Below are 417,500 nucleotides of genomic sequence, written 5' to 3'. Positions count from 1 at the left end.
TAGCGAGGTTAACCGTATAGGGGAGCCGTAGGGAAACCGAGTCTTAACTGGGCGTCTAGTTGCAAGGTGTAGACCCGAAACCGGGTGATCTAGCCATGGGCAGGTTGAAGGTTGAGTAACATCAACTGGAGGACCGAACCCACTAACGTTGCAAAGTTAGGGGATGACCTGTGGCTGGGGGTGAAAGGCCAATCAAACTCGGAGATAGCTGGTTCTCCCCGAAAGCTATTTAGGTAGCGCCTCGGACGAATACTACTGGGGGTAGAGCACTGTTTGGGCTAGGGGGTCATCCCGACTTACCAACCCCATGCAAACTCCGAATACCAGTAAGTACTATCCGGGAGACACACGGCGGGTGCTAACGTCCGTCGTGAAGAGGGAAACAACCCAGACCGCCGGCTAAGGTCCCAAAGTTCTGGTTAAGTGGGAAACGATGTGGGAAGGCTCAGACAGCTAGGATGTTGGCTTAGAAGCAGCCATCATTTAAAGAAAGCGTAATAGCTCACTAGTCGAGTCGGCCTGCGCGGAAGATGTAACGGGGCTCAAACCAGGCACCGAAGCCGCGGATTCACACTAAGTGTGAGTGGTAGGGGAGCGTTCTGTAAGTCTGCGAAGGTGTATCGAGAGGTATGCTGGAGATATCAGAAGTGCGAATGCTGACGTAAGTAACGATAAAGGGGGTGAAAAGCCTCCTCGCCGGAAGACCAAGGGTTCCTGTCCAACGTTAATCGGGGCAGGGTGAGTCGACCCCTAAGGCGAGGCCGAAAGGCGTAGTCGATGGGAAGCAGGTTAATATTCCTGCACGACTTGTAATTGCGATGGGGGGACGGAGAAGGCTAGGTGGGCCAGGCGACGGTTGTCCTGGTGAAAGTGCGTAGGTGGTGTTTCTAGGCAAATCCGGAGACACAACACTGAGACACGAGACGAACGCACTACGGTGCGGAAGCCATTGATGCCCTGCTTCCAGGAAAAGCCTCTAAGCTTCAGATTACAAGTCATCGTACCCCAAACCGACACAGGTGGTCGGGTAGAGAATACCAAGGCGCTTGAGAGAACTCGGGTGAAGGAACTAGGCAAAATAGAACCGTAACTTCGGGAGAAGGTTCGCTCTTGATGGTGAAGTCCCTTGCGGATGGAGCTGTCGGGAGTCGCAGTGACCAGATGGCTGGGACTGTTTATCAAAAACACAGCACTCTGCAAACACGAAAGTGGACGTATAGGGTGTGACACCTGCCCGGTGCCGGAAGGTTAATTGATGGGGTTAGCGCAAGCGAAGCTCTTGATCGAAGCCCCGGTAAACGGCGGCCGTAACTATAACGGTCCTAAGGTAGCGAAATTCCTTGTCGGGTAAGTTCCGACCTGCACGAATGGTGTAACCATGGCCATGCTGTCTCCACCCGAGACTCAGTGAAATCGAATTCGCCGTGAAGATGCGGTGTACCCGCGGCTAGACGGAAAGACCCCGTGAACCTTTACTACAGCTTGGCACTGAACATTGAACCTACATGTGTAGGATAGGTGGGAGGCTTTGAAGGCGTGACGCCAGTTGCGCTGGAGCCGTCCTTGAAATACCACCCTTGTATGTTTGATGTTCTAACGCAGGGCCCTGAATCGGGCTCGCGGACAGTGCCTGGTGGGTAGTTTGACTGGGGCGGTCTCCTCCCAAAGAGTAACGGAGGAGCACGAAGGTTGGCTAATCCTGGTCGGACATCAGGAGGTTAGTGCAATGGCATAAGCCAGCTTAACTGCGAGACGGACAGGTCGAGCAGGTACGAAAGTAGGTCATAGTGATCCGGTGGTTCTGAATGGAAGGGCCATCGCTCAACGGATAAAAGGTACTCCGGGGATAACAGGCTGATACCGCCCAAGAGTTCATATCGACGGCGGTGTTTGGCACCTCGATGTCGGCTCATCACATCCTGGGGCTGAAGTCGGTCCCAAGGGTATGGCTGTTCGCCATTTAAAGTGGTACGCGAGCTGGGTTCAGAACGTCGTGAGACAGTTCGGTCCCTATCTGCCGTGGGCGTTGGATGATTGAAGGGAGTTGCTCCTAGTACGAGAGGACCGGAGTGAACGAACCTCTGGTGTTCGGGTTGTCACGCCAGTGGCACTGCCCGGTAGCTAAGTTCGGAATCGATAACCGCTGAAAGCATCTAAGCGGGAAGCGAGCCCTGAGATGAGTCATCCCTGACCCCTTGAGGGTCCTAAAGGGCCGTTGGAGACCACAACGTTGATAGGTGGGGTGTGTAAGCGTAGCGATACGTTGAGCTAACCCATACTAATTACCCGTGAGGCTTAACCATACAACACCCAAGAAGTGTTTCTGGCCTTGTAGCGAATGAGCGAACTACTTACGAATTCAGTGGTAATGACAACGCAAACTAGCGAAGTCGTTATACACATCAGCTTTCTGGATTAAGAATTTGCCTGGCGGCAATAGCGCAGTGGAACCACCTGACCCCATGCCGAACTCAGAAGTGAAACGCTGTAGCGCCGATGGTAGTGTGGCATTCGCCATGCGAGAGTAGGACACTGCCAGGCACCCAATACAAGAAACCCCGCTCACTCGAGCGGGGTTTTTTATTGCCTGAAATTCAGCCCTCACTGGAGGGTAAACGGGCACTATGGTGATGTTCGTCGTTCACGTTCACTTGTTGCCCGTACCGGAAAAGTTGCGCCTGCTCTAGCCACATTGAACCCACATGTTGGCTCTCTTTGTTTTCATCATTTCTAGCGTAATAACCCAGTCGAAGCCGTTCTGTCTAAACCCGCCGCCCGCGCTGCGATTGGGGTTGTATCTGAATCATAACTCGGTAGAGTAAGGGGCATTCCGGGTTGGTCCGTGCCATGGTTTCGGTTTCTTTTTCTGGTATGGGACTCTCCGCCTGTTTTCATTCACCTTCACTCAGTGGTACCGATATGGAACAAGTAAACAAGTCAACCTTCAACGATGTGCTGGAATATGTGCGTATGTCCCGTCGTCAGAACAAGCTCAAGCGAGAAATCGCGGACAACGAGAAAAAGATCCGTGACAACCAGAAGCGGGTACTGTTGCTCGACAACCTGAGTGACTATATCAAACCCGGCATGAGCATTGACGAGGTTCAGGCCATCATCGCCAACATGCGGACCGATTATGAAGAGCGCGTAGATGACCATATCATCAAAAATGCCGAGCTTTCCAAGGAGCGCAAGGAGCTGAGTACCAAGCTGAAGAGTATGAGCACCAGCAAATAACCCCACCCCGCTCTCGTCAACACCGGCCTCTGGCCGGTGTTTCATTTTCATGGCGCAGCTCGGATCTCTTGCCGCGTTGCAACAATCGGCTCCCATTTTCACAATCGCCCTGTTAACATCGCTGCAAAGCGGTCAATAGATTTCAAGCCCTTGACTTGAAACGACTAAGCTTGATTGAAAGACAATAAATTGCGCAACCATGGTGGGGCTGATATGGGCGCATCAAAACAGACGGATTCAAATAAAGTGGCATCTCAGGATTCATCCGTACCTAATGCGGACGGGCAACAACCGCGTAAACGCCGACCCTGGTGGCGCTGGTTGTTCTGTTTTATCTTCTTGCTTTGCCTGGCTGCCGTGATCGCCCTGGTGGGTTATGAAATGAAGACCTCCCGACTGCAGTCACAGGAGATCTCCCGCTATGCGGCCACCCTGACCTATCAGCTCGAACCCGGCCCCAGCAAGCAGATAGCCTTCCCCGACGACGGCCCGTTCGACAAGCGACTCGGTTATGTGCTGATGCCCATGATCCAGGAACGTCTCGTTCAGCGTGGCTACCAGGTGAGCGAACAGGTCCGTTTTTCCGATGCGCTCTACAACTACGCCAGCCACGGTTTCTTCGTGCCTTATACCGAGAAGGTCCAGGCAGGATTGACACTCTATGACTGCCGTGCAGAACCTTTCTACCAGTACAAGTATCCGACTCATTACTATCCGGATTTCAATGCCATACCGCCCTTGGTCATCCAGTCTCTGCTGTTTATCGAGAACCGTGAGCTCCTGAGCAACAAGGAACCGCTGGCCAACCCGGCCGTAGACTGGCCGCGCTTTGCCAAGGCTGCGCTGTCTCAGGTGGGCAAGGCGCTGGATATGCAAGATCAATCCGCTGGCGGCAGCACCCTGGCGACCCAGGTGGAGAAATATCGTCATTCTCCTGATGGACTGACCGTTTCGCCGACCGAGAAGATCCGCCAAATGGTCTCGGCCAGCGTTCGTGCCTATCGGCTGGGGCCCGAGACCCTGGAGGCCCGCAAGCTGGTTGCCTGGGCCTACCTCAACTCGGTCCCGCTCTCTGCGGCGCCCGGTTATGGCGAGGTGCACGGTCTCGGTGATGGCCTCTGGGTCTGGTTTGGCGCCAATGTCGATGAGGTGAATCGACTGCTGGATCCCGCTCGCAACCAGGATTCTACCCTGGCCGAGCAGGGCCTTGCCTTGCGCCAGGTTGTCTCCCTGATGATCGCCCACCGCCGTCCTTCCTATTACCTAGCGCAGGGTAGAGAAGCACTGTCTACCCTGACAGACAGCTATCTGCGACTCTTCGTGCAGGAGGGAATGATCACGCCCCCCCTGATGGAGTCGGCTCTCAAGGCCAAGCTGGTCTTCCGCGATTTCCTGCAGGCACCTGCCATCACCAGGGTCAACAACAACAAGGGGCTGCAGGTGGCTCGCACTCGTCTCAGTCGTCAGCTCGGGGTGCAGCTTTATGATCTGGACCGCATGGATCTGACGGCCAACACCACCCTCAATATGCCGCTGCAGAACGAGGTGTCACGGTATCTGCAGCAACTGGCAGACCCTGCATTCGCAGCCCAGGTGGGCCTGTTTGGTGAGCGCCTGCTCTCGCCGGAGAAAACGGGGGATGTGAAGTACAGCTTTACCCTGTTCGAGAAGACGCCGGAAGGGGTCAAGGTGAGGGTGCAGACCGACAACACGGACCAGCCGTTCGACATCAATGAGGGCAGCAAGCTTGAACTGGGATCCACCGCCAAGTTGCGGGTGCTGACGACCTATCTCGAGATTGTCACCGAGTTGCATGACAGCTACGGCAACATGCCGGTGGAGAGCCTGCGAAAGATCGAAGTGTCCGATCAGGACAACATCAGCCGCTGGGCCATCGCCTATCTGATGAGTACCAAGGACAGAAGCCTGCCGGTGATGCTGGAGGCCGCGCTGGACCGCAAGTATTCAGCAAGCCCCTATGAAGGCTTCTTTACCGGTGGTGGCATGCACACCTTCAACAACTTCCGCAAGGAAGACAACGGTCGCATCCCGCCCATTCGCGATGCGCTGCGGGAATCCATCAACCTGCCCTTCGTGCGCTTGATGCGGGACATCGTCCGCTACAGCCTCTACAAGGAGGGAAATCGTGCCCAGTTGTTGAAAGATGACAGGGATCCTCGCCGTACCGAGTACCTGGCCAAGTTTGCTGACAAAGAGGGCCAGACCTATCTGCTGAGGTTCTGGCGCAAATATCGTGGCAAGAGTGCAGAAGAGCAGCTCGATACCTTCCTCGATGGTCTCAAACCCAGCGCGGTGCGTCTCGCCGCCGTGCATCGCTATCTGATGCCGGAAGCCTCCCAGGCCGACTTTGCAGCTTTCCTGGCCAAGCGCCTGCCGCGGGAGAAATTGACCGAGAAGCGCATAGAGCAGCTCTATACCAATTACGGCCCTGGCAAATATTCTCTGCCGGATCAAGGTTATATCGCACGGGTGCATCCACTCGAGCTGTGGTTGCTTGCCTATCTCAAGGAGTTTGACAAGGCCACCTTTACCGAGGCGGTAACCGCCAGCCGTGACGAGCGTCAGGAGGTCTACAGCTGGCTGTTCAAGACCCGTCATCGCAGTGCCCGGGATAGCCGGATCCGCACCATGCTGGAGGTTGAGGCCTTCCTCGACATCCATCAGCGCTGGGCTCGCCTGGGTTACCCCTTCGATCACCTGGTTCCGTCCCTGGCGACCGCACTGGGCAGCTCGGGCGATCGTCCTGCTGCATTGGCCGAGCTGATGGGGATCATCCAGAACGGCGGCATTCGTGCACCGACCCTGCGCATCGAGCACCTCTCCTTTGCCAAGGGGACCCCCTTCGCCACCGTCTTTGAGCCGGCGAACACCCAGGGGGAACGGGTGATGCCTGCCGAGGTGGCCAACGCCTTGCGCAATGCACTTTCCAAGGTGGTGGAAGGGGGGACGGCGCGGCGCATCGCCGGGGCCTTCGCCTTGCAGGATGGTACTGTCCTGGCCCTGGGGGGCAAGACGGGGACCGGGGACAACCGGATCGAGACGGTGGGTCGCTACGGCAATGTGACCAGTTCACTGGCTCGCAACCGGACTGCGACCTTCGTCTTCTACATCGGGGATGATCACTTCGGCACGCTGACGGCCTATGTACCCGGCAGCCAGTCCGACAAGTTCCGCTTCACGTCGGCGCTGCCTGTACAGGTGCTCAAGGGGATGGCCCCCCTGCTGGTCCCCTATCTGCAACCCGCTACTCACACCCAGTGCATGGCGGGCAGCTGAGCGGAAATCGCATGAAAAAACGGGGCCATTTCGGCCCCGTTTGATTGTGTACTGCACGCCGCCATGAGGCGGACGTGAGTCATCACTTACAACAGATCTTCAATTTCACCGCGCAGGTACTGGTACATCTCGCGATAGGCTACCGGCGGCTTGTTCAGCTCCCGCTCCTTGTTGGCGGTGCGGATCAGCTGACGCAGCTTCTGGCGATCCAGCTCGTGGAACTGGGACATCAGCTCGTTGAGGGCGCTGTCGCCTTCGGTGATCAGCCGCTCGCGCCACTGTTCGAGGCGGTGCAGGCGGGCGTTCACGGTGGAGTGACGCATCTTGATGATGGAGAGGGCCTCTTCGATGGGGGCCACATCGCGGCTACGCATCAGACGGCCGATGAACTGGAGATGGCGACGGAAGGACTCATCCTTCTTCGGCTTGAGCTTGCGACCCAGCTCGACCGCTTCGGCGAGCTCTTCATCCAGGGGGATCTTCTCCAGCTCGCTGTGACTCAGGGAGACGATCTCTTCCCCCATCTTCTGCAAGGCTTCGGCATCACGCTTGAGCTGGCTCTTGCTGGGGCCCCAGTCTTCCCACTCGTTATCGTCTTGATATTGACTCATCGGTCTCTGTATTCCTGTCATTCACGTTTGGCGGATATGTTACCAGCTTCTCCCGCTGGGCGCAGGGGTCTGATATGCTTAGCCCCTTTCCTTCCCTTCATACAGATGTGAGTTATGGACCAGCAAGATCAAATCCGCCAGGATCAATCCCATCTCGAGGCCGTGGTCGCCGAGGCCCTTGAGATAGCGAAAGGGCTGGGCGCCGGGCTTGCCGAAGTCTCCATCAGCAAACAGACCGGCCTCTCGGTGAACACCCGGGGCTGCGAGCTGGAAAGTATCGAATTCAACAAGGATGGCGCACTCGGCATCGCCGTCTATCGCGATGGTTGCAAGGGGTCCTCCTCCACCACGGATCTGACCAAGCCGGCCATTCGCGCCGCCGTGGAAGCGGCCATGGAGATCGCCCGCCACACCTCTCCCGATGACTGCGCCGGTCTTGCGGATGCGGATCTGCTGGCCTGGGATGCCCCGGACCTGCAACTGTGCCACCAAATCGAGCTGGATCCCCAGCGTGGCATCGCGCTGGCCATCGAGTGCGAGCGGCTGGCCCTGGGACGGGATGCCCGCATCAAGCACTCTGACGGAGCCAGTTTCTCCAGCCACCTGGGCGTCAAGGTCTATGGCAACAGCCACGGCTTCGTCAAAGGCTATGCTGCATCGCGCAACTCCCTGAGCTGCGTACTGATCGGCGAGCAGGATGGCGACATGCAGCGCGACTACGGCTACTCCTCCAGCCGCTCCCTGGACGGGCTGTGGAGCCCCCAGCGCATCGCTGACGAGGCGGTGGAGCGCACTGTTTCCCGCCTGGGGGCTCGCAAGATCAGCACCCGCCATGCCCCTGTGCTGTTCCACCCCGATACCGCTGCCGGTCTGTGGGGCCATCTGGTGATGGCCATCAGTGGGGGGAACCTCTATCGCAAGTCGAGCTTCCTGCTGGACAAACTGGGCAAGCAGATCCTGCCCGAGTGGCTCACCATCCAGGAGTTCCCCCACTTGCCGGGAGGACTTGCCAGCACCCCGTTCGACGGGGAAGGGGTTCGCACCCGCGACATGGACATCATCCGCAACGGCGAGCTGATGAGCTGGCTGCTCACCTCCTACTCCGCCCGCAAACTGGGCCTGACCACCACGGGCCATGCCGGGGGTATCCATAACTGGCAGGTTTCCAATACCGGCCAGGACTTCCAGGGCATGCTCAAGGAGATGGGTACCGGCCTGCTGGTGACCGAGCTGATGGGGCAGGGGGTCAACATCGTCAATGGTGATTACTCCCGCGGCGCAGCCGGTTTCTGGATTGAAAATGGCGAGATCCTCTATCCTGTGGAGGAGATCACCATTGCAGGCAATCTAGCCGACATGTTCAGCCATATCGTGGCGGTGGGCAGTGATGAGGATGAGCGTTCCAGCCTCAAGACCGGCTCCGTACTGGTCGAGCAGATGAAACTGGCGGGGCACTGATCCCCTCCGTCCCGGCCATGAAAAAGGCCCCCTCGCTTTGCGAGGGGGCCTTTTTATCGTCGGCTCATGGTGAAGCCAACTTATTCCTTGATGCGCTCGATGCGACCACCCAGGCCTTGCAGCTTGTGCTCGATGTCTTCGTAGCCACGGTCGATGTGATAGATGCGATCGACGATGGTGGCCCCTTCGGCCACGAAGCCGGCCAGCACCAGGCTGGCGGAGGCGCGCAGATCGGTCGCCATCACCTGGGCACCCTTGAGCTGCTGGGTGTCGCGGCAGATGGCCACATTGCCCTGCAGTTCGATGTCGGCACCCATCCGTACCAGCTCGGGCACGTGCATGAAGCGGTTCTCGAAGATGGTCTCGGTGACCATGCCGGTGCCCTGGGCTACCGCGTTCAGCACGGTGAACTGTGCCTGCATGTCGGTCGGGAACGCCGGGTAGGGGGCGGTCTTGATGGTGACAGGTTTCAGGGTGCGACCTGTCATGTCGAGGGTGATCCAGTCGTTACCCTTTTCAATCAGGGCGCCAGCCTCTTCCAGTTTGACCAGTACGGCTTCCAGCAGGCTGGGGTCGGTGTTGCGGCAGGTGATCTTGCCACCGGTCACGGCGGCGCCCACCAGGAAGGTGCCGGTCTCGATGCGATCGGGCTGCACGCTGTAGCTGCCACCGTGCAGACGTTCTACGCCGTCGATGGTCAGGGTATCGGTGCCGGCGCCCTGAATGTTAGCTCCGAGCGCGTTGAGGAAGTTGGCCAGATCGACCACCTCCGGCTCACGGGCGGCGTTTTCGATCACGGTGCGACCGTCAGCCAGGGTGGCAGCCATCATCAGGTTCTCGGTACCGGTCACGGAAACCATGTCCATCAGGATGTGGGCACCTTTCAGGCGGCCGTCGACGCGGGCTTTGATGTAGCCCTCTTCGATGACGATCTTCGCCCCCATCAGCTCCAGGCCGTGGACATGCAGGTTGACCGGGCGGGCACCGATGGCACAGCCGCCGGGCAGGGAGACGTCTGCTGCACCGAAGCGGGCTGCCAGCGGGCCCAGGGCCAGGATGGAGGCACGCATGGTCTTCACCAGCTCGTAGGGGGCGACATGATTGTTTACCGCGCCGGTCAGCACGGTCACGTTGCCGTTGACCTTGGTGGTGGCGCCCAGCATCTCCAGCAGCTTGAGGGTGGTACCCACGTCTTTCAGGCGCGGTACATTGGAGAGTTGAACCTCTTCGTCACACAACAGGGTGGCAAACAGGATGGGCAGGGCGGCATTCTTGGCGCCGGAGATGGTCACTTCACCGGAGAGGGTGCAGGGGCCGGTGATCTTGAATTTGTCCATGGTTTACTTCTTTACCAAATCAGGAGGGCAGCTGGAATTTACGCTCGCGTTTCCACTCGGCGTCGGTATAGGCCTTGATGGAGAGAGCGTGGATCTCGTTGGTGGCGATCTTGTCCATCAGCGGGGCATAGATGGCCTGTTGTTTCTTGACCCGGCTCATGCCGTCAAACATGTCGCCGACGGCGATCACTTGGTAGTGACTGCCGTCCCCTTTGACATGGACTTCGGACAATGGCAAAGCCTCGAGGAGTATCGCTTCAATTTCAGAGACTTGCATTATGAGTCCTCAGTTGTGAGCGGGGTTGAATGAAAGAGGCTGGCCACCCCGTAAAGGTTGGCCAGCGTATGGAAATCGTTGGAGGCACCCACCAGTGTCGGAGTGGCACCCCGTGCCAGGGCCGCCTTGGCCCACTTGACCAGCAGGGCAAGGCCGGCGGAATCCAGGGTAGTGATGGCACCGAGTTCGAGCCGATCGTCCTGCCACCAGTCGGCGCGGCGTTGCCACAGATCGTTGACCTGCGGGGCCTGCAAGTCACCGCTCAGGATCATGACTTGATCACCAGCGGCTTGGCGTTGTGTTCACGCAGCTGGGCGATCACCGCATCGATGCCGTTCTGGCGGATGAGGCCACCCAGCTCGTTCTGCTTGGCAGAGAGCAGGCTGATCCCTTCGGCAACCATGTCGAAGGCTTTCCACTCGCCGGTCTTGTTGTTCTTGCGCAGCTTGAACTCGAGGAAGATGTCCGGCTTGCCGGCCTCTTTCACGCTGACGTTGACGGCGGTGATGTTGCTCTCGGCGGCTTTGCCAGGCTGGACCTTGACGGTCTGCTTGTCGAAGTGTGCCAGGGCGTCGGCGTAGGAGCTCACCATGTACTCGGTGAAGACGTCGACAAAGGCGTCACGCTGGGCAGGGGTCGTCTGTTTGATCTGGTTGCCGAGCACCTTGTAGGCGGCGAAGCGGTTGTCCACGTAGGGCAGCAGCTCCTCGCGGATGATGACGCGCAGGTGATCGGGGTTGCTCTTCACCTGGGCCTGATCGGCCTTCAGGCGGGCAAAGGTCTGCTGGGCGGCCTGATCCACGAGGGCATAGGGGTCCGAAGTATTGACATCCGCACGGGCGACGAGGGAGAACAGCATGCTGGTCATCAGACCCAGCATCAGGGCGATCTTCTTGAACATGGTTACTCCTTGGTTGCGGGTGTGTTGGCCGGGGAGGACTGGCTGTAGAGGAACTTGCCAATCAGATCTTCCAGCACGATGGCGGACTTGGTGTCTTCGATCATGTCGCCATCCTTGAGCATGCTGGTGCCCATCTCCTCATCGCTGAACCCCGGTGCCAGACCGATGTACTGCTCACCGAGCAGGCCAGAGGTCAGGATGGAGAGGGTGCTGGTCTCGGAGAACTCGCCGGCACTCTTCTGCATCTGCAGGGAAACGATGGGGACCTGGCTCTTGGGATCCAGGGTGATGTCGCTGACACGACCGACGACGACGCCGCCGACCTTGACCGGCGAGCGTACTTTCAGGCCGCCGATATTATCGAAATGGGCGCGCAGGGTATAGGTTTTTCCTTCCGGTTTGAAACTCAATCCCGCCACTTGCAGTGCCAATGCCAGAATGGCCGCGATGCCAGCCAGCATGAAGGCGCCAACCAGAAATTCTACTTTGCTGAACTTCATCTTTCCCTTATCCAAACATGACTGCGGTGAGTATAAAATCCAGACCGAGCACGGCCAGGGATGAGTGAACCACGGTACGGGTCGTCGCCTGACTGATCCCGGCCGAGGTCGGTTTGGCATCATAGCCGTTGAAGAGCGCTATCCAGGTCACCACCAGGGCGAAGATCAGGCTCTTGATGGCGCCCTGCATGATGTCGTCCTGCCAGTCGACGGAGGCCTGCATGGCGGACCAGAAACTGCCTTCGTCCACCCCCAGCCAGTCGACACCAACCAGCTTGCCGCCAAAGATGCCGATCAGGCTGAACATGAAGGCCAGCAGCGGCATGCTGATGACCCCGGCCCAGAAGCGGGGCGCCACGACCCGACGCAGCGGATCGACCGCCATCATCTCCAGGCTGGAGAGCTGCTCGGTGGCCTTCATCAGGCCGATCTCGGCGGTGAGGGCGGAGCCCGCACGACCGGCGAACAGCAGGGCGGTGACCACTGGGCCCAGCTCACGGAGCAGGGAGAGGGAAACCAGAGGCCCCAGGCTCTGCTCTGCGCCGAAATCCTTCAATACGTTGTAACCCTGCAGGGAGAGCACCATGCCGATGAAGAGGCCTGACACCAGTATGATGGCGACGGATTGCACTCCCACCACATACAGTTGCTGCACCAGCAGCGGGAAGTGCTTGCGTGGCTGGGGCCGTCCTGCCAGTGCATGAAACAGCATGATGGTTGCCCGGCCGACGGCGTTGATGAAACGCACACCGCTGCGGCCCAGCTTGCTTATCTGACTTGTCAACATCACAGATCCTGTAGCAGGTCGCCTGCCGGAAAATGAAACGGAACAGGACCGTCGGGCAATCCCTTGAGGAACTGCTCGACTTCGGGATTGTGCTCCTCGCGCAGCTGCTCCGGTGTGCCGTGTGCCACTACCTTGCGGTTGGCGATGATGTAGGCGTAGTCGGCGATGCTCAGCACTTCCTTCACGTCGTGGGTGACGATGACGGAGGTGATGCCGAGTGCATCGTTGAGCTCCTTGATGAGCTTCACCAGCACCGCCATGGTGATGGGGTCCTGCCCCACGAAGGGCTCGTCATACATGATGAGATCCGGATCCAGCGCGATGGATCTCGCCAGGGCCGCGCGACGCGCCATGCCACCGGAGAGCTCGGACGGCATCAGCTTGGCCGCCCCGCGCAGACCGACAGCCTGCAGTTTCATCATGACGATGGTGCGGATCAGCTCTTCCGGCAGGCCGGAGTGCTCCCGCAGCGGAAAGGCCACATTGTCGAAGACGGTCATGCCGGTGAACAATGCGCCACTCTGGAACAGCATGCTCATCCGTTTCCGCACTTCATACAGGCGCGAACGGGAGAGAGTGGGAATGTCTTCCCCGTCAAACAGGATATGACCGGACTCAGGCTTGAGCTGGCCCCCGATCAGGCGCAGCAAGGTGGTCTTGCCGATCCCGCTCGGACCCATGACGGCGGTGACCTTGCCACGGGGAATGGTCAGGTTGATCCTGTCGTACAGCAGCCGATCCCCGTGACTGAAGGTCAGGTCGGAGATGGTGATCAGGTCATCGTTCAAACAATTGTCCATCCGGTATAAATGAAGAGCGAATTTTATGGGCTAGTCTAGGTCTAAGCAACAGCGAGGAACAACTATTGAGCGGGTTTCCCCCCCAAGTACGCGACAGTTTTATGTAACAACCTGCGTCAATGACCGCCCATTCCGCATCCGATTCGCTTATCTCGGCAGACTTTTTTATAATCCCGCAGCAAATTTCGGCCCGGAGCTGTGCCTTTATGTCTGTAAAGCCTGAAAAAGTGTCTGAATTGTTCGATTTCCGTCGCAGCGCCCGAGCGGTGCTGGACATAGAAAAACAAGCCATTGATGGACTCTACCAGTACCTTGACGAGGCGTTCGAGCGCGCCTGCGAGATGGTGCTGCGCTGTGGCGGCAAGATAGTGGTGACCGGCATGGGCAAGTCGGGTCATATCGGCAACAAGATTGCCGCGACCCTGGCCAGCACGGGAACGCCCGCCTTCTTCCTGCACCCGGGCGAGGCGAGCCACGGGGATCTCGGCATGATCTCAGCCGGGGATCTCATCATCGCCATTTCCAACTCCGGCGAGAGCGACGAGATCCTGGCCCTGCTGCCGGTGCTCAAGCGCCGCGGCATTCCACTCATCTGCATGACAGGCAATCCGGCTTCCACCATGGCGAAAGAGGCCAACGTGCACCTGTGCATCAAGGTGGAGAAAGAGGCCTGCCCCCTCGGTCTGGCCCCGACATCCAGCACTACCGCCACCCTGGTGATGGGGGACGCGCTGGCCGTGGCCCTGCTGGAGGCCCGTGGCTTCACCGCCGATGACTTTGCGCTGTCGCATCCGGGCGGGTCCCTCGGCAAGCGGTTGCTGCTGCGAGTGGGCGATCTGATGCACGGCGGCGAGCTGTTGCCCAAGGTGGGGATAGATGCCACCATCAGCCAGGCGCTGCTGGAAGTGAGTCGCAAGGGGCTCGGCATGACGGCGGTGGTGGACGATCAAGGGCTGCTTGCCGGTCTGTTCACCGATGGTGACCTGCGCCGCATTCTGGACCTGCAGGTGGACATCCATCACACCCCCATCAGCCGCGTCATGACGGTGAACTGTGTTACCGTAGGGCCTGAGATGATGGCTGCCGAGGCCGTCAAGCTGATGGAAACCAGGAAAATCAACGGGTTGTTGGTCGTGGATGGGGAGAGACACCCGCTGGGTGCCTTCAACATGCATGACCTGCTGAAAGCCGGAGTAATTTGATGCAAGACGTACCGACCCTCTATGGTCCGGTGACGCGCAGCCAGTACGATAAGGCGGCGCAGATCCGCCTGCTGGTGTGCGATGTGGATGGGGTGCTCTCCAACGGCTTCATCTATATGGGCAATAACGGCGAAGAGCTGAAGACTTTCTGCACCCGTGACGGTGCCGGCATGCGTGCCCTGCTCAATGCAGGCATCGAGATTGCCATCATCACGGGGCGAAACTCCCGCATCGTCAGCGATCGCATGAAGAGTCTGGGAGTCCAGCACCTGGTGCAGGGTGCAGACAAAAAGCTGCCCCACTTCGAGGCCTTGTTGACCAAGCTCGGGCTGGATGCATCGCAAGCCGCCTATATGGGAGATGACACCATCGATCTGCCGGTGATGCAGGCTTGCGGCCTGGGTATCGCCGTTGCCGACGCCCATCCGCTTGTGCTGGCGAAGGCGGATCTGGTGACGCGGCTTGGCGGTGGCGTCGGGGCCGTGCGCGAGGTGTGCGACCTGATCTTGCAGGCCCAGGGATTGGCTGACTATCAACCCGAGGCGTCGCGATGAACAAACAGACTGTGCTGTTCGGCCTGCTGTTTCTGGCTGCGCTGGCGGCCTGGCAGCTGGGGGAGATCGAGCTGGTCCCCGAGCCGACCACCAAGACGGAAAATTTTCAACCGGACTTCACCGCCAGAGAGTTGGTGACGACCCGCTTCAATGAGCAGGGCAAGCGCACCGAACGGCTGGAATCCGAATATGCGGAGTACTACCAGGTGCTCGAGCAGGCCACTTTCATCAAGCCGGTGGTCTACATGTTCGATGACAAGGGCGCGGCCGAATGGAAGCTGACGGCCGAAACCGGGGTGCTCAACACCGATGACAATGTGATCCTCCGTGACAAGGTGCATCTGGACGGTCTGCTGCCCGCTTCCTTCATCTCCACGCTGGATACCTCCTATCTGGAGCTGGATCTGGTGACGCAGGGGATGAGAAGCAACCAGCACATCAGCATTGTGGGCCAGGAGTTCCAGACCGAGGGCGTTGGCCTCAAGGGTCACCTGGAACGTAAATATTTCGAGTTACTGGATAAAGGCCATGCCACTTATTTCAATGAAAAACGTTAATCTGGCCCTCACGGCCCTGTTGCTGTGCGGTTCCCTGAATGCCAAAGAGTCCGACTTCGCCGAGAAGGTCTATGTGGATGCGGTCAAGCAGGTGGCCGAGATGCAGGACAACCGCATCACCTTCAGCGAGGATGTCATCATCACCCAGGGCACCATCAAGATTAAGGCCGACAAGGTGGTGGTGATCCGCTCCGGCGACAAGGGCGCCGAGGTCATGACCGCGTATGGCAACCCAGCCACCTTCTTCCAGGTGCTGGACAACGGCAAACCGGTCAATGCCCATGGCAACAGCATCCGCTACGAGCTTAAGAACCGGCTGGTGACCATCACCGGCAATGGCCAGCTCAAGCAGGAAGACAGCCAGGTGACCGGCGATCTCATTCGCTACGACATCGTCAAGCAGAAGATGATTGCCGAGAGCAAGGGGCCCACCCAGCGCGTCAAGACGGTGTTCCTGCCGGATCAGGTGGAGAACTTTGACAAACCCGCCGATCAGAAGAAGTAGGAAACAACAGCCATGGCAGTGTTAAAAGCAACGGGTCTGCAAAAGAGCTACAAGCGCCGCATGGTGGTCAGCGATGTGAGCCTGGAGGTGGGAACGGGCCAGATCGTGGGCCTGCTCGGCCCGAACGGCGCGGGCAAGACGACCTCCTTCTACATGATCGTGGGCCTGGTGCAGCGGGATGCCGGCCTCATCACCATCGACGAGCAGGACATCAGCCTGCAGCCCATGCATATCCGTGCCCGCAATGGCATCGGCTATCTGCCCCAGGAGGCCTCCATCTTCCGGCGCCTGTCGGTGTTCGACAACTTGATGGGGGTCATGCAGACCCGCAAGGGGTTGAGCCGCGAAGAGCGGGAGGATAAGGTCGAACAGTTGCTGGAAGAGTTCAATATCACCCATATCCGTGACAGCCTGGGCCAGAGCCTCTCGGGTGGGGAGCGGCGCCGGGTGGAAATCGCCCGGGCGCTGGCGGCAGAGCCGAGATTCATTCTGCTCGATGAGCCCTTCGCAGGTGTTGATCCTATTTCAGTCATCGATATCAAAAAGATCATCCAGCATCTGAAAGAACGCGGGTTGGGTGTGCTGATAACGGACCACAACGTCAGAGAGACGCTGGATGTGTGCGAGAAGGCCTACATCGTCAGCCACGGCAAGATGATTGCCGAGGGCGCGCCGGCCGATATCCTCGCCGATGAGCAGGTCAAGCGCGTCTATTTGGGCGATCAATTCAGTCTATAGTAAGGGGGCACCCCTCATTTTTGTTAGGTGACTGCCTCGCTGAACATAAGGATATCCCGACGTAGATGAAGCCGACATTACAGTTGCGTCTCGGTCAGTCCCTGACCATGACGCCACAATTACAACAAGCGATTCGTCTGCTCCAGCTCTCCACCCTGGAACTCCAGCAGGAAATTCAGCAAGCGCTCGACAACAACCCCTTGCTGGAGCAAGAGGAGAACGAGGCGCAGGAAACCAGTCAGACAGAGACACAGGATGCCAGTCAACTCGACTCCAGCGATGCCATGGCCCAGGAGAGCATGCCGGATGAACTGCCGGTGGACACCACCTGGGACGAGGTCTACTCGGCCGGTACGGCCCAGAGCGCAGGCCCCATCCATGACGGGGAAGACAGCGTCTATCAGGGGGAGACAACCGAGAACCTGCAGGACTACCTGCTGTGGCAGATGCGGCTCACCCCGTTCAGTGATGTGGATGCTGCCATCGCCCTTGCCATCATCGATGCCATCGACGAATCCGGGTATCTGACTGCCACCCTCGAGGATATTCAGGCTGCAGTCAGCAGCGAGGAGGTAGAAGTCGAACTGGATGAGATCGAAGCCGTGCTCAAGCGGGTGCAGCATTTCGATCCGGTCGGCATCGCCGCCCGTTCGGTGCAAGAGTGTCTGCTGATCCAGCTCGGCCAGTATTCGCCGGACCTGCCCTGGCTCGACGAAGCCAGAGAGGTGATCCGCGAACACATGGACCTGCTCGGCAATCGCGACTACCGCACCCTGGCTCGCAAGACCCGCCTCAAGGAGAGCGATCTCAAGGAGGTGCTGGATCTCATCCAGCAACTGGAGCCCAGACCCGGCAACGGCATCATCCAGAGTGAATCCCAGTACGTGATCCCGGATGTGTCCGTGGTCAAGAAGGGTAACAAGTGGGTGGTTGAACTCAATCCGGATTCTGCTCCGCGCATCCGTGTCAACGAGGCCTATGCGGCCATGGCGCGCAATGCCCGCAGCAGCACGGATACCCAGTTCATCCGTTCTCATTTGCAGGAGGCCAAGTGGTTCATCAAGAGCCTGGAGAGTCGTAACGACACCCTGCTCAAGGTGGCCAGCTGCATCGTCGAGCAGCAGCAGGGCTTTTTCGAGTACGGCGAAGAGGCCATGAAACCCATGGTACTCAACGACATCGCGGAAGCGGTGGAGATGCATGAGTCGACCATTTCACGGGTCACGACCCAGAAGTACATGCATACGCCCCGCGGCATTTTTGAACTGAAGTTTTTTTTCTCCAGTCACGTCAATACGGAGGGAGGAGGAGAGTGCTCATCGACCGCTATTCGCGCCCTGATCAAGAAGCTGGTGACGGCGGAAAACCCCGCCAAGCCGCTTAGTGATAGCAAGATCGCGGATTTGCTGGCCGAACAGGGTATTATGGTGGCGAGACGCACGATCGCAAAGTACCGTGAATCCTTGTTGATCCCGCCATCCAATCAGCGCAAACGCCTGGTTTAGGCAAACAAAAGGAAGACGTTATGCAAATTAACCTGACCGGACACCATGTCGAGATTACCGAAGCTCTGCGTGATTATGTGAACAACAAATTTGCCAAACTCGAGCGTCACTTTGACCATATCAACAACGTACACGTGGTGTTGAGCGTCGAAAAACTGAACCAGATCGCCGAAGCCAAGCTGCATGTCAGCGGGGGAGAGGTGTTCGCCAATTCGCAGCATGCCGACATGTATGCGGCGATTGATACCCTGCTGGATAAACTGGATCGGCAGATCATCAAGCACAAAGATAAGTTAAATCAAAAATAACTATGCAACTTGAACACATACTGAGTCGGGACTGCACCAAGAGTGCGGTCCCTTGTACCAGCAAGAAACGCGCGCTCGAGATCATCAGTGAACTGGCCGCAGAGCGCCTTGGCGCTTCCCGCCAGGTCCTGTTTGAAAGCCTGCTGGCGCGAGAAAAGATGGGTAGTACCGGGATCGGAGCCGGTATCGCCATCCCCCACGGCCGGATTGACGACGCCTTCGCGCCGACCGCCGTGTTGATGACCTTCTCCGAGCCCATCCCTTTCGATTCTATCGACAATCAACCGGTTGACCTGCTCTTTGCATTGCTGGTGCCGGAAAGCGAGTGCAAGCAGCACCTCAAGACTCTTTCCCTGATGGCATCCAAACTGGGTGACAAGGCCGTCTGCCGCCAGCTGCGCCAGGCGACCAGCGACGAAGAACTCTATCAGATCATGACGTCGGCCTGAGGCCGGGTCTGACACAGCCACGTTGGCGTGAGGGGACAAGATGCAGTTAATAGTAGTAAGCGGTCGTTCGGGCTCCGGCAAGACGGTGGCCCTGAGGGTGCTCGAGGATCTCGGGTACTACTGCGTGGACAACCTGCCGGTCAACCTGCTGCCCCAGTTGATCGTGTCGGTGGAGAGCCAGTATGACAAGCTGGCTGTCAGCATCGACGTGCGCAACCTGCCTGCCCAGGCAGACAGGCTGGAGAACCTGCTGAGCCAGGTGCGCAACGAGGGGCGAGTCAAGTTTTCGAGCTTCTTCTTCGATGCGGACAACGCGACACTGCTCAAACGCTACGGTGAGAGCCGTCGTCTGCATCCTCTGTCCCGCAACAAGCTTTCGCTGGACGAGGCGATCCGGGAAGAGACCCACCTGCTGGCACCGCTCTCCTCGACCGCCGACCTGCGCATCGACACCACCAACCTCAGCATCCACGATCTCAGCGAGCTCATCAAAACCCGGGTGCTCGGCAAGAAAGAGAACGAGCTGGTGCTGGTGTTCGAGTCATTCGGTTTCAAGTACGGCATTCCCAAGGATGCGGACTTCGTGTTCGACGCCCGTTTCCTGCCCAACCCGCACTGGATCCCGGAGCTCAAGCCCTTCACCGGCAAGGATGAGCCCGTGGCCAACTACCTCTCCAGCCAGCCGGATGTCATGCTGTTCATCCAGCAGATCGAGAATATGCTGGGGACCTGGTTGCCCCACCTGGAGCGCAACAATCGCAGCTATGTGACCGTCGGGATTGGCTGTACCGGCGGACAACACCGCTCGGTGTTCATCGCCGAGCGGCTGGCCAGCGCATTCCGGTTGCTTGGCAAGAACGTGCAGATCCGCCATCGCACGTTGGACAAGCGTTCAAACCCCGCCTGACAGATCCACAGGATGCTCAGATGACCGTTTCCGCCTCGGTAGAAGTCAAAAACAAGTTAGGCATTCACGCCCGACCGGCCATGATGCTGTTCGAGCTGGTGCAGGGGTTCGATGCCCACGTGCTGCTGCGCAACGAGGAGGGGGTCGAGGCCGACGCGGACAGCGTGATCGGCCTGCTGATGTTGGACTCCGCCCAGGGCAAACAGGTGGAGGTGCAGGTGGAGGGCCCCGAAGAGGTGGAGGCCCTGGCCGCCGTGGTGGCGCTGTTCACCTCGGGCTTCAATGAGGAGTAATACGCCTCGGCGTGCTCAAGGTGCGCTGCGAGCCAGCGCCTTGAAAGCGGCAAAATCTCGACAAGCCAGCAGACTTCTGCTGGCTTTTTCGTTCATCAGTGCCAGAAACAGATCATAAAGTCCCATGGCTTCCTCATAATCCGCCTTGGCGATGGCCAGCACGAAGATGAGGGTAGCGCTCTCGCCGTTGCCCCAGTCGATCCCCTGGGGGGCCAGCACGGTATAGACCAGGGTGCGGCGCGCCAGCAGGCCGAGGGAGTGGGGCAGAGCGATGCCGTCCCCCAGCAGGGTGGAGACGATCCGCTCCCGCTCCTGCAAGGATCCCCGGAATCCGCTCTGCACCAGATCCTTCGCCTCAAGCTGACTGCAGATGCGATCAAACAGCACCCCCTGGCTGATGGGTTCATCAAGCACCATGAAGTGGTCGGCATCGAAATACTTGTCGAGCAGATAGGGACGGGTGCGATCGACCAGCACCAGCTTGCCGAGCTGCTCCAGCTGGTATTGGGTCGGGAAGGGGGAGACCTGCACCACGGGAGCATTCTTCTCGCTCACCTTGAGGGTGCTGATGACGAAATCCTGCTCGACTCGCACCAGTCCTTCATAGTCCCGCACCGACTCCAGCGTGGTCAGCTGCAGTTGGGGGTATTCCCGCCGGATGCGTGCTTCCAGCACCCGGAAGGTGGCGTTGCCCGCATCGCACAGCAGCAGCGCCTGGGGGCGCCGGGTGTAACCGATGTCGTAGTGGCGCTCCAGGCCGACCCCGATGTGGATCACCAGGTAGCCGATCTCGTGGTGGGTCAATCGGTAGGGGGTCTGCCTGATCCACTCAGAGATGGCCGCCAGGGTGATGTCGTAGGCGAGGGGGTAATACTGCTTGATGTGATCCGCCAGGGGATTGTGGCTGCCAATCTGGTATTTGACCCGCAGCAGCATGGCGCCGATGTGGGTCTGCAGGTCGGCTCGCAATTGCGGGTCGCCGCGCAGGTCATAGGGGTAGTGCTGGTGGATGTAACCCAGCAGGTGTGCAGTCAGTTGCTCGCTCTCGGCCGCCATGGCCGGGCTGAGCAGGGGCGTCTCTGCAGTGAGGCGAGCCTGGATCTGGATGGCGAGACAGGCGATCTCTTCCTGCACCGGTGAAGTCAGGGTCGGCAGCTCGGCATAGATGTCGCGGGCCACCACTGCCAGGGGCGGGGTGATGTCGTCGCTGGCAAACTGGCGCAACTCGTGGCCAGACGCCTGGCGAAGCAGGGCGACGGCACAGTAGACGGTGACTTGCTGCAGGCTCTCGTCGGCCAGGCGTAGCTGATGGCGACCGAGTTGCTCGTGAATGTGGTTGCCCACTACCTCCAGCGTCTTGCTGGGGCAGAGGGTGGGCAACAGGCTCTGGAGCGGATGCTGGTGCAGCAGCTCCTGGCAGAGCAGTTGGGTGAGGCAGGCGCGGATCGCCATCTCGCTTCCCGCAATGCGCATCCCCACCCTGGGTTTGCTGTCGATGGTGAGCCCGAAGTGGGCGAGCCGCTCCCGCACCTCCGTCATGTCCCCTTGCAAAGCCGCCCGGCTCAGATACCAGGTGTCCGCCAGCTCGTCGAGCTTGATCCCCTGTTCCGCCGTCAGCAGCAAGACCTGGAGGTGCAGCACCCGCTCGCGGCTGGTGCGAGGCAGGGGGCTCTCCTGCCCCTGGGCGGCCAGCAGCGCATCGAACAGCCCCTGATTGTAGATCTTGAGCTGGTAACCGCTGCCCCGCTGATGGATCAGGTGGGCGCCCCGGGTGGCGATGAGCTCGTTCAGGGTCGCCACGTCGGTACGCACCGTGCGGGTGGAAACATTGAGACGGCGGGCCAGCTCCTCCTGTGGCAGGGGCTCGGCGTGAAGCAGGGCGAGCAGTTGCTGGAGTCTGGGGTGGGGCAGCTTGGTCATGAGGGGGTGGGGACTCCTGTCGCGGATGGTGGGCCGATGTTAACAAGGGTGTCATTAACAAGCCAGGCACCGCCCAGTGATCGGACCGGTGCCTGTGGGGTTGCTATGCCAGCAGTGCCTTCACCATGGCGAGGAGGGTACGCACATCCTCCGGCCGGGTCTGGCCGCTCTCGCTGTCGATGATGGAGCTGTAGACATGGGGGATCACCTTCTCGACTCCTGCCTCCAGCGCGATCCGCACTATCTCCTCGAAGTTCTCAAGATCGATACCGCCGGTGGGCTCCAGCCAGAAACCGTGGCGGGCACAGGCCTCGGCCACTGCCTGATACTCGGCGCGGCAGGCGAGTCCCCCCATGGGGAAGAACTTGACCGAGCTGCCGCCCATGTCCTTGAGCAGGGCAATGGCGGTATCGATGGGGACGATGCCATCGGGCTGCTGACTACTGAGGGGGCCGGTGGAGATCTTCACCATGCCGGGGGTGCCGGTGGGGGAGACAAGGCCATTGACGAGGGTGTCAGCTTGACCGAGCAGCGCCCGGCTTGCCCCGACCCCGGTGAACACCTGATTGACGTGCTGGGGCTGCAGCTGGCGGGCCAGCTCGGCCACCATGGCGGACTGGCGCGGATCACCGGCTCCCAGCCCGATGGAGAGGGCGTTATCGATAAGCTTGGCGTAGGCCTGCATGTCGGCGACGGCAGAGGGAATGTCCGGGTAGTTCTTGGAGAGCACGCCGACCAGCACATGACCCTCGGCAGCCTCATAAATGTCGACGGCATTCTCTTTGGAACCTGCCAGCACGTTGAGGCAGACCCGATCGCGGTAGTAATTGGGGGTAAGAGACATCAGTTGTTCTCCTGAACGAGGTGGGCAATGGCGGAGTGGATCTGGTCGAGCTGGGGCAGGGTGACGCTGCGCACGTCTACCTCGATGTGCCCCTCGTTGGCCTTGTAGCCGCGGCAGTAGATGGCGGGGGTACCCTGTTGCAGACGGGAGACCACTTCCACCGTGGTCATGCCGATCTGCTGGTGGTCAAAGGCGATGTCGGTGCGGGCGATGTCGCGCCCCGCGCTGTCCCACACCACCTTGGCGGTGACGCCGGGCAGCTGGTTGAGGCGCTCGATGAAGGGGGTCATCTTGGCGACCATGGCGGTGCCGCTCTCCTTCTCTTTGGCCAGGTAGCGCTCGATGGCGTGGGTCAGGCCGAGGATCCCCTCCTTGCCCACCTTCATGGCACGGCCTATGCCGCCAGCCTGCTGCTTGACCCACTCCACATACTGACGTCTGCCGAGCACCAGGCCGCTGGTGGGCCCTTCGATGGCCTTGGCGCCGCTGTAGATGACCAGATCCGCACCCTGGTTGTAGTAGAGACGCAGATCCTCTTCGGCCGCTGCATCGACGATGAGCGGGATCCCGTGGGCCTTGGCCACCTCGGCCGCCTCGGCCACCGACAGAATGCTCTTCTGCACGCAGTGGTGGGACTTGATGTAGAAGATGGCGGCAGTATTGGCATTGATGGCGGCGGCCAGCTGGGCGGATGAGCACTCGTTGGCGTAGCCTGCCTCCACCACCCTGCCGCCCCCCAGGTTGACCATGGTGCCGACGGGGGCACCAAAGTTCACGTTGTGGCCCTTGGGCAGCACGATGTCGCTCGGCACGTCGTGGGCATGAGCATGCAACTGCTCGAGGCGATAGGGGTCGCCGCGCACTATCACGGCGGCCACCGACTGGGCGATGCCGGCGCTGGCGCAGGAGACCACCACCGCATCTTCAACGCCCAGCAGATCGGCCAGGTAGGCGCCGGTCTTGTTGACCAGATCCTTCACCTCGAAGTAGTGGCCGAGGCCGAAGTTGACCGCATCGACCACCTCTTGCTCGGGGGTGGATACGCCGAGGATGGTCATGCGCCCGGAGGCGTTGATCACCGGTTTGAGCCGGTATTTCTCATACACAGAAGGCATGGTGTGATTTCCCGTAGTGAGTCAGAACCAGTTCGCCGCCCACCAGGGCGGCGAGAGGGAGCAGTTGCCGGTCACCGTTGCGGGCGCCGGCCTCGGTATCGGTAAAGAGAGTGGGGCCGCAGCTCACCTCGAACAGGGTGATGTCTGCATCGGCGCCAACCTCGAGTCGCCCCTTGCCGGGCAGGCGCAGGGCATCGGCGGCCTGGTGAGTGACGCAGGCGAGCACCTGCTCCAGGGTCATGCCGATGGCGAAGAACTTCGACATCACGTGGGCAAGGCTGTAGACGGGCCCCTTGATGCGGTTCTTGCAGTAGATGTCTGAACTGATGGTGTGGGGCAGGATGCCCTGGGCAATGGCCAGCTCCGCCACTTCGAAGCTGAAGCTGGCGCCGCCGTGGCCGATGTCGAGCAAGAGTCCCCGCCGCATCGCTTCGCGTACCGCCTGGCGCAGTTCACCCGCCGGGGTCAGGATGCGGTTGGGCTTGCCGTTGAAGCAGTGGGTCAGCAGATCGCCCTTCCCCAGCAGGGCGACGATCTCGTCCAGATCCGGCGGCGTGTTGCCCACGTGCACCATCAGTGGCAGGTTGCCATTGGCCTGCTGGATCTGCTTGGCCATGCGCAGGGGTTGCAGACCGCTTTCACCCACCACGCTGCCGCTCATGCGCGCCTTGATGCCGACGATGAAGCCGGGATGGCGCCGGATGGCCGCCTGGGCGAGGGCGGGATCGATGTCTGCCGGATCCGCCAGCTCGTTCTGGCGCAGCAGGCCGATGCGGGAGATGTTGAGCAGGGCGTGCACCCGGGTCTTGCAGCCGGCGGCGAGACGCTGGAAGTCGTCCACGTCGTCGGCCCCGGTACTGCCGGCGTCGATGACGGTGGTGACGCCGGATTCCACGCCCACCTTGTCCGGCTCATCGTGATAGAGGGGGGAGTCGGGGTAGCAGTGGGTGTGGCCGTCAATCCAGCCGGCGCTCACATGGACCTGCCCGCCCAGAGTGAGGGTTTGCTTCGCCTCCGAGCTTTCTGGCAGCGAACCCAGCGCCGCTATCTTGCCATGCTTGATGGCGACGTCGACGAGCTGCCCGCTTCCCAGGCGTCCCGCCCTGATGATCATGTCGTACATGCTGATATCCCTCTTGTAACCTGCTTGCGCTCTTACTGCGAGGGCGCTTCCAAGGCTCATGTGCTGCTCGCGTATTTGTAACCAGGAGTTCTCACGTCTATCCATACGCTCCGGCCCCTGCGCTGCTCTTCACCTTGCTGACGACCTCTCGCGACAGAGCGCAAACAGGTTCTTGAATGCCGTCCAAGAGACGGCCTTGGATTAAGCTAGGGCGATGGGGAAGAAGGTCCCGAACAGCATGGCCCCCAGGATGGCGCCGCCCGTGATGGGCTTTTCCCAGATGTAGAACAGCAACGCACCCAGCAGGGAGCCTATCCCGATGGGAATGGAGGCGCCCATGGCGGAGAGGATGATGAGGGGACCGAGGAAGCGGCCCGAGCTGTTGCCAGCCCCCATCATGACGTCTGCGCCGTAGGTGGAGTTGCTCTGGTTGATGGTGAACTTGCGCGCCAGGATGATCACGTAGCCGATGGCCATCCCAATCCCCATACCGGTGATCAGGGAAGCGGTGAAGTTTTCCACCGGATAGATGATGCCGGCCCCCAGCAGCAGGGCGGGCACCCCGAGGCCGACTCCGGTCTGGATGGCGCCGCCGATGTCGAGGATGCCCACCAGGGAGCCCTCGATGATGCGGGCGAACAGGAAGCTGGCACCGAAGGCGGCGACTGCACCATAGGCCCCCGTGTCCATACCGGCCTTGAGCATGGCAACGAAGGCCACCTCGTTGAAGGCGCCGACCCCGTAGAGGTAGAACATGTGGGTACCGGCGAAGACGCCGGAAGAGAGCAGACCGACAAAGATGGGGAAGGACCAGTCGGCATACCAGAAGTTGTTTCTCAGTTTCTCATCCATGGTGTGCTTCCTTATTTGCCGCTCATGAGGTTATGGACGTTTTCCAGCCACAGGGGAACGCCCAGGTGGAAGGATTCAATGAGTTTCATGTCAAAGCCGCGGAAGAAGCCGCTCAGCACGAACAGCAGGACGATGGCACTCATCATCACCTTGGTGACGTGGTTCCAGCCGCTCTCTTCCACCCCCTTGCCGATCAGGATGCCAAGCACCAGACCTGGTACCGCGTTGCCCATGATGAGCTGGGCCAGACCGCCGAAGATGGTGGCCCAGAAGCCGGACTTCTTGCCTGCCTCGATGGCGGCCAGCCAGAAGATCACCGGCATGACGGTGTTGACCAGCAGGTTGGCGGCGGGCACCAGCACCTTGACCGCGGTCACCTGCAGGGCGGCAGGTACGGCGGCGGCCGTGCTGTTGAGGAAGGCGACCACGATGGCACCAATGATGCCGCAGGCGATGGCCATCTTTTTGGGATCATGGAGGGTGGTGGCGAGATCCCGGTTCTTGATCATCAGGGCCGCTGCACCCCAGTTCGGCAGGATGCGGTGATCCACGTCCTGGGTGAAGGCGCCGGCCGCGACCGTGGAGGCCCAGGCGTTGAAGAAGAAGCCCAGACCGAACGAGAAGTGGGAGGCGGGGTCCCCTTCGCAGGAGTTGAGCTCGCCCAGGGTACGGAACGCGCCCATCCCCTGCACGGTCGGGGCGTGGAACATCCGCGCCGCGCCAGCCCCCACCCCGACGCCTACCAGGCCGCCGATGATGAGTGACTTCATCAAAATGATTAGAAACATCCAACTTGTCCTTTTGGTTGTGGGGTCAGGCCCGGGTGAAATCCACCTTGTCGACATCCAGGCTGGTGACCTTGACGGTGATCGCCAGCCGGACCCGGAACTCGTGGCGCTGGCGTGGCAGGAAGAAGAACAGGAACTTCTCCACCCGTACCGACTCCTCGGCCTCGATCACCTCGACCTCGAGGGGTTCGATGCGCAGCATCACCTTGGGGCTCTCCTTGAGCAGGCTGGGTTGCACCTGGCTGAGGGCGGCGGCGAACGCCTGCTGGCGAGTCGCCCCCTTGCCGTTGACCGTGATCCGGGTGGTGAAGTGCTCTTTCATCAGGCGCGTCCGTGTTTCTTGGCGAAGGCTTCGATCAGCTTCTGGCCCAGCTCTTCCTTGTCCATGAAGCCGAAGCCCAGTACCACGCACCCCTCGTTGATGGCGGTGACACCCTCTTCGATGGATCGCATGCCGTAGCGGCACTTGTAGCCGTACTTGGTCTGGGCCGTGATGGCGCCCGCGCCACCGCTGCCGCAGAAGGAGATGCCAAGGTCGGCCTGCTCCTTGTTCATCACATCACCGAGCTTCATGTCGGCGGCCATGCCGGGGATGACGGTCACGGTGGCGCCGGCGGCTTCTGCGCCTGCCCCCACTTTCTGACCCTTGCCGAGACGATCTCCAATCACGAGTTTGATGGCAGTCATTTAGCGTTCTTCTTTTACTGAACTGAGTTCGTTTTCTTTGGCCACTTCAAAATGGACGGACAAGAGGTGCGCCTCCTCGTAGGCGAGGCGGTCGAGCCAGGCGACGACCTGCTCTGCCAGGCGCAGGGAGAGGGGGGAGATCTCCTCGAACAGGCTGAGGTCGACCTCCGGCAGGGATTCCCCGCTGTAGGAGCGCCACACCATGGCCTTGACGTGGGAGGCCAGCATCTGTTGCTGCACGTCGTTGGGGCATATGCCCTGATCCGCCAGCAGGTTGTGAATGCGGGCCAGGGTCAGGTCGGTCTTGCGCAGCAGTGCCGGGCTGTCCGGGGTCAGGGGGGCGTCATGGGTGTCGGTGTTCAAGGTCTGCTCTCCAGGCTGGCAGAAAGGATGGGATCACCATAAAGCGGAGGAGAGTGCGGGAGGAGGCAGGTTTTTTCCGATTCGAAGTGGAAATCCGGAGGGAAAGGCATCAAAAGAAGCCCTTTTGGCGATCAAGAAGAGGAAAGGAGCGGACTGGCGGCAAGGGAGTGTGATCGGTGGCGCGTTTTGACGTCGCCTTCGCCCGATCGTTTATTGGCGCAATATGTGAGCTGTCTCACGCACAAGCGGGGCCGGAGGAAAGCGGGCACGAAAAAGGGCCCTGTCGGGCCCTGCGAGGATCCGCCTCTCAGGTGGCGGGTGCCGCACTGCTGGTCGGCAGGGGCTGATTCTGGTAGCGCAGGTCCTCTTCGATGATGACATCGACGTCCAGCGGCTTGCCGTTGCGGATCACCGAGATGGTGAGCTTGGTGCCCGGGCGGCTCTCGACGATCTTGTCCATGACGGGACGCACGCCGGTGATGGCCTCTCCGTTGATCTTGAGCAGCACATCCCCACGTTTGAGACCGGCCTTGGTGGCTGGGCCATTGGGATCCAGGCTCTCCACCACCAACCCCTGCAAGTCCCCCAGGTTCAGCATGCGCGCGACGATGGGATTGATCTCGACGCTGGAGATGCCGAGGTAGCCGCGGATGACCCGACCGTTGGCGATCAGCTCGTCCATGATGCGCTTGGCCAGCTTGTAGGGGATGGCAAAACTGATGCCGTAGCTCTCCTGATTGCCGTTGAGGTGGTAGGCGGCGGTATTGATACCCACCAGATCGCCACGGCCATTGACCAGGGCGCCTCCGGAGTTGCCCTCGTTGATGGCGGCATCGGTCTGCAGCAGATCCTGCCGGCCGTTGCTGTCCGGCCCCATGCTGGAGAGGCCGATACGCCCGGTGGCGCTGATGATGCCCTGGGTGATGGTCTGGCCGACGTTGTAGGGGTTGCCGATGGCGAGCACCACGTCTCCCACGTCCGGCAGACGATCCGGGTCCTGCGGGATCACCGGCAGGTTGTCCGATTCGATGTAGAGCACCGCCAGATCGGTCAGTTTGTCGGTGCCGACCAGCTCTGCACTGAACACCCGGCCATCTTGCAGGGCGACGATGATCTGGTCCGCATCGGCGATGACGTGATAGTTGGTGAGCACGTGACCGCGCTGGTTCATGATGACGCCGGAGCCCAGCCCCTGGGGTCTGAGTTCGGCTTTTTCACCGCGATTGCCGGCGAAGCTGCGGGTGTAGATGTTGACGACGGCAGGGCCGGCACGATGGGCCGCGTAGGAGAAGCTCAGCTCGCGGGCATTGGTGATGAGGCCTGGCAGGGGGGGGCCGCCACGAAAATTGGGGAACACCAGCAACAAAAGCGCAGCCATGGCGAGGCCAAAGCCGACGGACTTGCCCAAGTAGCTGATCAGAGGTGGGATTTTCATGTCTTTCTCGTCCGTGCAGGCTGCGGGCAGAGAATAACATTATCGATGGATAAAAATCACCCGCGGCGGTTGCCGCGGGTGTGAGGGGCTTAACGGATCACCAAATAGAGCGAGGAGTCACCGCGCTGGATGTTCAGCGCCAGGACTTCCGGCTTGTTTTTCAACACCTTGGTCAGTTCTCCCATGGAGTTGATGCGCTGGCGGTTGACTCCGATGATGATGTCACCCTTCTGCAGGCCGGAGGCGGCTGCCGGTGAGCGGGGATCGATGTCGGAGACGGCCACGCCGGTCACGGGGTCCGTGATGGTGCTCAGCTTGGCCCCTTCCAGTGCCGGATGCAGGGCGCTGGCCAGGATCTCGCTGTCATCCGCTTTCTTCAGGGTGACCTTGACGCTCTGCTCCTTGCCGTCACGAATGAGGCCGAGCGAGACCTGCTTGTCGGCCCCCATGGTGGCGATTTTGGCACGCAGCTCGCCGAAGGAGCGGATGGGCTTGCCATCGATGCTGATGATGATGTCACCTGCCTTGATGCCTGCCTTGGCGGCGGCGGAGTCAGGCATGACCTGGTTGACGAAGGCACCGTCCTTCTTGTTGTAGCCGAAGGTCTTGGCGATTTCGCTGGTGAGCTCGGTGCCGGTGATCCCCAGCTGGCCACGGCGTACTTCGCCGTATTTCACGATCTGCTCGGAGAGATCGCGCACCATGTTGGACGGGATGGCAAAGCCGATGCCGATGTTGCCGCCGTTCGGGCCCAGGATGGCGGTGTTGATGCCGATCAGCTCCCCGCGCAGGTTGAGCAGGGCGCCGCCCGAGTTGCCGGAGTTGATGGCCGCATCGGTCTGGATGAAGTTCTCCAGATTTTCGATGTTGAGGCCGCTGCGACCCAGGGCGCTGACAATGCCGGAGGTGACGGTCTGGCCCAGGCCGAACGGGTTGCCGATGGCCAGCGCGTAGTCACCGACTCTCAGCTCGTCGGAGTCGGCGAACTTGATCTGCACCAGATCCTCGGCCTTGATTTGCAGCAGGGCGATATCCGACTGTTTGTCTTCCCCTATTTTCTTGGCCGCATACTCACGGCCATCTTTCAGGTTGACCTTGATCTCGTCCGCCTCGTGGACCACGTGGGCGTTGGTGATCACGTAGCCTTTCTTGGCATTGATGATGACGCCGGAACCAAGCGCCTGGAAGGGCTGCTCGCTCACCTGCTCGTCAGGCATGTTGGGGCCGAAGAAGAAGCGGAATTGTTCCGGCAGGCGCTGGCGGGTGATCTTCTTGCCAGAGACGGAGATGTTGACCACGGCAGGGGTCACCTGCTCGAGGACGGGGGCCAGGCTCGGCATCTCCTGGTTGTTCGCCATCAGGGGCAGTGCGGCCTGCGCCGGTGCTGAGGACATGGCGATACCGACACTGAGGGCTAAGACACTGAATACAGAAAGAGATTTACGCATATGAGAAACAGCTCCCAGAAAAAGTTGCAGTGCAATCGTCAAGGTCTGACCACGATAAAGCGTAATTAGTTCAACTGATGATCAGCCCGGTTGCTTGAGCAGGCCGGACGCACCGGCGTAATCGCGGGGAGGAAGGCCCGGCTCCTCGCTGTTGGCGGCATCGCCTGTTTCTTCCACTTCGGGTTCGCGGAACAGTGGTTCCTGTACCTTGGCCAGGAACTTGCTCTGTTCCGCCATGTGGCGATAAAGGGTCTGGTACTGTTCGGCCAGTTGCTCCATCAGGGCGGCGCTGTCGGCGAAGTGGGTGGTGATCTGCCCCTGGTAGCTTTCCAGCTCCTTGTGGGCTTTTTTCAGCTCCTGTTCCAGGCGTCCGGCATCCCGGCTACGGACAGAGAAGCGGCCGATCAGCACGCCGATGATCAGGGCGGCGATCGCCAGCAGGATCCCGTTAAACAGAGTCATAGAAGCTCCTTGTTACAGCTAACACGATGAATTTGAAGCGGTCGGATGGACCGCAACGCCTCGTTGGCACTATACCGTGCCCCCTGAGAGCGTGATACCATTTTGTCCCTCATTCAGGGACTTGGAGGCGGTTTACAGGATGACCCCGCAGCAAAAATATCAGCAGGATTTGCAGCGCCCCGGCTTTGTGGCCGATCCGGCCCAGGCCATGGCAGTCGCCCGCCTGGAGCGACTCTATCAGGATCTGTGCGCAAGCCCGACTCCGACCAGATCCCGTGGCCTGCTGGGTTGGCTGCAAAAGCCGAAAACCCGTGACCCCGTCCAGGGGTTATATATGTGGGGCGGTGTGGGCAGAGGCAAGACCTGGCTGATGGATACTTTTTTTGAGAGCCTGCCGGGGGAGCGCAAACTGCGCATCCACTTCCACCGTTTCATGCACCGTGTGCACGACGAGCTCAGAGGGCTGACCGGTCAGTCCGATCCGCTCAAGCTGATCGCCCGCAAGCTGGCCGACGAGACCGACGTCATCTGCTTCGACGAGTTTTTCGTCTCGGATATCACGGATGCCATGCTGCTCGGCACTCTGTTCCTGGAACTCTTTGGCCATGGCGTGGTGCTGGTGGCCACATCCAACATTCCCCCTCAGGATCTCTACCGCAACGGGTTGCAGCGTGCTCGCTTCCTGCCTGCCATCGCGCTTATCGAGCGTCACTGCGAGGTGATCAATGTCGATGGCGGTGTCGATTACCGGCTGCGAACCCTTGAACAGGCAGAGATCTATCACTTCCCGCTGGATGAGCAGGCCAGGAGCAACCTGGATCGTTATTTCAGCCAGTTGACCGGGATTGGGCAGGTGACTGCCGCCGCACTGGAAGTCAACCATCGCCAACTGAGTGCGCTGGGCGTAGGGGAAGGGGTGCTTTATATGGAGTTTGAACAGCTGTGCTGTACTCCACGCTCCCAGGGCGACTACATCGAACTGGCCCGTGAGTTCCACACTGTCCTGCTGGCCAATGTGCAACCCATGGGCAGCGGCACGGATGACGCGGCCCGCCGCTTCATCGCCATGGTGGACGAGTTTTATGAGCGGCATGTAAAGCTCATCATATCGGCGGCGGTCCCCATGACCGGGCTCTATGGCGAAGGCCTGCTGAATTTCGAATTCAAGCGTTGCCTTTCACGGCTTCAGGAGATGCAATCGCACGAATACCTTGCCAGAGTGCACCTTCCTTAGTCACAATACCGCGCCTGCCAGTCGGATGGGCATCTGCGGCAGGTAGGGCCGGGCGACATTTGCTAGCTTCATGGCAGTGAAATTAGCAGGTGATATTTAAGGCAACTTCACTTATAATCGCCCGGCCCACGTTACAGCTGTCGATAAGACAGCAACACTTTAAGCTTTACTTGTATTCGAAGGGGTACAGGTAGGCCATCGTTTGTTGTTTGTGGGAGAGCCCCCATAAGCAATTGGGTCTGTAACAGGTAATTGGGTTTAACTTAATGAAAACTTTCGTTGCCAAGCCAGAAACCGTAAAACGTGACTGGTACATTGTGGACGCAGAAGGTAAAACTCTGGGTCGTATCGCAACCGAGATCGCTGCTCGTCTGCGTGGTAAGCACAAAGCCGAGTACACTCCGCACGTTGACACCGGTGACTACATCATCGTTGTAAACGCTGAGAAGGTACACGTAACCGGTAAGAAATTTACCGACAAAATGTACCACGCTCACTCCGGTTTCCCGGGTGGTATCAAGTCCATCAGCTTCGACAAGCTGATTCAGCGTAAGCCGGAAATGGTAATCGAAGCTGCCGTCAAGGGCATGCTGCCGAAGGGTCCGCTGGGCCGTGCCATGTTCCGTAAGCTGAAAGTTTACGCAGGCGCAGAGCACGCTCATGCTGCTCAGCAACCTCAAGTACTGGATATCTAACGGGAACTGGCAACATGGCAGAAAATCAATACTACGGTACCGGCCGTCGCAAAAGCTCCACTGCTCGCGTATTCATCAAAGCGGGTAGCGGTAAAATCGTAATCAACCAGCGCTCCCTGGAGCAATACTTCGGCCGTCCGACTGCCCGCATGGTAGTTCGTCAGCCGCTGGAACTGGTCGAGATGACCGAGAAACTGGATCTGTACATCACCGTTAACGGTGGTGGCATCTCCGGTCAAGCTGGTGCGATCCGCCACGGTATCACTCGTGCTCTGATGCAGTACGACGAGACCCTGCGTTCCGAACTGCGTAAAGCTGGCTTTGTTACTCGTGATGCCCGTAAGGTTGAGCGTAAGAAAGTCGGTCTGCACAAAGCGCGTAAGCGTCCGCAGTACTCCAAGCGTTAATTCGCTTTTGGTACGCACTCTCAGGAGTGTCAAAAAAGCCTGGCAATTTGCCAGGCTTTTTTTATTGGTAATGTCACATGTGACAATGCTAAGCATACGTCACAAAAGACAAAAAATTGTGTATTTATTGTTTTTGCCCATCGACTCCCTTTCTTGTCAAATTGTTATCTTTTCTTTAAAATTTCCATGGTCTTTCTGTGTCAATTGCCACTCCGCTTCCATCGCAGTTGTCAGAGGGAGAGGAGAAGTAAACAGGGACACTATAAGAATGAGCGGAGTCCACATGGGAGAGTTTTTGGATGAGCAATGCGCCAGTTGATACCGGTCGCCGCAGATTTCTTACCTGGTCAACGGTTGCCGTTGGCGGTGTAGGAGCTGCTTTTACCGCAGTGCCGTTTATTAAGTCATGGAATCCGAGTGCCAAAGCCAAGGCGGCAGGCGCCCCGGTTGAAGTGGATATCAGCAAGCTGGAGCCGGGTCAGCTAATCCGCGTCGAGTGGCGTGGTAAACCGGTCTGGGTGGTGAAGCGCACCAAGCAGACGCTGGATGCTCTGGCTGCACATGATGACAAGCTGCGGGATCCTGCGTCAGACGAGCCACAGCAACCGGACTATGCCCACAATGGCTACAGATCCATCAAACCGGAAATCTTCGTGGCCGTTGGCATCTGCACTCATCTGGGATGCTCCCCTTCCTATTTGCCCGACAGCTTCGGCGAGCAGGTTCAAGGGGTAACTTCCGGCTTCTTCTGCCCCTGCCATGGCTCCAAATTCGACATGGCTGGTCGAGTGTTCCAGGGCGTCCCCGCACCGCTGAACCTGGTCATTCCGCCATACCAATTTCTTAGCGACACCACCATTCTGGTTGGTGCCGATGGCAAGGAGGCCTGACCATGTTTGCCAAACTCATGGGCTGGATCGATGATCGTTTCCCGCTCACGGCCATGTACAACGACCATATGGCCAAGTATCCGGCGCCCAAGAACCTGAACTTCTGGTACTTCTTCGGCTCGCTTGCCATGTTGGTGCTGGTCAACCAGATCATCACCGGCATCTGGCTGACCATGAACTACAACCCTTCGGCGGAAGGTGCCTTCGCTTCCGTGGAATACATCATGCGGGATGTGGATTATGGCTGGCTGCTGCGTTATATGCACTCCACCGGGGCATCCGCCTTCTTCATCGTGGTTTACCTGCACATGTTCCGCGGCATGATCTACGGCTCTTACCAGAAGCCACGGGAACTGCTGTGGATCTTCGGCATGCTGATCTTCCTGGTGCTGATGGCCGAGGCCTTCATGGGTTACCTGCTGCCCTGGGGACAGATGTCGTTCTGGGGGGCCCAGGTCATCATCTCGCTGTTCGGTGCCATCCCCGTTATCGGTGACGATCTGACCCTGTGGATCCGGGGGGATTATGTCATCTCGGGTGCGACCCTGAACCGCTTCTTTGCGCTGCACGTCATCGCTCTGCCGCTGGTGCTGGTGATGCTGGTGGCCATGCATATCCTGGCGCTGCACGAGGTGGGCTCCAACAACCCCGATGGCATCGACATCAAGAAGCACAAGGACGAGAACGGCTGGCCACTGGATGCGGTCGCGTTCCACCCCTATTTCACCGTGAAGGACATGATCGGGGTAGCCGGTTTTCTGTTCTTTTTCTGTGCCATCATCTTCTTCAAGCCGGACATGTGGGGCTATTTCCTCGAGAAACCGAACTTTGAGGTGGCCAATGGCCTGAAGACACCGGCGCATATCGCTCCTGTCTGGTACTTCACCCCCTTCTACGCCATCCTGCGTGCGGTGCCTGACAAGCTGCTGGGGGTCATCATGATGGGCCTCTCCATCGTGGTGCTGTTCCTGTTGCCCTGGCTGGATCGTTGCAAGGTGCGCTCGGTGCGTTACCGCAGCACCCTGCACAAGCTGAACATCGCCCAGTTCGTGGTCTGCTTCATTATTCTGGGGGTGCTGGGCGTGCTGCCATCAACCCCGACCCTGACGCTGATTGCACAGCTCTGTACTCTGGGTTATTTCGGATTCTTCGTCCTGTTGTTCTTCTACAGCAAGAATGAGAACACCAAGCCGCTGCCGGAGAGGGTGACATTCAAATGAAAAGAATAATTTTTGCAGTGCTGGCCCTGCTGCCTGGTCTGGTGTTGGCCTCTGGCGGTGGCTTCCCCCTCGACAAGGCGGAGTACGATCTGAGTGACAAGGCATCCCTGCAACGGGGGGCCGCCACCTTCATGAACTACTGTGCCGGCTGTCACTCCACCCAGTACCAGCGTTATAACCGGGTGGCGGCCGATATCGGCATTCCGGACGATCTGATGAAGGAGAACCTGGTCTTCACCGGCGCCAAGATCGGCGATCTGATGAAGAGCGCCATGTCCGAGAAGGATGCTGCTCGCTGGTTCGGCGCGCCGCCCCCCGATCTGACCCTGGTTGCCCGGGTGCGTGGTGCAGACTGGATCTACACCTATCTGCGTTCCTTCTACGTGGACGAGACCCGTCCATTCGGGGTGAACAACGCCGTCTTCCCGTCCGTGGGTATGCCCCATGTGCTGGAGCCGTTGCAGGGGACGCCCCGCGCCGAGTTCGAGACGCACACCCTGGATGGCGTGGAGATGCAGCAAGTCGTCAGCATCAAATCTGACGGCAACGGTGAAATGAACAACGAAGAATATGATCAGACGGTACTGGATCTGGTAAACTTCTTGGTCTACTCGGCTGAGCCGGTGCAGCAGGAGCGCGAACGCATGGGCTTCTGGGTACTCGGATTCATCGCTATCTTCTTCATCTTCACTGTGCTGTTGAAGAAGGAATTCTGGCGCGACGTTCACTAAGCGACCAGATCGGAGTAATATGACGCACGGCAATGAAGACAGACATGCTTCATTGCCGTTTCTGCTTTTTAATGACGGGAGGGTTCAATGGCTGTAGCTGCCAATAAGCGTTCGGTAATGACGCTGTTTTCCGGTGCCAACGATATGTTCAGCCATCAGGTGCGTATTGTCCTGGCGGAGAAGGGTGTTAGCGTGGATATCTGCCAGGTTGATCCTGCCAACCTGCCGGATGAGCTGGCCGAGCTGAACCCGTACAACACTGTACCGACTCTGGTGGATCGCGAGCTGGCGTTGTACACCTCGCGCATCATCATGGAGTATCTGGACGAGCGTTTCCCGCATCCGCCCCTGATGCCGGTTTATCCGGTCGCGCGCGGCAACAGCCGTCTGATGATGCACCGCATCGAGCTGGACTGGTACTCTCTGGCCGACAAGATCATGGCGGGCACCGATACCGAAGCCGCCCGTGCCGAGTTGCGCGACAACCTGCTGGCCATCGCCCCCATCTTCGGCGAGATGCCCTACTTCATGAGCGAAGAGTTCGGTCTGGTCGACTGCTACATGGCGCCGTTGCTGTGGCGTCTGCCGAGCCTGGGCATCGATTTCACCGGCCGTGGCGCCAAAGAGCTGAAGGCTTACATGGTTCGCCTGTTCGAGCGTGAATCCTTCCAGGCTTCCCTGACCGAGGCCGAGCGCGAGATCCGTGCCGGCGTATGAGCATGGAACCGACAATGACACCCAGTCGCCCGTATCTGCTGCGGGCGTTTTTTGACTGGTTGCTGGATAACGATCTGACTCCCCATCTGGTGGTCAATGCCAATATTCCCCATGTGATGGTACCGATGCAGTTCGTGCAGGATGGCCAGATTGTTCTGAACATCGCCCCCCGGGCCGTGGGCCAGTTCCACATGGACAATGACGCTGTCAGCTTCAGCGCCCGTTTCGGTGGCGTATCGCAGCAGGTCTATATCCCCATGGCGGCCGTACTGGCCATCCATGCCAGGGAGAACGGAGTGGGGACCCTGTTCCCGCCGGAGCCCGGGTATGACCTCTGGCTGGAACAGGCACAGACACCCACGTCGGTTGACCCCGAGCCGGAACCACCGCGCCCGAGCGGTCGTCCGACCCTGAAAGTCATCAAATAAAAAACGCAGCCTGAAGGCTGCGTTTTTTCATCCTGCCAGATGGTCAATTCTGGGCAAACTCGAAGGCTTTGATCACCTGTTTAACGCCGCTGACGTGGCGAGCGATTTCCACGGCCTGATCCCCTTCCTGGCGGGTGACCAGCCCAATGAGGAATACCTCGCCATTCTCGGTGACAACCTTCACCTTGGCGCTGTCGAAGTTCTTGGTGCCCAGCATGTCGGCCCGCACCTTGGAGGTGATCCAGGTGTCATTGCTGCGCACGCCGATACTGACTGGTTTGCCAAGGCGCAGTTCGTTGTAGACATGGCGAACCCCTTCAATCCGGCTCACGATTCTACCCGCTTCCTGTTTGTAAGCGTCAGAGGGTGTCTGACCCACCAGCAGCACACGGCCGTTGTTGCTGTAGACACTGATCTTGCTGGCGGCGCTCAGGGGCTTGTTGTCGGCCAACAGGTTGGCGGCTTTCAGCTCTATGGTCTGATCGTCCCACTGGGCACCCAGGGTGCGGCGATCGCCGCTCGCCTTGGCGGTGCCAGCCGCGCCACCGACCACCACGGCAGCACAGCCTTGCAGCAGCAGAGCGCCGGTCAGCAGGGCAAGAGCGAGAATAGGCTTCTTCATGGTTTCAGTCTTCCTGTTGCGGGAAAAGTGTCTGGTCGATGAGATCACAGAGACAGTGCAGGGTCAACAGGTTCACTTCCAGAATACGAGGACGGCGAGCGGAAGGAACGCGGATCTCCACGTCATTGGGGCCCAGCAGACCGGCGATCTCTCCCCCGTCTCCGCCACCGAGAACAATGATGGTCATGTCGCGGGAGAGGGCGGCCTCCGCAGCCTTGATCAGGCTGCGGCTGTTGCCTGTCGTGGTGATGACCACCAGGATGTCGCCTGGTTGTCCCAGAGCACGTATCTGTTTGGCATAGACCTCTTCGAAACCGTGATCCGTGGCGATGGCGCTGATGGTCGCCATGTCGGGCGTCAGGGCGAGACCGGGCAGGGAGGGGCGAGGCGTTTCATAGCAGTTCACCAGTTCGGAAATGAACAGCTGTGCCAATGCCGAGGAAGGACCATTGCCACATGCCATCACCTTGTGGCCATTGAGCAGGCAGATGGTCAGCATCTGGGCTGCCGTATGGATGGCATCCGGCAGTGCTTCGGCGGCAGCTATCTTGGTCTGGATGCTCTCGGTGTAATTCTCTTTGATGGGATCAGTCATGGGGTCCTCTTAAAACGCGTTCTGGATCCAGTCCGGCTGGTCGCCCTCGAACGCGATCACATCGAATCGACAGGCCTGGTTGGCCTCATTGATGGCATGTTGCTTGAAATAGTGGCGCGCGGCCAGCACGATCTTGTGCTGCTTGCGCCGGGTGACCGAGCTGGCTGCACCGCCATGGGTGGCGTGGGCACGATATCTCACTTCAACGAACACCAGGGTCTCCCCCTGGCGCATGATGAGATCGATCTCGCCGCCACGGCAGCGGTAGTTGCGGGTCACGGGTTGCAGGCCGCGGGCCTGCAACCAGCGTTCCGCTATTTGCTCAAAGTGTTGTCCCTTGCTCGTCGCTGCCGACGGCAACAGGTTCAACCACTGCTGGTAAAGTTGTGTCAGTAGCCTCTTCATGAGTCGCATCCTCCAGCTGGGGGGCGGCGCTGTCGCTGACCAGCTTGCCATTCTGGTAGGTGGCCCAGTCCAGCATGCGCACTATGTTGCCCTGGGGATCCACGCTCAGCTGGCCACTCATGCCGGGTTGCTGCATGGCATTGACCTTGCGCATTTGCGGCAGGTTGCCTGCCAGGCTGACGGCATCGTAGCCGAGGGCGAACAGGCGCAGCAGGTCGCCCTGGGTCTGGGGCCAGAGCAGGGCAATCTGTTCACGCTGCGTCTCGAAGCCACCCAGCAGCAGCGGCATGTCGGAGATATGCATGCCGTTGAGCTCGGATGCTACCTCGGTCGTCCCGCCGTCGTATCCCCGAGAGCTGCTGTAGATGGGCAGGCTGCCCATGGGGTTGACCGAGATGTCCACATAGGGCTTGATCATCCGGGTCTCCAGGCTGTTGGCCACCACATAGACGGCGTCGATGCTGCGCGGCGCGGCATCGGACAACTGGACAATCTCCCCGGCTCGTGCGGTGGAACGGCCGCTCAGAGCGTTCTTGACCATGCCCTGCACTTCGTTGCGCGCCCCGAAGGTGGCAACCACGGGCTTCTCCTGGCTGACGCCGGCCCAGGCCTGTTCAAACGCCTTGATACTGCTGTAGCCAATCCGGCCTTGTGCCGCGATCAGCAGCGGCTTGCGGTAGCCCTGACCATAGAGGTACTGGGCCGCCTGGCTCGCATCGGCAGCGGCGGAGAGCGAGAAATAGAAGGTATTGTCGTTGACGATCGGCTTGTCCAGCTCGTTGAGCGCCAGCACCGGCACGGTCGGACTCGACTTGAGCAGCTCCTCCACCTGATCCTTGAGCAGGGGGCCGATGATCATGTTGGCCCCTTCCTGAATGGCCTGCTTGTAGAGGTCCCCCATCGCCTTGCCCTGGGTATCATAGAAGTTCAGGGTGAACTGGCTCTGATTTTCTTTGTAGGACATCAACATGCCGTTGCGGATGGCGGCGCCCTGGGCTTCCAGGTTGCCTGAGAGCGGCAGGAAGACGGCGATCTGCTGCAGCGAACCGTTGTCCGTAGTAGCGAGATCCCCAAGGCCGGCCGGCATGTCGCTCTGGGCAGGGTGGTTAGGGAAGCTCTGCTTCCAGCCGGCAAGCTGGCGGGCCAGCTGGCTCGGCTGTGCCCCGAATTCGTTCACCAGCGCAGCAAGACGCAGCCAGCCGGTGGTCACATCGGGAGCTGGCTCCTCTTCGAGCGCCTGCAGGGTGGAGGGGGTCATGCTTTTCAGCAGCGACCAGATCTGCTGGTGATTGGTGGCCAGCTCATTCTTGGCCAGATAAGGTTCCAGCAGGATCAGCGACTTGGCCGCACCAAACTTGTTGTTGATGTCGAGCTGCAGCACCACGCGCTGGCGGTACCAGTCCTTCTGGGTATCGGCATCCAGCACCACATCCGGCTTGCCTTCCAGCAGGATCAGCGCCTGGTTGGCGTTGCCCTGGGCGAGCAGCAGGTGTGCCTGCAGCAGTTGCAACTGCGCCTGCTGCTCCGGGCTCTTCGCCTGCTTCTGCAACTGCTGATACAGGGCGGCAGCCGGTTTGGCCTGGCCGAGCGCCAGATAGCTGCGCGCCGCCATCATCTGCCACACGAAGGCCTCTGCCGGTTTGGCGGGATCCACCTGCTCCAGATACCACTGGGCATTCTTGGTCAGATCCGAGAAGGCTGACGGCATGCCGGGTTGTCCGGAAGATTGATTGGGCTCCGACGCACAGGCGGCGAGCAGGACTGCCGCGAGTAGGATGCCGAAGAGTCGTGATACACTTAGCTGCTTTATAACCCGGTTCAAGTTCATTCCCCGACCAGTGTTGAAATTCTCCATAGTGTAAACGGGCCAATATGGCGACACAATTGTCGGGACACTCGGAGCTCCCATGAGTGACATCCCAACCCTGTATATAGTCCCCACTCCGATCGGCAATCTGGCCGACATCACCCAGCGAGCACTGGACGTGCTGCGCAGCGTCGATCTGGTGGCCGCCGAGGATACCCGGCATACCGGGATCCTGCTCAGCCACTACCAGATCTCGGTATCGACCTTTGCCCTGCACGATCACAACGAGCAGCAAAAGGCGGATGTGCTGATCGCCCGCATCAAGGAGGGCAAGAGCGTGGCCCTGGTCTCCGATGCGGGGACGCCGCTCATCAGCGACCCCGGTTATCACCTGGTCACCCGTTGTCGCGAAGCCGGGGTCAAGGTGGTGCCGCTGCCCGGTCCCTGCGCCGCCATCACGGCGCTGTCCGCCGCCGGCCTGCCCACCGACCGCTTCGCCTTCGAGGGTTTCCTGCCGGCCAAGGCCAAGGGGCGGGATGATCGCCTGCAAGCCGTCATCGAAGACACCCGCTCTCTGGTGTTCTACGAATCGCCGCGCCGGGTGCAGGATACCGTGGAAGCGATTGCTCGCATCCTTGGCGAGCGCCAGGTGGTGGTGTGCCGCGAGCTGACCAAGACCTTCGAGTCCATCCACGGTCTGCCCGCCTCCGAGATGCTGGCCTGGCTCGGAGAGGACGATAACCGTTGCCGCGGGGAGATCGTGCTGGTGGTCGCCGGTGCCAGCAAGGTGGATGACGAGTTGCCTGCGGAGGCGATCCGCACCCTGGGCCTGCTGGTCAGCGAGCTGCCCCTCAAGAAGGCTGCAGCCCTCACCGCCGAGATCCACGGGGTGAAGAAGAACGCCCTCTACAAATACGGTCTTGAGCACTATTAATTGCCGTAAACCGGAATTGACGGTTTACCCCGTCCGTCTCGCGAGGCTATAATCCGCGCCTCGGAGTTGGCTGGGCAATCGCCGCTTCGTCGTTGTGTCCCTCGGGACAGACGGGCGGAGGGGAGGAAAGTCCGGGCTTCACAGGGCAGGGTGCCAGGTAACGCCTGGGGGGCGCGAGCCTACGACCAGTGCAACAGAGAGCAGACCGCCGATGGCCCGCAAGGGATCAGGTAAGGGTGAAAGGGTGCGGTAAGAGCGCACCGCGCGACTGGCAACAGTTCGTGGCACGGTAAACTCCACCCGAAGCAAGACCAAATAGGCCCCTATTGGCGCGGCCCGCGTTGGGGGCGGGTAGGTTGCTTGAGCCAGCGAGCGATTGCTGGCCTAGAGGAATGATTGCTACCCGGGGCAACCCGGTACAGAACCCGGCTTACAGGCCGACTCCGACCTCTTTCTGGTAAGTGATTACCTCGAAATCCCGGCACCTTTTGGTGCCGGGATTTTTATTTTCGGCTGGTCACGCGGTCGCGTGGCGCCTTTTGGGGTTTTGTAATAAAGTTCTCGCCCCTTTCGGTCGCTCTGTGTCGTCTGGGCTATCGGTATCGATCATGGAGCCGGCATGTCTCCATGCAGCAGGACGAGATGAAAATGGCAAAGGTGGATTTGTAATGTCATCAAGCGGCGTAATGCACACCCCTTCCCGGTTGATCTGTGCCGAGCGGGGCAGAGCCCTGCCTCAATATGACTTGCTGGGGGTCGAGAGGGCCAATCAGGCCCGTCTCAGGCAACTCAACACCCAACTGAGCGTCTTTTCCCAGCAGGCGTCGGGCTGCATGGCCCAGTTGTTCAATGCGGCGGATTGCGATCTGGGTTACCAGGACTTTTCTTCTGCGTTGCCGCAAGAGGAGGATGATCATCAGGTCTGGGTCGAAGCCCGTACTCCTCTGGATGCTCAGCGTGTCGCCTTTTTCTCCATCTCTCCTGCGGTCATCTATCGGCTTGCCGTGCTGTTTTTCGGCGGCACTCTGCAACACAAGGGGGCCACGGCACCCCATGGCAGGGGATTGACCGACACCGAACAGCGACTGCTGCTGCGGCTGTGCCAGTACCAGGTGGAAATCTGGTCGACCTGTCAGGGTCAGGGAGACCTCTCCTGGCAGCTGAATCTGATCTCCCGGGAGGCCCTGCCCGCAGGCCCGCTCTGGAAGGCGCAGGCCAGTATGCTGGCCGGTGGCAGCCAGCACGATTGGCAGTTCTGGCTGGTGCCCCCCGAAGAGGCGCCCGGTATCGCTGAAGGTCAGCGTGTGCAGGTGGCGCAACTGGAAGAGGCGCTGATCCAGGTGCCGGTGCGGCTGCGGGTAGTCATGGGGCAGATGTCCATGACGCTGGCGGATCTCGAATGCCTCAAGGTGGGAGATGTGCTCTCGCTGGATTTACCCGAGGTGGTGCCGGCCCTGATCGGCCAGCGCCCCTGTTTCAATGGACGCATTGCCGAACATAAAGGCAGCCTGGTGTACCAGGTCGCAACAGTGGTAGAGGAGTAGTCGAATCGTGAACGAGCACAACATGAATGACCCGCTGGATCTGGATGGCCTGGATCAGCTGTTTGGGGACGACATCAGCATGCCGAGTGCGGCCGACTACATGGCGCCGACCAGCAGTACCAAGCAGCGGGATCTCTCCTTCTTTCATCACATTCCGGTCAAGGTGACGCTGGAAGTGGCCAGCACCGAGGTGGCGCTGGGCGAGCTGATGAAGGTGGAAGAAGGGGCCGTCATCGAGCTGGACAAGCTGGCGGGCGAGCCGCTGGATGTCCGCGTCAACGGGCGCCTGCTGGCCAGGGGCGAGGTGGTGGTGGTCAACGGCAAATACGGGCTGCGGCTGGTGGACGTCGTGGACACCAAATTGCTGGGCGGCATGAACGACTGATGCGTTACCTGCTGGTTGCCCTGCTCCTGCTGGCGTTGCCGAGCTGGGGAGCGGACATGACGCTGTTCTCGGTATCGCCGAGCGAAGCAGGGGGAGAGGACTACAGCGTCAAGCTGCAGATCCTCTTCTTCATGACCCTGCTGGGTCTGCTGCCGACCCTGCTGCTGATGATGACCAGTTTTACCCGGATCATCATAGTGCTGGCCATCCTGCGTCAGGCCCTGGGATTGCAGCAAAGCCCGCCCAACCGGGTGCTGATCGGCATCAGCCTGATCCTGACCCTGGTGATCATGAGGCCGGTCTGGACCGAGATGTACCAGAACGCCTTCGTGCCATACGACCAGAACGAAATCACGTTGACGGAAGGGCTGGCCCGCGCCGAAAAACCGCTGCGCCAATTCATGCTGGCCCAGACCCGGGAGCCGGATCTCGAGCAGATGCTGCGCATCTCCGGAGAGCCGACCACCCTCGCCAAGAGCGAGGTGCCGTTCGGCGTGCTGTTGCCGGCCTTCGTGCTGAGCGAGCTGAACACCGCCTTCCAGATAGGTTTCATGCTGTTCATCCCCTTTCTGGTCATCGATCTGGTGGTCGCCAGCGTGTTGATGGCCATGGGGATGATGATGCTCTCCCCTCTCATCATCTCGCTGCCATTCAAGTTGATGGTCTTCGTGCTGGTGGATGGCTGGTCCATGACGGTTGGTACCCTGGCGGCCAGTTTCGGCGGGGGAGGCTGACGTGACCCCCGAGCAGAGTGTGGCCCTGGTGGGCGGGGCCGTGAACCTGGTGGTCATCATGGTCTCGGTGCTGATCGTGCCCGGTCTCATCGTCGGGCTGGTGGTCAGCATCTTCCAGGCGGCGACCCAGATCCAGGAACAGACACTGAGCTTCCTGCCCCGTTTCATCGTGACCCTGCTGACCCTCATCTTCACGGGAAACTGGCTGCTGTCGCAGATCACCACCCTGTTCGCCGACCTGTTCCAGAAGATCCCCGGGCTTATCGGATGAGCTCCCTGCTGTCGTTCAGTGCGGCCGAGCTGACCGCCTGGCTGGGACAGTGGTGGTGGCCCTTCATTCGCATCGCGGCCGCCTTCTGGGTGATGCCGGTATTCGGTGACGGCCGGGTGCCTGCACAGGTTCGCATCCTGCTGGCCTTCGTTATCAGTCTGCTGATCGCCCCCATGATGAAAGGCATGCCGGCGCTGGATCCCCTCAGTGCCGGCATGATGGTGCTGACCCTGGAGCAGTTGCTGTTCGGTCTGCTGTTCGGGCTCTGCATACAGATTCTGTTCATGGTGATGACCATGGCGGGGCAGATCCTCTCCATGCAGATGGGGTTGGGGATGGCGGTGATGAACGATCCTTCCAACGGAGACACGGCGCCCATCGTCAGCCAGATCATGCTGGTCTTCTGCTCCCTGTTGTTCCTCGGTCTGAACGGCCATCTGGTGACTTTGGATGTCCTGGTGCAGAGCCTGCGGACCTGGCCGCCGGGAACATCGCTCTACGTCCTCGATCTGAAGGGGGTCATCGGCCTGTTTGGCTGGAGCATCGGAGCTGCCCTCATCCTGACCCTGCCTGCCGTGGTGGCCATGCTGATGGTGAACCTCACCTTCGGGGTGCTCAATCGTACGGCCCCTTCCCTGAACATCTTCTCTCTGGGCTTCCCCATGACGTTGCTGCTGGGGCTGCTCACCATGGCCATCTCCATCAGCGGCGTCCCGGCCCGCTATCTGGATCTGGTCGGTTACGTGCTGACCCAGCTCAGGGCATTGACGCCGACATGAGCCAGCACAGCGCCCAGGACAAAACCGAAGAGGCCTCTTCCCAGAAACGGCGCAAGGCGCGGGAAGAGGGCCAGATTGCACGCTCCAGGGAGTTGAGCTCGGCCGGCCTGCTGCTCGTCGGCGGTCTGGTCATGCAGTGGATGGTGCCGAGTTTCGGGCTCTTTTTTGCCGAGCTGATGAAGCAGCCCCAGCGTTTCAACTGGCAGGGGGCACGGGATCCCCAGATGATGATCCAGTGGACCGCGGACGCCCTGATCGGGATGCTGTGGGTGCTGCTGCCTCTGTTCGGCGTGCTGGCCCTGCTGCTGGTGCTGCTCAGTAGCGTGCCTGGCGGCATGGTGCTGGTCTGGAAGAAGCTGATGCCAAGCGGGGAGAAGCTCAACCCGCTCAAGGGGCTCAAGCGGATGTTCTCCACCCACAGTCTGATGGAACTCCTGAAATCCCTGCTCAAGGTGCTGCTGATCGGCGGCACCCTGGCCATGATGCTCCAGCACCAGTGGCCCACCCTGATGATGATGAACCGTATGCCGCCCCAGGCGGCCATGGAACAGGCGTTGCGGATCCTCTCCCAGGCATTCATCTTGCTAGGCAGTGTGCAGATGCTCATCGCGGTGCTGGATGTGCCCTACCAGCGCTGGTCCTTGAACAAGCAGTTGAAGATGACCAAGCAGGAGGTCAAGGACGAGCACAAGAACAGCGAGGGGCGTCCGGAGATCAAGGCGAGGATCCGCCAGGTGCAGGGGATGCTGGCCAGGGCCCGCATCGAACAGCGGGTGCCCCAGGCCGATGTCATCATAGTGAACCCGACCCATTATGCGGTGGCCATCAAGTACGATCCCGAGCGGGCCAACGCCCCCTATGTGATTGCCAAGGGGGTGGACGGCATGGCGGAGCGGATCCGCGAGGTGGCCAAAGCCCATGACAAGCGGGTGATGAGCCTGCCCGAGCTGACCCGGGCCATCTACTACTCCACCCGGGTGGATCAGGAAGTGCCGGCGGGTCTGTACACCGCGGTCGCCTATGTATTGAACCATGTATTGCAGCTACGGGCCTATGAGGCTGGCAAGGGCAGGAAACCCAATCCCCTTGCCCCCCTGCACGTGCCGCCCGAATTACGTCAACCTGAGAGGTAAGTTGTGAACTGGCGTGTCTTTACCCAATCCTATACAGCCATCCCCATGATGCTGCTGGCCATCCTGGCGATGATGATACTGCCTCTGCCAGGCTGGCTGCTGGATGCCCTGTTCACCTTCAACATCGTGCTGGCGGTGCTGGTGCTGCTGGTCTCCGTCTCGGCCCGCCGGCCCCTCGACTTCTCCGTCTTCCCGACCGTGCTGCTGGTGGCCACCCTGATGCGGCTCTCCCTCAACGTCGCCTCCACCCGGGTGGTGCTGCTGCACGGCCATGAAGGCAACGAAGCGGCCGGCAAGGTGATCCAGGCCTTCGGCGAAGTGGTCATCGGTGGCAACTACGTGGTGGGTCTGGTGGTCTTCGTCATTCTGATGATCATCAACTTCGTGGTGATCACCAAGGGGGGCGAGCGGATCTCGGAAGTGTCCGCCCGCTTCACCCTGGACGCCATGCCGGGCAAGCAGATGGCCATCGACGCCGACCTCAATGCGGGGACCCTGGATCAGCACCAGGCCCGGGCAAGACGGGAGGAGATCGCCAGGGAAGCGGACTTCTACGGGGCCATGGACGGGGCCTCCAAGTTCGTGCGTGGTGATGCCATCGCCGGTCTGCTGGTGCTCATCATCAACCTCGTCGGGGGCCTGGCCATCGGCATCTTCCAGCACTCGCTGCCGGTTTCCGATGCCTTCCGCATCTATGCCCTGCTCACCATAGGTGACGGTCTGGTCGCCCAGATCCCCTCCCTGCTGATGTCCACGGCTGCAGCCATCATCGTCACCCGCGTGAGTGACGAAGGGGAGATGTCGGATCAGGTTGGCCAGCAGATCCTGGCCTCTCCTCGGGTGATCTACACGGCGGCGACCGTCATGCTGATCCTGGGGCTGGTTCCCGGCATGCCCATGCTGGCCTTCCTCAGCTTTGCGGCCGTGTTGGCCTGGACCGGCTGGAGCGTCAGCAAGCGCCGGGTGCAGGATCCCGCGCTGGATGCGGCCGAGGCGCTGACGCGCCAGATGGTGCAGCCGGAGCCCCAGGGGCTGGAGTGGCAGGACCTGCCCCCGGTGGATGCGGTCGCCATCGAACTGGGTTATCGCCTGGTACCGCTGGCGGAGGCGGACAAGGGGGCCGAGCTGCTGGCCCGGGTGCGCGGTATTCGCAAGACACTCTCCGAGCAGTACGGCTTCCTGCTACCCGAGATCCGGGTGAGGGACAACCTGCAATTGCAGCCGGATCAGTACCGCATCAAGCTCTCCGGTATCCCTTTGGCCTCGGGCAATGTGGATTGCCAGCGGTTGATGGCCATCAGCAGCGGTGAGACCTATGGCGCCCTGGATGGCGAGCTGACACAGGATCCTGCCTATGGCATGAGTGCGGTCTGGATTTCGCCGGACAACAAGGCCAAGGCCCTCAATCTGGGCTACTCGGTGGTGGATTCCGCCACCGTCATCGCGACTCACGCCAGCAAGCTGCTCAGGGAGCAGCTCGACGGCTTGTTTGGTCATGACGAGGTGGGCAAGCTGGGTCAGCATCTGGCGACCCAGTCCCCCCGTCTTGCGGAAGAGCTCAATCTGGCCCTGACCCAGATGCAGCAACTGCGGGTCTTCCGCCAGTTGCTCAAGGAGCAGATCAGCCTCACCGACATCCGCACCATCGCCACCACCTTGCTGGATGCGAGCGAGCTGACCAAGGATCCCGTCCTGCTGGCGTCCGATGTGCGCTGCGCACTGAAGCGCCAGATCGTCAGACAGGCGATCGGGTCCCGCGACGTGCTGGCGGCCTTCACCCTGGATGACCGGCTGGAGCAGACCCTGCTGACGGCCATGAGCCAGTCACAGCAGCAGGGCAAGATCCAGCTGGACAGCTTCCCGGTGGATCCCCAGTTGCTGGCGCAGTTGCAGCAGAACATGCCGCTGGTGAAGGAGCAACTGCAGCAACAGGGATATGCGCCCGTGCTGGTGGTGATGCCCCAGCTCAGACCGCTGATAGCCCGTTATGCCCGTTCCTTCTCGAAAGGCCTCAAGGTGCTCTCCTATAACGAGATACCGGAAGATTTGCGAGTCGAAGTCATCGGGACTCTGGGCTGAAGTGGAATTGCCTTGGCGTCACAGGGACAGGAAGCGCCTATTCCGCATATCTGCTTGAATTGTCATATAAAGCCGCTATCATGTGACGACTTTTGACGCGATACATACTGACAGTTAAGAAAAAAATAGAAATAGTCGGATGTATCACATGGCTTCAGGGACAACGTAGCCATGCCATCCAAATACGGGTCGTCGCATGATAAAGGCAAACTGAACTGAAAAGTCAGGACGCAAAGCCTCCGGTCTAACAGCATTGATGCTAATGATAGCGGGGTTACCAAGGCCATGATTTCCCGCCTTGTTTTTATACCGATACAGACTATTCACTCAATAATGGGTGCGGTCTCTATTTGTGTGTCTTTATTTTTCACGCATCAGTTCTGTTGATTGATTCATGTGCAATCACAGGTTCGGGATATATGTTTTCTGATTTATCTAGCAAGGAAAATTCAATACCGACCGGTATTGAAATGCATGCTCATTTATTATTAGTTTCCGCTTCGTTATCAAATGGAAACGATGTTGAACGTATATTGCTCAGTGCCGGTTATCGTGTTTCCTGTGTCGATTCCGTGTCGCTGGCCAAGCAATTTCTCTCGAACCATGCGGTCGATCTCATTCTGCTCGACATGGCGGTCATGACCGAGGCCGGGCCCGCCATGGTGCAGACGCTGGCAGGGACCGACTGCGTCATTCTGGTCAACGAGCATCAGGCCTACCTAGCGGCGGAAGCCATGCGGGCCGGCGCCATCGACTACATCATCAAGCCCTTCAGCCAGCGCCAGATCCTCGATGTGGTGAGAGGGGCCCTGCGCCTGCGCCAGGCCATTCCCAATCTGATCGCCACGTCCCCCCAGAGCCTGCAGGTGTTGCAGCTTGCCCGGCGGGCAGCCAAGACATCGGCCACCATCCTCATCGGTGGCGAATCAGGGACAGGCAAGGAGCGACTGGCTCGCTACATCCACGAGATGTCCAGCCGGGCCGGCAAGCCTTTCGTGGCCATCAACTGTGCGGCCATCCCGGAAGCCATGCTCGAATCCATCCTGTTCGGACACAGCAAGGGGGCCTTCACCGGGGCAACCGCCAACCAGCAGGGAAAATTCGAGCTGGCCCAGGGCGGCACCCTGCTGCTCGACGAGATCTCCGAACTGCCGCTGGCGCTGCAGGCCAAGTTGCTGCGGGTGTTGCAGGAGAAAGAGGTGGAACGCCTCGGCAGTCATCAGGTGATCGCGCTGGATGTGCGGATCATCGCCGCCAGCAACCGGGACCTGAGGGAGCTGGTGCTGCAGGGCGCGTTTCGCGAGGACCTTTTCTACCGGCTCGACGTGCTCCCCATGAGCTGGCCAGCACTGCGGGAGAGGCGGGATGACATCCTGCCTCTGGCGGAATACTTCATCGAACGCTACGCCGCACAGCAGGGGTATCGCCTCGGCGAGAGTGCCCGTCAGCAACTGCTCTCCTATGACTGGCCTGGCAATGTGCGTGAGCTGGACAACGTGATTCAGCGAGCGCTAATTATGGCTCGCGGCTTGCATATTCAGGCCGTCGATCTGATGTTGCCCCATTACGCCGCCGAAGCCGACACCCCGCAACCGCAGGCGCTTGCGGCCCCCGAGGGGCTCAGCGAGACCAAGCGGCATGCTGAATTTCAATTCGTCCTTGAGACGTTGCGCCGTTTCCGTGGTCACCGGACACGCACGGCCGAAGCCCTCGGAATGACGACCCGGGCACTTAGATACAAGCTGGCTGCCATGCGCGAGCAGGGCATCGATGTCGAGCAGCAGATACAAAACTAAGGGATAACCGAGTGAAGATTGAGATCATGTCATCACAGGTGACGCTCCTGCAGCAGATGCAGGAAATGCAGCGAGTCGCCAGTCAACCCCCTTCCATCGAACCGAACGAGGCGTCAGGCGTCTCGTTCAGCGACGCCATGCGCGACGTCGTCGGCCGCGTCAACGAGCAGCAGAACATCGCCTCCCGATTGATGACCGCCGTCGATGCGGGTCAGAGCGACGATCTGGTGGGGGCCATGGTGGCCAGCCAGAAGGCCGGTCTCAGTTTTTCCGCCCTGATGCAGGTGCGCAACAAACTGATGACGGGTTTTGATGACATCATGCGCATGCCGCTCTGAGGTTGATCATGACTGAACTGGTATCCTCCGCACCGGGGGCGTCGGGCTCCCTGCTGGCCCGGGTGCAGGACGGGGTGCGCAACTGGCGAACCCTGTCTCGCGACAACAAATCCATTCTGACCATCGCGCTGCTGGCCGCCGTGGTTGCCGCCACCATAGTGGTCATCCTCTGGACCTCCAGCAAGAATTACGAGCCCCTCTACGGCAAGCAGGAGCTTTACGACACCGCCAACATCATGGAGATGCTGGAGAAGGAGCAGGTACCCTTCCGGCTGGAGAAAAGCTCCGGCCAGATCCTGGTACCTGAAAGCCAGTTGGCCCACATCCGCATGGCGCTGGCCGCGCGGGGCGTGAGGGCGGCCATGCCGTCCGGCCTGGAGGGGCTCGACAATGTCACCGGCCTTGGCACCAGCGAATTCATGGAAGGGGCGCGCTACCGCCATGCCCTGGAAGGGGAGCTGGCCAGAACCATCATCTCCCTGGATGCGGTGCGCAGTGCCCGGGTACATCTGGCCATTCCGAAGCGGACCCTGTTCGTGGGGCGCGACGAGGAAAAACCCAGCGCGTCCGTGATGCTGGATCTGCAACCGGGCCAGACCATGGAGCCGGGCCAGGTCGAGGCGATTGCCAACCTGGTGGCGGGCAGTATCTCCGGCATGAAGCCCGGGGCCGTCACCGTGGTGGATCAAAGCGGCCAGCTGCTGAGTGCCGAGCTCGGCGACAAGGCCGGTTTCGGCAAGCAGAGCGTCCAGCAGATGGAATATGTGCGCAAGCTGGAGCAGTACATTCGCCAGCGTGCCAGCGACATGCTCTCCCCCATGCTGGGCACGGGCAACTTCCGGGTGCAGATCGCCGCGGACGTCAATTTCAATGCGGTGGAAGAGACCCAGCAACAGCTCGATCCCAATGCCGTGGTGACCAGGGAGTCCAACAAATCGGACAAGACCATCGATGCCCTGGCCCTCGGTATCCCCGGTGCGCTCTCCAATCGACCGCCCGAAACCGCTCCCAAGACCGATCAGGCCGCCACCGAGGGGAATGCTGCCCAGGAGCCTGCCAAGAACGATACCCGCACCGAGCGGCAGGAAGTCAGCAGGCAGTATGAAAGCAGCCGCACCATAGTGCATACCCGCTATCAGCAGGGACGACTGGAGAAGATGAACGTCTCCATCCTGCTCAATCAGCAGAGCGCCCCCAAGGAGGGGTGGAGTCCGGAACAGCTCGAGCAGATCCGCCAGATGGTGGAGCGCTCGGTGGGCTTTGACGGCACCCGTGGCGACCAGATCAGTCTGCAGGTCTTCGATTTCACCGGTGCGGTGCCGGTGGAGCCGCCAGCGTCGAGCTGGCTGGAAACCCCTTACTGGCAAGACTCCCTACGTTACCTGGTGGGTGGTTTGCTGGGGCTGACCCTGGTGTTCTTCGGCATCCGTCCTCTGGTGAAGCACCTGGTGCGTACCCAGCAATATCCCGACACTGATGCCGCACAGGAGCCGGACGAGGAGCAGGAGCCGACCATGGGCCTCTCCATGCGCCGGGAAGGGGATGGGGAACTGGAAGAGTCTGCGACGGGCAAGAGCCTGTCCCAGTCTCAGTCCGAGTTCCGGCTCGAGCCCCAGTTCTCCTCCCTGGATCTGGAGGCGCTGCCCGAACCGGGTTCCGAGCTGGAAGTCCAGCTCAAGCACCTGCAACTGCTGGTAGACAAGGACACGGCCCGGGTGGCGGAAGTGGTCAGACAATGGGTGAGTGGCAATGAGCAACGTTAATCTGAATCAGAACGCGGTCGACATCGACATCGACAATCTGGAAAAAGCCGCGATCCTGCTGCTGAGCATGGGCACCGAGGCGGCGGCCAAGGTGATGCAGAAGTTGTCCCGCGACGAAGTGCAGCGCCTCATCTCCAAGATGGCCAGCCTCTCCGGCGTGAGTTCGATAGAAGCCAAGTGGACGCTGCAGCAGTTCTTCAACCAGTATCGCGAGCAGAGCGGCATCGGCAGCGCCTCCCGGGAATATCTGGAACAGACCCTGGATCTGGCGCTGGGCCAGCGGCTTTCCCGCAGCCTGCTCGACAGCCTCTATGGCGATGCGATGAGCCAGGACATCCAGCGCCTGCAATGGGTGCCGGCGGATGTGCTGGCCCGCTTCTTCCGCAATGAACATCCCCAGATGCAGGCGGTCTTGCTCGCCTTTCTGCCCCCCCAGACCGCCTCTGCCGTGCTCGATGCCCTGCCGGGGTCGGTGCATGACGATCTGCTGGTGCGGGTTGCGAGCCTCAGCTCGGTCAGCGAGCACGTGCTGGGGGAGCTGCGGCTCACCCTGGATCGCTGCCTCGCCTATGTGGCCGATCAGTCCGGCGCCAAGGTCAACGGGGTGCGCCAGGTGGCCGATATCCTCAATCGCTATCAGGGGAACAAGGAGCAGATGCTCACCCTGCTGCGGGAGCACGATGGTGAGCTGGCCCTCGAAATAGAGAAGAACATGTTCGACTTCATGGCCCTGCGTCGCCAGAGCGACGATACCCTGCAACGTCTGGTGCAGGAGCTGCCGGCGGATCTGCTGGCCCTGGCCCTGAAGAACACCGATGCCGGTTTCCGCAAGGTGGTGCTTGGCGCCATGCCCAAACGGATGGCACAGGCACTGGAGGCCCAGATCCAGGATCAGGGCAGCGTCTCCCTGCGCAAGGTGGAGCAGGCCCGGGAAGAGGCCATGAAGCTGGTGCGCGAGCTGGTGGAGCAGGGCGAGATCGAGTTCCAGCTGTTCGAAGAGCCCACCGTCAGTTAACAGGAGACAGGCATGAGTCAGCATGTGCGCAAACTGGCGGCAGGTGCCACCCGTCTCTACCGCTTCCCGGCGCTGGGCCAGAGCGGGGAAGAGGCCAGAAGCCAGCAGGAAGAGTTCGAATACGGCTACCAGCAGGGGCTGGAGCAGGGGCAGGCGGAAGGGTATCAGGCCGGCTACCAGCAGGGGCTGGCCAGTGGCCTGTTCGAGGGGGAAGCCAAGGGGCTGCAACAGGGACAGGTGCGTGGTCTGGCCCAGGGGCTGGCCGAGGGACGTGCCGCCTTCGATGAGGCCATGGTGCCCTTTGCAACGTTGCAGCAGCAGTGGGAATCCCTGACCCGGGCCCGGATGCTGGAACAGAAGGCCCTGGTCGCCCAGCTGGTGGCTCAGGTGGCCAAGCGCGTGATCCAAGCCGAGTTCACCCTCAATCCCCAGCAGGTGCTCCAGCAGGTGGAGCAGGCCATGGCCAGCCTGCCGAGCGAGTCGGAAGAGCTGGTGATCTACCTCAACGAAGGAGACCGGCAGCGCCTGGCCGAGCAGGGGGTGACCCGCTGCGAGAAGTGGCCGTTGCAGGTGGACCCGGCACTGGCTGTGGGGGACGCCCGCATCGAGACACGGGCCGCGGTGGTCGAGATCAACACGGGGGAGCGCCTCGGCCGCTGCATCGAACAACTCAACCAGACCCTGGAACTCTCTTCGGATGCATGATGCGCTGCAACAGGCGCTGACCTGTGCCCTCGATAGCCTGGAGGAGGTGCCCGGCTATCGTCGTTATGGCAGGCTGGTGCGCGTGACCGGCCTGACTCTGGAAGTCGTGGGGTGCCAGCTCATCATGGGGCAGCGCTGCGAGGTGGAGACCGCCACCGGCGCCGCCCTGCTGGCGGAAGTGGTCGGCTTCAACCGGGACATTTCCTACCTGATGCCGCTCCAGCCCATGAGCGGTCTCTATGCCGGCGCCCGGGTGCTGCCCGTCGACGGAGAGGAGACCATCCGGGTCGGCGAGCATCTGCTTGGCCGGGTCGTGGATGGCCTGCTGCAACCGCTGGACGGCCGTCCCCTGAAAGAGGAAGGGGAACGGGTTCCCCTGTTTTCCTCCCCTCCCAATCCCCTGTTGCGCACCCCGGTGCGCGAGCCGCTCGACGTGGGCATCCGGGCCATCAATGGCCTGCTGACGGTGGGCAAGGGCCAGCGTCTGGGACTGTTTGCCGGTTCCGGTGTGGGCAAGAGCATGCTGCTCGGCATGATGACCCGCAATACCAGCGCCCGCATCGTGGTGGTGGGGCTCATCGGCGAGCGTGGCCGGGAGGTGAGGGAGTTCATCGAACACAGCCTGGGCAGCGAGGGGCTTGCCCGCGCCGTGGTGATCGCGGCACCGGCGGATCAGTCCCCCCTGATGCGTCTGCGCGCCGCCCAGCTGTGCCACCGCATCGCCGAATATTTCCGCGAACAGGGTCAGGATGTGTTGCTGCTGATGGATTCCCTGACCCGCTACGCCCAGGCCCAGCGGGAGATCGCGCTGGCCATCGGCGAACCCCCTGCGACCCGCGGCTATCCGCCCTCGGTGTTCAGCCTGCTCACCCAGCTGGTGGAGCGGGCGGGCAACGGCACGCACCCCGAGGGCAGCCTGAGCGCCTTCTATACCGTGCTGGCGGAAGGGGATGACCAGCAGGATCCCGTGGTGGATTCCGCCAGGGCCATTCTCGATGGTCACATCGTGCTGACCCGCCGCCTGGCGGAGGAGGGGCACTATCCCGCCATCGACATCGGTGCTTCGGTGAGCCGGGTGATGCCTCAGGTGGTCTCTCCCGAATGGCAGGGGCTGGCGGTGAATCTGCGCCAGCTCTGGGGCCGTTACCAGCAGGTGCGTGAGCTGCTGCCCCTGGGGGGTTATCAGCCCGGGGCGGATCCCCAGATGGACGAGGCGGTCCAGCGCTATCCTGCCATCGCCAGCTTCCTGCAGCAGGGCATTCAGGAAGAGACGCCCATCACCCAGGTGCTGGGCGGTCTCAAGCATGTGCTCGGCAGGGCGTAAGGAGGCGGCGTGCTGAAATCCTATCTCGGTCTGCAGCAGGATGCCCTGGAGGCCATGGGCAAAGAGCGGCAGCGTCTGCGCGAGGTGGCGATGAAGGAGGAGCACCGAGCCCTCAGGCTGCAGGAGGTCATCGAGACGATGCATCCGGGCTCGTCGAGCTTTCATCCCCTGCTGTGGCAGAACAAGCAGCAGATGCAGGGGCAGCTTCGCCACCTGCTGACCCACCAGTTGCAGCAGTGTGCGCTCGCCAGCCAGGATCTGGCTCATCACGAGGGGCAGCTCGTCAGGCAGTTCGGTCGGGTCAAGGGGCTGGAGCTGTTGCTGGACAAGCGGGCCCTGGCGGCCCGTCAGCGTCAGGAGTCAGGTGAGCAGCGGCAGCTCGACGAACTCGCCGCACTGGGTCATCGTGCCCGGCAGGGAACGTAAAGGGTCAGTCGGGGAAGTGCTCCTGCCTGCCATAGGATGACTCCTGGCCCAGCAGGGTGTGGATGGTCTCTATCTGGCCTGCCAGCAGGCGGCCGTTCTGCTCGTTCTGGCGGCGGCACTGCAGCAGCAACTGCTCCAGCCGCTGCCACTGCTCGTCCACTTGCTGGCGCAGCGGGGAGGGGAGCTTGCCGATGAGGATGGCCATGCCCCGCTCGTCAGGCTTGAGTCCCAGTGCCTGGAGATGTTCGCAGCGCAGCCTGACCTGGTGCTGGATCTCGCCCATGAGCCGGGTCTGTTGCCGGTTGTGTTCCGTGAGCCCTGCCACGTCGTGACTTGCCAGCAGACGGTACTGATTGAGCAGCAACTGCAGCAGGTCGGCGTAGCGGCCACAATCCTGCCGGATGCCGATGATCAACTGCTGGATCCGTTGTTTGGGAGGCAGACTCATCGGCGATGCATGTCCAGAATGGCCTGGCTCAGGGCATCCATGTCCAGTTCGAGCCGACCCTCGCTGATGGCCTGGCGGATCTGGTTGACCTTCTCCATGTCCACATCAGAGGTGGAGGCCAGCTCGACCCTCGCCTGATTGATGGTCTGGGCGGTGGCGCTGATCCTGGCTTCCCCCTGGCTGGCCTGGGGCTGAGGTGCCGGTGTGGCTCCCGCCTTGCGCTGAGACTGGGGTTGAACGTAGACAGGGTCGGTGCGTGTGATTTTCATAACGTGAATTCCTGGTGGTCTCTCTTGTGACAGGCGACCCTGAGGTGGCCGAACTTGAATCAAACTCGCCATTTCTGTGCTAAAAGCGGGTTTCGACTTCCCCCTTGTCAACCACCCAGGCCTGGATCTCTTTGCCGGAGCCGAGATTCCTGACCCTCACCCCTTCACCGATGGCGCCGTTTGACAAGGCCGTTCCACGGGTCGTGGCGGAAAAGCCCGGTTGCCCGGCCCGGATCAGCACCCCTTCCCCTGCCCGGACGGCCCAGGCCTGTTGCAGATCGAGTTCACCGACCAGTTGCCCCATCCTCAGATGGCGAAGGCTCTTGCTGCCTGCCAGGGGCTGCGAGCTGTGGGTGAAGCCCCGCTGCAACCGGCTGGCATCGAGGGATTTCTCCAGCAGATCCTCCGGGGCGATGACATGTCCCTTGGGGATGTCCCGTGCCGCCACCCAGACCGGCAACATCAGGGTGACCTCCACCCGGGCCCGCAACTGCCAGGCGGGCTCGGTACATTCCACCAGATAGGGGCGCCGCCCCCAGGGTTGGCGATACTGCCCGCCAGCCTGGAAGCGAACCGCCTGACGACATGCCGGCAGGTGGGCCACGGCGGGGGAGAGCCAGACCTGATAGTCGGCCCGGGTCTCTGGCCAGCCTTGCTGGCGCAGATGCTCCCCCAGTGCCGTTTCTGCATCCGCCCTCAGACCGTCGGTCAACTGCTGCGACAGCGACGAAGGGGCCGCCCACGAGGGGAGTGCCAGGAGCAGCAGGGCAAGGAGACCTGCTCGCTTCCCTATGGGAAACAATGCTTCCCCTTTTGTCACTCTTGTCAGCCAGGGGTGATGGCCTGACCAGCGGAAACAACGGTTTTTCATGATTGGCATGAGTCTTGATAAAGGATGCACCGGTCTGACTGGTTCACAAGAAGGATGAAGCATGAGTATCTCATTTGACAGTGCGCTTGGCGTACACCCCTATGCCCTCGATGTGCGGGCAGACAGGGCTCGTATTCTGGCAGGGAACTTGGCCAATGTGGATACCCCGGGCTATCTGGCACGGGATGTGGATTACAAGGCCATCCTCGGCCGGGTCGCCCGGCAGGTGGAGGCAGGAGAGCCAGGCAGCACCATCAGCGAGGGCACCATGGGCAATGACATGCAACATCCCCTCTACCGCATACCCTATCAGGTCTCCATGGATGGCAACACCGCCGAGCTCAGCGTGGAGCAGAGCAAGTTTGCCAGCAATGCCACCGACTTCCAGACCAGTCTCACCTTCCTGAATATGAAAATCACCGGGATCGCCAAGGCGATCGAGGGCCGTTAATCATGTCGTTCAATCGCATCTATGACATCGCCGGCAGCGCCATGCGGGCGCAGACCGTCCGCCTTGACACCGTGGCTTCCAACCTCGCCAACGTCGACAGCGCCGCCGGCAGCGAAGAGGCCGCCTTCCGCGCCATCAAGCCCGTCTTCTCCACCCTCTATCAGCGGGTGCAGGAGGCCGAGGGGCTGGGGGCAGCCCAGGTGCAGATCGCCGGTATCGTCCAGTCTGACCGCCAGGTGGAGAAACGTCTGGAGCCGACCAATCCCCTGGCCGACGGGGATGGCTTCGTTTACTACTCCAACGTCAACGCGGTGGAAGAGATGGCGGACATGATGAGCGCCTCCCGGGGATTCGAGACCTCGGTCGAGGTGATCAACCGTATCAACAGCATGCAGCAAGGGCTGCTGCGTCTTGGTCAGGGGGTGTAAATGAGCCTGCCTCAAGTCAGCAGCCTGGATACCGCCCGCAGCGCCAGCCAGCGCGCCGCCACCTCTGAGATCGCCGCCAACGGTACTTCCGAGGGGCAGGGGGTCCAGCTTCGCAACGAATTCCTCCAGATGATGGTGGCCCAGATCCAGAACCAGGATCCCACCAACCCCCTTGATGGTGCCCAGTACGTTACCCAGCTGGCCCAGTTCAGCATGGTGGAAGGGGTCGAGAGCCTGAAAGTGCTGCAGCAGAAGTCCATCAACATGATGGACACCCAGCAGGTGCTCCAGAGCACGGATCTCATCGACAAGGAAGTGATGGTGCCGAGCCAGACCCTTGGCCAGGAGCAGGAGAAGGCGATCCGCGGTCAGGTGGAGCTGGGCGGCGCGGCCGACACGGTCGAGCTCAAGGTCTATGACAAGCACGGCACCCTGGTCGCCACCAAGAACTGGGGCGAGAGCAAGGCGGGGGCACTGGATTACGAATTGCCGGTGCTGCCCGCTGGCGAATACAGCTTCGAGGTGAAGGCTTCCCTGGGGGGAGTTGCCACCACCACCCGCAATTATGTAGCCAGCCAGGTGGAGCGCGTCAGCTTGCCGGGCACGGGCGAGATCATGCTGCAAGTGGCAGGCGTGGGGGAGGTTCCCCTGTTCAGCGCCGTCCAGTTTGGCAAGTCGGCGTAACCAGATAGGAGCGAAACATGTCTTTTAATATCGGACTGAGTGGCCTGCGCGCCGTCAACCAGGAATTGAGCGTCATCAGCAACAACGTGGCCAACGCCAGCACCGCCGGTTTCAAGTCCAGCCGTGCCGAGTTTGCCGCCATCTACGGTGGCGGCCAGGCCGGCGGCGTGGAGATGAGCAACGTCTCCCAGAACTTCGATCGCAACGGGGATGTGACCCGTACCGGGCGGGGCCTGGATCTGGCCATCTCCGGCAACGGCTTCTTCGTGCTCAAGGATGACAACGGCCAGACCTCCTATACCCGGGCCGGCCTGTTCCAGCGTGATGCCAGCAACTACCTGATCACCGCCAGCGGCAACCGTCTGCAGGGTTATGTGACCAATGATGCGGGTGAGCTGCAATCCGGCGTGGTGGGTGACATTCAGGTCAAGGCGGGCAGCCTGGCGGCCAAGCCGTCAGACACCCTGGAATTCGTGGCGAACCTCAAGGCGGACGCCAGTGTCATCGACCAGGGGCTGCACCCCTTCGATCCCGCCAAGGCGGACAGCTTCAGCTACTCCCAGTCCAGCAAGGTGTATGACTCTCTCGGGGTCGAGCACACCGTCACCCAGTATTTCGTGAAGACCGGCGAGAACACCTGGCAGGTCAACTATGCCTTCAACGGGACCCAGACCGGTGCGCCGGTGACCATGGAGTTCAACACCAACGGCACCCTGAAGTCGCCGACCACGGCCCCCGTACTGAACCTGGCCCCCGCCGGTGCCGAGCCCATCACCCTCACCGCCGATCTGGCCCGGGTCAGCCAGTACGCCTCCGATTTCAACGCCACGCGCAACCAGTCCAACGGCTATACCGCCGGGGATCTGACCGGGGTCAGGGTGGATGCGGACGGCGGCGTCTACGCCACCTTCACCAACGGCCAGAGCCTGCTCCAGGGTCAGGTGGTGATGGCGAACTTCGCCAATCCCCAGGGCCTGCTGCAAGCCAACAACACCACCTGGCAGCAGTCGTTCAGCTCGGGCCAGCCCGTGCTGGGGGCACCGGGCAGCGGGACCCTGGGCGGCCTGACGGCGGGCGCCTACGAGGCATCCAACGTCGACTTGACCGGGGAACTGGTCAGCCTGATGACCTCCCAGCGCAACTACCAGGCCAACGCCAAGACCATCAGCTCGGCGGACAAGATGACCCAGGTCCTGTTCAACTCCTTCTAAGGCGTGATCCGTGGAAAAGCTTATCTATACCGCCATGTCGGGGGCGCAACACACCCTCATGGCCCAGCAGATCCGGGCCAACAACCTGGCCAACGTGAATACCGCCGGTTTTCGTGCCGACTTCGAGCGGGCGTCCGCCTATGCCCTGACCGGCGATGGCTACCAGAGCCGGGTCATGGCCAGGGAAGAGCAGGCGGGAACCGACTTTCGGGCGGGCGCCCTGATGCAGACCGGCCGCAAGCTGGACGTGGCGATCCGCGGCGACGGTTTTCTCACCGTGCAGACCGCAGACGGCAAGGAGGCCTACACCCGCGCCGGCAACCTGGAGGTGGACGGGGAGGGGTTGCTGACCCTCAACGGCCGTCCCGTGCTCGGGGATGGCGGCGAGATGGTGCTGCCCGCCTATCGGGATCTGAGCTTTGGCAAGGATGGCTCCCTCAGCATCACCCCGCCGGGGGGCGGCGCCCGTCTGGACGTGGGCCGGCTCAAGCTGGTGAACCCGGATCCGGCCGAGCTGGTCAAGGGGGCTGACGGCCTGTTCCGCCAGCGCCAGGGCGGGGACGCGGAGATCAGCGAACAAGTGGTGCTGGCGTCCGGTTTCCTCGAGGGGGCCAACGTGAACGCGGTGGACGAGCTGATCGGCAGCATGTCCCTGACCCGCAATTTCGAGTTGCAGGTCAAGTTGATGAAGACGGCGGACGAGCAGGCCAGGCAGGGTGCCAGGCTGATCTCTGGCCAGGGCTGACGGTCGGCCATGGCGGCCGGGAATGAATACTGACGGGATGTACCCCGTTCGAACGAATCAGGTGGAGAAACGAAGATGCATGCAGCGCTGTGGGTGAGCAAGACGGGTCTGTCGGCACAGGATGCCAAGATGGCCAGCATTTCCAACAACCTGGCCAACGTCAACACGGTCGGTTTCAAGCGGGATCGGGTGGCGTTCGAGGATCTGTTCTATCAGGTTCAGCGCCAGCCCGGTGCCCAGCAGGATCAGCAGAACCTGTCCCCCATCGGCATCCAGATGGGTAACGGTGTGCGGGTGGTCGGTACCCAGAAGGTATTCACGCCAGGGCAGTTCCAGAACACCAACCAGGAGCTGGACATGGCGGTGGTGGGGGCCGGCTTCTTCAGCGTCGAGCGCCCGGATGGCGAGACGGCCTATACCCGCAACGGTCAATGGCACCGCAATGCGGAAGGGCTGCTGGTCAATGCCGACGGCCTGCCCATGCTGCCGCAGATCCAGATCCCGGACAACGCTACCAAGATCGCCATCGGCACCGACGGCACCGTGAGCGCCACCCTGCCGGGACAGCAGGAGAACGTGGAGCTGGGGCGCATCACCCTGACCAACTTCTCCAACCCGGCCGGTCTGGAAGCCCTGGGGGGCAACCTCTACCGGGCGACCGGTGCCTCCGGTGAAGCCATCGAAGGGGTCCCGGGTGAAGAGGCCATGGGGGCCATCAAGCAGTTCACCCTGGAAAGTTCCAACGTGAACGTGGTGGAAGAGATGGTGGACATGATCACCACCCAGCGCGCCTACGAGATGAATGCCAAGGTGGTCTCCTCCGCCGATCAGATGCTCAAGTTCGTGACCCAGGCGCTGTGATGATGAAGCCGGTGTGGTATTGCGTCGTGCTCGCCCTGCTGCTGGGGGGCTGCTCCACCTATGAGTTGCAGGCCCCCGAGCCCGGTGACGAGAAGTGGGCCCCTTCCCGCTCCGAGCTGACGAAAGCCGGGGTGGGGGAGGATGGCAGCCTCTACCGTAACGACTACATGATGACCCTGTTCCAGGATCGCCGTGCCTACCGGATCGGCGACATCCTGACCGTCATGCTGGAGGAGCGCACCCAGTCCAGCAAGAAGGCCAACACCAGCATGAACAAGAACAGCAATCTGAGCGTGCCTGTGCCTTCCATCGGCGGTGTTTCCCGACCGGACTGGAGTGCCTCTATCAAGGCGGATCGCGACTTCGACGGCGGGGCGACCTCCAGCCAGCAGAATACCCTGGCGGGGGCCATCACGGTCACCGTGGCCGAAGTGATGCCCAACGGGGTGCTGGGGATCCGGGGGGAGAAGTGGATCCGCCTCAACCAGGGGGATGAGTACATCCGTCTGGGGGGCATGGTGCGGGTCGAGGACATCGACCAGAGCAACCGCATCTCGTCCCAGCGCATCGCCGATGCCCGCATCACCTATGCCGGTCGCGGCGCCCTGGCCGACAGCAACCAGATGGGCTGGCTGTCGCGCTTCTTCAGTTCCGCCTTCTCCCCCTTGTGAGGATTTCGATGAACAGATGGTATATCGCCCTGCTCTGCCTGGCGCTGTCGGGCGTGGCCGGCGCCGCTGCCCCCGCCAAACGGGCCCTGCTGGACATTGCCGACGTGCAGGGGATGAGAGCCAACCAGCTGGTGGGCTATGGCCTGGTGGTCGGCCTCTCCGGTACCGGGGATCGCAGCCAGGTCAAATTCACCGGCCAGTCCATGACCAACATGCTCAAGCAGTTCGGGGTACAGCTGCCTGATGACATCGATCCCAAGCTCAAGAACGTGGCTGCCGTCTCCGTGCAGGCGACGCTGCCCGCCCTCGCTGGCAAGGGTCAGCAGATGGACGTGACCGTGACCTCCATCGGCGATGCCAAGAGCCTGAGAGGCGGCTCGCTGCTGCTCACTCCCCTGCGCGGGATCGACGGTGAAGTCTATGCGGTCGCCCAGGGCAACCTGGTGGTGGCCGGGGTCAAGGCGGAGGGGCAATCCGGCTCCTCCGTGACCATCAACGTGCCGACGGCCGGCATCATCCCGAACGGCGCCATCATCGAGCGGGAGGTGGCCAGCAACTTCTCGGACAAGCCGGAAGTGACGCTCAACCTGCACCAGCCCAACTTCAAGACAGCCCGCAACGTGGAACGGGAGATCAACCGCCAGCTCGGCCCCGTGGCCAAGGCGGTCAGCGCCGGTCGCATCCAGATTGCGGCTCCCCGCGATGAGAGCCAGCGCATCTCCTTCATGGCCCTGTTGCAGGACATCCAGGTGGACATGGGCAAGGAGCGGCCGCGAGTCGTTTTCAACAGCCGTACCGGCACCGTGGTCATGGGGCAGGGGGTCAAGGTGCACAAGGCGGCGGTCAGCCATGGCAGCCTGACGGTGACCATAGGTGAGAGCCAGACGGTGAGCCAGCCCAACGCCTTCTCCAACGGGCGGACCACCACGACGCCCAACTCCCAGATCCAGGTTGACCGGGAGCGCAACAACATGTTTGTCTGGCCGGATGGCACCTCCCTGGAGGTGATCGTCAAGGCGGTGAATTCCCTGGGGGCGACCCCGGATGATGTCATGGCCATCCTGCAAGCCCTCGACGAGGCGGGAGCCCTCGAAGGCGAGCTGGTGGTCATCTAAGGATCTCTATGACCAGAATTACCTCGGAGCCTGGTTTCTATCAGGATCTCAATGAACTGCAGCAGATAAAGAGCAACCCGGATCAGCGCGCGGCCCTGGAGGCGGCGGCCGGCCAGTTCGAGGTGAGCTTCCTGCAGACGGTGCTCAAGCACATGCGTTCGGCGTCCGACGCCATGCAGGATGAAGAGGACAGGCTTATCAAGGGGGAGTCCCTCTACCGCGACATGTACGACAGCCAGCTTGCGATGAGCCTGGTCAAGCGCGGCGGCATGGGGCTCAAGGAGCAGATGGTCAATCAACTGGCCCCCACATTAAAGAATGCCGAGCCGGTGGTCGCTTCAGATTCCCAGACCCTGGCTGCCTTCAGTCAGCCTCTGAATTCGGCAAAAATGAGGAAAGTTGACTGATGTCGCTGCTCAGTATCGGTTTTAGCGGACTCAATGCATCGCAGATCGCATTGAACATCTCTGCCCAGAATATCGCCAACGTCAATACCATCGGGTACAGCCGCCAGGAGGCCATGATGGGCAGCCTGTCGGGCTTTGGCCGGATGGACAACGGCATGGGGGTCGAGGTGACCGGGGTTCGCAGGATCACCGATGACTATCTGGTCTCCCAGCACTGGCGCAGCCGCTCCGCGACCGGCTCCTCCTATGCGTTTCACCAGTACATCAATACGACGGAGCAGTTGCTCGGCAGCGAGTCGATGAACATCACCAAGGGGCTGGACAGTTTCTTCGCGTCCCTGAGCGCCGCCCTCGACAGCCCGGAAACACCGGCGCAGCGCAGCCAGATCGTCAGCTCGGCCGGTGCCCTGGCCAACCGCTTCGGCCAGTTGAACGAGAGCCTGCTGACCCAGGAGAAGCAGATCGACGATCAGCTGGGCAGCACCATCACCCAGGTGAACAGCTATCTCAAGCAGGTGGCGGAGCTCAACACCCAGATCGGCGAGCAGGCTTCCAAGGGGGTCAACACCTCGGCGCTGGAAGACAGCCGCGAGCAGATAGTGCGCGAGCTGTCGACCTTCATGGAGGTGCGGGTCAATCGTCAGAGCGACGGCTCCTTCTCCCTGAGCCTGCCCCAGGGCCAGCCCCTGGTGCTGGCCGGCAGCAGCAGCACCCTCTCTCTGGCCGGTGACACCCTGAGCCTGAGCTTCGGGCCGCAATCCTTCGAGGTCCCCAGGCTTCAGGGCGGCACCCTGGCGGGCGTGCTGGAATATCGCACCACAGTGCTGCGCCCCCTGCGCGACGAGCTGAACCAGATCGCGAAGAAGCTGGCGGATGACTTCAACGCCAAGCAGGCGGGTGGCGTCGATCTGAACGGCGATCCCGGCAAACCCCTGTTCAGCTACGACCCCCTCAATCCCTCAGGCACCCTCAAGGTGGCCGACGGCTTTACCGGGGATCACCTCGCCTTCGCCAAGGCGGGGGGCGGCAACGGCGACAACCGCAACCTGCAGGAGCTGCTGACCATCAAGGATGATCAGTACGATGCCTACAGCGCCCTGCTTGGCAAGATGGCGGTGCAGAGCGGTCAGGCCAAGGCGACCATGGAGGCCGATGCCAACATGGAGAAACAGCTCGCCACCAAGCTCAGCAGCGTGAGCGGCGTCAACCTCGATGAGGAAGGGGTCAAGGTGATGGCCTACACCAAGGCGTATCAGGCCAATGCCAAGGTGATCAGCACCTCGGATCAACTCTTCAATTCCATTCTCAACATGTTCTGACGGAGTCCGCATGCGCATCAGCACCAACCAGATCCAGCTCAGCATGCTCGACAACCTGCAGCGGGGCTTTGGCGACTACGCCCGGCTGGATCGCCAGATCTCCTCCAACAAGCGGATCCTGCAACCTTCGGACGATCCCGTAGGCAGCGTGCAACTGCTCGGTCTGAAGAAAGAGCAGGTGGCCATGGCCCAGTATCAGAAGAACATCGCCAATGCCAAGAGCCAGCTATCCCAGGGGGAGCTGCAGTTCGAGACCATGACCAACATGCTGAGCCGGTTGCGGGAGCTGACCCAGACGGCGGCCAACGGTTCCCTCTCCGAGGACGATCGCCGGGCGGTGTCCAGCGAGGCGGCCATCATCAAGGAGGGACTGCTGGATCTCGCCAATGCCCGCAACGAGAACGGTTCAAGCCTGTTCAGCGGCAGCCAGGTGGACAAGACCCCCATCGTCCAGGGGCCGGGTGGCGGCTATCTCTATCAGGGGGATGCCCTGGTGCGGGAGGTGGAGATTGCCCGGGGGGTGACGGTGTCCCTCAACCAGACCGCAGACAGCCTGTTTATCCAGAACGGGGATTTCTTCAAGCAGCTGGACGACATGGTAGCGGCCTTCGATGCCGGCGCACCGGATGCGGCGGATCAGGCCAGAGCCATGCTGGATCGCAGCAAGACCCTGCAGGATGACATCAGCCAGATGGTGAGCACCATAGGGGCACGCATCAATCTGCTGGATCAGGTGGACGAGGGTCATGCCGAGAAGAGCACCTATAGCAAGGAAGTGAGCAATCAGATAGAGTCCCTCGACTACGCGGGGGCCGTGACCCAGCAGGCGCATGTGCTGATGGCTCTGCAGGTGCAACAGCAGGCCTTCGCCAAGGTGAATGGCCTGAGCCTGTTCAACTACATGCCCTAAATCTGTCTAAGGAGCCAGGATGCAGATTCAACAAACCCGTCCGGGGAGCGTGGCCGAGACGCCGGCCCAACCCAGGTTGCAAGGTCGTTCGACTGCCCAGGCTACTTCTCCCCAGACTCCTCGCAATGAACGCCAGCCCAATGTCATCCGGCTGGATCGCTGGGCCCTGATCGGCACGGCGCAGCAGCGTATCGCCCATGCCCAGGGGGGCGAACAGGCCCTGAGCCAGGTGTGGGGCGAGCTGAAGCGCCTGGAGCAGCAGCTTGGCCAGCAGAAGGCGGCGAGCGGGGATCTGGTCTCCCGTCTCAAGGTACTGGAAGAGAAGCTGACCCAGCCGCAGGCGCCACTGACGAGCGAGCTCAGGCCACGCTTGCTGGCGTCGGCCACGGACAGCAAGGTGCACTACAGCGCGGAGCGGCTCGATCTGCTGAGCCCAAGGGCGAGTGCCGAGCGTCTCGTCTTATCCTTCCCTCAGACCAGCAGCGCCGTCGAGGGTGCTGCTGCCCGCCGATGCCAGTGAAGCGGAGGCGGCCGCCCGTCTGGATCGCGCGCTGCGCAAGGAGCATATCCAGGCGCGCCTGAACGAGCTGGGCAAGCTGGAGCTGAGCGTGCCGGATCAGCACAGGCGCAAGCTGGATGAACCCGTGCTGCTGAGCGGTGAGGGCATCCGCATTCCCGCCGGCAACCCGGTACCCGTGCAGTTCAAGCCAAAGGCGGGGCAGTTGACCCAGCTCGGCGAGGGGCTCGACAAAGGGGAGATCAAACAGGAGCAGCAACGGTTGAAGCGACTGCTCGGGGAGATAGAGCAGTCGGTGCGCGAGCTCAAGCAGTTTCGCCAGCGGATGGTGAAGCAGCTCGATCGGGTGAAGTCACGCAGCCAGAACCTGCAGCAGGAGGAGCTGGTCCAGTTGCAGGGCAAGCTCAGCCTCCAGCTCAAGGAAGGGGGCTTCATGGGGACCATGTCCGGCCTGCTTGCCCAGGCCAACGTCTCGCGCCAGAACGTGGTGGCGCTGCTCACCTAGGGTGCCAGGTCCCGTTCACGACAGAAAACCGCCATGCAGCTCGCTGGCGGTTTTCTGTTTTCAGGGCTTGAGCAGGGCGTACAGGGAGATGTCCGACGCGAAGCCGGAGTCATTGAGCCCCTGTTCTATGGTCTTGATAAAACTCGCATTGTGCTGGCGTATGGTGTGGTAGCTGTAGAAGAGGTTGACCACGTCCTGCTCGTCCAGCTCCTTGTCCATGGCCAGCAGGCAGAGGTAGTTGCGCAGCAGGAAGTAGTCGACCACCAGCAGTTGATATGCCTGGCACTTGTCGCCCTGCTGCAGCGGGAAGTTGTGGTGATAGACGTAGTAGAGCAGGTAGTTGTCCAGGATCTGGGGATGGCCGGCCAGGAAGGGGGCGACCCTGTCGTGCCAGACCTGCTGCAGGCGTGCAAGCTTGTCCTCGTCGTAGGTTCCCTCCAGTACCCCGTTGATCTTGTCGAGGCAGACCTGCATGGTCTGCCGCCCCCGTCTCCCCTGGGAGTAGGCCAGCAACTGGTGGGTCATGGTTCTGAGGCCCCACCACAGCAGTCTGGGCAGGGCGGGCAGCTGCTCGAACATGGTGTTGAGCTCCCCGCGTTCGGCCAGTACCGCCACCTGATCGAGGAAGGCCTCGTGGGAGAGTTGCGCAGGATCCCGGTGGATCAGCATGCCGACCAGCCATAGCCGAATCGCCACGGGGATATCCGTGGCGGCCAGCACGTGAATGCTCAGGCTGTGCAACGTCGCCATGGCGTTGGAGGGGGGCGGAGCGAAGGGCAGGGGCTGGGTGAGCTCGGTGACCTCGGTCTGCATCGCCAGGGGGTCAAGCAACAACTGGCGGCACACCTGGGGGCAGGAGAGCATCAGGGACCTCTTGAGCTGGTTGCCGATGCGGGTCTGGGCTCTGGGGTAGGTCTTGCAGGTGTGACTCAGGGCATCCGGACCCGCCTTGCTGTGGATCTGGCACAGGCGGTTTTCATCGAGGAAGGGGCAGGCGCCCTGTTCGTCGAGCTTTATCTCCCCCCATCGCTCGTTGCTCTGCTTCACCTTGATGATGTGCAGCTTGCTCAGGGACTTGACCGTGGGGTCGGGGTGGCGTTCATAGCTGCGGAAGGTCTGCTTGTCGATGCTGATGGTCCAGCTGTGGCAGCAGTTGTCCTCGCAGCGATCGCCGATGCACTGGAAATGTTGAACGAAATGCGGTGTGTAGAGCGAAGCAGCCATGTCGCCATCCGGTAGTGAGAGAGGACGTTTTAAAAGCAATAAGCATGCCGGATGGGGGAGGCGGCGAGCACCCGGGATACCGGAATGCCCGGGAGGGGGCCAGAGGAAAAATATGCGGAGGGAAGATTACATTTCTGCGCGAAAGGGGTCGTCTCTATCTGATGTCAACCTAACGGGCTGCTGTGCAGCGTTTAACTCGAGGAATACATCATGGGCTTGTCCATCCATACCAACTTCGCCTCCCTGACCACCCAGAACCAGCTGAACTCCACCAACAAGATGCTGGGCACCGCCATGCAGCGTCTGGGTACCGGTCTTCGCATCAACTCCGCCGCCGACGACGCGGCCGGTCTGCAGATGGCTACCCGCCTGCAAGCCCAGTCCAACGGCCAGAAGGTCGGCATGCGCAACGCCCAGGATGCCATCTCCATGATGCAGACCGCTGAAGGCGCCCTGGACGAGATGACCAACATCGTTCAGCGCATGAAGGATCTGGCTACCCAGGGTGCCAACGGCACTACCAGCACCGAAGACTACACCGCCCTGAACGCCGAGTTCGGCGAGCTGTCGAAAGAGCTGGCCAACATCACCGACAACACCACCTTCGGTGGCCAGTCCCTGCTGAAGAAAGCCGCTGGCAACTTCGAGAAGGGTGCGGTCAAGTTCCAGATCGGTGGCTCCGCCGCCGAGACCCTGAGCGTGGACATCTCCACCGACCTGAAGAAAGTGGCCGGTTCCACCGCTGGCTCCGGCCTGGATGGTACCGCAGTCAAGGGTGGCGGTATCGGTGATCAGACCAAAGCCAATGCCGCCATCACCGAGATGGAGACCTTCCTGAAAGACATCGGCAGCGCCCGTTCCTCCTTCGGTGCCAACATCAACCGTCTGGAGCACACCGTCAACAACCTCTCCAACATGAAAGAGAACACCGACATGGCGAACGGTCGCATCATGGATGCCGACTTCGCTCAGGAGAGCACCAACATGACCAAGAACCAGATGCTGATGCAGGCTGGCATGTCCGTGCTGTCCAACTCCAACCAGATGACCGGCATGGTGACTTCCCTGCTGCGTTGATGTTGGTGGCACCCATCCCCCTGGTGGGTGCCTTTTTCCCGTTTCCCCTCCCAGCTCCTCCTGCGCCCTCTTTTTTCATCATATTTTTCACCCGCAGCTCAAGTCTTGCCTCGCACCTGTCGCTTCTCTCCTTCGTACGGTTATCCGCTGCGGTAGCAGCCTTCTTCGAGGAATAGATCATGGGTTTGTCCATTCATACCAACTTCGCTTCTCTGACCACTCAGAACCAGCTGAACAACACCAACAAGATGCTGGGCACCGCCATGCAGCGCCTGGGTACCGGTCTTCGCATCAACTCCGCCGCCGATGACGCCGCCGGTCTGCAGATGGCCACCCGTCTGCAAGCCCAGTCCAACGGCCAGAAGGTCGGCATGCGCAACGCCCAGGACGCCGTCTCCATGATGCAGACCGCCGAAGGTGCCATGGACGAGATGACCAACATCGTTCAGCGCATGAAAGACCTGGCCACCCAGGGCGCCAACGGCACCGCGAGCGCGGAAGACCGTCTGGCCATGGGCACCGAAATGAAGGAGCTGTCTGCCGAGCTGAAGAACATCAGCGACAACACCAAGTTTGGTGGTCAGGCCCTGATCAGCGATGCGGGCAAGTTCGGCGCCGCAGCAGTGACCTTCCAAATCGGTGGTTCCGCCGCCGAGAAGCTGGATGTGGATGCCAGCGGCAATGTTCAGGCCGTCAACGCAGCCATTGATGCCGCGGAAACCGATTTTGCCACCGCCGATGCCACCGCTCTGGCCTCCACTGCCTTCAATGCGCAGATCACCAAGATGGAAGACGCCCTGGATGCCATCGGTACCGCCCGTTCCCAGTTCGGTGCCAACATCAACCGTCTGGAGCATACCGTCAACAACCTCTCCAACATGAAAGAGAACACCGACATGGCGAACGGCCGCATCATGGATGCCGACTTCGCCCAGGAGAGCACCAACATGACCAAGAACCAGATGCTGATGCAGGCTGGCATGTCCGTGCTGTCCAACTCCAACCAGATGACCGGCATGGTGACTTCCCTGCTGCGTTGATGGTTTGCCGGGCCGCCCCGAGAGGGGCGGCTCTTGTTTGAGAACCGCTTGCCGGTTGGAAAGGGCCGAGCCGGTCTTTTCCAACAGGCATGCCACCGAATAAGGGGATAAAGATGCAAATAGATCCGGCCAGCACGGCGATGCAACTGGTGGCCGTCGAGCGCCAGAACATGGACAAGCTGCTGAAGAAGCAGCTGGACAGCGTCAAGGCGCAGCAGAGCGCCATCAGCAGCCTCACCACCAAGCTGTCGAGTTTCCAGACCCTGCTCAAGGATCTGAACAAGGCGAGCAGCCTGCAGGCTCAGAAGGCCACCCTGTCCCAGGAAGGACTCATGACGGTGACGAGCAACGGCAAGGCCAGCTCGGGTCAGTACAGCTTCTTCGTGGAGCTGCTTGCCCAGTCCCATCAGGTCGGCTTGCAGCTTGACAATGACACGGCACCGCTGCCGGCAGACGGCGTCTTCTCCCTGACCGTCAAGGGCAAGACCCTGGACATCGACCTGGCCTCCCTCCCGGCTGGCGCCACCGTCAAGGATCTGGTCTCCCAGATCAACAATGCCAAGGACAACCCGGGGGTGAAGGCGACCCTGGTACGTACCGACGGCAAGGTCAGCATGGTACTGACCAGCAAGGAGAGCGGCGTGGAGAACGCCATCACCCTGGGGTACAGCGGGGATGGCGCCAATGCCATCGGGGTGGCGATGGCCGGCAAGACGGACATCACCCAGGCGCAGGACGCCAAGCTGCGCATGGGGGGGGACAACCCTCTCACCATCACCTCTGCCAGCAACAAGATAGAGAACGTGGTGGATGGCCTGACGTTCCAGCTGACCAAGGCGCAAAAGGCGGATGACGCTCCGCTGCTGGTCACGGTGGATCAGGACAAGGAGGCGGTTACCGGCTCCCTCAAGAAGTTTGTCGACAGTTACAACGAGCTGGTGGACGAGCTGGCCAAGATGACCTCCAGCGATCCCAAGGCACCGGGAGCTCTCTCCTCCGACAGCGGGGTTCGCAGCCTCAAGAGCGTGATTGCCCGCAGCGTGCGGGAGCTGCCCGATGATCTGACTCTGGGGAGCCTGGGGATCAAGACCGACAAGGCGGGCAAGCTCTCCTTCAACGAGACCGACTTCAACAAGGCGCTGGAGAAGGATCCCGAGCTGCTCGGCAAGGCACTCATGGGCGACGACGGTCTGCTCAAGCGGATGAGCAATGCCCTGGACCCCTATACCAAGCGGGACGGTGCACTCAAGGGACGCAAGACAGGTCTTGAAGCGAACGAGAAGCGGGTGAACGAGCGGATGGAGGCGCTGGATCGGCGCATGGATTCCGCGTATAAGCGCTACCTCAATCAGTTCACCACCATGAACCAGATGTTGCAGACCATGGGCGGCTTGTGAGACGGCTAGCCCGTAACACTTTGAATAAGCGAGTTTTTCATGTTTGAACCCCAAGAAGGCTATGACGCCTACCAGTTCGCCGCCACCCAGGCCAAGGCAGCGAGCGCCGATCCGCACCAGTTGGTGCTGATGTTGATGGATGGCCTGCTCGACGAAATAGCCAGGGCCGAGGGCCACATTCTGGCCAGGCAGTACGAGCGCAAGGGGCAGTCCATCAACAAGTGTCTGCAGATCCTGGGAGGGCTCGACAGTGCCCTCGACATGGACAAGGGCGGGGAGCTGGCCAGCAACCTGCACCGTCTCTACGACTACTGCGGCCAGCGGCTGTTCGAGATCAGTGTGGCCAACGATGTCGCGGGCTTTGCAGAGGTGCGTCGCATCCTGCTGGAGCTGAAAGAGGGTTGGGAAGCGATGGCCCGCCATCCCCGTTGATGCGGAAATCCACCTTCCTCATGGGGCAAAGGTCGGAACTAACGTATTGAAATATAATGTTTATATATTTGGCCTGCTCCTTGCTTGCCCGCAAGGTCGTCCTATTTTGAGGCCATCATCATGTCCATGACAGGAGCCGTGCCCCCCGGTGCGGAACGCGAGACCCGTCAGCGCCAGCTCCTGGGGCTCGGGCGTCTTATCTTGCAGCAGGCCCGCGCCGGACAGTGGGATGCGGTGCGTCTGGCGGATCAGCGTCTGGCCCAGCTGGTGGCGCATCTGAACAGCCAGCCTGCATTGTGGCAATCCCTGATGCCGGCCCGGGATCAGGTGCGCCACTGGCATCGGGAAGCCTTCGCGCTCTGTGAGCAGGAAACGGCGCTGCGCAAGCAGGAGTGGGACAGCCTCTCCCGCAAGCGGGAAGGATTGCAGGCCTACGACGAGGCGCAGACATGGGCATGATCCCTCTCCCCGTGGCAGAGACACTGCCCGCTTCCCCATCCGGTGGTTTTACCCGCCTCTCCCGCCAGCCTGACGGGCAGGGGGAAGAGTACCAGCCTCTGGATCTTCCGCAGGAGGCGATGCTTCCTCCGTCCACCGCCCCTTCCGCCCCCGTCGACGAGACGGAGCAGGAGGAGAGCGTCGAAGTGGCTGCGGATGTTGCCGAGCAACTCGCCGCCTTCAACCAGATGCCACCACCTTTTGTCCGACAGGAGGAGGGACGCCTTCCTCCTGCCCGTTTGTCATCGAATGGCGGCCTTGCCCCCGTCGGGGAGGTGCAACCCGCCTCCTCGCCTGTGCTGCGCGCCCTCAGCGGGTTCGAGCGAATGGAAGGGGAGCGGATGCCGGCGCCGCCGGTTTCCGTTGGCAAGGAGAGCCTCCCTCAACCCGTTGGGGAGCTGGCCATGCGAATGCTCCAGCCCACTGCCCGGGGCGAGCAGCCTGCGACCCGGAGTGCGGCAGCGGTGGTGCCTCTTCCCGGGGAGCCCGCCCCGGAGCGGGAGGCCAGCGTCACCGAATTCAAGGCAATGGCGGGGTTGTCGCCCGCGCTCTCTGCCGCCAGGCCTGCGGAATACCAGTGGGCACCGGCGCGTCTTGCCGCAAGCGAGGCCCAGTGGGGCCAGCAACTGGTCGATGTGCTCAAAGACAGGGTCGAGCTGCAGGTGAACCATAGCATCAAGCAGGCCCATATCCGCCTCGATCCCCCCGAGTTGGGTCGCCTCGAACTGACCGTGAGGGTGGAAGGGGATCGGCTCAACGTGCAGCTCAACGTGACCAACCCGGCGGTGCGTGAAGCCCTGATCCAGTCGATGGAGCGGCTTCGCATGAGTTTGGCTCCCCATCATGCTGGTGGTGTCGAGGTGAACGTGGGCCAGGGGGGGAGAGCAGGAGCGGGGGGGATCGCTGGCAGCAGGAGAAGATCCTGGCAGGTCGACGACAGTGGCAGGAAGAACAGGACGCATCGGGCAGTGCTGGCCAGGATTGGCTCAACACCCTGGTGTGACATTTCAAGATCTGGCAATAGCGAGAGTGATTTCAAATTATGCGGCGTGTCATGAAGTGGTTGATGGTGATAATGATGGCGCTGTGCCTGCTGGCGGCGCTGGCCTATGGCGCTTATCTCAAGCGGGATACGGTTGCCGTCTGGCTGGGCCTGGCAGAGGCCAAGCCCGAGCTGAGCAAGACGCCGCTGTTCAAACCGATGGAGCGTTTCGTCATCAGCCTGGAGGGAGACAGAGAGCCCCACTATCTGGTGCTGGAGCTGGCGCTGGTCACCCACAATCCCCAGCAACTGGAGACGCTCAACGAGCTGACCCCCCTGATCCGCAATGCCATGGTGCAATATTTCAGCCATCGCTCCCATGAGGCGGTGAAGCAGGAACTGCAGAACATCTCGGCCCTTCAGACCTCTCTGCTCGGCAAACTGGTGGGAACCCTGGAGGGGTATGGCTACAAGCCCTATCTGGATGAAGTGCTGGTCACCAAGGTCCTGGTGCAGTAGCGAACATGATGGACGCTGGTTGGGATACTCCCTGCGAACTGACCGCCTCCGCTCCCCGCACCGGTGAGCAGGCGATCCTGAGCCGTTATCTGCCTCTGGTGAAGCGGGCAGCCACTCACTTGCGCAGTCAGGTGAGCGCCAGCTTCGATCAGGAGGACATGGAGCAGGTCGGCATGATGGGGCTGCTGGAAGCCTGGCGTCGCTATGGGGGTGAACCGGATGCCCAGTTCGAGAGCTATGCCTTCAAGCGGGTGCGGGGAGCCATGCTGGATGAGCTGCGGCGCCTTGACTGGCGACCCCGTCAGCTGCGCCAGCAGGTGCACGGTCACAACCAGGTACAGCGGGAGCTGTTCAACCGTCTGGGGCGCAACCCGACCGAGCAGGAGCTGGCACAGGCGCTGTCCTGCTCCGTCGAGGAGGTGCGCCAGCTCGCTTATGCGAGCCAGGCCGAGGCGTTGCAGAGTCTGGAGGAGTGGCTGGAGAACGGAGGCAGGGCGCCCGCATCCGAGTCTGACGATCAGGATCTGGCCATGACCCTTGCCAAGGTGCTCGGCACCCTGGACAAGCGTGAACAGCTGCTGCTTTCCCTCTATTACCAGCAGGAATTGAACATGAAGGAGATTGCACTGGTGCTCGGGCTGACCGAGTCGCGGGTGTGTCAGCTCCACAAGCAGTGCGTCCTTCAGCTCAAGCAGCGATTGGTCGACTCCATATAGTTATGCCTCTCCCCGCGGGGGGAGTCTTGTTGATTTCTGCGGGAGCATCCATGCAAAAACAGATTGGTCTTGGTGTCATTTTCGTGTGTGTGATCGGCGGCTTCATGATGGCCGGGGGGCGCCCCATCGCCCTGTGGCAGCCTGCCGAACTCATCATCATCATAGGGGCGGCGGTCGGCTCCATGTTCCTTGGCAACTCCAAGGAGGTGATGCATGAAATGTGGCGCCAGATGAAGCTTTGCTTCAAGTCCAACAAGGACGAGAAGGAGATCTATCGCGAACTGCTGACCCTGATGCACCAACTGCTGGAAGAGACCCGCAACAAGGGGATGAAGGCGCTGGACGAGCACGTGGAGAATCCGCAGCAGAGCTCCGTCTTCCTCATGTATCCCCAGGTATCGGAAGATCCGCAACTGCTGGGCTTCATCATCGACAACCTGCGTCTGCTGGGCATGGGCAAGATCACGCCTCATGAGCTCGACACCATACTGGAGCAGGAGATCATGGCCATCGAGGAGGACATGCTCAAGCCCTCCCATGCGCTGCACAAGACAGGGGAGGCCTGCCCCGGCTTCGGGATCCTGGCGGCGGTGATGGGGATCATCATCACCATGCAGCAGCTCGACGGCCCCCTCAGCAACATCGGCGTGCACGTGGCGGCCGCCCTGGTGGGCACCTTCATCGGCATCTTCCTCTGTTATTGCCTGCTGGAGCCCATCAGCAATGCCATGGAGGAGATGGTCAAGCGCCGCATCGGCATGCTGATGTGCATCAAGTCGATCCTGATCGCCCAGCTGCGGGGCAAGACGCCGCTGCTCTCCGTCGATTCCGGCCGCAAGATGCTGGAGCCTGACGTGAAACCCAGCTTCCTCGAACTGGAAGACTGGGTGACCAACAGGGCCATGTGATGCGCAACCACGAGCAGATCGTCATCAAGCGCCAGCAGCGGCGCAGCAGCGCTCCCAAGGGGGGCGGCGCATGGAAGGTGGCCTTCGCCGACTTCACCCTGGCCATGATGGCCTTCTTCATGGTGCTCTGGATCCTGGCCGTCTCCAGCCAGGAGGAGCGGGATGTGGTGGCCAGTCGTCTGCGCGACTACAGCATCATGGACAGCGAGGCAAACCCGTTCGACATCAGCAACAGCCCCTATCCGGTGGATCTTGGCGGCAACCCCTCGGTCCTTGAGGAGTTGAGTCCCCAGTTCGTGGAGGAGGGGCAGCGCATGCCCAGACACATGGAGCGGGATCGCAGCATCTTTACCGATGGCGCCAAGGGAGGCTATGAGAGCCTGCTGGTGGGCAAGATTGAGGGAGAGAAGCAGATGGCGCAGTTGGCCGGTTTCATCGGATCCATGGCGGATCAGATGCAGGCCAGAAACAACCTGGAGCTGCAACTGGTGCCCCAGGGTCTGCGGATCCTGATCCGCGACGATGACGAGCGCGAGATGTACAGCCGGGGCAGTGCGCGGATCAGCCCCTATTTCCGCCACCTGCTGATGGCACTGGCCCCTGTCTTCCAGCGAGTGGAGAACCGGGTCATGATCTCCGGTCACACCGACAGCACCCCCTTTGCCGGTGACAACTACAGCAACTGGGAGCTCTCCTCCGATCGCGCCATGATGGCGAGGCGTGTCCTGCTTGCCGGTGGCATGCCCCCCGAGCGGGTGGGTCAGGTGGTCGCCATGTCGGATACCATGCTGGACAACACCGCCGATCCCAAAGGCAGCGAGAACCGCCGCATCGAGCTGCTGGTGATGACGACCCAGGCGGAAAAGAGCCTGGAGCAGCTGTTCAGTGCCCAAACCCAAGCCGCCACCCGGACAGCCAAGGACGCCGTTGCCCATGGAAACCCCTGACGCCGATCTCCCCCCCGTGACACCGTTCAAGGATCCCAGGCGCAAACTGCCGCGCTGGTATCTCCATGACGGGACCACGCCTCTGGAATCTCAGAGTTGCGGCATCGCGGCCCGGCTCATGGTCTCCGGCCTGCTGTTCGACAAGTGCATCGGACGTGCGGTGATCAAGGATATCGGACCGGGCGGGGTCGGTTTCCTCGCCCCCGCCCGTTTTACCTTGCCCGATAACGTCAGCCTGTCGTTGTCACCGCGGATCGTGCTGGCCTGTCATATCACCCATCGCAGGGCCATAGGCCAGTACCTCAGCTTCTACGGCGCGCGATGGGTCGATCCTGACTCGGTGGATCTCGCGCCTGTTCTGAGCCACTGGCGCCACTGTTTCATGGCGCCAGCAGAGGGCGAGCCTGCTCCAATCCCAGTGGATCCGACAACCGCTCAAGAGTGAGGCCTCCCCGCCCCATGTCCAGTCCCCGTGCAGGCAGCAACAGCAGGGGATCGTGCAGGCTTTCCAGGGACACGGCCCGCACCAGCTGCGGGCGTGTCTCTTGATGGCGCGGGGCAGGAGGGGCCTTGCCCCCGCCATAAACGATGGGGCAGTCACTCACCTCCCGGGGATCGGGCAATCGCCAGGCGGGATTCCACCGACTTGCCTCGTTCATGGCAACCCCCCGCTCCATGGCCCACTCCAGCAATGAGCAGCCCCCCGGCTGCCGCCATACCCGGATATTTTCTCCCGCCTGCCAGGGCGGCAGGACAAACCCGTGCTGCGCCGCTCTGTCCAGCAATTGGGAGAGCGCGAGGAAGCGCGCCACATAGAGGCGCGTTTCGGTAGGCAACTGCAACTCCCACACATTGCGTGTCCCGCCGTTGAGCACCGCCTTCAGTACTCTTCCCTCTCCCGCGTTGTAGGCCGCCAGTGCCAGCAACCAGTCCTGCCCGAAGAATTGATGCAGCCACCCGAGGTAGGAGAGCGCCGCCTCCGTCGCCAATGGCAGGGAGTAGCGGCCATCGAAGCCGTTCGTCATGGGGACGGAGAAGCGGGCTGCGGTATCCGGCATCAACTGCCAGGGCCCGGCGGCGCCCGCCGAGGAGATCACGTCAAGCCGGTAGCTGCTCTCGATCAGGGGCAGCAGTGCCAGCATGGGTGGGAGTTTTCGCGTCTGAACCTGCTCCGTGACCCAGCGGATCATGGGCTGGGACTCGGCGAGCCTCGTTTGCAGGTGGCTGCGCTGGCGCAGCAGAAAGCGGGTCTGCTCGTTGACCAGCTCGGCACCCGGGCCGACAACGGGGGTAGGAAAACCCGCCTGCCAGTGATAATGATCATAGGAGTAACAAACGGCACTGCTTAGTAGCGAGAGCCCGGGGAGAAGACGCAGGGATATTTTGGCAACAGCGGACAGAGCCTGGCGGGAAAATGATAAAAACACGATGTATCTCAACAGTTTTTGACAATATCTGTCGACTGTTCATGTGGTATCCAGGACGTGATAAGCATGATAACACGAGTAAAAAAGACCCCAAAGGCGGGCAGGGCGATTCAGAAATTTCTGCTTTATCTGATCCTCGTTAATTTTGGTTTGATGTGGCTCTATATCATGTATGCCGACGAGCTGACATTGGGCGCCAATCTACTGCTGACTTTTCTTCTCATCGTCTATAACCTGCTGCTCTGCCAGCTGGTGGTGCTGCGAGCCCGTCGGGTAGGGGATGGCTATATCGCGAATTCAACTTCGAAGTGCGACACTCGCCTATGCCGCCTGACGGTACTCTTCGAATACCTTGACAGGCTGCCTGAATCCGAGACATTTCCGAGGTCGTAGGTTGAGCCACTGCTCCGCTCTCCTGACATCCTCGTCCGTGACCTCTCTCAGGTCTGTTCCCTTTGGGATAAACTGCCTCAACAGCCCATTGCTGTTCTCGTTCAGACCGCGCTCCCACGAAGAGTAAGGGTGCGCAAAGTAAGTCTCGGCACCCAGCGCTTCCTCTATCGCCTTGTGTTCGGCAAACTCGCCGCCGTTGTCAAAGGTGATGGTATGCACCTGCTCGATGTAGGGCGTTAACATCTCGATTATCGCATCCCGCACCACCCCAGCCTGTTTGCTCGCGACCCGCTTGACCAGATAGAGCCGGCTCTTGCGCTCCACCAGGGTGACCAGTGCACCTGTGCCTTGCTTGCCCAGCACCGTGTCCGCCTCCCAATCACCGAGCCGCTCCCGGCTATCGACGATAGCCGGCCGTTCATCAATAGAGCGGGCTTCCTTGATGGGAGAACGCAGGCTGCTCGCCCCCTTGCGGTAGCGCTTGTGGCCCTGGCGCAGATGGCGGTACAACTGGCCACCCCGGGCTTTGTCGGCGGCCACATGGCGGTATATCCACTCGTGACTCACCATGAGGCCTATCTGCTTGCCCACCGCGCTTATCTGCTCCGGGCTCCACCACCAGGCGAGTGTCAGCTCGACAAACTGGATGACATCGGCAGATAGCCGAGATTTGGCCGCACTGGCCCGTCGGTGGGTGGCGTGCTGATGCGCATTGTCTGGCTGGTAGCCCTGCGGCCCGGCGTTACGACGCAGCTCCCGGTAGAGGGTGGAGCGATGAACGCCAATGGCGCGTGCGGTGGCAAGGATGGACATCCCCTGTGCGCGAAGCACCGATAACTGGTATCGTTGCCCCTCGGTCAACTGCTGATAGCTCATGGTGATACTGCTTTTACTTTGGCGAGCAGAAGGGTACCACCAATCAGCAGTTGGCCACCTCTCGCCATTCATCCATGAGTGTCGCACTTATTATCTGAATTCCCGTATCATCTATCCCGTGGTGGGCGTCAGCATTATCCTGTGCGCCGTCGTGCTGTTCCGTTTCATCATTTCCCCGTGAAATCGATTAATTACGAGGCACACTTCGCCGGGATGATTTAATTCTCCCATGAATAACTTGTGGAAAATCAATTCATTTAATCGGTAGTCCCATCACGCTGCGTCAATATGTTCCCCATGCCCGAGATCCTTGCTTGAAAAGCCCCCTGCTCGTCCTTAAACTTCATGGTGGAGAAAAGTGGATCAAAGTGGTTTTATTGGGCATCTAGCCCCCATAACTCACCTTCGGGGACTGCAATTTGTTGCGTGGCGCTCACGCCATCAGCCTGGACAGCAAGGGGCGGTTGGCGATTCCGACCAAATTTCGTGATTGGCTGCGCGACGAATGCGACGGCCAGCTGGTCTGCACCATCGACATCGCCCATCCCTGTCTGCTGCTTTATCCCCTGAATGAATGGGAAGAGGTGGAGCGCAAGCTGAAGACCCTTTCCAGCACCAACCCGGCGGAACGCCGCCTGCAGCGTCTGCTGCTCGGCCACGCGGCCGAATGCGAACTGGATGGCAATGGCCGTCTGCTGCTCAGCCAGCCGCTGCGCAGCCATGCCGGGCTGGACAAGAAAGTCATGCTGGTGGGTCAGCTCAACAAATTCGAGCTGTGGGATGAAGCCCGCTGGCAACAACAGATCAACGACGACATCCTGGGCCTGCCCGAGGACGACTGGGCAAGTTCACCACGACTACAGGATTTTTCTTTATAAATGACCCAAGCCGCTGAACACATCACAGTGCTGTTGCACGAAGCCGTCGAAGGGCTGGCCATCAAGCCGGACGGTATCTACGTCGACGGTACCTTTGGCCGGGGTGGTCACTCTCGTCTCATTCTCCAGCATCTGGGCCCCAATGGCCGTCTGATCGCCATCGACCGGGATCCCCAGGCCATTGCCGAGGCGGCCAAGATCCAGGATCCCCGTTTCGAGATCGTGCACGGTCCCTTCTCCGGCATCACCCGCTATCTGACCGAGCGCGGCCTGCTGGGCAAGGTCGATGGCTTCCTGCTGGATCTCGGTGTCTCCTCCCCCCAGCTTGACGATGCCGAACGTGGCTTCAGCTTCATGAAGGACGGCCCGCTCGACATGAGGATGGATCCCACCTCCGGTCAGAGCGCCGCCGAGTGGCTGGCCCGCGCCGATGTGGACGACATCGCCTGGGTGCTGAAAACCTTCGGTGAGGAGCGCTTCGCCAAGAAGATTGCTCGCGCCATCGTGCACGATCGGGTGACAGAGCCCTATGTGCGCACCCGCCAGCTGGCGGAGATGATTGCCCGGGTCAACCCGAGCAAGGAGAAGGGCAAGCACGCGGCGACCCGCAGCTTCCAGGCCATTCGCATCTACATCAACAGCGAGCTGGACGAAATTGAAACCGCCCTCAACGGCGCGCTGGACGTGCTGGCTCCTCACGGTCGTCTCTCCGTCATCAGCTTCCACTCTCTGGAAGATCGGCTGGTGAAGCATTTTATTCGCAAGCATGAGAAAGGTCCTGAAGTACCCCACGGCATCCCCCTGACCGAAGCCCAGCTTGCCGGTGGTCGCAAGCTGAAGTCGATCGGCAAGGCGCTCAAGCCTTCCGACCACGAGGTCAATGAAAACACCCGGTCCCGCAGCTCGGTGCTGCGGGTCGCAGAGCGTCTTGCGGAGTAAACGATGAGCGACGTGCGCGTTCACCTCGCCAGGGAGATCGTTGCGGATCTCTGGCGCCACAAGTTGCAGGTCCTGTTGACCGTTGCCGTGCTGGTCACCGCCTTTGCGGTGATCCTGGTGACCAACATGACCCGGGGTCTGACGGCCAAGCAGAACGATCTGATGGCGGAGGAGGACAGGCTCAACATCGAGTGGCGCCACCTCTTGCTGGAACAGGGCACACTGGCTGAGCACTCCCGGGTGGCGAGTCTGGCCATGGACAAGTTGCAGATGGCTCGCCCCCTGGTGACCACTGAAAAGGTAATTACACAACCATGACACGCAAGGCCGCCACCAAGGCTCCGGCAAAGGACAAAGCCAAGGCGAAAGCACCCTCACTCTACCCGTGGCGCTTTCGTACCCTGGTTTTCTTCATCGGCATCGCGTTTGCGGGGCTGATCCTGCGGCTGGCCTGGATCCAGGTGATCGATCCGGACAGACTGCGCCAGGAGGGGGACATGCGCTCCCTGCGCACCACCTCCACCCAGGCGGTGCGCGGCATGATCACGGACCGCAATGGCGAACAGCTTGCGGTATCCGTGCCGGTCGAAGCGGTCTGGGCCGATCCCAAGACGGTGCATGAGTCCGGTGCCATCCACAACGAGCGTGCCTGGCTGGCACTCTCCGCCGTGCTCAAGCTCGACATCAACACCCTCAAGCATCGCATCGCCAACCCGAGCAAGCGCTTCGTCTATCTGCAGCGGCAGGTGACGCCTGCGGTGGCCGAGTACATCAAGGGGTTGAAGCTGGGGGGCATCTATCTGCGCCCCGAGGCGCGCCGTTTCTACCCGACCGGCGAGATAAGCTCCCACCTAGTGGGGGTGACCAACATCGATGGCAGCGGCATCGAGGGGATTGAGCGCAGCTACAACGAGTGGCTGACCGCAACCCCTGGCGAGATGCGGGTGCGCAAGGACAGGCAGGGCCGCGTCATCGAGCGCCTGGGCCTGGTGAAAGAGGGCAAGCACGCCAACGATCTGCAACTGAGCATCGATCAGCGGGTGCAGGCGCTGGCCTATCGCGCCCTCAAACGGGCTACCGACGAGAACAAGGCCACCTCCGGCTCCATGGTGATGCTGGATGTGAAGACCGGCGAGGTGCTCGCCATGGTCAACACCCCCTCCTACAACCCGAACAACCGCGGCCAGTACCAGAGTTTCCGGGTGCGAAACCGGGTGGTGACCGATACCTATGAGCCGGGTTCCACGGTCAAGCCATTGATTTTGCTTAGTGCCTTGCAAGCCGGTGTCACCAGCTGGAAGGACTTCATCCCGGGCGGCCCCCTCTTTATCGGGGCCAAGCAGATCCGTGACGTGAGTATCCACAAGGCGACCAACCTGTACGACATCCTGCGCTACTCCTCCAACATCGGCATGTCGCGCATCGGGCTGCGGATGCCGGCCCAGGAGATGATCAATACCCTGAGCATGGTGGGATTCGGCATGGACACCGGCAGCGGCCTGATGGGGGAGAGCAGCGGCATGCTGCCCCAGCGTCGCCGCTGGTCCGACATCGAGCGAGCCACCCTGTCGTTCGGTTATGGTCTGCGAGTGACCCCGCTGCAGCTGGCCTCCGCCTACGCCACCCTGGCCAACAAGGGCAAGCGGGTACCGCTCTCCATCATCAAGGTGACCAAGCCGCCCAAGGGTGAGCAGGTCATCGATCACAACAACGCCGCTGCCATGTTGCAGGCGCTGGAGTACGTGGTCAGCAATGCCATTCCCAAGGCCCAGATCCCCGGTTATCGGGTCGGTGGCAAGAGTGGTACCGCCAAGGTGGCCGTGGCTGGGGGCTATGGCAAGGACTACATGGCCTGGTTTGCCGGTTTCGCGCCAGCCAGCAATCCCCGTTTCGTCATGGTGGTGGTGATCAACGAGCCCAAGGGGGATGCCTACTACGGCGGTGCCGTGGCGACCCCGCCCTTTGCGGAGGCCATGGGAGGCGTGTTGCAGCTCTTCAACATCCGTCCCGATGCGATCCCGCCCGAGGTACCCGCCAAGCTTGCCCGCACGGAGGCCAACAATGGCGCACCGCGTACTTGACGGGCATCCGGCTTTTTCCATCGGCCCCGCTGCTGTCGGGGCGTTTTCCATGGCGTGTACGAGCGCCCGCATTCCCGCATTTTCGGAGGCTTCCCATGCCGCCCCGCACACTTGATCAACTGATGAGCCGCTTCGGCATCGATGCCCCGGCGCTTTCCCTCACCGATCTCCAGCTCGACAGCCGGCGGGTCGGTCCCGGCTCGCTCTTCGTGGCGATTCGTGGCCATCAGGTGGATGGCAGGCGCTTCATCGAACAGGCGGTGGCTCAGGGAGCGACCGCCGTGCTGTTTGAGGAGGACGGAGAATTCGTCCCTCCGGCGACCCAGATCCCCTGCATCGGCATGAGGGATCTTCCCGCTCGTCTCTCCGAGCTGGCCGGTCATTTCTACGGTCACCCTGCGCAAAAGCTGCAACTGGTGGGCATCACGGGCACCAACGGCAAGAGCACCACGGCCCTGCTGGTGGCCAACTGGCGCACCCTGCTGGGGGGCAAGGCCGGGGTCATGGGCACCATAGGCAACGGTCTGTTTGGCGAGCTCATCGAAGCAGAGAACACCACGGGCAGCGCGGTCCAGGTGCAGGCCAATCTGGCCGCCTTGCAGCAGCAGGGGGCCGATCTGGTGGCGATGGAGGTCTCCAGCCACGGTCTGGTGCAGCATCGCGTGGCGGCCCTGCCGTTTGCCGCGGCAGTCTTCACCAACCTGAGCCGGGATCATCTGGACTATCACGGCACCATGGAGGCCTATGCCGCGGCCAAGGAGGAGCTGCTGAAGCTGGTGGATGAGCCTTGCGCCGTCATCAACGCCGATGACCATCTGGGACGGCAATGGCTGGCGACCTATCCCGGTGCGGTGGCCTTCGGGGTTCATGGTCCGATTGAAAACCATGCCGGACGACAACTGACGGCGCAGGATCCCCACTTCCACCAACAAGGTTTTGATACGCGCATTAACTCCAGCTGGGGGAATGGTGTATTATCCGCCCCCTTGCTCGGCCGCTTCAACGTCAGCAACGTGCTGGGCGCCATGGGCGCCATGCTGGTGCTCGGCTATGACTTCGATGACCTGCTGGCGACGGCCCCCAGACTGCAACCAGTGACCGGTCGCATGGAGTGCTTCGGCGGTGGCGATGCGCCGCTCGCCGTGGTCGATTACGCCCACACCCCGGATGCGCTGGAGAAGGCATTGCAGGCCCTGCGGGTGCACTGTCACGGCCGGCTCTGGTGCCTGGTGGGATGCGGCGGCGACAGGGATCGCGGCAAGCGTCCCATGATGGCTGCCATGGCGGAGCAGCATGCGGACTGCGTGATCCTGACCGACGACAATCCCCGTACCGAGGAGCCGGCCCGGATCATGGCCGACATGGTGGCGGGTCTTCGCGATCCCGGCGCCGTGCAGATCGAGCACGACAGGACCAAGGCAATCCAGTTGGCACTGAGCCAAGCGAGCAAAGAGGACATCATCCTGGTGGCCGGCAAAGGCCACGAGGATTATCAGATCATTGGAACCGACAAGCGGCACTACAGCGATCGGGAAACCGTCGCAGCCGCCTTGCACACATTAATGGAGTCATTCAAATGATGACCCTCAGGCTTGCCGACCTGGCGCAGGTGCTCGATGCCCGTCTGATCGGGGGCGACCATGAGATCACGGCGGTCAGCACCGACACCCGTACCCTGGGCGCGGGGGCGCTGTTCGTGGCCCTGCGCGGCGAGCGTTTCGACGCCCACGATTTCTGCGACCAGGCGGTTGCCGCCGGCGCCAGTGCCCTGCTGGTGGAGCGTGAATTGCCGCTGGCCATTCCACAACTGGTGGTGGGCGACACCCTCAAGGGGCTTGGGCGTCTGGGCAGGCTGGTGCGCGAGCGCATCAATCCGAAAGTGCTCGCCATCACCGGCAGCTGTGGCAAAACCACGGTGAAGGAGATGGCGACGGCCATCCTGCGTTGTGAAGGGGAGGTGCTGGCCACCGCCGGCAACTTCAACAACGAGGTGGGGGTGCCGCTGACCCTGCTGCGCCTCGAGCCGCAACACCAGTTCGCGGTGATGGAGCTGGGAGCCAACCACCCGGGCGAGATCGCCTGGACCACGTCGCTCGCCAGACCCGACGCCGCCATCATCAACAACGTCGCTGCCGCGCACCTGGAAGGCTTTGGCTCCCTGGAAGGGGTGTTCCATGCCAAGAGCGAAATCTTCGAAGGGTTAGGCGAGGGCGGCACCGCCATCGTCAATGCCGACAACGAGTTCTGGCCGAAGTGGCGTGAAAAGGGCATCCAGTGCGCCTTCTCCCTCGAGGATCGGCGTCAGCCGTTCCACGCCCGCGACATCGCGCTCAACGAGCAGGGTTGTGCCGGGTTCGTGATGGTGACGCCCCAGGGAGAGGTGAACCTGACCCTGGCCATTCCGGGTCGCCACAACGTGGCCAACGCCCTGGCTGCTGCCGCCGGGACCCTGGCCCTGGGCGCATCGCTTGCGTCCGTCAAGGCGGGGCTGGAGCAGATGGCGCCGGTCAAGGGCCGTTTCTGCGTGCAACGCTGGGGTGGCCTCACCCTGGTGGATGACACCTACAACGCCAGCGTGGAGTCCGTGCTGGCGGGTATCGATGCCCTGACCGCCATGAACGGCTACAAGGTGCTGGTATTCGGTGACATGAAGGAGTTGGGTGAGGAGTCCGCCGCGCAGCATGCCCGGGTCGGACACCACGCCCGTGAGCAGGGCCTCGATGCCGTGCTGACCGTAGGGGAACAGAGTCGCCACACCGCAGATGCCGCGGCTGGCCGACATTTCGATAACAAGGCGTCGTTGTTTGAAGTGCTTGCGCAAATGATAAAGACACATCAGGAAATTTCGATTCTGGTCAAGGGCGCCCGTGGCTCCCGCATGGAAGATATCGTCGAGATGGTCAAGGGCCATCAGGAGTCAGCCACATGCTAGTCTGGCTGGCGGAACTGCTCACCCCGCACTTCACCTTCTTCAACGTCTTCTCCTACCTGACGTTTCGCGCCATCCTGTCGATCATCACCGGTCTGGTGGTGGCGCTCTGGATGGGGCCGCGCCTCATCCGTCGCCTGCAGATCATGAAGTTCGGCCAGGTGATCCGCAACGACGGTCCCGAATCCCACCTCAGCAAGAAGGGCACCCCGACCATGGGCGGCCTGATGATCATTGCAGCCATTTTCACTTCTGTGCTGCTCTGGTGCCGCCTCGACAACCCCTATGTCTGGCTGGTGCTGTTCGTGCTGGGGGCCTATGGCGCCATCGGTTTTGCCGATGACTATCTCAAGGTGGTGCGCAAGAACACCGACGGCCTCATCGCCCGCTGGAAGTACTTCTGGCAGTCCGCGGTCGCGCTGGGTGTGGCGGTCTTCCTCTACGCCACGGCTACCCACGATGGCCAGACCCAGCTGGTGGTCCCCTTCCTCAAGGATGTGATGCCCCAGCTCGGCCTGATGTTCATCCTGCTGACCTACTTCGTCATCGTCGGTACCTCCAACGCGGTCAACCTGACCGATGGCCTGGATGGCCTCGCCATCATGCCCACCGTGATGGTGGCGGGGGGCTTCGCCCTGATCGCCTGGGCGACCGGCAACGTCAACTTCGCGAACTACCTGCACATTCCCTACGTGCCCTACACCTCCGAACTGGTGATCGTCTGTACCGCCATCGTGGGCGCGGGCCTGGGCTTCCTCTGGTTCAACACCTACCCCGCCCAGGTCTTCATGGGGGACGTGGGTTCCCTGGCCCTGGGCGGCGCGCTCGGTACCATCGCGGTGCTGGTGCGCCAGGAGTTCCTGCTGGTGATCATGGGGGGCGTCTTCGTGATGGAGACCGTCTCGGTGATCCTGCAGGTCGGATCCTACAAACTGCGCGGCGTGCGGATCTTCCGCATGGCCCCCATCCATCACCACTATGAGAAGAAGGGCTGGCCGGAGCCGCGCGTCATCGTGCGCTTCTGGATCATCACCCTCATGCTGGTGCTGCTTGGCCTCGCCACCCTGAAGGTGAGGTAAGCCATGGTCATCATCATCGGACTCGGCAAAACCGGACTCTCCTGCGTCGATTACTTCCTCTACCGCGGCGTCACGCCGCTGGTGATGGACACCCGTGCCAATCCGCCGGGCAAGGACGAGCTTCCCCCCGAGGTGGAGCTCATCCACGGGTTGGACGCGGAGCGGCTCAAGCAGGCGCACATGATAGTGGCGAGCCCGGGCATCGCCCTGGCGACTCCGGAGTTGAAGGCCGCCGCCGAGTTCGGGGTGCGCATCGTCGGTGACATCGAACTGTTCGTGCGTGAAACCCAGACGCCCGTCATCGCCATCACCGGCTCCAACGGCAAGAGCACGGTCACCACGCTAGTGGGTGAGATGATCGCCGAGGCGGGACTCAAGGTCGGTGTGGGGGGCAATATCGGCACCCCGGCGCTGTCGCTCCTCAAGCAGCCCATGGATCTCTGCGTGCTGGAGCTCTCCAGCTTCCAGCTCGAGACCACCTGCAGCCTGCGGGCCGCCGCCTCCGTGGTCCTGAACCTCAGTGAAGATCATATGGATCGCTATGCCGGCATGGCGGATTACCGCGCCGCCAAGATGGAGATCCATCAGCACTCCCAGCACATCCTGATCAATCGCGACGATCCCCAGACCCTGCCCGATGTGGGTCAGGTGTGGCAGAGTTTCGGCCTCGACTGCAACGGCTACGGTCGCTGCGAGCTGGAGGGCCGTCACTGGCTGACTTTGCACGGTGAGCCGCTCCTGGCGGTGGACGAGATGAAGATAGTGGGTGCCCACAACCAGGCCAATGCCCTGGCGGCCATGGCCCTGTGCGATGCGGTGGGCATTCCCCGCGAGGCACAACTTGCCGTGCTGCGCCGCTTTGAAGGCCTGCCTCACCGTGCCCGCTTCGTGCGGGAGGTAAATGGGGTGCGCTGGATCAACGACTCCAAGGCCACCAACGTGGGGGCGACCCTGGCCGCCGTGGCCGGGGTGCGTGAAGCGGTCAAGGGCCGCCTGCTGCTGCTGGCCGGTGGCCAGGGCAAGGGGCAGGACTTCGGCCCGGTGCAGGCCCTGCTCGGCAGCCAGATCGATCACATGTACTGCTTTGGCCAGGATGCCGAGGTGCTGCTGGCCCTGGGCGAACAGACCGAGCGGGTTGCCGATCTTGACGCTGCTGTCGCCAAGGCGGCGGCCGACGCCAGGCCCGGTGACTGGGTGCTGCTGGCGCCGGCCTGCGCGAGCCTGGATCAGTTCAAATCCTTTGAAGCGCGCGGCGATCGCTTCACCGAACTGGTGATGGGCTTATGAACGCCCTGCGCGTGGTTGCGGGATTCTTGCAGCGCTGGTTGCTACCGGCACGCCCCGCCGGTCTCTACGATCGGCAACTGGTGGTACTGGCCCTCGCCCTGATGGGCGTCGGGCTGGTAATAGTGGCGTCCGCTTCCATTCCGGAGGGGATCGCCATCAACAACGATCCCTTCATGTTCGTGAAGCGCCACGGCATGTTCCTTGTGATGGCGCTGGGTATCTCCTGGTTCGTGTTGCAGGTGCCCATGGCACGCTGGCAGCACTACAACGGCCCCATGTTGTTGCTGGCCATCGTGCTGCTGGTGATGGTGTTGCTGGTGGGGCGCAGCGTCAACGGCTCGGTACGCTGGCTGCCGCTGGGCCCCTTCAACCTGCAGCCGGCCGAGTTCGGCAAGCTGGCGCTGTTCGTCTATCTGGCGGGTTATCTGGTGCGCCGTCAAAGCGAGGTGCGCGAGCGCTTCATCGGCTTCATGAAACCCATGGCGGTGCTGTTCGTGGTGGCCATCCTGCTGCTGGCCCAGCCGGATCTCGGGTCAGTGGTGGTGATGTTCGTCACCTCCCTCGGGATGCTGTTCCTGGCCGGTGCCCGGCTGGTGCAGTTCATCGGTCTCATCCTGGTGGGGGTGAGCGCCGTGGTGACCCTGATCATTGCGGAGCCCTACCGGATGCGGCGGGTGACCTCTTTCCTCGACCCTTGGGCCGATCCCTTTGGCAGCGGCTATCAGCTGACCCAGTCCCTGATGGCCTTTGGTCGGGGGAGCTGGTTTGGCGAGGGGCTCGGCAACTCCATCCAGAAGATGGAGTACCTGCCGGAGGCCCACACCGACTTCGTGTTCGCCATTCTGGGCGAAGAGCTGGGCTACGTGGGGGTGCTTGGCGCACTCTTCCTGATTTTTGCGCTGGCGGTGAAGGCGCTCAAGCTGGGTCACCAGGCGCTGGTGGCCGAGCGGCTCTATGAAGGTTATCTGGCCATCGGCATCGGCATCTGGTTCAGCTTCCAGACTTTCGTCAACGTCGGTGCCGCCAGCGGCATGATGCCTACCAAGGGGCTGACCCTGCCGCTGGTCAGTTATGGCGGCTCCAGTCTCATCATCATGATGGTGGCGGTGAGCATGTTGATTCGTATCGATTTCGAGTTGCGCCAGGCGAGTGCCCAGGCGCGCGTGCGGGAGGTTGCGTGAGCAAGACGTTACTGGTGATGGCGGGTGGTACCGGGGGCCATGTGTTCCCCGGCCTGGCCGTCGCCGATCGCCTCAAGGCCCAGGGCTGGACCATCCACTGGCTCGGCACTGCCGACCGGATGGAGGCGGAGCTGGTGCCTGCCCATGGTTATCCCATCTCCTTCATCGACATCCAGGGGGTGCGTGGCAACGGCATCAAGCGTCTGCTCGCGGCGCCCTACCGTGTCATCAAATCCGTGCTGCAGGCCCGCCAGGTGCTCAAGACCATCCAGCCCGATGTGGTGCTGGGCATGGGGGGCTTCGCCTCCGGCCCGGGTGGCGTGGCCGCCTGGCTGTCCGGCATTCCGCTGCTGCTGCACGAGCAGAATGCCGCCGCCGGCCTGACCAACAAGCTGCTGGCCCGTATCGCCAGGCGGGTACTGATGGCCTTCCCCGGTGCCTTCGCACCCAATGCCCGCACCGCCGTGGTGGGCAACCCGGTGCGCCCCGAGGTGGTGGCGCTGCCGGATCCCCAACTGCGCAGCAGCAGCGATCCTCTGCGCCTGCTTGTGGTCGGTGGCAGCCTGGGGGCCCGGGTCCTCAACGAGCAGGTGCCTCCTGCGGTTGCAGCTGCCGGTGTGCCCATCGAGGTGCGTCACCAATGCGGCAAGGGCAACGGGGAGGCCGTGGCTGCTTCCTATGCCGGGCTGGGGGTCGAGGCCGAGGTGAGTGAATTTATCAAGGACATGGCGGATGCCTATGCCTGGGCTGACCTGGTGGTGTGCCGCGCCGGCGCATTGACCGTCTCCGAAGTGGCCGCTGCCGGTGTGGCCGCCATCTTCGTGCCCCTGCCCCATGCGGTGGACGATCACCAGACCCGCAACGCCCTGACCCTGGTCGACGGCGGTGCGGCCGAGTTCCTGCCCCAGTCCGAGCTGACGCCGGCGGCGCTGGCGTCGCGCCTATCCTGGCTCGCCGGGCGCAGGGAAACTCTGTTGAACATGGCCCAGGCCGCGCGCCGGGTCGCCATCATCGATGCTGCCGAACGGGTTGCCGATGAGTGCAAACGGCTCGCCACCGGCTGAGCCAAACGAGATGGAAGGCCAAGATGTGCCGCCAAGGCCCCGCTTCTGTCTTCGAACTGATGAATGTCGCCGAATGAAAATGGCCTGTGGCCGCGAATTGAGAAAGAACTATGACCAAGGTTGAACTGGCAAAACTGCGTACCGTTATCCCCGAAATGCGCCGTGTGCGTCGCATCCACTTCATCGGCATCGGTGGCGCCGGTATGGGCGGTATTGCGGAAGTGCTTGCCAATGAAGGGTATCAGGTGACCGGCTCGGATCTGGCCCGCAACGGGGTGACCGAACGCCTGGCCTCTTTGGGCGCACACATCTTTGTTGGTCACAGTGCCGAGCATGTGGACGGTGCCAGCGTGGTGGTGGTTTCCACCGCCATCAAGCAGGACAACCCCGAGCTGCTGGCTGCCCGCGAGCTGCGTATTCCCGTGGTGCGCCGCGCCGAAATGCTGGCTGAGCTGATGCGCTTCCGTCACGGCATCGCCATCGCCGGGACCCACGGCAAGACCACCACCACCAGTCTGGTGGCGAGCATCTATGCCGAGGCGGATCGCGACCCCACCTTCGTCATCGGCGGTCTGCTCAACAGCGCCGGCACCAATGCCCGCCTGGGCAGCAGCCGTTATCTGATTGCCGAGGCGGACGAGAGCGACGCCTCCTTCCTGCATCTGCAACCCATGGTCTCCATCGTGACCAATATCGAAGCGGATCACATGGACACCTATGGCGGCGATTTCTCCAGGTTGAAGGCCACCTTCATCGATTTCCTGCACAACCTGCCGTTCTACGGCCTGGCCGTGGTGTGCGTGGATGACCCCGTGATCCGCGGCATGCTGCCGGAGATCGCCCGTCCTACCCTCACCTACGGTCTGAGCGATGATGCCGATGTGCAGGTGCTGGACTTCGTGCAGACCAGCAATCGCAGCCGCTTCCGGGTGCGCCGTGCAGGGGCGGGTGAGCTGGAGGTGACCCTGAATCTGCCGGGCATCCACAACGCCCTCAACGCCGCCGCCGCCATCGCGGTGGCAACCGAAGACGGCATCGGCGACGAGGCCATCATCCAGGCACTTTCCAAGTTTGAAGGGGTGGGGCGCCGCTTCCAGCAATATGGCGAGTTTGAAACCGGCCGTGGCAAGGCCATGCTGGTGGACGATTACGGTCATCACCCGAGCGAAGTGAAGGTGACCATCAACGCCGCCCGCGCCGGCTGGCCCGAGAAGCGGCTGGTGATGGTGTTCCAGCCCCACCGTTACAGCCGCACCCGGGATCTCTACGAAGATTTCGCGGATGTGCTTTCCAAGGTGGACGTGCTGGTGATGCTGGAGGTCTATGCCGCCGGTGAGGAGCCCATTCCCGGTGCCGATGGCCGTGCCTTGTGCCGTTCCATCCGCTCCCGCGGCACCCTGGAGCCCATCTTTGTCGCAACGCCGGATGATGTGCCCGCGGTGCTGGCCGACCTGATTGGCGAGGGGGATCTGGTATTGACCCAGGGGGCGGGTAACGTCGGTGCGCTGGCCCGTCGTCTCGGCGAGATGAAATTGAGCGTGGATAGCATGAAATCCGGTGCCTGAGGGCCCAATGAGTATTTTGACCGCCAAGCCGAGGCCTATATAATGGCGAACCGGTCTGCAAGTGGCCGGCATGGCGCGTTTTACGGGGATCGATCGGGTGGAGGCAAGGGCACAAGGGCGCACCAAGGGGGGCTTCATCGCCGGGGTGGCATTTTTCATCCTGGTCATGTGGGGGCTCTACCAGACTGCGCTGGATGTTAAAGACTGGCTGACGGATGCCAGTCGGTTGCCCATGAGCGAGCTGTTGCTGCAGGGGCAACACGAATATTTGAAGGCCGATGAGTTGCGTGCTGCCGTGCTGGATGGTGCCGAACTTCGCAACTTCTTCGAGCTGGATGTGAACGAATTGCAGGCGCGTCTGAACGCCCTGCCCTGGGTGGCCCAGGTCTCGGTACGAAAGAAGTGGCCGAACAAGATCAAGGTCTATCTCACGGAACAGGATGTGGCGGCTCGCTGGAACGGCAACCGCTTCGTCAACACCAAGGGTGAGGTATTCAGTGCCCCGGACAGGGTGAAGAAGCCCCTGATGCAGTTGTCCGGGCCCGATGATCAAGCCGCCAAGGTGCTGGAAGCCAGCCATCAGTACGAAACGCTGCTGGCGGCCAAGGGATACAAGTTGCTGGGGGTGAATCTGACCCCCCGCCATGCCTGGGAACTGACCCTGGATGGCAACATTCAGCTGTTTGTGGGGCGCTCGGATATCGCGCTTCGTCTGCAGCGGTTTATCGATGCCTTTCCGGTCATCGAGCCTCGTGAGCGGGTTGCTTACGTGGATCTTCGATACGACACCGGGATGGCAGTTGGCTGGAAGAAAAGCGAAGAGAAAGTGAATGACCAACACCGCAGATAGAAATTTGATTGTCGGACTGGATATCGGCACGACCAAGGTGGCGGTACTGGTTGGCGAAGTATTGCCCGATGGCGAACTCAATGTCATCGGCATGGGCAGCCACGCTTCTCGCGGGATGGAGAAGGGCGGGGTCAATGACCTCGACTCCGTGGTCAAGTCCCTGCGCCGCGCGGTGGAAGAGGCCGAGATGATGGCAGACTGCCAGATCAGTTCCGTCTATCTGGGGCTGTCCGGCAAGCACATCGATTGCCGCAACGAGACCGGCATGGTGCCCATCTCCGACGAAGAGGTGACCCAGGAGGATGTGGACAACGTCATCCACACCGCCAAGTCGGTGCGGTTGTCTGACGAGCTCCGGGTGCTGCACGTGCTGCCCCAGGAGTTCGCCATCGACTATCAGGAAGGGATCAAGAACCCGGTCGGCCTCTCCGGCGTGCGGATGGCAGCCAAGGTGCATCTCATCACCTGCCACAACGACATGGCGCGCAACATCGAGAAGTGTGTGGAGAAGGTGGGTCTGCGGGTGGATCAGCTGATCTTCTCCGCCCTGGCCTCCAGCTACGCCGTGCTGACCGAAGACGAGAAGGAGCTGGGTGTCTGCGTGGTGGACATCGGTGGCGGCACCATGGACATGTCGCTCTTTACCGGCGGCGCCCTGCGTCACACCAAGGTGATTCCCTATGCCGGCAGCACGGTGACCAGCGACATCGCCTATGCCTTCGGCACGCCGCCGCTGGATGCGGAGGCGATCAAGGTGCGCTACGGCTGCGCCCTCGGCCGCCTGGTCAGCAAGGAAGACAATATCGAAGTGCCCAGTGTCGGCGGTCGCCCGGCGCGCAGCCTGCAACGGCAGACACTGGCGGAAGTGATTGAACCCCGTTACACCGAGTTGCTCTCCATGGTGAATGACGAGCTGGTGCGGGTGCAGAGCGAATTGAAGGCACAGGGGGTCAAGCATCAGCTGGCCGCCGGTGTGGTCTTGACCGGTGGCGCGGCCCAGATCGAAGGCATTGTGGAGTGCGCAGAGCAGATCTTCCAGAGCCAGGTCCGGGTGGGCGAACCCATGAATATCCGGGGATTGAGTGACTACGTACAGGCACCGGTGTACTCGACTGCGGTCGGGTTGTTGCAGTACGGCCGCACCAACCAATCCACCGGCAGTAACAAGGAATATGCCGCCAAGGCAAGCGTAGGTGGGCTGGTCAAACGGGTCAGCAACTGGTTGCGTGGCGAGTTCTAAAGATTTTGCTGAGTCAGGCAAATAAAGCGGAGAGACAACATGTTTGAATTTATGGATAGCCACACTGACGAAGCCGTCATCAAGGTGATAGGTGTGGGTGGCGGCGGCGGCAACGCAGTCGAGCACATGGTTCGTCAAAACATCGAAGGTGTCGAGTTCATCACCGTGAACACCGACGCCCAGGCACTGCGCAACTCCAGTGCCAATACCACCCTGCAGATCGGCGGTGGCATCACCAAGGGTCTGGGTGCCGGGGCCAACCCGGAAGTGGGTCGTGACGCCGCCATGGAAGACAGGGAAGCGCTGCGCGAGCTGCTGACCGGTTCCGACATGGTGTTCATCGCTGCCGGCATGGGTGGTGGTACTGGTACAGGTGCTGCACCGATCGTGGCCGAAGTGGCCCGCGAGATGGGTATCCTGACCGTTGCCGTCGTGACCAAGCCGTTCTCCTTCGAAGGGAAGAAGCGGATGGGCTTCGCCGCTCACGGCATCGAAGAGCTCTCCAAGAACGTCGACTCTCTGATCACCATCCCCAACGACAAGTTGCTGAAGGTGCTGGGTCGCGGCATCTCCCTGCTGGACGCCTTCAAGGCGGCCAACGATGTGTTGCTGGGTGCAGTACAGGGCATCGCCGAGCTGATCACCCGCCCGGGCCTCATCAACGTCGACTTCGCGGACGTACGTACCGTGATGCGCGAGATGGGTACCGCCATGATGGGTACCGGCTCCGCCTCCGGTGACGACCGTGCCGAAGAAGCGGCCGAGAAGGCCATCTCCAGCCCGCTGCTGGAAGACGTGGATCTGGCCGGTGCCCGCGGCATCCTGGTCAACATCACTGCTGGCATGGACATGACCATCGAAGAGTTCGAGACCGTGGGTAACGCGGTCAAGGCCTTCGCGTCCGAGAACGCTACCGTGGTGGTGGGTACCGTAATCGACCCGGAAATGCACGACGAACTGCGCGTTACCGTAGTGGCGACCGGTATCGGTGCCGAGCGCAAGCCCGACATCACTCTGGTCAAGAACAACATGGTTCAAGAGCGTCCGGCCCGTCAGCCCCTGATCAGCGAAGCCCTGCAGTCTCGCGTGATGGAAGAGGCCCCGGCCAAGGTGGTGAACGCCGAGCCGCAAGCTCGTCGCGAACCGGATTATCTCGATATTCCTGCGTTCCTGCGCAAGCAGGCAGACTAAGCCCCTGATGGCTCTGGTTTGTTTGTTGCTTAAGGATTGTGCTAAGATGGCCCGGCAACGACCATCTGGTCAGGAATTTGAGCTGTTAAAGCGGATACGCCCATGATTAGACAAAGAACCTTGAAAACGAGTGTCCAGGCCACCGGTGTGGGCCTGCATTCGGGCCGGAAAGTCACTATGACGTTCCGTCCGGCGCCTGTTAACACAGGGATCGTTTACTTGCGTACCGATCTGAATCCTGTGGTCGCGCTGCCAGCCAACGCCGATCAGGTGCGTGATACCGTGCTTTGTACCGCTCTGGTGAACGAAGCCGGTGTTCGCGTGTCGACCATCGAACACCTGTCTGCCGCTCTGGCCGGGATGGGCATCGACAACCTCTATGTCGAGGTTGATGCTCCCGAGATCCCGGTAATGGACGGCAGTGCGCATCCGTTCATCTATCTGCTGCAGGAAGTGGGTATTCGTGAACAGAACGCACCCAAGCAGTTCGTGCGGATCAAGCAGAGCATCCGGGTTGAAGACGGCGACAAGTGGGCGGAATTCCACCCCTATCGCAACGGCTTCAAGATGGATCTCGAGATCGATTTCCAGCATCCGGTGTTTGAAGGGCGCAACCAGCGTTGCGTGCTGGACTTCTCCGGCAGCTCCTTCGTGAAAGAGATCAGCCGTGCTCGTACCTTCGGCTTCATGCGTGATATCGAGTACCTGCGTTCCCAGAACCTGGCACTGGGCGGCAGCCTGGAAAACGCCGTGGTGCTGGATGACTACCGGGTGCTGAACGAAGATGGTCTGCGCTACGAAGACGAGTTCGTGAAGCACAAGATGCTGGATGCCATCGGCGATCTGTACATGTGCAATCGCAGTATCATCGGTGAATTCCGTGCCTACAAGACGGGCCATGCCCTGAACAACAAGCTGCTGCGTGCCTTGCTGGCCCAGCAGGAGGCCTGGGAACTGGTGACCTTCGAGGGTGAGGGCGACAAAGCGCCTATCGCTTACTACGACAACGGTCTGGTTCTGGCCTGATAGCTGTGCAACAGGACGTCGGTCATCTCTCCGCACCGACGTCCTGTCATTTGTTTATTCCATCCTTTAATACCGATTATCTCCCGGTTTTATTGCCCGTGCAGGCCCTTGGCCTCACCTGACCGAGAAGACAGATTTCTATGAGCATTACCCTGATCCTCCACGGTAAGCAGCGCCGCAGGTTGCACTTACCCAAACAACGTCTGGCCTGGGTCGGCGGTATTCTCTTCACTGTATTGGCCTTGGGGGGCGGCTGGCTCTGGCAGAGCTGGCAGCAGAAAATGGAGGCGCTGGAAGTGGCGCTGACCCTGGCGCAGCAGCAAAAATCCACGCAAGGGGCCGATGAAGCCCGCGAACAGCTTGCCATGCTGGCCGCCCAGGTGGGCACCATGCAGGGACAACTGGGTCGCCTCAACGCCCTCGGCGAGCGCCTGACCGAGAAGGCGGACCTCGATCCCGAGGAGTTCAACTTCAAGGAGCTGCCCCCGATGGGCGGCCCTTCCTATGATGCAGACCTGGAAGTCAGCCTGGGTGAACTGCAAGATTCCATGGAACACCTCAGCCGTCAGCTCAGCAGCCGCGAAGAACAGCTGTCGGTACTTGAATCCTTCATCATGAACCACCATATCACCGATGCGGGTTTCATCCCCGGCTCACCGGTCAAGCAGGAGCGTGTCTGGATCTCCTCCGGTTTCGGTGGGCGGGTCGATCCGTTCAACGGTCGCGCCAAGATGCACAAAGGGGTGGATTTCCGCGGCAGGCCCGGCACCCCCATCCTGGCGACAGGCAAGGGGATTGTCAGCTGGGCGGGGCGCCATCCGGAGTTTGGCAACATGGTGGAGATTGACCATGGCAATGGTCTGGTCACCCGCTATGCCCACAATTCCAAGTTACTGGTGGATGTGGGCACCCTGGTCGATGAGGGCCAGAAGATTGCCCTGATGGGGCGAACCGGTCGTGCAACCGGAGTTCATTTGCATTACGAAGTGTTGAAAGATGGTCGTCAGGTCAACCCCGCGCGCTTTCTGAATGCCAGACGGGGTTAGGTTTTTTCTTCAGGTTCCAGTGACGGAACGCTTATATAACCAAAACAGTTGGTACCCATGATTAGCACACTGCTCACCAAGATTATCGGCAGCCGGAACGACAGAACGCTCAAGGCTTTGCGCAAAATTGTAAAACAAATCAATGCGATGGAGCCTCAGTTCGAGGCACTGTCCGATCAGGAACTGCAGGCGAAGACCGCCGAGTACCGTCAGCGTCTGGAGCAGGGCGAAACACTGGAGCAGTTGCTGCCGGAAGCGTTCGCCACCGTCCGTGAAGCCTCCCGCCGTGTGTTCGGCATGCGTCACTTCGACGTCCAGCTGATCGGCGGCATGGTGCTGAACTCCAACCGCATCGCCGAAATGAAGACAGGTGAAGGTAAAACCCTGACGGCCACGCTGCCGGCCTACCTGAACGCCCTGACCGGCCGCGGTGTGCATGTCGTGACGGTGAACGACTATCTGGCCAAGCGTGATGCGGAAGCCAACCGCCCGCTGTTTGCCTTCCTCGGCATGACGGTGGACTGCAACGTGCCCGGCATGGATGCATCCCAGAAGCGCGATGCCTACGCTGCCGACATCACCTACGGTACCAACAACGAATTCGGTTTCGACTACCTGCGCGACAACATGGCATTCTCGCCGGAGCAGCGCGTACAGCGTCCGCTCAACTACGCGCTGGTGGATGAGGTGGACTCGGTGCTCATCGATGAAGCCCGCACCCCGCTCATCATCTCCGGTCCGGCGGAAGACAGCTCCGCCATGTACACCCAGATCAACAAGTTGATCCCCCTGCTGGTCAAGCAGGACAAGGAAGACTCCGAGGAGTACACCGGCGACGGCCACTACACGGTGGACGAGAAGAACCGCCAGGCGCTGCTGACCGAAAACGGCCAGATCTTCGTGGAAGAGCTGCTCAAGAAAGAGGGGCTGCTGGCCGAGGATGACTCCCTGTTCTCCGCCACCAACATCAGCCTGCTGCATCACGTCAATGCCGGCCTGCGTGCGCACACCCTGTTCGAGCGCAACGTCGACTACATCGTCCAGAAGGACGAGATCGTCATCGTCGACGAGCACACCGGCCGCACCATGCCGGGTCGTCGCTGGTCAGACGGTCTGCACCAGGCGGTCGAGGCGAAGGAAGGGGTCAAGATCCAGAACGAGAACCAGACCCTGGCCTCCATCACCTTCCAGAACTACTTCCGTCTGTACGACAAGCTGGCAGGCATGACCGGTACTGCGGATACCGAAGCCTTTGAATTCCAACAGATCTATGGCCTGGATACCGTGGTCATCCCGACCAACAAGCCGATGGTGCGCAAGGACATGGGCGATCTCGTCTACCTGACCGCCCAAGAGAAATACGCGGCCATCGTGCAGGACATTCGCGAGTGCGTGAAGCGCGGCCAGCCCGTGCTGGTCGGTACCGTCTCCATCGAGAACTCCGAGCTGCTCTCCGGCATCCTGACCAAGGAAAATATCCCGCACAAGGTACTGAACGCCAAGTTCCATGCCATGGAAGCGGAGATCGTCGCCCAGGCCGGCCAGACCGGCGCCGTCACCATCGCCACCAACATGGCCGGTCGTGGTACCGACATCGTGCTGGGCGGCAACTGGCAGGCGGAGATCGCCCAGCTGGAAAACCCGTCAAGCGAGCAGATTGCCGAGCTGAAAGCGGCCTGGCAGGTGCGTCATGACGAAGTACTGGCGGCCGGTGGTCTGCACATCATCGGTACCGAGCGTCACGAATCCCGCCGTATCGACAACCAGCTGCGCGGCCGTTCCGGTCGTCAGGGTGATCCGGGCTCCTCCCGCTTCTACCTCTCCATGGAAGATACCCTGATGCGGATCTTCGCCTCCGACCGCGTGACCGGCATGATGAAGAAGCTGGGCATGGAAGAGGGCGAGGCCATCGAGCATCCCTGGGTGACCAAGGCCATCGAGAATGCCCAGCGCAAGGTGGAAGGTCGCAACTTCGACATCCGTAAAAACCTGCTCGAGTTTGACGACGTGGCTAACGATCAGCGCAAGGTGGTCTACGAGCAGCGCAACGAACTGCTGGACACCAACGACATCTCCGAGACTATTCACGTCATCCGTGACGACGTCTACGGCGCCATCATCGACGAGTACATCCCGCCCCAGTCCCTGGAAGAGATGTGGGACGTGCCGGGTCTGGAAGCGCGTCTGAAGTCCGATTTCGCCCTAGATCTGCCGCTGCAGCAGTGGCTGGCGGAAGACGACAAGCTGTATGAAGAGAAGCTGCGTGAACGCATCCTGGATGAAGCCACCAAGCTCTATGCCCACAAGGAAGAGCTGGTCGGCAAGGAGGTGCTGCGCAACTTCGAGAAGGCGGTGATGCTGCAAACGCTGGATGGTCTGTGGAAGGAGCACCTGGCGGCCATGGATCACCTGCGCCAGGGCATCCATCTGCGCGGCTACGCCCAGAAGAACCCCAAGCAGGAGTACAAGCGCGAATCCTTCGATCTGTTCACCCAGATGCTGGAGACCCTCAAACGCGACGTGGTCAGCATCCTGAGCCGGGTACAAGTGCAGGAGCGGGATGTGGAGGCGATGGAAGAGCAGCAGCGCCAGCAGGCCGAAGCCACTCCCCGTACCTACACCCATGCCACGGCCGAAAACCAGCTGGCTGACGAGGATACGGGTGGGGCCGAGGGCCATACCACCTTCGTGCGCGACGAACAGAAGATCGGGCGCAACGATCCCTGCCCCTGTGGTTCGGGTAAAAAATACAAGCACTGTCACGGTCAGCTGACCTGACACCCTGCCATGATGAATACACCGCCTCCGGGCGGTGTATTCATTTTCGGACCAAGGAGGGGACGATGAGCAGATTGCCGGCGGGATGGGATGGGGAGGCACATGGGCACTGGCTGCAGGAGAAGCGCCAGGAGGCGATCCGTTGTGTGCTGAACAGGCTGAACGCAGAGACGAACAAATCCGTTCCCCTGCAACTGCAGTTTGCCTATTACCTCTTTTTGTCCGGCGATCCCGCTTCGGCGGCACAGGTGCTGACGCTGGCGTACCGGTCTGCGCCCGATAACACTGAGGTGCTGCGCAATCTCTGTGTCTGCCTCTCGCGCTCCGATCAGCATGAGCGGGCCGTGACGCACCTGGTCGAACTGGTGCGGCGCGAGCCGGGTGATTATCTGGTCCATGACGGGCTTTGCACTTCCCTTGCCAAGCTAGGACGCCATGAAGAAGCGGCACAAGCGGGAACCCGTGCCCTGACTCTCAAGGATGAGGCCGTCTCGCAGCCTGTCGCGGGGTGGGTGCTGTCGGCAGAGGGGCCGGATGTCTGGCTCGCGGAGCAGGGGGACAAGCAGGCAGTCATCGCCTTCTCCTTGTGGGGAGCACAGCCTCGCTATTTGCGGGGAGCGCTCGACAATGTGCTGGCCGCAGCTTACCTCTATCCGGGCTGGCGGGTGCGCTTCTATGTGGATGGCAGTGTCCCTCAGGGGTTTCTGGCCTGCCTGCAGGAACATGGCGCCGAGATAAAGGTGCAGCCCGATGGTCAATCCCAGCGTCAGCGTCTCTGCTGGCGCTTCCAGGTCGCCAATGATCCCGGAGTGGGGCGCTTCCTTGTGCGCGATGCGGACTCCGTGCTGAATCTGCGGGAGCGGCTGGCGGTCGATGACTGGCTTGCATCGGGGCGCTGGTTCCATATCATGCGTGACTGGTGGAGCCACACCGATCTGGTGCTGGCCGGCATGTGGGGCGGTGTGGCCGGAGTGCTGCCTCCCCTTGCGCCGCTGATGGCGAGCTATCAGCCCAGTACCATGGAAACACCGAACATCGACCAGTGGTTCTTGCGAGACTGTTTATGGCGCTATCTGCGCCAGAGCGCGCGGGTACACGATCGTTGTTTCACTCCGCCCGGTGCGGTGCCCTGGCCGCAGGTTGCGCCGCCGGGCAATGAGCATGTCGGGCAGGATCTCTTCAGGGCCCGGGGGGATCAGCAGGCCATTCGGCTTGCCCCCTGGATCGCCCGTTTGCCGTGTTTACGCTGAGGACAATGATGGAACAGAAGAAACGGATCTGGGTGGCGGTGGGCGTCATCGAGAACGAACGGGGAGATATCTTCATCGCCAAACGCTCAGCCGATCGCCATCAGGGGGATCGCTGGGAGTTTCCCGGTGGCAAGGTGGAGTCGGGGGAGGATCTGCTCACCGCGCTGGACAGGGAATTGTGGGAAGAGATCGGGATCCGGGTGCAGGATTGTGCCCCCTTCATGGAGCTGCACCACGACTACCCCGACAAGCAGGTCTTGCTGGATATCTGGAAGGTGACCCGCTTCCACGGCGAGCCCTTTGGCAAGGAGGGACAGGAGTGCCGCTGGGTGCCACTGGCCTCGCTGCACGAATACCGCTTCCCGGATGCCAACGGCCCCATCGTCGCGCGGTTGCAGGCCTCGCTAGCCTGAAAGGGAATCGATACCAACGAAAAAGGGCCTGAGGGCCCTTTTTTGATCGTGAAGTGTTTATTGCCAGGGATCGCCCTGTTCCGGGTCGGGCAGCAGATCCGGGTTGATCTCGCCCGGGATGCGCTTCTGTTCATCCGCCCACTCGCCGAGGTCGATCAGCTGGCAGCGCTTGCTGCAGAAGGGGCGAAACGGGCTCTGCGGACCCCATTCGATCTCGCTCTGACAGGTCGGACACTTTACCTTGGTCACCATGGGGCGCTCCTCAACAACAGGCGAGCTGGAAGGAGACGTCGCCTATCTGCTGCTCCGTCGTCGGCAGGAAGCGCAGGGCGAAGCGGTTCTTGTGGCCGCTCAGGGTCGGATAGCAGGGCTGGGTGCCCGCCAGACGGATGCGGATCAGTTCAGCCCCTTCGGCGGTATCCTGGAAGAAGCCGTTGGTGGCCACCTGGTCGCTGAAGTTGCCCGACTCGCGCCACAGGCGCAGCAACAGGGAGATGGCGTTCATCAGCAGGGTGATGTCACTCAGCCATTGCTGCATCTGCTGGTGGCGGGTGACGGCCGGGGTCGCCAGCCAGTGGTGCAGTTGCGGCACATCGAAGGCGCACAGACCACCCGGAATGGAGAAGCGCTGACGAATGGAGCCGAGCAGGCGATCCTCTTTCAGACGGGCGCCGGGGCGCGGGGAGTTCAGCAGGTTGCGGGAGAGCTGGGTACTCTCCTGCTGCATCCGCTGGATCTGCTCGAGATCGACGTCAGGCAGACTGGCCCAGTGGCTCAGGCGTTGGCCGAGGCGCTCCAGATCCTTGATGAGATCGGCACGCAGGTCACCACGCTCCAGCAACTCCTGCAAATCGAACAACCCCTTGAAGAAGGCGATATGTGCCCAGGACTGGTCACTCTCCAGATTGTCGCGGATCTGGGAAAACAGGGACTCCAGACGAAGATAGGTCCGGCTTTTTTCATTGAGGGGAAAATCGTAAATCATGCCTAATCCTGGCCAGCCATAAACCGGCCTAGTGTACTCACAGTTGGTGGGCTTGTTGAGAGGCAAATGCCAGATATGTCTGGTGCAGGGCGAAAATTCGCTGCCAGATGGTCTCACTCGTACCACTCTGGTTGTCCAGGACGTCGTCGGCCATCGCCAGGCGCTCGCTGCGGCTCGCCTGGGACGCCAGTATCGCCTGGGCTTGTTCCCGAGTGACGCCATCGCGGCGGCAGGTACGCTCGATTTGCGTCGCTTCGTCCACATCGATCACCAGTACCCGATCGGCGAGGGAAGTGAGCCGGTTTTCCACCAGCAAGGGGACGACCAGCAGGCAGTAGGGGGAGCGGGTTGCCGCACACTGGCGCAGCATCTCGCTGCGGATGAGGGGATGGAGCAGGGCATTGAGCCACTCCTTGGCCTGCGAATCGGTGAAGATCCGCTCTCGCAGCCGGCGGCGATCGAGCTGGCCATCGGGGGCAACGACATCCGGGCCAAAATGGGCGGCGATGGCAGCCAGAGCAGGGGTGCCGGGCTCCACCACCTCGCGGGCGATGATGTCCGCATCCACCACCTCGATGCCCAGCTCGGCAAAGTGGTTGGCAACCGTGGTCTTGCCGCTGCCGATTCCCCCTGTGATTGCGACTACATACATGGGTCAGAGATCCTTTTGCTAGAGCACGACATCAAGATACCAGCGGGTGATGCTATCGCCCCACAGCAGCGTTATCCAGCCCGCGATGGCGAGATAAGGGCCAAAGGGAATGGGTTTGCCCTGGTGGTGGTTGCGCAGCAGGATGAGACCGATGCCGATGATGGCGCCCGCCAGCGAAGAGAGCAGCAGCACGATGGGCAAGGCTTGCCAGCCGAGCCAGGCGCCCAGCGCCGCCAGCAGTTTGAAGTCGCCATAGCCCATCCCTTCCTTGCCGGTCAGCAGCTTGAAGGCCCAGTAGAGGCTCCAGAGCACCAGATAGCCAGCCATGGTACCGATTACCGCATCGGCCAGGGGCACGAAACCGCCCGCCAGATTGAACAGCAGGCCACCCCAGAGCAGGGGCAGGGTGAGCTGATCCGGCAAGAGCATCTTGTCCAGGTCGATGAAGGTCAGTGCGACCAATGTCCAGGTGAGCAGCAGAGCGGCAAGGGTGCCCCAGCCAGGGGCAAGCGCGGCTGCTACCGAGACCGACAGCAAGGCGGTGAGCAGCTCGACCAGGGGATAGCGGGCCGAAATGGGGGCGTGGCAGTTGCGGCAGCGCCCCCTGAGCCATAGCCAGCTCAGCAGGGGAATGTTCTCCAGCGCCCCTATGGGGTGGTCGCAGTGGGGGCAGCGGGAGCGGGGCACCATGAGGTTGTATCGTCCAGTTGCAGGAGGAGTCGCTTCACCGTCACCGAAATAGTCGCTGTATTCGGCATGCCAGGCCCGCTCCATCATGATGGGCAGACGATGGATAACCACGTTCAGGAAGCTGCCCACCATCAGGGAGAAAAGGAAAATCAAGGAGAGATAGAGCCAGGGCAAGCCCTGGGCCAGTTCGATCAAAGGCACCATAGATCAATCGCTTGTGTCGGGAACGGGGATGGCAGATGGCCGGGGGAAATGCACCGCCCGGCCCTCTGTCGAAGGGTCAGTGTATCACAGAGCCCAGCTTGAAGATGGGGAGGTACATGGCCACGACCATGCCGCCGACCAGCACCCCGAGCACCACCATGATGATGGGTTCGAGCAGGCTGGTGAGGCCGTCGACCATATCGTCCACTTCCTGTTCGAAAATGGCGGCGACCTTGGAGAGCATGTCGTCGATGGCGCCGGATTCCTCACCGATCATCACCATCTGGGTCACCATGTCGGGGAAAAGATCCACGGTGCGCATGGCGACGTTGATCTGCATGCCGGCCACCACCTCGTTGCGAATGGCCATGGTCGCAGTGCGATAGACATAGTTGCCCGATGCTCCGGCCGCCGAGACCAGGGCATCCACCAGCGGTATACCGGCGGAGAAGGTGGTGGAGAGGGTGCGGGCAAAACGGGCCATGGCAGCCTTGTGCAGTATGTTGCCCACCACGGGAATGGTGAGGATGAACTTGTCCGTGTTGTCCCTGACTTTCTGGGATTTTCGCCAGGCCCGCACATAGAAGAAGACGGCGAGAGCCGCGCCGCCAAAGATGGCGTACCACCACTCCTGCATGAAGCGGGAGATGGCGATGACGAACCGGGTAAAGGCGGGCAGCTCGGCACCGAAGCTCTTGAAGATATCCTCGAACTGGGGAATGACGAAGAGCAGCAGGATGGAGGTGACGACGATGGCCACCAGAATGACCATGGACGGATAGAACATGGCCTTCTTGATCTTGGATTTGAGGGCTTCGTTCTTCTCGCGGTAGATGGCGATACGGTCGTAGATGGTCTCCAGGGCACCGGATTGCTCCCCGGCCTCGACCAGATCGCAATAGAGGTCGTCGAAGTGGCGGGGATGACGGCGTAACGCCTCCGAGAGCGGGGTGCCCGTTTCCACATCGGCGGCGATCTGGCCGATGAGTTCGCGTACCGCCGCTTTCTCGTGGCCGCGGGCAATGATCTGAAGACTCTGCACCAGAGGCACGCCGGCGGAAAGCATGGTAGTGATCTGGCGGGAGATGACGGCGATGTCCATCGGCTTGATCTTGGCGCCGCCCTTGGAGAAGAGCCCCTGGCTCTGCTTGTTGACCCTGGTGACGTTGACGCCCTGCTTGCGCAGCTCGGCCTTGACGGTGGTGATACTGTCGGCTTGCAGCTCGCCTGAGACCTTCTGTCCCTTGCGGTTGACGCCGTGCCAGCGGTAGGAGAAGACTTTTTTCGGTGCGTTGCGTTTTTGAGCTAATGTGGCCATCACTGCATCCTGCAATTGGGCGACGGTGGCCGGATGCTGCTGCCTGTCCGGCTCATCTTGGCTTGAAGAAGGTCATCGGGGTGATGGCAGCGGCTTCACCCGGCGAGATGACTCGGGCACTGCGAACTCAGTTGGTGGTGATCCTGTTGATTTCGGCCAGGCTGGTGACGCCAAGACGCGCTTTCTCGAGGCCGGATGTACGCAGGGTGCGCATCCCTTCCTTCTGGGCTATCGCGGCAATCTGCAGCGAGTTGGCTCCCTGCATGATGAGTTTGGCGATGTTGTCGGACATCAGCATGATCTCATAGATGCCGACCCGGCCTCTGTAGCCTCCCGAGCACTCCTTGCATCCCACGGGCTTGAACAGCCGCAACCCGGCGGCCAGTTGCTGCTGGGTGAAGCCCAGCTCCAGCAACTCGGCTTCCGGCACCACTTCCGGCGCCTTGCAGTGATCGCAGAGTTTGCGGGCAAGGCGCTGGGCCATGATGAGGGTGACCGAAGAGGCGATGTTGAAGGCCGGCACCCCCATGTTCATCATCCGGGTGAGCGTTTCTGCCGCCGAGTTGGTGTGCAGGGTGGAGAGCACCAGGTGACCGGTCTGGGCGGCCTTGATGGCGATCTCGGCGGTTTCCAGATCCCGTATCTCCCCCACCATGACGATGTCGGGATCCTGGCGCAGGAAGGAGCGCAGGGCGCTGGCGAAGGTGAGCCCTGCTTTGGGATTGATCTGCACCTGGTTGACGCCGGGCAGGTTTATCTCAACCGGATCTTCGGCGGTGGAGATATTGACCTCGCTGGTGTTGAGAATGTTGAGGCCGGTATAGAGTGAGACCGTCTTGCCAGACCCCGTGGGACCGGTGACCAGGATCATGCCCTGAGGTTTGGAGAGGGCGTGCAGGTATTGCGTCTTCTGCCGGTCGTCAAAGCCGAGCTGATCGATATTGAGTCGGGCGGCCGAGGAGTCCAGCAACCGGATCACGATCTTTTCGCCCCACATGGTGGGCAGGGTGTTGACCCGCATGTCCATGGATCTGTTGCGTGAGATCTTGAGCTTGATGCGGCCATCCTGGGGCAGGCGCCGTTCGGCAATGTCGAGCCGCGCCATCACCTTGAGGCGAGCCGCGAAGCGGTTGGCCAGGTTGACCGGCGGCGTGGCGACTTCGTGCAGTATGCCGTCTACCCGAAAGCGGATTCGGTACTTGGTCTCGTAGGGTTCGAAATGCAGGTCGGAGGCCCCGCGCTTGATGGCATCCATCATGATCTTGTGGATGTATTTGACGATGGGGGCGTCATCGTCCGCGGTGTTGACGCTCTCGTCGAGGCGGGAACTCTCGTCGGAGACCTCGAGTTCGGAGATCTCGGCCTCGTCGATATGATCCATGCCCAGGGTATCCTGCTCGCTCTCCATCAGCTTGCCGATGGCGGCGGTCAGCTTGCTCTCTTCGACCAGCAGGGCTTCCGTATGCAGGCCGAAGCTGAAGCCGAAGTCCTCCAGAGCCGACACATTGGTCGGATCGGACATGGCGATATAGAGAGTATGCCCCTGGGTGTAGATGGGCAGGACATGGTGCTTTTCAATCAGCTTTTGATTGAGGTATTTCTGCGGGATCTCGGCGAGATCAAAGGCCGCCAGATCCAGCAGAGGTACCCCATATTCCAGCTCGCAGAAATCGGCGAGGGCTTTGCTGTCGAGGATGTCGTTTTCAATCAGGAAGGTGACAAAGGGCTTGCGCTGCGCCTTGGCCTGGCTCAGATAGCGCTGTGAGTCCGGCTCACTGAGGAGGGAAGAAGCGGCCAGGCTGGTGGCCAGGCCGCTATTGAGGCTAGAGGTCATTAAATACAGCTCGCGCCGGAAACCTGACCCCATGTAATTTTGCCTGAACCTTGAACTGTACCCACAAGCGTACAAGTCACATCGCTAACATCTGAAGCCCCCATCCCAGTTATCGAGGCATTTGCGCCACTTGTTGTACCGGCTGAGCCACTGACGCTTGCAACAAAGGTAGAGGACGAGCCTGTTGCATCACAGGTTGCGGTACTTCCAGAAGCAACACCTGTAGTCTGGACACAAATTTCAAGATCTGTTTTTACTTGTCCCATGGCTGCTGTTATTTCAGTAGCTTTAGCCTTTTTCGTGTAACTCTGATACGCCGGCAAGGCGATGGCGGCGAGGATGGCGACGATCGCAACGACGATCATCAATTCGATTAGCGTAAACCCTGACTGTCTTTTCATGTGAAATATCCTTTTTTCCATGTTTCCTGATAAGCACCGGTGGAATGCTATCCACGCTGGTATCTTATCCGAGCGCTTCGGGTTGGCAACAGAGGCGGGGACCTTGTTAGCCACTTTTATGTCATTTAGTGAAATGTGTAGAAAAATCAATGATTAAATGGCTTCCATTGGCACTTTTCATGAGGCGGGAGGGCCCATCTTCACACTCCTTATGTCGTGGGATCCTGCATAAAGAAAAGGCGCCGATGGCGCCTTTTGCAAGTTTCGAGCCCTGTAATATTTTGGGCACGAGCAACGGATGGGGCTTGCTCAAGCCTCGACAAAGCGCATGGAGAGATCCAGTGCCCGCACATGCTTGGTCAGCGCTCCCACCGAGATGAAGTCGATCCCGGTCGCGGCGTATCCGGCAAGGGTATCGAGGGTGACGTTGCCGGAGACTTCCAGCTTGGCTCTGCCCTGATTGAGGCGAACGGCTTCCTGCATCATGGGGATGTCGAAGTTGTCCAGCATCACGATGTCGGCCCGTGCGGCCAGGGCCTGCTCCAGCTCGTCCAGGGATTCGACCTCGACTTCCACCGGTTTGTCCGGATTGAGACGGCGCGCTTCGCTGATTGCTTCAGGGATGCCGCCGCAGGCGAGAATGTGGTTCTCCTTGATGAGGTAAGCGTCGAACAGGCCGATCCTGTGATTCTTGCCGCCGCCGCAGGTGACCGCATACTTCTGGGCGCTGCGCAGGCCGGGCAGGGTCTTGCGGGTATCGAGCAGGCGGCAGTCAGTGCCTTCCAGCTCGGCCACATAACGGGCGGTCAGGGTGGCGACCCCGGAAAGGGTCTGCACGAAGTTCAGCGCATTGCGCTCGCCGGTCAGCAGCACGCGGGCGGGGCCATGGAGGCGGAACAGCTCCTGATTGGGGGCAAGGCGTTCACCATCTTGCACTTTCCACTCGACCTTCACTTCGCCACCGAGCTGGGCAAACACCTCGTCGACCCAGGGCTGGCCGCAGAAGACGCCCGCCTCGCGGGTGATGACTCGCGCGGTCGAGATGCGATCGGCCGGGATCAGCTGGGCCGTGATGTCGGCGCTGGCATCCGGTTGATCCAGCGCGGTGAGGGCATCGCCCAAGTCTTCGAGAAGTGCGGCGCGCACGGCGCGGCGGATGTCCTGTTGTAACATGCCTTATTCCTGCAAGGGTCTGAGAAGCAATTGCCTGTCTTTCTGGCGCAATTCCAGCCTGCCCAGGGCATTCATGCCCACCAGGATCTCCTCCCCGTCGGCAGCCGGATTGATAAAGACGGACAAATCGTACAGGGTCAGCGGACCCATCGCCAGACTTTCGATCCGGCCAGTTTCGACCTGGATCTCTCCGGCTGCCGTGTTGACCCGGCTGCGGCCCGTGGCGACGAGGCCGAGCCGGGCGGCCACCTGGCTCGGTATGGTCACCCGGGTTGCTCCTGTGTCCAGCAGCAGTTGCACCGGTTGGTCGTTGATGGCACCCTCCAGACGATAATGGCCGCTGGCATCGGCCCTGAGCAATAGATCGCCGCTGGCGGTCACCGACGGTTGTTCACGACCATGAAAGTAGAGGGTCAGCAGACCCAGCAGCGAGAGCCAGGCGAGCAGCCAGAGACGGCGTGCCATCGGGTGCATAGTGTGTCCCATATCGCGCGATTGAATGGCTCAGCCTAACATAGCGTTATCCATGAATTCAGAGACTTGTTCCCAGTTTTCCCATCCCGCCAGAGGCACATCGCTTCCATTTGTGAGTCGAGCAGACGATGACACAACCCACAACCCTGTTTTCCATCGATCGTGAAGGATGGTGCGATCAGGCCCGCAAGGTGCCTTCCCCCCATCACAATGAGAGGCTCAGCCCGGAGGATGTCTCCTTGCTGGTGATACACGGCATCAGCCTGCCCCCCGGGCAGTTTGGTGGCCCTTTTATCGACGATCTGTTTCTGGGGCGCCTCGATCCCGGTGCTCACCCCTATTTCGCCGGTATTCACCAACTGAGGGTCTCGGCCCACTGCCTGATCCGCCGCGATGGGGAACTGGTACAGTACGTGCCTTTTGGCGCCAGGGCATGGCATGCGGGAGTCTCGATCTGGGAGGGGAGGGAGGCATGCAACGATTTTTCCATCGGGATCGAACTGGAAGGGACCGACGAGCTTCCCTACAGCGACAAGCAATACGAGGTACTGTCGGACCTTAGCCGGGCGATTGTGCACCGTTATCCCGCCATCACGGCGGACCGTATTGTCGGTCACTGCGACATCGCGCCGGGCCGCAAGACGGATCCGGGTGACAGTTTCGAATGGCCTCGTTATCGGGAAAATCTTCACTTTGAGTGAAAAATCTAAAAATTATTTTGTGTTTTTAGAATCAATGGCTTGCCTTGTCTGGCAAGCCATTTTTCATGCTGTTTAACAAATGTTATCGGTGAGCAAGCTCACAAATATTGGTCAGACCATTTTCTATGAGCTATATCATGATTCCGCGTTTTTACCCCCAAAGTGGCAGCCTAGCTTCTTGATTCAGATCATCTTTTGGGTGGACTTTTTTCAAGCCCTCTGCTAATTTTCGCCCCAACCATAAAATTGGTAATACCAATTTAACAAAGTAGCCTCATGCCCTATATCAAGATAACTCAGCCCAAGCTGGCCGACGCCATCGTCGCCGAGCTGGAAAGCATGATTCTGGAAGGCAGCCTGCAGCCGGGCCAGAAGTTGCCGCCCGAGCGGGAACTCGCCATCCAGTTTCAGGTGTCGCGCCCTTCCTTGCGCGAAGCCATCCAGCGCCTGGAAGCGAGAGGACTCTTGTATCGTCGTCAGGGCGGTGGCACTTACGTACAAAATGCCCTGAGCAAGGGGATCGCCGACCCTCTGTTCGAACTGCTCAGCACTCACCCGGAAGCCCAGTACGACCTGCTGGAGTTTCGTCACGCGCTGGAAGGCATCTGTGCCTACTATGCTGCGCTGCGGGGCACCGAGGCTGATTTCGAACGGATTCGCCTGGCGCAAGCCGCCATCGAAGAAGCCGGTCAGCAAGGCTCGCTGGTGGTCGAATCGGCCGCCGTGACCCAATTCTATCTGGCCGTGGCCGAGGCCTCCCACAACGTGGTGCTGCTGCACCTGTTGCGGGCCATGGGCCCCATGCTTGAGCAGAACATTTTACGCAATAACGAAATTTTGAATCGCCGTCCGGGAGTGGTCGCCAAGATCCGTCGCCATCGTGCGAGCCTGATCGAGGCTATCCTGTCGGGGGCTCCGGAGCGGGCCAGGGCTGCTTGTCATGAGCACCTGGCCTTTATCGAGGACACCTTGTTGGATATGCAGAGGGAAGACAGCCGGATCCAGCGATCCATGCGTCGGATCCGTCAGCAGGAAAACTAATCCCACAAGGCTTTCTTAATTGTCGAATGCTTGCGCCCTTCGCCGTGCAATGCCGTGCAATCACAACAACATAGGAACCAGCCATGTCTGATATCCTGAAGAACGATGTGGACCCGATAGAAACGCTGGAGTGGCTTGCCTCTCTGGAATCCCTGCTGCGTGAAGAGGGTCCGCAACGCGCTCAGTTCATCCTTGAACAGTTGGCCGAGAAAGCCCGCGCAAGCGGTGTGGACGTGGCTGCCAAGGCAAACCGCGACTACATCAACACCATCCCGTCCAGCGACGAGCCGGCCTACCCGGGCGACCTGGAAATGGAACGCCGCATTCGCGCCATCATCCGCTGGAACGCCATGATGATCGTGCTGCGCGCCTCCAAGAAAGACCTGGACCTGGGTGGTCACATGTCTTCCTTCGCTTCTTCCGCGACCATCTATGAAGTCTGCTACAACCACTTCTTCCGTGCCCGCAACGAGAAGGACGGTGGCGATCTGGTCTACTTCCAGGGTCACATCTCCCCGGGCATCTACGCCCGTGCATTCGCCGAAGGTCGCCTGACCGAAGAGCAGCTGGACAACTTCCGTCAGGAAGTGGATGGCAAGGGTATCCCTTCCTACCCGCACCCGAAACTGATGCCGGAATTCTGGCAGTTCCCGACCGTTTCCATGGGTCTGGGCCCCATCGCCGCCATCTATCAGGCGCGTTTCCTGAAGTACCTGACCGACCGTGGCATCAAGGATTGCTCCGAGCAGACCGTTTACGCCTTCCTGGGTGACGGCGAGATGGACGAGCCGGAAGCCAAGGGTGCCCTGACCGTTGCCGTGCGTGAAAAGCTCGACAACCTGGTGTTCGTGGTCAACTGCAACCTGCAGCGTCTGGATGGTCCGGTTGTCGGCAACGGCAAGGTCATCAACGAGCTGGAAGGTCTGTTCGCCGGCGCTGGCTGGGACGTGACCAAGGTCATCTGGGGTCGCAAGTGGGATGAGCTGCTGAAGAAAGACACTTCCGGCAAGCTGATCCAGCTGATGAACGAGACCGTGGATGGTGACTACCAGACCATGAAGTCCCGTGACGGTGCCTACGTGCGCGAGCACTTCTTCAACCGTTACCCGGAAACCGCCGCGCTGGTCAAAGACATGACCGACGAGGAGATCTTCGCCCTGAACCGCGGTGGTCACGACCCCCGCAAACTGTTCGCCGCCTTCTCCAAAGCAGCACAGACCAAGGGCAAGCCGACCGTGATCCTGGCCAAGACCATCAAGGGCTATGGCATGGGCGAAGCGGCCGAAGGCAAGAACATCGCTCACCAGGTCAAGAAGATGGATCTGGGCTCCGTGCGTCACCTGCGCGATCGTTTCAACCTGCCGGTCACCGACGAGCAGCTGGAAAACCTGCCGTACCTGAAGATCGAAGAGGGTACCGAAGAGCACAAGTACCTGCACGCTCGCCGTGCCGCACTGAAGGGCTATGTACCGACCCGTCTGCGCGAGAGCACCACCAAGCTGGAAATCCCGGCGCTGGATGCCTTCGGTCCGCTGCTGGGTGAGCAGGCGCGCGAAATCTCCACCACCATGGCGTTCGTGCGTTCCCTGAACGTGATGCTGAAAGACAAGTCCATCGGCAAGCGCATCGTCCCGATCCTGGCTGACGAAGCCCGTACCTTTGGTATGGAAGGCCTGTTCCGCCAGATCGGTATCTACAGCCCGCACGGTCAGCAGTACACCCCGCAAGACCGCGACATCGTCTCCTACTACAAGGAAGACAAGCAGGGTCAGGTTCTGCAAGACGGTATCAACGAGCTGGGCGCCATGTCCTCCTGGCTGGCTGCTGCCACCTCTTACAGCACCAACGACTGCCCGATGATCCCGTTCTACATCTACTACTCCATGTTCGGCTTCCAGCGGATCGGCGACATGGCGTGGGCTGCCGGTGACCAGCAAGCCCGTGGCTTCCTGCTGGGCGCGACCTCCGGTCGTACAACTCTTAACGGAGAGGGCTTGCAGCACGAAGATGGTCACAGCCACATCCTGGCCAACACCATCCCGAACTGCATCTCCTACGACCCGTCCTACGCCTATGAAGTGGCGGTGATCGTACAGGACGGCCTGCGCCGCATGTACGGTGAGAACCCGGAAAACGTGTTCTACTACATCACTACCCTGAACGAGAACTATGCCATGCCGGCCATGCCGGAAGGCGCCGAGGAAGGCATTCGCAAGGGTATCTACAAGCTGGAAACCGTGGCCGGCACCAAGGCCAAGGTACAGCTGCTGGGTTGTGGTTCCATCCTGGGTCACGTGCGCACTGCCGCCCAGATCCTGGCCAGCGAGTACGGCGTGGGTTCCGACGTGTTCAGCGTCACCTCCTTCAACGAACTGGCTCGTGACGGTCAGGACGCGGATCGCTGGAACATGCTGCACCCGACCGCCGAAGCGCGTGTGCCCTACATCGCTCAGGTGCTGGGTTCCGAAGCCACCATCGCCGCGACCGACTACATGAAGTCCTTCGCCGATCAGGTGCGTGCCTTCGTTCCGACCGAGAACTACCGTGTACTGGGTACCGACGGTTACGGCCGCTCCGACAGCCGTGCCAACCTGCGTCGTCACTTCGAAGTGAACGAGTTCTACGTAGTGGTTGCTGCCCTGACCGAACTGGCCAAGCGCGGCGAGGTAGACAAGCAGGTTGTGGCCGAAGCCATCGCCAAGTACGGCATCGATGCCGACAAGGTCAACCCGCTGTACGCGTAAGAGGATTGAGTGTCGCGCCGGGTATCCGGCGCGACCTTGCCTGGGTTTAAACGGATAACGCGGGATGCGCGTGGTGATGCTCAGGCAGCCACGCGGATGCACGCAAGAGGATAAAGCGCAATGTCCAAACAGATTATGGTGCCGGATATCGGTGCCGATGAAGTTGAAGTCACCGAGATCATGGTGGCCGTGGGTGACAAGGTCGAGCTGGACCAGTCCCTGATCGCCGTGGAAGGTGACAAGGCCTCCATGGAAGTCCCGGCCCCCGCCGCCGGTATCGTCAAAGAGATCCTGATCAAGGTGGGCGACAAGGTTGCCACCGGTTCCCAGATCATGGTCTTCGAAGCCGAGGGTGCTGCCGCACCGGCTCCGGTCCAGGCTGCGGCCCCGGTTGCTGCCGCGCCGGCCGCCGCTCCTGCTGCTGCCGCTCGCCAGGACGTCAACGTGCCGGATATCGGTGGTGACGAAGTCGAAGTGACTGAGATCATGGTTGCCGTGGGCGACATGGTTGAAGCCGACCAGTCCATCATCGCCGTGGAAGGTGACAAGGCCTCCATGGAAGTACCGGCACCGTTCGCCGGCCGCGTGGTCGAGATCAAGGTCGCCGCCGGCGCCAAGGTTTCCACCGGCTCCCTGGTGATGGTCTTCGAAGTGGCGGGCGCTGCCCCGGCCGCTGTTGCCGCGCCGGCTCCTGCTGCTGCCCCCGTGGCTGCCGCTGCTCCGGTTGCCGCCGGTGCCAAAGACGTCAACGTGCCGGACATCGGCGGTGACGAAGTGGAAGTGACCGAAATCATGGTCGCCGTGGGTGACAAGGTTGAAGCCGACCAGTCCCTGATCACCGTGGAAGGTGACAAGGCCTCCATGGAAGTGCCTGCGCCGTTCGCCGGTGTGGTCAAGGAGATCAAGGTGAAGGCGGGTGACAAGGTCTCCACCGGTTCCCTGATCATGGTATTCGAAGTGGCGGGTGCCGCTCCGGCTGCCGTGGCTGCTCCGGCTCCTGCCGCAGCGCCCGTTGCTGCCGCGCCGGCTGCCGCCGCTCCTGCGCCGGTTGCCCAGGCTGCTGCCGCTTCCGATTTCGTCGCCAACGACGCCTATGTCCACGCCTCCCCGGCTGTACGCCGTCTGGCGCGCGAGTTCGGTGTCAACCTGGCCAAGGTGAAAGCCTCCGGTCGCAAGGGTCGCATCGTCAAAGAAGACGTGCAGGCTTACGTGAAGGATGCGGTCAAGCGCGCCGAGTCCGCTCCGGCTGCCGGCACCGGCACTGGCAACGGCATGAGTGTCGTGGCCTGGCCGAAGGTTGATTTCAGCAAGTTCGGCCCGGTCGAAGAGCTGGAACTGACCCGTATCCAGAAGATCTCCGGTCCTGCCCTGCACCGCAACTGGGCCATGATCCCCCATGTCACCCAGTTCGACGAAGCCGATACCACGGATCTGGAAGCGTTCCGCAAAGAGCAGAACATCCTGGCCGAGAAGCAGAAGCTGGACGTGAAGATCACCCCGCTGGTGTTCATCCTGAAGGCGGCCGCCAAGGCCCTGGAAGCCCATCCGCGCTTCTGCAGCGCCCTGTCCGAAGACGGCAGCAAGCTGATCATGAAGAAGTACATCCACATCGGTGTGGCGGTGGATACCCCCAACGGCCTGGTGGTTCCGGTGGTTCGCGACGTCAACAAGAAGGGCATCCACGAGTTGTCCCGCGATCTGGCCGAGATCTCCAAGAAGGCCCGTGCCGGCAAGCTGACCGCTGCCGACATGCAGGGCGGTTGCTTCACCATCTCCAGCCTGGGTGGCATCGGCGGTACCAGCTTTACCCCGATCGTCAACGCGCCGGAGGTGGCCATCCTGGGCGTTTCCAAGTCCGAGATGAAGCCGAAGTGGAACGGTAAAGAGTTCGTGCCGCGTCTGATGCTGCCGCTGGCTCTGAGCTACGACCACCGCGTCATCGATGGCGCCGACGGTGCCCGCTTCATCACCACCCTGAGTGGTGTGTTGTCCGACATTCGTCGACTGGTCCTGTAAGTGAGAGGGCGGGCCCAGAGCCCGCCCTTTTTGCTTCTCATTTCGTTAACAGGATTGTAAACTTGCCCCGTTTTTTTCACGGCTGCAGCGGCCTTGTTTGGCATAAGACTGTGCTGTCCGGGGATATAAGAACGACAAAGAGGTCATGATGAGTAAAGAAATCAAAACCCAGGTCGTAGTACTGGGTGCTGGCCCTGCCGGTTATTCCGCTGCCTTCCGTGCGGCTGACTTGGGTCTGGATACCATTATCGTCGAGCGTTACTCCACCCTGGGTGGCGTCTGTCTGAACGTGGGTTGCATCCCGTCCAAGGCACTGCTGCACGTCGCCAAAGTCATTGAAGAAGCCAAGGCGCTGGCCGAGCACGGCATCGTCTTCGGTGCCCCGCAGACCGACATCGACAAGGTGCGTCTGTGGAAAGAGAAGGTCATCAACCAGCTGACTGGCGGTCTGGCTGGCATGGCCAAGATGCGTAAAGTCCAGGTTGTTAACGGCTTTGGCAAGTTCACCGGCCCGAACACCCTGGAAGTGGAAGGCGCCGACGGCAAGACCACCGTCACCTTCGACAACGCCATCATCGCTGCCGGTTCCCGTCCGGTGAAGCTGCCGTTCATCCCCCATGACGACCCCCGTGTATGGGACTCTACCGATGCGCTGGAACTGACGACCGTTCCTGGCAAGCTGCTGGTCATCGGTGGCGGCATCATCGGCCTGGAGATGGGTACCGTGTACTCCTCCCTGGGCTCCGAGATCGACGTGGTGGAATTTGCCGACCAGCTGGTACCGGCTGCCGACAAAGACATCGTCAAGATCTACACCAAGCGCGTTGCCAAGAAATTCAACATCATGCTGGAGACCAAGGTCACCGCCGTTGAAGCCCGTGAAGACGGCCTGTACGTCTCCTACGAAGGCAAGCACGCCCCGGCCGAGCCGGTTCGCTACGACAACGTGCTGGTTGCCGTAGGCCGTGTGCCGAACGGCAAGATGCTGGATGCCGAGAAGGCCGGTGTTGCCGTCAACGAGCGCGGTTTCATCGAAGTCGACAAGCAGCTGCGTACCAACGTGACCCACATCCACGCCATCGGCGACATCGTCGGTCAGCCCATGCTGGCCCACAAGGGTGTACACGAAGGCCACGTGGCGGCCGAAGTCATCGCCGGCAAGAAGCACTACTTCGACCCGAAAGTGATCCCGTCCATCGCCTATACCGAGCCGGAGATGGCCTGGGTGGGTCTGACCGAGAAGGAAGCCAAGCAACAGGGTCTGAACTTCGAAGTCGCCACCTTCCCGTGGGCTGCTTCCGGTCGCGCCATCGCGTCCGACTGCTCCGACGGCATGACCAAGCTGATCTTCGACAAGGAGAGCGGCCGCGTCATCGGTGGTGCCATCGTGGGTACCAACGGCGGTGAACTGCTGGGTGAAATCGGTCTGGCCATCGAGATGGGTGCCGACGCTGAAGACATCGCGCTGACCATCCACGCTCACCCGACTCTGCACGAGTCCGTGGGTCTGGCTGCCGAAGTGTTCGAAGGCTCCATCACCGACCTGCCGAACGCCAAGGCCAAGAAGAAAAAATAATCTTCTGCCCGTTTCATAAGAAAAGCCGCTCCATGGAGCGGCTTTTTGTTGTCTGTCTTTCGGCACCCTGCGGTCAGCAGCGCCCCTTCTTGGCCTGTCCCGGTGGGCAGAAGGTACCGTCGCCTCCGCGATCCCCATCACTGACCCGGATCCGGGTATCGTCCACGCTCACATCGGCCCCGTGCACCCGCACGGGCCCGCTGCTGCAGGCACTGAGCAGCCCCCCCAGCACTATCATCACGACCAGCTTGCCCATCATACCTCCTCGCGTTTTCCTGATTATGAGGCATGTGGCAGGGCGGTGGGAGACGGTGTATCCCCCGTGCGTCACGGCTTGCCGTGGTCATGAAGAAGGGCGCCGAAGCGCCCTGGTGCGGGTCAGGAAGAGGTGCCGGACGCTCAGAGGCGGAAGTTGCCGACCAGCTTGTCGAGCTCACCGGAGAGGTGCTGCAGGTTGCGGCTCGACTCGGTCAGGTGATGGGCGATATCGGCGGTCTCCATGGTGAGCTGGTTGATGTCCTCCACGTTGCGGTTGAGCTCCCCCACCACGCTCGACTGCTCTTCGGTGGCGGTGGCGACCTGGATGTTCATGTCGCTGATCTGGGTGATGTGTCCGGTGATCTGGTCGAGGGCGCCGTTGGCCTCGTCGGCCTGGGTCACCACCCGCAGGCTCTGGTTGCGGCCCTGGGCCATGGCGCTGACGGCGCGGGCGCTCTGCTCCTGGAGGCTGTTGATCATGCCCTGGATCTCGGCGGTGGAGGCGGCGGAGCGGCTGGCGAGGTTGCGCACCTCGTCGGCCACCACGGCGAAGCCACGGCCTTGCTCGCCGGCGCGGGCGGCCTCGATGGCGGCGTTGAGGGCCAGCAGGTTGGTCTGCTCCGAGATGCTGCGGATGGTGTCGAGGATGCTGCCGATGGAGTCGGTCTGGCTCGCCAGGGACTCGATGACCCCGGCGACCTGTTCGATTTCACCGGAGAGGCCGACGATGCCGTGACGGGCCTGGGCGACGACCTGGGCCCCCGCATCGGCCTGCTCGTTGGCCTGCTTGGCGACGTCGGCGGCGAGAGACGCATTGCCGGCGATCTCGGTGACGGTGGCCCCCATCTCGTGGATGGCGGTGGCGACCTGGACGGTGCGATCCCGCTGGGCGGTGCAGTTGTGCTGGGTGAGCTGGGCCTTGGCGGCCACCTCGCTGGCGGTGGCGGCCACCTGGCGGGAGTTGCTCGCCACCTGCACGATGGCCCCGAGGATCCGTGTCACGAACTGGTTGAAGCTGTGGGCAATCTCGGCCAGCTCGTCCTTGCCGGTGAGACTGGCGCGGCTGTCGAGGGCGAGGTGGCGGGCCACCTCGCCAATATGGGATTGCAGGAAGGAGACCCGGCGGCGCAGCCCGATGAGGATGAGGGTCGAGACGAGCAGCGAGATGGCGATGGCGATGACGATGATGGCGATCATCTGGGTACGACCGCTGTCATAGCTGTTTTCGCTCAGGTCGTTGCGATGCTGGGCCTGACCTATCAACCCGTCGAGCAGCTCATTGGCGTCCTTGCGCATGACCCCGTAGCTCTGGCTGTAGCGATCCCGGTAGATGGCGCGTGCCTCGTCCATCTTGTTCTCAGAGAGCGCCTGCAACATGGGGGTCAGCTCCTCCCGCTCCACCCGGGTGAATTGATCGAGCAGGGTCTGGGCCCTGGCCCGGGCGTCCGGATCGACCTGAGCCTTGACGGCCTGCTCCATGGCCTGGCGCATCTCGGGAATGTCTTCCTCGCGGGTCTCCTTGACCCGGGTCAGCACCCCCTTTTCGTCGCGCAGGGAGGTGTCCTGCAGCAGCATCATGTCGATGCCGACGCGCATGCGCGGGATGCGGGAGGCCACTTCCGCCATGGCCCGCATGGGGGTGGCGGTATTCTGGAACAGCTCTTCGGCCTGCTGCCTGATGTTGTCCATGCTGCGCAGACTGGCGGCGCCAACCAGCAGCAGGGCGAGACAGGGCACGGTGACGGCCAGGATCAGTTGGGTTTTGAGGGTGAGGTTGCCTGCCAGCATGTTGACTCCTTGGTGTGTTGCTGTGTCGCTACTGTAGCGGCTTGTCATGACGGTTCGCCGTCATGGGGGTCGGTATTCCCTGTCGACCCGGTGAAAAAAGGGCGCCGCAGCGCCCTTTCATCTTATAACCGGAAGTTGCCGACCAGCTTGTCGAGCTCGCCGGAGAGCTGTTGCAGGCTGCGGCTGGACTCGGTCAGCTGGTGGGCGATGTCGGCGGTCTCCATGGTGAGCTGGTTGATGTCCTCCACGTTGCGGTTGATCTCCCCGACCACGCTGGACTGCTCCTCGGTGGCGGTGGCGACCTGGATGTTCATGTCGCTGATCTGGGTGATGTGCCCGGTGATCTGGCCGAGGGCGCCGTTGGCCTCGTCGGCCTGGGTCACCACCCGCAGGCTCTGGTTGCGCCCCTGGGCCATGGCGCTGACGGCGCGGGCGCTCTGTTCCTGGAGGCTGTTGATCATGCCCTGGATCTCGGCGGTGGAGGCGGCGGAGCGGCTGGCGAGGTTGCGCACCTCGTCGGCCACCACGGCGAAGCCACGGCCCTGCTCGCCGGCGCGGGCAGCCTCGATGGCGGCGTTGAGGGCCAGCAGGTTGGTCTGCTCCGAGATGCTGCGGATGGTGTCGAGGATGCTGCCGATGGAGTCGGTCTGGCTCGCCAGAGACTCGATGACCCCGGCCACCTGCTCGATCTCACCGGAGAGGCCGACGATACCGTGGCGGGCCTGGGCGACAACCTGGGCCCCCGCATCGGCCTGCTCGTTGGCCTGCTTGGCGACGTCGGCGGCGAGAGACGCATTGCCGGCGATCTCGCTGACGGTGGCTCCCATCTCGTGGATGGCGGTGGCGACCTGAACGGTGCGATCCCGCTGGGCGGTGCAGTTGTGCTGGGTGAGCTGGGCCTTGGCGGCCACCTCGTTGGCGGTGGCGGCGAGCTGGCGGGAGTTGCTCGCCACCTGCTCGATGGAGCCGTGGATCTTGGCGACAAAGTTGTTGAAGCCGGTCGCCACCTGGGCCAGTTCGTCACGGCCATCGACCTTGAGGCGATGGGTGAGGTCGCCATCACCGCTGCCGAGTTCGCGGAACAGGCGGGCCAGTTCGTTGAGGGGGCGGCTCACGGAGCCCGCCAGGAGAACGCCGAGCAGCCCCATGCCGACGGCGATGGCCAGGCTGACCAGCACCATGTGCAGGCGCGCTCTGTCCAGTTCGGCATAAATCTCGGCCTCCGGCACTTGGGCCACCAGATACCAGTCGAGCAGGGGGATGTAGCTGCTGGCCAGGATCACGGGCTGGCCGTCGACCTCGGCACGGGTGGCGGCAAAGGGCTGCTTGTTGAGCAGGTTGGTGCTGCTGCCGCTGGCCAGCTGGGTCAGGTTGTCCCGATCGATGCGGGCGGCGTCGGGGTGCAGCTTCACCTTGCCGCTGCCGTCTGTCATGAAGACGAAGCCGCTGTCGCCGATACGGAAGTTGGCGAGCATGCTGACCATGCTGTCGAGGGATTTGGCGAGGCCGGCGAGGCCGCGTCCGTCGAGCTGCTGGAAGTTGACGAACAGTTTTACCTCGCCATTGCTCTCCCGAAAGATGCTGAGCATCAGATCCTGGCGGCTCTTGGTGTAGTCATAGAACCAGTTGTCCTGCTCGTGATTAAGAATGCGCAGAAAACCGTCCTGGTTGTAGTAGGCGGCACTCTGGCGATCGGCGAAGGAGGCGGTGACCAGGCCATACTGGCTCGTCATGTCCTTGAGCTGGTTGATAAGGATGGACTCCTGCTCTTTTGGCATGCCGCGCTCGACCCAGTCCAGCACGAAGCGGTCGTTGGCAAGCTGTCTGGCGGCATTGGCGACCGAAGTGAGATCCTTCTCGATCTCCTTGCCGATGCGCTGGGTCAGGTTGGGCAGCTCCTGCTCGAACATGCGGTTCTCGATCAGCTGCTGGGCAGAACGCTGGCTGAAATAGCCCACCAGCAGGCAGGAGAGGGCCACGGCGAGGATGACGGTGGCCAGAATTTTCTGTTTCAGTGTCAGGCTTGCGAACATAAGGGTGACTCGGAAGTGTGAACCAGGGTTGAACTCATAATAGCGGCTGATTTGGCGCGCTCTTGAGGCGGCGGGGGCGTTTATTGTCGATTAACGTTTGCGCTCACACCCGGATTGGACTGGATTGGCGCCCGATTTTGCCGAGACATCGTTGCAAGCGGGGCGACCCCTCGCCAGCACCCCGGCTTGCGGTTAAAGTGCTTGCACTTATAGTAGGCTGCACCTGACTGGCGGCCTGCCCGCTCGACTCGCACCGGATTTATGGACTCTCATATGCGCATCTTTCATCGGGGATGGACCCACCTGCTCGTGCTCCTGCTGGCGACCCTGCCGTTCATGGCGGCGGCCGGAGCCAATGATCCCGCGCCTTCGGCCAGAAACCCGGGGGCAACCAAGATGGATCGTCCGAGGATCGCCCTGGTACTGAGCGGCGGCGGGGCCAAGGGGTCGGCCCATATCGGGGTGCTCAAGGTGCTGGAGGCAAAGCACATCCCGGTGGACATCATCGTCGGGACCAGCATGGGCTCTTATGTGGCGGGCATGTATGCCATGGGGCTCAGCGCCGAGGAGGTGGAGCGCACGACGCTGGCCATCGACTGGAACAAGGGCTATCAGGACAAGGTGGGGCGCGACGAGCTCTCCCTGCGCAAGAAGCAGCAGACCGAGAAGTACCAGCTGCGCACCGACATCGGGGTCAACGGTGACCAGACCCAGTTGCCGGACAGCTTCTTCCAGGGGCAGTCCATGGCCAGCCTGCTGCGCCACGCCACCTCCAACCTGCCGGCGCAAAAGAGCTTCGACAACCTGCCTATCCCCTATCGCGCGGTGGCGACCGACATGGAGACGGTGACCCCCTTCGTGCTGGATCACGGCAGCCTCGCCAAGGCGATGCAGGCCTCCATGTCCATTCCCGGTGCCCTCAAGCCGGTGGACTGGGACGGCCGCATCCTGGCCGATGGTGGCACGGTCAACAACATGCCGGTGGACGTGGCCAAGGCCATGGGGGCCGACGTGGTGATCGCGGTGGACATCAGCGCCAAGCTGCGTACCCGGGAGTCCCTCAAGTCGGGGCTGGCCATGATCGATCAGCTCACCACCTACATGACCCAGGTGGGGACCGAAAAGCAGAAGGCGCTGCTCGGCCCCAAGGACATCCTGCTGACCCCCGAGTTCGGCAACATGGGGATCGCCGACTTCGCCCTGATGCCGGAGGGTATCAAGATCGGGGAGGCGGTCGCCAACAGTGCAGCGGCCCGGCTCGATGCGCTCTCTCTCTCGCCCGCGGCCTACGCCGACTATCGCAACGGCAAGCTGAGCCGGCGCGCCGAGCGCAGCGGCCAGCCCGCCTACTACATCGACAAGGTGGAGATCATCAACAAGTCGCGCCTCTCCGACGACACGGTGCGGGCCATGCTGAACGTGCGTCCGGACAAGGTGCAGACCTACGAGAGCCTGGAGGCGGGGATCCGTCGCCTCTACGCCCTGGAGTCGTTCGATCGCATCACCTACGAGGTGGAGGAGCGGGACGGGGAGAACGTGCTGGTGGTGGACGCCAGCGAGAAGAACTGGGGGCCGGGTTATCTCAACTTCCAGCTCGGTTTCTCCGATGACTTCGAGAGCAGCTCCAACTACAACGTTGGCATGTCCTACACCCTGACCAACGTCAACGATTGGGGAGGCGAGTGGCTGACCGAGGCGTCCCTCGGGACCGCCAAGCACCTCAAGACCGACTTCTACACCCCGCTGGAGCCCTCCCAGACCTACTTCGGCGAGACGAGCCTGGCCTACGACAAGACCCAGCGGCGGGTCTTCTTCCCGGAAGAGAGCAGGTCGTCGTCCGGGGTCAGCTATCTGGACTCCGAGTACAGCTTCACCAGCGTGGATCTTGCCGTCGGCTGGAATCGCCAGCCCTGGAGTCGCTTCTCCCTTGGACTGGAGGGCAAGATCGGCAGCGTGGAGATCCAGAACCTCACCAACGCGGATGCCGATGCCTCCGCCTGGGGACCCTACATCCGCTTCGAGCACGACACCCTCGACAGCCGCTACTTCCCCTATCAGGGGGTCTACTGGGACATCAAGGGGGGCTACTCCTACGTCGATCTCGACCCCTCGGACGGCCCCTCCGAGCAGGCCGAGGGGGTGAATTACCGGCTGGTGATGATCAAGCCCTGGTCCTGGGACAGGCACAGCCTCAACCTGATGCTGGAAGGGGGCGGCTCAAGCTCCCAGGAGACGGTACCGCTGTTCGTGCAGGATCTGGGGGGGCTGTTCCGCATGTCCGGCTTCCAGCATTACCAGTTGAGCGGTCGCTACAGCCTGTTTGGCGGATTGCGCTACATCTACCGGGTGGCGGACAACGACTTCGGTGCCTTCAAGGCGCCCCTGTTCCTCGGGGGCTCCCTCGAGCAAGGGGGGGTCTGGGACAAGGGAGAGGACATCAGCATCGAATCCTCCTATACCTCGGGTTCCCTCTATATGGGGGTGGAGAGTTTCCTCGGTCCCATCTTCCTCGGCTATGGCGTGGCGGAGGGGGGACACGACATGTTCTATCTGCAATTGGGCACTACGTTCCAATAAGGGCGAAATGCTGCCTTTTTGTTAACTCACCTTGGGCGGGCGGCTTGTCACTCTAAAAAAACCTAATGGGTTTATATGGTTATGCTGGTTTGATGAATAACTGCACAGGGTTTGGATTTTAATTAGTCGTTAAAACTTATATAGTGGGGGGCACCCTACGGGTGTCCCGCAAGGACGATCGCCGCGAGCTTGGGCGAACCCCAAAAAAAAGACCAAAGAGGAATTAGTCGTGCTTGAAACATACCGTAAACACGTCGCAGAACGTGCCGCCGAAGGCGTGGTCGCCAAACCTCTGGACGCAGAGCAGGTTGCCGCCCTGGTTGAGCTGATCAAGAATCCGCCCGCCGGCGAACAGGACTTTCTGAAAGAACTGTTGTCCTCCCGCATTCCCCCGGGTGTTGATGAAGCGGCCTATGTGAAAGCCGGCTTCCTCACCGCCGTCGCCAAGGGCGAGGCCCATTCCCCCATCCTGACTGCCGCCGAAGCCGTCGAGCTGCTCGGTACCATGCAGGGTGGTTACAACATCCAGCCGCTGATCGACCTGCTGGACGATGCGGCCCTGGCTCCTCTTGCCGCCAAGGGTCTCTCCCATACCCTGCTGATGTTCGACTCCTTCCACGACGTGGAAGAGAAGGCCAAGGCGGGCAATGCCCACGCCAAGCAGGTGCTGCAATCCTGGGCTGACGCCGAGTGGTTCCTGAACCGCCCGGCCCTGGCCGAGAAGATCACCGTCACCGTCTTCAAGGTGACCGGCGAAACCAATACCGACGATCTGTCGCCGGCGCCGGACGCCTGGTCCCGCCCGGACATTCCGCTGCACGCCCTGGCGATGCTGAAGAACGCCCGTCCCGGCATCACCCCGGACAAGGATGGCGTCATCGGCCCCATCAAGACCATCGATGCCCTGAAAGAGAAAGGTTTCCCGCTGGCTTACGTGGGTGACGTGGTCGGTACCGGCTCTTCCCGTAAATCCGCCACCAACTCCGTGCTCTGGTTCATGGGCGACGACATTCCGTTCGTGCCGAACAAGCGTGCCGGCGGTGTCTGCCTCGGCGGCAAGATTGCCCCCATCTTCTTCAACACCATGGAAGATGCCGGCGCCCTGCCCATCGAAGTGGACGTCTCCAAACTGGAGATGGGCGATGTCATCGACATCTTCCCCTATGAGGGCAAGATCACCCGCCACGGCACCGACGAGGTGCTGGCCCGGTTCGAACTGAAGACCGAGGTGCTGATCGACGAAGTGCGCGCCGGTGGCCGCATTCCGCTGATCATCGGCCGCGGCCTGACCGACAAGGCCCGCGAAGCGCTGGGTCTGCCGTTCTCCACCGTGTTCCGTCGTCCGCAGCCTGTCGCCGACACCGGCAAGGGCTTCACCCTGGCCCAGAAGATGGTGGGCAAGGCGTGCGGCGTGAAGGGCATTCGCCCGGGCACCTACTGCGAACCCAAGATGACCACGGTCGGCTCCCAGGACACCACGGGCCCCATGACCCGCGACGAGCTGAAAGACCTGGCCTGCCTCGGCTTCTCCGCCGATCTGACCATGCAGTCCTTCTGCCACACCGCCGCTTATCCCAAGCCCATCGACGTGCAGACCCACCACACCCTGCCTGACTTCATCATGAACCGCGGCGGTGTCTCTCTGCGTCCGGGTGACGGCGTCATCCACTCCTGGCTGAACCGCATGCTGCTGCCGGATACCGTGGGTACCGGTGGTGACTCCCACACCCGTTTCCCCATCGGTATCTCCTTCCCGGCAGGCTCTGGCTTGGTGGCCTTCGCCGCCGCCACCGGCGTGATGCCGCTGGACATGCCGGAATCCGTGCTGGTGCGCTTCAAGGGCGAGCTGCAACCGGGTATCACCCTGCGTGACCTGGTCCATGCCATCCCCTACGCCGCCATCCAGAAAGGGCTGCTGACCGTCGAGAAAGCGGGCAAGAAGAACATCTTCTCCGGCCGCATCCTCGAGATCGAAGGTCTGCCGACCCTGAAGGTGGAACAGGCGTTCGAGCTGGCGGACGCCAGCGCCGAGCGTTCCGCCGCCGGTTGCACCATCAAGCTGGATAAAGAGCCGATCATCGAGTATCTGAAGTCCAACATCGTGATGCTGAAGTGGATGCTCTCCGAAGGCTACGGCGACGTGCGCACCATCACCCGCCGCATCAAGGGGATGGAGGAGTGGCTGGCCAACCCGGTACTGATGGAAGCGGACAAGGACGCCGAGTACGCCGAAATCATCGAGATCGATCTGGCCACCATCAAGGAGCCGATCCTGTGCGCGCCGAACGATCCGGACGACGCCCGTCTGCTGAGCGACGTGGCGGGTGACAAGATCGACGAGGTGTTCATCGGTTCCTGCATGACCAACATCGGCCACTTCCGCGCCGCCGGCAAACTGCTCGAGAAGTATCAGGGCGAGCTGCCGACCCGCATGTGGATCGCCCCGCCCACCAAGATGGACAAGGATCAGCTGACCGAAGAGGGCTACTACGGCATCTTTGGTCGCGTCGGTGCTCGCATCGAGATCCCCGGCTGTTCCCTCTGCATGGGCAACCAGGCGCGGGTGGCGGAAGGGGCCTCCGTGGTCTCCACCTCCACCCGCAACTTCCCGAACCGTCTGGGCAAGGGGGCCAACGTCTATCTGGCCTCTGCGGAGCTGGCTGCGGTTGCCGCCATCATCGGCAAGATCCCGACCGTGGAAGAGTATCTGCAGTATGCCAAGGCGCTGGACGCCACTGCGGCCGACACCTACCGCTACCTGAACTTCAACGAGATCGCCTCCTACACCAAGAAGGCCGATGCGGTGATCCTGCAGCAAGCGGTCTGAGACTCGCCGGTCTGACCACTGAAAATAACAATGCCGCGTCTCGACGCGGCATTTTCCATTTCAGGGGGCTGCGCGATAATGACCCGCCATGCCCAGCAACGGCGTCGTCGATTTGCCTGGTACGCGCGTTGCGCTTTCGTTGTCTGGCCATGATGGCCCCACCGTTTCCTGGTGGGCACTTTTATACCGCGGTACCTGCGAAGCGGGCCCGCGCATTGCGGCGTGGTTGCTATGTTTCTGTTCCGGATTGATCTGGCCCGCATGAAGTGGCGCCTTGGTTGTGCCCTGCTGGTGTTGGCCCTGCCCCTGGTGGTGGGAGGGTGGATGGTGCACGACAGCTACGAGCAGGAGCTGAAGAACGATGCCAGCGCGTCAGCCAGCAAGGCCAGAACCTTGCTGGAGCGCATGCTGGATCAGGCCGAGCGGGCCAACCTCGAGGTATTGCCGCTGGCCGGTCGACCTTGCAGCGACAACCTGCTGCTGCTGCGCAAGCGAGTGGCGCTGGAGCCGTTCCTGCGCTCCATCAATCTGGTGCGACAGGGGATCATCAACTGCACCTCGCTGTTCGGGCCTGCCAGGGAAGTGGATGACGGCTCCCGCTACACGGATCGCAAGTTGCTGCTGATGAGCGGCAACCTGGTGCGCAAGAATCACCCCTTGCTGGTGGTGCGTCAGGAGCGGGGGCGTGATGCGGCACTGAGCGCCATTGACAGCAGTCAGCTCAGTTTCATGCTTACCCTGAGTAGCGATCCCAGCGAGCTGTTCTTGCAGGTGGGGTCCGCCTGGCTCGATGAGTCCGGCCACTTCCAAAGCGATCCGCCGAAACTGCACAGCAAGTTTGCCCTGATACTCGCCTCCCAGCGTTACCCCTTCACCATCCACGCCGGTTATGCCATGCCGATCTACTGGCGTGCCCTGTGGGAGGCTCGCCATCTGCAACTGATCTGGCTGGGAGCCAGTTCGCTGGTGCTCTCACTGCTGGTGTGGTGGCTGCTTGGGCGGCCTGGGGCCCTGACGGACGAGCTGAGGCGCGGGCTGCGAGCCAGGGAATTTGTCCCCTATCTGCAACCGCTGATCGCCAGCAAGGGCGGCAAGATGGTGGGAGCCGAGGTACTGATGCGCTGGCAACATGCCACCGAGGGGCTGATCCGCCCCGATCTCTTCATCCCCCAGGCGGAAGAGTCTGGCCTGATCGTGCCCATGACGGTCAACCTGATGAAGACGGTGGCCAAGACACTCCACCCGGTACAGGAGCAGTTGCCCGAGGCATTTCACATCAGCTTCAACATCAGTGCCATCCACTGCCGGGACCTCTCCCTGGTGGCGGAGTGCCGCGACTTCCTCGGCCACTTCATGCCGGGACGGGTGGTGCTGGTGCTGGAGCTCACGGAGCGGGAGCTGCTGGTGACCAGCCCGCAGACCCTCTCCCTGTTTCGCCAGCTCGACGAGATGGGGGTGCAGCTCGCCATCGATGACTTTGGCACCGGCCACTCCAGCCTCATCTATCTGCAGCAATTCCACGTGGACTATCTCAAGATTGACCGCTCCTTCATCGGCCGTATCGGGACGGAGTCCCTCTCCGAGCACATCGTGGACAACGTCATCGACCTCGGGGGACGGCTGGGGTTGTCCCTGGTGGCCGAAGGGGTGGAGACGGAGCAGCAGGCCGCCTATCTGAGAGGCAAGGGGGTCCAGTATCTGCAGGGATACCTGTTTGCCCGCCCCATGCCGATACGCCAGTTCTGCCGGGAGCTGACGGCGGGGGAGATACAGGTCGCTGCCGGGCGCACCGCCCAGGGCTAGGCCGGGCCCACCAAGCTGTGCAGCCAGTTCACCAGGATGTCGTGGGGGCTGCCGGGTTCGGGAGGGGCGGGGGCGAGCAGGTGATAGCCGGTGCCGTCGGGGACGAAGCCGAGCGGTGCCACCAGCAGACCGGCCTCGATATCGTCGCACACCTGGCGGTAGGGGCCGATGGCGACTCCCAGCCCGGCGACTGCCGCCTGCAGGCTGAAATAGAAGTGCTCGAAGGTCTGACCCGGCACCTCCTCGTCGGCGGACATACCTGCGTGCTGCTGCCACTCCAACCAGGCGCCCGGACGGGTCTTGGTGTGCAGGCGGGGGGCCGTTGGTCTGAGGGCCTGCACATCCCCCCTGGGTTCAAAAAACTGCGCCACCTTGCCCGGCTGACAGACAGGTCCGGTCCGCTCCTCGAACAGCAGCTGGCTGTAGAGCTCGGCAGGCCAGTGAAAGTCGTTGCGCCGAATGGCGAGATCGATGCCGCTGCCAAAGCTGAGGGCGCCGCCCCCCGCCATCAGGTGAACGTCCAGCTCCGGGTGCAGGGCCTGAAAGGCGGGCCAGCGCGGGATCAGCCAGCGCATCAGGAGGGTGGGTTCGCAGGAGAGCACCAGCGACTGGGGACGGCTCTGCTGGCGCAGGGCTTGCGCCGTCTGGCGGATGCTGCCCAGCCCCTCTCTGACCGCCTGATAGAACCGTTCACCCGCGTCGGTCAGAAAGACCCGGCGCTGGCGCCGCTCGAACAGCATGACCCCCAGATCCTCCTCGAGCAGTCGTACCGCCCGGCTGATGGCGCCATGGGTGAGATGCAGTTCGTCGGCGGCGCGGCCGAAATGCTCGGTGCGGGCCGCCACCTCAAAACAGCGCAGGGCGGTAAGGGAGGGAAGCGAGAGGGCTTTTTGTGAGTTTTTTTCACCATTCATGTCAGAAATCATCGTTCGTTATTGGTGTTATTGGCAAATAAAATAGCCGATATCCTCTCTAATCAGGACTCTTTTCATGACTGAACTGTTAGCCGTTGTCGCCATTACCCTCTTTGCCGTCATCAGCCCCGGGCCCGACTTTGCCATGGTGTCGCGCAACAGCCTGCTGCTCTCGCGCCGCACCGGCGTGTTGACGGCGTTCGGCATCGCGGCCGGGGTCTGCGTGCACGTGACCTACACCCTGCTGGGGGTGGGCCTGCTGATCCAGCAATCCCTCTGGCTGTTCAACCTCATCAAGCTGGCAGGGGCCGCCTATCTCATCTTCCTCGGCATCAAGATGCTGCGGGCCAAACCGGCTGCCGATGAAGAGAGCATCTGTCAGCCTGCCCTCTCCAGTCTGGGTGCGCTGCGCACCGGATTTCTGACCAATGTGCTCAATCCCAAGACCACCATCTTCATCGTCAGCCTCTTCATGCAGGTGGTGCAGCCGCAGACGCCGCTGGCGGTCCAGATCGGCTATGGCGCCTTCATCGCGCTGGCGCACGCCCTCTGGTTTGGTGCGGTGGCGCTCTTCTTCTCCACCCCTGCGGTGCGGGACCGACTGCTGGCGGTACGCCACTGGATCGATCGGGTGTTCGGGGGGCTGCTGGTGGGATTCGGCATGTTGCTGGCATTGACCCAGCAGACGCGCTGAGTCGGGGAGGGGGGCTCCCCCTATCCACCCCCGACTGTAGGGTCTTGTTTTTCATGCCTTGGCAGCCACTTTTCGGTAGAATTGGCGCTCATTTTGAAGTCAGATGAGGCGCGGTATGACGGTCAGGTTCCAGGCATTTCACAGCATCAAGGCGATTGGCAATCGGGAGGTGCTGTTCAACTGGTCCAGAACCAACCCCCTCGGCGCCCTTGATCAGGTGTGGCGCCCGACGACCCGTGACGAGCTGCAGCAACTGCTGCGGGAATACCCCGAGCGCAAGCTGCGGCTCATCGGCTCCGGCCTCTCTTTCGAACCCATCCACAGCGTCTACGCGGAAGGCAGCCAGGCGCTGCTGGTGGACCTGCACCACCTGCGCGGCCAGCTGGACAAGACTGCCGATACGGTGACCTACCTGGCGGGGACGCCGCTTGATACCGTCTATGCCGACCTCATCGCCATGGATCGCATGCTGCCGGCATCCCCCGGCGTCATCGGCATCCAGACCCTGGGCGGTGCGCTCAGCACCGGCACCCATGGGCAGGGATTGCACCAGTCCGCCCTGTGCGATGCGGTGGCTGCCCTGACCGTGATGCTGGCGAGCGGCGACATCATCCGTGTGGATCGCACCGATCCGCGCTTCGGCGCCTTCGTGATGGGCATGGGGATGCTCGGCATCCTGCTGGATGTGACCCTCAACACTGTGCCCAACCGCATCATGCGCTGCACCAAGTTCACCACCGACTACCCCTTCCTGCTGGAACACAACGAGCGCCTCAACCGGGAGCACGCCTTCGTGAAGAGCTGGTGGTTCGCCTGGACCGGCGAGAGCCACATCTGGCTGGTGGATCCCGCCTCCGATGACGAGGTGGCCCGCTACCGCGCCGGGGGCAGCGAGCCGCTGGTGCTGGAGGGAGACATGGACGAGCGCATGAACCTGGCGCTCAATGCCACCATAGACGCGACCCTGCAGAAGATGGCCAGAGACACCAAGGACGAGGCCAGGGCAGGCGAGCACTTCGAGACGGTACGCCGCTTCAAGGACGCCTCGGATCTGGTGGGCAACGTCTACCAGATCCTCTGCAAGGGAATTCCTGCTCCCCAGATCAACTGCGAGGTGGCCGTGCCCCTCGAACGCATGGGGGAGGCCCTTGAAATCCTGCAGGCATGGCAGGAGGCGAACCCCGGCGTGCTGCACTACCCCTTCATTCTGCGCTGCACCGGTCCCTCCGTGGCCTGGCTCAGTGCCGCCCATGACAAGTCGGTGTGCTGGATAGGTTTTCTGGTCTATCTGGCGGCGGACGGGACCTTCGTCGGGGGCTCCATGGAGCAGATGCGCGAGTTGCAGCAACTGCTGGTGCCGCTTGGCGGCATTCCCCATTTCGGCAAGCACCTGGCGATGGACCTCTACGACTTCCCGGCCCTGTTGCCGCGCTGGCACGACTTTCTGGCCCTGAAGCGGGAGCTTGACCCCCATGGCCGTTTCGAAAACCGCTGGCTCGGCGACCTGTTCGCCAACCGGTAAGGATCTGACATGACCGATATGCAAGACACTCGCTTACTCATCCTCCTGCCGATCAGAGGGGGGGCATCCCGATGACAGACATGCAAGACACCCGCATCCCCGTGACCCTGCTGACCGGTTTTCTCGGCAGCGGCAAGACCACCTTGCTCAACCACTGGGTCAAGCAGCCCGAGCTCGGGGAGTGCGCCGTGCTCATCAACGAGTTCGGCTCCGTGGGGCTGGATCACCATCTGGTACAGCAGGTGGACGAGCAGGTGGTGCTGCTCGATTCCGGCTGCATCTGCTGCTCGGTGCAAGGATCCCTAGTGGAGGCGCTGCAGGGGCTCTTCATGAAAGCCATCCAGCGCAAAATCAAACCCTTCAAACGGCTGATCATCGAGACCACGGGTCTGGCCGATCCGGCCCCTGTGCTGTTCACGTTGAGGGAAGAGGGCTTTATCGCCCAGCGCTACCGCTTCGATGGCACGGTCACCGTGGTGGATGCCGGCCATATCGAGCAGCAGCTTGCGGCTCAATATGAGGCGGTCAAACAGGTGGCGCTGGCGGATCTGCTGGTGGTGAGCAAGGGCGATCTGGTGGATGAAGAGACCCTTGCGCGGGTGGAAGCCCAACTGGCGGCCCTCAATCCGGCAGCCCCCATCCAGCGGGTCAGCAATGGGGTGCTCTCGCCCGCGGTGCTGGAGAAGCTCGGCGCCTACAACGAGGCGGCGGGGCGCGACGTGCGCCAGTTGCTGGCCTGGCTGCGTACCGAATCCCCGAAACAGGGGCTGGCTTCGCCCATGCAGCCGAAGATGACGCCGTTTGCCGCCAAGGTGGGGACGGCAGCGCCCACCCGCTTCGAGCACGGCAATATCGAAAGTTTCTCCCTGCGCATCGGCGAGCCGCTCAAGCCTTCCCGCCTGCTGGCCGCCATCGACGCGGTGCAGGCACAATACGGCGATGCCCTGCTGCGCCTCAAGGGGATATTGCAACTGGAAGGGGAGAGCCAGCCAGTGGTGATCCACGGCGTGCACGGCCAGCTCTATCCGTTGCAGGCGCTGGGGGAGTGGCCCGAAGGCAAGGCCCAGTCCCGGTTGGTGTTCATCGTGAAGAGCCAGGACAGGGTAGGCATAGAGCAGTTGTTCCTCTCGACCCTCAAGGCCCCCGAACCCAGCCTGGAAGAGCACCTCAAGGCCATGCTCGGCCAGCCGGATGCCTGATATGCTGATATGACCCGCGCTCGTGCGGGTCTTTTCTTATGTGATGAGGAGAGACAGAATCATGCCTGACAGCTCCCCGATGGTGACGCCCGCCCAGCGCAAATGGCTGCCCTGGCTGACGGCGGTCGGTTTTTTCATGCAGACCCTGGATGGCACCATCCTCAACACCGCCCTGCCCAGCATGGCCGAGGCCCTGGGCGAGAGTCCGCTGCAGATGCAGTCCGTCATCATCGCCTACATGCTGACGGTGGCCCTGCTCATTCCCGCCTCCGGCTGGCTGGCGGACAGATTCGGCACCCGCCGGGTCTATCTGGTCGCCATCCTGCTGTTTACCCTGGGTTCCCTGGCCTGTGCCATCGCCAACACCCTGCCCATGCTGGTGATTGCCCGGGTGTTGCAAGGGGTCGGGGGGGCCTTGCTGATGCCCATCGGGCGTCTGGCGGTGCTGCGGGTCTACAGCAAGCATGAGCTGCTGAGGGTGATGTCGTTCGTCACCATCCCCGGTCTGCTCGGCCCCCTCATCGGCCCGGCCCTGGGGGGCTGGCTGGTGGAGGTGGCGAGCTGGCACTGGGTCTTCCTCATCAACCTGCCGGTGGGCCTGCTCGGTTTCGTGGCGAGCTGGCACTTCATGCCCGACCTTCGCCAGCACACCGCCAGGTTTGACTGGCAGGGGTTTGTGCTGTTCAGTGTTGGCATGGTGCTGGTATCCGTCGGTCTGCAAGGCCTGGGGGAGCACAGCATCTCAACTGGCTGGGCCCTGTTTGCGGTATTGTTCGGCCTGGCCGCCATGGCGAGCTACTGGCTCTATGCCGCCACGGCGGAGCAGCCCCTGTTCAGTCTGGCGCTGTTCAAGACGTCCACCTTCGCCATCGGTATCTGGGGCAATCTGTTTGCCCGCCTCGGCAGCGGCGCCATGCCGTTTCTCACCCCGCTCTTCCTGCAACTGGGGCTCGGCTTTTCCCCGAGCAAGGCGGGGATGACCATGATCCCCACGGTGATCGGCGCCATGCTGACCAAGACGCTGGTGAACAAGCTCATTCCGCGCATCGGTTATCGCCGCATCCTCATCGGCAACACCCTGGCGCTCGGGGCCATGATCGCGAGCTTCTATTTCATCGACAACCAGGTGCCCCACGGCGTACTGCTGGTGTGGCTGGCGGTCTTTGGTGCCATCAACTCCCTGCAATTTTCCGCCATGAACACCCTGACCCTGCAGGATCTCAGCAGCGAGCACGCCAGCAGCGGCAACGGTCTGCTGTCGGTGGTGATGCAGCTCTCCATGAGCCTGGGGGTGGCCATCGCCGCCAGCCTGCTGGGGCTCTTCTCCATCGGCCAGCCCGAGGAGAGTGGCCGCTGGCTGGAGGGGTTCCACCTCACCTATCTGTGCATCGGTCTGATGTCCATGCTGGCGGCGCTGATCTTCGCCCAGCTGGCGGGGGAAAAGCGCTGAGTCCCAGGCTCAGGGGGCGGGCAGGTAGCTCACGTCGCAGGGCAATCGGGCCAGCAGTCCGGCCAGGTGGATGGTCTCCAGCAGGAAAGTCTGCTCGGGGTGGCCCGGCGTCCAGGTAAAGGCGTGGTGATTCATGAGCACGGGATCCACCAGCAGGGGGATGTCGGCGCGGGGCAGGAAGGGGCAGACGGCTCCCGGCAGGCAGCCAATCTCGGTCTGCATCTCGTCGGCTGTGCAGATAGAGGGTTTGGCACCGAGCGCCGCCTTGACCGCCTTGCTGTCGAGCCTGCCGTCCCTGTGGGTCAGCAGCAGGGCGAAGCGACCATCCTTGAATTTGAGGAAAAGGGTCTTGCTGAACTCGGCCTGCCAGCCGAGGCGAGCCTTGACCCGCTCGTCGGTGGCGTAATCGAGGATGGGTTCGTGCTCGAAGCGCTGGTGGGGCAGGTCGGTGAGCAACTGACGGTTGAAGTCGTGAATGGCATCGAGTGGCATGGGGTTCTCCTGTGATGGCGGTCATCCTGCCACTTGCACCGGCGCAGGCCCAATCACCGTTTCTTATCCATCATCAGCGGAGTCATCAACAAGGGCACCCGAGGGTGCCCTTGTCGTTCAGTGATGCTGCAATTCGCCCGCTTTCCAGTGGAAGGGAATGGGGTCAAGGCGCTGGGAGGCTTTGTCGTAACCTGCCCACAGCTCACCAATGGTGCGACCATCGATGGGGTGGCGGAATGTGGGGGCCAGCTCCGCCAGCGGCCAGAGCACGAAGGCGTTGGTGAGGATCTCGCCGCGGGGCAGCACCAGCGGCGTCTCACAGACCAGCTCGCCGTAGAGCAGCAGATCGAGATCCAGGGTGCGCGGGGCGAACTTCTTGGCATCCGGCTCGCGGCCGTGAGCGAACTCCATGGCGCGCAGCCGCTGGCACAGGGTCGCCAGGGGCAGCTCGGTATCGGCACCCACCACCAGGTTGTAGAAGGGGCGGCCGTTGAAGCCCACTGCCTCGCTCTCGAATACCCGGGAGACCTGCAACTCGCCGAATTCGGCGTGCAGGGCATCGAGGCCGGCGCGGATATGGCGTTCCCGATCGATGTTGGATCCCAGACTGATATAGATGCGGGTCATCAGTTGGCGCTCGCAGCCGGCGTGCGATGGCGCAGGATCTCGACCCCGACACCTGTCGCATTGGGCACGGCACCCGGTTTGGTCAGGGTCACCTTGACCCACTGTACCCGCTCGTCTTCCAGCACCAGGGCGGCGACCTGCTCGGCCATGGTCTCGACCAGCTCCACTATCTTGCCCTGGGCGTGATCACAGATCTTGCGAGAGAGGGTGGCGTAATCCAGCGCCAGATTGATATCGTCGGTTGCGGCGGCTGGGCGATTGTCAAACCCCATCTCGAGGTCGAAACAGAGCTTCTGGCGAATGCCCTTCTCCCACTCATATACCCCTATGGTGGTCAAAACCTCGAGTCCGCGAATAAACACCTTGTCCATGACAGTACTTCTTCTTTACTCTTGATGGGCTGTGAAAACAGCGCAGGGATGCAGGCCCGGCAAGCAGATTGCCGCTGGCGGCCGGTTTGGGCGACACGCTTTCGGGCAAGCCCGGGCCTGGGAATGTGGCCCGCATCATACCCCATTCATATCGTGGTAAAAACGACCAAGATGACGGCCCTGACGATTTTGATGATTATTCTGGCCTATCTGGGCGGCTCGCTGTCCAGTGCCGTGCTGGTTTCCCGCATCACGGGTCTGCCGGATCCCCGTGACCATGGTTCCCACAACCCGGGGGCGACCAATGTGTTGCGCCTCGGCGGCCGGATGGCGGCGCTGATCGTACTGCTTCTCGACGTGCTCAAGGGGATGGCCCCCGTCTACCTCGCCTGGTATCTGCAGATCAAGCCCGTCTACCTCGGCTTTATCGGGGTGGCCGCCTGTCTGGGCCACATGTACCCCCTCTTCTTCCACTTCCGTGGTGGCAAGGGCGTCGCCACCGCCCTCGGTACCATGCTGCCCATCGGCTTTGCCATGGGGGGCGCCGTCATCACCACCTGGCTGCTGGTGCTGCTGGTGAGCGGCTATTCGTCACTGGCGTCCATCGTGACCGTGTTGCTGACTCCGCTCTTTACCTATCTGCTCAAACCGGAATACACGTTGCCGGTCTCCCTGCTCTCCTGTCTCATCCTGATCCGTCATCACGAGAATATTACCCGCCTGCTCAAGGGGGAGGAGTCCCGCCTCTGGGGGCGCCGGGGAGCGGTCCCACCAGCAGAAGTGATGAAAATGGATGATGCTGCGCAAAAAAGAGACGAACGAGACGAAAAGTGAAATTTCCCGTTGACCACCTGCCCTAAAATCCGTTTAATAGCGCCCACGCCCAGATAGCTCAGTCGGTAGAGCAGGGGATTGAAAATCCCCGTGTCGGCGGTTCGATTCCGTCTCTGGGCACCATATTTTGGTGCCATGAAATAAAAACGTGTTCATGCACAATGGTTTGAAGTGTGCCGGCTTAGCTCAGTAGGTAGAGCAACTGACTTGTAATCAGTAGGTCACCAGTTCGATTCCGGTAGCCGGCACCATTTGCCCAGATAGCTCAGTCGGTAGAGCAGGGGATTGAAAATCCCCGTGTCGGCGGTTCGATTCCGTCTCTGGGCACCACGAATAATTCCTCCTTAGCTCAGTCGGTAGAGCGACGGACTGTTAATCCGCAGGTCGCTGGTTCGAGCCCAGCAGGAGGAGCCAAATAAAAAGCCCAGCAGCAATGCTGGGCTTTTTCTTCTCCCGTTTTTCGATGTTCCGCTTCCCGCTGTTCGAAAAGCGTCCTGTCCGGTGACAAAGCTGTCGCAGCGCCCCTCTTGAATCTTTCCTCCCAGTGACTTGGCCCGTCTGCCGAGTATGATGGCGTGGTGAGTCCCTATGCTGTGCCCGCCGGATCACCCTGTCGTGATCGACGCTTGCCGTCACCCCGGCCCGGCAAAACGGGATCGGTTTCTTGAGTGAGGTCATGCATGAATGCAACAGAGCTTTGGCAGCTTTCCCCCGAGCAATTCAACGAGTGGCGGCGTGAGAACGATTATCCCCGTATCTGGGCGCTGCTGGTGGCGTCGCTGCCCCATTTCGACGACTGGATGGCGGAGCAGAAGATAGAAAAAAGCGTGATCTTCCAGATCGGCATCGCCCGCTTCATCAGCTCCCGCTGCGTGCTGAGCCTTTGTGTCTACATGAGTTGTATGGTGCTAAAGATGAAAAACAGGCTAGCCTGATATGCGAACCCACTGATGACACGGAGAAAGTGATGGGAAGCTATGAATTGAAACTGGCTAAGAACGAGCAGTTCTACTTTGTGCTCAAGGCGGGCAATGACCAGGTAATCCTCAATAGCGAGATGTATACCAGCAAGGCGGCGGCCCTGAATGGTATCGCTTCAGTCCAGACCAATTCCCCGGAGGCGGGGCAATATGATCTGAAAGAGGCCGCCAATAACCAGTACCACTTCACGCTGAAAGCCAAGAACCATCAGGTCATCGGCTCCAGCCAGATGTACGCCAGCAAGGCATCAGCACAGAATGGCATTCAGTCGGTACAGACCAACGGCCCGACCCAGACCATCAAGGATCTGACCAGCTGAGCAATTTTTTGCCGAGTTGAACCAAGGGCGCTGCGGCGCTCTCATTTATTTTGGCTGCCCAATCGTTAACTCATAACCGACTCCGGTCCATATCCGGTCGGCTCGGCGAAGCGATGTCTGTGGTTTCACCACCACTAAGATGGAGCAATAGCAGGAGGTTGGCAGGCCAGTTCTCCGGTCGGCAGCTCCGGTCTTTGCAACTGGGTACATTGCTTATGGCTGGACCGGAAGAAGGCCGGAGAGACGAGAGGAAGTGTGGGGGTAATATGCATGGAAAAGCGACCTCAGTATGGTCGCCCGGATATGCTGCCCGTTGTTCTGGGGCATATCCGGTCTAAGTGGGCCCATCTCGCTTCGTGAAAAATTGTAGAAAGACCAATTTGGGGCCGTGCCATCACCCCCACCAGACGGCACCACCCAAATCGAAGATGCGCCCAACGTCTATTTTTTCGCCCGAATATAGAGGACTTTTTGAGTTGATCCCGGTGCATTGCGTTCTTCGGTGACAAACAACTCCGTCTTGGCTTTGACTAAATCAGATAGCTTTTTGTAACCGTATATTCTGGAGTCAAAGTCAGGTTGCAACTTCGTCAGGTAGCTGCCAAACGTGCCTAAATGTGCCCACCCTGCTTCATCCCCCGATTGTTCGAGGGCTTCAAGTACGAATCGCTTTGGGAACTCGATGATCTTTGCTTCTGCAGGCGCACTCACAGGACGGGGTTGCGTATCCTCTACTTTGGGTGATTCTGTTGCTGGAGTCATGGTGGCTGTTGGGCGCAGGACCTCTGTGAACAAAAACTTGTGGCAGGCACTACGAAATGCTTCTGGGGTCTTATGTTCACCGAAACCCAGTACCGTCAATCCTTCTTCACGTAGGCGCATTGCGAGACCGGTGAAATCACTATCGCTGGTGACTAGACAAAATCCATCAAACTTACGCGTGTAGAGCAAATCCATCGCATCAATAATCAGCGTACTGTCCGTCGCATTCTTCCCTGTGGTGTATGCAAATTGTTGAACAGGTTTTATGGCATGTTTTTGAAGAACCTTTTTCCAAGAAGCGCTCGTTGGCGAGGTGAAGTCGCCGTAAATCCGTTTGACTGTAGCTTCACCAAACCGCGCAATCTCAGCAAGCAATCCTTCAATAACAGCGGCTTGCGCATTATCAGCATCAATGAGCACTGCTAAACGTAAGGTGGACTCTTCGGACTCAATTTTTGCAATCAAACGCTGCGACCCCATATTACCTCCTGTAAATGTTGGATGCGGCAAGCTGGCCAAAATATAGCCACGAAAGATAGAGTGACCAGATTTAACTACAAAATCAAACACATATTAAAACCATGTTCATCCAGAACATCAGGCCCTGAGCTAACCGCTCAGGGCCTTTTTCATTTCCAACACCAAGAGGAACGAACATGTTTATCCATCACATTTTGAGCAAGCAAGTCGCCGCCGTCAGCATCAAGCCAATGAGAGACGGCAGCGTCGACTTCACGGTAAAGGGCAGTACCAAGGGGGCGATCAAAGGTGCGATCACGGGGGCAGGCATTGGTGCCCGAGGCGGTATCCCCGGAGCCGTCGCAGGCACCATCATCGGCGGCACTATCGGCTATATCACCGGCCCAGCGGACTGAGGGAGGTTAGCCATGGACGAGTTTATCGAAGAAGGGAAATACGCTTCCCACGAGACGCTCAAGGGGTATGCCTACAGCTGGCAGACGTTGAGCTTGCTGATGCAGGAGGTCATCACACATGGAATGTATGTTCCTGAGTTCCTGCCGGATGAAAACCAGCCCGTGCTGCTGGTCGTGATCAAAGAGGCGACCGTCCTCAAGGCCAAGTCGCTACACAGCGAAGCGCCTGAAGTATTGCTCGCGATAGCTTCTCACACTGGTGAGTCAGTCAGGGATGACGACGAGGGTTACTACGCAGACTATTGGCGGTTGGCTGCGGGGACTATCAAGCTGATCGACTGTGCCGAAGATGCCGTGTTCTGGCTACCGCTCCCTGCTGCCGAGACTTGGGAACCCTATCACTTCACAGGTTATGGCACCCCGTTTGATGCTCTATCTGCCCCAATCCCTGTATTCCAGCATCTGGCCTTTGTACTCCAGCAAGAGCAGACCCAGCCGGACTTGGGCACCACTATCTACCTGAAATCCACCATCTGATTTACCCGAGGCTCCCAATATGAATACCAAAACCAACAAGCAAACTGCCAATCAGCAGGCCAGTACCACGACCGAGGCCAGCGATAAACCAGTTCAGCCTGCCAAGATTATCTTGGCTAGTGGCGTAGCCACTTTGCTCTCGCCAGGCTCAACGACCACCGTTGGCTATGAAGTAGGCCATGTACCTGAGCAGGCCGAGCTGTTGTTCCGTCTGACGGGCAGCAGTGGCGGCGGCCTGTGCTCCAAGGAGTGGTTCGGGCTGGCTCAAGTCATCGATCTGCTCAACGAGCAACAGCCTGACAAGCCATTCACCTCGGGGTTATTCAAGGTGATCTGGAACTTCAAAGGCAGCAGCAATAACGCGGGGTTCCTGGCAGCAGTGCTGCGACATCTGGAATTGACCAAGGCGGCACCCGAGGTACGTTTCGGCCATCTGATCACCGGCAAACATAGCGTGTGGTTCGATGGACTCCAGGCCAAGCTACCCGGGGTCAGCGCCGCCAGCTAATCCCTTGTTCCTACCCTGATCGTTCTTCCCTCGAATTCCCACCTTTCATTTCAAGAGCACTCAAACATGAAACCTACCCTCGTTATCACGGGCTTGCCTGTGAGGATAAGTCACGACCTGCAAACGCTACTGGAACAGGCCATCTGCTCAGCACTGGACGAGTTCGTGGATGAAATCCCGGATAGCACGTCGCCAGCAGCCCTGACCCTCAACTATCGAGATCCAGACTACAGCGCTACCACGGGAGGCTATCACCCTGTCGAGATCCGTCTTGAACGTTGGGATGACGGCTGGCATCTGCGCTACGTCACCGACTGCGCCTATGTGGGCCAAGGCTGGTGCGCCGAGTTGGCCAAGGAGTTGGATTTTGATTTCAGCATGAACGTGTACTCCCATTCGTTGATGGGGGAGATGTCGGCGGCAGAGGTGAATGAATGGTTTGAGGTCTGGCAGCAGAGCTTTTGCTGCTATGCCCAGATGGACGTATTCACCCTGACGGTGACACCAGACTGACGCCGAAGACCGGATATCGACCGGAAAGCCGTTGGCCGCGAATTTGTCAGCCGTCAGCGGCCAACACCACCACCAACAGATAAATCATGACCACCAGTCCGGCACAGGGATCCGACCTCCCTGTGCTGTTTTTTCTTGGGAAAGGCTCGCCCCGCCTTCACCCATTAACAGGAGTTCCACTATGTCAGACCTCCCATCTCGTTTTCGTTTCACCCAAAAAGCCATCGAAGCTCTGCCACCGAATCCCACCGATGCAAAATCCACAGAAGCGGAATACAGCGACACCCAGATCTCCGGGCTCAAATGCTTGGTCGGCAAGGGGGAGGGCAGCAAGAAATTCATGCTGCGTTACCTGTGGCATGGGCGCAAGCGAGCTATTGCCATAGGTCGCTTCCCAGAGGTAGACCTCAACACGGCCAGGGAGATCGCCACAGACTATAAACGGCTGCTGTCGCAGGGCATCGACCCCAAGCAGATGAAGGAGGACAAACGGCAGGAGCTAACGTTGCATGAGCTCTTTCATCGGCATTACTTGCCCTACGCTCAGCACCACAAGCGTTCATGGCTTAAGGATGAGCAACGATTCCGGGACCACCTGCAACCTGTGTTGGGAGCACGGTTGCTATCGGAAATCAATCTGGAGCAAGGTCAGGCACTCCAGACCAATCTGATGGGCCAATGCAAGCCCGCCACCAACAACCGGATTACCACATTACTCAAGGCGATCCTGACATGGAGTGTACGGATGGGGTATCTGGAGCAACACCCGTTGGTCCATCTGAAAACCCTGTCGGAGAACAACCAGCGAACCCGTTTCCTCGATAAGGCGGAGATCCGTCGTTTGTTCATGGCGGCTGATGCTGACGAGAATCGCTATGCAGGCCAATACGTCAAGTTGTTGCTGCTCACTGGCCTGCGCAAGGATGAGTTGAGGCAGGCTCGCTGGGAGCACCTGGACAAGGATCACCAGACGCTGTTTATCCCGCACACCAAGAATGGCAAGAGCCGGATCCTGCACCTGAACCATCTGGCGATGCAGGTTTTGCAGGATACGCCTGAGATCCTTGGGAACCCCTATCTGTTCCCAGGACTTAGGATGGGCCAGCCGCTAAACAACGTCACCAAGCCATTTAACCGGATGCTGAAACGAGCACAGATCGGAGGACCAGTCTGCATCCATACTTGCCGCCACTCGGTGGCTGCGCTGATCGTCTCCAGCGGTGGAACCTTGTATGACGTACAGGCTCAGCTGGGCCACTCAAGTAGCCAGTCCAGCCAACGGTATGCCCACCTACACGCAAGCAGACTGAGGCACACCAGTACCCAAGTCGCCAACTGCGTGGAGCAGGCATTGATCTTACCCGGAGCCGTCAAAGCAGAGCCGCTAGCATTGCAACGAGCGGGATAACAAATCCAGACAAGATAAGGAGAGTAGATTGATGAGACCCCTGCCAGCGAGGCAGTTAGCCATGCCGCCTTGACCAACGCGCAAAACCACGGAAGGACAAACAAATTACTAACATTGGAGCCCCGGGGGGGAGCAACTCAGATAGCCAGGAGGGCAAGGCCAGTCAGCGCCAAGCCTAGTCAACAAACAGAGATCCAACTGGACTTCGCATTTTTCGGAGACCAGCAAGCCAAGCTGCTAGGGCAGGCTGGAAGGGGAGAATTGCGATAGCCGAGATACATAAACTGCTCAGTTTCAGCATCAGGCGGGCCAAGGCCCTGGATGTAGGGGGGTGGAGCTCTCCTACATCCCCAACGGTCATAACACACCGGCTCACCAGCCCATGCCCTGCATGGGCTCCCGAAATTTGCAAATGCGCGTCCCACCATTTTTGCGACGGCAGGCGGAGCCGTGGTATCACTCGAAGCCACACTCCCCTTCATACACTGGGGCCCGCTGTGGCAGCGATGGGGATGCTATCAAGGCTCGGCTGCTGAAATTTTCAAGGGAGGTGGGACCCAATCATCAAGATAAGGGTCCACTCACCGCCGACTATTTGAGGGCCCGCACGTAGCCTCGTGTCGGTCCGAATACCAACTCAACACCCGCTATACCAACTCCGCTTACCCAAGTCCGCCCCTGTCGTGAAAATCCAAGTCGACACGCCCTGTCGGGCACCTCCGTGACACTTGGATACCTTTGACTACGATGCTCCCCTGGATGGCAGAACACGACACCCTAGCCCAACGCCTCGGCGTGATCCTGACTAAGCTCAACAACGGGCAGCGGTTGGTGATCTCCGAGCTGGCCCACGAGTTCAATGTCTCGGCCCGCACGATCCAGCGAGACCTGAATGTCAGACTGGCTTATCTGCCGCTGGAGCGTGAGGGACAGACCTATTGGCTCGACCCCAGCTATCTGGGGAGAACCACCACTCCCGCCATTTTGAGACTGTGCGAGCAACTCGGGGCCAAAGCATTGTTCCCGGATGATCACGAAAGTCTGATCAAGCTCTGGCTCAACCCAGCATCAACACCCGTATTCGTCCTTTCCGGTTTTCAACTCGATGAAGACGACAGCCATCACCAATGGCTAAAGCCACTTGCCAAAGCAATCAGCCAACAGCTCAGCGTCAGGCTGACATGGGTTGGTGAGCAAGCAGAGCAGGAGCTTGAGCCATATCGTCTGGTCAATAAGCGGGGGCGCTGGTACTTGGCGGGAGTGATGGCAGATGCGCCATTTATCGAGCCTTTGTCGAGTATCACCAGCGTCCAACAGTTAGATACGCCAGCAACGCTCAGCGAGCCACTGCAGCAACTCCTTCAAAAACTCATCGAGCAAGAGGCCATCCCCACTCATGAAGTCGTGATCAAGGCAGCTTCGCCCATAGCCCACGAATTCAAGCTCAGGAACATCCTTCCCGAGCAGGCACTGATCCGAGAGCTGGAGGACGGCAGCATCTTGCTGGCAAGCCGCGTTTTCGATGGGGCACAGCTGCTACCCGTGATCAAAACGTACCTGCCGCACCTTGAAGTGATCAGCCCTGCGGGGATCCAAGCGTTGGTCAAACGTGACCTCAAGACCCTGCTTAGCCGGATGTAAGCCACATTTTCACACCACTTATTTCAATCCCCGACACCACCTGACGGGGTTCATCGCCACTATCTATAACCCAGTCTACAAGGAGTAAAACTATGGGATCTCCCACGATAACCAAGCTATCAGACCTCGTTCTACGTAGTCATGCCGACTATGGGGTTGTCTTCGAACACGTAGCCGCTCACCTCCAAGCAGAGGGTGGCACCATCAAGATTGCTGACCGAGCCAAGGGTACGCTGGAAGCATCCTGGAAGTACGGTATCAACCCATTCGGATTGCGCGTGACAGTCCATTTCAGTTCACCAGAAGAAGGGATAGTGGAGCTATCGCTGACAGGCTCCTTCGTTGATGCGATCGACACATGGGGCACCGCTAAGAAGAAGGCTAAAGCGATCGCGGAGGTACTTCCCTCACCTATCGATGTAGCCGCGTGGCCTATCCGTGAGCAGGTGTCGGTTCCACCTTCAACTCAACCAGCACCAGCGGGAGGCACCGTTCACCATAGAGGTAAGCGAAAGGTCTTGATGGCCCTGTTGGTCTTCTTTGGTGGTGGAATTGGCCTGCACAAGTTCTATGCCGGTAACTGGGGCTGGGGTCTGATCTATCTGGCCGCTTGCACCACTGGGATCCCGGTTCTGCTCTCTCTGGTCGAGTTCATCAAGGTACTTTGTCTATCCCAAGAAGAATTCGACAAGCGTTACAACTATCAGGCAGTGAGGGCATTTCAATGGGTATGGTAAGGGTAAAGAGGCTCGTCCTGGCGGCCAGTGTTTCACTGATGATGGCACCAGCGGCTCAAGCCGGATTGCTCAGTAAATGGGACGAACTGACCGTGAAAGGAGGAGAGCTGGAAAGCTGTCCAGGCGTGACCTTGGATCAGCAGGCCGATAGCTTCTTTAAGGATCCCGAGTGGTCGGCAGGCAAAGCCGCTGATGGTCGCAAGCTGGTCAACGTGAGTGGCACATTCACATATGGAGATAGACCTGTCCGTGGCCTGCTCCAGATGTGGGTTCAAGGTGAGGAGTTCAGCGTGGAAGCATTGGAGATAAACGGCCAGCCACAGCCGGATGTCATGATAGATGCCCTGCTGGAAAAGATGTGTGAGGTAGCGCAGAGTCAACAACCCGAAGGGGTGACCGAGAAGACCCAAGCCCGCGCAGATTTACCATTTGTAGGCAAGCGACGTTTCAACTTCTCGGGCGGTAGTGGTACTGCAGAGTTCATCACTATCCAGAACAACGGACATACCGTTGTGGAGAGTTGTGGGTCGGAATGCAGCATTGATTTTGAGGGGCCATTTGCTAACCCACTCAAGACGCAGTACGGGACTTATCGAGTCGAGGCCAAGAGGATTTTCGAGCTCAAGGATAATGGGCAGAGCAAGACCTGCCAGAAGGAGCTGGGAGACCCAAGAGATACAAAGTGCAGTGTCGAACTGTATGTTGCCCAGTAAGGACATGAGGCGGGAGCGATCCCGCCTTTATTTTTCCGATGGCAGAGGGATGCAGTTGCTTGGAATGCGCGGGGCCAATGCGCGTGAAGCCAGCGCTCCAGCAGCAGGGATGCTCAGACTGCCTCAGTACGGCCAGATGCTGATAAGGGTTAGACAGAAAATATGGAGACAGTAGAGCAAACATATTCTTAACAAGCAGCCCGTAGGGAGAGACCCCCACTAGCCAGCAAGACAAGCTCAACCTGGGTCAGGCCAGTAAACCAAGCAAGAGACCAAGGCAGCTCGACCATCAGAGAAACCAGCGGGTAACGCTGATAGAGAAGGCTGGATAGGAGAAATTGTCTTCTCACCGGTAGCACATTCTCATGCTAAAGCGGGATCAGGGGGGCAGAGCCCCAGATGAGGGCGGGTGGGGCTCACCCTCATCCCCAACGGTCATAACACACCACCACGCAGGCCTATGCCCCGCATGGACTCCCGAAATTCACATCGGCGCGTTTTCGGATTTTCGCGCAGCTTGGCAGGGATTTTGGGCTCCGTTTGTGCCAATTTCGCATTTCCGGGGGGTCAAGGAGGTCATTAGCAGAGGGATTGCGAGTTGGGCTCATTGCTTGAATTTTCGCAGCGGCGGACGGCTGTCTTTATCAGTACCAACGGGCCCACCGGCACCGTTATTGGAGCAATGAAGCTGGGAGGCAAATCTAGGACTAACGAGACGGCGCAGATTTGGGGATGTGCGCAAGAGGGAAATGCCGGAAGGCATACATATCAAGGGGTCGGAGAGTGGGGTAATAGGGCCGTTGGGGATGGAGAGCGGATCACACGCCACATCGAAGCGATCTCCATCCCCTGCCATGTTGCCCATGCGGTTATCTGGAGTTACTGCCAATCGGGTAAGCAGCGATTGAGCACTGTATGGTTGCCCATGTCGTCATCCTGAGTTGGTGAATGGAGCTCGCGCAGCCACCAAGATTCATCAGTCGCTCATGATAGGGATGGTGCGGTGGATCTGCACCATCCCCAACGGCGGTACTACACCATGGCAGCAGTTCTTATCAGGCGCGGCTTCCCCAGCTTGAGTAATGCGCGTGGCGGAAGGATTGTGCGCCAAGGGTTCGCTCTGATGTGCAGATGGGTGTCACCATACGCCACAACAAAAAACGCTTGAACATGTCATTTTTTCTCTGTAACTTTCTCAGCGCACGGGGATAAAGTTACTTATATGTAGGTATATGGATATTACCTATCCGTCTTTGACGGCACCCCTGGCAACCACGCCTCAATGTCAGCCAATTTATCTGACTGTGACGGAACTGCTTGGTTAACTTACATAAATCAAAGAGTTATGGGTCGGCAACTAGCTTGTTGACGTTTGATTTTACGAAGTTATCCAACAGAGGTAGTTCACATGACAGTTAAATCCCCCCGCAAATCCCAAGCGCCCGCTACTGCTGTAGCCAAGCAAACCGCCATCATTGGCCGAAATCTCGTCAATTTGTTGCACATCGCCTATACCAAACGCTATCAACCGCTGAATGAGCCTTTGGAGACAATGACTCCCGATGCCATTTCACGGTTGGGAGTTGGGATCAACAGCCTTGAGCGGCAAATAGCTTTCGGCGCTGCTGCTGAACCTGAGAAGCAAGTGCAGCTTCTTAAGGATGTTCGTGATGCGTTGGCGAATGCCGGTCTTCTTGAAAAATATTTCGTGTTAGAAGACGGGACCATTGTGTTACCGGAGTTGGTCAAGTCTGCTGACTACGGGGAGATGAACCTGGGGCACGTGGTTCGCTTATATGCTGATGGTATCGAGAAACCGATAATGACATGCCTCTGCTCCTCTGAAGCTGCATGTGTCCACTTGTTGACCGAGCTTTCTAATCGCCTGAACGGGTCATCTACTCAATAACCTCGAACAACCGACCCCTTCCCTGCATGCAGGGAAGGGGTCATTTTGTTTGGAGCATTCTCATGTTTGAATTTAAGAAAGCAGAGATCGGAGTGGTAGAAGAAGATCGCCCTGAACCCTCCCATCTTCCGTTTGCGATAAAGAAAGTTTCGTTTGACCCTAAAACCTGCCAACCACCCATCTCGCTTGCTGATGGCCTCCCCCTCTGGATAGGTTTTGATACCGAATGGGTGTTGGTGGATGGCCATAATGAAGTGCTGTCTTATCAAGTCTTTGTGATCACCCCTCATGGCAAGACGCTTAGCAAAGTTTATTACCCTGATAAGGGAAAGCGCCTCTCCTTTGAAAAGTTCATTTCGCAAGTGGTTGAGGATTGCCGTGCTGCTGGCCTGATCAAAAAATGGCCTCGCACGATAGTCGTTGTTGCTCACTTCCTGCGTGCCGACTTGAGTACCTTCAAAGACTTCTGGCACATGAAGGCTAGTCTGGATGGACAGGGTAGCAGCGTGGTCGGTCAAATCATTACCGACAGTGGTTATGGTGTTGATGAAACTGCTGAACGTAAGCGCCGTGCGCCACTAAAGCCCATCATTCTGCGCGACCGCAATCGCAAGCCCCAGAAATCGATCATCCAATTTGTCGACACTCTGTTCTTGGCTCCCAACAAATCGCCGCTGTCAGCGCTGGGCGCAATGCTCGGCTTGCCCAAGGTGGAAATCCCCGAGGGCTACAGTATCGAACGTATGGACGAGCTCTTGGCTGGCGACCTGGAGGCGTTCGAGCGCTACGCCCTGCGCGATGCTGAGATTGCAGTGAAATATGCCCTGAAAGTACGCGATTTTCTCGGTGGGCAGTTCGGTTTGCAGAAGCTGCCTCGGTCTTTGGGCGCTGTCGGTGTTGCTGTATTTCGGCGGCAACTCAAAGAGGCCGACATCGACTACAAGACTGCCTTCGGGCTGGAGATAGCCAAGTTGGAGCAGTGGAATGGCGGTACGGGGAAGGTCAAGACCAAGAGTGTGACGGTTCAATCTCCTGCTCGTGGACTGCTTGAGACTCTCGCTATCCGCTGCTACCACGGTGGCCGCAATGAATCCTTTACTGTTGGTCCTACTGCCGTGGGTGATTGGTATGACTGGGACTTGAAAGGGGCTTATACCACGGGGCTTTGTGACCTGCTGGTACCTGACTACGCCAGCATGTATATGAGCACGGATCCCCATGATTTTATCGGTCATGTCATGGGGTTCGCCTACGTCGAGTTCACTTTCCCTACGGGCACGCGCTTTCCATGTATACCTGTCAGATCCGAGCAATATGGACTGCGCTTTCCTCTAACGGGGTCGGCGTATGTCACCGCGCCTGAAATCGAGTTGGCTCTCACCATGGGGGCCACCATCCATATCGAACACGGTGTCATTGTGCCCTGGCTATCGGGTAGTGAGCCCCTGTTCGAGGACTTCACGAGAATGATCCAGTTGTTACGTCGGGAGTATCCCAAAAAGAGCCTTGAGGAGGTGATGGTCAAAGAGATCGGGAATTCGCTGTATGGAAAGCTGGCTCAGGGATTGAGCGATAAGACGGCGTTTGATACGGCTACTGGCAAGAGCAAGAAGATAGGGCCGTCGGCTGTGACCAATCCTTACATGGCCGCCCATACCACAGGCCTGATCCGGGCTGTCTGTGGTGAGTTGCTCCTCCGGATACCTTCACATCGAACTGTTGTATCGGTCACTACCGATGGTTTCTTGACTGGTGCCCCGTTGGAGGAGCTCGACCAGACTGGGCCGCTGTGTCGTCGTTATCAGGCACTGTGCCAGCGGTTGCATGGTGATGAGAGTGGCGAACCCGTGCCGATGCTGGAGCTGAAGCACCATGCTCGCCAGATTGTGTCGATAAAAACGCGGGGGCAATGCACCGCTATCAAGGGTGATACGCCCCCTGTGCTGGCGAAAGCTGGCGTTAAGTGTGCGGGAACGACAGAGGAACAGAACAAAAAAATCATGCAACTCTACCTTGAGCGTGTGCCAGGTCAGAAGATCGACGCTAGTCACCTGATCTCTCTGCGGACTCAATGGGTTACAGAGCGAGATCTCATCGAGATCAAGAAGCAGGTCAAATTGAGTTACGAGTTCGACCAGAAGCGTCGGTTGGTTAATCCACGGATGGTAGAAGTGGCCGGTGGGTTGCATATCGCTTGTGATACGGTGCCTTGGCAGAGCGCTGCCGATGCAGATCACTGCCGTGCCCGGTTCGATGGCTGGCGAGAGGATAATTGTCTGAAAGCACTGGAGGACTGGGACAGTTGGGACGACCAGTACGAATCTGCGCTGGCTCTGCAAGGTTCCAAGATGCGGGTCCGCGAGGATGGCTCGCTGGGCATCTTGACCCTGATCCTGACCCGATCTCTCGTACAGCAGGCGTGGTTAGAGCACACGATGAGTTACAGAGAGATATCGGCGTTGCTGACGTCGGTGGGCTTGCCTGTAACCGTCGACACTTGCAAGAACGGCAAGCGAGCCAAGCTCGAGAAGCATTTGGTGCCCGTGACTGACAAGGTGCTGCGGGTGCTAGTTCTGCTGCTTCGACAACTACCTGATTATCCACTTGAACCTCTGTTCAGGCCTGAGCGGCTTGACGAGGTTAAACATCGCTTGGCCGAAATGGAGGTGTCCCATGACTGAACAACAATATGGTTCTCGCATCCTTGCAGAAGTGCAGGATCTTTACCCGATCATGAAGGCTCGTAAACCAAAATACGGTCGTCGCGAACTGCCCCACTTGATCTCGCAGCATGTGCCGAGCTTGGTACACACACCTCTGTTCCGGTCTGAGCTGTTGGAGTTGGTTCAGCAGAGGCCAGATTGGGGTCACACCCAATTTATCGAACCGTTGTTCGAGTTGATCGGACAATACTTTGGTATTGCAGTGCCGGATGTGCATAAGGCGGTTCCTAAAGGCCCCAAACCAGCTGTACACGCCGATGCTGTTGGGGATCGAATGGCTCAATTGGAGATGCAGGCAGAAGATTTGAGGTTGGAGATGACAGCCCTACCTGAACCTTGGGATGATGATTAATTAATCGATACCATATGACAACGCCGCAGCTCATCGCTGCGGCGTTTTTTTTTATTGCCTACCAGTGCGCCGGCTTTCAGAGTGCTTGCGCACCTTCTAGGGTATGCGCTACCTACCAAACTTAAATGGTCTGGTATATCAATACGTTATATCTAGGGGTGATAGACCCGTTGGGGAAGGTATGCGAGACCTCCGCTACCCCAGAGAGCGCATACCTTCCCTAACATGCTATTCGTCTATCCCTTGCTGCACCTGAATGTAATTTAGCGTGGAGCAATCCGACATGTCTTATTACATATCAAATCGATGTCACTACTTGATCCTTGTAACATAACAGTGGATGCTAAATAACTGATCCCAATAGTGCTACACCTTCGCTGTGCCATAGCCATTCCCCGGGAAAGGAGACACGGTATCCATGAAGTGTTTCACTCGGGCCAGCAGGTTTGCCATCCCTCTGCATTGATGATTGCGCGTGATGGTTTCATGTAACTTGTGCCATAGCCGTTCTATGTGATTAACCCAAGGGCTGTAAACTGGCTGGAACACCAGGCAGAACTTGGGATTCTTCTTCAACCATCGCTCGGTCTGTTTGCTTTTGTGAATGATGTAGTTATCGAGGATCAACGTGATGGTTTTGGCTCGTCGGTAGTGGTGGCGCAGCTTTTCCAGCATGGCAATAAACAGCGATGAGTTTTTCTTGATCCCGCTGACGTAAAGTACCCTTCCGTTGCCTGCGTGGAGAACGCCTGCCAGATAATGCTTGGCATTCTGCCCCGGTGTGACAACCCGCTTTTGCTGCGCTCTGAACATCCAGTCGGCTCCTAATTTGGGATTGAGGTCTATATCGACTTCATCCTCATAAAACACCGGATTATCGGCATCACAGCGGGCCAGCGCGGCGTCGATATTCGCCATTTTTTCCTGATAGGCTGGGTCTTTTATCCGCAAGGTCGGCACGGGCCTGCGCCAGACAATGCCCATACGAGGTAACCATCGGCGGAGCGTGGAGGCTGCCACATTTAGCCCTGTTAACCGATTGATTTTTATAGCCAATAGTTCAGTACACCAACGGCTGCGCTGATAACCAAAATCTTGCGGAGAAAACTGCATGAGCAGCACCAGTAAGGTGACAATCTTGGCGATAGGTAAGACTGGGGCACGGCCAGCCGGTAAGGCTTCTAGCGCATCTATGCCTTCATCTCGATACCACCGAAGCCAACGACCGATGGTCGAGCGCGCAGCGCCGGTAAGGTGATGAACATCGGTGATCGTGCGTCCTTCATGTAACAGCAAGATGGCCATCAAGCGACGAGCATGTCCTTTATCACGGGTGGCATGGATGATTTTGTGAATGCGGCGCCGTTGTGGTCGTGGCAGAGGTGGTAGGATAGGCATCAACTCAGTCCTTTGGGTGTGGCTTGTTTTGTTTAGCGACTAATCAGATCGCACAAACTGGACTGAGTTCCCTTCCTCCGGTGATCTACTATTCGGAACAGCTATTTAGTTTGCTCTTGCCCTTACCGTGAACAGCGTTAGTCTGGAGAGCAATATTTGCCAAAAGGGTAAGACAATGAATGCCATACAACAGCATGCCGCAGCTCTTCTTGATAGTGTTGCACGCTGGAATGAAGTGACGAATCTGGCTAAATCACGTTATCAGGCCGAGCTGGCACCTGATTTCAGCCTTATGGACTGGCTGAAGAATGACGAACTAGCTCTTTCACGCTATCTGCGATTTTTACTTTCTCCCAATGAAACTCATGGGCAGTCAGCGCTGTTTCTAAAAGGGTTTCTTACCCTCATTGAAAAGTGTGGACACGATAGCCCTATAGTCATCGGAGGTAGCCATCATAAAGCTAGGGTTGATTATGAAGTCACTATCGAAAACGGAAGAAAGATAGACCTGTTGCTTACATCTTCAGAGGGTGCTATCGCTATCGAAAATAAGCCATGGGCAGCAGATCAGGAAAATCAGTTAAGGGATTATGCGCTATGGCTGAACAAACGTGAAAGACCATGGAAGTTAATTTATTTATGCAACCATGAACCGGGTGAGTGGACTCTTCCTAATAATACACAGGAATCTCTGAAACAAAATATCCTCACGATATCATGGCATGAAGTCGTCGAATGGCTGAGTACGTGCTTACTGCATGTTCGGGCAGGTGCGGTAAGAATATTTGTTGAATCACTAATTAAATACATCAACCAATCAATCAATGGTGAATTTATTATGGATAACAGCCATGAATTATCAGAAATCATCAGAAAAGACAGTCGCTCCATAGAATCTGCATTTATGATATTTAACCAGATAAATGAGGTTTGCAGCGACTTACTCAAAGAATTAATCACTGACTTAAACAAAAGATTCATTAACTTCCCTTTCACCATTGAAATGCCTGATGTGGACTCAGCGAATCGATGGACTAGCTTTTATATTCCATTAAGTTCTGATGGAATTTATTCTTTGCACTGGGAGTTTGATAAAAAAAATTATAATGGTTTATATTTTGGCATTTCAGGAATAGCTCAGGATGAGGAGAAGACAACTAAAATAGGTGCTGCCATATCAGACATTTTCCCACACATGCAGGGTAAACCCAGTAATGCGTGGTCATGGTGGAGTTGGGATCTCGATCCGCAAGGGAAAAACCGCATTCCGCAAAACTGGGGTAATGACGGCGCTGTTTGGGCAAAGCTCGGTGAGCGTGATGAAGACAGTATTTTTGCGGCCCTGAGTGAAGTGATTCTGACCATTCACGAAAAACTGGATATGAACCTGTTGCGCTAACTAAATAACTGATCCCAATAGTGCTACACCTTCGCTGTGCCATAGCCATTCCCCGGGAAAGGAGACACGGTATCCATGAAGTGTTTCACTCGGGCCAGCAGGTTTGCCATCCCTCTGCATTGATGATTGCGCGTGATGGTTTCATGTAACTTGTGCCATAGCCGTTCTATGTGATTAACCCAAGGGCTGTAAACTGGCTGGAACACCAGGCAGAACTTGGGATTCTTCTTCAACCATCGCTCGGTCTGTTTGCTTTTGTGAATGATGTAGTTATCGAGGATCAACGTGATGGTTTTGGCTCGTCGGTAGTGGTGGCGCAGCTTTTCCAGCATGGCAATAAACAGCGATGAGTTTTTCTTGATCCCGCTGACGTAAAGTACCCTTCCGTTGCCTGCGTGGAGAACGCCTGCCAGATAATGCTTGGCATTCTGCCCCGGTGTGACAACCCGCTTTTGCTGCGCTCTGAACATCCAGTCGGCTCCTAATTTGGGATTGAGGTCTATATCGACTTCATCCTCATAAAACACCGGATTATCGGCATCACAGCGGGCCAGCGCGGCGTCGATATTCGCCATTTTTTCCTGATAGGCTGGGTCTTTTATCCGCAAGGTCGGCACGGGCCTGCGCCAGACAATGCCCATACGAGGTAACCATCGGCGGAGCGTGGAGGCTGCCACATTTAGCCCTGTTAACCGATTGATTTTTATAGCCAATAGTTCAGTACACCAACGGCTGCGCTGATAACCAAAATCTTGCGGAGAAAACTGCATGAGCAGCACCAGTAAGGTGACAATCTTGGCGATAGGTAAGACTGGGGCACGGCCAGCCGGTAAGGCTTCTAGCGCATCTATGCCTTCATCTCGATACCACCGAAGCCAACGACCGATGGTCGAGCGCGCAGCGCCGGTAAGGTGATGAACATCGGTGATCGTGCGTCCTTCATGTAACAGCAAGATGGCCATCAAGCGACGAGCATGTCCTTTATCACGGGTGGCATGGATGATTTTGTGAATGCGGCGCCGTTGTGGTCGTGGCAGAGGTGGTAGGATAGGCATCAACTCAGTCCTTTGGGTGTGGCTTGTTTTGTTTAGCGACTAATCAGATCGCACAAACTGGACTGAGTTCCCTTCCTCCGGTGATCTACTATTCGGAACAGCTATTTAGCCGGCGCTAATTTGTGTCTCTAACGACACCTTTGTGAAGTCAGGTAGTGTTACGAATTGAAAAATGTCACAGGAGCAATCGAGATGAAAAAAAAGGCGTTTTTGGCACTATTAATTACCTGTGTTTACGGGGAGGCATCACTTCAAGCGAAAGATTGGTCAAACGAGTCACCAGATCGAGTGCAACAAGCTGCCGAACAGGGGGATATGGACGCCCAGTACCGATTAGGAGAGTTGTATGCAACGCTACCGCATTATGAAGATCAGGTACTTGTTTGGCTTACCAAGGCTGCTGAACAAGGGCATGCTGAAGCGCAATTCAGATTGGGCAGACTCCACGACGGTGGAGTCCAATCAGCTTTCAAGATGTCAGAGCAAGAGTACATGTTTGCACAGATGGGCCCGAACATAACAGAAAACATGCACACTCAAGCCTTGCCTTGGTACCGCAGAGCGGCCGAACAAGGTCATGTGGGCGCTCAATTCACCCTTGGATGGCTGTACGAACACGATCTCAAGGAAACGCAAGATGCTGCAGGCCAAGCAGTTTCTTGGTATCGAAAAGCGGCGGAGCAAGGATATGCCGAGGCTCAGATCGGGCTCAGTGGTATGTATCTCGATGGAAGGGGTGTTACACAGGATAATTCGCTGGCTTACGTCTGGTGTTCGGTTGCGGTCGCTAACGGTCGAAATTTCATATGTGATAATATGACCCCAGCCCCCGAAGATTTGAGCAACGCGCAAATACTAATTAAACAGTATATCAAGATGTTCGGCCCGAAGGCTTGATACTAGCGGTTTAAAGGATACACTTTGATTTAGTGATTGCTCGAATTACAAGCATCAAGAAATTATGACAAACGATTCAAGTGCCGTATAGAAAACCAATATATACATGTAACTTGTGTGCACATAACGACCAGACCTAATTTTAGATTAGCTAACATACATGCGACTTCCAAGTATGCTGGCCAGACGTAGACACAACCAACGTATACATAACACGATCAATTGCAGATATAAATAATTCTATATCTGCAATACGTTTAATTACATCTGAAGGTGATACACCAGGAAGCTGCCCAGTGTGAGCCAACTGAGTTCTCAGGCTTCCTAATGATTCCAGTAATATTTTTGAGTCCATTTTTAGAAGAATATCCAATCTCTGGAAGATTTTTGGCTCGCCAATTCGATTGAATATTTTCTTTATATTGTCAATCGAAGGATATTTGTGGGTTGTGAATATATCCTTTCCTGTAAACCTATATATGCTCTTGGAATTATCCACAACTGTACCAGCATGTGACTTTAACGATTTAGAAATAGACATCAACGAGTCAGCCTCGGAGTGAATCCCTATTGCAGCCCCATAAACCTTCGACTTATCTATCCTATTTAGGAACAGATGAGCCTGTAGGTAGTCTGGTATTTCAGAACCTTTTATTGGTGACGACTGCAGCCCATTAGCAAACCCTGAAAATATATCAGATATATAATTTTCTAAAGTTGCATGAGCCAAAAATATTGAGGCCGCCACAACGTACTCCCGAAGCATTGGCTCTATTTCTTTGCGTTGTGACTTCCTAATCCTTGATTTAATTTCCTTAAAATCTAGAGCTGTAGATTTACGAGCTGCACTTGTTGAGTACGACATCTCACCCCCGTCTTCTATAGGCATCTTGTATGGCTTGGGTTCGATACTTAACTTGAGTTTCGTCGCTAGTCGCTACGCCTATAGACCTACGGAATTTTGGATCATTCTCGACGAGCTCACCAAGTATTGATTGAGATTGTGCTTGAGTTAGTGCTGCGAAAGAATTAGTGGAATTTAGCTCGTAGAAACCCACCATCAATGCATCATATAATGCCGAGTTAAAGTTGCTTATTACATTTAAATCCTTATCAAAGAGTTTGAATGTTAACTCGCCCAACGATGCTCTAACTAGATTTAAGGTATCGATGAAACTTCTCAACAATTCTATTTTTCTTTTTTCTGTTATTCGCCTGTTTTGATCTGAAAAATCATTGATGAACGTGGCTAAATAGCTGTTCCGAATAGTAGATCACCGGAGGAAGGGAACTCAGTCCAGTTTGTGCGATCTGATTAGTCGCTAAACAAAACAAGCCACACCCAAAGGACTGAGTTGATGCCTATCCTACCACCTCTGCCACGACCACAACGGCGCCGCATTCACAAAATCATCCATGCCACCCGTGATAAAGGACATGCTCGTCGCTTGATGGCCATCTTGCTGTTACATGAAGGACGCACGATCACCGATGTTCATCACCTTACCGGCGCTGCGCGCTCGACCATCGGTCGTTGGCTTCGGTGGTATCGAGATGAAGGCATAGATGCGCTAGAAGCCTTACCGGCTGGCCGTGCCCCAGTCTTACCTATCGCCAAGATTGTCACCTTACTGGTGCTGCTCATGCAGTTTTCTCCGCAAGATTTTGGTTATCAGCGCAGCCGTTGGTGTACTGAACTATTGGCTATAAAAATCAATCGGTTAACAGGGCTAAATGTGGCAGCCTCCACGCTCCGCCGATGGTTACCTCGTATGGGCATTGTCTGGCGCAGGCCCGTGCCGACCTTGCGGATAAAAGACCCAGCCTATCAGGAAAAAATGGCGAATATCGACGCCGCGCTGGCCCGCTGTGATGCCGATAATCCGGTGTTTTATGAGGATGAAGTCGATATAGACCTCAATCCCAAATTAGGAGCCGACTGGATGTTCAGAGCGCAGCAAAAGCGGGTTGTCACACCGGGGCAGAATGCCAAGCATTATCTGGCAGGCGTTCTCCACGCAGGCAACGGAAGGGTACTTTACGTCAGCGGGATCAAGAAAAACTCATCGCTGTTTATTGCCATGCTGGAAAAGCTGCGCCACCACTACCGACGAGCCAAAACCATCACGTTGATCCTCGATAACTACATCATTCACAAAAGCAAACAGACCGAGCGATGGTTGAAGAAGAATCCCAAGTTCTGCCTGGTGTTCCAGCCAGTTTACAGCCCTTGGGTTAATCACATAGAACGGCTATGGCACAAGTTACATGAAACCATCACGCGCAATCATCAATGCAGAGGGATGGCAAACCTGCTGGCCCGAGTGAAACACTTCATGGATACCGTGTCTCCTTTCCCGGGGAATGGCTATGGCACAGCGAAGGTGTAGCACTATTGGGATCAGTTATTTAGAGGCTTCTTGTAATTTTCATGATTTTCACTAAGAGCCCAAAATCTCAACACAAGCTCTTCAGCTTTCATCCGCTTGTCATTTTTTATTTCAAGAGCAGACAGGAAGCTTGAATCCTTAACGGCTTTCGTAGCAAGCGACATTAAGTCACCAAAATATAGTCCGTGCCTTAGTTCTTGTGGCGTGAGCTTCGTGGCACCTGAGTTTAATCTCTCAAACACATCGAATTTAACCTGAGGATGTGTATCTTTCAAAATAACAATACACCTAAGTGTACGATTCTGGATATGGCGTTGAAAACGAGGGTCTAGCTCAAAAAATCGGTTCCCATCTAACTCCGGATATGCAGTCAATCCTTTTAGCGAAAACTCATTACTAAAATATTTACGCATAGTGGTGAGGCGTTGATTCCCATCTATAACCGAGAGTTTTTCATCTAACTCCTGATTTAAATAGATGACGGGGATTGGGCACTGAATAATTAGAGATTCAATCAACCGAGAGGCTTGAGCCTCTGACCAAACGTAACGCCTCTGAAATTTAGGTATAAAAATAGAACCATCACTCAGTTTTTCCACTATAGTTTCCACGGTGAAATCGTAAGTTTCAGTGTGGAGTTTTCGTTGTTCAGGAGGGATAGAAAACACTCCATCAGCAAAATCATCCTGTTCCAACGCTTCAGGAAATAGAACGTCCGCTAACTGTTCTGCGGTCCTTTTAATCACCATATACGTACCTCCATTCAAATGCCCTAAATAGCTGTTCCGAATAGTAGATCACCGGAGGAAGGGAACTCAGTCCAGTTTGTGCGATCTGATTAGTCGCTAAACAAAACAAGCCACACCCAAAGGACTGAGTTGATGCCTATCCTACCACCTCTGCCACGACCACAACGGCGCCGCATTCACAAAATCATCCATGCCACCCGTGATAAAGGACATGCTCGTCGCTTGATGGCCATCTTGCTGTTACATGAAGGACGCACGATCACCGATGTTCATCACCTTACCGGCGCTGCGCGCTCGACCATCGGTCGTTGGCTTCGGTGGTATCGAGATGAAGGCATAGATGCGCTAGAAGCCTTACCGGCTGGCCGTGCCCCAGTCTTACCTATCGCCAAGATTGTCACCTTACTGGTGCTGCTCATGCAGTTTTCTCCGCAAGATTTTGGTTATCAGCGCAGCCGTTGGTGTACTGAACTATTGGCTATAAAAATCAATCGGTTAACAGGGCTAAATGTGGCAGCCTCCACGCTCCGCCGATGGTTACCTCGTATGGGCATTGTCTGGCGCAGGCCCGTGCCGACCTTGCGGATAAAAGACCCAGCCTATCAGGAAAAAATGGCGAATATCGACGCCGCGCTGGCCCGCTGTGATGCCGATAATCCGGTGTTTTATGAGGATGAAGTCGATATAGACCTCAATCCCAAATTAGGAGCCGACTGGATGTTCAGAGCGCAGCAAAAGCGGGTTGTCACACCGGGGCAGAATGCCAAGCATTATCTGGCAGGCGTTCTCCACGCAGGCAACGGAAGGGTACTTTACGTCAGCGGGATCAAGAAAAACTCATCGCTGTTTATTGCCATGCTGGAAAAGCTGCGCCACCACTACCGACGAGCCAAAACCATCACGTTGATCCTCGATAACTACATCATTCACAAAAGCAAACAGACCGAGCGATGGTTGAAGAAGAATCCCAAGTTCTGCCTGGTGTTCCAGCCAGTTTACAGCCCTTGGGTTAATCACATAGAACGGCTATGGCACAAGTTACATGAAACCATCACGCGCAATCATCAATGCAGAGGGATGGCAAACCTGCTGGCCCGAGTGAAACACTTCATGGATACCGTGTCTCCTTTCCCGGGGAATGGCTATGGCACAGCGAAGGTGTAGCACTATTGGGATCAGTTATTTAGAAAAGATCTGATCAGCATCACCCCAGAACCGTTTGATCTCGGTGAAGAGGGTGATTTGACTTGGGTCTGGCGTTAGGATCGAGGTGGCGAAATGCGTTGTACATCTACGGTAGCCGGCACCATTTGCCCAGATAGCTCAGTCGGTAGAGCAGGGGATTGAAAATCCCCGTGTCGGCGGTTCGATTCCGTCTCTGGGCACCACGAATAATTCCTCCTTAGCTCAGTCGGTAGAGCGACGGACTGTTAATCCGCAGGTCGCTGGTTCGAGCCCAGCAGGAGGAGCCAAATCAAAAGCCCAGCAGCAATGCTGGGCTTTTTCTTTTCCCGTTTTTCGATGTCCCGCTTCCCGCTGTTCGAAAAGCGTCCCGTCCGGTGACAAAGCTGTCGCAGCGCTCTTCTTGAATCTTTCCTCCCAGTGACTTGGCCCGTCTGCCGAGTATGATGGCGTGGTGAGTCCCTATGCTGCGCCCGCCGGATCACCCTGTCGTGATCGACGCCTGCCGTCACCCCGGCCCGGCAAAACGGGATCGGTTTCTTGAGTGAGGTCATGCATGAATGCAACAGAGCTTTGGCAGCTTTCCCCCGAGCAATTCAACGAGTGGCGGCGTGAGAACGATTATCCCCGTATCTGGGCGCTGCTGGTGGCGTCGTTGCCCCATTTCGACGACTGGATGGCGGAGCAGAAGATAGAAAAAAGTGTGATCTTCCAGATCGGCATCGCCCGCTTCATCAGCTCCCGCTGCGTGCTGAGCCTTTGTGTCTACATGAGCGACGACAAGGTCCGCCTGTATGAGAGCGCCTCGAGTGCACTGGAATCCCTGCGCAAGAGCGGCCTCATCCGCTCGGAGACCCGTTTCGAGCCTTACAGCATGTGGCTGGCGGGAAAACATGGCAATGACGAGGTGAAACGGGTGCAAAGCCTGCTCTCGGTCTCGGAGAACAACAAGGGGGAAGCCCAGGTGCTGGGCAAGCATCGTCTGCTCAACATCGGCGGTGTTACCCTCAAAAGCCCCATCATCTCCGGCCGGTTGCTCGATTTTACCTGTCTCGACGAGCTCTCTCTCGATGGCGCCGTCAACAACTCCAAGGTTTATCTGTGGCACTGCTCGGCCAAGGGGGTCAGGGTCAATGGCGGGGTGATCGGGCTCGATCTGTTCGACTCCCTGCTGTGGGACCACAGGGCCTGGGCCAAGAAGCGGGAGCTGGCGCTGGAGGACGGGGTCTTTCAGGACTTCACCATAGAGTGCGAGGAGATCCGCTTCCACTCCTCCCGGGCGGTGCTGAAAAACTTCAGCGTCAGCGCCAAGAACTTCGATGCCACCATGGAGCACACCAACCTGGACAAGGTGGAGGTGGTCTACAACGACAATGGGCGGATCGACCACAACGAGGCGAGCAAACTCTATCGCAATGCCAAGCGCCTCTTCTCCAGCGTGGGTGACACCGTCGATGCCGGCGAGTGTTACTACAAGGAGAAGCTGCACGAGATGAAGTCCCTGGCGAGCCCGCGGGAGCTGTACCGGGAGCGCTGGCTGCGAAGCGGTCCGATGACGAAGTGCTGGCTCTCCCTGTTGTGCTATCTCAAGTGCGCGGGCAAGTTCATCAGCTTCATCACCTGGGGGTTTGGGGAGCGTCCCATCAGAAGCCTGCTGATGTCGATGGGGGTGATCCTGCTGGCGACCCTGACCTATTTCCTGGCGCCGGAGTCTGCAACCCACGGCCATCTGGGGCGCTCTCTCTATTTCAGCATCGTCACCTTCGTGACCCTGGGTTATGGGGACATCTCCCAGACCTCCTCGCCGCTGCAACTGCTGTCGGCCATCGAGGCCTTCTGCGGCATGTTCCTGACCGGTCTCTTCCTCGCGGGTTTTGCCTCGAAAACCAAGCAGTATTGACGGGAGTGCCGGCGGCGGGTGCCATCAGTGCCCGCCTCCGGTGCCCTCCTGCTGTCTTCCCATCCCTCCCGGCTGGCCCGGCGACCCTGCTTGACGCAGCGGCGGTGGAGCGACTTTATTTAAAGTCATCGCATGCCATGGCAAGCGATGGCGCCACCAGCGCCCGGACATGACGCAATCAGAGGAGAAAGCCCGGTATCGATCCGCCAACCACCGATGTAGAGAAGGAATAACGCTATGATATTGAATCACTTATGGGGATTGTATGCCCATCCCCACACCGAATGGCATACCATAGACGAGCGGCACGACAGCTTCAGAAACAGTCTGACCCACATCCTGCTCGTGGCCCTTATCCCTCCCATCTGCGCCTACTATTCCGCCGTTCACATCGGCTGGAGCATCGGGGTCGGCGATCCCATCACCCTGACCGCCAACAGCGCATTCAAGCTGTCGGTCGCCATGTACGTGACCCTTATCATCGGCGTGCTGGCACTCTCCTATCTGGTGCACTGGATGGGGCATACCTTCGGCTCGGATCCCAGCTACACGACCTCGCTGGAGCTGGCGGCCTACACCTCCACGCCACTCTTCATGGTGGGCTTCTCCGCTTTCTTCCCGCATCTCTGGTTCGTGATGCTCATCGGTTTGGTCGGGCTGACCTATTCCGTCTACCTGCTCTATATCGGCGTGCCCATCCTGATGCACATCACCAAGGAGCAGGGATTCATCTACGCCAGTTCAGTGGTGACGGTCGGCCTGGTGTTGCTGGTCTGCGTGCTGGCTGCCACGGCCATCCTGTGGGGATCCGGCTTCGGTCCCGTCTTCACCCAGTAGCCGTGTATGCCGACGGCAACGACGACAAGGGCGCCTTGATGGCGCCCTTGTCGTTGATCTCTCGCCTGGTCGGCGTGTCTTTGCCAGACCCGGGAGGGAAGTCGTCTGCGTTGATCAGCGGGGATTGCCGCTGCCGATGCCGAACGGGATGCGGTAATCGCTGCTCTGATCGCCGAGGCTGACGGTCAGGTTGCCCTGGGAGCGGCTCGGGATCTGTACCTGCTGGGTACCCATCAGGTTGGCGTGGACGGATGCCACCAGATCACCGGATTCATCGCGCACCTCCAGCATGGGGTTGGCTTTGCCGGCCATGGCGGCGCTGGCATGCCAGTTCACGAACAGCACACCCGGGGTGGCGTTGAAGTCGGCGGGGACGGAAGCCTGGGCAACACCGGCACTCATCAGGCCTGCAACGGCCAGCATCTTGATCACGTTTTTCATGTTCATTCACTCTCTTGGTTTTTATGTCATTGGCAAGGCCTGACAGGCCTGCATCAATGCATCCTTGCAAGAGGTCATTCAAATGGTGTGTTGTTTTGTCACGGATGTTTGTCACCCATGTGTATGGGGGACTGCCATGAACGACCAGTTGTTTTGCGGCTTGGCGCTCCTGCCTAAGCGATGTGTGAATATTAAGCGCCTCACCCGGTCATTGTTAGCGAGATAAACTGGCCTACACGTTCAAAAAATATGAATGATTTTTTTGTGGGGGGACATAGACGGGTTGGAGGGTGTTCACCCTTCCGGAGAGAGGTGCATGTCCCAGACCTGACACCGGATTGTCACATCCGGTGCGTACTGTGCGGCTTCATTTTCACACTGGTTCAAGGATGACTATGTTTCGCGTCTCTTCCCTTGCCGCCTGCGTGGCGGCCACCCTGCTGAGCGGCTGCAATTCGGGCAATGACTCCTCCTCGCCCGCCGTCGGCGGCTATCAATACAGCACCAAGGCGGTCTATGCCGCCCGTCAGGCAATGAACAGCTATGAGGTTGCCCCTGAAGGCTTTAGTCCCGTCTTCACTGAACTGGTGGCACGCCATGGCTCCCGCTCGCTGTCCAGCCCCAAATACGATGTGCTGACCAAGCTGGTGTGGGAGGAGGCCGCGAGACAGGGGGCCTTGACCGAGCTGGGCCAACGGCTCGGCGCCAAGGTGGACGCCGTCACGGCCGCCAACCAGACCCTCGGCTATGGCCTGCTGAGTGCGCTCGGCAAGGAGGAGCACGCCAACCTGGCGACCCGGCTCGCCGAACGGCTGCCCACCCTGCTGGCCACTGAATCGACTCCCCTCTGCCTCAAGGTCGAGACATCGGGCAAGGATCGCGCCAACGAAAGCGCCTACTTCTTCATGCAGAGCCTGGCCAAACGGGTCTCTCTGGTGACCGACAGCCCCGACTGTTACGTCAGCCAGGAGAACCCTTCCGAGATCGACAAGGGGCTGCGCAACAAGTTCGAGCTCTACTTCCACAAGACCGAGCCGCAGGGGGAGTACACCCGGTATCTGCCCACCTTCCAGGCCTATCAGGCCTTTGTCGGGGACGAAGAGAACGGGGTGGCTCCCGCTCCCGAGCTGACCGAGGCCCTCGATGCGCTCAAGGCCCTGCCCAGGACCCGGGTGATGGCCCGCGAGATGCTCGAGCGTCTCTACAGCAAGGCCTTCGTCGACGAGCTGGCCGCCGGGGTGGATTACGTGGCGGTGAATCCGGAAGACGGCGGCAAGACCCATGTGCGCGACGAGGTGGACGCCGCCCTCATGCTCTACAACCTCTTCATCATCGGCCCGGGGATGATCCGGGAGGCGCAGGCACAAGGCGGGTCCTGGGATCTCGAGCAGTTCATCACGCCAGAGGAGTCTGCCTGGTTCTCCTACCTCTCCGATGCCGAGGACTTCTACGAAAAGGGGCCGAGTCTTGCCAGCCAGAGCGCCACCTACGCCGTGGCCCAGCCCCTGCTTGACGGCCTCTTCAACGAGGTACAGACCCAGGTGGTGGAAGAGGCGGGCGAGCATGTCGCCAAGCTGCGCTTCGCCCATGCGGAGACCCTGATCCCGCTGGCGGCCCTGATGAAGCTGGAAGGGAGTCGTCAGAGCGCCCAGCCTGGCGTGCTGATGAGCCAGGAAAACAACGAATGGCGTGGCGGCTGGGTCTCTCCCTATGCGGCCAATATCCAGTGGGATGTCTACCGCAACGAGGCCGGCCGGGTGCTGGTGAAGATGCTTTACAACGAGAAGGAGCTCGCCTTCAAGGCAGCTTGTGCCCCCATTGCGGTGGGCAGCTTCTTCTATGACTTCGGCGAGCTCAAACGCTGTTACGACTACTCGTCCTGACGCGCTCGTGCCATCCCCGGGGCCGGTCATCGCCGGCCCCGATTTTTTTGGTTCAGGCGGAGCCCGCTTGTCGACGACCCGCCTGCCAGGTGGTGCCCATGGAGGCGGCGATGATGGCGGCTATCCCGAGCCACTGGGACGGGGGCAACTGCTCACCCAGCCATACCAGTCCCATCAAGGCCCCAATGGCCGGTTCACCGCTGGTGAGAATGCCGTAGCTCTTGAGGGGAAGGCGGCGCAGGGCAAACATCTCGAGAGAGTAGGGGATGGCGCTCGAGAGCAGCCCCACCCCGATGATGGTGAGGATCACGGGGACGGTGAATGACGCCTCGATCGCACCCTCCAGCCCGAAGGGCAATACCAGCAGGGTGCCCACCCACATGCCCAGCGCCGGAGCCTGTGCGCCCAGCAAGGCTCCTGCCCGCTTTCCGGTGAGCATATAGAGCCCCCAGAAGAGGCCAGCCCCGAGAGCCAGTGCGGCCCCCAGGGGATCGATGGCCTGCTGTGTTGCCCGCAGGGGCAAGAGCAGCAGCAGTCCGGCGATGGCCAGTATCAGCCAGATGAAGTCCGCCCGGTGGCGTGAGGAGATCAGAGCCACCGTCAGGGGGCCGATGAACTCGATGGCCAGGGCTACGCCGAGGGGAATGCGTGCGATGGCGAGATAGAAGAGCAGGTTCATGGCCCCAAGCGACAGGCCGTAGGGGATGGCGCCCAGCAGGGTGCGTCGGTCGAGGGGGGCACGCCAGATGCGAAACACCAGAGAGAGGAGGAGGGCGGCGCACCCCAGCCGGAACAGGGTCGTGCCTGCGGCTCCGAGCAGGGGAAACAGGGATTTGGCCAGGGAGGCGCCGAGGGTGATCGACAACATGGCGAGCAGGACGGCCAGAAGAGAGGAGAGGGCATTGGGATTGGGTTGCATGGTGTTCATACCGGGCAGGACGATGAGCAGTAAAATATATCTGGAGACTTGGGTAAAACCGGTCTAATACTGGCCCTGCGCGATAATTTTTATCTAATGAACCCCATGACCGACAAATTTGATCTGCTCATCCTCGCCGAGCTGCAACAGGATGCCCGTCTGCCCACGCCGGAGCTGGCCCACAGGGTCGGTCTTTCCGCCCCTGCCTGCTACCGCCGCGTCCGCGCCTTGCGGGAGTCCGGTCTCATCGAGCGGGAAGTGGCGCTGGTGGCACCGTCCACCATGGGCTGGCCCATCACCATGCTGGTGCTGGTGACCCTGGAGCGGGATCATGGCCGCATCGTCGATGAGATGATCGCCAGCCTGCAGCGGGAACCCGAGGTGATGGATCTCTGGTATGTGACGGGTGAGCAGGACTTCGTGCTGCAAGTGGCCGCCAGGGACATGCAAAGTTACGAGCAGTTCACCCGTCGGGTGCTCCATGCCAGGGACCAGGTGCGCAGTTTCAAGACTCTGGTGGTCATGGGACAGCACAAGCGTTGCGGCGCCTTGCTGCCCGGGTAAAGAGGGGGCTGCGCCGAAGCCTTGCCGGCATTGCGGGAGCGCCGTCAGGGAAAGGAACAGGGGCAGGTACGGCCTGCCCCTTCTGTGTCAGCCAGGTTCCCCGGGCGCCAGCTCCTCTGCCGTCATGGGGCGCAAGACCCGGCAGGGATTGCCGACCGCCACCACGCCTGCCGGAATGTCTCTGGTGACAACGGACCCCGCCCCGATGACGCTGTTGTCCCCTATGGTGACGCCCGGGCAGATGACGACGCTGCCCCCAATCCAGACGTTGTTGCCGATGCGCACCGGCTTGCCGAACTCCACCCCCTTGATGCGCGGCGCTACCGCCACCGGGTGGGTAGCGGTGTAGATCTGCACTCCGGGGGCCAGCAGCACGTTGTCGCCTATGTGTACCTCGCACACATCCAGGATGGTGCAGTTGAAATTGGCGTAGAAATTCTCGCCGACAAAGATGTTGGCGCCATAGTCGCAGAAGAAGGGGGGCGTGATGAAACAGCGTTCTGCGCGGCCACCCAGCAGGCGGGTGAGGCGCTCATCCCAACCAGGGGCATCGGTTCGCTCCCGGTTCAGTTCTCCCAGCAGGGCGCGGCACTGCTCCCGCGCAGCCCGCAGTTCGGGGTCCCCTGCATCATAGGGCGCTCCCGCCACCATCTTCTGCCACTCGGGGCCACGCACAGCGGGCCGCTGCACTGTCGTTGCGTCAGTCATCATTGCTCCATCAGCCAGATCAGGGATTCGTAAGGGCGCAGCTTGCAGGATTGCGGCCGGGTCGGGCTGTCTTGGTAGTTGCCAAGCAACAGGCGCCCCTCTCCATTGGCCAGCTCGGCAGGCAGGGCAAACTCCACCGGCTCGCCGTAGAAGTTGCTCACCACCAGCAGGGTCTGACCGTTGGCGCGGCGGACATAGGCCCAGATCTGCGGGTGCCCGGTCAGCAGCTCCTGATAATCCCCCTGGGTGAAGATGGGGTGCGCCTTGCGAAGGGCGATGAGATCCCGATAGTGCCAGAACACCGAGTGCTGGTCGGCCAGCGCCGCCTCGGCATTGATCTCGGAATAGTTGGCGGCAGGCTTGAGCCAGGGCGTCCCGCTGGTGAAACCGGCGTTGGAGGCGGCGCCCCACTGCATCGGAGTACGCGAGTTGTCCCGGGACTTGGCACCGAGAATGGCGAGGATCTCGGCCTCGCTCATCCCTTCCGCCTGCTTGATGGCGAAGATGTTGCGGCTCTCCACATCCTGATAGTCGTTGATGCACTGATAGCCGGGGTTGGTCATGCCGATCTCCTCCCCCTGATAGATGTAGGGCGTCCCCTGCAGGCCGTGCAGCGTGCTGGCCAGCATCTTGGCGGCGACCACCCTATGCTCGCCCTCATCGCCGAAACGGGAGACGATGCGCGGCTGATCGTGGTTGCACCAGAAGAGCGCCGACCACCCCTTGCCGTGCATGCCGCTCTGCCAGTGGTTGAAGATGCGCTTGAGTTCGAGGAAATCGAACGGCGCCTTGGTCCACTTGTCGCCGTTGGGGTAATCCACCTTCAGATGGTGGAAGTTGAAGACCATGGAGAGCTCGGAGCCATCGAGCGCGCCATAGCGCTGGCAGTGCTCCAGCGAAGTAGAGGACATCTCCCCCACCGTCATGGCCCCCACGGGGGCGAAGACGTCGCGGCTCACATCCTGCAAAAATTCGTGGATGCGCGGCCCGTCGGTGTAGAAGCGGCGGCCATCCCCCACCTCGTCGTCAGGGAATGCCTGATCCTTGGAGATGAGGTTGATGACGTCGAGGCGGAAACCGTCGACCCCTTTCTTCGCCCAAAAATGGATGATCTTCTTCACCTCGGCGCGCACGGCCGGGTTTTCCCAGTTGAGATCCGCCTGCTCGCAGGCAAAGAGGTGCAGGTAGTACTGGCCGGTGGCCGGGTCCAGCTCCCAGGCGCTGCCGCCAAACTTGGATTGCCAGTTGTTGGGCACGCCGCCGTCCACCGGATCTTTCCAGATGTAGTAGTCGCGATAGGGGCTGTTCTTGTCCCCCAGCGCCGACTTGAACCAGGCGTGCTCGGTGGAGGTGTGGTTGACCACGATATCCATCACGATGCGGATGCCGCGCGCATGGGCGGCGGCCAGGAGCGCTTCAAAATCGCTCATGGTGCCGTAGGCGGGATCTATGTTGAGGTAATCGGCGATGTCGTAGCCGTTGTCCACCTGGGGGGAGACGTAGACCGGGGTCAGCCAGAGGGCATCGACGCCGAGGGTCTTGAGGTAGTCGAGGCGGGCCATGATCCCCTTGAGATCACCGGTGCCACGGGCGCCGGAATCCTGAAAGCTTTTGGGGTAGATCTGGTAAATCACGGCGCTTTGCCACCAGGGTGTCTGTGTCATGGTTGGTTCGCTCATTGGTTGAAACCGGATTAGTTGGAACAGGGCAACGATAAAGGGCGGAGCCAGGGCTCCGCCGAGGTTGTGTGGATCAGGCCGTGGCCAGATCCAGCTTGCCAGCAGCCTGCTGGCGCTTGTAGACCAGCAGGGTCAGCAGGGCGGGGACCACGATGGCCACCAGCATGGCGATGGCGTAGATGCCCCAGTATTGCGGCTGGATGGAGAGGATGCCCGGCAGGCCGCCCACCCCGATGCCGTTGGCCATCACACCGGCGAAGCCGCAGATGAGAGCCGCACAGCTTGAGCCCACCATGGCGCACAGCATGGGGAACTTGTACTTGAGGTTGATGCCGTACATGGCCGGCTCGGTCACCCCGAGATAGGCGGAGATGGCGGCCGGGACCGATATCTCCCGCTCGTTCTCCTTGCGGCTGATCAGGATGATGCCGACGACCGCAGACGCCTGGGCGATGTTGGAGAGGGCGATCAGCGGCCAGATGGGGGTGCCGCCCATGCTCTGCATCAGTTGCAGGTCCACCGCGTTGGTGGTGTGGTGGATGCCGGTGATGACCAGGGGCGCATAGAGGAAGCCGAACAGGGCGGCGCCGATGGGGGCAAACGAACCCGTCATGGCCGCCTTGGCGGCAAAGCCGACGCCGTCACCAATCCAGCGGCCGAACGGACCGATCAGGGCGTGTGCCACGATCACCGCCAGCAGCAGGGAGATGAAGGGCACAATCACCAGGTAGAGATAGGCCGGGATGATGCGCTTGAGGCTGGTTTCCACCCAGGCGAGGAAGACACCCGCCAGCAGGGCCGGAATGACCTGGGCCTGATACCCTACCTTCTGGATGACGAAGAGGCCGAAGTCCCACACTTCCGGGGTCTGCTGGCCGATGCCATAGGCGTTCATCAGTTGCGGCGACACCAGCGTGATACCCAGCACGATGCCGAGGATCTCGGAGCCGCCCATCTTCTTCACCGCAGACCAGCAGACACCCACCGGCAGGAAGTGGAAGATGGCTTCACCCAGAAGCCAGAGGAAGGCGTGCACCTGGGCCCAGAACTGGCTGATCTCGGTGAGGGTGTGGGTGCCGTCGTCGAACATCTTGATGTCGCCGATGACGTTGCGAAAGCCCAGGATCAGACCACCGGTGATGATGGCGGGCAGCAGGGGGACGAAGATCTCCGCCAGGTGGGAGATGCCGCGCTCCAACGGGTTCATGTTGTGGCGGGCGGCCTGCTTGGCGGCCTCCTTGCTGCCGCCGCTCACGCCGATCTCCTGGGTGAGCGCCTTGTACCACTGATCCACCTCGTTGCCGATCACCACCTGGAACTGGCCGCCCTGGGTGAAGCTCCCCTTCACCGAAGGGATGGTCTCGATGGCCTTGGGATCGGCCTTGGCCGGATCGGCCAGCACGAACCTGAGCCGGGTCAGGCAGTGGCTGACAGTGGTGATGTTCTCTTTGCCGCCGATCCGCTCGATCAGCTGCGCCAGATGCTGTGTGTTGACTTTTGACATGAGCCTTCCCTCTGTGACTCCATGAATAATGGTCGTGTCTTTACCGGCTGGCCAAGGACCGCCCGTTTATTGGTATCGTTCCCAATTAGCATGAAGCCAGTGGCTGGCATCGGCAATGGGAACGTTCCCAATTCGTGGCGCTGGTCACAAAAAGCGCAAAACGCCGGGAATGGAGGAAAAGATAGACTACAGGGGCTGACAGGGGGCGATGGTAGCTCTGGGGGGCTGCCCCTCTTCAATCTGGTCGAGCAGCTGTCTGGCGGCCAGGATGCCGGCGTCCTTGTAGCCGAAATCCAGGCTGAGGGTGTTGGCAAAGAGGAACGTCAGCATGGGATTGCTGCCAAGGCCGCTCACCAGGATGTCGGTGCGCCCCTGCTCCTGCAGGTATTTGGCGGCGCCGATGGCCAGGGTGTCGCTGGCGCAGACCATGGCCTGGGTGGTGGGGGTGAGCAGCTCGGCCGCGAGCCGATAGCCGCTTTGCAGACCGAGATCCCCGAGGGCGCTGCGGGGTGTGCGCCCCTGTTCCCGACAGTAGTCGAGGTAAGCCTGATGCCGACGCAGCCCAGTGGTGAGATCGCTGCGTTCCACCCCGAGATAGGCGACCTCGGTCAGGCCACGCTCCCCGAGGTGGGCGAGCACGGCGCGCACCGCCCCGTCATCGTCGAAGCAGACCGACGAGAAGCCGGGGCGCTCGCGGGCCATCAGCACCAGTTTCTCCCTGAGCGGCGCCATGGCGGCATAGTCCAGATCGTTGAAGGCAAACAGGATGATGCCGTCCACCCCGCGCCGCTCCAGCACCGCCAGGTGCTCGCTCACCTTGGCGGGGGAGAACTTGCTCTCCATCAGCACGGCGTCGTAGCCACGCTGGTAGAGGGTCTCCAGCATGCCGCGCACCGCCTGGTTCTCGGAGCTGGAGTCGAGGCGCGACACCACGATGCCGACCACCTGCTGGCTCTGGCTGCGCATGGCCCGCGCCGATTTGCTCGGCACGAAACCGTGCTGGGCGATCACCGATTCGACCCTGGCCCTGGTCTGGGCATTGACCTTGGGATCCTGATTGAGCACCCGGGAGACGGTCGACTTGCCGACCCCGCTGAGGCGAGCGATATCGAGGATGGTCAGTTTCTTTTCCATGGGGGATCCGTGACAGGGGAGGGCGACAACCGGGATGCAGACATTGTTGTGATTAACTCCTGTGAATACAAGCCCATGGCGTTAGAATGCCCTTTCCCAGGCGACTTTCTTCGCCGTTGCACAGGACGCGCATCATGGATCTGTTGGCAAGTCTGCACTTCTCTCTCTCCATCACGGGCCCCATCTGTCTGGTGCTGGTACTCGGCATCTGGCTCAAGCGGCTGGGTCTCTTGCCCGACAGCTTCGTCGAGTCCGCCTCCCGTCTGGTGTTCCAGGTCACCCTGCCAGCTCTCTTGTTCCTGAGCATGGTGCGCACCGATTTTTCCACCATGCCGAGCCCCTGGCTCATCCTCTACGGCCTGCTCGGCACCCTCGCCGGTTTCCTGGTGCTGGAGGTGCTGGCGGCCCGTTTCATCAGCGAGCAGAAACTGCGGGGCATCTTCGTGCAGGGCAGCTTTCGCGGCAACATGGGGATCATGGGGCTGGCCTATGTGCAAAACGCCTACGGCCCGGAAGGGATAGGGGCCGCCGCCCTGCTGGTGGGCTCCATCACTGTGCTCTACAACGTGCTCGCGGTGATCACCCTGACCCGCAGCCTTGGGGGCGGAAAGGGGCTCACCCCCATACTCAAGGGGATCGTCAAAAACCCCCTCATCATCGCCATTCTGGCGGCCCTGCCCTTCGGTCTGCTCGGCATCGAACTGCCCCAGCTGGTCATCAGCACGGGCAACTATTTCGCCAACATGACCCTGCCGCTGGCCCTGCTGTGCACCGGCGCCAGCCTCAACCTCAAGGCCCTGCGCGGCGGCGCCATGCTGACCGGCTGGGCCACGGTCAACCGGCTGTGCTGCATCCCCGTGCTGCTGGTGCTGGGGGCCTGGGCGCTCGGCTTCAGCCCGCAGGCCCTCGGCATCCTGTTTCTCATCAGCTCTACCCCCACCGCCGCCGCCAGCTATGTGATGACCCGTGCCATGGGCGGTGACAGTGCCCTCGCGGCCAACATCATCGCCACCACCACCCTGGGCTCGCTCGTCACCACCAGCCTGGGGGCCGCCCTGATGAACTACCTGGGACTGATGGGGTGATGGGGCGCCGCCATGATGCACGACCCGGGGTTGACGGGATCGGCATTCGCCCTTGACCTTGCCGGAGGCGGCAGCTTTAGGCTGATTGCACATCGACAGAGGAGAGCGCCCATGACCATCGAACTCACCGTTACCGGCATGTCTTGCGGCGGCTGCGCTGCCAGCCTGCAAAAGGCCCTGATGGCCCAGCCAGCAGTCCGCACCGCCACGGTCGACTTTGCCAGCCGCCAGGCCGTCATCGAGAGCGAGCTGAGCAAAGCCGAGTTGATCGCCCTGATCGAGGCGAGAGGCTTTCAGGTAGAGTGAATTATCACTTAATTGGTATAAATCAGACTAATATTCTGTTTACTTCTTTTTATTGGTGAGAATGATCACTTAAATCCCGTTTAAAAAGAATAAAAATGCTGCAATTCCCTCATCCAAAAGGATTGCAGCATGACCCTTCCCATTCGCAAGACCCTGATCGCCGCCGTACTCGGCCTGACCCTCTCCCCGATGGCCATGGCGCTGCCCAGCGTGCACATTCTGGCCACCGGGGGCACCATCGCCGGGGCGGGCCAGTCCGCCACCCAGTCCAACTACGAGGCCGGCAAGGTGGCCATCGAGACGCTGATCGCCGCCGTGCCCGAGATGAAAAACGTGGCCGACGTGCAGGGTGAGCAGGTGGTCAAGATCGGCTCCCAGGACATGAACGACGAGGTGTGGCTCACGCTCGCCAAGCGCGTCAACGCGCTGCTGGCCAGGGATGACGTGGACGGCATCGTCATCACCCACGGCACCGACACCATGGAGGAGACCGCCTACTTCCTCAATCTGACCGTCAAGAGCGACAAGCCGGTGGTGCTGGTGGGCGCCATGCGCCCCTCCACCGCCATGAGCGCCGACGGCCCCATGAACCTCTACAACGCCGTGGTGACTGCCTCCGACCCCGCCTCAAAGGGGCGTGGCGTCATGGTGGCGATGAACGACACCGTGCTGGATGCTCGCGACGTCACCAAGACCAACACCACAGGAGTGCAGACCTTCGCCTCCCCCAACTTCGGCCCGCTCGGCTACATCCACAACGGCAAGATCGACTACCAGCGCAGCCCGGCCCGTCTGCATACCAGCAAGACCCCGTTCGACGTGAGCAAGCTCGACAAGTTGCCCCAGGTCGGCATCGTCTACAGCTACGCCAACGCCTCGGACCTGCCGGCCAAGGCCCTGGTGGATGCCAAGTTTGACGGCATCGTCAGCGCCGGGGTGGGCAACGGCAACCTCTACCACTCCCTGTTCGACACCCTGGCCAAGGCGAGCAAGGACGGCATTCGCGTGGTGCGTTCCGCCCGCGTGCCGACCGGCTCTACCACCCTGGATGCGGAGATCGATGATGCCAAGTACGGCTTCGTCGCCGCCGAGACCCTCAACCCGCAGAAAGCGCGGGTGCTGCTGATGCTCGCCCTGACCCAGAGCAAGGATCCGGCCCAGATCCAGCGCTGGTTCCAGCAGTTCTAAGACCTCGGCTCGGCCTGATTGACACTACCCCGTGAGATGAAGGGCAGGATGGGATCCTGCCCTTTCTTGTTGGGCCGGGGGCGGATGCCGGCCCTCAGCTCATCATCAGCCAGCCGCAGAAACCCAGGTAAACCAGCCCCACCAGGGCGAGCCTGCCCGCCGTCATCCGCTCCCGACTGAACCCCCTCCACAGCAGCGTCACCAGCGAGGAGACCATCATGGTGCTGTCCAGCAGCCAGGGGGTGAACAGCAGGCAGAACGCCTTGGGAATGGTGCCCTGGATCATCATGGCGCCGGAGATATTCGCCAGTGCCAGCCGGTGCTTGCCCTGCCGCACCCAGATGAGCACGTTCATCAGCTCGGGCATTTCGGTGGCCACCGGGCTCAGCAGCAGGGCGGCCACTACCGGCGAGAGGCCGAACAGCTCGCCCATGTTCTCCAGCTGGTGAACGAACAGCTGGGCCGCGAGCGCCACCACCACCAGGGCTCCCAGGGTCTGCGCCAGCACCTTGCCAGGCGCGGGGATCCCGGCCTCGGGGTCCAGCTTGAGGGGGGAGGGCAATTCGGCCTCGTGGCTGTCGGTCTGTTTCAGCTCACGTCGCACATAGAGGAGGTACATCAGCACGAACAGGGGGGCCAGCCAGGTTTTACCGGTGAAGGCCACCATGCCAAGCAGCACGGCCAACAGGAAGATGCCGGCAAACCAGGCCTGATCGCGGCCTATCTCCCGCTGCACCTCGCCATTGATGGCTCTGTGCTCCCGGCTCATGCACAGCAGCAGGGTCACGCCGACGGCAGCATAGCCTATGGTAGCCAGCACCAGCGGGCCGCCGAGGGCCGCACCTATGCCTATCTGCTGCTGGGCGGGGGCATCCCCCATCAGCAGGGCGGTCAGGGTGACGATACATTCGGGCAGGGCCGTGCCGAGGGCGGCCAGCAGAGAACCGGTGGCGCTTTGGGACAGTTTGAAATGATGGCCGGTCCATTCGATGCCGTTGACGAAGTATTCGCAGGCCAGATAGATGGTGACGGCAGAGGTCAGAAATAACAGCAGGGTGATCAGCATGATGAGTAACCGCCAGGCGAGCAGAACAACCGATGGACCCGATACGGCTCGCCCGGCTGGCGTGCATATCGAGGCCAAAGGTCTTGCAGGACGATAGGTGCTATCGCCGCCCATGCCATGGATCTGTGGATCCAAGAGTGTTGACATGGGCCCTGCCCGGATTTCGGGCGGGTTGCTACTCCCCAGTGACAGTGCGGGCTTTTTACCAAGTGGCTCGGTGAGGTGCAAGGCCAACAGGGGATGATCCGCGCGACAAGTTGTAAAAGGATGTGACAACCCTCGACTCTCCCGTCCGGGATCCTGATCTTTTTACGGGGATCCTTGTGCTGGCACAGCGATTGCTATGAGTTGGCTACTGTCCACATTGACTTGGGAAGGGTGAACGATGAAACGGTGGATCCAACATTTTTACCAGCTTAATCGCCTCAACTGGCTGATGGTCTGGCTGCTGCTCTGCTGCAGCATCATCCTGCTGTTTCCGGCCGGATTGATGAAAGGTGCCGTGAGCCAGTGGGCCACGGCTCATGCGGCCTGGCTTGGGGTCGGCATGTTGATCGCCATCTCCTATTTCTGCAGTCAGGGCTTCCTGATCGCCTGGGAGTGGGCCTGTGACGAGTGGCAGTCCCGCCGCCAGCAGGATCAACTGGCCCAGATGATTGGCTTCCTCGACTTCAACGAGAAGGCGGTGCTGCGGGAGTTCGTACTGCAACGGAAAAGCGTCATAAACCTGCCGATCACCGAACCCGCCGTCAAAAACCTGATGGATGCCGGCGTGCTCACCTACGCCTACGGCAAGCCGACGCGAGAGAAGGAGGACGAGAACCAGATCCGCGCCCTGATGATCGCCCTGCCAGCGCGCCCTCTGCTGACCTACAAGGTTCTGGGGCTGTCGCGGGGCAAGATGAGCGACGAGCAGGTGGAGCAGATCATGAATGCCAGGCCCAAATTCGCGCAGAAAAGCCTCCAGCGCTGACCTTCTCCCCCCATGAAAGAAAAGAGCCGGACATCTGTTCCGGCTCTTTGCTGTCTGGCGTTGCTTATTCGGTTCTGGCCTTGAGGTAGCCGGCGTAGTCGGGCACCTGGACGCTGAATGCCTGCTGCATGTGCGGGCTGTCCATGATGAAGTCCGCCGTCGCCTCGTTGGTGGCGACCGGGATGTTCCAGACGGCCGCGAGGCGCAGCAGGGCCTTGACGTCAGGATCGTGGGCGGCGGGATTGAGGGGATCCCAGAAGAAGATCATCACGTCTATCTTCCCTTCGGCGATGAGGGCGCCGAGCTGTTGATCCCCCCCCATGGGGCCGGAGAAGAGGCAGGTAATGGGCAGCTGCGCCTTCTTGCCGAGCAGGGTGCCCGTGGTGCCGGTCGCATAGAGGTGGTGGAGCTTGAGCTCCTCCTTGCGGCGCAGCACCCAGTTCAGCAGAGGGGCTTTCATGTTGTCGTGAGCCACCAGGGCAACCCGTTTGTGGGGCGCCATCTCGCGTGCAATCAGTTCCATGGAGGTCATCCGTAGCAAAATGATGGGAATGGGGTCGTATCCTAATCGAAAGCGGCGCCTGCCGCTGCCCCATGCATCGTAACTGTGATCCCTGAGGTGGTTCAATCCGGCGCCTGCCATCCTGACAGACTCTGGCCTGCCTTGTCAGCAACCAGGTTGGCTACCGTATCGTTGGGCAAGATCTCTGCCGCTGGTGCCATGAAAAAACCCGCCTGGGCGGGTTGGGATTGTCTCTTGATGTCATCTAGATTCAGGATGACTCGGCATGGAGCTGGGATTGCTGGTAGTTTTCCAGACCGATACGGGCGATGAGATCGAGCTGGGTTTCCAGCCAGTCCACATGCTCCTCTTCATCCTCCAGGATCTCCTGAAACAGGTCGCGGCTGACGTAGTCCTGCACGGACTCGGCATAGGTGATGGCGACTTTCAGGTCGGGGATGGCGTCCATCTCCAGAGACAAGTCACAGCGCAGCATCTCTTCCACCGTCTCACCGATGCGCAGCTTGCCCAGATCCTGCAAGTTGGGCAGCCCTTCCAGAAACAGCACCCGCTTGACCAGCTCGTCGGCATGTTTCATCTCATCGATGGATTCGTGATACTCCTTGTGCCCCAGCCCTTTGAGGCCCCAGTCATCATAGATGCGGGCATGCAGGAAGTATTGGTTGATGGCAACCAGCTCATTGGCCAGCACCTTGTTGAGGTGGGCAATGATTTTGGGATCTCCTTTCATCGACATTACTCCTCGTGTTCGAGCCTAGGCAACGATCACTAGAGCTTAGTCCAGAAACATGACCATAACGTGATGGGGAAAGTCGTCCCCTGGAGGGCAGAAGGAGAGATGAAGACGAGAAGTCGGCGGTTTTACGCCACTTCGTAATAGAGCGGTGCCTGCTCTGACTCCATCTTGTCGATTTCGGTAGCGATGATCTCCATCGCCATGCGCACACATTTACCACATTGAGTACCGACTTCCAGCGACTGTTTCAACTGTCGGAATTCAGTCTTGCCTGCCTGTACCGCCTTGCGGATCTGGTTATCTGTGATGCCGCGGCACAAACACACGTACATAATCTGGACCTCATGCTGGAATGAGATGAAATCTAAATGAGAATGGTTCGTAGTGCAAAGAACGAATGGTAATAAGATCCCGTGCTTGCCAGTGATTCCACCCTTGGGGAGAATGCCTGCATCAGAGAGGATGCGAACATGTTCAAAAAACTATTCAATGCCCTGTTCAAGGGAGAGATCGCCCAGAGCCCCGAGGTTGAGCCCATCGAATACATGGGCTATCTCATCTATCCCGAGCCCATGGCGGAAGGGGGGCAATACAGGCTGGCCGGTCGCATCACCAGGGAGATCGACGGGCAATTACAGACCCATCGCTTCATCCGCTCCGATCTCTTTGCCAACCCGGCGGATGCCGAGCGCTTCATGGTGCAAAAGGCCCATACCTTCATCGACCAGATGGGGGAGCGCATGTTTGAACCCCGCGTGAAGCCAGACGCCAGCCCAGCTCCATGATGTCAGCCGAGCTGCTCGCCTTGCGCCACGCTATCGCTCATGCCGGCGAGCGGCGTCTGATCTGGCTGGAAGGGGAGGAGGATGACTGCATCGTTCGTGCCGAATCCTTGCTGTGGGGGGCCGTGTTCTGGCTGGGGCAGGGTCCTGAGCGTCATGCTCCGCAGCCTGCCGCCAAGGCGCTTCAACGGCTCGGTCAGGAGTGTGACACCCTGGTATTCAATGCCTTCAGCGGTTTTCACCCCGATGCATTCGGTGCCTTGGCGGGGACATTGAGGGCTGGGGGGCTCTTGCTTCTGCTGACCCCGCCGCGGGAGGTATGGCCGACCTACCCAGACCCTGATCGTCAGAGGCTGGTCGCTCAGCCAGAGGAGGCCGATCGTGCCGGGCAGGGGTTCATCTCCCGTCTGGTACGGTTGCTGGCAGAAGATCCGGCGCGAGATCTGACGCCTGCCTCTTGTGATATGACCTGGCAGCCTCTCGACGGGGACCGGCCGCTGAGCGCGGATCAGGCCCGTGCGCTGCCCGCCATCCACAACGTGTTGCACGGCCATCGCCGTCGCCCCCTGGTGCTGAGCGCCGATCGCGGTCGTGGCAAGAGCGCCGTGCTGGGGCTGGCGAGCGCCGACTTGCTGAGTCGGGATCCGGCCTTGACGATAGCGGTGACTGCCCCTTCCCACGCTACAGTGGCGACACTTTTTGCCCATGCAGAGCGTGCGCTGGCAGAGATGCCTGAGCGGCTGGCCGGTCTGAGCTATGTGTCCCCTGATCGGGTGGCTCAAGGAGACGTGCTGGCGGATCTGTTGCTGGTGGATGAGGCCGCCGCCATCCCGACCCCGCTGCTGGAGGCCATGCTGGCCCGTCACAGTCGCATTGTCTTCGCTACAACGGAGCACGGCTATGAGGGGACGGGGCGCGGCTTTCATCTGCGCTTCAAGCGGATACTCGATGAGCAAACCCCGGATTGGCAGGAGCTGCGCCTGGTGGAGCCCATTCGCTGGAGCCTGAGCGATCCGCTGGAGCCTCTGATCTTCCGGCTCCTTGGTCTGAATGCTGACATATCGGCACCTCATCCCCCGACATCACCGACCTGGCGCCTGGTCGGACAAGATGAGCTGGCTCGTGATGACGCGCTGCTCAATCGGGTGTTCGGCCTGCTAGTGCTGGCTCACTACCAGACCAGCCCCAGTGATCTGCGGTATTTGCTGGAGGGGCCGGATCTCGACATTCATCTGATGGAGCAGGGACAGGAATTGCTCGGGGTGGCGCTGGTCGCGCGGGAGGGCAATATACCCCCTGATCTGGCGCATGCGATCTGGGCCGGACGACGGCGCCCTCGTGGACATCTGCTGCCCCAGTCGCTGCTGGCCCACGCTGGTTTCGTGACGGCGGGGGAGCGCTCTTATGCCAGGGTGATGCGCATCGCCATCCATCCTGCCCTTCATCGTCTCGGGCTGGGGTCCAGGTTGCTGGACAAGCTGGTATCACATTATCGGGTATTAGGGGTCGATTATCTGGGATCTGCCTTCTCCGCCAGTCCAGATCTGCTGCCATTCTGGCTCAAGGCGGGATTGAGGGTGCTGCGTCTTGGTCTGCAGCGCGATGCGGCCAGCGGCAGTCATGCAGCTTTGCTGCTGATGCCGTTGCAATCGGAATATCACGCCGAGCTGGCGCAATGGCGACAGCGTTTCATGAGCCAGTTGCCGGCCCTGCTGGCGGGTGAACTCAAGAGGCTGGATACCGAACTGGTCTGGCTATCCCTCAGAGGCGGACCTGTCACTCATGTGCCGGATCTGGATGAATTCGAGCATCGGGAACTCGATTGCTTTGCCCACCATCACAAGCCATTCGAATTGTGCCAGGCGACACTGCAACGCTGGCTGCTCCGGCGAGTGATGATGCTGGACGGGTTGAGTCAGGATGAACGACGGTTGCTGATCGCCACCATCTGGCAATATGCGTCCTGGTCCGAGCTGGCTGCCCGACAGGGTGTCGCGGGCAAACCCGCCCTGATAAAAGCATTGCGCTCCCTGCTGGCCAGACTGCTGGCTCAGCAAGCCCCAGCGGGCTGACCCCGCCTCTGGCACGGCAGAAAACCACGGAGCCCGGGAGGACCCCATGGCCCCTCCCGGGTTCTGCACATCGATTCGACTCACCATGGCTGAAGCTCTCCCCGTTCAAGGCGCGGCCACAACGGGACCCGTTTGTCCCTCTTCTCTGCTCGCGTTTTGCCCATTGCCACTGCTCTGATGAGCCTGACCAAGGCTATCTGCATTTTGGTTTTTTCTGAATATGGACTAATACTTGAATGTGAAATGAGTTTTAATAAATGCATTATTTTCAGATGGTTAGCGTTAGGTGTATTGAATGCAGGCCATCTTCTCCAACGTGCACAGGGAGTGCAATGTGAGAAACGATGCAGCTCAGGCAGGTGCCGGAATGATGATGTGGTTCATCAGCAGCAGCGCCTTTGCCAATGAGATCCGGTTCAACATGACGCGCGGGGCGACCGCCATCAGCCAGCAGGTCTATGACCTGCACATGACGATTTTCTATATCTGTTGCGTCATCGGTCTGCTCGTCTTCGGCATCATGTTCTGGTCCATCGTGCACCATCGAAAATCGCGCGGTGCCAAAGCCGCCCAGTTTCACGAAAGCACTCGCATCGAGTTGCTGTGGACGGCCATCCCCGTGTTGATACTGATCGCGATGGCGGCACCGGCAACCTCGACCCTGTTGAAGATGGAAGATACCTCCAAGGCCGATCTCACCGTCCTCGTCACGGGCTCGCAATGGAAATGGCATTACAAATACCTCGAGTATCCGGTGGCGTTTTATTCCCTGCTGGCGACCAGCAAACAGCAGATCTCGGGCGATGCCCCCAAGGGCGGCAATTATCTGCTGGAGGTGGATAACCCTCTGGTGTTGCCGGTCGGCAAGAAGATCCGTTTCCTGATGACCTCGGACGATGTCATCCACTCCTGGTGGGTTCCCGCCTTCGCCGTGAAAAAAGATGCCAATCCTGGCTACATCAACGAATCCTGGACGCGGATCGACAAGCCGGGCACCTATCGTGGGCAGTGCGCCGAGCTGTGCGGAAAGGATCACGGTTTCATGCCCGTGGTTGTGGTGGCCAAATCCGCAGAGGAGTTCGAGGCGTGGATTGCCAGGAAGGGAGACGAGCAGGCAACCGCCAAGGCACAGCAACAGGCGCAGGCAGCGGAGACCATGACGTTGCCACAAGCCATGGCGCTGGGGGAGAAAGTCTATCTGGGCCACTGTGCGGCCTGTCATCAGCCCGCGGGTACCGGATTGCCCGGCATCTTCCCGGCGCTCAATGGCAGCAAGGTGACCACACAGGCGGAGCATCGTGCCCAGCATCTGGATACGGTGTTGCACGGCCGGAGTGGTACGGCGATGCAACCTTTTGGCAAACAGTTGACGGCGCAGGAACTCGCCGCCGTCATCACCTATGAACGCAATGCCTGGGATAACAAGACCGGTGACCTTGTGCAGCCAGCCGAGGTGCAGTCCCTTCTCAACCCGGCCAATCCGGACAAGGACAAGTGAGGCGTCGGCATGAGTGATGGAATCACGGATACCCCGCACAGCGAACATGTCCACCAGCCAGCGGCCGGTCTGAGGCGCTGGCTCTACACCACCAATCACAAGGACATCGGTACCCTCTATCTGTGCTTTGCCCTCACCATGTTCTTTACCGGTGGCGCCATGGCCATGGTGATCCGGGCAGAACTGTTCCAGCCCGGACTGCAACTGGTGGAACCCCTGTTTTTCAACCAGATGACCACAGTACACGGCCTCATCATGGTCTTTGGTGCCGTCATGCCCGCCTTCACCGGCCTCGCCAACTGGCTGATCCCCATCATGATTGGGGCCCCTGACATGGCGCTGCCCCGCATGAACAACTGGAGCTTTTGGATCCTGCCGTTTGCTTTCCTCATCCTCCTGTCGAGCCTGTTTATGGAGGGAGGCGGCCCCAGTTCTGGCTGGACCTTCTATGCCCCCCTGTCTACCCAGTACAGCGGCAACAGCACGGCCCTGTTTGTCTTTGCCATTCACATCATGGGAATCTCCTCCATCATGGGGGCCATCAACGTCATCGTGACCATCTTCAACCTGCGGGCGCCGGGCATGGGCTGGATGGAGATGCCGCTGTTTGTCTGGACCTGGCTCATCACGGCGTTTCTGCTCATCGCTGTCATGCCGGTGCTGGCGGCTGCGGTGACCATGGTGCTGACGGACAAGTATTTCGGGACCAGTTTCTTCGATGCGGCCGGTGGGGGGGATCCTGTCCTGTTTCAGCACATTTTCTGGTTCTTCGGGCACCCGGAAGTCTACATCATGATATTGCCGGCTTTCGGCATCGTCTCCAGCATCATTCCGACCTTCTCCCGCAAGAAGCTGTTCGGTTATCGCTCCATGGTCTATGCCACCAGCAGCATCGCCTTGCTCTCCTTCATGGTCTGGGCTCACCACATGTTCACCACCGGATTGCCCGTGGTGGCGGAGCTGTTCTTCATGTACACCACCATGCTGATTGCGGTACCGACAGGGGTAAAGGTGTTCAACTGGCTTGCCACCATGTGGCGTGGTTCTCTGACATTCGAGACCCCCATGCTGTTTGCCATCGCCTTCATCACCCTGTTCACCATTGGCGGTTTCTCCGGGTTGATGCTGGCCATGACACCGGCTGATTTTCAGTATCACGACACCTATTTCGTAGTGGCCCATTTCCACTATGTGCTGGTGACCGGTGCCGTCTTCTCGATCCTGGCCGCTGCCTACTACTGGTTGCCGAAATGGACGGGGCACATGTATGACGAGCGGCTCGGCCAATGGCATTTCTGGTGTTCGCTCGTCTCGGTCAATGTGCTGTTTTTCCCCATGCATTTTGTCGGGCTGGCGGGCATGCCTCGCCGCATTCCCGATTACGCCCTGCAATTTGCCGACTTCAACATGCTGATCAGCCTGGGGGGCTTTGCCTTCGGCCTGTCCCAACTGCTGTTTGTCTGGGGCGTGGTCAAATGCATCAGAGGCGGAGCCAAGGCGAGCGATCGGGTATGGGAGGGGGCCGAGGGGCTGGAATGGACGCTCTCCTCTCCCCCTCCCTATCACAGTTTCCAGACTCCGCCGGATATCCGGTCGGAAGAGCGTTAGGGAGGTCATATGACCCAGGTCAGTCATGCCCCCTTGCTCAGAAAACTGGCTCTGGTCGTGCTCGTCATGTTTGGTTTTGCCTTTGCGCTGGTGCCGCTTTATGACGTCTTTTGCCGGATCACCGGCCTCAATGGCAAGACGTCTGATCAAGCGGCCAGTACGGAGCGGGCGGTGATCGACAGCAAGCGGAGCATCCAGATCGAGTTTCTTGCTCATGCGGATACCCGGATGCCGTGGGAGTTCAACGGTGAGACGGCTCGGCTGTCGGTGCGGCCGGGGGAGGTGAAGATGGTCAACTTTCGGGTGTTCAATCCCACGGAGCGGACCATGGTGGGTCAGGCGGTCCCGTCGGTCTCTCCCGGTCCCGCCGCAGCCTATCTGAAGAAAGTGGAGTGTTTCTGTTTCAATCGCCAGGAGCTGAGGGCAGGGCAGAGCAAGCTGATGCCGCTCAAGTTCTATATCGATCCGGCACTACCGGACAGCATCAATACCATCACGCTTTCCTACTCGCTCTATGACATCACGGAGTCCGTACCTGCACCGGCACTCGCACAGAGGAAATGACCATGGCCAAGGTGAACCAGACCTATTATGTCCCGGACCAGAGTCGCTGGCCCATCATTGGTGCCATTGCACTGTTTTTCCTGGCGTTGGGGGCGGGACATCTGGTCAATGAAGTGGCGAGTGGGCAGACCGGTTTCGGCCGGTATCTGATGATGGCCGGTGTCGCCCTGCTGGCATTCATGTTGTTTGGCTGGTTCCGTCACATCATCCGGGAGTCCATGACCGGGCTCTACAGCGCCCAGATGGACAGATCCTTCAGGCAGGGCATGGTCTGGTTCATCTTCTCCGAAGTGATGTTCTTTCTGGCTTTTTTCGGAGTGCTGTTCTATGCCCGCCAGCTTGCGGTGCCCTGGCTGGATGGTGCGGGCCACAGGGTGATGACGGGCCAGCTGCTGTGGCCGGATTTCACCGCTCACTGGCCCCTGCTCAAGACGCCCGGCGGGGCCACGACCCAGGCCATGCCCTGGCAGGGGATCCCCCTCATCAATACCTTGATCCTGCTTGGCTCCTCCGTGACCCTGCTGTTTGCACACATGAGTCTGGAAAACGGCAGACGCATGCGGCTCAAGGGGATGTTGCTGGCAACCGTGGTGCTCGGGCTGACATTCCTGTGGTTTCAAGGCTATGAGTATCTGCATGCCTATCGGGATCTCGGGCTGCGGCTGGATTCCGGCATCTATGGCAATACCTTCTTCATTCTGACCGGGTTCCATGGACTGCACGTGCTGCTGGGCACCCTTTTCCTGACCATCATCTGGCTGCGCATCATGCTGAGGGATCATTTCACTCCACAGCGTCATTTTGCTTTCCAGGCTGCGGCCTGGTACTGGCACTTCGTCGATGTGGTCTGGCTTTGTCTGTTCGTCTTTGTCTACCTGCTTTGATGCCGTGCTCAGTAGGGGCGCGGGTTGGGCTCCAGCCAGCCCATCGCGAGAGAGAGCAGCAGTATGATGACCACCAGCAGGGAGAAGAAGACGCGCCGGCCCAGAGGTACCGACATCTTTTGCGTATTGCCTGCACTGAGCATCAGCCAGAGGGCGTGAAACAGCTGACCGATGATGAGCAGCAGCATGAGTACCAGAACGACCTTGATCAACATCTTGGGATCCTCCTCGATATGCGCGATTCGGCTGCACGAGACAAGCGACGACCATGGCATCACAGACGCTGGTTCGTCTTGTTGTTCACTCTGGTGGTGACGGCCGGTTTGTGCAAGCTGGCGTTCTGGCAGTGGCAGCGCGGAATGGAAAAAACGGCCTGGCTGGCGCAGATGGCAAAGATGCAGCAGGCCGGGCCAAGGACATTGGCCCAGATCGACTGGCAACACCCGGAGTCACTGGATGGCCAGCCTCTGCAAGGGAAAGCTGAGTGGGTCAGCCCTTATGTCTGGTTGCTGGACAACCAGATCGTCAACGGGGAGGTTGGCTATGACGTGCTCATTCCGGTACGCACAGAGGGGGGATCCTCACAGTTGCTGGTCAACCTGGGATGGGTGCCTGCGCCATCCGACAGGTCGCAATTGCCCAATCCCGCCATTCCCGCCGCAATGACCCTTGAAGGTGTTCTGCGCATGGCTCCCGGTGGCTTCCTGCTGGGACAGAACATAGAACCAGGCCCCTACCCGAACCGGCTGCAATCCATCAGGGTCGAGACCCTGCGACAGGCGATCGGAGCCCCGCTTGCAGACGCCGTGTTGTATCAAAGACGAACCCCATTCCTCTATCACTACCAGCACAATGTCATGCCGCCCGAAAAACACCGGGCCTATGCGGTGCAATGGCTCGGCTTGGCGCTGGTGGTTCTGTCAGGGGGGGTCATGCTGACAAGGAGGTGCTCCCCATGAGCGGATGGCGACGCTGGCGGGTGCCAGTGCTCTTTGCTGCGGTGATCCTGCTGCCTGTGGTGCTGGCGGCTCTGACTCTTCACCAGGGCTGGTATGAACCCGGCACGCGCAGCAAGGGGCACTGGCTGCACCAGGAGATCTACCTGTTGCAACCGCTTCCTGCCCATCAGCACCAATGGCGACTGGTCTATCTGGTGGCCCCTCGCTGCGAGGGGCAATGCCGGCAGGTCCCCGCGCTGATGGCACGTATCCAGGCCGCACTTGGTCGTAATCTGGACAAGCTGGAGCTGGTCCAGTTGACGCCACCTCACGAGGCAAACAGTGAAATGAGGGTGGGGGATATACTGCTGGTGGACGACCGCGGGCTGGCTATCTTGCGTTACGAGGTACCCGGCAGCACGACGACCTGGCCGTTGCTTGGCAAGGCGGTACTGTCAGATCTGCAGCAACTGCTCAAGTATCAGCGTGGGGTGCAGTGACGATGCAGCCGGTATGGGACTCGCATCTTCTGGTGACTGCACGGTCAACGAGGCGGCATATGAAGATGCACAAGAGGCTGGCCTCCGTGGCCATTGCGCTGGCAGTTCTGGTCATCGCGCTCGGTGCTTATACCCGGTTGACGGATGCCGGGCTGGCTTGCCCAGATTGGCCAGGTTGTTATGGTTCACTGGCCATTCCCCGCGCCGAGCATACGGAACTGGCGGCACAGCGCTATCCGGCCAGCCCGCTTGTTCCTCACAAGGCGCGCAGTGAGATGGTGCATCGCTACTTCGCCGGGGTGCTGGGAGGCGTGATTGTGCTCCTGTCCGGCTTGGGCTGGCGTACAGGCGGCCGACTGCGTCACCTCTCGCTCATCTTGCTGGTGCTGGTTGCAGGTCAGGCGGCGCTGGGTATGTGGACGGTGACCCTGGCCCTGCATCCTCTGGTGGTGACCACTCATCTGCTGGGCGGCTTCGTCATCCTGACCTTGCTTTGGCTCTATCGGGCCGAATTGGCAGGTTTCCCTTCACCCCCGCCCGTACACCAGGGTGTGTCCTGGCTTGGCAGCATGGCCTGTGGCGTGCTGCTGCTGCAGATCGCGCTGGGGGGCTGGACGTCGGCGAACTATGCGGCCATGGCGTGTGTGGAGTTTCCCTTGTGCCAGGGCAACTGGCAGGCAGAGCTGAATTGGGCGCAAGCCTTTCATCTCCCCCTGGGTCACGCCAGTTATGAGTTCGGCGTGCTGGACAAGGAGGCACGTCAGACCATTCACATCGCCCATCGCCTGGGAGCGCTGACCACGGCCTTGCTGGTGGGTGCTTTCGCCCTCGCGCTGCTCTGCCAGCGGCCCCCCCTGAGAGGGTTTGGCTGGTTGTTGCTGGGTCTGCTGACCGTGCAGATTGCCTTGGGATTGGCGAACGTCCATCTGGCCCTGCCGCTGGCCAACGCCCTTGCACACAACTTGGTGGCCGCCCACCTGCTGGCCTGTTGTGTGCTGGCGCGCGGGAGACTCTCTATGCCTCATCACAACCCCGTGCGATCCCCTGGGATGGTCAGGAGCCGGACATGAATGGGAGAGTACGGGCACAGCGCTTTGCCCTCCGCCGGGTGCGCGATTATTGCCAATTGACCAAACCAAAGGTGGTTGCCCTGCTGCTCCTGACCGCCTGGGTGGGCATGCTGCTGGCCGAGCCGACACGCGCCTCTCTGGACGAGATGATACTGGGCCTGGCGGGGATTGGACTGCTCGCTGCCGGGGCGGCGGCCATGAACCATTCTCTGGATAGCGGCATCGATGCCCGGATGCGCAGAACGCGCTGGCGCCCGGTCGCCACGGGACGGATCACGCCGGGGCAGGCGATGAGTTTCGCGATCTGTCTGGCACTGTCGGGGTTTGTTCTGCTCCATTGGGGCGTAAATCCCCTGACTGCCTGGCTAACCCTGGCCAGCCTGTTCGGCTATGCGGTCGTCTATACCCTGCTGCTGAAGCGGGCCACGCCGCAGAATATCGTCATCGGCGGATTGGCGGGAGCCATGCCACCGCTCTTGGGCTGGACCAGCATCACGGGGCAGCTTTCGGCCGAGCCCTGGCTGCTGGTGATGATCATCTTTACCTGGACGCCGCCCCATTTCTGGTCTTTGGCCATCCACCGGCGCGATGACTATGCCGGTGCCGACATTCCCATGCTGCCCGTCACCCACGGCACCGATTTCACCAAGACAGCCATCCTGCTCTATCTGCTGATCCTGACGCTCGTCTGCCTGCTGCCCTATCTGATCGGCATGTCGGGGCTTGTCTACCTGGTCGGCAGTCTGGGGCTGAACCTTGGATTCTGCTGGCATGGCTGGTTGTTGAAGTCCGGGGATCGGCCCGGCCAGGCGATGCGCACCTTTCGTTTCTCCATCTATCACTTGATGCTGCTGTTTGGTCTGCTTATTTTGGATCACCACTGGCTGTGGCGGTTGTCATGACGTTGACGCGGGTCGCGGTTGGGTGAATGGTGACACTGCGTTGGTGCACAGCAGGGATGCACAGACCTGATGCAAAACAAGATGGCCCCAAGGGGCCATCTTGTTTTCAGGGGGACGGAGTGGAGCCTAGAGCTTGACCATGATATGCCGCGGCACCGTGTAGTCCTCCAGGGCGTAGAGGGAGAGATCTTTGCCGTAGCCGGACATCTTCATGCCGCCGTGAGGCATCTCGGAGGTGAGCATGAAGTGGGTGTTGATCCAGGTGCAGCCGTACTGCAGGTGGCTGGCCACCTTGCTGGCAAGGCCGAGATCCCGGGTCCAGACCGAGCTGGCGAGGCCGTAGTCCGAGTCGTTGGCCCACTGCACCACCTGCTCGGCGTCGCTGAAGCGGGTCACCGACACCACCGGGCCGAACACCTCTCGGCGCACGATTTCATCCTCCTGACGGGCATGTGCGATCAGGGTCGGCTCGAAGAAGAAGCCGTTGCCTGGGCGGATCTTGCCCCCCGCCGTCACTTCCACGTGACCGCTGCTCTGGGCCCGCTCCACGAAGCTGGCCACCCGGTTGCGCTGCCGGTCCGAGATGAGCGGCCCCATCTCCACCCCCTCCTCGCGCGGACCGCCCACCTTGATGGAGGCCACCGCCTCGGTCATGGCGGCGACGAACTTGTCGTAGATCTTGCCTTGGGCATAGATGCGGCAGGCGGCTGTGCAATCCTGGCCGGCGTTGTAGAAGCCGAAGGTGCGAATGCCCGCCACCACGGCCTCCAGATCCGCATCGTCGAAGATGATGACCGGTGCCTTGCCCCCCAGCTCCAGGTGGGTTCGCTTAATGGTGCGGGCGGCGCTCTGCAGGATCTTCTGGCCGGTGGCGATGTCACCGGTGAGGGACACCATGCGCACCAGCGGGTGCTCCACCAGCGGCGCCCCCACGCTCTCGCCCCGGCCGCAGACGATGTTGATGACGCCGCGCGGGAAGAGCTCGCTGGCCAGCTCCGCCAGGCGCAGGGCGGTGAGCGGGGTCTGCTCGGAGGGCTTGAGCACCACCGTATTGCCGGCGGCGAGCACGGGGGCCATCTTCCAGGCCGCCATCATCAACGGATAGTTCCAGGGGGCGATACTGCCCACCACGCCTATGGGATCGCGGCGGATCATGCTGGTGTGCCCCTCGATATACTCCCCCGCCAGCGGCCCCTGCAGGCAGCGGGCGGCGCCAGCGAAGAAGCGGAAGCAGTCAACCACCGCCGGCAGCTCGTCATTGAGCACTGCCAGATAGGGCTTGCCGCAGTTGAGGGATTCGAGCGCCGCAAACTCCTCGGCGTGGCGCTCGATGGCATCGGCCAGGCGCAGCAGCAGGGTACTGCGCTGGGCTGGCGTGGTGCGGCTCCACTGGGCGAAGGCGCGTTGGGCGCCGTTCACCGCCCGGTTCACCTGTTCGAACGAGGCTTCGGGCACCGAGGCGAGCAGCTCGCCGGTGGCCGGGTTGAGGATGGGCTCGGCCTGGCCGTCACCGGTGACGAACTGGCCGTCGATCAAGAGTTGGGTAGAGAGTTTCATGGTTGCATCCTTGCGCACGCGTTGAGTCGTTATTTGCCACTGCCGGCGACGTCCTGGCCGTCGCGGGTGAGGTAGTAGGCAAGCAGAATGGGAATGGTGGTGAAGGCCACTATGATGAGCGCCACCACGTTGGTGACCGGCCTGTCCCGTGGCCGGATCAGCTCCTGATACATCCAGATCGGCAGCGTGGTCTGCTGGCCGGCGGTGAAGGTGGTGACGATCACCTCGTCAAAGCTGAGGGCGAACGCCAGCATGCCTCCCGCCAGCAGCGCGGTGGCGAGGTTGGGCAGGATCACGTAGCGCAGGGTCTGGAAGCCGTCGGCACCGAGATCCATCGACGCCTCGATGAGGCTTTGGTTGGTGCGGCGAAAGCGTGCCAGGGCATTGTTGTAGACCACCACCACGCAGAAGGTGGCGTGACCGATCACGATGGTCCAGAAGCTGAAGGGGATCTCCATCACCCCGTAGGCGGAGCGCAGCGCGATGCCGGTGACGATGCCGGGCAGGGCGATGGGCAGCACCAGCAAGAGCGAGACCACCTCCTGACCGAAGAAGCGGCTGCGGGCGATGGCCCCCGCCGCCAGGGTGCCGAGCACCATGGCCACCAGGGTAGCGAGCCCGGCCACTTCCAGCGACAGCTGGATGGCGCGCCATACGTCGGGGCGGTTGAGGGTCACCTCGAACCACTTGAAGGTGAGCCCGGGGGGCGGGAACTGGTAGCTCTTGCTCTCGCTGGTGAAGGCGTAAAGGAAGATGAACAGGATCGGAAAGTGCAGGAACAGGAGGCCGCCGATGGCCGCGTACTTGAGCAGGCCGGAGGGCTGGCTGCCATGGTCCCGTTTCATGGAAGTATTAGAGCGCATCGAAGGCCCCCAAGCGTTTCGCGATGGTCAGGTAGATGGCGATGATGAGGATCGGCACCAGCGAGAAGGCGGCAGCGAAGGGCAGGTTGCCCGCCGTGCCCTGCTGCATGTAGACCACCTGACCTATGTACATGGTGGAATTGCCTATGATGCCGGGGATGATGTAGTCCCCCAGCGTCAGGGAGAAGGTGAAGATGGAGCCCGCCACCACGCCGGGCAGGGCCAGCGGCAGGATCAGGGTACGAAAGGTCTGGGCCGGGGTGGCGCCGAGATCGCCGCTCGCCTCCAGCAGGGAGCGCGGGATCCGCTCCACCGCCGCCTGGATGGGCAGGATCATGAAGGGCAGCCAGACGTAGACGAACACGATGAAGGTGCCGATGCGCGAGAACGACAGCGACGGTCCCCCGATCACCGGCAGCGAGAGGATGGCGTCCAGCAGCCAGTCCAGTCCCAGAGTATCTGCCAGCCAGCTGATGACCCCCTCCTTGGCCAGGATCAGCTTCCAGGCGTAGACCCGCACCAGATAGCTGGACCAGAGCGGCAGCATGATGCCGACGTAGAACAGGGCCCGGGTCTTGCCGCTGGTGTAGCGCGCCATGTAGTAGGCCACCGGAAAGCCGAGCAGGGCGCAGGCCAGGGTCACCAGCAGCGACATGCCTACGGTGCGCAGGATCACGTCCAGGTTCTCAGCCCGCAGCAGGGCGACGAAGTTCTGCAGCCCCAGTTCGTGGCGGATCTGGCCGCTGAACTCGTCCAGCCCGAAGAAGGCGTTGGAGAGCAGCATCAGCAGGGAGCCGACATAGATGATGCCGAGCCACAGCAGGGGCGGCCCGAGCAGAATAGCCAGCAGCAGGCCGGAGCGGCCATAGAGCAGGGTGGAGAGGCGCCGCAGCGGCCGATAGGAGAGGGGGGCAGTGGGTTGGCTCATGGCAAGGCTCGCACTGTGGGGGGCGCTCATGGTTGAGCTCCCTGAGGGGCGGTGTGCAGGCGATGGATCGCCTGCTCCGGCCAGCTGAGGCTGACCCGGGCGCCACGGGGCAGGCGGGCCTGGCCCTCGTTGGGGTGGTTGACGATAAGCTCGAGCTGCTCGCCGAGATCGACCCGATAGCGCACGAAGGGGCCGAGGTACTCCACTTCGCGCACTTCCCCTGACCAGCCGGGCGTGCCGGCCTCGGCGAGGCGGATCCGCTCAGGGCGGACCATCATCTGGTGAGCATCGCCGCACAGCCGGCGGGCCTGCTCCCCATCGAACAGGTTGACGGTGCCGACAAAGCGGGCGACGAAGGGGGTGGCGGGGGCGTCATAGACAGTATCCGGCGCGGCGATCTGCTCGATCTTGCCCTGATTGAAGATGCAGATGCGGTCGCTCATGGAGAGCGCCTCCTGCTGATCGTGGGTGACGAAGATGAAGGTGATGCCGAGCTGGCGCTGCAAGGCTTTGAGTTCGAGCTGCATCTGCTCGCGCAGCTTGAGGTCGAGGGCCCCCAGCGGCTCGTCCAGCAGCAGGATGCGCGGCTGGTTGATCAGTGCCCGGGCGATGGCGATGCGCTGGCGCTGGCCGCCGGAGAGCTGGCCCGGCTTGCGGTTGCCGACGCCGGGCAAGCGCACCAGCTCCAGCATCTCGTCCACCTTGCGGTAACGCTCCGCCTTGGCGACGCCCTTGAGCATCAGGCCGTAGCCGATGTTGTCGCGCACATCCATGTTGGGAAACAGGGCGTAGTCCTGAAACACGGTATTGAGGTTGCGGTCGTAGGGGGGCACGGTAGAGCAGGGCTCGCCGAACAGCCGGATCTCCCCCTCGCTCGGGTACTCGAAGCCCGCGATCATCCGCAGGCAGGTGGTCTTGCCGGAACCGCTTGGCCCCAGCAGGGTGAAAAACTCGCCAGCCGGGATCTGGAAGGAGATGTCGTCGACCGCCTTCACCTCGCCATAGTGGCGGCTGACCCGGTCAAATTGTACGGCGTTCATGGGACGTCCTTGTCTGTGTGGGAAGCGGGCCGGACTCCTGTCCGGCCCCATCTGGTTATCCGGTCTTGGCGGCCACCCAGGATGGCGATATAGTCCGAAACCCAGCGGTAGCACAGAGGACACGCAGGTCCCCTGCCGCTGGGATATGGCCTTGTTCTACCAGCATCAGCGGCCACCCAGAATAGCGATATAGTCCGAGACCCAGCGGTAATACGGCACGCAGGTTCCCTGGCTCTTGCACTGGGAGACGGGAGTACGCCAGAAGTGAACCCGATCGAAGTTGTCGATGCCGTTGATCTTGCACCCCTCTTTCCCGAGCAGGGCATTGCCCTCGCAGGCGGCCGGCACCACGGGCACGGACCCGAACCAGGAGGCGAGATCCCCCTGCAGCTTGTTGTTGAGGGAGTGCTCCAGCCACTGATAGGCACAGGTGAGGTTCTTCGCTTCGCTGTGCACCATGCTGGTGTCGGCCCAGCCGGTGACCCCTTCCTTGGGCACCGTCGTGGCGATGGGCTGCTTGTCGGCGATCAGGGTATTGGCCTGGAACGGCCAGGAGCCGGAGGCCACCACCCCCTCGTTCTTGAAGTCGTCGATCTGGACGAAGGCATCGTGCCAGTAGCGTCCCACCAGCTTGCGCTGCTGGCGCAGGAGGTCGAGGGCGGCCTTGTACTGATCCTCGTTCAGCTCATAGGGATCCTTGATGTCGAGCGCCGGCTGGTGGCTCATCAGATAGAGGGCGGCATCGGCGATGTGAATGGGGCCGTCGAACGCCTGCACCCGCCCCTTGTTGGACTTGCCGTCCGGCAGGGTCTGCTCCTCGAACACCACGCTCCAGGAGTCGGGCGCCTTGGGGAACACCTTGGTGTTGTACATCAAGATGTTGCCGCCCCACTGGTAGGGCACGCCGTAGTGCTTGCCGTCTACCGTGTGCCAGGGGGCATTCTGCAGGCGGGGGTCTATCTTGCCGTAGCTCGGGATGAGCGCCAGGTTGAGTGCCTGCACCTTGCCACCGGCAATCAGACGCAGGCTGGCGTCGCCGGAGGCGGTCACCAGATCGAAGCCCCCCTCGTTCATCAGCGCCACCATCTCGTCCGAGGTGGCGGCCGTCTTGACGTTGACCTTGCAGCCGGTCTCTTTTTCGAAGCCGGTGACCCAGTCGTAGTTCTTGTCGGTCTCGCCGCGCTCCACGTAGCCGGCCCAGGCCACGATGTTGAGCTGGCCTTCACCCTTGCCGAGGGTGGTGGGGGCAGCCTGGACCTGGCTTGCCAGCAGCGCCGGGATCAGGGCCAGGGTCAGAGGGGTCAATTTCATCTTGCTCTCCTTGCATGATTGGCAACCGTGGCGGCGCCACAGTAGGCATTAACATCCTGTTAACCAGTCATGAGCGTAGGAGAAGCCGGGAGCAATGAGAATTTCAATTTTTAACGGCTTGGGTATCTGTAAAATCGATATCGAGTGCGGATGAATCTGATTTTTTTGCCGGAGTCACGGCTGTTCAGGCTCAGTCCTAGCGGGGGAGGTGCTGGCGGGCCCGTAGCCGGCTCTGATCTCTGGCGATGTCGATGAACTCGCGTGCGGCCCAGTCAAGGCGCGAGCCGCGCCGCCACACCAGACCGATGTCGATGGCGGGGATGGGCTCCTTGATGGCGCGGGCCTCGACCCGCTCCTGCTCAAGCGACCAGGGGCGGTAGGCAAAGTCCGGCAGCAGGGCGAGCCCGAGCTGGCTCGCCACCAGGCTGCGCACCGCTTCTACCGAGGCGGTCCGCAGCACGATGCGCGGCGCGATGCCGTAGCGGCGCAGGCCGCCGCCGATGATCTGGTCAAGCTGGTCGGCGGTCAGCGAGATCATGGGCTCCTCGCCGAGCGCCTTGAGGGAGAGGGTCGACTCGGCGCAGAGCGGGTGGTTGGCGGCGAGCCAGACCCGCAGCGGCGAGCGGGTCAGCAGCTCGGTATCGAACGCCTCCTGGCGGATGGTGCGGTTGGTCATCAGGATCCCCACATCCACCTCGCCGTTGACGATCTGGTGTTCGAGATAGGGCTGCTCATCCTCCTTCACCTCGATCTGTACCGCCGGGAAGGCGCGGCGAAAGCGGCCGAGGGCCTCCGAGAGGTAGTAGCCTGCCACCAGGGTGGTTACGCCTATGGTAAGCCGCCCCTGATCCTGCTGGGCTACCGCCTTGAGGGACTGGCCGGCTTCGGTCATGGCGCTTAGGATGCGACGGGCGTGCAGCAGAAACTGGTGGCCCTGGGTAGTGAGGCTGACGCCGCGCGGATTGCGCTCGAACAGGGCGGCGCCGAGCTCGGTCTCCAGCTCGCGGATGGCGCTGGTGACCGCCGACTGGGAGATGTGCAGCTCGGCGGCTGCGCGGCTGACCGAGAAGCTGTCGGCCACCGCCACGAAATAGCGGATCTGGCGAAAGGTGAAGTTCATCTGGACGTCCTGCCACGTGCGATCAAGGTGAGTGCCAGCTTAACCTCGAATCGCGCCCAGACAAAAGGCGCCGTGATGGCGCCTTTGTCGTTGTTTTTACGGAAATTAGCGGGCTGTCACTGCCTCTGTGACCGGTACACGGTTCACTCCCTTGCCCAGATAGGCGAGGGTGATGGTCACTATGATGCAGGTGAAGCTGAGCCACATGTAGGGCAGGTAGTCGAGGGTCGCCACCCCGAGGACACCAGCCATGAAGATGCCGTTGTCGCTCCAGGGCACCATGCCGCAGGTGAGGGTGCCGCCAAACTCGGCGTTGCGGGAGAGGTTCTTGCGCGCAAGCCCCAGTCTGTCGTAGTTCTTGGCCATGATCTTGGGGGTCAGGATCAGGGACACATACATGGCGGAACCGAACACGTTGGCCAGGAAGGCGGTGCCGATGGTGTGGCTGGTCAGGCTGCCGGCGCTGTTGATGCGCTTCTCGAAGGCGCTGGCGATCACTTCCAGGATGCCGACCTTCTCCAGCAGACCGCCGAAGCCCAAGCCGAAGATGATGACGGCCACGGAACCCAGCATGGACTCCATACCGCCGCGGCCCAGGATGTTGTCGATGAAGTCGACGCCGGAGGTGATGGCAAACGGGCTGTAGGCGGAGTGCATTGCCTTCACCGGATCCATGTCCTGGAAGACGATGGCCCAGACAAGACCCAGCAAGGCGCCGAAGCTGATCACCGGGAAGGCGGGCTTGCGGTTGGCCAGCAGCCCCAGCACCAGCACCACGGGCACTATGGCCATGGGGGTGATGTTGAACTGCTTGTCGAGGGCGTCCATCACCAGATTGACCTGCTCCAGGCTGACGTTGCCGGAGTACTGCATGCCGACCACGGTAAACAGGGCGGCGGTGATGACGTAGGAGAACAGGCTGATGGGCAGCATCCCCTTGATGTGTTCCATCACGTCGACGTTGGACATGGTCGAGGCCAGCACCACGGAGTCGGAGAGCGGGGAGAGCTTGTCACCGAAGTAGACGCCGGAGAGCACGGCACCGGCTACCAGCGGCGCGGGTACCCCCAGGCTGTGGCCTATACCCATCATGGCGATGCCGGCGGTGGCCGCCGAGCCCCAGGAGGTGCCGGTGGCCAGCGAGGTGAGAGAGCAGATGATCAGGGTCGCCAGCAGGAAGATGGAGGGGTGTATCACCTTGAGGCCGAAGTAGATGATGCTGGGGACGATGCCGCCGGCAATCCAGGTGCCCACCAGGGCACCGACGGAGATCAGTATCAGGATGGCCCCCATCCCCTTGGCGACGCCGTCGACTGCCGCCTGCTCCAGGGATTTGTAATCGTGGCCGAGCTTGATGCCGAGTCCCATGATGACGAACCAGGCGATGAATAGTGCCAGCTGGATTGGCAGATCCAGCACGCTGGTGAAGGAGAAGGCCAAGGCCAGGAAAATGGCCAGGCAGGCAAATACTTGCGACATGCCCGGCAATCGGATGTGGTGTTGTTGGTTTTGCATAGACGCTCCCTAAACTCTTGCTCGCCAAGGTCAGCCCCTCTCGTCCTGCGGATGTGTCTATCCCGAGGGGCTTACCAAAAGAGGGCGCAATCTACCATAAAGCGGAGGTGTAAAATCCCTGCTCATTCGGCAAAACAGCTTTAAAATTTTAAAATCCCACAAAATAGTTGATCTAATCGGCATTTTTCACTGTTCAATCGACACCGTTTGATAGCCGGAGATCCATAGGCAAGTTCGATTGCAGATGGCAACACCAAAGATGATAATAGTTATCATTAATATTTTTTCGGACCAATGCCAATGAACTGGATAGCACGCGCTCTGCTCTTGGCCGCCCTTCTGGCGGTGCTGGTCTGGGGTCAGGAGAAGGAATACGGGTTCTGGAGCCTGGGGTTCTTGCTGGCTGCCTGGGTCATGCTGGAACCCAGGCTGAGACCGGTGTTGATCCTGCTGCCGGTTGCGGGAATGACAGGGGTCGTCACTCTGCTCTGGCAGCAGGGCTGGCATTAAGCCTGGCGAGTGGGGACGGCCTGGATCTTGTCGTAGGCCTGGCGCAGGGAGGCGATGACCTTCTTCTCCATTTCGCTGCGTTCGGCGTCTGTCGTGAAGTAGATCATGTCGACATCGTGACGGATGTAGTGGGAAGGAAGCTGGTTGAGTGTCAGGCAGCAGAGGTCTGCCAGCTGATAGGGGGTCAATGTTCGAGCCAACCCCTGTTTTTCTATCTCCTTGAGCACCAGATGCTCATAGAAGTTGTGAATATCGGTATCCAGGATCATGGGAAAACCCCCGTGGTGGCGCAGCATCTTCAACAGCATAGCCATGGGGCATGAAAACACAAAAGGCCCGTTACTCTCGTAACGGGCCTTTGCAGAATGATGGTGCGAAGAGAGGGACTCGAACCCTCACATCCGTGGGACACTAACACCTGAAGCTAGCGCGTCTACCAATTCCGCCACCTTCGCACACTGATTTTCTCCAGCTGGTTTTTAAATGCGGTTGGAGCGCATTTTCTGTGTTTTACATGCCAGAAGCATGGTGCGAAGAGAGGGACTCGAACCCTCACACCCGGGGGGCACTAACACCTGAAGCTAGCGCGTCTACCAATTCCGCCACCTTCGCACATCGGGTTATCAGTCTGGATTTACATGCTGTCTGATAAAAGCATGGTGCGAAGAGAGGGACTCGAACCCTCACACCCGGGGGGCACTAACACCTGAAGCTAGCGCGTCTACCAATTCCGCCACCTTCGCACATCGGGTTATCAGTCTGGATTTACATGCTGTCTGATAAAAGCATGGTGCGAAGAGAGGGACTCGAACCCTCACACCCGGGGGGCACTAACACCTGAAGCTAGCGCGTCTACCAATTCCGCCACCTTCGCACATCGGGTTATCAGTCTGAATTTACATGCCGCCTGATAAGAGCATGTTGCAATATGGTGCGAAGAGAGGGACTCGAACCCTCACATCCGTGGGACACTAACACCTGAAGCTAGCGCGTCTACCAATTCCGCCACCTTCGCATCACTGCGGTGGGGGATTCTATAGAGTTTTGGGGGGGCGTCAACAGCCAAAGGGGACTTTTTTCGCTGTTGACGGATAAAGGCGTGCCAAGGGCACAAAACTTCAGCAATCGGCGTCAGACGGTGGCCAGCGCATCCTGATACATCTGTTCGTACAGGATGACGGAGTCTGCCCAGTCGAAGCGGGTGTTCATGGCGTGGTGCTGCACACGGGCAAAACGTGCCGGCTCCTGCAGATAATGGAGCAGGCTGCGGCGCATGGCATCGAGCAAGGTGCTTGCAGTGGGATCGTTGAAGCAGAAACCGGTCGCGTGCGTCGGGTCGGCATCCCAGTCCACGACGGTATCTTTCAATCCGCCGACGGCCCGCACCAGGGGCAGTGTGCCATAGGCCAGACTGTACATCTGGTTGAGCCCGCATGGCTCGAACAGAGAAGGCATCAGGAAGAAGTCGGCGCCGGCCTCCACCAGGTGGGCCAGACGGTCGTCATAGGCATTGATGAAGGCAAACTTGTCGGGATGCTGCTGGGCAATGCTTTGCAACTGGGCGGCGAGAGAGGGATCACCGGAACCCACGATCACTACCTGAACCTGGTGCTGCAAGAATTTGTCCAGTGCAGGGATGAGCAGGTGTACTCCTTTCTGCTCGGTCAGTCGACACACCATGCCATAGATGGGGAGGTTGCCAACGGGGAGCCCCGTTTCCTGCTGCAGGATGCGCTTGCAGGTGTGTTTGCCATCCAGGTTGTCGGCATCATAGGTGGCGGGCAACAGAGGATCGAAGGCGGGATCCCAGTCCTGATAGTCACAGCCGTTGAGGATGCCACGCAGGTCAGCTGCCCGCTGCTGGAATACGCTGGCCATGCCGTGAGCGCCCAGGTGTGTCAGCAGCTCGCTGGCGTAGTTGGGGCTGACCGCATTGATCTTGTCTGCGTAGAGCACACCGCACTTGAGCAGATTGATGTGACCATAGTCGTAGTTGATGCGCTGCTCGTAGTCGTGGATTTCCGGCACGGCCCAGAACTGCTGGCGATCGAACACGCCCTGAAAGGCCGCGTTGTGAATGCTGATGACCGACCGGGTGCGCTGGAAGAAGGGGTTGTGGGCATGACGGGTTTTCAGCAGCAGCGGCAGCAGACCGGTGTGCCAGTCGTTGCAGTGGGCGATGTCGGGAGCGAAACCCAGCTGTTCGCACGCATGCAGGGCCGCCGCGGCCAGAAAGGCAAAGCGTTCACCGTTGTCGGGATAGGCCTGGTTGTTCTCGGCATAGAGCTGGGGGCGGTCGAAATAGTGCGGGCAATCGAGCAGATAGACGCAGATCCCGTCCAGTTCCAGCTGATGGATGCGATAGCTGATATCACTGCGATCCTGGGGGGTGGGGAGCCAGCGCGAGGCGAGGAGGGTGGCCTCGTCCCGGCGCTTGATGGTCTTGTAGAAGGGCATAATGATGCGCACATCGTGCCCCTGACGGGCGAGATGCTGCGGCAGGGCCTTGGCCACATCTGCCAGGCCCCCGGTCTTCACCAGCCCCTCAACCTCCGAGGCTACAAACAGGATTTTCAGTGGGTTAATAGCCAACTCTTGCTCCCTTAGGTACCACGACGATACCGCCTTCGGATACGGTAAACCGCTCTCTGTCATGGTCCAGATTCTCACCGATCACGGTGCCGGGTGCAATTTCAACGTTTTTGTCGATGATGGCGCGGCGAATGGAGCAACCTTCGCCGATTTTCACATCCCCCAGCAGCACGGATTCACTGATGTGGCTGCAGGGGCCTATGTTGCAGCGAAATCCCAGTATGGATCGCTGGATCTGGCTGCCCTGAATGAAGCAGCCACCGGAGATCAGGGAGTTGGCGATCTTGACCTTGCAGTCGTCGGTATCGATGAAGGTGGCGGGGGGCAGGGGCGGGTAATGGGTGTGCAGCGGCCACTTGTGATTGTAGAGAGAGAAGGGGGCATCGTCGGCCACCAGGTCCATGTGCGCCTGCCAGTAAGAGTCGAGCGTTCCCACATCGCGCCAGTAGACATTGGGCTTCTCGCCCGGGATCACGTTGGTGCTGTAGTCGTAGACATAGACGGGGGCACGGGGGAACAGGCTGGGAATGATGTCCTTGCCGAAATCGTGACTGGAGTTCTCCTCGGCGGCATCCCGCTTGAGCTCCCGATAGAGGGCCTCGGTCTCGAAGATGTAGTTGCCCATCATGTACAGAACCTTAAGCGGCAAGCGAATTAATAATACCGTCTAACGTGTTGTTTTGCTTGGATTTTCTCTGCCTACTCTTTTTGCCGTTTTTGGATAAATACACCATTGCCCACTCCAACTTCTCTGTTATTTCCTGCCACGCACCATGGATGATGCTCGCCAATATCGGCATTAACCAAAGCGCGCTGTTTTTGGCAATCTTCAGCATCGATAACTCCGCGCTGCCAATCAGCGTCAGCGCCAGCCGACGTTTGACCAGCAAGGCCAGCAAACTAGCCCAGATCAAGCCTTCCGCTATCGCTTTTTGTCGTGTCGCGAACGCCTTCAACCGGTTATGTGATTTCAGCTCTTTGAACAACAGTTCGATCTGCCAACGGCAACGATACAATGCCATCACCTTCTCGGCTGGCCATCGCTCACGCGGAAGATTGGTCATCCATATACAGAACCGTTTTTCCTCTGCAAACCAACGTCTTATGAGTCGATATTTATACTTTCCCGAACTCACATCCAGATCCAGAACCTCGGCTCTGCAGCTTCTCCGATCGATATCCTTGAGCTTTTTTCCGAGTAACTTGGGCATTTCCCTGCCGTCCTGTCGGTAAGCTGCCTGTACTTTGGGATTGAGATTTTGACTCCCTCTGACCAGATAGCTTCCTTTGGCTTTGGTCACATCAGCAAAGTACTCGCGGCTGATGTAACCGGCATCCGCCAATAACAGTTTGTTATTTAACGAATTTGCGGCCGGAAGATGCTTGCGCTCCGATTCGGTATCCGCCGTGATACTCATCGATATCGGCGACTGGTCCAGCAAGGACATGGTCATATGACACTCTACCGCAGCGGGGCTGTGCTTATTGAATCGGCCCGGGAAATGTTCTGCCAATTGCGGATGTAACGCGAATGACGACCCGTCCTGCAGCAGTACCTGCTCAAAGCCTGCCAGTCCGTGGGCGTCCGGTAGACACTCCTTGAGGCGTAAGGCGATGGCTCGTTCAACCAGTGCGCGCATGAACAAGGGAAAACCCTGCTTGCGTAACTGGTTGTGAAAGGGTTTATACGCTATTTGGTCAGTATCATGGAGCTGCAACGCATTGAAATGGCGATGCAAACCAGCAATACCATCCACCTTGTCGCAACCAAGCCCTGAGAGCAGAGCCGGGAGTAGTCTCGCAGGCTGGATATCCCGGAGTCGCTGACAAAAACCGGTAAATTTACCGATCCGGTTGAGTTCAGAAGAGCTAAGAAGTTGCTTGAGGTACTGGGTTGCATTGATAATAGTCATGGCTTCGGGCGTGTCGGTTTTTTTTTGCGATTAAATCAGATCACAAACGAAGCCTTTTTTCTATCTATTTCAATTGGTTGTAGCTAAAGATCCTGTACATGAGTTGCCCATGGAGACCAGGGCCTGGGTGGGGTCGCCGGGGATGTGTTTCGGGTGACGGGGCTTTTCTTCAAAGCCAATCATGCGCCCTTCCTGATCCACCTCGATCACCCCGAAGGCGCTTGCTTCCTCGATGGGCATGCGCAGTGCCGCGACGGTCAGGGCGGCCGCTTTCTGCTTGTGGAAGCTCACCATCTGGCTCACGTCCATCTTGTAGATGTGATCGGAGCCGAAGATGCAGACGTGCTCGGGGTCGGAGATCTCGATGAAGCGCAGGTTCTGGTAAATGGCGTCTGCGGTGCCGTCATACCAGCGTTTGCCCATTCGCATCTGGGCCGGAATGGGGTCGATGAAGCGATCCGTGATGCCGACGATGTTCCAGCCCTTCTTCATGTGCAGGTAAAGGGACTGGGACTTGAACTGGGTGAGTACATAGATGCGCAGGAAGTCGGCGTTGACGAAGTTGTTGAGCACGAAGTCGATCAACCGGTAACTGCCGCCAAAGGGTACGGAGGGTTTGCTGCGGGTGGTGGTCAGCGGTTGCAGTCGGGTACCTTCACCGCCTGCCAGTATCATGGTGAGTATGCCTGCCATCGTCGTTCTCTCCCTGAGATCATGATGTTGAAAAGGTTTTCATGTTGCTGCGAAAAAAACACCCCTAAAGGGGTGGTAAACGTTTTCTTGGTACCTTAACAGATCCCGTCTGGCACTCTCTACTTGTTTTATTACAACCGTTGCACTTCTTTAAGCTTTGCTCAGATACACCTTGAATTTGGCATCGCCCGCGATCACCTCGGTCTGTTTGAAGTGCGCATCCAGTATAGGCTGGTATCGCAGGAAGGCATTGGCGACTATGGTCAGGGCGCCATTTGCGGTCAGGTACTCAGGTGCCTTTGCCAGGAAGGTTTCGGTGGCGGCGTAGAAGGTTTTGAGCCCGGCATGGAAGGGGGGATTCGAGACAATCTGTTGGAATGTTTCGGCAATGTCGGAATAGACATCGGAGGCATGAACACGCCCGCTCAGACCGTTGACCGCCAGGGTTCGGCGGCTGGACTCCAGTGCCAGGGCATTGATATCCACCATGGTGACGGCCAGGGCCGGGTTGCGCTTGGCCAGCACGGAACCGATGACGCCGGCGCCGCAGCCAAAGTCGAGCAGCTTGCCCGTCACGGGGGGGATGCTCGCCAGCAGCATCTGGGTGCCGAGATCCAGGCCGTCTGCACTGAAGACCCCGGGCAGGGCCATGACGGTCAGGGTGGTGTCGCCCGCCTGGCACTCATAGCGACTGAACCAGGCGTCCAGCTCGAAGGGGACGACCGGTTTGTCGAGCGTGCCGTGGTAGAGAGAGCAGCGGCGCGCAGAGTCGCGCTTGATCGGTTTCTCGCCATAAGGTGCCAGCAGCTTGTCTGCCCCGTTGATGCCGCCCCGGTTCTCGCCGGCGAGGAACAGGTCGGCCCCGCTTTCGAGCTGCGGCGTCATCATGGCCAGCAGGTATTGCGCCTCGGCCTTGGCCTTGGGCATCAGCAGCAGCAGGGCATCGAATCGGGGGGCGCCACCCAGCTGGTGATCGAACAGGATGGCGTCTCCCAGAACGGCCTGCTGGGTGCGGTAATAGCAGTAATCCGTGGTGAAGACGGTCAGGCTTTGTGCCAGCTCGGCCAGTTGACGAGGATAATCATCCTCCAGGGCACCGCACACCAACAGCCGCTTGCCGACAAAGAGGGCTTGGTTACGTTCCAGCATCTGACTGACGGCACTGACAGGACGGCTCATTGGGTCTCTCCACGCATTTTTGGGCGGCCATTATACATGGCCGCTTTCGCCTTGACATTTATGCCGTGTTCCCGAAATATGCCCAGACGCCTATTTACCCAGAGATGATGCAATGCGGTCATGCGTATCGAAACGAAAGCATAAACACAGCCTGACAATCGGGCCTGCTGGCGTGCGCGCGTAACCTCTCATCCCTGAGACGATTCAAGCCCCGGTAGCGACTCCCGTACCGGGGCTTTTTATTGACCAATCCATCTGTTTAGGAGAAGGAAATCCCATGTTTCAAGGTTCGATAGTTGCCCTGATCACCCCATTTCGACAGGGCCAGCTGGACGAGGCCGCACTGGCTCGCCTGGTGGAGTGGCACATAGAGCAGGGAACCCATGGCATAGTGCCGGTCGGCACGACCGGGGAGAGCCCGACCCTGACCCACGATGAGCATTGCCGCGTGGTGGAGCTGGTGGTCAAGCTGGTGGCCGGGCGCATTCCCGTGATCGCAGGTGCAGGCTCCAACAACCCGGTTGAAGCCATTGAATACACCCGCTATGCCGAGCAGATGGGGGCGGATGCCACCCTGCATGTGGCCGGTTACTACAACCGCCCCAATCAGGAAGGGCTCTATCACCACTTCAAGGCGGTGCACGACGCCACCACCAAACCCATCATCGTCTACAACATTCCGCCCCGCGCCATCGTTGACGTGCAGCCGGCGACCCTGGCCCGTCTGGCCGAGTTGCCGCGCATTGCCGGCGTGAAGGATGCCACCGGTGATCTGGCCCGCCCCTGGGTTGAACGCCAGCTCATCAAGAAGCCGTTTGCCTGGCTCTCCGGTGAAGATGCCACCGCCGTGGCCTACAACATCGGTGGTGGCCAGGGTTGCATCTCGGTGACGGCCAACGTGGCCCCCAAGCTGGTGGCCGAGGTGCAGAACCTGGCGCTGGCCGGTGAGTGGCAAGCTGCCCGCGAATTGCAGGACAAGCTCATTCCGCTGCACCAGGCCATGTTCGCCGAGCCGAGCCCCGCAGGGGCCAAGTATGCGGTCTCTCTGCTGGGTCTGTGCAGCGAAGAGTGCCGTCTGCCGGTGATGCCGCTCTCCGAGGCCACCCGCGAGCGCATCCGCAGTGCCATGCAGGCATTGAATCTGTTGTAAAAACTGGGCTCTGGATCTCGCTTTTGATTGCCCGGTCAATTAATGGCCGGGCTTTGCCGATATACTCGCTTGGATACAACCAAGGATGATTTGGCATGGAAGAATGGGATCCGGAGCACTTCACCAGTTTTGAACATCTCTGTGAAGTGACCTTGTCTGCGGTCAGGGAAAAAACAGAGGCTGAACAGATCTATCTGTGGCTGCGTGCTCCGACGCCCCAGCTCTATCACTATCGCCCGGAACAGGGTCTGCTCTGCCTGAGCGCTGACGTCCTCTCTTCCCTCGAGTTGCCCATCCTCTTCATCGAACGTTCCCTTGCGCTCGGCCAGTTGCTGGTGGAGCCCATCGCGCCGACCCGTGCCATCTGGGAGCGGGAGAGCGTCGAACCCGAGATCCCGCGCCTGCGCGCCAGCTTCCCCCTCAAGCGTCACAAGGGGCTGGAGGCCGTGGTCTATCTGGAAACCCGCCGTCGTCTCGATCGCCTGCCAAGACGCCAGCAACAGAGCATCCAGCTGCTCATGCATTATCTCGCCGCCGAGCTCGAGAGTCGGCGACTCGCGGGACAGGTGGATCTGGAGCGGGATCAGCGGCTCCACACCCAGGCAGACCTCGTGCGCAGCCAGGCCCTGCAGGACTCCTTCCTCAGCATGCTGCAGGCGCTGCATCAGGTGGGGGTCAAGCTCTCCCGCTGCGAGAGCGAGGATCGTCTGCTGCACGACGCGGTGGCACTGGCCCGCCAGGAGTTGCAGTTCGATCGCATCGCCATCTTCCTGACTGACAGTGAATTCAAGACCATGCACGGTACCTGGGGTACCAACGAGGCGGGTGAGCTCATCGACGAGCGCCATTTCATCAGCCCCATTCCGGATCACCCCACGGTGCAGGAGGCGCTGCGTCGCAAGGACTATGTCCTGGTGCTGGAGGACACGCCTCTCTATTACGAGAAGCAGGAGGTGGGTCGCGGCTGGAACGCCATGGTGTCGCTCTGGGACGGGAGTACCCCCATCGGCTGGATCGCCGCCGACAACCTGCTCTGGCGGCGCCCCCTCAAGGCGTATCAGAGCGAGATCTTCAAGCAGTATGCCGCCGTGCTCTCCCAGTTGCTGATCCGCCAGCGCACCCAGGAGAAGCTTGAGCGCTTCAATCGGGAGCTGGAGCTGAGGGTGCAGGAGCGGACCCGGCAACTGGCCGATACCAACCGGGCGCTGGAGGAGGCCAACCGGCGCCTCTCTCTGCTGTCTCTGGAAGATCCCCTGACTGGCATCGCCAACCGCCGTCAATGGGACATCACCATGGAACGGGAGTGGGAGCGGGCTCGCCGCCATCAGGGCGTGCTGGCGGTGCTGATGATCGATGTGGACGAGTTCAAGTCCTACAACGATCACTTCGGCCACGGCAAGGGGGATCAGTGCCTGCAGCGGGTGGCGGCACTGCTGCAGGACACCGAGCGGCGGCGCACCAACCTGGTGGCCCGCTATGGGGGGGAGGAGTTTGTCATCCTGCTGTGTTCACCGCAGCCGGGAGAGGCGGAGCGGCTGGCGGAGCAGATCCACCACGGCCTTGACGCCTTGCAGATTCCCCATCCGGCCTCCCGGGTGGCGGCGACACTCACCGTCAGCATCGGGTTCAGCTATCTGGTCCCGTCATCGGACAAGGAGTGGCAAACCCTGACCGAGCAGGCGGATCAGGCACTCTATCACGCCAAATCCCAAGGGCGGGCCTGTACCCTGGCCTATCGCTGACACCTGCGTGGAGGCTGCCTGCCCGGCATCAGATCCATGCTGATCTGTATACGTGCGGGCTTTCAGATCCACGCCGCCCTGTATAAATGAGGTGGCAAGCGTTTCTCGCCATCTGGCGCATGGCGATGCGCCCGCGCTCTGGCTAGAATGGGGGCCCATTTTTCACAGACAGATCCTGCACCATGACCCTATCCGGATTTCAAGGCCTGGTTTTCGACCTCGACGGCACACTGGTGGACTCCATGCCCTTGCACCTGGCCGCCTGGGAGCACACCGCCCGCGAGTTTGGCTTTCGGTTCGACGCCGACTGGTTTTATGAGCTGGGAGGCATGCCCAGCCGCAAGATAGCCCTGCTGGTGGCCGAAGTGCAGCAGATCGCGCTGGATCCCCTGGTGGTGACACGCTGCAAGACCGAACACTATGTCGCCAACCTGCACAAGGCCACCCCCTTCCCGGCCATGCTGGATCTGGTGGAACGCTATCACGGCCGGATCCCCATGGGCATAGGGACAGGCTCTCCCCGTATCAATGCCGAAGCGGTGCTGCGCAACACAGGGCTGGATCGGTATTTCCCCGTGGTGGTCACCGCCGACGACGTGGAGCTGCACAAACCCCATCCAGACACCTTCCTGCTGGTGGCGCGACGCCTGGGGGTCGAGCCCGGTCAATGTCTGGTGTTCGAGGACACGGGCATAGGCGCACAGGCAGGTGAAGCGGCCGGCATGCAGGTCTGCATGGTCAGAGAGGGAAAACCGGTCGGGTTGACCTACTGAGTAACGAAGACGAGCGGGTCAACAACCTGCTCGGGAGAGAAGCCCCACTCTCATACGGGACAGGCGAAACATGAGAGTGGGGAACAGGTGTCACTGGCTGACGCAGCGACACCGTCAGGATGGGCGGGGGCGAGATTTACTGCTCGCTGCCGCCACCCTGGTTGTCGTCATAACGGCTGGGTGCGCCATGGGGGCGCGGCGCCATGGAAACCCGTGGCTTGCGGGCCCGCTGGATGCTGACGGCAGGACGGCCGGAGTGCATGGCAATGGTGGAAATCTTGGCCTTGTAGACCAGTTGCTGATTGCCATGGGCATCGGTCAACAGCACGCTGTACTGGTCAAAACCGCTGATGGTCCCCTCCAGCTTGATGCCGCTCACCAGGAAGATGGCGACCTGGCTACGGTTTTTGCGCAACCAGTTGAGGGCAGAATCTTGCCCGTTCCCGAGGGAGAAGGCCTGCTCGATAGTGGAGTAGCTTGGGGATTCAGTTGTCATAAATTATTGTCCCGCGGAAAAAAAGTGGCGTTTGATTGTGCTAAATGGTCACTGCCTTGTCAAAGTCATTCTCACACCCGGGCAGGATGGATAACGACAGGGCTGGTCGGCAGGGGCCGCTGCTGCAATAATTGGCGGCTCTGGCCCCGTGGCGGGCCTCATGCTGGGGTCTTATCTTGCATCCGGTTTCACACCAACATCCACCCACCTATACCCATGACGCGACCGCCTGCGAAGAGTGTGACCTGCTGGTGCCGGCCACCGAGCTGGCCGTGGGGGAGACGAGCAGTTGTCCGCGCTGCGGCCATACCCTGACTCGTCATCTGCCGGAGCAGGAGCGCAGGCCTATCGCCTATGGCTTTGCGGCCATCATCATGTTCGTGCTCTCCAACGCCTTTACCTTCATGTCGTTCTCGGCCAAGGGGGTGGGGCAGGAGATGACCTTCCTGCAGTGCATCACCACCCTGGTGGATCAAGGCTACCTGTTCCTCGGGGCCGTGCTGAGCATTACCCTGATCGGGTTGCCGCTGGTCTATATCGGCTCCATCATGCTGGTGCTGTGGCGCCTGGACAAGGATCTGCACAGCAAGGCCCTGCGCTCTCTTGGCCGCCTGCTGTGCCGGATCAAGCCCTGGCTGATGGTGGACGTCTTCCTCATCGGGGTGCTCATCTCGCTGGTCAAGCTGATGGGGATGGCCGACATCAAGATGGGGCTGTCGTTCTGGGCCTTCGTTGGCTACACCCTGCTGCTCATCAAGATGATCTCCTCCCTGGATCGGATGTGGCTGTGGCAGCGGCTGTTCGGCCCGACGGCGGCGAGGGAGCTGGATCCCGAGGAGAGCGCTCTGTCGTGCGGTCTGGTGGGCTGTCACATCTGCGGCGCCCTGAACGAGCAGGATGCCCATAGTTGCGTTCGCTGCGGGGATCACCTGCACAGCCGCAAGCCGGGTGGTCTGAACCGCACCTGGGCCCTGCTGATCACTTCGGTGATCCTCTATGTCCCAGCCAACCTGTATCCCATCATGGACACCGTGTTCCTGGGAGATGACAGCCCCTCGACCATCATGGGCGGGGTGGTGCTGCTGTGGGCCATGGGCTCCTACCCGATTGCCGCGGTGATTTTTTTCGCCAGCGTGGTGGTGCCGCTGGTGAAGATCCTGGCGCTGCTGTGGCTCTGCTACGTGGTGCAGCGCGGCCAGGGGGCATCTCCCCTCGGCAAGCTCAAACTCTATCGCATGACCGAATTTGTGGGGCGCTGGTCGATGATCGACGTCTTCGTGGTGGCCATCCTGGCCGGTCTCATTCGGCTCGACAATCTGATGACCATCTACCCTGGCCCTGCGGCCGTCGCCTTTGCCGGGGTCGTACTGGTCACCATGGTGGCTGCCATGAGTTTCGATTCCCGCCTGATCTGGGATTTACAACAAGGAGAACGCGAACGTGAGTGAGCGTAAGACAAGGTGGAAACCGGGCTCTGATTTCATGAGTTCGGCTGCCGCTATCTGGATGGTGCCCTTGCTGGCGCTCTTCATCGGCGCTTGGATGCTGTTCCAGCACTGGTATTCACAAGGGCCGAGCTTCACCCTGACGGTGGCGACCGCCGAGGGCATAGTGGCAGGCAAGACGGTGATCCGTTCTCGTGAAGTGGAGGTGGGCCGTATCGAGACGGTGGAGCTCAGCGAGGACTACAGCCATGCCGTGCTCAAGGCTCGCCTGACCAATGCCGCCGCCGGCATGCTCAAGAAAGACAGCCAGTTCTGGGTGGTCAAGCCCAGGGTCGGGCGTGAGGGCGTTTCCGGTCTTGGCACCTTGCTCTCCGGTGCCTATATCGAGCTTTCTCCCGGCAAGAAGGGCAGGGCGCGAAGCGAATACGCCATGCTGGACAGGCCACCCCTGGCATCCCTGGATGCCAAGGGATTGCGACTCTCCCTGTCCAGCCGGGATGCCAACGCGCTGGGCGCGGGTTCCCCCATCAGCTATCAGGGATTCACCATCGGCCAGGTCGAAGAGGCCAAGTTCCTGCCCGAGAAGAGCGAGATGCAGTACCAGCTCTTCATCAACGCGCCTTATGACGTACTGGTGAGCAGCAACTCCCGGTTCTGGTTGACGCCCGGCTTCGAGGTCTCCATGAGCAGCGAGGGGATGAAGGTGAAGATGGACTCGCTGGAGAGCCTGATCAACGGCGGCATCACCATGGGGCTGCCTCCCGGCTGGTTGCCGGGGGAGCCGGTGAAACAGAACGACGAGTTCGTGCTGTTCAAGGACGAGGAGAGCGTGCTGGCCGGTAGCCTGGATCAGTTCATCGACTATGTCTTCCTGTTCGACAATGATGTGGGTGGGCTGCATCCCGGCGCGGCGGTACAGTATCGCGGCATCCGGGTCGGTACCGTCATCTCGGCTCCCTATCTCATCGACGACAAGGGCGTCCAGCTGTTCAAGAGCCGGCAGATCCCGGTGCTGGCGCGCATCGAGGTGCAGCGTCTCTCCCACCGTTATGCCAATGCGGAGAAGGAGCAGTGGCGGGCCCTGTTCAACAAGCAGTTCAAGGAAGGGCTGAGGGCTAGCCTCAAGACCGCCAGCCTGCTGACGGGGGGCAAGGTGATCGATCTGAACTTCTATCCGGATGCGCCTGTCTATCAGCCGCTCAAGATGGCGGGCTATCAGGTCTTCCCGACTGCCCAGGCCGGGCTGGATCAGATCGAACGCAAGGTGAATCTCATCCTCGACAAGTTCGTCGACATGGACATGGCCACCACCCTCACTCAGGTCAACAGCACCCTGATGACGCTGGACAAGACGCTCAAGCATGTCAGTGCCGTGAGTGCGAATCTGGAGCAGTTTACCGGTCAGCAGTCGACCCAGCAGTTGCCGGCCTCCCTCAACCAGAGCCTCAAGCAGTTGCAGGAGACGTTGCAGACCTATGATGCCGGTTCCCAGACCAATCAGGAGCTGCGTCAGTCGGTGCAATCCCTCAACCAGCTGATGAGCGAGTTGCAACCTCTGGTCCATTCACTGAACGAGCAGCCGAGTTCGCTGATCTTTGACCGCGCTCGTCCGCGGGATCCCGAGCCCAAGCGAGGAAAATGATGAAAAAACGGATGATGACGCTGGCCTTGCTGGGCCTGCTGGCGGGATGTGGCAGTGCGCCGACGACGCTGCATTACTATTCGCTGGATGCCGACACGGCGCCGTCGAGTGTCACCACGGCGCAGCCGCAGCACCAGTTGGTGCTGCGGCCCGTCGCCCTGTCCGGTCAGCTTGACCGGATGAGCCTGGTCTATCAGCTGGAGGGAAAGGAGCTGCACTTTGCCGAGTACCATCGCTGGGCAGGTTCCCTCGATGCCCAGTTGAACCAGTTGACCCTCAATGGCCTCTCCAGCCGCTTGCCTGGCTGGGTGGTGCGTCAGGACGGGGCCCGCAAGGGGCCTGTGCTGAGTATCTCGGTCGAGCGTTTCCAGGGGCGGCACGACGGCCGCGCCCTGCTCAGCGGTCGCTGGCGCCTGCTGACGGAGGAGGGGGTCGTGTTGAGAGATGTTCCCTTCCAGCAGGAGCGGGTGCTGCCTGCCGATGGGTATGGCGCCCTGGTGAACGAGCTGGGGCAGGGCTGGCAACTGTTGCTCGATCAGATTGCGGCGGATGTGCGCACGCGCAGCTGAGGAAGTATAAAAAAAGACGGGAGGCCATGGCCTCCCGTTTTGTTTGGGGTCGTCGTTATTGCTGTACTTCCGAGACGCCCTGTACCTTGACCTCTACCCGGCGATCCGGGGCCAGGCAGACGATCAGCTCGCGCTTGGATTTGCTGGTGCAGCTGTCGCCGGTGACGGGAGACTGCTTGCCACGCCCTTCCACATTGACCTTGTCGGCCGGCAGGCCCTTGCCAATCAGGTAATCGGCCACGGTCTGGGCACGCTGCTCGGACAACTTCTGGTTGTAGGCCTCGGAGCCGATGCGGTCGGTATAGCCGATGACGGTGGCCGACCCGTCTTTGGGCCTGGCCTCTTCAATCTGGCTGTAGAGGGTATCCAGGGCCTGCCCGGCCTGGGGCTTGAGGGTGGCCTTGTTGAAGTCAAACAGCACGTCCGAGCTCAGGGTGAACTGCTTGTCGACCATCACGGGCTCGGGCGCGGGGGCGGGAGCTGCGACCGGCAGAGCCGGTGCAACCTGACCGAAGCGATAGACGGCGGCCAGGGAGAGCAGGCCGTTGTCCATGCGCAGGCCGGTATCGTCACGGCTGCCATACGGGGTGCTGTACTGGTATTCGAGGCGGGCTGCCCAATCCAGGCTCAGGGCATACTCCGCACCGAGCGCGCCGACGAAGGTGAAGCGGCTGTCGTTTTCCAGCTGATCGCTGTCGGTCCAGCCATAGCCGCCCCCGACACGGCCGTAAAGGTCCAGATTGTCCGCAACCGGGAACCCCAGTTTCAGCGTGAGCTGGGCCAGCTGGGCTTGCACGGAGTCATTGAAGGCCGCGCCATTGCGGGTGCCGCTGTACTTGAGCTTGCCAAGGTAGTCATAACCGAGTTCGACACCCAGATTCTGGTTGATCTGGTAACCGGCGAAGGCACCGGCGCCGACTTCATCGTCGTCTTTGTCGGTGATGGCGATGGCGTTGCTTTCATCGACACCGTAGAAGTTGGACCAACCCAGTTTGGCACCGCCATACCAGGTGTTGTCTTGTCCGGCTGCCTGGGCGTTGGCCGCAAGCAAGCCTGAAACCAGCAAGGTAATCAGTGTTTTGTTCATAGATGCCTCTGCAATCTTGTGTGTGGGGAGCGCGAATTCATGTCGCCTCGCCTCGTGGGTTGGGCCTGTGTTCGACCACAACACGTTTAAACGTAGCTCGCTTTTCTCGATCTACAAGCAACTGATATAAAACATATTGTGATATCCATCTGCATCATAGTGGAGACAGAAGACCGCCGGGGAACCGTGACTCGAATCTGTGATGGGTGTCATATGGGTTGCTTTCCCTTGTCGGCAAGAGGGCCGGCTAGGCGCCGGCCCTGGCAGGATGGCCTCCGTTATCGAGGGAGGAATTCGTACTCCTGTTCGATGAAGGCGGCAGCCCGCTCGCTCAGGGCGGCGTGTACCACTGTGGTGGGGTGGACCTGGTCCCAGAACATCTTGCCTTCACAGTTCAGCTCGCCCGCACTGCGGCGCGCCATGGGCGTTGCGACGGCCTGAGCCAGCAGGGGGTTGCCAGCGATGGCCAGGCGCTCCTCGGGATTGAAGGGGGCCAGTCGACTGTCGGTGGCGGCGTTGCGGGAGGCAAACGGCTTCCACACATAGCCGCCGCCATAGCAGGCGTGCTCGGTGTCGCTCAGGCCGAAGTTCTGCGGCTCGCGCAGCATCTCGGCAAACTGCTTGTCGATCTCGAACAATTTCACCATGCCGGTGGGGGCCAGCTGGCGTGCCAGGTTCAGCAGCAGCTGGTTGTGGTAAGCGGAGACATGGCTGGCTGCCTCGACCACCTTTTGGCTGCGGGCCGAGGGGTTCTGGCCCAGATCAGGCAGGTTGAACAGCAGAATCTGCTTGGCGCCGTTCAATACCATGCGGTTGGCCGCATCGCTGATGGCATCGCGCACCCGCTTGGCATCCTGCTCGGTGTTCCAACCATAGGCCAGGTAATCGTTGGCACCGACCCAGAGGATCACCAGATCGTCGGGCTTGAAGCTGTCCTTTTGCAGGAACTGGGTCACCTCGTAATCCAGGTTGTTGATGACCTGATACTTGGGATTCCAGGAGATCTTGTTGTAGGCCACGGCAGTGGCGCCCCCTTCCGCCTCGTTGGCGATGGCGAGGCCCGGGAAGTGCTGGTTGAGCTGCTCCAGCCAGACCGGGCCGTTGGAGAAGCGGCCCTGATGGTAGGGCGGGCTGGAAGGGAGGTAACCGCGCATCTTGGTGTACATCTTGCCGGTGTCGGAGAGGCTGTCGCCGAACATCACGATGCGGGAGAAGGGGGGACGCGTCTCGGCGGCATGGACCGTGAGGGCGAAGAGTCCCAATAAACACAAAAGCCATTTGTTCATGTAGCTGTTCTCATGGATGGGGCAGGGCGGGCCTGCGGGCTGTTCCTCGATGGCGGCGGGCTGGGAACCCGCATGGCCAGGTGAAAAGGTATCCACTCGAATACATTATTGCAGCATGCCGTGGCCATTTAATCGCTTGCGATCACATCACTCCTCCCTGAATGGGGAGGCTTCACGTTTGTTTCACGAGCCCCCGGGCAAGATGCCCTCATACCGCAAAGACAGGAGCATGAAATGAACAACGCAAAAGCAATCGCCCTGGTGGCCCTGATGTCCGTCTCTTCCTTCGCCATGGCGGCCTACACCGGCCCCAAGGAGCAGAACAAGGTATCGGTCGCCCAGTTGAAAGACGTGGCCGATGATCAGTGGGTGACCCTGGAAGGCAAGCTGGTCAAACACCTGGGTGGCGAAAACTACCTGTTCCGTGACGACAGCGGCGAGGTGGAAGTGGAGGTGGATGGTGACGTGTGGCGCGGTACCGAGGTGGGCCCTGACGATCTGATCCGCGTGCGCGGCGAGGTGGACCACAGCTGGAACAAGACCGAAGTCGAGGTGGAACACCTGGAGAAGGTGGGGGCAGCGCCCCTGAGCAAGGGTGGCTTCATCGCCAAGTAAGCTTTCTGGCCACAGTAAATGAGAAGGGCGCTCCAGGAGCGCCCTTCTTGCATGCCATCAGCCAGCCCGGCTTGCGACGGTTCGCTTGAACCCCTTCTCGGCCTGATTGACCTTGTAGAGATAGCGGCGAGCCTCTGCCTTGGGATGTTGTTCGGTCAGTACCTGATAGACGGCCTCGGGGGAGAGGCGGTTGATCATGCCGGGGGCCGCCTTGCGATCGTTGGAGAAGGTGTTGAGCACCCCTCCCGCACCACCGTTGTAGGCGGAGATCACCGCATAGCGGCGGGACTGGGGATCCTGGATATCCGCCAGATAGACGGTCTGCAGCAGGTGCAGGTAGGCGGTCCCCACATCGATGTTGTAGGCCGGATTGAACAGATCTTCCCTGGTCGGCTGGCCATCCTTGCCCTTGACCCTCACATAGACATCCCGCCCAGCGGTAGCCGGGATAACCTGCATCAGGCCATAGGCGTTGGCGTGGCTGACCGCATAGGGGTTGAAGCTGCTCTCGGTCTTGATCACCGCGTAGATGAGACTCTCGGCGACCCCGTACTTGCGGGAGGCGTCGCGGATGATGCTGGCGTATTTGTAGCCGCGCCTGTCTTCGTGGTTGGCCACCATGGGAATGTCGATGAAGAAGATGTTGCGGATCCCGAGGGTGCGCTTCTTCATCGCGTTGGCGATCAGATAGTCGGCATAACGCTCTGCACGCCAGCTGGAGCGGATCGCTTGTCCCTGGTTGTCCAGCACCTGGCCATAGAGGAAGGGCTCGCCACCTGGCATGATCTCACGGTCCGAATAGAGGTCGACCTCTGCCGGATCGTCCGGGGTCAGCAGGGTTTCGATGATGGCGCGACGCAGGTGGGCGCGGGGATCCAGACCCGAGACGGTCTCCACCATGATGTGACCGCTGGAGAAATCGATGTGGGCGCGGCTCTTGTACTGATCCGTGTATTTGACGTAGTCAAACTTGCCCGCGAACAGCGCCTCGCGCCCCCATATCTCGTTCACGTTATGGGAGAGCGCACTGATCATGTGTTCAAAACCGCGCACGTCCTTGCCGTTGACCAGATCATCATCGCCACTCCCGCTGGTCTGGGGTGTGGATGAACAGGCAGAGAGAAACAGCAGGGCGCACAGCAGCCCAAAAAAACGACCCATAAGATCCTCAAACCGGGCGGTGGGGCCGCCCGTCACTGACTGGCCTGAGCCAGGATTGGTGTCACCCTGCGGCATATTGACGACTCAGGGGGACGCTGGCCCTTTGACTCGATTCCCGCTCACTGGCTGGGAGGGGTGTAACCGTCGATCTGGACTTCACCCGCGTCGAACAGATAGCTGACCATCTCTTTTTCCAGCAACTGGCGGTGCTCGAGATTCATCATGTTCAGCTTCTTCTCGTTGATCAGCATGACCTGCTTCTTCTGCCACTCGGTCCAGGCTTCCTTGCTGATGTTGTCGAAGATCCGCTTGCCGAGTTCACCGGGGTAGAGTTGGAAATCGAGACCCGGCGCTTCTTTCTTCAGGCGCAGGCAAAATACGGTACGGCTCATGTTGACCTCTGTGGTTGCAAGTCTGGTTGTAAGTCCGGGTAGGCGAGCAGACGGGCCGTGGCCGCCGCCAATCCCACCTCGGCAGGATGGCGTAAGTTATACCAGAGTCGGGTATCCGCTTCCATGAGCAGGGGGGCGGGCGGAACAGCCATTTCGATCAGCAAAGGGCGGATATCGAGGTGGAAGTGGCTGAAAGTGTGACGAAATCCAGCGAGCTCCTGATAGGCGGCATCCTCCAGCCCCAACTCCCGCAGTCGTCCGGTCACCTCGGTGAGGGATTCCACCTGCGGGAAGCAGTAAAGCCCGCCCCAGATCCCTTGCGGCGGACGCTTCTCCAGCAGCAGCTGATCGCCGTGGCGGATGATAAGCATAATGCCGTTGCGTGCCGGAATGCTCTTCTTCGGCTTGCTGTGAGGGTAGGAGGTGGGGTTGCCCTGCGACAGCCCCTGGCAATCGGCCTGCACCGGGCAGCGCTCGCAGGCGGGCTTGCTGCGGGTGCAGACGGTGGCCCCCATGTCCATCATGGCCTGGTTGTACTGGGCCACCCCGACGCGCGGGGTGAGGCGGGTCGCCAGCTCCCAGAGATCGTGCTCGACCTGCTTCTGGCCCGGCCAGCCCGCCAGCGCCAGCCAGCGGGTAAGTACCCGCTTCACGTTGCCATCCAGGATGGCGTGGGGCTGGCCCAGAGAGAGGGAGAGCACGGCCCCGGCGGTGGAGCGACCGATGCCGGGCAGGGCCATCACCTCTTCCAGTTGTTCCGGAAAGAGGCCGCCGTGCAGATCGCGGATCTGCTGGGCAGCCTTGTGCAGGTTGCGGGCGCGCGCGTAGTAGCCAAGCCCGGTCCAGTGATGCAGCACCTCGTCGATGGGGGCGTTGGCCAGGGCCAGCACGTCGGGGAAGCGGGCCATGAACCGCTCGTAATAGGGGATGACAGTGGCAACCTGGGTCTGTTGCAGCATGATCTCGGAGACCCAGACCCGGTAGGGGGTTTTGTCCTGCTGCCAGGGCAGGGTCTTGCGGCCGTGGATCTGGTACCAGTCCAGAATGCGGGTGGCGAAGGTGGTGTTGTCTGAGTGGCTCACAGTGTGCTCATGTTCTGATGATAAGTCCGCCCGCCATCAGGAGGGCGATCCCCGACCCGGCGCATGGCAATGGTCGAGTGTAGGTTATTGATTAAAAAGGGGAGCTCTCGGGCTCCCTCAGAATGGGCGCTGACCCTCCCGGGGGAGGGCCACCGGATGCCGGCAGATCAGCCGCGCCAGTCTTGCAGCGCCTTGAGGCTGGCATACTGGCCGCCGACCTGCAGGACGATGTAGTCCTGGGCGATGGCTGCCAGGATGACGCCGGGGGCTACCTCATTGCCCTCGCGCCACTCCCGTCCATTGAGCACGACGGCCCGCTTGGCAGGGTCGGAGGAGTAGTTGTGGGCACCATAGGTCAGGGACGGCACCTGCTGTTTCAAGGCCGGAGCCAGGGCGCCGAGGGGGATGGCACTGGTCTGGACCTGAGCCTGTGGCGCACTCTCTTCCACCAGCGGCGTGTTGTTGAGGGCGGCCATCAGCCGTTCTGCCAGACTCTGTCCCCCCTGGTTTGCGGTAGTCGCAGCCGGGGTTGCGGCAGGTCTTGGAGCGACCACGGGCTCCGGCAGGGGGGGCGGCAGCGGCCGGGTGATCATGGGCCTGGGTTCGACCCGCACGAAGGGGGGAGTCACCACTTCCTTCACTTCGACCTGCTGTTCCACGGGTTTGAGGTGATAGAGGTGCCAGCCATAGTTGGCTGCGGCGCCCATCACCAGGGCCAGGGGCACCAGGGCCCACCAGATCCAGCGGCGGTTGGGCTCCTCCTCCTGGCTTACGGGCAGACCCATGAGCGGCATATGGGGGGTGAACTGGGGCTGGTCGGCCCGGCGCAGGGCCTTGAGCAGGGTGGACATCAGGAGGCCTCCTCGACCATGGGATCCGTCTCATCATCTGCCACGCTGTCGAGATCGACCGGCGTGCTGGCTCGCAGGGATTCATCCTCCAGCCTGGGCATGGGTTCGCCGGAGGCCACATTCAGCCGCAGCAGGGTGTTGCTGCCGGCGATGCCGTCCGGGGTCAGTCCCTGCTCGCGCTGGAACTGTTGCAGCTTGTTCTTGAGGGTGGCATCAAAGCGGCTCACCTTGCGATCGGGTTGCTGCATGGCGCGGCTAAGGGCGTTGTCCAGCCACTGCACCTGGGCAGCCCCCGCATTGTTCGCTATCAGGGGCACGTTGCCCCTGGGCATGCGCCAGAGCAGGGTATAGCTGCCGCCCCAGGCGTCGGAGAGCCACTGCCTGTCCACCTGCCAGCTCTGGTTGCCGATGAGCAGGGAAGCCTTGTCCGCCCCCAGGCTGACCAGGGTGGCGTAATAGAGGCCGCCGGTCTCGTCGGTGAGGCTGATGAGGGCCGGGTATTGCAGCGCCTGCAATTGCGCCAGGGAGGCTTCTCCCTCCTGGCAGCGCAGGCCCGCACGGGGGGCATTGTCGCAGGTTGCCTCCTCCAGCTCGGCCTGGTAGCCCCATACCTTGTAGAGATTCTGCATGGCGACGTCCGGCTCTAGCGCCTGATTGATGGCGCGGGTCAGCTGGGCTTGCTGCTCCGGCGTGTCATCCACCTTGACCGGTACCTCGACCTTGACCAGGGGGCGGGCTGGGAAGAATCCGAAGAATTGCCAGCCCCACCAGCCGGTGGCGACCAGCAGGGCGCCCACCAGGGCGACCGTGAGGCCGGATTGCCAGCTTCCCTCGTCGCGAATGCCGCTCACCTCATACGCGGACTGGCTGATGTCCCCGTGCACTATCTTGTGGCTGCCACGGGCGAAGGCGGCGATGAGGGCGCGGTCGCAGATGAGGTTGATGAGACGGGGAATGCCTCCGGAGAGGCGATGCAGGGTCTGGATGGCCCTGGGGGTGAAGATGGGCTGGACGCAGCCTGCCACCTGCAACCGGAAGCGGACATAGGCATCCACATCCTGGCGCGACAGCGGCAGCAGGTGATAGCGGGCGGTGATCCGTTGGGCCAGCTGGCGCAGCAGGGGCTGGCGCAGCATCTGTTGCAGCTCGGGCTGGCCGATGAGCACCACCTGCAGCAGTTTCTTCTCGTCTGTCTCCAGATTGGTGAGCAGTCGCAACTGCTCCAGCACGCCGGGCAGCAGGTGCTGGGCTTCATCCACCAGCACCACGCTGCGCTTGCCTGCCGCCAGATTCGCCAGCAGATGATCCCGGATAAGGTCGAACAATTGCTTGAGGCTGGCCTCTTCGCCGTAGGGCAACTGGAATTCGTCGCAGATGGCGGCCAGCAGATCCCGCTCGGTCAGAGAGGGATTGAGGATGTAGGCGATCTCGGTGTCGGCGGGCAATTGCTGCAGCAGGCAGCGGGAGACGGTGGTCTTTCCCGTACCCACTTCCCCGGTCAGCAGCACGAAGCCGCCACCGTCCTGCAACCCGTAGTTGAGGTGGGCGAGGGCCTCCCCGTGACGCTCGCTCATATAGAGGTATTTGGGGTTGGGCGAGATGGAGAACGGGGGCTCCGACAGACCGAAGAACTGTGTGTACATAAGGATCCATTCCATTGTTATGGGCGGCAGGTTAAAGCCTCCCAAAAGGGATGTCAAAGACCCGGATACCATAAGGGGAGCTGGCTCGAACCACGGGCTGAGTCGCCCGGGACGATGGCGGGAAGCAGCCGCCCGGCCGAGTGATGGAGAGCCCGGTGCGACGGGTGCACATCGTCTCTCTTGGCCAAAAGCGGTATCATCGGGGTAAGTTTATCGAGGGAGAGTGCGCGTGCAGATTTATCTGGTCGGAGGGGCGGTGCGGGATCGCCTGTTGGGATTGCCCCAGGGGGACAGGGATCACCTGGTGGTCGGCGCCACGGTGGAGCAGATGCTGGGTCTTGGATTCACCCAGGTGGGCCGAGACTTTCCAGTCTTTCTTCACCCCAAAACCCAGCAGGAGTACGCCCTGGCGCGCACCGAGCGCAAGCAGGGGCAGGGTTACACCGGCTTCGTCTGCCATGCCGCCCCCGAGGTGACGCTGGAGCAGGATCTGCTGCGTCGGGATCTCACCATCAACGCCATCGCCGAAGATGAGGACGGGCAACTGCACGATCCCTACGGCGGCGTGCAGGATCTGGAGGCGCGGTTGCTGCGCCATGTCTCGCCGGCCTTTGCCGAGGATCCCCTGCGCATCCTGCGGGTGGCGCGCTTCGCCGCCCGTTTCCATGCCCAGGGGTTCGTGGTGGCCCCCGAGACGCTGGGGCTGATGCGCGAGATGACGGAGGCTGGAGAGCCGGCCCACCTGACCCCGGAGCGGGTCTGGAAGGAGCTGGAAAAAGTGCTGCTGGGGCCGACACCCCAGATCTTCTTCGAGGTGCTGCGCGAATGCGGCGCACTCAAGGCGCTCTTCCCCGAGCTCGATGCCCTGTTCGGGGTGCCGGCCCCTGCCAGATGGCACCCGGAGATCGACACCGGCATCCACACCATGATGGTGCTGGCGCAGGCATGTCGTCTCTCCCCCGAATTGACCGTGCGCTTCGCGTCCCTCTGCCACGACTTTGGCAAGGGGCTGACTCCGCCCGCCTTCTGGCCGAGCCATCACGGCCATGGTCAGAAGGGGTTGCCGCTCATTCGGGATTTTTGCGAGCGCTTCCGGGTGCCGAACGAGTGTCGCGATCTGGCACTGCTGGTGAGCGACCTGCACACCCATATCCACATTGCCTTCGAGCTCAAGCCCGCGACCCTGCTCAAGGTATTCGACAAGGCCGATGCCTGGCGCAGACCGGAGCGCTTTGCCCAGCTGCTCGATGCCTGTCGCGCCGACTTCCACGGTCGTACCGGCTTCGAAGAGAAGGTCTACAGTCAGCCGGACTATGTCGCCGAGGCCCTGGAGACGGCGCAGGCTGTGCCGGTCAAGGAGATAGTGGCGGCCGGCTTCAAAGGGGAGGCAATCCGCGAGCAGCTTGCCAAGCGGCGGCTTGATGCCATCAGCCGGGTGCGCGACGAGTGGACCTTCATCGAGGAGTAAACGCCGCAGCCGATCGACGCTCAATCGACGGCGTAATATGGGCGAAGCATAAAAAAGCCCGGGTCAATGACCCGGGCTTTTTGTCGTGCGGCGTGGGCTGCTCAGGAGAAGCAGGCCTGCAGCACGTAGAAGATGGCGATGGCCAGGATGGCGCCCGCGGGCAGGGTGATGACCCAGGAGACCACGATGTTGCGCAGCACGCCCAGGTTCAGGGCCGCGATGCCCCGTGCCAGACCGACGCCCATGACGGCACCGACCAGGGTCTGGGTGGTGGAGATGGGCAGACCGGTGCCGGAGGCGATCACCACGGTGGCGGCGGTGGCCAGCTGGGCGGCGAAGCCACGGCTCGGGGTCAGGTGGGTGATGCCGGTGCCGACGGTCGCCATCACCTTCTCGCCCATGGTGGCCAGACCGATGACGATGCCGATGCCGCCAAGGGGCAGGATCCACCAGGCGATGTGGGAGCTGCCGCCGATCTCGCCGCCGGCCGCCACGATGGAGGCGACTGCAGAGAGCGGACCGATGGCGTTGGCCACGTCGTTGGAGCCGTGGGCGAAGGCCATGGCACAGGCGGTGATGATCATCAGGATGCCGAACACCTTCTCCACGTTGGCGAAGTGCATCTTGCTGTCATCTTTCGGGTTGTACTGCTGGCCGCGGATATAGATCCAGCCGGCAAACGCCACCGCGATGGAGATGGCGACGGAGAGCAGGACGCCCTCGCCATTGCTCAGGTGCAGACCGACGTGGGTCAGCCCCTTCTTGATGGTGACCAGGCAGATGACCAGGGACGTCAGGAACATGTAGAAGGGGACATAGCGCTTGGCGTTGTCCAGGGGGTTGTCCGTGTTGAAGATGAGCTTCTGCACGCTGATGAACATGAAGTAGGCGATGATGCCCGAGATGGCCGGCGTGATGATCCAAGAGCCGACGATGCCGCCAAACTTGTTCCACTGTACCGCTTCCGGACCGATGCTCACCACGGCGAAGCCCACGATGGCGCCGATGATGGAGTGGGTGGTGGAGACGGGCCAGCCGAAATAGGAGGCCAGGATCAGCCACAGACCCGCAGCCAGCAGGGAGGCGATCATGCCGAGCACGAGCAGATCCGGCGTGTCGGCAAAGGCGTTGCTGTCGATGATGCCGCTGCGGATGGTGGCCGTCACTTCGCCACCGGCCAGATAGGCACCGGCGAACTCGAAGATCATGGCGATGATGATCGCCTGACGGATGGTCAGGGACTTGGTGCCGACCGATGTGCCCATGGCGTTGGCGACGTCGTTCGCACCAATGCCCCAGGCCATCAAAAAGCCGAACAAGGCCGCCACGAGCACCAGGGTGGTGCCGTAATTTGCGATAATGTCCATTAGTAGTGTTTACCCAGTCAGTCGATTACGAACGAGCCAGCATCAATTCCAGACGGGCGCCAACGCGCTCTGCCTGATCAGCCAGGTCACCTACCCATTCGAGGATCTTGTAGAGGAACATAACGTCGATCGGATTGTATTTGTGCTCAACGGCTTGCAGCTGTTGGCGCAGTCCGATCTGCATGGTGTCAGTATCGTCCTCGATGAGATCCAGCTGGTGGATCATCTCGGCAACCATTTCAACTTCACGTCCTTTAAAGCCGGTTTCGAGCAGCTCATCGAGTTCTCCGATGGCTTTTTCGGCTTGGGCGGTCGCATCGATACAGCGTTTGAGATAGGCCATGAAATCGGCGCGCATCTCGGTGGGGAATTCCATCTTGCGGCCAAGCATGCGGCCGGAAATATCCTTGGCACGGTTGGCAATCTTGTCCTGCTGGGTCAAGAGCTCCAGCAGATCGGTACGGGCGACCGGCAGGAACAGGCCGCGGGGGAGTTTCAAGCGGATTTCGCGCTTGAGGATGTCCGCTTCTTTTTCCAGCTGGGCGATCTGTTGCCGGATCTTCTCGGCATCTTCCCAGCGGTCTTCGGCAACGGCATCAAAGAAGGGAATGAGCTGTTCGCAGCACACGTGAACCTTGACGATATGCTTCTGCAGCGGCTTGATGGGGGACTTGGCAAAAAGACCCAAAATAGTATTTACTGGCATGGCCAAACCTGTGTCGGTGAAAAAACACTCGATACGATTTTATGAGGGGCGCATGGTAACCGAACTGTGCCATCAATAAAACCGTGAATTAATCGTGAACTGTCGCTGGCATTATATCCTCGCGACCCTGAACATGCCCCCCAAAGTTGCCCGCCAGCCCGGAATGACTATGCAAACTGAGATCGAGATAAAGTTTTTCGTCACCAGCAATATTCAAGAATCCCTCTCCAACCTTCTGAATTCACTAGAGATTATTTCTTCCAATCAAGCCGCTCTTGGCAACGTCTATTTCGACACGCCCGATCTGGGTTTGCGTGGGCTCGAGATGGGGTTGCGCATTCGTCGCAGCGATGATTTTTCCGAGCAGACCATCAAGTGCCGGGGGCAGGTCGTGGGCGGATTGCACGCCAGACCCGAGTACAACGCCCCGGTGGAGGGCACCATTCCGACCCTGTCTGCCTTTCCTGCCGATATCTGGCCGAGTCTGGCGGTGCGCGATGAACTCCAGAGCCGTCTGGTGGCCCAGTTCAGCACCGATTTCCTGCGCCGCCACTGGCTGATCGCATTCGGAGATGCCGAGATCGAGCTGGCCTGGGATCAGGGGGAGATTGCCGGTGCCCTGGGGCGTACCGGGATCGACGAGCTGGAGCTGGAGCTGAAATCCGGCGATGCCCGCGCCCTGTTCACCCTGGCGAGCAAGCTGGCGGCGCTGGGAGGATTGCGGCTGGGTGCCCAGTCCAAGGCGCAGCGCGGATACAGGCTGGCTGGGCTTGGCAAGCCACTGGCCGTGCAGCCCCTGCAAAGGATTGAGGGCAAAGCTCAGAAGGCCAGCATTACCCTGGGTATGCAGCACTGGCAGTATCATGAGCAGCTCTGGCTCGAGAGTGACGATGCTGGCGAACAACAACGGGCGCTGCATGCCCTGCTCGAGGGGGTATCCCTGGTTGCCGAGGCGGCAGGCACGCTGACGGTGCCCCCCTCCTGGCTGGCCGACCTGCAGGCGCAACAGCGTCTGATGACGCAGGTGGCCGGGGATCGTGCATCACTGCATGCCCTGTTCCACCATGCCGACCTGGTGGGCCTGCAGCTGTCCATCGCGGCCTGGCTGCATCTGGGGGCGTGAATCCTCTGTAGTGCAGAGCGCAAAAAGGTGAGCCCGGGCTCACCTTTTTTATGGCAGTTGCACCTTGAGCGGCGCTATCAGTTCACCACGGCCACGTTGATCGTGCCGTTGCCCTGGGTCATGCGGACCCGGGCACCAGGCACAAAGGTGGGGCTGGCCTTTTGTACTACCACGATGGATTCGCCGTTCTCTTTCTTGATCTCGAGCTCGACCCCGTCAACCTGGTTGAGTTTGTCCCCTGCCGCCTTGCCGGCCGCCGCACCCGCGATGGCGCCACCGGCTGCCGCGATGTCACTGCCACGACCGCCGCCTATGGTGCTGCCGAGCAGGCCGCCGACCACGGCGCCGCCAATGGTGCCGATCAGGGAGTTCTCATCGGCCTGGATCTTGACGGGGCGGGTGGAGAGGATGGTGCCATAGCTGACGGTCTGTACCTGCTTGGCGCGATCCTTGGTGTAGACATCGCCGGAGTAGACGTCGCTGTTGGCACAGCCGGTGATGGCGGTGGTGGCCGCCAGCAGGGTGACGAGAGCAATACGTTTGAACATGATGGGCCTCCTGGGCGGGCATCGGATTAATCTGGTGATGAATTGCACTTTACGCCAACCAGATTGCGCATTAAACCCGCAAAGTGTAACCAATTATGTGGCCGGAAGGCTCCCGTGCCGGTGGCGGATGGTCAGGTCAGGGCTTTTTCCAGCAGCAGGCGATCCTCGCCCGGCCCGAAGTAGCCTCTCTCTTCTGCCAACTGCTGATAACCCAGCCTGAAGTAGAGGCGCTGGGCCGGATTGGCGGGATCAACGGTCAGTCTGACCCGCTCAACTTCCAGTTTCAGCAGTCCCTGCTCCACCTGCAACATCATTTGCTCGGCCAGGCCGAAGCCACGCGCTTCGGGGCGCACCGCGAGGGAGAGCAGCCAGCCCTGCGACCGATCCTGACCAAGTCCCCCCAGGGCATAGCCCAGTAGCCGGCCTTCCCGCTCCGCGACGACCAGCAGTTCGGGCCACAGATCCATGGCCTGGCGAAAGAAGAAACCGGGGTAGACATCCTCGCCGAAGACATCGGCATCTATCTGCCAGATGGCGTGCATGTCGGTGTGGGTGGCAAGGCGCAATACGGGGGACGAGTGCATCGGGGCTCCTCTCATCGGGTCTCTGCTGCGGGGCAGCCAAAAAGGAGGCACAGGGTAGAAGGGGCGGGGAGTCTATGCAAGGGGGGCATTTGTGGCATGCCGCAGATAAAGAAACAGGGCCCGCAGGCCCTGTGTCATCAGAGGAGGCTGGTTGCCTGCTCCAGCCAGGCGAGATCCTCGCCCTCCAGCAGCGGACTCAGACGGCGGTAGACCTCCGCATGGTATTCGTTGATCCAGCGGAACTCCGCCGGGCTCAGCAGGCTGCGATCGATGAGGCGGATGTCGAACGGCACATAGGTCAGTCGCTCGAAGCCCAGCATCGGCAGCTCGCCACGGGCCTCCTGTTCGGTCACCACCACCAGGTTTTCACAGCGGATGCCGAAGGCATCTTCCCGGTAGTAGCCCGGCTCGTTGGAGAGCACCATGCCCGGCTGCAGGGCCACCAGGCTGCCCTTGGGGGCGATGCGCTGCGGGCCTTCGTGCACGCTGAGGAAGTGGCCGACCCCGTGGCCGGTGCCATGGTCGTAGTTGTAGCCGGCCTGCCACAGGGGCATGCGGGCCAGCACGTCGAGCTGGATGCCGGCTGTACCGCGGGGGAAGCGGGCCTGATCCAGGGCAATATGACCCTGCAGCACCCGGGTAAACATGGCCCTGTGCTCGTCGGTCACCTCACCCACCTTGACGGTGCGGGTGATGTCGGTGGTGCCGTCCAGGTACTGGGCGCCGGAGTCCACCAGATAGATGCTGTCCTGGCCGAAGGCCCGCGGGGTACCGTTGGTGTGGCGGTAGTGGCACATGGCGGCGTTGGGGCCGAGTGCCGAGATGGTGTCGAAGCTCGGCTCCACATAGTGCTCCTGCTCGTGGCGGAAGGCTTCCAGCTGGTCGGCCAGGGTGCCTTCGTCCACACCGTCGAACTCGCCGCTGGCGATCAGGCGATCCAGCCAGGCCAGGAAGCGGGTGACGGCAACGCCGTCGCGCAGGTGGGCGGCACGCATGCCGGCCAGCTCCACGGGGTTCTTGCACGCCTTGGGCAGCATGGTGGGATCCTGGCCGGCCACCAGAATGGCGCCTGCCTCTTCCATCACGAGCTGGGTCCAGGCGTTGGCGGTGTTGGGGTCGGCCAGCACCTTCTGCTGATCCTCGCCGATGCGCTGCAACACGTCACCCAGCTTGTCGATGGGGTAGACGGAGACATCCTGTCCCACGTGCTGGCTGAAGGCGAAGCAGTCGATCTTGTCGGTATCGACGAAGAAATCCATGGTGGTGTTGGCGTAGAGCACCGCAAAGCCCAGCACCACCGGCAGGCGTTCCACGTCGCGACCACGCAGGTTGAGCAGCCAGTTGATGGGCTCGGCCTGGGTGAGCAGCACCGCATCCAGCCCGCGCTTGCGCAGATCGCTGGCCAGCATTTCGCGCTTGGCCTGGCTGGACTGGCCCGCCAGCTCCTCGCTGTAGAGGATGACAGGGCTCTTGGTCGGAGCGGGACGATCGCTCCAGTGCAGATCGATGGGGTTCTCGTCGATGCGCACCAGCTCGATGCCGTGATCGGCCAGCACGGCGTTGGCGTTCTGATACCAGGCCAGGCTGTGCAGGCGAGCATCGAAACCGACCCGGGAGCCTGAGGGCAACTGCTCCGCCAGCCACTGCACGTGGGGGTCTTCATTGAGGTGGAGAAGCTCGAACAGCTCGGCCGGCGCCTGCATGCGCGCCTGCACGGTATAACGACCGTCGATGAACAGGGCCGCCCGATGCGCCATGATGATGGCGAGCCCGGCGGAGCCGTTGAAACCCGTGATCCAGTCCAGCCGCTCGGCATAGGCGGGAATGTACTCCCCCAGATGCTCGTCGTCGTGAGGAACGATGAAGGCGTCCAGCTCCAGCGTGGCCAGTGTGGCCCTGACCTGGGCGACGCGGGTTTCAATAATCTCGAAATGGTTCATGTCGTTATTGCCAGCTTGTGGTGATGTGAGTGTTCATTGATGGTGGCCGCTTGCCAGGATCTGTCTGATCGACTGGCCTGCCGCCTCGATGTGTTGCTTGAGCAGTACCACTGCCTCGTGCTTGCGCCTGGCGCGGCACAGTTCAAGGAGTCGGGCGTGCTCCCGCTCGGCCTTGTCCACGCCGCCCTGGGCGAACAGCAGTTCGAAACGCACATAGCGGTCGCAGCTCAGATTGATCTGGGCGATCAGTTCCAGTGCCTGGGGGCGATTGGCTGCCTGGTAGAGGGTGGCGTGAAAGCGGTGATTCAACTCGGCCCAGTGTTCGATCTGGGTGCCAGACTCCAGCGCCAGATCAAACTGGGCAAGGATGGCTTGCGCCTGGGCGAAGGTCTCCTCCGTCATCAGGTCGACGGCGTGGAACAGGGTATCGGCTTCGAGCAGTGCCCGCAAATAAAAGAGCTCCTCGATGGCCGAGGCATCCAGCATGGTCACCACGGCGCCGCGATGGGCCTCGAACTTCACCAGCCCCTGCGCTTCCAGTTGCATCAGGGCTTCCCGCACCGGGATGCGGCTCACCGCCAGCTCCTTGGCGATGGCGTCCTGGCGCAGGGGGGCGCCCGCTGCAAACTCGCCACGCAATATCCGGCCGCGGAGGTTCTCCATCACCATCTGGGTTCGGGTCTTGTAAGGTGGGGTCATGCTGGGGTCACGGGCAGGTTGCAAAATTGTATATTGTATAAAGTTTGGCTGAATCTAACGCGCAAGGGCCGTCAAGGCAAGGCTTGGCGGGAGCCATATGCCGCGCATCGGCCAAAAAAATACCGGCCAGCAGGGCTGACCGGTACGGGATTGCGAGACGCGAGGCGCGTTTCTTACAACTGCGGGCCCGCCGCGACCAGGCGTTTGCCTTCGTCGTTGTCGGTGAAGCGCTCGAAGTTCTTGATGAAGCGCCCGGCCAGATCTGCCGCCTTGGCATCCCACTCTGCCTGGTTGGCGTAAGTGTCTCGCGGATCCAGGATGGCGGGGTTGACGCCCGGCAGCTCGGTCGGCACTTCCAGATTGAACACCGGCAGTACCTTGGTCGGCGCCTTCTCGATGGAACCATCCAGGATGGCGTCGATGATGCCACGGGTATCCTTGATGGAGATCCGCTTGCCGGTGCCGTTCCAGCCGGTGTTGACCAGATAGGCTTCAGCCCCTGCCGCTTCCATCCGTTTCACCAGCTCCTGGCCGTACTTGGTCGGGTGCAGGCTGAGGAAAGCCGCGCCGAAGCAGGAGGAGAAGGTCGGGGTCGGCTCTGTGATGCCGCGCTCGGTACCGGCCAGCTTGGCGGTGAAGCCGGACAGGAAGTGGTACTTGGTCTGCTCCTTGGTCAGCTTGGCGACCGGGGGCAGCACACCGAAGGCGTCTGCGGTCAGGAAGATCACCTTGGTGGCGTGACCCGCCTTGGAGACCGGCTTGACGATGTTGTCGATGTGATAGATGGGGTAGGAGACCCGGGTATTCTCGGTGCGGGAACCATCGTCGAAGTCGATGGTGCCATCGGCAGCCACGGTCACGTTCTCCAGCAGCGCATCGCGGCGGATGGCGTGGTAGATGTCCGGCTCGGCCTCTTCGGAGAGCTTGATGGTCTTGGCGTAGCAGCCCCCTTCGAAGTTGAACACGCCGTGATCATCCCAGCCGTGCTCGTCATCGCCGATCAGCTGACGCTTGGGATCGGTGGAGAGGGTGGTCTTGCCGGTGCCGGAGAGGCCGAAGAAGATGGCCACGTCCCCATCCTTGCCCACGTTGGCGGAGCAGTGCATGGAGGCGATGCCGCGCAGGGGCAGGAAGTAGTTCATCATGGAGAACATGCCCTTCTTCATCTCGCCACCGTACCAGGTGCCGCCGATGAGTTGCATCTTCTCGGTCATGTTGAAGGCGACGAAGTTCTCGGAGTTGAGACCCTGCTCCTTCCAGTTCGGGTTGGTGCACTTGGCACCGTTCATCACCACGAAGTCCGGTTTGAAGGTCTTCAGCTCCTCTTCGCTCGGGCGGATGAACATGTTCTTCACGAAGTGCGCCTGCCAGGCCACCTCGGTGATGATGCGCACCGCCAGGCGGGTGTCCGGGTTGGCGCCGCAGAAGCCGTCCACCACGAACAGACGCTTGCCGGAGAGCTGTTTGGTGACCAGCCCTTTCAGATGTGACCACACTTCCGGGGTAATCGCCTTGTTATCGTTTTTACCCTGGTCAGACCACCACACAGTATCCTGTGTAGTGGCATCTTTGACGATATATTTATCTTTAGGGGAGCGGCCGGTGAAGATGCCGGTGTTGACATTGACGGCGCCAAGCTCGGTGACGACGCCACGTTCGAAGCCCTCAAGGTCTGAGCGGGTCTCTTCAGCGAAAAGCTGCTCATAGGAGGGGTTGCGAACGATTTCCTGGCTGTTTTTGATACCGTATTGGTCCAGCTTCAGTTGTTGGGCCAGGGTGGGTTCTACCACGATTGTCATTGTATTCTCCTGGGTTCAGAGGTGTGTAGGGTTCTATCTGACGTTCATGCTACCACCTAGGTGGTAGTTTTTAGCGATCGCCATCAAACTTTATAAAATAGGGTATTTTTTTGTTATTTAAGTTAAAGGCGGGTTTTGCCCGCCTTTGATTAGTGTAACTGGTTTGCATCATTACCGGGAGCCCTGCTGAACAGGGTTTCGATGTCTATCCCGTCGAATTCGTAGTGGGCGCCGCAGTAATCGCAGTGCATGTCGATCTTGCCGAGCTCCTGCACCATGGATACCGCTTCCTCCTTGTCTATCTGCAGCAAGGCCCCTTCGCAACGGGCGCGGGAGCAGGTGCAGCGGAACTCGATGGCCTGGGGATCGAACACCCGTACCTTGTCCTGGTGGTAGAGGCGGTAGAGGATCTCTTCCGCGTCCAGACCGAACAGCTCTTCGTCCTTGATGGTGGTGGTGAGCTGGACCAGGTGGTCGAAATCGTCGCTGTGATCCTCGCTCTGGGCCGGCAGCTCCTGCAGCAGGATGCCCGCCGCACGGGGCTCGCCCTCGTGGTGGCCGGTGCGGATCCAGAGGCGGGTGGCCAGTTGTTCGGACTGGGCGAAGTAGTGCTCCAGGCAGGCCGCCAGGGTGTCGGCCTCCAGGGCGATGATGCCCTGATAGCGCTCTCCCTGATCCGGGGTGATGGTGATGACCAGATGGCCGTTGCCGATCAGGCTTTGCAGCTTGCCGTCCGTCGGCAGCTCCCCTTCATAGCGTGCCACGCCGCGCAATTGCTGGTTGTTGTCGCCGTTGATGACGGCCAGACGTACCGGACCGTCCCCCTGCAGCTGCACCGTGATGGAGCCTTCGAACTTGAGGGTGGCGGTCAGCAGGCTGGTGGCAACCAGCAGCTCGCCCAGCAGGTGCTGCACCTGTACCGGGTAGTTCTGGGCGTCGATGATGTGGCGGTAGGTACGATCCAGCTGGACCAGCTCCCCACGCACTTCGTACTCTTCGAACAGATAGCGATACAGGAGGTCTTGGTTACTCATCATGGTTTCCTAGGATGTTCTTGGGGGAAAATAAACACATTGTTAAACAGGTGGTTAGGAACTAATTCCTCCACCTGTCGTCATAAAGGGGCCACAGACGCGGATTAGGATTGCTTGACCCGGATAAGCTGGCGTCGCTCCTGCTTGTCAGGTCGGCGCTCCGGGCTTGGGGCAAACTGGCTGTTGAAGCGGCGGGCTTCGCTGTTTTCGGCCCGTTTCTTCAGGCTGGCCTCTGTCTCTTCATAGAGTTGCTGGGCCAGCGGGGCGGATTTGCGCTGCTCGCTCACCTCGAGCACCCGCACCTCCCGCTCGTCCTGGCCTTGCCAGAATCGCACCAGGGCGCCGACCTCGACCGCCTTGCCCGGCTTGGTGCGCTGGCCGTTGTAGTGCACCTTGCCGCCGTCGATCTGATCCCGCGCCAGACAGCGGGTCTTGTAAAAGCGGGCGGCCCACAGCCACTTGTCGAGACGGACCTGAGTGCTGCTTTGTGCTGGATTCGACATGGATCGGCTCCGGGATGGCTGAAAAGGTGCCTGATTATACCAGAGGCGGGCCCCGGGATAGAAACAGGGGGCATCCGGGTGTGACGGAAACTGAATTTTCACCCCTTGGTCCCATCCGGTCGGTTGTCTCTGGGTCCATTGCCGTACACAATAGCCAACCGACTTGGATGCCAGACAATTTTGAGAAAGATGACGCTACCGTTCAGGGATGATTTGTTGACTTCCCTTCTGGCTCGCTGCAAGGCCATGCCACTTTCCCGTTTCAGCCAGCCCCTGTTCTGGCTTCTGCTGCTGTTGCTGGCCCAGCAGTGTGCCGTGCTCACCTGGCGCCTGTACGAACTGGCCCAGCCCGCTCCCCTGACCCCCTGGCAACCCTCGGTCACCTCGGTGCAGGGGAGTGGCGGCGATCGCCTCGATCTTGGCAACCTCAGCCGCCTCTCTCTCTTTGGCAAGGCGCTGCAACCCCAGGCGGACAAGGCGGCAGAGACGGTGGCGGCGGATGCCCCGAAAACCCAGCTCAATGCCCAGCTCAACGGGGTGCTGGCAAGCTCGGATCCCGCCAAGTCCATCGCCATCATCGCCCACAACGGGACACAGAACTCTTACGGCATCGGGGACTACATCGACGGTACCCAGGCCAGGATACGCCAGGTGTTTGCCGATCGGGTCATCATCGCCCGGGACGGCCGTGACGAGACCCTGATGCTGGACGGGGAAGAGTATGGCAAGCCCCTGCCCAAACCGGCCCACCAGGAGGGGCTCTCCTCCGTGCGCAGCGAACTGCTGGGCAACCCGGGCAAGATCACCGATTACCTCAATATTTCTCCGGTCCGGGTGGACGGTCGCATGACCGGCTATCGCCTCAACCCGGGTCGCAATCCGGAACTGTTCAATCAACTCGGACTGGTCGCCAACGATCTGGCGGTCAGCATCAACGGCCTGGATCTGCGTGACAACGCCCAGGCCATGCAGGCGATGCAGCAGGTGGCGGGCGCCACGGAAATGACCGTCACCGTCGAGCGGCAAGGACAGCTCTACGACGTCTATGTCGGCTTGTCAGAATAATGAATTGGAGTAGCACCAAGAATGACAAATAAAGGGAAGGGCTGGCGTCTGGCCACCATGGCGGCAGCCTTGATGATGGCCGGTTCTGCCTGGGCCACCGAGTATTCCGCCAGTTTCAAGAACGCCGACATCGAGGAGTTCATCAACACGGTCGGCAAGAACCTGAACAAAACCATCATCATAGAGCCATCGGTGCGCGGCAAGATCAACGTGCGCAGCTATGACCTGCTCAACGAGGATCAGTACTACCAGTTCTTCCTGAGCGTGCTCGACGTTTACGGCTTTGCCGTGGTGCCCATGAACAACGGCGTGCTCAAGGTAGTGCGCTCCAAGGATGCCAAGACCTCGGCCATCCCCGTGGTGGATGACACCAACCCCGGCGTGGGTGACGAGATGGTGACCCGGGTCGTGCCGGTGCGCAATGTCTCGGTCCGTGAACTGGCCCCCCTGCTGCGTCAGCTCAACGACAACGCCGGCGGCGGCAACGTGGTCCACTACGAGCCCTCCAACGTGCTGCTCATCACTGGCCGCGCCGCCGTGGTCAACCGCCTGGTGGAGGTGGTTCGCCGGGTGGACAAGGCGGGGGATCAGGACATGGACGTCATCAAGCTCAAGTTCGCCTCCGCCGGCGAGATGGTGCGGCTGGTGACCAACCTCAACAAGGATGGCAGCAATCAGGGGGCCAACGCCTCGCTGCTGCTCTCCCCCAAGGTGGTGGCCGACGAGCGCACCAACTCCGTGGTCATCAGCGGCGAGCCCAAGGCCCGTGCCCGCATCATCCAGATGGTGCGCCAGCTCGACCGGGATCTGCAGAGCCAGGGCAACACCCGGGTCTTCTACCTGAAATATGGCAAGGCCAAGGATCTGGTGGACGTCCTCAAGGGGGTCAGCTCCAGCATCGCCGCCGACAAGAAGGGCGGGGCGGCTGCCACGGCCACGGGCGGCGCCAGCATCGGCGGCGGCCAGCTCGCCATCTCCGCCGACGAGACCACCAATGCCCTGGTGATCACCGCCCAACCGGACGTGATGGCCGAGCTGGAGCAGGTGATCGCCAAGCTCGACATTCGCCGTGCCCAGGTGCTGGTGGAGGCCATCATCGTCGAGATATCGGATGGTGACGGCATGAACCTCGGGGTGCAGTGGGCCAACACCAATGGCGGCGGCACCCAGTTCACCGACACCGGTCTGCCCATCGGCTCCCTGGCCATCGCCGCCAAGGATTACAAAGACAACGGCAACACCGACGGCCTGTCATCCCTGGCGGGCAGCTTCAGCGGCATGGCGGCAGGCTTCTATCACGGAGACTGGGCGGCGCTGGTGACGGCGCTCTCCACCAACAGCAAGAACGACATCCTCTCCACCCCGAGCATCGTCACCATGGACAACAAGGAGGCCTCCTTCAACGTCGGTCAGGAAGTGCCGGTGCAGAGCGGCTCCCAGAGCTCCACCACCAGCGATCAGGTGTTCAACACCATAGAGCGCAAGACGGTGGGGACCAAGCTGGTGGTGACGCCCCAGATCAACGAAGGAGATTCCGTGCTGCTCAACATCGAGCAGGAAGTCTCCAGCGTGGCACAGAAGCAGGCGACCGGGACCGCGAATCTGGGCCCCACCTTCGATACCCGTACCGTGAAGAACGCCGTGCTGGTCAAGAGCGGCGAGACAGTGGTGCTGGGCGGCCTGATGGACGAACAGACCCAGGAGCAGATCTCCAAGGTGCCCCTGCTCGGGGACATTCCGGTGCTGGGCTACCTGTTCCGTTCCTCCAAGACCTCCACCGCCAAGCGCAACCTGATGGTCTTCATCCGCCCGACCATATTGCGTGACGCCAATGTCTACTCCGGGGTCTCCAGCAACAAGTACACCCTGTTCAGGGCCGAACAGCTGAGCCGGGCTGCGGAAGAGGGCTATGCCACCTCGCCGGCTCGCCAGGTGCTGCCCGCCTATGGCCAGGACGTGATGATGTCCCCCGAGGTGCAGCAGCAGATCCAGAGAATGCAGGCACAGCAGCAGGCGACTGCCACCGGCGTGCGCGCCCAGGTGCAGGAGCAGCCCTTCGTGCAGAGCAAGCCCTGATGGCCGCCTACCAGCTCGATGGCAGCGAGCTGCCGGCTCCCCTGCCGGAACTGCCGTTCGCGTTTGCCCGCAACTTCGGGGCCATCCTGACCGAGCGCCAGGGTACCCCGGTGCTGCTCTGTCGTCAGGGGATCTCCCCCCAGACCCTGCTGGAGGTGCGGCGGGTGGCGGGCTGTGCCTTCGCGGTGGAGCAGCTTGGCAACGACGAGTTCGAGACGCTCCTGATGGCCCACTATCAGCGTGACTCCTCCGAGGCGCGTCAGCTGATGGAGGATCTCGGCAACGAGATGGACTTCTTTGCCCTGGCCGAAGAGCTGCCCCAGAGCGAGGATCTGCTGGATGCCGACGACGACGCCCCCATCATTCGCCTCATCAATGCCATGTTGAGCGAGGCGATAAAAGAAGAGGCGTCCGACATCCACATCGAGACCTTCGAGCGGGCCCTGGTGATCCGTTTTCGCATCGATGGGGTGCTGCGGGAGATCCTGCGCCCCCATCGCAAGCTCGCCTCCTTGCTGGTGTCGCGCATCAAGGTCATGTCGCGCATGGACATCGCCGAGAAGCGGGTGCCCCAGGATGGCCGCATCTCACTGCGCATCGGCGGCCGCGCCGTCGACGTGCGGGTCTCCACCATGCCCTCCAGCTACGGCGAGCGGGTGGTATTGCGACTGCTCGACAAGAACAACGTGCGCCTCGAGCTCAAGCAGCTCGGCATGACGCTGGCCAACCGCAACATCATCAGCGAACTCATTCGCAAGCCCCACGGCATCATCCTGGTGACGGGCCCGACCGGCTCGGGCAAGTCCACCACCCTCTATGCGGCCCTCTCGGAGATCAACTCCCGGGATCGCAACATCCTGACCGTCGAAGACCCCATCGAATATGACCTCGAAGGGGTGGGCCAGACCCAGGTCAACAGCAAGGTGGACATGACCTTCGCCCGGGGCCTGCGCGCCATTCTGCGCCAAGATCCGGACGTGGTGATGGTGGGGGAAATCCGTGACCTCGAGACCGCCCAGATCGCGGTGCAGGCATCCCTCACCGGTCACCTGGTGATGTCGACCCTGCACACCAACACCGCCATCGGCGCCATCACCCGAATGCGGGACATGGGGATCGAGCCCTTCCTGCTCTCCTCGTCGCTCCTGGCGGTACTGGCCCAGCGGCTGGTGCGCACTCTCTGCCCGGATTGCCGCGCACCGCACCCTGTCACCGAGCAGGAGCGTGTTGCCATGGGCATCGAGCTTGCGCCGGATCAGCAGATCTGGCGTCCGGTGGGCTGCGAGCAGTGCAACCACACCGGCTATCGCGGCCGGACCGGCATCCACGAGCTGGTGGTGGTGGACGAGGCGGTGCGCGAGGCGATCCACAGCGCCAGCGGCGAGCTCGCCATCGAGCGGCTGATCCGGGGTCACACCCCCAGCATCCGCCGCGACGGCATCGACAAGGTGCTCAAGGGGCAGACCAGCCTCGAAGAGGTGCTGCGCGTGACCCGGGAAGACTGAGATGGCGGCATTTGAATACAAGGCCCTCGACGGCAAGGGGCGCAACAAGAGCGGCGTGCTGGAAGGGGATTCCGCCCGCCAGGTGCGCCAGTTGCTGCGCGAGCAGGGGCTGACCCCCCTCGAGGTGAACGAGACCACCGAGAAGGCCAAGCGGGAGGCGAACCGCTTCGTGCTGTTTCGCCGTGGCGCCTCCACCGCAGAACTGGCCCTCATCACCCGCCAGCTGGCGACCCTGGTGGGGGCCGGTCTCACCATCGAAGAGGCCCTCAAGGCGGTCGCCGAGCAGTGCGAGAAGGCCCACCTGCGCAGCCTGGTGGCGACGGTGCGCAGCAAGGTGGTGGAGGGGTATTCCCTGGCCGATTCGCTGGGGGCCTTCCCCCATGTGTTCGACCAGCTGTTCCGCTCCATGGTGGCGGCCGGCGAGAAGTCCGGTCACCTGGAGAAGGTGCTCAACCGTCTCGCCGATTACACCGAGCAGCGCCAGCACATGCGCACCAAGCTGCTGCAGGCGATGATCTATCCCATCGTTCTCACCCTGGTGGCGGTGGGGGTCATCTCCATACTGCTCACCGCCGTGGTGCCCAAGGTGGTGGCCCAGTTCGAACACATGGGCCAGCAACTGCCGGGCACCACCCGTTTCCTCATCGGCACCAGCGAGCTGTTGCAGCACTACGGCCTCTGGTTCCTGCTGCTCCTTGGCATTGGCGGCCTGATCTGGCGCTGGTGGCTGACCGACGACAAGCGCCGTCGTCGCTGGCACCAGGTGATACTGCGCCTGCCTGTGGTTGGCCGGGTCAGCCGCGGTCTCAACACCGCCCGCTTTGCCCGCACTCTGAGCATCCTCAACGCCAGCGCCGTCCCCCTGCTGGAGGGAATGAAGATCGCCGGCGAAGTGCTCTCCAACGACTATGCCCGCATGCGCATCGGTGAGGCCACCGAACGGGTGCGGGAGGGGACCAGCCTGCGCAAGTCGCTGGATGAAACCAGAATTTTTCCGCCCATGATGCTGCACATGATCGCCTCGGGCGAGCAGAGCGGCGAGCTCGACAGCATGCTGGAGCGGGCGGCGGACAACCAGGACAGGGAGTTCGAAACCCAGGTGAACATCGCCCTCGGGGTGTTCGAGCCCATGCTGGTGGTCTCCATGGCCGGGGTGGTGCTGTTTATCGTGATGTCGATCCTGCAGCCGATCCTGGAGCTCAACAACATGGTGAATCTGTGAGGGTCAGGTGCCCGAATAGGCTTCGCCATTCGAACCTGCAAATTCAATCGAACGATCGTGATTTAACAGTTAATCGTTGATGGCTCATGCCATCTCATTTCGTTAGGGAGTCAGTCATGCAAAAGCGTCGTCAATCGGGTTTTACCCTGCTGGAAGTGATGGTGGTCATCGTGATCCTGGGGATCCTGGCCAGCCTGGTGGTGCCCAACCTGATGGGCAACAAGGAGAAGGCGGATCAGCAAAAAGCGGTCTCCGACATAGTGGCGCTGGAAAACGCCCTCGACATGTACAAGCTGGACAACAACCGCTACCCCACCACCGAGCAGGGGCTGGATGCCCTGGTCAACAAGCCGACCGCATCCCCTGAGCCGCGCAGCTACCGTGAAGGGGGCTACATCAAGCGCCTGCCGCAGGATCCCTGGGGCAACCAGTACCAGCTGCTGAGCCCGGGCCAGTTCGGCAAGATCGACATCTTCTCCATGGGGATGGACGGCGAAGCCGGGACCGATGACGACATCGGCAACTGGAACCTGAAGGACTTCCAATAAGTGATTCCGCCGCGTCGTGCTCACTGCGTCCCCCCGGGGCTGCCTGAATGAAGGTGGCGTCTTGGGCCCGTCACCAGGCCGGTTTTACCCTGCTGGAAGTGTTGCTGGTCGCCATGTTGATGGGACTGGTGGCGACCGCCGTCACCCTCAGCATGGGGGGCGCCAGGGGGGATCGGGAGCTCGACAAGCAGGCGCGCCGCTTCATGGCGACCCTGCAGCAGGCCCAGGAGTATTCGGTCATGGATGGCAGGCTGCTGGGGCTGCGGGTCGAGGAGAACGGCTGGCAGTTTATGTCCCGGGATCCCAAGGATCGCAAGTGGCGCGCACTGACCGGTGACAAGCTGCTGGGGCCGGTGACGTTGCCGGAGGGGATGACCCTGGCGGCGGAGCTGGAAGGTTTCAACTGGCGCACTGCGTCGGACGAACGCCAGGAGCAGGGTCGGGACGAGCGTGAGCGGACACCCCAGATCCTGGTCTTTCCGGGGGGAGAGCTCTCTCCCTTCGTGCTGACCCTGAGCCAGCAGGACGAGGATCTGCACTACCTGCGCACCGTCAGGGGGGACGAGTTCGGTCGTCTCTCCCTGTTGCAGGATGAAGAGGAAGAAGAGTGAAGAGCACCAGGCCCGCAGGGGGCGTTCTAGCGCGTCGCACCGCTCTGTCGGGCGGCCCCGCCCGGGGGCGCGGCATGACGCTGCTGGAGGTCATGGTGGCCCTGGCGGTGTTTGCCATCGCCGGGCTGGCGGTGATGAAGACCGCGAGCGAACACCTGGCCGGCCTCAATTATCTGGAGCAGAAGACCCTGGCGACCTGGGTGGTGGAGAATCAGCTGGTGCAGCAGAAGCTCGAAGGCAAGTGGCCGGGAGACAGCTGGGTGGAAGGGGACGAGGAGATGGCCGGGCAGACCTGGTACTGGCGCTATCGCGGCGTCGCCACGGCGGACAGCAACTTCAGGGCGCTGGACATGGAAGTGCGCACCGCGCCCAAGGCCGACAGCCCGGTGGCCATGATCCGGACCTATCTCAGCCGATGAACATTCATCAACGTGCGTCCATGATCCGGAGCCGGTGTCAGCCGATGATCCAGAGCAACACCCACCCATCGTGCCACCGCGGCTTCACCCTGCTTGAGATGCTGGTGGCTATTGCCATCTTCGCCACCCTGAGCCTGGGGGCCTATCAGGTGCTGCAAGGGGTGCTGACCAGCGACGAGGTGGCCAAGCGCAAGGAGGCCCGTCTCTCGGAGCTTCAGCTCGCCTTCAGCCTGCTGGAGCGGGATGTCACCCAGATGGTGCCGCGCAGCGGTCGCATCGACGGCGAGAACAACAAGGTGCTGCTGGCGGCGTCCCGCTTCGGCCAGCAGAGCGACGACTGGGGCATGGCCTTCATTCGCGGCGGTTGGCTCAATCCGGACGGCATACTGCCGCGCTCCGGCCTGCAACGAGTGGGTTGGCGTCTCAAGGGGCAGACCCTGGAGCGGTTGAGCTACCTCTATCCGGATCCGGCCATTGGCACCGAGCCGCGCATTCAGCCCGTGCTGACCGGCGTGACGGCGCTGCGCCTCTATTTCTACGACAAGGGACAGTGGAAGGAGGAGTGGACCCAGCGCGACCTGCTGCCCTATGGGCTGGCGGTGGAGCTGGAGCTTGAAGACTACGGCACCATCCGCCGCCAGTTCCTGATCGGAGCCGGTGGTCAGAGGGCAGAGAATGGTAACTGATCGTCGTTTTCCCCTGTCCGTCACGGAGGATGACGGCACTATTCGACGTCGCCAGTTCCTGATCGGAGCCGGTGGCCAGAGGGCAGAGAATGGTAACTGATCGTCGTTTCCCCCTGTCCGTCACGGAGGATGACGGCACTATTCGACGTCGCCAGTTCCTGATCGGCGCTGGCGGTCAGAGGGCGGACAATGGCAATTAAGCGCCCCCGCCATCCTTTGGCTCCCGGCAGACAGCGGGGCATGGCCCTGCTGGTGGTGCTGCTCATCCTCGCGGTGATGGTGATCGTCGCCAGCAACATGAGCGGCCGCCTGCAACTGGAGCTGCGCCGCACCGCCAACCTCACCCTGGGCAAGCAGGCCTGGTGGTATGCCATGTCGGCGGAGGCCCTGGTGATCAAGGTGCTGAACCAGGACTTCAAGGATGACCCGGACCGGGTGAGTCTGGGACAGAACTGGGCGCGGGAGGACGGGGTCTTCCCGGTGGAGGATGGCACTCTCTCGGGCCGGGTGCGGGATCTGCAATCCTGCTTCAACCTCAACAGCCTGAGCGTGCCCCTCAAGGAGGGGGAGAACGGCGACGATCTCGACGCCCAGCCTTACCAGTTCAAGGTGTTCCGGGCCCTGCTCGCCCAGCTCGAGGTGGATGATTACGAAGCGGTACAGCTGACGGACGCCATCCGCGACTGGACCGACAAGGATACCCAGCTAGTCTCGAGCAACGGGGCCGAGGATGCCTACTACGAGGGACTCAATCCTCCCTACCTGGTGGCTAACCAGCGGATGCTGGGCACCGACGAATTGCGGGCAGTGCGCGGGGTGAGCGCCAGCCTGTACGCCCGGTTGGCCCCCTATGTGTGCTCCCTGCCCAATGACAAGCTGGTGGTGAACATCAACACCATCCGGCCGGAGCAGGCGGCCCTGCTGGTGGGGCTCTACCAGGGGAAGATCGGGCTGGACGATGCCAAGCGGGTGCTGACCAGCCGCCCCAAGAAGGGGTGGAAGAACAAACAGGAGATGACAGAGCAGTTGCAGGTTCAGCCGGGTGCCATCACCGGGCTGGATGGCGCCCTGGACATCAAGAGCAGCTTCTTCGAGGCCCGCCTGCTGGCGGAGGTGGGGGAGACCCGCGCCAGGCTTGAGACCGTCTTCCAGCGTGGCAAGGACAACAAGCTGGTGATGCTGCGTCGCCTGAGCGGCGGCGCCGAATAACAAGGGGGCGTGGGGCGGTTCAGCCGACCTGCGCATCCCCCGATTGGACTGCAACCCATGGCTGTGCGCCCGCCCCCCTGAGGGAGGAGCGGGCATGGCAGGAGAGACATTAGTGAGCGAGAGTCTGGTCATCCGTCTGGGGACCAATGCGCAGCAGCCAGTGCACTGGCTGGTCTGGTCGGCGCAGGAGCAGGAGATCATCGCCTCCGGCATCCTGGCCTCGGCGCACGCCCTCGGCGAGCTGCAGGAGCGTGCCGGTGGTCGCCCCGTGGTGACCCTGGTGCCCGGCAGCGATCTTATCTTCCGGCGGGTCAATCTGCCGGGCAAATACAGCCGCCAGAGTGCGGCGGCCCTGCCCTATCTGCTGGAGGAGCAGATCGCCTCAGACGTGGACGATCTGCACCTGGTGGTGCTCGGCCATCAGGGCCGCGAGGTGGATCTGATGGCGGTGGACAAGGGGAAGATGCACTCCTGGCTCGGCTGGCTGGAGCAGGCAGGGCTCAAGACCCTGCACCTGCTGCCCGACGTGCTGGCGCTGCCGCTTGCCGCCGATGGCTGGTCAGCCCTGCAACTGGGGGAGGTGTGGCTGGTCCGCCAGGGCCCCCGTCAGGGCATAGTGGCGGAGGAATCCCTGCTGGCCATGCTGCTGGCAGCGCAGACCGAACCCGTCACCCTTCACTGCCATACTCCCATCCCCGCCATGGCGGCGGGGAACTGGCAGGGGGCTGACCCGGAACTGCCCATGCTGTTGCTGGCGAAAGGGGCGCTGACCTGCCAGGCCAACCTGTTGCAGGGGCCCTATCGTCCCCAGACCGAATACGCCCGCTACTGGTTGCAGTGGCGCAAGGTGGCGGTGCTGGCAGGCGTATTGTTGCTGGTGGCCCTGGTGCAGCGCGGTGTGCATCTGCACCAGCTGACGGAACAGGACAAGGCCCTCAAGGCGGAGATCCGGCAGGTCTACACCCGGATCTTCCCGGGGGAGACGCGGATCGTCAACGTGCGCAGCCAGATGACCCAGCACCTCCAGCAGTTGGGGCAGGCTCCCCAGGATGGCGTCCTGTTGCTCCTGACCGAGCTGGCCCCGGTGTTTGCCGAGGTGCCCGGCCTCAAGCCCGAAGTGCTGCGCTTCGATGCAGCCCGGGGCGAGCTGAGGTTGCAGGTGACGGCCCCCGGCTTCACCGAGATCGAACGTTTCCGCGAGCTGGCGGGCAAGCGCTTCGCGGTGCAGCAGGGTGAGGTGCGAAGCACCGAAGGCAAGGTCGAAGGGGCGCTGGTGCTCAAGGGGAGGTCGTCATGATGGACAAACTGCAGAGCTGGTGGCGCGGCATCAGTGCCCGCGAGCAGCGGCTGGTGGCGGTGGGGGGCAGCGTGCTGCTCATCGGGCTCTTCTACTGGGCGATCTGGCAGCCGGTGGCAAATCGCATTGCCGAGCGCGAGCGGCAGGTGGTGAACCAGCAGCAGACCCTGGCCTGGCTCAAGGAGAAGGGACAGGAGGTGTTGGCGATGCAGGGGGGACAGGGGCGCCAGATCGATACCGGCGGTACCCTGGACGGCGTGGTGAACCGCACCGCCTTCAACCAGAAGATCAAGATTGCCCGCTTGCAGCCCCAGGGTCAGGAGCTGCAGGTATGGATAGACACGGTGCCGTTCGATGATCTGCTGATCTGGCTTGCGACCCTCTCGGATCAATACGGCGTCCAGGTGCAGATCATCGAGCTGGCCCGCGAGGGGCTGGCCCCCGGGCTGGTCAAGGTCAGACGTTTGCAGTTGAGTCGTTCCCAATGAAGCGAAAAATAGTGATCGCCAGTCTCTTCCTGCTGGCCTATCTCGGTTTCCTGCTGGCCCAGTTGCCAGCATCCCTGGTGGTGCGCCATCTGCCGCTGCCCCCCAATCTGGTGCGGCTGGAGGGGGTGAGCGGCACCCTCTGGAGCGGTCAGGCCGCCCGGGTGCAATATGCCAGCGAGTCCCTCACCCAGTTGCGCTGGGATCTCGATGGCTGGTCCCTGCTGCGGCTGGCGCCCGAGGTGTCGGTGCGCTTTGGCGAGCGCAGCGGGCTCAACGGGCAGGGGATCCTGGGTTGGAACGGTGCCGCTTTCGGGCGCGACATCACCCTGAATGCGCCGGCCCCCTGGGTGCTGGAGCGGGTGCCGATGAGACCCCCCTTCCCGTTGACGGCGACGGGTCAGTTGCAGCTCAAGATCGATCAGTTTGCCCAGGGCACTCCCTGGTGCGACAACCTTTACGGGGATCTTCACTGGTATGACGCACAGGCGGACACCCCGGCGGGCAAGCTGGCCCTGGGGGATCCCGAGATCACGCTCACCTGCCTCGACTCCCGGCTGGTGGCCGAGATCAAGCAGGGCTCGGAGGCGGTGCAGGTGCTGGGCAAGCTGGAGTTGCAGGCCAATCGCCAGTACCTGTTCCAGGGTACCCTGAAACCGGGTCCCGAGCTGCCGGACCAGATGAAACAGGGGCTCCCCTTCCTCGGCCAGCCCGATGGGCAGGGGCGCTTCCCGCTGCGCTACCAGGGCCGTATCTGACGGCCTTGCTGTCTGATCTGGCAAACATTGACACCACCCCGCCCCGGCGGGGTGGTGTCGTTATGGGCGCGCGCCGGCTGGCGCCGTGATGAGGTGATTGAGGAAGAAGCTGAATAGCTCGGCCCGCGAGCGCAGGTGCAGCTTGGCGTAGAGGTGCTTGCGATGATTCTTCACCGTGCCGCTGCCGATGCCGAGCTCCGCGGCAATCGCCTCGGTGTCGAGCCCCTGCAACAGCAAACCCGCCACCTGGCGCTCCCGCCGGGTTAGTTGATCTCCCCCCACACTGGCGATAGCCTGCTCCACCGCCCCCTTGAGGTCAGTGCCATCTGACCTGGCCGGGCTGCGGGCCAGGCGGGGTGTCTCTTCCCGCCAGTGCTGGCGACACAGGGAGTGGACCAGCGGGAACAGTGCCTCCAGCCTGGCCAGCTCGTCACGGCTGAGGGAGCTGCGCTTGTCGAGGCGGCCCAGAAACAGCATCAGGGTGAGGCCGCCGCGCACCGGCAGGATCAGCCCCACCTCCTCCTGCCAGCCGGTGGCCTGATAGAAGTGGTGGCGATACTCGGGGTCGAGCCGCCCCCGTGACACCTGCGCCAGGGTCCAGACCCCGGCACCCAGCCCCTGCTCCAGCGCCTGCATGAAGGGATCCTGACTGAAGTGGCGGGTGAGGTAGCGGTCGAACAATAGGGCCCGCTGATGATGCAGGTTGTCGTAGAGGTAGACGGGGCGCAGCCCCACCCCGAGCAGCAGGGCACAGTCGAATGCCACCTGTTGCTGGATGAGGCGCACCAGGGCTGCCGGGAAGCCGCTGCCGTGCAGGGCATCGACGGCGGCGGTCAGGCTCAGGGTATCCGTGGCAGGAGACGGGGGCATGGCGATGGGCTCCGGGTCAGGGAATGGTTTCCCCACGATGGCAGGATGCTAGCACGGGAGTGGCAAAACTGTCCCCTGGGGGACATATCTGCCAGCACTGCAAACGGCGAGGATGGCCCTCTTTCTTTTGCTGTTGGAGCCCTCCATGACAAATCCTCACTTGCTCGATGAGCTGACCCAGCGCGGCCTGGTGGCCCAGAATTCCGACCCGGTGGCGCTGGCCGACCATCTTGCCACCCCGCGCACCGTCTACTGCGGCTTCGATCCTACCGCTGGCAGCCTGCACATCGGCCACCTGGTGCCACTGCTGATGCTGCGCCGCTTCCAGTTGGCGGGCCACACCCCGGTGGCCCTGGTGGGCGGGGCCACCGGCCTTATCGGCGATCCCAGCTTCAAGGCAAGCGAGCGCACCCTCAACAGCGCCGAGACGGTGCAGGGCTGGGTCGCCAGCCTGTCGGCCCAGATAAGCGCCCTGCTGCCGGCGAGCGACGGGCTGGCGGCGCCGCTGCTGGTCAACAACGCCGACTGGATGGGGCAGATGTCCGCCCTCGATTTTCTGCGGGACATCGGCAAGCACTTCTCGGTCAACGCCATGCTGGCCCGCGAATCGGTGCGCCAGCGCCTGGCCCGTCCGGATCAGGGGATCTCGTTCACCGAGTTCTCCTACGCCCTGCTGCAATCCCAGGACTTCGCCGTGCTCAACCAGCGCCTCGGCTGCACCCTGCAGATCGGCGGCAACGACCAGTGGGGCAACATCACCAGCGGCATGGATCTCACTAGGCGGCTGCATCAGACTCAGGTCCACGGCATGACGCTGCCGCTCATCACCAAGGCCGATGGCACCAAGTTCGGCAAGACCGAGGGGGGCGCTATCTGGCTCGACCCGGCGCTCACCTCCCCTTACGCCTTCTACCAGTTCTGGCTCGGTACCGCAGACGAGGATGTCTACCGCTTCCTGCGCTACTACAGCTTTATGCCGCTGGCCGAGATTGAGACGCTGGAAGCGGAGGATGCGAAGCGGCAGGGGCGCAAGCTGGCCCAGCAGGTGCTGGCGGACGAGCTGACCGAACTGGTACACGGCAAGGGGGCGCTGGCGGCGGCGCAGCGCATCAGCGAATTGTTGTTCAGTGGCGAGGTAGCGCGCCTTGGGGAGAGCGATCTGGCCCAGCTGGCCCAGGATGGCATGCCAAGCAGCCCCATCAAGGGGGAAACGGATCTGGTGACCCTGCTGGTGGAGTGCGGCCTGGCCAACTCGAAGCGGATCGCCCGCGAGCTGCTGGCGGCGGGGGCCGTCAGCGTCAACGGTGCGATCCGCCGGGATGAGCCGCTCACCGCTGACGATCGGCTGTTCGGCCGCTACCTGCTGCTGCGCCGGGGCAAGAAGCAGTACCACCTGGTGATCTGCTCATGAAGGGGTGAGCGCCTCGATGACGTAGTCGAGGAAGTGGCCGACCAGGGCCGACTCGGCCCGGCGCTGGGTATAGAGGGCGTAGAAATGGGCCCCCTTGGGGCGATAGTCCGGCAGCACTTCGCGCACCACCCCCTCGGCCAGCTCGGCCGCCACCAGGTAGCGCGGCAGGCGGGCTATCCCCAGTCCCTGGCGCATCCCCTGGTGAATCGCCTTCTTGCTGCTGAAGGCCAGCTCGCCCGCTACCTCGAGAGGGATCTCGCGCCCCTGGGCAAGCAGGGGCCAGCGCTCGTGGCGGCCGTACTCCTGGCTGCGGGTGATGAGGCTGTGCTGGTGCAGATCCTGCGGTGTGGTGAGGGGCGGGTGGCGGTCCAGGTAGTCGGCGCTGGCGCAGAGCACCAGATCGTCCACCGCGATGGGGCGCGCCAGGTAGGGCTGGGTGCCGAGCTCGGTGCTGCGAAACGCCACGTGCAGGTTGTCGCGCAGCAGGTCGGCCGGGGTATTGCTGAAGTCGGCGATGATCCGCACCTCCGGGTGGTCGGCGCGAAAGCGCAGCAGCACCGGAGTCAGCACCACTTCTCCCCAGAGATCCGGCGCCGTGATGCGCAGCTCCCCGCACAGTGCCGAGCGGCGGCGCTGCAGCCCGTCCAGCAACTGCTCGTGCAGGGCGATCATCTGGTCGGCCTGGCGGTAGGCGAGCTCTCCTGCGTCGGTCAGTTGCACCCGGCGGGTGGTGCGGCTCAGGAGCACGCTGCCGAGGCTTTGCTCCAGGTGGCGCAGATCTTTTGACGCCTTGCTCGGGGTGATGCCGAGCTGGGCCGCCGCCGCGGCGAAGGATCCACAGCGGACGATGGCGACCAGCAGGCGCATCAGGTAGAGGGTGTCGAGCTTGTGGTGACTCATGAGGGGTGGCCTATTGTGTCTTGCTGGGAATGAATGTCTTGCTTGTGTGCCTGATTATATCCTCCTGGCCCGGGTTTATAGTGGCCGCCATGCCATTGCGATCCCGGGAGAGGACGATGAACAAGACATTGGGCGACAGCTTCCACTTCGAGCGAGCCGGATTGCGGCTCAAGAACCGGGCCGTGCTGGCCCCTTTGACCCACAACATGAGCGGCGCAGGCGGTGATCCCGGCCAGGCCGAGTTCGACTGGCTGGCGCGCTGCGCCCGTGGCGGCTTCGGCCTGCTCATCGCCGCTGCCACCCAGGTGCAGCCCGGCGGACGCTGCTGGGCGGGGCAGCCTGCCCTGATGACGGATGTCCAGCAGCAGGCCTTCACGGCCCTGGCCGACAGTGCGCGGCAGGCCGGGGCGCTGGCGGTGGTGCAACTGCATCACGGCGGGATGCGGGCTCTGCCCGAGCTGAACGACGGGGTGCCGGTCGGCCCGTGCGCGCTGGCGCCGGGCGGGCGTTACCCTCTCGGGGTCAAGGGGCTGAGCGAGGAGAAGATTCTGACGCTCATTGACGCCTTTGTGAGCGCTGCGGAGCGGGCCCATGGCGCCGGCCTGCACGGGGTCGAGCTGCACGCAGCCCACCACTTCCTGCTCTGCAACTTCCTCAACCCCCTGCACAACCGGCGGACCGACCGCTGGGGGGGCAGCCTCGCGAACCGGGCGCGGATCCTGGTGGAGATAGTGCGCGGCATTCGCGCCCGTCTACCCCGGGGTTTCCTGGTCGGGGTGCGTCTCTCCCCCGAGAGCTATGCCCATATCCAGGGCATCGAACTGGCCCATCAGCTGGCGGTGGCGCACCTGCTGGCGAACGAGGGGATCGACTACCTGCACTTCTCCATGGGGGACAGCTTCAAGGCGGTGGCGGGGGATCCCGACGGCGGCGCCCTGCTGGAGGCGGTAAGGGTCGGGTTGGCCGGGCGGGTGCCGCTCATGGTGGCGGGCAAGATTAGCGACGCAGATTCGGCGGAGCGAGCTCTGGCCGGCGGCGCCAATCTGGTGGCGGTGGGCACGGCGGCCCTTGGCAATCCGGACTGGATGGAACGGGTGAGCCGCGGCCTGCCTCTGCATGCAGCCCCTTTCACGGCGGCGCACCTCACGGAGGTCGGCTTCACCCCAAGCGCCCTCGACTACCTGGCTGGCATGGGGGTGCTGGCTCCGCGCGATGCGGCCTGAGGGCTTTCATGAACGGGATGCGCTCGGCAGGCTGTTGAGCTGATGTGACAAGGCCCTCGTGAAGAGGGCCTTGTGCGTGTCAGGCGCCGAGAGGGAGCAGGTCGGCGTAGTCCTCGAGCGCCGGGAAGTGCTGGAAGGTGAGCGGCGGCATCTGGCTGTCGGGGTGACGGATGCCGAGCTGGTGGGCGATGCCGAACTCGGCCGAGGCGGCCAGGATCCGCTCGCTGTCATCCACGAAGAGGGTGCGGGCCGGGTCGAACGCCAGCCGCTCGGCCAGTGCCTGCCAGCAGTGCTGGCTCTCCTTCGACCACCCGAGCTCATGGGTGCTCACCATCAGATCGAGGTGCTGGGCGAGGCCGAGGCGTGCATCCTTCACCGACAGGCTGGCGGGATGGGCATTGGTGAAGAGCACCACCTGCTTGCCGGCGGCCTTGAGTGCGGCCAGGAAGGGAATGACGTTGGGGCGCCACTGGATCTTCTCCAGGATCTCCTGTTTGAGGGCGCGGATGTCGAGCCCGAGCGTCCGGGTCCAGTAATCCACGCAGTACCAGTCGAGCGTGCCGTTGACCGCATGATAGTGGGTGTCTATCTGCGCCTTCGCCTCGGCCAGCGGCAGGCCGAGTCGCTCGGCGTAGCGCACCGGCACCAGGGTTTGCCACAGATGGCTGTCAAAATGGAGATCGATCAGGGTGCCATCCATGTCGAGCAACACGGTATCAATCTGGTGCCAGGGCAGGGGAGTCGACATGGGGCCTCGCGATGTCTGTGATGATGGGAAAAACGGGGTGCATTATAACGGATTTTTCAGACATCTTTCCCCTCTTTGCCCCGTGGTGTTCGGCAGGGGAGTCGTTTACTCTTGAAACACGATTTTTTAACGAGCAGTCAGCCCCCGATGAGCGATCCCCACAAGCGCAATCCCGTCCACCTCAGTGTCGAGACCATGGCCCATGACAAGAGCAAGCCGGAGATCCTCAAGGCCGAGATCGTGGCCGAGAGCCGGTTGTTCAAGGTGGAGTCCCTTCACCTGAAATTCTCCAACGGCGAGGAGCGGGTCTACGAGCGGATGCGCGGCGGCAACCGGGGGGCCGTCATGGTGGTGCCCCTGTTCGATGCCCACACCCTGCTGCTGGTGCGCGAGTACGCGGCGGGCACCCACTCCTACGAGCTGGGTTTCCCCAAGGGATTGATAGACCCCGGTGAAAATGCCTTCGAGGCGGGCAACCGGGAGCTGATGGAGGAGGCGGGCTTCGGGGCGAGCAGCCTGACCCTGCTCAAGCAGGTGTCGCTGGCGCCGGGGTATTTCTCCAGCCGGATGGACATCTTGCTGGCGCGGGATCTCTACCCCGAGCAGCGGGTCGGTGACGAGCCCGAGCCTCTTGAGGTGATCCCCTGGCCCCTCAACCGGATCGACGAGTTGCTGGCACGACCGGACTTCACCGAGTCGCGCAGCATCAGTGCCCTGCTGCTGGCCAGCAAATGGCTGGCGGAGCAGGGAAATTAGCCCGCAGAGGGTCTGTTTGGTAATCAGAGGCAGAGGTAAGCACCATGCAGGAGTTGTTGGCCTGGATACCCGAGGTCAAGGAGATCGCCCGTGAGGCGGGCAGGATCCTTCACGAGATCTATCGCGGCGGTCAGTTCGAACGCCAGTTGAAGGAGGATGCGACCCCGGTCACCAGTGCCGATCTTGCTGCCGATGCCTACCTCAAACAGGCGCTGGCAGCGCTCACTCCCCATGTCCCCGTGCTGACCGAAGAGGCGGCCGACATCCCCTTCAGCCAGCGTGCGAACTGGCGCCAGTACTGGCTGGTGGACCCGCTGGACGGCACTGGTGAGTTCATCGCAGGCAGCGGCGACTTCGCTACCCTGATCGCCCTGGTGCGGGACAATGTCCCGGTGCTCGGGGTCATCTATGCCCCCGAATCCGATCTGCTCTACTGGGCGGTGCGTGGTCACGGCGCCTTCAAGGAGGCGAACGGCGAGAGCCGTCCCATCAGCGCCATCCATCATGAACACGATCAGCCTGACTCCCTGGTGGTGGCCATCAGCCGCCGCCAGAAACTGGAGAACCTGACCCGTCGCCTCAACCCGGCCATCCACTACGAGCTGATCCCGCTCGGCTCCAGCTCCCTCAAGTCCTGCCTGGTGGCGGAAGGCGTGGCGGATTGCTACGTGCGCCTGGGCCCCACCGGGGAGTGGGATACCGCTGCCGCCCAGTGCATCGTGGAGGCGGCGGGGGGCCGCATCCTCAGCCTGGCGCTGCAACCGCTGAGCTACAACGAGACCGAGTCGCTGGAGAACCCGGACTTCATCGTGATGGGGGACCCGGATCTCGCCTGGGGACGCATTCTGGCCCACTGACGGGTCGACCATCTCGCAGGGAATGCAATCAGGCGACCACAGGGTCGCCTGATTGCATTGGTGTGATCCACTGGCTGGTTACGGGGATTTCAGGGAGATTCGCTAGTGATGGCAATAACGGCAGTGGATCATCACATCCAATCTGGCTGCACTGGCATAAATTTCATTTAATTCTGAAAACATGCATTTCATCGAAACAAAAAATCGGCGTGGGTTTTAATTTTGGTTTTATATTCCTGGCTTTCGGTTAATGTCAGGATTAATTGAATAATCCGGGGTGAAATTCCCTCCCAATCTCACTGGTGGAACAGGGCTTTGCCAGTGAGATCTGCCAGTCTCCCTTTTTGAGAATTAAATGCTAAAGGAGCACAATCTTTTTAGATTTTAATACTACGTAAAAGTGATTTATCGATGAGTTTATCTGCAGACGTCTCGCGGGAGCTGTCCGGTTCCCCCTCCACCATGGCCAGCACCGGCTGGCGTCGCCACGACACCCACTGGGTCATCAGCCTGTTCGGCACCGCCGTCGGCGCCGGCATTCTGTTCCTGCCCATCAACCTGGGTCTGGGGGGGATCTGGCCCCTCATCATCGTCGCCGTGCTGGCCGGTCCCATGACCTTCCTGGCCCACCGCGGGCTGGCGCGTTTCGTGCTCTCGTCGTCGCGCCCCCAGGCCGACTTCACCGAGGTGGCCGAGGAGCACTTCGGCAAGATGGCCGGGCGCCTCATCTCGGCGCTCTATTTCCTCTCCATCTTCCCGATCCTGCTCATCTACGGCGTCGGGCTGACCAACACGGTGGAGAGCTTCATGGTCAATCAGCTCGGCCTGGCCTCCCCGGATCGGGTGATGCTCTCCGGCGTGCTGGTGTTCGCCATGATCGCCGTGATGCTGGCAGGCGAGAAGGCGATGCTGCGGGCCTTCGCCGTCATGGTCTACCCGCTGGCGGCTATCCTGCTGGCCCTCTCCTGCTATCTCATTCCCCAGTGGCAGTGGCCGGAAGTGACCGCCTTTGAAGGCACGAGCTTCCTCAACACCGTCTGGCTGGCGCTGCCGGTCACCGTGTTTGCCTTCAGCCACGCCGCCGCCATCTCGGGCTTTGCCAATGTGCAGCGCCGGGAGTACGGGGAGCAGGCCGAAACCAAGAGCGGCCTGATCCTGCGCAACACCACCGTCATGCTGGTGGGCTTCGTGCTCTTCTTCGTCTTCTCCTGCGTGCTGAGCCTCTCCCCGGCTCAGTTGGCCGAGGCCAAGGCCCAGAACGTCTCCGTGCTCTCCTACCTCGCCAACATCACCGACAACCCGGTGATCGTGACCCTGGGGCCGCTCATCGCCTTCATCGCCATCAGCTCCTCCTTCCTCGGCCACTTCCTCGGTGCCCGCGAGAGCCTGAAAAGCCTGATCGCCAAGCCCACCGGCCTGCCGCTGGCGAAGGCGGACAAGCTCGGCATCGCCCTGATGTTCTTCGCCATCTGGGGCGCCGCCATCATCAACCCGGGCATTCTGGGGTTGATGGAGACCCTCTCCGGTCCCGTCATCGCCATGATCCTCTTCATCATGCCGGTGGTGGCCATCTACAAGGTGGAGGCGCTGGCCCGCTTCCGTCACCGTTGGGTCAACGGCTTCATCCTGCTGACCGGTGCCCTGGCGGTCTCGGCCCTGCTGTTCAGCCTGCTGAAATAAGCCAGGCCGTCAGCATCAAACAAGAGAGGCGACCCCGGGGGTCGCCTCTCTTGCTTCTGCTTTCTGGTTGCCTTGCCGTGTCTCACCCCAGCTTGGCGCCGTTCTCCACCGCCTGCTCGGGGATGGCGATCACCACGGCGCCATCCGGGCGATAGAAGCCGGTCAGCAGAAACTCCGACTGGATGGGGCCTATCTGCTTGGGGGGAAAGTTCACCACGGCGACGATCTGGCGGCCCACCAGATCCTCCGGTCGATAGAGGTCGGTGATCTGGGCGCTGCTCTTGCGCACCCCGAGCTCGGGGCCGAAATCCGCCCACACCTTGTAGGCGGGGCGGCGCGCCTCGGGGAAGGGCTCGACCCGCACCAGGGTGCCCACCCTGAGCTCCACCATCTCGAAATCCTGCCAGCTTATGGTCTGCATCTTGGCTCCTCGTTGCTCATACCTTGCATGAGCCTCAGCATGCCTCGAATGCCCGGGGATTGTCTTCGGCAAAGAGCCGACCGATTACGGCAGGCAGCCGTTTTGCCGGCGCCAGAGGGAAGGGGTCAGTCCGGTCTCGGCCAGGAAGCGCTCGGCAAAGGCTCCCTGGTTCTGGTAGCCGCAGCGGCTGGCCACTTCGCCGACTGGCAGCCGGGTGCGAGCGAGCAGGGTGCGGGCCAGTGCCATACGCCGCATCCTGAGGTAGTGAGAGACGCTCGTGCCCACCTGCTGGCGAAAGGCGTGTTTGAACTGGCTCAGGCCGAGGCAGGCGATGGCGGCGAGTCCCTCGTTGGTGAGGGGGTCTGCGAGGTGGGCTTCCATATGACGCTGCACCTTGGCGATACGAGGGGCTATGCGGGGTGCGACGGCAGGGCCCATGCCGCGTCCCTCGGTCAGCAGCCCGAGCCACACCTGATCCATGCCGGCCACGTGGCGCCCCTCGGCCACCATGCGGTGCAGGAAGGCGAGGTAGTGGCGCTGGGCCTCATCCAGCTCGACGAAGGGGTGGTCCCCCAGGGCGGCCGGCAGCCAGTGGCTCTCCTGCACCAGAAACACGTGCGCCGGATCGGCGGCGTAGTCGTGGCGAAGGCCAGGGGCGATGATGCAGGCAAAACCGGGGGCGAGGCGACATCCCCGGCCCTGCACCTCGATCTCGAGGGGGCCGACGAGGGGGATCACCAGCTGGGCGTGGTCATGACTGTGGCTCTGCATGTCGCTCTGGTAGTGACGCAGGCTGAAGGGGGAGGCGGCAGATAAGCATGACGCGGCACCGGGCCGCGTCATTGAAAGGGATGCATCGTTTGCCATGGGCAGCCGCATTACTCGGCGTCGAAGTCTTCGATCTCTTTGCCAAGGGCTTCCATGATGGCGCGGGCCTCGGCGGGGACGCTGTCCGGGTGATCCTTGCGCAGATCGTCGTCACAGGGCAGCGGCTGGCCGGTGAAGGCGTGCAGGAAGGCTTCGCAGAGCAGCTCGCTGTTGGTCGCATGACGCAGGTTGTTCACCTGGCGACGGGTGCGCTCATCGGTCAACACCTTCAGCACCTTGAGCGGGATCGAGACGGTTATCTTCTTGACCTGTTCGCTCTTCTTGCCGTGCTCTGCATAGGGGCTGACGTAGTCGCCGTTCCACTCTGTACCCATGTTCCACCTGTAGTCGTTTGGCCGTGAGCGCGGATTTTAACCCTTAAGGAATTCAATGGCAATCCAACAGCAAAGCCATTTAGACGTCTAGAAGTGTTGACGGCTTTTTTAAGGTGGCGTAGTGTGGTGCACCATGGGCCGGCAGTCCGGCCAACGAAAATGAGAGCGGGGCTGGACGACCCACGAGGCGGACCGGCTCCGGCAACCCATCAAGGAGAGTGACATGACCCACAAGGCCACCCTGGCGGTACGCACCGGGATTGAGACAGACACGCAGCACGGTGCCGTGGTGCCCCCCATCTACCTCTCCAGCAACTACACCTTTGCCGACTTTGGCGAGCCCCGTCAATACGACTATGCCCGCTCCGGCAACCCGACCCGCACCAATCTGGCGGACGCCCTGGCGGCCCTGGAAGGGGGGGCCGGCGCCGTGGTGACCGGCACCGGCATGGGGGCCGTTCATCTGGTGACCACGGCTCTGCTCAAGGCGGGGGATCTGCTGATCGCCCCCCACGACTGCTACGGCGGTACCTGGCGTCTGTTCGAGTATCTGGCGGCCAAGGGCCACTACCAGGTGCAGTTCGTGGATCAGGGAGACGAGGTGGCGCTGGCCGCCGCGCTGGCCCAGAAACCCGCACTGGTGTGGGTGGAGACCCCCTCCAACCCGCTGCTGCGGGTGGTGGACATCGCCGCCATCGCCGAGGCCTCCCACGGGGTGGGGGCCCAGGTGGTGGTGGACAACACCTTCCTCTCCCCCTTGCTGCAACAGCCCCTGGCCCTTGGTGCCGACGTGGTGGTCCACTCCACCACCAAGTACATCAACGGCCACTCCGACGTGGTAGGGGGTGTGGCGATCGCCAAGGATCAGGCTCTGGCCGACTCCCTGGTGTGGTGGGCTAACTGCCTGGGGCTCACCTCCGGTGCCTTTGACTCCTACCTCACCCTGCGGGGCCTGCGCACCCTGGCTCCGCGCCTGCGCACCCATCAGGAGAACACGGATCGCATCCTCGCCTTCTTGCAGCAGCAGCCGCTGGTCAAGCGGATCTATCACCCCAGCCTGCCGAGCCATCCGGGCCATGACATTGCGCGCCGTCAACAGTCCGGCTTTGGCGCCATGCTAAGTTTTGAGCTCGATTGCAACGAGACGGGGCTGCGCGCCTTCCTCGCGGGGCTGCGCCTCTTCTCGGTGGCGGAGTCCCTCGGCGGGGTAGAGAGTCTGGTGGCCCATCCGGCCAGCATGACCCACAGGGCCATGACCCCTGCGGCCCAGCAGGCGGCGGGTATCAGTGCCCAGTTGCTGCGCCTGTCGGTGGGGATCGAACACGGTGAGGATCTGGTGGCCGATCTGGCCCAGGGGTTTGAACAGGCGCAGTTGGCACAACAGGCAGAGCAGGTGAAGTAATGGAACAACAACAAGGAGAGTGTGTGGTGGCAACAGAGGCAGTCTTCAAGCGGCGCCATGTACACAAGTTCGGCGGCAGCAGCCTGGCGGATCCGGTCTGTTATCGCCGGGTCGCCAGCATTGTCGAGCAACAGGTGGGGGGCAACGAGCTGGTGGTGGTCTCCGCCGCGGGCAAGACCACCAACCGGCTGATCCAGCTGGTGGAGCTGGCGGAAGCGGGGGATGAGGCCGCAGGCGAAGCCATCACCGCCCTGCACGCCTATCAGCAAAGCCTGATCGACGGCCTGCTGGAAGGGGAGCTTCACCTCGATCTGAGCCAGCAACTGACGGACGACATGCAGCTGATCGCCAAGACCCTGGAGGGGCAGTTTGACCGCTTCGAGCGCAACGGCCTGCTCGCCTTTGGCGAGGTGTGGTCCGCCCGCCTGCTGGCTGCCCTGCTCACCAGCCGGGGTGAGGCGGCCGCCTGGCTCGATGCTCGCAGCTTCCTGCGCGCAGAAGACGGCGCCCTCATCAAGGTGGATACCGCCCTCTCCAGCGAGCTGCTCAAGGCTCGGCTGGCCGAGCACGCCGGTCGCATCGTGGTGACCGGCTTCATCGCCGCCGACATGGAGGGGCGTTCCCTGCTGCTGGGGCGCAACGGCTCCGACTACAGTGCCAGCCTCCTGGCGGCGCTGGCGGACGGCGAGTCCACCACCATCTGGAGCGACGTGGCCGGGGTCTACAGTGCCGACCCGCGCCGGGTTAAAGAGGCGCGTCTGCTGGAGCGCCTGAGCCTGGCCGAGGCCAACGAGCTGGCGCGCCTGGGCTCCTCGGTGCTGCATTCGCGTACCCTGCAGCCGGTGGCCGACAGCCGCCAGCGACTCACCCTGCGCTGCAGCTACAATCCGGACGAAGGCTGTACCCACATCCTGCGCCGTGCGCCCCGCTCCGGCGGTGCCCGCATCGTCTCCTCGGTGGATCAGATAGCCCTCATCGAGCTCAAGGTGCTGCCGCAGACGGACTTTGAGCAGACAGTGGCGGCCATCGAGGCCCATCTGGCCCGCCATCGCCTCCATCCGCTCACCCTGCAGCGCCAGCCGGATCGGCGGGTCCTGCGTCTGGCCTACACCCTGGAGGTGGCACAAGGGGCCTTCGAGGTGCTCCGTGACTTCCAGTTGCAGGGCAACTTTACCGGCCTCATCCAGAAGGAGGGGTTCAGCCTGGTCGCCCTGGTGGGGGCCGGCGTCACCGACAACGCCGAGCAGTGCCACCGTTTCTACCAGCTGCTGGCGGATCAGCCCCTGGAGTTCGTGCAGGTGGCCAAAGACGGCCTGAGCCTGGTGGCCGTGCTGCGCCAGATCGTGCTGGAGCCGCTGCTCATCGCTCTGCACAGTGCCCTGTTCAGCCGCCCGACCCGTGTCGGGCTGGTGGTGTTCGGCAAAGGCAATATCGGCGGTCACTGGCTGGGGCTCTACGCCCGCGAGAAGGCGCGCCTCGAGCATGAGCTCAATCTGGCGCTCACCCTCTACGGGGTCTTCGACTCCAAGGGCGGGCTGCTGGACGAAGAGGGGCTGGATCCCCTCAAGGTACAGGACAACTTCAATCCCAAGCCGCTCATCTGGCCGGAGCTGCTCTCCCAGCTGGAGCAGCACAGTTTTGACTCCCTGATCGCGCTCGACATGACCGCCAGCGAGACGGTGAGCCGCTACTACCCGGACTTTGCCCAGCTCGGCATCCACATCATCGCCGCCAACAAGTTTGCCGGTGCCGCCGACAGCGAGTTTTACCAGCGCATCAAGCAGACCTGCCGCGACCATCAGGTGCAGTGGCGCTACAACGCCACCGTGGGGGCCGGGCTGCCCATCCAGTCCAGCATCCAGATGCTGCGTCAGAGCGGTGACCGCATCCAGGGGGTCTCCGGCATCTTCTCCGGCACCCTCTCCTGGCTGTTCCAGCAGTATGACGGCACTCGCCCCTTCTCCGAACTGGTGGACGAGGCGTGGCAACACGGCCTGACCGAGCCGGATCCCCGGGAGGATCTCTCCGGTCAGGATGTGCGCCGCAAGCTGCTCATCCTGGCGCGGGAGGCGGGCTTCGAACTCGACTCCGCCGACATCGAGCTGGAGAACCTGGTGCCGGTGGCCCTGCGCAAGGTGAGTGCGGATCAGTTCATGGACAGGCTCAAGGAGCTGGATGACCCTATCCAGACCGCCTTCGAGGGGGCGCGCCGGGTCGGCAAGGTGCTGCGTTATGTCGCCCGCTTCGAGCACGACGGCAAGGCCCGCGTCGGGCTGGAGGCGCTGGAGCCCCATCACCCGTTTGCCAACCTCTTGCCCTGCGACAACGTGTTCGCCATCGAGAGCGACAGCTATCGCACCAACCCCCTGGTGATCCAGGGGCCGGGAGCGGGCCGGGAAGTGACGGCCGCCGCCATCCAGTACGATCTCTGGCAGATCTGCGCCAGCCTCTGAGGCTGCGTGACACGATGCAATGAGAAGAGGCGCCTCAGGGCGCCTCTTCTGTTATCGGGTGGCGGAGTTACCAGAACAGCCGGCCCAGGAGGGGGGCGAGCAGCACGGTGGCCATGCCGGCGATCATCATCACCATGCTGGAGACCACCCCCTCCTCGTTGCCCATCTGATAGGCCCTGGCTGTCCCGGCCCCGTGAGCCGAGGCACCAAAGCCCGCGCCCTTGCCGAGGCGGCTGCGGATGGCGAGCACGGTGAGCACGCTTTCTCCCACCGCCATGCCGATGACGCCGGTCAGCACCACGAACAGGGCGGTGAGATCGGCGTTGCCACCCACGGAACGGGTCGCCTCCACCGCGAAGGGGGTGGTGATGGATCTCATGGCCATGCTGCGTTGCAACAGCTCGGAGAGGTTGAGCCAGCGGGCCAGCAGCACTGTGCTGCCCACCGCCATCACCACGGACGCCACGACCCCGACCGAGAGGGAGAGCCAGTGGCGGCGCATCAGCTGGCGATTCTCGTAGACGGGCACCGCGAAGGCGACGGTGGCAGGGCCCAGCAGCCAGAGCAGCCAGTGGGATTCGGCCATGTAGTCCCGGTAGGGAATGTGGAACAACATCACCACGGCCACCAGCAGGGTGGGGGCGAGCAGCAGCGGCATCAGGGGCAGGATGCGCTTTTTGCCATAGAGCCACTTGCTGGCGTAGTAGAAGAGCAGGGTCAGGGCGAAGCAGAGCAGGCCGAGCAGGGTGTCAGACATGGCGGCGACTCCGGCGGGCCAGCTTCAGCTCGAGGCGATAGACCCTGTCCACCACCAGCGCCGTGGTGCCGAGCACCAGCACGGTGCTGACGATCAGGACCACCATGATGCGCCACCCCTCCTGCAGCAGCAGCTCCTGATAGTTGACCACGGCCACCACGGCGGGGACGAAGAAGAGCAGCATCTCCGCCAGCAGCCAGCGGGCCCCGGCACTGAACCACTGGGCCTTGACCACCCCGAGCAGGATGCAGACCAGCAGCAGCAACATGCCGGTGAGGTTGGCGGGCAGGGGCAGGTGCAAGGTGCGCACTGCGATGTCGGCCAGCAACCAGATGGCCGCCAGCAGGGCGATTTGGAAGGGGGTTTGCAACCAGCGAAGGCAGAGGGTTTTCATGGCAAGCGTCTTTCTGTGAACCTGCTCACAGTATAGAGAGGGACCAAACCTGCAAAAAACGAATTTAAATTATCAATATCATGCCAAAGAGGCATGATTTAGCCAGCCATCCCCGTCAAGAGAGCACTATGGATATTCGAGCCCTGCGTTACTTCGTCGAGCTGGTGCGGGAGCAGAGCTTCACCCGCGCCTCCGAGAAGCTGTTCGTCACCCAGCCCACCATCAGCAAAATGATCCGCAACATGGAAGAGGAGCTGGGCCAGCCCCTGCTGAGCCGGGTCGGCCGCCGCTTCACCCTGACCGACAGCGGCCAGGTGCTGTTCAATCGGGCCCAGACCATCCTGGCGGAGATGCAGCAGCTGGAGGCGGAGCTGGCGGATCTGCAGAGCCTGCAATCCGGGCGTCTTGCCCTCGGCATCCCGCCCATGGTGGGCCATGTCTATGCGGATCTCATCCGTACCTATCGCAGCCGCTACCCCGGTGTGGAGCTCTCCATCGTCGAATATGGCGGGCGGCGCATCGAGCAGGCGGTGCTGGCGGGGGAGCTGGATCTCGCCATCACCATGCTGCCGACCAGGGAAGAGGGGGCCCTCTGCGCCCTGGATCTGGACAGTTACCCCATCCGGGTGGTGCTGCCGGACCTGCCCCGCTGGCGCGAGGGGGGCGAGATCCGGCTGGAGGCTCTGCGGGACGAACCCTTCCTGCTCTATACCCAGGCCTTCACCCTGAGCGAGCGGCTGGAGCAGGCCTGCGAGCAAGCCGGGTTCGTGCCCCAGGTGGCGGCCCGCAGCAGCCAGTGGGACTTTCTCACCGCCATGGTGCGAAGCGGCATGGGGGTCGCCTTCCTGCCGGAGCCCATCTGCCGGCGGCTGACGCCGGATGGGCTGGTGTTGCGCCCTCTGGCCCCGGCGCTGAGCTGGCGGCTCGGGGTGATCTGGCCAGGGGATCGCTACCTCTCCCGCACCGCCGAGGCCTGGCTTGCCCTGTGCCGCGAGCAGGGCTGAAGAGCGGGGCTGGGGTTAGGGGGTCCCCGGTGACGCCATGCCTGTGACGAAGCGGGCATAGGCTGCGGAGTGTCGCACCTCCTCAATCTCGTCCCACACCTGTTGGCTGAGATCGGGGTGGGCCTGATGGAAGGGGTGGGAGAAGATGAGGTAGTAGGGTTTTTCGACCAGGGGAGGGGTGATCCGCTCGAGTGTGGCCTGCAACTGCGGGTGGGCGGCCAGGGTCCGTTCTGCGACCCCGGTTTGCAGGGCGGCGGCAACGGCGCGCTGCATCGCGACCTTCTTGAGCAGGATCAGTGGTTCCCTGCTGGAGTCATCCACCCTGACACCGCTCTCCCGCAGTTGGGCGACGATGGAGAAACCGGACTGCGCCGCAATGACGCCATGGGCGACGAGCTGCCGGCCATCCCAGCGAACCTGTCCGCCTTTTGGCTGGTAGAGGCTGTAGCTCTCGGTGAGCAGGCGCTTGGCGGGATCAGGTGCCCCCTGTCGCATGGGATAGACCCCTATGGTGCGAGCACGCTCTTCGCTGTAGCTCAGCTTGACGGCGGCATCGAGCTGGCCCTGGCTGACGAGGGAGAGGCAGCGTTTCCAGGGCAGGGGGGTGAGAATGATGGGATGCCCGATCCGGTTTGCCACCTCCTTGAGGTGGAACTGCACTATCCCCTCGCCGGACATCAGCAACCAGGGAGGCGAATCGCTGTTCTCCATGCAGGCACGAATGCTGCCGGGAGCGGCCATGACGCAGGTCGGCAGCAACCAGAGCAGCAGCGCCAGGCAGAGAGTGCGCAAGGGGAGCCTGCCTGACAGGGGAGAACCGGCGAGCCAGTCAGGGAGCGATACCAAAGTCATCCCTCATCGGGTCATAGAGATAGGAGCGGTAGTCGGTGCTCTCGTCGGGCAACTGCGGGTTGGTCAGCCGGAAGATCTGGCGTGAATCGAGTCGGGCAAAGACCAGGGAAGGCTGGAAATGTTGGCGCCAGAGGCGCTGCAGGGAGCCATCTTTCCAGGCCAGTTGCAGGCCGCGCAAAAGGCGCTCGCGCTCCTTGCTGTAGGTGGCGTGGCTGTAGAGGGAGTGGATGAGCGGATAGAAGAGGGCGACATGGCTATCCACGGTCAGCCCCGGCAGGTCGGGTCTGTGGTTTTTCCACTCGCTCAATATCTCGTTGGCACCACGGCAGAAGAGATCGATCCGGCCACGGGCCACCAGGCGAAACAGTGACTCATAGTTATCCACCTCCTGCACTCTGAAGCCGTTGTAGCGAAGGATGTCGGCATCCCGCCAGCCTGTGCCCACCCCTTGCGTGAACTGCTGCAACTGGGACAGGGTGTGAACCCCGGCCAGGGCCTGGGCACGGGCGCTGCCGACAAAACAGACCCGGTAGCCGAGCACGCCCAGATCGATGGGGAAGGGGACCAGGCTGACACCGGGTTGAGGGATCTCCTGGGGCCAGCTGTCGACGATGAAGAGGGCATTCTTGCCCGGCGTTTGCACTTCGAGCCGCATCCTCGCCTTGTTCATCCTGATGGCGTCGAGCAGTTCATAGTCGCCGTAATCGGGCCGTGTTTTCTCCAGCGCCAGCTGCATCGCCGCCCGGTAATAATTCATGCGGACATCCTGTTGGGTTTCCCCGGTGATCAGGGTGAAGCGGGTGGCCGCCATCGTGAGGGACGGGAGGGAGAGGGCGAGCAAAAGGAGCAGGATTCGATGCATCTTGACCGGGTTCGGCAACGGGATTGTGCCCAGTATAGACGGGCCATTCCCGTCGACACAGCGCTATCAGGCTCTGGCAGATCTGACCTCTTGAGAAGGGGGTCATGCGGATTTCATCAAGAGACCCAGGCGACGACAGAGTTGGCGCAGCGTCTGGTTGTCGAGGCAGCCAAAGCCGAGCAGCCACCCCTCCAGCGTCGGCGGGCCCAGGTAGAACTGGCCCAGATGACGCAGCCCCAGCCCGCAGGCGTTGGCGGCATCGGTCCAGCGCGCCTCGCCACCGGGGGGCAGCAGCACGGCGCACTGCAGGCCGGCGCCGCTGTGGATGGGGGTGAGCCCCGGGCAGTGCTCGGCCAGTTCCGCCAGCAGCAGATCCCGTCTGCTCTGGTAGAGGAGGCGGCTCTGGCGCAGGTGGGTGGCGAAGTGCCCGCCCCGGATGAAGTCTGCCGTGACCGCTTGCTGCAACTGGTTGCTGTGGCCGTCGACGGCGGCCCGGGCGCGGCAGAAGGAGTCCATCAGCGGCCTGGGCAGCACCAGGTAGGCGAGGCGCAGTGAGCCGAACAGCACCTTGCTGAAGGTGCCCACATAGATCACCCGCCCCTGGCCGTCGAGCCCCTGCAGGGCGGGCAGGGGACGCTGATCATACTGGTACTCCCCGTCGTAATCGTCTTCCAGGATCCAGGCGCCGTGACGCTCTGCCTCGGCCAGCAGCGCCATGCGGCGGGGCAGGCTCATGGGGACGCCAAGGGGATACTGGTGTGCCGGGGTGCAGTAGATGAGGCGCGGTGCAGGATGATCCCCATGAGGGTTGAGCCCCTCTTCATCCACCGGCACCGGATGCACCCGGGCACCGGCGCTCTCCATGGCGGTGCGAGCCCCGGGATAACCGGGGTCTTCCACCCAGACGGTGTCACCGGCATCGATGAGCAACTGGGTCGCCAGCAGGATCCCCTGCTGGGAGCTGGTGAGGATCAGGATCTGATCCGGCTCGCACACCACGCCGCGGGACTGCACCAGATAGCTGCTGATGGCGGCGCGAAGTTCCCCAAGCCCCTGGGGATCCCCGTAGTTCATCCAGTCGCTGGCGCGCTGGCGCCACTGTTGCTGCATCAGCCGACCCCAGAGTGCCTGGGGGAAGAGACGGGGATCCGGCTGGCTGGAAGCAAAGGTGGTGCCCACCTCGGGCACGTCGTGACAGGCGCCACCCTGGGCCATCTCCTGGCCGCGACGGGAGAGGCCAGCCGCTGACTGGGGCGGGCGCGGCGCGGGGCGCACCGCCGCCAGGGCGACAAAGCTGCCGGCGCCCACCTTGCGCACCAGATACCCCTCCGCCTCGAGCCGGCCATAGGCCAGTTCCACCGTGCTGCGGGAGATACCGAGATCCCGGGCCAGGAGACGGCTGGCGGGCAGGCGGCTGTGCAGGGGCAGGTGGCCCGCCAGGATGGCCTCGCGCAGGGTACGCACCAGTTGTTCGTGCAGGGGCAGATCCCCTTGTTGCTGGCTGGCGAAGAGCGTTGGCAGAACGGTCATGATGCGCTCCCGTTGGCTCGGGGGTTGCGCCCCTTTCGAGGCAGGGATCCTGCCCGCAGGGCATGGCGCGGCTGTGGGGCTGGCGACCGACGGGCAGAGCGGGTGGAGTGGATGGTCATGGTGGCGGCTCGATGAAATTGGTCTGCCCATATTGGCAAAATTGGTCGGCGTGGCAAGGCCATTTTGTCGCTACATTGGTGGTCACAGGGTGGTGCCAGCGGGCGGCACGGATTGGCAACACAAGGAGTCTGCATGTCGGAATACAGTGCCACCATCAGTTGGCAGCGGGGGGAGCACGAGCCCTTCGTCGATCAGCGTTACAGCCGGGCCCATGAGTGGGCGTTTGATGGCGGGGTCAGGGTGCCGGCCTCCTCCTCTCCCCATGTGGTGCCGCTGCCTTACTCGGTGGCGGAACATGCGGACCCGGAAGAGGCGTTTGTGGCGGCCCTCTCCAGTTGCCACATGCTCACCTTCCTCTGGCTGGCGGCGAAGGCGGGCTATCGGGTAGAGAGCTACCGGGACGAAGCGGTCGGCATCATGGCGAAAAACGGACAAGGTCGCCTCGCCATGACCCGGGTCACCCTGCGTCCCAGGGTGATCTTCGGGGGAGAGCAGGAGCCCGCTCTGGCCGATCTGGAGCAGTTGCACCACCAGGCCCATGAGGAGTGCTTCATCGCCAACTCGGTCAACACCGTCGTCACCACAGAGATCGTCATCTAGTCATCAGGAGCGTTCAGGATGAGTCATGTATTGAGCACAGGGGTGGCAGGGGCCGCCGAAGCCAGCGCCTTTTTCGAGGCCCAACTGAAGTTTCGTACCGATCCGGCGGATCTGGCCGCCGATCTGCTGGCCGGGGTGGCGGGCATCGTGGTCATCGATACCCGCTCCCCCGCACACTATGCCGAGGGGCACATTCCCGGCGCCATCTCCTTCCCCCACAGGACCATGACGGCGTCGACCACGGCGGTACTGGACCGGAACCTGGTGTATGTCTGCTATTGCGACGGCATCGGCTGCAACGGTTCGACCCAGGGGGCCTACAAGCTGGCGTCCCTCGGGTTTGAGGTCAAGGAGTTGATAGGGGGTCTGCACTGGTGGCGTCAGGACGGTTTCGCCGTCGCCACGGGCAGCGAGCCCGGAGTGCTGCTGGAAGGGGGAATTGCCTGTGCCTGTTGAACGTTGCAATGAGGGGGGCGACGCCTCCCTGCCCGGTGCCGCCCTTTTCAACGACTTTGGGCAGCCTCTGGGGCGTGCGCTGCCAGAATGGCGCGGCGCCGAGTTCCCTCCCCACCGCGCACTGCATGGCTGGGGCTGTCGTCTCGAGCCCCTTGATCCCGAGCGCCACCTGGGGGATCTGTGGCAGGCATTCAGTGCCGACAGCGGGGCCATGTGGACTTACCTGACCAGCGGCCCTTTCGCGGACGAGGCCGCCATGGGGGTCTGGCTGCGGGAGGTCGCCACCAAGCGGGATCCCCAGTTCTACGGCATCATCGACGAGGGGAGCGGACGGGCGCTGGGACTGGCGAGCTACCTGCGCATCGATCCCCTGGCGGGCAGCATCGAGGTGGGCTGGCTGCACTTCTCCCCCGCCATGCAGCAGTCACGGCTGGCGACGGCGGCCATGGTGTTGATGATGGCCAATGCCTTTGCTCTGGGATACCGGCGCTACGAGTGGAAGTGCAATGCCCTGAACCTGCCTTCGCGCCAGGCTGCCCTGCGCCTGGGCTTCCACTATGAGGGGACCTTCCGTCAGGCGCGGGTGGACAAGGGACACAACCGGGATACGGCCTGGTTCTCCGTTATCGACAGCGAGTGGCCCGCCCTGAAAGGGTGCTTCGAGCGCTGGCTGGAGGACGGCAACTTCGACCATGCCGGGCGTCAGCGTCGCCGGCTTTCCGAACTGACCGCCGCCTGCCGCTCTGGGGCGTGTTGAGGGCGGCAGATCACCCGCCGGGACGGGGCGGTTTCCGGTGCCGGGGCTTTGGGTATCCTTCGCACACAAGGCGCCAGATCCGACATCCAGACGCAAGAGGCGCCAGTCATGGCGCCTCTTTTGTTTGTTCAGTCGTGGTGATCGCCGATGGGGGCCGCAATCCAGTTCATCAGCCGGACCATGTCCCCGGGGGCCACGCCGACCGAGAGCCCCCGCTTGCCACCGCTCACCAGGATCTCGTCGAAGGCCATGGCGGAGTCGTCCAGCACGGTGGGCAGCAGCTTCTTCTGGGCCAGGGGACTGATGCCGCCCACCTTGTAGCCGGTCAGCTTTTCGGCTTCCGCCGGCTTCATCATCTCCACCTTCTTGAGCCCGGTGGCCTTGGCGAGCTGCTTGAGGCTGCACATGCCCGAGGAGGGCACGATGGCCACCACCGCCTGCTTGTCGTGATGGGCGAGCAGGGTCTTGAACACCTGCGCCTCGGGCAGACCCAGCTGGGTAGCGGCATGCTTGCCGAAGTCGTCGTGGGCTTCACACTCGTAGGGGTAGAGCCTGTGGGGGATCTTGAGCTTTTTCAGCAAGTTGATGGCGGGTGTCATGGGGTCTCCTCGAACCGTGGCAAGGCCAGACAGTCTGCGCTCGGGAGCCGGATGTGGCAAGAACCAGTCTTCACACCCAATCGGGGCCTGTGTTAGCGTAACCGGGTGCCGGATCCTATGATTTGGGCACTTGTCCCCGCATTCCAATGCAATGCGCCGGCGATCGAAAGGAATCGTAGCCATGAATACCACAGCACTTTGCGCTCGCGATATCGACGCGATGGATCGATATGAGACCCTTGCCAGGCTGACCGCCCTTGATCGGGCCTATGGCATGGTCGAGTTCGATCTCGATGGTCGCATGGTGTCGGTCAACCCCCTGTTTTGCGACATGCTGGGCTATCCCCCCGAAGCGCTGGTGGGCCAGTCCCATCTCATGCTGTTGCCGCCGGATCTGCAGGCGGAGCATGATCTCTTCTGGCAGAAGGTATTGGGTGGCGAGATCCAGTCGGGGGAGTTTCGCCGGGTCAGGCAAGGTGGCAGCCCCCTCTGGCTCCATGCCACCTACATGCCCGTGAGCGACGAGGCCGGCACCCTGCTGGGGGTGGTCAAGCTGGCGCACGACATTACCTCGGCTGTGATGGCCAAGCAGCGGGTCGAGCAGCAGAGCCAGCTGTTTGACATCGTGGTGGCCGCGCACCAGAGTTTTCTGCTCGATCGCAATCTCGGCTCCGCCTGCGACACAGTCTTCGAGCGGCTGCTGAGCGTGAGCGAGAGCTCCTATGGTTTCATCGGCATCATCCAGTACGAGGATGGTTGCCCCAGTCTCTATGTCCCCTCCATCTCCAATGTCTCCTGGGACGAGGCGACCCACGCCTGGTATGAGCAGCAGCGCCAGAGTCGGGGCGGGCTCATCTTCAGCAAGCTCGACAACCTGTTTGGGCACGTGGTGACCCACAATACCCTGGTGTGCTGCAACGATCTGCCGAGCCATCCAGCCAGTCGCGGTGTCTCCCCCCGTGGTCATCCACACCTGGAGAGCTTCCTCGGCATTCCCATCCGCCACAAGGGGGAGGCGATCGGCATGATCGCTCTGGCCAACCGCCCGGGCGGCTTTGACGAGACCCATGTCAGCCTGCTCGAGCCCCTCACCACGGCCCTTGGCACCCTTATCCACGCCCGCAACCTGGAGGACGAGCGCAGCCGCATGGAGCGGGTGCTGCGCTTCAACGCCGAGCACGACTTCTTGACCAAGCTGCCCAACCGCAGCAGCTTTTTCCAGCAGGCCAACGTGTTGCTGGATCACGTCCAGCACCATCCCGCCGAAGGGGAGGCCTGCTGCCTGGCCTTGATAGATATCGACTTCTTCAAGCAAATCAATGATGTATATGGACACCTTGCCGGAGATGCCGTGCTGGCGTCGCTGGCGGGGCTCCTGATGCAGGCGGTGCGCAGCAAGGATCTGGTGGCGCGCTTTGGCGGGGAAGAGTTCATCCTGCTGCTGCGGGGCACGACCCTGGAGGAGGCCCACACCATCATGGAGCGCATCCGGCGCCAGGTGGAGCAGCACACCTTCCTGTACCAGCACCAGGCGATCACCGTCACCATCAGCGTGGGGCTCACGCCCTATCAGATGAGTTACAGGCGCATGGATGACTGGCTTCAATGCGTGGACCAGCGACTTTACGAGGCAAAACGTCGGGGTCGCAACCAGGTCTCCTGATGAGAGGCCATATCGCGAAATAAAACAGGGCGCCATCATGGCGCCCTGATTGTTGTGGATGTTTTTTTCCCTTAGAGGGGGCTGTGCTGGCGGCAATATCGGGATCCCCGTGCCCGGCAGAGACGAAAAAGGGCGCCGGGGCGCCCTTGTTTGCAACGGTCCGGGATCAGCCGGTGTTGCGCATGCCGGCGGCGATGCCGGCGATGGTGACCATCAGCGCCTGATCCAGCTCGGGGTGCAGGGTCTCCGGGTGGTTGCGGGAGCGATTGAGCAGCTCGGCCTGCAGCACGTTGAGCGGGTCTGTGTAGGGGTTGCGCAGCTTGATGGACTCCTTGATCCAGGGCTGATCGTCCAGCAGGTCGCCCTGCGGGCGCAGTTTCAGCACTACCTCGATGGAGTCGGCAAGCTCCTGACGCAGCTGCTTGCCGAGTGCCCACAGGTTCTCCGGCACCAGGCGGGTGTCATAGTATTCCGCCAGCCAGAGGTCGGCCTTGAGGAACACCATCTCCAGCATTTCGAGACGGGTGCGGAAGAAGGGCCACTGGCGACTCATCTCGTCCAGCACGCTCTTCTGGCCGTCGTCGATGGCCTGTTGCAATCCCTTGTGGGCGCCGAGCCAGGCCGGCAGCATCAGCCGGTTCTGGGTCCAGGCGAAGATCCAGGGGATGGCGCGCAGGCTCTCGACACCGCCGTTGGGCTTGCGCTTGGCGGGGCGGGAACCGAGCGGCAGCTTGCCGAGCTCCATCTCCGGGGTGGCAGCACGGAAGTAAGGCACGAAGTCCGGGTGACCGCGCACGATACTGCGGTAGTGATCGCAGGAGACAGACGCCAGCTGCTCCATCACGGCGCGCCAGCTCTCTTTCGGCTTGGGCGGCGGCAGCAGGTTCCCCTCCAGCACGGCGCTGGTGTAGAGGTTCAGGCTCTGGATGGCCACCTTCGGCAGGCCGAACTTGAAGCGGATCATCTCCCCCTGTTCGGTGACCCGCAGGCCGCCGCGCAGGGATCCCGGGGGTTGCGACAGGATCGCCTGATGGGCGGGGGCGCCGCCACGGCCGACGGTACCGCCGCGGCCATGGAACAGGGTGAGGCGGATGTTGTTGGCTTCAGCCAGCGCCACCAGGGATTCCATGGCGGCGTACTGGGCCCAGCCAGCGGCCATCATGCCCGCATCCTTGGCGGAGTCGGAGTAGCCGATCATCACGTACTGACGGCCCTGGATGTAACCGCGATACCAGTCCACCGACAGCAGGCGTTCCATCACGGCGGTGCCCGCCATCAGGTCTTCCTGGGTCTCGAACAGCGGGGCAACCGGCATGCGGAACTTGCAGCCAGCTTCCTTCAGCAACAGCTGGACCGCCAAGACATCGGACGGGGCACCGGCCATGGAGATGATGTAGATGCCGAACGCATCGGGGTCGTGCTGGGCGATGACGCGACAGGTGTCGATGGTCTCGCGGGTCTCGGCACTGGGATCCCAGTCGCTCGGGATGAGGGGGCGGCGGGAGTTCAGCTCGCGCAGCAGGAAGGCCTGCTTGTCCTCTTCGCTCCACTCGGCGTAGTCGCCCACACCCAGGTAGCGGGTCAGCTCGGAGAAGACCTGGCCGTGACGCTCGCCATCCTGACGGATGTCCAGCTTGACCAGGTGGATGCCGAAGCAGGCCAGCTTGCGCAGCACGTCCAGCAGCATGCCGTCGGCGATGTTGCCCATGCCGCAGGCGTGCAGGGAGTGGTAGCAGAGCTCCAGGGGCTCGCGCAGCTGGGCGGTGCTCTTGACCAGATCCCGGCTCTCGCTCGCCTGGCCCTGTACCTTGGCGGTCAGGTACTCCTGGGTCTCGCGCAGTTGCTCGCGCAGCTCGCGTACCAGGGCGCGATAGGGTTCCGGGTTATCACCGACCCGGGCACGCACGGCGTCAGTGCAATCGGCCATGGAGAGCTCGGAGGTGAGCTCCTTGATGTCCTTGTAGAACAGGCTCACCGCCATCCAGCGGCCCAGCTCCAGCACTTCGGCGGTCACCTTGGCGGTGACGAAGGGGTTGCCGTCGCGGTCACCGCCCATCCAGGAGGTGAACTTGACCGGCGCGGCATCCAGCGGCAGCCGCACACCCAGATGGTGTTGCAGGCGCTCGTCCAGATTGCGCATGAATTCGGGGATGGCCGGCCACAGGCTGTTTTCCACCACGGCGAAGCCCCACTTGGCTTCGTCCACCGGGGTCGGGCGCTGTTCGCGGATCTCGTTGGTGTGCCAGGCCTGGTTGACCAGTTGCTCGATGCGACTCTGGATCTTGTCCCGCTCGCGGGGCAGCAGATCGGAGAGTTCCAGGGCCTCGAGGCAGTCGTTGAGCTGCACGTGCTTGTGGATCAGGGTACGACGGGTCACCTCGGTGGGGTGAGCGGTCAGCACCAGATCGATGTCCAGCTCGCGCACGGCCTGGATGATGGCCTCCTGGGACAGGTTGGAGGCTTTCAGCTTGTCGAACATCTGCTCCAGCGGGTCCGGGGTGCAGACCTGCTCTTCGCAGCGACGGGAGATGGTGTGGAACTGCTCCGCCACGTTCGCCAGGTTGAGGAACTGGCTGAAGGCACGGGCCACGGGCAGCAGTTCGTCATCGGAGAGGGTACGCAGGGTGTCGAGCAGGCGCTCTCTGTCAGCCTCGTTCCCCTTGCGGGAAGACTTGGCCAGTTGGCGAATGGTCTCAATCTTGTCGAGGAAGGCCTGCCCCTGATGATCCTTGATGGATTTACCCAGCAGTTGGCCCAACATGCCTACGTTGGCCCGTAGTGCGGCGTACTTTTCGTTCATTCCACATCCTTATTTTGTTGGTGCCTCCTGACCTTCCAGGCGGGAGGCGACCTCACTTATTGTTGTGCGATTACAACATATGCTCCGTCATCTTAGGGGGACAATCTACCCAGATTGTCTGCGCAAGGTCAAATAACAAGCCGATTCAGAACATGTATTTCCCTCACCTGTCCCAAGGCGCCTGTCATGTAACTTACTTACATCCCTGTTTGGCTAGACGCAGAAGCGCCGGATCAGGTGCTGCAGCACCGCCGTGGTCGGTTTGACGAACGACAGATCCAGGTATTCATCGGGCTGGTGGGCCTGGGTGATATGGCCTGGGCCCATCACTATGGTCTCGCAACCCAGCTGCTGGATAAAGGGGGCTTCGGTGCAATAGTTCACGGACTCGGCGGCCCGGCCGCTCGCCTTTTCCGCCTCCCGCACCAGCTCGGAGTCATCCTGGCAGGCATAGGCCGGAATGGGTTCGTGCAGGTGCTGCAGGTGCAGGCAGCCGGACTGGTGGATCTCGATGGGGGAGAGCGCCTCTTTCAGCATGCCCATCAGCTCGTCGGGACCCACCTGCGGGGTGGGACGCATGTCGATGTGCAGCTCGCAGCAGCCGCAGATGCGGTTCGGGCTGTCGCCCCCCTGGATGTAGCCGAGGTTCAGGGTGGGCTGGGGCACGGCGAAACGGTGATCCGCGTACTTCTCCTTCAGATCCTGCTGGAGCCTGAGCACCTGACCCATGGCCTTGTGCATGATCTCCATGGCGTTGACGCCGTTGGCGGGATCCGAACTGTGGCCGCTTCGGCCTGTGATGCGAATGGCTTCCGACATGTGGCCCTTGTGGGCCACCACGGGCACCAGCCCGGTGGGTTCGCCGATCACCGCGTAGTCGGGTTTGAGTTCGGCTGCGGCGGCGATGGCGCGGGCCCCGGCCATGGTGGTCTCTTCATCGGCGGTGGCCAGGATGCGCAGCGGCTTGCTCAGGGTCTTGAGGTCGACTTCCTTGAGCGCTTCCACGATAAAGGCGAAGAAGCCCTTCATGTCGATGGTGCCGAGCCCGTACAGGCGGTTGCCCTCTTCGGTCACCTTGAAGGGGTCTTTGGTCCAGGCTCCTTCATCGAAGGGAACCGTATCCGTGTGGCCCGCCAGCAGCAGCCCCCCTTCTCCCTGACCATAGGTCGCCACCAGGTTGAACTTGCCCGGCAGATCCGGCAGGGCCGTCACCTCGCACTGGAATCCAAGCTGGCCGAACCAGTCGGCCAGCAGCCGGATCACCGCCTCGTTGCTCTGATCCCAGCGAGTATCCGTGCTGCTGATAGAGGGAATCGCAATAATATTCTTATAAAGTGAAAAAAAATCCAGTTTGGCCATCAGCTCCTCCTTGCGTCCCCGGAGTGTTTCTGTTAGAAAATACAAATGCAAAGTGAGTGCATGAATATTCTGTTCGAGTGCTCATCGACAAGGCCTCTAGTTGTAAGGGAAAGTTAATGTTCTGTCACCTGATCTGTAACCGACGACGCATATCCGCCTGAATTGCCCCTCCGCACTCGTTGCATCAAAGGGGCGATAGCCGACCCTTTGCACCGCAGCACCATGCTGTGAATTTCGAACCCAGACTTGGAATACTCAAACATGCTTAAGACCGTTATCGTCGGTGCCAGTGGCTACGCGGGGGCCGAACTGGCCGCTCTGGTCCAGAACCATCCACAACTCGAGCTGTTCGGCCTCTATGTTTCCGCCGGCAGCCAGGACGCCCACAAACGTTTCTCTTCCCTGCATCCCCAGTGGGTGGGCAAGCTGGATCAGCCGCTGCTGCCCCTGGACGAAGACGGCATGACCCGGATCCTGACCCAGGCCGATCTGGTGGTGCTGGCCACCGCCCACGAGGTGAGTGCGGAACTCGCGCCCAAGTTCCTGGCCAAGGGGTTGCCGGTGTTCGACCTCTCCGGTGCCTTCCGGGTCAACGATCAGCAGTTCTACTCTTCCTTCTACGGCTTCACCCACGAGAATGAGCAGTGGCTGGAGCAGGCCGCCTACGGTCTGGCCGAGTGGAATGCCGATTCCGTCAAGGCCGCCCAGCTGATTGCCGTGCCGGGATGCTACCCGACCGCCTCCCTGTGCGCCCTCAAGCCGCTGCAACAGGCCGGGCTGATTGCCCAGGGATGGCAGCCCATCATCAATGCGGTTTCCGGCGTCTCCGGGGCCGGTCGCAAGGCCGCCATCAACACCAGTTTCTGTGAAGTGAGCCTCAATCCCTACGGCACCTTCAATCACAGGCACCAGCCGGAGATCAGCCACCACCTCGGCAAGGAGGTGCTGTTCCAGCCCCACCTCGGCAACTATGTGCGGGGCATCCTGGCCACCATCTATGTGCAACTGGCGGAAGGGGTGACGCCGACCCAGGTGGATCAGGCCTACCTCAAGGCCTACGAAGGCAAGCCCCTGGTACGCCTCACCGGCCAGATGCCCTCCATCCGCGGCGTGGCGAGCACGCCCTACTGCGACATCGCCTGGCAGCAGCAGGGCAACATGCTGGTGGTGGTTTCTGCCATCGACAACCTGCTCAAGGGGGCCGCCTCGCAAGCCATGCAGTGCATAAATATCAAGTTTGGTTTTGAACCGGCCACCGGCCTGATTTAACGCTTTAAGAAAGGATCGAGAAGATGGACAAGCAGACGCTGGTAATCAAGTTGGGTGGTGCCCTGATCGAGAACGACGAGGCCCTGACCGCCCTGTTCGCCACCCTGAAGACCTTCCTGGATGATCAGCACCGTCCTCTGGTGCTGGTGCACGGTGGCGGCTGCCTGGTGGACGACCTGCTCAAGGGGCTGGGCATGACCTCCACCAAGAAGAATGGCCTGCGGGTGACCCCGTTCGAGCAGATCCCCGTGATTGCCGGTGCCCTGGCCGGGACCGCCAACAAGATGATGATGGCCAAGGCCATCTCCACCGGCATTCCTGCTGTGGGTCTGTGCCTCGCCGACGGCGGTCTGTGCCAGGTGACCCAGCTCGATCCGGATCTCGGTGCGGTCGGTGACTGCAAACCCGGCAACCCGGCGCTGGTGGCCGGCATCCTGGGGCAGGGCTTCCTGCCGGTGGTGAGCTCCATCGGCATTACCGCCGACGGACAGATGATGAACGTCAATGCGGATCAGGCGGCCACCGCCATCGCCGAAGCGCTGGGCGCCGATCTGGTGATGCTGTCGGATGTGAGCGGCATTCTGGATGGCAAGGGCAAGCTGGTGCCGCAACTGGACAAGCAGAGCGCGCTGGACCTGATGGAGAAGGGCGTTATCACGGACGGCATGGCCGTCAAGGTGAAAGCCGCCCTGCACGCCGCCGAAACCCTGGGCAAGCCGGTCTGTGTCGCCAGCTGGCGCTACCCGGATCAGCTGCTCAAGCTGCTGGCTGGCGGCGCGGTCGGCACAATCGTCACGAGTGCCGTTGGCACTGGGGTCACCCTCTGATCTCCACCGGGAAAAGGACAATCCGATGCAACATCTTCTGAAAGACAGTGATTTAAGCAAGGCCCAGATCGAGGCGCTGCTGGCGCTTGGCAAGGCGGTCAAGGCCGATCCGAAGAAATACAGCCAGGCCCTGGCGGGCAAGAGCGTGGTCACCCTGTTCGAGAAGCCCTCCCTGCGTACCCGGGTCACCTTCGACATCGGCATCGCCAAACTGGGCGGTCACAGCGTCTATCTGGATCAGCAGAACGGGGCGCTCGGCAAGCGGGAGTCGGTGAAGGATTTCGCCAGCAATCTGTCCCGCTGGTGTGACACCATCGTCGCCCGGGTGTTCGATCACCAGACCCTGGTCGAGCTGGCCGAGTTCGGCTCGGTGCCTGTGGTCAACAGCCTGTGCAACCTCTACCACCCCTGCCAGGGGCTGGCGGATTTCATGACCATCAGCGAGCACTACAGCGATCTGTCCAAGGTTAAGCTGGCCTATCTCGGCGATGGCAACAACGTGAGCCACTCCCTGCTGCTGCTGGGGGCGACCCTCGGCACCGACGTGACCCTGGTCTGCCCGAAAGGCCATGGCCCGGATACCCAGATCTTCCTGCAGGCCCAGGCGCTGGCAGCTCAATCTGGCGCGACCATACATATCAGCGATGATGTCGCGGATATCGAAGGCTTTGACGTGGTTTATACCGATACCTGGGTTTCCATGGGTGACAACACACCAATGGAGCAGGTAAAAGATATCTTCATGCCTTATCAGATCAACCAGGCCCTGCTCGATCGGACCGGCATCCAGCACGTGCTGCACTGCCAGCCGGCCCACCGGGAGCTGGAGATCACCTCGGAGGTCATGGACGGCCCAGCCTCCCTCATCATGGATGAGGCAGAAAACCGGATGCATATCCAGAACGCCGTGCTGCTGACCCTGTTCGGACAGGGCCAGAAGTAATCCGGCAACCGACCCGGAATCACCCCTTTTTATCGAATCATCACGGAGAGAAGTAAATGAGCGGAATCAACAAGATCGTACTGGCTTACTCGGGCGGACTGGATACCTCGGCCATCATTCCCTGGCTGAAGGAGCACTATGACGCTGAAATCATCGCCTTCGTCGCCGACGTGGGCCAGGAGCGTGACGATCTGGAAGGGATCGAGCAGAAGGCCATCGCCTCCGGCGCGGTCAAGTGCATCGTCAAGGATCTGCGGGAAGAGTTCGTCAAAGAGTATGTCTACCCGACCCTGAAGACCGGCGCCATCTATGAAGGCACCTACCTGCTGGGTACCTCCATGGCCCGTCCGGTGATCGCCAAGGCGATGGTCGAGGCTGCCCTGGCGGAAGGGGCTGATGCCATCTCCCACGGTTGCACCGGCAAGGGCAACGATCAGGTGCGGTTCGAAGGGGCGGTGGCTGCTCTGGCGCCCCAGCTGAAAGTGATCGCCCCGTGGCGGTTGTGGGACATGCGCTCCCGGGAAGATCTGCTGGCCTATCTGGAAGCCCGCAACATCCCCTGCAAGGCGACCCTGAAGAAGATCTATAGCCGTGACGCCAACGCCTGGCACATCTCCACCGAGGGTGGCGAGCTGGAGAGCACCTGGAACGAGCCGTCCGAAGCGGTCTGGCAGTGGACCGTCTCTGCAGAGGATGCCCCGAACGAGCCGGAATACGTCAAGCTGACCGTGGCCAAGGGCGAAGTGGTCGCCGTAGACGACCAGCCGCTCAGCCCGCACCAGATCCTGACCACCCTGAACGAGCGTGCCGGCAAGCACGGCGTGGGCCGGATCGACATCACCGAGAACCGGATGGTGGGCATGAAGTCCCGTGGCTGCTACGAGACCCCGGGTGGTACCGTGATGGTTGCCGCACTGCGCGCCGTGGAAGAGCTGGTACTGGACAGACCGACCCGCGCCTGGCGGGAAAAGCTGGGTGCCGAGTTCTCCCACCTGGTGTATGACGGTCGCTGGTTCACCCCGCTGTGCAAGGCCATTGTCGCCTCCGCCAACGCCATCGCCGAGGAGCTCGACGGTGAAGTGGTGCTGAAGATGTACAAGGGTCAGGTCACCGCGGTGCAGAAGAAATCGCCGAACAGCCTCTACTCCGAAGACTTCGCCACCTTCGGTGCCGACGAAGTGTACGACCAGAGCCATGCCGAAGGCTTCATCCGTCTCTACACCCTGGCGAGCCGGATCCGCGCCATGAAAGAGCAGCATCAAGCCATCGGTGGCGACCATACCCACGGCTAAGCAAGCGCTATCACCCGTTGATTCGAGGGGGCATGGCCCCCTCTTTTACAGGCAGAGAGGCCCTTTGCCGTCATCATCGGGTGTGACAAGAGCGGCTGCGCCCTGGCCGCTTCTGTGAGATAACAGGCTCGCAGAAAAACAGGGCAAGATTTCAAGTTCGACGGCGCAAGGCGCCGCCGACAACGCATTCAAGGAGAGCAGTATGGCACTTTGGGGTGGACGCTTCAGTCAGGGAGCCGATAGCCGGTTCAAGCAGTTCAACGATTCGCTGCGGTTCGATTACCGGCTGGCGGAGCAGGATATTCAGGGCTCCATGGCCTGGGCCAAAGCGCTGGTCAAGGTGGGCGTGTTGACCGAGGGTGAGCAGGCTCAGTTGCAGCAGGCGATGGAAGTGCTGCTCGCCTCCGTGCAGCAGGATCCCCAGCAGATCCTGAGCTCGGATGCCGAAGACATCCACTCCTGGGTCGAGAGCCAGCTCATCGACGCCGTCGGCGCCCTTGGCAAGAAGCTGCACACCGGTCGCTCGCGCAACGATCAGGTCGCCACCGACCTCAAGCTCTGGTGCAAGGCACAGGGTGAGCTGCTGCTCGGCTCCATCACCGCCCTGCAACAGGGGCTGGTCACCTCCGCCCGTGCCAATCAGGCCGCGGTGCTGCCCGGTTACACCCACCTGCAGCGTGCCCAACCGGTCACTTACGCCCACTGGGCCCTGGCCTATGTGGAGATGCTGGAGCGGGACCATTCCCGTCTGCAGGATGCTCTCAAGCGCCTCGACACCAGCCCGCTCGGCTGCGGCGCGCTGGCGGGTACCGCCTACGCCATCGACCGCGAAGCGCTGGCGCTCGACATGGGCTTTAGCGGCGCCACCCGCAACAGCCTGGATTCGGTCTCCGATCGGGATCACGTGGTGGAGCTGATGCACGTGGCGTCGCTGTCCATGGCGCACCTGTCGCGGTTTGCCGAAGATCTCATTTTCTACAACACCGGCGAGGCGGGCTTTGTCGAGCTGTCTGACGCCGTCACCTCTGGCTCGTCCCTGATGCCCCAAAAGAAGAACCCGGACGCGCTGGAGCTCATTCGTGGCAAGACCGGCCGGGTGGTCGGCGCCCAGATGGGCATGCTGATGAGCCTCAAGGCGTTGCCGCTGGCCTACAACAAGGACATGCAGGAAGACAAAGAGGGGCTGTTCGACGCCCTCGACACCTGGCACGACTGCCTCGACATGGCGGCGCTGGTGCTGATCGATCTGAAGGTCAATGGCGAGCGGACCAAGGCGGCGGCCCAGGGCGGTTACGCCAACGCCACCGAGCTGGCGGACTATCTGGTGGCCAAGGGCATCCCGTTCCGTGAGGCGCACCATATCGTCGGCGAGACCGTGGTCTATGCGATCCAGGTGAAAAAGCCCCTGGAAGAGCTCTCCCTCCCCGAGTTCCAGCGCTTCAGCCCCGTGGTGGGGGAGGATGTCTACCCGAACCTGGAGCTGGAAGCGACTCTGGCCAAGCGGGTTGCCAAGGGAGGCGTCGCTCGCGAGCAGATAGAGGCAGCTCTCACCGCCGCCGAGGCCTGGCTGAGCAAGCGGGCGGGTTAAGCCAACCGGCGCGCCATGGGAACAAGAAGGCAGAACGGCAACCCCAGGGTTGCCGTTTTTTATGGGCACGCCTCGGCGCCGTGGGGCGCGTTGACCAGAAGCTGTTCAGCCTCTGCGTCCGGCGCTGGCCTGATGCACGGCGTCCGTGAGCAGTCGTTGCAACTGGCATCTGGCCTCGTCGGTTTCATGGCTGGCAGCGAGCAGCACCACCCCCAGGGTACCCGGTGAGGGCAGCACGCCGCCGAGGGTGGCGAGACTGGCCGGCATGCCGATGGGGGAACGCACCGTGATCCCTAGCCCGGCCTGCACGGCGGCCCAGATCCCGCCCAGGCTCTGGCTGGTGAAGGCGATCCGCCAGGGGATCCCGGCATCGTCGAGGGCGCGGATGGCCCGCGCCCGCATCAGGCAGGGGGCATCGAAGAGCACCAGGGGCAGGGGCTCCCCGCGCGCGAGCAAAGGGGCGAGGTCCCACTCGGGGTGGGCAATCCAGGCCAGTTGCACCACCTCGATGAGGGAAAGATCCTCCCGCTCTCCCTGTGGCTGCCAGGCGAGAGCCATGTCGAGGGTGCCTTCCCTGATCCCCTGCACCAGGGCCCCGTTGCGATCGATGCGGGTCGTCATGCGCAGGGCCGGGTGCTGACGACAGAGGGGCCCCAGCACGGCGGGGAGCAAAGATTCGCCGAAGTCCTCCTGCACCCCGAGCCGGATCTCCCCTTGCAGCAGTTCCCCTTTGAGGGCGAGCACGGCTTCGTCATTGAGCGACAGCAGCCGCTTGGCGTAGCCCAGCAGGCGCTCACCGCTGGCCGTCGGCACCAAGTGACGTCCCTGCTTCATGACCAGATTGGTGCCGCACTGCTGTTCGAGTTTTTTCAACTGGGCGCTGACCGCCGAGGTGGAGCGGCACAGCCGCTGCGCCGCCAGCGCAAAGCTGCCGCACTCCAGTCCCAGCACGTAGCTGCGCAGGGCATCGAGATCCAGGCTGGGGGGAAGGGGTGACATAACTATCCTTTTAATCGGGATGATTGGTCTTAAATGTTTCGATTTTTTAAATTGTAGCAGTGAGGGAGAGTGGCTTCATCCACCAAGGAGATTGCCATGACACCCGATGTTCCCGATCGCGCCACCCTGGCGCAGCTTGCCCCCCGACTCGCCCGACTGGCGGAAGAGACGCTGTTTGGCGATATCTGGCAGCGCCCCACCCTCTCGGCCCGCGAGCGCAGCCTGATCACCCTGGCCATCCTGGCGTCACTGGGCCGGGTGCAACAACTGCCCTGGCATATTGCATTCGCCCGGCAAAACGGCCTGTCCCGGGATGAGCTGGAAGAGCTGTTCACCCATCTTGCCTTCTACGCCGGTTTGCCCGCCGCAGTGACGGCCGTGGGCTATCTGCCCCCCCGCGAGGAGGTGATCCCATGCCGCTGACCCGTATCACCCTGTGCGAGGGGATGAGCGACGCACACCTGCAACAACTCAGCGCCCTCTACCACCAGACCCTGGTGGAGGTGTTCGAGGTGCCGCCGAAGGATAAATTCCAGATCCTCGAGATCTTGCCTGCCAGTGCGCTCATCTATGACCCCCACTACCAGACCGGCCGCCGGGACCAGGGTTTCATCCTCTTCCAGATCCTGGCGGGCAAGGTGCGCAGCACCGCGACCAGGGAGCGGCTTTATGCACGTCTCGCCGAGCGCCTTGAGGCCGAGCTTGGGATCCACCCCGACAACCTCATGGTGGTGATCCAGCAGACCGATGCCGAGGCGTGGAGTTTCGGCCAGGGCCGGATGTTCAGACAGGAGGTGGCCTCATGATCGCCATGCACTACCGATTCACCCTGCCCGCAGACTACGACATGGCGCTGATCGAGCAGCGGATCGCCAGCAATGGCGCCAGACTGGACGGCTTTCCCGGTCTGTTGTTCAAGGCCTATCTCTACAGCCGTCAGGACGATGGGGCCCTGCCGGGGCAGGAGAACCGCTATGCCCCCTTCTATGTGTGGCACAGCGCCGAGGCGATGCACCGATTCCTGGCAAGCGAGGGATTCGCGGCGCTCACCCGGCATTTCGGATGGCCCCGCATCGAGACCTGGCATCTGCTGCGGGCGCCGGATCCGGCCTCCCTCGACGGGGCTTGCATGGCCAGGCTGCGGCGCACCAAGGTCGCTTCCCACGACCAGCTGGCCGACCTGCACGGCGAGGCCATGGTGAGCGGCTGGGATCTCACCCGATGGGAATGGCTGGAGGCGGATTTTCTCCCGTCCCTCTCATCGCCCTTGCCTGGCGGGGGCGAGATCTACCGTGTCGGCTATCTGGCGAAGGGGGGTGGGGTGTAAAGCGGAATTATCTTTGTTATTTATGTTGTTTTTCCATTCACTTGGGCTGTGAAAGTGATATTAGCATCGTGAACATAGGGTGTTATATCGCGCTTGTGGATGATGATGTGGCATTGCGGCCACCTGCGGCAATGAACTGGCTCAGTGGGGCACATTCAGGGTGACGGCCCGCGCCGGGCAGGGCATGATCCCGCTGCAATGCGTATGGACGCGTCAACCGGATCAAGGAGTTCCCATGTACCTGCCACCCCATTTCGCCGTTACCGACCCCGAGGCGCTGCACCAGCTGATGCAGGCGCACCCCCTGGGGGCCCTGATCACCTGTGGTGAAGGGGGGCTGGATGCCAACCACCTGCCGTTCGAGTTCGATGGGGCGCAGGGGGCCCACGGGGTGCTGCGGGCCCATGTGGCCCGCAACAACCCGCTTTGGCAGGAGGTGAAAGAGGGCGACGAGGTGCTGGTGATCTTCCGCGCCGCCGAGGGTTATATCTCCCCCAGCTGGTATCCGGGCAAGCAGGTGCATCACAAGCAGGTGCCCACCTGGAACTATGCCGTGGTGCACGCCCATGGCCGTATCCGGGTGAGGGACGATGCCCGCTTCGTGCGTCGCCTGCTCGCGACCCTGACCCGTACCCACGAGGCGGGAGAGTCCATTCCCTGGAAGATGGCTGATGCACCGAGAGACTATCTCGAGACCATGGTACAGGCCGTGGTAGGCATAGAGATCGAGATTGAGCGGCTGGTCGGCAAGTTCAAGCTGGGTCAGAACAAAGAGGCGGCGGATCGCCTGGGAGCGGCCAATGCCCTGCAGGAGCGCGGGCAGACCGCGCTGGCCGGCGCCATGCTGAACCCGCCTCCTTCACAGTCCTAGCGTGACACCTTGAGATTCGGCCCGACAAAAACGGCAACCGCTAGGTTGCCGTTTTTCATGGTTCCACTCTCGCTCACGCGCTGGCATTGAGCAGCTTGCCGACACCTTCCCCCGGGCCCTGGGGCAGGGTCTGTTTGAAGGCGTAGAGCAACTGATCGAGGTTGAGGTCGCTGTTGCCAAGGGAGCTCTTGAGGGTGTCGAGCTCGCTTTGCAGCGCGTCGAGGCGGGTGCTCTGGGTGCCGTCGGCCAGCTGGGTGCGGGCGGCATCGATGGCCTGGGGCAGGGGCTGGCCCGAGGATTCCTGACCCAGGGTCTGCATCAGCGCCCCCATGAAGTGGTTGATGGCGGGGCGGTTCTGCTCGCTGTCAGCCTCCTGGATGCCGAGGCGCTGGAACAGGCTCTGCACCGTGGGGGCAAGGTGCGCTTCCTGCACGACAGGCTCGGTCTGGGCGGGCGGCGTGCTGTCGCCCAGCAGCTTGCTGCCGAGCTTGATGGCAAGGGAGGCGAGGGGAAGCAGGGTGCCGATGGCGATCATGATGTCACTCTCCGTACGACTGATGTCATGACGGAGCAGGGATCGGGCCAGCTTGGCGAACATTCAACCGAAAAATGGCAGGGGATTGATCCTGCTGTGAATTTCGTTTTTGCCAGGCGGAGGACGGGCGGGGGCGAGCGGGGGCGGCGGCAAACCCTTGCAGCCCGGGGGCTGGCCGGTTTGCCGCCCGGCTTGCCGGATCAGAGCTCCTTGAACGGGCGGCGCTTCTCCTCCTCGATGACGATGGCCTCCAGATTGGCGATGCGCTCCTGCAACTCCTTGATGATCATGTCCTGCTTGCCGAGACGGTCGGTAATGCGGGCATCCCCCATCTGGTAGCGGGCGCGTTTGGTGAGATAGCTGAACGACACGCTGATAAAGACGATCAGGACGATACCTGTCCACATGGTCATGAATGACTCCTTTCAAGATTTGAACGAGAGGATCTGTCTCCCGCGCTGTCGTTGTCTCATACCCGACCTTGGGCGGCAATGCCCGCCTGGTTGTTCAGAGCGGCCAGATCGGCCAGCCGAGCCAGATCCCGAGCAGCAGCAACTGCCCCCAGACGATGGCCCAGAACCGCAGGCGGTAGCTCCCTTTCTGGGTCTTGTGGCGCAGCCACTGGCGGGCGACCAGGGCGCCGGGCCAGCCGCCGCACAGCTCAAGCAGGTGCAGGCGGGCCTCGGGCACGCGCCAGCCACCACGAATGGCCTGGCGCTTGTCCCAGGCGTAGGCAGCCAGGGTCAGCAGGCTCATCAGCAGGATCAGGGCCAGCGGCCACCAGTTCGCATCCAGCACCCCGAGCCAGCCTGCCCAACCCAAAGGCAGCAGGGCAAGGGCCATCATGACAGGCACGCCGGATCCCGGGTCTCGCCCGGGTGTAGCGTGCGGATCACCCGGGCCGGATTGCCCACCGCCAGGGAGTCCGCCGGGATGTCCCGGGTCACCACGGCGCCAGCCCCTATGATGGAGCGGGGCCCTATGGTGACGCCTGGGCAGATGATGGCCCCGCCGCCAATCCAGCAGTCATCGCCGATCCGCACCGGCTTGTTGTAGGCGGTCCAGTTGCGTCGCTCCAGATAGTCCATGGTGTGGGTGGCGGTGTAGATCTGCACGTTGGGGGCCAGCAGCACATGGTTGCCGATATGCACCTCGCCTACGTCGAGTATGGTGACGTTGAAGTTGAAGAAGGTCTTCTCGCCGATGTGGATGTTGCGGCCGAATTCGCAGGTGAAGGGGGTACTGATCCAGCAGGAGTCGGGACAGTGGGCGAAGAGGTCGCGGCAGATCTGCTGGCGCAGGACGTGATCCCCCGCCGGTGAGGCGTTGAGCCGGCTCAGCAGCGCCTGGCCGCGAATGCGGTCGTTCGCTATCTCCTCGCTCTGGCTGTCCAGGGCGCCCCCCGCCAGTACCTTGTCCCAGTCGCTTGCCATGGTCATCTCCTCCTGCTGCAAGAGGGGGCAGTATACGCGACAAGGGGAAAGGGTGTCAGAGTGAGTGCCGGGCCCGTCAGGTGATCCCCGTCATCCTGTCATCCTGTCATCACGTCATCACGTCATCACGTCATCACGTCATCAGGACAAGGGGCAGGATGAGCAGGATGGAGACGAGGTAGGGGAGCAAGACCCGCCGCCCCAGGCTGCGTCCGCCAATCACCAGTGCCAGCACCCCTTTCACCAGGGAGTTGACCAGCCCGGCGAGCAGTATGCCCCTGGCCGCCACCTCCAGGGCCAGCTCCTTCTGGGCGAGCTGGGAGAGGGAGAGGGTGATGGCGTCCACGTCCGTGATGCCGGAGACCAGCGACAGCAGATAGACCCCGGAGTTGCCCACCTTGCTTTGCAGCAGGGTGGCCATGAAGCCGATGAGGGCGAGCAGCAGGCCGAACTTGATGGCGGTGGCGAGATCCAGCGGGTTGCGGGTTTCGGGCTGTACCGGGCCGTCCGGCATCTCTTCCCGCTGGCGCCAGAACCAGAAGGCAAAGCCGTAGACGATGGCTGTCAGCAGCAGCAGGGGGGCGGCCAGACGCAGCGCCAGCTCTCCGTGGATGATCAGCACCAGTGTCAGCAGCCTGAGCCACATGGTGGCCCCCGCCAGCAGGATGCCGGTGGCCAGCAGCCGCTCCAGCCCTCCCTGCTCCTTGTTGAGGCGGGCAAATTGCAGGGTGAGGGCGGTGGAGGAGGCGAGCCCCGCCAGCATGCTGGTGAGCACCAGTCCGGAGCGGGTGCCGAGCAGGCGCACCGCAAAGTGACCACAGAACGAGATGCCGGCAATCACCACCACCATGAGCCAGATCTTGAAGGGATTGAAGGCATTGAGGGGACCCATCTCGGCATCGGGGAGCACAGGCAGCAGCACCAGGGAGATGAGCAGAAAGCGCAGGGTGGCGTGAAATTCCAGTTCGCTCAAGAACAGCATCCCCTGCTGGATCTTGCCCTTGAGCCCCATCAGGAGGGCCGCCAGCACGGCGCAGGCCACCGCCTCGCTCGGGCTCTGCAGCACCGACATCAGCCCCAGCAGGTAGGTGAGCACCATGGCCACCGAGCTGGTGAGGCCGAACTCCCCCTGCCAGCGCTGGGCCAGCCAGACCGAGAGGCCGCACCCCGTCACCACGGTCAGCAGACCGAGCAGAGCCAGCCAGGGCCCCAGGGTGGGCAGCAGCAGGGCGCAGACCCCGCCGAGCAGACCGATGAGGCCATAGGTGCGCATCCCGGCGATGCGCTGGTTGTCTCCGAGCTGGCGCACCTGCCAGCCCCGCTCCAGCCCAATGATGAGCCCGATGGCCAGGGACACCAGGGCGCCGTAGACGGGCTCGGCCTCTATCCACATGGGTTTCTCCTCCCGCTGCCGTTTCAGTGAGGATGGCACAGGGCATCCCGGGGCAGGGGGAGCTGGCTCACAGAGCGGGTGTCCCGCCTGCCGGGGTCTTGCAAACAAAAAAAAGGCGCCACCTGGAGGGGGCGCCTGGAAAGGTCAAACCTTGCGGTTTGCAGACCAACGGAACCAAAGATCACACACTTCACACTCAGCACTGCTGTGGGGGCAGGGCTCAACCCTGCCACTTGCCTCCTTCCACTATCACGTCGTTGGGATCGGTATCGGCGCTAAGCTTGTCGCGCACATACTGGTCGTAGAGTTTGAGCAGGTACTTCTCTTCCCCCAGCTTGGCGAGACGGTCGTTGACCCAGTCACGCAGCTCGATATTGCCCTTCTTCACCGCCGGGGCGATGGGGTCTTCCGAGCCCAGCTTCTCGGGCAGCACCCGATAGCCCGGGTTCTCCTTGGCCCAGCTGAACAACACCAGGTTGTCCTGGGCATAGGCATCGCCGCGGCCCTGGGCCAGCGCCTGCAGGGATTCGGTGTTCTTCTCGAACTTGAGCACCTTCCACTCCGGGTGGTTGCGGGTCAGCCAGATGTCGGCCGTGGTGCCGGTGGTGACGATAAGCCGCTTGCCGGCCAGATCGTCGAGCTTCTTGGCGTCGCTGCCTTCCGGCACCAGCACCTGCACCGCGACCTTGAGGTTCGGGTTGGTGAAGTCCACCACCTGCCGCCGCTCCGGGGTCACCGTCATGTTGGCGAGGATGAGATCCACCTTGTCGCTCTGCAGGAAGGGGATGCGGCTGGCGGGCTCCACCGCCACGAACTCGACCTTGTTTTCGTCCCCCAGCAGATCCTTGGCGAAGCGGCGGCCGAGATCGGTGTCAAAGCCGACGTAGTTGCCCTTCTCGTCCACATAGCCAAACGGCGGCTTGTCGGTGAAGACGCCGACGATGAGCTTGTCCCGCGCCTTGATCTTGGCGAGGGAACCGTCTTCTGCCTGGGCGGCGCCGCTGGCGAGGCCCAGGCCGATGAGGGCGCTAAACAGGACCGAGGTAATTATCTTCATGCTGACTCCTTTCGTTTGCTGACAGTTGTATAAGAAAACTTGGCGAGGAACTGGCGGGCACGCTGGCTCCTGGGATTGTCGAAAAATTGATGGGGGGCGGCCTGCTCCAGGATGTGGCCGCCGTCCATGAAGACGATGCGATCCGCCACCGCCTGGGCGAACGCCAGCTCGTGGGTGACGATGAGCAGGGTCATGCCGCTGCCGGCGAGATCCCGGATCACCTCCAGCACCTCCTGCACCATCTCGGGATCCAGCGCTGCGGTCACCTCGTCAAACAGCATCACCTGCGGGTTCATGCACAGGGCCCGCACGATGGCGATGCGCTGCTGCTGGCCGCCGGAAAGCTGGCGTGGATAGTCGTGGCGCCGCTCCCACAGGCCGATGCGGGTCAGCAGCTGTTCCGCCTGCAGCAGGGCCTCGGCCCGCTCTCGTTTTTGCACCTGAAGGGGGCCGAGCAGCACGTTCTCCAGCACCGTCAGGTTGGGGAAGAGGTGATAGCTCTGGAACACCATGCCGATGCGCTGGCGCAGCCGCTGCCAGTCGGTGCTGGCATCCAGCAACTCTCCGTCGAAGCGAATATCGCCCCCCTGAATGGGTTCGAGCCCGTTGAGGGTGCGCAGCAAGGTGCTTTTGCCGCAGCCGCTCGGCCCCAGGATGACGATCACTTCCCCGGCGTTCACCGTGAGGCTGACCTCGTCCAGTACCCGGTTTTGGCCGAATTGTTTGCTGACAGCATTGAGCTCAAGCAGAGGTGTCATACCGCATTACCCCATTGTTGCTCCAGCCGGCGCGAGGCGAGCGAGAGCGGATAGCAGACCAGAAAGAAAAACAGGAACAGCAGACCGTAGATGAGCAGCGAGCCATAGGTGCGCTCGATGATCTGCTGGCCCACCTTGATCACCTCCACCACCCCGATCAGCACCGCCAGCGAGCTGGTCTTGATGATGCGGGTGTAGATGTTGATGGTCGGCGGCGTCAGCCGTTGCAGCGCCTGGGGCAGCAGCACGTGGCGATAGAGCTGCCAGCGGGAGAGCCCGAGCGCCAGGCCGGCCTCCTGCTGGCCGCGGGCGAGGGATTTGAGGCCACCGCGCACCACTTCGCCCACCTCGCTGGCGCCCCACAGGGCCAGCACCAGCACGGCGCACCAGAAGGCCGGGATGTCCAGGCCAAAGAAGATCGGCAGCCCGAAGAAGAAGAGGTAGAGCCACACCAGCACGGGTACCACCCGAAACAGCTCCAGATAGACTCGCAACACTCCCCGAGTCAGCCTTCCCCCCTGCTGGGCCAGCACGCCATAACCGACCCCACCCAGGGTGGCGAACAGGATGGCGAGCAGCGAGATGGCGAGGGTCTGGCCCGCGCCCACCGCCAGCAGCGGCAGCGCCTGCGCCAACTGCTCAGTGATCTGACTGGCCATAGTGATCCCTCCTTTCTGGTGCATGGGTGGCGAGTGACGGCGGCAGCAGGAAGATAAGTCCCCACATCGGGATCCTCGCCTGCATCAGCGATTCAGTGACCGAACTGGCCATATTGATCCCTCCTTTCCTCTGCATGGGTGGCGAGTGACGGCAGCAGTTGGACAATAGGTGTCTGCATCAGTTGCTCAATGACCGAACTGACCATGTTGCAGCCTCCTTTCAACGACGCGCAGGGCAAGGGAGAGCGGCAGAAAGATCAGCACGCACATCAAGGTCAGCACCGCCAGCATCTCGTAGGTCTTGTAGTAGAGGGCGATGTAGTTCTTGGTGGTGTAGAGGAGCTCGGGCACCGCCACCGCCGAGGCCACCGTGGTCTCTTTGAGCAGAAAGATGAAGTTGGCAAACAGCGCCGGCAGGCTGGCAAGCCAGGCCTGGGGCAGTTGCACGTGGCGCAGCAGCTGCCAGCGGGAGAGACCGATGGCCCGCCCGGCCTCCAGTTGGCTGGGGGGGATTGCCTGAACGCCCGCCCGCAGCGCCTCGGTCAGGTAGCCGCCGCCGAGGAAGGTCATGGCGATCACCGCCGTGGCAAAGCCAGAGAGCGAGATGCCGAGCGCCGGCAGCCCGAAGTAGAGAAAGAACAGCTGGATCAAGAGCGGCGTGTTGCGGGCCAGCTCCACATAGGCACGGATCACCCCGTTCAGCCAGGGCTTGTGCAGGCTCAGCAGCGTCACGTTGAGCAGCGCCACGACGAGTGAGGTGAGGATCACGATGGCGCCGAGCTGCAAGGTGACCCAAACCGATTGGCCGAACGCCGGCAGGGTGGTGAGAACAAAGGACCAGTCGAAGCTCATGCCGGGATCCTCCCGTCACGGCGCAGCCGCTGGGGCACGACCGTGATGGCGTCAGGGTACTTGATGCCGGCGCCGGTGTTGAGCACCACCACCCGCTCGCCCCCCTGGATCCAGCCCGCTTCCCGCAGCTGGCGGGCAGCGGCGAAGGCGGCCGCCCCTTCCGGGCAGACGAAGCTGCCTTCGCGCGCGGCGAGCTGGCGGATCTCGCGCTGGATGGCGCTATCGTCCACCGCGATGGCGCACCCCTCGGTGCGATAGAGGGCGTCCAGCACCAGAAAGTCCCCCAGCGCCTTGGGCACGTTGATGCCAAAGGCGAGGGTCTGGGAATCGGGCCAGAAGCGCGATTCGCGCTCCCCCTGCTGCCACGCCTGGACGATGGGGGCGCAGCCACTCGCCTGCACCGCCACCAGTCGCGGCAGCGGCCCTTTGGCCCAGCCCAGCTCCTGCAACTCCCGCAGCGCCTTGTAGATGCCGATGAGGCCGACCCCGCCGCCGGTGGGGTAGAGGATGACGTCCGGCAGGGTCCAGCCGAGCTGCTCGGCGATCTCCAGCCCCATGGTCTTCTTGCCCTCGATGCGATAGGGCTCCTTGAGGGTGGAGGCATCGAACAGCCCCTGCTCGGCCACCGCCTCGGCCACCTGGCGACCGGCGTCGCTGATGAGGCCATCCACCAGATAGAGGCGGGCACCGGCCAGCGAGGTCTCCAGTCTTGTGATGGCGGGGGCCGCCTGGGGCATGACTATGGTGCTGCGCAGCCCGGCGCGGGCGCCATAGAGCGCCCAGGCCGCCCCGGCGTTGCCGTTGGTGGGCATGGCGAAGTGGGTGATGCCGAGCTCCCGGGCGCGGGAGACGCCGACCGCGGCGCCGCGGGCCTTGAAAGAACCGGTGGGGATGATGCTCTCATCCTTCATCCAGAGATCCGGAATGCCAATCTGCTTGCCGAAAGCGGGCAGGGGCAGCAGAGGGGTGAAGCCTTCCCCCAGGGTGATCACCTGGGCGGGGTCGCGCACCGGCAGCAGCTCGTGGTAGCGCCACAGGCTGGCGGGGCGGCCCAGCAGAGCGGCCGGGTGCCAGGCCTGTTTCAGGGCCTCGAGGTCGTAGCTGGCCAGCAAGGGGGCACCGACCGAGCTCAACTGCTGGGGCTGATCGGCATCCACTATCTCGCCGGTCTTGCTGCAACGCAGATGTGATAAGTAGCTGTACGGCATGCTTTATCCTGAATGGCTCACGTTGGCTGGTGTCTTATTCCATCCTGTGACCCAAGGGCCGGATAACAAACAAAATAAAGCGGCAAACTTAAGCGAAAAAATTCATATGGCTCCCCCGTGTCGGCGGTCCACCCTCTGTCACCGGTCGGGGGGTTGGGCCATCCGGCGCGCTTTGTTAACCTGCCCGCTCACTCAAACCGCAGGGAGCTGCCTCGATGCGAGCCATTGTCAGCCTGCTGGCCCTGTCACTGCTCTGTGCGTGCAGCGGCCAGCCAACCAGAGAGGATGCCATGTCAGGGAATACGCGCCTTCACTACCCCGTCACCCGCCAGGGTGAGCAGGTGGATCACTACTTCGGCCAGGCCGTGGCCGACCCCTATCGCTGGCTGGAGGATGATCGCAGCCCCGAAACCGAGGCCTGGGTCAAGGCCCAGAACCGGGTGACTCAGGGTTACCTGGCGCAGATCCCGTATCGCGCCGCCATCAAAGAGAAGCTGGCCGCCTCCTGGAACTACGCCAAGGAGGGGGCACCGTTTCGCGAGGGGCGCTACCACTACTTCTTCAAGAACGACGGTCTGCAGAACCAGAACGTGCTGTGGCGCCAGCAGGAGGGCAAGCCGGCCGAGGTGTTCCTCGATCCCAATACCCTCAGCCCCGACGGCACCACGGCGCTGGATCAGCTGAGCTTCTCCCGCGATGGCCGCATCCTGGCCTACTCCTTGTCGCTGGCGGGCAGCGACTGGCGCGAGATCCACCTGATGGACGTAGAGAGCAAGCTGCCGCTGGAGGCGCCCCTCAAGGACGTGAAGTTCAGCGGTATCAGCTGGCTCGGCAACGAGGGCTTCTTCTACTCGAGCTACGACAAGCCGGATGGCAGCGAGCTGTCGGCCAAGACCGATCAGCACAAGGTCTATTTCCACCGGCTCGGCACGGCGCAGGAGGATGACCGGCTGGTGTTCGGCGCCATCCCGGCCCAGCACCACCGTTACGTGGGGGCGACCGTCACCGAAGATGACCGCTTCCTGCTTATCTCGGCGGCGAACTCCACCTCGGGCAACCGCCTCTATGTGAAGGATCTGAGCCAGGAGAACGCGCCGCTGCTGACGGTGCAGGGGGATCTGGATGCGGACGTGAGCCTGGTGGACAACAAGGGCAGCACCCTTTATCTGCTGACCAACCGGGACGCCCCCAACGGCCGGCTGGTGACGGTGGATGCCGCCAACCCGGGCCCGGCCCGCTGGCGGGATCTCATCCCCGAGCGCCAGCAGGTGCTGACGGTGCACAGCGGCAGCGGCTATCTGTTCGCCGAGTACATGGTGGATGCCACCGCCCGGGTCGAGCAGTTCGACTACGAAGGCAAGCGGGTGCGCGAGGTGGCGCTGCCCGGCCTTGGCAGCGTCAGTGGCTTCAACGGCAAGCACGACGACCCCGCCCTCTACTTCGGCTTCGAGCACTATGCCCAGCCGCCGACTCTCTACCGGTTCGAGCCCAAGAGCGGCGCCATCAGCCTCTATCGCGCCTCGGCTGCGCCGTTCAAACCGGAGGATTACGTTTCCGAGCAGCGCTTCTACCAGAGCAAGGACGGCACCCGGGTGCCGCTCATCATCAGCTACCGCAAGGGGCTCAAGCTTGATGGCAGCAACCCGACCATCCTCTACGGCTACGGCGGTTTCGACGTGAGCCTGACCCCGAGCTTCAGCGTGTCGGTGGCCAACTGGCTGGATCTGGGGGGCGTCTATGCGGTGGCCAACCTGCGCGGGGGCGGCGAGTATGGCCAGGCCTGGCACCTGGCGGGCACCCAGCAGAACAAGCAGAACGTGTTCGACGATTTCATCGCGGCGGCCGAGTACCTCAAGGCCGAGGGCTACACCCGCACCGATCGGCTGGCGATCCGTGGTGGCTCCAACGGCGGTCTGCTGGTGGGGGCGGTCATGACCCAGCGGCCGGATCTGATGCGGGTCGCCCTGCCGGCGGTGGGGGTGCTCGACATGCTGCGCTACCACACCTTCACCGCCGGGGCGGGCTGGGCCTATGACTACGGCACCAGCGCCGACAGCGAGGCGATGTTCGACTACCTGAAGGGCTACTCGCCCCTGCACAACGTCCGGGCCGGGGTCAGCTACCCTTCGACCCTGGTGACCACGGCGGATCACGACGATCGGGTGGTGCCAGCCCACTCCTTCAAGTTTGCCGCCACCCTGCAAGCCGACAATGCCGGCCCCCATCCCCAGCTCATCCGCATCGAGACCAATGCCGGGCACGGGGCGGGCACGCCGGTGGCCAAGCTTATCGAGCAGAGTGCGGACATCTATGCCTTCACCCTGTACGAGATGGGCTATCAGCAGTTGCCGCGTCAGCCTTGATCCGGGCGAGGCGGGCGTCAGCCATCCACTATCATCAGGGCCCTGCGGGGCCCTTTTTATTGCCGCGCGTTGGAAGAGCTGCGCTGGCAGCACTAGCTGCGACCATCCCTGTCTCGCCGCTGGTCCGTTTTGGCAGACGGGCCCCATCTGTCATCCCCCCGGTGGTATAGTCAGCCACAAGATCCGCATTCAAGGAGTCCATCGTGAAGAAGATCATCTACATCCTGCTGGGGTTGGCGCTGGCGGCCGTGGTGGCCATCGCCGCCCTGGTGTCCCTCATCGATCCCAACCAGTTCAAGCCCCAGCTGGTGGAACAGGTGCGCAAGAGCACCGGCCGCGAGCTGGTGATACAAGGGGATATCGGCTGGCGTTTCTGGCCAAGCCTCGGCCTCTCCCTCGAGAAGGTGGCGCTGCGCAACCCCGCCGGTTTCGCCGAGTCCGACCTGGTGCGATTCGAGCAGGGTGAGGCCTCGGTAGGCTTGCTGCCGCTGCTCTCCCACCGGCTTGAGATCGGCAAGGTGACCCTGAGCGGCGCCCATCTCTTTATCCAGACCAAGGCTGACGGCAGTTCCAACCTGAGTGACCTGCTCAAGGCCTCCGCCGACCCCAAGGAGGAGGCGGCCTCCGAGCCTGCCGCAACGACGCCCCCAGCCGCCAGTGACAAGCAGCCCTGGCAGATCAGCCTGCAAGGCATCGCGCTGGTGGATGCCAGCGCCCTGGTGCGGGACGACCGCAGCGGTACCGTCTCCCGGCTCGACCGGCTGGATCTCGATCTGGGGCAGTTGACCCCGGGGGAGTGGGTATCGGTGACCCTGGCCGCCAAGGGGGCCCAGGGTGAGCTGGCGTTTGATCTCAAGGGGTCGGCCCAGCTCAAGCTAGCGTCCGATGCCAGCCGCAGCGAGCTGAAAGATGTCGCACTGGCGGGGAGCCTGAGCGAACCGACCCAGCGGCTGGATGCTTTCTCCCTCAAGGCCGACCGGCTGGCACTGGGGCAGTGGAGCAGCCTCACCCTCAGTCTGCAAGGGGCACAGGGGGCGGCGGACAAGCCGACCCTGGCCGGTACGCTGGAGGGGACCCTCAAGGCGCGCCTCGATGAAAACCGGCAACTGCTGGAGCTGTCGGATGCCGTGCTGGCCGCCAAGCTGAGCGGTGATGCCCTGCCGCGCCCGCAGATGCAGCTCAAGCTCGCTGGCTTTGCCCGCGCCGAGCTGGACAAGCAGGCCGTCACCCTCAGCAACCTGGTGCTGGGGGCGGACGATGCCCTGCTGAGCGGCAGCGGCGCCGTTCGTCTGGGGGCCGTACCCAAAGTGGACTTTGACCTCAAGGGGGCCAAGCTCGACCTGGACAGTTGGCTGGGTCAGCCAGCCAGGACGGCGTCCGCTGCGGCCACCTCGGGAGCGGCTGCATCGGCCGGAGCAAAGGATCAGGCAGCGGCGCCCGCCAACAGGGCGCTCTCCACGGTAGAGCCTGATCTGACCGCCCTCAAGTCGGTGGACCTGTCTGGCAGCCTGCAACTGGGCAGCCTGCGCCTCAAGGGGCTGGATCTGAGCGCCGTGGATCTGCAACTGGCCCTGGCCGGTGGTCAGCTCACCCTCAAGCAGTTCAGTGCCGGGGTGGCCGGCGGCCAGGTGACCGCCAGCGGCGTGCTCGATGCCCGTCAGCAGCCGGCCCGCTATCAGGTGCACAAGCGGGTGCAGGGAGTCGATGTGCGGCCGCTGCTGCAGACCCTGGCCCAGACCGACCTGCTGGAAGGCAAGGGGGATCTGGAGGTCGAGGTGCAGGGTAGCGGTCTTTCCGAGCAGGCGCTGCGCAGCCGGATGCAGGGCCAGGTGAAGCTCAAGTTGAGCGATGGCGCCCTGCACGGCATCAACCTGGCGGAGATGATCCGCGAGGCGCGGGCCACCCTGACTGGTAAGGGGGCGGATCAGGTGAAGGAGGTGCGCAAGACCGATTTCAGCGCCCTCACCGCCAGCTTCCAGATTGCCAACGGGATTGCCAGGAGCGATGACATCCAGCTCTTTGCCCCCGCCCTGCGGGTGAAGGGGCAGGGCCAGACCGCCCTGGTGCCGGAGACCCTCGACTTCCTGTTCCTCACCTCCGTGGTGGAGAGCAGCAAGGGGCAGGGGGGCAAGACGGTGGATGAGCTCAAGGACATCACTATACCGGTGCGCATCGGCGGCCACTGGCAGGCGCCGAGCTACAAGCTCGACGTGAAGGCACTGCTCAGCAACAACAAGGTGCTGGAGGAGAAGGCCCGCAAGGAGGCCGAGCGCGGTCTCAAGAAGCTGCTGGGTGACAAGGCCGACAACGAAGGGGTGAAGGGGGTGGCGGACCAGCTGCTCAAGGGCCTGTTCAAATAGCCAGCCTCCCGTTGTTGCCATCAAGAGCCCGCCCCGTGCGGGCTCTTTGCTGTGGTGCCGGGCGTTACGGGACGAGGTGTGGTCGGCAACATGAGGTACTATGCGAAACAGTCTTCGAAACCGGGAACCAGGAGGGTTCATGAACAAACGGGTGTTGATCACCGGCGGCGGCAGAGGTATCGGGGCCGCGACAGCCCGCTATCTGGCGGCGCAGGGTTACCATCTCTGTCTCAACTATCGTCAGGACAGGGCGTCCGCCGAGGCGGTGGTGGCCGAGATCCTGGCCACCCATCCGGTCGAGTGCATTGCGGTGCAGGCCGATGTCAGCGTGGAGGCCGAGGTGGTGCGCCTGTTCGAGGAGATGGACGCGCGGCTCGGCCCCGTCACTCATCTGGTGAACAACGCCGGCAGGTTGCAGCCCCAGATGCGGGTGCTGGAGATGAGCGCAGAGCGCATCAACCAGACCCTGACCACCAATGTCACCAGCTGCTTTCTCTGCTGCCGCGAGGCGGTGCGCCGCATGACGGCGGGGGGCGCCATCGTCAACGTCTCTTCCGCCGCCGCGCGCCTGGGCTCCCCCGGGGAGTACGTGGATTATGCCGCCGCCAAGGGGGCCGTCGACGTGCTGACCAGAGGCTTGTCGCTGGAGCTGGCGGCTCAGGGGATCCGGGTCAACGGGGTGCGTCCTGGTTTCATCTACACCGAGATGCATGCCGACGGCGGCGAGCCCGGCCGGGTGGACAGGATCAAGGGCAATATTCCCCTGCAACGGGGCGGCGAACCCCGTGAGGTGGCGGCCGCCATCGCCTGGCTGCTGTCGGACGAGGCCTCCTATGCCACCGGCACCTTTATCGATGTGGCGGGCGGGCGCTAGGTCATCTTCAACAAGCCTCTCGTCAACGAGAAGGGGCGCCATGGCGCCCCTTCTGCTTATTCTCCCAGCAGCTGTTGCCAGACCGCCAGCACATGGCTCCGCTCACTCTGCAGCTGATCGTCGCTCACCTTGCGGGAGATCTCCGAGAGGTTGAGGCGATGGCCGAGGTTGCGGATCTCCAGATAGGCCTGTTTCAGCCCCTCTGCCTGCTCCAGTGTGAGTACCCCCGCCATCACGCACTCATCGAAGATGCGCACATTGTCTGACCAGCGGGTGAGGGCGTCCGGCTCACCGCAGGCATGGGCCAGCACCAGGTACTGGGCGATGAACTCGATGTCCACCATGCCGCCGGGGGACTGCTTGAGATCGAACTCTCCCTCTCCCGCCTTGAGCAGGTGATCCCGCATCTTGTGGCGCATCTCCCGCACTTCGCGGGCCAGGGTGGGCAGATCCCGTTCCTTGGCCAGCACGTCGCGGCGAATGCGGGCAAATTCGGCGACCACGGCATCATCGCCATAGATGGGACGGGCTCGCACCAGGGCCTGATGCTCCCAGGTCCAGGCTTCCTGCTGCTGGTACTGCTCATAGGCCGACAGCGATGAGACCAGCAGGCCTGCGTCGCCGGAGGGGCGCAGCCGCATGTCGATCTCGTAGAGGATGCCGGACGGAGTGCGGGTGCTGAACAGATGCAGGATCCGCTGGGCCAGGCGCAGGTAGAACTGGCGGCTGTCGATGGGCTTGCGACCGTCGGTGTAGCTGTTGGGGTCGCCGCCGTGCAGGAACACCAGATCGAGATCCGAGCCGTAGCCCAGCTCGATGCCCCCCAGCTTGCCGTAGGCCACCACCGCAAAGCCGCGCTGGCCGCTCACCGCCACCTCGGGCGGCACCCCGTAGCGTTCGCTCATCTGGGCCCAGGCCTGATTGACCACCTCCTCGGTGATCGCCTCCGCCAGCCAGGTGAGGTGGTCGCTCACCTTCATCAGCGGCAGGGCGCCGGCGATGTCGGCGGCGACGATGCGCAGGAGCTGCACCTGCTTGAACTGGCGCAGCGCCTCCATCTGCTGCTCCACGTCCTCCTCGGGGATGCGCAGCAGGAACTGGCGCAGCTGGGGTTTGTACTGATCCAGCGGGGTGGGGTGGTAGAGGTGCTGGGGATCCAGCAGCTCGTCCAGCAGGATGGGGTAGCGGGCCAGCTGCTCGCTCACCAGGTTGCTCTCGTCACACAGGCGCACCAGCTGGCGCAGGGCGGCGGGGTTTTCCGCCAGCAGTTGCAGATAGGCGCTGCGGGTGAAGATGCGGGTCAGCAGGGTGCAGACCCGCTCGAACAGGCGGGCGGGCTCGCGGCTCGCCACCACCAGGCGCAGCAGCTCCGGCATCAGCCAGTCCAGGGCGATGCGCCCCTGGGGCCCCACCTGACGGCGCTTGTACTCCTCCTTGAAACGCAGCAGGGCGGCGCAGAGGGGGGCGGGCTCCACCACTCCCTGCGTGGTCAGCAGTTTTTCCAGCTCGGCGGCATCAAGCTCGGTGCGCCAGAGATCGAGCCAGAGCTGTTCCAGGTGGGCGGGGGCCTCCTTCTCTTCCCCCACCACGGCGACGAACTCCTGATGGACGGCGGCCATCTCCTCATCGAGGTGGGCCATGAAGGCGTCCCAGTCGGTAAAGCCGAGGGTGGCGATGAGCCGTTGGCGATCCCGCTCCTCGGTGGGCAGAGTCTGGGTCTGCTGATCGCCGATCTCCTGCAAGATGTTTTCCACCCGGCGCAGGAAGCGATAGGCGGTTAGCAGGCGTTCGCACTGGCTCCCCTCCAGGGCCCCCCCCTGGGCGATGGCGGCCAGCGCCTCGGGCAGGTGGCGTACCCGCAGGGCGGGCTCGCGCCCGCCACGGATGAGTTGCAGCGCCTGGGCGATAAACTCCACCTCGCGAATGCCCCCGGCCCCCAGCTTGATGTTGCCCTCCAGTCCCTTGCGGCGCACCTCGGCGGCGATCATCGCCTTCATCTGGCGCAGGCCGTCGATGACGCCGAAGTCGATGTAGCGGCGGAACACGAAGGGGCGCAGCAGTTCGGTCAGGGCCATGGCGTGTTCACACTGGGGGCCCAGCACCCGCGCCTTGACCATGGCGTAGCGCTCCCAGTTGCGGCCGTGATGCTGGTAGTAGTCCTCCATGGCGGCAAACGAGATGGCGAGCGGCCCCGCATCGCCAAAGGGGCGCAGCCGCATGTCGACCCGGAACACCTGACCATCCTGGGTGGGCTGGTGGAGGGCGTTGATGAGACGCTGCCCCAGCTTGATGAAGAACTGCTGGTTGGCGAGCTCCCGCCGCCCGCCAACGGTGTAGCCGTTCTCGGGGAAGGTGAAGATAAGGTCGATGTCCGAGGAGAAATTGAGCTCGCCGCCGCCGAGCTTGCCCATCCCGAGGATGAGCAGCGGCTGGGGGTTACCATCGCCGTCCATGGGGGTGCCCAGCTCGCTGCACTGTTTGGCGTAGAGCCAGTCGCGGGCTCCACAGATGAGGGCATCCGCCAGCCTGGTGAGATGGATGAAGCTCTCTTCGACCTCGGACTCCCCGAGCAGCTCGCGCCAGGCGATCACCAGCATGCGGCTGCGGCGGAACTGGCGCAGGATGCGCTTGAGCGCCTCCTCGTCCGCGACCTCGGCGAGCAGGGCTGCGAGTTCAGGTTCATAGGCGGGCCAGCGCTCGGCCCGGGTCAGTGCGTCCGATGCCAGGGTCTCGGCCAGCAGCCCCGGTTGCTTGATGAGGGAGTCGGCGACAAAGTCGGAGAGGCCGAGCAGGGTCAGCAGGGTCTGGCGGGTGGGCTCGGGCAGAGCGTCATACTGGGGCGCCAGGGCGAGCAGCCGCTGCCAGTGGCGCAGGGCCTGCTCCTGCAACAAGGGGGAGAAGGCGGAGAAAGAGGGAGAGTGCTGGGCCACGGTTGCCATCCTTGTGGTTGACGAGTCTGCAGGGAGAGTGAAATGCCGGCTGCCAATCTAGCACTCCCGGGCGCTGGCGTCACAGCGCCGCTGCCCGGAAGGTGATCCGGCAACGGATCTGGCGATCGGCCGGGCTCAGGGACGCCGGTAGATCTCGGGGTCGTAGATTTCCATCAGGCTGCCGGGGCTTCTCGGCGGCACAAAACCGAAGCCGGCGTAGAGGCCGTGGGCATCGGAGGTGGCGAGAGAGAGACGGCGCAGCCCTTGCAGCTCCGGGTGGGCGAGGATGGCTGCCACCAGGGCCTTGCTGTGGCCGCGCCCGCGATGTTCGGGCAGCACGAAGACGTCGGCGAGATAACCGAAGGTGGCCTTGTCGGTGATGACCCGGGCGAAGGCGACCTGCTGGCCGTCGAGATAGGCTCCGAAGCACAGGGAGTGGTTGATGGCCCGCTGCAGGGTGGCGAGGGGAATGCCGAGGCACCAGTAGGCCTCTTCACTGAGGAAACGGTGAATGAGCGGGACGTCGAGGCGTCCCTTGTCGTCGCTTATCTCAAGCGCACGTTCTGTGGTCTGCATCCTGGCTCCTTGCCGTGATGAAAAAAGAAAGGCCCCTAAGGGGGCCTTTCAGTGTACTCAAATCACGACCTCAGGCCAGCCTGAAGGTTTGACGATGGGCGCCAGCATCAGGCCAGCTTGAAGGCCTGGATATGGCTGTCCAGCGTCTGGCTGTGGTGTTCCACCAGTTCGGAGGCATCTTTCAGCTCCCGCAGCACCACGACGGAGCCTTCCACCACCTGTTTGACCTGCTCCAGGTTGGCATTCATCTCCTCGGCCACCGAGCTCTGCTGCTCGGAGGCGGCGGCGATCTGGCGGTTCATGTCGGCCACTCCCTGCACCCGTTGCACTATGGTGTCGAGCTGGGTACCTGCCTGGGTCACCTGCTCCACCCCCTTGTCCGCCTGCTGCACGCTCTCGGCCATCAGGCCGACGGCCTGGCGGGCGTTGCCCTGAAGCTGCTCGATCATCTTCTGGATCTCGACGGTGGCCGCCTGGGCACGGTTCGCGAGTTCGCGCACCTCGGAGGCGACCACGGCAAAACCGCGACCCGCCTCACCGGCGCGGGCGGCCTCGATGGCAGCGTTCAGGGCCAGCAGGTTGGTCTGCTCCGAGATGCTGCGGATGGTGTCCACCACGGAGCCGATGCGATCGACCCCGTGCTCCACCTCGTTGACCACGGTGGAGGAGCGCTGGATGTTGCCGGATAGGGTGTCGATGGTGTTGACGGTGGCGGCGACGCAGCGGCTGCCCTCCTCGGCCAGGGCGCTGGCCTCGAAGGTGGCGTGGGAGGCCTGCTCCGCATGGCTGGCCACCTCGCGGATGGCACCGACCATCTGGCTCATGGCGCTGGCAAGCTGCTCAATCTGGGTGAACTCCTCGTTGATGGCCTCGTTCGCCTCATCCATACAGAGAGTCACCTGGGAGGCGAGCTCGTTGAGCTCCTTGCAGGCGGCACGCTGGGTCCCGAACACCTCCTTGAGGTTCTCCTGGGAGTGGGCCACCGCCTTGGCGATGTCGCCGAACTCGTCCCGGGACTTGAGCAGCACGCTGTGGCTGAGATCCTTGTTGGCGAAACGCTCCAGCAGCCCCACCAGATAGTGCACCTGCTTGACCATGAGGCGGGAGCCGGTGAGCAGCAGCACCACGAAGACGACCCCCATGAGCGCCGTCTCCACCAGCCCGGTCCAGAGCAGGCGATCGGCGATGGTGTTGGCCATGGCGGCATCGATGCCCTCGCTGAGCAGGGTCGCTTCCAGGTTGCTGGCATCGAACCAGAGTTTGGCCAGCAGCAGCAGGGTGCTGAACACCATGAGCAGCACCACCTTGGGCACCAGTCGGATGTTGCTCATGCGCCTCTCCAGCGGGTTCAACTGCATAATTTTTCTCCTTTCAACGTCCATTATTCCTTTGCCGTCATAGCTATCGGCATTATCTTCCTTTTTATTAATTTGCACCGTGCTTAAAGTTGGAAAATGTATGCGACATCACTTAACTCATTTGCGTACCATGGATCTGCTGATGGGGTTTCTCTCCGTGATTTCGGTTTGCCTGGTGGCTGCTCGCTGGCTGGGGCACGGTGAACTGAGCCCCCAAACTTTGCAGCTCTTTTATGATGTCGACAGCCTGATCTGCTACTTCTTCCTCGCTCACTTCGCCTATGGCTGGGCGCGCGCCTCCGACAGGATGGCCTTCTTCAAGAGCAACTGGTTCTATCTGCCCGGCAGCCTGCCCATGGTGGAACAACTGCGCTGGGCGCGGCTCATCCAGCTGTGGCGGGTTTACCAGTTGCTCCGGGACAGACCGGATCTGCTGGCCATGTTCCGTCGTGAACGCAACGAAACCACCCTCTCCGGCATTCTCTTCCTCTTCTTTCTGTTGCTGGGGGTCGGCTCCGGCGTCATGTACTGGCTGGAAACGGGGCAACCCGGCAGCCAGATCCAGACTCCTTACGATGCCTTCTGGTGGACGCTGGTGACCCTCTCTACCGTGGGGTACGGGGATCTGGTGCCCAAGACGGAGGAGGGGCGCTTCGTCGCCAGCCTGCTGATCCTCTTTGGAGTGGGGTTGTTTGGCGCCCTCAGCGGCTTCATGGCCAGCCTGTTCGTCCATCCCGGCAAGACCAACGACGACACCGCGGTGTGGCGACGCCAGCAGAGCGAGCAGCAGGCGCAACTGCTCAAAGAGCTCAAGGCCCTGCGCGCCGAGGTACAGGCGCTGAAACAGAAGTAGGTACGACGTCTGGAATGGTCGCGTGGCAAACCGGCGGCGCTGCGAGACAGCTCTCACTCGGGGAGATGGCGCTTTTCTTTGCTTGTCCTTTGACCCGCAGGCGGCTTAACATTCGGCCTGCAACCTAATCCAACGAAGAGAATCGATCGACCATGCGCGCCCTTCTCGGGATCCTGATCTGCTTGTGTGCCCAACAGGCACTGGCCGATACCCGCTATGTTTCAGACAACATCTTTACCTATATCCACAACGGTCCGGGTACCCAGTACCGGATCCTCGGCAGCGTCAAGGCCGGTGAGCCGCTGGAGGTCAAGGCGGTAAACCAGGAGGCCGGATTCACCCAGGTGGTGGACGGTCGTGGCCGCGAGGGCTGGATCAAGAACAGCGAGCTGCAGGGGGAGATCAGCCTGCGTGAACGCCTTCCCCAGGTTCAGAAAGAGCTGGACGAAGCCAAGGCCCGTCTGCTGAACCTCAATGGCGACAACGAGAAACGCTTCGCCGAGAAGGATGGCAAGATCGCCGAGCAGAGCAAGGAGATCGCCAGCCTCAAAGCCCGTCTGGACAGCCAGAGCGCCGAGATGAGCAGCCTCAAGGAACAGAACGACGCCCTGACCCAGAGCTATGACAACCGTGAGCACGACATGCAGATGGACTGGTTCATCCGCGGTGGTGCCATGGTGGGGGGCGGCATCCTGCTCGGGATCCTCCTGCCCATGCTCCCGCGCCGTCGCAAGAGCAGCGAGCGCTGGATGAACTGATCGCCCGGGCGGTCAACAGGATGAAAGGTCGCCAGAGGCGGCCTTTTTTCATGGTGTGTCTGGCGAGAAGAGGGCCATGTCGGGGGTCGCCATCGGCCCTTCCCGCTCGTAAGATGAGGTGAACGATCCTGTGCCGCGCGCATTCTCAACAAGAGCCTTCATCATATGTCATCAACTGAACAGGCCTTCTGGTTCGTGCTGGGGGGCGATCACCTCGTCCTGCTGGATGAACAGGGGCGCATTCCACAAGGGGCCCGCGCCGTTTTGCCCACCCATCTGCACACCGCCCCCTTCGAGCGCTTCGACGAGTGGGACGGCCTGCCTTGCCATCTGCTGGATCTGGGGGCGGAGGCGGAGACCGGGGCCATGGCCCCGCTGCGCCAGCTCATGGTGGCGGGGGACGAAGAGGGCTTTCGCCTCGCAGGACGGGCCTGGCAGCTCGCCACTTTTCGCCGTACCCATCGTTTCTGCGGTGAGTGCGGCGCCCCCATGACCCCGAGGGAAGGGGAGTGGGCCCAGGGGTGTCATCACGGCCATGTCGTCTATCCGCGCATCTCCCCTTGCATCATCGTCGCGGTGCGCAAGGGGCCGGCTATCTTGCTGGCAGCCCACCGCCGTCACTATCAGGCGGATGATCCCATGTATACCGTGCTGGCCGGCTTCGTGGAGGCAGGGGAGAATCTGGAGCAGTGCGTGGCGCGGGAGGTGTTCGAGGAGAGCGGCATCCGGGTGACCAATGTGCGTTACGTGGCGAGCCAGCCCTGGCCCTTCCCCCACAGCCTGATGATGGGCTTCACCGCCGACTACGAGAACGGCGAGATCCGGGTGCAGGATGACGAACTGGTGGCGGCCGATTTCTTTGAGGCTGACCGGCTGCCGCGCTTGCCCCCTCATGGCACCATAGCGCGCCGGCTCATCGAACAGTGCCTCGCCGAGGCGCGTTGAGGGAAAACAGGGGCGCTTGTATGCGCCCCCTCACATCTTTGCACTCCTGCGGCGATGTGCGGCGTCAGGGGCGCCCTCAGCCTTGCACAAAGTGGTATCATGTCCGCCATTTTATGCGTGACATGACTCAGGAACTGGGATGAAAGAGCTGAAAAACGATCGATACCTGCGTGCCCTGCTGCGCCAGGAAGTGGACATGACCCCGGTATGGATGATGCGTCAGGCTGGCCGTTATCTGCCGGAATACAAGGCGACCCGCGCCGTTGCGGGGGATTTCATGTCCCTGTGTCGCAACGCCGAGCTGGCCTGTGAAGTCACTTTGCAGCCCCTGCGCCGCTATCCACTCGATGCTGCCATCCTCTTCTCCGACATCCTGACCGTGCCCGATGCCATGGGGCTGGGCCTCTACTTCGAACACGGGGAAGGCCCGCGCTTCGAGCGCCCGATCACCTCCATGGCCGACGTGCAGGCCCTGCCCATCCCGGATCCGGAAGACGAGCTCGGCTACGTGATGAATGCGGTGCGCACCATCCGCCGCGAGCTCAAGGGCGACGTGCCGCTCATCGGCTTCTCCGGCAGCCCCTGGACCCTGGCCACCTACATGGTGGAGGGGGGCAGCTCCAAGGCGTTCACCAAGATCAAGCAGATGATGTATGCAGAGCCGCAGACCCTGCACCTGCTGCTCGACAAGCTGGCGGACAGCGTGATTAGCTATCTCAACGCCCAGATCAGGGCGGGTGCCCAGGCGGTCATGGTGTTCGATACCTGGGGCGGCGTGCTCACCCCGCGGGATTACCGCGACTTTTCCCTGCAGTACATGCACAAGATCGTCGATGGCCTGATCCGTGAACATGAGGGCCGCCGTGTGCCGGTCACCCTGTTCACCAAGAACGGCGGCCAGTGGCTGGAGCAGATCGCCGCCACCGGCTGTGATGCCCTGGGGCTGGACTGGACCACCGACATCGAGGACGCCAAACGCCGGGTGGGCGACAAGGTGGCGCTGCAGGGCAACATGGATCCCTCCATGCTCTACGCCACCCCGGAGCGGATCCGCGAAGAGGTCGCCACCATTCTGGCCGGTTTCGGTCATGGCAACGGTCATGTCTTCAACCTGGGGCACGGCATCCATCAGGATGTGGACCCGGAACATGCCGGCGTGTTCGTCAACGCGGTGCATGAGCTCTCCGCCCGATACCACGGTCGCTGAGGGCGGCATACAGCGTGATGAACGGGGCCTGCGGGCCCCGTTTTGCTGTCCGTGACACAGGGGGCTGCATCCTGGTCGCGGCTCGGGTTACACTGCACCCCCATGTTGGCCGTCGTGGCCGGGATGGGGTCGTTGAAGGGCAGGAGGCTGGATGGAGAAGCGGGCGTGGGATTGGGGCATCGACCTTGGCGGGACCAAGTGCGAGTGCGTGGTGCTCGATGGCGACGAGGTGTTGCTGCGCCACCGCATTCCCACTGAACGGCACGGCGGCTACCAGCACATGCTGGGCCAGATCGCCAAACTGGTGGACGAGTGTGCCGCCAAACTCGGTCAGCGTCCTGCACTCATCGGCATGGGGACGCCGGGGGCCCGGGACCCCCAGACCGGGCTGCTGAAAAACAGCAACACCACCGAGTTCAACGGCAAGCCGCTCAAGGAAGATCTGGAGCGCAGGCTGGGCGTCCCCGTGCTCATCGCCAACGACGCCAACTGTTTCGCCCTGGCGGAAACCCATCTGGGGGCGGTGCGCCAGCAGCATCCCGATGCAAAAGTGGTGTTTGGCATCATCATGGGCACCGGGGTCGGGGCCGGCATCGTCATCAACGGCCAGATCCTCAACGGTCACCACGGCATCGCCGGGGAGTGGGGGCACAACGTCCTGTTGCCGGAGGGGCCAGAGTGCTACTGCGGCAAGCGCGGCTGCGTCGAAACCCTCATCAGCGGCCCGGCGCTGGAGGCCTGGTACGAGGCCAGGACCAAACGCCGTCTCTCGCTCGCCCAGATTGCTGCGGCCAGTGCCTATGATCACGTCGCCAGGCTCACCATGGACAGGTTGCACCTGCTGTTCGGCCAGGCGCTGGCCAACGTGATCAATATTCTCGATCCGGACGTCATCGTCATCGGTGGCGGCGTGGGCAATGTGCAGAGCCTCTATCGCGCCGGGCGCGAAACGGTATTGCCCTTCCTGTTCAACCCCCGTTTCGCCACCCCCATGATAGCGCCGGCCCTGGGGGACAGCGCCGGGGTATTTGGTGCCGCACTGCTGGCCCGCGGCGTCTTTCGCGAGGCACTGCTCTCGTGAGTCGCCCCTTCCTCCCATCCCTTTGTCGCAGCTAAGGACACAACGTTTCCATGATCAAGATTGCCATCAACGGCTATGGCCGCATCGGCCGCAACGTGCTGCGGGCCCTCTACGAGAGCGGCCGCGACAAGACCATCAAGATAGTGGCCATCAACGAGCTGGCGGCCCCCGAGGCCATGGTGCACCTGACCCGCTTCGACACCAGCCACGGCCGGTTCCGCTATCCGGTGCAACTGGCGGGCAACAGCATGCAGGTGGGGGAGGATCTCATCGCCCTGTTTGCCGAGCGGGATCCGTCGAACTTGCCGTGGCGGGCGCTGGGGGTGGACGTGGTGCTGGACTGCACTGGGGTGTTCGGCTCCCGGGCCGATGCCGAGCTGCATCTGGGGGCGGGAGCGGGCAAGGTGCTCTTCTCCCATCCGGCGGACGCGGATGTGGACGCCACCATCGTCTACGGGGTCAACCACCAGGTGCTGACCGGGCGGGAGCGGATCGTCTCCAACGCCTCCTGCACCACCAACTGCGTGGTCCCCGTCATCGAAACATTGCATCGAGAATTCGAGATAAATTGTGGTACTATTACGACAATTCATTCGGCCATGCACGATCAGCAAGTCATCGATGCCTATCACGGCGACTTGCGCAGAACCCGGGCAGCCAGCCAGTCCATCATCCCGGTGGACACCAAGCTGGCAAAGGGGTTGGAACGTATCCTTCCCCACTTCGCCGGCAAGTTCGAGGCGATCGCGGTGCGGGTACCCACCATCAATGTAACCGCCATGGATCTGAGCATTACTGTTCGTAAAAAAGTGACAGTTAGTGACGTAAATCAAGCCCTGCAACGGGCATCCAGAGGTACATTACACGGTATTCTGGACTACACGGAAGAGCCACTGGTCTCCGTAGACTTTAATCATGATGCACACTCCTGCATCATTGATGGTACCCAGACCCGGGTCAGCGATGCCAACCTCGTCAAGATGTTGATGTGGTGCGATAACGAATGGGGCTTCGCCAACCGCATGCTGGATACCACCCGGGCCATGATGGCCGCAGGCTGAAAGTCTGCACCGGGCGCAAGGTTACTGTTTTTTTAACATTACCTGAAAATATATAGAGGACTGAATATGTCTGTTATCAAGATGACCGACCTGGATCTGGCGGGCAAACGCGTTCTGATCCGTGCTGACCTGAACGTGCCGGTAAAAGACGGCAAGGTCACTTCCGATGCACGTATCGTTGCGACTCTGCCGACCATCAAGCTGGCTCTGGAAAAGGGCGCCAAGCTGATGATCACCTCCCACCTGGGTCGTCCGACCGAGGGTGAATACAACGAAGAATTCTCCCTGGCTCCGGTTGTCAACTATCTGAAAGACGCACTGTCCTGCCCGGTTCGTCTGGCCAAAGACTACCTGGATGGCGTAGACGTCGCCGCCGGTGAGCTGGTTGTGCTGGAAAACTGCCGCTTCAACAAAGGCGAGAAGAAGAACACCATCGATCTGGCCAAAAAATACGCCGCCCTGTGTGACGTCTTTGTAATGGATGCGTTCGGGACTGCTCACCGCGCCGAAGGCTCCACCTACGGTGTGGCTCAGTTCGCTCCGGTCGCTTGTGCCGGCCCGCTGCTGGCTGGTGAACTGGAAGCGCTGGGCAAAGCCATGCTGAAGCCCGAGCGCCCCATGGTTGCCATCGTGGGCGGCTCCAAGGTCTCCACCAAGCTGACCGTACTGGAATCCCTCTCCAAGATCGCTGACCAGCTGGTGGTCGGTGGTGGCATCGCCAACACCTTCATCGCTGCTGCCGGTCACAACGTCGGCAAGTCCCTGTGCGAGCACGATCTGATCGACACCGCCAAGAAACTGGCTGCCGAAACCAACATTCCGGTGACCACCGACGTGGTTGTGGGTAGCGAATTCTCCGAATCCACCCCGGCCACCATCAAGTCCGTGTCCGACGTGACTGACGGCGACATGATCTTCGACATCGGTCCGGATTCCGCCAAGGCCCTGGCCGACATCATCATGAACGCCAAGACCATCCTGTGGAACGGCCCGGTCGGCGTGTTCGAGTTCGACCAGTTCGCTGAAGGCACCAAGGTGATCGCCGAAGCCATCGCCGCTTCCCCGGCCTTCTCCATCGCTGGCGGTGGTGACACCCTGGCTGCCATCGACAAGTTCGGCATCGCCGACAAGGTCTCCTACATCTCCACCGGCGGCGGCGCCTTCCTGGAGTTCGTAGAAGGCAAGGTACTGCCGGCTGTCGCGATTCTCGAAGAGCGCGCCAAAGCCTAATTGACCCGGGACGGGGGGCAAAAGCCTCCCGTTTCGTTTATCATGTGGCCGCTGTGCCGGTTCATGATGAACCCCCCACTTTTTATTAACGGCATACGAGACAGGACGATTAAACATGTCTAAGAAAATTTTCGACTTCGTAAAACCCGGCGTGATCACTGGTGATGACGTTCAGAAAGTGTTCGCCATCGCCAAGGAAAACGGCTTCGCTCTGCCGGCCGTCAACTGCGTCGGTACCGACTCCGTGAACGCCGTGCTGGAAGCTGCTGCCAAGGTCAAAGCCCCGGTTATCGTACAGTTCTCCAACGGTGGTGCCGTGTTCACCGCCGGCAAGGGTCTGAAGCTGGAAGGCCAGCAAGCTGCCATCCTGGGTGCCATCTCCGGTGCCAAGCACGTGCACGCCGTTGCCGAAGCCTACGGTGTGCCGGTGATCCTGCACACCGACCACGCCGCCAAGAAGCTGCTGCCGTGGATCGACGGTCTGCTGGACGCGGGCGAGAAGCACTTTGCCGAAACCGGCAAGCCGCTGTTCTCCTCCCACATGCTGGATCTGTCCGAAGAGTCTCTGGAAGAGAACATCGACATCTGCTGCGAGTACCTGACCCGCATGGCCAAGATGAACATGACTCTGGAGCTGGAACTGGGCTGCACCGGCGGTGAAGAAGACGGCGTGGACAACAGCCACCTGGACCAATCCTCCCTGTACACCCAGCCGGAAGACGTGGCCTACGCCTACGAGCGTCTGTCCAAGATCAGCCCGCGCTTCACCATCGCTGCCTCCTTCGGCAACGTGCACGGTGTGTACAAGCCGGGTAACGTCAAGCTGACTCCGAAGATCCTGGACAACTCCCAGAAGTACGTCTCCGAGAAGTTCGGTCTGCCTGCCAAGTCCCTGGACTTCGTGTTCCACGGTGGCTCCGGCTCTACCCTGGAAGAGATCCGCGAATCCATCTCCTACGGCGTGGTGAAGATGAACATCGACACCGACACCCAGTGGGCGACCTGGGAAGGCGTGCTGAACTTCTACAAGTCCAACGAAGCCTACCTGCAAGGCCAGCTGGGCAACCCGGAAGGTGCCGACAAGCCGAACAAGAAGTTCTACGATCCGCGCGTATGGCTGCGTGCCGGTCAGACTTCCATGATCGCGCGTCTGGAGAAGGCCTTCTCCGACCTGAACGCCATCGACGTACTGTAATTCGCAGCACCTTGATTGCATGAAAAGGCGCCCTTCGGGGCGCCTTTTGCATTTCTGTGATCCTGACGGGCTGGATTGGGGATGGGGGGCTGAGTATTATCGATGACACCCGTTTAATTTAGTAAACGAATGCAACCAGGCAGGATGCTGAGCATGCAGACAGGAAGACAGGGACATCAGGAACACACGGCCTCCTATTACGCGGCCACTCGCAACGACCATCGGCAGTGGCCCGAGCTCAGTGGTGAGCTGGATGCGGACGTCTGCGTCATCGGTGGCGGTTTCACCGGCCTCAACACCGCCATCAACCTGGCCGATGCCGGCTACAAGGTGATGCTGCTGGAGGCGAACCGCATTGGCTGGGGAGCGTCGGGGCGCAACGGCGGCCAGCTGATCCGCGGCATCGGCCACGATACCAGCCAGTTTGCCCGCTGGATTGGCGAAGCGGGCGTGCGGGAGCTGGATCTCATGGGGATCGAAGCGGTGCAGCTGGTGCGCGAGCGGGTCGAGCGTTTCAATATCGAGTGCGATCTCACCTGGGGCTATTGCGATCTCGCCACCAAGGCGCGCCACCTGAGGGGGTTCGAGGAGGATGCCGAGCACCTGGCTAGCCTGGGTTACCGGCACGCACTGAAAATGGTGGCACGGGAGGAGATGCACACCGTGGTCGGGTCGGATCGCTATATCGGCGGGATGATCGACATGGGCTCCGGTCACCTTCATCCTCTCAACCTGGCCCTCGGCGAAGCGCGTGCGGCAGCCAGTCTCGGGGTCTCCCTGTTCGAACACTCAAGGGTGACCCACATCGATTACGGCGAGCGGGTCGAGGTGACCACGGCCCACGGCCGGGTCAGCGCGGACTACCTGGTGATCGGCTGCAACGCTTATCTGGGCGACCTCCAGCCCGATCTCGGGGGCAAGGTGCTGCCGGCGGGCTCCTACATTCTCGCCACCCAGGTACTGGAGAAGCGCCTGCGCCAGCGCTTGCTGCCACAGAACATGGCGGTGTGCGATCAGAATGTGGCGCTCGACTACTATCGGCTGTCGGCGGACGGTCGCCTGCTGTTCGGCGGGGCCTGCAACTACTCGGGCCGTGACCCCCGCGATATCAAGGCCTTCATGCAGCCCAAACTGCTGCGGGTTTTCCCCGAGCTCGCGGGTACCGCCATCGAGTTCCAGTGGGGGGGCATGATAGGCATAGGCGCCAACCGGCTGCCCCAGATAGGCCGCCTCGAGCAGCATCCCAACGTCTTCTATGCCCAGGCCTATTCGGGCCATGGCCTCAATGCCACCCACATGGCGGGCAAGCTGGTGGCGGAGGCGATCAAGGGGGAGAGCCGGGGCTTCGATCTCTTCAGCCGCGTCCCTCACATGACCTTCCCGGGTGGCCCGGCGCTGCGCTCTCCGTTGCTGGCGCTAGGGATGCTCTGGTATCGGCTGAAGGATCTGCTCTAGGGGGACGGGGGCTCGGGATTATCCCTGCTGCGTCGCGTCTGGCTCGGCCAGGCGCCAGCCCTGCTCCGTCTTCATCATCCAGACCTGGGTCTCCTGCGCCAGGGCCTGGCCTGCCTCGAAGTCGCCATATTTGCGCTCGAGCTCCATCAGCCCCATCTCCTGCTGGAAGGGGCCGACCCTGTCATAGACGAGATCCTCGTCGTGCAGCACCTGCAACTGATCCAGTCCCTGCTTGAAGTGGAGCTGGTAGCTCACCTTGACCAGATAGACCCCCTCCATCCGCTCCTCCTTGCCGAGCACGGCGAAGTCGCGGATGTCGAACAGGTCAGCATCTGTGCCCGCCTGCAACCTGGCGGTGACCTGGCTCTGGATGGTCTCTTCACCGGGACCTGCGTTGCAGCCATAAAGCCAGAGGGCCAGCAGGGGGATGAACCACTTTTTCATCAAAACTCCGGATGATGCGAGACAGGAGGGGCAAAGTTTGCCACGGTACGGGCCAGATACAAGGGATAGCCAGAAAAATCAGCAGTCTATGGCAGGCCCGAGGGAAGGGGACGGCGAACGATGCAGGTCATGACCAGGGTATCGCCGCTGAACCCGGCGATCTGTTTGCGATCTACTTGCTGGAAGCCGTGCTTGGTCCAAAAATGCAGGGCTGGCAGGTTGGTTTCTATGACCCCGAGCCGCATGTTGGTGCAACCCCAGTTTGCCGCCATCTCCATGAGCCGTAGGACGACTTGGCTGCCGATGCCACGGCCTTGCCTGCACTCCTTCAACAGCAGCAGACCGAGATAGGCGGTATCCGGTGTGGGATAGCCACGGATGAGATCGACGCAGCCAAGCAATTCTTCCCCCTCCAGCACGGCCAGCACAAACTTGTCCTCTTGCCCCATCCCCGGTGGACAGACCTTGAGTATCTCTTCGGCATCCGCAGGGGCAGGCCCCTTGCTTTCGGTCAGCCAGCTGTAGGCTGGGGCTGCCATGACAACTTCCTCCAGCCAGCCCCTGTGCTCTGGATGAAACGCTGACAGTCGCCGAAGCTCCATCTAGCGCAGCTTGTCCAGCTGGCCGAGAAATTCGACGGGCCCCATGAAGCCGGTCACCCGCTGGCCGTTCACCTCGTTGCCATCGCGATCGAAGAAGATGAGGGTCGGCAATCCCAGCACGTTGAGGCCGTTGAGCAGATCCACGTCGGCGTCGTCGTTGGCGGTGACGTCCGCCTGCAGCAGCACCATCTCGCTGAAGCGCGCCTGTACATCGGGGTCGCTGAAGGTCTTGTGCTCGAACTCCTTGCAGGCCACGCACCAGTCGGCGTAGAGATCCAGCAGCACCGGCTTGCCGCGGGCGGCGGCAAGCTGCACCTTGAGATCGTCCAGGGTCTTGATGCGAATGAAGCGGGGGGCCTGGGTCTGGGCGGCGGCATTGGCCCCCTCGGGTGGCAGCAGCAGATCCTTGCCCACCACCACAAGGCCCATCATCCCCAGCAGCAGGACGAAGCCGCCAAGGCTCTTGCCCACCGAATGGGCGCGATGCTGGTTGTGGTGATAGAGATAACCGCACAGCACCAGCCCCCAGCCGAGCCAGAGCAGGGTGGACATCTGGTCGCTCAGGAGCCTTGAGAGCAGCAGGATGGGTACCGCCAGCAGCGCAAAACCAAAGAGTTGCTTGATCACATCCATCCAGGCGCCGGCCCTGGGCAGCAGCTTGCCGCCAGAGGTGCCGAGCAAGAGCAGCGGCAGCCCCATGCCCAGGGAGAGGGCATAGAGGGCCGCACCGCCGAGCCAGAGATCGCCACTCTGGGCCACGTAGATAAGGGCCCCGGAGAGCGGCGCCGTGGTGCAGGGGGAGCAGACCAGTCCCGAGATCATGCCCATGATGGCGACGCCGGCCACGGATCCGCCCTGCTGGCGGTTGGAGAAGCCCGAGAGACGGGTTTGCAGGCTGCTCGGCAGTTGCAGGGTGTAGAGCCCGAACATGGAGAGGGCGAGCAGCACGAACATCACCGAGAGGCCGATGAGCACATAGGGGTGCTGCAGGGCCGCCTGGAATTGCAGGCCCGCCGAGGCGACGACGAGCCCGAGCAGGGTATAGGTGACCGCCATCCCCTGCACATAGACAAAGGAGAGCAGGAAGGCGCGACGGGTGGAGAGGCGATGCCCGGCCCCGGCGATGATCCCGGTCAGGATGGGATACATGGGGAAGACGCAGGGGGTGAAGGCGAGGCCGAGACCCAGGGCGAAGAAGGCGGCGACGCTGATCCAGAACCCCTGGCTGCCGAGGGCGGCCGCCAGCCTGTCCTGCTGGCTGCCCGGCACGTCTGTGCCCTGAAGGCTGGCCGCCGCTTCCGCCCGGGCGGGGGCGGTGAGGGGCTCGACGGCGATCCGCTTGTCGGTGGGTGGGTAGCAGAGTCCCTCGGTGCAGCCCTGGTAACTCAGGGTGAGGCTGGCCGCGTCCCCGACCTGGGTCAGCGCCACGGGGATCTGCACCTCCTGGTAATAGACCCGGCTCTTGCCGAAGAAGTCATCCTCGTGCTCGGTGCCGGGGGGCAGGACGGGCTCGTCGAAGGCGAGGTTCTCTCCCTTCACACGGATGCTGTGGCGATAGAGGTAGTAGCCGTCGGCGATGCGTATCCGGAGCAGCAGCCGATCACCCTGTTGTTCGCTCTCGAGGGCGAAGGCCTGATCCACCTTGAGGAATCTGGGCTGGGTCTCGATGCCGAGGCTGCCGAGCAGATCCTGGCTGCTGGCCCGGGCGGGGGCCGTCGTCAGGACGCAGAGCAGGCCCAGCAGCATCAGCAGGAAGGAGAGGGGGCGAGAGGCGGTCATGAGGTCTCCTGTGTCAACCAGTCGAGATAGGCAGGGTGGCCCTGGCTTGCCGGGAGCGCCAGGATCTCCGGTACCTCGTAGGGATGGTGGGCGAGAATGCACTGGCGCAGGGGCTCGAACAGAGCGGCCCGACTCTTGATGACGAGCTGGATCTCCCGGGTTCGTTCCGTCTTGCCCTGCCAGCGATAGACGGAGGTGACCCCGGGCAGCTGGTTGATGCAGGCGGCGAGGCGCTGGTCGAGCAGCTGCTCGCAGAGGCGGTCTGCACTGGTCTCGTCGGGGCAGGTGCAGAGCACCAGAATGGCGTCGGTCATAGGGATGGACGGTCTCGGCAACGGGGCGCACGGGCCCCCTGGATCAGCCGTTACTATACCGGGCCGGGGGGCAAATAGCACCCGGCCCCCCGCACCCGGAATAAGTCATGCGCCCGAGATGGACGCTGTGAAAAGGACAGGGCAGAATGAGCGGGCTTGTTCCAATTCTACGTAAGGAAATGTATGACCCAACAGAATGAGCAGCAGAGAAACCGCATGTTGAGCCTGTTGCGTGAAGGGGAGCGCCGCATGCTGGTGCAACTGGCCGGTCTGCTGCGTACCAGTGTCGACGAGATCAATGCGGAGCTGGAAAAAGAGGAGCTGTTGTCGGCGTTGGAGCAACCCATCACGGTGGAGTACCTCAACGGCGTGGTGCAGCATCATCTGTTCGAGCGCCTGCACAAGGGGGACATGGTGGCGGCCCAGCGCATGCTGAACCAGTACCAGAGCGACCTCGAAACCATGATGCGCCAGGAAGCCAGGCAGGACGACACCCCGCCGGAAGAGGTCAAGGCCCAGGCCTGACCCCGCGAGGCCCTCTTCAGCACCATCATGCCATCGCATGATGGTGCCTCGCCCTTACCCCTCGAATCGCTTATCCCAGCGCTTTCTGCACCTGTCCCATGGGAATGGGGAACACCTTGTCGTAGCTCCAGTTGTAGACGAAGGCATAGACCAGGTAGAAGAGCACGAAGCCCATATCCAGCACCAGCGCCTCCAGCAGGCCGATGTCGAGCCACCAGGACATCACCGGCAGGGCCACGATCAGCAGGCCCCCCTCGAACCCCAGGGTGTGCAGCACCCGCTGCCACAGCGCCTTGTGGGTGTGGCCCTGATAGCGCAGCAGCAGCTTGTCCACCCCGATGTTGTAGACATAGTTCCAGACGGTGGCGACCACCGAGAAGAACAGGGCCAGGGGGCCCATGTGGTTGAGCCCGACGCCGGTCACCCAGCTGGCCAGCGGGGCGGCGATCAGCAGGCCAATCAATTCGAAGCCGATGGCGTGGCGCAGGCGGTCACGGGTCGTACGCATGGTCTGTCTCTCTCTTTGGTCAGGGAATGGCGGCAATGTATCGCCAAAACCGGATAGATTCACGTTGGTATCTATCGCTAAAATAGATAGATGTGACGACACAACAGCACAGCGGAGCAGGCTCATGACCCCTTCACTGGAACACTTCAAGGCATTGCTGGCGACGGCCGAGACCGGGTCGTTCTCGGCGGCGGCGCGCAGGCTGGGCAAGGCCCAGTCGGTGGTGAGTGCCGCCATCGCCAACCTGGAGATCGATCTCGGCCTTGCGCTGTTCGATCGCAGCGGCCGCTATCCCGTGCTGACCGAGGCGGGTGCCCGCATCTGTCAGGAGGCGGGGGTGCTGCTGGCCCAGAGCGAGCGACTGCAGGCCATCGCAGGCGAACTGGCCAACGGTGTCGAGTCGCGCCTCACCCTGGCCATCGACGATGACTCCCACCTGCCCTGGCTTGGTTCCCTGCTGGAGGAGTTCGCCAGCCGCTACCCGGCGGTGGAGCTGGAGCTGTTGTTCCCGCTGATGGAAGACGTGACCGAGCTGCTCAAGAGCGGCCGTGCCCAGCTCGGCATCAGCTATCAGAAGGCGCACCCCGAGCGGGAGCTGGTCTCCCGCTCCCTGGGAACGGTCACCATGCCCCTGGTGGTCTCTCCGGATCACCCCCTGGCCCACAAGACGCCGTTGAAGGAGAGCGACCTGCAAGGGGCTCGCCAGTTGATGGTGACCGGACGGCGGGAGGGGACGGAGCGTCATCGCTTCCGTCTCTCGGCGCAAGTGTGGTGGGTGGAGGGGGATCTCGGGATCCTGGAGCTGGTGAAACTGGGGCTGGGATGGGCGGCGGTGCCCGAGTTTCTGCTGCACCGGCCCCTGGCGCGGGGGGAGCTGGTGGTGCTCAAGCCGGACTTCATCGCCGAGGCGGAACTGGCGCTGGAGTTGCAGTGGTATCGCGCCCGCCCGCTCGGGCAGGCGGGGCGCTGGTTGCAGGAGGCACTGCTGGCGCGGGTGCCTCGCTAGGGGGGATTCAGTCGATCAACGCATAGGGCAGGGGTTGCAGACTGAGGCTGGAGCCCTCTTCCAGCTTGAGGCGGAAGCGGGCGTCGGCCTCGGTGTCCTTGGGTAGCACGGCGGTGAGCCACACCTGACCCTGCTGCTGCCAGGCATTGAGCACCAGACCGCTGCGACGCCAGTTGTCACCGAGCTGGATCTCCAGGGTGTCACCGCTGGCCACCTGCGTTGCGGCAGTGCCGCTCAGCACGAAGAGGGCGCGGTTGTTGGCGCCGCGATACTTGGCGCGCGCCACCGTCTCCTGCCCCATGTAGCAGCCCTTGTTGAAGCTGATGCCATCAAGGGCTTGCAGGTTCAGCATCTGGGGGATGTATTCCCCCTGATGGACCGCTTCCAGATGGGGGAGACCGGCTTTGATTTCCAGCCCCCACCAGAGTCCTTCGTCGCCCACCGGCAGGTTCAGGGCCAGCGGAGATGTGCTCGCCAGCAGCCAGCGGTCCGCCTCCACCCTGACTGCCATGCCGCCCTCCACCAGGCCGGTGCCGGTCAGCGCGAAGTGCTGTGCCATCCAGTCGTCCGTCCCCTGACCGGCCAGTCCGGTCAGGCTGCCCTGAAACTCGCCGATCTCGACCTTGGCAAAGATCGCAAACTTCTTGAGCTCCGGCAGCTGGCGGGCCAGCACCGAGGGCTTGGTCAGCATCAGCAGGCTGTCTTCCAGGCAGAGCAGGCGAAAATCGCTCCACAGCTTGCCCTTGGGATCGCAGTGGCCGCCGAGGGTGCTCTGGCCCGGTTGCAGGGCGTTGACGTCGCAGGTGACCTGACCTTGCAGATACTTGGCGCGATCCGGGCCGCCGAGGCGGGTGATGGCCAGATTGGTCAGGGAAAACAGGGTCGGCTCGGCAGGAAGAAGAGGGGTCGGCAGGCTCACGATGGGATTCCAGAGACAGAAAGTATGTGACCTGCATGGTAAAGACGTAAGGAATGTTTGTCAGCCGGAAAATCCTGCTGCTACCATTCCCCGGTCTTTGTAAGGAGAGTTCCATGTTGAACCCAAGTGAGAAGTCCCGCCTGAAGTGGGCCTGCCGTCGCGGCATGCTCGAGCTGGATGTGATCTTTATGCCCTTTTTTGAGCACGAGTTCGATGGCCTCGGCGAGGCCGAACAGCGCACCTTCATCCGCCTGCTGGAGTGCGAGGATCCCGAGCTGTTCCGCTGGTGCATGGGTCACGGCGTGCCCGAGGATCCCGATTTTGCCGCCATGATCCCCCTGATCCTCGAGCGCAACCAGGCCCGCCACGACAGCCTGCGCTGAGCCCGACTCGCGACCGCCACCCCTCATGGCCAGCCTCGCGTCTTCCCAGCGGGTAGTGATGCCCGTGATCGCCTCCCGCCAGCAGCGTCTGCTGCTGTGCATCCTGTTTCTGTTGCTGCTCTTGCCCGTCGCCAGCCTGATCCAGGGCTGGCAATGGGGGCTGTTCCTCCCTGTCTGGGGGCTGAGTCTGTGGCGCGCGTTGCGCCGCCATCCGGCGGCGAGCGGCGTGCTCGTCTGGGATGGGGAGTGGCTCGAGTGGCAAGGGGCGCGCCATCGGCTGGATCCTCGCAGCCGCATCCTGCCCGGGGTGCTCTGGTTGCGACTGAAGACGGTGGAGGGCTCCGAGGGGCAGCTCTGGCTCTTCTCCGATGCCCTGGCCCCAGCACACTACCGCGCCCTGGCCCGCGCCATCCACCTCGCTGTCCGCTAGGGGCGTCTCTCTCTACCTGCCACATCTGCCGCTCATAGCAGATGACCCCGCCTGGGCGGGGTCATCTGGGGGAGGGCATACGCCCGAATCGAACGCAACGGCCTTATTCCTGATCCGGCGTCATTCCCGATCCGGGGTCAGCACGGTTGGCTTGGAGTCCGGCTGCATGTCCGGATAATCCAGGTTGTAGTGCAGACCGCGAGACTCCTTGCGCTCCAGGGCGCAGTTGACGATGAGCTCGGCCACCTGCAACAGGTTGCGCAGCTCCAGCAGGTTGTTGGAGACCCGGAAGTTGGCGTAGTACTCCTGCACCTCCTGCTTGAGCAGATCGATGCGACGCTTGGCCCGGGCCAGGCGCTTGTTGGTGCGCACTATGCCCACGTAGTCCCACATCATCAGCCGCAGCTCGTGCCAGTTGTGCTGGATCACCACCTGCTCGTCCGAGTCATCCACCTGGCTCTCGTCCCAGGCCGGCAGGCTGGGGGGCGCCACGCTGGTGGGCAGCTTGGCCAGGATGTCGGCTCCCGCCTGGTGGGCATAGACCACGCATTCGAGCAGGGAGTTGGAGGCCATGCGATTGGCGCCGTGCAACCCGGTATAGGTCACCTCGCCGATGGCGTAGAGGCCGGGGATGTCGGTCTGGCCGTTGTTGTCGATCATCACGCCGCCACAGGTGTAGTGGGCCGCCGGGACGATGGGCATCGCCTCCTTGGTGATGTCGATACCGACCGCGAGGCAGCGCTCATAAATGGTCGGGAAGTGCTTGATGATGAAATCCGCCGGCTTGTGGCTGATGTCCAGATACATGCAATCCGCCCCGAGGCGCTTCATCTCGTGGTCGATGGCGCGGGCGACGATGTCCCGCGGGGCCAGCTCGGCCCGCTCGTCAAACTCCGGCATGAAGCGGCTGCCGTCCGGGCGGCGCAGATAGGCCCCCTCGCCACGCAGCGCTTCGGTCAGCAGGAAGTTGGGGTCGTCCGGGTGGAACAGGCTGGTGGGGTGGAACTGGTTGAACTCCAGGTTCGCCACCCGGCAGCCAGCCCGCCATGCCATGGCGATGCCGTCGCCAGAGCTTACATCGGGGTTGGAGGTGTACTGGTATACCTTGGAGGCCCCGCCGGTGGCCAGCGCCACGAAGCGGGCGCGGATCACCTCGACCTGCTCGGCGTTGCGATTCCAGACATAGGCTCCCAGTACCTTGTTGCCCGGCAGACCCAGCTTGCGGGTGGTGATGAGATCGACCGCGTTGAAGCGCTCCATCAGCTGGATGTTGGGGTGGGCGCGCACCTGGTCGATCAGGGTGAGCTGCACCGCCTTGCCGGTGGCGTCGGCCGCGTGGAAGATGCGGCGATGGCTGTGGCCCCCTTCCCGGGTCAGGTGATAGTGGGATTCCCCCTCGGCATCCTCTTCCTGATCGAAGGGGACTCCCTGCTGAATGAGCCACTGGATGGAGTCGCGTGCGTTGCGGGCGGTGAACTCCACCACTGCCGGGTCGCACAACCCGGCGCCGGCGTTGAGCGTGTCGCTCACGTGGGATTCGATGCTGTCGGTCTCGTCGAACACGGCAGCGATGCCTCCTTGCGCATAGAGAGTGGCCCCCTCACTGATGGGCCCCTTGCTCAGAACCAGGACTTTGGCCTGGTCTGCCAATCGCAACGCGAGGGACAGACCGGCGGCACCGCTGCCAATGATGAGTACGTCGCAAAGGTATTCAACACTTGCTTTCATAAGTATCATTGGCCTGGATTAAGAACTGGCCCCATGGTAGCCCAAGGGGGGTTGTGATGCAGCCCGCATCACATTTTTTTCAATGCAAGCGAACTTTCCCTGATTCCTCCTGTCTGAACTTGTGCGCTTAGAAGGGGCCGGAAAAGAAAAACGATAACCTGATGGGGGTTTTACGGCTCTGATGAGCGACCAGAATCTACTGGACGAACAGCTGGTTGAACGGGTCCAGCGTGGCGATAAAAATGCATTCAACCTGTTGGTACGCAAGTACCAGCACAAGGTGGTCAACCTGGTGGCCAGGTATGTCAACAATCCGGGCGATGTACCGGATGTGGCGCAGGAGGCATTCATCAAGGCCTACCGTGCGTTGCCGACATTCCGTGGCGAGAGCGCGTTTTACACCTGGTTGTACCGGATTGCCGTCAACACGGCCAAAAACTACCTGACGTCACAGGGGCGCAGACCGCCCAGCAGTGATGTCGAAGCGGACGAGGCTGAATATTATGGTGGTGGTGAAGCCCTGCAAGAGGTGGCCACCCCGGAAAACCTGGCGCTGACCGACGAGATCAAGCGTACCGTGTTTACCGCCATAGAAGCCTTGCCAGAAGATTTGAGAACGGCGATCACCCTTCGTGAAATGGAAGGGCTGAGCTACGAGGAGATTGCGGAGATCATGGATTGCCCTGTGGGTACGGTGAGATCCCGCATCTTCCGGGCGAGGGAAGCAATCGATAAAAAGCTGCAACCTCTGATCGAGCATTAACTGGGGAAAGACAGGCAAACTTATGGCAAATAAAGAGCAACTTTCAGCCCTGATGGATGGCGACCTCAGCGAAATCGAGGTACTGAACGAGCTGGGAACGGATCCCGCTCTGCAGGATACCTGGTCGCGTTACCATCTGATCGGTGATGCCATGCGGGGTGACCTGCCGGTCAATCTGCAACTGGATCTCAGCGACAGCATCATGCTGGCGCTGGAGGATGAACCCGCCATACTGGCGCCCAAGCCGGCACAGCCTGCTGCGCCCCAGGTGCAGCCCGCCGGCAAGGTGATCCCCTTCGTTCGCCGCTTTGGCCAGCAAGTGGGGCAGTATGCCATTGCCGCCTCCGTGGCTGCCGCCGTCATCTTCGGCGTGCAGCAGTACCAGGGCAAGGATGGTGTGCCGACCAGCCCGGTGCTCAATACCATACCCGTGGGTGGCAGTGCTGCGCCGGTGAGCGTGCACTATCCCCAGGATGGCAGCCGGACCGGTGTGCGTCAGCAAGGTCTGAGCGAGCAGCAGATGCAGGAGCAGCGCGAGCGCATCAATGCCTTCCTGCGCGACCATCAACTGCAACAGCGTCTGCTGCAAGACAAGCAGATTCAGGAATAACGCATTTTTAGGGATCAGATCGTGCGCCAGTCCAGCCGTATCCTGCTGGCCTCTCTCCTGTTGATTTGTGCCAAGGCCTCGGCCGACGATCTGTCGGCCGAGGCCTTGTTGCAGCAGATGCAGAGTGCCGTTTCGCAACAAAACTTCGAATTGTCCATGGTCAAGGCCCGCCAGGGGCGCCTCGAGCCTATCCGTTTCAGCCACGGGATCATCGATGGCAAGGAGGTGGCTCACCTGAGCTATCTCGACGGCAAGGCCGTGGAGTTCCTGCAACGCCAGAACGAATACACCTTCTTCGAAAACACCCATGAACCCTACACCCTCAAGGGGGCGCGTTTCCCCGGGGTGTGGTCGAGCCTGGTGAGGATGCCGCTGCCCCGGGTGATGGAGAGCTATGACCCCGTGCTGGCGGGCCGCAGCCGGGTGGCCGGCCTGGTGGCACAAGTGGTGCGGCTGGTGCCCAAGGAGGCGGACAAGTACGGCTTCGTGCTCTGGATTGACGAACAGAGCCATCTGCTGCTGCGGGTGGACATGGTGGATCGAGAGGGCAATCTGGTGGAGCAGGTGCTGGGGGTGGATCTGGACAGGCAATCTGCGCCGGCCCCCTGGCTGGTCACCCTGGCACGCAGCAAGCTGCCGGATGCGCTGGCGCTGGAAGATGCCTATCCCGCTCCCCAGCAGACCCTCAACTGGCACCTGACCTGGTTGCCCGATGGCTTCAAGGTGCTCTCTCAGGATCGGCATCAGCTGGTCAGCACCAGTCTGCCGGTGGATTACATGATGCTCTCCGACGGGCTGGTGGATCTCTCCGTCTACGTCTCACGGGTCGATCCCAAGCAGGCGGTGCGCCAGCAGTTGATTCGCCAGGGGGCCACCTCGCTGGTGAGCTTCGTCAACGAGGTCGGGGTGGAGATCACCGTGGTGGGCGAGGTGCCCGCCGAAACTGCCAAGCGCATCGCCGAGGCAGTGCAGCCCCTGGCTCGCAACGAGGCGGTGCAGTGAGTCTTTGCCGTGAGACTTGCCCTGAGGGTGCCGCCGTGCTGAGATCTGGAGCATCCACCGCCCCCTGTGAGGAGTCATCAGGTGAGTAACATGAGTGAAGAGCTGGCCACAGTAGTGGCCATCGACGGCAATCACGCCTGGGTGGAGTGCGAGCGGCGATCCGCCTGCAGCGGTTGCCACCAACAATCCAGCTGCGGGACCGGCACCGTCGCCAAGGCCTTTCCCATGAAGGCGCAGCGGCTGCGGGTCGCCCTCACCGGCGATGTGGCGGTGGGCCAGCAGATCCGCCTGGGCATCCCTCAGGCCAGCATCCTGCGCGGTGCGGCTCTGGTGTACGTGCTGCCGCTCTTCTGTCTGCTGCTGGGCGCCCTGCTCGGCCAGCTCTGGCTGGTGCCGCTCTTGTCGGCGGGAGAGGGGGTGACCATCCTCTGCTGTCTGCTGGGCGGCGCCATCGGATTTTTACTGGTTCGTTACTTTTCTGACCGGCTCGAGCAGGGGGAATACGGTCCCCGCATGCTCGGGGTGGTGCTCAATACCCGTCATCTCTCTTGAGGAGCCGGGTCTGGCGGAGGGCATCCAGGTGCCCGACGCCCGCCAGACAAGGCGCTATTTGTGGGGCCCGCCGACTAAAGATTGGCCGTCGACCGGGTTATCCAGTAAAATCCTGCCCTCATATCCGACCCTAACTTAATTTTGAGTGATTCTTGCTCGATGAAACACATTCGTAACTTTTCGATTATTGCGCACATCGACCACGGTAAGTCGACCCTGTCGGACCGTCTGATCCAGACTTGCGGCGGCCTGTCCGATCGCGAGATGCAGGCCCAGGTGCTGGACTCCATGGATCTGGAGCGCGAGCGCGGCATTACCATCAAGGCACAGAGTGTGACCCTGAACTACCAGGCACAAGACGGTAACACCTATCAGCTGAACTTTATCGACACCCCGGGCCACGTGGATTTCTCCTACGAGGTTTCTCGCTCCCTGGCTGCCTGTGAAGGGGCACTGCTGGTGGTGGATGCCGGTCAGGGGGTTGAGGCACAGACTCTGGCCAACTGCTACACCGCCATGGAAATGGATCTGGAAGTGGTGCCGGTGCTGAACAAGATTGACCTGCCGGCCGCAGAGCCCGAGCGGGTTGCCGAGGAGATCGAGGACATCGTCGGCATCGACGCGGTGGACGCGGTGCGCTGCTCCGCCAAGACCGGCCTCGGTGTCGATCTGGTGCTGGAAGAGATCGTCGCCAAGATCCCGTCCCCGGAAGGGGATCCGGAGGCGCCGCTGCAGGCGCTGATCATCGACTCCTGGTTCGACTCCTACCTCGGGGTCGTGTCGCTCGTGCGGATCAAGAACGGTTCCCTGAAAAAGAACGACAAGATCAAGGTGATGAGCACCGGTCAGGTATGGGGTGTGGATCGCATCGGTATCTTCACGCCGAAGCAGGTGGACACCGACGGCCTGGGTTGTGGCGAGGTAGGTTGGGTCGTCTGCGGCATCAAGGACATCCACGGTGCGCCGGTGGGGGATACCCTGACCCTGGCCAAGCACGGTGCCGAGAAGGCGCTGGCCGGCTTCAAGAAGGTGAAGCCCCAGGTCTATGCGGGCCTGTTCCCCATCTCCAGCGATGACTACGAGTCCTTCCGCGATGCGCTGGAGAAGCTCTCCCTCAACGACGCCTCCCTGTTCTACGAACCGGAGAGCTCCACGGCGCTGGGCTTCGGCTTCCGCTGCGGCTTCCTCGGGATGCTGCACATGGAGATCATCCAGGAGCGTCTGGAGCGTGAATACGACCTGGATCTCATCACCACAGCGCCAACCGTGGTCTACGAGATCGAGCTGAACGATGGCTCCACCATCCACATCGACAGCCCGGCCCAGATGCCCGCCATCAACAACATCAAGGAGATGCGCGAGCCCATCGCCGAGTGCCACATCCTGCTGCCGCAGGAGTACATGGGCAACGTCATCACCCTCTGCATCGAGAAGCGCGGCGTACAGACCAACATGGTCTACCACGGCAAGCAGGTGGCGCTGACCTACGAGATCCCGATGGCGGAAGTGGTGCTCGACTTCTTCGACCGTCTGAAGTCCACCAGTCGCGGCTACGCCTCCCTGGACTACGGCTTCAAGCGTTTCGAAACCTCCGACATGGTCCGTCTGGACATCATGATCAACGGCGAGCGGGTCGACGCCCTGGCCATCATCACCCACAAGGAGAACGCCCAGTATCGCGGTCGCCAGGTGGTGGAGAAGATGCGCGAGCTGATCCCGCGCCAGATGTTCGACATCGCCATTCAGGCCGCCATCGGCAACCAGATCATCGCCCGCAGCACCGTCAAGGCATTGCGTAAAGACGTCACCGCCAAGTGCTACGGTGGTGACGTGAGCCGGAAGAAGAAGCTGCTGAACAAGCAGAAAGAAGGCAAGAAGCGGATGAAGTCTCTGGGCCGTGTGGACGTGCCGCAAGAGGCCTTCCTCGCCATTCTCCACGTCGGAAAGGATTAATCGATGGCAAGCACCTTTTCCCTGATCCTCGTCGTCGTCACCCTGCTGACCGGCATCATCTGGACGCTCGACAAGCTGGTCTGGGCCAAGCAGCGGGCGGCCAAGATTGCCGCCGCCCGTGCCAATGCCGGTCCGGATGTGGACGAGAAGACACTGGCCAAGGTGGCCCCCATGCCGGTCTGGATCGAACAGACCGGCGGGGTTTTCCCGGTGATCGCGCTGGTGCTGATCCTGCGCTCCTTCATCTTCGAGCCGTTCCAGATCCCGTCCGGTTCCATGATGCCGACCCTGCTGGTGGGCGACTTCATCCTGGTGGAGAAGTTTGCCTACGGCCTCAAGGACCCGGTGACCAACACCAAGTTCCTCGAGACCGGCGAGCCGAAGCGCGGTGATGTGGTGGTCTTCAAGTATCCGCTGGATACCCGGGTGGACTACATCAAACGGGTGGTCGGCATGCCCGGCGATCGGGTCATCTATCGCAACAAGGAGCTGATGATCCGGCCCAAGTGCGATGAGCAGGAAGGGAAAACGTGTCCTGGCTTCCAGAAGCTGGACGTCAAGTTCGAACAGCGCGGCGAGTTCAGCCAGATGGGGATCCCGCTGGATCGCTACACCGAACAGCTGGGTGATGTCTCCCACGAGACCTTGCGCAACCCGCTGATGCCGGACCTGGTGGACCGCTACTATCGCCAGCCCGGCACCTACCCCGACGAGTGGGTGGTGCCGGAAGGCCACTATTTCGTGATGGGTGACAACCGCGATAACAGCACCGACAGCCGTTTCTGGGGTTTCGTGCCTGAGCAGAACCTGGTGGGCAAGGCGGTCGCCATCTGGATCAGTTTCGAATTCGAGCGCGAGGAAGGGTCCAGCTTGCCGAGCTGGGTGCCGACCGGTGTGCGCTTCAACCGCATTGGCGGAATCAAGTAAATGAATATCAAGATGAACAGACTGCAGTCCCGTCTCGGGCATGTCTTTCAGGATCCTGAGCTGCTGACCCGGGCACTGACCCATCGCAGCGCAGGGTCCCGTCACAACGAGCGCCTGGAATTTCTGGGGGACTCCATCCTGAGTCTGGTGATTGCCGATGACCTCTTCCACCGCTTCCCGCAGGCGGCGGAAGGGGATCTCAGCCGGATGCGCGCCACCCTGGTGCGCGAGAAGACGCTGGCCGAGCTGGGCCGGGAATTCGACCTCGGGGATCACCTGATCCTGGGGCCGGGGGAGCTGAAAAGCGGCGGTTTTCGCCGCGAGTCCATCCTGGCCGACACCGTCGAGGCGGTGATCGGCGCCATCTATCTGGACACGGATCTGGAGCGGGTGCGCAGCCTCCTGCTCGGCTGGTATGCCAGCCGCCTTGGCGAGATCAAGCCCGGGATCGAACAGAAGGATCCCAAGACCCGTCTGCAAGAGATCCTGCAGGGCAGCCGCAAATCCCTGCCGACCTACACGGTGACCAACGTCAAGGGCGAGGCCCACAACCAGGAGTTCACCGTCCAGTGCGAAGTGGATGGGCTGGATGGCCCCCTGGTCGGGATCGGTTCCAGCCGCCGCAAGGCCGAACAGGCCGCGGCGCAGCAAGCACTGGAACGGCTGTCATGAGCACCATGACGGATCCGGCACTGTGCGCTCATTTCACTCCATCAGCATTGGGAACGCGGTCATGACAGATACCACCTATTGCGGCTTTGTCGCCATCGTGGGCCGCCCCAACGTGGGCAAGTCCACCCTGCTCAACAAGTTGCTCGGCCAGAAGGTCAGCATCACCTCGAAGAAGCCCCAGACTACCCGTCACCGGATCCTGGGGATCGACACCGAGGAGAACCATCAGACCATCTATGTGGATACCCCGGGTCTGCACATCGAGGAGAAGCGGGCCATCAACCGCCTGATGAACCGCGCCGCCACCAGTTCCCTGGGGGACGTGGCCATGGTGGTGTTCGTGGTGGACGGCACTCACTGGACCAAGGATGACGAGATGGTGCTGGGCAAGCTGCGCCACCTCAAGTGCCCCGTGGTGCTGGCGGTCAACAAGATCGACAACGTCAAGGAGAAAGAGGATCTGCTGCCGCACCTCGAGTGGCTGGGTCAGCAGATGAACTTTGCCCACATCCTGCCCATCAGCGCCGAGAAGGGCACCAACGTGGAGAAGATCCGCGAGTGGGCCAAGGATCTGCTGCCGGAGAACGTCCACTTCTTCCCGGAAGATTACGTGACCGACCGCTCTTCCCGCTTCATGGCCTCCGAGATCATCCGCGAGAAGCTGATGCGCTTCACCGGCGAGGAGCTGCCCTATTCGGTGACGGTGGAGATCGAGCGCTTCAAGGTGGAGGAGACCGGTCTTTACCACATCCACGGGCTCATCCTGGTGGAGCGCGAAGGCCAGAAAAAGATGGTCATCGGCAACAAGGGCGAGAAGATCAAGACCATCGGCACAGAGGCGCGCATCGACATGGAACGGCTGTTCCAGAACAAGGTGCATCTCGAGCTGTGGGTCAAGGTCAAGTCCGGCTGGGCCGACGACGAGCGGGCCCTGCGCAGCCTCGGGTATGGCGACGACTGATTGCTGACCCCGGCTTTCGTCATCCACAGTCGGCCCTATCGGGAGACCAGCCAGCTGGTCGAGGTCTTCACCCAGGATAGCGGTCGATTCACCCTGGTGGCTCGCGGTTCCCGCGGGCCACGCTCCTCTCTGAAGGGGCTGCTTCAGCCCTTCACCCTGCTCACCATTGCCTGGCGCGGCAAGGGGGATCTCAAGAACCTCACCCAGGTGGAGTGCCCGGATCACTCGTTGCGCCTCGGCGGGGATCGTCTCTTCTACGGCCTCTATCTCAACGAGCTGGTCTACTACCTGCTGGAAGCGCACACCCCCTTCCCCGAGGTGTTCGACGCCTATGCCCGTGCCATCATGGCGCTGGCGGACGGCGAGACCCCGGAGGTGCCCCTGCGCCGCTTCGAGTTCCTGCTGCTGCAGGCCCTGGGCTACGCGGTGGACTTCGAATATGCCGCAGACGACGACTCCCCCATCGACCCCACCCTGCTCTACGGCTTCGAGCGGGAGCTCGGCTTTGTCGCTTGCGAGCGGGCGCCGGATCCCCGTACCCTGTTCCTCGGCGCCCACCTGCTGGCCTTCGCCGAGGGGCGCTTCGACACGCCCCCCTTGCTGCAGGCGGCCAAGCGTTTCAGCCGGCTGGCGCTGCAGCCCTATCTCGGCAAGCGTCAACTGAAGAGCAGGGAGCTCTTTTTGAAGCGAAAAGGCAGTGTTTCAAGCTGATTTTAATTATCTGGTGATGTTTTGTGTTTATGACATCGCCTTTCATGAACAATAATGCTGTCGCCGTGGCCATAACCGGGCTGCGGCGGCACATGGACAGAGGAGCGGGCTCCACCCGCTCCGGCATTCACAGATGACCTGTATCAAGGAGTAAGCAATGAGCGAGATCTACCTGGGTGTGAACATCGACCATATCGCCACCCTGCGCAACGCCCGCGGCACCCAGTATCCGGATCCGGTACAGGCCGCCTTCGTGGCCGAGCAGGCCGGTGCCGATGGCATCACGGTCCACCTGCGGGAAGATCGCCGCCACATCACCGACCGGGACGTGGAGATCCTGCGCCAGACCATCCAGACCAGGATGAACCTGGAGATGGCGGTGACCGAGGAGATGATCGGCATCGCCTGCCGCATCAAGCCCCACTTCGTCTGCCTGGTGCCGGAGAAGCGCACCGAGGTGACCACCGAGGGTGGTCTGGACGTGGCGGGCCAGCTGGACAAGGTGACCGATGCGGTGACCCGCCTGGCCGCCGTGGGCTCCCAGGTGTCGCTCTTCATCGATGCGGATCCGTTGCAGATCGATGCGGCCGCCGCGAGCGGTGCTCCCTTCATCGAGATCCACACCGGCCGCTACGCCGATGCCACCACGGATGCCGAGCGCAACGCCGAGTTCAAGCGCATCGCCGCCGGTGCTTCCTACGCCGCAGGCAAGGGCTTGAAGGTCAATGCGGGTCACGGCCTGCACTACCACAACGTCAAGGCCATCGCCGCCATCCCCGAGCTCTATGAGCTCAACATCGGTCACGCCATCATCGGTCGCGCCGCCTTCGACGGTCTGGCCAAGGCGGTCAGCGACATGCGTGCGCTGATGCAGGAAGCCCGTCAGGGGATCTGATGCCGCTTCGCTGGTATGAAAACCACAAGGGACGCTTCGGCGTCCCTTGTGGTTTTCAGGAGTGGAAGGCGGGGTGAACCCCGTGCTCATCTGGCATGGGGCCGGGCATCCGTGTGCAGAGGGCGAAAGGGAAGGGGCGTCTCAGCCTGGTTCCGGGAAGTAGCGCTCCAGCAGGGCGGTGAGGATGGCCTGGCATTCGGCATCCGGCTCGCCGGTGACCAGGGCGGGGCGAAAGTGAAGCTGGAAGGCGCGCAGGACGGCGCGGCTCTGCTCATCCCAGGCGCCGTGCTGGGGGAGGCCGTAGCCGTAACGGGCAAGCTGCTGCTGCCATTGCAGCGCATCCCAGGGGATGGGCTGCGTCTGGCGCAGCTCGGCCACCCGGGCCTCGTCGGGCCAGGCGCCGACACCGTAGCGCAGGGCGAGCTCGCGCCAGGGGAACCGGGGGCCGGGATCCTGCTTGCGCTCGGGGGCGACGTCGCTGTGGGCCAGCACCTGGGTGGGGGGGATCTGGTAGCGTTCGACCAGATCCCGGGCGAGGGCGCCGAGGGCGGCGATCTGGGCAGAGGGATAGGGTTGCCAGTGTCTCAGATGGGCTGGCAGGGCCGCGTCTTTCTCGTCATACCCGAGATTCACTATCTCGATGCCGAGCGAACTGGCGTTGAGCCCGGCGTAGTGATGCCAGCGACTGCGTCCGGCGTGCCAGGCCCGCTGGCTGTCGGGCACCAGCTGGTAGACCGGGAACGGTTGCTCGTCGGTGTCGCGGGGGATCAGGTAGTGGGCGCTCACCTTGTGCTCCGGCTCGGTCAGCAGGCGCAGGGAGCGGGCATCCTCTTCATCCGTGTAGTGCAGGATGAGAAAGGCGATGCGCTCGTTCTGGCTGGCGCTATGATGCTCCTGATTGAGCCGATAGGGCGCAGGCTGGCAGGCGCCGAGCAGCAGGATGAGGGGCAGTGACCAGAACCAGCGCGCCGCGAACCGACACGCACCGCCGCTCGCCGACGGGCGTGGAGTCAGCAGGCGGCGCCAGCCCATGGTCTAGCCTCGCACCTGGCCGGAGGCGGTCATCAGGGCCCGGGCCTGTATTTGGCGGTGAGGCCAATCAGGAAGTTGCGCAGGATCTGATCCCCGCAATCCTGATAGTGCTTGTGATCCCTGGCGCGGAACAGGGCGCTCAGCTCGGACTTGGAGAGGTTGAAGTTCGCGAGCTTGAGGGTGCCCAGCATCTCCTCTTCCTTGTAGTTGAGGCCGATGCGCAGCTTGCGCAGGATCAGGTTGTTGTTGATCCGGTTCGGGATCACCTGGGGCGGGGCATCTTCCCGCACACCGCGGCGCAGGGCGATGAAGCCGTCGAGGAACTGGCTCAGTGCCGAGTCCGGGCAGGCGGCGAAGCCCGCTTCCTGTGCCTCGCCCTCTTCGGCCTCTTTCATCAGCCAGCCGTGCAACTGGGCATGGGTGATGGCCAGATTGCCCTTGGCAAAGATCTCGACCATCTGGTCGTTGCTGATGCTGAGGGCATAGCGCAGGCGGCGCAGAATATCGTTGTTGGTCATGTTGACTCCTGTGGAAACGGCGCAGATGTTACCACCTGCCGCCTGTCCAGTCAGAAAAAGCGCCTCAGTCGGTCAGGGCCAGGTAGCGGGGGGCCTCTTGCCTCACCTGCTCCAGGGCATCCTGCAGCTCCAGTAACTCGGGCTCCAGATCGCTCACGGCGACCCCGTCGCGCAGCTGCTGCTCGAGCTGGGAGAGCAGGCGTTGCAGACCCGGCACCCCGGAGTAGGCGCAGCCACCGTTGAGGCGGTGGAGCTGGGCCAGCACATCTGCATCCTCGGCACTCCCTTCCAGCGCCGCCGCCAGGATGGGCTCCACCTCGTCGAAGCTGGCCAGCAGCATGGTCAGCATCTCCCGGGCGAGGGCTGGCTTGCCTGCGGCCTGACGCACGGCAAGGGGCCAGTCTATCTGCTGATCCCCGTGATTCTGGTGCCGCCGGTGGGCGAAGTCGGTGATGAGCTGTGCCAGCATCCCCTCGTCGATGGGTTTGGCCAGGTAGTCGTCCATGCCCTGGCGAATGAGGCGCTCCCGCTCACCGGGAATGGCATGGGCGGTGACCGCGACGATGGGGGTCTCGGTGTTGAGGGAGTGGTGGCGGATCGCCTGGGTGGCGCTGATGCCGTCCATGACGGGCATCTGGATATCCATGAAGATGATGTCGAACGGCTGGCTCTGGGCCAGGTTGACCGCCTCCTTGCCGTTCTTGCACACCACCACCTCGGTCACCATCTCCTTGAGCATGGCGGCGATGAGCTTGAGGTTGGCGGCGTTGTCATCCACCGCCAGCACCTTGACCGCCTGCACGCTGCGCGGCGTCGGCGCGGGCAGGGGGGCACGGCGTACCGCCTCGGGGGAGAGCAGGGCGTGCAGCAACTTGCGATGGTTGATGGGCTTGGAGAGGCAGTGGACGGCGCCGTGGGCCAGCATGGCGTCGTAGAGGGCCGGCTCGTGGCTGCTGAGCAGCACTATGGTGTTCTGCTGGCCGTCCAGTTCGTCGAGACGGGCAATCACCTGCTGCGGGCTGTGCAGGGTGCTGCTGCCGATGAGCACCATGTCCTGGCTGCTCATCGGGGGCCACTCCTCGTCCACCGTCAGGGAGTGCACATCCAGGTGCCACTCTCCCAACAGGGTGAGCAGGGAGGCGTGAGTGAAGGGATCCGGCTCCAGCAGCCAGACCCGCTTGCCCTGGATGCGATCCAGCGGAAGCCGCTCGCTCTGGGGCAGGGGCGAGACATCCAGATCCAGGTGGAACGAGAAGACCGACCCCTTGCCGAGTTCGGATTCGAAGCGGATCTGGCCCCCCATCTGCTGCACCAGCTTCTGGGTGATGACGAGCCCGAGCCCGGTGCCCCCATAGCGGCGGGAGATGGAGGAGTCTGCCTGGTTGAAGGCCTGGAACAACTGGCGCTGCTGCTCTTCCGAGATGCCGATGCCGGTATCGCGAATCAGCACCCGCAGGCGCACCTTGTTGCCGTTCGATTCCCCGGTCTGCTCGACACGCACGTCCACGTTGCCTCGCTCGGTGAACTTGATGGCGTTGCCGGTGAGGTTGGTGAGCACCTGCTGCAGGCGCATGGGGTCGCCGGTGAGGTAGTCCGGCACGGCGGCATCCACCTGGAGGGAGAGTTCGAGCTGCTTGTCGTGGGCGCTCGGCCCCAGCAGGTGCATGGTCTCGTTGAGGGTGTCCCGCAGGCTGAAGGGGATGTGCTCGAGCTGCAGCTTGCCCGCTTCCAGCTTGGAGAAGTCGAGGATGTCGTTGATGATCCCAAGGAGGTTGCGCGCCGACTTCTCGATGGTCTGCATGTAGTCGGTCTGGCTCGGGGTCAGACTGGTCTTGAGCAGCTGGCGGGTGAAGCCGATGACCCCGTTGAGCGGGGTGCGCAGCTCGTGGGACATGTTGGCGAGGAACTCGGACTTGACCCTGGCCGCCTCCTGGGCGCGCTTCTTCGCCATGTCGAGCTCGACGTTCTGGATTTCGATCTGCTCGAGGGTCTCCCGCAGATCCGACGTCGCCTGATCGATGTTCTGCTGCATCTCCTCGTGATATTCGGAGAGCGCCTTGGCCATGGCGTTGATGCCGTTTTTCAGCATGTCGAGCTCGCCGGTGAGCTGGCCGCTGACCCGGGTATCGAGTCGCCCCTCCCTGATCCGGTGCACCGCCTGCACCATGTCGGTGATGGGCTGGGTCACGCTCTTGACCAGACGGAAGCCGAACAGGGCGCTGATGGCCAGCCCAATGAGCACGATGATGACCGCGAAGAAGGCGTCGCGGTACTGCAGGACGATGGCCCTGTCCGTGGCGAGCTGCATGGAGATGTAGCCGATGACCGGCGGCTCCAGATCGCTTGGCAGCGGGAAGCCGTCCAGGCTGGTCTCTGCCTGGATGGGGGTGCGCAGTATGATGTCATCGCCGTTGAAGGAGACGCTGGTCAGGGCCGGGATGACGCTGCCGTCCGGCAGACGAAGCTGGCTGAAGTCCCTGTGGTAGTTGGACGTCACGAACAGCTGGTTCTCCTGGGTGAAGACGGCGATGGACTTGATGAAGGGCGAGTTCTTGCGATGGGTGAGCCCGATCAGCCGCTTGAGGGATTCGCGGCTGTGCTGTGTCATGCCGTATTCGCTGGCGATGGCCAGGGGCTCGATGATGTTGATGCCCTGATCGATGAGGTTGTTTTCCAGCTGCTGATAGCGGTGGAAGGTGAAATAGCTGGCGATGAGGCCGCCAATGATGAGGGTCGGCAAGATGGTGAAGGCCAGCACCCGGGCCCTGAGACCGTACTTGGTCATGCCGCCGACCCGCCTTTCGCAAGAGAAGCCATGACCCGGTGCGCATGCAGGCACCGGGGTCGGGCAGGCAATACAGTCATTGTCGCTGTACGGGGTCTCAGGCCGTATCCGGTCATATCAATGGGCCACTTTTGGTCAGAATGGACGATGGGGCGGATGCCGCGGCTGGGGCCCTCAGGCCGTATTTGGTCATACGATTATTCTTGTGGGACAATGGTCTGCCGCAGATTCCACAATCATGACATAGCCACCTATAGGCACCAAGTTTTATGGCCCAGTTTTTCAAGCCCCAAAAGAAATCCACCCAGCCCCAACGTATTGAATTTACGGTAGACAGTCTGGATCACCACTGTGTCGGCGTCGGCCGTCATCAGGGCAAGGCCATCTTCGTCGAAGGGGCGCTGCCCGGCGAGGCCATCAAGGCCCGCATCATCGACGACAAGAAGCACTATGCCCACGCCGCCCTGCAACAGGTGGTGACCCCGGCGGACAACCGGGTCGCCCCCTTCTGCGACCACTATCGCGAGTGTGGCGGTTGCAGTGCCCAGCACCTGGGAGAGGGAGATCAGCTGGCGGCCAAGGAGGCGGGACTGGTCAGCCTGTTCGAGCGCCTTGGCAACATCCAGGCGCCTACACTGGCACCTGCGCTGACGGGGGAGTCCCGCGCCTACCGCCGGGTCTGCCGTCTGGCCATCAAGTTTGACAAGAACGGTCGCTGCACCCGGGTGGGCTTTCGTCGTCGCCAGTCGAACGATCTGGTAGAGATTGCCAGCTGCCCTGTGCTGGCCGAGCCCCTCTCCGCCCTTATCGCCCCTCTGCGCGAATGCCTCAACCGGCTGAAGAGCCAGCGCGAACTGGGCCATGCGGAACTCATTCAGGGGGAGCAGGGCATTCTGATGCTGCTGCGCCACACCGGTCGCCCCACCGAGGCAGATCGGGCGCACTTGACCGAGTTTGCCACCGCCCAGGGGATAGACCTCTATCTGCAGGCGGCGGACGAGCAGATCGAACCTCTGCGTCAACAGTCTCAGCCAAGTTACACGCTGGATGGCCTGTCTCTTGCATTCGCTCCCGGCGACTTCATCCAGGTCAACGGGCCCGTCAACCAGCGCATGGTGGAGCAGGCATTGAGCTGGCTCGACGCAGGCAAGGATGACAAGGTGCTGGACCTCTTCTGCGGCATCGGCAACTTCACCCTGCCGCTGGCCCGTCAGGCCCGCGAAGTGGTGGGGGTGGAAGGGGAGCTCGCCATGGTGACGCGTGCACAGGAGAATGCCCGCCGCAACGGCATCGACAACGCCCGCTTCTACAAGGCGGACTTGAGCGGTGACATCGTGGGCATGTCCTGGGCCCGGGAAGGGTTCGATCTGGTGCTGCTGGATCCGGCCAGACCCGGGGCGCTGGAGGTGATGAGCCACGTGGTGGCACTTTCCCCCAAACGGGTGGTCTATGTTTCCTGTAACCCGGTCACCCTGGCCCGTGACAGCCAGGTGCTGGTGCAGGGGGGCTACAAGCTGACCCGTCTGGGGATGCTGGACATGTTCCCCCACACCGGTCATCTGGAGTCCATGGCGCTGTTCGAACGGGGCTGAGTCGAGGCGACCGCATTATCAAGATGCGGTCGTGATGATTTTTCGATGTGCATGATGCTGCCAGAGTGAGGTAAAACAGGTGTTTCTCGCTGCCTTCAACGGGCAGGGCAGCATGCGGTTATCTTGGTTTTCCAGCGGCGGCAGCGCTGTTTGAGCGGGAGTGATTAGGGTAATCTAGGTCGTCGATAGTGGATCGGATGCGGGGAAGAGCCCTGTCACCTTGCGCGGTGACATGCCTTGAAAACTCTTTCATGCATCCCCATTTGAGGCAGTCATCAGTTGATGAGGGGATGAGGAGAGCATCGGCTTTCGACCCCACACTTTTAAGGATTGATACCATGGTTGCGGTGCGCGATATTCATTTGAAAGACAATTTCACTCTGGATGAGTGGGTCAGTTCCCTTACCCTGAGTGAAAGTGACAAGAATCAGCTGCGAACCGTCTACCAGTATTGCCTGACCCTGGGTGACGAAGCGCTCACCAACCGCCTGCTGGTGCGCGGGGTCGAGATGGTGGGCATCCTGCTGATGCTCAGCATGGATCTCGCCACCCTCAAGGCCGCCATTCTCTATCCCTTCGTCGAAGCCGGTCTCATCAGCCAGGAAAAGGTGAACGAGGACTTCGGCCCCAAGATCGCCAAGCTGGTGGAAGGGGTGCTGGAGATGGAGGCCATCCGCTCCCTGCAAACCCTTCACCGCAGCGAAACCTCGCCAGAGCAGGTGGACAACGTGCGCCGCATGCTGCTCGCCATGGTCGAGGACGTGCGCGCCGTGGTCATCAAGCTGGCGGAGCGCATCGCCTGCCTGCGTGAGGCGAAGAAGGCGGATGAGGAGACCCGGGTGCTGATGGCCCAGGAGATCACCAACATCTATGCCCCCCTTGCGAACCGCCTCGGTATCGGTCAGCTCAAGTGGGAGCTCGAGGATCTCGCCTTCCGCTACCTGCACCCGGACACCTACAAGCAGATCGCCAAACAGCTGGATGAGAAACGGCTCGACCGCGAGCGCTACATCCGCGAATTCGTGCAGTCCCTGCGCGATGCCCTGGCCGAGGCCGGCGTCGAGGCCGAGGTCTATGGCCGACCGAAACACATCTACAGCATCTGGCGCAAGATGCAGAAGAAGCACCTCGAATTCAACGAGCTGTTCGATGTGCGCGCGGTGCGGGTGATCACCAAGCGGCTGCAGGATTGCTACGCGGCGCTCGGTATCGTTCACACCCATTTCCACCATATTCCCCGCGAATTTGACGACTATGTCGCCAACCCCAAGCCCAATGGCTACCAGTCCATCCACACCGTGGTGGTGGGGGAGGAGGGCAAGACGGTGGAGATCCAGATCCGTACCGAGCAGATGCATCAGGATGCGGAGCTCGGTGTGGCCGCGCACTGGCGCTACAAGGAAGGGGCCCAGGCCGCTGCCAAGACCAGCACCTTCGAAGACAAGATCGAATGGCTGCGCAAACTCCTCGCCTGGCAGGAGGATCTCTCGGAGAGCGGCTCCTTGCTGGACGATCTGCGCAGTCAGGTGTTCGAGGACAGGGTTTATGTCTTCACTCCCAAGGGCGATGTCATCGACCTGCCGGCAGGGGCGACGCCGCTCGACTTCGCCTATCACGTGCACAGCATGATCGGTCACCGCTGCATCGGCACCAAGATCGACGGTCGCATCGTGCCCTTCACCTATACGCTGCAAACCGGTGATCAGGTGGAGGTGATCACCCAGAAGGAGCCGAACCCGAGCCGCGACTGGATGAACCCGAACGCCGGCTTCCTGCGCTCCAGCCGGGCGCGGGCCAAGGTGGCCACCTGGTTCAGAAAGCTGGACCGGGACAAGAACATCGCCGCCGGCAAGGAGTTGCTGGAGAAGGAGCTGGACCGCCACAACCTCACCCTCTCCAAGGTGGACAAGGTGGTGCTGGAGCGCTTCCATGCGGAGGAGCTGGAAGATTTGCTGGCCGGTATCGGCAGCGGCGACATCCGCATCAACCAGCTGCTCAATTATCTGGACACCCGCTACAACAAGCCGACGGCGGAAGAAGAAGATCGCCGTCTGCTGGAGAAGCTGGAGCAGAAGGCCAATGTGCCCTTCCGCCCCAAACCCAAGGATCACATCGTGGTGGAAGGGGTGGGCAACCTGATGACTCACATCGCCCGCTGCTGCCAGCCCATCCCGGGGGACGCCATCCAGGGCTTCATCACCATGGGACGGGGGGTTTCCATCCACCGGGAGGATTGCGAGCAGTTGAAAGAGCTCTCTCGCCGCAACCCGGAGCGCTTGATCGATGCGGTCTGGGGGGAGAACTACTCCGGCGGTTACGGTCTCACCATCCGCATTCTCTCCAACGACAGATCCGGCCTGCTGCGCGACATCACCACCGTGCTCGCCAACGAGAAGATCAACGTGATGGGAGTGCGTTCGCGCTCCAACGTGCGCGAGCAGACCGCCGAAATCGACATGGAGCTGGAGATTTACAACATCAACGCCTTCAACCGGGCGTTGGCTAAGCTCAGTCAGCTCAACGACGTGATCAGCGCCAAGCGGCTGTAATGCTCAACCGACCGGCCCCAGTGGCCGGTCTGCATTTTCTCCCTCCTTGTAGAGCATTGAAGACGGATATCACGCGCCCCATCTCCGTCCGCCATGGCGCCACATCATGTGGAACAGTGGCGTGAGCGGATATTGATGAACCCCATTTACCGAATCGAAAGTGAGTTGCCCATGTCCCAACGCTACGACCTTCCCCAACTGCTCGACATCATGGCCAGATTGCGTGACCCGAACGGGGGCTGTCCCTGGGATCTCAAGCAGAGCTTCCAGACCATAGTGCCGCACACCCTGGAGGAGGCCTACGAGGTGGCGGATGCCATCGAGAGCGAAGATTGGCAAGGGCTGAAGGGGGAGCTCGGTGATCTGCTGTTCCAGGTCGTGTTCTATGCCCAGCTCGGCAAGGAGCAGGGATTGTTCGACTTTGCCGACATCGTCGATACCGTGAGCGAGAAGCTCATTCGCCGCCACCCCCATGTCTTCTCCGATGCCGACCTGGGTGACGAGCAGGCGGTCAAAGCGAACTGGGAGGCGGAAAAGGCCAAAGAGCGGGCCGCGCTCGACAAGGAGAGCGTGCTGGACGATATCCCCCTCTCCCTGCCTGCCCTGACCCGGGCAGCCAAGATCCAGAAGCGCTGCGCCACCGTCGGTTTCGACTGGAAAACGCTGGGGCCCGTGGTGGACAAGATCCACGAGGAGATCGAGGAGGTGATGGAAGAGGCGCTGATGGTCGACGTGGACGAGGCTCGGGTGAGCGACGAGCTCGGCGATCTCTTGTTTGCCACCGTCAACCTGGTGCGTCATCTGGGCAAGGATCCCGAGCAGGTGCTGCGGGCTGCCAACACCAAGTTTGAGCGTCGTTTTCGTCAGGTTGAACACTTTATTGCCGCAGAAGGTCTGAAAATGACGGATTGCTCCCTGGAGAGGCTGGACGAGGCCTGGAACAAGGCCAAGGAAACCGAACAAAGTTGATTTGGCGCAAGACGGGGCGGCGGGGAGCCTGATAGATTTTTGTTCATTGTTTGGGAGTGGGGGTTTTGGTATACTGTTTCCCCGTCCTGCTTCATCCCCGAAGCACCCCTTAAAATTCCCTAAACTTCTTTCAGGTTCAGCATGACGACCAAATATATTTTTGTGACTGGTGGCGTTGTTTCATCCCTCGGCAAAGGCATTGCCGCAGCTTCTCTGGCAGCCATTCTGGAAGCCCGTGGTCTGGATGTGACCATCATGAAACTGGACCCGTACATCAACGTGGATCCGGGCACCATGAGCCCGACCCAGCATGGTGAAGTGTTCGTAACCGAGGACGGGGCCGAAACCGATCTGGATTTGGGCCACTACGAGCGTTTCATCCGCACCAAGATGACCCGCCGCAACAACTTCACCACCGGCCGCATTTATGCGGACGTGCTGCGCAAGGAGCGTCGTGGTGACTATCTGGGCGCTACCATCCAGGTGATCCCGCACATCACCAACGCCATCAAGGAGCGGGTGATTGCCGGTGCCGAAGGTCATCAGGTTGCCATCGTCGAAGTGGGCGGTACCGTGGGCGACATCGAGTCCCTGCCGTTCCTTGAAGCCATTCGTCAGCTGGCGGCCATCGTGGGTCGCAACAATGCCATGTTCATGCACCTGACCCTGGTTCCTTACCTGGCCGCCGCCGGCGAGGTGAAGACCAAGCCGACCCAGCACTCCGTGAAGGAGCTGCTCTCCATCGGTATCCAGCCGGATGTGCTGATCTGCCGCTCCGACCGCGCCATTCCGGCCAACGAGCGTGCCAAGATCGCCCTGTTCTGCAATGTGCCCGAGCGCGCCGTCATCTCTATGAAGGATGTCGACTCCATCTACAAGATCCCGGCGCTGCTGAAATCCCAGGGGCTGGACGGCTACATCACCGAGCGCTTCGGCATCGAGTGCAAAGAAGCCGACCTGGCCGAGTGGGAACAGGTCATCTATGAAGAGGCCAACCCGACTGCCGAAGTCACCATCGGTATGGTGGGCAAGTATGTTTCCCTGCCGGATGCCTACAAGTCCGTCAACGAAGCGCTCAAGCACGGTGGCCTGAAGACCCGTCTCTCCGTCAACATCAAGTACATCGACTCCCAGGACATCGAGACCCGTGGCGCCGAGCTGCTGGAAGGTCTGGATGCGATCCTGGTACCGGGTGGCTTCGGCGAACGCGGTGTGGAAGGCAAGATTCTGGCCGCCAAATATGCCCGCGAGAACAAGATCCCGTACCTCGGTATCTGCCTGGGCATGCAGGTTGCCTTGATCGAATACGCCCGCAACGTGGCGGGCATGGAAGGGGCTCACTCCTCCGAGTTCAAGAAAGACAGCCCTTACCCCGTGGTCGGTCTCATCACCGAGTGGGTGGATGACGAAGGCAACGTCGAGACCCGGACCGAGAAGTCCGATCTGGGTGGTACCATGCGTCTGGGCTCCCAGCTCTGCCACCTGGTGGAAGATTCCAAGGTCCGTCAGATGTACGGCAGCCCGACCATTTACGAGCGCCACCGTCACCGTTATGAAGTGAACAACAAGCTGCTGCCGCAGATTGAAGCGGCAGGTCTGAAGGTGACCGGTCTCTCCGCCGACAAGAAGCTGGTGGAAATCATCGAGATCCCGGATCACCCCTGGTTCGTGGCCGCGCAGTTCCACCCGGAGTTCACCTCGACTCCCCGTGATGGCCACGCCCTGTTCGCCGGTTTTGTGAAGGCGGCGGGCGAGTATCAGAAGCGTAATTTGAAGTAATTGAAAATAAATGCGGTTGGGGCTCTGTGCCACAGCCGCTTTTTTTGGCATATTTTTGTTGTTTTTTTACGAAACCTGAGGAAATACACATGTCCAAGATCGTTAAAGTGATCGGTCGTGAAATCATCGACTCCCGTGGTAACCCGACCGTTGAGGCCGAAGTTCACCTGGAAGGTGGTTTTGTTGGTATGGCAGCCGCTCCGTCTGGCGCGTCCACCGGTTCCCGCGAAGCGCTGGAACTGCGTGACGGCGACAAGAGCCGTTTCCTGGGTAAAGGCGTGCTGAAAGCCATCGAAGCCGTCAACGGCCCGATCGCTCAGGCTCTGCTGGGTAAAGATGCCAAGGACCAGGCCACTGTCGACCAGATCATGATCGACCTCGACGGTACCGAGAACAAATCCAAGTTCGGCGCCAACGCCATCCTGGCTGTTTCCCTGGCCAACGCCAAAGCTGCCGCTGCTGCCAAAGGCATGCCGCTGTACGCCCACATCGCCGAGCTGAATGGCACCCCGGGTGTCTACTCCATGCCGCTGCCCATGATGAACATCATCAACGGTGGTGAGCACGCCGACAACAACGTCGACATCCAGGAGTTCATGATCCAGCCGGTTGGCGCCAAGACCCTGAAAGAAGCCGTTCGCATGGGCGCAGAAGTGTTCCACAACCTGGCCAAAGTGCTGAAGTCCAAGGGCTACAACACTGCCGTCGGTGACGAAGGTGGTTTCGCTCCGAACCTGAAATCCAACGCCGAAGCGCTGGAAGTGATCGCTGAAGCCGTTGCCGCTGCCGGTTACAAACTGGGCACCGACATCACCCTGGCCATGGACTGCGCTGCGTCCGAGTTCTACGACGCAGAGAAGAAAGAGTACAACCTGAAGGGCGAAGGTCGTGTCTTCACCTCCAACGGTTTCTCCGACTTCCTGGCTGACCTGACCACCAAGTTCCCGATCGTCTCCATCGAAGATGGCCTGGACGAATCCGACTGGGAAGGCTTCGCCTACCAGACCGCCGAACTGGGCAAGAAAATCCAGATCGTGGGTGACGACCTGTTCGTAACCAACACCAAGATCCTGAAGCGCGGTATCGACAACGGCATCGCCAACTCCATCCTGATCAAGTTCAACCAGATCGGTTCCCTGACCGAAACTCTGGCTGCCATCAAGATGGCCAAAGACGCTGGCTACACTGCCGTCATCTCCCACCGTTCCGGTGAGACCGAAGACGCGACCATCGCCGACCTGGCTGTGGGTACCGCTGCTGGCCAGATCAAGACCGGTTCCATGAGCCGTTCTGACCGTGTTGCCAAGTACAACCAGCTGATCCGTATCGAAGAAGCCCTGGGTGCCAAGGCCCCGTTCCGTGGTCTGAAAGAAGTGAAGAACCAGGCTTAATTTTCGCCTGCGTTCATGCTTCACAAAGCCCCGCCATCTGGCGGGGCTTTTTCGTTCTGCGCTTATGGGCGTGTGCGACCTGCATTTTTTATTCCGACCAACCCATCCGGCACACAGGCTTTCTTTTGTCTTGCCTGCGAATATGGGAAACTAGGCCGCTTGAAGGAGACTCAGTGCATGCGGCTACTCACTCTTATCCTGCTCCTCCTGTTGGGAGGGCTGCAATATGACCTCTGGCTGGGGAAAAACGGCCTCTCCGACTATCGGGAACTCTCCACCGCCATCGAGCGGCAGCAACAGGACAACCTGGTACTCAAGGATCGCAACAGTCTGATTTACCGGGAAATCGACGATCTTACCTCTGGCCTTGAGGCCATCGAGGAGTTGTCGCGCAACGATCTTGGCTACATCAAGCAGGGCGAGACCTTCTACCGAATCATTCCCAAAGAAAAGGATCAGGTGACGGAGCCTGATGGTGCCCCCTACGATGACTGATAGCCTGAGCGGCCTGACCGCCATCGTCCCGGCTGCCGGTATTGGCAGTCGCATGGGGGCCAGTTGCCCCAAGCAGTACCTGTCCCTGGCAGGGAAATGCATTCTGGAGCACACCCTGGAGCGTCTGCTCTCCCATCCCGCCATCGCCCGTGTGATCGTGGCGCTGGCGCCCCACGACCGCTGGTTTGAGACCTTGACCGTGGCCACTGACCCGCGGGTGCTGCGAGTGGAAGGGGGAAGCGAGCGCGCCCTCTCCGTGCTCAATGCGTTGCACGTGGCAGAAGGGGAGTGGGCACTGGTGCATGACGCCGCCCGGCCCTGTCTGACCCACGAGGATCTCGATGCGCTCATTGCTGCCGCCATGGCCTCTGGCGGTGCCATCCTCGGCAGCCGGGTGCGCGATACCATGAAGCGCACCGATGCGGCCGGCAATATCCTCGCCACCGTGGATCGCGAGCAGCTCTGGCATGCCCTGACGCCCCAGATGTTTTTGGTCCGCCCCCTCAAGCGGGCGCTGGAGGAGGGGCTGGCGCTCGGCGCTGCCATCACCGATGAAGCCTCCGCCATGGAACGCTCCGGTTTCCCCGTGCGCATGGTGGAAGGGCGGGCCGACAACATCAAGGTGACCCGGCCGGAAGATCTCTCCCTGGCCGGGCTCTATTTACAGCAACAACGTGCGTGCCGGTCGGCACGACCCGATTCATCCCCAGAGGAGCAGGCATGATCCGCACCGGACATGGTTTTGATGAGACAGATTTCCGTGTATTGAGGAGGGCGCAGGCATGATGCGGATCGGACATGGTTTTGATGTTCACAAGTTTGGCGGGGTCGGTCCCTGCATGCTGGGCGGGGTGGCAGTGCCCTATGAACAGGGCCTGCTGGCCCACTCCGATGGCGACGTGGTGTTGCATGCGGTGAGCGATGCCCTGCTGGGGGCCATCGGCGCTGGCGACATCGGCCGCCACTTCCCCGATACCGCCGCCGAATTCAAGGGCATCGACAGCCGCATCCTGCTGCGGGATGTCTTTGCCCGCGTGCAGCTCGCAGGTTATGCCATCGGCAACCTGGATGTGACCATCATCGCCCAGGCCCCCAAGATGGCCCCCCATATCGACGCCATGTGCGCCGTGCTGGCCGCGGATCTGCAATGTGATTTAAACCGGGTGAACGTCAAGGCGACCACCACCGAACAACTCGGATTCACGGGGCGCAAGGAAGGGATCGCCACCGAAGCCGTCGTCTTGCTGGTGAAACAATGATGCTTGAACAACTTGCCTATCTGCACGGGACGCCCACTGCTCGCGGCATCCTCAAGGCCGAGGCCGCCGACTTCGTGGTCAATGAAGATCTCGGGTTCGAACCTTGCGGCGAGGGTGAACACATCTTCGTCCGGGTACGCAAAACCGGCGAGAATACTGCCTGGGTGGCTGGCCTGCTGGCCGATGCGGCCGGGGTTGCCCGCAATACAGTGACCTGGGCTGGTCTGAAAGATCGCCATGCGGTGACCGAACAGTGGTTCGGCATCCATCTGCCGGGCAAGGGCGAGCCGGATCTCTCGGTCATCGAGAACGACAACATCCGGATCCTTGAGGTGAAGCGCCACAACAAGAAGCTGCGGGTCGGCTATCTCAAGGGCAACCACTTCACCCTGCGTCTCACCGGGCTGGAGCAGGCCGACGGGCTGGAATCCCGTCTGCAGGCGATAGCAACCCAGGGGGTGCCCAACTACTACGGCGAGCAGCGTTTCGGCCGTGGTGGCAACAACCTGGAGGCCGCCAAGGCGATGTTCGCCGGCAAACGGATCAAGGATCGCAACAAGCGCTCCCTCTATCTGTCCGCCGCCCGCAGCATGCTGTTCAATGCCATCGTCAGCGCCCGCATCGAGCAGGGACTGGCCCATCAGCTGCTGGCCGGCGACTGCGTGATGCTCAAGGGCAGCCACTCCATCTTCAGCGAAGAGAGCGTGACTCCCGAGCTGGAGGCTCGCCTTGCCTCCGGAGACGTGCAGCTGACCGCTCCCCAGTGGGGCCGTGGCCGTCTGGCGAGCCAGGGCGCTGCTGCCGAGTTCGAGCAAGAAGTGCTGGCTCCTTATGGTGACTGGTGCGAAGGACTGGAGAAAGCCGGGCTGGATCAGGACAGGCGCCCGCTGCTGCTCAAGCCGGAGCAGATGAGCTGGCAACGGGAGGACGAGGTGCTGACCCTGTCGTTCTTCCTGCCTGCCGGCGCCTTTGCCACCAGCGTGGTACGAGAGTTAATGCTGGCCGAAGAGGCCGATCACGGTTTCAGGAACTCAACCGATGCGAATTCTGGTCAGTAATGACGATGGGGTACACGCCGAGGGTATTCGCGCCCTCAGCGAGGTGTTGCGTGCCTGTGGCGAGGTCGTGGTGGTGGCTCCGGATCGCAACCGCAGCGGTGCCAGCCACTCCCTGACGCTGGAAGTACCGCTGCGGGTCACCCGCCTCGATGCGTCCAGTTTTCACGGCATCAAGAGTTATGCGGTCAAGGGGACGCCGACCGACTGCGTTCATCTGGCGGTCAACGAACTGCTGCGCCCTGAGCCCGACATGGTGGTGGCCGGTATCAATCACGGGGCCAACCTGGGGGATGACGTCATCTACTCGGGGACGGTCGCGGCCGCGACGGAAGGGCGTCATCTTGGTTTCCCCTCCATCGCCGTATCGCTGGTGGGCAAGACCCATTTCGCCAGTGCGGCCCACTACGCCGCCCAGCTGGTGCGGGGGCTGATGGTGCATCCGTTGCCTGCGGATCAGATCCTCAACGTGAATGTGCCGGATCTGCCGCTCGAGCAGATAAAGGGGATCAGGGTGACGCGCCTTGGCAATCGCCACCGGGCGGAGTCGGTGATCCGCACCGAGGATCCCCGTGGTCAGCCGGTCTACTGGATTGGTCCCCCCGGCAACCAGCAGGATGCGGGAGGGGGAACGGACTTTGCCGCCATCGAGCAGGGTTATGTCTCCATCACTCCCCTGACCATCGACATGACGGCCTACGGCAGTCTGTCGACCCTGGGCGCGTGGCTGGATCTGCAGGGATGACGTTGTGATAGTACAGCGCCTGTTGAATCAACTGATTGCCCAGGATGTCCGCGATTTCCGCGTATTGGCGGCGATCGCGAAGGTGCCGCGCCAGCTGTTTGTGGACGAGGCCATGGCCCACAAGGCCTGGGACAATACGGCCCTGCCCATCGGCCATGGGCAGACCATCTCCCAGCCTTACATCGTGGCGCGCATGACCGAGCTGCTGATCCAGAACGATCCGGCCCATGTGCTGGAGATCGGGACGGGATCGGGCTACCAGACGGCGGTACTGGCCCACCTGGTGGAGCATGTCTACACCATGGAGCGGATCAAGTCGCTGCAGTTTCAGGCCCGGCGCAGATTGCGCCAGCTCGATCTGCACAATGTGTCGGCCAAGCACGGCAATGGGTGGCTAGGTTGGCCCAACAAGGGCCCTTTCGACGCCATCCTGGTGACGGCGGCGGCCAGTGAGGTCCCCAAGGCCCTGACCGATCAGCTGGCTGACGGTGGTCGTCTGGTGTTGCCGGTGGGTGATGGCCAGCAGACTCTGCAGCTCATCGAGCGATCGGGCTCCCAGCTCACCAGCCGGATCCTGGAGCCGGTACGTTTCGTTCCCCTGATTGACGGAGATGTCGAGTGAAGTTGTTTTCCCGCCTTTATGTTCTGGTTATGCAGTGGGCACGCCACAAGTATGCCCCCTGGTATCTGGCCATCACCGCCTTTATTGAATCCATCTTCTGGCCCATCCCGGTGGATGTGATGCTGGCACCCATGGCGCTCGGCAAACCTCATCGCGCCTGGCACTATGCCGCGCTGGCCACTCTCTTTTCGGTGCTGGGCGCCCTGTTTGGTTATCTGCTCGGCTATGCCCTGTGGGAGCCTGTGGTGCAGCCGCTGGTGACCTCGGTTGGCTATGAGGACAAGATTGCCCTGGCCGAACAGTGGTTCGCGCAGTGGGGCATCTGGGTTATTTTTATTGCCAGCTTCACGCCGATCCCCTACAAGGTGTTTACCGTCACGGCTGGCTTGCTCCACATGGCACTGTTGCCTTTCATCCTGACCTCGCTGATCGGTCGTGGCATGCGCTTCTTCCTGGTTGCAGGTCTGATGCGCTGGGGCGGTGAGAAGATGGAGCGCAAGCTGATGCACTATGTGGATGTGCTGGGCTGGCTCTGTATTGGTTTGGCCGTTGCGGCCTATTTCTGGTTTAGTCGTTAAGGATCCACTATGTGTTCGCGTGTTTGGCAAGGTAGCGGTGTCGTCGTGTTGTCATGGCTGCTGCTTGCCTGTTCCTCCAGCAAGACTGCGGCTCCGGTGCACAGCCTGGGCAATGATCAGGTCGCTTCGACCATCCCCGTGCGTCAAGGTATGACCAAGCCCGGCATTGCAGGCAACGGGTACACCGTGGTCAAAGGAGACACTCTCTATTCCATTGCATTTCGTTCTGGCATGGATGTGGCTTCGCTTATCAGCATCAATGGCATCACTCCCCCCTATAACATTTATCCCGGCCAGCAGCTCAGGCTCGATGGCGCTTCCGCCCCCATGGCGGTGGCAACCGTCGGCAGCCCTGTCAGTCGTGGCAGCGTGACGGGGTCTGGCAGTTACGAGGTGCGCCGTGGCGATACCTTGAGCAGCATCGGTCGCCAGTTCGGTCTCTCCAACCAGGCCTTGGCCCAGCGCAACAACCTCCAGGCTCCTTATGCATTGCACGTGGGCCAGGTGCTCAATGTGGGGGGCTCGGGTTCCTCGGGTGGTCAGATGGTGGCAGCAACCACACCGGTGGTGACCAGCACGGGGCCCAAACCCCTGGCCACGGCTCCGGCAGGTACGACCACACCATTTATTGCTCAGAAAACGATTGCTCCTGCCTCGTCAACAGCATACGCTCAGGCGAAAGAACAAAAAACCGTCAGTTCCTCGTCAACACTCTCCTGGCATTGGCCGACCAAAGGGCGGATCGTTGAAGGCTTCTCCGTTGCGGAACAAGGCAACAAGGGCATCGACATTTCCGGCCAGAAGGGCCAACCCATTTACGCTGCGAGCAGCGGCAAAGTGGTCTATGCGGGCAGTGCACTGCGAGGGTATGGCAAGCTGATAATTCTCAAGCACAACGATGACTACCTCTCCGCCTACGCTCACAACGATGAGTTGAGGGTCAAAGAGGGAGACACCGTGAAGGGCGGAGCGGTTATCGCCAATATGGGTAGCACGGATGCGCCGGATGTGCGCTTGCACTTTGAAATCCGGTACAAAGGCAAGTCGATCAACCCGATGGGCTATTTGCCAAAGCGTTAACTCAGAGAGCTGAGTCTTACTCTGGTGTAGGTCAGGGAGAGATATCATGAGCCAAGAACAACTGGTAATGCAGGATGCAGAGTTAGAGTTCGACGAGGAGCTGGAGGTTCAGGAGGAAGAAGAGGTTCAGGAAGTGGCGGCCGAAGCCGAAGAGACCATTTCCGATGAACTGATGGCGCCAGAGCTGAACAAGGTAATGGACGCCACCCAGCTCTATCTGGGGGAGATAGGTTTCTCCCCCTTGCTCACGGCCGAAGAGGAAGTCTACTACGCCCGCCGTGCTCTGCGTGGCGACAAAGCGGCGCGCAAGCGCATGATCGAATCCAACCTGCGCCTGGTGGTCAAGATTGCCCGGCGCTACAACAACCGCGGCCTGGTGCTGCTGGATCTCATCGAAGAGGGCAACCTCGGTCTTATTCGCGCGGTCGAGAAGTTTGACCCCGAGCGAGGCTTCCGTTTCTCTACCTATGCCACCTGGTGGATCCGCCAGACCATAGAGCGGGCCATCATGAACCAGACCCGGACCATTCGTCTGCCCATCCATGTGGTCAAGGAGCTGAACGTCTATCTGCGCACTGCGCGCGAGCTTTCCCATCGTCTCGACCATGAGCCGACCGCCGAGGATATCGCCTCTGCACTGGATCGCTCTGTGGACGATGTGAATCGCATGCTCAAGCTCAACGAGAAGATCACCTCGGTGGATACTCCCATTGGTGGCGATCGCGACAAGGCGTTGCTGGATGTACTTTCCGACGAGCGCGGCATGGGGCCCGAGCTGGAGTCCCAGGAAGATGACATGCGCAGCAGCATAGTGCACTGGCTGGAGGAGCTGAATCCCAAGCAGCGCGAAGTGCTGGCCCGCCGTTTCGGTCTGCTCGGCTATGAACCGGCCACCCTGGAAGACGTGGGCGCCGAGATTGGTTTGACCCGCGAGCGGGTGCGTCAGATCCAGGTGGAAGGGTTGCGCCGTCTGCGGGAAATCCTGCTAGGGCAGGGGCTTTCCATTGAGGCGCTGTTCCGCACCAACTAAACGGGTATGAATATTGTCATCAAGATGAAAAAAGGGGCCGCAGGCCCCTTTCTTTTTGTCGTGGATCGTCAGGATCACACCGGATCCAGAGTGTCCAGCGGCCAGCGCGGCACGGCCTTGACGACGAGGGGTTCGAAGACTCCCGCTTTCAGGCGTTGCATGCCGGCATAGGCGATCATGGCGCCGTTGTCGGTGCAGTATTCGGTGCGCGGGTAGAAGACTTCACCTTTGAGGCTCTCCATCAGCTCGGCCAGCTGGGCGCGCAGATGACGGTTGGCACTGACGCCGCCCGCCACGACCAGACGATTGAGACCGGTCTCTTTCAGGGCACGGCGGCACTTGATGGCCAGGGTGTCGACCACCGCATCCTCAAACGCTCGGGCGATGTCGGCACGGGTCTGTTCATCATCACCGTTGGCGGCAATGGTGTTGGCGGCGAAGGTCTTGAGACCGGAGAAGCTCATGTCGAGCCCGGGACGGTCGGTCATGGGACGCGGGAAGGTAAAGCGTCCAGTGGTGCCCTTCTCCGCCAGCCGGGAGAGCAGCGGGCCACCGGGGTAGTCCAGACCCATCAGCTTGGCGGTCTTGTCGAACGCCTCACCAGCGGCATCGTCGATCGATTCGCCCAGCAGCTGGTAGCTGCCGATGCCATCGACCCGGACCAGCATGGAGTGGCCGCCGGAGACCAGCAGCGCCACGAATGGAAACTCGGGGGCTCGCTCTTCCAGCATTGGGGCCAGCAGGTGGCCTTCCATGTGATGTACGGCGATGGCCGGCTTGTCCCAGGCCATCGCCAACGAGCGGCCTATGGTAGCCCCGACCAGGATGGCACCAACGAGACCTGGCCCCGCGGTATAGGCGATGCCATCGATGTCATCCTTGCCAAGTCCGGCCTCTTTCAAGGCGGCCTGGATCAAGGGGATCGTCTTGCGTACATGGTCCCGGCTGGCGAGCTCGGGAACGACGCCGCCGTAGTCCGCATGCAGCTTGACCTGGCTGTACAACTGGTGGGAAAGGATCCCTTTTTGATCATCGAAGATCGCGATCCCGGTTTCGTCACAGGATGTCTCTATGCCCAATACACGCATTGCTAAAAAATTTCACTGCTAAAATGAGACGGCTATGGTAACCTTCGCGGGTTTTTTAAACCAGAGCGATCTCTGCGGGTTTACTTTCATTCCCTGTCCAGAGTATAATTTCGCACCATTTTAAGACATGCTGATCGATTGAAGGTCAGCTAACAATTTATCACTGAGGTGAAAGGCACATGCCAGTAATCAAAGTCCGTGAAAATGAGCCGTTTGACGTTGCTCTGCGTCGCTTCAAGCGTTCTTGCGAAAAGGCCGGTATCCTGTCCGAAGTTCGTAGCCGTGAGTTCTACGAGAAGCCGACTACCATTCGCAAGCGTGCCAAAGCGTCCGCTGTCAAGCGTCACGCCAAGAAGCTGTCCCGCGAAAACGCACGTCGTATCCGCCTGTACTAATCAAGGGATCATGCCGTGTCTCTGAAGGATCAACTCAAGGATCAGCAAAAGCTCGCCATGCTTGCCAAAGACAAGCCTCGGTTGGGTGCTATCCGCTTGTTGATGGCAGAAATCAAGCAGCGTGAAGTCGATACCCGTGTCGAGCTCAATGATGAAGAGATCCTCGCTGTCGTGACCAAAATGGTCAAACAGCGTCGCGATTCCATCAGCCAGTTTGAAGCTGCCGGTCGCCAGGATCTTGCCGACAAAGAGTCCGCCGAGATCGTTGTGCTGCAGGAGTTCCTGCCACAACAGCTGACCGCAGACGAAATTGCCGCCCTGATCGAGCAAGCCATCACTGAAAGTGGTGCTGCCGTCATGGCTGACATGGGTAAAGTCATGGCTGTCTTGAAGCCAAAAATTCAGGGGCGTGCCGATGTCGGCGCCGTCAGTGCTCAGGTGAAAACCCGCTTGGCGTAACAGGCAACTCTCTTGTTTGGTCGAAGAAGCCGTGCTTCCCATTGGAATGCGCGGCTTTTTTATTTCCTATGCAATGAAACAGGACGGTTATGGCTGGCAGGATCCCGCAATCCTTTATCGATGATCTGCTCGTACGCACGGACATAGTCGAGTTGATCGACTCCCGTGTGCGGTTGAAGAAAGCCGGTAAGAACTACCAGGCTTGCTGCCCTTTTCATAACGAAAAAAGCCCCTCCTTTACCGTCAGCCAGGAGAAGCAGTTCTATCACTGTTTCGGTTGTGGTGCCCACGGCAATGCCATCGGCTTTGTCATGGAGTACGACGGCCTGGAATTCCCCGATGCCATCGAAGAGCTGGCAAGCCTGCACGGCATGCAGGTCCCCCGTGAGCAAACGGCGGGTGGATCAAGCCATAGCCAACCAGCCGTCAGCAAGGATCTGTTCGAGCTGATGAACCAGATTGCGCGCTTCTACGAGAGCAATCTCAAGAACGCGCCTCAGGCGGTGGAGTATCTGAAAGGCCGGGGCCTGACTGGCGAGGTGGTCAAGCGCTTCAACATCGGTTATGCCCCTGGGGACTGGGATCAGGTGCGTCGCCGCTTTGGCGCCAGTCGGGATCACGAACAACTGCTGATTTCGGGCGGTATGCTGATCCCCCGTGACAACGGCCCGGGCAGCTACGATCGTTTCCGCGATCGCATCATGTTTCCGATCCGGGACAAACGAGGCCGGGTCATCGGCTTCGGTGGCCGAGTGCTGGGGGATGGCACGCCCAAGTACTTGAACTCCCCGGAAACCCCCATCTTCCACAAGGGGCGAGAGCTGTTCGGCCTTTATGAGGTCAAGCAGGCACACAAGGATCCGCGCCGGATCCTGGTGGTAGAAGGTTACATGGATGTGGTGGCGCTCGGCCAGTACGACATCGACTATGCGGTGGCGGCACTGGGGACTGCGACCACCAGCGATCACATCCACACCCTGTTCCGTACCACGGCAGAGGTGGTCTGTTGCTACGACGGCGACAACGCCGGTCGGGAAGCGGCCTGGCGGGCGCTGGACAACGCGCTCTCCCACCTGCAGGACGGCCGTGAACTCAAGTTCGTCTTTTTGCCGGATGGCGAGGATCCCGACTCGCTGGTACGCCAGATCGGCAAGGAGGGGTTCGAAGCGCTGCTCGACAAAGCCCAGTCGTTTGCGGATTTCATGTTCGAACGCCTCGGGCGCGATGCGGCTCTTTCCGGTGAGGCAGGCAAGTTTGAAGTGGCCAACAAGGCCGCCGAGCTGATTCGTCGGGTGCCGGAAGGTTTCACTCGCGAGGGGTTGATTACCCGACTCTCCAGCATGATGCGTTGGGGAGAAAACAAGCAGCGGATTACCGAGCTGTTTGCCCGCAACAGCCAGCCCAAGGTGGAAGTCAACAAACCCAAGGCGACCAAACTGACGCCGATCCGCAGGGCTCTGGCCCTGATGGTGCAGTATCCGGCGATCACCGCCGAGCTGCCGGCCATGCCCGAGTTGGCCGGGCTGCGCCTGCAGGGGATCCCTTTCCTGCTGCAGTTGCATCAACAGATCCTGACTCAGCCCGGGGTCACGACGGGTATCCTGCTGGAGCATTGGCGCGGCACAAAAGAGGGAGAAATACTTGCCCAACTGGCAATGCATGACCTGTTTGAAGAGGTAAAGCTCGACCAGGAGCCCGATATTCTGGGAGAATTGCAGGATACCTTTGTCGGTTTCATCAACCTTTTCCTGAAGCAACGGATCGAAGAATTGCAGGCCAAGGTGGCGCAGGAAGGGCTAAGCTCTGAGGAAACTCAGGAGCTGATGATGCTGATCAGAGAGGTGCAGATTGAGAAAAGAAATGAGAGTGGGGCTTGATATTTGAGTGAGCAGTCCCAATATGAATAGCGTTGCCCGAATCGACGGGATTGAAAGCAAACACTTTATAACCACCTGGCCCCGACAACACTGCGGGCAGGGGTTTCTCATGACCGACGCCGCAACCAGACATAGCATGTCTGGCGGTTTTCTATTAGAATTGGCTATTTGCGCAGCAGCGCACTGTACGCGCAACCTAGCAACACCAACCGGATGAGTTCTATGGAGCAAACCCCGCAGTCTCAGCTTAAACTCCTCGTTGCCAAAGGTAAAGAACAGGGCTACCTGACCTATGCCGAGGTGAACGATCACCTCCCGCAAGACATTGTCGATTCAGACCAGATCGAAGACATCATCCAGATGATCAACGATATGGGCATTCAAGTGGTTGAAAACGCTCCGGATGCCGATGACCTTATCATGGCTGAAGGTGGTACCGCCGATGAGGACGCTGCCGAAGCAGCGGCCCAGGCTCTGGCATCTGTTGAATCTGAGATTGGTCGCACGACCGATCCCGTCCGCATGTACATGCGGGAAATGGGTACCGTCGAACTGCTGACCCGCGAAGGCGAGATCGACATCGCCAAGCGGATTGAAGACGGTATCAACCAGGTACAAAGCTCCGTCGCCGAGTACCCTGAAGCCATCACTTACCTGCTCGAACAGTATGACAAGTACGAAGCCGAGCAGCTTCGCCTGTCCGACATCATCTCCGGCTTCATCGATCCGAACGAAGTGGATGACGTGGCACCGACCGCCACTCATATCGGCTCCGAGCTCAGCGAGGACGACCTCGCCGACGAAGACGAAGATGAGGACGAAGACGAAGACGAAGACGGTGACAACTCCGACGATGATGGCGACGGTGGTCCGGATCCGGAAGTCGCTCGCGAGAAATTCGGCGAACTGCGTGCCCAGTACGAGGTGACTCGTCTCTCCATTCAGCAGAATGGCCGTGCCCACGACGACACCCAGAATGCCATCGCCCAGCTGGCCGATGTCTTCCGTCAATTCCGCCTGATGCCCAAGCAATTCGATCGCCTGGTCAACAACATGCGGGAGATGATGGAGCGTGTCCGCGTGCAGGAACGCATCATCATGAAGCTCTGCGTTGAGCAGGCCAAGATGCCGAAGAAGACCTTCGTCGCGGCCTTCACCAACAACGAGTGCGAAACTGCCTGGTTCGAATACCAGAAGCAGGCCGGCAAGGCGTGGTCTCCCCGCCTGCTCGAGATGGACGAAGAAGTCCTGCGTTCCATCGGCAAGCTGCAGCAGATCGAAGAAGAAACCGGTCTGTCGATTGCCCAGATCAAGGATATCAACCGCCGCATGAGCATTGGTGAGGCCAAAGCCCGCCGTGCGAAGAAAGAGATGGTTGAGGCTAACTTGCGTCTGGTTATCTCCATCGCCAAGAAGTATACCAACCGCGGTCTGCAGTTCCTGGATCTGATCCAGGAGGGTAACATCGGTCTGATGAAGGCGGTCGACAAGTTCGAATATCGTCGCGGCTACAAGTTCTCGACCTATGCCACCTGGTGGATCCGTCAGGCCATTACCCGCTCCATCGCGGATCAGGCCCGTACCATCCGTATCCCGGTGCACATGATCGAGACCATCAACAAGCTCAACCGTATCTCCCGCCAGATGCTGCAGGAGATGGGTCGTGAACCGAACCCGGAAGAGCTGGCCATGCGTATGGGCATGCCGGAAGACAAGATCCGCAAGGTACTGAAAATCGCCAAGGAGCCCATCTCCATGGAGACGCCCATCGGTGATGATGAAGACTCCCACTTGGGTGACTTCATCGAAGATACCACCCTGGCTCTGCCAGCGGATGCGGCCACCAGCGAGAGCCTGCGCAACGCGACCCGCGAAGTGCTGGCCGGTCTGACCGCACGGGAGGCCAAGGTACTGCGCATGCGCTTCGGTATCGACATGAACACTGACCACACCCTCGAGGAAGTGGGCAAGCAGTTCGACGTCACCCGTGAGCGTATCCGTCAGATCGAAGCCAAGGCCCTGCGCAAACTGCGCCATCCGAGCCGCTCGGAAGTGCTGCGCAGTTTCCTGGACGAGTAGTCCCGGGTTCTGTCAGCCTGACATTGCAACAAAAAGCCCCGCCATGCGGGGCTTTGTTTTATCCGTGCTGGCATGGGCGTGAAGAGGGGTCATGGAACCGCTTGAATATGGATGAAATCTCGCCAAGTGGTTGATCTGACTATGGACGGGGTATCCGCCATCCCCTATAATCCACGCCGCTAACCAGCATCAATGGCCCCTTAGCTCAGTTGGTCAGAGCAGTCGACTCATAATCGATTGGTCGTGGGTTCAAGTCCCCCAGGGGCCACCATTTTCAGAAAAAGCCGCTCTTTTGAGCGGCTTTGTCGTTTCTGGCGCTCACCAGCGCCTGTCCAGATCCTCGGCATAGAGTGCCATGGCGCGCCGGTAGGGGAGCAGGGCGGGATCCGTGGTGGTGGTCGCGAGGATCCCCAGCAGCGTCTCCATCCCCTCCTTGCTGCGCCCCAGGTTGTAGCAGGTCATGGCACGAAACACCTTGAACTCCAGGGCATCGGGGAAGCGGGACAGGGCCTCGTCAAAGGTGGCCAGCGCCTCGGGATGACGGCCCGTGGTGCGATAGGAGCTGCCAAGTCCAAGCAGGGCTCCGCGCAGCGACGACTCGCCAAGCCCCAGCGACACGGCCTTCTGATAGAGCGGAATGGCCTCGGCCTCTCGCCCCAGCATGTCGTGCAGTCCGGCCACTTCGTAATGTAGCTCGGCGTGGGCCGGGTACGCGATGAGTTGCAGCAGACCGTGCTGACGGGCTTCCTCGATCCGTCCCTCGGCCTTGAGGGTGTTCAACTGTTTCATATGCGCTCCTGCATGGGGATGAAGGATCAGTATGCCTGCCGACAGGCTGGCGGGGAACGGGTCATGGGGCCATGAAAAAGGCCTCCCGCCGATGGCGGGAGGCCTGGTTCGGCACCGGGGCGCAATGGCCCTGGCGTGTGTCCAGCCTTACTGGGCGCTCAGGCTGTAGGCCAGGGTCTGGTCGTTGAAGCGCACCACATAGGCACCGACCACTGCCGTGGTGATGTCTGCCCCGGCCAGCTCGGCCACGCCATCCTTGTTGGTGTCGCCGTAGTTCTGGGTCCAGTCCCCCTTGACGTCGAACTTGAAGCGCTGGCTGCCGTTGCCATCACCGCTGCCGGTGAAGGTGACGCTGGCCTGCCAGAGGTGATCCCCGACCAGGGACATGGGGGTGGTGCCCCAGTTGTTGGTGGTGCCGCGAATGTTGAGGCTGGCGACATTCTTGGCATAGGTGACGCTCACCGGAATCAGGCTGTATTGCAGGGTCTGATCGTTGAAGCGTACCCGATACTGGCCGGTGACCGAGGTCAGGATGTCACTGCCGGCCAGTTCGGCCACTCCATCTTTGTTGGTGTCACCATAGTTCTTGCTCCAGTCCCCCTTGACGTCGAACTTGAAGCGCTGGTTTGCCTGACCATCGAAGGTGACGAGAGCCTCCCACTGGTTGTCGGCGACCAGCGTCATGGCAAGGGATCCCCAGGCATTGGCGGTGCCGCGGAAGTTCAGGGTGGGCAATACGCTGGCGAAGGTGCCGTTGTCATCGGTGACGGTCACGGTGGCGCTGGCACTGGCGGTCAACCCTTCCGCATCGGTCACGGTGACCGTCACGGTATGGGTACCCGGGGTATCGAACCGGACTGTCTCCGTGGCGGCGGTGCCCCCGCTGGACCAGCTGTAGCTCACCACGCCGCCGTCATCGCTGGAAGCGGAAGCGTCGAACACCACGCTCTCACCCGCCTTGATGCTGAGGGTTTTGGGAGAGAGGGTGGCGACCGGTGCCTGGTTGCTGGTGAGGGGGGTGACCGTGTAGCGCAGATCGCTCTCGCTCAGGGTGATGCGGTAGGTGCCCGCCCCGCTGACCAGGATATCCTTGCTGCTGCCCTTGTCGGCGATGCCATCCCCTTCGTTGTCGCCGTAGTTCTCGGCCCAGTTGCCGAAGACGTCGAACTTGAAGCGCTGGGCACCGGTGGCGTCACCGTTGCCGGTCAGGGTGAGGGTGGCGGACCAGACACGGTTGGCATCGACGGTCATGGGGGTGTTGCCCCAGGCGTTGTGGGTGCCGCGCAGGTTCATGCTGCTGAACTTGTTGCCCGGCAGGACGGAACCGCCGCAGGGGCTGGCCTTGGTGCAACCGGCGATGATGGCGGCCGCCTTCATGCCGGGGACGTTCAGGCTGGCTTTGCCGCTGCCATCGACGGTGACATAGCCGCCGCTGCAGTAGTCATTGCCCCCTAGGAGGTTGCAGTACTCGCCGGCCGGCAGGCCGGTCTGCACCGAGGCCACCAGGCTGCCGCTCTCGTTGTTGATGGCGACGAAGCCCTTGTCACCGCGGCTGAAGGCGATCTGGTTGTTGCCGTTGTCCCACCAGTTGCTGACGGGCTGGCCTTCGGTCCGGTTGTGGAACAGGGCCATGTTCATGATGGTCGGTCGGCGCTGTTCGCAGTTCCACTGGCTGTCCGTGCAGGGCGTGCTGCCCGGCGCCCCCTTGTCGGTTTCATAGGTGCCCATGTTTTCAAAGCGATAGCCCGACATCACCTGCTTCCAGCCATAGGGCCAGGCCATCATGAAGGTGTTGGCCAGATCGTAGCGGGCACCGCTCATGAAGGTGAGCATGCCGCCACCGCCGTGGCCGCGTTCGCGGTCGTGGTTGACCACGAAGACGAAGGCCTTGTTGGAGGGGAGCAGGCCCCAGCTCTCGCCCAGGGTCTTGAGGTTCTTGATCTGGCCGTTGAAGTTGGCGGCGAGATCGGTGCCGTATTTGAAGTCGGTGACGGTGTCGATGTAGGTGTAGCGGCCCGGCTGAATGTCGGAGGACTCCCCGCCTGCGCCGATCACCTCCAGGTAGGCCCTGGGGCTGCCTGCCTTGTCGAGGATGGCCTTCACATCGGCCGGCGCCATGTGCTTGGCCGCATCGATGCGAAAGCCCGCCACGCCCCAGCCGAGCAGGGTCTTCATGTAGGTGGCGATCTGATCCTGGACGTAGGATGAGCCGGTATTGAGGTCCGGCATGCCGTAGAGGGCGCCGTTCCAGACGTTGTTGCTGTCACCGTAGTTGGTGATGTCGCCGCTGTGATGGAAGTCGTTGTAGCCGAACTGGGGATATTGGTATTGCCCCGAGTTGTAGCTGCCGCCGCCGGTGGCGGTGCCTGAACCCGATGCCAGCTGGTTGAAGACGGCGTCGGCATAGACCTTGACCCCGGCCGCGTTGCAGCGGGCGATCATGCTCCTGAGCTCTGCCTCGCTACCGCCGAAGCTGTTGAAATTCTTGAAGCTGACCGGTTGATAGACTGTCCACCAGACCTGGCTGCCCTGCTTGTGCTCGGCGGGTGGGGTGATCTGGACGCCACCGAACCCCTTGGGCCCGAGCACGGTCTCGCACTCGTTGGCGATGTCGTTGAACTTCCATTGGAACAGGTGAACCATGACTCCTTCGGCGCTGGCAGTGTGGCTGAAAGAGCCGAGTGCTGCCGCCAGCAGGGCGGTTCGAAACAGTGTGTTGTGCATGACGATTTTCCCTTCGATCTTGTTATTGACGTATCACTGTCGTGTAGTCGAACGGACAACAAACAACCTCGTTCAGCTCCGTAGCATTCATGAAATCGATGTGGTTGAAAATCGAACAAGCTGAATTAATTAAGAAATGTGAATGAAAATGCTTTCATGCCATTCGGTGGCAGCAGGAGGGGGCAGAGGGGGGCAGATCGGTGCGAGATCCCGTCAAGCGGGTAGCGAAGGGGATGAACAGGGGCCCCGCAGGGCCCCGTGAACGTTCAGACGTTGGGTTCCTGCTGCTGCCCGGCACTGGCCCGGGCACGACGCCCTGGCAGCATGCGGGTGACCAGGTTGCTGCGCTGGCGCCAGGAGGTGTAGGCGATGGCGCACAGGTGCAGGGCGATCATGCCCTGGAGTGCCCAGGTGCACCACTCGTGCCAGTCGTCCGCCCCCAGATCGAAGCCGGTCTCGGTGTTCTGGAACCAGCCGGTCCCTGCGGTGGCGAGTACCAGCAGCCAGAGTGCCCAGACCGCCAGCTTGCCGCTGCCGTGATGGCCAGGGGTGGGCGGGGTCCGTTCGCGCAGGGCGTCGGCCTGATGGCGAAAATCCTCCCGGCTCGGGATGAGGGCGCGCAGGCGGGCGTGGCCGCGAGCGAAGGTGAGCCCCCACAGCAGGCGTATGCCGATGAGCACCATGACGGCGTATCCCATCCGCTCGTGCCACTCCTCGCCCGCCTCGTTGAGCCAGAGGTTGCCGATACAGATGGCCGCCACACCCCAGTGGGTGAGGCGCACCAGAGCATCCCAGTGGAAGGGATCAGCCTTTCTGCTTGGCATATTTGTGGTACTCCTTCTTCAGGTCGTTGACCTTGGCCAGGTGCTCGCGCGCCTTGGCTTCGTCACCGGCCTGGAGGGCTGCCAGGCTGGCATCCAGCTCGGTCTGCACTTCGGTCATGCCTTCCAGGAACTTCTCCTTCTTGGCGGCGGGCATGTTCTTGCCCTTGGCGACATCCAGCTGGGCCTTCATCTCCTTGATGTATTTCTCCATGGTGGCCGCGTCGTCGGCCTTGACGGCCTGCTTGTAGTTGAAGCCGATCTTCTTCATCGGCTGCTCCAGATCGCCGGCCATGGCAGGCAGGGCCATCAGGCCGAACATCAGGGGCAGCAGCAGGGGACGCACAGTTTTCAGCATGGGATTTCCTTATGAGACGACGAGATTGCAGGTTGTTATAGCACTCATTTGAGTGCGGTTTCACGCATCATGATGCCATGAAAGGGCGATCATTGTATGAAGAAAGTGCGACCAATTGTGACGAATTGTGCAGGGGATTGCTGTGGGAATGTAGCCGAAAGAGAACGGCCACCGGATCTCGCCTCCTGCAGGGGATACAAGGGCGCGCATCTGGCCCGGGAAGGGGTCCGCAGGCAGTGAATCATGCTGCCATTTTTTATCACACATCGGTTTTTTAAAGTCAGGTGAGTTTTTCAGGTGTTTTTGTTTTTGAAAGCCACCACCCATGGACGATTCCACTGCTCGCACAGACGCCGTGCAACAAAAAAAGGGCCCGCAGGCCCTTTGAGTGATCGGGATCCGGCCCTTATTCGGCCTGCTCGCGCTCGATGGCACGCCAGCCGATGTCCTTGCGATAGAAGATGCCGTCCCACTGGATGCGACCAGCCAGGGCATAGGCCCGCTGCTGGGCTTCCTGCACCGTGTGGCCGAGGGCGGTGGCGCACAGCACGCGGCCACCCTGGGTCAGGCTGGTGTGTCCTTCCAGGCGGGTGCCTGCATGGAACACCTTCTCCCCTGCCACTTCGTCCACCGGCAGACCGCTGATGGGGTGGTTGCTGGCGTAGTCGCCGGGATAGCCACCCGCTGCCAGCACCACGCCGATGGCGGCACGGGGGTCATAGACGGCTTCCTTCTGATCCAGCTGGCCGGCGCAGGCGGCGAGGCAGAGATCCACCAGGTCGGACTGCATCCGCAGCATGATGGGCTGGGTTTCGGGGTCGCCGAAGCGGCAGTTGAACTCGATCACCTTGGGGTTGCCCTCGGTATCGATCATCAGGCCGGCGTAGAGGAAGCCGGTGTAGACGTTGCCCTCGGCCGCCATGCCGCGCACGGTCGGCATGATCACCCGTTCCATCACGCGCTGGTGCACTTCGTCGGTCACCACGGGCGCCGGGGAGTAAGCCCCCATGCCGCCGGTGTTGGGGCCGGTGTCGCCGTCGAAGGCGCGCTTGTGATCCTGGCTGGTGGCCATGGGCAGCACGTGCTCGCCGTCCACCATGACGATGAAGCTCGCCTCTTCCCCGTCCAGGAACTCTTCGATCACCACCCGGGCGCCAGCATCGCCGAAGGCATTGCCGGAGAGCATGTCACGCACCGCCGCTTCCGCCTCGTCGAGGGTCATGGCGACGATCACCCCTTTGCCGGCGGCCAGACCGTCGGCCTTGATGACGATGGGGGCGCCCTTCTCGCGCAGATAGGCCAGCGCCGGCTCCACCTCGGTGAAGTTCTGGTAATCGGCGGTGGGGATGGCGTGGCGGGCCAGGAAGTCCTTGGTGAAGGCCTTGGAGCCTTCCAGCTGGGCGGCGGCGGCGGTCGGGCCGAAGATGGTCTGATCGGCGGCGCGGAAGGCATCGACCACCCCTTTCACCAGGGGGGCTTCCGGTCCGACGATGGTGAGGCCGATCTGGTTCGCCTTGGCGAAAGCCAGCAGGCCCTCGATGTCGGTGGCCTGGATGGCGACGTTCTCGATGCCAGGCTCAAGCTGGGTGCCCGCATTGCCCGGTGCCACGAAGACCTGGGTCACCAAGGGGGAGTGTTTGGCCTTCCAGGCCAGGGCGTGTTCACGGCCGCCGTTGCCAATGATCAGTACTTTCATCGTCTCGCTCGCTTCTGTCTGAGTTCACTGGCGTTGTGGTGGCACTGCCAGTGGAAAGGATCCGGTGCTAAAGAGGCAGGGCCGCCATCGGCGGCCCTGGGCTGTCAGTGACGGAAATGACGCATGTTGGTGAACACCATGCACACGCCGTGTTCGTTGGCGGCGTCGATCACCTCCTGGTCGCGCATCGAGCCACCTGGCTGGATGACGCAGGAGATGCCCGCGGCAGCGGCGGCATCGATGCCGTCGCGGAACGGGAAGAAGGCGTCGGAGGCCATGACGGAGCCCGCCACGGTCAGCCCTTCATCCTCGGCCTTGATGCCGGCGATCTTGGCAGAGTAGACGCGGCTCATCTGGCCGGCGCCCACGCCGATGGTCTGGCCGTTCTTGGCGTAGACGATGGCGTTGGATTTGACGAACTTGGCGACCTTCCAGCAGAACAGCAGATCCTGCAGCTCGGCCTCGGTGGGCTGACGCTGGCTGACCACGGTCAGATCCCCCAGCGTCACCATGCCCAGATCGCGCTCCTGCACCAGCAGGCCGCCGTTGACGCGCTTGAAGTCAAAGCCTTGCGCCGGGGCAGTCCACTGGCCGCACTCCAGCAGGCGCACGTTCTGTTTGGCGGCGACCGCCTCGCGGGCTGCCTGGCTGATGCTGGGGGCGATGATCACTTCCACGAACTGGCGGGCGACGATGGCCGCGGCGGTCTCGCCGTCCAGTTCGCGGTTGAAGGCGATGATGCCGCCAAAGGCCGAGGTGGGGTCGGTCTGGTAGGCGCGATCGTAGGCTGCCAGCAGGTCGTCACCGATGGCGACGCCGCAGGGGTTGGCATGCTTGACGATGACGCAGGCCGGTTCGCTGAACTCCTTCACGCACTCCAGTGCCGCATCGGTGTCGGCAATGTTGTTGTAGGAGAGGGCCTTGCCCTGCAGCTGGATGGCGCTTGCCACCGAGCCCGGCGCGGCCTGCTCTTCGGCGTAGAAGGCGGCAGCCTGGTGGCTGTTCTCGCCGTAGCGCATGTCCTGCTTCTTGATGAACTGGCTGTTGAAGGTGCGGGGGAAGCGGGACTCTTCGTCGCCTTCCTTGTTTTCGCCGTAGGAGGGCACCAGGGTGCCGAAGTAGTTGGCGATCATGCCATCGTAGGCGGCGGTGTGCTCGAAGGCGGCGATGGCCAGATCGAAACGGGTGGCCAGTTTCAGGCTGTTACCGTTGCCATCCATCTCGCGGATGACGCGGTCATAGTCGGCAGCCTTGACCACGATGGCCACATCTTTGTGGTTCTTGGCAGCGGAGCGGACCATGGTCGGGCCGCCGATGTCGATGTTCTCGACGGCGTCTTCCAGGGTGCAACCGGCTTTGGCCACGGTGGCGGCGAAGGGATAGAGGTTGACGACGACCATGTCGATGGGGGAGATAGCGTGCTCGGCCATGATGGCGTCATCCCGGTCGCGACGGCCGAGAATGCCGCCGTGTACCTTGGGATGCAGGGTCTTGACCCGGCCGTCCATCATCTCGGGGAATCCGGTGTAGTCGGACACCTCGGTCACCGGCAGGCCCGCATCGGCCAGCAGCTTGGCGGTACCACCGGTGGAGAGCAGGGCCACACCACGCGCGTCGAGTGCCTTGGCAAATTCCAGGATGCCAGTCTTGTCAGACACACTCAGCAGTGCACGGCGAATGGGTCGAGCTTGTTCCATCACACTATCGTCCTCAGCATAACGGGGACCGTTCCATGGGAGGCGAGGCTCAACACACAGAGAGTCCCCAAATAAATGGAAGTGGGGGATTTCGCAAACCACTCTCGCCCGGGGCGGCCGTTGGCAAAAGCGTTTTAGGAAATGCCCGCTTGACGCGACGCTCTCTTGTGGGCGCGTATTCTACACAAAAAATGTGACCTGTGGTGGATTTTTTAAAGAGACAAACCCTTGTGGGATGCGGCGTTAAACGTTTTCTGGTGAATTTTTGTGAAACGTTTGTCTTTTCAGTGTTTTGGGGATAAATGGCCGGCAAGTGAGGGGTTAGCTGCTGCTTTCCTGCCTTTGACTGGCAATCGCCGGGCAAAGAGGTGATAGTGGAGGCCGGTTTATATTGAGTACCATGTCGGGAATGTCATGCGGGGGGAGAGGACCATGTATCGGATCGGTGAACTGGCCAAGGCGTGCGGGGTGAAGGCCGACACCCTGCGCTTTTACGAGAAGAACGGCCTCATCTCGCCGGGCATTCGCAACGAATCCGGCTATCGCCTCTACGGGGAGCAGGACAGGCGGCGGCTGGAGTTCATCATCCGCGCCAAGTCGGTGGGCTTTTCCCTCGCGGACATCGGCGAGCTGCTCACCCTGGACACCAACAAGGCCAAGGTCACCTGCCAGGAGGTGAAGGCGGTGGCTGACACCAAGCTCGAACAGGTGGAGCAGAAGCTCCTGGAGCTGACCCGTTTTCGCGAGAACCTGAAGGCCCTCTCCGACATCTGCTGCGGCGGCCCGCGCTCGGCGGAGCATTGCGCCATCCTCGAGACCCTGGAGTCCGGCGCCCCTTCCCGCCACGAGCACCACGACCATGAGCACTGAGCTGCGCCGGCCCCGGGTCTCCGCCTTTCTCGCCCTCTCCCTCGACGGTTTCATCGCCGGGGAGGGGGGCGATCTGGCATGGCTGGCCCCCTATGGTGGTGACGGGCCGGAGGAGACCGGCTACAGCGCCCTGATGGCGAGGGCGGACACCCTGCTGATGGGGCGCAACACCTACGATATCGTGAGCGCCTTTCCCGAGTGGCCCTACGGGGACAAGCCGCTGGTGGTACTGACCCACAGGCCCGCCGACCCCCGTCCTCGAGTCGCGTTCAGGCAGGGGGCGCTGGCGCAGGTGCTGGACGAGTTGTGGCAGGGGGGAAGCCGTCACCTCTATCTGGATGGCGGGGAGCTGGTGAGGCAGGGTCTGCAGGAGGCCCTGGTGGACGAGCTGACCCTGTTCTGGGTACCGGTCACCCTGGGGGGCGGGATCCCGCTCTTTACCGGGCCTCTCCCCGCAGGGTTGAGACCGGTGTCGAGCGCCGTGCTGCCAAGCGGCCTGGTGCGGGTTATCTATCACCCCGCCTGACAGCTTGCACGGGGGAGGCAAGAGGTGCACAATCGGCGCGTTTTTCGCCATCAGCCCTTCCAGACAGGGGCGACAGGCAAACACGGCAACCCCATCAAGGAGCCCATATGGCCAAGAAGAAGGTGACCTGTGTCACCGCCGAACCCGCCTGCGAACATCAGCGCGGCATCATTCAGGACAACCACCTCAAGGCACTGGTGACCTCCCCCCTGTTCCAGGCCCGGGTCGAGCCGAGCAAGAAGGGCAAGGGCAGCTATCAGCGCAAGGCCAAGCACGGCAAGCGGTGGGAGCCCGGCCAACAGCAGATGGTAAGCGTCTGCTGCTGAGCGGGTTTCTACGCCTTGTAACGAAAACAATCAGGGCGCCCATGGGCGCCCTGATTGTTATGTAGAAACACGGTTTTACAAAACTGGCTCACGACCTGTCGCGAGAAGCTGTCAGCAAGGTGAAGAGCAGCGCAGGAACCGGAGCGTATAGACATACGTGAGGATTCCGAGCAGTGCATGAACCTTGATCACGGCTTCGCAGCAAGATCGTGAACAAGTTTTCACTCATCCATAAAGAGTTCGAGCAGCACGTTGAGGTAGCGATGCCCGAGGGACGTGAGCTGCCAGCTGTCGCCAAGATCCTCGATAAGCTCCTTGGTCCGGGCGATGGCGAGCATGGTCTCTACCCGCTCCAGCGGTAGCCCCGTGAAAGCCTCGAACTCCGCCTTGGGGGCGGGTTCAAACAATCTGAACCGGTTCATGAAGTATTCCAGGGGCAGATCGTCCGCACTCACCTGCCATTGGCTGTCCAGATAGTGGCGGCTCGGATCCAGATAACCTTTCGGATGCTTCACCTTGGCGGTGCGCAGGATCTGCTGGCTCGCGAGATCCGTCACCTTGCCGTGGGCGCCGCAGCCGATCCCCAGATAGTCGCCAAAGCGCCAGTAGTTGAGGTTGTGGCGGCACTGATACCCCTCTTTGGCATAGGCCGAGATCTCGTACTGCTGATAGCCCCGGGCGGTCAGCATGGTGTGGCCCTGCTCGTAGATGTCCCACAGGGTGTCATCTTCCGGCAACGTGGGGGGCTTGGAGGCGAATGCCGTGTTCGGCTCTATGGTGAGCTGATACCAGGAGAGGTGCGGCGGCGTGCAGTCGATGGCCTGCTGCAGGTCGTAGAGCGCATCGTCCAGGCTCTGATCCGGCAGGCCGTGCATCAGATCCAGGTTGAAGGTGGGAAGCGCGATGGCGTGGGCCAGTTCGGCGGCCTTGCGCGCCTCCTCGGGGCCGTGGATGCGGCCGAGCCGGGTCAATTTCTCCTGCTGGAAGCTCTGTACCCCGATGGAGATGCGGTTGATACCGGCCCGCTGGAAGCCGGCGAACTTGTCCGCCTCCACCGTGCCCGGGTTGGCCTCCATGGTGATCTCGCAGTCCGGGGTCAGTGCGATGCGTGCGCGCACCCCGTCCAGCAGCGCCTGCATGGCGTCGACGGAGAGCAGGCTCGGCGTGCCGCCACCGATAAAGATGGAGGAGAGGGGGCGCCCCTGGGCCCAGTGCAGATCCTGCTCCAGATCCTCCAGCAGGGCCGCCACGTACTCGAGGTGGGGCAGCTCCCCCTTCTGGGCGTGGGAGTTGAAGTCGCAGTAGGGGCACTTCTGGACGCACCAGGGCACGTGGATATAGAGGGAGAGGGGCGGCAGTTGCAGCATGGGATTTCCAGTATTCAACAATCAAAAGGGGTCGGGTGGCCCTGGTTGCCGGTGACAACGGGCGGGGCGCCGCGAACGAAACGGGGGCCGACGGCCCCCATTGTAGATGACAACGCGGCGGGAGACAGCGCTTTAGTTGACCGCCGCCAGGGCCGCTTTGAGCTTGGCCAGGGCCTGGCCACGGTGGCTGAGCTGGTTCTTGAGCTCTGCCGGCATCTGGGCCGAGGTGCAGTCGTGGTCGGGGACGAAGAACACGGGGTCGTAGCCAAAGCCGTGCTGGCCGCGGGGTTCGTCGATGATCATCCCCTCCCAGCTGGCCTGGCAGATAATGGGGGTGGGATCGTCGGCGTGGCGCATGTAGACCAGCACGCACCAGAAGCGGGCGCTTTTCAGGTAATCCGGCGCGCCCTTGAGCTCGGCCAGCAGCTTGTCGATGTTCTCCTTGTCGCTGGCACCGCTACCTGCAAAACGGGCGGAGTAGACGCCGGGGCGGCCGTGCAGCAGATCCACTTCCAGGCCGGAGTCGTCGGCCACGGCGGGCAGGCCGGTGACGCGGGCGGCGTGGCGGGCCTTGATGATGGCATTCTCGACGAAGGTGGTGCCGGTCTCGTCGGCATCGGAGACTGCAAACTCGCTCTGCGGGATCACCTGGATCTTCATATCGGCCAGCATGGCGGCCAATTCCTTCACCTTTTTCTGGTTCCCTGTTGCCAGGACAAGCTTGTTCATCACACACCTCCGCAAAAATAATCTGCGCATTCTATGCGGGGGAGGGGTTTAGTAAAAGCGCCAATTGCCCGGGATCCGGTGCCAACGGGGGATCCTGGTTCCACCCCCTGAGAGGTAGAAGAGATACATGTTTCCAGCAGGGAATAACCGAAGTGATTAAATACCATTTCAATTCATTACTCTGAGTCAGTAGACTCGCGGCCCAATCGATATTCCTAGGGCTTGAGGTGACTGGTGCCATTGATTCTTTTGCTTGTACTCCTGGTGTTGTTCAGCCCGCTGGCCATCGACATCTATCTGCCTGCCATCCCCCAGATGGCCGAGCAGCTGGGGGCCGAAGTGACCCTGATGCAGGGCACCATCACCTGGTTCCTGTTCAGCATGGGGCTGGGGCAACTGCTGGTGGGGCCGCTGGCCGATCGCTACGGGCGCAAACCCATCGCCCTGGGGGGCGTGCTGCTCTACGGCCTGAGCGCCCTGGCAGCCGGCTTTGCCGCCAGCCTGGGTGAGCTGATGCTGGCGCGAGTGCTGCAAGGCTTCGGGGCCTGCGCCACCTCTGTGGCCGCCTTCTCGGTGGTCCGTGACAGCTATGGCCCCAAGAAGAGCGGTCAGATGATCTCCTATCTGAACGGTGCCATCTGCTTCATCCCCGCACTGGCGCCCCTGCTGGGTGGCTGGCTCACCGCCAAGGCGGGCTGGTCGGCGAACTTCTGGTTCATGGCGGGTTACGCCGTCGTGGTCGGCAGCTGGCTGCTGTGGCGGATGCCGGAAACCCGCCCTGAGGAGACCAGCAGTGCTGGCCCGCTCATCAGTTGGTCCCGCTACAGCCCGGTGCTGCGCTCCCCGAGCTTCCTGTTCAACGCGGCGCTGTGCATGCTGGCGATGGCGGTGATCCTCGCCTACGTGACGGCGGCGCCGGTACAACTGATGGTGACCCTGGGGCTGGACATGAGTGGCTTCAGCTACTGGTTTACCGCCAATGCGGCCCTCAACATCCTGGCCTGCTTCCTGGCCCCGCGCTTCATCGCCCGGGTAGGGCCAAGGCGGACCCTGCGCATCGGCCTGCTGGTGGTGCTGCTCTCCGCCATCACCCTGACCCTGGCCATGCACATCCCGCACCCGCTGGCCATGATGGGCCCGGTGTTCCTCTCCAGCATCGGCTTTGCGATGATCCTGGGCGCCGCCGCCGGTATGGCGCTGGCCCCCTTCGGCCACTGCGCCGGCACTGCGGCCGCCCTGCTCGGCCTGTTCCAGATGAGCGGCTCCGGCGCCCTGGTGGGGATCACCGGTTGGCTGATGCCGGATCCCCTGAGCCAGCTGGCCCTGCACATGTGGCTGCTGCTGCCCCCGCTGGTGATGCTGATGACCCGCCAGGGCCGGCGCTTGTGTTTGCAATAAATCCTGTGCTCTGATGAGCACACTCAGGGGGCCTTGAGCCCCCTTCTCTTTTTCAGGCGACCCGCCTGCCTCGCATGATCACAGACCCGTGGAGAAAACCGGATGAGCCACACAATCAACGCCGCCCTGGTGGGATACGGCTTCGCAGGACAGACCTTTCACGCCCCCTTCCTGGCCACGACCCCGGGCCTGACCCTGCGCTGGGTGGTGAGCCGGGATGCCGCCAAGGTACAGGCCGCGTTGCCCGGCACCCGGGTCGGCACCCTGGAGCAGGTGCTGGCCGATGACAGCCTCGATCTGGTGGTGATCGCCACCCCCAACGACACCCACGCCCCCATCGCTCGCGAGGCCCTGCTGGCGGGCAAGCATGTGGTGATCGACAAGCCGTTCGCCCTGGATCTGGCCGAAGCGAAGGCGCTGGTCGAGTTGGCGGAGAAGCAGCAACGGCTGCTCAGCATCTTCCACAACCGACGCTGGGACGGGGATTTCCTCACGGTGCGCCGTCTGCTGGCGGAGGGGGCGCTGGGGCAAGTTGCCCAGTTCGAATCCCACTTCGACCGTTATCGCCCCGAGGTGCGCCAGCGCTGGCGCGAGGCGGGCGGCCCGGGCTCCGGTCTCTGGTTCGATCTCGGCCCTCATATCCTGGATCAGTCGCTCCAGCTGTTCGGCCAGCCGGACTGGTTGCAGGCGGATCTGGGCAAGCAGCGCCCCGGGGCCCTGGCGGACGACTACTTCCATGTGGTGCTGGGTTACGGCGAGATGCGGGTCATTCTGCACGGCAGTTGTCTGGTGTCGGCCGTGATGCCCCGCTTCGTGGTGCACGGCAGTCAGGGCTCCTTCATCAAGTTCGGCATGGACGTGCAGGAGGATCAGCTCAAGGAGGGCAAGCGGCCCCCGGCGGCGGACTGGGGCGTGGATCCCGCCCCCGGCCAGCTCAGCCAGATCCGGGACGGTCAGCTCCTGCAGCAGACCGTGGCTGGCGAAGCGGGGGACTACGGCGCCTACTATCGCGGTGTCTGCGCCGCCATCCGGGGAGAGGGGGAGAACCCGGTGCCGGCCGACGAGGCCCTGGCGGTGATGGCCTTGCTGGACCTGGCCCGGGAGAGCGACCAGCAGGGGCGGCGCCTGCCTTGTCAGAAGCTGTCTGACTGACGGCGTTATCCGGCAGCGCCGAGAGCCTGACAGAAAGACAATGGCTGACTGGCAATCGCCAGGTAATTGGCGATTTGTTGTGCGAATTTGGCGATGAATGGGTGTTTTATATTAATATTTGTCGTTGCAGCAGTGTTTCTTATCATGCCAACGAGAAAATATCATTGTGATACGCGTTTTCATCGGCCGCATATGGGGATATATTTCGCGCGCCTTCGGGCTCCAGCGGCCGGTGTGCCGACAGGAGCCGGGGCGTACAGTGATGGTCCCTGCACCATCTCTCCATCTTTTTTTGAGGGTATGCACATGAACAAAGTACTGGTAGCCGGTATCCTGGGTCTGATGTTGACCGCCTGTGGTCAGAAAGAAGAAGCTGCCGCTCCGGCTGCGACCCCGGCCGCAGACGTTGCTGCCACTGTCGAGAAAGCCGCTAGCGAAGCGTCTGCTACCGTCGAGAAGGCTGCTTCCGAAGCTTCCGCTACTGTCGAGAAGGCTGCCGCTGACGTGGCCACCAAGGCTGAAGCTGCCGTGAGCGATGCCAAGGCCAACTAAGCCAGCACCTCATTGAAAAACGGGCCCGGCGCACTCGCGCCGGGCCCGTTTTTTTATGGCCATGGCGGGGCGTTGCCCGGTCAGCCGAGGGGTTCCACCAGCAGGATGTGGGAGTCGGCCCCCACCACCTTGACCCGGCTGCCGGCCGGCAGCGGCGCGTTGCAGCGCACCGTCCAGACGGTGTCGTCCAGATGCACCCGGCTCATTCCCTGGCTGACCTCGTCCAGCAGGGTCAGCTCGCGGCCCATGTAGCTTTGCATCCGCTCGTTGATGGGAGCGGCGGCATCCAGCCCGGAGCGATCCCGGCGATGCTGCCAGCGCCACCAGGCCCAGGTGGTGAGCAGGGATTGCAGGGCGAAGAGCAGCAACTGCGCCTGCCAGCCGAAGGGCCAGACCAGCAGCAAGAGTCCCACCTCCAGGGCGGCGATGCCGGTCCAGAGCAGAAAGCCCACCGACCCCATCACCTCGATGGCCAGCAGCACGAAGCCGAGCCCCAGCCAGTGCCAGTGGGTCAGCCCCTCGAACAGGGCTGTCATGATTTGCCCGCCTTGCCGTCTTTGTTGAACAGCTCGGCCATGCCCGCCACCGAGCCTATCAGGCTGCCCGCTTCCAGGGGCATCATGATGATCTTGCTGTTGGGGCCTTCACCGATGCGGGCCAGGGCCTCGGTGTATTTCTGGGCCACGAAGTAGTTGATGGCCTGCATGTCGCCCTCGGCGATCGCCTGGGAGACCATGTGGGTCGCCTTAGCTTCCGCCTCGGCGGCCCGCTCCCGCGCTTCAGCGGCGAGGAAGGCGGCCTGACGTTCACCCTCGGCTTTCAGGATCTGGGACTGCTTCTCCCCCTCGGCCTTCAAGATCTTGGACTGGCGCACCCCTTCGGCCTCCAGCACCTCGGCCCGCTTCTGGCGCTCGGCCTTCATCTGGGCGTTCATGGCTTCCACCAGGGCGAGGGGCGGGCGCACATCCTTGATCTCGATCCGGGTCACCTTGATGCCCCAGGGGGCGGTGGCGGCATCCATGGTGCGCAGCAGCTTCTCGTTGATGGTGTCGCGCTGGGAGAGCATTTCGTCCAGTTCCATGGCGCCGAGCACGGTCCGCATGTTGGTCATGGTGAGATTGCGGATGGCGCTGGTGAGATCATTGACCTCGTAGCCCGCCTTGCGGGCATCCACTACCTGCACGAAGCTGATGGCGTCGATGGTGACGTTGGCGTTGTCCCGGGAGATCACCTCCTGGGCCGGGATGTCCAGCACCTGCTCCATCATGATGATCTTGTGGCCGATGCGGTCGATGTAGGGGATCAGCAGATTGAGGCCCGGGGAGAGGGTGCGGGTGTAGCGGCCGAAGCGCTCCACGGTCCAGTTGTAACCCTGGGGCACTATCTTGATGCCGGCACTCAGGGTGGCGAGTACCAGGAATATGAAGATCCCCAATACAATCAATGACTCATTCATGATTAAGCTCCTTATGAAACACTTTCACTAGCCTAGGGTCTGGTGCCATCCACCACAAGCAGATTCGCTTCTCTATTGCCGCCACACGGCTTTACTAATTACCAAAACGCATTAAAGAGCATTTTTTATTATTTTGAGGGATAAGCGCTCCTGCCTATAGTCGCCCCAGATGTCGCGATGCCGAGGAGCGGGCCCTGATGGATTATTTACCTATGTTTGCCAGGTTGGAAGGCCGCCCGGTACTGCTGGTGGGCGGGGGCGAGGTTGCCCTGCGCAAGGCGCGCCTGCTGCTGGCGGCAGGTGCCCGGATCACCCTGGTCTCTCCCGCGATCGAGCCCGAGTTCCATGAATTTGCCGGTCGCTTCACCCATGTGGCGGCGCGTTTCGACCCGGCTCACCTGGCAGGGCAGATCCTGGTGGTGGCCGCGACCGACGATCTCGAGGTCAACGCCTTGGTCTACCAGAGCGCCACCGAGCGCGGTCTGTTCGTCAACCTGGTGGATGACCCCGAGCGCTCCAGCTTTATCTTCCCCTCCATCATCGATCGCAGCCCCATCGTGGTGGCCGTCTCCAGCGGCGGCAAGGCCCCCGTGCTGGTGCGTCTGTTGCGCGAGCGGCTCGAGAGCCTGCTGCCCCGCCACCTCGGCGGTCTGGCGGAGCTCTCCGGCCGGGTGCGCCGCCGGGCCAAGCAGGTGCTGGCCTCCCTCTCCGATCGCCGCCGCTTCTGGGAGCGCGCCTTTGCCTCCAACACCCTGGCCGGTCTGATTGAGAAAGCCGATTGGCAAGGGGCCGAGCAGTGGCTGAACGAGGGACTGGACAAAGCCCGTACCGAAGTGGGCGAAGTGGTGCTGGTGGGGGCGGGCCCGGGGGATCCTGGCCTCTTGACCCTCAAGGCGCTGCAACAGATCCAGCAGGCCGAAGTGGTGCTCTATGACCAGCTGGTCTCCCCCGAGATCCTGGACCTGGTGCGCCGCGATGCCACCCTGGTGTCGGTCGGCAAGAAGGCGGGGGCCCACAGCGTGCCCCAGGAAGAGACCAACCGCCTCTTGGTGGAATACGCCAAAGCGGGCAACCGGGTGGTGCGCCTCAAGGGGGGCGATCCCTTCATGTTCGGTCGTGGCGGCGAGGAGCTGGAAGTGCTGGCCGAGGAGGGCATTCCCTTCTCCGTGGTGCCCGGCATCACCGCCGCCGCCGGTGCCACCGCCTATGCGGGCATTCCGCTCACCCACCGCGACCATGCCCAGAGCGCCGTCTTCATCACCGGCCACTGCCAGAAAGAGGGCAAGGAGCCCGACTGGCAGCAGCTTGCGGCCACCAACCAGACCCTGGTCATCTACATGGGGCTGATGCGCTCCGAGCATATCCAGCAGCAACTGGTGAGCCATGGCCGACGCGCCGCCACCCCCATCGCCATCATCGAGCGGGGCACCACGGCCCGTCAGCGGGTGCTGACCGGCACCCTGGCGGAGCTGGCCGAACTGGCCCAGCAGGCGGTGAGCCCGTCGCTTATCGTCATCGGTGAAGTGGTGGCCCTGCGCCAGCAACTCGCCTGGTTTGGCGAGCAGGGGCAAGGGCAGGAGGCAAAAAGCGGCCACGAGCTCAAGCTGGTGAGCCTGGCCTGAGAGGCGAGACCCGAATCGATTTGACGGTGCGGCCAAGGCGGCACCGAACTGAACCAACACCGCGCCCTGACCAGGCGCGTTAGCAATGAACCGAGGACCCAGACATGGACCGTGAAAGACTGACCCAACTGCAGCCATCCGATGCACAGAGCATCCGTGCAGGTGTCACCCGCGAGCGACTGACTCACCTGCAGCAACTGGAAGCCGAGAGCATCCATATCATCCGCGAGGTGGCCGCCGAATTTGAAAACCCGGTGATGATGTACTCCATCGGCAAGGACTCCTCCGTCATGCTGCACCTGGCCCGCAAGGCCTTCTACCCGGGCAAGATCCCCTTCCCCCTGCTCCACGTGGACACCAACTGGAAGTTCAAGGAGATGATCAAGTTCCGGGACGAGACCGCCAAAAAGTTCGGGCTGGATCTCATCGTCCACAAGAACCCGGATGGTCTGGCCATGGACATCAACCCCTTCGTGCACGGCAGCAGCAAGCACACCGACATCATGAAGACCGAGGGGCTCAAGCAGGCGCTCAACAAATACGGCTTCGATGCCGCCTTCGGTGGTGCCCGTCGCGACGAGGAGAAATCCCGCGCCAAGGAGCGTGTCTACTCCTTCCGCGACAAGTCCCACCGCTGGGATCCGAAGAACCAGCGCCCGGAGCTGTGGCGCGTCTACAACAGCCAGGTCAACAAGGGGGAGAGCATCCGTGTCTTCCCGCTCTCCAACTGGACCGAGCTGGACATCTGGCAATACATCTATCTCGAGAACATCGACATAGTCCCGCTCTACTTCGCGGCCATGCGTCCTGTGGTGGATCGCGGCGGCATCAAGATCATGGTGGATGACGATCGCATGCCCATCGGCCCGGAAGACGAAGTGAAGCAGGAGCTGGTGCGCTTCCGTACCCTCGGCTGCTACCCGCTGACCGGAGCCATCGAATCCAATGCCACCACCCTGCCGGAGATCATCGAAGAGATGCTGATCACCACCTCGAGTGAGCGGCAAGGGCGGCTCATCGACCACGATCAGGCCGGCTCCATGGAGCAGAAGAAGCGTCAGGGCTATTTCTAAAAAAATGTTCTAAGGAATCGCAACATGAACAACCACATTCAGACCGCCATCAGCGAACAGGGCATTGAAGCCTACCTGCACGCCCAGCAACACAAGAGCCTGCTGCGTTTTCTCACCTGCGGCAGCGTGGACGACGGCAAGAGCACCCTCATCGGCCGCCTGCTGCACGACTCCCAGCAGATCTATGAAGATCAGCTCAAAGCGCTGGAGTCCGACAGCCAGAAGCTCGGCACCACCGGCGAGAAGCTGGACCTGGCCCTGCTGGTGGACGGCCTGCAGGCGGAGCGCGAGCAGGGCATCACCATCGACGTGGCCTACCGCTATTTCTCCACCGCCAAGCGCAAATTCATCATCTCGGACACCCCGGGCCATGAGCAGTACACCCGCAACATGGCCACCGGCGCCTCCACCTGCGATCTGGCCATCATCCTGATCGACGCCCGCAAAGGGGTGCTAGATCAGACCCGCCGCCACAGCTTTATCGCGAGCCTGCTCGGCATCAAGCAGTTCGTGGTGGCGGTCAACAAGATGGACCTGGTGGAGTTCAGCCAGGAGGTGTTCGAGCGCATCAGCTTGGAGTATCGCGAATTCGCCAAGAAGCTCAGCGTCGAGACCATCCACATCGTGCCGGTCTCGGCCCTGGACGGTGACAACGTGGTCAACCCAAGCGACAAGCTGGCCTGGTATCAGGGCGAAACCCTGCTCTCCTTGCTGGAGTCTGCCGAAGTGGAGCGCGAGCTGGAGCGTCACCCGGTGCGCCTGCCGGTGCAGTACGTGAATCGCCCCAACCTCGATTTTCGCGGCTTTGCGGGCACCCTGGCCTCCGGCATCCTGCGGGTGGGCGACAAGCTGGCGGTGCTGCCGTCCGGCAAAGAGAGCACGGTGACCCGCATCGTCACCTTCGACGGGGATCTGGAGTACGCCCTGCCGGGTCAGGCCATCACGGTCACCTTCGCGGACGAAATCGACATCAGCCGGGGCGACCTGCTGGTGGATGCGGCGAAAAAGCCCCAGGTGACCCAGAACGTGCTGGCTCACATCGTCTGGATGGGGGAAGAGTCCCTGCAACCGGGCCGGGTCTATGACGTCAAGCTGGCCACCAAGAAGAGTCGTGGCCAGGTGGAGGCCATCCGCCACCGCATCGAGATCAACAAGCTCGACGAGCTGCCCGCCTCCGAGCTCAAGCTCAACGAGATCGGCCTGTGCGAATTCAGCCTGACCGACCCGGTGGCGTTCGACCCCTACAAAGAGATCCGCGACACCGGCAGCTTCATCCTCATCGACCGGCTGACCAACGTCACCGTGGGTGCCGGCATGATAGTGGAAGGGCTGGCGGCCAAGGTGATGGCAGGGCAGTACAGCGAGTTCGAAGTGGAGCTCAACGCCCTGGTGCGCAAGCACTTCCCCCACTGGCAGGCGCTGACCATCAGCAACGATTCCGGCAAGGAGTAAGCCCATGACCTGGCAACAATCCCTGGTGCTGGGTCTGCTGGCTGCCCTCGTCGCCCTGCTGATCCAGGGCAAACTCCGGCCGGCGCTGCTCTTCTCGGGCGCCGTGCTCATCACCTACCTGAGCGGCCTGGCGGACATCAACGCCGTGGTGGCGGGCTACACCAACAGCGCCCTGCTGACCCTGGTGTTGCTGCTGCTGGTGTCGCTCGCGGTGGAGAAGACCCGGGTCATGAGCTGGTTTGCCAACCTGGTGGGCACCGGCTCCTTCAACAAGGTGCTGGTGAAGGTGTGGTTTTCCACCGCCTTCCTGTCGGCGTTCGTCAACAACACCGCCGTGGTGGCGTCCATGCTGGGGGCGGTCAAACGCAACCCCAACCATGCGCCCTCCCGGCTGCTGTTGCCCATGTGCTTCGCGGCGACCTTTGGCGGCGTGCTGACCCTGATCGGCACCTCCACCAACCTCATCGTCAACAGCTTCCTCATCAAGATGGGGGCCAAGCCGCTCGGCATGTTCGACTTCTTCATGGTGGGGGCGGGGACTCTGCTGACCGGCCTGGTGGCCGTGCTGCTGTTTGCCCGCCACCTGCCGGAGCAGGACACCGAGATGAGCCGGGAATCCGGCTATTTTCTCGAGGCCAAGGTGGGCCCCGGCTCGCCGATGGCCGGGCGCAGCGTCAAGGAGAACGGCCTGCGCAGCCTGAAAAGCCTCTATCTCGCCGAGATCATCCGGGGCAACCAGGTGATCTGCCCGGTTCAGCCGGAGCACGAGCTGCACGAGGGGGACATGCTGCTGTTCTGTGGCGACGTGGAGAGCGTCGGCGTGTTGCAGGAGCTCAAGGGGCTGGATCTCTACGGCCAGCACCGCCTCAACGGCCAGCACCTGGTGGAGGTGATCGTCAGCCACAGCTCGCGCCTGGTGGGTCAGACCATCAAGGATGCGGAGTTTCGCACCCACTTCGATGCGGTGGTGCTGGCGGTGCGCCGGGGCGAGACCCAGCTCACCGGCGGCCTCGGCCAGATTGAATTGCACGCAGGGGATACCTTGCTGCTGGCCCCCGGCCCCAAGTTTGCGGGCAACAAGTCCCTCTCCCGGGAGTTCGTGGTGGTGAGCGGGCTGGAGGCCTCCACCCGGCTCGATGCCACGCGCAGCGCCGCCGTGGTGGCGGGGTTCCTTGGGGTGCTGACCCTGTCGGTGCTCGATCTGGTGCCGCTCTTCAAGGGGCTGCTGGTGATGCTGGTGGTGCTGCTCTTCTCCCGCATCCTGACCCTGGACGAGATCCGCCGTCGCTTTCCCCTGGATATCTGGCTGGTGGTGGGCGGGGCGCTGGCCATCGCCGATCAGCTGGAGAAGAGCGGGCTGGCCAAGCTCATCGCCGACTGGCTGATGGGGGAGTTCAACGGGGCCAGTCCCTTTATCGCCTTCGTGGGGATCTATCTGTTTACCCTGGTGCTGACGGAGCTGATGAGCAACAACGCGGCGGCGGCCTTGGCCTTCCCCATGGGATTCCAGCTGGCGCTCAGCATGGACGTCTCCACCATGCCGTTCATTCTGGCGGTGCTGTTCGGGGCGAGCTCCAGCTTTATCCTGCCCTACGGCTACCAGACCAACCTGATGGTCTATGCGGCGGGCAACTACAAGATGCCGGATTATCTCAAGCTGGCCCTGCCTGTCTCCCTGGCCTACAGCATCGGGGTGATCGTCATGGTACCCCTGCTGTTTCCGTTTTAAGGTCTGATACCGGGGATGTGTTAAGGGCTGCTTATGTTAACGCGGCTTTTATCAAGGCTACTTATGATGCAGGGGAGTGCCAGGGCACTGGCATCCAGGCGTGAGCGCCAATCAGGGGGGGTTGCATGCGCAATAGCAGGGCATCAGCACCTTGCCGCCTCATGGTGCGAGGCGGCTCCCCGCGGTAGCGGACAGTGTCAGTATTGAGGCGTGAGCGCCAATCAAGGAGTGTTGGGTGAGCAAAGCCATGGCATCAGCACGTTGTCGGCTGATAGTCCGACGTGGCTCCCTGTGGTGCCGGACAGTTTAAGTTTTGAGGCGTGAGCGCCAATCAAGGAGTGTTGGATGAGCAATATCGTGTGGCATGCCCATGCCGTCGACAAACAGAGCCGGGCCGAGCAGAAGGGGCAAAAGCCCTTGGTGATCTGGTTTACCGGGCTCTCCGGGGCGGGCAAGTCCACCCTGGCGGGGGCGCTGGAGCAGGCGCTGGCCGCCTCGGGCAAGCACACCTATCTGCTGGATGGGGACAATGTGCGCCACGGCCTGTGCGGCGATCTCGGCTTCGATGACGCCGCCCGCCAGGAGAATATCCGCCGGGTCGGCGAAGTGGCAAAACTCATGGTGGATGCGGGCCTGATCGTCCTCACCGCCTTTATCTCGCCGTTCCGTGCCGAGCGACAACTGGTGCGCAATCTCGTGGGTGAAGGGGAGTTCGTCGAGGTGTTTGTGGATGCGCCGCTCGCTGTCTGTGAAGAGCGCGACCCCAAGGGGCTCTACAAAAAGGCGCGGGCAGGGGAGATCCGCAATTTTACCGGTATCGACTCCGCCTATGAGGCCCCGGAAAACCCGGAAATCCACCTGCTCAATGCCGGTAAACCGGTAGAGGTGCTGGTGGATGAGTTGCTGACTGCTCTGAGGCTGCGGGGGCTGATCGGCTGAGGTCGCTTATCCGAACCGAAATTTGATAAACAAGGGGGCGTTTGCCCCTTTGTCTATTGCTGGCTGAACTTGGGCGCAATAAACGTGAAAATAAAGGATTCCCTCCGCAGATTAGCTCTATATTGTCGAGCGCCTCTAATTCCCCCTGATACAGTTCCGACAGTGTTGGTCAAAGGGATTTCATTTACTTCCATCTCTCGAAATTCCTGTCTCACGACACTGCATTGTTGCCTCAGTGCAGGTGGTCAAGGAAAAGAAAATCTGTCTGTGACCGAGATGAGTACTTACCAAGCTGTATGCAAGATTGTTGCATTCAGACGGTGGCGGATACTAGGTTTTTTTTAGTGTCTTTGTGATTTCGCATGATATTTTGGCCATTTCAAGAATGAACTCACCCTCAAGTTCATCATCAATAAACAAGGGCTTGATATTATCTAGTTTCCTCCATGTCTCATGCTGATAGATGAAGTCAAGGTAATTTTTAAGTAAAGCTTGGTTGGTTGTTTTTCTTGATAACTGTTTTTTTAGCGAGTCAATGGTGAGCTTTGATTTATATGAGTGATACTTATCATACTCCATGACAAAATCATTAAGGCTCCAGCCGATCCTAGACATCTCATTTTTAATTTTTACTGCAAAATCATCTTGTTGCATCTTTGTCTCCAAATGTCCCCCACATCATCATTAATGTTTACATGTCCAGTATGACTCTGGATATGTGAACTTATATAGGGAGTGATGAGATATGGCAAAAGGTAGCACTTCACATTCAGGTAATGCAGGTAATGCAGGTAATGCAGGTAATGCTGGTAAGGGGGGCAGTAGTCGAGGTCCTTCTTCACACACCGGAACAGGTGGTAACTGGCCGTCGACGACGGGTAATCCCTCAGGAGGAGGAAGAGGAAACGCACCTTCAAAAAGTGGCAAATAACTCTAGATAAGAAAAGGCGGTGAAGCTAGCCTTCCCGCCTCATACACTCATTAGAGTTTTTTCTAAATGCTGATAAAAAGCTTTCTTTATCAACCTTGTATCTAATGTATGAAATCTCATTCATAGTGTCTTGCATTGCACATAAACAAACATTCCTTCTATCAATATAGATATTTTTACTTACCAGCTCTGGACTTGAGTTGGTACATGCATCAACAATAGAATGCTCGACGTGCATTGGATATCGATTATCAAATAAAGCATAGTCAGCCACTTGTCCACTCACAAGGCCAAAGACTAATATAGCGCCACCTGACATAATAGGTTTTTTGAAAGTGCTACCTGTTAATTCTTCTTGGCAATGGCCACATTTAACTTTTGCTTCCAGATGTAAATCATTTTTTTTAAAACATTTAGGACATTCAATTATCATACTTATTCCATGTATTGGTGGTGTATCAAGATAAGGCTCTCATAATTCTCTTTCTGATAGGTTTTCCTTTACCTTGTATCAGCTAATCGGGGGTAAAAATATAGTGTTACTAATGACTAAGTAGGGCCTGCAAAATTAGATAAACCCATCAACTTGACTGATGGGTTTATCGAGGAGAATGTCGATGCACTGCTCGCCGCTATCCCAAGGGGCCTACAAGAAGGCGCGAGGGCAAAATCCGCAATTTCACCGGTATCGACTCCGCCTACGAGGCACCGGAGCTGCCGGAAATCCATCTACTGAACACCGGCAAGCCGGTGGAAGCGCTGGTGGATGAGTTGCTGACGGCCCTGCGGCAGTGGGGGCTGATCGATTAAGGGGTATTTTCTGAGCGCATTATTGATAAACAAGTGGGCATTGGCCCCCTTTTTTATTGCCTACCAAATATTCCTCTTGAGAAGGTGCGAACAAGTCATATGACACGGAAACCCCACCGGTAATCCGTTGATTTTTAATAGCTAAAATTATAATGTTTTGTTCATAGGATGCTTATTCACTTTTCCCTAAGTGTATATGTATTTCGCATTCAGGGCAGATGTTTTTGAATCGATTTGTTTTACCAGGTATTTCTTCGAAAGGTATGTATACATTCCAATTGTCTTCGATTGATAATTTAGAACAATAAATGCATTGGTATGTCCATCTTTCTATGGAGCATACATAACATTTTCTATTTTCCAGATTAAATGTTTCACGCTGACAAGCAGGGCATTGGCAGATTGAAGCAGATGAAATATCTTCAAGCTTAAAACGTTGCCTTGCCCTTGTTTCTAATTCATCAAGATATTTAGACAATGCCAGTAATTTTTTATGTAATCCAGTGGTTAACTCTGCAAGCACATCAAAGTCAAGATGAGAATTACAGAATGAAGTATAAAAACCCATAAGGATTATATAGTGAGATTTAATTTGCTCTAGTGGAACTTCAAACTCAAAATGTACGATCTGATTGCGAATTTTTGCTGCGCTTTCTAATGTTTCTTTATCGGCAGTTGTCAGTATGATATTATCAATTTTTGCCAATCTATTAATTGCTGAATTTAAGTCTACAGTATGCTTTGGGGAGTCAATATTGCTATAGATGAGAATTTCATGAGTGTTTTTAAGTTTTTCCTTAAGGATTAATTCTATTGCTTGCACGAGTAAAAATATAGCCAGCTTCCAATCTTGAGTTGCAGTTTCTGCATTGATTGCTTTTTTAACTGATTCGATGAAAAAACTTACTGAATTTTCTAGTAGAGTCATTTTAAGTTTTGACACAGATTGATCCTCAAGAGGCCAGCCCTAAATTTTAGGGCCACGAAGTGGCCCGCATTGATTTTTGTTGGGTTTTACATTTTATGTTATAAATCGACAATAAGTGATGGCGAAGAGAGTAGTAGATTAATAAGAGACTTATCGCCAGTATAAAGAGAGGATTTGCCGGATAGCCCAACTGGGTTTATTGGTTAGGGTTGCTTAATTTCGATTTTAACCACATGTTAATATCGTTGACGACCTCTTTGCGTTGGCTTTTCCCGTCACTGTTTTTCAATCCATGATCAAGTGCTTCATAACGCCGATACTCGATATTTCTTTTCCCGAGTTCTTTAAGGCGCTGCACCAACTCATCTGTTTTCTGAGGGGATACCGAAGTATCCCTGCCTCCCTGAATGATCAGTAAAGGAGATTTTACTTTTTTAAGAGTATCAAGCTGATCGATGGAGAGCATCTGCTGCCACCAATGATAGCCATGCCCGCTGTAAGTATTCACCGGAACAGTATTGACACAGGAAAAATGAGACGATCGTCTCTTGATCCCACTTTCCTGCTTGCTTGATCCTGCTCCTTAGATACGCTCCCCCCATGAGCAAAAACACCATGCATTCCGCGGGAATGCCCACCACTCTGGAGCAGGCCAACGAGCTGATTTATAAGCTCCTCGACCGCATCGCCGAGCTGGAGGACCGCCTCAATCAGCACAGCGGCAACTCCTCCAAGCCGCCTTCCAGCGACGGCCCCGGTGCACCGCCGCCGGCCCGCAAGCGTCCGGCGTCCGGCAAGCAACGGGGGCGCAGCCCGGTCACAAGGGACATCGCCGCGAGCGGCATCCGCTTGATGCCCGCCTGACCCTGGTCCCGCATTACCCTGCCGCCGATTGCGCTTGCTGTGGCGGGGACATGGTGGCCCATGCCAAACCCTATCAGGTTCATCAGGTGTTCGAGCTGCCCGAGGTGAGCTATCTCGTCACCGAACACCAACTGTATCGTGCGACCTGCTCACGGTGTATCGGCACGACCCAGGCCGCACTGCCAGACAACGTCAGCAGCAGCCAGATGGGGGCCAATCTGCTCAGCTACATCGCGCTGCAAAGCGGCCAGTTTCACCAGAGCGTCAGCCAGATACAGCAGCAGCTCAAACAGCATTTCGGCCTGAGTTTTAGCCGGGGCGCCATCAGTGAGGCGCAGGGGCGGGTGAGTGCCATGCTCACCCCGACCTACCAGGCCATCAAGCAGCAGGTGCAGACGGCCACCCACGTTCATGCCGATGAGACCCGGCATCAGCGGGGTGGAGAGCGCCGCTGGATGTGGCTGGCGCTGAGCAAGATAGCCGTCTGCTTCATGACGGCCTATGGCCGTGGTCAGGAGGCGGCCAAGCGGCTGCTGGGCGCCGAGTTTGACGGGGTGCTGGTGACCGACCAGTACGCCGGCTACCGGTTTATCGACGCCGACCAGCGGCAACTGTGCTGGGCCCACGTGGCCCGCAATCTCGCGGCCATCGCCGAGAGTAGCGAGCAGTGCAACCAGCCCATCGGTGCCCGGTTGGTCTTGCTGGCGGATGCGGTGTTTCGTACCCGGCACCGTTGGGAAAGCGGTGCGTTGAGCAAGCAGAAATACCTGCGCAGGCTCGCGCGTTACCGGCAAAGCTGGCGAAGCCAGTTGGAGCGCGGCGCCCTGTTGTGCAGCAAACGCTACCGTGGACGATGCCAGTTGCTGCTGCGGGATGACGAGATGCTGTGGCGGTTTATGACTGACGACGAAATAGCGCTGACCAACAACGAGGCGGAGCGGGCGCTGCGTGGCTATGTGCTCTGGCGCAAGGGTAGCTACGGCGTGTGGTCTCACCGGGGCGAGCTGTTTCGCCAGCGCATCCTGTCGTTGGTGGAGACCGGCAAGCGATTGGGCCGCTGCCCACAGGAGTGGTTGAGGGCCGTGGTCAGGGCGTGCATCGAGAAGACAGATTATCCCATCCCGGCAGAACTGATGCCGTCAACCCCGTCCTGGTGAATAGATACTGCCCGCTCACCTCAAGCTCGAAGGGTTTGCTGTTAAGCACATGCTCGGCAAACCCTTTAAAGTCATCGACCTCTTTTCTCGCCGCTGCGGGGTTCTTATGCTTTACCGCGATGCTGTGTGAAACGTCATCGATAAACCAGCGGCCACCGGCATTAAAGGCGATGGTCGAATCGATAGAGTCAATATCTGCGCTCACCAGGTTGGCGATAACGGCCCCTTCACTACCGCCCAAGAGTATAAATGTCTTGTATTGCCCATCTTTTCGAACGATATCGAGCACAGTGTTGATATCCGCGACCCGCTGCGCAGGATTGTCATTTTCAAGGTACTGAGCTGGGCAGTCTTTGCGTGCCGGGTCGGTACTGTATTTTAACTTGCGATTGATGCCGTACTTTTCGATTAGCAAAACATCAGCTTCTGGCCAGACATTTTTATACTCGGTGAGTATGGAGTCTATTTTCAACACACTATTGCAATCAGAGCCTTGCAGGATCAACAGCAGTGTATCTGTGTCATGGAGATGTTGGACAAGATAATAGGAGATAAACGAACCATCATCCCTGCTGGCTGTGCGAGTCATGATCTCCTGAGAGTTCACCGAACTCGTCAAAAAGAGAAAACCAAAAAATATTAATAGAACTTTCATGTTGAATATGATGGTTGTGTTTTTTTAATGATTGATACTAAGAAGAATGTGGCAATCACATGCTATCAATCTTATCGGTTTATCTATTTGGGAATATTGAATTATTTAAATTTCATAGGCTAAACCTTGCTTGTTTCTGAGCACTAGCTGATAGGCGTGATCTCGCAATAAAAACATCATCAACTCAATATCCTTAAGTTGGGATAATTTGATAGGATGGGCTTCCCATCGAGGTGGGGGGTGACCGGCATTGTTACAATGAGCAAGATATATTCGTTGTTTGCTCCGATACAGGGCGAAAAAGCTCATGTCACATTGCTTAGCTATAGATAAATAAGGCTCAAAAGAAAGTTCATACAAATTCATTTCATCATATTCAGTTGAGCTTATATAACGAGACATCTCGTAATGTGAATCAGGTAAGCTCGCGTCTTGGCTTATTGAATTAAATAACTTGATAACTTCTTGAATATGAGAAAGCCTTATTATTGGTTTTCTTTTCAAATTTTTACCTCTTTGGCCGTGATCTTCCCAACATTCAGGCAAGGCTACCGCCCCTGAATTTCAGCCTCCAGCCTGCTGCGCTTTTCCTGTGGCTCCGGTCTGGTTCATGGCTGACTCCGACAAGAGGTGATCCTGATGGCCATGTTACCGAACGGAGCTGGTTAGGGAAGAGGGATCGGGTAATTTCTCGGGCAAGATCAATAAATTGGGGGGGTATGCGGGGGCCTGCGGCAGGTTGGATAAGAGGGATCTCAAGGCGCGACGCTTTCCCGCTCAACGCTCAACGCTCAACGCTCAACGCTCAACGCTCAACGCCCAACATTCACGGTGTATGGATGGGAGAGTGAGCAAGGCCATTGCCCTGCCGAGGGCCATGCGGTGCAGCCGAGAGGGTCGGCCTGGCAAGGGCGAGCAGGTGGTTGGGATGGGGACGAAAGATCCGCGGGTTCAGTCGAGGACTCGAATTTGAAACCCGCTCAGACGCCCATTCACCACCCAAAGGAGGGGCCCGCTGCCGGTGACGGCAGGGGCCCGTTTTTATTGTTAGCGCACGGTCTTTGGGTCTGGTTTCCTCCGTGAAGGCTTAGCGGGCGAGCAGGGGTTGGCCGCTGGTCAGGGCGGTGCTGGTTGGCCGGGTGGCGGGATGCTGCTGGAACTGGCGTACCAGCCGATCCAGCTCGCCGAGTTGGCGCACCAGCTGGACTATGCCCTGCACGGCGTGGCGGCTGCCCTGGCTGGAGTCGTCGGCCAGACGCTTGATGTCCAGCACGCTGTGGTGGATGTCCTGGGTGACCAGGGATTGCTCCTGCACCGCCTGGGCTATCTGGTTGCTGCCTGCGGTCACCTGCAACAGGCGTTCGCTTATCTGTTGCAGGATATCACCGGTGGCGGCGGCCTTGAGGCGGCAACTGGCGGAGAGCTGCTCCCCTTGCGCCATGGCCTGCTCCGCATCCCCGGCGCTGGCCTGCAAGAGGCTTATCATCTGCTGGATCTCGCCGGTGGAGGATTGGGTCTTGATAGCCAGGGTGCGGATTTCGTCCGCCACCACCGAGAAGCCGCGACCGGACTCGCCTGCCCGGGCCGCTTCGATGGCCGCATTGAGGGCCAGCAGGTTGGTCTGGTTGGCGATGTTGTTGATGACGTCCAGGATGCCGTCGATGGCGCGGCACTGGCTGGCCAGCGCCTCTATCACGGCGCGGGAGGTGATCAGCTCGCCGTGAACCCCTTCCACCGCCGCCACGGTATCGAGCACGCTGCGATTGCCCTCCCGAAACAGCACGGCGGTGTTGTCCAGGCTGTCCGAGGAGGCGCTCGAGCTGTGGGAGACTTCGCGAATGGACGCCGTCATCTCGGTGATGGCGGTCGCGACCTGGTTGGTCTGGGCCTGCTGTTGTTGCAGGTTGCCGGTGATGGACTCGGCATTGTTCAGATCCGTCTGCGCCGCCTGCACGATCTGCTGGCAGGTCTGCTGGGTGCGGGCCAGCACCGCATTGAACTCGGCCTGGTTCATCTTCATGGCGAGCTCGACGGCAGCCAGACGATCGACCCGGCCGGTATACAGCAGTTGCATCAAGGGGTTGTCGAAACGGTGGCGGGCCAGGGTCTCCAGCCGGGCGAGGCGCCGGGAGAGGGTCTGGCAGATGACGAGCGCAACCACCAGGGGCAGGGCACCGATGAGCCGAGGCCAGCCCGGGCCGTGCTGATAGCCGAGGGTGACCAGGCTGGCCAGCAGTGCCATCAGGCAGAGGTGGATCCCCAGGGTGTGGCAGCAGGGGGGCAGGCGCAGGGCCCGGGGGGTCTTGCCGCGGCGCATCTCGTCATAGACCCGCTCCGCACGCTGTTTGACCGCGTCGTCCGGCGCCGTGCGCACCGACTGGTACTCCACCACCTTGCCGCTTGCGTCCTGAATGGGGGTGACGAAGGCGTTGACCCAGTAGTGATCCCCGTTCTTGCAGCGGTTCTTGACCGGGCCCATCCAGCTTTTGCCTTCCCGCAGATGGCGCCACATGTCGGCAAACGCCTGGGGCGGCATGTCGGGGTGGCGGACCAGGTTGTGCGGCGCCCCTTGCAGCTCCTCCAGGGTGAAGCCGGCTATCTGGCAGAACTCGTCGTTGGCATAGGTGATGCGGCTCTCCAGATCCGTGGTGGAAATCAGGTTCTGGTGCGACGGGTAGAGGCGCTCACGCTGGGTAACGGGTTGATTGACTCTCATGGTACTTCCTGCCTGACAGAGGAAAGAGAGTCTGGTTGCAATTCGTACACCAGAGTGCCCAAAAACGCTTAAATTGCGTTCTATATGTCTCTTTTGTGCTCAAAGCCCGTAGTGGGGGGGAACATGGCCCGGGCTCGCGTCCGCCCCTGCCGTCAGGATTCGCTTTTTGGGAGCCGTTTTGGCAATGGCGGGGCGGGTTTCGCAATTTGGCAAGGCGGGGCCTGGGCCTCCGCCAGCCTCAGGCGGGCAGATCCGGCTCGCTGACCGGGGCCGGTATCTGGGTCTCTATCTGCAGATGGGTGGAGAGCAGGGTCTTCAGATCCTGCAGGTACTCCTCCAGGGGGGGCTCGTCCAGCAGCAGGGCAAGCTCGTTGCCGATGGGGGTGAGCCGGTAATAGAGCAGGGTGAGGTTGCTCTGGCGTTGGCGCAGACGCCAGCGCTGGTTGCCAAAGGCCAGCTCGACCCCGTCGGCGGGCAGGGGGCCGGATTCGAGCTCGCCACGGTGCAGCAGCCCGAGATCGCACAGCAGCAGCAGGGCGCTGTAGGGCACCCGGTATTTGCCGAGCCCCATCCGGGTGACCTTGGCGCGACTGAGCAGGCTGGCCCCCTTGTGCATGCCCAGCAGCAGGCGCTGCTCGTCGCTGCCCTCGTAGTGGCAGGAGAGGGCGCAGATGCGCTGGAATAGCTGGGCTTCGCGCTGGGTCATCTCCTTGAGGGTGTTGAGGGCACGGATGGAGAAGCGGCCCGGGGTCGCCACTTCCAGGGCGAAGATGCGGCCCCACAACTGCTGCATGGGGGTCATGCTGATGTCTTCGGCCAGTTGCAGGAAGCGGGTGAGCCAGTCGCTGTCTATCTCGCCGCCGGCGGCGGTCTCTTCGCAGTGGCGCGCGGCCATCACCATGATGGATTCCAGATTGCGCTGGCGGGTGGCCTGCTCCGCCAACTGGCGGAAGGTGGCGCGCTGCTCGAAGGTGCTGTCGCTGTTGCGGGTGAGCATGCCATCGATGCCGCGGTTGCGGGCCAGGCGCAGGGTCTGCTCCTGGCTGCTCAGGATGGAACTCTCTTTCTTGGGGGGCAGGTCAGCCATGCTGGCTCCGTGATGGCAAGGTCTGGTAGTGAATGTTACTCCAACCAGATCCATGAACAATCCCTTTGCCGGGGTCGTCACGGGATAAAAAATGGCCTCCCGGGGGAGGCCATCAGGGGCTCACTCTTCGTAGACGCTGACCTCGACCGCGTCCATGGAGTAGGAAGCGGTGGCCATCTCGTGGCTGGAGCTGACGGTGTGCATCTTGCCCTTGACCCAGATGGCGTCCCAGAGGTCATCCACCGGCGCTCCCTTGGGGTAGCTCACGTAGATCACCTGGTTGGTGGGCGGGGGCGGCACGTGAATGCAGGCACCGAAGTAGGGGACCAGCAGGAAGGCGGTGATGGTCTTGGCATCCCCTTCCAGGGGCACCACGAACCCGGGGATCCGTACCTCCTGATTGTCCAGCTTCTTGTTGACGCCCCCCACCGGCTGGGGCACCGAGGAGAAGTCGCCGTCATGGCTGACCTGGGGCGGTGGCAGCAGTTTTTCCCCCTCCGGGATGAGGATATCCCAGTCGATGGTCTTGTAATCTGCAGCCATGGCAGGCAGCACCAGCAGGCTGGCCAGCAGCGCCACTATTTTCCACTTCATCATCTGTTCTTCTCTCTTGGTCGGATGCGTCGGGTCAGACGCGAATGCTCATGCCGTCGCTCAGGCTGTAGCGGTAAGCGCGGGCGGCAGGCAGCAGCCCGATCACCATGCCCGCCAGCCAGACCAGGCCCAGCAGTTGCCACTCATAGGCGCTCGGCAGACCCAGGCTCATTTGCAGGCCATAGTGGCTGAGCAGCCAGGGGCTCGCAAGCCCCTGACCGAGATAGAGCGCGGCCACCCCGAGGGCGATGCCCGCCGTGGTGAGCGCCATCGCCTCCAGCGCCAGCAGCAGGAAGAGGTGGGCAGGGCCCGCCCCCAGGGAGCGCAGAATGGCGAGCTCGCGGCGCCGCTCGTTGAGGCCGGCGAGCAGGGTGGTCAGCATGCCGATGAGGCCCGCCACCACCACGAAGCCCGCGATCACCGACAGGGCGGTCTCCGCCACGCTCATCAGCCCCCAGAGCTCCTGCAGGGCGGCTCCCGGCAGGATGGCCATCAGGGGCTCCCTGGGATAGGTGTTGACGCTGCGCTGCAACTGGAACGCCAGGATCCGGTTGCTCAGCCCCACCATGAAGGCGGTGATGGTCTTGGGGGTGAGATCCAGCGCCATCGCCTGTTCCGGGGTCACGTTCTTGCTGTGACGACCGGTGTCCCAGCCCAGGTGGATCGCCTCTATGCCCGCCAGCGGCACATGAATGGTGCGATCGATGGGGGTGCCGGTGGGGGCCAGGATCCCCACCACCTTGAACGGCATGTTGTCGTGCTGGCTGAACGAGGTGTTGCCGGCGCCATGGGCGATGACGATGGATTGATCCAGGTGATAGCCGAGCTTTTCGGCCACCTGGGCACCCAGCACCGCTTCAAACGGTGTTTCGAAGGGGCGACCTTCGCGCATGACGAGCGCCTGCTGCTGGCCGTACTTCAGGTGGGTGAAGTAGTCCCCATTGGTGCCGAGCACGCGAAACCCCTTGTGGGAGTCGCCGAGGGAGAGGGGGATGGTCCAGGCGATACCGGGCCTAGCCTTGATGGCCTGGTAGGAGTCCCAGCCCACGTTGTTGGTGGGGTTGCCAATGCGAAACACCGAATAGAGCAGCAGGTTCACCTGGCCGGAGCGGGCGCCGACGATGAGATCGGTGCCGGAGACGGTGTTGGCGAAGCTGTCCCGTGCCTGACTGCGCACCCGCTCCACCCCGAGCAGCAGGGTGACGCTGATGGCGACGGCCAGCAGGGTGAGCCCGGCAGTGAGGCGACGGGCCCAGAGACTTTGCAGGGCGAGTTTCAGCATGAGAGCCTCCGCAGTGAAGGGGAGATGGCCGGACGGGCTGCGAGATGATGGCGTGTGGTCATGCCGCCCTCCGGTTGAGCTGTTGCAGGTTCTCCACCCGGGGGAAGAGGGGCTCCAGATAGGGATCGTGACTGACGAAGACCAGGGTAGACCCCTGCTTGTCGCACTCCTCGAACAGCAGCCGGATGAAGGCGGCCCGGTTGTCGGTGTCCAGGGCCGAGGTGGGCTCGTCGGCGATCACCAGAGGAGGGGAGCCTATCAGGGCGCGGGCGGCGGCGACTCGCTGCTGCTGGCCGATGCTGAGGGCGTGGACGGGGCGATGGAGCGCTTCATCCGGCAGTTGCAGTTCTGCCAGCAGGCGGCGCGCCTCCTGCTCGGGGCTCCCTGTCAGGCGGGCCCGCTTGGCGGGTGAAAAGGTGAGGGCAGCGGTGACGTTGTCCTGCACCGAGAGAAACGGCAGCAGATTGAACTGCTGGAAGATGTACCCCAGATTGGCCGCCCGGAACTGGTCACGGGCGCGGCCGGAAAGCCGGGCCAGGGGCTGGCCCAGCACCTCCAGGGTGCCGTGGTTGGCGGTCTGGATACCGGCCAGCAACCCGAGCAGAGTGGACTTGCCACAACCCGATGGGCCCTTGATGAAGACGCGCTCACCCTCGTGGATGCGAAGGGCGGGCAGATCGAGGACGGCTTCGTGACCCGGCCAGGCAAAGGCCAGATCACGGATCTCAACCACGGCATGTTTCATGGTGTTACCAGCCCAGTTTGTTGGCGGACGGAGTCAGTTCGGCGGCAGTCTGGCCGGTGGGCAGTATGCCCTGCACGCTCAGCTTCTCCAGGCTCGGGTAGAGGCTGAACAGGGTGGCCTCGAGACCGGTGAGCTTGGCCGGGGTAGCGCAGGTGTAGGTGTACATGGCCCCCATGTCCACATGTCCCGCGTCGTCGTGATGGTGTTCATCGTGAGCGCCATCAGCCTTGTCGTGCTCGTGCTCGTGCTCGTGCTCATGGTCATGATCTTCCTTGGCGGCCTGCAGCTCTTGCTGGGTCAGCTTGCAGCCGGCGGCCGGGTCGAAACGGAAGAGGGCGTCGGGCTGCTGGAGGCGGGCCACCGCCTTGGCATACTGCGCTTTCTCCTCATCGGTGTTGGCGGCATGCTCGAAGCCCACCAGATCGGCGGCAGGGGCCTGCAACTCGATCATCAGCTGGTTGCCGTCGAGTACCAGGTTGAGGTGGCCGTGACCGTGCTCATGGGCACCGTGGCTGTGGCTTTCGTGTTCGTCGTGATGGGCCTGGGCGCCGAAGGCGGCAGCGGCCAGCAACAGGGTGACTGCTTTCATCGTTAATCCTTTTGAATAAATAGAGAAAAGATTGGTTCAAAAAAAGAAACAATGAAGGGGCGGCGGGGCGCGGATACGGCGATGTCCCGTGGTGCCGGTGGCCGCCCTCGGTTGGGGAGTGCCGATATACCGGTCGATGCCAGAGGAGAGGGGAGGGAGAACGGGGGTCGGCGTCAGTGCCAGCTTGCCATCCAGATGCAGGACGCAGAGGGTGCAGGCATGACCGTGATCGGGCAGGGCTGCTTCAAGGGGGTGCTGTGCCAGCGCCGGTTGCATCCACAACCAGCCCAGCAGCAACACCCAGATTGTCAGTGTGGAACGACCCATAGACCCTTGTGGAAAGGGCGCCATCAGCGCCCTTCTCTCTGATTCAGAGATGGGACTGGATGAGCCCCATCACCTTGGTTATCTCGGCGGCATCGAGCTGGCCATCTTTGGCAAACAGCACCTTGCCCTCTTTATCCAGCAGTATGATGGCCGAACTTTCCGGCGTGAGCGCCCAGGCGTTGCGGGCCATCCCCTTGGCATCCAGCACCATGGCGGACCAGGGGAACTCTTTCTTGCTGTCCTCGGCACTGCTCTTCACGAAACCGGACGTGCCCCAGATGGCGTCATTGCTGTTGATGATGGTGACGGTCTGGTACTTGTCGTGGGGCAGCTTGGCCGCCTTGATCGCCTCGATCATGGGGGCATTGAGCTCCTTGGCGCTGGAGCGACCCGCGATGTGCTGGATCAGGAAGACCTTGCCGGTCAGGACCTTGCTCTGCCAGGGCTGATAGCTGATCTCCTTCTCCTTGAGCACCAGCTCCCCCTTGTCGCTGATGTTGACCAGCGGCACCTGGGTTGATTCCTTGATGTTGTGGGCCATGACCAGGGTTGGCAGCAGCGCCAGAGTAAGCACGAGATGTTTCATCCGGATGACACTCCTTTGTGATGTTATAACGATTTTTGGGTCGAGGGAATGGGACCCTGAACATCCTAAACTGATCGGATCTGTTTAAAAAGTGTTAAATAATGCAGGGTGCGACGGTGATCTTGTCAACATGGTCGCCATCCCCCCAATGACGGCGGCAAGGATGGCATGCCATCCATCAAAAGCAAGTGATGGTCAGAAGAGGCTAGTAGAGCGGTTCGCTGATCAAGGGAATCTGGGCCATGGTCATCTGCTGGGCCAGCAGGGGAGAACCGGTGAGCAGCACGTGGCGCTGATTGCCGATCACCAGGGTGTCTCCCTCAAGGCCGCTGTCGGCCGTGATGGCGAGCCAGGCCGGCGAGACGCTGCCGATGCTGATGTTCGGATAGATGATGCTGAGGCTGTACTGGGGCGCCAGCTCCGCCAGCAGACTGGCCATGAGCAGCGCCTTCTCGTCGCTGTCGGCCTTGTTGTCCTGCAGGGCCTGCAAGGGCGGAGCGAAGTGGTCCATCTGCTCGGGCGGGGTGGGGATGCCGCTCAGCCACTCCTGCAGCAGGATGACGCTGGTGGCGAGATCCTTGGCCGAAAACTGCTGTGCCAGGGGTTTGAGGTCTCCCTTGAACTGATAGAACAGCTGGGAGTAGTTGGGGCGCACACAGGGCAGCTTCTGGTTGGCCGGGTGAACGCAGGGCTGGACCCGCATCTCGTAGAAGGCGTCCTCCTGATATTGCCGGTAGGCCTGCCAGAACTGGGCGGATTCGAGGCTGCTGTCGTGCAGGGTAAAGGCCTGTTCCAGGTTGCGGAACTTGGTGGCCGTCTCCGGGCTGTGCTGGTTGATCTGGTTGATGCTGTTGTAGAGGCGCGGACTGATGTAGGAGTAGAGTGTTTCCAGCGGGAAGTTGAGGGCGGTGTCGAGCTGTGTCATCTCGTGACGGCTGGCTGAAAAGGTGCGCTCATCCGCCGTCAATTGCAGGTGCTTTTGCTGACCATCCGCAGATTGCCACTGCCAGCTCAGGTTGATCTCGTTGGCCTGCGCCATGGTGCCGAAGAGCAGACTGCACAGAAAGCCTTGTGCCAGTTTCATGGTGCGCCTCCGCCTGGGTTGATAATAAACAACTAGGTGAGTGACCGGCATTTGGATTGGTCTGGTGACAGATATATTGGTAATTATCTGATCTGACTTTAAATTTAATTCAGGAAATAAGTCATGGGGGAAATCATCATGAAGCTTGTTTCACGGTTTCTGCTGATATTGGTGGCCACGCCGGCGCTGGCGGGGCAGGTCATCGTCAATCAGGGATTGTCCAGCGCGGATACCTTCGCCCTGCGGGATCAGCTGGCCCGGGAGCATGAATGGCAGGAGTGGCTGCGCTTCCAGCAGGCCATCAAGTGGCTGGAGGTGCTGCCGGTCAACTGCGATCTGGTGGGAGGTGCCGGTCAGGAATATCGCTGCGGTGATGACTATTACCGCCCCTATCGGCAAAACGGGCGCGACCTCTATATCCAGGGGGATCCCCCCGGAGCGTCCCCGCAACGATCCATAAAAAAGGCGCCATAAGGCGCCTTTTTGCGAGGAATACGCTTATTTTGCAGCGTAACGCTCGGCAGAGGTCTTGATCTCGGCTTCGGCAGCTGCCTTGTCGCCCCAACCTTCCACCTTGACCCACTTGCCCGCTTCCAGCTCTTTGTAGCGCTCGAAGAAGTGCTGGATCTGGGCTTTCAGCAGCTCGGGCAGATCGTTCACATCCTGGATGTGATCGTACTGCTTGGTCAGCTTGGAGTGGGGAACGGCCACGATCTTGGCGTCTTCGCCTGATTCGTCGGTCATCTTCAGCACACCGACCGGGCGGCAGCGGATGACGGAGCCGGCCAGCAGTGGGTAGGGAGTCGGAACCAGCACGTCGACCGGATCCCCGTCCAGGGACAGGGTGGCGTTCACGTAACCGTAGTTGCACGGGTAGAACATCGGGGTGGACATGAAACGGTCAACGAAGATGGCGCCGCTGTCCTTGTCGACTTCGTATTTGATCGGGTCGGCGTTCTGCGGGATTTCGATGATGACGTAGATGTCGTCAGGCAGGCTCTTGCCGGCCGGTACCAGGTTCAGGCTCATGACGTTTCCTTTGAGTGTTGGAGTCAAGTTTGCAGGCCGACATTATAGCGATGTCCCGTCAAATGACCATATTTCAAGGGCCGGGTGGCGTGGTGGAGGGTGGCTTTTCCCCGCGCTTGCCCGATTTCTGTCGTCTGCGGGCGCCGATGCCTTCGCTCCCCATGGGCGCGGCTTGTGCCACCGGGTCAACAGACCCTAGAATGCGCACTCCCTTTACTGGAAAAGGCAGCGGTATGCACATTCACATTCTCGGGATCTGCGGCACCTTCATGGGTGGTCTGGCGGTGTTGGCAAAACAGCTTGGCTATCGGGTGACCGGTTCCGACGCCAACGTCTATCCCCCCATGAGCACCCAGCTCGAGCAACAGGGCATCGAACTGACCGAAGGCTACGACCCCTCCCAGCTCGATCCTGCGCCGGATCTGGTGGTGATCGGCAACGCCATGAGCCGTGGCAACCCCTGTGTGGAATATGTGCTGGACCGCAATCTGCCCTATATCTCCGGCCCTCAGTGGCTGCTGGAGCACGTGCTGAAGGATCGCTGGGTGCTGGCCGTGGCGGGCACCCATGGCAAGACCACCACCGCCAGCATGTTGGCCTGGGTGCTGGAGTATGCCAAGCTGGAACCCGGTTTCCTCATCGGCGGCGTGCCGGGCAACTTCCCGGTTTCCGCCCGTCTTGGCTCGGCTCCCTTCTTTGTGATTGAAGCGGACGAATATGACTGCGCCTTCTTCGACAAGCGATCCAAGTTTGTCCACTACCACCCGCGCACCCTGGTGATGAACAACCTGGAGTTCGACCACGCGGACATCTTCCCGGATCTCGCCGCCATCCAGCGCCAGTTCCACCACCTGATGCGCACCGTGCCGAGCAACGGCCGGGTGCTCTTCCCCAAAGGTGATGACAACCTTACCGCCGTGCGCGAGATGGGCTGCTGGAGCGAGGTGGAGCTGGTGGGCCAGGACGACGCCAAGTGGAAGGCGGTGAAGCTGGCCGATGACGGCTCCGCCTTCGAGGTGTGGCTGGATGGCGTGAAACAGGGGGAGGTGCACTGGGAGTGCATCGGCGAGCACAACGTCAACAACGGTCTGATGGCCATCGCCGCCGCCCGTCATGCCGGTGTCATGGTGGAGCACGGGATCAACGCCCTCTGCCAGTTCAAGTCCCCCAAGCGGCGCATGGAGCTGAAAGGGGAAGTGGCCGGCATCAGCGTCTATGACGACTTCGCCCATCACCCCACCGCCATCGAGACCACCCTGGGCGGCCTGCGCGCCAAGGTGGGCAAGGCCCGCATCCTGGCGGTGCTGGAGCCCCGCTCCAACACCATGAAGCTCGGAGTTCACAAGGAGGAGCTGGCCGGTTGCTTCGACGGTGCCGACGAGGTGTTCTTCTTCCAGCCCCCCAACATCGGCTGGGATCTGGGGGAGGTGACGGCCCACATGACCCGGCCTGCCCGGGTATTCGAGGCCCTTGATGCCCTGATTGGCGCCCTGGTGGCCGAGAGCCGCCCAGGGGATCATATTCTGATCATGAGCAACGGCGGCTTCGGCGGCATTCACGACAAGCTGATCGCCCGCCTCAAGGAGCTGCAGAGCGCATCATGAACAAGGCCATCACCCTGGCGCTGACCGGCGCCTCCGGCGCTCCCTATGCCCTGCGCCTGCTGGAATGCCTGGTGCAGGCGGACTATCGGGTCTTCCTGCTCGCCTCCTCGGCGGCCAGGGTTGTGCTCAAGACCGAGCAGCAGCAGGATTGGCCGGGCTCCCCCAGGGAGCTGTCGGCGTACCTCTGTCGCCAATATGGTGCCAAAGAGGGTCAGATCGTCGCCTGCGGCAAGGAGGAGTGGTTCTCGCCGGTGGCTTCCGGCTCGGCGGCCCCCAAGCAGATGGTGGTCTGCCCCTGCTCCATGGGTACCGTCTCGGCCATTGCCAACGGCACTTCGGACAACCTGCTGGAGCGCGCGGCAGACGTGGTGATCAAGGAGCGGGGCCAGCTGATTCTGGTGCCCCGGGAGAGCCCCTTCTCGGCGATCCATCTGGAGAACATGCTCAAGCTTGCCCGTCTTGGCGTGACCATCATGCCGGCGGCGCCAGGGTTCTACCATGAACCCAAAAGCATCGAGGATCTGGTGGACTTCATGGTCGCCCGCATCCTCGATCATCTGGGTGTCGAGCATGAGTTGACCAGTCGCTGGGGTTATGCCAGCCACTGATACGGCGGGGAGCGGACAAAAAGCGGCGCCGGGCTGTAAAGCCCGGCGCCGCTTTGTCAACATCTGCGCGAGTCAGCTGGCCTGGATGGGGGCCGTCACGTACTTGAACAGGAAATCAGTCACCTCTTCCCGGCTCGGACGCTGTGGCTGATTGATCATCTGCATCATCACATAGCCAAAACCGGTCAGGGAGCGGGCCAGATCCTGCGCCGACAGCACGCTCTGGATCTCGCCGTTGTCGATGGCCCGTTGCAGGTGGGGGGCAATGCGCTCCAGCGCCTTGTCCAGCAGCCTGGTGTAGCGAGGCCACACTTCTTCCCGCACCGAGGAGCTCCACTCCAGCCAGATGCTGGCGTGATCGGGCTTGTCATAGGCGGCGTCAACGAACAGCTTCACGTGGCGGTGAATGCTCTCCCTGGCGGAGCCCTGACCGTTGTAGGCCTGTTCGAGGATCTGCTGTACGAAGGCTTCGATTTCTGTCAGCACTTCGTCGACCAGATCTTCACGAGTATTGAAATAGTTAAAAACGGTCGCAACCGAGACCTTTGCCTGTTCGGCTATTTCGGCATGCCCCGCACGGCCGATGCCGCGACGGGAAAATACCTCGACGGCACACTCCATCAATTGATCACGGCGAGCCTCCGGCGAAAGCCGGGTTCGACGTCTTATTTCTGCGCGTGGTTCCATAGTTTTTTCATCTAATAGTTATTGATTATGGTGTTTATAGTATTGTCACCGATAATGCCCGAAGGCTTGCTAACTCTATCAATTAAAATAAGCCGATAAAAGCATCACGTATGCCTGACGCCCACTGGTTGGAGTGGTAGAATCCTCGGTTTTGACGTTAATGAACGGCCAATAACCCTTTGGTCATTATTGGAGTATGTGATGAAACACATTGTCGAGGTGATGATCCCCGAGGCCGAGGTTGCAGCCCGGATCGCCACGCTGGGTGAAGAGATTACCGCCCGTTACCAGGGCTCCGAGGAAGTGGTCATGATCGGCCTGTTGCGCGGCTCCTGCGTCTTCCTGGCGGATCTCTGCCGTCAGTGCCAGTTGCCCATCACCCTGGACTTTATGACTGCCTCCAGCTATGGCTCCGGCATGCACAGCACCCGTGACGTGCGCATCCTCAAGGATCTGGATGACGACATCAAAGGCAAGGACGTGGTGATCGTCGAGGACATCATCGACACCGGTTACACCCTCAACAAGGTGCGCGAGATCCTCTCCCTGCGCGAGCCGAAATCCCTGGCCATCTGCACCCTGCTGGACAAACCGTCCCGCCGCGAGGTTCAGGTGCCGGTGGACTGGCTTGGCTTCTCCATCCCGGACGAGTTCGTGGTGGGCTGTGGCATTGACTACGCCCAGAAGTACCGTAACCTGCCTTTCATTGGCAAGGTGGTACCGCAAGAGTAAGCCGGGTCCGAAGTAGCAAGGCAGGCTGGCCGGCCCGCCATCGACTGTCTTCAGGCGGCGTCACAGCCGCCTTTTCTGTCTCGAGATGGGCTCATCCATCACAGGGGTTGCAATGAACGCATTGGAAATCAGCGGTCTGAAGAAGACCTATCAGGGGGGCGTCGAAGCCCTCAAGGGCATCGATCTCACCGTCAAACAGGGGGATTTCTTCGCCCTGCTCGGTCCCAACGGGGCGGGCAAATCCACCACCATCGGCGTGATCAGCTCACTGGTCAACAAGAGCGCCGGCAAGGTGAAGGTATTCGGTCATGACATCGATACCGATCTGGAGCTGGCCAAGTCCCAGCTCGGCCTGGTGCCCCAGGAGTTCAACTTCAGCCAGTTCGAGAAGGTGAGCCAGATAGTGACTCACCAGGCCGGTTTCTATGGGGTGCCGCGGGCCGAGGCCAAGGTGCGCGCCGAGAAGTACCTGCGCCAGCTCGATCTGTGGGACAAGCGCGACATGGCCGCCCGCACTCTCTCCGGTGGCATGAAGCGCCGGTTGATGATTGCCCGCGCCCTGATGCATGAGCCCAAGCTGCTGATCCTGGATGAGCCGACCGCCGGGGTGGACATCGAGATCCGCCGTTCCATGTGGAGTTTCCTCAAGGATCTCAACGAGCAGGGGGTGACCATCATCCTGACCACCCACTACCTGGAAGAGGCCGAGATGCTGTGCCGCAACATCGGCATCATCGACAAGGGCCGTCTCATCGAGAACACCAGCATGAAGAGCCTGCTCGGCAAGCTGGGTCGCGAGACCTTCCTGCTGGATCTGGTGCCGGGTTCCACCGTACCGGCCCTGCCCGAGTTCAACGGCCGGATGCAGGATGAGAACACCCTGGAAGTGGAGCTGGAGAAGAGCCAGTCCCTCAACAGCCTGTTCGAGCAGCTCTCCGCCCAGGGGGTGAAGGTGCTCAGCATGCGCAACAAGGCGAACCGGCTGGAAGAGCTGTTCGTCAATCTGGTAGAGGAGGGTCGCAAAGCATGAACCCCATGACCTATTACATCGCCTTCAAGAGCATTCTGGCCAAGGAAGTGAGCCGCTTCACCCGGATCTGGATCCAGACCCTGGTGCCGCCCGCCATCACCATGAGCCTCTACTTCGTCATCTTCGGCAACCTCATCGGCTCGCGCATCGGTGACATGGGTGGCTTCAGCTACATGGAGTTCATCGTGCCCGGCCTCATCATGATGTCGGTCATCACCAACTCCTACTCCAACGTCGCCTCCTCCTTTTACAGCGCCAAGTTCCAGCGCAACGTGGAGGAGCTGCTGGTGGCGCCAGTGCCCAACTACATCATCATCGCGGGGTATGTGGGCGGTGGCGTGGCGCGCGGCCTCTGTGTCGGCCTCATCGTCACCCTGGTGTCGCTGTTCTTCGTGCCGCTGCAGATCCATCATCTGTTCAGCGTCTGCGTGACCGTGCTGCTCACCTCCATCCTCTTCTCCCTGGGGGGGCTCATCAACGCGGTGTTCGCGAAGTCGTTCGATGACATCAGCATCATCCCGACCTTCATCCTGACTCCCCTGACCTATCTGGGGGGCGTCTTCTACTCCATCACCCTGCTGCCGCCGTTCTGGCAGGGGGTTTCCCAGGTGAACCCCATCATCTACATGGTGAACGCGTTCCGCTACGGCTTCCTCGGGATCTCAGACGTGCCCCTCGGCACCGCCTATCTCATCATCATCGGCTTCATCCTGGTACTCTACGGGATGGCCTGGTGGCTCATCTCCCGCGGTACCGGTCTGCGCCACTGAGGCGCACACCCGCCAGCAAAAAGGCGCCCTCGGGCGCCTTTTTATTTGCACGTTTCGGCCTCAGAGGGCCGGGGCATCGTAGTCCGCGGGCTCGTCGCTGTAGACGCAGACGTTCCACTTGGCCGCGAGGCCATCATCCGCGAGGCAGTAGCGCTCGAAGAAGGCCTTGATACCGGCGCGCTGGCAGTGGGCCTCGAAGCTCGCCATGTCGCGCCAGATCTCGTTGAAGACGATGGGGAAGCTCTCCCCCTCGGCAAAGGGGCTCTGGATATGGCGGGTGACGATGTACTGCAGGCAGCCATCTTCACGCAGGGTGTCGGGTTCGAGCCCTTGCAGGACGCGGAACAGGGCCTGCTCCTGGCCCGGCTTGGGCTGGAACTGGGCGATGCAGTAAACCTTCTTGGACATCGTGGTCTCCTTGCCGTGTCTCAACCCCGCAGGGCGACGACCCGGTTGTCGATGAGGCGGGCCTTGCCCAGATAGGCGGCCATCAGGATCACCAGGCGCTGGCTCTCGGCGCTGGCGGATTCCAGGGTGTCGGCATCGACGATGTCGATGGCATCCGTCCTGAATCCCGCGTTGTCGAGGCGTTGGCTGGCCTGGGCAACCAGGGAGGGGAGGTGACTGTTCCCCGCTTCAATCTGCCCGGCAATCCAGTTCATGGTGCGCGCGAGCTCGGGGGCGATGGCCCGTTCGGCAGCGGTCAGATAGCCGTTGCGCGAAGAGAGGGCCAGCCCGTCTTCGGCCCGCACGGTCGGCACGCCCACGATCTCGATGGGCATGGCCATGTCGGCCACCATCTTGCGAATGAGCGCGAGCTGCTGGTAATCCTTCTCGCCAAAGCAGGCCACGTTCGGCTGTACCAGATTGAACAGCTTGGTGACCACGGTGCTGACCCCGCGAAAATGCCCCGGACGCAGCGCCCCTTCCAGCAGGCTGGAGATGCCGGGCACCTCGACGAAGGTCTGGCTGGCGAGCCCCTGGGGATACATGATCTCCGGCGTCGGGGTGAAGACCAGGTCCACACCGGCGGCCTCCAGGGCGGCGCAATCCTGCTCCAGGGTGCGGGGGTAGTTGGCGAGATCCTCGGCCTTGTCGAACTGCAAGGGGTTCACAAAGATGCTGACCACCACCTTGTCGCCATGGCGGCGGGCCTCCTCGACCAGGGTGAGATGACCCTGATGCAGATTGCCCATGGTGGGCACGAATGCGATGGCGCGGCCTTCGCGATGCCATTGACCGATCTGCTTGCGCAGCGCGGCGGGATTGTTCACAACCAACATCGTCAGTTCACCTTCAGATGAATCAATAAAAGAGGGGGTCGTCAGGGGGGAGGGCGAGACGGGGGCACAGGCCCCCGCGCTCATGACGACAGAAAGTCAGTTGAAGCAGTGCTCGGGGCCGGGGAAGGTCCCCTCGCTCACCTGCTGCACGTAGAGACGAATGGCGGCACGCATGTCACCGGTCTCGGCCAGGAAGTTCTTGGTGAACTTGGGCACATAACCGGAGGTGATGCCGAAGGCATCGTGCATCACCAGGATCTGGCCGTCGGTGGCAGGGCCGGCACCGATGCCGATCACCGGAATGCGCAGCGCCTTGGTGATGCGCTCTGCCAGAGAGACGGGCACGCACTCGAGCACCAGCAACTGGATGCCAGCCGCTTGCAGCTCCAGCGCCTGGCGGTAGATCTCCTGGGCGTGGAACTCGTCGCGCCCCTGCACCTTGAAGCCGCCAAACACGTGGACGGATTGCGGGGTCAGGCCGAGATGGCCGCACACCGGCACCCCGTTACGGGTGAGGTGGCGGATGGAGTCACACAGCCAGTCCCCCCCTTCCATCTTCACCATGCGGGCACCGGCCGCCATCAGGCGCGCCGCGTTCTGGTAGGTCTGCTCCGGGGTGGCGTAGCTCATGAACGGCATGTCGGTCACCACCAGGGCATTGGTGGTACCGCGCACCACGCAGCGGGTGTGATAGACCATCTCGTCCATGCTGACCGCCAGGGTGTCGTCTCCGCCCTGCAATACCATGCCGAGGGAGTCGCCGATGAGCAGCACCTGGGCGCCCTCGTCGTCGAACAGCTTGGCGAAGGTGGCGTCATAGGCGGTGATGGCGGTGATTTTCTGTCCGTCCTGCTTCATCTTCTGCAGGTGGGTAGTGGTGATCTTGCTCATTACGTTGTTCCTACTCTTCTCTACTCGCCTGCTGCACCGGCCAGGATCGCGAGTCCATTGCGCGGGCAGCGGGCAACCAGTTCGGTGAGCGGGGTGCCGCAGGGCAGCACCAGGGAGGGGGCTATCTCGGCAAGGGGGAGCAGGACGAACTCCCGCTCCTTCATGCCATAGTGAGGCACCGTCAGGCGCTCATGCCGGATGACCTCGTCGCCGTACAGCAGCAGATCGAGATCCAGGGTCCGGGGGCCCCAGCGCTCATCCTTGCGCACTCGCCCCTGTGCCTGCTCGATGCGCTGCAGCTCGTCCAGCAGCGCCAGAGGGCTGAGGCGGGTGGCAAGGCGCGCCACGGCATTGACGTAGTCCGGCTGATCCGCAGGGCCCATGGGGCGGCTGCCGTAAAGGTGGGAGGTCTGCAGCAGCTCTGACTCGGGCAGGGTCGCCAGCGCGGCGATGGCGCGACGAGCCTGGCCGAGGGGGTCGGCCAGGTTGGAGCCGATGGCGACGAAGACCTCGATCATCGGCGGATCCTTACTCTGCCGACTTCGGCTTGCGGCGACGGGGGCGACGGCGGTTGCGGCCATTGCCGCTGCGCTTCTCGCCATCACCGCTGCGGGAGTCGGCGCGCTCGCCGCTCGCCGGGCGGCGGGTCGCCTCCCGTTGCAGTTGTGGGCGCACGTCCGGGTTGGAGGCCACATAGCGCTCCCACCAGCTCGCCAACTCGCCGAGGCCGCGCTCGACCCGGTTGCGCAGCAACAGGAAGTCGAAGGCCGCACGGAATTTCGGGTGCTCCATGGCGCGCTCGGGGTGCTTGCCCTGGCGGCGGGTCAGGCGCTGCTGCAGGGCCCAGATGTCGCGCACGTCCGTGGTGAAGCGGCGCGGCACGGCGATGATCCGCACCTGGTTGTCGAGCACCTCGTTGATAGCCAGCATGAAGGCATCGTACCAGGGCAGACCGCTCTCGTTTTCCAGCACGCGGCCGCGGGCCTCGACGGCGCCCCACAGCAGGGTGGCGTAGAGGAAGGCGGGGGTGACGCGCTTCTCTTCACGGACCCGGGTATCGGTGTCCATCAGCGCCTGCTCGATGAACTGCTCGTAGGGCGAGTTGCCGTGGGGGGTGAACAGGGCGGCTACCTGGGGGAACAGCGGCTGGAACAGCCCGTATTCCCGCAGCAGCTTGTAGGTGGCCAGACCGTCCCCCGCCAGGAACAGCTTGAGGGTCTCTTCGAACAGGCGGGCGGCCGGGATGTCCTGCAGCAGCGGGGCCAGCTCCCGGATGGGGGCGGCGGTACGCGGGCTGATGGTCATGTCGAGCTTGGCGGCGAAGCGCACGGCGCGCAGCATGCGCACCGGATCTTCCCGGTAGCGGGTCTCGGGGTCGCCGATGAGCTCCAGTCTGCGCGCGGCCAGGTCTTCCAGCCCACCCTCGAAATCGTGCAGGGTGAAATCCTTGGCGCTGTAGTAGAGGGCGTTGACGGTAAAGTCGCGACGCTCGGCATCCTCTTCGATGGTGCCGTAGACGTTGTCCCGCAGCAGCATGCCTTCATCGGACTGGGCCGACACATGCTTGCTGGTATTGACCTGATGGTGGTGGCCCCGGAAGGTGGCCACTTCGATCACGTCACGACCAAAGACGATGTGGGCCAGGCGGAAACGGCGGCCAATCAGGCGGCAGTTGCTGAACAGCGCCTTGATCTGTTCCGGCGTCGCGTCGGTGGCGATGTCGAAATCCTTGGGGGTCTTCCCGAGCAGCAGGTCACGGACGCCGCCGCCGACCAGGTAGGCCTCATGGCCCCCCTTGTTCAGGCGATAGAGCACCTTGAGGGCATTCTCGCTGATCTCTTTGCGCGAAATCGGGTGCTGGTCACGGCTCAAGGTACGGCGCTGTCCGGCGACACGGGCCGGAATGGGGGACTCCACCGACTGCTCGCCGTCTTCCTTGCCGAGCACTTTGCGGCAAAAGTTTGCGATCTGGGAAAAAATGGTACACCTCGTTATGACTTCAAATTGACGGGAGGCCAAAAAAATAGCGGCCTATCATAGCTCAGCCCCAACCAAATGAGAAACGGTGTGGCCTGCTTCCCCTTGATTGGTCCTTTTGGGGCAAGAAATGCAGCCGGGGCTAGCTTTGCCCTTGCGGGATCTTCTGCTGGCGGGGCACCCGGGCCAGCTGCCAGTGGGCGATGCCCCAGCCGATGATCTCGTCGATCCGGCTCGCCATCAGCTCGGGCGGCGGGCACTGACCGAGAAAGTGCAACGCCTGCCACAGGGCCGGTCGTGCCTCGTCCTGCGACAGCGCCGGCGCATGGTTCTGCTTGGAGAGCTTGTTGCCATCCGCTTGCACCGCCAGCGGCAGGTGCACCCAATCGGGGACGGCAGCCCCCAGAGTCTGGTAGAGGGCAATCTGGCGCACCGTGGGTTCCAGCAGATCGGCGCCGCGGACGATCTCGGTGATGCCGCTGTCCATGTCATCCACCACCACCGCCAGGTTGTAGGCATAGAGCCCGTCCCGGCGGCGCACGATGAAGTCCTCCTCCGCCAGCGCCGCGGGGACGGAGATCTCTCCCTGAAGCGCATCCTCGAACCGATAGACCGGGTGGTGCTGGCGCAAACGGGCGGCACACCCCTCGGCGGTCAGCCCCAGGGCGCGGCAATGACCGTTGTAGAATCCCCCTGCGGCCATGATTTCGCGCCGGGTACAGCGGCACCAGTAGAGATCCCCGGCCCGATAGAGCTGATCGATGATCTCGTCATAGCGGCCATGGCGCGCGCTCTGGAACATCACCTCCCCATCCCAGCCAAGACCGTGTGCCTCCAGGGTGGCGAGGATAAGGTCAGCCGCTCCCGGCATCTCCCGCGGGGGGTCGATGTCTTCGATGCGCACCAGCCAGCGGCCCTGCTGCGCCCTGGCCTGCAAGAAGCTGCCAAGGGCGGCGACCAGGGATCCGAAGTGGAGCGGACCGGACGGTGAGGGGGCGAAGCGGCCCACATAGGGGCGTCGGGAGGGGGGGGAGGTCATGACCATGGCAATTCGGGTAAGCGATGCATTGAGGCTGCATTCTGGGACGGCCCGACCAAAAGCTCAATAAAAAAGGGAGCCTGGGCTCCCTTTTCGTTTCTGTGGATGGGCGGCATCAGCCAGCCATCTGTTTTTCCTTGATCTCGGCCAGCGTCTTGCAGTCCACGCAGAGGTCTGCGGTCGGACGGGCTTCCAGACGGCGGATGCCGATCTCGATGCCGCAATGCTCGCAGTAACCGAAGTCATCTTCTTCGAGCAGCAGCAAGGTTTTCTCGATCTTCTTGATCAGCTTGCGTTCACGGTCGCGGGTGCGCAGTTCGAGAGCAAACTCTTCTTCTTGCGCGGCGCGATCCACGGGATCCGGGAAGTTGGCAGCCTCATCCTTCATGTGGTCGACGGTGCGGTCAACTTCCTGCATCAGTTGGTTGCGCCAGGCTCCCAGGATCTTGCGAAAATGTACCTTCTGTTGGTCATTCATGTACTCCTCACCGGCTTTCATCTGGTAAGGCTCTACACCCGCAATGGCCAGGGGGCCCAGAGATTTCCTGTTTTCGCCTGTTGGCATGCCCTGTCTCCTAATTCAGCACGCTACCCGTGCCATCCATAAATTGAGGGCGACATCTATAGCAGAAGGGTCAACGGGAGGCAAACAAGCCTTATCAATAATGTTACCCACTTCTGCATTTATTCTCTGCCCTCGGGTAGCATATGGTCAGATTCAAATGGGATAAAATCCTGAGCCACCATGCCCTGCACCCCAACATGGGGGCGATAGCATAAAATTTCAACCCCTGCCGCCATCGCCTGTTCAACAAGCTGACTATAGTGCGGATCGATATGGGCTGCAGGGCGCATTCTCGCGATGCCGGAGTGCAATACCATGAACAGCAGCACGGCCCGGTGCCCTGCCGCCTTCATGGCCATCAATTCACGCAAGTGCTTGGCGCCGCGGGTGGTGACCGCATCGGGGAAGTACCCCATGCCGGGTTGCTCCCGCTCGTCGAGCAGGGTGACGGATTTCACCTCGATGTAACAATCCGGCCTGTGGTCATCTTCCAGCAGCAGGTCGATGCGGCTGTTCTCTTCCCCGTATTTCACTTCGGTGCGCAGCCTGGCATAGCCTGCCAGGGGGGCGAGGGCGCCCTGTTCGATGAGCTCCCGGGCGATCTGGTTGGCACGGGCCGTGTTGACGCAGATGAAGTGACCCGCCGGGCTCTCGGCGATTTCCCAACTGTTTGGCAGCTTGCGCTTGGGGTTGTCGGATGTGGAGTACCAGACCCGGGTGCCCGGCAGGGCGCAACCGGTCATGGCGCCGGTATTGGCGCAGTGGATGGTGATCACCTCGCCGTTGTCGAGCGCGACATCCGTCAGAAAGCGCTTGTAGCGGGAGATCAGCTGCCCGGACTGCAGGGGGGGAGCGAAGATCATGGGGTGAGCTCCTCGCGGTGCGGGTTTTTGACACGGGCCCGCAGGGGCCAGCAGGCGAGCGGTTCGTAGTGGACGCCATCCGGCGTGCTGACGGATTGATAGAGGCAGAAGCGATCGGCCCTGAGCAGAAAATCCGGCGCAGGCAGCTCGTCGGGGGCCTCGCCCGCCTTGCGCGACAGGGTGACGTGGGGGCGATAGCCCTGCTCGCCGTTGCCCAGCCCGAGTTTTTCACCGTGGCGGCGCAGCGCCTTCGCGAGCACGGTCAGCTCGTTCGGCCACTCACCGGGCCCCACCCAGGCGGCTTTGGCGCGCTGAAACCAGCCGGTCTGATCCAGATGGACGGTGAAAGGGGGGCAGTGCTGTCGCTCGGCGGCCGCGATCAGGCGAGCCTGGGTCGTTTCGTCGGTCTCCCCGAGAAAGGCCAGGGTCAGGTGCAGGTTGCTCTCGGGCACCGGCTGGCCGGGCCAGGGGCGCTGGTCTCGCCAGGTCGCAAGCTCGGGGGCAAGCTCTGGCAGGGGCAGGGCAAAGAAGAGTTTGGGCATGCGGCGTGTCGGTCCTCGTGATGGGCATCGGATAAGGGCCATTCTATGGCAGCCGCTCCCGGGATGTCTTGCCGTGTTGCATCTGGCACCTCCTGCCCCTGCCCGGCAGGGGCGCTTACGGTGGCCGGGAGGCTGTGGCAGAATGGACCCCTTTTCAGAAGTGTCACAGAAGGTGCCCATCGCTTTGTCTTCCCTCCCCATCGTCCCGGTGTTGCCCGAACTCTTTGCAGCCCTCGACAACCATACCAGCGTGATCCTGCAGGCGCCCCCCGGCGCGGGCAAATCGACCCTGCTGCCCCTGGAGCTGGTGCGCCAGCACCGGCTGCCCGGGCGCATCATCATGCTGGAGCCCAGGCGCCTTGCTGCGCGCAACATCGCGAGCTTCCTCGCGCGTCAGCTGGGGGAGAAGGTGGGCGAGCGCATCGGCCTGCGAGTGCGCGGGGAGAGCCGCACCAGCAGCCAGACCCGGCTCGAGATCGTGACCGAGGGGGTGCTGACCCGGATGCTGCAGCAGGATCCTGAGCTCAGCGGCGTGTCGCTCGTCATCTTTGACGAGTTCCACGAGCGCAGCCTGCACGCCGATACCGCGCTGGCCTTCGCCATCGAAAGCCAGCAGGGGTTGCGCGATGATCTCAAGCTCTTGGTGATGTCCGCCACTCTGGATGGCATGGCCCTGGAGCGCCTGCTGCCAGGTGCCCCCGTGGTGCGCTCCGAGGGGCGCTGCTTTCCCATCGAGTACCACTATCGCCCCGCCAATCGCCAGCAGTGGTTGGAGCCCCAGGTTGGCGCCGTGGTGCTGGAGGCGCTCGCCAGTCAGGCTGGCAGTGCCCTGGTGTTCCTGCCGGGACAGGGGGAGATAGAGCGGCTGGCACAGTGGCTGGAAGGGCGGTTGCCAGGGGATGTGACCCTGGCTCCCCTCTATGGCCGTCTTGACCTCGCGGCCCAGCAAGCGGCCATCGAGCCTGCGCCTGCGGGTCGTCGCAAGCTGGTGCTCACCACCAACGTGGCGGAGACCTCCCTCACCATCGAGGGGATCTCCGTGGTCATCGACAGCGGATTGGAGCGGCGCGCCACCTTCGATATCAAGAGCGGCGTCACCCGGCTGGAGACCCGGCCCATCGCCAAAGCCTCCGCCACCCAGCGGGCGGGGCGGGCAGGGCGGCTTGGCCCCGGCGTCTGCTACCGGCTCTGGAGCTGCGAGGTGCAGGAGCGCCTCGCCGAGCAGAGTCCCCCCGACATCCTGACGCAAGAGCTCACCGGCCTGCTGATGGACGCCGCCCAGTGGGGGGCCCGGGTGGAGGCGCTGCCCCTGCTGGACATGCCGCCCCCTGCTGCCGTGGCCAGCGCCCGGCGGTTGCTGGTGGCCCTGGGCGCCATGGCCCCGGAGGGTGAGCAACAACTTACCCCGGCAGGCCGTGCCATGGCGGCCTTCGGCACCCATCCCCGCCTCGCCCGCATGTTGCTGCGGGCCCGGGAGCTGGAATCCGAGGGTCTGACAGGGATTGTCGCCGATGCGGCTTTCCTGGTGGCGCTGCTGGAAGAAGATCTGCGAGGATCGGAGCGCCTGTCCGTGCTGTTCCACCGCCGTCAGGGCGCCCTGCGCCAGGGGGCGGCCCGCTGGTTCGAGCGGCTCGGCGTGCGGGCAAGCAGCCCGCAGGGTCAATGGCTGGGGTTGCTGTGCGCCCTCGCCTGGCCCGATCGCATCGGCAAGCTGCGCAGTGGCAGCCGCTATCAGCTCAGTGGCGGGGTGAGCTGCGATCTGGTAGAAGGGCATCCCTGCCAGGGGCAGGGGGCCATCGTGGCCGTCGAAATGGGTCAGAACGAGCGCGGCAGCCGCATCTTCATCGCCGAGCCGGTGGCGCTGGATGAGTTGGTGCGCCAGCTGCCCGAGCTGGTGAGCGAGCGCCAGTGGTTCGACTGGGACGATCGGGAGGAACGGGTGCGTGCGGAGCGCCAGCAGGTGCTCGGCGAGCTGGTGCTCGGCCAGCGGCCGCTGACGGATCTCTCCGATGAACAGAAGGGGCACTGCCTGCTGCAGGGCATCCGGCGCAAGGGGCTGCACGTGCTGCCCTGGGACGAGAGCAGCGAGGGGCTGCTGGCCCGCTTGCGCTGCGCCCGCGACTGGCTGCCCGACGAAGCCTGGCCCGCCATGGATGAGGAGAGCCTGCTGGCCGACCTCGAGCAGTGGCTGCTGCCGGCGGTGAGCGGCATGACCCGGCTGGAGCAGTTGAAGCGGCTCGACATGAGCGACATCCTGCGCCAGTCTCTGCCCTGGCCCCTGCCAAGGCGGCTGGACGAGGCGCTGCCGAGCCACTTCACCGCACCGACCGGCAGCCGGGTACGGATCCGCTACCAGCCGGGTCAGGCGCCGGCGATCCCGGTGCGCATCCAGGAGATGTTCGGGCTGGGCGCCACCCCATGCGTGGCCGATGGCCGGGTCCCCCTGGTGGTGGAGCTGCTCTCCCCGGCCCAGCGCCCCTTGCAGATCACCGCGGATCTCGCGGCCTTCTGGGCGGGATCCTATGAGCAGGTGAAAAAAGAGATGAAGGGGCGCTACCCCCGTCACTACTGGCCGGACAACCCGCTGGAGGCGATGCCGACCCGGGTGACCAAGAAGAAGATGGGATTGCAGGAGTAGCCGACGGGACAGTGATCGGTCGGTACGATCAGAACAAGATGGCGGTGGCACAGTCCCCCTCCACAACAGGCATCGCAGGCCGCTCGCATCAGCGGGATGGCGAGGAGAACGACAAGAGGATTTATGGCAACCCAACGACGCAAGCGCACGCCCAAGAAGGCGGCGCCCAAACGCACCATCTGGCGCACCCTGTTCTGGCTGGGCTTCAAGCTCTCTCTGGTGGTGGCGGCCTTCATGGTGGTGTTTGGCATCTATCTCGACACCAAGGTGCGCGAGCGCTTCGACGGCGAGAAGTGGCAGTTGCCGGTGATGGTCTACAGCCGCCCGCTGGAGCTCTATCCCAGCCAGCGGCTCTCCCAGACCCAGATGCTGCGCGAGCTCAACATGCTGAGCTACAAGCAGGTGCGTCAGCCTCATACCCCGGGTGAGTACGCGGTGAGCGGCAATCGCATCGAGCTGGTGCGCCGGCCGTTCGAGTTCCACGACGGTGCCGACGGCGCCCGTGGCCTGCGTCTCACCTTCAACGGGGCGCGCCTCGAGGGGATCCAGTCCCTGGAGAACCAGCGTCAGCTCGGCTATGCCCAGATGGACCCGGTGCTGCTCGATCGCCTCAACACCGAGGATCGGGAAGACCGTCTGCTGGTGCGCCTTTCCGAGGTGCCGGACAGCCTGCTGGTGACGCTGCTCACCACGGAAGACAGGGACTTCTACCAGCATGGCGGTGTCTCGCCGGTGGCCATCATGCGCGCCATGGCAGCCAACCTGCTGGCGGGTCGCACCGTGCAGGGGGGCAGTACGCTCACCCAGCAGCTCGCCAAGAACTTCTTCCTGACCCGTGAGCGCAGCCTGTGGCGCAAACTGCAGGAAGCCTACATGGCGGTGCTCATCGACTACCGCTACAGCAAGGACGAGATCCTGGAGGCCTACCTCAACGAGGTCTATCTGGGGCAGAACTTCTCCCAGGGGGTCTACGGCTTCGGGCTCGCCTCCTACTTCTACTTCGGTATTCCGGTCAACGAGCTGGACATCGATCAGGTGGCCCTGCTGGTGGGCATGGTGAAGGGCCCCTCCTATTACGATCCCTGGCGATTCCCGGACCGGGCCAAGGCGCGCCGGGATCTGGTGCTGAAACTGCTGGCGGATCACGGCAGCCTGACCCAGGCCGAGTATGACCTGGCCAGCAAGCAGCCCCTTGGCATCATCGCCCGCGGCCAGATGAGCTATGGCCGTACCCCGGCCTTCATGGGGCTGCTCAAACGGGAGATCCAGAACCGCTTCGGCCCGGATCTGCTCAAGCAGTCCGGCCTCAAGATCTTCACCAGTCTGGATCCCATCGCCCAGCACGCCGCCGAGCAGGCGGTGGAGTCGGGTCTGGCCACCATCGAGAAGCAGCGTGGCAAGAAGAAGCTGGAGGCGGCCATGGTGGTCTCCGACTGGCACAAGGGCGAGGTGGTCGCCATGGTGGGGGGACGGGATCCCCGCTACGCCGGCTTCAACCGGGCGCTGGATGCCCGCCGTCAGATTGGCTCCCTGGTCAAACCGGCGGTCTACCTGACCGGCCTCTCCAACGGCCTGACCCTGGGCACGCCGCTTAAAGATCAGCCGATCCGCATTCGCGGCCAGGATGGCCAGATCTGGACGCCGCAGAACTACGACCGCAAGTTCCGCCAGAGCGTGCCCCTGATGGAGGCGCTCGCCAGCTCCCTCAACGTGCCGACCGTCAACCTCGGGATGCAGATAGGCCTGGACAAGGTGGTGGACACCCTGCACAAGCTGGGGGTGCAGCAGGAGATCCAGCCCTATCCGTCCCTGGTGCTGGGGGCGGTGGCGCTCTCGCCCATGGAGGTGAACCAGATGTACCTGCCCATTGCCAACCAGGGGTTGACCCAGCCCCTGTCGGCCATCCGGGCCGTGGTGAATGGCGAGGGGCGCCAGCTCTACCAGCATGACGAAGCGGCCAAGCGAGTGACGGATCCCCAGGCAAGCTGGCTGACCCTGTTCGCCATGACCAAGACGGTGAGCCAGGGGACGGCCCGGGCGCTCGGTGCCAAGTTCCCCGGGGCCACCATGGCCGCTAAGACCGGTACCACCAACGAGCTGCGTGACTCCTGGTTTGCCGGGATGGACAACAACGAGCTGGTGAGCGTCTGGGTCGGCCGTGACGACAACACCCCGGCCGGGTTGACCGGTGCCAGTGGCGCCCTGCAGCTGTTCAGCGGCTACATGAGCCAGCGAGGGGTCAACAGCCTGGGGCTGAAGATGCCCGAAGGGGTTAGCTGGGCCAACTTCTCCCGCTCGAGCGGTGCCCGGGTGGCCAGTGATTGTCCCGGCAGTCTCCAGGTGCCGGCCAAGCTGGCCGGTCTGGCCGAGCCCATGAGCTGTGCCAGCCCGGTCTCGGACCCGGCGAATGCCCTGGATAACTGGTTCAACGGTTTCTTCAATTGACGAAGACGGGCAGCGCAGGCTGCCCGTTTTGCAAGGATTGCCATGACCCATCCCCTGTTTGAGGCCATCCATCACGTGGCCATCATCGCCAGCGACTATCCGCGTTCGCGCCACTTCTATCACCAGGTGCTGGGGTTGCCCATCATTGCCGAGACCCTGCGGGCAGAGCGCCAGTCGTGGAAGCTGGATCTGGCGCTGCCGGACGGCAGCCAGCTGGAGCTGTTCAGCTTCCCGGCGCCGCCGCCCCGCCCCTCCCGGCCGGAGGCGTGCGGGTTGCGCCACCTGGCGTTTCGGGTGGCGGATCTCGACCGGGTCATCGCCCACCTGGAGCAGCACAGGGTGGAAGTGGAGCCGGTGCGGGTGGACGAGCTGACTGGCAAGCGCTTTACCTTCTTCGCCGACCCCGACGGCCTGCCGCTGGAGCTGTACGAGGCAGCGCGTTAGGCTGCCTGTTGCAATCTGGGTGATCGGTTTGACCATGAAAAGGCTGCCCTGGGAACAGGGCGGCTTTTTTCATGGGGTTGGAGAGGGGATCATGCTGTGGTCAGCAGGGCGACCGCCACCGCCATCACCATCATGCCGAGCCAGCCGACGGGTTTGAGGCGCTCGCCGAACAGCAGCAGGCCGCCGAGGGCGGTGCCCAGGATGCCGATGGCGCCCCAGGTGGCATAGGCCACGGCCAGATCGATCTTGCCGGTACTGACCGCCTCGCTGAGCAGAGTGAAGGCACAGAGCACCAGCAGAATGCCGAGGACGCCCCACCCCTTGTCGCGAAAACCGGCGGAGCGGTTGATCGCCATGTTGGCGCCGATATCCAGCAGGGCGGCGCCCAGTACGATGAGCAACGGGTGCATGGGGCTTCCCTCCTCTGGCGGGTGGGAGCTGGTACATCATGGGTCTCGCCCAGGGTCACCATGACAATCCCCACTATGGCCAGCGCCAGTCCGATCCACTCCTGGATGCTCAGCTCGTAGCCGAGGAACAGGACGGAGACGGCGGTGATGAGGGCGATCCCCAGCCCTTCCCACAGCGCAAACGCGATACCAATGGAGATTGTCCTGGCGGCCTTGGCGAGCAGCAGGTAGGAGAGGGTGATGAGGAGCCACATCGGCAGATAGTGGATCCAGCCGCTCTCGCTCTTTGGGATCAGGGCCATGGAGGAGGTGCCGGCGACCTCGGTCAGGATGGCCCCTGTCAGGAAGAGGCGGGCCAAAAGCAGGGGACGGGATGACATGCAGTTTCCTTCTGTTGCTGCGACGAAGAGAGGATAACGGCACCCGAAACGGGCAAGGTTATCGCTGAGCGTCGAGAAAGCTGTCGCTGCTTGTTTGCCTTGGGGGCGAGTTAGGGGATAAGGTGGGATGGAATAATCTGCCGCCAGTTTGAAGCCATGAAGCTAAATCAGATACAACTCTTTGTAGAAACAGCGGACAGTGGTTCGATAGCCAATGCCGCCAGACGACTTGGCAAGAGTCGCAGCGCCGTTAGCTCGGCGATTGCAACCCTGGAGGTGGAGCTTGGCGTCGAACTTTTCGAACGAGGGGCGAACCAGAGCCGGCTGACCGAAATCGGCGAGCAAGTGCTGGACGACTGTCGGCGGCTGTTGCAGGCCGCCAACAGCCTGAAGCTCAAGTGCGAGCACCATGCCTCCGGTGCCGAGGTGGCGCTGCGGGTAGCCCGGGACGACGCCATTCCCGAGGTGGTATGGCGCGAGATGCTGGGAGCGCTGCGTCGCCAGTTTCCGGGCACCAGCATCTCCCTGGTGCTGGCCTCACCGCCGGAGCTGCCGGCCCTGGTGGAAGAGGGGTTCGTGGATGCCGCCTTCGGCCTCATCACCGAGGAACAGGAGCGCAGCGGTCTTTGCATTGACGTGCTCAACCCGATCCGCACCCTGATGGTGGTGGCGCCAAGCCACCCGCTGGCTGGGCTGAAGCGGGTGTTGCAGCAGGATCTGACCGATCACACCCAGGTCACCCTCTCCTATGTGGACGCGTTTTCGGTCAAGAGCCTGCTGCCCATCGGGGGGCAGCATATCGGGTTGTCGAGTTTCGAACTGATGCGGGATGCGGTGCTGGATGGTCTGGGCTGGGCGGTGCTGCCTTCACCCCTTATCCAGAGCCAGCTGCGCCAGGGGGAACTGCTGACCCTGAAGCACAAGTTCAGCCTGCAGTGGCGTGATTACGGAGTCTATCTGTCGGAGAACGCCCATCACGGCAAGGTGCTGGCCTGGCTGAAGAAGGCCATAGAAGCCTATCTCGAACCCTTCGAGTAGCCGCCAACCGGGGCGGGCCCCCCGGTTGGCAGTGAGAGGGGATCAGCGCAGGCCGTGACGGGGGACGCGCTGGCGGGAGCGAAATGGCAGCAGCAGGAGGCCGAGCAGCAGATCCCCCGCCAGGGAGGCCAGCAGACCCGCCGCCACGCCGCAGAAAATGGCGGCCTGTTTGAGGGGGACCACATAGCCGTAGTTGTGCAGGGTATCCTGCCAGAGGGCGGGATCGGCGCGCAGCAACAGGTGGGAGAGCTGCTGGTACCAGGGGCTCTCCCGCACGGCGATCTCCCCCTGAAGGTGCTGCTGCTGGTTCACCAGTTGCTGGAGGCTGGTGGCATCCTGGGTGAAGACGGGATCCTGGCTGGCACCGTAATGGGCGACCAGCGCCTGCAGATCGCCATTGAAGTGCTGGTCCGCCGTGCGCTGGAAGGGGGCCAGCGCCAGACCTGCCTGCTGCAGCCGGGCATCCAGCCGCTGGAAGTAGAGATCGACCAGCCCGGGGATCTGTACACCTGCCAGCAAACCGAGGGCAAACAACATCATGCGAAGGTAGCTGCGCATCATCATCATCCTGAACGAAGGGAGCGCCCATACTAGCCGCAACCGGTGGGAGAGCCAAGGAGGGGGCGCGCTTGCCCACCTGGTCGGTGGCGCCAAAAAAAGAGCCGATGGAATACCTTTGTTACACGAATTCTTACACTTTTGTGATGCAAGTCATCTTGCGGCTGGCCTAGAATGAGCGTTTTTCGAAGGACACGTCGGCATGAGCAAGTTCATTCCTTTCTATCTGGCCGGGGGCCTCATCGCCTTCAGTTGGGGCGCCCTGCCTGAGCACGGCCCCTGGGATGGGTGGGATCTCGCCCTCTTCCAGCTGGTCAATGGCTGGATTGGCCACTCCCCCCGTTGGGCCGATCTGGTGGCCATCACCAACAACCGCCTGTTCGATCTGGCCGCGCTGGCCTGCATGGGCGGGATCCTCGCCAGTTGCTTCTTCCGTGCCGACGGGCAGGAGCGCCGTCGTCTGGTGGCCATGGGGGTCGTGATGCTGCTGGGGGCCCTGGTGATCAATCAGCTCGGGCATCTGTTGCCGGTCAGCCGTCCCAGCCCCACCTTGATGGTGGACGGGGCACTGCGCCTGACCGAGATCAGTGCGATTCCCACCAAGGACTCCGCCGGTGACAGCTTCCCCGGTGATCACGCCCTCTTCCTGATGATCTTCGCCGGTTTTGCCCTGCGCTATCTGCCGCGCTGGGCCGGGGTGGTTGCGGTGGTGATGGTGCCCCTGTTTTCGGCGCCCCGCATCCTGGCGGGTGCGCACTGGATGACGGACGTCTATGTAGGCGCTCTTTGCCTCTCCCTGATCTGCCTGCCGCTGCTGTTGCTCACTCCCGTGTCGGATCGCCTGATCGACCGCCTGGCTCCCCGGCTGCCACGCTGGATTGCCTGACGGAGAATGAAAAAAGAAGGCGGGTCACCCCGCCTTCTTTCGTTTACGCCTCACCGGTGCTGTGGTCGTCGCGAAATGACCAGGACTACGCCCGATGAGCCCGGGCTGTCGCCCTCCCAACCAGTATGGATAGCCCCATTCGGGTTCTGCCAGCCAAAATAGTCGCGGCCAAACGTTTGCATCCGTCCTCTCATGATCCTGGCCAGGATTTTTTCCCTCCGCTGCCTTAGAATCGCCGCCCGTTGTTGGAGGTCTCCCCATGCTTGTCACTTTTCTGCGTCTCTTGTTTATCGGTTGTGCCCTGGTCTTTCTCGTTATGCTGGTCCGTGCCTGGTGGCACAAACGGCGTCATGGCCAGCTCGAAGCCACCCCTTTCTGGCCGGTGGCGGCCATCGGCTTTGTGGCCAATTTTCTCGATACCCTGGGGGTAGGGAGCTTTGCGGTGAAGACCGCCTGCTACAAGCAGTTCAGGTTGATCGATGATCGGGTGCTGCCCGGTACCCTCAACGGCCAGTGCGTGCTGCCGACCGTGACCCAGGCTCTCATCTTCATCGGCGTGGTCAACGTGGATCCCGTCACCCTCATCAGCATGATGGCGGCTGCGGCGGCCGGTGCGGCCTGGGGCGCCCGTTACGTGGCCTCCTTTGATCGCCAGACCATCCGGCTGGTCATGGCGGTCTCCCTACTGGTGGTCGCCGGTCTCATCTTTGCCGGCCTGCTCGGGCTCTTCCCCCTCGGTGGCGAGGCCATGGGGCTGAGCGGTTACAAGCTGGGGATCGCCCTTGCCGGCAACTTCCTGTTCGGAGCCCTGATGAACGTCGGTATCGGCCTGTTCGCCCCCTGCATGACCCTGGTCTATCTGCTCGGCATGAACCCGCTGGTGGCCTTCCCCATCATGATGGGATCCACCGCCGTTCTCAGCGTCTTCTCGGCGGGGACCTTCATCCGCAAGGGGGCTTTCGATGCGCGGGCCGTGCTGGCGGTGGCCATCTTCGGCCCCATCGGCGTGGTGCTGGCGGCCATGCTGGTCAAATCCATGGAGATGGAGATGCTCAAATGGCTGGTGGCCTTCATCGTCATCTATACCTCCTGGACCATGTACGCCTCCTGGCGGGCGGCGCGGCGACAGCCAGCGCCCGCGCTGGCAGAGGCGACGAGCTAGCTGGCGTCGGCGAGGCCCGCCTGCACGGGCGCCCCGCGTTGGTATGTCATCCCGCTCGCCCGGTCCTGGCGCGTCTTCTGATGCCTCTGGCAGCCCCCTCCGGGTGGGCGGCCTGCTGGCTGGAGGCGACCAGTGCGGCTTCCGCCCTGGCACCGAGAAACACATAGAGCCCCAGCGCCAGCAGCAACCCCACGGCGCAGCCCATCACCCCCACCGCAGGCCAGAGCAGTTCGCTCTGGCCGAGGGATCCCTTGAACAGCAGCAGCAACCCCTCGATGGAGACCGCGATCAGGATGGCGGCGATAAAGCGGGTAATGGTGCGCCGGATGGCGCTGTGGCGGAAGATGTCCTTATGCAGCAGCACTTCCTCTTCGAGGATGGTCTTGCCGAGATCGAACACCGCCAGCGCGAGCGTGAGGAAGATGATGGCGCTGAAGGCGCCGAGCCGGTTCTGCTGGGTGCCGCACAGGAGCAGATAGAGCTGTTCCAGCCCGTGCCAGATGAGGGTGCCGACGATGAGAAACAGGGCCAGACTCAGGACGACGTAGACGGCCCTGAACCAGGGAATGGCGCGCCGCCGCTCTCTGTCCCCCATCAGCCAGGCGATCAGCTGGTGCAGGTTGATCTCCAGCTCCCGGCCATGGCCCTGCACCAGCAGGCGCAGCTGCCCCTGGGCCGCCGGAACGGGCGCCAGTATGGCTGGCCTGATCTGGGGGGGCAGGCTCTTCACCTCCTCGACGAAGGCATAGGTCTTGAGAGACGCCTCGGGGAGGGTGAGCAGCCCCAGCAGCAGGGGGGCCAGCTCGGTTTCGTACTCCTGATAGCGCCGCAGCACATCGATGGGGCTCATCTCTGCCATATACACCTCGGTCCAATGGGCTCCTGAGCAGGGGCCTGCAAATTGTGGGCCCGATTTATGACAGCCCGTGTACGGCGCGGCGCACCAGCAGGTGGCAAGGCTCCGGTGAGGGACTTAAGGATGCACCACTATGGTGCCTTGCCGGGATGAGCAAACAAAAAAGGGCCCCATCGGGGCCCTCTGCACATCTTGCGGCTTGTCAGCCAGCCAGCTTGGCGAAGCTGCGCTCGGCGGCCGCCAGGGTGTGTTCAATCTCCTTGTCGCCGTGGGCCAGCGACAGGAAGCCCGCCTCGTAGGCGCTCGGTGCCAGATAGATACCCTCTTCCAGCATCAGATGATAGAAGCGCTTGAAGCGTTCCATGTCGCAGCGGGTCACCTGCTCGTAGCGGGTGATCTCGGTCTCGTCGGTGAAGAAGAAGCCGAACATGCCGCCCACGTAGTTGATGGCAAGCGGGATGCCGTGCCTGGCGGCGGCCGCTTTCAGCCCTTCGGCGACACGGGCGGTCTTGGCGCTCAGCTGCTCATAGAGGCCCGGCTCCAGCAGCAGATCCAGCATGGTGAGGCCGGCGGCCATGGCCACCGGGTTGCCGGAGAGGGTGCCGGCCTGATAGACGGGGCCGGTCGGGGCGATGTGCTGCATCACCTTCTTCTTGCCGCCGAAGGCGCCCACCGGCATGCCAGCACCGATGATCTTGCCGAGGGTGGTGAGATCCGGGTCGATGTTGTAGTGGCCCTGGGCACCACGCAGGGAGACGCGAAAGCCGGTCATCACCTCATCCAGGATCAGCAGGGCGCCGAACTCGTCACAAATGGCGCGCAGCCCTTCCAGGAAGCCGGGCACCGGCGGGATGCAGTTCATGTTGCCAGCGACCGGCTCGACGATGATACAGGCGATCTCGCTGCCGTACTGGGTAAAGGCTTCGCGCACCGAGTCCAGATCGTTGAACACGCAGGTCAAGGTGTGCTTGGCGAAATCGGCCGGTACGCCCGGGCTGTTGGGCTGACCCAGGGTCAGGGCGCCGGAGCCAGCCTTGACCAGCAGGGAGTCGGCGTGGCCGTGGTAGCAGCCTTCGAATTTGACTATCTTGTCGCGGCCGGTGTAGCCACGGGCCAGCCGGATGGCGCTCATGGTCGCCTCGGTGCCGGAGTTGACCATCCGTACCTGCTCCATGGAGGGGACGATCTGGCGCACTTTCTCGGCCATCAGCACTTCGATCTCGGTCGGGGCACCGTAGCTCAGCCCTTTTTCCACTGCCTTGATGACGGCGGCCTTGATGGCCGGGTGGTTGTGGCCGAGCAGCATGGGGCCCCAGGAACCGATGTAATCCACATAGGCCTGGCCGTCCACGTCATAGAGGTAGGCGCCATCGGCGTGATCGATGAAGCGGGGTGTGCCGCCGACCCCGTTGAAGGCGCGGACCGGTGAGTTGACGCCACCGGGAATGGTCTGGCGGGCCTGTTCAAACAGCTGATCTGATTTTGACATGGATCATCCTTAATGGGATTTTGGTCGTTACCCGGGCACAGGCTGCCGATTGCGGCTCGGCAGGGGATGGCGGGAGGAGTATGCTTTGCGCTCTCGCCCCGGACTCTCGCCCGTGAAACATGAAACGGGCCGACTATAGCAGAAAGGCCCAGAGCTGGGCAGCCGAGGCCGAGGTGTGTCTGGTCCTCGTTAGATGAGCGTGATTATCCATGGAGCAACAAGCCATTCCTTCCGCCGACGCGGCCTCGCTGCGTCGTCCTCCAGTCTTGCAGCGTCTGATACGACGGGACAAGATGCCGCTGCTGGTGCTCCTGCTGGCGGCCCTGGTCGGCCTGCTGGCAGGCCTGGTGTGCGGACTGTTCGAGTCTTGCGTTCACTGGCTGGCCCAGCAGCGTGTCGACTTGCTGGCCGATCGCCCATGGTGGCAGCTCGGCCTGCTCGGCTTTGGTTTCAGCGCCCTGCTGGGGTTGGTCGGCTATTTCCTCACTCATGCCTTTGCCCCCGAGGCGGGGGGATCCGGTATCCCGGAAATTGAAGGGGCCATGGACGACCTGCGCCCGGTACGCTGGTGGCGGGTGTTGCCGGTGAAGTTTTTTGGCGGGGTCTGTACCCTGAGTTCCGGCATGGTGCTGGGGCGGGAGGGGCCCTCGGTGCAGATAGGGGGCAACCTCGGCAAGATGGTGGCGGATATCTTCCGGTTGCCCAAGGAGCATGGCCACGCCCTGCTGGCTGCCGGTGCGGCGGGCGGTCTCGCTGCGGCCTTCAATGCCCCGCTGGCAGGGATACTGTTTGTCATGGAAGAGATGCGACCGCAATTTCGCTACTCCTTCCTCGCCATCAAGGCGGTCGGGATTTCGGCCGTCATGGCGACCCTGATGCTGCAGAACATGAAAGGGCAATCCCCCGTCATCATGCTGCCTCACTACGACGCTCCGGCCTTGAAGGCGCTCTGGCTGTTTCTTTTCATGGGGGGCTGCTTTGGTGTGCTGGGGTTCGTCTTCAACAAGCTGGTGCTCGCCTGTCAGGATGGTTACCTGGCATTGCATCAGAACAAGCGCCACCGCTTCGTCATCATCGGCATGGGGGTGGCTGGAACCTTTGGCATGCTGTCGCTGTTCGCCCCTTCTGTCACGGGAGGGGGAATCGAGCTCATCCCGCATCTGACGGGGGGAGACTATGCGATGGCGACGCTCTTCATCATCTTCTCGGTGCGACTGGTGGGTACCCTCATCTGCTTTTGCTCGGGGGCCCCTGGTGGTGTCTTTGCGCCGACCCTGGCGCTGGGCACCCTGTTCGGGGTGATCTTTGGTCACCTGTTCCACTCTGCATTTCCCGATCTCGGCATCGAACCGGGCGCCTTTGCCATCGCCGGCATGGGGGCGCTCTTCGCCGCCACCGTGCGTGCCCCCATTACAGGCATCGTGCTGGTGACAGAGATGACAGACAACTATCAGCTGATCCTGCCCATGATGATCACCACCATAGGGGCAACCCTGGTGGCGCAATGGTTGGGGGGGCGTCCCATCTATTCCCAGATCCTGGAGCGAACTTTACGGCTTGCTGCGCGTCAAAACCGGGGTGAAAGCAGCATCGCGACCGGTTAACTCTTTGTTTATCCGTATCAATCCGGCATGGTCGCGTATAGTGAAAAGAAACCGGCCGTGTTGATGTCGGCATATAGAAGAGGCCTTATGTCCCAAATCGTGAAGTTATTGGTGGTGCTGGCCGTGGGGGCATGTATCGGTTATGT

Annotated in this window: 408 protein-coding genes, 12 tRNA genes, 2 rRNA genes, 1 other RNA gene, 8 pseudogenes and 2 riboswitches (2 of these 433 cut by a window edge); of the genes and pseudogenes, 253 read left to right on the top strand and 178 right to left on the bottom strand. The window is 61.5% G+C overall.

Annotation, left to right across the window (positions count from 1 at the left end; all coding sequences use genetic code 11):
• The 4 genes from H7R73_RS20850 to H7R73_RS20835 form a co-directional block, all read left to right on the top strand.
• Positions 1–2,303 (top strand): 23S ribosomal RNA (locus H7R73_RS20850) (it extends 586 nt beyond the left edge of the window).
• Between the two features lie 123 nt (positions 2,304–2,426).
• Positions 2,427–2,541 (top strand): 5S ribosomal RNA (rrf, locus tag H7R73_RS20845).
• Positions 2,542–2,919: 378 nt separating this feature from the next.
• On the top strand, positions 2,920–3,237 hold the full coding sequence (gene tmaR, locus H7R73_RS20840) for a PTS system regulator TmaR (protein WP_010672687.1): 318 nt from the start codon (positions 2,920–2,922) through the stop codon (positions 3,235–3,237).
• Positions 3,238–3,450: 213 nt separating this feature from the next.
• Positions 3,451–6,534, top strand: coding sequence for a transglycosylase domain-containing protein (locus tag H7R73_RS20835; protein ID WP_103259440.1), 3,084 nt, complete (start codon positions 3,451–3,453; stop codon positions 6,532–6,534).
• 86 nt (positions 6,535–6,620) lie between these two features.
• Here H7R73_RS20835 and yjgA read toward each other — a convergent pair whose 3' ends face one another.
• A complete protein-coding gene (gene yjgA, locus H7R73_RS20830; protein WP_010672689.1) occupies positions 6,621–7,145 on the bottom strand; it encodes a ribosome biogenesis factor YjgA in 525 nt (174 codons plus the stop codon).
• Positions 7,146–7,259: 114 nt separating this feature from the next.
• Between yjgA and pmbA the strand changes: the two genes are divergently transcribed.
• Positions 7,260–8,603, top strand: a complete 1,344-nt coding sequence (pmbA, locus tag H7R73_RS20825) for a metalloprotease PmbA (protein WP_103259441.1) — start codon at positions 7,260–7,262, stop codon at positions 8,601–8,603.
• Positions 8,604–8,683: 80 nt separating this feature from the next.
• On the opposite strand, the gene murA is transcribed toward pmbA, so the two are convergent.
• From murA to mlaF, 7 genes are read right to left on the bottom strand one after another with little or no spacing between them, the layout of a single operon-like run.
• Positions 8,684–9,940, bottom strand: coding sequence for a UDP-N-acetylglucosamine 1-carboxyvinyltransferase (gene murA / locus H7R73_RS20820; RefSeq protein ID WP_103259442.1), 1,257 nt, complete (start codon positions 9,938–9,940; stop codon positions 8,684–8,686).
• Between the two features lie 19 nt (positions 9,941–9,959).
• Complete coding sequence (ibaG, locus tag H7R73_RS20815) at positions 9,960–10,217, bottom strand: BolA family iron metabolism protein IbaG (protein ID WP_010675882.1); 258 nt, start codon at positions 10,215–10,217, stop codon at positions 9,960–9,962.
• Entirely contained in the window at positions 10,217–10,489 is a 273-nt protein-coding gene (locus tag H7R73_RS20810; RefSeq protein WP_069785528.1) for an STAS domain-containing protein, read from the bottom strand. The genes ibaG and H7R73_RS20810 overlap by 1 nt, the downstream gene beginning before the upstream one ends.
• A complete protein-coding gene (gene mlaC, locus H7R73_RS20805; RefSeq protein ID WP_039040470.1) occupies positions 10,486–11,118 on the bottom strand; it encodes a phospholipid-binding protein MlaC in 633 nt (210 codons plus the stop codon). Before mlaC ends, H7R73_RS20810 begins: the two co-directional genes overlap by 4 nt.
• 2 nt (positions 11,119–11,120) lie before the next feature.
• Positions 11,121–11,618: an outer membrane lipid asymmetry maintenance protein MlaD gene (gene mlaD / locus H7R73_RS20800; RefSeq protein WP_182951402.1), complete on the bottom strand. Its 498-nt coding sequence runs from the start codon at positions 11,616–11,618 to the stop codon at positions 11,121–11,123.
• Between the two features lie 7 nt (positions 11,619–11,625).
• A complete protein-coding gene (mlaE, locus tag H7R73_RS20795) occupies positions 11,626–12,405 on the bottom strand; it encodes a lipid asymmetry maintenance ABC transporter permease subunit MlaE (RefSeq protein ID WP_010675878.1) in 780 nt (259 codons plus the stop codon).
• Complete coding sequence (gene mlaF / locus H7R73_RS20790; protein ID WP_039040471.1) at positions 12,405–13,205, bottom strand: phospholipid ABC transporter ATP-binding protein MlaF; 801 nt, start codon at positions 13,203–13,205, stop codon at positions 12,405–12,407. Before mlaF ends, mlaE begins: the two co-directional genes overlap by 1 nt.
• Positions 13,206–13,411: 206 nt before the next feature.
• Between mlaF and H7R73_RS20785 the strand changes: the two genes are divergently transcribed.
• The 10 genes from H7R73_RS20785 to npr all read left to right on the top strand — a co-directional run bounded on the left by H7R73_RS20785 (position 13,412) and on the right by npr (position 20,223).
• A complete protein-coding gene (locus H7R73_RS20785; protein ID WP_042880205.1) occupies positions 13,412–14,407 on the top strand; it encodes a KpsF/GutQ family sugar-phosphate isomerase in 996 nt (331 codons plus the stop codon).
• Positions 14,407–14,961: a 3-deoxy-manno-octulosonate-8-phosphatase KdsC gene (kdsC, locus tag H7R73_RS20780; protein WP_103259443.1), complete on the top strand. Its 555-nt coding sequence runs from the start codon at positions 14,407–14,409 to the stop codon at positions 14,959–14,961. The genes H7R73_RS20785 and kdsC overlap by 1 nt, the downstream gene beginning before the upstream one ends.
• Positions 14,958–15,518 carry an LPS export ABC transporter periplasmic protein LptC gene (gene lptC, locus H7R73_RS20775; protein WP_010675874.1) on the top strand — a complete coding sequence of 187 codons (561 nt, stop codon included), beginning with the start codon at positions 14,958–14,960 and terminating at the stop codon, positions 15,516–15,518. The genes kdsC and lptC overlap by 4 nt, the downstream gene beginning before the upstream one ends.
• Positions 15,505–16,023, top strand: coding sequence for a lipopolysaccharide transport periplasmic protein LptA (lptA, locus tag H7R73_RS20770; protein WP_010675873.1), 519 nt, complete (start codon positions 15,505–15,507; stop codon positions 16,021–16,023). Before lptC ends, lptA begins: the two co-directional genes overlap by 14 nt.
• A 12-nt stretch (positions 16,024–16,035) precedes the next feature.
• Positions 16,036–16,761 (top strand): LPS export ABC transporter ATP-binding protein, encoded by a 726-nt coding sequence (lptB, locus tag H7R73_RS20765; RefSeq protein WP_010675872.1) that lies wholly within the window; start codon positions 16,036–16,038, stop codon positions 16,759–16,761.
• Positions 16,762–16,826: 65 nt separating this feature from the next.
• On the top strand, positions 16,827–18,266 hold the full coding sequence (locus tag H7R73_RS20760; protein WP_103259444.1) for an RNA polymerase factor sigma-54: 1,440 nt from the start codon (positions 16,827–16,829) through the stop codon (positions 18,264–18,266).
• A 20-nt stretch (positions 18,267–18,286) separates the two neighbouring features.
• Positions 18,287–18,574 (top strand): ribosome hibernation promoting factor, encoded by a 288-nt coding sequence (gene hpf / locus H7R73_RS20755; protein ID WP_005305957.1) that lies wholly within the window; start codon positions 18,287–18,289, stop codon positions 18,572–18,574.
• 2 nt (positions 18,575–18,576) lie between these two features.
• Positions 18,577–19,023 carry a PTS IIA-like nitrogen regulatory protein PtsN gene (gene ptsN / locus H7R73_RS20750; protein ID WP_010675870.1) on the top strand — a complete coding sequence of 149 codons (447 nt, stop codon included), beginning with the start codon at positions 18,577–18,579 and terminating at the stop codon, positions 19,021–19,023.
• 40 nt (positions 19,024–19,063) lie between these two features.
• On the top strand, positions 19,064–19,930 hold the full coding sequence (rapZ, locus tag H7R73_RS20745; RefSeq protein WP_010675869.1) for an RNase adapter RapZ: 867 nt from the start codon (positions 19,064–19,066) through the stop codon (positions 19,928–19,930).
• A gap of 20 nt (positions 19,931–19,950) precedes the next feature.
• Entirely contained in the window at positions 19,951–20,223 is a 273-nt protein-coding gene (npr, locus tag H7R73_RS20740; protein ID WP_010675868.1) for a PTS phosphocarrier protein NPr, read from the top strand.
• Positions 20,224–20,238: 15 nt separating this feature from the next.
• Here npr and H7R73_RS20735 read toward each other — a convergent pair whose 3' ends face one another.
• The 12 genes from H7R73_RS20735 to H7R73_RS20680 form a co-directional block, all read right to left on the bottom strand.
• Positions 20,239–22,143 carry a BglG family transcription antiterminator gene (locus H7R73_RS20735; protein ID WP_103259445.1) on the bottom strand — a complete coding sequence of 635 codons (1,905 nt, stop codon included), beginning with the start codon at positions 22,141–22,143 and terminating at the stop codon, positions 20,239–20,241.
• A 103-nt stretch (positions 22,144–22,246) separates the two neighbouring features.
• Positions 22,247–22,987, bottom strand: a complete 741-nt coding sequence (dagF, locus tag H7R73_RS20730) for a 2-dehydro-3-deoxy-phosphogluconate aldolase (protein WP_103259446.1) — start codon at positions 22,985–22,987, stop codon at positions 22,247–22,249.
• Positions 22,987–24,102 (bottom strand): DgaE family pyridoxal phosphate-dependent ammonia lyase, encoded by a 1,116-nt coding sequence (locus H7R73_RS20725; protein ID WP_103259447.1) that lies wholly within the window; start codon positions 24,100–24,102, stop codon positions 22,987–22,989. Before H7R73_RS20725 ends, dagF begins: the two co-directional genes overlap by 1 nt.
• Positions 24,086–25,225 carry an amidohydrolase/deacetylase family metallohydrolase gene (locus H7R73_RS20720; RefSeq protein WP_103259448.1) on the bottom strand — a complete coding sequence of 380 codons (1,140 nt, stop codon included), beginning with the start codon at positions 25,223–25,225 and terminating at the stop codon, positions 24,086–24,088. Before H7R73_RS20720 ends, H7R73_RS20725 begins: the two co-directional genes overlap by 17 nt.
• A gap of 201 nt (positions 25,226–25,426) precedes the next feature.
• Complete coding sequence (locus H7R73_RS20715) at positions 25,427–26,077, bottom strand: DUF4310 family protein (protein ID WP_041214029.1); 651 nt, start codon at positions 26,075–26,077, stop codon at positions 25,427–25,429.
• A gap of 11 nt (positions 26,078–26,088) precedes the next feature.
• Entirely contained in the window at positions 26,089–26,865 is a 777-nt protein-coding gene (locus H7R73_RS20710) for a DUF4311 domain-containing protein (protein ID WP_010675862.1), read from the bottom strand.
• 25 nt (positions 26,866–26,890) lie between these two features.
• The gene (locus H7R73_RS20705; RefSeq protein ID WP_069785536.1) at positions 26,891–27,187 is read right to left on the bottom strand and encodes a DUF4312 family protein; all 297 of its coding nucleotides are present in this window, start codon (positions 27,185–27,187) and stop codon (positions 26,891–26,893) included.
• On the bottom strand, positions 27,187–27,552 hold the full coding sequence (locus tag H7R73_RS20700; protein WP_010675860.1) for an SFCGS family glycine-rich protein: 366 nt from the start codon (positions 27,550–27,552) through the stop codon (positions 27,187–27,189). Before H7R73_RS20700 ends, H7R73_RS20705 begins: the two co-directional genes overlap by 1 nt.
• Positions 27,553–27,915: a transcriptional regulator gene (locus H7R73_RS20695; protein ID WP_182951401.1), complete on the bottom strand. Its 363-nt coding sequence runs from the start codon at positions 27,913–27,915 to the stop codon at positions 27,553–27,555. It abuts the gene before it with no gap.
• Between the two features lie 307 nt (positions 27,916–28,222).
• Complete coding sequence (gene degS / locus H7R73_RS20690) at positions 28,223–29,350, bottom strand: outer membrane-stress sensor serine endopeptidase DegS (RefSeq protein ID WP_103259450.1); 1,128 nt, start codon at positions 29,348–29,350, stop codon at positions 28,223–28,225.
• Positions 29,351–29,439: 89 nt separating this feature from the next.
• Positions 29,440–30,798 (bottom strand): Do family serine endopeptidase, encoded by a 1,359-nt coding sequence (locus tag H7R73_RS20685; protein ID WP_103259451.1) that lies wholly within the window; start codon positions 30,796–30,798, stop codon positions 29,440–29,442.
• A gap of 81 nt (positions 30,799–30,879) precedes the next feature.
• On the bottom strand, positions 30,880–31,260 hold the full coding sequence (locus H7R73_RS20680; RefSeq protein WP_010675856.1) for a YhcB family protein: 381 nt from the start codon (positions 31,258–31,260) through the stop codon (positions 30,880–30,882).
• A gap of 139 nt (positions 31,261–31,399) precedes the next feature.
• Here H7R73_RS20680 and zapE point away from each other — a divergent pair, with 139 nt between their 5' ends.
• From zapE to H7R73_RS20640, 8 genes are all read left to right on the top strand, one after another.
• Complete coding sequence (zapE, locus tag H7R73_RS20675) at positions 31,400–32,494, top strand: cell division protein ZapE (RefSeq protein WP_182951400.1); 1,095 nt, start codon at positions 31,400–31,402, stop codon at positions 32,492–32,494.
• A 266-nt stretch (positions 32,495–32,760) separates the two neighbouring features.
• Positions 32,761–33,189, top strand: a complete 429-nt coding sequence (gene rplM, locus H7R73_RS20670) for a 50S ribosomal protein L13 (protein WP_005336289.1) — start codon at positions 32,761–32,763, stop codon at positions 33,187–33,189.
• A 14-nt stretch (positions 33,190–33,203) separates the two neighbouring features.
• Positions 33,204–33,596 carry a 30S ribosomal protein S9 gene (gene rpsI, locus H7R73_RS20665; protein ID WP_005336286.1) on the top strand — a complete coding sequence of 131 codons (393 nt, stop codon included), beginning with the start codon at positions 33,204–33,206 and terminating at the stop codon, positions 33,594–33,596.
• 299 nt (positions 33,597–33,895) lie between these two features.
• The gene (petA, locus tag H7R73_RS20660; RefSeq protein WP_010675854.1) at positions 33,896–34,486 is read left to right on the top strand and encodes a ubiquinol-cytochrome c reductase iron-sulfur subunit; all 591 of its coding nucleotides are present in this window, start codon (positions 33,896–33,898) and stop codon (positions 34,484–34,486) included.
• Positions 34,487–34,488: 2 nt separating this feature from the next.
• On the top strand, positions 34,489–35,706 hold the full coding sequence (locus H7R73_RS20655; RefSeq protein ID WP_010675853.1) for a cytochrome b: 1,218 nt from the start codon (positions 34,489–34,491) through the stop codon (positions 35,704–35,706).
• Positions 35,703–36,437: a cytochrome c1 gene (locus H7R73_RS20650; RefSeq protein WP_039040484.1), complete on the top strand. Its 735-nt coding sequence runs from the start codon at positions 35,703–35,705 to the stop codon at positions 36,435–36,437. The genes H7R73_RS20655 and H7R73_RS20650 overlap by 4 nt, the downstream gene beginning before the upstream one ends.
• Positions 36,438–36,524: 87 nt before the next feature.
• Entirely contained in the window at positions 36,525–37,154 is a 630-nt protein-coding gene (gene sspA, locus H7R73_RS20645; protein WP_039040485.1) for a stringent starvation protein SspA, read from the top strand.
• Positions 37,151–37,582 carry a ClpXP protease specificity-enhancing factor gene (locus H7R73_RS20640; RefSeq protein WP_029314842.1) on the top strand — a complete coding sequence of 144 codons (432 nt, stop codon included), beginning with the start codon at positions 37,151–37,153 and terminating at the stop codon, positions 37,580–37,582. Before sspA ends, H7R73_RS20640 begins: the two co-directional genes overlap by 4 nt.
• Positions 37,583–37,625: 43 nt before the next feature.
• On the opposite strand, the gene dolP is transcribed toward H7R73_RS20640, so the two are convergent.
• From dolP to H7R73_RS20620, 4 genes are read right to left on the bottom strand one after another with little or no spacing between them, the layout of a single operon-like run.
• Positions 37,626–38,204, bottom strand: a complete 579-nt coding sequence (gene dolP / locus H7R73_RS20635; RefSeq protein ID WP_103259453.1) for a division/outer membrane stress-associated lipid-binding lipoprotein — start codon at positions 38,202–38,204, stop codon at positions 37,626–37,628.
• A gap of 4 nt (positions 38,205–38,208) precedes the next feature.
• A complete protein-coding gene (locus tag H7R73_RS20630) occupies positions 38,209–38,799 on the bottom strand; it encodes a D-sedoheptulose-7-phosphate isomerase (protein WP_010675848.1) in 591 nt (196 codons plus the stop codon).
• Positions 38,800–38,808: 9 nt separating this feature from the next.
• Positions 38,809–39,204, bottom strand: coding sequence for a YraN family protein (locus H7R73_RS20625; protein ID WP_103259454.1), 396 nt, complete (start codon positions 39,202–39,204; stop codon positions 38,809–38,811).
• Positions 39,122–40,912 carry a penicillin-binding protein activator gene (locus H7R73_RS20620; protein WP_232092717.1) on the bottom strand — a complete coding sequence of 597 codons (1,791 nt, stop codon included), beginning with the start codon at positions 40,910–40,912 and terminating at the stop codon, positions 39,122–39,124. The genes H7R73_RS20625 and H7R73_RS20620 overlap by 83 nt, the downstream gene beginning before the upstream one ends.
• A gap of 199 nt (positions 40,913–41,111) precedes the next feature.
• Between H7R73_RS20620 and rsmI the strand changes: the two genes are divergently transcribed.
• The 16 genes from rsmI to lfiJ all read left to right on the top strand — a co-directional run bounded on the left by rsmI (position 41,112) and on the right by lfiJ (position 56,237).
• A complete protein-coding gene (gene rsmI, locus H7R73_RS20615; RefSeq protein WP_039040488.1) occupies positions 41,112–41,945 on the top strand; it encodes a 16S rRNA (cytidine(1402)-2'-O)-methyltransferase in 834 nt (277 codons plus the stop codon).
• Positions 41,946–42,007: 62 nt separating this feature from the next.
• Positions 42,008–42,394, top strand: an RNA gene (rnpB, locus tag H7R73_RS20610) — RNase P RNA component class A.
• A 219-nt stretch (positions 42,395–42,613) separates the two neighbouring features.
• Positions 42,614–43,489 carry a lateral flagellar motor switch protein LfiM gene (lfiM, locus tag H7R73_RS20605; RefSeq protein WP_182951399.1) on the top strand — a complete coding sequence of 292 codons (876 nt, stop codon included), beginning with the start codon at positions 42,614–42,616 and terminating at the stop codon, positions 43,487–43,489.
• 7 nt (positions 43,490–43,496) lie between these two features.
• Positions 43,497–43,874: a lateral flagellar motor switch protein LfiN gene (gene lfiN, locus H7R73_RS20600; protein ID WP_041211834.1), complete on the top strand. Its 378-nt coding sequence runs from the start codon at positions 43,497–43,499 to the stop codon at positions 43,872–43,874.
• A complete protein-coding gene (fliP, locus tag H7R73_RS20595; protein ID WP_041211833.1) occupies positions 43,874–44,608 on the top strand; it encodes a flagellar type III secretion system pore protein FliP in 735 nt (244 codons plus the stop codon). The genes lfiN and fliP overlap by 1 nt, the downstream gene beginning before the upstream one ends.
• 1 nt (position 44,609) lies before the next feature.
• The gene (gene fliQ, locus H7R73_RS20590) at positions 44,610–44,879 is read left to right on the top strand and encodes a flagellar biosynthesis protein FliQ (RefSeq protein WP_041211832.1); all 270 of its coding nucleotides are present in this window, start codon (positions 44,610–44,612) and stop codon (positions 44,877–44,879) included.
• Complete coding sequence (lfiR, locus tag H7R73_RS20585) at positions 44,876–45,658, top strand: lateral flagellar biosynthetic protein LfiR (protein WP_103259456.1); 783 nt, start codon at positions 44,876–44,878, stop codon at positions 45,656–45,658. Before fliQ ends, lfiR begins: the two co-directional genes overlap by 4 nt.
• Complete coding sequence (gene flhB, locus H7R73_RS20580; protein ID WP_041214022.1) at positions 45,655–46,791, top strand: flagellar biosynthesis protein FlhB; 1,137 nt, start codon at positions 45,655–45,657, stop codon at positions 46,789–46,791. The genes lfiR and flhB overlap by 4 nt, the downstream gene beginning before the upstream one ends.
• A gap of 3 nt (positions 46,792–46,794) precedes the next feature.
• The gene (lfhA, locus tag H7R73_RS20575) at positions 46,795–48,870 is read left to right on the top strand and encodes a lateral flagellar biosynthesis protein LfhA (RefSeq protein WP_041211829.1); all 2,076 of its coding nucleotides are present in this window, start codon (positions 46,795–46,797) and stop codon (positions 48,868–48,870) included.
• A 194-nt stretch (positions 48,871–49,064) separates the two neighbouring features.
• A riboswitch (cyclic di-GMP riboswitch) is annotated at positions 49,065–49,152 on the top strand.
• Between the two features lie 251 nt (positions 49,153–49,403).
• A complete protein-coding gene (gene lafK, locus H7R73_RS20570; RefSeq protein WP_269475233.1) occupies positions 49,404–50,666 on the top strand; it encodes a lateral flagellar response regulator transcription factor LafK in 1,263 nt (420 codons plus the stop codon).
• A gap of 11 nt (positions 50,667–50,677) precedes the next feature.
• Positions 50,678–51,004 (top strand): lateral flagellar hook-basal body complex protein LfiE, encoded by a 327-nt coding sequence (lfiE, locus tag H7R73_RS20565; protein ID WP_080767903.1) that lies wholly within the window; start codon positions 50,678–50,680, stop codon positions 51,002–51,004.
• Positions 51,005–51,021: 17 nt separating this feature from the next.
• A complete protein-coding gene (gene fliFL / locus H7R73_RS20560) occupies positions 51,022–52,767 on the top strand; it encodes a lateral flagellar M-ring protein FliFL (protein WP_182951762.1) in 1,746 nt (581 codons plus the stop codon).
• Complete coding sequence (gene fliGL / locus H7R73_RS20555) at positions 52,754–53,782, top strand: lateral flagellar motor switch protein FliGL (RefSeq protein WP_041211827.1); 1,029 nt, start codon at positions 52,754–52,756, stop codon at positions 53,780–53,782. The genes fliFL and fliGL overlap by 14 nt, the downstream gene beginning before the upstream one ends.
• Before the next feature lie 12 nt (positions 53,783–53,794).
• On the top strand, positions 53,795–54,487 hold the full coding sequence (lfiH, locus tag H7R73_RS20550) for a lateral flagellar assembly protein FliH (protein ID WP_041211826.1): 693 nt from the start codon (positions 53,795–53,797) through the stop codon (positions 54,485–54,487).
• A complete protein-coding gene (gene lfiI, locus H7R73_RS20545; protein WP_041214019.1) occupies positions 54,480–55,811 on the top strand; it encodes a lateral flagellar FliI-like assembly ATPase LfiI in 1,332 nt (443 codons plus the stop codon). Before lfiH ends, lfiI begins: the two co-directional genes overlap by 8 nt.
• A 9-nt stretch (positions 55,812–55,820) precedes the next feature.
• On the top strand, positions 55,821–56,237 hold the full coding sequence (gene lfiJ / locus H7R73_RS20540) for a lateral flagellar protein LfiJ (RefSeq protein WP_041211824.1): 417 nt from the start codon (positions 55,821–55,823) through the stop codon (positions 56,235–56,237).
• Positions 56,238–56,241: 4 nt separating this feature from the next.
• Here the strand turns inward: lfiJ and flgN are convergent, their stop codons facing one another.
• The 3 genes from flgN to lfgA form a co-directional block, all read right to left on the bottom strand.
• A complete protein-coding gene (gene flgN, locus H7R73_RS20535) occupies positions 56,242–56,685 on the bottom strand; it encodes a flagellar protein FlgN (RefSeq protein ID WP_042015073.1) in 444 nt (147 codons plus the stop codon).
• A complete protein-coding gene (flgM, locus tag H7R73_RS20530; RefSeq protein WP_041211822.1) occupies positions 56,682–56,954 on the bottom strand; it encodes a flagellar biosynthesis anti-sigma factor FlgM in 273 nt (90 codons plus the stop codon). Before flgM ends, flgN begins: the two co-directional genes overlap by 4 nt.
• A 79-nt stretch (positions 56,955–57,033) precedes the next feature.
• Positions 57,034–57,825, bottom strand: a complete 792-nt coding sequence (gene lfgA, locus H7R73_RS20525) for a lateral flagellar basal body P-ring formation protein LfgA (protein ID WP_103259457.1) — start codon at positions 57,823–57,825, stop codon at positions 57,034–57,036.
• A gap of 61 nt (positions 57,826–57,886) precedes the next feature.
• Between lfgA and lfgB the strand changes: the two genes are divergently transcribed.
• The 13 genes from lfgB (at position 57,887) to H7R73_RS24260 (ending at position 67,649) form a co-directional block, all read left to right on the top strand.
• Positions 57,887–58,276 (top strand): lateral flagellar basal body rod protein LfgB, encoded by a 390-nt coding sequence (lfgB, locus tag H7R73_RS20520; protein WP_041211820.1) that lies wholly within the window; start codon positions 57,887–57,889, stop codon positions 58,274–58,276.
• A 2-nt stretch (positions 58,277–58,278) separates the two neighbouring features.
• Entirely contained in the window at positions 58,279–58,704 is a 426-nt protein-coding gene (gene flgCL, locus H7R73_RS20515; RefSeq protein WP_041211819.1) for a lateral flagellar basal body rod protein FlgCL, read from the top strand.
• On the top strand, positions 58,705–59,388 hold the full coding sequence (locus H7R73_RS20510; protein ID WP_103259458.1) for a flagellar hook assembly protein FlgD: 684 nt from the start codon (positions 58,705–58,707) through the stop codon (positions 59,386–59,388).
• A gap of 17 nt (positions 59,389–59,405) precedes the next feature.
• Positions 59,406–60,599 (top strand): lateral flagellar hook protein FlgEL, encoded by a 1,194-nt coding sequence (gene flgEL / locus H7R73_RS20505; RefSeq protein ID WP_041211817.1) that lies wholly within the window; start codon positions 59,406–59,408, stop codon positions 60,597–60,599.
• A gap of 10 nt (positions 60,600–60,609) precedes the next feature.
• Positions 60,610–61,344 carry a lateral flagellar basal-body rod protein LfgF gene (gene lfgF / locus H7R73_RS20500; protein ID WP_041214015.1) on the top strand — a complete coding sequence of 245 codons (735 nt, stop codon included), beginning with the start codon at positions 60,610–60,612 and terminating at the stop codon, positions 61,342–61,344.
• Between the two features lie 75 nt (positions 61,345–61,419).
• Positions 61,420–62,205 carry a lateral flagellar basal-body rod protein LfgG gene (lfgG, locus tag H7R73_RS20495; protein ID WP_041211815.1) on the top strand — a complete coding sequence of 262 codons (786 nt, stop codon included), beginning with the start codon at positions 61,420–61,422 and terminating at the stop codon, positions 62,203–62,205.
• Positions 62,205–62,876, top strand: a complete 672-nt coding sequence (flgH, locus tag H7R73_RS20490) for a flagellar basal body L-ring protein FlgH (RefSeq protein WP_103259459.1) — start codon at positions 62,205–62,207, stop codon at positions 62,874–62,876. Before lfgG ends, flgH begins: the two co-directional genes overlap by 1 nt.
• Positions 62,877–62,884: 8 nt before the next feature.
• A complete protein-coding gene (fgIL, locus tag H7R73_RS20485) occupies positions 62,885–63,991 on the top strand; it encodes a lateral flagellar basal body P-ring FlgIL (protein WP_041214014.1) in 1,107 nt (368 codons plus the stop codon).
• Between the two features lie 8 nt (positions 63,992–63,999).
• Complete coding sequence (locus tag H7R73_RS20480; protein WP_041211812.1) at positions 64,000–64,398, top strand: rod-binding protein; 399 nt, start codon at positions 64,000–64,002, stop codon at positions 64,396–64,398.
• Positions 64,398–65,717 carry a lateral flagellar hook-associated protein LfgK gene (lfgK, locus tag H7R73_RS20475; RefSeq protein WP_041211811.1) on the top strand — a complete coding sequence of 440 codons (1,320 nt, stop codon included), beginning with the start codon at positions 64,398–64,400 and terminating at the stop codon, positions 65,715–65,717. The genes H7R73_RS20480 and lfgK overlap by 1 nt, the downstream gene beginning before the upstream one ends.
• 10 nt (positions 65,718–65,727) lie before the next feature.
• The gene (gene lfgL / locus H7R73_RS20470) at positions 65,728–66,627 is read left to right on the top strand and encodes a lateral flagellar hook-associated protein LfgL (RefSeq protein WP_041214013.1); all 900 of its coding nucleotides are present in this window, start codon (positions 65,728–65,730) and stop codon (positions 66,625–66,627) included.
• A gap of 19 nt (positions 66,628–66,646) precedes the next feature.
• A complete protein-coding gene (locus H7R73_RS24265; RefSeq protein ID WP_232092716.1) occupies positions 66,647–67,147 on the top strand; it encodes a hypothetical protein in 501 nt (166 codons plus the stop codon).
• Positions 67,122–67,649, top strand: coding sequence for a hypothetical protein (locus H7R73_RS24260; RefSeq protein WP_232092715.1), 528 nt, complete (start codon positions 67,122–67,124; stop codon positions 67,647–67,649). Before H7R73_RS24265 ends, H7R73_RS24260 begins: the two co-directional genes overlap by 26 nt.
• Before the next feature lie 60 nt (positions 67,650–67,709).
• Here the strand turns inward: H7R73_RS24260 and fliB are convergent, their stop codons facing one another.
• Positions 67,710–68,873: a flagellin lysine-N-methylase gene (fliB, locus tag H7R73_RS20460; RefSeq protein WP_182951398.1), complete on the bottom strand. Its 1,164-nt coding sequence runs from the start codon at positions 68,871–68,873 to the stop codon at positions 67,710–67,712.
• Positions 68,874–69,083: 210 nt separating this feature from the next.
• On the opposite strand from fliB, the gene lafA (H7R73_RS20455) reads away from it, so the two are divergent.
• From lafA (H7R73_RS20455) to H7R73_RS20405, 11 genes are all read left to right on the top strand, one after another.
• Complete coding sequence (gene lafA, locus H7R73_RS20455) at positions 69,084–69,950, top strand: lateral flagellin LafA (RefSeq protein ID WP_182951397.1); 867 nt, start codon at positions 69,084–69,086, stop codon at positions 69,948–69,950.
• Positions 69,951–70,129: 179 nt separating this feature from the next.
• A complete protein-coding gene (lafA, locus tag H7R73_RS20450; RefSeq protein WP_045522176.1) occupies positions 70,130–70,990 on the top strand; it encodes a lateral flagellin LafA in 861 nt (286 codons plus the stop codon).
• 113 nt (positions 70,991–71,103) lie between these two features.
• Positions 71,104–72,387, top strand: coding sequence for a lateral flagellar capping protein LafB (gene lafB, locus H7R73_RS20445; RefSeq protein WP_182951396.1), 1,284 nt, complete (start codon positions 71,104–71,106; stop codon positions 72,385–72,387).
• A gap of 39 nt (positions 72,388–72,426) precedes the next feature.
• Positions 72,427–72,819, top strand: a complete 393-nt coding sequence (gene lafC / locus H7R73_RS20440) for a lateral flagellar export chaperone LafC (RefSeq protein ID WP_041211804.1) — start codon at positions 72,427–72,429, stop codon at positions 72,817–72,819.
• Positions 72,820–72,939: 120 nt separating this feature from the next.
• A complete protein-coding gene (locus tag H7R73_RS20435) occupies positions 72,940–73,278 on the top strand; it encodes a hypothetical protein (RefSeq protein WP_041214009.1) in 339 nt (112 codons plus the stop codon).
• Positions 73,269–74,375, top strand: coding sequence for a flagellar hook-length control protein FliK (locus H7R73_RS20430; protein WP_269475232.1), 1,107 nt, complete (start codon positions 73,269–73,271; stop codon positions 74,373–74,375). Before H7R73_RS20435 ends, H7R73_RS20430 begins: the two co-directional genes overlap by 10 nt.
• Positions 74,360–74,818 carry a lateral flagellar basal body-associated protein LafF gene (lafF, locus tag H7R73_RS20425; protein WP_041211801.1) on the top strand — a complete coding sequence of 153 codons (459 nt, stop codon included), beginning with the start codon at positions 74,360–74,362 and terminating at the stop codon, positions 74,816–74,818. Before H7R73_RS20430 ends, lafF begins: the two co-directional genes overlap by 16 nt.
• Positions 74,819–74,823: 5 nt before the next feature.
• Positions 74,824–75,534: a lateral flagellar system RNA polymerase sigma factor LafS gene (lafS, locus tag H7R73_RS20420; protein WP_103259466.1), complete on the top strand. Its 711-nt coding sequence runs from the start codon at positions 74,824–74,826 to the stop codon at positions 75,532–75,534.
• Between the two features lie 50 nt (positions 75,535–75,584).
• Positions 75,585–76,442 (top strand): lateral flagellar motor stator protein LafT, encoded by an 858-nt coding sequence (lafT, locus tag H7R73_RS20415; RefSeq protein ID WP_043762755.1) that lies wholly within the window; start codon positions 75,585–75,587, stop codon positions 76,440–76,442.
• On the top strand, positions 76,442–77,389 hold the full coding sequence (lafU, locus tag H7R73_RS20410; protein WP_041211798.1) for a lateral flagellar motor protein LafU: 948 nt from the start codon (positions 76,442–76,444) through the stop codon (positions 77,387–77,389). Before lafT ends, lafU begins: the two co-directional genes overlap by 1 nt.
• On the top strand, positions 77,376–77,834 hold the full coding sequence (locus tag H7R73_RS20405; protein WP_103259467.1) for a hypothetical protein: 459 nt from the start codon (positions 77,376–77,378) through the stop codon (positions 77,832–77,834). Before lafU ends, H7R73_RS20405 begins: the two co-directional genes overlap by 14 nt.
• Here the strand turns inward: H7R73_RS20405 and H7R73_RS20400 are convergent.
• Both H7R73_RS20400 and H7R73_RS20395 read right to left on the bottom strand, forming a co-directional pair.
• Positions 77,770–78,627 carry a lytic transglycosylase domain-containing protein gene (locus H7R73_RS20400; protein WP_103261074.1) on the bottom strand — a complete coding sequence of 286 codons (858 nt, stop codon included), beginning with the start codon at positions 78,625–78,627 and terminating at the stop codon, positions 77,770–77,772. The two genes, H7R73_RS20405 and H7R73_RS20400, sit on opposite strands and share 65 nt — an antisense overlap.
• Positions 78,628–79,137: 510 nt before the next feature.
• Positions 79,138–80,085 (bottom strand): IS30-like element ISAs2 family transposase, encoded by a 948-nt coding sequence (locus H7R73_RS20395; RefSeq protein WP_019706001.1) that lies wholly within the window; start codon positions 80,083–80,085, stop codon positions 79,138–79,140.
• Positions 80,086–80,504: 419 nt separating this feature from the next.
• On the opposite strand from H7R73_RS20395, the gene mraZ reads away from it, so the two are divergent.
• From mraZ to mutT, 19 genes are all read left to right on the top strand, one after another.
• Positions 80,505–80,963, top strand: a complete 459-nt coding sequence (gene mraZ / locus H7R73_RS20390) for a division/cell wall cluster transcriptional repressor MraZ (protein ID WP_039040489.1) — start codon at positions 80,505–80,507, stop codon at positions 80,961–80,963.
• On the top strand, positions 80,964–81,902 hold the full coding sequence (rsmH, locus tag H7R73_RS20385; RefSeq protein WP_042015088.1) for a 16S rRNA (cytosine(1402)-N(4))-methyltransferase RsmH: 939 nt from the start codon (positions 80,964–80,966) through the stop codon (positions 81,900–81,902).
• Positions 81,903–81,905: 3 nt separating this feature from the next.
• Positions 81,906–82,220: a cell division protein FtsL gene (gene ftsL / locus H7R73_RS20380; protein ID WP_010675842.1), complete on the top strand. Its 315-nt coding sequence runs from the start codon at positions 81,906–81,908 to the stop codon at positions 82,218–82,220.
• The gene (locus H7R73_RS20375; RefSeq protein WP_182951395.1) at positions 82,217–83,983 is read left to right on the top strand and encodes a penicillin-binding transpeptidase domain-containing protein; all 1,767 of its coding nucleotides are present in this window, start codon (positions 82,217–82,219) and stop codon (positions 83,981–83,983) included. Before ftsL ends, H7R73_RS20375 begins: the two co-directional genes overlap by 4 nt.
• A 95-nt stretch (positions 83,984–84,078) precedes the next feature.
• Positions 84,079–85,563 (top strand): UDP-N-acetylmuramoyl-L-alanyl-D-glutamate--2,6-diaminopimelate ligase, encoded by a 1,485-nt coding sequence (murE, locus tag H7R73_RS20370; RefSeq protein ID WP_039040490.1) that lies wholly within the window; start codon positions 84,079–84,081, stop codon positions 85,561–85,563.
• Positions 85,560–86,915 (top strand): UDP-N-acetylmuramoyl-tripeptide--D-alanyl-D-alanine ligase, encoded by a 1,356-nt coding sequence (gene murF / locus H7R73_RS20365; RefSeq protein ID WP_103259468.1) that lies wholly within the window; start codon positions 85,560–85,562, stop codon positions 86,913–86,915. The genes murE and murF overlap by 4 nt, the downstream gene beginning before the upstream one ends.
• The gene (gene mraY / locus H7R73_RS20360) at positions 86,909–87,991 is read left to right on the top strand and encodes a phospho-N-acetylmuramoyl-pentapeptide-transferase (protein ID WP_010675838.1); all 1,083 of its coding nucleotides are present in this window, start codon (positions 86,909–86,911) and stop codon (positions 87,989–87,991) included. Before murF ends, mraY begins: the two co-directional genes overlap by 7 nt.
• 3 nt (positions 87,992–87,994) lie before the next feature.
• Positions 87,995–89,278 carry a UDP-N-acetylmuramoyl-L-alanine--D-glutamate ligase gene (gene murD / locus H7R73_RS20355; RefSeq protein ID WP_103259469.1) on the top strand — a complete coding sequence of 428 codons (1,284 nt, stop codon included), beginning with the start codon at positions 87,995–87,997 and terminating at the stop codon, positions 89,276–89,278.
• Positions 89,275–90,459, top strand: a complete 1,185-nt coding sequence (gene ftsW / locus H7R73_RS20350) for a cell division protein FtsW (protein ID WP_010675836.1) — start codon at positions 89,275–89,277, stop codon at positions 90,457–90,459. The genes murD and ftsW overlap by 4 nt, the downstream gene beginning before the upstream one ends.
• Entirely contained in the window at positions 90,456–91,523 is a 1,068-nt protein-coding gene (gene murG, locus H7R73_RS20345; protein WP_010675835.1) for an undecaprenyldiphospho-muramoylpentapeptide beta-N-acetylglucosaminyltransferase, read from the top strand. Before ftsW ends, murG begins: the two co-directional genes overlap by 4 nt.
• Before the next feature lie 110 nt (positions 91,524–91,633).
• Positions 91,634–93,088 carry a UDP-N-acetylmuramate--L-alanine ligase gene (murC, locus tag H7R73_RS20340; protein WP_041211792.1) on the top strand — a complete coding sequence of 485 codons (1,455 nt, stop codon included), beginning with the start codon at positions 91,634–91,636 and terminating at the stop codon, positions 93,086–93,088.
• A gap of 97 nt (positions 93,089–93,185) precedes the next feature.
• Complete coding sequence (locus tag H7R73_RS20335; protein ID WP_029314839.1) at positions 93,186–93,938, top strand: cell division protein FtsQ/DivIB; 753 nt, start codon at positions 93,186–93,188, stop codon at positions 93,936–93,938.
• Complete coding sequence (ftsA, locus tag H7R73_RS20330; RefSeq protein ID WP_010675832.1) at positions 93,919–95,178, top strand: cell division protein FtsA; 1,260 nt, start codon at positions 93,919–93,921, stop codon at positions 95,176–95,178. Before H7R73_RS20335 ends, ftsA begins: the two co-directional genes overlap by 20 nt.
• Positions 95,179–95,217: 39 nt before the next feature.
• On the top strand, positions 95,218–96,369 hold the full coding sequence (gene ftsZ / locus H7R73_RS20325; protein ID WP_005305686.1) for a cell division protein FtsZ: 1,152 nt from the start codon (positions 95,218–95,220) through the stop codon (positions 96,367–96,369).
• A 102-nt stretch (positions 96,370–96,471) separates the two neighbouring features.
• Positions 96,472–97,395, top strand: a complete 924-nt coding sequence (lpxC, locus tag H7R73_RS20320; protein WP_010675831.1) for a UDP-3-O-acyl-N-acetylglucosamine deacetylase — start codon at positions 96,472–96,474, stop codon at positions 97,393–97,395.
• 140 nt (positions 97,396–97,535) lie between these two features.
• Positions 97,536–98,441, top strand: a complete 906-nt coding sequence (locus tag H7R73_RS20315; RefSeq protein ID WP_039040495.1) for a M23 family metallopeptidase — start codon at positions 97,536–97,538, stop codon at positions 98,439–98,441.
• Positions 98,442–98,498: 57 nt separating this feature from the next.
• Positions 98,499–101,219 carry a preprotein translocase subunit SecA gene (gene secA, locus H7R73_RS20310; RefSeq protein WP_103259470.1) on the top strand — a complete coding sequence of 907 codons (2,721 nt, stop codon included), beginning with the start codon at positions 98,499–98,501 and terminating at the stop codon, positions 101,217–101,219.
• A gap of 65 nt (positions 101,220–101,284) precedes the next feature.
• Positions 101,285–102,469 carry a tetratricopeptide repeat protein gene (locus H7R73_RS20305; RefSeq protein WP_103259471.1) on the top strand — a complete coding sequence of 395 codons (1,185 nt, stop codon included), beginning with the start codon at positions 101,285–101,287 and terminating at the stop codon, positions 102,467–102,469.
• An 8-nt stretch (positions 102,470–102,477) separates the two neighbouring features.
• Positions 102,478–102,882 carry an 8-oxo-dGTP diphosphatase MutT gene (gene mutT, locus H7R73_RS20300; protein WP_171864957.1) on the top strand — a complete coding sequence of 135 codons (405 nt, stop codon included), beginning with the start codon at positions 102,478–102,480 and terminating at the stop codon, positions 102,880–102,882.
• Positions 102,883–102,939: 57 nt separating this feature from the next.
• On the opposite strand, the gene yacG is transcribed toward mutT, so the two are convergent.
• The 9 genes from yacG to H7R73_RS20255 all read right to left on the bottom strand — a co-directional run bounded on the left by yacG (position 102,940) and on the right by H7R73_RS20255 (position 110,613).
• Positions 102,940–103,134 carry a DNA gyrase inhibitor YacG gene (gene yacG / locus H7R73_RS20295; protein WP_039040499.1) on the bottom strand — a complete coding sequence of 65 codons (195 nt, stop codon included), beginning with the start codon at positions 103,132–103,134 and terminating at the stop codon, positions 102,940–102,942.
• Between the two features lie 10 nt (positions 103,135–103,144).
• On the bottom strand, positions 103,145–103,867 hold the full coding sequence (gene zapD, locus H7R73_RS20290; protein WP_010675825.1) for a cell division protein ZapD: 723 nt from the start codon (positions 103,865–103,867) through the stop codon (positions 103,145–103,147).
• 37 nt (positions 103,868–103,904) lie between these two features.
• Positions 103,905–104,519, bottom strand: a complete 615-nt coding sequence (gene coaE / locus H7R73_RS20285) for a dephospho-CoA kinase (RefSeq protein WP_103259472.1) — start codon at positions 104,517–104,519, stop codon at positions 103,905–103,907.
• 18 nt (positions 104,520–104,537) lie between these two features.
• On the bottom strand, positions 104,538–105,413 hold the full coding sequence (locus tag H7R73_RS20280) for a prepilin peptidase (protein WP_042880167.1): 876 nt from the start codon (positions 105,411–105,413) through the stop codon (positions 104,538–104,540).
• A 76-nt stretch (positions 105,414–105,489) separates the two neighbouring features.
• Positions 105,490–106,731 (bottom strand): type II secretion system F family protein, encoded by a 1,242-nt coding sequence (locus H7R73_RS20275; RefSeq protein WP_103259473.1) that lies wholly within the window; start codon positions 106,729–106,731, stop codon positions 105,490–105,492.
• Between the two features lie 127 nt (positions 106,732–106,858).
• A complete protein-coding gene (tapB, locus tag H7R73_RS20270; protein WP_176722689.1) occupies positions 106,859–108,574 on the bottom strand; it encodes a PilB family type IVa pilus assembly ATPase TapB in 1,716 nt (571 codons plus the stop codon).
• The gene (locus H7R73_RS24435) at positions 108,565–108,966 is read right to left on the bottom strand and encodes a pilin (RefSeq protein WP_182951394.1); all 402 of its coding nucleotides are present in this window, start codon (positions 108,964–108,966) and stop codon (positions 108,565–108,567) included. Before H7R73_RS24435 ends, tapB begins: the two co-directional genes overlap by 10 nt.
• 309 nt (positions 108,967–109,275) lie before the next feature.
• Positions 109,276–110,139 (bottom strand): carboxylating nicotinate-nucleotide diphosphorylase, encoded by an 864-nt coding sequence (gene nadC, locus H7R73_RS20260; RefSeq protein ID WP_103259475.1) that lies wholly within the window; start codon positions 110,137–110,139, stop codon positions 109,276–109,278.
• Positions 110,140–110,142: 3 nt separating this feature from the next.
• Entirely contained in the window at positions 110,143–110,613 is a 471-nt protein-coding gene (locus tag H7R73_RS20255) for a retropepsin-like aspartic protease family protein (protein ID WP_042015101.1), read from the bottom strand.
• A 128-nt stretch (positions 110,614–110,741) separates the two neighbouring features.
• Here H7R73_RS20255 and ampD point away from each other — a divergent pair, with 128 nt between their 5' ends.
• From ampD to lpdA, 5 genes are all read left to right on the top strand, one after another.
• Positions 110,742–111,314, top strand: coding sequence for a 1,6-anhydro-N-acetylmuramyl-L-alanine amidase AmpD (ampD, locus tag H7R73_RS20250; RefSeq protein ID WP_103259476.1), 573 nt, complete (start codon positions 110,742–110,744; stop codon positions 111,312–111,314).
• Between the two features lie 276 nt (positions 111,315–111,590).
• Positions 111,591–112,355 carry a pyruvate dehydrogenase complex transcriptional repressor PdhR gene (pdhR, locus tag H7R73_RS20245; protein WP_010675815.1) on the top strand — a complete coding sequence of 255 codons (765 nt, stop codon included), beginning with the start codon at positions 111,591–111,593 and terminating at the stop codon, positions 112,353–112,355.
• Between the two features lie 83 nt (positions 112,356–112,438).
• Positions 112,439–115,099, top strand: a complete 2,661-nt coding sequence (gene aceE / locus H7R73_RS20240; protein WP_039040509.1) for a pyruvate dehydrogenase (acetyl-transferring), homodimeric type — start codon at positions 112,439–112,441, stop codon at positions 115,097–115,099.
• Between the two features lie 120 nt (positions 115,100–115,219).
• Positions 115,220–117,115, top strand: coding sequence for a pyruvate dehydrogenase complex dihydrolipoyllysine-residue acetyltransferase (aceF, locus tag H7R73_RS20235; protein WP_042015108.1), 1,896 nt, complete (start codon positions 115,220–115,222; stop codon positions 117,113–117,115).
• 148 nt (positions 117,116–117,263) lie between these two features.
• Complete coding sequence (gene lpdA / locus H7R73_RS20230; RefSeq protein ID WP_103259477.1) at positions 117,264–118,691, top strand: dihydrolipoyl dehydrogenase; 1,428 nt, start codon at positions 117,264–117,266, stop codon at positions 118,689–118,691.
• Between the two features lie 73 nt (positions 118,692–118,764).
• Here lpdA and H7R73_RS20225 read toward each other — a convergent pair whose 3' ends face one another.
• From H7R73_RS20225 to H7R73_RS20215, 3 genes are all read right to left on the bottom strand, one after another.
• A complete protein-coding gene (locus tag H7R73_RS20225; protein WP_042015109.1) occupies positions 118,765–118,947 on the bottom strand; it encodes a hypothetical protein in 183 nt (60 codons plus the stop codon).
• A gap of 143 nt (positions 118,948–119,090) precedes the next feature.
• Positions 119,091–120,737 (bottom strand): methyl-accepting chemotaxis protein, encoded by a 1,647-nt coding sequence (locus tag H7R73_RS20220; RefSeq protein WP_182951392.1) that lies wholly within the window; start codon positions 120,735–120,737, stop codon positions 119,091–119,093.
• 122 nt (positions 120,738–120,859) lie between these two features.
• Positions 120,860–122,770 (bottom strand): methyl-accepting chemotaxis protein, encoded by a 1,911-nt coding sequence (locus tag H7R73_RS20215; protein WP_103259479.1) that lies wholly within the window; start codon positions 122,768–122,770, stop codon positions 120,860–120,862.
• Between the two features lie 273 nt (positions 122,771–123,043).
• Between H7R73_RS20215 and H7R73_RS20210 the strand changes: the two genes are divergently transcribed.
• The 3 genes from H7R73_RS20210 (at position 123,044) to H7R73_RS20200 (ending at position 129,977) form a co-directional block, all read left to right on the top strand.
• Positions 123,044–125,347, top strand: coding sequence for a patatin-like phospholipase family protein (locus H7R73_RS20210; RefSeq protein WP_182951391.1), 2,304 nt, complete (start codon positions 123,044–123,046; stop codon positions 125,345–125,347).
• Positions 125,348–125,576: 229 nt separating this feature from the next.
• Complete coding sequence (acnB, locus tag H7R73_RS20205) at positions 125,577–128,174, top strand: bifunctional aconitate hydratase 2/2-methylisocitrate dehydratase (protein WP_103259480.1); 2,598 nt, start codon at positions 125,577–125,579, stop codon at positions 128,172–128,174.
• Between the two features lie 231 nt (positions 128,175–128,405).
• Positions 128,406–129,977, top strand: a complete 1,572-nt coding sequence (locus H7R73_RS20200; protein ID WP_103259481.1) for an EAL domain-containing protein — start codon at positions 128,406–128,408, stop codon at positions 129,975–129,977.
• Here the strand turns inward: H7R73_RS20200 and H7R73_RS20195 are convergent.
• Positions 129,974–130,891 (bottom strand): LysR family transcriptional regulator, encoded by a 918-nt coding sequence (locus H7R73_RS20195; RefSeq protein ID WP_103259482.1) that lies wholly within the window; start codon positions 130,889–130,891, stop codon positions 129,974–129,976. The genes H7R73_RS20200 and H7R73_RS20195 overlap by 4 nt on opposite strands.
• Positions 130,892–130,967: 76 nt before the next feature.
• Here H7R73_RS20195 and H7R73_RS20190 point away from each other — a divergent pair, with 76 nt between their 5' ends.
• The 4 genes from H7R73_RS20190 to mdtD all read left to right on the top strand — a co-directional run bounded on the left by H7R73_RS20190 (position 130,968) and on the right by mdtD (position 135,756).
• Positions 130,968–131,585 (top strand): LysE family translocator, encoded by a 618-nt coding sequence (locus H7R73_RS20190; RefSeq protein WP_103259483.1) that lies wholly within the window; start codon positions 130,968–130,970, stop codon positions 131,583–131,585.
• Positions 131,586–131,700: 115 nt separating this feature from the next.
• Positions 131,701–133,107 carry a D-arabinono-1,4-lactone oxidase gene (locus H7R73_RS20185; protein ID WP_048208545.1) on the top strand — a complete coding sequence of 469 codons (1,407 nt, stop codon included), beginning with the start codon at positions 131,701–131,703 and terminating at the stop codon, positions 133,105–133,107.
• Between the two features lie 71 nt (positions 133,108–133,178).
• Entirely contained in the window at positions 133,179–134,306 is a 1,128-nt protein-coding gene (locus tag H7R73_RS20180; protein ID WP_029314837.1) for a CobW family GTP-binding protein, read from the top strand.
• 61 nt (positions 134,307–134,367) lie between these two features.
• Entirely contained in the window at positions 134,368–135,756 is a 1,389-nt protein-coding gene (mdtD, locus tag H7R73_RS20175) for a multidrug transporter subunit MdtD (protein WP_103259484.1), read from the top strand.
• Between the two features lie 9 nt (positions 135,757–135,765).
• On the opposite strand, the gene H7R73_RS20170 is transcribed toward mdtD, so the two are convergent.
• The 3 genes from H7R73_RS20170 to folB form a co-directional block, all read right to left on the bottom strand.
• Entirely contained in the window at positions 135,766–136,248 is a 483-nt protein-coding gene (locus H7R73_RS20170; RefSeq protein ID WP_103259485.1) for a YbaK/EbsC family protein, read from the bottom strand.
• Positions 136,249–136,365: 117 nt separating this feature from the next.
• Complete coding sequence (gene folK / locus H7R73_RS20165; protein WP_042865424.1) at positions 136,366–136,875, bottom strand: 2-amino-4-hydroxy-6-hydroxymethyldihydropteridine diphosphokinase; 510 nt, start codon at positions 136,873–136,875, stop codon at positions 136,366–136,368.
• Complete coding sequence (gene folB / locus H7R73_RS20160) at positions 136,875–137,246, bottom strand: dihydroneopterin aldolase (RefSeq protein WP_103259486.1); 372 nt, start codon at positions 137,244–137,246, stop codon at positions 136,875–136,877. The genes folK (H7R73_RS20165) and folB overlap by 1 nt, the downstream gene beginning before the upstream one ends.
• A 171-nt stretch (positions 137,247–137,417) precedes the next feature.
• Here folB and plsY point away from each other — a divergent pair, with 171 nt between their 5' ends.
• From plsY to H7R73_RS20125, 7 genes and pseudogenes are all read left to right on the top strand, one after another.
• Positions 137,418–138,080, top strand: coding sequence for a glycerol-3-phosphate 1-O-acyltransferase PlsY (plsY, locus tag H7R73_RS20155; protein ID WP_029314836.1), 663 nt, complete (start codon positions 137,418–137,420; stop codon positions 138,078–138,080).
• A 47-nt stretch (positions 138,081–138,127) separates the two neighbouring features.
• Positions 138,128–138,203, top strand: a tRNA-Phe gene (locus H7R73_RS20150).
• Between the two features lie 52 nt (positions 138,204–138,255).
• A tRNA-Thr gene (locus H7R73_RS20145) sits at positions 138,256–138,331 on the top strand.
• 3 nt (positions 138,332–138,334) lie between these two features.
• Positions 138,335–138,410: transfer RNA gene (locus tag H7R73_RS20140), tRNA-Phe, on the top strand.
• 8 nt (positions 138,411–138,418) lie between these two features.
• Positions 138,419–138,494, top strand: a tRNA-Asn gene (locus H7R73_RS20135).
• A 266-nt stretch (positions 138,495–138,760) separates the two neighbouring features.
• A pseudogene (locus tag H7R73_RS20130) lies at positions 138,761–138,979 on the top strand (potassium channel family protein); the annotation flags it as partial.
• Between the two features lie 68 nt (positions 138,980–139,047).
• The gene (locus H7R73_RS20125) at positions 139,048–139,380 is read left to right on the top strand and encodes a YegP family protein (RefSeq protein WP_182951390.1); all 333 of its coding nucleotides are present in this window, start codon (positions 139,048–139,050) and stop codon (positions 139,378–139,380) included.
• Between the two features lie 441 nt (positions 139,381–139,821).
• Here H7R73_RS20125 and H7R73_RS20120 read toward each other — a convergent pair whose 3' ends face one another.
• A complete protein-coding gene (locus H7R73_RS20120) occupies positions 139,822–140,712 on the bottom strand; it encodes an NYN domain-containing protein (RefSeq protein WP_232092714.1) in 891 nt (296 codons plus the stop codon).
• An 86-nt stretch (positions 140,713–140,798) separates the two neighbouring features.
• Between H7R73_RS20120 and H7R73_RS20115 the strand changes: the two genes are divergently transcribed.
• From H7R73_RS20115 to H7R73_RS20065, 11 genes are all read left to right on the top strand, one after another.
• Positions 140,799–141,017 (top strand): hypothetical protein, encoded by a 219-nt coding sequence (locus tag H7R73_RS20115; protein ID WP_182951389.1) that lies wholly within the window; start codon positions 140,799–140,801, stop codon positions 141,015–141,017.
• A gap of 12 nt (positions 141,018–141,029) precedes the next feature.
• Positions 141,030–141,554: a hypothetical protein gene (locus H7R73_RS20110; protein WP_182951388.1), complete on the top strand. Its 525-nt coding sequence runs from the start codon at positions 141,030–141,032 to the stop codon at positions 141,552–141,554.
• A gap of 19 nt (positions 141,555–141,573) precedes the next feature.
• Positions 141,574–142,062, top strand: coding sequence for a hypothetical protein (locus H7R73_RS20105; RefSeq protein WP_182951387.1), 489 nt, complete (start codon positions 141,574–141,576; stop codon positions 142,060–142,062).
• A 66-nt stretch (positions 142,063–142,128) separates the two neighbouring features.
• Positions 142,129–142,575, top strand: coding sequence for a DUF2787 family protein (locus H7R73_RS20100; RefSeq protein ID WP_182951386.1), 447 nt, complete (start codon positions 142,129–142,131; stop codon positions 142,573–142,575).
• Between the two features lie 181 nt (positions 142,576–142,756).
• Positions 142,757–143,983 (top strand): tyrosine-type recombinase/integrase, encoded by a 1,227-nt coding sequence (locus tag H7R73_RS20095; protein WP_182951385.1) that lies wholly within the window; start codon positions 142,757–142,759, stop codon positions 143,981–143,983.
• Between the two features lie 759 nt (positions 143,984–144,742).
• Positions 144,743–145,624, top strand: coding sequence for a helix-turn-helix transcriptional regulator (locus H7R73_RS20090; protein WP_182951384.1), 882 nt, complete (start codon positions 144,743–144,745; stop codon positions 145,622–145,624).
• Positions 145,625–145,716: 92 nt separating this feature from the next.
• On the top strand, positions 145,717–146,361 hold the full coding sequence (locus H7R73_RS20085) for a TM2 domain-containing protein (RefSeq protein ID WP_182951383.1): 645 nt from the start codon (positions 145,717–145,719) through the stop codon (positions 146,359–146,361).
• Between the two features lie 38 nt (positions 146,362–146,399).
• Positions 146,400–147,074, top strand: a complete 675-nt coding sequence (locus H7R73_RS20080) for a hypothetical protein (RefSeq protein WP_182951382.1) — start codon at positions 146,400–146,402, stop codon at positions 147,072–147,074.
• 1,408 nt (positions 147,075–148,482) lie between these two features.
• Complete coding sequence (locus tag H7R73_RS20075; protein WP_104454822.1) at positions 148,483–148,983, top strand: hypothetical protein; 501 nt, start codon at positions 148,483–148,485, stop codon at positions 148,981–148,983.
• A 62-nt stretch (positions 148,984–149,045) separates the two neighbouring features.
• On the top strand, positions 149,046–151,664 hold the full coding sequence (locus H7R73_RS20070) for a hypothetical protein (RefSeq protein WP_182951381.1): 2,619 nt from the start codon (positions 149,046–149,048) through the stop codon (positions 151,662–151,664).
• Positions 151,657–152,058: a hypothetical protein gene (locus tag H7R73_RS20065; protein ID WP_182951380.1), complete on the top strand. Its 402-nt coding sequence runs from the start codon at positions 151,657–151,659 to the stop codon at positions 152,056–152,058. Before H7R73_RS20070 ends, H7R73_RS20065 begins: the two co-directional genes overlap by 8 nt.
• 366 nt (positions 152,059–152,424) lie before the next feature.
• On the opposite strand, the gene H7R73_RS20060 is transcribed toward H7R73_RS20065, so the two are convergent.
• Entirely contained in the window at positions 152,425–153,456 is a 1,032-nt protein-coding gene (locus H7R73_RS20060; RefSeq protein ID WP_001809438.1) for an IS630-like element ISAhy2 family transposase, read from the bottom strand.
• A gap of 175 nt (positions 153,457–153,631) precedes the next feature.
• Here H7R73_RS20060 and H7R73_RS20055 point away from each other — a divergent pair, with 175 nt between their 5' ends.
• Positions 153,632–154,855 carry a PDDEXK-like family protein gene (locus tag H7R73_RS20055; protein WP_182951379.1) on the top strand — a complete coding sequence of 408 codons (1,224 nt, stop codon included), beginning with the start codon at positions 153,632–153,634 and terminating at the stop codon, positions 154,853–154,855.
• Between the two features lie 23 nt (positions 154,856–154,878).
• On the opposite strand, the gene H7R73_RS20050 is transcribed toward H7R73_RS20055, so the two are convergent.
• Positions 154,879–155,910, bottom strand: a complete 1,032-nt coding sequence (locus H7R73_RS20050) for an IS630-like element ISAhy2 family transposase (RefSeq protein WP_001809438.1) — start codon at positions 155,908–155,910, stop codon at positions 154,879–154,881.
• A gap of 192 nt (positions 155,911–156,102) precedes the next feature.
• Between H7R73_RS20050 and H7R73_RS20045 the strand changes: the two genes are divergently transcribed.
• Positions 156,103–156,807: a tetratricopeptide repeat protein gene (locus H7R73_RS20045; RefSeq protein ID WP_182951378.1), complete on the top strand. Its 705-nt coding sequence runs from the start codon at positions 156,103–156,105 to the stop codon at positions 156,805–156,807.
• A gap of 151 nt (positions 156,808–156,958) precedes the next feature.
• Here the strand turns inward: H7R73_RS20045 and H7R73_RS20040 are convergent, their stop codons facing one another.
• On the bottom strand, positions 156,959–157,696 hold the full coding sequence (locus tag H7R73_RS20040) for a HEPN domain-containing protein (protein WP_182951377.1): 738 nt from the start codon (positions 157,694–157,696) through the stop codon (positions 156,959–156,961).
• A gap of 469 nt (positions 157,697–158,165) precedes the next feature.
• Between H7R73_RS20040 and H7R73_RS20035 the strand changes: the two genes are divergently transcribed.
• Positions 158,166–159,197, top strand: a complete 1,032-nt coding sequence (locus H7R73_RS20035; RefSeq protein WP_001809438.1) for an IS630-like element ISAhy2 family transposase — start codon at positions 158,166–158,168, stop codon at positions 159,195–159,197.
• Positions 159,198–159,208: 11 nt separating this feature from the next.
• Here H7R73_RS20035 and H7R73_RS20030 read toward each other — a convergent pair whose 3' ends face one another.
• Positions 159,209–159,946, bottom strand: a complete 738-nt coding sequence (locus H7R73_RS20030; protein WP_197971168.1) for a DUF262 domain-containing protein — start codon at positions 159,944–159,946, stop codon at positions 159,209–159,211.
• 132 nt (positions 159,947–160,078) lie between these two features.
• Here H7R73_RS20030 and H7R73_RS20025 point away from each other — a divergent pair, with 132 nt between their 5' ends.
• The 5 genes from H7R73_RS20025 (at position 160,079) to H7R73_RS20005 (ending at position 163,865) form a co-directional block, all read left to right on the top strand.
• Positions 160,079–161,110, top strand: coding sequence for an IS630-like element ISAhy2 family transposase (locus H7R73_RS20025; RefSeq protein ID WP_001809438.1), 1,032 nt, complete (start codon positions 160,079–160,081; stop codon positions 161,108–161,110).
• A 148-nt stretch (positions 161,111–161,258) separates the two neighbouring features.
• A tRNA-Phe gene (locus H7R73_RS20020) sits at positions 161,259–161,334 on the top strand.
• Between the two features lie 8 nt (positions 161,335–161,342).
• A tRNA-Asn gene (locus H7R73_RS20015) sits at positions 161,343–161,418 on the top strand.
• 266 nt (positions 161,419–161,684) lie between these two features.
• Entirely contained in the window at positions 161,685–163,028 is a 1,344-nt protein-coding gene (locus H7R73_RS20010; RefSeq protein WP_042015128.1) for a potassium channel family protein, read from the top strand.
• A gap of 237 nt (positions 163,029–163,265) precedes the next feature.
• A complete protein-coding gene (locus tag H7R73_RS20005; RefSeq protein WP_029314835.1) occupies positions 163,266–163,865 on the top strand; it encodes a Yip1 family protein in 600 nt (199 codons plus the stop codon).
• A 114-nt stretch (positions 163,866–163,979) separates the two neighbouring features.
• Here the strand turns inward: H7R73_RS20005 and H7R73_RS20000 are convergent, their stop codons facing one another.
• Complete coding sequence (locus H7R73_RS20000) at positions 163,980–164,312, bottom strand: hypothetical protein (RefSeq protein ID WP_103259487.1); 333 nt, start codon at positions 164,310–164,312, stop codon at positions 163,980–163,982.
• Between the two features lie 383 nt (positions 164,313–164,695).
• Here H7R73_RS20000 and H7R73_RS19995 point away from each other — a divergent pair, with 383 nt between their 5' ends.
• Entirely contained in the window at positions 164,696–166,189 is a 1,494-nt protein-coding gene (locus H7R73_RS19995) for a histidine-type phosphatase (RefSeq protein ID WP_103259488.1), read from the top strand.
• A 52-nt stretch (positions 166,190–166,241) separates the two neighbouring features.
• Here the strand turns inward: H7R73_RS19995 and H7R73_RS19990 are convergent, their stop codons facing one another.
• A complete protein-coding gene (locus tag H7R73_RS19990; RefSeq protein ID WP_103259489.1) occupies positions 166,242–167,117 on the bottom strand; it encodes an EamA family transporter in 876 nt (291 codons plus the stop codon).
• 96 nt (positions 167,118–167,213) lie between these two features.
• On the opposite strand from H7R73_RS19990, the gene H7R73_RS19985 reads away from it, so the two are divergent.
• The gene (locus H7R73_RS19985) at positions 167,214–167,672 is read left to right on the top strand and encodes an Lrp/AsnC family transcriptional regulator (protein ID WP_039039724.1); all 459 of its coding nucleotides are present in this window, start codon (positions 167,214–167,216) and stop codon (positions 167,670–167,672) included.
• A gap of 87 nt (positions 167,673–167,759) precedes the next feature.
• Here H7R73_RS19985 and H7R73_RS19980 read toward each other — a convergent pair whose 3' ends face one another.
• The 4 genes from H7R73_RS19980 to treR form a co-directional block, all read right to left on the bottom strand.
• Complete coding sequence (locus H7R73_RS19980; RefSeq protein ID WP_029314833.1) at positions 167,760–168,380, bottom strand: sugar O-acetyltransferase; 621 nt, start codon at positions 168,378–168,380, stop codon at positions 167,760–167,762.
• Complete coding sequence (treC, locus tag H7R73_RS19975; protein ID WP_103259490.1) at positions 168,380–170,044, bottom strand: alpha,alpha-phosphotrehalase; 1,665 nt, start codon at positions 170,042–170,044, stop codon at positions 168,380–168,382. The genes H7R73_RS19980 and treC overlap by 1 nt, the downstream gene beginning before the upstream one ends.
• Positions 170,045–170,132: 88 nt before the next feature.
• Positions 170,133–171,563: a PTS trehalose transporter subunit IIBC gene (gene treB / locus H7R73_RS19970; RefSeq protein WP_039039721.1), complete on the bottom strand. Its 1,431-nt coding sequence runs from the start codon at positions 171,561–171,563 to the stop codon at positions 170,133–170,135.
• Positions 171,564–171,749: 186 nt separating this feature from the next.
• Positions 171,750–172,697 (bottom strand): trehalose operon repressor TreR, encoded by a 948-nt coding sequence (treR, locus tag H7R73_RS19965; protein WP_041211765.1) that lies wholly within the window; start codon positions 172,695–172,697, stop codon positions 171,750–171,752.
• Between the two features lie 134 nt (positions 172,698–172,831).
• On the opposite strand from treR, the gene H7R73_RS19960 reads away from it, so the two are divergent.
• The 3 genes from H7R73_RS19960 (at position 172,832) to ansB (ending at position 175,276) form a co-directional block, all read left to right on the top strand.
• Positions 172,832–173,782: an AEC family transporter gene (locus H7R73_RS19960; RefSeq protein ID WP_103259491.1), complete on the top strand. Its 951-nt coding sequence runs from the start codon at positions 172,832–172,834 to the stop codon at positions 173,780–173,782.
• 111 nt (positions 173,783–173,893) lie between these two features.
• Entirely contained in the window at positions 173,894–174,088 is a 195-nt protein-coding gene (locus H7R73_RS19955; protein WP_103259492.1) for a heavy-metal-associated domain-containing protein, read from the top strand.
• A gap of 129 nt (positions 174,089–174,217) precedes the next feature.
• Positions 174,218–175,276 (top strand): L-asparaginase 2, encoded by a 1,059-nt coding sequence (ansB, locus tag H7R73_RS19950; RefSeq protein WP_042864883.1) that lies wholly within the window; start codon positions 174,218–174,220, stop codon positions 175,274–175,276.
• A 94-nt stretch (positions 175,277–175,370) separates the two neighbouring features.
• On the opposite strand, the gene H7R73_RS19945 is transcribed toward ansB, so the two are convergent.
• Positions 175,371–176,342, bottom strand: coding sequence for a sodium:calcium antiporter (locus tag H7R73_RS19945; protein ID WP_267895006.1), 972 nt, complete (start codon positions 176,340–176,342; stop codon positions 175,371–175,373).
• Between the two features lie 88 nt (positions 176,343–176,430).
• Positions 176,431–176,538: riboswitch (yybP-ykoY riboswitch) on the bottom strand.
• 189 nt (positions 176,539–176,727) lie between these two features.
• Here H7R73_RS19945 and H7R73_RS19940 point away from each other — a divergent pair.
• On the top strand, positions 176,728–177,315 hold the full coding sequence (locus tag H7R73_RS19940) for a superinfection exclusion B family protein (protein WP_010675780.1): 588 nt from the start codon (positions 176,728–176,730) through the stop codon (positions 177,313–177,315).
• 64 nt (positions 177,316–177,379) lie between these two features.
• Here the strand turns inward: H7R73_RS19940 and H7R73_RS19935 are convergent, their stop codons facing one another.
• The 3 genes from H7R73_RS19935 to H7R73_RS19925 form a co-directional block, all read right to left on the bottom strand.
• Complete coding sequence (locus tag H7R73_RS19935) at positions 177,380–177,838, bottom strand: methylglyoxal synthase (protein WP_041211864.1); 459 nt, start codon at positions 177,836–177,838, stop codon at positions 177,380–177,382.
• A 250-nt stretch (positions 177,839–178,088) separates the two neighbouring features.
• Positions 178,089–178,568 carry a bacterioferritin gene (gene bfr, locus H7R73_RS19930; RefSeq protein WP_010675778.1) on the bottom strand — a complete coding sequence of 160 codons (480 nt, stop codon included), beginning with the start codon at positions 178,566–178,568 and terminating at the stop codon, positions 178,089–178,091.
• A gap of 131 nt (positions 178,569–178,699) precedes the next feature.
• Positions 178,700–178,906 (bottom strand): bacterioferritin-associated ferredoxin, encoded by a 207-nt coding sequence (locus H7R73_RS19925; protein ID WP_039039715.1) that lies wholly within the window; start codon positions 178,904–178,906, stop codon positions 178,700–178,702.
• 138 nt (positions 178,907–179,044) lie between these two features.
• On the opposite strand from H7R73_RS19925, the gene H7R73_RS19920 reads away from it, so the two are divergent.
• The 6 genes from H7R73_RS19920 to H7R73_RS19895 all read left to right on the top strand — a co-directional run bounded on the left by H7R73_RS19920 (position 179,045) and on the right by H7R73_RS19895 (position 185,982).
• Positions 179,045–179,359, top strand: a complete 315-nt coding sequence (locus tag H7R73_RS19920) for an HlyU family transcriptional regulator (protein WP_041211748.1) — start codon at positions 179,045–179,047, stop codon at positions 179,357–179,359.
• Positions 179,356–181,428 (top strand): tRNA(Met) cytidine acetyltransferase TmcA, encoded by a 2,073-nt coding sequence (locus H7R73_RS19915; protein ID WP_103259494.1) that lies wholly within the window; start codon positions 179,356–179,358, stop codon positions 181,426–181,428. The genes H7R73_RS19920 and H7R73_RS19915 overlap by 4 nt, the downstream gene beginning before the upstream one ends.
• A 367-nt stretch (positions 181,429–181,795) precedes the next feature.
• A complete protein-coding gene (gene coxB, locus H7R73_RS19910) occupies positions 181,796–182,926 on the top strand; it encodes a cytochrome c oxidase subunit II (RefSeq protein ID WP_232092713.1) in 1,131 nt (376 codons plus the stop codon).
• A 9-nt stretch (positions 182,927–182,935) separates the two neighbouring features.
• Positions 182,936–184,534 (top strand): cytochrome c oxidase subunit I, encoded by a 1,599-nt coding sequence (gene ctaD / locus H7R73_RS19905; protein ID WP_041211746.1) that lies wholly within the window; start codon positions 182,936–182,938, stop codon positions 184,532–184,534.
• A gap of 9 nt (positions 184,535–184,543) precedes the next feature.
• Positions 184,544–185,098 carry a cytochrome c oxidase assembly protein gene (locus tag H7R73_RS19900; RefSeq protein ID WP_103259495.1) on the top strand — a complete coding sequence of 185 codons (555 nt, stop codon included), beginning with the start codon at positions 184,544–184,546 and terminating at the stop codon, positions 185,096–185,098.
• Positions 185,099–185,100: 2 nt separating this feature from the next.
• On the top strand, positions 185,101–185,982 hold the full coding sequence (locus H7R73_RS19895) for a cytochrome c oxidase subunit 3 (protein WP_042864889.1): 882 nt from the start codon (positions 185,101–185,103) through the stop codon (positions 185,980–185,982).
• An 8-nt stretch (positions 185,983–185,990) separates the two neighbouring features.
• Here H7R73_RS19895 and H7R73_RS19890 read toward each other — a convergent pair whose 3' ends face one another.
• Positions 185,991–186,197, bottom strand: a complete 207-nt coding sequence (locus H7R73_RS19890; protein ID WP_039039709.1) for a DUF2909 family protein — start codon at positions 186,195–186,197, stop codon at positions 185,991–185,993.
• A 78-nt stretch (positions 186,198–186,275) separates the two neighbouring features.
• Between H7R73_RS19890 and H7R73_RS19885 the strand changes: the two genes are divergently transcribed.
• Genes H7R73_RS19885 through cyoE form a run of 4 tightly spaced genes read left to right on the top strand, consistent with a single transcriptional unit; the run spans position 186,276 to position 189,392 of the window.
• A complete protein-coding gene (locus H7R73_RS19885; protein ID WP_232092712.1) occupies positions 186,276–186,941 on the top strand; it encodes an SURF1 family protein in 666 nt (221 codons plus the stop codon).
• Positions 186,938–187,420, top strand: a complete 483-nt coding sequence (locus H7R73_RS19880) for a hypothetical protein (RefSeq protein WP_103259496.1) — start codon at positions 186,938–186,940, stop codon at positions 187,418–187,420. Before H7R73_RS19885 ends, H7R73_RS19880 begins: the two co-directional genes overlap by 4 nt.
• Positions 187,421–187,479: 59 nt before the next feature.
• Positions 187,480–188,490, top strand: a complete 1,011-nt coding sequence (locus tag H7R73_RS19875; protein ID WP_103259497.1) for a COX15/CtaA family protein — start codon at positions 187,480–187,482, stop codon at positions 188,488–188,490.
• Positions 188,487–189,392, top strand: a complete 906-nt coding sequence (gene cyoE / locus H7R73_RS19870) for a heme o synthase (RefSeq protein WP_103259498.1) — start codon at positions 188,487–188,489, stop codon at positions 189,390–189,392. The genes H7R73_RS19875 and cyoE overlap by 4 nt, the downstream gene beginning before the upstream one ends.
• Before the next feature lie 126 nt (positions 189,393–189,518).
• Here cyoE and H7R73_RS19865 read toward each other — a convergent pair whose 3' ends face one another.
• The 7 genes from H7R73_RS19865 to nhaC all read right to left on the bottom strand — a co-directional run bounded on the left by H7R73_RS19865 (position 189,519) and on the right by nhaC (position 197,726).
• Positions 189,519–190,949: a gamma-aminobutyraldehyde dehydrogenase gene (locus tag H7R73_RS19865; protein ID WP_103259499.1), complete on the bottom strand. Its 1,431-nt coding sequence runs from the start codon at positions 190,947–190,949 to the stop codon at positions 189,519–189,521.
• 29 nt (positions 190,950–190,978) lie between these two features.
• The gene (locus H7R73_RS19860) at positions 190,979–191,794 is read right to left on the bottom strand and encodes an ABC transporter permease (RefSeq protein ID WP_103259500.1); all 816 of its coding nucleotides are present in this window, start codon (positions 191,792–191,794) and stop codon (positions 190,979–190,981) included.
• Between the two features lie 7 nt (positions 191,795–191,801).
• Positions 191,802–192,770, bottom strand: coding sequence for an ABC transporter permease (locus H7R73_RS19855; RefSeq protein WP_103259501.1), 969 nt, complete (start codon positions 192,768–192,770; stop codon positions 191,802–191,804).
• Positions 192,767–193,780: an ABC transporter ATP-binding protein gene (locus tag H7R73_RS19850; RefSeq protein ID WP_103259502.1), complete on the bottom strand. Its 1,014-nt coding sequence runs from the start codon at positions 193,778–193,780 to the stop codon at positions 192,767–192,769. The genes H7R73_RS19855 and H7R73_RS19850 overlap by 4 nt, the downstream gene beginning before the upstream one ends.
• A gap of 165 nt (positions 193,781–193,945) precedes the next feature.
• Entirely contained in the window at positions 193,946–195,091 is a 1,146-nt protein-coding gene (locus H7R73_RS19845; protein WP_103259503.1) for an ABC transporter substrate-binding protein, read from the bottom strand.
• A 196-nt stretch (positions 195,092–195,287) separates the two neighbouring features.
• A complete protein-coding gene (locus H7R73_RS19840; RefSeq protein WP_069651945.1) occupies positions 195,288–196,211 on the bottom strand; it encodes a LysR family transcriptional regulator in 924 nt (307 codons plus the stop codon).
• Between the two features lie 105 nt (positions 196,212–196,316).
• A complete protein-coding gene (gene nhaC, locus H7R73_RS19835) occupies positions 196,317–197,726 on the bottom strand; it encodes a Na+/H+ antiporter NhaC (RefSeq protein WP_010675759.1) in 1,410 nt (469 codons plus the stop codon).
• 300 nt (positions 197,727–198,026) lie between these two features.
• Between nhaC and H7R73_RS19830 the strand changes: the two genes are divergently transcribed.
• Positions 198,027–198,236, top strand: a complete 210-nt coding sequence (locus tag H7R73_RS19830; protein ID WP_010675758.1) for a hypothetical protein — start codon at positions 198,027–198,029, stop codon at positions 198,234–198,236.
• Here the strand turns inward: H7R73_RS19830 and H7R73_RS19825 are convergent.
• From H7R73_RS19825 to rsmC, 11 genes and pseudogenes are all read right to left on the bottom strand, one after another.
• Entirely contained in the window at positions 198,233–198,505 is a 273-nt protein-coding gene (locus H7R73_RS19825) for a late competence development ComFB family protein (protein WP_029314828.1), read from the bottom strand. The two genes, H7R73_RS19830 and H7R73_RS19825, sit on opposite strands and share 4 nt — an antisense overlap.
• Before the next feature lie 100 nt (positions 198,506–198,605).
• A tRNA-Leu gene (locus H7R73_RS19820) sits at positions 198,606–198,691 on the bottom strand.
• Between the two features lie 71 nt (positions 198,692–198,762).
• Positions 198,763–198,848 (bottom strand) — tRNA-Leu (locus H7R73_RS19815).
• Between the two features lie 45 nt (positions 198,849–198,893).
• Positions 198,894–198,979: transfer RNA gene (locus tag H7R73_RS19810), tRNA-Leu, on the bottom strand.
• A gap of 45 nt (positions 198,980–199,024) precedes the next feature.
• Positions 199,025–199,110, bottom strand: a tRNA-Leu gene (locus H7R73_RS19805).
• A gap of 55 nt (positions 199,111–199,165) precedes the next feature.
• Positions 199,166–199,251, bottom strand: a tRNA-Leu gene (locus tag H7R73_RS19800).
• Between the two features lie 116 nt (positions 199,252–199,367).
• The gene (glgA, locus tag H7R73_RS19795; RefSeq protein ID WP_039040607.1) at positions 199,368–200,828 is read right to left on the bottom strand and encodes a glycogen synthase GlgA; all 1,461 of its coding nucleotides are present in this window, start codon (positions 200,826–200,828) and stop codon (positions 199,368–199,370) included.
• Positions 200,818–201,462: pseudogene (locus tag H7R73_RS19790) on the bottom strand (sugar phosphate nucleotidyltransferase); the annotation flags it as partial. The pseudogene H7R73_RS19790 and the gene glgA, both read right to left, overlap by 11 nt.
• Positions 201,463–201,466: 4 nt before the next feature.
• Positions 201,467–202,741 (bottom strand): IS4-like element ISApu2 family transposase, encoded by a 1,275-nt coding sequence (locus tag H7R73_RS19785; RefSeq protein ID WP_011191341.1) that lies wholly within the window; start codon positions 202,739–202,741, stop codon positions 201,467–201,469.
• 102 nt (positions 202,742–202,843) lie between these two features.
• A pseudogene (locus H7R73_RS19780) lies at positions 202,844–203,434 on the bottom strand (sugar phosphate nucleotidyltransferase); the annotation flags it as partial.
• 150 nt (positions 203,435–203,584) lie between these two features.
• The gene (gene rsmC, locus H7R73_RS19775; RefSeq protein WP_182951376.1) at positions 203,585–204,613 is read right to left on the bottom strand and encodes a 16S rRNA (guanine(1207)-N(2))-methyltransferase RsmC; all 1,029 of its coding nucleotides are present in this window, start codon (positions 204,611–204,613) and stop codon (positions 203,585–203,587) included.
• A gap of 277 nt (positions 204,614–204,890) precedes the next feature.
• Between rsmC and dapA the strand changes: the two genes are divergently transcribed.
• From dapA to H7R73_RS19760, 3 genes are all read left to right on the top strand, one after another.
• Positions 204,891–205,763, top strand: a complete 873-nt coding sequence (gene dapA / locus H7R73_RS19770) for a 4-hydroxy-tetrahydrodipicolinate synthase (RefSeq protein WP_039040606.1) — start codon at positions 204,891–204,893, stop codon at positions 205,761–205,763.
• Positions 205,764–205,858: 95 nt separating this feature from the next.
• Positions 205,859–207,505, top strand: a complete 1,647-nt coding sequence (locus tag H7R73_RS19765) for a sensor domain-containing diguanylate cyclase (protein WP_041213957.1) — start codon at positions 205,859–205,861, stop codon at positions 207,503–207,505.
• 182 nt (positions 207,506–207,687) lie between these two features.
• Positions 207,688–208,278: an HAD family hydrolase gene (locus H7R73_RS19760; protein ID WP_041211731.1), complete on the top strand. Its 591-nt coding sequence runs from the start codon at positions 207,688–207,690 to the stop codon at positions 208,276–208,278.
• Positions 208,279–208,414: 136 nt separating this feature from the next.
• Here H7R73_RS19760 and hfq read toward each other — a convergent pair whose 3' ends face one another.
• Complete coding sequence (gene hfq / locus H7R73_RS19755; protein WP_039040603.1) at positions 208,415–208,774, bottom strand: RNA chaperone Hfq; 360 nt, start codon at positions 208,772–208,774, stop codon at positions 208,415–208,417.
• A gap of 176 nt (positions 208,775–208,950) precedes the next feature.
• Between hfq and H7R73_RS19750 the strand changes: the two genes are divergently transcribed.
• From H7R73_RS19750 to H7R73_RS19740, 3 genes are read left to right on the top strand one after another with little or no spacing between them, the layout of a single operon-like run.
• On the top strand, positions 208,951–210,222 hold the full coding sequence (locus tag H7R73_RS19750; protein WP_041211730.1) for a paraquat-inducible protein A: 1,272 nt from the start codon (positions 208,951–208,953) through the stop codon (positions 210,220–210,222).
• A complete protein-coding gene (gene pqiB / locus H7R73_RS19745; RefSeq protein WP_069651939.1) occupies positions 210,215–211,861 on the top strand; it encodes an intermembrane transport protein PqiB in 1,647 nt (548 codons plus the stop codon). Before H7R73_RS19750 ends, pqiB begins: the two co-directional genes overlap by 8 nt.
• Positions 211,861–212,430: a PqiC family protein gene (locus H7R73_RS19740; protein WP_043152838.1), complete on the top strand. Its 570-nt coding sequence runs from the start codon at positions 211,861–211,863 to the stop codon at positions 212,428–212,430. The genes pqiB and H7R73_RS19740 overlap by 1 nt, the downstream gene beginning before the upstream one ends.
• A 55-nt stretch (positions 212,431–212,485) precedes the next feature.
• Here H7R73_RS19740 and ompA read toward each other — a convergent pair whose 3' ends face one another.
• Both ompA and H7R73_RS19730 read right to left on the bottom strand, forming a co-directional pair.
• Entirely contained in the window at positions 212,486–213,517 is a 1,032-nt protein-coding gene (gene ompA, locus H7R73_RS19735) for a porin OmpA (protein ID WP_103259505.1), read from the bottom strand.
• A gap of 278 nt (positions 213,518–213,795) precedes the next feature.
• Positions 213,796–214,803: an SGNH/GDSL hydrolase family protein gene (locus H7R73_RS19730; protein WP_103261076.1), complete on the bottom strand. Its 1,008-nt coding sequence runs from the start codon at positions 214,801–214,803 to the stop codon at positions 213,796–213,798.
• A 234-nt stretch (positions 214,804–215,037) separates the two neighbouring features.
• Here H7R73_RS19730 and H7R73_RS19725 point away from each other — a divergent pair, with 234 nt between their 5' ends.
• Positions 215,038–215,418, top strand: coding sequence for a YgiW/YdeI family stress tolerance OB fold protein (locus H7R73_RS19725; RefSeq protein ID WP_039040598.1), 381 nt, complete (start codon positions 215,038–215,040; stop codon positions 215,416–215,418).
• A gap of 57 nt (positions 215,419–215,475) precedes the next feature.
• Here H7R73_RS19725 and mltC read toward each other — a convergent pair whose 3' ends face one another.
• From mltC to H7R73_RS19700, 5 genes are all read right to left on the bottom strand, one after another.
• Entirely contained in the window at positions 215,476–216,579 is a 1,104-nt protein-coding gene (gene mltC / locus H7R73_RS19720; protein WP_010675743.1) for a membrane-bound lytic murein transglycosylase MltC, read from the bottom strand.
• A gap of 119 nt (positions 216,580–216,698) precedes the next feature.
• Positions 216,699–216,971 carry an oxidative damage protection protein gene (locus H7R73_RS19715; protein WP_010675742.1) on the bottom strand — a complete coding sequence of 91 codons (273 nt, stop codon included), beginning with the start codon at positions 216,969–216,971 and terminating at the stop codon, positions 216,699–216,701.
• On the bottom strand, positions 216,968–218,053 hold the full coding sequence (gene mutY / locus H7R73_RS19710) for an A/G-specific adenine glycosylase (protein ID WP_103259506.1): 1,086 nt from the start codon (positions 218,051–218,053) through the stop codon (positions 216,968–216,970). Before mutY ends, H7R73_RS19715 begins: the two co-directional genes overlap by 4 nt.
• 167 nt (positions 218,054–218,220) lie before the next feature.
• On the bottom strand, positions 218,221–218,904 hold the full coding sequence (gene exeB, locus H7R73_RS19705) for a GspB family T2SS assembly factor variant ExeB (RefSeq protein WP_182951375.1): 684 nt from the start codon (positions 218,902–218,904) through the stop codon (positions 218,221–218,223).
• Positions 218,904–220,547, bottom strand: a complete 1,644-nt coding sequence (locus H7R73_RS19700; RefSeq protein WP_182951374.1) for an ExeA family protein — start codon at positions 220,545–220,547, stop codon at positions 218,904–218,906. The genes exeB and H7R73_RS19700 overlap by 1 nt, the downstream gene beginning before the upstream one ends.
• A 229-nt stretch (positions 220,548–220,776) precedes the next feature.
• Between H7R73_RS19700 and H7R73_RS19695 the strand changes: the two genes are divergently transcribed.
• On the top strand, positions 220,777–222,015 hold the full coding sequence (locus tag H7R73_RS19695; RefSeq protein WP_103259508.1) for a multifunctional CCA addition/repair protein: 1,239 nt from the start codon (positions 220,777–220,779) through the stop codon (positions 222,013–222,015).
• 101 nt (positions 222,016–222,116) lie between these two features.
• Here the strand turns inward: H7R73_RS19695 and H7R73_RS19690 are convergent, their stop codons facing one another.
• Both H7R73_RS19690 and H7R73_RS19685 read right to left on the bottom strand, forming a co-directional pair.
• Complete coding sequence (locus H7R73_RS19690) at positions 222,117–223,382, bottom strand: inorganic phosphate transporter (RefSeq protein ID WP_010675737.1); 1,266 nt, start codon at positions 223,380–223,382, stop codon at positions 222,117–222,119.
• Between the two features lie 25 nt (positions 223,383–223,407).
• Positions 223,408–224,088 (bottom strand): TIGR00153 family protein, encoded by a 681-nt coding sequence (locus H7R73_RS19685; RefSeq protein WP_010675736.1) that lies wholly within the window; start codon positions 224,086–224,088, stop codon positions 223,408–223,410.
• Between the two features lie 169 nt (positions 224,089–224,257).
• Between H7R73_RS19685 and H7R73_RS19680 the strand changes: the two genes are divergently transcribed.
• Positions 224,258–225,211 (top strand): CYTH domain-containing protein, encoded by a 954-nt coding sequence (locus H7R73_RS19680; protein ID WP_103259509.1) that lies wholly within the window; start codon positions 224,258–224,260, stop codon positions 225,209–225,211.
• A 77-nt stretch (positions 225,212–225,288) separates the two neighbouring features.
• On the opposite strand, the gene H7R73_RS19675 is transcribed toward H7R73_RS19680, so the two are convergent.
• The 7 genes from H7R73_RS19675 to hslR form a co-directional block, all read right to left on the bottom strand.
• Entirely contained in the window at positions 225,289–225,759 is a 471-nt protein-coding gene (locus H7R73_RS19675) for a glycine zipper 2TM domain-containing protein (protein ID WP_010675734.1), read from the bottom strand.
• Between the two features lie 131 nt (positions 225,760–225,890).
• The gene (locus H7R73_RS19670; protein ID WP_010675733.1) at positions 225,891–226,343 is read right to left on the bottom strand and encodes a GNAT family N-acetyltransferase; all 453 of its coding nucleotides are present in this window, start codon (positions 226,341–226,343) and stop codon (positions 225,891–225,893) included.
• Between the two features lie 137 nt (positions 226,344–226,480).
• Positions 226,481–228,283, bottom strand: a complete 1,803-nt coding sequence (locus H7R73_RS19665) for an aminopeptidase P family protein (protein WP_103259510.1) — start codon at positions 228,281–228,283, stop codon at positions 226,481–226,483.
• 33 nt (positions 228,284–228,316) lie between these two features.
• A complete protein-coding gene (locus H7R73_RS19660) occupies positions 228,317–228,982 on the bottom strand; it encodes a GntR family transcriptional regulator (protein WP_029314822.1) in 666 nt (221 codons plus the stop codon).
• 173 nt (positions 228,983–229,155) lie between these two features.
• A complete protein-coding gene (pckA, locus tag H7R73_RS19655) occupies positions 229,156–230,781 on the bottom strand; it encodes a phosphoenolpyruvate carboxykinase (ATP) (RefSeq protein ID WP_103259511.1) in 1,626 nt (541 codons plus the stop codon).
• Positions 230,782–230,930: 149 nt separating this feature from the next.
• Entirely contained in the window at positions 230,931–231,815 is an 885-nt protein-coding gene (hslO, locus tag H7R73_RS19650; protein ID WP_182951373.1) for an Hsp33 family molecular chaperone HslO, read from the bottom strand.
• 104 nt (positions 231,816–231,919) lie between these two features.
• Positions 231,920–232,318, bottom strand: coding sequence for a ribosome-associated heat shock protein Hsp15 (gene hslR / locus H7R73_RS19645; RefSeq protein WP_103259513.1), 399 nt, complete (start codon positions 232,316–232,318; stop codon positions 231,920–231,922).
• Positions 232,319–232,534: 216 nt separating this feature from the next.
• On the opposite strand from hslR, the gene exeC reads away from it, so the two are divergent.
• The 14 genes and pseudogenes from exeC to exeN all read left to right on the top strand — a co-directional run bounded on the left by exeC (position 232,535) and on the right by exeN (position 244,199).
• On the top strand, positions 232,535–233,383 hold the full coding sequence (exeC, locus tag H7R73_RS19640) for a GspC family type II secretion system variant ExeC (protein ID WP_410169898.1): 849 nt from the start codon (positions 232,535–232,537) through the stop codon (positions 233,381–233,383).
• A 21-nt stretch (positions 233,384–233,404) separates the two neighbouring features.
• Positions 233,405–235,459 carry a GspD family T2SS secretin variant ExeD gene (exeD, locus tag H7R73_RS19635; protein WP_010675726.1) on the top strand — a complete coding sequence of 685 codons (2,055 nt, stop codon included), beginning with the start codon at positions 233,405–233,407 and terminating at the stop codon, positions 235,457–235,459.
• Positions 235,459–236,964 carry a GspE family T2SS ATPase variant ExeE gene (gene exeE / locus H7R73_RS19630; protein WP_041213949.1) on the top strand — a complete coding sequence of 502 codons (1,506 nt, stop codon included), beginning with the start codon at positions 235,459–235,461 and terminating at the stop codon, positions 236,962–236,964. The genes exeD and exeE overlap by 1 nt, the downstream gene beginning before the upstream one ends.
• 1 nt (position 236,965) lies before the next feature.
• Positions 236,966–238,186: a GspF family T2SS innner membrane protein variant ExeF gene (gene exeF / locus H7R73_RS19625; RefSeq protein ID WP_041211719.1), complete on the top strand. Its 1,221-nt coding sequence runs from the start codon at positions 236,966–236,968 to the stop codon at positions 238,184–238,186.
• 116 nt (positions 238,187–238,302) lie between these two features.
• Positions 238,303–238,734, top strand: coding sequence for a GspG family T2SS major pseudopilin variant ExeG (gene exeG, locus H7R73_RS19620; protein WP_010675723.1), 432 nt, complete (start codon positions 238,303–238,305; stop codon positions 238,732–238,734).
• A 47-nt stretch (positions 238,735–238,781) separates the two neighbouring features.
• Complete coding sequence (gene exeH / locus H7R73_RS19615; RefSeq protein WP_041211718.1) at positions 238,782–239,345, top strand: GspH family T2SS minor pseudopilin variant ExeH; 564 nt, start codon at positions 238,782–238,784, stop codon at positions 239,343–239,345.
• 74 nt (positions 239,346–239,419) lie between these two features.
• Positions 239,420–239,764, top strand: coding sequence for a GspI family T2SS minor pseudopilin variant ExeI (exeI, locus tag H7R73_RS19610; protein ID WP_010675721.1), 345 nt, complete (start codon positions 239,420–239,422; stop codon positions 239,762–239,764).
• Positions 239,765–239,808: 44 nt separating this feature from the next.
• The gene (gene exeJ / locus H7R73_RS19605; RefSeq protein WP_045522074.1) at positions 239,809–240,450 is read left to right on the top strand and encodes a GspJ family T2SS minor pseudopilin variant ExeJ; all 642 of its coding nucleotides are present in this window, start codon (positions 239,809–239,811) and stop codon (positions 240,448–240,450) included.
• A 25-nt stretch (positions 240,451–240,475) separates the two neighbouring features.
• Positions 240,476–240,550: pseudogene (locus H7R73_RS24250) on the top strand (type II secretion system protein GspJ); the annotation flags it as partial.
• Between the two features lie 25 nt (positions 240,551–240,575).
• Positions 240,576–240,650, top strand: a pseudogene (locus H7R73_RS19600) (type II secretion system protein GspJ); the annotation flags it as partial.
• Complete coding sequence (gene exeK / locus H7R73_RS19595) at positions 240,640–241,659, top strand: GspK family T2SS minor pseudopilin variant ExeK (protein WP_103259514.1); 1,020 nt, start codon at positions 240,640–240,642, stop codon at positions 241,657–241,659. The pseudogene H7R73_RS19600 and the gene exeK, both read left to right, overlap by 11 nt.
• A 112-nt stretch (positions 241,660–241,771) precedes the next feature.
• Positions 241,772–242,956, top strand: a complete 1,185-nt coding sequence (gene exeL, locus H7R73_RS19590; protein ID WP_103259515.1) for a GspL family type II secretion system protein ExeL — start codon at positions 241,772–241,774, stop codon at positions 242,954–242,956.
• On the top strand, positions 242,953–243,444 hold the full coding sequence (gene exeM, locus H7R73_RS19585; protein ID WP_010675717.1) for a GspM family type II secretion system protein ExeM: 492 nt from the start codon (positions 242,953–242,955) through the stop codon (positions 243,442–243,444). The genes exeL and exeM overlap by 4 nt, the downstream gene beginning before the upstream one ends.
• The gene (gene exeN / locus H7R73_RS19580) at positions 243,441–244,199 is read left to right on the top strand and encodes a GspN family type II secretion system protein ExeN (protein WP_039040581.1); all 759 of its coding nucleotides are present in this window, start codon (positions 243,441–243,443) and stop codon (positions 244,197–244,199) included. Before exeM ends, exeN begins: the two co-directional genes overlap by 4 nt.
• Positions 244,200–244,259: 60 nt before the next feature.
• On the opposite strand, the gene H7R73_RS19575 is transcribed toward exeN, so the two are convergent.
• A complete protein-coding gene (locus H7R73_RS19575; protein ID WP_103259516.1) occupies positions 244,260–245,069 on the bottom strand; it encodes a helix-turn-helix transcriptional regulator in 810 nt (269 codons plus the stop codon).
• A gap of 145 nt (positions 245,070–245,214) precedes the next feature.
• Between H7R73_RS19575 and tyrS the strand changes: the two genes are divergently transcribed.
• The gene (tyrS, locus tag H7R73_RS19570) at positions 245,215–246,480 is read left to right on the top strand and encodes a tyrosine--tRNA ligase (protein ID WP_103261079.1); all 1,266 of its coding nucleotides are present in this window, start codon (positions 245,215–245,217) and stop codon (positions 246,478–246,480) included.
• Here tyrS and H7R73_RS19565 read toward each other — a convergent pair.
• On the bottom strand, positions 246,475–247,380 hold the full coding sequence (locus H7R73_RS19565; protein ID WP_103259517.1) for a LysR family transcriptional regulator: 906 nt from the start codon (positions 247,378–247,380) through the stop codon (positions 246,475–246,477). The two genes, tyrS and H7R73_RS19565, sit on opposite strands and share 6 nt — an antisense overlap.
• A gap of 116 nt (positions 247,381–247,496) precedes the next feature.
• On the opposite strand from H7R73_RS19565, the gene H7R73_RS19560 reads away from it, so the two are divergent.
• Positions 247,497–248,603: an NADH:flavin oxidoreductase gene (locus H7R73_RS19560; RefSeq protein WP_103259518.1), complete on the top strand. Its 1,107-nt coding sequence runs from the start codon at positions 247,497–247,499 to the stop codon at positions 248,601–248,603.
• A 79-nt stretch (positions 248,604–248,682) separates the two neighbouring features.
• Here the strand turns inward: H7R73_RS19560 and yrfG are convergent, their stop codons facing one another.
• On the bottom strand, positions 248,683–249,351 hold the full coding sequence (yrfG, locus tag H7R73_RS19555; protein WP_103259519.1) for a GMP/IMP nucleotidase: 669 nt from the start codon (positions 249,349–249,351) through the stop codon (positions 248,683–248,685).
• A gap of 147 nt (positions 249,352–249,498) precedes the next feature.
• Here yrfG and nudE point away from each other — a divergent pair, with 147 nt between their 5' ends.
• From nudE to H7R73_RS19540, 3 genes are all read left to right on the top strand, one after another.
• Positions 249,499–250,107 (top strand): ADP compounds hydrolase NudE, encoded by a 609-nt coding sequence (gene nudE / locus H7R73_RS19550; protein ID WP_039040577.1) that lies wholly within the window; start codon positions 249,499–249,501, stop codon positions 250,105–250,107.
• 44 nt (positions 250,108–250,151) lie between these two features.
• Complete coding sequence (cysQ, locus tag H7R73_RS19545) at positions 250,152–250,964, top strand: 3'(2'),5'-bisphosphate nucleotidase CysQ (RefSeq protein ID WP_010675709.1); 813 nt, start codon at positions 250,152–250,154, stop codon at positions 250,962–250,964.
• Between the two features lie 411 nt (positions 250,965–251,375).
• Positions 251,376–252,644: an aromatic amino acid transport family protein gene (locus H7R73_RS19540; RefSeq protein ID WP_029314815.1), complete on the top strand. Its 1,269-nt coding sequence runs from the start codon at positions 251,376–251,378 to the stop codon at positions 252,642–252,644.
• An 82-nt stretch (positions 252,645–252,726) separates the two neighbouring features.
• Here the strand turns inward: H7R73_RS19540 and H7R73_RS19535 are convergent, their stop codons facing one another.
• The 3 genes from H7R73_RS19535 to metJ form a co-directional block, all read right to left on the bottom strand.
• A complete protein-coding gene (locus tag H7R73_RS19535) occupies positions 252,727–253,065 on the bottom strand; it encodes a tRNA-binding protein (RefSeq protein WP_010675707.1) in 339 nt (112 codons plus the stop codon).
• Positions 253,066–253,149: 84 nt separating this feature from the next.
• On the bottom strand, positions 253,150–253,908 hold the full coding sequence (locus H7R73_RS19530) for an AraC family transcriptional regulator (RefSeq protein WP_103259520.1): 759 nt from the start codon (positions 253,906–253,908) through the stop codon (positions 253,150–253,152).
• Between the two features lie 35 nt (positions 253,909–253,943).
• Positions 253,944–254,267 carry a met regulon transcriptional regulator MetJ gene (metJ, locus tag H7R73_RS19525; RefSeq protein ID WP_005327165.1) on the bottom strand — a complete coding sequence of 108 codons (324 nt, stop codon included), beginning with the start codon at positions 254,265–254,267 and terminating at the stop codon, positions 253,944–253,946.
• A gap of 223 nt (positions 254,268–254,490) precedes the next feature.
• Here metJ and metB point away from each other — a divergent pair, with 223 nt between their 5' ends.
• Both metB and H7R73_RS19515 read left to right on the top strand, forming a co-directional pair.
• The gene (gene metB, locus H7R73_RS19520) at positions 254,491–255,669 is read left to right on the top strand and encodes a cystathionine gamma-synthase (protein ID WP_010675705.1); all 1,179 of its coding nucleotides are present in this window, start codon (positions 254,491–254,493) and stop codon (positions 255,667–255,669) included.
• Entirely contained in the window at positions 255,669–258,122 is a 2,454-nt protein-coding gene (locus tag H7R73_RS19515) for a bifunctional aspartate kinase/homoserine dehydrogenase II (RefSeq protein WP_103259521.1), read from the top strand. The genes metB and H7R73_RS19515 overlap by 1 nt, the downstream gene beginning before the upstream one ends.
• 67 nt (positions 258,123–258,189) lie before the next feature.
• Here H7R73_RS19515 and H7R73_RS19510 read toward each other — a convergent pair whose 3' ends face one another.
• Both H7R73_RS19510 and H7R73_RS19505 read right to left on the bottom strand, forming a co-directional pair.
• Positions 258,190–258,879 carry an LrgB family protein gene (locus tag H7R73_RS19510; RefSeq protein ID WP_010675703.1) on the bottom strand — a complete coding sequence of 230 codons (690 nt, stop codon included), beginning with the start codon at positions 258,877–258,879 and terminating at the stop codon, positions 258,190–258,192.
• A complete protein-coding gene (locus H7R73_RS19505; RefSeq protein WP_039040574.1) occupies positions 258,872–259,273 on the bottom strand; it encodes a CidA/LrgA family protein in 402 nt (133 codons plus the stop codon). Before H7R73_RS19505 ends, H7R73_RS19510 begins: the two co-directional genes overlap by 8 nt.
• Before the next feature lie 128 nt (positions 259,274–259,401).
• Between H7R73_RS19505 and H7R73_RS19500 the strand changes: the two genes are divergently transcribed.
• Positions 259,402–260,277, top strand: a complete 876-nt coding sequence (locus H7R73_RS19500) for a LysR family transcriptional regulator (RefSeq protein ID WP_039040573.1) — start codon at positions 259,402–259,404, stop codon at positions 260,275–260,277.
• A gap of 15 nt (positions 260,278–260,292) precedes the next feature.
• On the opposite strand, the gene H7R73_RS19495 is transcribed toward H7R73_RS19500, so the two are convergent.
• From H7R73_RS19495 to pdxR, 3 genes are all read right to left on the bottom strand, one after another.
• Complete coding sequence (locus H7R73_RS19495) at positions 260,293–261,129, bottom strand: substrate-binding periplasmic protein (RefSeq protein WP_232092711.1); 837 nt, start codon at positions 261,127–261,129, stop codon at positions 260,293–260,295.
• The gene (locus H7R73_RS19490) at positions 261,107–261,991 is read right to left on the bottom strand and encodes a hypothetical protein (protein WP_232092710.1); all 885 of its coding nucleotides are present in this window, start codon (positions 261,989–261,991) and stop codon (positions 261,107–261,109) included. The genes H7R73_RS19495 and H7R73_RS19490 overlap by 23 nt, the downstream gene beginning before the upstream one ends.
• Before the next feature lie 102 nt (positions 261,992–262,093).
• Positions 262,094–263,521 carry a MocR-like pyridoxine biosynthesis transcription factor PdxR gene (gene pdxR, locus H7R73_RS19485; RefSeq protein ID WP_103259522.1) on the bottom strand — a complete coding sequence of 476 codons (1,428 nt, stop codon included), beginning with the start codon at positions 263,519–263,521 and terminating at the stop codon, positions 262,094–262,096.
• A gap of 252 nt (positions 263,522–263,773) precedes the next feature.
• Between pdxR and H7R73_RS19480 the strand changes: the two genes are divergently transcribed.
• From H7R73_RS19480 to H7R73_RS19470, 3 genes are read left to right on the top strand one after another with little or no spacing between them, the layout of a single operon-like run.
• The gene (locus H7R73_RS19480; protein ID WP_103259523.1) at positions 263,774–264,241 is read left to right on the top strand and encodes an OsmC family protein; all 468 of its coding nucleotides are present in this window, start codon (positions 263,774–263,776) and stop codon (positions 264,239–264,241) included.
• 18 nt (positions 264,242–264,259) lie between these two features.
• On the top strand, positions 264,260–264,697 hold the full coding sequence (locus H7R73_RS19475) for a rhodanese-like domain-containing protein (RefSeq protein WP_069651919.1): 438 nt from the start codon (positions 264,260–264,262) through the stop codon (positions 264,695–264,697).
• A gap of 28 nt (positions 264,698–264,725) precedes the next feature.
• On the top strand, positions 264,726–265,454 hold the full coding sequence (locus tag H7R73_RS19470) for a GNAT family N-acetyltransferase (protein ID WP_103261082.1): 729 nt from the start codon (positions 264,726–264,728) through the stop codon (positions 265,452–265,454).
• A gap of 128 nt (positions 265,455–265,582) precedes the next feature.
• On the opposite strand, the gene ybaK is transcribed toward H7R73_RS19470, so the two are convergent.
• Positions 265,583–266,053, bottom strand: a complete 471-nt coding sequence (ybaK, locus tag H7R73_RS19465; protein ID WP_010675694.1) for a Cys-tRNA(Pro) deacylase — start codon at positions 266,051–266,053, stop codon at positions 265,583–265,585.
• A gap of 181 nt (positions 266,054–266,234) precedes the next feature.
• Here ybaK and H7R73_RS19460 point away from each other — a divergent pair, with 181 nt between their 5' ends.
• Complete coding sequence (locus H7R73_RS19460) at positions 266,235–267,716, top strand: GGDEF domain-containing protein (RefSeq protein ID WP_010675693.1); 1,482 nt, start codon at positions 266,235–266,237, stop codon at positions 267,714–267,716.
• A 166-nt stretch (positions 267,717–267,882) separates the two neighbouring features.
• Here the strand turns inward: H7R73_RS19460 and ppc are convergent, their stop codons facing one another.
• Positions 267,883–270,516 carry a phosphoenolpyruvate carboxylase gene (ppc, locus tag H7R73_RS19455; protein ID WP_010675692.1) on the bottom strand — a complete coding sequence of 878 codons (2,634 nt, stop codon included), beginning with the start codon at positions 270,514–270,516 and terminating at the stop codon, positions 267,883–267,885.
• A gap of 213 nt (positions 270,517–270,729) precedes the next feature.
• Complete coding sequence (gene argE / locus H7R73_RS19450) at positions 270,730–271,875, bottom strand: acetylornithine deacetylase (protein ID WP_182951372.1); 1,146 nt, start codon at positions 271,873–271,875, stop codon at positions 270,730–270,732.
• 261 nt (positions 271,876–272,136) lie between these two features.
• Between argE and argC the strand changes: the two genes are divergently transcribed.
• The 5 genes from argC (at position 272,137) to argH (ending at position 277,794) form a co-directional block, all read left to right on the top strand.
• Complete coding sequence (gene argC, locus H7R73_RS19445; protein WP_103259524.1) at positions 272,137–273,144, top strand: N-acetyl-gamma-glutamyl-phosphate reductase; 1,008 nt, start codon at positions 272,137–272,139, stop codon at positions 273,142–273,144.
• Positions 273,145–273,167: 23 nt separating this feature from the next.
• Entirely contained in the window at positions 273,168–273,971 is an 804-nt protein-coding gene (gene argB, locus H7R73_RS19440; RefSeq protein WP_103259525.1) for an acetylglutamate kinase, read from the top strand.
• Positions 273,972–273,996: 25 nt separating this feature from the next.
• Positions 273,997–274,914, top strand: a complete 918-nt coding sequence (locus H7R73_RS19435; protein WP_182951371.1) for an ornithine carbamoyltransferase — start codon at positions 273,997–273,999, stop codon at positions 274,912–274,914.
• A 56-nt stretch (positions 274,915–274,970) separates the two neighbouring features.
• Positions 274,971–276,206 (top strand): argininosuccinate synthase, encoded by a 1,236-nt coding sequence (locus H7R73_RS19430; protein ID WP_103259527.1) that lies wholly within the window; start codon positions 274,971–274,973, stop codon positions 276,204–276,206.
• A gap of 202 nt (positions 276,207–276,408) precedes the next feature.
• Positions 276,409–277,794 carry an argininosuccinate lyase gene (argH, locus tag H7R73_RS19425; RefSeq protein WP_103259528.1) on the top strand — a complete coding sequence of 462 codons (1,386 nt, stop codon included), beginning with the start codon at positions 276,409–276,411 and terminating at the stop codon, positions 277,792–277,794.
• Between the two features lie 105 nt (positions 277,795–277,899).
• Here argH and H7R73_RS19420 read toward each other — a convergent pair whose 3' ends face one another.
• Complete coding sequence (locus tag H7R73_RS19420) at positions 277,900–278,793, bottom strand: LysR substrate-binding domain-containing protein (RefSeq protein ID WP_103259529.1); 894 nt, start codon at positions 278,791–278,793, stop codon at positions 277,900–277,902.
• Positions 278,794–278,889: 96 nt separating this feature from the next.
• Between H7R73_RS19420 and H7R73_RS19415 the strand changes: the two genes are divergently transcribed.
• From H7R73_RS19415 to H7R73_RS19400, 4 genes are all read left to right on the top strand, one after another.
• The gene (locus H7R73_RS19415) at positions 278,890–279,216 is read left to right on the top strand and encodes a carboxymuconolactone decarboxylase family protein (protein WP_103259530.1); all 327 of its coding nucleotides are present in this window, start codon (positions 278,890–278,892) and stop codon (positions 279,214–279,216) included.
• Positions 279,207–279,599, top strand: a complete 393-nt coding sequence (locus H7R73_RS19410; protein ID WP_010675683.1) for a tautomerase family protein — start codon at positions 279,207–279,209, stop codon at positions 279,597–279,599. The genes H7R73_RS19415 and H7R73_RS19410 overlap by 10 nt, the downstream gene beginning before the upstream one ends.
• A complete protein-coding gene (locus H7R73_RS19405; RefSeq protein ID WP_041213928.1) occupies positions 279,596–280,120 on the top strand; it encodes a DUF4865 family protein in 525 nt (174 codons plus the stop codon). Before H7R73_RS19410 ends, H7R73_RS19405 begins: the two co-directional genes overlap by 4 nt.
• A gap of 235 nt (positions 280,121–280,355) precedes the next feature.
• Complete coding sequence (locus tag H7R73_RS19400) at positions 280,356–280,991, top strand: FMN-binding negative transcriptional regulator (RefSeq protein ID WP_103259531.1); 636 nt, start codon at positions 280,356–280,358, stop codon at positions 280,989–280,991.
• A gap of 73 nt (positions 280,992–281,064) precedes the next feature.
• Here the strand turns inward: H7R73_RS19400 and H7R73_RS19395 are convergent, their stop codons facing one another.
• The 10 genes from H7R73_RS19395 to H7R73_RS19350 form a co-directional block, all read right to left on the bottom strand.
• Positions 281,065–281,526, bottom strand: a complete 462-nt coding sequence (locus H7R73_RS19395; RefSeq protein WP_103261083.1) for a hypothetical protein — start codon at positions 281,524–281,526, stop codon at positions 281,065–281,067.
• A 200-nt stretch (positions 281,527–281,726) separates the two neighbouring features.
• A complete protein-coding gene (locus H7R73_RS19390) occupies positions 281,727–281,939 on the bottom strand; it encodes a hypothetical protein (protein ID WP_041211694.1) in 213 nt (70 codons plus the stop codon).
• 94 nt (positions 281,940–282,033) lie between these two features.
• Positions 282,034–282,372, bottom strand: a complete 339-nt coding sequence (locus H7R73_RS19385) for a DUF1294 domain-containing protein (protein ID WP_103259532.1) — start codon at positions 282,370–282,372, stop codon at positions 282,034–282,036.
• Complete coding sequence (locus H7R73_RS19380; RefSeq protein WP_041211855.1) at positions 282,369–282,959, bottom strand: sugar O-acetyltransferase; 591 nt, start codon at positions 282,957–282,959, stop codon at positions 282,369–282,371. The genes H7R73_RS19385 and H7R73_RS19380 overlap by 4 nt, the downstream gene beginning before the upstream one ends.
• 133 nt (positions 282,960–283,092) lie before the next feature.
• Positions 283,093–284,352: an MgtC/SapB family protein gene (locus tag H7R73_RS19375; RefSeq protein ID WP_103259533.1), complete on the bottom strand. Its 1,260-nt coding sequence runs from the start codon at positions 284,350–284,352 to the stop codon at positions 283,093–283,095.
• Positions 284,353–284,572: 220 nt separating this feature from the next.
• Positions 284,573–285,409 carry a transporter substrate-binding domain-containing protein gene (locus tag H7R73_RS19370; protein WP_128272725.1) on the bottom strand — a complete coding sequence of 279 codons (837 nt, stop codon included), beginning with the start codon at positions 285,407–285,409 and terminating at the stop codon, positions 284,573–284,575.
• Positions 285,406–286,167, bottom strand: a complete 762-nt coding sequence (locus H7R73_RS19365) for an amino acid ABC transporter ATP-binding protein (protein ID WP_103259534.1) — start codon at positions 286,165–286,167, stop codon at positions 285,406–285,408. Before H7R73_RS19365 ends, H7R73_RS19370 begins: the two co-directional genes overlap by 4 nt.
• On the bottom strand, positions 286,164–286,826 hold the full coding sequence (locus tag H7R73_RS19360) for an amino acid ABC transporter permease (protein WP_103259535.1): 663 nt from the start codon (positions 286,824–286,826) through the stop codon (positions 286,164–286,166). The genes H7R73_RS19365 and H7R73_RS19360 overlap by 4 nt, the downstream gene beginning before the upstream one ends.
• A gap of 186 nt (positions 286,827–287,012) precedes the next feature.
• Positions 287,013–287,678, bottom strand: a complete 666-nt coding sequence (locus H7R73_RS19355) for an amino acid ABC transporter permease (protein WP_103259536.1) — start codon at positions 287,676–287,678, stop codon at positions 287,013–287,015.
• Positions 287,675–288,886, bottom strand: a complete 1,212-nt coding sequence (locus H7R73_RS19350; protein ID WP_103259537.1) for a threonine synthase — start codon at positions 288,884–288,886, stop codon at positions 287,675–287,677. Before H7R73_RS19350 ends, H7R73_RS19355 begins: the two co-directional genes overlap by 4 nt.
• A 215-nt stretch (positions 288,887–289,101) precedes the next feature.
• Here H7R73_RS19350 and H7R73_RS19345 point away from each other — a divergent pair, with 215 nt between their 5' ends.
• From H7R73_RS19345 to H7R73_RS19335, 3 genes are all read left to right on the top strand, one after another.
• Positions 289,102–291,249, top strand: a complete 2,148-nt coding sequence (locus H7R73_RS19345; protein WP_182951370.1) for a prolyl oligopeptidase family serine peptidase — start codon at positions 289,102–289,104, stop codon at positions 291,247–291,249.
• 203 nt (positions 291,250–291,452) lie between these two features.
• Positions 291,453–293,609 (top strand): AsmA family protein, encoded by a 2,157-nt coding sequence (locus H7R73_RS19340; RefSeq protein WP_182951369.1) that lies wholly within the window; start codon positions 291,453–291,455, stop codon positions 293,607–293,609.
• 139 nt (positions 293,610–293,748) lie between these two features.
• Entirely contained in the window at positions 293,749–294,483 is a 735-nt protein-coding gene (locus tag H7R73_RS19335; protein WP_103259540.1) for an SDR family oxidoreductase, read from the top strand.
• A gap of 56 nt (positions 294,484–294,539) precedes the next feature.
• On the opposite strand, the gene glnE is transcribed toward H7R73_RS19335, so the two are convergent.
• The 3 genes from glnE to H7R73_RS19320 form a co-directional block, all read right to left on the bottom strand.
• Positions 294,540–297,413: a bifunctional [glutamate--ammonia ligase]-adenylyl-L-tyrosine phosphorylase/[glutamate--ammonia-ligase] adenylyltransferase gene (gene glnE, locus H7R73_RS19330; protein WP_232092708.1), complete on the bottom strand. Its 2,874-nt coding sequence runs from the start codon at positions 297,411–297,413 to the stop codon at positions 294,540–294,542.
• A 135-nt stretch (positions 297,414–297,548) separates the two neighbouring features.
• Positions 297,549–297,989 carry a GNAT family N-acetyltransferase gene (locus H7R73_RS19325; RefSeq protein ID WP_010675667.1) on the bottom strand — a complete coding sequence of 147 codons (441 nt, stop codon included), beginning with the start codon at positions 297,987–297,989 and terminating at the stop codon, positions 297,549–297,551.
• Between the two features lie 107 nt (positions 297,990–298,096).
• On the bottom strand, positions 298,097–299,347 hold the full coding sequence (locus H7R73_RS19320; RefSeq protein WP_103259542.1) for a methyl-accepting chemotaxis protein: 1,251 nt from the start codon (positions 299,345–299,347) through the stop codon (positions 298,097–298,099).
• A 100-nt stretch (positions 299,348–299,447) separates the two neighbouring features.
• On the opposite strand from H7R73_RS19320, the gene H7R73_RS19315 reads away from it, so the two are divergent.
• The 9 genes from H7R73_RS19315 to H7R73_RS19275 all read left to right on the top strand — a co-directional run bounded on the left by H7R73_RS19315 (position 299,448) and on the right by H7R73_RS19275 (position 309,132).
• Positions 299,448–300,200, top strand: coding sequence for a potassium channel family protein (locus H7R73_RS19315; RefSeq protein ID WP_029314808.1), 753 nt, complete (start codon positions 299,448–299,450; stop codon positions 300,198–300,200).
• Between the two features lie 152 nt (positions 300,201–300,352).
• On the top strand, positions 300,353–300,958 hold the full coding sequence (locus H7R73_RS19310; protein WP_010675664.1) for a TIGR04211 family SH3 domain-containing protein: 606 nt from the start codon (positions 300,353–300,355) through the stop codon (positions 300,956–300,958).
• Positions 300,959–301,123: 165 nt separating this feature from the next.
• On the top strand, positions 301,124–301,903 hold the full coding sequence (nudC, locus tag H7R73_RS19305) for an NAD(+) diphosphatase (RefSeq protein ID WP_103259543.1): 780 nt from the start codon (positions 301,124–301,126) through the stop codon (positions 301,901–301,903).
• A 139-nt stretch (positions 301,904–302,042) separates the two neighbouring features.
• Entirely contained in the window at positions 302,043–303,110 is a 1,068-nt protein-coding gene (gene hemE, locus H7R73_RS19300) for a uroporphyrinogen decarboxylase (protein WP_103259544.1), read from the top strand.
• Positions 303,111–303,261: 151 nt separating this feature from the next.
• Positions 303,262–304,191, top strand: coding sequence for an ROK family protein (locus H7R73_RS19295; protein ID WP_103259545.1), 930 nt, complete (start codon positions 303,262–303,264; stop codon positions 304,189–304,191).
• Between the two features lie 50 nt (positions 304,192–304,241).
• Positions 304,242–305,252 carry an erythrose-4-phosphate dehydrogenase gene (gene epd, locus H7R73_RS19290; RefSeq protein WP_041211676.1) on the top strand — a complete coding sequence of 337 codons (1,011 nt, stop codon included), beginning with the start codon at positions 304,242–304,244 and terminating at the stop codon, positions 305,250–305,252.
• 66 nt (positions 305,253–305,318) lie between these two features.
• Positions 305,319–306,482, top strand: coding sequence for a phosphoglycerate kinase (locus tag H7R73_RS19285; RefSeq protein WP_010675659.1), 1,164 nt, complete (start codon positions 305,319–305,321; stop codon positions 306,480–306,482).
• A 115-nt stretch (positions 306,483–306,597) separates the two neighbouring features.
• Positions 306,598–307,677: a class II fructose-bisphosphate aldolase gene (fbaA, locus tag H7R73_RS19280; RefSeq protein ID WP_010675658.1), complete on the top strand. Its 1,080-nt coding sequence runs from the start codon at positions 306,598–306,600 to the stop codon at positions 307,675–307,677.
• Between the two features lie 153 nt (positions 307,678–307,830).
• Entirely contained in the window at positions 307,831–309,132 is a 1,302-nt protein-coding gene (locus H7R73_RS19275) for an NAD(P)/FAD-dependent oxidoreductase (RefSeq protein ID WP_182951368.1), read from the top strand.
• Positions 309,133–309,150: 18 nt separating this feature from the next.
• On the opposite strand, the gene H7R73_RS19270 is transcribed toward H7R73_RS19275, so the two are convergent.
• The 4 genes from H7R73_RS19270 to cutA all read right to left on the bottom strand — a co-directional run bounded on the left by H7R73_RS19270 (position 309,151) and on the right by cutA (position 312,271).
• Complete coding sequence (locus H7R73_RS19270; protein WP_039040544.1) at positions 309,151–309,576, bottom strand: hypothetical protein; 426 nt, start codon at positions 309,574–309,576, stop codon at positions 309,151–309,153.
• 86 nt (positions 309,577–309,662) lie between these two features.
• Positions 309,663–310,115, bottom strand: a complete 453-nt coding sequence (locus H7R73_RS19265; protein WP_158657295.1) for a GNAT family N-acetyltransferase — start codon at positions 310,113–310,115, stop codon at positions 309,663–309,665.
• Between the two features lie 63 nt (positions 310,116–310,178).
• Positions 310,179–311,957 (bottom strand): protein-disulfide reductase DsbD, encoded by a 1,779-nt coding sequence (locus H7R73_RS19260; RefSeq protein WP_103259547.1) that lies wholly within the window; start codon positions 311,955–311,957, stop codon positions 310,179–310,181.
• Entirely contained in the window at positions 311,954–312,271 is a 318-nt protein-coding gene (cutA, locus tag H7R73_RS19255; RefSeq protein WP_010675653.1) for a divalent-cation tolerance protein CutA, read from the bottom strand. Before cutA ends, H7R73_RS19260 begins: the two co-directional genes overlap by 4 nt.
• A gap of 183 nt (positions 312,272–312,454) precedes the next feature.
• Here cutA and H7R73_RS19250 point away from each other — a divergent pair, with 183 nt between their 5' ends.
• A complete protein-coding gene (locus H7R73_RS19250) occupies positions 312,455–312,796 on the top strand; it encodes a hypothetical protein (RefSeq protein WP_182951367.1) in 342 nt (113 codons plus the stop codon).
• Positions 312,797–312,866: 70 nt separating this feature from the next.
• Here the strand turns inward: H7R73_RS19250 and H7R73_RS19245 are convergent, their stop codons facing one another.
• On the bottom strand, positions 312,867–313,304 hold the full coding sequence (locus H7R73_RS19245) for a PACE efflux transporter (protein ID WP_039040541.1): 438 nt from the start codon (positions 313,302–313,304) through the stop codon (positions 312,867–312,869).
• 124 nt (positions 313,305–313,428) lie between these two features.
• Between H7R73_RS19245 and H7R73_RS19240 the strand changes: the two genes are divergently transcribed.
• Positions 313,429–314,310 carry a LysR family transcriptional regulator gene (locus H7R73_RS19240; RefSeq protein ID WP_010675650.1) on the top strand — a complete coding sequence of 294 codons (882 nt, stop codon included), beginning with the start codon at positions 313,429–313,431 and terminating at the stop codon, positions 314,308–314,310.
• A 7-nt stretch (positions 314,311–314,317) separates the two neighbouring features.
• On the opposite strand, the gene ygfZ is transcribed toward H7R73_RS19240, so the two are convergent.
• Entirely contained in the window at positions 314,318–315,229 is a 912-nt protein-coding gene (gene ygfZ / locus H7R73_RS19235; protein ID WP_182951366.1) for a tRNA-modifying protein YgfZ, read from the bottom strand.
• 113 nt (positions 315,230–315,342) lie between these two features.
• Between ygfZ and H7R73_RS19230 the strand changes: the two genes are divergently transcribed.
• Together H7R73_RS19230 and H7R73_RS19225 are read left to right on the top strand one after the other, a co-directional pair.
• Positions 315,343–315,612, top strand: coding sequence for an FAD assembly factor SdhE (locus H7R73_RS19230; protein ID WP_041213909.1), 270 nt, complete (start codon positions 315,343–315,345; stop codon positions 315,610–315,612).
• Positions 315,613–315,670: 58 nt separating this feature from the next.
• Positions 315,671–316,042, top strand: coding sequence for a protein YgfX (locus H7R73_RS19225; protein ID WP_043154867.1), 372 nt, complete (start codon positions 315,671–315,673; stop codon positions 316,040–316,042).
• Between the two features lie 120 nt (positions 316,043–316,162).
• Here H7R73_RS19225 and nadB read toward each other — a convergent pair whose 3' ends face one another.
• The gene (gene nadB, locus H7R73_RS19220) at positions 316,163–317,770 is read right to left on the bottom strand and encodes an L-aspartate oxidase (RefSeq protein WP_048208412.1); all 1,608 of its coding nucleotides are present in this window, start codon (positions 317,768–317,770) and stop codon (positions 316,163–316,165) included.
• Between the two features lie 181 nt (positions 317,771–317,951).
• Here nadB and rpoE point away from each other — a divergent pair, with 181 nt between their 5' ends.
• From rpoE to pdxJ, 10 genes are all read left to right on the top strand, one after another.
• On the top strand, positions 317,952–318,533 hold the full coding sequence (gene rpoE, locus H7R73_RS19215) for an RNA polymerase sigma factor RpoE (protein ID WP_010675645.1): 582 nt from the start codon (positions 317,952–317,954) through the stop codon (positions 318,531–318,533).
• Between the two features lie 22 nt (positions 318,534–318,555).
• On the top strand, positions 318,556–319,143 hold the full coding sequence (locus H7R73_RS19210; RefSeq protein WP_041211670.1) for a sigma-E factor negative regulatory protein: 588 nt from the start codon (positions 318,556–318,558) through the stop codon (positions 319,141–319,143).
• 21 nt (positions 319,144–319,164) lie between these two features.
• Positions 319,165–320,145 (top strand): MucB/RseB C-terminal domain-containing protein, encoded by a 981-nt coding sequence (locus tag H7R73_RS19205; RefSeq protein ID WP_010675643.1) that lies wholly within the window; start codon positions 319,165–319,167, stop codon positions 320,143–320,145.
• A gap of 90 nt (positions 320,146–320,235) precedes the next feature.
• Positions 320,236–320,697 (top strand): SoxR reducing system RseC family protein, encoded by a 462-nt coding sequence (locus tag H7R73_RS19200; protein WP_039040538.1) that lies wholly within the window; start codon positions 320,236–320,238, stop codon positions 320,695–320,697.
• A 159-nt stretch (positions 320,698–320,856) separates the two neighbouring features.
• Complete coding sequence (lepA, locus tag H7R73_RS19195) at positions 320,857–322,650, top strand: translation elongation factor 4 (RefSeq protein ID WP_010675641.1); 1,794 nt, start codon at positions 320,857–320,859, stop codon at positions 322,648–322,650.
• Between the two features lie 3 nt (positions 322,651–322,653).
• On the top strand, positions 322,654–323,577 hold the full coding sequence (gene lepB, locus H7R73_RS19190) for a signal peptidase I (protein WP_010675640.1): 924 nt from the start codon (positions 322,654–322,656) through the stop codon (positions 323,575–323,577).
• A complete protein-coding gene (gene rnc, locus H7R73_RS19185) occupies positions 323,578–324,249 on the top strand; it encodes a ribonuclease III (protein WP_010675639.1) in 672 nt (223 codons plus the stop codon).
• A 61-nt stretch (positions 324,250–324,310) separates the two neighbouring features.
• A complete protein-coding gene (era, locus tag H7R73_RS19180; protein WP_041211854.1) occupies positions 324,311–325,210 on the top strand; it encodes a GTPase Era in 900 nt (299 codons plus the stop codon).
• A complete protein-coding gene (gene recO, locus H7R73_RS19175; RefSeq protein ID WP_043154816.1) occupies positions 325,211–325,921 on the top strand; it encodes a DNA repair protein RecO in 711 nt (236 codons plus the stop codon).
• Positions 325,922–326,078: 157 nt separating this feature from the next.
• Entirely contained in the window at positions 326,079–326,816 is a 738-nt protein-coding gene (gene pdxJ / locus H7R73_RS19170) for a pyridoxine 5'-phosphate synthase (RefSeq protein WP_043154814.1), read from the top strand.
• A 141-nt stretch (positions 326,817–326,957) separates the two neighbouring features.
• Here the strand turns inward: pdxJ and H7R73_RS19165 are convergent, their stop codons facing one another.
• The 3 genes from H7R73_RS19165 to barA all read right to left on the bottom strand — a co-directional run bounded on the left by H7R73_RS19165 (position 326,958) and on the right by barA (position 331,151).
• Positions 326,958–327,848 (bottom strand): N-acetylmuramoyl-L-alanine amidase, encoded by an 891-nt coding sequence (locus H7R73_RS19165; protein ID WP_103259550.1) that lies wholly within the window; start codon positions 327,846–327,848, stop codon positions 326,958–326,960.
• A 32-nt stretch (positions 327,849–327,880) separates the two neighbouring features.
• On the bottom strand, positions 327,881–328,366 hold the full coding sequence (locus tag H7R73_RS19160; RefSeq protein ID WP_010675634.1) for a DUF1456 family protein: 486 nt from the start codon (positions 328,364–328,366) through the stop codon (positions 327,881–327,883).
• A 64-nt stretch (positions 328,367–328,430) separates the two neighbouring features.
• Positions 328,431–331,151, bottom strand: coding sequence for a two-component sensor histidine kinase BarA (barA, locus tag H7R73_RS19155; RefSeq protein ID WP_103259551.1), 2,721 nt, complete (start codon positions 331,149–331,151; stop codon positions 328,431–328,433).
• A 269-nt stretch (positions 331,152–331,420) separates the two neighbouring features.
• Between barA and rlmD the strand changes: the two genes are divergently transcribed.
• From rlmD to rpoS, 14 genes are all read left to right on the top strand, one after another.
• On the top strand, positions 331,421–332,743 hold the full coding sequence (rlmD, locus tag H7R73_RS19150; RefSeq protein WP_042016227.1) for a 23S rRNA (uracil(1939)-C(5))-methyltransferase RlmD: 1,323 nt from the start codon (positions 331,421–331,423) through the stop codon (positions 332,741–332,743).
• Between the two features lie 338 nt (positions 332,744–333,081).
• The gene (gene relA, locus H7R73_RS19145) at positions 333,082–335,292 is read left to right on the top strand and encodes a GTP diphosphokinase (protein WP_010675631.1); all 2,211 of its coding nucleotides are present in this window, start codon (positions 333,082–333,084) and stop codon (positions 335,290–335,292) included.
• 171 nt (positions 335,293–335,463) lie between these two features.
• Positions 335,464–336,261 carry a nucleoside triphosphate pyrophosphohydrolase gene (gene mazG, locus H7R73_RS19140; protein ID WP_103259552.1) on the top strand — a complete coding sequence of 266 codons (798 nt, stop codon included), beginning with the start codon at positions 335,464–335,466 and terminating at the stop codon, positions 336,259–336,261.
• A gap of 141 nt (positions 336,262–336,402) precedes the next feature.
• Positions 336,403–338,040, top strand: a complete 1,638-nt coding sequence (pyrG, locus tag H7R73_RS19135; RefSeq protein ID WP_039041042.1) for a glutamine hydrolyzing CTP synthase — start codon at positions 336,403–336,405, stop codon at positions 338,038–338,040.
• Positions 338,041–338,129: 89 nt separating this feature from the next.
• A complete protein-coding gene (gene eno / locus H7R73_RS19130) occupies positions 338,130–339,431 on the top strand; it encodes a phosphopyruvate hydratase (RefSeq protein WP_005335583.1) in 1,302 nt (433 codons plus the stop codon).
• Positions 339,432–339,608: 177 nt separating this feature from the next.
• Positions 339,609–339,926 (top strand): cell division protein FtsB, encoded by a 318-nt coding sequence (gene ftsB, locus H7R73_RS19125; RefSeq protein WP_010675628.1) that lies wholly within the window; start codon positions 339,609–339,611, stop codon positions 339,924–339,926.
• Positions 339,919–340,650 (top strand): 2-C-methyl-D-erythritol 4-phosphate cytidylyltransferase, encoded by a 732-nt coding sequence (gene ispD / locus H7R73_RS19120; protein ID WP_103259553.1) that lies wholly within the window; start codon positions 339,919–339,921, stop codon positions 340,648–340,650. Before ftsB ends, ispD begins: the two co-directional genes overlap by 8 nt.
• A gap of 58 nt (positions 340,651–340,708) precedes the next feature.
• Positions 340,709–341,185 (top strand): 2-C-methyl-D-erythritol 2,4-cyclodiphosphate synthase, encoded by a 477-nt coding sequence (gene ispF, locus H7R73_RS19115; protein ID WP_010675626.1) that lies wholly within the window; start codon positions 340,709–340,711, stop codon positions 341,183–341,185.
• Positions 341,185–342,243, top strand: a complete 1,059-nt coding sequence (gene truD / locus H7R73_RS19110; RefSeq protein ID WP_103261085.1) for a tRNA pseudouridine(13) synthase TruD — start codon at positions 341,185–341,187, stop codon at positions 342,241–342,243. Before ispF ends, truD begins: the two co-directional genes overlap by 1 nt.
• A complete protein-coding gene (gene surE / locus H7R73_RS19105) occupies positions 342,224–342,985 on the top strand; it encodes a 5'/3'-nucleotidase SurE (protein WP_103259554.1) in 762 nt (253 codons plus the stop codon). The genes truD and surE overlap by 20 nt, the downstream gene beginning before the upstream one ends.
• Before the next feature lie 4 nt (positions 342,986–342,989).
• Complete coding sequence (locus H7R73_RS19100) at positions 342,990–343,607, top strand: protein-L-isoaspartate(D-aspartate) O-methyltransferase (RefSeq protein WP_010675623.1); 618 nt, start codon at positions 342,990–342,992, stop codon at positions 343,605–343,607.
• Positions 343,604–344,185, top strand: coding sequence for a YqaA family protein (locus H7R73_RS19095; protein WP_010675622.1), 582 nt, complete (start codon positions 343,604–343,606; stop codon positions 344,183–344,185). Before H7R73_RS19100 ends, H7R73_RS19095 begins: the two co-directional genes overlap by 4 nt.
• A 9-nt stretch (positions 344,186–344,194) precedes the next feature.
• Positions 344,195–345,265, top strand: coding sequence for a LysM peptidoglycan-binding domain-containing protein (locus H7R73_RS19090; RefSeq protein ID WP_039041047.1), 1,071 nt, complete (start codon positions 344,195–344,197; stop codon positions 345,263–345,265).
• Positions 345,266–345,311: 46 nt separating this feature from the next.
• Positions 345,312–346,295 carry an RNA polymerase sigma factor RpoS gene (rpoS, locus tag H7R73_RS19085; protein ID WP_010675620.1) on the top strand — a complete coding sequence of 328 codons (984 nt, stop codon included), beginning with the start codon at positions 345,312–345,314 and terminating at the stop codon, positions 346,293–346,295.
• Positions 346,296–346,369: 74 nt separating this feature from the next.
• Here rpoS and tsaD read toward each other — a convergent pair whose 3' ends face one another.
• Positions 346,370–347,383: a tRNA (adenosine(37)-N6)-threonylcarbamoyltransferase complex transferase subunit TsaD gene (gene tsaD / locus H7R73_RS19080; RefSeq protein ID WP_010675619.1), complete on the bottom strand. Its 1,014-nt coding sequence runs from the start codon at positions 347,381–347,383 to the stop codon at positions 346,370–346,372.
• Between the two features lie 179 nt (positions 347,384–347,562).
• On the opposite strand from tsaD, the gene rpsU reads away from it, so the two are divergent.
• From rpsU to H7R73_RS19055, 5 genes are all read left to right on the top strand, one after another.
• Positions 347,563–347,778: a 30S ribosomal protein S21 gene (rpsU, locus tag H7R73_RS19075; RefSeq protein WP_005309452.1), complete on the top strand. Its 216-nt coding sequence runs from the start codon at positions 347,563–347,565 to the stop codon at positions 347,776–347,778.
• A 15-nt stretch (positions 347,779–347,793) separates the two neighbouring features.
• Positions 347,794–348,237, top strand: a complete 444-nt coding sequence (locus H7R73_RS19070; RefSeq protein WP_010675618.1) for a GatB/YqeY domain-containing protein — start codon at positions 347,794–347,796, stop codon at positions 348,235–348,237.
• 89 nt (positions 348,238–348,326) lie between these two features.
• Positions 348,327–350,114 carry a DNA primase gene (gene dnaG, locus H7R73_RS19065; RefSeq protein ID WP_042864951.1) on the top strand — a complete coding sequence of 596 codons (1,788 nt, stop codon included), beginning with the start codon at positions 348,327–348,329 and terminating at the stop codon, positions 350,112–350,114.
• 183 nt (positions 350,115–350,297) lie between these two features.
• The gene (gene rpoD, locus H7R73_RS19060) at positions 350,298–352,193 is read left to right on the top strand and encodes an RNA polymerase sigma factor RpoD (RefSeq protein WP_263639565.1); all 1,896 of its coding nucleotides are present in this window, start codon (positions 350,298–350,300) and stop codon (positions 352,191–352,193) included.
• Between the two features lie 194 nt (positions 352,194–352,387).
• A tRNA-Ile gene (locus tag H7R73_RS19055) sits at positions 352,388–352,464 on the top strand.
• Between the two features lie 47 nt (positions 352,465–352,511).
• Here H7R73_RS19055 and H7R73_RS19050 read toward each other — a convergent pair.
• From H7R73_RS19050 to purH, 7 genes are all read right to left on the bottom strand, one after another.
• Positions 352,512–352,982, bottom strand: coding sequence for a tetratricopeptide repeat protein (locus H7R73_RS19050; RefSeq protein ID WP_103259556.1), 471 nt, complete (start codon positions 352,980–352,982; stop codon positions 352,512–352,514).
• Positions 352,983–353,129: 147 nt separating this feature from the next.
• Complete coding sequence (locus H7R73_RS19045; protein ID WP_103259557.1) at positions 353,130–355,706, bottom strand: alpha amylase C-terminal domain-containing protein; 2,577 nt, start codon at positions 355,704–355,706, stop codon at positions 353,130–353,132.
• 266 nt (positions 355,707–355,972) lie between these two features.
• Positions 355,973–356,530 (bottom strand): cytochrome b/b6 domain-containing protein, encoded by a 558-nt coding sequence (locus tag H7R73_RS19040; protein WP_103259558.1) that lies wholly within the window; start codon positions 356,528–356,530, stop codon positions 355,973–355,975.
• Positions 356,511–356,885, bottom strand: coding sequence for a cytochrome b562 (locus tag H7R73_RS19035; RefSeq protein ID WP_039040825.1), 375 nt, complete (start codon positions 356,883–356,885; stop codon positions 356,511–356,513). Before H7R73_RS19035 ends, H7R73_RS19040 begins: the two co-directional genes overlap by 20 nt.
• A gap of 60 nt (positions 356,886–356,945) precedes the next feature.
• On the bottom strand, positions 356,946–357,212 hold the full coding sequence (locus H7R73_RS19030) for a hypothetical protein (RefSeq protein WP_152610201.1): 267 nt from the start codon (positions 357,210–357,212) through the stop codon (positions 356,946–356,948).
• A 79-nt stretch (positions 357,213–357,291) separates the two neighbouring features.
• A complete protein-coding gene (purD, locus tag H7R73_RS19025) occupies positions 357,292–358,581 on the bottom strand; it encodes a phosphoribosylamine--glycine ligase (protein WP_103259559.1) in 1,290 nt (429 codons plus the stop codon).
• 104 nt (positions 358,582–358,685) lie between these two features.
• Entirely contained in the window at positions 358,686–360,278 is a 1,593-nt protein-coding gene (gene purH / locus H7R73_RS19020; protein WP_182951365.1) for a bifunctional phosphoribosylaminoimidazolecarboxamide formyltransferase/IMP cyclohydrolase, read from the bottom strand.
• A 432-nt stretch (positions 360,279–360,710) separates the two neighbouring features.
• On the opposite strand from purH, the gene zntR reads away from it, so the two are divergent.
• The 3 genes from zntR to H7R73_RS19005 all read left to right on the top strand — a co-directional run bounded on the left by zntR (position 360,711) and on the right by H7R73_RS19005 (position 362,000).
• The gene (gene zntR, locus H7R73_RS19015; protein WP_041213891.1) at positions 360,711–361,148 is read left to right on the top strand and encodes a Zn(2+)-responsive transcriptional regulator; all 438 of its coding nucleotides are present in this window, start codon (positions 360,711–360,713) and stop codon (positions 361,146–361,148) included.
• A complete protein-coding gene (locus H7R73_RS19010) occupies positions 361,138–361,674 on the top strand; it encodes a dihydrofolate reductase family protein (RefSeq protein ID WP_103259561.1) in 537 nt (178 codons plus the stop codon). The genes zntR and H7R73_RS19010 overlap by 11 nt, the downstream gene beginning before the upstream one ends.
• A gap of 107 nt (positions 361,675–361,781) precedes the next feature.
• Complete coding sequence (locus H7R73_RS19005; RefSeq protein ID WP_042016330.1) at positions 361,782–362,000, top strand: alternative ribosome-rescue factor A; 219 nt, start codon at positions 361,782–361,784, stop codon at positions 361,998–362,000.
• Positions 362,001–362,221: 221 nt separating this feature from the next.
• Here H7R73_RS19005 and hemW read toward each other — a convergent pair whose 3' ends face one another.
• Both hemW and rdgB read right to left on the bottom strand, forming a co-directional pair.
• Positions 362,222–363,367 (bottom strand): radical SAM family heme chaperone HemW, encoded by a 1,146-nt coding sequence (gene hemW / locus H7R73_RS19000; protein WP_103259562.1) that lies wholly within the window; start codon positions 363,365–363,367, stop codon positions 362,222–362,224.
• A gap of 132 nt (positions 363,368–363,499) precedes the next feature.
• Entirely contained in the window at positions 363,500–364,096 is a 597-nt protein-coding gene (rdgB, locus tag H7R73_RS18995; protein ID WP_103259563.1) for an RdgB/HAM1 family non-canonical purine NTP pyrophosphatase, read from the bottom strand.
• 234 nt (positions 364,097–364,330) lie between these two features.
• On the opposite strand from rdgB, the gene H7R73_RS18990 reads away from it, so the two are divergent.
• From H7R73_RS18990 to H7R73_RS18980, 3 genes are all read left to right on the top strand, one after another.
• Positions 364,331–365,494: a multidrug effflux MFS transporter gene (locus H7R73_RS18990; protein WP_029314807.1), complete on the top strand. Its 1,164-nt coding sequence runs from the start codon at positions 364,331–364,333 to the stop codon at positions 365,492–365,494.
• 102 nt (positions 365,495–365,596) lie between these two features.
• On the top strand, positions 365,597–366,646 hold the full coding sequence (locus H7R73_RS18985) for an oxidoreductase (RefSeq protein WP_103259564.1): 1,050 nt from the start codon (positions 365,597–365,599) through the stop codon (positions 366,644–366,646).
• 306 nt (positions 366,647–366,952) lie between these two features.
• The gene (locus H7R73_RS18980) at positions 366,953–367,198 is read left to right on the top strand and encodes a hypothetical protein (protein WP_010675602.1); all 246 of its coding nucleotides are present in this window, start codon (positions 366,953–366,955) and stop codon (positions 367,196–367,198) included.
• 80 nt (positions 367,199–367,278) lie between these two features.
• Here H7R73_RS18980 and H7R73_RS18975 read toward each other — a convergent pair whose 3' ends face one another.
• Positions 367,279–367,734 (bottom strand): NfeD family protein, encoded by a 456-nt coding sequence (locus H7R73_RS18975; RefSeq protein WP_010675601.1) that lies wholly within the window; start codon positions 367,732–367,734, stop codon positions 367,279–367,281.
• Positions 367,731–368,654 (bottom strand): SPFH domain-containing protein, encoded by a 924-nt coding sequence (locus tag H7R73_RS18970; RefSeq protein ID WP_029314806.1) that lies wholly within the window; start codon positions 368,652–368,654, stop codon positions 367,731–367,733. Before H7R73_RS18970 ends, H7R73_RS18975 begins: the two co-directional genes overlap by 4 nt.
• A 197-nt stretch (positions 368,655–368,851) precedes the next feature.
• Between H7R73_RS18970 and cysG the strand changes: the two genes are divergently transcribed.
• From cysG to cysC, 5 genes are all read left to right on the top strand, one after another.
• The gene (cysG, locus tag H7R73_RS18965; RefSeq protein ID WP_103259565.1) at positions 368,852–370,276 is read left to right on the top strand and encodes a siroheme synthase CysG; all 1,425 of its coding nucleotides are present in this window, start codon (positions 368,852–368,854) and stop codon (positions 370,274–370,276) included.
• 104 nt (positions 370,277–370,380) lie between these two features.
• The gene (gene cysD / locus H7R73_RS18960) at positions 370,381–371,349 is read left to right on the top strand and encodes a sulfate adenylyltransferase subunit CysD (RefSeq protein ID WP_052224733.1); all 969 of its coding nucleotides are present in this window, start codon (positions 370,381–370,383) and stop codon (positions 371,347–371,349) included.
• Between the two features lie 24 nt (positions 371,350–371,373).
• A complete protein-coding gene (cysN, locus tag H7R73_RS18955) occupies positions 371,374–372,801 on the top strand; it encodes a sulfate adenylyltransferase subunit CysN (protein WP_103259566.1) in 1,428 nt (475 codons plus the stop codon).
• 4 nt (positions 372,802–372,805) lie between these two features.
• The gene (locus H7R73_RS18950) at positions 372,806–374,530 is read left to right on the top strand and encodes an SLC13 family permease (RefSeq protein ID WP_042016322.1); all 1,725 of its coding nucleotides are present in this window, start codon (positions 372,806–372,808) and stop codon (positions 374,528–374,530) included.
• A 345-nt stretch (positions 374,531–374,875) separates the two neighbouring features.
• Positions 374,876–375,469, top strand: a complete 594-nt coding sequence (cysC, locus tag H7R73_RS18945; RefSeq protein WP_103259567.1) for an adenylyl-sulfate kinase — start codon at positions 374,876–374,878, stop codon at positions 375,467–375,469.
• A gap of 330 nt (positions 375,470–375,799) precedes the next feature.
• Here cysC and H7R73_RS18940 read toward each other — a convergent pair whose 3' ends face one another.
• Positions 375,800–376,123, bottom strand: a complete 324-nt coding sequence (locus H7R73_RS18940) for a hypothetical protein (RefSeq protein WP_182951364.1) — start codon at positions 376,121–376,123, stop codon at positions 375,800–375,802.
• 302 nt (positions 376,124–376,425) lie between these two features.
• Positions 376,426–376,833 (bottom strand): hypothetical protein, encoded by a 408-nt coding sequence (locus H7R73_RS18935; RefSeq protein WP_158657296.1) that lies wholly within the window; start codon positions 376,831–376,833, stop codon positions 376,426–376,428.
• A gap of 197 nt (positions 376,834–377,030) precedes the next feature.
• On the opposite strand from H7R73_RS18935, the pseudogene H7R73_RS24495 reads away from it, so the two are divergent.
• A pseudogene (locus H7R73_RS24495) lies at positions 377,031–377,210 on the top strand (adenylyl-sulfate kinase); the annotation flags it as partial.
• 172 nt (positions 377,211–377,382) lie between these two features.
• On the opposite strand, the gene H7R73_RS18925 reads toward H7R73_RS24495, so the two are convergent.
• Together H7R73_RS18925 and H7R73_RS18920 are read right to left on the bottom strand one after the other, a co-directional pair.
• On the bottom strand, positions 377,383–378,153 hold the full coding sequence (locus H7R73_RS18925; RefSeq protein ID WP_158657297.1) for a DUF3644 domain-containing protein: 771 nt from the start codon (positions 378,151–378,153) through the stop codon (positions 377,383–377,385).
• 181 nt (positions 378,154–378,334) lie between these two features.
• Positions 378,335–378,604: a prolyl oligopeptidase family serine peptidase gene (locus H7R73_RS18920; RefSeq protein WP_232092707.1), complete on the bottom strand. Its 270-nt coding sequence runs from the start codon at positions 378,602–378,604 to the stop codon at positions 378,335–378,337.
• Positions 378,605–378,738: 134 nt separating this feature from the next.
• Between H7R73_RS18920 and H7R73_RS18915 the strand changes: the two are divergent.
• A pseudogene (locus H7R73_RS18915) lies at positions 378,739–380,159 on the top strand (IS66-like element ISKpn15 family transposase).
• Here H7R73_RS18915 and H7R73_RS18910 read toward each other — a convergent pair.
• The 11 genes from H7R73_RS18910 to H7R73_RS18860 all read right to left on the bottom strand — a co-directional run bounded on the left by H7R73_RS18910 (position 380,089) and on the right by H7R73_RS18860 (position 389,824).
• Positions 380,089–380,748 carry a hypothetical protein gene (locus H7R73_RS18910; protein WP_232092706.1) on the bottom strand — a complete coding sequence of 220 codons (660 nt, stop codon included), beginning with the start codon at positions 380,746–380,748 and terminating at the stop codon, positions 380,089–380,091. The pseudogene H7R73_RS18915 and the gene H7R73_RS18910 sit on opposite strands and share 71 nt — an antisense overlap.
• A 171-nt stretch (positions 380,749–380,919) precedes the next feature.
• A complete protein-coding gene (locus H7R73_RS18905) occupies positions 380,920–381,318 on the bottom strand; it encodes a hypothetical protein (protein WP_197971167.1) in 399 nt (132 codons plus the stop codon).
• Positions 381,319–381,901: 583 nt separating this feature from the next.
• The gene (locus H7R73_RS18900; RefSeq protein ID WP_103259571.1) at positions 381,902–383,530 is read right to left on the bottom strand and encodes a methyl-accepting chemotaxis protein; all 1,629 of its coding nucleotides are present in this window, start codon (positions 383,528–383,530) and stop codon (positions 381,902–381,904) included.
• A gap of 238 nt (positions 383,531–383,768) precedes the next feature.
• Positions 383,769–384,617, bottom strand: a complete 849-nt coding sequence (locus H7R73_RS18895) for a TIGR03899 family protein (RefSeq protein ID WP_103259572.1) — start codon at positions 384,615–384,617, stop codon at positions 383,769–383,771.
• Positions 384,618–384,737: 120 nt separating this feature from the next.
• Complete coding sequence (locus H7R73_RS18890) at positions 384,738–385,214, bottom strand: DUF3299 domain-containing protein (protein WP_010675589.1); 477 nt, start codon at positions 385,212–385,214, stop codon at positions 384,738–384,740.
• A gap of 31 nt (positions 385,215–385,245) precedes the next feature.
• The gene (locus H7R73_RS18885) at positions 385,246–386,493 is read right to left on the bottom strand and encodes an ABC transporter permease (RefSeq protein ID WP_052815241.1); all 1,248 of its coding nucleotides are present in this window, start codon (positions 386,491–386,493) and stop codon (positions 385,246–385,248) included.
• A gap of 58 nt (positions 386,494–386,551) precedes the next feature.
• Entirely contained in the window at positions 386,552–387,238 is a 687-nt protein-coding gene (locus H7R73_RS18880) for an ABC transporter ATP-binding protein (RefSeq protein WP_039040841.1), read from the bottom strand.
• 4 nt (positions 387,239–387,242) lie between these two features.
• Positions 387,243–387,827, bottom strand: a complete 585-nt coding sequence (locus H7R73_RS18875; RefSeq protein ID WP_103259573.1) for a DUF2796 domain-containing protein — start codon at positions 387,825–387,827, stop codon at positions 387,243–387,245.
• A gap of 36 nt (positions 387,828–387,863) precedes the next feature.
• Positions 387,864–388,154 (bottom strand): hypothetical protein, encoded by a 291-nt coding sequence (locus H7R73_RS18870; protein WP_080768013.1) that lies wholly within the window; start codon positions 388,152–388,154, stop codon positions 387,864–387,866.
• A gap of 43 nt (positions 388,155–388,197) precedes the next feature.
• Complete coding sequence (locus H7R73_RS18865; protein ID WP_010675585.1) at positions 388,198–388,740, bottom strand: YtfJ family protein; 543 nt, start codon at positions 388,738–388,740, stop codon at positions 388,198–388,200.
• Between the two features lie 205 nt (positions 388,741–388,945).
• A complete protein-coding gene (locus tag H7R73_RS18860; RefSeq protein WP_042880471.1) occupies positions 388,946–389,824 on the bottom strand; it encodes a hypothetical protein in 879 nt (292 codons plus the stop codon).
• Positions 389,825–389,947: 123 nt separating this feature from the next.
• Here H7R73_RS18860 and H7R73_RS18855 point away from each other — a divergent pair, with 123 nt between their 5' ends.
• A complete protein-coding gene (locus H7R73_RS18855; protein ID WP_103259574.1) occupies positions 389,948–390,298 on the top strand; it encodes a hypothetical protein in 351 nt (116 codons plus the stop codon).
• 24 nt (positions 390,299–390,322) lie between these two features.
• Here H7R73_RS18855 and ppa read toward each other — a convergent pair whose 3' ends face one another.
• Positions 390,323–390,853: an inorganic diphosphatase gene (gene ppa / locus H7R73_RS18850; protein WP_005335667.1), complete on the bottom strand. Its 531-nt coding sequence runs from the start codon at positions 390,851–390,853 to the stop codon at positions 390,323–390,325.
• 233 nt (positions 390,854–391,086) lie between these two features.
• Here ppa and mpl point away from each other — a divergent pair, with 233 nt between their 5' ends.
• A complete protein-coding gene (gene mpl, locus H7R73_RS18845) occupies positions 391,087–392,457 on the top strand; it encodes a UDP-N-acetylmuramate:L-alanyl-gamma-D-glutamyl-meso-diaminopimelate ligase (protein ID WP_039040843.1) in 1,371 nt (456 codons plus the stop codon).
• The gene (locus H7R73_RS18840; RefSeq protein WP_103259575.1) at positions 392,454–393,065 is read left to right on the top strand and encodes a flavin prenyltransferase UbiX; all 612 of its coding nucleotides are present in this window, start codon (positions 392,454–392,456) and stop codon (positions 393,063–393,065) included. Before mpl ends, H7R73_RS18840 begins: the two co-directional genes overlap by 4 nt.
• 72 nt (positions 393,066–393,137) lie before the next feature.
• Here H7R73_RS18840 and H7R73_RS18835 read toward each other — a convergent pair whose 3' ends face one another.
• Entirely contained in the window at positions 393,138–393,752 is a 615-nt protein-coding gene (locus H7R73_RS18835; RefSeq protein ID WP_029314803.1) for a TetR/AcrR family transcriptional regulator, read from the bottom strand.
• A 201-nt stretch (positions 393,753–393,953) separates the two neighbouring features.
• On the opposite strand from H7R73_RS18835, the gene hpt reads away from it, so the two are divergent.
• The 3 genes from hpt (at position 393,954) to H7R73_RS18820 (ending at position 396,284) form a co-directional block, all read left to right on the top strand.
• Entirely contained in the window at positions 393,954–394,484 is a 531-nt protein-coding gene (gene hpt, locus H7R73_RS18830; RefSeq protein ID WP_010675579.1) for a hypoxanthine phosphoribosyltransferase, read from the top strand.
• Positions 394,485–394,596: 112 nt separating this feature from the next.
• Positions 394,597–395,514 carry an ABC transporter ATP-binding protein gene (locus tag H7R73_RS18825; RefSeq protein ID WP_039040845.1) on the top strand — a complete coding sequence of 306 codons (918 nt, stop codon included), beginning with the start codon at positions 394,597–394,599 and terminating at the stop codon, positions 395,512–395,514.
• The gene (locus H7R73_RS18820; RefSeq protein ID WP_010675577.1) at positions 395,511–396,284 is read left to right on the top strand and encodes an ABC transporter permease; all 774 of its coding nucleotides are present in this window, start codon (positions 395,511–395,513) and stop codon (positions 396,282–396,284) included. The genes H7R73_RS18825 and H7R73_RS18820 overlap by 4 nt, the downstream gene beginning before the upstream one ends.
• Positions 396,285–396,344: 60 nt before the next feature.
• Here H7R73_RS18820 and H7R73_RS18815 read toward each other — a convergent pair whose 3' ends face one another.
• From H7R73_RS18815 to thpR, 9 genes are all read right to left on the bottom strand, one after another.
• Entirely contained in the window at positions 396,345–396,692 is a 348-nt protein-coding gene (locus H7R73_RS18815) for a putative quinol monooxygenase (protein ID WP_010675576.1), read from the bottom strand.
• A gap of 20 nt (positions 396,693–396,712) precedes the next feature.
• Positions 396,713–397,567, bottom strand: a complete 855-nt coding sequence (gene panC / locus H7R73_RS18810) for a pantoate--beta-alanine ligase (RefSeq protein WP_103259576.1) — start codon at positions 397,565–397,567, stop codon at positions 396,713–396,715.
• A 96-nt stretch (positions 397,568–397,663) separates the two neighbouring features.
• Positions 397,664–398,458, bottom strand: coding sequence for a 3-methyl-2-oxobutanoate hydroxymethyltransferase (gene panB / locus H7R73_RS18805; RefSeq protein ID WP_039040847.1), 795 nt, complete (start codon positions 398,456–398,458; stop codon positions 397,664–397,666).
• 20 nt (positions 398,459–398,478) lie between these two features.
• Positions 398,479–398,976: a 2-amino-4-hydroxy-6-hydroxymethyldihydropteridine diphosphokinase gene (folK, locus tag H7R73_RS18800; protein ID WP_039040848.1), complete on the bottom strand. Its 498-nt coding sequence runs from the start codon at positions 398,974–398,976 to the stop codon at positions 398,479–398,481.
• A gap of 10 nt (positions 398,977–398,986) precedes the next feature.
• Positions 398,987–400,477, bottom strand: a complete 1,491-nt coding sequence (gene pcnB / locus H7R73_RS18795; protein ID WP_182951363.1) for a polynucleotide adenylyltransferase PcnB — start codon at positions 400,475–400,477, stop codon at positions 398,987–398,989.
• Positions 400,478–400,577: 100 nt separating this feature from the next.
• Entirely contained in the window at positions 400,578–401,480 is a 903-nt protein-coding gene (gene gluQRS / locus H7R73_RS18790) for a tRNA glutamyl-Q(34) synthetase GluQRS (protein WP_103259577.1), read from the bottom strand.
• Between the two features lie 109 nt (positions 401,481–401,589).
• Positions 401,590–402,039, bottom strand: coding sequence for an RNA polymerase-binding protein DksA (gene dksA, locus H7R73_RS18785; RefSeq protein ID WP_029314801.1), 450 nt, complete (start codon positions 402,037–402,039; stop codon positions 401,590–401,592).
• 119 nt (positions 402,040–402,158) lie between these two features.
• Complete coding sequence (gene sfsA / locus H7R73_RS18780) at positions 402,159–402,902, bottom strand: DNA/RNA nuclease SfsA (protein ID WP_103259578.1); 744 nt, start codon at positions 402,900–402,902, stop codon at positions 402,159–402,161.
• Positions 402,899–403,444, bottom strand: coding sequence for an RNA 2',3'-cyclic phosphodiesterase (gene thpR / locus H7R73_RS18775; protein WP_103259579.1), 546 nt, complete (start codon positions 403,442–403,444; stop codon positions 402,899–402,901). The genes sfsA and thpR overlap by 4 nt, the downstream gene beginning before the upstream one ends.
• 184 nt (positions 403,445–403,628) lie before the next feature.
• Here thpR and hrpB point away from each other — a divergent pair, with 184 nt between their 5' ends.
• From hrpB to gloA2, 3 genes are all read left to right on the top strand, one after another.
• Complete coding sequence (gene hrpB / locus H7R73_RS18770; RefSeq protein ID WP_103259580.1) at positions 403,629–406,082, top strand: ATP-dependent helicase HrpB; 2,454 nt, start codon at positions 403,629–403,631, stop codon at positions 406,080–406,082.
• 123 nt (positions 406,083–406,205) lie between these two features.
• Positions 406,206–408,527 (top strand): penicillin-binding protein 1B, encoded by a 2,322-nt coding sequence (gene mrcB, locus H7R73_RS18765; protein WP_010675566.1) that lies wholly within the window; start codon positions 406,206–406,208, stop codon positions 408,525–408,527.
• A 42-nt stretch (positions 408,528–408,569) separates the two neighbouring features.
• On the top strand, positions 408,570–408,971 hold the full coding sequence (gloA2, locus tag H7R73_RS18760) for an SMU1112c/YaeR family gloxylase I-like metalloprotein (protein ID WP_103259581.1): 402 nt from the start codon (positions 408,570–408,572) through the stop codon (positions 408,969–408,971).
• Between the two features lie 89 nt (positions 408,972–409,060).
• Here the strand turns inward: gloA2 and H7R73_RS18755 are convergent, their stop codons facing one another.
• The gene (locus tag H7R73_RS18755; RefSeq protein WP_103259582.1) at positions 409,061–409,381 is read right to left on the bottom strand and encodes an SMR family transporter; all 321 of its coding nucleotides are present in this window, start codon (positions 409,379–409,381) and stop codon (positions 409,061–409,063) included.
• A pseudogene (locus tag H7R73_RS18750) lies at positions 409,372–409,761 on the bottom strand (DMT family transporter); the annotation flags it as partial. The pseudogene H7R73_RS18750 and the gene H7R73_RS18755, both read right to left, overlap by 10 nt.
• 156 nt (positions 409,762–409,917) lie before the next feature.
• Between H7R73_RS18750 and H7R73_RS18745 the strand changes: the two are divergent.
• Positions 409,918–410,799, top strand: a complete 882-nt coding sequence (locus H7R73_RS18745; protein ID WP_039040858.1) for a LysR family transcriptional regulator — start codon at positions 409,918–409,920, stop codon at positions 410,797–410,799.
• A 42-nt stretch (positions 410,800–410,841) separates the two neighbouring features.
• Here the strand turns inward: H7R73_RS18745 and H7R73_RS18740 are convergent, their stop codons facing one another.
• Positions 410,842–411,357, bottom strand: a complete 516-nt coding sequence (locus tag H7R73_RS18740) for a DUF2937 family protein (protein WP_010675561.1) — start codon at positions 411,355–411,357, stop codon at positions 410,842–410,844.
• Positions 411,358–411,559: 202 nt separating this feature from the next.
• Here H7R73_RS18740 and H7R73_RS18735 point away from each other — a divergent pair, with 202 nt between their 5' ends.
• A complete protein-coding gene (locus H7R73_RS18735; RefSeq protein ID WP_010675560.1) occupies positions 411,560–412,243 on the top strand; it encodes a phosphatase PAP2 family protein in 684 nt (227 codons plus the stop codon).
• Between the two features lie 259 nt (positions 412,244–412,502).
• Complete coding sequence (locus tag H7R73_RS18730; protein ID WP_042864982.1) at positions 412,503–413,405, top strand: sulfite exporter TauE/SafE family protein; 903 nt, start codon at positions 412,503–412,505, stop codon at positions 413,403–413,405.
• Positions 413,406–413,451: 46 nt separating this feature from the next.
• Here the strand turns inward: H7R73_RS18730 and H7R73_RS18725 are convergent, their stop codons facing one another.
• The gene (locus H7R73_RS18725) at positions 413,452–414,264 is read right to left on the bottom strand and encodes a hypothetical protein (RefSeq protein WP_103259583.1); all 813 of its coding nucleotides are present in this window, start codon (positions 414,262–414,264) and stop codon (positions 413,452–413,454) included.
• 199 nt (positions 414,265–414,463) lie between these two features.
• A complete protein-coding gene (gene hemL / locus H7R73_RS18720) occupies positions 414,464–415,750 on the bottom strand; it encodes a glutamate-1-semialdehyde 2,1-aminomutase (RefSeq protein WP_103259584.1) in 1,287 nt (428 codons plus the stop codon).
• Between the two features lie 209 nt (positions 415,751–415,959).
• Between hemL and clcA the strand changes: the two genes are divergently transcribed.
• Positions 415,960–417,354: a H(+)/Cl(-) exchange transporter ClcA gene (gene clcA / locus H7R73_RS18715; RefSeq protein WP_039040862.1), complete on the top strand. Its 1,395-nt coding sequence runs from the start codon at positions 415,960–415,962 to the stop codon at positions 417,352–417,354.
• Positions 417,355–417,441: 87 nt separating this feature from the next.
• Positions 417,442–417,500: the 5' end (the start) of a DUF6776 family protein gene (locus H7R73_RS18710; RefSeq protein WP_042016291.1), read on the top strand. 634 nt of this gene lie beyond the right edge of the window; the window shows 59 of its 693 coding nt (coding positions 1–59); it begins with the start codon at positions 417,442–417,444; its stop codon lies off the right edge, out of view.

It is taken from the genome of Aeromonas sp. WP2-W18-CRE-05 (assembly GCF_014168615.1).
GTDB lineage: Bacteria > Pseudomonadota > Gammaproteobacteria > Enterobacterales > Aeromonadaceae > Aeromonas > Aeromonas caviae.
This window is presented reverse-complemented; position numbering and strand designations above follow the sequence as displayed.

Bases quoted from the DNA above. Each gene is read 5' to 3' on its own strand.
- tmaR (WP_010672687.1), top strand. From the start codon at position 2,920: ATGGAACAAGTAAACAAGTCAACCTTCAACGATGTGCTGGAATATGTG.
- H7R73_RS20835 (WP_103259440.1), top strand. From the start codon at position 3,451: ATGGGCGCATCAAAACAGACGGATTCAAATAAAGTGGCATCTCAGGAT.
- yjgA (WP_010672689.1), bottom strand. From the start codon at position 7,145: ATGAGTCAATATCAAGACGATAACGAGTGGGAAGACTGGGGCCCCAGC.
- pmbA (WP_103259441.1), top strand. From the start codon at position 7,260: ATGGACCAGCAAGATCAAATCCGCCAGGATCAATCCCATCTCGAGGCC.
- murA (WP_103259442.1), bottom strand. From the start codon at position 9,940: ATGGACAAATTCAAGATCACCGGCCCCTGCACCCTCTCCGGTGAAGTG.
- ibaG (WP_010675882.1), bottom strand. From the start codon at position 10,217: ATGCAAGTCTCTGAAATTGAAGCGATACTCCTCGAGGCTTTGCCATTG.
- H7R73_RS20810 (WP_069785528.1), bottom strand. From the start codon at position 10,489: ATGATCCTGAGCGGTGACTTGCAGGCCCCGCAGGTCAACGATCTGTGG.
- mlaC (WP_039040470.1), bottom strand. From the start codon at position 11,118: ATGTTCAAGAAGATCGCCCTGATGCTGGGTCTGATGACCAGCATGCTG.
- mlaD (WP_182951402.1), bottom strand. From the start codon at position 11,618: ATGAAGTTCAGCAAAGTAGAATTTCTGGTTGGCGCCTTCATGCTGGCT.
- mlaE (WP_010675878.1), bottom strand. From the start codon at position 12,405: ATGTTGACAAGTCAGATAAGCAAGCTGGGCCGCAGCGGTGTGCGTTTC.
- mlaF (WP_039040471.1), bottom strand. From the start codon at position 13,205: ATGGACAATTGTTTGAACGATGACCTGATCACCATCTCCGACCTGACC.
- H7R73_RS20785 (WP_042880205.1), top strand. From the start codon at position 13,412: ATGTCTGTAAAGCCTGAAAAAGTGTCTGAATTGTTCGATTTCCGTCGC.
- kdsC (WP_103259443.1), top strand. From the start codon at position 14,407: ATGCAAGACGTACCGACCCTCTATGGTCCGGTGACGCGCAGCCAGTAC.
- lptC (WP_010675874.1), top strand. From the start codon at position 14,958: ATGAACAAACAGACTGTGCTGTTCGGCCTGCTGTTTCTGGCTGCGCTG.
- lptA (WP_010675873.1), top strand. From the start codon at position 15,505: ATGAAAAACGTTAATCTGGCCCTCACGGCCCTGTTGCTGTGCGGTTCC.
- lptB (WP_010675872.1), top strand. From the start codon at position 16,036: ATGGCAGTGTTAAAAGCAACGGGTCTGCAAAAGAGCTACAAGCGCCGC.
- H7R73_RS20760 (WP_103259444.1), top strand. From the start codon at position 16,827: ATGAAGCCGACATTACAGTTGCGTCTCGGTCAGTCCCTGACCATGACG.
- hpf (WP_005305957.1), top strand. From the start codon at position 18,287: ATGCAAATTAACCTGACCGGACACCATGTCGAGATTACCGAAGCTCTG.
- ptsN (WP_010675870.1), top strand. From the start codon at position 18,577: ATGCAACTTGAACACATACTGAGTCGGGACTGCACCAAGAGTGCGGTC.
- rapZ (WP_010675869.1), top strand. From the start codon at position 19,064: ATGCAGTTAATAGTAGTAAGCGGTCGTTCGGGCTCCGGCAAGACGGTG.
- npr (WP_010675868.1), top strand. From the start codon at position 19,951: ATGACCGTTTCCGCCTCGGTAGAAGTCAAAAACAAGTTAGGCATTCAC.
- H7R73_RS20735 (WP_103259445.1), bottom strand. From the start codon at position 22,143: ATGACCAAGCTGCCCCACCCCAGACTCCAGCAACTGCTCGCCCTGCTT.
- dagF (WP_103259446.1), bottom strand. From the start codon at position 22,987: ATGTCTCTTACCCCCAATTACTACCGCGATCGGGTCTGCCTCAACGTG.
- H7R73_RS20725 (WP_103259447.1), bottom strand. From the start codon at position 24,102: ATGCCTTCTGTGTATGAGAAATACCGGCTCAAACCGGTGATCAACGCC.
- H7R73_RS20720 (WP_103259448.1), bottom strand. From the start codon at position 25,225: ATGTACGACATGATCATCAGGGCGGGACGCCTGGGAAGCGGGCAGCTC.
- H7R73_RS20715 (WP_041214029.1), bottom strand. From the start codon at position 26,077: ATGGATGAGAAACTGAGAAACAACTTCTGGTATGCCGACTGGTCCTTC.
- H7R73_RS20710 (WP_010675862.1), bottom strand. From the start codon at position 26,865: ATGTTTCTAATCATTTTGATGAAGTCACTCATCATCGGCGGCCTGGTA.
- H7R73_RS20705 (WP_069785536.1), bottom strand. From the start codon at position 27,187: ATGAAAGAGCACTTCACCACCCGGATCACGGTCAACGGCAAGGGGGCG.
- H7R73_RS20700 (WP_010675860.1), bottom strand. From the start codon at position 27,552: ATGACTGCCATCAAACTCGTGATTGGAGATCGTCTCGGCAAGGGTCAG.
- degS (WP_103259450.1), bottom strand. From the start codon at position 29,350: ATGAAAATCCCACCTCTGATCAGCTACTTGGGCAAGTCCGTCGGCTTT.
- H7R73_RS20685 (WP_103259451.1), bottom strand. From the start codon at position 30,798: ATGCGTAAATCTCTTTCTGTATTCAGTGTCTTAGCCCTCAGTGTCGGT.
- H7R73_RS20680 (WP_010675856.1), bottom strand. From the start codon at position 31,260: ATGACTCTGTTTAACGGGATCCTGCTGGCGATCGCCGCCCTGATCATC.
- zapE (WP_182951400.1), top strand. From the start codon at position 31,400: ATGACCCCGCAGCAAAAATATCAGCAGGATTTGCAGCGCCCCGGCTTT.
- rplM (WP_005336289.1), top strand. From the start codon at position 32,761: ATGAAAACTTTCGTTGCCAAGCCAGAAACCGTAAAACGTGACTGGTAC.
- rpsI (WP_005336286.1), top strand. From the start codon at position 33,204: ATGGCAGAAAATCAATACTACGGTACCGGCCGTCGCAAAAGCTCCACT.
- petA (WP_010675854.1), top strand. From the start codon at position 33,896: ATGAGCAATGCGCCAGTTGATACCGGTCGCCGCAGATTTCTTACCTGG.
- H7R73_RS20655 (WP_010675853.1), top strand. From the start codon at position 34,489: ATGTTTGCCAAACTCATGGGCTGGATCGATGATCGTTTCCCGCTCACG.
- H7R73_RS20650 (WP_039040484.1), top strand. From the start codon at position 35,703: ATGAAAAGAATAATTTTTGCAGTGCTGGCCCTGCTGCCTGGTCTGGTG.
- sspA (WP_039040485.1), top strand. From the start codon at position 36,525: ATGGCTGTAGCTGCCAATAAGCGTTCGGTAATGACGCTGTTTTCCGGT.
- H7R73_RS20640 (WP_029314842.1), top strand. From the start codon at position 37,151: ATGAGCATGGAACCGACAATGACACCCAGTCGCCCGTATCTGCTGCGG.
- dolP (WP_103259453.1), bottom strand. From the start codon at position 38,204: ATGAAGAAGCCTATTCTCGCTCTTGCCCTGCTGACCGGCGCTCTGCTG.
- H7R73_RS20630 (WP_010675848.1), bottom strand. From the start codon at position 38,799: ATGACTGATCCCATCAAAGAGAATTACACCGAGAGCATCCAGACCAAG.
- H7R73_RS20625 (WP_103259454.1), bottom strand. From the start codon at position 39,204: ATGAAGAGGCTACTGACACAACTTTACCAGCAGTGGTTGAACCTGTTG.
- H7R73_RS20620 (WP_232092717.1), bottom strand. From the start codon at position 40,912: ATGCCGTCAGCCTTCTCGGATCTGACCAAGAATGCCCAGTGGTATCTG.
- rsmI (WP_039040488.1), top strand. From the start codon at position 41,112: ATGAGTGACATCCCAACCCTGTATATAGTCCCCACTCCGATCGGCAAT.
- lfiM (WP_182951399.1), top strand. From the start codon at position 42,614: ATGTCATCAAGCGGCGTAATGCACACCCCTTCCCGGTTGATCTGTGCC.
- fliP (WP_041211833.1), top strand. From the start codon at position 43,874: ATGCGTTACCTGCTGGTTGCCCTGCTCCTGCTGGCGTTGCCGAGCTGG.
- lfiR (WP_103259456.1), top strand. From the start codon at position 44,876: ATGAGCTCCCTGCTGTCGTTCAGTGCGGCCGAGCTGACCGCCTGGCTG.
- flhB (WP_041214022.1), top strand. From the start codon at position 45,655: ATGAGCCAGCACAGCGCCCAGGACAAAACCGAAGAGGCCTCTTCCCAG.
- fliGL (WP_041211827.1), top strand. From the start codon at position 52,754: ATGAGCAACGTTAATCTGAATCAGAACGCGGTCGACATCGACATCGAC.
- lfiH (WP_041211826.1), top strand. From the start codon at position 53,795: ATGAGTCAGCATGTGCGCAAACTGGCGGCAGGTGCCACCCGTCTCTAC.
- lfiI (WP_041214019.1), top strand. From the start codon at position 54,480: ATGCATGATGCGCTGCAACAGGCGCTGACCTGTGCCCTCGATAGCCTG.
- flgN (WP_042015073.1), bottom strand. From the start codon at position 56,685: ATGAGTCTGCCTCCCAAACAACGGATCCAGCAGTTGATCATCGGCATC.
- flgM (WP_041211822.1), bottom strand. From the start codon at position 56,954: ATGAAAATCACACGCACCGACCCTGTCTACGTTCAACCCCAGTCTCAG.
- lfgA (WP_103259457.1), bottom strand. From the start codon at position 57,825: ATGAAAAACCGTTGTTTCCGCTGGTCAGGCCATCACCCCTGGCTGACA.
- lfgB (WP_041211820.1), top strand. From the start codon at position 57,887: ATGAGTATCTCATTTGACAGTGCGCTTGGCGTACACCCCTATGCCCTC.
- flgCL (WP_041211819.1), top strand. From the start codon at position 58,279: ATGTCGTTCAATCGCATCTATGACATCGCCGGCAGCGCCATGCGGGCG.
- H7R73_RS20510 (WP_103259458.1), top strand. From the start codon at position 58,705: ATGAGCCTGCCTCAAGTCAGCAGCCTGGATACCGCCCGCAGCGCCAGC.
- flgEL (WP_041211817.1), top strand. From the start codon at position 59,406: ATGTCTTTTAATATCGGACTGAGTGGCCTGCGCGCCGTCAACCAGGAA.
- lfgG (WP_041211815.1), top strand. From the start codon at position 61,420: ATGCATGCAGCGCTGTGGGTGAGCAAGACGGGTCTGTCGGCACAGGAT.
- flgH (WP_103259459.1), top strand. From the start codon at position 62,205: ATGATGAAGCCGGTGTGGTATTGCGTCGTGCTCGCCCTGCTGCTGGGG.
- fgIL (WP_041214014.1), top strand. From the start codon at position 62,885: ATGAACAGATGGTATATCGCCCTGCTCTGCCTGGCGCTGTCGGGCGTG.
- H7R73_RS20480 (WP_041211812.1), top strand. From the start codon at position 64,000: ATGACCAGAATTACCTCGGAGCCTGGTTTCTATCAGGATCTCAATGAA.
- lfgK (WP_041211811.1), top strand. From the start codon at position 64,398: ATGTCGCTGCTCAGTATCGGTTTTAGCGGACTCAATGCATCGCAGATC.
- lfgL (WP_041214013.1), top strand. From the start codon at position 65,728: ATGCGCATCAGCACCAACCAGATCCAGCTCAGCATGCTCGACAACCTG.
- H7R73_RS24265 (WP_232092716.1), top strand. From the start codon at position 66,647: ATGCAGATTCAACAAACCCGTCCGGGGAGCGTGGCCGAGACGCCGGCC.
- fliB (WP_182951398.1), bottom strand. From the start codon at position 68,873: ATGGCTGCTTCGCTCTACACACCGCATTTCGTTCAACATTTCCAGTGC.
- lafA (WP_182951397.1), top strand. From the start codon at position 69,084: ATGGGCTTGTCCATCCATACCAACTTCGCCTCCCTGACCACCCAGAAC.
- lafA (WP_045522176.1), top strand. From the start codon at position 70,130: ATGGGTTTGTCCATTCATACCAACTTCGCTTCTCTGACCACTCAGAAC.
- lafB (WP_182951396.1), top strand. From the start codon at position 71,104: ATGCAAATAGATCCGGCCAGCACGGCGATGCAACTGGTGGCCGTCGAG.
- lafC (WP_041211804.1), top strand. From the start codon at position 72,427: ATGTTTGAACCCCAAGAAGGCTATGACGCCTACCAGTTCGCCGCCACC.
- H7R73_RS20435 (WP_041214009.1), top strand. From the start codon at position 72,940: ATGTCCATGACAGGAGCCGTGCCCCCCGGTGCGGAACGCGAGACCCGT.
- H7R73_RS20430 (WP_269475232.1), top strand. From the start codon at position 73,269: ATGGGCATGATCCCTCTCCCCGTGGCAGAGACACTGCCCGCTTCCCCA.
- lafF (WP_041211801.1), top strand. From the start codon at position 74,360: ATGCGGCGTGTCATGAAGTGGTTGATGGTGATAATGATGGCGCTGTGC.
- lafS (WP_103259466.1), top strand. From the start codon at position 74,824: ATGATGGACGCTGGTTGGGATACTCCCTGCGAACTGACCGCCTCCGCT.
- lafT (WP_043762755.1), top strand. From the start codon at position 75,585: ATGCAAAAACAGATTGGTCTTGGTGTCATTTTCGTGTGTGTGATCGGC.
- lafU (WP_041211798.1), top strand. From the start codon at position 76,442: ATGCGCAACCACGAGCAGATCGTCATCAAGCGCCAGCAGCGGCGCAGC.
- H7R73_RS20405 (WP_103259467.1), top strand. From the start codon at position 77,376: ATGGAAACCCCTGACGCCGATCTCCCCCCCGTGACACCGTTCAAGGAT.
- H7R73_RS20395 (WP_019706001.1), bottom strand. From the start codon at position 80,085: ATGAGCTATCAGCAGTTGACCGAGGGGCAACGATACCAGTTATCGGTG.
- rsmH (WP_042015088.1), top strand. From the start codon at position 80,964: ATGACCCAAGCCGCTGAACACATCACAGTGCTGTTGCACGAAGCCGTC.
- ftsL (WP_010675842.1), top strand. From the start codon at position 81,906: ATGAGCGACGTGCGCGTTCACCTCGCCAGGGAGATCGTTGCGGATCTC.
- H7R73_RS20375 (WP_182951395.1), top strand. From the start codon at position 82,217: ATGACACGCAAGGCCGCCACCAAGGCTCCGGCAAAGGACAAAGCCAAG.
- murE (WP_039040490.1), top strand. From the start codon at position 84,079: ATGCCGCCCCGCACACTTGATCAACTGATGAGCCGCTTCGGCATCGAT.
- murF (WP_103259468.1), top strand. From the start codon at position 85,560: ATGATGACCCTCAGGCTTGCCGACCTGGCGCAGGTGCTCGATGCCCGT.
- mraY (WP_010675838.1), top strand. From the start codon at position 86,909: ATGCTAGTCTGGCTGGCGGAACTGCTCACCCCGCACTTCACCTTCTTC.
- murD (WP_103259469.1), top strand. From the start codon at position 87,995: ATGGTCATCATCATCGGACTCGGCAAAACCGGACTCTCCTGCGTCGAT.
- ftsW (WP_010675836.1), top strand. From the start codon at position 89,275: ATGAACGCCCTGCGCGTGGTTGCGGGATTCTTGCAGCGCTGGTTGCTA.
- murC (WP_041211792.1), top strand. From the start codon at position 91,634: ATGACCAAGGTTGAACTGGCAAAACTGCGTACCGTTATCCCCGAAATG.
- ftsA (WP_010675832.1), top strand. From the start codon at position 93,919: ATGACCAACACCGCAGATAGAAATTTGATTGTCGGACTGGATATCGGC.
- ftsZ (WP_005305686.1), top strand. From the start codon at position 95,218: ATGTTTGAATTTATGGATAGCCACACTGACGAAGCCGTCATCAAGGTG.
- lpxC (WP_010675831.1), top strand. From the start codon at position 96,472: ATGATTAGACAAAGAACCTTGAAAACGAGTGTCCAGGCCACCGGTGTG.
- H7R73_RS20315 (WP_039040495.1), top strand. From the start codon at position 97,536: ATGAGCATTACCCTGATCCTCCACGGTAAGCAGCGCCGCAGGTTGCAC.
- secA (WP_103259470.1), top strand. From the start codon at position 98,499: ATGATTAGCACACTGCTCACCAAGATTATCGGCAGCCGGAACGACAGA.
- H7R73_RS20305 (WP_103259471.1), top strand. From the start codon at position 101,285: ATGAGCAGATTGCCGGCGGGATGGGATGGGGAGGCACATGGGCACTGG.
- mutT (WP_171864957.1), top strand. From the start codon at position 102,478: ATGGAACAGAAGAAACGGATCTGGGTGGCGGTGGGCGTCATCGAGAAC.
- yacG (WP_039040499.1), bottom strand. From the start codon at position 103,134: ATGGTGACCAAGGTAAAGTGTCCGACCTGTCAGAGCGAGATCGAATGG.
- zapD (WP_010675825.1), bottom strand. From the start codon at position 103,867: ATGATTTACGATTTTCCCCTCAATGAAAAAAGCCGGACCTATCTTCGT.
- coaE (WP_103259472.1), bottom strand. From the start codon at position 104,519: ATGTATGTAGTCGCAATCACAGGGGGAATCGGCAGCGGCAAGACCACG.
- H7R73_RS20280 (WP_042880167.1), bottom strand. From the start codon at position 105,413: ATGGTGCCTTTGATCGAACTGGCCCAGGGCTTGCCCTGGCTCTATCTC.
- H7R73_RS20275 (WP_103259473.1), bottom strand. From the start codon at position 106,731: ATGGCCACATTAGCTCAAAAACGCAACGCACCGAAAAAAGTCTTCTCC.
- H7R73_RS24435 (WP_182951394.1), bottom strand. From the start codon at position 108,966: ATGAAAAGACAGTCAGGGTTTACGCTAATCGAATTGATGATCGTCGTT.
- nadC (WP_103259475.1), bottom strand. From the start codon at position 110,139: ATGTTACAACAGGACATCCGCCGCGCCGTGCGCGCCGCACTTCTCGAA.
- H7R73_RS20255 (WP_042015101.1), bottom strand. From the start codon at position 110,613: ATGCACCCGATGGCACGCCGTCTCTGGCTGCTCGCCTGGCTCTCGCTG.
- ampD (WP_103259476.1), top strand. From the start codon at position 110,742: ATGACACAACCCACAACCCTGTTTTCCATCGATCGTGAAGGATGGTGC.
- pdhR (WP_010675815.1), top strand. From the start codon at position 111,591: ATGCCCTATATCAAGATAACTCAGCCCAAGCTGGCCGACGCCATCGTC.
- aceE (WP_039040509.1), top strand. From the start codon at position 112,439: ATGTCTGATATCCTGAAGAACGATGTGGACCCGATAGAAACGCTGGAG.
- aceF (WP_042015108.1), top strand. From the start codon at position 115,220: ATGTCCAAACAGATTATGGTGCCGGATATCGGTGCCGATGAAGTTGAA.
- lpdA (WP_103259477.1), top strand. From the start codon at position 117,264: ATGAGTAAAGAAATCAAAACCCAGGTCGTAGTACTGGGTGCTGGCCCT.
- H7R73_RS20225 (WP_042015109.1), bottom strand. From the start codon at position 118,947: ATGGGCAAGCTGGTCGTGATGATAGTGCTGGGGGGGCTGCTCAGTGCC.
- H7R73_RS20220 (WP_182951392.1), bottom strand. From the start codon at position 120,737: ATGCTGGCAGGCAACCTCACCCTCAAAACCCAACTGATCCTGGCCGTC.
- H7R73_RS20215 (WP_103259479.1), bottom strand. From the start codon at position 122,770: ATGTTCGCAAGCCTGACACTGAAACAGAAAATTCTGGCCACCGTCATC.
- H7R73_RS20210 (WP_182951391.1), top strand. From the start codon at position 123,044: ATGCGCATCTTTCATCGGGGATGGACCCACCTGCTCGTGCTCCTGCTG.
- H7R73_RS20200 (WP_103259481.1), top strand. From the start codon at position 128,406: ATGTTTCTGTTCCGGATTGATCTGGCCCGCATGAAGTGGCGCCTTGGT.
- H7R73_RS20195 (WP_103259482.1), bottom strand. From the start codon at position 130,891: ATGAATGGTGAAAAAAACTCACAAAAAGCCCTCTCGCTTCCCTCCCTT.
- H7R73_RS20190 (WP_103259483.1), top strand. From the start codon at position 130,968: ATGACTGAACTGTTAGCCGTTGTCGCCATTACCCTCTTTGCCGTCATC.
- H7R73_RS20185 (WP_048208545.1), top strand. From the start codon at position 131,701: ATGACGGTCAGGTTCCAGGCATTTCACAGCATCAAGGCGATTGGCAAT.
- H7R73_RS20180 (WP_029314837.1), top strand. From the start codon at position 133,179: ATGACAGACATGCAAGACACCCGCATCCCCGTGACCCTGCTGACCGGT.
- mdtD (WP_103259484.1), top strand. From the start codon at position 134,368: ATGCCTGACAGCTCCCCGATGGTGACGCCCGCCCAGCGCAAATGGCTG.
- H7R73_RS20170 (WP_103259485.1), bottom strand. From the start codon at position 136,248: ATGCCACTCGATGCCATTCACGACTTCAACCGTCAGTTGCTCACCGAC.
- folK (WP_042865424.1), bottom strand. From the start codon at position 136,875: ATGACCCGCATCTATATCAGTCTGGGATCCAACATCGATCGGGAACGC.
- folB (WP_103259486.1), bottom strand. From the start codon at position 137,246: ATGGACAAGGTGTTTATTCGCGGACTCGAGGTTTTGACCACCATAGGG.
- plsY (WP_029314836.1), top strand. From the start codon at position 137,418: ATGACGGCCCTGACGATTTTGATGATTATTCTGGCCTATCTGGGCGGC.
- H7R73_RS20125 (WP_182951390.1), top strand. From the start codon at position 139,048: ATGGGAAGCTATGAATTGAAACTGGCTAAGAACGAGCAGTTCTACTTT.
- H7R73_RS20115 (WP_182951389.1), top strand. From the start codon at position 140,799: ATGTTTATCCATCACATTTTGAGCAAGCAAGTCGCCGCCGTCAGCATC.
- H7R73_RS20110 (WP_182951388.1), top strand. From the start codon at position 141,030: ATGGACGAGTTTATCGAAGAAGGGAAATACGCTTCCCACGAGACGCTC.
- H7R73_RS20105 (WP_182951387.1), top strand. From the start codon at position 141,574: ATGAATACCAAAACCAACAAGCAAACTGCCAATCAGCAGGCCAGTACC.
- H7R73_RS20100 (WP_182951386.1), top strand. From the start codon at position 142,129: ATGAAACCTACCCTCGTTATCACGGGCTTGCCTGTGAGGATAAGTCAC.
- H7R73_RS20095 (WP_182951385.1), top strand. From the start codon at position 142,757: ATGTCAGACCTCCCATCTCGTTTTCGTTTCACCCAAAAAGCCATCGAA.
- H7R73_RS20090 (WP_182951384.1), top strand. From the start codon at position 144,743: ATGGCAGAACACGACACCCTAGCCCAACGCCTCGGCGTGATCCTGACT.
- H7R73_RS20085 (WP_182951383.1), top strand. From the start codon at position 145,717: ATGGGATCTCCCACGATAACCAAGCTATCAGACCTCGTTCTACGTAGT.
- H7R73_RS20080 (WP_182951382.1), top strand. From the start codon at position 146,400: ATGATGGCACCAGCGGCTCAAGCCGGATTGCTCAGTAAATGGGACGAA.
- H7R73_RS20075 (WP_104454822.1), top strand. From the start codon at position 148,483: ATGACAGTTAAATCCCCCCGCAAATCCCAAGCGCCCGCTACTGCTGTA.
- H7R73_RS20070 (WP_182951381.1), top strand. From the start codon at position 149,046: ATGTTTGAATTTAAGAAAGCAGAGATCGGAGTGGTAGAAGAAGATCGC.
- H7R73_RS20065 (WP_182951380.1), top strand. From the start codon at position 151,657: ATGACTGAACAACAATATGGTTCTCGCATCCTTGCAGAAGTGCAGGAT.
- H7R73_RS20060 (WP_001809438.1), bottom strand. From the start codon at position 153,456: ATGCCTATCCTACCACCTCTGCCACGACCACAACGGCGCCGCATTCAC.
- H7R73_RS20055 (WP_182951379.1), top strand. From the start codon at position 153,632: ATGAATGCCATACAACAGCATGCCGCAGCTCTTCTTGATAGTGTTGCA.
- H7R73_RS20050 (WP_001809438.1), bottom strand. From the start codon at position 155,910: ATGCCTATCCTACCACCTCTGCCACGACCACAACGGCGCCGCATTCAC.
- H7R73_RS20045 (WP_182951378.1), top strand. From the start codon at position 156,103: ATGAAAAAAAAGGCGTTTTTGGCACTATTAATTACCTGTGTTTACGGG.
- H7R73_RS20040 (WP_182951377.1), bottom strand. From the start codon at position 157,696: ATGCCTATAGAAGACGGGGGTGAGATGTCGTACTCAACAAGTGCAGCT.
- H7R73_RS20035 (WP_001809438.1), top strand. From the start codon at position 158,166: ATGCCTATCCTACCACCTCTGCCACGACCACAACGGCGCCGCATTCAC.
- H7R73_RS20030 (WP_197971168.1), bottom strand. From the start codon at position 159,946: ATGGTGATTAAAAGGACCGCAGAACAGTTAGCGGACGTTCTATTTCCT.
- H7R73_RS20025 (WP_001809438.1), top strand. From the start codon at position 160,079: ATGCCTATCCTACCACCTCTGCCACGACCACAACGGCGCCGCATTCAC.
- H7R73_RS20010 (WP_042015128.1), top strand. From the start codon at position 161,685: ATGAATGCAACAGAGCTTTGGCAGCTTTCCCCCGAGCAATTCAACGAG.
- H7R73_RS20005 (WP_029314835.1), top strand. From the start codon at position 163,266: ATGATATTGAATCACTTATGGGGATTGTATGCCCATCCCCACACCGAA.
- H7R73_RS20000 (WP_103259487.1), bottom strand. From the start codon at position 164,312: ATGAACATGAAAAACGTGATCAAGATGCTGGCCGTTGCAGGCCTGATG.
- H7R73_RS19995 (WP_103259488.1), top strand. From the start codon at position 164,696: ATGACTATGTTTCGCGTCTCTTCCCTTGCCGCCTGCGTGGCGGCCACC.
- H7R73_RS19990 (WP_103259489.1), bottom strand. From the start codon at position 167,117: ATGAACACCATGCAACCCAATCCCAATGCCCTCTCCTCTCTTCTGGCC.
- H7R73_RS19985 (WP_039039724.1), top strand. From the start codon at position 167,214: ATGACCGACAAATTTGATCTGCTCATCCTCGCCGAGCTGCAACAGGAT.
- H7R73_RS19980 (WP_029314833.1), bottom strand. From the start codon at position 168,380: ATGACTGACGCAACGACAGTGCAGCGGCCCGCTGTGCGTGGCCCCGAG.
- treC (WP_103259490.1), bottom strand. From the start codon at position 170,044: ATGACACAGACACCCTGGTGGCAAAGCGCCGTGATTTACCAGATCTAC.
- treB (WP_039039721.1), bottom strand. From the start codon at position 171,563: ATGTCAAAAGTCAACACACAGCATCTGGCGCAGCTGATCGAGCGGATC.
- treR (WP_041211765.1), bottom strand. From the start codon at position 172,697: ATGGAAAAGAAACTGACCATCCTCGATATCGCTCGCCTCAGCGGGGTC.
- H7R73_RS19960 (WP_103259491.1), top strand. From the start codon at position 172,832: ATGGATCTGTTGGCAAGTCTGCACTTCTCTCTCTCCATCACGGGCCCC.
- H7R73_RS19955 (WP_103259492.1), top strand. From the start codon at position 173,894: ATGACCATCGAACTCACCGTTACCGGCATGTCTTGCGGCGGCTGCGCT.
- ansB (WP_042864883.1), top strand. From the start codon at position 174,218: ATGACCCTTCCCATTCGCAAGACCCTGATCGCCGCCGTACTCGGCCTG.
- H7R73_RS19945 (WP_267895006.1), bottom strand. From the start codon at position 176,342: ATGCTGATCACCCTGCTGTTATTTCTGACCTCTGCCGTCACCATCTAT.
- H7R73_RS19940 (WP_010675780.1), top strand. From the start codon at position 176,728: ATGAAACGGTGGATCCAACATTTTTACCAGCTTAATCGCCTCAACTGG.
- H7R73_RS19935 (WP_041211864.1), bottom strand. From the start codon at position 177,838: ATGGAACTGATTGCACGCGAGATGGCGCCCCACAAACGGGTTGCCCTG.
- bfr (WP_010675778.1), bottom strand. From the start codon at position 178,568: ATGAAAGGAGATCCCAAAATCATTGCCCACCTCAACAAGGTGCTGGCC.
- H7R73_RS19925 (WP_039039715.1), bottom strand. From the start codon at position 178,906: ATGTACGTGTGTTTGTGCCGCGGCATCACAGATAACCAGATCCGCAAG.
- H7R73_RS19920 (WP_041211748.1), top strand. From the start codon at position 179,045: ATGTTCAAAAAACTATTCAATGCCCTGTTCAAGGGAGAGATCGCCCAG.
- H7R73_RS19915 (WP_103259494.1), top strand. From the start codon at position 179,356: ATGATGTCAGCCGAGCTGCTCGCCTTGCGCCACGCTATCGCTCATGCC.
- coxB (WP_232092713.1), top strand. From the start codon at position 181,796: ATGATGATGTGGTTCATCAGCAGCAGCGCCTTTGCCAATGAGATCCGG.
- ctaD (WP_041211746.1), top strand. From the start codon at position 182,936: ATGAGTGATGGAATCACGGATACCCCGCACAGCGAACATGTCCACCAG.
- H7R73_RS19900 (WP_103259495.1), top strand. From the start codon at position 184,544: ATGACCCAGGTCAGTCATGCCCCCTTGCTCAGAAAACTGGCTCTGGTC.
- H7R73_RS19895 (WP_042864889.1), top strand. From the start codon at position 185,101: ATGGCCAAGGTGAACCAGACCTATTATGTCCCGGACCAGAGTCGCTGG.
- H7R73_RS19890 (WP_039039709.1), bottom strand. From the start codon at position 186,197: ATGTTGATCAAGGTCGTTCTGGTACTCATGCTGCTGCTCATCATCGGT.
- H7R73_RS19880 (WP_103259496.1), top strand. From the start codon at position 186,938: ATGAGCGGATGGCGACGCTGGCGGGTGCCAGTGCTCTTTGCTGCGGTG.
- H7R73_RS19875 (WP_103259497.1), top strand. From the start codon at position 187,480: ATGAAGATGCACAAGAGGCTGGCCTCCGTGGCCATTGCGCTGGCAGTT.
- cyoE (WP_103259498.1), top strand. From the start codon at position 188,487: ATGAATGGGAGAGTACGGGCACAGCGCTTTGCCCTCCGCCGGGTGCGC.
- H7R73_RS19865 (WP_103259499.1), bottom strand. From the start codon at position 190,949: ATGAAACTCTCTACCCAACTCTTGATCGACGGCCAGTTCGTCACCGGT.
- H7R73_RS19860 (WP_103259500.1), bottom strand. From the start codon at position 191,794: ATGAAACGGGACCATGGCAGCCAGCCCTCCGGCCTGCTCAAGTACGCG.
- H7R73_RS19855 (WP_103259501.1), bottom strand. From the start codon at position 192,770: ATGAGCGCCCCCCACAGTGCGAGCCTTGCCATGAGCCAACCCACTGCC.
- H7R73_RS19850 (WP_103259502.1), bottom strand. From the start codon at position 193,780: ATGAACGCCGTACAATTTGACCGGGTCAGCCGCCACTATGGCGAGGTG.
- H7R73_RS19845 (WP_103259503.1), bottom strand. From the start codon at position 195,091: ATGAAATTGACCCCTCTGACCCTGGCCCTGATCCCGGCGCTGCTGGCA.
- H7R73_RS19840 (WP_069651945.1), bottom strand. From the start codon at position 196,211: ATGAACTTCACCTTTCGCCAGATCCGCTATTTCGTGGCGGTGGCCGAC.
- nhaC (WP_010675759.1), bottom strand. From the start codon at position 197,726: ATGCAAAACCAACAACACCACATCCGATTGCCGGGCATGTCGCAAGTA.
- H7R73_RS19830 (WP_010675758.1), top strand. From the start codon at position 198,027: ATGAACTGGATAGCACGCGCTCTGCTCTTGGCCGCCCTTCTGGCGGTG.
- H7R73_RS19825 (WP_029314828.1), bottom strand. From the start codon at position 198,505: ATGATCCTGGATACCGATATTCACAACTTCTATGAGCATCTGGTGCTC.
- H7R73_RS19785 (WP_011191341.1), bottom strand. From the start codon at position 202,741: ATGACTATTATCAATGCAACCCAGTACCTCAAGCAACTTCTTAGCTCT.
- rsmC (WP_182951376.1), bottom strand. From the start codon at position 204,613: ATGAGCCGTCCTGTCAGTGCCGTCAGTCAGATGCTGGAACGTAACCAA.
- dapA (WP_039040606.1), top strand. From the start codon at position 204,891: ATGTTTCAAGGTTCGATAGTTGCCCTGATCACCCCATTTCGACAGGGC.
- H7R73_RS19765 (WP_041213957.1), top strand. From the start codon at position 205,859: ATGGAAGAATGGGATCCGGAGCACTTCACCAGTTTTGAACATCTCTGT.
- H7R73_RS19760 (WP_041211731.1), top strand. From the start codon at position 207,688: ATGACCCTATCCGGATTTCAAGGCCTGGTTTTCGACCTCGACGGCACA.
- hfq (WP_039040603.1), bottom strand. From the start codon at position 208,774: ATGACAACTGAATCCCCAAGCTACTCCACTATCGAGCAGGCCTTCTCC.
- H7R73_RS19740 (WP_043152838.1), top strand. From the start codon at position 211,861: ATGAAAAAACGGATGATGACGCTGGCCTTGCTGGGCCTGCTGGCGGGA.
- ompA (WP_103259505.1), bottom strand. From the start codon at position 213,517: ATGAACAAAACACTGATTACCTTGCTGGTTTCAGGCTTGCTTGCGGCC.
- H7R73_RS19730 (WP_103261076.1), bottom strand. From the start codon at position 214,803: ATGAACAAATGGCTTTTGTGTTTATTGGGACTCTTCGCCCTCACGGTC.
- H7R73_RS19725 (WP_039040598.1), top strand. From the start codon at position 215,038: ATGAACAACGCAAAAGCAATCGCCCTGGTGGCCCTGATGTCCGTCTCT.
- mltC (WP_010675743.1), bottom strand. From the start codon at position 216,579: ATGGGTCGTTTTTTTGGGCTGCTGTGCGCCCTGCTGTTTCTCTCTGCC.
- H7R73_RS19715 (WP_010675742.1), bottom strand. From the start codon at position 216,971: ATGAGCCGTACCGTATTTTGCCTGCGCCTGAAGAAAGAAGCGCCGGGT.
- exeB (WP_182951375.1), bottom strand. From the start codon at position 218,904: ATGTCCACCCTGCTCAAGGCCCTGCGCCGGGCCGACCAGCCCCAGTTC.
- H7R73_RS19700 (WP_182951374.1), bottom strand. From the start codon at position 220,547: ATGTACACACAGTTCTTCGGTCTGTCGGAGCCCCCGTTCTCCATCTCG.
- H7R73_RS19690 (WP_010675737.1), bottom strand. From the start codon at position 223,382: ATGGACATTATCGCAAATTACGGCACCACCCTGGTGCTCGTGGCGGCC.
- H7R73_RS19685 (WP_010675736.1), bottom strand. From the start codon at position 224,088: ATGCCAGTAAATACTATTTTGGGTCTTTTTGCCAAGTCCCCCATCAAG.
- H7R73_RS19680 (WP_103259509.1), top strand. From the start codon at position 224,258: ATGCAAACTGAGATCGAGATAAAGTTTTTCGTCACCAGCAATATTCAA.
- H7R73_RS19675 (WP_010675734.1), bottom strand. From the start codon at position 225,759: ATGTTCAAACGTATTGCTCTCGTCACCCTGCTGGCGGCCACCACCGCC.
- H7R73_RS19670 (WP_010675733.1), bottom strand. From the start codon at position 226,343: ATGCACTCGTCCCCCGTATTGCGCCTTGCCACCCACACCGACATGCAC.
- H7R73_RS19665 (WP_103259510.1), bottom strand. From the start codon at position 228,283: ATGAACCATTTCGAGATTATTGAAACCCGCGTCGCCCAGGTCAGGGCC.
- H7R73_RS19660 (WP_029314822.1), bottom strand. From the start codon at position 228,982: ATGACCCCACCTTACAAGACCCGAACCCAGATGGTGATGGAGAACCTC.
- pckA (WP_103259511.1), bottom strand. From the start codon at position 230,781: ATGACAATCGTGGTAGAACCCACCCTGGCCCAACAACTGAAGCTGGAC.
- hslO (WP_182951373.1), bottom strand. From the start codon at position 231,815: ATGAGTAACCAAGACCTCCTGTATCGCTATCTGTTCGAAGAGTACGAA.
- hslR (WP_103259513.1), bottom strand. From the start codon at position 232,318: ATGTCGAATCCAGCACAAAGCAGCACTCAGGTCCGTCTCGACAAGTGG.
- exeD (WP_010675726.1), top strand. From the start codon at position 233,405: ATGACAAATAAAGGGAAGGGCTGGCGTCTGGCCACCATGGCGGCAGCC.
- exeE (WP_041213949.1), top strand. From the start codon at position 235,459: ATGGCCGCCTACCAGCTCGATGGCAGCGAGCTGCCGGCTCCCCTGCCG.
- exeF (WP_041211719.1), top strand. From the start codon at position 236,966: ATGGCGGCATTTGAATACAAGGCCCTCGACGGCAAGGGGCGCAACAAG.
- exeG (WP_010675723.1), top strand. From the start codon at position 238,303: ATGCAAAAGCGTCGTCAATCGGGTTTTACCCTGCTGGAAGTGATGGTG.
- exeH (WP_041211718.1), top strand. From the start codon at position 238,782: ATGAAGGTGGCGTCTTGGGCCCGTCACCAGGCCGGTTTTACCCTGCTG.
- exeI (WP_010675721.1), top strand. From the start codon at position 239,420: ATGACGCTGCTGGAGGTCATGGTGGCCCTGGCGGTGTTTGCCATCGCC.
- exeJ (WP_045522074.1), top strand. From the start codon at position 239,809: ATGATCCAGAGCAACACCCACCCATCGTGCCACCGCGGCTTCACCCTG.
- exeK (WP_103259514.1), top strand. From the start codon at position 240,640: ATGGCAATTAAGCGCCCCCGCCATCCTTTGGCTCCCGGCAGACAGCGG.
- exeM (WP_010675717.1), top strand. From the start codon at position 242,953: ATGATGGACAAACTGCAGAGCTGGTGGCGCGGCATCAGTGCCCGCGAG.
- exeN (WP_039040581.1), top strand. From the start codon at position 243,441: ATGAAGCGAAAAATAGTGATCGCCAGTCTCTTCCTGCTGGCCTATCTC.
- H7R73_RS19575 (WP_103259516.1), bottom strand. From the start codon at position 245,069: ATGCCCCCGTCTCCTGCCACGGATACCCTGAGCCTGACCGCCGCCGTC.
- tyrS (WP_103261079.1), top strand. From the start codon at position 245,215: ATGACAAATCCTCACTTGCTCGATGAGCTGACCCAGCGCGGCCTGGTG.
- H7R73_RS19565 (WP_103259517.1), bottom strand. From the start codon at position 247,380: ATGAGTCACCACAAGCTCGACACCCTCTACCTGATGCGCCTGCTGGTC.
- H7R73_RS19560 (WP_103259518.1), top strand. From the start codon at position 247,497: ATGAACAAGACATTGGGCGACAGCTTCCACTTCGAGCGAGCCGGATTG.
- yrfG (WP_103259519.1), bottom strand. From the start codon at position 249,351: ATGTCGACTCCCCTGCCCTGGCACCAGATTGATACCGTGTTGCTCGAC.
- nudE (WP_039040577.1), top strand. From the start codon at position 249,499: ATGAGCGATCCCCACAAGCGCAATCCCGTCCACCTCAGTGTCGAGACC.
- cysQ (WP_010675709.1), top strand. From the start codon at position 250,152: ATGCAGGAGTTGTTGGCCTGGATACCCGAGGTCAAGGAGATCGCCCGT.
- H7R73_RS19540 (WP_029314815.1), top strand. From the start codon at position 251,376: ATGAGTTTATCTGCAGACGTCTCGCGGGAGCTGTCCGGTTCCCCCTCC.
- H7R73_RS19535 (WP_010675707.1), bottom strand. From the start codon at position 253,065: ATGCAGACCATAAGCTGGCAGGATTTCGAGATGGTGGAGCTCAGGGTG.
- H7R73_RS19530 (WP_103259520.1), bottom strand. From the start codon at position 253,908: ATGACGCGGCCCGGTGCCGCGTCATGCTTATCTGCCGCCTCCCCCTTC.
- metJ (WP_005327165.1), bottom strand. From the start codon at position 254,267: ATGGGTACAGAGTGGAACGGCGACTACGTCAGCCCCTATGCAGAGCAC.
- metB (WP_010675705.1), top strand. From the start codon at position 254,491: ATGACCCACAAGGCCACCCTGGCGGTACGCACCGGGATTGAGACAGAC.
- H7R73_RS19515 (WP_103259521.1), top strand. From the start codon at position 255,669: ATGGAACAACAACAAGGAGAGTGTGTGGTGGCAACAGAGGCAGTCTTC.
- H7R73_RS19510 (WP_010675703.1), bottom strand. From the start codon at position 258,879: ATGTCTGACACCCTGCTCGGCCTGCTCTGCTTCGCCCTGACCCTGCTC.
- H7R73_RS19505 (WP_039040574.1), bottom strand. From the start codon at position 259,273: ATGAAAACCCTCTGCCTTCGCTGGTTGCAAACCCCCTTCCAAATCGCC.
- H7R73_RS19500 (WP_039040573.1), top strand. From the start codon at position 259,402: ATGGATATTCGAGCCCTGCGTTACTTCGTCGAGCTGGTGCGGGAGCAG.
- H7R73_RS19495 (WP_232092711.1), bottom strand. From the start codon at position 261,129: ATGACTTTGGTATCGCTCCCTGACTGGCTCGCCGGTTCTCCCCTGTCA.
- H7R73_RS19490 (WP_232092710.1), bottom strand. From the start codon at position 261,991: ATGCATCGAATCCTGCTCCTTTTGCTCGCCCTCTCCCTCCCGTCCCTC.
- pdxR (WP_103259522.1), bottom strand. From the start codon at position 263,521: ATGACCGTTCTGCCAACGCTCTTCGCCAGCCAGCAACAAGGGGATCTG.
- H7R73_RS19480 (WP_103259523.1), top strand. From the start codon at position 263,774: ATGTCGGAATACAGTGCCACCATCAGTTGGCAGCGGGGGGAGCACGAG.
- H7R73_RS19475 (WP_069651919.1), top strand. From the start codon at position 264,260: ATGAGTCATGTATTGAGCACAGGGGTGGCAGGGGCCGCCGAAGCCAGC.
- ybaK (WP_010675694.1), bottom strand. From the start codon at position 266,053: ATGACACCCGCCATCAACTTGCTGAAAAAGCTCAAGATCCCCCACAGG.
- H7R73_RS19460 (WP_010675693.1), top strand. From the start codon at position 266,235: ATGAATACCACAGCACTTTGCGCTCGCGATATCGACGCGATGGATCGA.
- ppc (WP_010675692.1), bottom strand. From the start codon at position 270,516: ATGAACGAAAAGTACGCCGCACTACGGGCCAACGTAGGCATGTTGGGC.
- argE (WP_182951372.1), bottom strand. From the start codon at position 271,875: ATGGCCAAACTGGATTTTTTTTCACTTTATAAGAATATTATTGCGATT.
- argC (WP_103259524.1), top strand. From the start codon at position 272,137: ATGCTTAAGACCGTTATCGTCGGTGCCAGTGGCTACGCGGGGGCCGAA.
- argB (WP_103259525.1), top strand. From the start codon at position 273,168: ATGGACAAGCAGACGCTGGTAATCAAGTTGGGTGGTGCCCTGATCGAG.
- H7R73_RS19435 (WP_182951371.1), top strand. From the start codon at position 273,997: ATGCAACATCTTCTGAAAGACAGTGATTTAAGCAAGGCCCAGATCGAG.
- H7R73_RS19430 (WP_103259527.1), top strand. From the start codon at position 274,971: ATGAGCGGAATCAACAAGATCGTACTGGCTTACTCGGGCGGACTGGAT.
- argH (WP_103259528.1), top strand. From the start codon at position 276,409: ATGGCACTTTGGGGTGGACGCTTCAGTCAGGGAGCCGATAGCCGGTTC.
- H7R73_RS19420 (WP_103259529.1), bottom strand. From the start codon at position 278,793: ATGTCACCCCTTCCCCCCAGCCTGGATCTCGATGCCCTGCGCAGCTAC.
- H7R73_RS19415 (WP_103259530.1), top strand. From the start codon at position 278,890: ATGACACCCGATGTTCCCGATCGCGCCACCCTGGCGCAGCTTGCCCCC.
- H7R73_RS19410 (WP_010675683.1), top strand. From the start codon at position 279,207: ATGCCGCTGACCCGTATCACCCTGTGCGAGGGGATGAGCGACGCACAC.
- H7R73_RS19405 (WP_041213928.1), top strand. From the start codon at position 279,596: ATGATCGCCATGCACTACCGATTCACCCTGCCCGCAGACTACGACATG.
- H7R73_RS19400 (WP_103259531.1), top strand. From the start codon at position 280,356: ATGTACCTGCCACCCCATTTCGCCGTTACCGACCCCGAGGCGCTGCAC.
- H7R73_RS19395 (WP_103261083.1), bottom strand. From the start codon at position 281,526: ATGATCGCCATCGGCACCCTGCTTCCCCTCGCCTCCCTTGCCATCAAG.
- H7R73_RS19390 (WP_041211694.1), bottom strand. From the start codon at position 281,939: ATGACCATGTGGACAGGTATCGTCCTGATCGTCTTTATCAGCGTGTCG.
- H7R73_RS19385 (WP_103259532.1), bottom strand. From the start codon at position 282,372: ATGATGGCCCTTGCCCTGCTGCCTTTGGGTTGGGCAGGCTGGCTCGGG.
- H7R73_RS19380 (WP_041211855.1), bottom strand. From the start codon at position 282,959: ATGGCAAGCGACTGGGACAAGGTACTGGCGGGGGGCGCCCTGGACAGC.
- H7R73_RS19375 (WP_103259533.1), bottom strand. From the start codon at position 284,352: ATGTGGATAGAGGCCGAGCCCGTCTACGGCGCCCTGGTGTCCCTGGCC.
- H7R73_RS19370 (WP_128272725.1), bottom strand. From the start codon at position 285,409: ATGAAGATAATTACCTCGGTCCTGTTTAGCGCCCTCATCGGCCTGGGC.
- H7R73_RS19365 (WP_103259534.1), bottom strand. From the start codon at position 286,167: ATGACACCTCTGCTTGAGCTCAATGCTGTCAGCAAACAATTCGGCCAA.
- H7R73_RS19360 (WP_103259535.1), bottom strand. From the start codon at position 286,826: ATGGCCAGTCAGATCACTGAGCAGTTGGCGCAGGCGCTGCCGCTGCTG.
- H7R73_RS19355 (WP_103259536.1), bottom strand. From the start codon at position 287,678: ATGAGCTTCGACTGGTCCTTTGTTCTCACCACCCTGCCGGCGTTCGGC.
- H7R73_RS19350 (WP_103259537.1), bottom strand. From the start codon at position 288,886: ATGCCGTACAGCTACTTATCACATCTGCGTTGCAGCAAGACCGGCGAG.
- H7R73_RS19345 (WP_182951370.1), top strand. From the start codon at position 289,102: ATGCGAGCCATTGTCAGCCTGCTGGCCCTGTCACTGCTCTGTGCGTGC.
- H7R73_RS19335 (WP_103259540.1), top strand. From the start codon at position 293,749: ATGAACAAACGGGTGTTGATCACCGGCGGCGGCAGAGGTATCGGGGCC.
- H7R73_RS19325 (WP_010675667.1), bottom strand. From the start codon at position 297,989: ATGCAGACCACAGAACGTGCGCTTGAGATAAGCGACGACAAGGGACGC.
- H7R73_RS19320 (WP_103259542.1), bottom strand. From the start codon at position 299,347: ATGCAGTTGAACCCGCTGGAGAGGCGCATGAGCAACATCCGACTGGTG.
- H7R73_RS19315 (WP_029314808.1), top strand. From the start codon at position 299,448: ATGCGACATCACTTAACTCATTTGCGTACCATGGATCTGCTGATGGGG.
- H7R73_RS19310 (WP_010675664.1), top strand. From the start codon at position 300,353: ATGCGCGCCCTTCTCGGGATCCTGATCTGCTTGTGTGCCCAACAGGCA.
- nudC (WP_103259543.1), top strand. From the start codon at position 301,124: ATGTCATCAACTGAACAGGCCTTCTGGTTCGTGCTGGGGGGCGATCAC.
- hemE (WP_103259544.1), top strand. From the start codon at position 302,043: ATGAAAGAGCTGAAAAACGATCGATACCTGCGTGCCCTGCTGCGCCAG.
- H7R73_RS19295 (WP_103259545.1), top strand. From the start codon at position 303,262: ATGGAGAAGCGGGCGTGGGATTGGGGCATCGACCTTGGCGGGACCAAG.
- epd (WP_041211676.1), top strand. From the start codon at position 304,242: ATGATCAAGATTGCCATCAACGGCTATGGCCGCATCGGCCGCAACGTG.
- H7R73_RS19285 (WP_010675659.1), top strand. From the start codon at position 305,319: ATGTCTGTTATCAAGATGACCGACCTGGATCTGGCGGGCAAACGCGTT.
- fbaA (WP_010675658.1), top strand. From the start codon at position 306,598: ATGTCTAAGAAAATTTTCGACTTCGTAAAACCCGGCGTGATCACTGGT.
- H7R73_RS19275 (WP_182951368.1), top strand. From the start codon at position 307,831: ATGCAGACAGGAAGACAGGGACATCAGGAACACACGGCCTCCTATTAC.
- H7R73_RS19270 (WP_039040544.1), bottom strand. From the start codon at position 309,576: ATGAAAAAGTGGTTCATCCCCCTGCTGGCCCTCTGGCTTTATGGCTGC.
- H7R73_RS19265 (WP_158657295.1), bottom strand. From the start codon at position 310,115: ATGGCAGCCCCAGCCTACAGCTGGCTGACCGAAAGCAAGGGGCCTGCC.
- H7R73_RS19260 (WP_103259547.1), bottom strand. From the start codon at position 311,957: ATGACCGCCTCTCGCCCCCTCTCCTTCCTGCTGATGCTGCTGGGCCTG.
- cutA (WP_010675653.1), bottom strand. From the start codon at position 312,271: ATGACCGACGCCATTCTGGTGCTCTGCACCTGCCCCGACGAGACCAGT.
- H7R73_RS19250 (WP_182951367.1), top strand. From the start codon at position 312,455: ATGACCCAACAGAATGAGCAGCAGAGAAACCGCATGTTGAGCCTGTTG.
- H7R73_RS19245 (WP_039040541.1), bottom strand. From the start codon at position 313,304: ATGCGTACGACCCGTGACCGCCTGCGCCACGCCATCGGCTTCGAATTG.
- H7R73_RS19240 (WP_010675650.1), top strand. From the start codon at position 313,429: ATGACCCCTTCACTGGAACACTTCAAGGCATTGCTGGCGACGGCCGAG.
- H7R73_RS19230 (WP_041213909.1), top strand. From the start codon at position 315,343: ATGTTGAACCCAAGTGAGAAGTCCCGCCTGAAGTGGGCCTGCCGTCGC.
- H7R73_RS19225 (WP_043154867.1), top strand. From the start codon at position 315,671: ATGCCCGTGATCGCCTCCCGCCAGCAGCGTCTGCTGCTGTGCATCCTG.
- nadB (WP_048208412.1), bottom strand. From the start codon at position 317,770: ATGAAAGCAAGTGTTGAATACCTTTGCGACGTACTCATCATTGGCAGC.
- rpoE (WP_010675645.1), top strand. From the start codon at position 317,952: ATGAGCGACCAGAATCTACTGGACGAACAGCTGGTTGAACGGGTCCAG.
- H7R73_RS19210 (WP_041211670.1), top strand. From the start codon at position 318,556: ATGGCAAATAAAGAGCAACTTTCAGCCCTGATGGATGGCGACCTCAGC.
- H7R73_RS19200 (WP_039040538.1), top strand. From the start codon at position 320,236: ATGAGTGAAGAGCTGGCCACAGTAGTGGCCATCGACGGCAATCACGCC.
- lepA (WP_010675641.1), top strand. From the start codon at position 320,857: ATGAAACACATTCGTAACTTTTCGATTATTGCGCACATCGACCACGGT.
- lepB (WP_010675640.1), top strand. From the start codon at position 322,654: ATGGCAAGCACCTTTTCCCTGATCCTCGTCGTCGTCACCCTGCTGACC.
- rnc (WP_010675639.1), top strand. From the start codon at position 323,578: ATGAATATCAAGATGAACAGACTGCAGTCCCGTCTCGGGCATGTCTTT.
- era (WP_041211854.1), top strand. From the start codon at position 324,311: ATGACAGATACCACCTATTGCGGCTTTGTCGCCATCGTGGGCCGCCCC.
- pdxJ (WP_043154814.1), top strand. From the start codon at position 326,079: ATGAGCGAGATCTACCTGGGTGTGAACATCGACCATATCGCCACCCTG.
- H7R73_RS19165 (WP_103259550.1), bottom strand. From the start codon at position 327,848: ATGGGCTGGCGCCGCCTGCTGACTCCACGCCCGTCGGCGAGCGGCGGT.
- H7R73_RS19160 (WP_010675634.1), bottom strand. From the start codon at position 328,366: ATGACCAACAACGATATTCTGCGCCGCCTGCGCTATGCCCTCAGCATC.
- barA (WP_103259551.1), bottom strand. From the start codon at position 331,151: ATGACCAAGTACGGTCTCAGGGCCCGGGTGCTGGCCTTCACCATCTTG.
- rlmD (WP_042016227.1), top strand. From the start codon at position 331,421: ATGGCCCAGTTTTTCAAGCCCCAAAAGAAATCCACCCAGCCCCAACGT.
- relA (WP_010675631.1), top strand. From the start codon at position 333,082: ATGGTTGCGGTGCGCGATATTCATTTGAAAGACAATTTCACTCTGGAT.
- mazG (WP_103259552.1), top strand. From the start codon at position 335,464: ATGTCCCAACGCTACGACCTTCCCCAACTGCTCGACATCATGGCCAGA.
- pyrG (WP_039041042.1), top strand. From the start codon at position 336,403: ATGACGACCAAATATATTTTTGTGACTGGTGGCGTTGTTTCATCCCTC.
- eno (WP_005335583.1), top strand. From the start codon at position 338,130: ATGTCCAAGATCGTTAAAGTGATCGGTCGTGAAATCATCGACTCCCGT.
- ftsB (WP_010675628.1), top strand. From the start codon at position 339,609: ATGCGGCTACTCACTCTTATCCTGCTCCTCCTGTTGGGAGGGCTGCAA.
- ispD (WP_103259553.1), top strand. From the start codon at position 339,919: ATGACTGATAGCCTGAGCGGCCTGACCGCCATCGTCCCGGCTGCCGGT.
- ispF (WP_010675626.1), top strand. From the start codon at position 340,709: ATGATGCGGATCGGACATGGTTTTGATGTTCACAAGTTTGGCGGGGTC.
- truD (WP_103261085.1), top strand. From the start codon at position 341,185: ATGCTTGAACAACTTGCCTATCTGCACGGGACGCCCACTGCTCGCGGC.
- surE (WP_103259554.1), top strand. From the start codon at position 342,224: ATGCGAATTCTGGTCAGTAATGACGATGGGGTACACGCCGAGGGTATT.
- H7R73_RS19090 (WP_039041047.1), top strand. From the start codon at position 344,195: ATGTGTTCGCGTGTTTGGCAAGGTAGCGGTGTCGTCGTGTTGTCATGG.
- rpoS (WP_010675620.1), top strand. From the start codon at position 345,312: ATGAGCCAAGAACAACTGGTAATGCAGGATGCAGAGTTAGAGTTCGAC.
- tsaD (WP_010675619.1), bottom strand. From the start codon at position 347,383: ATGCGTGTATTGGGCATAGAGACATCCTGTGACGAAACCGGGATCGCG.
- rpsU (WP_005309452.1), top strand. From the start codon at position 347,563: ATGCCAGTAATCAAAGTCCGTGAAAATGAGCCGTTTGACGTTGCTCTG.
- dnaG (WP_042864951.1), top strand. From the start codon at position 348,327: ATGGCTGGCAGGATCCCGCAATCCTTTATCGATGATCTGCTCGTACGC.
- H7R73_RS19050 (WP_103259556.1), bottom strand. From the start codon at position 352,982: ATGAAACAGTTGAACACCCTCAAGGCCGAGGGACGGATCGAGGAAGCC.
- H7R73_RS19045 (WP_103259557.1), bottom strand. From the start codon at position 355,706: ATGCACAACACACTGTTTCGAACCGCCCTGCTGGCGGCAGCACTCGGC.
- H7R73_RS19040 (WP_103259558.1), bottom strand. From the start codon at position 356,530: ATGCCAAGCAGAAAGGCTGATCCCTTCCACTGGGATGCTCTGGTGCGC.
- H7R73_RS19035 (WP_039040825.1), bottom strand. From the start codon at position 356,885: ATGCTGAAAACTGTGCGTCCCCTGCTGCTGCCCCTGATGTTCGGCCTG.
- H7R73_RS19030 (WP_152610201.1), bottom strand. From the start codon at position 357,212: ATGGGTGGTGGCTTTCAAAAACAAAAACACCTGAAAAACTCACCTGAC.
- purD (WP_103259559.1), bottom strand. From the start codon at position 358,581: ATGAAAGTACTGATCATTGGCAACGGCGGCCGTGAACACGCCCTGGCC.
- purH (WP_182951365.1), bottom strand. From the start codon at position 360,278: ATGGAACAAGCTCGACCCATTCGCCGTGCACTGCTGAGTGTGTCTGAC.
- zntR (WP_041213891.1), top strand. From the start codon at position 360,711: ATGTATCGGATCGGTGAACTGGCCAAGGCGTGCGGGGTGAAGGCCGAC.
- H7R73_RS19010 (WP_103259561.1), top strand. From the start codon at position 361,138: ATGAGCACTGAGCTGCGCCGGCCCCGGGTCTCCGCCTTTCTCGCCCTC.
- H7R73_RS19005 (WP_042016330.1), top strand. From the start codon at position 361,782: ATGGCCAAGAAGAAGGTGACCTGTGTCACCGCCGAACCCGCCTGCGAA.
- hemW (WP_103259562.1), bottom strand. From the start codon at position 363,367: ATGCTGCAACTGCCGCCCCTCTCCCTCTATATCCACGTGCCCTGGTGC.
- rdgB (WP_103259563.1), bottom strand. From the start codon at position 364,096: ATGAACAAGCTTGTCCTGGCAACAGGGAACCAGAAAAAGGTGAAGGAA.
- H7R73_RS18985 (WP_103259564.1), top strand. From the start codon at position 365,597: ATGAGCCACACAATCAACGCCGCCCTGGTGGGATACGGCTTCGCAGGA.
- H7R73_RS18980 (WP_010675602.1), top strand. From the start codon at position 366,953: ATGAACAAAGTACTGGTAGCCGGTATCCTGGGTCTGATGTTGACCGCC.
- H7R73_RS18975 (WP_010675601.1), bottom strand. From the start codon at position 367,734: ATGACAGCCCTGTTCGAGGGGCTGACCCACTGGCACTGGCTGGGGCTC.
- H7R73_RS18970 (WP_029314806.1), bottom strand. From the start codon at position 368,654: ATGAATGAGTCATTGATTGTATTGGGGATCTTCATATTCCTGGTACTC.
- cysG (WP_103259565.1), top strand. From the start codon at position 368,852: ATGGATTATTTACCTATGTTTGCCAGGTTGGAAGGCCGCCCGGTACTG.
- cysD (WP_052224733.1), top strand. From the start codon at position 370,381: ATGGACCGTGAAAGACTGACCCAACTGCAGCCATCCGATGCACAGAGC.
- cysN (WP_103259566.1), top strand. From the start codon at position 371,374: ATGAACAACCACATTCAGACCGCCATCAGCGAACAGGGCATTGAAGCC.
- H7R73_RS18950 (WP_042016322.1), top strand. From the start codon at position 372,806: ATGACCTGGCAACAATCCCTGGTGCTGGGTCTGCTGGCTGCCCTCGTC.
- cysC (WP_103259567.1), top strand. From the start codon at position 374,876: ATGAGCAATATCGTGTGGCATGCCCATGCCGTCGACAAACAGAGCCGG.
- H7R73_RS18940 (WP_182951364.1), bottom strand. From the start codon at position 376,123: ATGCAACAAGATGATTTTGCAGTAAAAATTAAAAATGAGATGTCTAGG.
- H7R73_RS18935 (WP_158657296.1), bottom strand. From the start codon at position 376,833: ATGATAATTGAATGTCCTAAATGTTTTAAAAAAAATGATTTACATCTG.
- H7R73_RS18920 (WP_232092707.1), bottom strand. From the start codon at position 378,604: ATGCTCTCCATCGATCAGCTTGATACTCTTAAAAAAGTAAAATCTCCT.
- H7R73_RS18910 (WP_232092706.1), bottom strand. From the start codon at position 380,748: ATGACTCGCACAGCCAGCAGGGATGATGGTTCGTTTATCTCCTATTAT.
- H7R73_RS18900 (WP_103259571.1), bottom strand. From the start codon at position 383,530: ATGAGAGTCAATCAACCCGTTACCCAGCGTGAGCGCCTCTACCCGTCG.
- H7R73_RS18895 (WP_103259572.1), bottom strand. From the start codon at position 384,617: ATGGCTGACCTGCCCCCCAAGAAAGAGAGTTCCATCCTGAGCAGCCAG.
- H7R73_RS18890 (WP_010675589.1), bottom strand. From the start codon at position 385,214: ATGATGAAGTGGAAAATAGTGGCGCTGCTGGCCAGCCTGCTGGTGCTG.
- H7R73_RS18885 (WP_052815241.1), bottom strand. From the start codon at position 386,493: ATGCTGAAACTCGCCCTGCAAAGTCTCTGGGCCCGTCGCCTCACTGCC.
- H7R73_RS18880 (WP_039040841.1), bottom strand. From the start codon at position 387,238: ATGAAACATGCCGTGGTTGAGATCCGTGATCTGGCCTTTGCCTGGCCG.
- H7R73_RS18875 (WP_103259573.1), bottom strand. From the start codon at position 387,827: ATGAAAGCAGTCACCCTGTTGCTGGCCGCTGCCGCCTTCGGCGCCCAG.
- H7R73_RS18870 (WP_080768013.1), bottom strand. From the start codon at position 388,154: ATGGGTCGTTCCACACTGACAATCTGGGTGTTGCTGCTGGGCTGGTTG.
- H7R73_RS18865 (WP_010675585.1), bottom strand. From the start codon at position 388,740: ATGAAACATCTCGTGCTTACTCTGGCGCTGCTGCCAACCCTGGTCATG.
- H7R73_RS18860 (WP_042880471.1), bottom strand. From the start codon at position 389,824: ATGAAACTGGCACAAGGCTTTCTGTGCAGTCTGCTCTTCGGCACCATG.
- H7R73_RS18855 (WP_103259574.1), top strand. From the start codon at position 389,948: ATGGGGGAAATCATCATGAAGCTTGTTTCACGGTTTCTGCTGATATTG.
- ppa (WP_005335667.1), bottom strand. From the start codon at position 390,853: ATGAGCCTGAACCTGGTACCGGCCGGCAAGAGCCTGCCTGACGACATC.
- mpl (WP_039040843.1), top strand. From the start codon at position 391,087: ATGCACATTCACATTCTCGGGATCTGCGGCACCTTCATGGGTGGTCTG.
- H7R73_RS18840 (WP_103259575.1), top strand. From the start codon at position 392,454: ATGAACAAGGCCATCACCCTGGCGCTGACCGGCGCCTCCGGCGCTCCC.
- H7R73_RS18835 (WP_029314803.1), bottom strand. From the start codon at position 393,752: ATGGAACCACGCGCAGAAATAAGACGTCGAACCCGGCTTTCGCCGGAG.
- hpt (WP_010675579.1), top strand. From the start codon at position 393,954: ATGAAACACATTGTCGAGGTGATGATCCCCGAGGCCGAGGTTGCAGCC.
- H7R73_RS18825 (WP_039040845.1), top strand. From the start codon at position 394,597: ATGAACGCATTGGAAATCAGCGGTCTGAAGAAGACCTATCAGGGGGGC.
- H7R73_RS18820 (WP_010675577.1), top strand. From the start codon at position 395,511: ATGAACCCCATGACCTATTACATCGCCTTCAAGAGCATTCTGGCCAAG.
- H7R73_RS18815 (WP_010675576.1), bottom strand. From the start codon at position 396,692: ATGTCCAAGAAGGTTTACTGCATCGCCCAGTTCCAGCCCAAGCCGGGC.
- panC (WP_103259576.1), bottom strand. From the start codon at position 397,567: ATGTTGGTTGTGAACAATCCCGCCGCGCTGCGCAAGCAGATCGGTCAA.
- panB (WP_039040847.1), bottom strand. From the start codon at position 398,458: ATGAGCAAGATCACCACTACCCACCTGCAGAAGATGAAGCAGGACGGA.
- folK (WP_039040848.1), bottom strand. From the start codon at position 398,976: ATGATCGAGGTCTTCGTCGCCATCGGCTCCAACCTGGCCGACCCCCTC.
- gluQRS (WP_103259577.1), bottom strand. From the start codon at position 401,480: ATGGTCATGACCTCCCCCCCCTCCCGACGCCCCTATGTGGGCCGCTTC.
- dksA (WP_029314801.1), bottom strand. From the start codon at position 402,039: ATGCCAACAGGCGAAAACAGGAAATCTCTGGGCCCCCTGGCCATTGCG.
- sfsA (WP_103259578.1), bottom strand. From the start codon at position 402,902: ATGATCTTCGCTCCCCCCCTGCAGTCCGGGCAGCTGATCTCCCGCTAC.
- thpR (WP_103259579.1), bottom strand. From the start codon at position 403,444: ATGCCCAAACTCTTCTTTGCCCTGCCCCTGCCAGAGCTTGCCCCCGAG.
- mrcB (WP_010675566.1), top strand. From the start codon at position 406,206: ATGGCAACCCAACGACGCAAGCGCACGCCCAAGAAGGCGGCGCCCAAA.
- gloA2 (WP_103259581.1), top strand. From the start codon at position 408,570: ATGACCCATCCCCTGTTTGAGGCCATCCATCACGTGGCCATCATCGCC.
- H7R73_RS18755 (WP_103259582.1), bottom strand. From the start codon at position 409,381: ATGCACCCGTTGCTCATCGTACTGGGCGCCGCCCTGCTGGATATCGGC.
- H7R73_RS18745 (WP_039040858.1), top strand. From the start codon at position 409,918: ATGAAGCTAAATCAGATACAACTCTTTGTAGAAACAGCGGACAGTGGT.
- H7R73_RS18740 (WP_010675561.1), bottom strand. From the start codon at position 411,357: ATGCGCAGCTACCTTCGCATGATGTTGTTTGCCCTCGGTTTGCTGGCA.
- H7R73_RS18735 (WP_010675560.1), top strand. From the start codon at position 411,560: ATGAGCAAGTTCATTCCTTTCTATCTGGCCGGGGGCCTCATCGCCTTC.
- H7R73_RS18730 (WP_042864982.1), top strand. From the start codon at position 412,503: ATGCTTGTCACTTTTCTGCGTCTCTTGTTTATCGGTTGTGCCCTGGTC.
- H7R73_RS18725 (WP_103259583.1), bottom strand. From the start codon at position 414,264: ATGGCAGAGATGAGCCCCATCGATGTGCTGCGGCGCTATCAGGAGTAC.
- hemL (WP_103259584.1), bottom strand. From the start codon at position 415,750: ATGTCAAAATCAGATCAGCTGTTTGAACAGGCCCGCCAGACCATTCCC.
- clcA (WP_039040862.1), top strand. From the start codon at position 415,960: ATGGAGCAACAAGCCATTCCTTCCGCCGACGCGGCCTCGCTGCGTCGT.